The sequence below is a fragment of the Nocardia sp. CA-128927 genome, from assembly GCF_050955855.1.
Taxonomy (GTDB): Bacteria; Actinomycetota; Actinomycetes; order Mycobacteriales; family Mycobacteriaceae; genus Nocardia.
This window is the reverse complement of record NZ_CP192087.1, coordinates 2,000,715-2,462,087: the sequence shown is the minus strand read 5'-3', so window position 1 is coordinate 2,462,087 and position 461,373 is coordinate 2,000,715. Positions and strand designations below refer to the sequence as shown.

Genomic DNA, 461,373 nt, shown 5'->3' with positions numbered 1-461,373 from the left:
GCAAACGATCGGCGGCCGCAGTCTTCAACGCCCGGCGGAACGTTCCCGCGGTCACGGGTGGCGCCACCGGCAGATTGAGTCCTGCGACCGCCGCGGGCAGGCGCTCCGACGGCCACAAAGGCGCGAAGGGATCGGTGGGGTCATCGCAGAACTCTCCCCGGACCTCTTCCACGTACCACCACAACAGCTCTCGCCCTTCGGCGAACAGGAACGCCTCCCGCTCTCGCGGTCCGGATCTCCGTGCGCCCTTGCCCCGTACCAGAAACCGGCCCCACCGGCCGTTTTCCCAGTGAACGTCGCCGAGCCGGACACCGCAGAGTTCAGCGGCTCGAACCCCTGAGATATAGGTGATCTTGGCCATCACGTAGTCGCGGACGGCCACCGGATACTTGCGTGCCGCAGGCAGATCCGCCCGCCACGCCGCGAAGAACTCCTTCAACGCCCGCTGCGACGGCGGGATCCGCAAACCGAAATCGCCGCGGTGCACCGGCCGGTTGAACACGTCGATCGGCGACTCGACCGAGGCACCGAACCGTCGGCTGATCTCTCCGCCGTAGCGCTGCTCCAGGAACGCGAAGTAGCCGTCGATCTGGTTCAGCTTCTTGCGCACAGTCGCGGGTTGCCGACGGCCAGGCCCGGTGAAGTAACGATCCAGCTCCTTGGCAGTCAACTCCCAGGGCACGCAGTCGTAGAACGAGCAGATCTCCACCACCGGCCGGATCAGGTGCTGCAACGTCGAAGCGGCCAAGCCGGCCACGTCCCGTGCCCACACATACTCGGCCAGCGTGTCCTGGAACAACGCCTGCGCGTCATCCGGATCCGCCGCCGCCGCAACACGACTCTGCAGCGTGACCACATCGGCCAGGCCCCGCTCAACACGGCCAGTCGACGCCGACTCTGCTTCGCCGACAGCGCTCCCCACGACCCTGATACCGGAAGGAGAATCTGCCACGAATCGGCACATTACTATGATTACTCGCAGAATCTGCCAGTTACTGGCAAACCTTCACACGAAGTGGTTTCGGCTCACGGCAGCGTTGTTACCTGGTCCGAAGCACGACAGGAGACCATCTTCCCCGAGGGGAACCCGCACGTACTCCGATAGGGTCTGCGCCGACGTGCTGACCGCGCCCTCCATGCGGCTGCGCTCGTTCGACACCGCTATCGCCAACCCGCCGTTCGGACCCATCCATCGCACAATGAACGCTCCGGGATACCGCGGTCCGCGATTCGAATACCACGTCATCACTGTCGCGGCACGGCTGGCCCGCCACGGCGTGTTCCTCGTGCCACAACAGTCCGCCCCGTTCAGCCACAGCGGCAAACGCTGTTACACCGACGACCCGGACGCCGAGTACCAGAAGTTCCACACGACGACCGGGATCTCGCTCGAGCCCGGCTGCAGCATCGACACCACCTACTACACCGACGACTGGCATCAGCGACCGATAGCCACCGAAGTCGTCGTGTGTGACTTCACCGAACGGCCCTCCGCAACCGTCGACACCGACCGCCGTCATCCGGCGAACGGTCGCCGGTTCAGTTTGCCCATCACGACAACGCCTGGGCCGGCCGGTTTGCCCGCCGCGTAGAACTGGAGGCTCGCCCATGTTTCCGTCGTCCCTCAACGACAACGTAATTCGACGGTATCGGGCTGCCCGCGCCGACGGGATGTCTGCCGCCGCGGCCTACCGTCACGCGATCACGCCCGAACCCGCGCACACCTATGAATCCTATGGCGATAACGCCGTTCGTTTCCTGCTCGACGATCCGGAGTTGACCGGCCTCGTCGTCACCGCCAGGGCTACCCCGGACGACGATTCGGACCGGTCATGGTTGGGCGAGTACACCAATTCGTGGTCTCCCGACGTCATTGCCCACGATCACGCCGCGCCCACCAACTATCCGCGGTACTTTCTGCCCTGCTACACCATCGCACAACGTCGAGCGGACCTGTCGGCACTCGGGTATGCCCGCGGGCCCGCCCACATCGAAGCCGAGCGCCAGATCCGCGAAGATGCTCGGCTGTTCACCGAACTCGACGCCCGGATCATCACGGTGTCGGTGCACAAAGCCGGTGTCCTGCTCGGCGAGGCATCCGTCGCAGCAGATTTTGATCCCAACGCCACCTTCGAGGACCAGCTCGGCAATGTCGCATCCGATCTTCTCGACGAGGCAATCGCCGAGGCCCGCGCCGCCCTGCCTCACCTGATCAGCGCACTCACCGACGACCGTGAACCTCACTGTGCCCTGATTACAACCCCACCAGCGGATTCGTCCACCACCGGCACGCCGATCGTCATCGCCGACGCACGGTGGGGATCTCTTCGCGTGGAACAGGACCGATCCGGACACACTGTGCTGCACATCGATCCGGTCGATCCCGAGACGAAGGCGCGGGTTTTCCTGCGCGGCACCGAACTCGTCGATGACCGGATCACCCGCGACGACATCGAGGTCACGGTGTATCGCGGTGAACGCGACGATCGCCGGGTGGTTCATATCGACACCTTCGATCACACCGGACCGATCCGCATCAACCTCAACGATCGACCAGCCGTCTATCACGGCGACCCCGCGACCGGCGAGCGGTTCACCGACTACACCGACTTCTGAATAGTCGCGTCGCCGGTCCCGTTCTGCGGGCGCTTAGAGATGGTGCCGGCGGCGGTCGGTCGTGTGTCAAGCCCGCGGGGAAAAGCGCTCCGCAGGCTTGACACCCTTCCCGCCGCCGCGGCTGCCGACGCGCGCCCCGCAGAACGGGCCCGGCGTCGAGACCGATTGCGCTCAAACACTTTCCGGCTCTCCCCGGCACCGGTAGCTGCTTCACTTCCTGGAGGTTGTCGTGTCCACAGCAATGTTCAGCCAGCCCACCTTCGACCGCGATGGCGTGCGCCTGGAATTGGCCGTCACCATCTCGCACACCCCACCGCCGACTCCCGACGCCCCTCTGGGTCGGACCCGCCGAATCCTGATCACTGGCTCCCGCAGTTGGACCGACCGCGCCACCATCCGGGCGGCCCTAGCCGAGGTGTGGTCCCCGGACGTGGTGCTGGTATCGGGGGCCTGCCCGCGCGGCGCCGACGCCCAATGCGAGGCGTGCTGGCAAGCATGGGGCGGCCGGGTCGAACGACATCCCGCCGACTGGGACCGGCTCGGACGCCGCGCCGGGTTCGTGCGCAACGAGCAGATGGTGCGAGCCGGCGCCGATCTGTGTGTGGCGTTCATTCGCAACAACTCAGCCGGTGCCACCCACACCGCCCGTCTGGCCCAGCAAGCGGGCATTCCGACGCGGATCTTCCGCACTACCGATACCCCGACCGTGGCCGACCATGCTCGCAACTGACCCGCTGTTCGACCTGCGAGTACCAGCCACGACGCCGTCGTGCCGATCTGCTGGGTCGTATGGCATGGCACCTCGGGGCGGAGGTCCGTGACCAGCACTCGCGCGCCGCGGGCGGGCAGCCAGGCGACGCCCACCGCCCAACGACTCACTACGCGGTCTTGGGGTGGGTTGATTGCTCGCCGTCGGCGAGCGGTGACGAACCGAGGGATTCGGTTTGTTGTCTCCAATCCTGTTCTCTAGCAGAGGAGTTCCCGTGTCTTATCTTGATGATGCCGGTGATCTGATCGCCGCGATACCGGCGATGCTCGGCTTTGTTCCTGAACGTTCCCTCCTGATCGCGGTGCTGACCGACTCGGAGTGTGATCCGCCTGCTGATGCGGGCCACGTGTTCGCGGTTATGCGGTTCGATCTCGATCTGCCCGACCGGCTCATCCGGGGTCCTGCTGAACTTTTTGCCGAGGCTGTCGCCAAGATCTGCTCTTCGGCTTACTCCACCGAGGTCTTGGCGGTGCTTGTCGATGACCGGCTCACCGGCCCTGCTCGGCAGCGAGGCGGCCGTGATCGTGGAGCACACGCCACACTGATCAATTCCCTCGTCGAGCATCTCGCTGATTGTTTGATCGGTGTGGTCGGGGGGTGGGCGACTGCGGCGATCGAGCCAGGCGGGCTGTGGTGGAGCATCCTCGGACCCCCTCGCCAAGGGGTGATTCCGGACCCGACAACCTCTGCGGAAACGTCCGCTGAGGGCAAACCGGTCTACGCTTCGCGTTCGGAACTTCTTGCCTTGATCGAACAGGATCAGGAAACAATCGAACGTGTCGAACGGCGGTTGCCTGCCGCGAGAGCAGCAGTCGTGCGCCGTTATGCCGCGAGCCGACGGGACGGGGATCCTGATGGCGGTACTCGATGGGGTTTCCAGCGTGTACTCGATCTTATCGCTGCGCTCGATTCCGGTCGCCAGCCAACGGTTTCGCAGACCGCCGAGGCGGCTGCGTTGCTGGCTGATCGTCGTACTCGCGATGGATTGCTGGCGACGGCGTTGAGTAATTTTGCACGTCCTGCGGAATCGTTGTGGTCGTATTTGACCCGTACTTTGCCTGATCCCGAACGCGCTGAGGCAGCGACGCTGCTTGCTTACAGTGCCTATGTTCGTCGCGACGGTGCATTAGCGGGTGTCGCGGTGCAGGCGGCGCTGCAGGCTGATCCCGAGCATCCGCTCGCGGTCATGCTCGATGCGGCCCTCGAGTTGGGTCTGGACCCGGACCGCATGCGTCGCCTCGGTCGCTCCGGTGCCGAGATTGTCAACGGACTCGGTATCGACACCGACTGGCCAGAGCCTTCCTCATGAGTCGCATACCAACCCATGAACAGTGGCTTCACGCGATCACAGATCACCAAGCCCACCTGCTGTGCTTCGAAGCCATCGGCTACGCGCGCAGGTACTGCGACGCCGCTGGCATCAGCTCCGCTGATGCCATCGATTTCGGACACGCGTACGCGGTCTTGGTCGCATCGCAGCGGTCACGACCCACGATCGAGGGCGCGTGGCGCAATTGGCTAGCCGACCTCGACATCTGCACCCTTTCCAGCAGCGTGGAGCGACGATCCCCGAACCTGCTCGAACGATACGAAAGCGATTCAGCTCAAACATAATTCACGACGGCTGTTTCCGTGCGGGCGGCCGATGGGGAGTTGGCGGCGCACTCTACACCGGCGGATGCGGGATCAAGCTTCGCTTCCCCGCCCTGACGCCGCCGGTGTCTGTTGAGTGCGCCCCGCCCCGCCCCACCGGACCGCACCTCACCGGTTCATCCGCTGAGCTCTACGCAACCAACTTTGTCGAATGCGCGTGCACACCAGCTGGTATCGCTGGATCTCGTTTCTATTTTACCGCGCCCTGGAGACCCGTCAGTCAGCAGCTCCCCTACTCACTTCTGACCTCCCGGACCAATCCGAGTCGGGTCGGGAACTGGAGTAGTGAATGATCACTGACGGTAGGACCCAGGGCCTTCGTGCCGCCGGTTTCCCGGTCGGTTGTGCGTCCCCTGGTGCCCGTGGTCAGGCAGTTACCTCTCCAGCTCCCGCCGCCTCAAACCGTGCATGCGGTTCTCCCGCACACGGCTTACCTACGCCGTTCACCACCGGCATTCGGTTTCTCCCGCCAGGGCTTTCCTGCCCTGGGTGCGATCACGGCTCCATTCAGGCTCAGCAACCCGCATCGGTTCGAAGACAAGTAGCCAACGATGGACCAGCCGAAGCCACGCCCACGTTTATGCCGTTTACCGATGAACAACGCGAGCCGATCACGTGCGTGGTGCTCGATCGTGCGGAAGCGGATCGCGGAGTGGCCGTAGCGGAAATATCCCGCCCAACCCCGCAGGAACCTGTTCAATTCCTCCACCACCATCTCGACCGGCAGCCGCAGCCGAGACCGGATCGTCAACTCGCTGATCCGATCCCGCGCACGCCGCATCACCCGATCACTGGGCCAGCGAGCCAGGAACACCACCCCGCGTCTGCCGCGCACACCCCGCGACCGCACCATCCGATGGTGAAAGCCGAGGAAATCAAATCCCTGGCCTCCCACCACCAATTCGACGATGCGAGTCTTGGCCTCCTTCGGCTCGAGACCGAGTTCGGCCAGCAGCGACCGCAACCGCGCGAGCGCGGCCTCCGGAATTTGTCAAGTCAAGTGAGACAGTGCTGATCAGTTGATTTGGGGTTGGGGTGTGGGTTCGTTGATGTAGAAGATGGCCGGTATTTTCGGTGGGGTGGGTCGGCGGCCGAAGCGGGCGGGGTTGGCGTGGTAGGCGGCGGTCAGGGTGATCTGGCGGGCCTCGTCGATCGCGTCGGCGGTGCCGAAGTGCACTGATGCGGGGGTGTGCCAGCCGATACCGGAGTGGCGGTGGATGTGGTTGTACTCGTTGAAGAATCCTTCCAGGAACAACCGCGCATCCGCCAGGGAGGCAAAGGACTTCGGGAAATCATGAAGATATTTGAGGGTCTTGAACTGCGCCTCACTGAAGGGGTTGTCATTGGATACCCGTGGCCTGGAATGGGATCGGGTGACACCGAGGTTGGTGAGCAGCTCCGAGACCAGCCCCGATGTCATCGACGGGCCGCGGTCGGCGTGGACGGTGTGCGGGATGGCGCCGTTGCGTGCGATGGCCTCGTCGATGAATTCTTGTGCCAGTTCAGCGCTTTCGTGGTGGGAAACGATCCAGGACGGGTTGTAGCGGGAGTAGATGTCGATGAGCACATACAGGTGGAACCAGACACCCTTGGCAGGGCCGCGTAGTTTGGTGATATCCCAGGTCCACACTTGTGACGGGCCGTCGGCGAGGAGTTCGGGTTTCACCTTCGCCGCATGGGTGGCCTGTCGTCGCCGTTCCCGGTTCTGACCGGCGCCCGCGGCGATGCGATACATGCTCGACATCGAGCACCAATAGTTACCCTCGTCGAGTTCCCGCGCCCAGATCTGGCATATCGCCAGGTCGGCGTAGGGCGCTGAGTTGATCACCGTGAGCACATGGGCGCGTTCGGTGGCGGTGAGCCCTTGACCGTTACCCGGGACCGCCCGCGCGGGTTTGGGCCCCTGGATCGGTGGGCGCTGATGGCGGTAGTGGGTGGCTCGTGCCCGCCCGATCAGCGTGCAGGCCCGGCGGATAGGGACCTCGACGGCCCGTAGGTCGCCGTAGGCGTCGGTCATGGCTTGGTCGGTCGCGGCGCTGTGCCCGTGCTCTCGGAGATGGATTCCAAAAGCACATGCAGTTTTCCCATGATCTCGAGCGCGGCCTCCGTCTGCTTCAATTGCTTTGCCAGACGGGCATTCTCACGCGTCAAACGTTGGTTCTCCCGACACCCGGCCGTGTCCACGGCCTGGGATGCGACCGCTTCACTGGATCGCCGGGCAGCGTGCTGGGCGGCGCCGGAAAGCTTCGCGGCGCGGGCCTGGGTCCACTCGGCGATCTGGGATTGGTAGAGACCCTCACGGCGCAGGACCGCGGACTTCTGCCCGTGCGGGGCGTCACGGTACTCCTCGATGATCTTGTCGCGGTACTGGGCGGTGAAGGTCCGCCGCGTCGGCTTCGGCGCCGGATCAACCGGCCCACCACCTCGGGCCGCGGGGTTCGGGCTACTCATGGGGATTGCTGCTCCAGTCATGCCCTCAAACAGTGAACTCAGGGAAGTCCGAGTGTCTCACCACAGCCTGACAGAGAGGGCTCGGCTTGCTGCCGGGACTTGCACAACACCAGCAGGTCATCGGCGAAACGGACCAGCACCCCGTCCGCGCGTGTGTCCCATACCCGGTCGAGCCGGTGCAGATACACATTGCACATCAAAGGACTGATCACCCCGCCTTGCGCCGTTCCCGTGTCGGGATGGCGCACCACACCGGATTCCATCACTCCCGCACGCAACATCGCACGCAGCAGTTTCAACACCGGCTGGTCACACACCCGCTCCTGCACCGCCGCCATCAACCGGTCATGCCCAATCGCCGAAAAGCAATCGGCGACATCGGTTTCCACCACCCACCGTCTACCCCGAAAGCTCTCATCGACGAGAACCTGCAAGGCATCGTGCTGACCCCGCTTCGGGCAGAACCCGAAACTACATGGGGCGAAATCCGCCTCATAGATCGGCTCGAGCACGATCTTCAAGGCGGCCTGCACGATCCGGTCACGAACCGCGGGAATCGACAACGGCCGCAATTGCGCCGATCCCGGCTTGGGGATAAACACCCGCCGCGCCGGAAGCGGCCGATACGACCCCTCCCGCAATTCGCTGGACAGTTCGTCCACAAGCCGGTCGATACCGTACTCGTGTTCGATCTGATCCAGGGTGGCCCGGTCGACACCCGGTGCACCGTTGTTCGCGCGCACCGCAACCCAGCCACGCCACAGGACGTCTCTGCGCAAAACCTTGTCCCACAACGCATGAAACCGCCGCCCGGGATCGGCCTTGGCCGTCCGGTAGAGCGTGTGTTGCAGGGCACGCACCTTGTCCAGCGAAACCCTGCCAGCGGCAAGAACTTCTCCGCTGTCGGCGGGGCTAGCCGAAATGGCACTCACCGGGCACCTCCATCTGCATCAGCACGCATCGACGTAGTAGTGGCCCTTCCCTCGCCGGCGGTTATGTTGTCCGCCCGGCTCGATCGGTACTACGGCCACCTCCGACGCCCTTCCGGCTCGCTTCCACTTCCCGGCTCTTCACCGGTTATAGGTCGCCACACTCCACCCGTCTCACGCAGTCGGGTGGGCCGGGGAGGGCCTCTCCAGTTCCCGCCGTCACTATCCGAACGTTCCGAGCCCCTTACGCCGGGGAGTCCTTCGCGGCTGCATCTTCAGGGTCTTCACCGCTTCCATGGCCTTCGCCCTTCTCCTCCAGGCTCGGCACTCCCTCGCCCCACCCATCACTGGGCAGGTGAAATAACGACGCGGCAGGCTTCACTTCACGTTACGGACCCCCACACACGAGGGTGCTCGACGCTGGGCTCCGACACCGCCCGTTTCCAGACGACCCCGCCAGCCTGCTACCGGGCCTCCTGACAGCTACCCGGACCGGACTTCCACCGGCAAGCGACGACGAGCTTACGAATCAGTCGTCAACCACTCACATGATCAACACCTTTCATCTACTGGACGCACAGGAGCTATTTCATGAATCACCGTTTGTTCGTTCATTTTTCGATGGTGACCAAGATCGGTCTGACACGCACGCTCACCCGCCGCAGGCCCACTGTTCGTAGTCGAGTCGGCCGGTGGTCCAATCTCCGGTTCAGCGCCGGGCAGCGTTGTCATGGCCGGTGGTCGTTGTTCGGCAAGGTGTGGCGGTGAGCGCCGATGAGCGGCGCCGTGCGTGGGCGTTGTTGTCGCGCGGTCCGCGATGAGCCGGGCGGTGGCGTGGTCGGTCACGCTGGAAAGCCCGGTGGCGCAGCCATTCTCGGTGATCGCCGCCCTCGGTATCCCTCCACCGACGGAAACCGGGCACACGGACTTGGCCCCAGAGTGTCGAGATCGGGTGCGGGCCGCACTGCTCAACAGCGCTGAGCATTGGCCGCCAGTCGAGGTTCAGCTGTCAATATCAGGTGCGCCGCAGCCTACCGGCATCGCCGATCTCGCAGTGGCCGTATCGGTCCTCGCGGCCGTTGGAGAATTTCGTTCGACGCCGCTGGAAAAGATCCTGTTCGTGGCCGAGCTCGGACTCGATGGCGCACTGCGTGCGGTCGAGGGAACATGGGCCGCTTTCGATGCCGCTCCGCTGCTAGGAATCACCCATGCAGTCGTGCCCCAATCCCTGCTACCCGAATTCGGCGCATCAACCGAATTCCTTGTCCTGGGCGCACCGACCCTGAGCGCGGTGCTCGCGTGGCTGCGGGGCAAATACGCGCTGCCGTGCGCTGGCACCCACTGTTGGAGCACGTAGAGCGCATCCCCATCAGTGACACCAATCACGCTGCGACGCAATCACTCCGAAGGTCTCTCAACTCCAGTACGAAAGCAGCGCCTCGGACGTACGACCAGCTACAGCCAAAACGGGCCCGACCCCGACCGCGCCGACTCCCTCCACGATCTCGCTGTCCGCGCAATGGGCTTGGTCTGAGCCCCGCCCCATCACCCATCCACCACAGGAGGTAATTGCGATGACCGACACCATCACTCGCGACGAATTCGACCGCCGCGCTCATGAACCGGCCAACGTCGCCTCCCGCCCCAAGGCGGAGCAATGATGTCCCGGCGTCTCCCGCTGGCACACGCCCGCGCAACAGCGCGCTGGTGGCTGCGTACACGTTCTCGCCGATCAGGACACCGGCTGCCTCCTTCGCCGCTGCTGGTCGCCGCGTGCTTTTCTCACACTCTCATCAACGGTAGCGATCCAGAAATGCTGGGTCTGGTAAGGGATTTGGCGGCGATCAGCTGGCGCAGTCACAACCAGGAACATCCCGGATTCGACCCCGGGGAACAATCCGCGGCCACCGAATCAGCGCTCACCCACGAGGTACTGCTCGCTGAGCTCGACCATCACATCCGCCAGCGGCTGCCGCATCGCCGTCGCCGTAACGCCCGCGTGCACACCGAGCCGCTGGTCGCGGTGATCGACCGCCTTGTCGCACTCACGATCACCCGTGCCGTTCTCGCCGGCACCGGGAATGCGCGGATCCGTGAGATCGAAACCGCGCTAATCGATCTCGCTACCGGCTATGACCAACTCAGCACCGATCTGATGCGCGGGCGGCGCCGGGAACCGCGCTTCGCCACCAGCCACGCCATCTGAACAACCCTCACACCTACTTACGGATGTCTGCGGTTCGAGAAGGACGATCCTGACTGATCAGTTCTGCAGGCTGGACCGTCGCTCAAACGCAGTGCGCCAGTCCCGACTGCGACTCCGGCGCCTCCCTGGTCCCGCATCCGGGATCGGCTTGTTCAAGCATCGCCCGACACCCCTTACGTCCGGCGAGCTCTCTGATTTTCGACTGCACCTTCGTCGAAAGGACGAAATCAGATGAGTCACATCACTATTCGCCACAATCGCCAACTCGGCACTCTTGTCTACGGAACCTACCGCGGCATGTCGGGGGTCGGGAAGGCACTCACCGAATGGCCCTGCAACTTCCGGGGGTCGGAGAACCTTCCCGAGGATGACGAGTTGGGTGATCCGTACTGGTATCTGCCGCACTCGCGTCGTCGCCGAGCCGACACCTACAAGATCGACGCTGCGGTCGCGCGGCTGCGCGAACTCGGTCACGACACCGATGTCGAGATCGATGACACGACGCCGGCGGTCGACTTCGCGGGGTTCATGGAGGAGAAATACGACCGCGCCAGCGACCGGGCCGCCTACCAGCAGTACATGGCGCGGCGCGAGTTCTGGACATCCGACACCATCCGAGCGGCCAACCAGCGCACCTACGACATGCTCAACGGTCAACCAATTCTCGTCGGCCATCACTCCGAGCATCGTCACCGGCGCTTGCTGGATCGGCTGTGGCAACGTGAGGGCAAGGCGTGGGCCCTCTACGACAAGGCCAAACACCGCATCGACCGTGCGACGGCGGCAGTGAATTTCCGTGCCTACAAAGAGAACCCAGGCACCACGCAACGCCGCATCCTCGGCATCGAAACCGATCTCTGCCGAATCGGCAAGGCACTGGAAGAGCATGGCGACCGGTGGTCGGATCACATCTTGGCTATCAAGCGCGCCGAGATCGTGGAAAAACTCGAGGAACTCGACTACTGGTGGCGCGTCCTCGACGAGGCGGGTGTGCACGTCTGGAGTCCAGACGATTTCGCGGTCGGGGATTTCGTCGCGTGGGCTCACGGAAGCTGGCACGAGGTCGCTCGGGTCAACCCGAAGTCGGTGAGTGTGGCCGGTCTCTACGACAGCGTCGGCGGCCGAATCCAAACCATGAGGGCCCTGACCCGCCGCAACTGCCGTCCGCAGCCGCTGCCGTATCACAAGGTGGTCGGCCATCTCACCGCCGCGCAGGCCCGTGAGCAGTTCCCCGAGGTGTTCGTGAACCTCGACGCCGCGCCGGTCCGTCCACGTCCGAGCAAGAAGCGCGGCAGCGTCAAACTCGATCACCATCACACCGCCGAGGGTGAACGCTGGGAATGGCAGGTCGGCGACGTCGACTACCGCGCGTTCTGGCGTCATCCGCAGAACTGGTGGCGCGGCGAGCACGAGCCGGTGACCGAGCCCGGCGTCATCCACATCACGGCGTATCGAGCCGGGAAAACACCCACATTCGTGTCCCGCGGCGAACCTGTCGAGGTCGCGGTCTCCGACGTCGCAATCGAGGGTGACATCGCGTGGGTCGAGGAGGTCCACAACCAACTACGCGACCACGTCCAAACCCATTACGCCGAACGCGCCGCCGCTTGACGCAGCGGGGTCGGGCGGTCCGGCACCGCCCGACCTCCTCGCCGAGACCACTCTCACGACCGCGCTTTCCCGCGTGGTCCACCAGCTTCCGAATCACCTGCCACGGAGCCGATCCCGGCAACCCTCGACCGCGATCACCCCACACCGAACCGAATTGCCGCCACCGTGACCTGGCCACGTCTGCCCACCTCGTCGGCCGCCGAACAACGCCCACGCACCGTCGATGTGTGCTCGCCTTGCGTCCCGGCTATGCACCAAACCCGCACGCAACGCCAATTGCCTTGCGCCCCAGGCGCTCCAACTCGCCAGGAGTCTGTCATGCCCACCCCTGTGATAGAAGTTCGTCGTGCGTTGACCGACACCGAAATCGGTGCCCTCGCCGAGGGCATCGCCAACGCAACATCGATGCCGGAGTTGCTCTCCGCCGCGGTTCGCGGCCTGTTCGACACGCTGTTGGCCGATCACGGCCGCCGGTTCGACGACTTCGACCACGATCACCCACTCGATCCTCGACACTTCGCGATTCCCAGCATCCAGTGGCAGGCGCTCGCCGGCGCGGTCACCTCCCGCGCCGACCAATGGGGGGCTGCCACCACGATCGGATTCGAGTTGGTCAATATCTGGCCGAGTACCTTCGACGACCCGGCCGTGCCCGAACCCTATCTGACCGTCATCGACCGTCGCCCTCACCAATTCCACATCCACGTCAGCCGGGATGCTGCCGACGAAATAGCCAAGTGTGAAGACCACCTCTCGTCGCTGGCCAACTACTACGGCCACACATCGACGCACTACCTCGACGCGATGCACAGTTGGCACACCCTGGTGGTCGGATTGTTCGCCACCCGCCACGGCACCGACACCACCGTGACGCGTGACGGTCGTCTCTCGCTACTGGTCAACTGCGACCACCTGACCTACGCCGCGATATTCCGCGGATGGCACCGCAATTGCACCGACCCCGCCTGCCACGCAACCGCGTCCGACGACGGATCCTGGCGCAAGCCCTACGACAGCGCGCCAATTCTCGACCACGCTCACACGCCCAGCTATCCGTTCAACGCACCCCAACCTGGCGATTGGTCGTTCCACTCGTAGATCGCCAACTACGAGGCCATCGACGGCGCACTCGGGCTCTCCCTGCCGGACAACCGGCCTGCTGCCGATCATCTCCGGCGGCGATTTCGAACACGAGCCCGCCCCGCTACCAGACCCTTTCAACACCCCGCACGCATACCGGCCACAGAACGCGCGTGAAACACAGTCTGAATCCCCCCGGTGAGTCCGGAGACTTACGGGTTTGACAGCTCGGCGGGTTGCTGGGCTGGGTGTTGACAGTAGTAGGCGGTCTCCATCTCGGCGGGTGGCAGGTCACCGCAGTGCTGATAGAGCCGCCGGTGATTGAACCAATCCACCCATTCGGCGGTGGCCAGCTCGACGTGATCGACCGTGCGCCAGGGGCCGCGTGGTTTGATCAGTTCGGTTTTGTAGAGACCGTTGATCGTCTCGGCGAGCGCGTTGTCATAGGAGGATCCGACCGCGCCGACCGAGGGTTGGATCCCGGCGTCGGCGAGCCGTTCACTGAGGGCAATGGACATGTATTGCGACCCTCTATCGGTATGGTGCACAACATCTTTCACGTCCCAGCCGTCGCGCTCACGGGTCCAGATGGCATGTTCGATCGCATCGAGCACCAACGCGGTGGTCATCGAGGTGCCGGTGCGCCAACCCAGGATGCGGCGGGCATAAGCATCGACGACGAACGCGACATACACCCACCCCGACCACGTCCGGACATAAGTTATGTCGGCCACCCACAACCGGTTCGGTGCCGCGGGCGCGAATCGTCGCCGCACCAGATCCGCCGGCCGGGCCGCGGCCGGATCGGCGATCGTGGTGCGTTTGACCCGTCCGCGTACTGCCCCGCGGAGTCCGAGCTCGCGCATCAATCGTTCCACCGTGCAGCGCGCAACCCGAATTCGTTCCCGATTCAGTTGCAGCCACACCTTTCTCGCGCCGTAGACGCCGTAGTTCTGTGTGTGCACGCGTGTGATCTCTACCTTCAGCTCCTCCTCACGCTGCTCACGTCGGGGCGGAATCCGGTCGCGGTGTTCGTAATAGGTCGATGGGGCGATCTTGACGCCGAGCTCGGTAAGAACGGCGCAGATCGACTCGACACCCCAACGCAGGCCACCGCTCTCACGATGGCCCTGATGTTCGCTGATATATCTGACGGTCAGCGCTGTGGCCGGTCCAGTTCGGCCGCGAAGAAAATCGAAGCTGATTTCAGAATTGCGTTGGCGCGCTTGAGTTCTGCGTTCTCCCGCCGCAACCTTTTGAGCTCATCGGACTCCTCGGTAGTGACACCCGGACGGGCACCAGTATCGATCTGGCCTTGGCGCACCCACTTACGGACCGTTTCCGGGGTCCCGACTCCCAGCAGCTCGGCGACCGCGCGCATCGCAGCCCACTCCGACTCGTGCTGTTGCCGAACTTCGGCATACATCCGCACCGCCCGATCACGCAGCTCGACCGGATACTTCTTCCTCGACGACACGACTCCATCCTTCACAGAAGATGAAGTCCCCGGACTCACCGGGGGGATTCAGTCCGGCAGAAAGGCATCAACACATGCGCACCATCGGATACTGCGAGCACTGCCGCAAGGTCAAGAACGTCACCATCTCCCCGAAGAACCTGATGTACGACCACCTGATCGGCATTTGCGACGACTGCGCCGCCGACCTTGAACCACCAGCTGGCCGCGCTCCGCGCGGCCCCACCGACTCCGTACAACCCCCGACCAACCGGCGCGATAACGCTGCACGGCATGACGACGTGACGACATCGCCACACCAGGGCGCGGGCCACAGTCCCGAAGATCCACCGCCGCAACCACATCCACACCCCGACCGACTAGCCGACCGGCCGCTCCCGTGAACGACTCACCGAACCACCCGAGACGATTCGACACCGGCCCTGCGCTGGACATGCCGGTCGAGGCGACCCGTGACGTCATCGTGACTACCGACGCAGGCCCACCGCAGCGACGCGAACAGTCCCCCTGGACGACCCATAACATCGCGCCACTGCACATCGACGAGCCCGGTGGAAACGCTGCGGCGGTGGGCTGGTCGGTCCGCTGGATGTGCGTCCATGCCGATGGATCCGGTGCCGCGGTCACCGTGGTTTGGTATCGACTGGACTGGTCGATGATCGACGAGAACCGGGATCCCGGCGACCGATGGGATGTCAAGCGGCACATCGAGTACATCACTTTCTCCGATCCCGACGACATCGCCGGAACCGAGACCTGGTGCGGCCAGCTGGATGAGTTCCCCTTCGATCTCGGACCCGACAGCCCGAAGCAGGCCGAGCGATGGGCCCACAACGGGGCACACCGCGACCTGCGCGATCCGGCTCGGTTCGTGCCCTGCTTCGCTTGGGACGGCCGCGAACCGATTCCCGACCTGCGTTGACGGCACACCCGGGAGCGCACCGCCGGACCCGCACTCCTCCACCGTCCCGACTGACGTGTCGATGTTGTGAACGGGTTCGCCCGTGTGGCAGGCGCTTGTGATGCTGCCGACGGCGGTCGGTCGTGTGTCAAGCCTGCGGGAAAAGCGCCCGCAGGCTTGACACCCTTCCCGACGCCGTGGCGAGGGGGACACGCCTACCACACGGGCCGAGCCCCGCCTCTGCGAGTGCTCGCACTGCCCCTCGTCACAGGAGTGAGCCATGAAACTTCTCTACACCGCGACGTGGACCGACCACGCCCAGCACGCACTCGCCTCCGCGATGGCGGCGTTCACGACCTGGGTCGCCGCCGAAGCATCGGTCAACTCATTTATCACAGCACGCCAACAGTTTTCGCGCCCCGATCACGACGAGTACTCGGCGTCGCTGGTCGAGCTGCGTGACGGAGGCACCATTCAGCGGACACGGCTGTGGGCTGTACAAGACCGCCCCCTGTCCGGCACGTCTTCCACGACCATCAGTGTCGAGGTACGGGGCGAGGGCCGGTCGTACGCCGCGCCGTCGATCGTGGCGTCACTGCTCGGTCACGGCTTCCGGCCGGGTGTCGGCGAGGACCTGTTGACCACGGCACCCCGCTATATTGCCGGGGCAGCCGACGGTGAACAGCTGGCCGAGCAGGTATCGGCGTTCGATCGTCGCGTGCCGATCGTGGTCATGATGCACATGCCCGACCTGTTCACCCGCCTGCGCCGTAGCGCGTCCGGCTTCGACACGATCGCGAACCGCACCGCTGCCGCGGTCGCGGGCGTGGCCAATGTCGTGGTCGCCGACCCCGGCAGCGTCGCAGAGTTCAACGACGCGCTCGGCCCCGACCACGCTGTCGGTCCCGGCGACTTGCGGATCTTTCGACCGGGCGTGGATCCGGCGGTCGACGGCGAGCACGCCAATCACCCACGGCTTTCACCGGGCCGCTGGTACGCAGACGAATATCTGGCACCCCGTTACGTAGCTCGCCGCACGACCACCCCGCACACCGCCGCAACGCGGCGCCGCGCGCCCGTACTGGTCTGAGGTTCCCTGACCACCCGATTTCCGGCGGGCCCACGACGAGCAGCGCCCGCCGGAACCTCAGGTGCGCACCGCCGGATCCCGAACGCCCTGCTCGTAGGAAGGGACAAGTCTTATGCCGGGAGCACGTAAGCGCCGTGCCGACCGAATCGCCGCAGTGATTCCGCTCGTGAAAAACCTTCAAACCCACAGCCGCGAATGCGACAGCGTCTGGTGGGCCCGCCGAACCGATCGGCAGGACTGGTTCTGGCTGACCACACCCTTCTCGGTCAACGCCCGCGGCGACACCGCGATTCAGGAATCCAATTACGAAGTCGCGCAACAATATATCGCCGCCCTCTCACCGTTCGGCACTGACTATCGCATCGATCTCTGGCCGGGCGGACGGATCCACACCCTGACCGTGCGTGCCGACGACGCCGCCGCGCTGCGTGAGCTCGACCGGATCATCACCGCGTTGCAGGACTGCCCGATCCTCGACGAGCAGGACGTCTCGGCGCGGGAGTGGGACCACAATCATCCCGACGGCGGCGAACGCGAATGCTACGCCGAATCGTGCTGTACCTGCGTCTACCGCACACATCGCCACCATGTGGAGGTCACGGCCGGCGGCTCCGCCTATCCCGAGTGCGCGGTATGCGGGACCGACGTCGAGGACTGGAATCCCGGCCGATACGACCCCACCGATCCGCGTCCCGATCGCCAGCCGACGGGCCCCCGATCATGACCGTCGAACAGTGGGCGGACGCGGTCGGCGTGCAACTAGCCCACATCGCGCCGGGTGCCCCTTTCGCCGAACGGGTCGCGCCGATGATGCAGATGGCACTGGCCGCGGCGGCGGCCGGGAACTATGTGTTTCCTTTGCGCCCAGCCGACAAACGCCCGGCCATCAAAGGCTGGCAGGACGCGGCCACCCGAGAGCAGGCCGCTATCCGCCGATTCTGGCGCACGGTGCCGTTCAACATCGGTATCGCCTGCGGTCCCAGCCGACTGCTGGTCCTCGACCTCGACGCGGGTGCCGACAGCGACCCGCCGCCGCAATGGTCCGGCGCCATCGACGGACGCGATGTGCTATCCCGCCTGGCCGAGACCGCAGGCAGGCCGGTTCCTTCGCAGACCCTGACCGTCCGCACCCCCGCAGGGTGGCACCTCTACTTCCGGTCGCCACCGCAGTCCGATCTCGGCAACAGCACCGCCCGGTTGGGGTGGCGTGTGGACACCCGAGGCATCGGCGGCTACGTCGTCGCGCCCGGGTCGCGCTGCTCCGCCGGCGTGTATCGGATCGTTCGCCGCACACCGGTCGCGGACCTGCCCGACTGGGTGGCCGACGCGCTCACGCCGCCGCCACGAACGCCGCGACATCCGTTGGTATTACCTGACTATCGCGCCCACACCTATATCTCGAAGGTTCTCCGTAGCGAGGCGGACGCGGTCACCTCCGCGCCCACCGGTCAACGGCATCTGACACTGCTGCGTGCCGCGGGGGCGTTAGGGCGGCTCGTCGGCGGTGGAGAACTCGCTGAACACGAGGCTCGCGCAGTCCTGCACGATGCCGCCCGCCACCACATCGGATTCGACGGATTCACCGAAGCCGAGGCCGCCCGGACCATCGACGACGGCCTCGCCTATGGCGCGCTCCGACCACGCCGTATCAGGAGTATTTGACCTTCATAGACGGCGCGCGAGCTACCCATATAATGCCCGATAGGCGGCACCATCAAGTACTTCAGCAAACTGAAGCATGCCTGTGATGGGCCGGGCCGACCGCCGGGTCGAACTGGATTACAACAACCTTTAGGCCTCGAACAACGGGTCAATGTCGTTCCCTTGCACTACTCCTCGTTCGCAATTTCTTCACGAACTGCGTGTGCTTGCGCCGCCAGATCATCGTAGATTATTGATTCCCCTTCAGAAAATTCGCTGCAGATGTCGATGGCCTCCGAGATCTCATTCAATGCAGCGTCTCGCATCCCCACCTTGTGCAAAAAGGTTGCCAGATTGAGCAAGAATAAGGCCAGATTAGGAAGGAATTCTCGCGGATTCACGAGTGCCAACGCTCGTTGTATTTCCACGCATTCATTTTCTGCCGCGACTGCTTTCTCCGCGCATCCTTCAGCCATTTGCTGCCGTCCCAATGTATTCAGACAGATCGCGAGGTATGAACTGTAAACACGGGGGTTCTTAGCGGCCAATCGGCGATGTATATCAACCGATTCGCTTACTGCGTCGCGCGCTTCCGGGCCTCTATTCAACTCGATCAGCATATGCGCGAAGTTGTGCAGACTCGAGGCAAGTTTCAGTTCGTAGGCTTCTTGGTTAATCTCGGCCAGACTCCGCAGTATTCCGACCGCTTCGGACGCGGAATCGAATGCCTCATCTGGCTGACCTGCCTCGAACTGTCTAGTCGCCAAATTGTACAGGCTCGATGCCAGGTTGGGCAGGTTAGATTCTGGGTATTTGCAAACGAGCACGCGCTGAATCGCGATGGCCTCGGCGGCCGACTCAAGTGCTTGCTCGCCCCGGTCGAGCCCTCTCAGCCAGATTGACATGTTGTTCAGTCCGGATGCGAGGTCCGCCAAATATGCGTCCGGCCTGTTCTTGGCCAATTCACGATAGATCGACAGTGCTTCGGTTCCAGCAGCCAGGGCCTCGGTGTTTTGTCCTGCATCGTGCAGCTGGGCTCCGAGGCCTATCAGGCACCCAGCAAGTCGTGATTTCGCGATGTTGGGATGGGTTTCGATCGCACTGCGGACTGTTGAAACTGCTTCAGCGGCTGCGGCAAGCGCCAAGGCACCTTTGCCGGAGTGGTGTAGCTGTCTGGCTAAAGTGTAGAGCGCAGCACCAAGGTCGATTCGATAGGTTTCCGGGTCATCCGCCACCAGCCGACGGTAGATTTCGACGGACTCGGTTGCTACGTCGAGTGATTCATCTTCTCGCATCATAGTTCCCAGAAGGGCAGCAAGAGTGGCGAGACATTTGGCAAGAGTGGGCCAACCATCCGCAGCTCGGGTTTCAGTCAGCCCTCGCTGGATTTCGACCGCCTCGTTCGCCGCAGAAAGCGCCTCATGGAACTGGCCTGCCCGGTCCTGCCATAGCGCCATCTTGTAAAGGCTGACGGCAAGGAGAGCACGGCTGCGGGCGGAGCCATTGGATGATGTTCTGAGTCGCGCGACAATCGCACGGCTCAGCGAAATTGCGGGGCGTGCAAGGATCTGTGTCGCGACCGGCAGTGAATCTTGATGTTGGATCAAGAGTTCGATGTCGGTCCTTTGGTCGGAGGCCAAGTGCTCAAGTGCAGCGATCAAAGGATCAGGGGTTTCGACCTGGATAGCGACCCGAAGAGCGGCAGGTAACAGAGTCTCGTGATACTCAATACACATCGCTGTAAGACGCCGACCTGCATCAGGCATCAAATGGGTATGTGCCGTAGCACGTGCACAGACAACCAGCAGCCGTTCGGCTTCGGAATCACTGATAGCTGCTGCCAGATGGTAAATTATGCACGGACGCGTCCGATCGATAAGCAACATGCCGATCAGATGCTCAGCGACACGGTCCGGCGCCAATCCGTCGAACATTCCAGGGCCCTGGCCGGGATATAAACTCATCAGCCAGTCCCGCAGCGATGCTATGACTAGTCGGCTTTGATCGGAGAGGTCAGGTACCCGCCGCAGGACCTCCCCTAGCCGCTCTGGGTTTGGCGGTCCCAGTACAACGGTTGCTGCGACGACATCGGTCAAGGTCGCGATCGGGAGTTCAGGCAGTAACCCCTGTGCTCGGGCAGTCTTCTTCCAGTAGCCGCGTTCATGATCGAGCACACGCGCTTCCAGAGCCCGACGTCCACGGTTCTCAGCTCCACCATGTCCGAGGGCAGCAGCATCGAGAACGTCCACTAATGCATGCATCTGAACGCCCAGCACGGTCAAATCTTGCTCGACACCTACCGCGGCGGCCGCAGCCCCATCCGGCACGGGCAAATCGGTGCCGTCCTGCCATAGAAGATCCGGTAGCGCCCGGCGGAAGGACTCCGCAGCTGCGTTATAGGTTTGCTGTCGTTCCTCGGCTGTGTTATCCAGCAGGCCCAGCAAACTCACGTTGGCGTGGTCGACGATCTCGGCAACGACATCACCACCATCGATGGCCAATTGCTGCCACCACGCTCCCGCGGTGCGCGCCAACAACAGGATCTTCATGGTGCGATCCGCCCGCAATCGCGCGACTGCGCTGAGCAGAGCGCAGGCTTGGCTGGGTCGGGTCTCGGCATAGTCGACCACGACGAGAAGGTTTGTACGCACCTGCGCCACCACGCGCAGCCGCTCCGCGCTAGCACCGGGGTCGAGCCACACGACCGCCCATCCTTGCGCACTGAGACATTCTCCGAAGTGATGTGCGAGCCGAGTCTTACCCTGACCACCACGACCGTGAAGCAGCCACACGCCCAACCCTGCCACCTCGGCCCATTGCTGCAACTGTCCCAGTAATTGAGATCGGCCCTGAAAAGGCACCATGGCACGGCGAGCGGTCAGCAGCGAGGCCGGAGTCCGCACGGAGGTCGATCGGTTCAGGGGCGACTGGTGATCCATCAACTCCTGCAACTCAATTGCCTCACACCGCAACCCGTCCTCACCCGCCAACTCGGCGACAGCGGCCCTGAAGCCGGCATCGGCAAGCAGCACATAGGCTGGTACCGCCTCGAGGCCCGCGTGCTCGCGGTGCGCGGCGTCGACCGCAATCACACCGACCAGCAGACCTCCGCAAAACACCGCCGCACCCGACATCCCCTCCCACGGCGAATCCTTCCCCACGGCTGGAGTAGGTGGATACGTGTCCAGGTGCACGACATACTTATCGGCCACATACCTGTCGCCGGGATTGATGGTGCCCCGGGGTTGTTCCAGATCCGCTGGCGCAGAATCCCGTTGAACGAAATCCGGCAAACCCCATGTGCGGCATGCAAGACCGGGATCGAAGGTAACTGTTCGACCCCACATCACCGGTGAGACCAGGGGCGGATCCCACGCCGAATCTATCAATTTGATCAGTGCCGCGTCATCACGACCGCCAGCGATACCTCGCCATGCCACGAGCCCGCTGTAAACGCTCCTCCGGCCAGGTTGGAACACGGTTACCGTCGTCCCGACCTCCGAAACGACATGCGCCGAGGTCAGGACCAGATGGGTGGCGATGAGATAGCCCGAACCCCGACGTTCGCCGCCCACACCCACAACCCGATCGCGTTCCACGCTCCAGCCTCTCCGATCACTGACGCCTACGTGATCCTTCCGTTCGGCTCAAACCATTTCAGCGACCGAGGTGTCCGGACGTATCTCCCGGACCGGTTTCGCCGTTGGGCTCGCCGCCGACAAGAACGTCTCCGCCACCGGGACGCTGCGGATTCAGTGTCAACGACACCCGATGCTTGCGTGTCCTCGAACCACCAGCCTCAACATCGCCCGCGACCACCCAAGCTTTGAACCCGCCTTTGACTTTGGCATCGGCGCGTAGTTCCACCTCGAATGCCATCTCGATCGGCCCAACTGCAAACTCGATCTCCGCCCCCGAACCCTGGGCAGCGGCAGCAAGAAGTTGATCACGAAGGGCGGCGACGGCGTCCCCCAATTCGATGTCCATAACCACTCATCGCTGTCGGTTCAGGAACCGCTACACCTTTGCTGTGCCGCGAGACACCCTCGTTGTGTCCAATCTCGCCGTGGACCACCCGACACCCGTCCTCCACGTTCGGTTGGCCAGGCGAAGCCGAGCCGGTACCCGACGCCGGAGCACACCAGCACAAGCTACGCGAGGAATAGCGCACTCCGGAATACATGACCTTCACCAGTGAATTGGTCCGGCGTCTCGCTGAGCCCGCAATGATGTCCACCGAGAACACGGCTCGGCTGCACCACCCGTCCCGCCGTGTTAAGACAGTTGGTGTGAGGCTCAAGGGGAGAGAAGTTCGTTACGGGGTGGTCGGTGCCAGCGCGCTCGGCGGCGTCCTAGCGATCAGTGCGGTCGTGCTCATGATCCAGCAGTGGTCCGAACTGCAGCCAGGTCAAGGCGCGGTCATCGGAGGCGGTGCTGTCCTCAGCGCAGCATTCCTGACGTTCTACAGTCAGCACAGGTCCAGAAGTAGCGAGGAAGCTCGGGCTCAAGCCGTCTATCAGCAGCAGGAGCGGACCCGCGAGCAGACGCACCAGCGCGAGGTGCGGCGTGCGCTCCACGATCGTTACGCCAAGATCATCGAGCAAATGGGCCAACCATCGGAGGCAACCAAACTGGGCGCTATCACCGCATTAGCGTCTCTAGCCGACGACTGGTATGCGATCGAGGACGCTGGCGAGCGTACCGTCTGCATTGGCCTGCTACTCAGCTACATGTATATGCCGGAGCCGGAATGGCCTCCTGGTCTTTCGATCGAAGGGACCGCGCCTCAGCACATCAGGGAACATCGTCGAGTCAAGAAGGCCATCGCTGAACTCATCAGCAGTCGGCAGAAGCTCGCTCCTGAAGATCCGCGCTCGTGGTCGTCGATCTTCCACTACCCACAGCAGAACGGGGCCGGTGGCACAACGCCACCGAGTTCCGCGAACTCGGCGATGAACTCAAACTAACTCCACCACGGACCATCAGCTCCAGGCTGCACACATACCCGCAGACATGACGCGCCATGTGGGCGACCCATTCGTGACCGTGTGGAAGAGGTCTGTTGGCGGGCCCATCCAGCCCTTCGACGCCACCGATCCCGTCCACCTCTTCGTCATCAACACTGGTGACCGGGACCACTTCGGCCTGTTCATATTTCCCGTCGGCATGCTTCGCGAACACGGAGTCGTATCGGCAACCGGTTCTGGCGGCAAGCGGTCCTTCCGCGTCTACCCGCCATGGATGCGCACTACCAACCGCCAGGCCAGCAGCGCGCAGGCGTGGCACGTGGACTATTTCCCTGCGCGTTGGGCGCGACATACCTGTCGACACCGCTCGTGCCCAAGCCCTATCACCGGCGGGTCGCTGCACCTGTCCGCCCACCCGCAGTCGCAGCACCTCCGCCCATTCCATCGAGGGCTGATATGACATCCGGCCAGCCATGCGTGTGCCGCCACTGCGGCGATGACATCTGGCTCGACGAGTACCACAGCTGGCTCGCGGGCCCGTTCGCCGCCACGCATTGCGACTTCCATCTTGTTCGGTGTCTCAACTGCGACGGCGAAAAAGGGCACCTGGCCTGCCTGCGTTGCGGGGGCGACGGCTACGAGACCGGCTTCCACGAACCGTAGGCCCGCATCTCTGCGCCTGCGCACTACCTCACACGGCTGCTACGCCCGGCCGAATCCCGCGCGTCCATCACCGGCAACCTTTGAAACATCAAGGGAGACAACCATGTCGATAGACATCGCCGCATCCGCACCAGTTTCCGAATCCACCGACGCTCTCGAGCAACTCCTGGTCCAGCCGCCTTCGCTGGACCCCCGCATCCTGGTGGTGGACGACAACGTCCGCCGAACTTTCGACGACACCTTCGAATCCGATCCCGAGCTGGTCGAGCTTCTGACCGCAGTTCGCGAAGAGGGCGTCTCCATTCCGATCATCGCCGAACTTACTCCCGACGGCAGTATCAGCGTTATCGATGGCCAATTGCGTGTACTGGCTGCGCGCAAAGCGGGTCTGGACGCCGTACCGGGTTGGGTTCGCCGCGCCCCCGACCTCGACGACAAAACCCGGGTGCTGACGCGGATCACCAAGCAACTCGGCACCTACCGCCGCGTCGCCTTGTCCAAGGGCGACCACGCTGCCGCGGTGGCGCTCATGCTGGATCTGGGCATGCCGGTCACCAAAGTGTCCAAGGCAACTCAGATGAAGAAGGACGTCGTGAAAACCACGGCCCTGATCGGTAAGTCGCCGACTGCCCGACGACTGCTCGACGAAGGCTCGTTGGACCTCGCCCAGCTCGAGGTGATCGCGGAATTCGAGAATGCCGGCGACACCGACGCCGTAGCGCGCTTGGAGCAGACCGACGCCCGCGATTTCAACTGGACGGCGCAGTTGTTGCGCGACGAACGTGACCAGGCTCTCGCCCACCAGGCTGAGGCCCTCGGCTACACCGAACAGGGCTATCGCGTCCTGCACGAGGACGACTTCTCGCAGGACGCCGACGGCTACGTACCGATCGACGAGGTTCGCACCCCCGACGGCCTGCAAGTCACACCTGCCGCCACCCGGCAACACCCCGCGTTGTGGGCGGTCTACCTTGAGCACCTCGACGACGAGCTCGACATCACCGACGCCGAGACCGGCGTGCCGGTCGATCCCGACACCGTGGACTGGGACACCGACACCGACACCGACCGCACCGCCCAGGCCGCCGATGGGCTGCGCCACGCCGACACCATCAAACTGTCACCGTGGCGTCCGTGGTGGTACATCCGGCCCGACGACATGACCGCCGCCCACGTCATGCCCGCGCCCATGGACGACGACATCGAACTCACCGAGCCCGACCCTGTGTCACCATCTCCGACCGGATACAACGACGATCCGGATGTCCATTCCGAGGAGATCGAAGCCGCCGCCCCCGGCACCGCCCTAGTGGCCTCCGTCACCGCCGTCGACGATCCTGACGACACCGCCGAGATCGAGGACCCGCACGAAGCCCAGCGCCGCAACACGGCTCGTATCGCGGCCCAGCGTCTGGCCGCCGACCAGGCCGCCAAGGTGCAGGCTGCCCGTGCGGAGGCGACGCGCTTGGCGGCCGAGCGCCGTGAGGCCGAGCGGCAGGCAGTCGCGCGGATCGAGAAGCTCTGTGACCAGGCCAAGGCGGTCAACTTCGCCCGGCGCGATTGGCTGATCGAGCACATCGTGCCGCGCAAAACCCTCACCAAGGACGAGGCCCAGTTCGTCGCCGCGTCACTACTGCGTGATCCGGAGCTGTTGAGCCGGTTCGGTGCCGCTGACATGGCGCTGCGGCTGCTGGGATTCGCCAACGCCGAAGACGCCGCCGCGTCGTTGACCGAGGCGACCCGAGGCCGGGCCGACGTCTATGTCTACATCCTTGTTCTCGCAGGCTATGAATGGCTGATCACCAAGGATCTGTGGCGGATGCGCGAGGTTGCATCCGGGCGGGACAACCACAACAACGTGTCGTTCTACCTGCGCTTCCTCGCCACGCGCGGCTACCCGCTGGTCGCCATCGAACTCGCCGGGCTCGGCGAGCTCGATCCGGCCTCCATCGAGACCGACCTCTAGACACACAGCCGACTGTGATCCGTTCATCCCCGCGTTCGCCGGTGTGCCCGACCCAGTGGGCACACCGGCGAACTGCCTCTTCTGACCGTTTCCCCGATTGGAGATGGCTTCTCATGTCCGTGCTCACCCGTGTCCGCAACGCCACACTCGACGACATGGTCGCTCTGCTGCAAACCCAGCAGGCCGCCAAACTCGACGTCGTCGCCCCTGTCACCGCGTTGACCTGCCGTGACGGATTCATCGAACTGACCGGAGCCGACCCCGTCATCGACGACGCCGGTGTCACCCCGGTCGACGGCCGGTACCTGCCGACTATCTCCGCCGACGACGACCTCGCCGAAAAACTCAACATATCCCGCCGCTACCTGCGCCACCTGCGTGACATCGGCCGCGTGGACCTGTTCGACGTGAACATCAACGGCAAAATCCACGGCCGCGTCCCCGGCTCCGACAGCCACCATGAGCCCGACCAGCGGCGGTTCCTCCTGCGGACCTTCCGCGGCGATCCCGGCGGACCAGGGGTGCTGCGGGCGGTGCTGTCCGACCGCTTCGGCATCTGCGACAACTTCGACGTATTGACCGCCGTTCTCGACGGCATCAACCAGGCAGGCACCCCCGTCACCATCCGCTCCTGCGACCTGACCGACTCCGCGATGCACGTCAAGGTCTACTCACCCGCCGTCGCCCAACTGGCTCCGGCTCTGCTCGCCAACTACCGCAACCCGTTCGCCACATCACAACTCGCCCACGACCGCACCGCCGTCACCACCCCGCCCAGCCAACCCACGCACGCCGCCCCACCGCCGCCCAGCGATCCGGATCTGCCAGTCATGTTCGCCGGTTTCCGCTTTTCCAACTCCGAAACCGGCCACGGCGCGGTCGTACTGAAACCCGAACTCTACGTCCAGATCTGCGGCAACGGACTGACCCTACCGATGCTGGCCGTTCGCGACGTCCACCTCGGCAGCCGACTCAAGGCCGGCGCTGTCGCCTGGTCCCAGGACACCTACGACAAGCAATTGGCCGTCGTGACGGCCAAAACCCGCGACACGGTCCGGCATTGGCTCTCGCCTCAATTCCTCGCCGAACAGATCGCGCTTCTGGATACCACCGCAACGACTCCGGTGACCGAACCGGATAAGACGATCACCGTCATCGCCAAACAGATGCGTTTCTCCGACGCAGAACGCACCGGAATTCTCAGCCATTTTATCGCCGGTGGCCAGCTCAATGCCGCGGGGATCGCCAATGCAATTACCAGCTTTTCCCAAACACTGGCCGATCCCACCCGGGCTGACACCCTCGACGACCTGGCCGTCGAAGCCATGGCATTGGCATGACCTGATCCGCCGACGGATGAAGAAATTCTCGAGGCCGTGAAGCGAGAATTTCTAAATGGTGTGCTGGATCACGTATTCCAGCCAGGCATCAGGTCGTTCAGCGACTTATCGGTCCACCAGCAGCTTTCCGATGCCTCTGCGACGCGGGTCGCCTGCTGTCGTCGTTGTCTTCCGAAAGGACCTGTGATCCCCTTGCTCGAATTGATGGATTGGTTCTGTGGCGCCGGTGGCTCCAGTCAAGGCGCGCACGTTGTTCCCGGCGTTCAGGTCACTCACGCCGCGAATCATTGGGAACTGGCAATCGAGTCGCATTCCAGAAATTTTCCAGCTACCGATCATTATCTCGGTGACATCCGCACCGCGCCGGTGCATCGCTGGCCGGTCGCCGACCTCTTGTGGGCGTCCCCGGAGTGCCCGCAATGGTCCTCCGCGCGCGGAGCACGCCGCGACTTCCACAACAGCATGCAAACCGATCTGCTCGAGCTGCCTCGCGACGAGGAAGCCGATCGCTCCCGCGCCCTGATGGAAGAGGTCCCCCAGTACCTGCGCGGTGTCATCGACCGCGGCGGCAGGGTTCGCGCCGGAGTAGTGGAAAACGTTGTCGAGGTCAGGGGCTGGGACCAGTGGAGTCGCTGGATCGGGGAAATCCGCGCACTGGGCTACAAGACCCGGCTGATCGCGATGAACTCCATGCACGCCCAGCCCGCACGCACCCCGGTCGCCCCACAGTCGCGCGACCGGCTCTATCTCGCCTACTGGGACGCCGCGTTGCAGCGAGAACCGGACTGGGACAAGTGGTTGCGGCCGTTGGCGTATTGCGAGGTTTGCGACGAGTGGGTGCAAGCCCTGCAGGTGTTCAAACAGCCCGGCGTCGACATGGGCCGCTACCGACAGCAGTACACCTACCGATGCCCGCACGCGACTTGCCGGAACTCCGTGCTCGAGCCGCCCGCGTCTCCGGCGGCGACTGCGATCGACTGGAGCTTGGAAGGTACCCGCATCGGTGATCGGGATCGACCGCTGGCCGAGAAGACGATGGAGCGCATCCGCGTCGGACTCAAGCGCTACGCCACTGTCGCGCCGATGATGGTCCCCGCAGGCGGGACCTGGCGCGACGCGGCGATCCCGGTCACCGCGCCGATGAGCGCCCGCACCACCCGCGAAAACGACGGCATCGCCATTCCGGCCCCGTTCCTCGCGTTGCTGCGGTCGGATAGGGCGCGCACCGTCGGATTGCACGAGCCGATGGCCACCGTTGTCGCGGACGGATCCAATCACGCCCTCGTGGTGCCGCCCCTGGTCGTGCCGATGGAGGGCCGCGACGGCAAAGAAGCCGTGCCCGCCACGATGCCGATGCGCACCCAGACCACCCGCGCCGAAACCGCCGTGTGTTTCCTGCCGTTCGTCACCGAATTGCGCGGCGGATCCTCCGATGCCCGGTCCGTGAACGAGGCCCTGGCCACCGTCACCGCCTCCGGGAATCACCACGGCCTGGTTACTCCCCCGGCGACTACGCCGGATGGGTTGTGGGAGTCGATGTTGTTGCCGTACTTCGGTAAGAGTGTCCCGCGTCCGGTCGCCGAACCCATGGGCACGCTGACCACCCGCGACACCTACGCCCTCGTGGACGTCCTCAGCGAGGAATACATCAACGATGTCCGGTTCAGAATGCTCGAGCCCCACGAAATTTCACGGGCGATGGCGTTCGGCACCGACTACGTCGTGGTCGGCAACAAGCGCCAGCGCGTGCGCCAGCTCGGCAACGCCGTCACCCCGCCTGTCGCGGAAGTCATCATTTCCGCACTGGTCGAGGCCATCACCGGCGAAGAGATCGACCGCTGGCCCACCAGCCCGGTTCCCGACCAGCGCACCGCGGCACCGACCCACTCCCTACCGCTCGCGGCGTAGACCCGGCCTGCGCGACGACCTGTTTGTCATACGGCACGAGGGTCCTTCACCAGCAGCGCCCGTCGTTCAGAACCAAACACGACATTCACCGGTGCCTACTGACGAGATTCCCAGCATCCGACCTACCTGGAAAGCCTTGCGGCGTTGTCGGATCGGTGCATGGAGGGTGCGGTGGGTAGGCGGGATCGGTGCCGGAGGCTGTCGATCTACCCCAAGGGGATCAGGCCGTGGCAAGGGCGTCAAGCCTGCGGAAAAAGCGCCCCATGCTTGACGCCCTTGCCGCAGCCCGATGGCGGAGCCATAGATCGACAGCCCCCGGGCACCGATCCAGCTCGTGTCACTTTCGAGCTGGCGGGGCCGGGGTGGGTCGGTCGTCCTATCAACTCACTTCACCCGAGGAGACTCACCATGTTCGGAGCAATTACTCCCACCATCATCGGCAATCTGACCGCCACCCCGGAACTGTTCTTCAGCAAAAAGGGCGAAGCCGGCGTTCACTTCACCGTCGCGTGCAATGACCGCTACTACGACAAGGACGCCGAACGGTACAAGGACCTGCCCGCGGTGTTCATGCGCTGCACCGCGTGGGGTGCGCTGGCCGAGCACATCTCCGACAGCCTCACCCGCGGCATGACCGTCATCGGCTACGGGCGGTTGAAGCAGTCCAGCTACACCGTAAAGGACACGGGCGAGAAGCGCACCGTCATGGAGATGACCGTCGATGTCCTCGGACCGTCGTTGCAGTACGCGACCGCCGTGATCACCAAGGCGTCGCCCGACACCACCGTGATCGGCGAGCCGATCGAGGACCCGTGGGGCGCTGCCGCCGACGAGACCCCGGTCTCGGTCGCCGCGGGCGAGCAGTCGGCCTCTGAGAGCGACGACGACAAGCCGCCGTTCTGACCCTCATCTCCCATCGCCTGTCCCGGTCCCGCATGGCGGGACCGGGACAGGCGTCCTTGTTTCCATTCCCTCGTCCTGAAGGGCAAGACGATGACTGTTGTGACTGCGACCGCGCACATCAACGGGTGGGTCGGTGACCTCACCTACGACCCGGACCAGTGGGAACGCATGGAGGACTCCTGGGCCACCCGCTATCCCACGATTGACCCGCGCACGCATCAGCTGATGGAAAACACCGCCCGCAGCCTCTCGGCTCACGATCACGCTGCGGCCCAAGGCCGTCTCGACCGCTATGTCGCGGGGTTGGCCGATCGTGGTGTCCGTGTCACTGCCGCGGATTTCCGGCGGGCGCAATTCGAGCACTATCACCGTCGACCAGTGACCCCGCTGCCCGACTGAGTCGGGTGCACCGGCGGATGCGTGCGACATGTCCGAGCCACTCCCACGGGTTGACCTGGAGGCCGAGAATTCTCGGCTACGCGCTCTGGTCGCGGAACTCTCGGACCGCTGTCGCGCTCTCGAAACAGTCGTCCACGATCTGACCGTGATCGTGGACGACTGTCTCGACCGCGAGTCCGAACAGCTCAACGACGTGCGCCGCGAACGACTTGCCACCACCGGCATGTCGCGCGTCGCACCCCACCCCGGCAGCTCCTACGACTGGAGCCTGCCGAATACGCAACCTTCGTCCCGCAACGCCAGCGGCGACATCGCCATCTCCGGCGAGCAGCACCGCGTCTGACCGCGGCCAATCGCCGCGCCCGGCGCGGATTGCGAGGGCCGTGTCGGCACTTGACTCTCCCGCCTGCCCCTGTAGCTGCGTGGGTGACCCATCGACACGGTCCCCGGAGTCCACGCCGGGCCACCGCGACGCTGGCGATCCCTCACATTCCCGTCGGCCCCGGCCGCGCACGAGAAAGGCTCAGCCGTGGCGCTGATCTGGTTGGTTGCCATCGCCGTTGCAGGGTTCCTGATCTTCTGGTCCCTATTTCCCACCCTCGCCCGGGTCGCCGGAATCCTGCTGATGTTCGACTCCGTCCTCACGTTGGTCCTGTTTCCCGACCGGGCGCCCGCCGCGCATGTCGGCTGGCTGCTGGCTGGGATCGTGCTGTGGCTGGCCGGGCACTTCGTCTTCGCCGTCAAGTACGGCGCGTGGCGTTCGCGCCTCGCCGCGCGGATCGTCCGCGCTTCGGTCCTGCAGCGGTTGCTTCCCTCCGAGCTCCGATAGTCCCGCCGCGTCTCCTCTCGCCGGGACCGGCGGTTTCCGGTCGTCATCGCGCGCCGGGCTTGGACGCGCTCGCCTCGACTTGCCGGTCGACGCTGCGTTTCCAGTGCTACCAAGCAGCTTGCGCAGTTCGCCGACCGGCATCTCGGCCCAGGTGCCGAGGTCGGCGTCACTGACGCCCCGTTGTTTCATCCGGCGCAACGCGTCGCTCTGCCCCGGTAACGCGGCGGCCACGACCTTCTCGTAGGTCTCTTTGGCTTTCGCCACAGCTGCCTCGCATCGAGTCATCGCCGAGGCGATGGCCGCGTCGCGGCGCTGGGCTGCCCGCGTCTGGACGTCGCGGTGGCGGCGGAACAGGTACAGGTCATCACCGTTGGCCTTGGCGATCTCGAGCTGGTCCCGCACCGCCTGCGCGGTGATGCGGCGCGCGATTGTCCGTCCTGACGTCGAACGCTTGCGTTGGCTGTCCATATCGTCCTCCGCTTCCCGGTGTTCTCGCCCGCCGGTCGCCCCGGTTTCGGGGTCCGGCCGGACGTGGCCGTTCTCTCATTCTTTTTCATCAGAATCTCAATGTAGCTCTGCCACCACCCCCTTCTGAACACCATTCTCGCTTGCGCCATTACAGCCCATAACATCCCATATGGGCTTTCTTTTTCACTGCCTCACACCTCTTGCATCACCATGCTTTCCGGGGGACTTTCGAATAGGTGATGACACTTCACCGGCTGCATTCCGGTGACGGCTACGAGTACTTGACCCAGCAGATCGCCACCGGCGACAGGATGCGGGATCGCACCCGTGACCTTACCGATTACTACACCGCGCACGGGTGCCCACCCGGCCGGTGGTTCGGTCGCGGAGCAGCCGCGCTGGGTTTATCCGGCGAGGTGACCGAACAGCAGATGCAATTGTTGTTCGGCGAGGGAATGCACCCGGATGCGAATCGGATCATCACCGAGGCGATGGCCGAGGGGAAAACAATCGTCGAGGCGATCAGCGCGGCGAGTCTGGGCACTAACTTTTATCAGTTCTCCGACAAAACAGCCGTATCCGAAGCGCTCGATCGCATGGTTGTCGCGTTCACCGAGAAAAACAAGCGGCGGCCGACCTACGACGAGCGCACAATGCTGCGGACCGAAGCGACGCGGGAGCACCTGCGCACCGAACTCGGCGTCGACCCCTCGGCCGAGGCGATCGAAGACGCTCTCGCCGAGGACAGGAAGAACTCACGCAAAGCGGTTGCGGGATTCGACTGTGTCTTCACGCCGCAGAAGAGCATCGCAATTCTGTGGGGCTTGGCCGACGACGAGCTGCGGCGGGTGATCTGGGAGTGCCATGAGGAGGCGATGCGCGAAACGCTGGAGTGGGCCGAACAGCGTTACGCGGTGACCCGCCGCGGCCACAACGGGGTACGGCAGATCGACGCGGAAGGATTCACCGTCGCGTTGTTCCGCCACTACGACAGCCGCGCCGGCGATCCGCTGCCGCACACGCACGCTGTGATCTCGACCGAAGTGCAAGGCAGCGACGGGAAGTGGTCGGCATTGGACGCGCGACCGCTCTACGGCGGCGCGGTCGGCATGAGCTGCCGCTACAACGCGACGATCGTCGGCAAGCTGCGCCGCCGCACTCCATTGCGGTTCGAGGAACGCAGCCGCGGCCGCGGCAAACAACCGGTCCTCGAAATCGTCGGCATCTCCGACGCGATGATCGAGTTCTTCTCCCGGCGCCGCACAGCGATCATCGCCCGCACCGAACAACTCCTCGCCGCGTACCGGCGAACACACGGCCACAATCCCGACAAACGCGCCCAAGCCAGATTGGCGCAACAGGCGACGCTGGAAACTCGGGACGCCAAAGCCGAACCGCACAGCCTGCGCGACATGCTGGCCGGCTGGGGTCGCCGAGTCCGCGGTTTCCTCGGCGACGGTCGCGACGCACGACGGTTCGTCACCGATCTCCTCGAACAACACCGGCTCGATGACCATCCGGCCACGTTCGATGCCCGCCGAGTCGCCATCGCCGCGGGCGTGGCCGTCGGCGGCGCGTCCGAAGTTCTGCGATCCGACGACACACACCTCAGCGCCGCCATCGAGCACACCGTGGACGAATGCACCGGCCTGCACACCGGTGACCGCACCCCGGCCATCGCGCAGGTTCGGGGACTGCTCCGCTCACGCGACGATGACGAGCTGCTCGCCGACATCGACGAGGCATTCACCGCCACCCAGCGCACCGCATACGATCCGAAACGAATCGCCGAAGAAGTCGCGGCCACGGTCGCGCGACGCCGGGCGACCTGGACCGAGGCCAACATCTATTCCGCCGCCGACGAACGAGTCGGTCTGTGCGATTTCGACAGCGACACCGCGCAGCGCGCCGCCGTCGAGGAAATCGTGCAGGCCGTCCGCGACGGACACAGCATCCAATTGACCATCGACCCGGACCCGGTGCCCGCGGCAATTGCGCGGCGCAACGGGGAAAGCGAATTCACCGTCACCGGCGCGATCCGCTATACCAGCGAAGAAGTCCTCGCCGCCGAGCACCGCCTGCTGGACGCAGCCAACACCGCCACCCAGCACTACCTGCCCCACACCGCGGTCGACGCGGCCATCGCCGAAGTCGAGCGATCCCAACCTCGGCAGCGTCGGCCTCACCTCAACGCCGCGCAGCGGGCGATCGCGCATCACCTCTGCACGTCAGGGATGGCGTTGACCGCCGCAATCGGCCCCGCCGGCAGCGGCAAGACCACCGCGATGGCGGTCGTCTCCCGTGCCTGGCAAGCCAGCGGACGGTCGGTGCTGGCCCTCGGTCCGTCGAAGAACGCGGCCCGCCAACTCGGTGACAGCATCGGCGTGCGCGGCTCCACCGTCGCCCGGGTCCTGACCCTGGCTAAGTACAGGCTGCCCACCGGAATCACCCCGGGCGCGATGCTGCTCGTGGACGAAGCCGCCATGGCAGCCACCCACGACCTGGACCAGCTGCAACGGCTCGCCCGCCAGCACGGCGCGGTCGTGCGATGGGTCGGCGACCCGCACCAGTTGTCGGCCGTCGAGTCCGGTGGCGCACTGCGTCTGGTCGCCGCCGACACCCGCGCGCCGACGCTGATGACGATCGTCCGATTCAAGACCGCCGCCGAGGCCGCGGCCACACTGGCGGTCCGTGCCGGCGACGCGGAGGCGGCATGGAATTTCTACAGCGGTGCCGGACGGGTCACCTCCGGGATGGTCGACGAGCTGCGTGAGCGCATCCTGGCCGATCACCTCGCCGACATCGCCGCCGGGAAATCCTCGTTGATGCTCGCCGCGACGCTCGATGACGTCGCCTCCCTGAACCTCGCCGCCCAAGCAGCGCACACCGTGTCCGGACGTGTCGACACAACGCGCGGGTCGGTCAGGTTGTCCGACAGCGCTGACGGTTATGTCGGCGACGTCGTGGTGACTCGTCTCAACGACAATCGGTTGCGGGTCACCGGCGGCAAACGCGGCGGCAGCGGCATCGACAACGGCGACCTGTGGCGCATCCGGAAAGTGCACGGCGACGGGTCGATCACCGTTCTCGGTGTCGATCACCGCGGCAGTGTTCGTCTACCGCCGGACTATGTAGCCGCCAACGTCGAGCTCGGCTACGCGTCCACCGTGCATCGCAGCCAGGGCAGCACCGTTGACCGATGTCGCCTGTTGATCAATGCCACCCTCGGCCGTGCCCTGGCCTACGTCGGGCTCACCCGCGGCGCGGAATCCAACTACATCTATCAGGCCGTCGACGCCCTCGATCCGACCTGCGAGCAGCAGCCCGAAGACCCGATCACCGAACAGCAAATGTTCGCAAAGGTCCTCGCCCGCGAGGACGACAATCTCACCGCCACCGAAACCATGCGACTCGAACAGGCCCGCATCGACGACCCGGCGCGGCTGCGCGGCATCTACAACCACATCACCGGACTGCTCGCCTACGTACGCGGCCGTCGCCTACTCGACCGGGCACTACCTACCGTGCTCTCTCGCGACGCCGAGACCTCCGACCGATTCCAAACCCTGCTCGACACGATCGCGCTGGCCGATCAGCATCGACTCGACAGCTGTGCCCTCGTCGCCGACATCGCCACCAACAACGGCGAGGATCTCGGCGAGAGCTTGGCCACTGCCCGTGATGTGGCAGCAGTGCTATGTGCTCGCGCCGATGACTGGATCGCCCAGCATCTCACGCCCGCGACCACAGCTGTGTCCACCTCGACCGAGACGCTGACCGCCGACGCGTCCGGCCACGCGACGCTCTATACCGCCGCTGCGGCCGTCAATCGCCACGAAGTGCTGGCGCAATCGGGTCGGTTCAGGGCTCTGCGTGATGCTCCCATGACCAGCTGCCCACCCGTGCCGAGCCGCCATCCCGGCATCGACACCGAACTCGCCGATCTTGCCGACGAACTCCGGCGTCGCCTCACCGGCAGCCCCGGACCCGCTGCACCGGTAGACACCCCCGATCGAGACTCCGGTCGAGACGACGTCACCCGGTGGATGCGCATCCAACGCCTTGACCGGCTGCGCCTCGACCATGAGCACTACATCAAGCAGCTGTCCGACGAGCGCGGACGGCACCTGCTGAACCGTGCCCTGCCTGTGGTGGTGTACCGCGAAGCCGCCCGCTCCCGACATTTCGCTGCCTTGCTCGACGCGATCGCTCGCGCAGACGCTACTGGCCTGAACAGCAACGCGCTCATCGGTTCGATCACCACCGACGAATTCACCGACTTCGGCACCGGCCTGCTGGAGGCGCGAGATCCCGGCGACCTGCTGGCTGGCCGCGCTCAACGGTGGGTCTCCCGCGAGACAGCATCCCGACACACAGCCGCGGCCATCGCGGTCGCCGCAGTGCAACTCGAAACATTGGCGCTCACCGACGACACGTCCGCCACCGGACTCATCTCAGCAGCAGGCGCGGCAAACCTGCTCACCGAGCACGCCGCACTCACCCCGGCCGGCACGCCACCCCCGACGCTGAGCCCTCCGCCTCCTCGGTTCCCCGGTATCGACCAACGTCTCATAGATTTCGCCGCCGAGCTTCGACGGCGCATCGCGCACGAGGAACGCGCGCTCCGCGACAGCGACCGCGCTGCCGTTCACCCTCAAAGCGACACGCCTGTCATCGGCCAGCCGGGGGCGGATCCTCGAAATACCGGCTATGCCATGCCCATGCCCTCGCCCGACAGCGTCTCAACCCTGCCGTCACTGCGTGGCGACGAAGCGTCAACTGAGGCGGGATCGGCCTCGGATGACGGCGCATCGGATCCCCTGCGTCGTAGGAAACTCCTCCGGCGACAGCGTTCTCTGCCATTTCGACGTCGCCGTCGATCGTTGTAGCTCGTCGTCGTGGCGTGGCGGTCTACCATCGCCTCTTGCTGCCGATCGGTCTGCGGCGGACAATTTCGGTAGCCACAAGCTCGCTCAACACCGAGAAGGGGCATCGATCATGGGGCAGACGGGGCTGAGCGTCATCATCGCACTGGTACTTTTCCTGGCCTGGGCGCTGTATCCCGGTCTCGCGCGATTCCTCGCCATACTGCTCGTGATCGACTCCATCGCATCTGTCTTCCTGTTTCCGTACAAGGCGCCGTTGGCACATCTCGGCTGGCTCGTCTTCGGCGTCGCACTGTGGCTTGCCAGCCACTGGCGGTTGGCCGCCCGAGATCACGCCTGGCGATCGGCCCTTGCAAAGCACGCCTATCGACTGCCGCTGCTGCGTCGTCTCCGCCCGAGCGCCGTACGTTGATACAGCTCGGGGTCTTTTCTCTTGCGCGAATCTCGCCCTCAAAGAACGGGCCCTGACCCGAACCACCCCATCGACACGCCGCCCGACCGCTACCGCCCCGACGACCGGCTCCTCGCCTTCCTCAAACAAGTCTGATAATGCCGATCGCATGGCCGCATCACCCCGCCAGCAGGACCGCCGAGCCGTGACTAGCGTACCCAACCGGTCCCCATCAGATCCCTTAAGCGGAATCCGCAAAAGGCGTCGATCGTTACCATCTATTTCGCACCCGTTCCAGTGGCCCACACCACGTGCCGCAGTCTGGTGAGAAGTGTTCCCACCGTTGGTACCTCATTGGCCTTGTCGCTGACGGCGAGTTGCCCGATCACCAGACGGGCGCGGTGAGCGAACGCGCAGACCAGCTGCGCCGCGCCGGGCGCCCACGCGGTGCGCCAGGCGCAGCGTCTTGCCGTCGATCACACAAGCCACCAACGACACGGCTACGGCCGCGAAGTAGTCACCCAGGAGACATCCGGACGGTGGGATCGATCAACCCTCAGCACGTCGCGCACGTCGCGAAACATCTTGTCGCTGGCGGCGATACCGCTTCGACAGGTCCGGCCTCGCTGGTAGTCCGGACAGGGGCCTGGCGCGCCAATCGTGGCATAGCTGCTGAAGCCGCGCATCCCGGCGGTCGTGGCAAAAATGGCGACGGCCAGCAAACAGCCGCATCGGAAAGCACAGCCCACGCGGGTCGCTGGATCAAGGGACCGACGCGAGAATAGTCAGCAAACCAATGTCGCGGCCAGTCGGCGCGTCGCGAACGACATAACGGTCCAACGCCTCGGGAACCAACGAGAGGGCGAAACATTAGCGGCGGGCAGGTGCACTCCAGGAGCGATTCTGGTCTGAGAAACCTCCATCGAATCGAAAGTGCCTGTGCCACCCACATCTCAACAGGTGTCCCGAACTACATCAGCGCAGGTCAATCTCGGTCAACCGAGAACGCCGGAGCCCTCGACCGCTCTCGGAACTCGCCAGGCATCAGGATCGTGCTCGACAACTTGAGGCGTAAGGACGGAAGAAGCCCGTATCGCCGCCCAAGGCCAAAATATCCGGCGGGCGCCCGCAGTTGCCTGGGGGAATCGAAAGCCAGCTCCTTGTCGGTGGCGCGCGCTACAGTTGGCCGAAGCGGCATCCCGCCTACCGGTGCCGCGCAGCAAAAACCAAGGGAAGCAGGCGATCTCGTGTTTGATCCAGTATCGTTGGGCATCGCAGCCGCCGCGCTGCTCGCAACTAAGTTCGGGGAGGAGTTCGCGAAGGATGCGGGAGCGAGCACATGGAGCGCAGTCAAACGCCTACGGACGGCGGTCGGAGAGAAATTCCGAAACGATGAAGAAACGACTATAGTTTTAGAGAATCTTCCTGCGAATCCGACACCGCAGATGAAGGAACTCCTTTCGGCTAGAATTTCGCAAGCCGCCGCCAACGATGAACGTTTCCGATCGGAGCTGGTCGGCGCGTTGACAACTCTTGAACAAACTCCAAGTGGTGAGAGATTCCTCGCACAAGCATTTGACGATTCCAAGCAAATTAACATCGGCGGAGACAACTACGGCACGATATCTATCTAGCGCAATGAGCGATTTCAATCCTCTTGCAGCGGGCGCCGCCCGGCAGGTCAACATCTATGGCAACAACGAGGGCATAATCAATTTCGGGATTGCCGACGTGGTCCCGACTCTCGACGAGATGCTTGCTCTCTGCAGTGTCGAAGCGCCAATTGGACGCCTTCCCGAGGCGATACACGGTCGTGACGGCGAGTTAGATCGACTGCGCACCCCACACGGTCCATCGAGTAGCCGGATTCAAGTCTTCTGCGGGCTTGGAGGTGTTGGGAAGACGACGGTAGCTCTCGCCGAAGCGCTACGCGCCAAGGAGCAGGGCACCGTGATCTTCTGGATTCGCGCCGAATCCTCCGAAAGCGTATCTGATGGCATGCGTCAGGTAGCCCTGATGACCGGCGTATCTGCCCTGCAGGCGTCACATACGTGGGAGAAAGGTGGACGCCCGTCGGCTGACCTGGTTTGGAAGTCGCTCTCCACCTTCGACCGTCCATGGTTGTTGATCTTCGATGACGCCGATGATCTCGATGCCCTCTGCTGCCAGGGAAGTTCCCTCCGAGATTGCACAGGCTGGGTACGACCTCCCGTAGGTAATTCCACGGGAGTGATTGTCACCACCCGTGATAGCGATAGCCGCTCGTGGAGTCAAAAAGCAGCCGAAGTCAGTCTCCTCAAGCCGCTCGCTAGAGATGCATCCATAAACATGCTGTGCACCTCGGCGCCGCAATCAGGAGATAGGCAGGCAGCCTCGCTCTTAGCGGATCGGCTGGGCGATCTCCCGCTCGCACTGCATCTTGCAGCTAGTCATTTATCAGCCGCACAAGATGACCCTTTGACTGAAGCCCAAACGTTCGGCGAGTATGTTGCCGCACTCGATGCTTCGCCATTGTTGCTCGATGAATCATTGGACGGTCTTCGAGGCGATTTGAGTAGCGATGACCAAAGAGCACGGCATGCGGTCGCCAAGACTTGGACATTGTCCATCGAGCTACTGCGAAAACAAGGTGTGATAAATTCGGATGTCATCCTAAACCTATACTCGTGTTTCGCACCAGGGGTGCCATTGCCAAAATCGCTGGTCGATCCATCCAAGGTCGTGAACCTGCCCATATGGGGAAAAGAGTTTCCAACATCGACCGTTAAGACAACCATCGCCGGATTGCGAAGATTCGGATTGATGGAAGTAAGTTCGACCCCCGATGGGCCGATGTATCAAATCCACAGGCTCGTCGCGGAGATAGTAGACTCCAATTCACGTTTGGAACCGGGGCGTTATCGCGATTTTTGGATTTCGGCTATATCGCTACTATTCCAGGCAACGCCATACCGGGAAAATCCGCGAGATCCCTCCTCGTGGCCATCTTGGCATGGGTTAATTCACCACTGGCTTTCCGTAGTCGATCGATTCTCAATGTGGAAAACCATGAAAACTTCCGCCCTAAGCGATATCCTTGCCGCCGCAAGCGTTGCAGTTGCCTACCTCCAATTCAGAGGTGATTATCAAACGGCAATCAGTTTTTCCGATAGAATACACGAGATCGCCGAAGAGGACGAGCTTCCCGCATGGGTAATCCTAAACATCAGACGACAACGTATTATTGCCGTTAAGGAAATGGGTGACCTAATAGCGGCCGAGGATGAACTCAAGACTTTGGTCCAATTATGTTCAGCGCACCTGGGCGGAGCGGATACTACCACGTTGGCGATCCGATATGAGCATGCCTCCGTGACAACAAGGCGGGGAAAGTTCGCCGAAGCCGAACGCGAGTATGACGAGATTATCCGGAGTGAGACTGCATTATTCGGCGCAGATGCAGTCACGACTCTTCGGTCACGCCATGCGCGTGCCATATGCGTTCGTTGCCAGGGGCGATTCGAAGAAGCTGCGAACGAAGGGGAGCGTATCTTTGATGGACTCCGAAAGGCGCTGGGAGATAGTCACCCCGACGTACTGGAAGCAAAGCACGAGTTTGCCATCTCACTTCGCGAGCAGGGCGACTTCCGACAGGCGGAACAAGTTCTGCGCGAAGTTCTTGAGGTCGAACGTGGGGTCCTGGGATATGATCATCCCTCCACTTTGATCACACGAGAAAGCCTGGCCACTACGCTGTTGCTTCAGGGAGACGAGAAGTTCGCCGAGTCGGAGTATCGCGAAATCCTTGATGTCCGAAATCGCGTACTAGGCCAAGATCATCCCCAAACTGTTGAATCAAGATATGTACTGGCCGTATTTGAGACGAAGCGCGGCGACATCGACGCAGAGAGTGCAGCGTCTGTATTCTCCAACCTCTTGGAGGCGAACAAGGATCACCTTGTTGGCGACCATCCCATAGTTCTGGGGATGATGGGAAGTCGAGCAGCGGCGCTCCGCTCTATGGGTGAACTGATTGAATCGGAATCGGACTATAGATCGGTTTTGTCTGCATCGATGACCCGGCATGGCGAGACAAATCCAACCACATTGAACGCGCGGATGGAGTGGGCTGAGTCCCTAGGATACCTCGGTCGTACCGATGAAGCTCTGGTCGAGCTAAACCAGGTCTTTGTGGATATGACAACGACTTTGGGTTCGAGTCATCGAAATGTAGCAAGCGTTCAGGCGGCTATTGGAATGCTCCTGCTGCAAAAGGGCGAGCTTTTCGACTCAGAGGTGACGCTACGTGAGGTACTCGACGCACTACCGGAGTCAGACAGTCTGCGCAGTTCGTTGATGCACAATTTGGTGGCGGTGTATGGCCAGCAGGGCCGACTCCGCGAAGCCATCGAACAGTTGCGAGAGATGGCGGAGGACCGAACAAGTCGATTTGGATTGGGTCATCCCGACACTCTTGATGTACTAAACACATTGGGAGTGTGCTTGAAAGAATTCGGACATTACGACGAAGCCGAGGCTGCATACCGTAAAGCACTGGCCGCAGCAGCTGATAATCATTCTGTCGAACAGCCGCTCGTGTTAACGATCCGCCATAACCTTGCGGTATTAATGAGAGTCATCGGCAAGCTTGAGGATGCTGAAAGAGAGAACGCTGCGGTTCTTGAAGTTCAGACACGCACGCATGGACCAGAGCACTCCGTTACACTGGCGACGCGGAAGTCGCTTGCCCGGGTTCTGGAAGATCAGGGTCTCGTCGCCGAGGCTGAAGCCGAGTATCGTGCTATCCGCGAGATCTATTCGCGAACAGTGGGAATCGATCATCCGCACACTTTGCATGTTCAGGGGAATCTCGCGTTCTCGCTCAGCGCGCAGGGACGTTTCGTCGAAGCTGAGGCGGAATACCGAGATGCCTTGCCCAGGTGCCAGCGTATCCTGGGCGAAGACCATCCTGAAACTTTGCGGATGAACCATAATCTAGCCATGGCGCTGGTGGATACTCGCCAACTCGGTGAACGGAGAATTCGGCTCGAAGATGTTCTGGAGCGTCGGATTCGTACATTAGGAGCTTCGCATTCAGAAACGCTGACGACGCACCAGAATCTCGCTGTGACGTTTAAGCGGTCGGGTAATCCTGAGGAAGCGGCGAAGCACTTTGATGCCCTCGCCATTGGAGTTTCCGAGAATAGTGGAGTCCAGCATGAAACCGTGTGGGAAGCTCGGTTTCATAAGGCTCAATCGCTATGGGAAGCCGGCGAGCCACGGTTAGCGGTTCGCGAACTGGAAGATCTATTGTCGTCAGATGGCCCCGCGAACTGCAATATCGAAGGCGTCCGGCGGTTATTAGAGTTTATTCGTGCGGACGCGGAATGGCAAGGAACTTGAGTTACTAAGGAACGACCGCACCGGCCAAGTTCCATCTGGTCTGTGCCGAGGATGGTCTTGTCAGCCATGGTGCTTTTGAGGTCGGCAATGACGAGCTCATCGGGGTTGAGGAGCGGACGTGGCGGGTAGTGGGCGGAGTCGAGGATTTGCAGCGGAATGCGGCTCACAACCGAGCCTTTCGTCGTGCTCGTGCACCTGCCGTGCGGCGGCGCCTGTGCGTCCTGCGTCGGCTGCGCGCCGTGTCGTCGTTGAGGCGGGTGCTGGTCGTGGCGGTTTCGGGTCCAGCTGCCGCGACGGCGCCGCCGTGTGGCGCGGTGGGGAGGATCTCCGGATGATCGCACGCGCATATCCGGGCCCTCGCCGCTAACGCATCCAGGCGGCCTTGGAACGCGCAGAGGTCTTGCACGATGTCGGCCGGTACGGTCACCACGGGCAGGTGCTGTCCGGCTCGCGCGGTGTCGCGGTAGGGGGCGCCGATGGCAAGGTCGCCGAGCATGTCGGTGACTCGGGCGTAATGCGGGACACCGACGCGGCCGATTTCGCGAAGTTCGTTGTGGCGCCGGTGATCTTGCCGGTACTCGACGGTCGTCCATTCCCGATCAATCATGCCGACGGTGAGGACGCGCCTGGGTTCAGCGGGATCGGCGAACTGGATGCTGATGCCGCTTGCGAGGACCTGGTCCAGCCCTTGGGCTGCCTCGGACGCGGGATCGCCGGCGGCCGACCTCTTCCGTGCTGTTTCGGTCGGCTGCTGAGCGGGGCGAGCCGTCGTGATCGCCGTCCGGATTGTGTCGGCGATCTCGGGGCCGGTGCCGACACCGAATCGGCGTATCGGTGCGAATTCTTGTCGGCCGGCAGATCGGGCGTAGATGGCTGCTGCGGCCAGGGTTGTTCTGGACGCCGATGTGTCGTCGTGTGCATGGTCGTGCAGCCATATCAGCGCCTCGTGCAGCGTGTCGAACTCGCCCCAGCTGGGTAGGGGTGTTTCGTGGGGCCGGGCAGGGTCGGTGAGGATTGCGAATGCGGCGAGGTAGGAGGTGGCTCGCCGAGGTTGTCTCGTGGTCATGGCGGTCCTCGATGGGTGAGTCGGGTACGACTTACAGGTGGCGGCGCTGGCCGGTCTGCCGGGCCACGGATTGGGTTCGCCAGAGTCGTTGGCGCCGTTGTTCTGTGGTGACGGCCGTGGCGGGCTGTTGTGTGTGCTCGATGCGCTCGCTCCGGTTGCGCACCTCGCCTGTTTTGAGCAGCCTGCTGGGTGGAGCAGTCGAGGCGGGACGGCAGTCGAGACACTGTCCGTCGGTGACCTGGCGGAACTCGTCGCAGCCCTCGCACCATCCGTTGCTGGCACTGGTGGGCTCGCGGCCGGCGGTCGATGCGCTACGCGGTTTCGGCTGTTTTGGTGTCTGAGGCAGTTCCGGGTGGTTGCGGACCCAGGTTTCGATGGCGCGGTATCCGATGTCACCCATTTCCCTGCAGAGGCGCGATTCCTGCCGAAGGATGTTGCGCGCGGCCGGGCCGCTGTGTTCGGCGATGAATTCGCATCGGGCGTTGATGGCGTCGATCCTGCTGTGTTCCAGTGGAAGTTCCCGGATTCCGGTCATGCCGTCGATCCGGCATGGGTTGCACAGGCCGTCGTCGCCGCGTCCGGTTCGGATGCGTTCGTTGTAGGGCAGCCCGTAGGGTGAGGTGCTGTTGTCGAGTGCCGCGCGTTCGAGGCGGCAGCCCACGCACGGAAGCCCGCGCAGGGTTGGGGCGGTGTCTTCTTTGTCGTGGTCTCGGTAGTAGTCCTCGACTTCTTTGTAGCGGTCGTCGTCGTAGTCGCTGTCGTGCTGAATATCCAGTGATGCGAGGGGTTTTCGACTGTCGCGGGCGTGCGGTTTGTTGTCGTCGACGCCTGCCCGCCCATCCGGTACCTCGTTCACCAGCTCGGTGTCGTCGGTCGTGTCCTCGCCAGCGCGCTTGCGGTGATGTAATGCCGCGGCGCGGGTGTGCTGGTCGGCGGCGGTGTCACCGAAATACGAATCAACGACGGCGTTTTCCTCGCGGTTGGACGGCCGGGTTGGGCCGGTCCGCAGCGCCGGGTCCACGCGACGGCGGGTGTCGCGGGGTGGTCGGTAGGAATCGCTGCCGGTGCCTGTGGCGCTCGCGCGTATGTGCCGTCCTCCGGCCGGTCGTGCGGGCAGCGGGTTGTCTGGCGCCTGGTGCACGTGGGGATCGGTTGGCGGTACCAGCTTTTCGATGAGTGCGCGCTGTTGCGGGTTGTTGTGCCAGAGCTGTCTCATCTCGGCTTTGGCCTGCTCGTATGGGTGGCGCTCCCAGATCGAGACGCACTGCCAGATCATGCCGAGCCGTTCAGCGTCGATCGTCTTGGCGAGTTCGCGTACCTGCTGTTTGGCGCGGCGCAGGTCGCCGGAGTTCACCAGGGCGGCGACGGCGGAGATGGCTTCGACGTCGCGGTCGATCAGCGGCTCAGCCATGGCCGTTGCTCCTGCCGCTCGGCAGCGCAGTGCGCTGCGATTCGGGATGTGAACGGTGTTGTCATCGCGTGCCTCCTTCGCTGCGGGTTACGCGGAGTTCAGATGCGGCGGCGCCGTTGCGCCGCCGGGGGTTTCGACCGGCCCCTACGTATGCGCTGCGCCCACGACGTAGTGGAGTCAGGGCTAGTTGCTTCGGTGCGCTGTGCTGAGCTGCCTTGGGTCTGGTCACCGCCTCGCGCCCAACTACCGGAGCCGTCCAAGACTCGGCCCCCGCGATCGGTCGGTTCGAGTGGCCTCAGCCGGTCGCCGATGCGTTCGGTTGAGCGACCCGACGATTCGCGGACGGCGTCGGAAATCGCGATCCGGCCGCCGAATTCGTCCAGCAGCTGTTGGGCGGCGTGTGTCCACTCTGTGCTGTGGCCTGGTTCGTTGATCGCGTCGGCGAGCTCCTCGTGCGCGGCGCGATAACCTGCGGTTTCGCGTGCTATTTCCAGCCCGGCGGCAAGTTCGGCGACGTCAGTCACGTAGTTCCACAGCTGTGCCTGTGCCGTGTCGGGAGGGTGAACCGCTGGACGCGGAATCGCTTCTCCTGTCTGGGCGTAGATAAGGACGGGCCTGGTTTCCAGCCCGTCGAGGAATTCGCCGAGCCACGGGTGCACTCCGGAGTCGACCAGGTAGTCACCGACGTGCGCTGTGAGGTGGCCGTGCTCGTTGAGTTCGCGACGGTATTCGCGGGCCTGCCACTGCCCGGCATCGCTGCTGTAGCGGATCGAGACGCGTCGTCCAGGATTACCGGCCGCCGGTGCGGCGAATTCGACATAGACTCCGCGGATTTCAGCGTCGTACAGTGCTTTCCACTGCGGGTATGCCGGGTCGAACCGGTGTCGGACGGCGGTCTCGATCTGATCGGCGATCTGCGCCGACCTGGTGTCGACGAAGTCGATGAGACCGGTCGTCGATGAATCGAGGTAGTGGCCCCATGGGTCGGGATCGACGTATCCCGTTGCCTTTTCGTCCAAAGGCTCGAGACCGTCCAGGACCCTCCCGATCCTTCCGTCGAGCTCGGCCTGCAGCACCTCGCACTCCCAGTAGATCTCTGGGTGCATATCCCCGAGTCGCATGACGCCCATTTCGCTGCTCACGGCCTGACGAGCAGCAAGCAGTGCGTCCAAAGTGCCTCTTTCCTGAACTCGACCGAGGTGGCTGTCGAGATCGGTCAAGAACTCGAGAAGGATTGCTTCGTGCGCCGCTGGCACCAGGACGGGCTCACGGCGGGTTGGTGGCGTGCCGTTGAGTGTTGGCCCGGTTTTCAGTTGGCCTATCACCGCTGCCAGACGTTGCGTGTCGTCCAAGCGGTAGTCGCCGATCGGGCGCAAGGGAACCCCGTCGAGATACATGGGTGCGGATACTGATGGCGAGGGCGACCACTCGGGATCTGCGACCAGTTCTCGGGCAGCGAACTCGCGGTGTTCGGTGAAGGTGATCTGCACGACGCGATACGGCTGGGTCTCGGTCGCGGCGGCGAACACAACGTTCACCCCGCGGTCGCGCAACTTTTCCAGTTCGGCGTACGCCTGGTGCTGCGGATCGAAGCGTTCACGTAGTCGGTCGCGTTGCGCAGCGAGCGTCGCGTCGGGCGGCTGGCCGATGACGTCGCGCCAGAAGTCGAAGTCACTCATAGCCGTGGTTCCCTTCATGCGCTTGCACTCCAATTAGCGGTTGCGTCGTGTCCGGCCCGTGTGTGCGATTAGCAGGCGGGTCTGCGAGTTCGACGTCGAGGGTGGGCTGGTCGGCTTCGTCGTGAGATCGCCGGTCACGCGGTGCCGCCGCTGGTGGTGGGGGTGTTTCGGTGGCGGCGTCGAAGATCCATGACTCCAGCTGCGAAGTCGAGATGAGTGAGTCGATGCCGCTGCGCTGCCGGGCGCTGTCGTCGGGGCCGATGATGTAGCACGCCGTGACCGGGCAGGTGTCGATGAGTGTGAGCGCGGCCATGGGGGTGTCCGGGCCCAGGTTGTAGCGAAGTGATTTCACGAACCGTCGTCGGTCGTCGGTGAGCCGGTCGACGAGGCGCTTTTCCCCTTCTGTTGTGACGGGAATCCAGTCTTGAGTCACCGTCATGACCGCGATCTGTTCGACATCGGTTGTGCCGTCGTCTGATTCACCGAAGGTGAGGATTCCGATCAGATGCGTGTCGGTGTTGTCGGCTCGCAGCGAGAGTTCGGTGCTGAACGTCGCGGCCATCCGCGCGTATGTCTCGTGCATTACGTGCAGCGGGCGATCGGGTACGTGCTTCAACAGCAGTGCGGCGCCGGTTGTCGTCGGCGTGATGCGTTTGATCTCGCCGACGGCGATCATGAGTCGGCGGCGCGATCGGGTTCCGGTGATGTAGGCCAAGGCAGCCGTGCGCCGGGCAATGATCTCGGCCTTGCGGTCCGAGTTGAACGTTTCGGGGATCCAGAGCCGATCGACCAACGGAGTCCGGTAGGTCATCTTGTCTTCCGCGGCGGAGAGCAGATACTTGCGGATCGTGGCCCAGTTGCGTTTGCCGAGCATGCCCGGTGTCCACCGGGTGAATCCGGCGTCGTCCCAAAGCAGGTGCAGGAGACCGCGCAACGTCAGCTTGGTGGGATCGCCTCCGCTGTCATCGATCTCGGTGGCCGCGGCAGCGGCGTCAGTGCGGCGTCGGTGGTGCGTCAGAGGGAATCCGAGGGTGATCCGGGTGGCTTCCGGGTGCTCTTTCACCGCCTTTCCCAGCAGCTCCGCCAGCCCGGAAACTTCGGGTGGCGGTGCGTAGGAGGTACAGATCGGGTCGTGGGTCGATCCGGTGCCGGGCATTCGTTTGATCAGGTATCGACCGCTGACCTTGGCGATGTACATGTCGACGCCGTCTGCGCCTTGGCACGTGCAGCGTGGCCGGGTTCCGGTCGTGTGTGCTGTAGCAAGCACCGCTTGGGCGTTGCTCCGGTCACCGTCGATGACCTGTCCGTTGATGACATACATTGGCTGTCAACGCCTTTCGCGATTGTCGGGGTGCGGTCGGTTGGTGGTCATGGCCCTCGCCTGCTGGCGCGTTCGGGGATCCAGCCGCCGGCGATGCGCGAGTACACCCAAACGCGGCCGTCGTAGCGGACCGCGACGGTGCGTCCGGCTGCTTGGATCGATTGCGCGGATTGGGTTGCGATGAGTTCGGCCATGTCCTCGTCGCCGACGAGTTCCGGTCCGGTGGTCTCCTCCGGCGCCGCGGGGTTCAGCGCGGCTTCGGGTCGGTCGGCGAGATCGCTGTGGACGAAGTCGTCGAATCCGGGATCCGTGAGTTGGGGTTGAGTGCGGTAGCCGCAGCGCCCCGGTCCGCAGCCGGAGAAGTCGCTGATCCGAGTGAGTTGCTCGACGGCTGGCCAGAGCCATTGCTGGTGCCAGGCTATGAGGTCTTCTCGGGGTGTGTCGTGTTGGTCGGGTCCGGGTAGGTAAGCGGCGTGGTGTGCGGCCATGAGCGCGGTGAGCGTTTCCACGGCGCTGCCGTGCCGGTACCAGCAGGTGGGGACGCGGCTGCCGAGTTGGTAGCGATGCCGCAGCCAGTCGACCCAGTCGGCGAGTTCGCGCCACAGTTGTGCGGCGGTGTCGGTGTCTAGGTCGGCCCAGCTGAATCGGCAGGCGCCGTCGCGGCCCGTGCGTCGATGGGGCCGGTCGAGCGTCGTGTCCTGGATTATGTGCGGTTCAACGGTCATCCCTGCCTCGCTTCCGACGCGTCGTGCCGCAGGTGTGGTGGGACTTCGCCTGTGGCGACGATGGTTTCGAAGGTCTCCAGTGCCGCCTTGACCTGACGTTGGGTGTGGGGGTCGTCCCATACGCTGGGCAGGCGCAGTACAGCGGCGGGCGCGTGGCGGTAGATCAGCAGCCCTTGGTCTTGGTCGAGTTCGCGGATTTCGTCGGCACGCAGGACCGGTTCGTCGCGTTGGGAGTAGCTGCGCCCCATGGACCGCGACAGGCTGGCTTCCCATTGTTTGCGTTGCCCGAGCAGCCGGGAGACGGCTTCGAGTTCGTCGCCGCGCAGGCCGGGCAGCAGCAGCATGGCCGGTGGTGATTGGCCGAGCGTGCGCCCGCCGATCTGGCCCCATCGCAGTTCGTTCTGGGATTGGTTGTGCGCGAACGCCCAGACGGTGATGCCTTTGCCGCCGCTGTCGGTCATGATGCTGGGCAGTTCCGGGATCGGTGCGACGTTGTTGACTTCGTCGAGCACCAGCCGCACAGGCGGGTCGAGCCGTTTGCCGGGCCGCTTCTGAGAGGCACGGTCGGCGACGTGGTGGACCTCGGCGGCCAGGGCGGCGACAAACGGAGCCATGCTCTGTGACGTGCCTTTGGACAGCAGGTAGAGGGTGTTCGCGTGCGTGGTGTCCAAGACGAACGGCTCGACATCGAAGGACTCCGCGCCAGGAACATCCACCGCAGCGAGCATCTTCGGTGAGGCGAGAGGTTCGAGCAGGCGTGCGGCAGCGGCGAGGACATCGTCGCTGGATTCGGAGCTGGAGCCCAAGATCTGGTCGAGTTCGGCGGCCCAGTCGGGTAGGTGGGCGCCAAGGATGTCGACGGCGGTGCGGTTGGTGCGGCTAGGCACCCAGACGCGAACGTCGCGAATCGATCGGTCGTCGAGGGCGGCGGCGTGCAGGTAGCAGCGCAACAAAGTGGCGGCTTTGGATTCGAAGTAGCCGCCGTTCTTGGTGCCTTCCAGCGGCATCGCTTTGGTGAGCGCTTCGGCGCGGCGGATCGCCACGTCCGGGTCCGCGCAGCCGGACAGCAGTGACCATCGGATTTTCCCGGGCCATCCCGAGAGGTCTTCGGGGTCGAACACCGCGATGCGTCCCTGTGCGGCCCGTTCGAGGAACGTCGACGCCATCAGATCGGTTTTGGTCGAGGTGGCGGCAACGAATCCGGGTGCGTCGCACACACGCTGGTACGCCAGCCGCCAGGTCTTACCGGATCCGGTGGGGCCGTAGACGATGACACCGTCACGAGGCGACAGACACACCCACGCTCGGGGGTCGGTGGCCAGGACCCCGACCCGCACGGTCAGCCGATCCGGAACTACCGGCCGTCGACGGAGTCGATTCCCGAGGTTCATCGCCGCCACCTCCGTCGATACCGCCGCGGCTCGCGCCGTGCTTGTTCGGGGAATTCGGCAGCGGATTTGCGGGCGGCCGTATACGGGTCGAGTCCGATCCGGCGCAAGTCACCACGGGTTGCCAGCCCGACACGGCGACGGCGGTGACGGCGGCGGGAGTCGATTTCGGCGCCGACGATCGCCACCGCGCTACACCAGGCGATGGCGACGAGAATCATGCAGATCCAGGTCAGCCAGGCGGGGCCAGGTCGCGGGTCAGCTGGCCACGCGGCGGCGGGATCACTCCAGTGTTCGGTCAGCCGGGCCAGCGTCGGGGCGAGCTCATGCCAGCCGGGAGCGGCGGGGCCGCGCAGACACAGCAACGCAGATAGGGCCCCGCCGCCGAACACGGCGACGAACCCGCCGCACACGATGTGCAGGCCCAGCACAACCCCGGCCGGAAGGACCGGTTCCATGCGGATGGGATTGGGCAGCGGCGGTCGTTGGGCGCTCATGCTGCGGAAACCCCCTTAACCGCGCTATCGGTGTCGGTGAGTTCGACCTCCAGCGGGGATCGGATGTGCTGCAAAAGAAATGGATCGCGGCGCCCGATCTTGACCAGGGCTTGGCCGCGGCCCAGGCGCATCAGGGTTTCCTCGGTCCCCGGTGGAAGCCGGTACATCCGGCAGGTTTCGCGCACGTCGTCTTCGCGGCCTTGCCCCATGAGCACGACGATCGAGGCTTCCTGCATCAGTGCCCTCGCCGGTGAGTCGACCGGCAGATCGCTGATGTGGTGGAACGCCGACACAGTGCACAGACCGAGCCCGCGTGAGAGTTTCATGTTCGTCTGGAACACTTCGCCGGTGCTGCCTTGGGCGACGTGCCAGCCTTCTTCGACTACGAGAATCGTTTGGGCGAAGCGCGAGGAGCGGGCGGCGAGCCGGTTTGCCAGCCAGGTGTTGATCACGGTCATGACAACCCGCAGTGCGGGCCCGTCGGTCGGCAGGGCGGACAGGTCGAAATGGACCAGGGGGTGGGTGTCGAGGCTGTCGCGGATTTCCTGGCTGGTTTCGCCGTCGACCAGTCCTTTGAGGTCTCGGTCGGCCAGCCGCAGCAGGGCCAGGCCCGGCTCAAGGCCCCATTCGAGACCGCGCTCGGCCCATCGATCGCCGACGGTGTCGAAATCGTCTGTGTGCGGATCGAGCAGTCGCATCGCCAGGTCACGGATCACCGGGGCGCGCCCCTGGTCGCGAGCGTCGGCGTTGACGAGCTCGAGCGCGAGCCCGACAGCGGATTTCTCTCGTTCGTCGAGTTCGCGGCCCATGCTGTCGGCCAGCACCGCCAGCACGAGTGCTTCTTGGCCGGCGGGCACGATGCCCGACAGGCCGCCGGCGTGTTCGCCGCCGGTGCTGATCGCGGGGTCGAGCAGGTTGACGCATGCACCGCCGCCGGCTCGGAACCGGATCGACGCCGCCCCGAGCGTCTGGGCGATCGGTGTGTACTCGCCGCACCCGGATTGCGGTTTCTTGTCCAGGATGACGACTTGCCGGTCGGCGACGAGTTGGCGTAGCCCGAATGCGGTTTTGATCAGCGCGGATTTTCCTTGGCCGATATCGCCGATGACGCAGACGTTGATACCGGAGATCGTGTCGCCATAGAGGGCGAACGGGTCAAGGATCTCGAGTTCGCCGGAGACGATGTTGAGTCCGGCAACCACGCCTTCGTGCCGCGAGGAGCGGCGGCTGGTGGCCAGGTTGAGCGCCTCGGCTTGGCGGGTGGTGGTCCACGCCCCTTCGGGGCGTTGCTCGTACCAGCCGTATCTATCGAGCATCCGCCGCCGTCTCGGCACACCGCGCCGCGACTGCTCGACGTCCTCGGCCACCGCACTGGCCCTGCGAGCCCGGCGTGCGCGCCACGGAAGTCTTCGGCTGAATCTCGGCTCGCCGCCGGTCTTGCCGGAGTGCTTGGCGCGGTTGCGTTTGCGGGTCATCGGGTGTGCCTCGTTTCGGCCAGGCCGCGCCCGAGGGGCAGTGTGGAAAACAGGGCGACATCGTGATCCCCTGAACACCAGCGGATTTCGGCGAGGGCGGACTCTGTTGCGGCTTCGGTCACGCGCAGGCAGGCGCGCTCGAGGTCGTCGGCGTCGCGGCCGGTGACCGCGACCGTGATGGCGTAGACCGCGCCGTGGTGCCCGGAGCCGGGCATCAAGTCCTGGCGGCGGCGGTCGGATGCGGAGGCGAGCACTTCGGCGGAGCCATCGCTGATCTTGCCTTTGGCGCGTTCCTTCTGTTTTCGGGCTTCATCGGCGGTGAAGTCGCCTTTGGCCGCGGCACGGGCCTTGTGCGAGGCGACGAAGTCGATGCGCACCGATACCGTGCGAATGGTCGGCATCGGCGGCGTTTCGTCGTCGCCGGGATCGGCGTCCACACCGGTCAACAGCGGTGAGAGCCACAGCGGACCAAGTGGGATCGGCTCGATAGCGCTTGGCGGGATCAACCCGACTCGGGTGCGCCAGGCGCCCGCGGCGCCGATCGCCACGCAGTCGGTTCCGCCGATGTAGCTGGGCCAGCATGTGTCCCATTCGGAGTCGGCGTGCCGGCCCAGCCGGTAGTCGGGATCGATACAACCGCGCAGCACCGCGCAGGCGCGTTTGCGTCCGTAAACTTCGACGCGACCCATCCCGGATAACACCAGCAGGCGTGCGGTGCGTTCGACCTCGTCGCGGATGACCGCGGCGATGCCGCCTTCGATCGGTGCGTTCTTCGCCCGCGCCGCCCGTGCGGTGGCGGCCATGAACTCGTCGGTTTGCGGGATGCGCAGCACGACGAAGACTCGATGCTCTTCGGCGAGCGGGGTGAGCACGTCGATCAGGGCACCGTAAGACTCGACCGCGGGCAGCAACCGTCGGTCGCCGAGCCTGCCGACCTGCTCTTCAGCCCACCGTTGATGTGGGGTCATGTCCAGTGGCACCGACCGGTGAACCAGCTGTATCCCTCGGATGAAGCTGCCCGGTCGGGCCAGCTGTGCCTGGAAGCTGCCGAACGCCGCCGAAGTCGCCGCATAGGCAGCATCGCCTCGCAGTCCGCCTGCCACACCTTCCACGGCCAGCATCACGGTGAAGAAGGTCCGCTCTCCCGGGTTCGCAGTGCGCAGGATGAACATCTCGTCCAGGCCGGTTCCAGCCACATCCAACGGGCTGGTGTTCGCCAACGGCGGCGGCACCGCCCAGCCAGGGTCGCGGCCAGGCCGGCTGTAGGCGGGGTCGGCGGGATTGCGGTAGACGTGTTCGCCGCGGCGGCGACGCGTCCAAGTCCGCAGCGAGTGCATCCACCGCGATGCCCAGGATCGTTTACCTCCGAATTCCATGGTCGCGGCGAACACCGCAGCCAGCTCGACCGCGACGCCGATGATCGACCAGCTCGCTCCCCCGCCGATCACATACAGCGCGATCCCGGCGAGGATCGAGCATCCCCAAGTGGCCAGCACGGGTTGTGACAGTCCGAGCCAGGAGCGGCGAGCGATCTCGCCGCCGAGCATGTAGGTACGTTGCTGGTCGGTCATTCCTCGGCCTCCCCGGGTGCGGATTCGGCGGCGGCACGGCCCTTCTCCAGGGCTGCGGCGGCTCCGGCCGCCGCGACGGGAATCGCCACCGCTCCCGCGGTGCCGACGATCGCCGCGCCCTTGCCCAGGCCGCTGCCGAGTCCGGACGCGAGCTTGCGGCCGATGCCGCCGCTGCTGCTGTGACGGTCACCGGTTTTCGTATTGGAGGTCGCGTCGTTTCGGCGGCTCCCCATGGTGGCGCCCAGATGTGCCTCGGTCGGGCTGCGCCCGTCGTCCCGGTCGGCGGTCCGCCAACTCGGATCGCCGCCGTTGGTGCCGCCTCCCCGGTCTTTCTGTCCCGTCGATCCCTTCGACGTGTCGCTGTCCGACGTCGAGGACCCGTGCTGAGACCGTCGTCGCGACAGGGCGTTCGCGCCGACTCCGCCCATGGCGCCGGCGAGCAGGGAGCTGGAGTGCCCGCCGAATCCGTTGGCGTCGCTGCGCGAAGGCAGCAGGGGGGCGTATCGCAACAGTGACCACGGGGCGAGGCCGACGACGATGAAGGCGACAACGACCAGGCACAGTTGCCCGAGCGTGCCAAGGGTGCCCTGCCCGGCGGGCTGGCCGGTCAGGGCGGCATTGACCACGGAGGTTTCCAGCGCCAGCAGCAGAAACAGCAAGGGTTTGGAGGCAACGAGGCCGATGAACAGCAGCACCGGGCGCAGGGCCTTGGCGCGCCATTTCGGGTGGACCCACATGCCGAACCCGATGCCGGACGCGATCGCCAACGCGGGCAAGGCGACCGCATGCATCAGCAGGCCGAAGAATACGGCGAGTGAACCCGCGATGAGCAGCAGGAACAGGATGAATCCGACGACGACACCGCCGGGCAGCGCGGGCGCGGTGAGTTTGCCGCTGAAGTGTTCCAGGTTCGTCACCATTTCGCCCATATCCGGGCCGGAGATGTGGACGATGCTCTCGGACATGGCGTTCGCCGCGCCGACGATCAGCTGCGCGAGGAACGGTGCGAACAGCATGAGCAGGACGCCTGCCGGGAGGTAGCCGAACAGGTCGGCGGCGATGGTTTTCGCGGTTTCGCCCTTGGATGCCGCTCGCCACAACGCAAGCAGGGTCATCAGACCCATGACGGCGATGCCGATGCCGGTGGACAGCGCGTACCAGCGCAGAAACCATCCCTGAGAGGGGTCGAAGGCGCCCACGGCGACGAGGCCGCGCAGAACTTTACTGCTCAGGTCGACGGCTGAGGCTTTGGTGGCGTTGGCCCAGTCGTCGATCACGGACTGCGGGTCGGCGACGAATTTGACTATGTTCGGGATCGCGGTACCGAACACCCAGCTGAACGCGCTCACCATCGCGTTGCCGGCCGCGTAGACGCCCATGTCGCGCAATGTCTCGTCGATCCGGTCGGACAGCGATTTGTTCCGGTCGATCCAGTTCGCGGTGCCAGCGAACAAGCGCGCCACCTGCATGTTCCATGCGACACAGTTACGCTGGTCTCCGCTCGGCGCGTCGGCCTGGTCGCAGTTCACGAAAAACGCGTGGGTACAGTAGTTTCCGGGAACACCGCCGCCGCATGGCGCGGTCCACGCCTTATCGGGCACCGTGTCCGCGCCGCTCGTCTTGCGCATTTCGGTCAGGGACTGTTTGTCCGGGGCGGGCGACCAGACGAAACCCCAGGTATTCCATTGGGGATTCGCCCACCGCTTCAGGTCGTCCGCGCATGCCGGCTGCGGCAACGCGTAAGCCGGGTCGCCTGACGGGAATACCCTGGGCAGCAACTCATTCGGCGGTTCTCGCCCCGCCTCGACGTCGGCTTCCAGCCGAGGATCCATCCGGCCGGGGCCAAGCATCGTGGCCGCGCCGATGTTGAGCAGGCTCTTCTTCTGTTCGTCGGTCATCGACCAGTAGATGAGGCGGTCCTCGTTGGCCATCGCGGCGTTGATGTAGGAGCCGATGTCACCGCCACGGTCCTTGCACGTCCCCGTGAACCACGCCGCTTTGAATTCGGGGGTGTTGCCGATGAACTTGCGCAGGTCCGCGGGGAATCCATTCGGCAGTGACCCCTGCGGGGCGACCTGGCCGGACTCGGGGTCGGCCCCTGCTGTGCCAGCGCCGGCCAGTGTCAGCGCTGAGAGCGCTGTGACGATCAACAGCATCAGAACTCTCCGCATCATGGGCCCCCTAGTCGACGTAGAAGGTGTAGTAGCCGCCCTGCAGTGGGAGGGTCAGCGGTGATCCGGAGCCGGGGGCCACGACCTCGTCCGGGGTCGGTCCGCTGCGGGTGGCGAGGTCTTTGGCTTTCCAGTCGCCGTGTTCCCAGACCAGCGACACGGTGGTGCTCGACCACAGCGTCATCACCGAAACCGGGTCGCGGGGGGTGATCGAGTCTCGTGACACCGCGACGGTCCACACCGCGACCTGTGCGGTGTCGGGGTTCATCGACTCGACGGTGACCGCCGCCGGCAGCACATTGAGGACATTGCTGTCGTGCTCACGTCCAGAGGCGATGTCCATCGATTTCGTCAATCCCGGTCCGGGATGCGACGCGGCCAACGCCGACCGCACCGCGGTCGCGGTCACGCGGCCTTGCCCGGCCTGGGTCAGCGCCTGCACGATGTTGACCGCTGCGGTGGCCGCGCCTGCCCGGTCCCGGGTATAGCCGGTGGGCACCCCGCCGGTCACAGTGGTCGGTCCGTGCCCGGCGCGGACTTGCCCGCCGTCCCCACTGGTATCGCTGCAGCCGTGCATCGACAACGCGGTCACCAGGAGCAGACCGGCGGCGCCCGCCGCCAGGAGCCACCGCATCGAGACTCGTTGCGCGAGTCCGCGTCGTCGCGAGCCAGGCGTTCCCGGGCGTGCCGGTGATGTGGACGGCGGCTCGGCGTCGGGCGAGAGTGATCCGAATCCTTTGGCGCTCATATGGTTTCCCTTCGGTGTGCGGCCGGGTTCAGCCGCCGACGACGAACAGGACGGTGCCGATCATTGGTGAGGCCAGCGCGACGAGACCGAGGGCGATCAGGGCGTCTTGTAGGTCCTCGGAGCCTTCGGCCAGGTCGTTGGTGTAGCCGCGGGATTTGGCGCGGCGCACCTTGAAGGCGCCGACGATGACTCGCACGACGCAGCCGATCAGCACCAGGGCCCAGATGAACGCCACGAGGCGTTTCCAGGTGGAGTCCATTGCTTGTCCGAACAGTCCGAAATCGGGGGCGACGCCGCCGAGGGGGTTGGGGATCGCTGCGTCGGCTGTCGTGGCGCTGATCGTGACGATCAGGCACGCTGCGGCAGCGCTGACCGCAGTTCGCCAGGCGGCGCGCAGCCTTTGCGACCGGGTGATGGTGGTCATGGGTGTGGCCTCTCTGGGTGACGATGGGTGCGGTCGGGTTGTCATGGCGTTCACCGCCGTTGGCCGTAGGGCCGGCCGTGGTGGGGGACCGCGACGGTCGCGCTCGGACAGCCCGATCCGCACCGCGCGGCAGTGTGCGTGTCGCCGGGGGTGCAGTGGCGGCAATGCTGCGGGGCGCGGCTGCTTGGGGTGCGGTAGCTATCGGGCAGGTAGGCCGCTTCCAGCGGTGCCGACATGCGTGTCAACGCTTCGGCGAGTCCGTCGGCGACCGACGCGGCCACCTGTGTCCACGCGCGTGCTGACGGGGCCGTTAGCCGCGACCACACGATGCGCTGGCCTCCAGCCAGCACTGGGTCGTGCGGCACATCCACGATTCGGGTGATGCCTGCGTGTTCGAGCGCGCCGACGATCGCCTCGCGCGCGGCCGGTTCGGTCCCGGCCTGCGCGGCCAGGGTGACCACCGCTCCGGACACCAGGTCCCGGCGGCCGTGCGCAGCGATCGTGTCGAGCATTGTCAGCGCCATATAGGCGGCGTCGCGGCGGCACACCAGGGGCACGACCAGTTGGGTGGCGTTGTCGACCGACCAGGAGAACGGTTCTGCTCGGTCGTTGTCGCCGCTGTCGATCACCACCATGGACCGGTGCCGTCTCAGCACCGCCATGATCGCCGCGCACTCGTTGCGCCCGATCGCCTCGAGGCGGCCGGAGTGATCCGAGGCCAGGACTTCGTCGAGAGTGGGTTGCAGTCGCAGATACCGCGCCAGGCTCGAGGCGTCGGCGGCCGGGGAGCACAACGCGCGCGCGTTGGCCAGCACGTCGATCACGGTTGGCTCGGTGTCTGTGGTCACCGCGGCGCGCGCGGCGAGGGTGCCGCGGGATTCGTTGGCGTCCCAGGCCACCACGCTGCCGCCGCGGTGCACGCCGAAGATGTTGGACAGCACGATCGTCGCCGGGGTGACTCCGGTGCCGCCTTTGGGATTGGCAACCAGTATCACCGGGGTGCCCGGCAGTGGTTGCCGGATCCGTTCGACCGCGCGCCGGTAGGCGACCTCGCTGCCGTCGCGAGGCGGACGTAGCCGGGCCCCGAACACGTTGACCCGGCCGCGCCAGCCCCATTCGGCCGGGTCGGTGTCTACGCCGTCGGCCTGTTTGAGCACGACCGGACGAGCCGGGTGTCCATCGTCTCCGGGAATGGTGTCGGGCCGCAAGTTGTGTTGCCCGACCCCGTACGGGTCCGGGATCGACTCCTCCGGGTCGCCGATCCCGTCGTCGGGATCGGCGACGGCGCTGTCGGGCTCCGACGGCCCGCCCGATGCCAGGCTTGGACGCAGGCGCTGGCGGCGCAAGTCTACGATCGCCTCGGCGTCGTATTCCGTTGTGCCGCCCTGGAAGTACTCCTGTTCGGTGTCCGCCGGAATGGCGTCCGGCTGAGGTTGCTGCTGGTGTTCGGTGCTCATCCGAATCTCCTGACTGACGGGTTCGAGCCGACAACGCTCATGGGGGCGGTCTTGATGACGTCGCCTGTTTGCGGGGCGTGCACGACGGTCCCTTCGCCCACGTAGACGGCGACGTGGCCCGGCGCAGGCCCGGCGGGGAAGACCAGGTCTCCTGGTTGGATCGCCGATTCCGGCACGGGAGTCCCGCGCGGGTCGGCGACTTGTTCCTGGCTGGTACGCGGCAGGATGATCCGGCCTCCGGTGGCGACGGCCACCGCGCGGCTGGTGAGCCCGGAGCAGTCGAATCCGGGCGCTCCGCCTTGGGCTGCGGTCGGTCCGTCCGGCCCGCCGCCGCCCCACACGTAGGGGTGTCCGCGCCAGCGCATCGCCTCGGCGACAATCGCCGCGCCGACCGAGGAACTGACCGATTCACTGCTTGTGAACGCACGCGCGGCGGCCGGGATGGCGCGCACGTAGTTGCGGGTCTCGCCGTTCTGGCAGACCTGCCCCTGACGCAGGGTCTCGTCGGCGCCGCAGTTGTACATCGACAGCCACAGTTCGGTGAGGTCGCCGCGCAATGTGCCTTCTGCCAGTCCGCGTTTCGCGGTGCCGGCCAGGTCGCAGTCGTAGCGGCCCTGGCTGATGACCGCGTCGGGGATGCTGCGGGGATCTTTACGGCCGTCGCCGTCGCCGTCGACCCCGTGCGCGTCCCACGTCCCGGGCATGAACTGAGCGGGTCCGACCGCGCCTGCCGGGCTGTGCGCGTCGACGTTGAACCCGGACTCCTGTTGCAGCTGGGCGGCGAGCAACGGCGCGGTCACCTCGGGGCACAGTGCGGCGGCGCGGGCGATCCACGGCTCGAACGCCTTCGGCACCGAGCCTGCTTTCAGTCGCGCGGCGCCCGGCGAAGGGCCGCACCCGCTGCCGTAACCGGATCGCCCGATCAACCCGCTGCGGTTCGCGACCAGGACGGCGGCGTCCGTCGCGGTCCCGCCCGCGCCGCGGGCGGTGAGCCACTGCATCGGATCGGTCTGTGTGCCGCCGGATAGCCGTCCCCCGGGCACAACTTCGAAATGCAGGTGCGGCCCGGACGATTCGCCTTCGCTGCCGACATCGGCGATGTGTTGGCCCGCGCGCACGGTATCGCCTGTGTGGACGAGCACCCCCGCGGCGGACATGTGCCCGTAGACCGTCGACACGATCCGGCCATCGCCGTCGGTGGTGTCGATGACGATCCAGTTCCCGAACCCGTCGGCAGGCCCGGCCGCCACCACCGTTCCGTCGGTGGCCGAGTAGATCGGCGTGCCTGCCGCGGCAGCGAAATCCTGTCCGCGATGGAACTCTCCTTCCCGGGGTCCGTACGGCGAACTCTGGACGAAAGTGCCTGGCGCCATCGGCATCACGACGCGAGTGGTCCCACGAGAGGTCCCGCCCCGGGGCATGTCGGGAAGACAGTTGGGGTCGGTATGCCGGGATCGACCGGAGACGATGATCAGCATGACGACCGCCATGGCGGCCAGCCCGATGATCATGATCGCTTTGCCGCCGGAGGTCACGGTCATGTCCGCGCTCATCACACGGCTCCGACCTGCCGGATACGCCCGGCGAACCAGTCCGTCAGCCACGTGACAGCGGTGCGCCCGGACTCATCGACGACGAATCGGTCGTACCCCTGATGTGCGCCCGAGGCGAAGAACGATGCCGCCGAGACGCCGTCGCCGACCAGCTGCCCGAGGTCAGCCGCGCCTTGCGATGAGCTGTTGACCAATGACTCGGCCAGGCTCGCCAGGCTCGACGCGCCGCCCATCGAGGCTGTCGGTGCAACCGGCTTCGGAGTTTCGAGCGCGGTGGTGGGGGTCTTGGCGGCTGCGGTCAGTGTGTTCACCGCGGTCGTGGCGAACCCGAGCAGCGTCGGGATCAGGCCGACGAGCCGGGCGCCGATATCGACGAGGTTGCCGCCGCCGGTGATCGCTTCGGCGAGGCCCCACAGTTGATCTTGGAGCCCGCCGACCTGCAACGCGAGCTTGACGACGTCCAGGTTCCCCAAGATGCCGACGATCACCGACGCGATCTGGGCGACGCCCTGCGGGTCGGGGATCATGGCCAGCAGCTTCGACACCGTATGCAGGTCGACTCCGGCGGCCATTTTCACCAGTGGGTCGCACAGCTTGTTCAAGGTGCCGAACTGCTCGTGCAGGCCACGGACTTTCGCGGGCAGCTCGATGCCGCCGTCCGCGACGATGGTCGCGATCTGGCGCAGGGTGTCCAGGATCTTCGGGATGTTGGTGGCGAAGTCGAGGGTGTTGGTCGCGACGTTGACCACTTGCTCGAACACCGTCGACGGTTTCAGGATCGACAGCACAGACGTGGCCTGCGACAAGGTGTCCGCAGGCATCACGGTCAGCGGCGCCGTCGAGGACGCCAATGCGTTCGCCGCACCAGCGACATCCGGCGCAGGGCCACCGCCTGCTTGGCCGGCTTGTGCGGCGATCGCGGCCAACGAATCCAGGGCCGTGCCGAGGTCGCTGTTCTTCGCGGCGGCCAGCACCTGGCTCGCCTGGTGTTCGGGCGAGTCGGCCGGTGCGTGTGCCAGCCGTTCGGTCGCCGATGGATTGCTGCCTGTCCAGCCCAGCAGATCAGACAGAGACCGCAGCGTGTCCTGCACCACCGTAACCGCGTCCGAGTCGATTCTTCCGGACAAGGCCTGTGACACAACGGTATTGACATCGGCAGCCAACTTCGGCAGATCGCCTCGCCCGAAATCGGATATCAGCGACTGATTCAGTGCCTGCAGCTGCACCGCATCGGCACCGGGCGCACCCACCTGGTCGGCGCTGCCTGTCGGGTTGTTGCCCGCGGGTGGCGCACCGTCGGGTCCAGACGCGGCGGGTTCGTCGCTTCCGCCGGTGAGGATGCGGCCCAGGCCGGCCAGGATCGGGTTGGTCGCGGCGTTGGTGTTGCAGTATTTGTCCCGTGGATCGCATATCTGCGCGGTCACGGCCGACAGCTGGCAGAACCCGTCAGGGCGCGGTCCGGCGATACCGTGCCCATCCAGTGCGGGGCCGACGACTTTGCCGCCTGCCGTGCCTTGATGCGGGTCGGCGATCAAGCCCACCGCGATCACACGGTCCGACGAGATCGCTCCTTTGCCGCAGCCGATGCTCGCGGCGAGGTCGCCGATGACGTCAGCGCCCTGGCTGTAACCGGCCAGCACGAACTTCGCTGCGCTGCAGCGTCGGGCGATCTCGGTGATCTCCGCGGTCGCGGCCGTGACGCCGGTGGTCTCACTGGCGCCGTAGCTCATCCCGCGGTCCCACGCCGAGGCGCTGTAGCCGGGGAATCGGGCCAGGAACCGGTCACCGAACCGGTCGGCTAGTCCGGTGCCGACTGGAGCGAGCAGCCCGATCGGGCGTGCGGGGTCGGCTTCCGGGTTGGTTTCCCACGTGCCGGGCACAAAGATCCCCGCCACCGAGGGGCATCCCGATCCACTCGGGTATGCCGGGGCAGGTGCGGCCACAGCGGGCGTCGTGCCGGCGAGCATTGCGGTCGCGGCGACTGCCGCGATCCAGATTGCGGGGTTGACGATCGGTCGCTTCACAGGCCGACTCCCATCACGATATCGGCGTAGGCCGCGGTGGTTGAGGAATGCAGCTGCTCGACGCTGATCGCGACCCCGCCCGCGAGATGCGGGTCGTAGGGCACCTCGAACACGTCACACACCCAGCCGCTCAGGCTTCGGCGGATCTCGTCGGCAAGTGAGCCCGTTCGCTGATCCTGGTGCGTCACAACAACTGTGGTGTCGGCGACGACGTCGCCGCCGAGGTTGTGGTCCAGCCATTTCAGACTCGCGAACAACCGGTTCGCGGTGCCGCGTCGGGCCGGAGTCGCGACGATCAGGCTGGTGTGGCCGTCGCAGATCAGCGGCAGCAGCCGCCCCGCCGACACGTGCCCGCCGCCGTCGTAGATGCCCAGATACCCCGAGATCCGCAGTAGTCGCGCGATCGTGCCGATGGTGGCTCGTGCGGGCAACGCTGTGTCTTCTCGCCATAGCAATCCCGCACCGATGCTTGACGACTGCAGCAGTTCGCGCGTGATCGACGTTGCGCCGTCGGCGATTTCGGTCAGCCACGATTGCAGCGACATCGGCCGCGTCAACTCGTCTGCTCCGCGCACGCCGAGATCGCCGCCGCATGTGGTCGCATCGACGGCGACCGCATCCCAATCCGTGGTGGCACCAATGGCCGCCGCCAGTCCCAACGCGGTCGTGGTCGCGCCTGCGCCGCCACCAGCACCGACGACGAGCACTGCGGGAGCGACCTGCTGAGGGAAAGCCGACTCGTCGCGTTCGAATGCGGTGCTCATCGCGACGTGATCCCCGTGATCAGGACCCGACCGTCCACAACGGTGCTGGTCACGGTCTGCCGGTAGACCACCGGTGCACGACCCGGGCGGGTCTCGGTGAGGTCGACCTGCCACAAGTTCGGTCCCGCCGGGTCGACAACGACGCAGAACCGGGTGCCCGCCGGGATCGTGTCGATGCCAGCTTGGATAGTCTCTGCCGCAGGAACATTCGCATCAGCGGTAGTCACCGCTCGTGCGGCGATCCCGGACCGCGTCACGTAGTAGGCGGTCTCGAACGCCATCACAGCGCCGAGCCCCGACTCGGTGCCGCCTGTCCCCGACCCGCGGACGGTGCCTCCCGCGACCATCGGCGTCGCAGGACAGTCGCCGCCCGCCTGCACAGCAGGACCTGGTGTGAGACGGGACTTGTCGCACCCGATGGATCAGACGTGACGCCAAACTGCCCGGATTCGGCGGCCGCGAGACCGCCGCACATTACGGCGACGGCCAGCGGCAACTCACCGGCAATAACGACTCGACGACAACGGCATTGATCGCGACTGAACTTCCGCATCGGCGGACCCACTTCCACAGTGACCCCGTCGGCAACCGCGAAAACCGCAGGCGATCAACGCCGTTCACGGCACCCGACGCTCGAACAGGATCAAGGCGAACGCGCACCGACCAGCGGCCTCGACGCAACAGCGCCGATCACCTCATGTGTCGGGAAGCCACAGCACAACCACGCGTTCACCGCGCTGTTCGTGCCCTTGTGGCGCTACATCCGGATCCGCTGCCAGCGATCACCGGGAAACCCTCAAGAAGAGGGCGCACATCCAATGTAAGACGGATCACTCGATCGCGCAACCCGACAGCAAATAGCCAGGTAGCCTCCCTCGACATTGCGAGTTCGATGCGGTGAACTCGTCGCCGATGAACTTCGCCAGGACCCAGCGGATCGCGGAGGCGTCCGCCACACCAATCCCCGCCGGGACAGCGCGTCATCGACCGCGTCCGATCCACTCGGCTATCGCGGGCGGGTCCTGTTCATCGCCGTCGGAGGGGCGGGGCATCTGGCTTTCAGGTAGCTCGCACCATCTCCCGCTTACCGGTTATCTGGGCGGCTCGATCGGGGGCGATAGTCGTCCTGTTGGGTAATGCTGAAATTGCGGTAGTACTCATCCTCGTCTTCGTCGTCGTAGCTGATGACATCGGCTGGTCGCCCGGATATACCCGTCGGGGTAGTCGCCGCGTCCAGCGGCGCGGAGGCAACCATCGGCGGACGTATCGGGGTTGGCGAGAAGGTGGCGGATGCGACAGCTTTCTCAGCTGACCGGACCTCTCGTTCCTGGCTTGTCTCAACTGCGGGCGATCTCTCCGCGAAATCTGTTCGTTCGTCCGCCATTGCTACCTGCGGGCGACCGGGGCCATCGTCATCGAATCCCACGACGATGTCCTTGACTGCCTGTTGGGCTTCGGCTGTCGCGGTGGCGTGAAGCTGCTTGATCATCTCGACGAGTTGCTCGGCGCAGATCCGACGGCCGGCGTCGGAAAGTCGGATCGAGTGGATCGCACCGTCGGCGGTGACTTCGATAGTGACCGAGCGGGTCGGATCCGAGGCCACGCTCCGTCGCTCGCTGAGTGCGAAGGTGAGCATCTCGACTGTGTTCATGTTCGCCGTCATCGACATCCTCCCCTGTTCGGATGACCAGAATATGGCAGAATCGCCAGGACGCGGCGTATGCCGCTCGAACAGGATATCCCCAGCGTTCCTGTTGGGGCAGGGGCAGCGAGGGGGTGCCGTTCATGGGGGTCAACGACAAACTCGATCTGGACCCGAGCCGGGTACGCGCATTGGCAAACGAGCTGGCCGATGCGGCCAGCGATGTCGGTGCGGTCCAGGTTCAGGGCACACATCAGCAGGTACAAGCCGACATGGCCGGATCAGTCGCAGCGGCGATGTGCGAGCCCGCTGCCGACGTCGCACACCACGCGGCGCATCTGGTCTCGCAGGCTTTGTACGAGATGGGTGTCAACACCACCGCGGCGCTGAGCGCCTACACCGGCATCGACCAAGGCTTCGCCGACCAGGTGGAGGCAATCGCGGAAGGCGTCCGGTGAGCCCAGACCCAACACCCTTGACGGCTCTCACGGTTTCTCAGGTCAAGAACTGGAAACCCAATGCGTTCGACCAGCAAGCCCTCGAATGGCAGCTGGCCGCCCAAGACCTTCACACCCAAATGACCACCTCGGTGTCGGCGGTGGATGGATCACACGACTACTGGATCGGCGAAGGCGGCGACGCCATGCGCGCCCGGTTCACACAAGTCAACAACGACGCCACCAAGGTCATCGACGCACTGACCAACGGTGCGGACGCGGCCCGCGGCGCCGCAGGCAACATCTCCTCACACCGGCTCGTGGTGGTCAACAAGGCCAGCGACGCCGAAGCGAACAAGTACACCGTCGCCGAGGACGGCACCGTCAGCGTCTCCCCGCAGCAGTGGACCACCCTGGTCGCTAGCGTCGGCGTCGCCAAAGCCAACCAGATGCTGTCGCTGCTCAAGAACGACGCCAAACTCCGCACCGACGAGCTCAAGAACGCCCTCGCCGACCTCCGAACCGCCGACGTTCGCGCCGAGTCCGCGATCCAGGAAGCGTTCAAAGACCTACCGACACCTCCGGACTTCGGCCCACCACGTTGGGTCAAGCCGACACCGAAGCCACCCGCCAAGGACGCCTCCGTCGACGAGAACCGGCACTGGTGGAACTCGCTGACCGCTGAGCAACAACGCGACTTCATCACTACCCACCCCGGCGACATCGGCAACCGAGACGGCATCCCTGCCTCGGCCCGCGACCAAGCCAACCGCAACCAGATCCCCCAAATCCGTGCCACCCTCGAGCAGGCCATCACGACCGCTCAGGCCGCGGGCGCGGACCCCAAGGACTACCAAGAGATCACCAACCGGCTCAATGATCTCAACGCCGTCGACAAGGCCGTCACAAATCATGACGACCGCAAACTCATGCTTCTCGACATGTACTCCGGCAAGCAGGGACGAGCCGCTATTGCTGTGGGCGACCCCGATAAGGCCGATCACATCTCTGTTACCGCGCCCGGTCTCAACACCACTGTGCGTGACTCGGTCAACGGGATGGCCGATGAAGCTACCAACCTGCGGAGAGAGGCGCAGCAACAGCTCAAGGGTGTCGAGGGCCGCCAGGATGAATCCGTCGCGACGATCGCGTGGATTGGATACGACGCGCCCCAAATACCGGGCTGGCCCGACCCCAACAGTCTCGTGGGCGGCAACGAAGTAGCACGCGATGACGTGGCGCGTGCTGGTGCGGTCGACTTGTCGCGGTTCTAAAACGGCCTAGAGGCCGCCAACTCCGGTGACAAGCCTCCCCACATCACCGCTGTCGGACACTCCTACGGCTCGCTGACCACGGGCCTGGCGTTGCAGCAGCCCGGCGGTCATCCGGTCACCGACATGGTCGTGTACGGCTCGCCCGGCATCGAAGCCAACAGCCCCGCCGACCTCGGCCTGCAGTCGGGACATGGGTATGTGATGCGCGCGGAAGACGACCCGATCAAATGGAGTCAAGACGGTCCCGCGATCGCCAAGACACCCCTACCCGGCGCGTTCCCCATTGCTATTCCAGGCATCGCTTACGCGGGTGAGGCCGCAGGCTACGGGGACTTCGGTCCCGACCCGGCCAAGAACCCTAACTTCACCCAGCTCGACACCCATGCTGGCTTCACCGCGGATGGTCGATGGCTCGACGGTGCCAGTGGCCACAGCGAATACCCTCAGCAAAGCAATAACCAGCCCCGCATCACCGGCTACAACGTCGCCGCGATCATCGCGGGCCTCCCGAACAATGTGGTGCCCGCCCGATGACCACCACCGCAAAGCCCGCGTGCTGGCGAGTGGCCGTTCTGGTCGCTGCCGCTGCTATAGCCGCGAGTGCATGCGGTCTTACCGAAAAGCCTTACGGTGAGCCGAGTTCCGCGACGGACACGTCTCATGCGGCCGAAGTTCTGAAGACACGTCCGTCATTGGAAGACTCCGAAAAGCAGCTCGAGCAGGCCGTCGAGCAGATCGCGGCAGCGGCGACTTCGCTGGATGCGGGTATCCGATGGCAGTGGAACGACCAGCGGTCCACGTTGGGGTGCGAGAAACCGTTCGACCAGACAGATGGTCAGCAGGTATACCTTCGGTTCTACCTCGCGGACCGGCCGATTTCGGACGAGGCATGGCCTCGGTATCAGGACCAGGCCCGCACGATTGCCGCAGCCGCTGGAGCGACTGGCTTTCAGGTCGTCCAGGACAAGCCAGGCCATCACGATGTCCGATTCTTCGGCGAAGACGGCACCACCTTCAGTGTGAGCTCTCAAGACAAAGCAGTCATCAACGCGAGAGTCGGCTGCCGCTTGCCTCAGAATGTAAGGGCCACTTCGACTTCGGCCCCAACGCCCCTGCCGCCGACCACCGCCTCGGGCCCGCCCGCCACCACACAGACCGATCGAGTTCACGCCCTACCGGACACCTCGAGGGAGAGCGAGCTATGAACGAACCGGCACTTGAGGCAGTCGTACGGACCGGCCGGAAAGTACACGGTGGCCTTGCCGCTCTCGGCTCGTGCGCCATCGCGCTACTGGCCGTCACCGGATGTAGCAGCAACACCACTGACGGATCACCGCAGTCTTCAGCGCCCGCCTCCTCGTCAGCGTCGACGCTCGCGAAATTCGACCCGTGCCAAGACATTCCACAGAGCGTGCTCACCGCCGAGAACCTGGAAAACCGAGGCCCGGACAACAGCAAGGCTGCGGAAACAACGTGGACAGGCTGTGGATTCCAAGATCGCCAAGCCGATGGCTACGACGTACGGATCGTGACAACGAACCTGACACTGGACCAGATCAAAGCAAAATATCCGGATACCTACCGCGAACAAAACTTCGGTAGCCGACGAGCAGCCTTCTACACGCTGTTCCCATCCCTGGGGACCACCAGTTGCGTGCTCAACATCGAACTAGCTTCGGGCACTCTCGAATTCGATCTCTCGAATCCGAAGTCGGCCAAGAAAACAGGCCAGATGGACACTTGTGCGTTGCTGACGAACCTCGCCGGGCAGGTCGTTGCCTCGATCCCTGCGGGCGCCTGAGGAACCACCGGGCCGGATGACACGATGGATGGAACCAATCTACCGACTGATGCGTCGAACCACGTAGCGGTGGATATCGCAGCGAAGGGGGCGAGATGACCGACGATGGCGCAAGCCCAGTGTTCGGGCCGTTGATCGAGCAGGCCAAAACCGGCGCCCTGTCGCTGAAGGCGGACCCAGCGGCGTTCATCGCCTTGGAGAAGGCTTGCACCGAGCGCAAGGCGCAGATCAGAGACATCCAGCGCCTCATTCGCAGTATCCACGAGCAGGAGGTGTGGGGAGTCGGTGAGCGATCCGACCTGCTGACCTCGGCGCAAACATTGGTTCGCCGGTTCCGGGAGAAAGCGATGACCGGTCCGAACAACGCCTACGACACGCTCGAAGATCACTACCGGGTCGCGACCGAACTTCAGGATCTGTTCCAGTCGATCCGCGAGCGATACGAGGAGACAGACGTCGAGTTCGCTGCTCGTTTCAAGGAATTGAAGTTCGCGCAGAGACCTGAACACGGGGGTGGACGATGACCGAGTACGACCCGCCTGCGATCACCAACCCGGAGAATGTCGACGCGCTGACGCACCAGCAGATCAAAGACGCGTTCGATCTGATCCAGAACGCTACCCACGACATGGTGACGAACTGGGGTCAGGCACGTGCGATGTGGCGTGATTCCACCACCGCCCTGGTCCACGCTGTACGTTCCGCAGTCGACGGGAAGTGGACCGGTGCTGCGGCCGACAATGCATCTGCGGCTGTGAGTCGGTACGGCGGCAACGCGGAAGAGCTCGTCGCTCTGTTCGACCAGACCGCTTCGGTCGTCGTGAACACCGCGACCACTGCGGTGATGACGAAGTCGTTCCTTCCCCCGGTGGTCCAGGTTACCGCCGACCAGAAGACCGACCCGGTCGAATACGACCGTCAGACACGGCAAGCCGATGCCGCGCAGGCCGAAGCCCGGCGAATCATGCAGGAACGCTACGTCGTTGGGTTCATAGACCAAGACGCCAAATTGCCCACCTATCCACCGGCGGTCTCGCCCATCAACAATGGCCCAGCTCCGATGCCAGCGACCGGCCCCACTCCATCCGCGGCTCCGGCCGGACCGAATGAGACCAACCAGGACGGCGCACCTACAGCCGAGCAGCCCAGCGATCCCGTCACACCGAGTGCCGATGCGCCAGCACAGAATTCACCGGACCACACGCAGGCTGCGGCAACGGAGGGGGAGCCTCCGACCACCACGACCCAGCCCGCCTCAGACAACAGCCGTCCGGATTCGCCACACACATCTTCAAATGTTCCGGCAGCTCCAGCCCAAACGCCCAGTCCCGCAATCACTCCGGGGGTCACACCCGGTGTCACGCCGGCTCGCGGTCCCGCCTACCCCGGCGGTCGACCCAATCTCGGTTCCGGTGTCGGGCCCAACAGCGGTGTCCCGTCGAGCACCCGGACTCCAGCGGGGCCAGGAGTGTCGCGCCCCGCGGTGCCAACCGCACCGCCCGGACTCACACCCGCCGCTGCCTCGTCGGGTACCACGGCAAGTAGTGCCGCGACCAGACCGGGCGGTGCGCCGGGCATGACGGCGCCCGGCGCACCGCGCGGAAAGGACGAGGAGCGGGAGAAGAAAGACAGGAAGGTCGATCTGACCCATGAGTCCAACACTGTCGAGCTGCTCGGTAAGAACAAGTACGTGCCGCCCACCATCGGATCGTGATGGCCACCTGGTCCTTCGATGACGAGGAATTCGCGGCGTTGTGGTTCGGCCCTGCCAATGATCGGATGCTGTACCCGCTGGACTATCTGAGCCGGTTCACGCACGTCAACGAACGTGACGAACATTGGACTCGGGTACGCCACGATTGGTCCGAGCATGGGCGTCTGGGGTGGGAAGAAGCCGATCTACTCCGGCGGGCATTCGCCGTGTTGACCGATCCGGAGGCGTGGGTGGAAGTCCATGGGTTCTACGACGCGGTGGGTCCGGTCCGGGTGGCGGCTGCCCGCCACCATCGACATGCCGCACTGGCTGTCCAGTTCACTCAACGCGCGCGGATCGAGGTGTCGGTGACCTCAGCCGAGAAGCTGCCCGCCGTGCTGGCGAAGTTGCTGCCCAAACACCGGCGAGGTCAACGGCCTGCGGAAACGTTCCAAGCCGCTGACTTGAGGCCAGAGGCTCAGCCGATGATCCGCTACACCAACGAGTCGACCCCTCGCGAGAGGTATCAGCGGCTGCTCGCCGGCGACGCTGTCGGCGCCGGACTGATCACGGTGTTTCGTGGCCCCCGGCATAACGGCCCGGCACCGGCACGCAAGATCGGCACCCTGCGATGGTATGACCTCGAGGAGGGCCGCTACATGGAGACCGGCACTCGAACCCTGACGGTGCGTCCAGCCGACAACACGGCGTTGCACCGCGTCATCGCGAGACTGCTCGACCATGCCATCACCGAATATCGTGAGTACATCGAGGAACTCGGCGAATTCGCGCATTGAACCCGATCACCGCTATCGCGGATAGTCCGGCTGTCTGAACGGGGGTGACCATTGGTCGATGTTCGCACCGCTCAACACCACGCACACATTCTCGCCGGGCTCCGGTGTGTAGGCACCGGTCAACAGCCCCGCGAGCGCGGTCGCGCCAGCGGGCTCCACCATCAAGCGCCGGTGCTCCCACAGCGCCTTCCGCGCAGCGGCAATGTCGTTGTCGCTGACCAGGATCGAGCGCACATCAAAGCGTTGGGCGGCATCGAGCGCCATCGCCGAGACTCGGCGCGCTTCGAGTGTGTCTGCGGCAATCAAGTCGATGCCGATCTCCACGACCGGTCCCAGCTCGAGCGCTACGTGTAGCCCACAATGATCCTCATGCTCGACAGCCACGGTGCGCACACCGAAATGGCTTGCCGCCGTGGCGATCCCGGTGAGCAGGCCGCCGCTGCCGACGGCGACCATGACCGTGTCGAGATCCGGTATCTGCTGATGGATCTCGACCATCAGCGTTCCTAGGCCCGCGGCGAACAACCGATCCTGCGAGGCGTCGACCAGTAATGCACCGGAGGAAGCGGCGTAGTCGCGGCACGCTGCCTCAGCCTCGCTCTGGAGAACACCCGCACGGCGCACATCGGCGTCGAGGGCCTGAAGTTCGTCGATACGTCGCGTCGGTGTCGTCGCAGGTACGAACACAGCAGCGCGTGTGGCTGTTGTCTTGGCCGCCCATGCACACGCGAGCCCAGCATTACCGGCGCAGGCGATCGTCAACCCCGCTGTGGGCAGCGTGGCGTCCTCGCGGTGGGTCGAGACGAGATTCTGTGCGCCGCGCAGTTTCACCGAGCCGGAAAACTGCATGAATTCCAGCGCCAACCAGACCTGGCATTGTCCGACACCGCTGCTGGGGATCGCGCCGGGGTCGACCGGTGCCAGCGTGACCGGACGGACTGCTCCCGCGATGCAGTCCACAGCGTCGCGAATGTCGTTGTAGCTCAACGCTTGGTGTGTGCGGGCCATCAACGTTCTCCTGCGATCCCGTGTTCGGCTTCGCCACCGCGCATCGCGGCGACCAGATGACGGCGGGGCGGGATTGCTGCGCGCCCCAGGCGGACATGGTTCATCAGTTCGTCTTCCTCTTCGACTCGGGATATCAGCGATGTCTGCGGGCGTGGACGAGGGCCAGTCCGACGGGACGCAACCCAGGTCGATACGGCGTGGTCACTGGATCGGGGGTGCACCGTGAGACCGCGACGAAGCTGTCGACCGCTGCCGCTTGTTAGATCCGCTACCAGCACGTCATACCGTTTGCCGCACGCCATGAACGGATCGTGTAGAGCGCAGGTGATGAAGCCGGAACCTTCCTCTACGTTGAACAACTTCACCGAACCGTCAGGCACAGCTCACCGCCTCCCCGGACCTCGCACAGACTGGTGTCACCAGCTACCCCTGTCGTGGCCAGCCTTCAACTGCTGGTGGGCGTCGTCGTATTCCTCTTGGATCGTGTCCCACAACGGATTCCATTCCGTCCCGAAATCGTCGCGAAGGTCTTTCAAGGCCGGTCGGTTGCTGAGGTCGAAGCAGATTTGCCCCGACACACCGATCACGTCGTGGGAGCGGTCATTCCATCGGAACGGAGGACGAGGGTCGCCAGGGTTGCAAATTGAGCTCACCTTGATGCCGGCGTCGGCATGACCTACCCACTTTGCCCACCGCCCCGCCGATTCGGTTTTGAACAGCCAATTGCCCCCGGCACCAAAGGATTCGATCATTCGTCATGCTCCTGCCGCACGTTTTCAACAGCTGCGCCCCTTGGGCAGCGGCGGAGGTGGCTGTCGCGGTCAGGGTTCGCGGGAGGGTGTCGCCAGCCGGGCAGGCCATCAACCCACACGACCGGGGCAGGGATAGAGCCGTCGCGGATGCCGTGCCACAAGTTCCACACCCCGACCCGATATGTCCTGGCAATGGTTCGGAGGGCGACGAACGGTACACACTCGGGTCTGCGGAATGGGGCGTGCCCGAGCTGCTTCCAGTGCTGTGCACACGGTAGTGACCAGCCCGGTCGGCGGTCGACCATGATGTCGGGCGAAGGTACCCAGACCGGGCCGCGGTTTCGCCACCGGATCAGTACCGTGTAGGGGATCTCGGTCACTGCGGACATTTGCCGCGCACTGAGGTAGGAGCGAACACCGGCGTCTCGCACGTGTGGCCACGGGCGCGTCACGCTGAACGCCTTATGTTCCAGGCGGTTTCGCGGATTTCTGCGACTGTCCATTGGTCGGTTGTGTAGTCGAGGGCTTCTGGATTGAGCTGTTCGAGGCGCGAATGTTCGAGTGGTTCAACCTCATCCCAGTACGCGTTCTCGACCGCTTCCCATAGGTCATGGTGTGCGGGAAATCGTTCCTCTACGAACGGCAGCTCCGGACGCTCTGAATCCTCACCGAAGTAGACGAGTCCGATTGTGCCGTTTGGGATTTCGACAGTCGATCCGTCCATCCGTAACCGATAGGCGGGGTCGAGGGCGCGGTCGTCGCGGCAGTCGCGAAAAGACTCCATCCAAAGTCGTTTGCGCTCAACACGCCAGGTGGCCTCGCCATGTTTGGTAGAGGTGATGTGCAACATGATTTGCCCTTCCCTATCGACTGGACGGGGCCGTGAACTGGGCTCGGCCTCGGTCGGTGATTTGATATCCGCGCCGACCCGACATGCCGCCGTAGAAGACGAGTCCAGTCGATTTGAGGTGAAGCACCGCGCGGCGGGCAGCTACCCCGGTAAGTCCGGCTGAACGCGCCAGCGATTCGACGGGCAGGATTCCGCCCGGCCTCAACACCGCCAGTGCGGAAGTCTCCGCCTTGCTAAACCGAGTAGTCCTAGCCATGAAGCAAGGGTCTGTCAAGCGTCAAAGTTCGGGGGTCGTCCCCGCAAACTTCATGAAACCGTTTCAAATCACCAGGTCGCGGTCTGGACCGGACCATATGATCGGTCCATTCTGAAACAAAACATGGGCTCGGAATGAAACGAGAGGGGAGACCGCAGTGGACGAGGACGGAGCAGAGGTAACGGGTAGTACCCTGCCGCGCAGGCAGTTGGGCCGGTTCCTGCGCGAAGCGCGCGAGGGAGCGGGCCTCACTCTCGAAAAGGCTGCAACCTTGATGGAGTGGGGCAAGGCCACTTTGCAACGCATCGAGAAGGGCACGACCGAAAAGGTAAGAGTCCGTGATGTTTTGAGTTTGTGCGAAATCTATGGACTAAGCGAGAGCAAGTCAGCCATCGCCAAGGGGCTTGCAGAGCAGGCCCCCGTGAAGTCGTGGTGGCAGACCTACAGCGGTTCGATCGCTACTTGGTTCAACCTGTACGTCGGACTAGAAGCTGGCGCAAAGGATTTGGCGCAGTTCCAGCCGTTGATCATGCCTGGTCTGCTCCAGACAACTGCCTATGCGAGGGCTGTCGACCGCCTGTACTTCACCGACGAATCCGAAGAGGAGCTAGACCGACGCGCTGAAGTGCGGGCGCAGCGGCAGAACATCCTCACACGGTCGCGCAATCCGACTACCGCAGCATTCGTGCTACACGAGTCGATGTTGCGGACGGTGGTCGGGGACCACCGTGTGATGGCCGCGCAGTACAGACACATTGCGGACCTCAGCACGCACGACAACATCGACGTACGAGTGATGCCGTTTCGTGCAGGGTTGCCGCTCGGCACCCCCCTGCCGCCGTTCATCATCCTGGACTTCGGACGCGACGTGCGAGGCAAACTGGAGGAGCCGCCAGTGGTCTACTGCGAGAGCTACGCAGGGAGCGTCTACCTTGAAGAGCAGTCGGATGTGGCGAGGTTCCGCCGAGCTTTCAAGATTGCTCAAGGGGCGAGCTTGGACCCCCGCTCGAGCCGTGATCTGCTGAGAGAGATAGCAAAGGGAGTACGAGAGTGACCGTTGACCTAACCGGAGCCAAGTGGTTCAAGTCAAGCCTCAGCCAAGGCGGTGATGCCTGCGTTGAGGTCGCATTTGTCGATGGTGAGCGCATTGGAGTGCGCGATTCCAAAAACCCCACCGGCCCGGCCCTTGTGTTCACCCCCGGCGCGTGGGACGCGTTCACCGCTGGTATAGCGGACGGCGAGTTCCGCCGCTCGTAGCTCGTCCCGCTCGGCGCGGGACGTCGAGCCCGGCCCTAGATCCGCTGTGGGCCGGGCTCGATCTACCCGATCAACAGTGACTGGACGATCGGTCTCAAAGTCGCCCCGCTGCTTGACGTCGAACCCGTCGAGTAACCACTCGGCACGGAGAATTGTATCGAGGTGGCCCCGACCGCGGAGTATGTCTTCGTCAGACACACCAAACCGCGCGGCAGGCACCATCGCGATCGCCCAAAGCACCTGCAGCAGTGCGGTTGCCACCGCTCGTACTAGAACGTGGGGGCTGCACGCGGTGTGAGCCGTAGCCGGAACTGGCTGGGTTTTATGGTGAGCTGCTCGTTGACGATCAAGTCGTAGCCGGGTTCGGGGTGCAGGTCGAACCGGCGCAGGATCTGTGCGAGCGCCAGGGTGATCCCGTGCAGCGCGAATTGGCGGCCGATACAGGCCCGTGGCCCGGTGCCCCATGGCTTGTAGATGTGCCGGCCGAGCTGGCGCAGTCGTTCGGGGGTGAATCGGTCGGGGTCGAACTGGTCGGCGTCCTCGCCCCACGCTTCCGGGTCACGCTGTGCGGCCAAAGTCAGCACGAAAACCCAGTCCCCCGTGGCGAATTCGTGCCCGCCCAACGTCACTGACTGTCGGGCCTCTCTGAAGTAGCCTGGAGCAACTGGCCATAACCGCAAGGTCTCGTCGATGCATCGGCGCAGGTATCGCAGGCGCGCAATGTCGTCGTAGCTTATCGGGACACCCGCTTCGGGGAGGACTGCCTCGATTTCCATGCGCACTTTGCTGGCGATGGCAGGGCTGTGAGCCAGTTCGTACAGCGCGAAAGATAGCGCAGCCGCACTGGTTTCGTGCCCGGCAACAAGCATGGTGATGCACTGCGAATGGATAGCGGCGTCATCGAGGTGTTCGCCGGTGATCGGATCCGGGACGGTCAGCATCAGGTCAAGTAGATCGGATTGCGGTGATTCCGGCGCGGCGCGGCGTATGGCAATGATGTCGTCCGCGACGCCGCGCAGGTAAGCGACATCGCGGCGGTGCTGAGCCGTTTGGCGCCGTAGCAACGTGGCCCGCACGACCGTCGGCAAGTTCACCGACCGGTTGAGATAGGTCAACCCTCTTCGGAGCCGATTGCCGAACTCGCGGTCGGAGTCGAAGGACCCGAACGAGTACCCGAACCCGCTGCGGCCGATGATCTCAAGCGCCAGCTGGTTGGCGTCAGCCACAACATCGATCCACTCGCCACCCCAGCTGCGCCAGTGGTCGAGCAGGTCGTCGACGGCGCTCACCATGACGGGGTGATAGCCACGCATAGCGTCTCGTGTGAAGCCGCGCACCAAGATTCGGTGCGCGATACCCCATACGATCTCGGTGTTGAAGGCAGTAAAGAGTCCCGGCCCGGCGATCTCGCGCAGCGGAGTCAGAATGGCACCGACATGCTTAGCCCACACCTCATCATCGTTGACCTGCTCGATCAGCTCGGTGCTGGAGACGACGATGACCGGTGTGCCGAAGATACGGCGTTCGAAGAGGCCTCCGAGCCGACGTGCGTCCCTGGCGGCCTGCTGGGTGGGGCGAGCCAGATCCAGGGTGAGCACGTCGCCGAGCAGCGGGACACGTCCACGTGGATGTGGCAGCGGCCGCGGCGAACCTTTCGATAGCGTGCTCATTGATGTCAATGATGCGGTACGGCATTGAGAAAGTCGTCGCACGCCGCCCACGTGGCGTCATGTGATCGCTCCAGGGCGAGGTTGCGCCCGGCCCCGCTGATGACCGCGGCGTGCACGTCGGCAACGTCGCCGAAGTGCACCGCTCGGCGGTGGCCAGCGCCCCGCGGACTCGCTCTCGGTACCAACGCGCTGGAGGCTTCGAGGCATCCAGAGAGATCTTTGCGCTGCTCGTCGAGTTTGGCGTCGGCGTAGAACAGTGATCGATCATCTAGTGAGGGAAGCCATGCACCGGTGAGCAGCAGTTATATCTGATTGAAACTAATCGTCGACTCGTGTCCCAAACAGCCATGGCGAGATCAAATATGGGGGTATACACAGGGCTACCTGCATAAACGTTCCGGAACAGCACTCGAAGGGGGAGCTAGCTATGACCGAGCCTGTGATTGATCTACTCATCGACACCACCAGCACCGGCGAAGAGATCGCGGTCCTCAGTGAGGGCGGCCGCGATCGTGACTTTCGGCGGATCGTCAATTCCCTACGCGGTACCGCACAGCTGCTGGTGGAAACGCTGGTGGCCGAGGTCAAACGCACCGGCCAGACCCGCGAGCAGCAGGTCGGTGTACCAGCATCAACCGTCTTGGGCGACACTATTGCCGCGGCCCCGGTCAAAGGCGTCGGCGACACTGTGTTCGCGGTGCAGTTGGCGCCAACGGCCGCAGACGCTGAGCGGCGCGCCGACCAGCTGGCGGTGTGGGAGTGGGAGATCGGGCTGGAGGACCTGCCGCCTCGATTGTGGCTGGATCGACGCTTCCTCGACTTGACCGGCACCGATCCGCAGTTCCGGGACAGAACAGGACCGTACGGGCCCGTCGATTTCTTCCGACCGGTCGTCCGGCTGCGCGACATCCTTCACATCTGGCAGGGCTTGAAGACGGTCAAGGTTGGCGACACTGGCTCCGGCCGGTTCGTAGCGCGCACCAACACCGGGGAACTGCGCCAGCTGCATTGGGCTCAGCGATGCGTGGACACGTCTGCGGGTCCGCGGGTGCGCGGGGTCTGCCGCGACGTCACTGCGGATGCTGATCCGACCCAAATGCACATCGACCTGGCCGAGACGTACTTGATCGACAAGCTCATGCATCTGCACGACCGGCCGGGAGACGACAGTCCGGGAATGTTCGGCGCGGTCGGCGATATCACCTACCTGAATGCCCCAACCCTCATCCGGTGGCTGACTCCCTACATCCCCACAATCGGGCATGGGGTCTCCACCGGGCAGACACCCGCGATCCACCCGGAAAGTCTAATGAAGATTCCGGGCTGGCTGAAGGAGATGCGGAACGGCCCAATCAACGATGTCGGCATGACCCGCCGGGGTGGTGGCGGCTGGCTAGAAGTCGTCTTTCACGCCGACATCCTCGATCGCGAGGCGTTCCCCACCATCGGTGTGATCATCGTCTACCCCGGTGATGTCTCGGTAGTGGAACCTCGCAGCTCGACAGATCAGTAGCCCGCCGGCCACCACCGCGATACCGGCGACCGCGAGCACGATCGGGGCATACAGGTTGCCCCACCGGATCAGCATGCGCGCTTGGCGTGCGGTGTGCACCGCCTCGGCCAGTGACTGCGCATCGAACCGAGTCTGGATTTCGAGTGTGGTGACGGCCATCGGGTCATCGACGCTGCGCGCGAGGTATCTGCGGACATGCTCGCGCTGCTCGACGATCGCCCCGGAGACCGGTTCCACCCAGATATCGCGGGTGTTGCTGTAGTACAGGTCGAATCGGGTTTGCTCCTCCCCCGGCAGACCCCACCAGGACGCGGGCGCGGTGGTTTGCATATCCGGTTGGGTCGGGTAGAGGTTGATCGGGGCGATGGTCTGCCGGAAATGCATCAGCCGCAGTCCGTCGACATTGCGGTCGTCGTCGACGTGGTCGATGGGGAGGTCGCGCTGGGCGATGGTATCAAAATATGGGTAGCTGTGGCGTTGGGTATCGAACGGGAAATGGTACTGAAACCCTGTGCGGGACACCGGGACTGCGGGTTTGTCGACATCCAGTTTGATCTGCCCGACCGGGTCGACCGGTTCAGAACTGGTGCGCGAAAGGGTGACCGCCTCGGCGCGCGCGGACACCATCGCGTTCGGGCCGGCTTGGTCTGTGCGTTGTAAGCGGGTGGTGGCCACCAGGGTGACCCGATCGGCGTCGGAGGGTTGTGCAGAGACGACGAGGGTCTGCACCCTGATCGGCACCCCGGTTTCGGTGCGCATGCGCCCGTTCAGGGCCGCCGAGACGTCGAGGATCGAGGCGTTGTCAGCGAGCGAGACAGCCTCGGTGCGGATGTCGATCGGTATGCGTGTCAGCCGTGGCATCAGGTAGGTCGGTAACAGTGCCGCGATCACCAGCGCGGCCGCGCCGATTCCGATCAGTCCGACGCCCAGCCACGCCCACACTCGCCGCCTCCCCGCTGCCATCGTTCGACAGTAGGCCCACGATCAGCGTTTTCTCGGTTTCTCGGTGATATCGGGCGTGGACGCTCTCCCGATAGGCCCGGTCAATGCCCGATTGCTATCAATATGCTGGACATCACGCTAGGTGCGGCGAATAATGGGGTGCAACGCGATGTTCGCGACCTGACAAATTGGCTGATCGTCCTCTTGACGACTTGGCCCGGAAGCGAAATCGCCTGCGTACCTCTCTGGCGGAGGTTTGGAGTACGCCCCTTCTGGTCGTGCTTCCCGCGCAAAGGCGCTGATGTGCCCAGCAATTGCTGCTGTCGTGCACTCATGCCTTCCGTGGAATTCGACCAGGGGAGGTTCCTCCAATGACGACCGTATTCGGCGAACCAACATCGTCCTCACCGGCCGAGCGCGTTCTCCAGCTCTGCCCGACCGTGCACATCGATCCAGCGACGCACAGACGCGGATCCTCGCCCAACCAGAAACTCGCTACCGCACGCTTGGCCGCCGGTATCACTCAGGCCGAGCTCGCCGAAGCGCTTACCGCCCACATATGGCGGGTTGCCCACCAGCAAACCGGGATCGATGCCGACTACGTCTCTCGGCTCGAACATGGCGTCATCACCTGGCCGACCAAACTCACCAGGCAGGCTTCAGAAGCCGTGCTCAGTGTGCCCGCGCGGGAGTTGGGGCTGACCAATCGCCGCCTCGGCAGCGCGTTCATGCGCAGCAGTATGACGATCAGGCACGGATTACGGGGCCGTGGCGACGTAGACGTGGAACGCGCGGGAGCTGCTTCCGACACGGCGGTGATCGCTGATTGTGAAGCCTGCGGCGGTAATCATGTCGACGACCTCGTCCAGTGGGCGCAGCAGCATCACGTCGCGCCACGGCACAGTGCCGAGGTGGTCGGTGTCGCCCAGGCCGACGACCAGGCGACCACCCGGCCGCAGCACGCGGGCGAGTTCGGTCAGCGACGCGGTCAGTTCGCCATCGTCGATGTAGTAGATGGTATTCACGGTGGTGACGCCGTCCAGGCTGTCGTCGGGCAGCGGGAGCTGGGACATGTTGACCTGTTGCAGGCGCAGACGGCCCTCCCGGATTTCGCGGCGGAACTGGAGTCGCGCCCGTCTGATGGCGACGGGGGCGGGGTCGATGCCGTACACCACCCCACTCGGTCCGACCTGATCGAGCAGAATCCGCAGTCCCGACCCTCCCCCGAAACCGATGTCGGCGACTGTGGCTCCCTTGGCAGCATCGAGAGTGCTCAGCGTGCCGATGATCGGTCCGCTGTTGACCCGGTTGAGTACTTGGCCAACGAACAAACCCCAGAACCCGGAGGGTTGGCCGAGATTGGCGGCGAGCCGACGCTTGATCAGATTCCTGAGCCCCACGACGGCCAGTGTTTCACGGACTGCTGGGCCAAACGCCGCAGCCGCCCCGACTCCAGGCATTCGTCCGTTCTGACCGATGAGGAAACCAGGTCGAGGACGACCCAATCGAACAAAGGCCCGCGATGACCACCAATCCACACCCCGACCCCAATCCCACCAATCATCTTCCGAGTCGGGCCGTCCGCACCACGCCATCGCCAAAGACCCGCGAAGACCAGCGTGCCGCAACCGCCGAGCACTGCCCTTCACCGGCACGACTGCCACGTCGACGTCCGGCAACCCCAAGTCAGGACACCGCGACACCTGAGCCCCAGTCTCAGTTGCTGAGTTGGGTTCTCGCCGAAACGTTGGGCGACAATGGCGAGGCAGTTGTAGTCGCCGAAGGTGAAAAGCTCAAATCCCTTGGGAGACTCGACCGTACGCGGATCGCGCAGAGCAGGCGGGCGTCGACCGCAATGCCAGCACTTGTACATCAATGCCTCCTCACACAGAAACGTCAGTACCGCGACATCCCAGGCACCCACGCATTGACCATCCACGTCGTTCCTGCCGTTGGCCCATCAGGCGCGGTTCATGCCGTCCAACTCTGGACCGGCGCGCCGACCCAGAAGCCGCCCCTGCGGACACCCGTTGGCACAGTCGAGTGGGACACCACAACCGGTGTCGCCGAACTCAACACGGCGCTGGAACGACAGCTGGGGATCCCCACGCAATTGTCCCGACCGCAATACACATTGCCGGATCTCCTCAGTCACATCGACGGGTTCGACGACTTTCTCGGCTTCCTCGATCTATTCGATCGAGCGTCCACAGCGGATCGATGGATAGGAACGGTAACGACTCCGGGCCGATTCAGCATGATCCGCCGCCATCTGCGCATCGTGGCCCGAGTCCATATCGAGCCCGGCAAGCGCCGCGTGCGCGCCATCGTCCACGACATCACGACCCTGCAGCCACCACCGCCGCCGCATGTGGACTCGGTCACACTCGCCGGCTACCCCGGCCCGACGACTCACGCGATCGCGCGCGTCGATCTCGGAACCTGCCTCATCAATCGCTGGATCTGTCTCGGTCCAGGCCCTCTCGAGCCATGGAGTCACCAGAATCCCCAGATCGACAACGACAGCGCCGCCGCCATTGCTCGATGCTGCGCGGAGCTGCACCGCGGTGCTACCGGCGCCACCGCCGAATTGAAAGTCAGGTTCACACCCTCACGCCCATGGATTCCAGTCCACACCGAGTGGACAGCCCTAGTCGGCGCGCGACGCCCCCAGGCCATCGTCGTTCTCACACCGCATGAGCCATCACCATGACTGCACATTCGCTGCCCATGAAGAATCGTCGAACCCCGCAACACTCCGCGGGGCCATCACCGAGCGCCGGCGAGCCGCGCGCTAGCCTGGGTCCTGGCCGCCCAGGGAGCGAATCGCACGATCCAGCAACCTGATCCAATTTTCGGAGGCCGAGTGTCGGTCCGGAGAACCGGGCTACTGTCCAGTGCCAGTCCGTCCGGCGCGGCGGCGTGCTCGGATCTCGATCACCTCCTGCCCCTTACGCGGCAGGCGGCGGATCGAGAACTCCATGGTCGCGGCAAGTAATTTCAGATCGGACCTATAGCCCCAGCGCGACGATGTCACGACCGGCCGCATTCGAGCTCGGGTGCAGAATCTCCTCCACCAGCACCGCCGCAATCCGGCATGCTTTGCGCTGGTCAGGATCTCGGACACAGCCGAGGACGCGACCGAGCAGAACGCCGACGTGCACCCATACCGACTTGTTCGCCAGCGCGACGCTCTGCGTGCGGAACAAAAGCAGCTGGCGAGCCTTCTCTGTCGGATCCGCGTCGCAGACCACTCCGTCGTAGCCGTCCGGCTGGTACGGCTCGTAGACCTGCGGCGCTACGTCCGGGTACGTCAACATCGTTACCCGACCGTGCGGCTGTCTCGAGGTGGGAAGCGCGGACCCGAGCCCTTCCACGGCCCGATCCAGGTACTGCCGCCGCGCATCGGCGAGGAAGTTCTCCCCGGGCCAGTACACTTCGCCGAATTCCAGCAGGGCTTCGTGGATCAGCGTGTTCGCGGCGGCGGTGAGCGACAACGCTTCGTAGATGGTTGCTAGCGCGGCAGTCGTGTCAGCGGGGTCGGTCGCTCTCACTCGCTCCACGGCGGTGTGCAAGGCATCCAGCGCCGTCGGCCCGATCTGGATCGGCGTCTCACCACCGTCGTCCTGCTCCGGTTCACGGTCACCGATACTGCTATGCCGCAACGCTTCGGTGTAGCGCGAGTTCTGCTCGATCGCCAGGCGGCGTGCGCGGCGCTTTCTTCGGGAGCTGCCGTTCTTCGACATCGTCGTCCGTTTCCGGCAAGGATGCCCACGCCACCCTGCCGTGACGATTGGTGCCAACGGGGAAGGAAACGATCAGCGCGGGCCCCTGGGAGGACCTTGGTTCATCGACGTCGCTCCCAGCGTGGGCGGAGCAACTGAACGGTGAGCGTGCGCGGCCTGCTCACCCGGAAGGGTACTCGGTGAAGCTAGACCGATCCTGCAACTACCCGCAACGAGGTCAACGAGTAGCTCCTCGCTCATGGTCGGCGGACCCGGGCGCGCGCACCCGAGCATGCCTTCCTCGGCAAAGAATGCGCGGTTGCCACATGACTGCGGCCACAGGATCAGCTCAAGGCATTCCGATAGCCATGCGGTTGCAGGCGCAATACTGCCTGGTCTATAATTGCGATTGCGCCCCCATTCAGGGAGTTTCCCGGTGGTCGCTGGCAGCGAATCCGGATGCAGCGCCGTCGACCTGAGCAGTTTTCTTGCGACGGTTCCCGATCTTGATCACTACGGCACGTTCGCCGTCACGGATCGGGTCTACCCGCTACCTCCGGCGGTCCACCGGCTGATGGTCAGCCTTGCTACGCCCGTCGGATGCCCCTGTGAGGTGTTTCCTATGGCGCATGTCCAGCAAGACCCGGCTTCGATCCGCGAACAACAGATCGCCATGTCCGCGCTCGCTCACACGGTGCGCGGAGATTTCAAGGCCGTGACCGCTCTGGTCGACATGATCCAGGACCCCGACGAACGGGTGCGGCCCGCCTTCGTCATCGTCGCCTTGCTGGCCGAGTTCAAGAGGGGCATAGACCAGCACGACGCGGAGGAGCTGGCACTCTGGTTCTCCCACGAGGCCCAAGCCCTCGCCGCGCAGGCCGATCTCACCTGACCCGGCCGCGATATGGAATCCACCCAGGACCGCCCTCGTGGTGGTCGCGGACGAATTCTGCGAATCCACCAGGTCTCGGCCCGAACCGGACACAGCCCCGACCGCATCCGCCATCTTCGGGTCAAAGGCCACGAACTCTACGACCGGGCCTGGAAAGCGGGCGGTGCCCAAAATTCTCCTCTGCTCTTTGACGAAGCCGACGTCGACGAGTGGGTCGCGGGCAAGAAGGTGCCACTCGAACAGGACAGCCAATGAGTAGCGACGCGAAAGGCATCGCCTTACCACTGACCTGGTCCGCTAGCCAATCCGCGACTCCGGCAGATTCCGATCTACCGATACGGCTTCCGATGCCGGACCTAATTGGCGACATCGACACCCAGACTGACCAATTCCACTACAGCGTCGCGTCGGTCAGCGTCAACGGCTGCCTCAGTGACCGCAGACCAGTCGGAGTCTTGAACTGGGGACCCGAGTCGAGATTGGCAATCGAGGTCGTCGGACGAACCATCGTCATCAGAGAGCACCAGCGCGGCGATTGTCGGCTAACAGGTCGAGGACATCTGCTTCTACCGGCAGGTTGCCGCCATCGTTGCCTGATCGAACCGGGGGAAAGAGTTCTTGTCGCAGCGTCAGTGCGCCGCAAGCTTCTTCTTGTCTATCCGATGCGGCTTATAGAGCAGGCGTTATCACCGTTGCATCAGCAAGCGACGGGTGGCCGATGACAACCGCCACCGAGATCGAAGCCGCCAGGCTGTTGCTTGCGAAACTCGGACTCACACCGCAGCAACTCGTCGAAGCCACCCCGCCTGTCGACGTCCCGACCTTCAGCGCCTACATACCGACGATCATCGCCACGATGCCGCCGACCACACTCCGCGTCTACGGCCCGTACCTGCGACGCATCGAGGAGGCATGGGGTACGCGTGTCATCACCGAGCCAACCCCCGCCGAGCTGCGTCGACTCGCCGAACGGACCAAACAGCGGGCTGTCGTTCGTCGCAACTCGCGCGGTGGACGTAGCGCAGTCGAGAGCCTCATCGCCGCTGCCCGGTATCTCTACCAGCACGCTGAAGAAGACGGTTACATCCGCCCCGATGACAACCCGGCACGAAAGGTCGCCAAACCTCGGAGACTGGCCAGCACCAGGCGCGCGATACCCGACCAGCAACTCGCCGAAATCGTGCACGTCGCGGCAACAACCGGAAACGACCCGTACCTGGATGCCATGCTGCTGCGCCTTCATATCGAAACCGCCTGCCGACGCGGTGGAGCTCTTGCCTTACGGCCAATGGACCTCGATCCGCAGCAATGCCTCATTTTTCTACGTGAGAAAGGCGAAACAGTCCGTTGGCAACCAGTGTCGCCCCCGCTCATGCATGCCATGCTCCACCACATTGCGGAACGACACGGTGACAACCCCATCGAATCCGAACCCTTGTTCCGTCAACGCGACGGCCGAGTGGTCACCCGCCGCCGCTACGACTCCCTATGGAATCGGATCGGTGCTCACCTCGAATGGGTCCGGCGCCAGCAGATCAGCACCCACTGGCTCCGCCACACGACCCTGACCTGGGTGGAACGCAACTTCAGCTACGCCGTCGCCCGCGCCTACGCCGGACACACCGAACCAGACAGCCGTACCGGACAAACCGCCACCTACATCCGCGCCAGCGTCCAAGAGATCGCCGAAGCCCTGGCGGCTATGACAGGAATCCCACATCCACTCACCGCCTAGTTGTATTGACTCGCAGGGTCGTTTAGGTCGGGGGCAGTGGTCCGCGCTGTCGGGCTGGGGCGCTACGTGAATCGTCGCGGTAATAAGCCATTGGATTCGGCGGATAAGCGTTGGCGTACGAGGCCATGATGTTCGTGTTGTTCATCGCGCTACCGGTGGCGATATGGTCTGTCCTCGCCTGGACGCGTCGGCACTCGCCGCGTGGAAGATTCCTGACTTGGCTAGCGTCGCCGGTGTGGACAGCAGTGGCGGTCTCGTTGAACCGGCGAGACGCGGATTTGGCAAGTCGGAGCAAGTAATTGGTTTATTTTGCCATCGCACTGGCGATGCGCTGCAGCGGAGATCCGTGCATCCTGCGGTTGAGGTGGTTGATGACGCGGCGGCAGTTGTAGTCGGTGACCGCCAGGTCGCAGACCAGGTCGGAAAGACGGGCACGGAACTCGAACATCTCTCGTTCTGCGCTGTTTACGCTGGCAGTACTCACCGCGTCATAGTTGCGTTCATTCGTGTCGAAATCTGTACATGGCCAGGCGAATACGGGTCGATCGAGGAGGGTTTTCACGGTGGCAGGCCGAGACGAGAACCTGATGGATGGATCAACAACCTCATGCTGGTTCAGCAGTTCCAGCTCCACGATCGGTCGTGAGATCCGTGTCGTGAGCCGCCAACACACGGTTGTGAGTCCGGCGGTGGTGATCTTTTGGCAGACGCCGGCCAGATCATCGAGTACTGCGGACAGGCTGGATTGGAATCCATCGAGTTCAGCATCGAGTCCCTCAGCTTTCGACGTGCGTGGATCACGTCGCTGAATGCCTCCCGCTCCCCGCATGGAGTGGCAGTAGGCACCGTTGGTGAATCGGACCACGCGGGCGTCGACAAGGGGGTACTCGAATTGCCATGTGAGCCACATGTCCCACAGCATCAGCTGGTAGCGGACCCTGATCAACGCGCCGCACAACTCCGCGAGCAGCCGGTTGGCATCCTTGGCCGCCTCGTCACGAGCACAGATGCGATCGAGGACCGCGGACTGCCGTGCACCGACGACCAAGAGGGTAAGCACAAATAGCGCTATCGGCCAGAACCGGGTGATCGCGGTATTGCTGAGGAGGCTGTCCGATATGCCGGTCAAGTCAGATATTCGTTCCCGCGCATCGGTACTCAGCTCATTGGAGGGCCGCACCCACAGCACGGCGACCAGTGACAGCACCACTCCGGTAATTCCGCTCAACACCCGCAAGGCATCGACGAGCGCGTCCACGGTGCGAGCCTTCCAGCAGTCGAGCAACGCCCAGCGCCGCAGCCTCGTCGAAGAAATCGGGGATTGGAGGCGGCGCGCGGTTCGAAATGCACGAATCCGCTGGTCGTGATCAGGCGGTGGGGCGCTGGCGACCGCAAGATCTGTCCGAGGTGTGGCACTGCGCGGGAAATACGTCCGAGCCAGGCGAGCTGCTTTGGCCTCTCGATCCCATATCCGATTCGAGCAGAAAGGGGTCCGCTTGTAGATCGTGTACAGAACGTGGCGCCCGAACCAGCATGCGGCTCTGAGCAGAAGATAGGTGATCAGCCAATACGCCGCGCACCGGATGTACGCGCTCTCAACGAACCAGAAATCCTCGTCGAGTTTGCCGTAGATCAAGTCCAGGAAACCGTAAATCATCTGCCCCCTCCGTTCCGCCCGCAAGTCACTGAACCGTCGACCGTGAACACTCAGCGTAGGGAAGGCGACCGACCGCACGAGGGACTCGGCGCGGCAGGCGGGACCGAAGCCGCTAACTGGAAGCCGCGAGTTCTGAGAGCCGCGGATCGTCACCTCTTCTACCGCGTGCACGACGACGCGATCCCGGGCCCCGGGTGACGCGATCGACACATCCCGAGCTAGCCGCCGCAACAGCATATCCACATCGATTGAGCCAGGCCATCATCCAGCACCATCGGAGACGACGAACTGTCGCCTTCGTCGACCGGTATCACGCTCTGCATCTCAGCCGGGCGTTCGGAGCAAGGGAATCAAGTGCGATGTGCTGCACCGCTCACTACGCCCGAGACCGGTGATGCACCCGTCTTGATGCCAGTGGCGCGGCCTTGGCGATGCGGACGGCCAGGCAGTTGAGGACAGGCCGGAAGGCAGTTGGCCGCCGAACTCGGTCGATGGGCGTGTCATCGAGGGCTGCCGCGGTGTGGCGTTGATGATGTCGCGGTGACCGATACCGAGCGAGCTCCCGTCGTGGCCGGACTGTGCGTGCTCGATACCGACCACCCCGGTCGCGAGCATCTGACCAGCCTGCGCCAGTACTACACCGCCCAAGCCCAGGACTGCGCCGACGCCGCATACGAGGTGCTCGGGCGGCCCCTGGATCTCGACTCACCCCAGCATCTGCAGATCGCGCTGTTCGAGGAACTCGACCTGCCGCTGACCACCGCAAGCTCCGACCAGGGCTACAGCACCGACAGCGACGCGCTCCAAGAACTGTTCGCGGCGACCCGCCACCCATTCCTGGCTCATGTCCTGGATCGCCGCCATGCTCTGCACATGTGTGATCAGCTCACCACACGCCTCACCGGCGCCCTGGTCTGAGCCACGGCTGCCAGGCTGGCTGGCTTGTGGCAGCGTCGAGGAGCAGGCGGCGGTGTGCCTACTCCTCGACCACATGGCGCATCCGATCGGGCCCAGCGCTGGCGGCGGCTCAATGCGAATCCAGCAGACCCACACAACATTCGGCACGCCTCACCGGGTGGATGGGTAGGACAGGCCAGCAAACAGATATCGCGTCCCCTACCAGCTCCAGCTTTACCGTCAACGCCGACGCGGGCAGCGTCGAGGCGCTCGAAGTGAAGAATCTCCGGGTGGACTGGTCCCGGCCATTGAGCAGGGCACCCCGCAGCCCCAGTCTCTTCGGGTGCGGGATGCCCGCTTTCTATCGAGGGCCTATATCCCGAGGGGGGGTTGGGGGCATCCGCCCTCATCGCTCAGTCTGCCTTGTGGAAGGGAAGCGTCGCTACACCGTGCATTGTCAATCAATCGTCGTGCGTCGACAGTCAATTGCCGGGCTTTCGCGCACCGTAGGGTCCAAATCGGACGGATCGTCGCCCCCCCACCCCCACGGCGGCGCGCCGCCCGACCGAGAACAACCCACGGCACGGTGTTCTGGTAATGGCAGTCTGCTGCACGTCCCGGCAATCGTGCTGCCGCCGGGCGTGCAGTAGACATTCCGCACGAGCACTGGGCGGTGGTGTGTGCACTGGCACATAGGCGTGGCGTGTACGAAATGGCCTCTGCGGCGGTCCGGTCGCCCGCCACCGCAAACGCGACACGCCGATCCCGGTGACGCTCAAATTCACCTGGAACCGGTACCGGAATTCACCAGCCTGATCTGCTAGGGCTGTCCGGGTGCGGGACCGGGCGTCCTTTCCAGTTGATCTGACGCACCGCCATCGTGATGGCACAAGTGAAGAGCTTCTGCCATCACGCTGGCGCAGGTTGCTGGCGGTTGGACGCCGCTACCGTCGCAGGTGCGATGAATCGCCCTCACGAGGCTGTGTTCCACTCGGGATTCCGTCAAAGGTGACGTAGCCTTGTCCAGCTAGCAGGCAGAGAGCCAAGCTACCGCCACAACAGGAGGAATAAACGATGGGGTTCCTGGATGGACTAGCCGGATCGGGTCTCATTGGCTCTGCGGCCATTCTTGCGGCGCTTCCCGGTATAGCTTTGTTTGTTGCTGTGTTCGCGCCCGTGGTCGGCTCATTGGTTGCGCCCGCAGTGATCGGCGGAGGGGTACTTTTCAGTCTCGGCGTCTTGCTCGGGAGTATTGTGGTGTAAATGGAGGGGCATAGGAGACATCGAGTCCGATCCGAAAGCTACGGACCGGACTCGACCACAATCTCACAGCGCAGCAAACATCAGTCGTCACCCGGAACGCATTCCGAGCCGCCAAATGTATCTGATTCCGTACATTTCCGGAGCTGTTTGTCGGACTTCGGCTGAGCCTGGGCGTCCTATTTGACCTGGGCGTCCGCATCGCTCTTTGCTTTTCCGTAGCAATCCTTGAATTCCTTGAGCGTCTTCGACGTCGAGAGGCAGCTGTCCACCCTGTCTTCGACAGGATCGGCGGAGGCCGCTGGAGCGATAGCTACCCAGATCGCTGCCGTCAGAACGGCTGCGGCAAGTAGAGCCGTTGTTCGAGCACAAGCGAGGCGCATCGTGATTCCCATCCGTCGAATGTGGACCAGCTAGTTCTGGTTCACCGTACTTCCACATATTCGGACCATCGACGATTCTGGATGGGGTGTCACGCCAGCCGTCTAGGGCCGCCGCTATCCCGGATGCGTCAAATTTTAAGCGCCGCACTGCCAATCAATTCAATGAAGCTCAGGCCGAGCACAAACGGGAGATAGACCACGTCCATGAAGGAGCCGATGACCGGTACTGCCATAGCGAGTGCCGTGCCCAATATCGCTGATCCAACGAGTTTGAGAGTAGAACTCACCAATTCTGATCCGATTCCGAGCCCCATTTCATCCTCCTTCGCTCTGTCATTACAGGGAACACTTCGGTAACTATCGATCTGGCTGGGGTATCGCCTGGTCACCAAGCAGACACCCCGGTTTCGATACCCGCGTCCACAGGGACACCGAACACGCCGGTTTCCTGCAGCGACTGATCGACGCGACGCCAGCACCGGCCGGAGGAGATACGATCGCCGACTCCACGGCTCGAGCGCAGCGCGACGGCGTGCTGACCACCTACCGCACCGACGATGAACTCGCCGAGCACGACCCACAGTGGGCCAACCTCGGCGCCCGCGCCCACCGCGCAGTATCCATCGCCGCCGCGCGCCCCTCGGCGCACGCCTCGTATTCGCCGACACGCCCACCGGAATTCGAGGCCCTGCTGCCCGAGGAAGGCGAGATCCGCCTCATCAGCACTGACGGCGTCATCGGCGGATGGGGGACACGAGACGTCGTGATCGAGGTCGGAGACGACGGCGGGAATTACACGCCCGCGATGTATCGGCGAGCCCTGCGTGCGGCCGGATGGGACCGAGTCAGCAACTGGCACGAAGCCAACGACCACGACCTGGTCGCAGTCGTCGTGCACATGCGGGAATGACGTAGTCGCACGTCTGCCCGATGAAGGAATGTCTGCGCCTCGCCTGCCGTCTACGCGGTATGCGTTTTTGCCGGACGCCTGGATACTGAAGAAGGTGCGGGTCACGGCGTTGCCAGATGTTGGAACTACCACGATCCGCGCCGATGTGGAGAGTGATCGACCCTGGATCTTGACTGCCGGTAAGTGGGTCGTACCGGCTGCCAGACCGGCCAATGGATGTCCCGTGGCCAGGACAGCATCCGGCAGCTGCGTGAACGCCGCTGCCGCCATAGAAATCGGCACTACCCGCGCGGTGGCCCCCTGCGCGAAGGCATTCGCCGCAGCAGCGATCGCCGAGGCGAACAGCGCCCAGAGCGGCGTCAAGCCGGTCAGATGGATTGCCGACGGATCGACTTCGAGATGCACCCACCGGGTCGAAATCAGGCCCGCCTGAATGCCGGTGACCATTCCGAGCACCACTAGACCGATCCCAAGGCCGCGTACCAAGGCCAGGCTCCGAAATCCGGATATCGCGTCCTGGGCCGCGGCGACGATCGACGGGTGCGGCAGCAGCAGCACCACGCACGCGGCCACCATACTTGCTGCCTCGCCTGGATTGATCGGGCTGTATGCCATCGCCAGGCTACCGACCATCATCGCCAGCGCCATTTGCGCAACGGCGACGAAAAATGTTGGAAGATAGCGTCTTCCAAGTAACTTGCCGAGGTACATCAGCACAAACATGAGAACGAACGCGCCGACAGCTGACCAGAAGGTCCCGCCCGCCTGCAGGGCGACGACAATCCCTAGAACTCCCATGGCGCCCGCGACAACTCGATAGGGCCATCGCGGATCCGCGCGTATCTCCTCGACGAGTCGCTGGCTGGCCTGGGTCATGTCAGTCGCGTGGCCGACGATGTCGTCGACAACGCCATACACATTGTTGAGCCGATGCAGGTCGGCGCCGGTGTCGCGCACAGCCCGCAATCCGGCGATGGTCGGCTCGTTGGGCACCGCGTACACCATGTGGATCGACGAGCCGGGAAAGTCGAGTTCCACGGCCGCCAGATTCCAGGTCGCCGAGACCGCGACGATGGCTACCTCGACACTGCGCGCATCAGCTCCCGACGACAACATCACCTCCCCCAGGTCCAAGCAGAAGTCGATGACCTGACGGGCCGAATACTCATCTCCGGTCGCTGTCGGCGAGGGCGAGACACCCGAGTAGATGCTCCCGCGCAGCAACAGTGCGATATCGCGCCGCTGCTCGGCCGTCGTCACCCGTCGCCGACGCTGCCGAACAGGACGCCGGGCACCGTTGACGGCATTGACGACCGATGTGCGAGGCTTGCGCTTCGGCGTGGGCATGATCTCCAATCCAGTGCTGGACGGAATGGCGGAAACCAGCTCGTGCGCGCCGCCACACAACGTTGCTGTCAGATTGCCCATCGGCGGTGCGAAAATCTTGAACTGTGACGACAATAACTGCTCGACGATCTGAGCGAAGCCCGGCGTGACGTCAGCCCGGTGATGTTGTCGCGCCAATGCTTGTCTCGCTGGTCGCCAGAAAGGTGCTCCAAACCTCGATAAATTCTTCCTTCGCAAGTCAAATTATCGCAGGTCGGAGCACCTTTCGACATTCTCGCCGAGCGTCAGGCGCCGTTACCATGATCGGCCGCGGCTGAATCAGGTGGAAGGAACCGCCTGTCGGGCAGTCGACGCTGAGGCCGAGCGTTGGTCCAGTGCATCAGGTACGAAGAGCGTCGGTACCACGGGTCGCGAAAGAATCGACACGCCAGCCCACATCGGTTTTGACGAGGAAATAAACCCAACGAACGGTGTGAATGACTGCGCCGTCGCCATCATAACGAGTGTAGGTCTGCTCGACTATTGCAGTCCTTGGGTTGACTACGTCCACGGTCCGACCGGCGGTAGCCTCACTAGCGAAGCCATCACGCCAGAGACTTGCGAAGAGGTCGGTATAATAGGTGATCCTGTTCTCGATATCAGAATCGCCCTGATGCTTGTCGCTGGTGGTGGCGGTGACCGAAGGCGTCTGGGTATCCACGCAGAAGGACCGGATCTCCGCCAGCGGTCCTCGCTCTGCGAGCAGTTTTTCGAATCGCTCAGTGTAGACGTCGTACCATTTGTTGATCTCGTCCTCGACCGCGTCATATTGCGACATTTCATTTCCCTTCTTGGCTGGGCAAACCGAATCAAGAATCCAGATGGTCACTGCACCGACAGGTGGCACCGGCCGTTTCTCCCGTGAAACGCACTGCTCACCGACGACGACCGCAGCGACCTGAGCAGGAAGGTAGCGGCATAAGTGGCTCGCGCCGCCTGATCTGTTGGGCACCCGCCCCGGTGCACATCAACGCAGGCTGCTATTGGCATCCCGGCCGAGGAACAGATCCTTGGACCACAGTCGAACTCTGCTCGTACTCCACGTGGTTCATCAATTGGCCAAAGAAACTCGAGTAGAGTCGGCGCCACGCCCACCACCAACCTCGACCAGTTGCGGGTACATAGTTTCGATCGGTGCCGCGAGCTTCTGCTTGACTTCTGCGCAGATGTCGTCGGCAAGGACTTCGAACTCTCCGGCTTCGATGCCGTTGAGCGCGATCCGCACAACATCGGCGGGGTCGTTCATCGGTGCGGTGTAGCCCGTGTTCATCGGGGTGTCGGTGGGCCCGAGATGCAGCCCCACGACCAGCGTCCCATGCGGTGCTAGCTCGAGGCGCAACGCGTTTGTTGCCGACCACAGGGCGGCTTTCGAGGCACTGTAGGCGCCGCCGATACTCACCCAGCTGAGCAGAGACAGTACGTTGAGCAGCACTCCGCCGCCGTTGCGGCGCAGCGTGGGCGCGAATCTTGTGGCCACGTCGAGGGCGCCGAAGAAGTTGGTATCGAACATCCTACGGACGTCATCGATCGCGGTCTCCGCCAGTTCGTTGTGGAAACTGATGCCTGCGTTGTTGAGGACGACAGTGACATCCGTAGCGGCTTCGGCGGCAGCAGCTACAGAGGCAGGGTCAGTGACGTCGAGAACGAGCGGCACGACGCGAGGATCGCTCCAATCGCGTGGTTTACGGGCGGTGGCATACACCTTCCTTGCGCCGCGGGCGAGAGCCTGAGCGACGAATTCTTCTCCGAGGCCGCCGTTCGCACCAGTGATGAGGACGACAGAACCTTCGATGATGTGTGTCATGATTACACTTCTCCCTTCCGAGACCGATCGACTATGCAGCCTGGCTCGTGTTTTGCAAGCCATACCGCTTACCGGGATATGCGAATGCTCAGCCAGGGATATTAGGCAATCCCGGCTCCTCCAATGCTTTAACCCAGCACACCGGGTCCGATGCTCGCATCGTTCGCGAAAGGGGAACACCGAAATCACAGCCATGTCTCCCTCGACAGTTTTCCGGGCCTAGTGCGGACTGTCTGGCATAGAAGGTTTGCAGACTATAAACTGATGTGCGCCTCCGATTATGTACCGAAGGAACGCTGGCGGTCATTGGTGCCGGACCGCACAGAACCGGCACCAGTTTGTCGCCGGGCACAATCGGAGACCAGCTCACGCCTCGTGACGAGCCCGCGTCGTGCAGACCTCGCCCACCACGTCCCGTTCGACATCGAAATATGCGTTTTTTCTGTCGAATCTCTCATTGCTCACTACCTGACTATCCGAGATCGCGAAGCAATCGCCCTGGGCGCCAAGGACACCGACCACAAACTCGCGGATCGGCATGCATTCCCCGTTGGTGACGAAATAGGTTGCGCCCGAGGTCCCTTCGGTGAGCGCGGCGACCACGGCCACCGCGACATTGTCGACATGAACATGTTCGACGGCCGCCGTGCCGTGATCGACCAGCGGTAGCTTGCCCGCTCGGGCACGGGCGGCGAACTCGGCCAACTGCGCCGAACCCGGCCCCCGTTTGAAGGTCGGCCGCAACACGATGGTCTCTATGGAACCTCGATACGCTCGAATCGCCTGCTCCGCTTCGAGTTTGGCGCGCCCATAGCCCGAACTGGGGTGCGCCGGCGCTGGCTGGGCCTCGGTGATGTCCAGCAGCGGTCGGCCATGCTGCAGTACCGCCTCACTGCTGATGTAGACGAAGCGCCGGACGTGGTGAGCGTCGGCCGCCGCGAGCAGATCGCGGGTTGGCACCACGATGTCCTTCTCGTACTCGCGCCAAGGCGACCAGGCCGTGACCAGACCGCCCAGGTGGGCAACCGCATCGATACCCGACAGCCGGTCCCGCCACTGTGTCACGTCCGTCAGGTCGCCGATGACGACAGCGGCACCCTGCACCTCGCGTCCGCCACCACGGACCAGGACCACCACCTCATGCCCCGCACTGACAAGCCGGCGCGCCGCGCGGGTCCTTGTACTACCTGTTCCCGGGCGGGAAGGAGGAGCTGGCAGTAGCCGCGATCGCCGAGTCCGCCGCGGAGTTCACCGACCTGATCCGGGAGACAATGGCACAATCCGGCGATAGCCGCGGGTTCTGTGAAATACTGGACGACCGACTGAGCGAAGGGCTGGTGCGCACCGGTTATCTCGGCGGGAGCCCGGTGAGCGCGGTCACACTGGATTCGACACCTCGATCCGCAGCGCTGACCGTCGCCTGCCGCGAGACCTACCGACAGTGGCGTGCCGCGCTGGCAGCTGCGCTGGTGCGTTACGGTGCACCAGCCGACCGAGCCGCCCGGCTGGCCACGCTCATGCTTTCGGCTGTGGAGGGCGCGCTGATCATCGCGCGCGCCGAATGCTCGACCGAGCCGCTCGAGGACATCCGTCCGGATCTGGTCGATCTCGCGACCGCGGCAACCGAGATGTAACCGATCCGCGCCATCGACAGTAAACGATATACTTGTGTACTTCGCCCGCCCAGAACTGACATCGGATTGTGCCCGGCGACAAAACATCAGTGTTTCTGCGCGCGCCAGCGCCGATGACCTTCTATCGTCGCCCTGGCAACGTCATAGGTACATGAATCGAGATGGTCACTCTGAAATTTTCGATAAGTCGAGGGCTGATCCTTTCCCTCGACTCCTGCGGAACTGGAGGTTGACATGAGGGTTACACACAAAAGCTTGGCGACAGTGTTGGTCGTCGCGACAGTGGGGATGACGTTCGGCGCCGGCATCAGTCGCGCCGAAACGGACTCGTATCTTGAAACGGCCCGCCCTGGCTTCACCGAATACAACGGGGTAAAGGTGGCCTACTACGAATTCGGGCCCGCAGCCGACAAGGCTCCGACGGTGCTATACACCGGTGGATGGCCATGGGGATCGGATGTCCTCGAGCCAGGAGTCAAGGAACTTACGCATCGCTATCACGTAGTGCGCTACGACACGCGTGGCGCCGGTGCTAGCGATCACCCAACAGAGCAGTCGGCATACACGTTAGAGAATTTGGCTGGAGAGTTCAATGCAGTGGTTGATGCCGTCGCCCCCGGCCGGAAGGTGCACGCTTTCGGAGAGGGCCTTGCGGCGTTTACCATCGGCGAGTATGCCCACGAGTTCCCTGGACGTTTGCTATCAATCAGCACCTTTGGTGCGCCGTCACTCGATATGGCCGTCAATGCTATGCGGCGCGATGCCCAAGACCCGTCCACCTACCCGCGCCTCGCCGTGCAGATAGCGGCATTGAGTTATGTCGGCATCCTCGGCACCCCGAATATCCCGGAAATGGCGTTCGCTACCGGCATCCCTACGATCGCGGTGAACGCCTTCACCGATATCATCAGCGACAGACTCAACGATTTATTTACCACGAACCTGGGGAACGAACCGACGAACGCGTACGACTCGGCAGCCGGCCTGAACAGGTACAGTGCAGCATTCTTGCCTGGGCTCTTAGGGCCCACGCACTATGACTATCTTGATGTCCCCGAGGTGAGTGTCATTCAATTGAGCGGCGACTTCATCGAGTCCGACATATTGATTGATGGCCTCGAGACACGGACCCCACATCTGGTTCTGCGTTATACGACCGGCAACCATTTCCCGCCCAACTACCAGCTGGTTCGGGAAGCAGTGGACCAGGCTATTGCAGACACGGAGCCGAACCCATAGCGGTCAGCAACGAGGCAACGTCCCGGTCGATTCAGGTCGACCGGGACCAACCGTTACGGTGAGCCTGGAGCGCCTGAGACCGCGTCTCGCGTCGTTACAATTCGTCGGCGACGTACGGAATCGGTTGTGCCGCATGATATCCGACTCGACCCAGGCGGGTATGACCGGCGGAATTGAGCCATGCCGTGACCGGTCCGGACAGTGTACGGCGGTCCAAATCGGAGCGATAGCCGGGTACCCGGTCAGCTCCCAGCAGGGCGGCGGCGGGGCGTGCGATGCCGAGCTTGACTGACAGCGGATTGTGCCCTGCGACAAAACATCACTGGTTCTGCGTGCACCGGCGCCAATGACCGGCTGCGTTCTTCCAGGCAGCATCGTAGATACACCAAACCCGGCAATTCCGTTACTCCTGTTCAACCATTCTCTCTACAGGGGTGGCTGAAATTTACCGCGCCCGAGCTGTCACCGCGTTCGCGCGAGCCGGCGATCTCGGCTCCGGCTGCAAGCAGTTCACCGAAATGTCAGTCTCGGACAACGTGATGTGGAAAGGCGCCTGATGACTACCTTCTCGGCAGTTACCGCTGTTACACGTAAATCGCAGAACCATTTTACCGCCGATGTCAGTTCTCGATGGACTGTGGGCCATATTCCCAACGGCGGCTACCTTCTCGCCACCATCGCTCGTGCGGCAGCCGGTGTTGCGGGGCACCCCGATGTGCTCGCCGCATCCGCCCAATACCTGCGGCCTCCCGATATCGGTACGGTCGAGATCGAGGTCGAACTAGTGCGCGTTGGCACCGGTGCGAGCCAGCTGCGCGCACGACTGGTCCAACACGGAACCATTTGCGTCGATGCACTTCTCGTCATGGGCACCTTGAAAGCCGATGCTCAGGAATTCTGGCGACGAGCGCCGGAACCCACAAAGGCGATCCGCGTAGACTGCACCAGGATTCCCTCGACCCTGCCGAATGGTATGCCGGCGGCGATAATGGCCGAGATCGATGCTCGACTTGACCCGGACAGCACGCGCTTCGTCACCCAGGGGCCGACTGGACGCGGCGAACTGCGTGGATGGCTGACGCTGCCTGACAATGAGCCCTTCGATCCTTTCTCGCTGCTGTTCGCGGTGGATTCGTTCCCACCCGCGACACTGGATATAGCCGATGGCGGATGGGTACCCACGCTGCAGTTGACCGCATACGTGCGTGCCTTGCCGGCACCTGGGCCGGTGCGGATTCTGCAGAAGGCCCAGCTGATCGATGGTCGGCGGGTCGATGAATCATGTTATGTCTGGGATAGCACTGGTCGCCTTGTCGCCCAAGCTACCCAGCTAGCCAGTATCGGGCTGGGCTGAACCATGAGGATCACCCACGACTTCGCTCGCCGCCCGGCGACCTGGCTGCCGCCACTGCTGCTATTGCTCGTACTCGCCGCCGCGTTGCCTGCCGTCTACCTCGGCGGCACTATCGATCCCAGCGGCAATCTGCGCGACCTCCCGATCGGAATAGTCGTCGAGCCGCAGACCAGCACCGCCACCAACGCCGCCGACCAGATCCGCGACGCCATCTCGAGTGCCGTGAACCACGACGCCATCGACCTTATCCCGATGACCGCTCAGGACGAACAGCAAAGGATCGGCGCGGGCAAAATCTTCGGCGCAGTGCGCATCCCCGCCGACTTCAACGCCGGGATCGCACGCCTGACAACCGTCGCAGCCGGACCGCCCGCGCGCGCTGTCGTACACCTCGACACCGCCCCGGCCACCGGCGCTATGAGCACCGGACTGTTTACCGGGCAAGTGGCGCCGGCGGTCTCCGCGGTCGACACGGGCTTCGGAAAAACGCTTGCCCTCGACCCGCCCACCGTGTCGGCCGCGACCGCGCTCGCTACCCCGTTCACTGTACTCACGGCTCCGCTGGATCCCCTTCCCGCCCATACAGGTTCGGGCACCAGCATCTTCTACTACGCCATGGTGCTGGTGCTGCTCGGCTTCGTCGGTGCCTCGGTGATCCACCCGACCGTCGATTCAGCCAGCGGCTTCACCCCCAGTGAACTCGGGCCCAAGGTTCAGCGACGCCGATACACCCACTTGCCTCGACTGCATATCCTGCTCGTCAAATGGTCGGTGATGATCGCCGCGGCCCCGCTCGGCGCCGGCATCATCCAACTCGTCGCGGGCAAAGGACTTGATATGCCGATCCCTGCACCGACGCAACTATTCCTGTTTTCGGCCTCAGCCATCGCCGCTATCGGCATCGGCGCACTCACGGTGTTCGCCATATTCGGAGCTTTCGCCCCGCTGGTCAACATGTTCTTCTTCGTAGCCCTCGCCATGACCTCCTCGGCGGGAACCATTCCCCTCCAAGCAATCCCCCAATTCTTTCGCGTAATCGCCACGTTCGAGCCGATGCGTCCGATCATCACCGGTCTGCGATCAATCCTGTACTATAACTCCTCCCCTTTGTCTGGCCTGCGCACGGCGTGGATCCACGTCGCCCTCGTCGGCGGCATCGGAGCGACAACCGGACTCGTCGCCACCCACCTGTTCGACCGCGTACCGTCCTTCACCAGACACCCCGGCCTCGCCAAGAGCGCACCTATCCCTTCCGAGACCATCGACTCCGTTCGATAGGCGCGAATGCATCGCCACATTCGGTGCCGTGGGTCGACCGCACCGGGCGGCACCGAACTCGGTCCGTGTCGATCCCTAGAGATAGCAACTGCATGGCTACATTCATAGCGGCATTTCTCCAGGTAATGCTTGTAGCCACACTTGGTCGATCCTGCCCAGAGAGGGTGTGCAATGCGGACGCTGTTCATCGGAGCCGTGTGTGTAGCTTTGGCGTGCGCGATTGCCCCGCTGGCATCGGCCAAGCCGACGTCCGGATGGCAGTGGGCACCGGCGCCTCCCGCCGCGATCCAGGAGGTCGGCGCGGTAGTGCTCGGCGACAAGGTCTATGTCGCAGGTGGCCTCGGCTTACCCGGACAGGTCGGCCTGTTCTCCAACAAGCAGTTTCAATTCGATATGCTGACCGGCGCCTGGTCCGAAGTCGCTTCGTTCCCGGTGCCGGTGCATCATCTGCAGGCCGTGACGACGAGCGGTAAGATCTACTACCTTGGAGGACTCGAGGGTGCCGCGCTGATCCCGAACGGTCGTGTGTGGCAATACGATCCAAAAACCAACGAGCTCACCGAGCGTGCCCGAATGCCGCAACAGCGGATTCGAGGCGCCACCGGTGCCGCTGTGCACGACGGCAAGATATACGTTGCAGGCGGGCAGCGCGACTACCTCGCTTTCGGATACTTCGATGAATACGATCCAGCGACCGACACGTGGACCGCACTGCCGGATCTGCCCAACCCACGCGAGCATCTGGGCGCCGCCATCGTCGGGGACAAGTCCTACGCGATCGGTGGCCGGTTCGTGATTCAACCGGCCTTCATTCGCCCGACCGATGTCTTCGACTTTTCGACAGGTAGCTGGAGCACGATCGGACCCATCCCACACGGACGCGGCGGTCTCGCGGTGGTCCCAATCGGCGACATGATCTACGCCATCGGTGGTGAAGGAATCGGCCCGTCCTTTACCGACAACGAGGTATTGGACACGCGTTCACTGACGTGGTCGACTCGAGAACCAATGAAGCAGGGGCGCCACGGAATACAGGGCGTCGCATCGGACGGGAAGATCTATATCGCTGGCGGAGCATCTTACAGCGTCTATCTACCCGAGGCCGATATGCAGGTCTACGTTCCATGAACCTGCGCGCGCGTCAGCTGACCGCCATCGCCTGCGTCGTGCTAACAGCCATCGCCGCGGCATTCTGGATCGGCCGTTCTACCGGACCGAGTCCATCGGCGTCGAGCACCCACGAACCCGGTCTCGTCGACATCGGATTCGCCCGTGACATGGCCGAGCACCACAGCCAAGCGGTAACGATGTCATTACTCGTCCTCGAACGATCCGTATCACCGGAGATTCGTTTGCTTGCCCGCGACATACTCACCGCGCAGCAACTGCAGATCGGCCAACTGAAGGGGTGGCTGTTGCTGTGGAACATGACGGAGCAGGCCGACCATCCCATGGCGTGGATGCCGCATCAGCAGGGCGCTGACCATACCTTCCACCTGCCAGCGATGGCAGGCATGGCTTCCGGACCGGACATGACCGAGCTGGCAACCATGGCACCCGCCGATGCCGACCAGCAGTTCCTCCGCCTGATGCGGAACCATCACAACGGAGGAATCGTCATGGCGCAGTTCGCCGCCGACCACGCGTCACTATCCGAGGTCAAGCAGCTCGCGTCGGCCATGGTGTCCGCCCAGCAAATAGAGATCGCGCAGATCGACTATTTGTCAGCGCCGCGTTGATACGAAGAACATCCGAGACTTTCGGCGCGGCAGTGCAGTTACCCACACGGACCGGGATATCAGAATGGGGGTCGTCGTTGCGCCGGCGAAGAAGCAAGAAAACGCCCACCCCGACCCGAAGGTGATGGCGCCCACGAACCCGCAGATCAGACCGAAGGCCAGCCCGCTGATCAAACCGACCTCCTTCAGCTGTGGCCGTACCAGATGGCGCAGCTGTCGTTGAATCCGACGTCGGTAACCCGCGATCGGTTCTCAGCAGGACGCAGCGTAAGAGTGGCGCCGTCCCCGCCGATCTCGGGCAGCAGTCGGCCCTCACGTCCTAAAGTATTGAACGTGATGGGTAATTGCGCCAGGAGTGCACCCGTTGCGATCAGTAATGCTCGTGAACAAGGGATTCCGACCAGGCGAACTACGCCAATTTGACATTCGATTGTTCTGTGGCACTCGACCGTTCAAGGGCTTCTCGTCGCCAGTCGCTGGGCGTCCTGCCGTAGACCGCTCGGAATCGCCGGCTGAAGTGAGCAGGGCCTCGGAATCCGTGACTGTCGGCGATCGCCGCGATCGTGCGGTGCCGAATGTCGGGTCGAGCGAGATCGTTGCGGACGCGCTCGAGTCGTTGGGCGATGATCGAATTCTCGAGGCCGAGTCCCGCGTCGGCGCATACTTTGTATAGGTAGCGGACCGAAATGTTGTGGGCGCGAGCGATACTGGCCGCGTTCAGGTCCGGATCGGACAGTCGGCTGCGCACGTATGCGCGAATCTGGGTAACCAGAATATCTTGGGGAACAGCATTGCCATCTTCCTTGCCGTGGGTGGCTGCCGACATCAGGAAGGCGCGCACCAGCTCCACGCAGGCATCGCCAACAGCCGAAGCCCCGGCATCGCTCTCCATCTCGTCGCCGACGTCACTGGTCAGCGCCATTTGTTTAGCGAGAAAGTGATAAAGCGGGCTACGTTGTGGCTGAATCAGGGCGGTGCGGATCGTCTCGACCGACAGACCCAATTGCTCGCGCGAAACGAACATCGACAGGCCTTGTCCACCGCGCCAGTCGATCTCGTGCGGCATATCGAGATCCGAGATGAGCAGCTGACCCGGCGCGATCTCATGTTGAGTCCCAGCATATGTCAGACGCACACTACCGTGCTGCTGCAGTTGGATGGCAAGCAGCGAACTAGGTGAATTCCGAATCTGTTTCGGTGTTCGAGCCACAGCCAACCCGGACATCACCGCCCGGTGTAAACGAAGCTGCCCGAATTGCCAGCTGTCGTAACGCGCGTAGACCGAACCATGCCAGGGACTGTGCACGATGTACGCCGGCGCGGACACATCCTGCAGGGCGGACGCCACCACATCCGCGCGGTCGTGCGGATCGAATTGGTCGGTGTCCAGGACAATCGCCATACTGTTCCCTATGCTGTCCAGTCGAATTCCGGCATACACAGTCGATCAATGACTGTGCACGGCAACAATTATCGGCACCACGCTCGCCGGATGGTCGAGATCAGGCGGATTGCCCTCGTCGCTCGGGCCGCCGATGCTTACCCGCTTTCCGGACGTGCGGCGAGAGGCGTCACCTCGTCGCAGCTAGTTGGGGCCGAACAGTGGCTCGACCGGCAGGCCGAGGGCGGCGCGCGCTGTGTCGAACCAGATCTGTAGTTGGGTTATGTCGTTATCGGGATTGAGGAACGTCGACAGCTGATCCTCGGTGTGGCAGCCGACCGGAGTCGGGCTGTTCGGCTCGAACCGCGCCTTGAGCCAGTTGAGTGCGCCCGACATGCCGTAGGTGGCCAACAGAGTGTGTTCGCTGAGATGGTCGCGCTGGTACTGCACCGGAGTTCCACCCGCGCAATACTGTTCGACCATTTTGTCGGTGGTCGCCGGCGGCACGATCTCGTCGAGGGCAGCCTGATAGACGTACATCGGCATGCCTGGATTGTTATTCCCGAGTGTGACCGCGTCGAAGGTCTCTTTGATGTCAGGAACCTCGAGGAGCTGCGGGATAGGAATGGTGAAGTAACGCTGGTAATCGGTGAATGCGTCCAAGATGACGTTGGGGATCAGGCACCGCGATCTGATCGTTTCCATCTTCGTCCGGCCCTCGGGTGTCAGGTAGGTGTCCATCACCGCGCCGAACTTCGGGTAGGCCGTTTGCAGCGAGGCGATGCCGATACCGATCACGCTGGCAGCCAACGACCCGTTGACGTGCAGGACGGCGCGCAGGTCGGGGACGGGGCCGCCCAGCGCAACACCCTTGATGTTCAACTCGGGCGCGTAAGCCGGTTGCATTTCCGCGGTCCAGCCGCCGGCCATGCCGCCGCCGGAGTATCCCCACACACCTACCGGCGTGTCCTTGCCTGCCAGGCCCAACGGCGCGAACTGTTCGGCGGCTCGGATCCCGTCCAAGCTGATGTACCCGGGTTCCTTGTCCACCCCCAGGTGGCCGTGGGGGCCCTCATGGTCCGGGATCGACACTGCCCACCCCTTCGTCAGCCCGGCGGTGATTGCCATCAGTTCGATGTTCGTCTGGCCCCCCGCGACGCCCTCCAGCAAGTTCTGCTGCTGCAGGACATAGGAGGGAGCGCATGCTGTGTTCGTGCTGTCGTAGAACGTCTCGTACGACAACAACGGCCTGTTCTTGTCCGGTGTGGCACCCCACGGCAGGAGCACGGTCGTCACCGCCGATTCCGGCTCACCGTGCAGATCGGTTGTGCGATAAAGCAATTGCCACACCTGGACCTTCAGCGGGAGTTCGGTCACCGCCGCCAGGAAGTGCATTTCCCGCGAACGCAGGATCGAGCCCGGCGCCTGGGATTCGTAACCCGCCGGTGGCTGATAGAACGGGTCGACCTGCGGAGTGAGTGGTTCGGCCGTGACGGTTGCGGCACCGAGCCCGGTAAGCGCACCTACGATGACCGCCGTACTGGTCGTGACGATCAACGCGATAGCACGTTGCGCGCGAGACTTGCGAACCGGCTGACCCGCTTCGACTTTCGGCATGTCGGCTCCCTTGTGTGTCGGTATCAACGGGTCAGCTCGGTGTCGGCGATGGCTTGCTCCATCCCGGCTTCGATTGGGGCCGTATCGAAGTTCCAATGGTCGCCCACAACGTAGTTCCGCACCAGGTGCGCGGTTGCATCGATCACCACACCGAACTCCCCGGCCAAGTTCTCCAGCGAGTAGTCCGATTGCTGGGTGGGGTGGTCGCTGGCCCCGGAGCCACGGTGGTCGTAGGGCACCTTCTCCCCCTTATACTCAGTGAATCCCGGTCGATCGGTCTCGAGGGACGCCGCCGGGTCCGCGTGACCCACACCAGTCACCGTTGTCATTCCCAACGCCGCGACCGCGACGACACTTGCCAAGCCCTGATCGCAATGTTCATGGCCAAACCTCGACTTTCGAAATAGATCGGGGAGCAAAGGACTTCACGGCTCGTTACAAGTCCCGCGTCGAACCAGCCCGTGCCGGCCCATTGGCAGGCTCGGCCGAACTCGATCGCCACACTTGTTGGACTTGAAGCGGTCGAACAGCCTCGGCAGTGCGCAAACGGCCTGGCTGCGCGCCAGTGCGGAGCCCAGGCATGCGTGTATGCCGAATCCGAAGGACAGATGGGCCTTGGCATTCGGTCTGGCGATCTCGAATACCGCCGGTTCGGGAAACACGCCCGGATCGCGGTTCGCGCCAGCGATCAGCAGGGCCACACTCTGTCCCGCGCGGATAGTCGTGCCCGCGAGTTCCACGTCCACGAGGGCTGATCGACCGAGCATGGGCAGCGAGGTGTCGAATCGCAGGATCTCCTCGACCGCGTTAGGCCACAGCTCGGCAGACGCGCGGAGCCGATAGAGCTGGCCTGGATGCCGCAGCAGTTGGTACGCGCCGTTACGGATGATGCCGCCCGCGGTCTCGATCGCGGCATCCGCGAGCAGCATGGCGACGGCGGCGATCTCGCGATCGTCGAGGTCGGTGTCGACAGTCACTCGGCTGAGAAGATCGTCGCTGGGGCGGCGGCGTAGGGCGGCGATGTGGCCGCGATAGAACCGCTCCGCGTCGCGCAAGCTGTCGGTCGCCGCGCGATACGCCCCCCAGGGCGCCCCGACACGCAACAGCACTGCGCTCGCATCGGCCCACTCGCGCAGCTGCGGTCGCACCTCCGCCGGCAGACCGAGTTTCTCGGCGATGACTGCCACTGGGAGCTGGGCGGCGAACTCGTCGATCCGCTCCGCGTACAGCTCACCATCGAGGCTGTCGAGCAGTTCGTCGGTCAGCTGCAGCATCCGGGCCTGGAACGCGGCCTGCGCGCGCGGAGTGAACGCGTCGGAAACCGAACGGCGATACCGGGTGTGATCGGGCGGGTCCACTCGGATCATGGACGGCGGTTCAGACGGATTGAGCAGCTCCGGCCGGGTGGCATCGATGAGCCGAGCGAGCATGCCGGGCAATTCCATGCGATCAGCCGTCAGCACACCGAACCTCTTGTCGCGCAGGATCTCCCGGCATAATTCATGATCGGCGGTCACCCACGAGTTGCGGCCTCGCACGATCCGGCCGGCATCGCGGATCCGCTCGGCAGACCGGTAGACATCGCCCTTCCCGTCCAGCGGCATGATGATCTGGGCCAACGGGTCGCCTAGCCGGGCCTGCAATCGCAGACCGATCCTCGGCACGGCGGCCGTGGCGAACCAGCGAATCCAACGCTTCGAATCCATCGTCTCTCCTCAGGTAGGTGATCAGACCGCTCGGACGATGTCGTTCACGGATTGCGAAGACTGCGCCGGGCCAACGCAATCGGTCACTATGCGGATCATTTCGTCGGCGAGGAATTCGGCCCGTCCAGGCGAGACCATTCCCGGGACGTAGGAGACATCGATCGTCATTTCGTCAAGGCCAGCCGTGGTGGTGACGATGATCAGCCCACTCACCGAGATCCCCGAAACCACATGCGCACCACGGAACTGCCAGTCGCCGTACTCGAGCGGGAACTCCGTGTTGTCCAGATGAATCAGGCACAGGTGGCCGGGGCCGTTGGCCTGCATGGCCTTTACCGCCGCAGAACTCCTGGCCACCGAGGCCGGGGCCATCATCGACATGATGTTCACCGACGCCAAGTGATCACCGAGGGCGATCCGGCGAGCCGAATCGCGCTCCAACTCCGCGGCCAGTTCCCACGGGGAGCCGTTGCTGGCGTAGGTCCCGACGGCCTCGATCATGGCCTGGAACGCACCGAGATCCCATTCCGAGGGCGCGCCGTCGAGCTGGTCCCGGTATCCGATGCCGAGCCCGACCGCGTGCGGTCGGCCCTCGGCGACCTCGGCCGCGCGGCCGGCGGCGGTGAGCAAGGCAGCGGCGAGCACACTGCGAACTCCGACACCGCGCCGATCGCACTCCTGGACCATGGCACGGGCTTGCTGCCGACCGAGCTGCCGGTGGATCAGCTGGGTCCGGCGTCGACTCGGTTCGACATCGGCGTCGGGAATCGCCCGGACCGGACGGCGCAGCAGCCGAGTGCGCTGATCCCGCAGCACCGAGGCTGCGCCGTGGTGCACGCCGCCGATGCCGCGATGCGACGGCGGCAGCAGTGCGTCGGGCCCGTCGATCGCGAAGAAGTCGAGGGCATCGTTGATCTCGACCGAGCCGGTACGGTGATGTCGGCTCGCGAGCGCGACGGCGTGCCGCAGCAGCGCCAGCATCGCGGGCGGGTCGGCGACGACATAGGACGAAGTCAGGATCAGGTCGTGCTGCTCCGGCCCGCTGCTGACGAGCAGGCCGCGTATCAGCGGCCCCCGAGTACTGTCCAGAGGCTCGACCAGTTCCCGGGTATTGATCTCCGTCAACCATCTCCCGGGGTCGGCGGTGGTGATGGCGCGCAAGGGAATCGGCTTGTCGGACACCGGAACCCACCACGGATGAGTGCCGTTGTCTTCGGCCTCGACGGCGGCGCACAGCAGCGGATGGCATCGTTGCAGCACCGACAGAGCGGCAGCGACATCATCGCGCGAGACGCGCCCTTCGATGCGTACATGCGCGACGGCATTCAACGGCGACAGCTGATCGGCGACCCAGTGCCAACGTTCGGTATCGGTGAGCGGCCGCGGCAGCGGTGCCGGTGGGGCGGACACACCGGGAAAGGTCATCGACCCCTCCATCGTGTGCCGCAGTACCGAACGCGGCGCGATACGTGCATAGGTGTCCCGCGCCGCGATGAGTACCCGGTTCTCGGTCTGTTCGACCTGCCCGAGCCACCGCGAGTCGACGACCATCCTGGTGGTCCGCGCGGCGCGGCGCTTCTCGTAGACGCGAAGGGCCGCACCGATATTCGGTACGGTAGCCACGGCGTGGGCAAGCACGACGGCGTCCTCGATGGCACAATTGGCGCCCTGCCCGAGGCTGGGCAGCATGGGGTGGGCGGCGTCCCCGAGCAATGTCACCCGGCCCGCACCCCAATCGGCGATGGGCAGGCGATCCTGCGCGGGGACGGCGACGATGTCGCAGAGCTCGGTGGAGGCGATGAGTTCGCGGGTCTCCGGTGCCCAGTCGTGGAAGTACTCGAGCAGGTCTTCGGTCGTGCCGTGCCAGTTGGCGGCCACTGCTGCTGGAGCGTTCCGCGTGCCCCACCAATACACCCGCCCGTGCCCGATGTCGTGGATTCCGAAACGCATTCCGCGTCCCCAGTACAAGTGGCCGTAGCCGTCGCGAGGGACGTGTGGATGCCGCTCCGGGTCGAAGGGGGTGCACGCCAGCCAGCACACGAATTCACCCGGCCGCACCGGCTGCGGCGCGTGCAGGTGTGCCCGGACGACCGAGTTGATGCCGTCGGCGCCGATGAGGAGATCACCGCGGGCCTCGGAGCCGTCGTCGAAAGTGACGGTGACTCCATCCCCGTCGTCGACGAACCCGACCGCCGCGGCACCGAAATGGATAGGCAGAGTGCCCGCACCGGCGTGCAAGGCATGCATAAGGTCGCCGCGGTGCACGAAATAGCTTTTCGCGCCGAGCTTTTCGTGGATCGGGTCCAGGGATATCCGGCGGATGGGACGGCCGTCCGGATGTTTCCAGAACCAGCCGTGCAGCCGACCAGCCCGGCGTTCGATGTCGCCGTCGATACCCAACCCGAGCGTGCGCAGCGCGCGAATCCCGTTGCTCTGCAACGACAATCCGGCGCCATCGGAGCGCAACTGCCAGCCGCGCTCGTAGATCTCGACCTCGACACCGACGGCTTGCAGAGCCGCCGCGGTGGCGAGTCCGCCGACACCGGCGCCGATGACAACAGCCTTGAGTGGTTTCATCGCTACCCTTTCCGCACAATGTTGTGATGGAGCGCGGCGTCGTGCTCGAGCACCTTCGCCAACGTTTCAGCGAGGGTCGCGACGTATGGCTCGTCCATCATGGTCAGGTGATTGCCGGGAACGTCGACGACGTCTATCGCCCCGGTTGTCATCGCACCCCACCCGTTGGTGGCGTCGCGATACAGGCTGCCGACGGCGTCATGCGCCGGTTTCAGGATCTCGGGTAACGGTTCGCTGCTGCGTAGCAGCGTCAGATCGTGGCCGGTGGGCTGGGCCCGATACCGGACCGCGGCCTGCCAGGTTGCCTCGAAGACGGCGTAGAGCCGTCGAATCAGTCCGAGTGACGAGGCGTCGGGAAGCAGACCCTCGGCGATCGCTTGGTCAAGGATGAACTGGAAAACAGCGCCGTCGTCGGTTAGGTCGGCAGGGATCTGAGGAGCCGGTGAGTCCACCCCTCGATCTCCGCGTAGAAGCTCCCACATGAACAACTCGCGTGATGCCCCCATGAGAGCTTCCTCGGTCGAAGACGCTTGGCCCATCATGGAATCCAGCAGGATGAAACTGGCCACCTCCTCGCCCGCCGACTCCAATTGATGCAGCATCTCGAAGGCGACGAACCCGCCGAGCGACCAGCCGCCGAGGTGGTAGGGGCCGTGTGGCTGTCTGCGCCGAATCGCCTCGATGTAGGAGGCAGCCATGTCCGTTATCGCATGCAGCGGAGAAGTTCCCGCGTCGACACCAGCTGCTTGTAGTGCGAAGAGAGGCTGATCAGCGGGCAGATGCCGGGCCAGTGCGGCATAGCAGGAGACGGTGCCGCCGAGCGGGTGCACGAGAAACAGTGGGGGCAACTGCCCGGAGGGTTTGACGGCGACGAGGGGGTCGGGTGCCGAAACCGTCCGGAGGCGCAGCAGTTCAGCCAGCGCCCGTACCGTGGGCGCTGCGACGAACGACGACATCGGCACCTCGATGCCGTACCGCTGTTCCAGAGCGAGAACGAGCCGGGTAACGGTGATCGACGTGCCACCGAGATCGAAGAAGCTGTCATCGATGCCGACCGTGTCGATGCCGACGATGTCGGCCACGAGACCGACCAGCTCCCGGTCGAGTTCGTCGCGAGGCGGAACCGTTTCCCGTTGCGGCGTTGTCGTGGTCAGTGGCAGTCCGCGCAGGACGGCGTCGGCGCGTTTCCCGGACGCGGTCCGTGGTAACGAGTCGAGCCACTCGATCCGGGCAGGCACCTCATAGGCGGGTAGCGTCGCAGCCACCTGTCGGCGCAGGCCATCGATGTCGACTGCGGCGGCATCGCCGACGAGATAGGCCACCAGCATGGTGTCGGCGCTGGAGCCGGTGCCGTCGCGGCCGCGGGCGACTACGGCCGCCTCGCGCACCGCCGGCGCTGCCGCGAGAATGGTGCTCTCGATCTCGGCGGTTTCGACGCGGAATCCGCGGATTTTGACCTGGGTGTCGATGCGCCCCGCACACATGACGTACCCGTCGGGGTGGCGGCGGCCGAGGTCTCCTGTGCGATAGAGCCGCTGCCCAGGTCGGCCCGTCGGATCAGCGATGTAGCGCTGGGCGGTGAGGTCCGGACGGTGTTCGTAGCCGTCGGCCACGCAGGCACCGCCGAGATAGATCTCGCCGAGCGCGCCCACCGGAACCGGGCGCAGCCGCGAGTCCACCACGTGGATCTCGGCTCCCGCGATGGGCCTGCCGATGGGCGGCAGGAGCGGGAACTCGCGTGGATCGCCGGTGCGGGTGTCGTAGCTGGCGACGTGGGTTTCGGTGGGCCCGTATTGCTTCTCCAGCAGCAGGAATTCGGGCAGTGCCGCCAGAAACTCCTTGATGCGCGGCGTGATTCGTAGCTGTTCGCCCGACGACACGACCCGTGACAGCCGTTTCGGGTAGCGGTTCGTCTCGACCACGACGTGTGCGAGTTGCTCCAGAGCGACGTAGGGCAGGAACACGCGTTCGACCGGTGCCGACTCGAGCAGGCCTACCAGGGCCCTCGCATCGGTCCGTAACTCGTCGTCGGCCAGTTGCAGGGTTCCGCCGCCGCACAGTGTGGAGAAGATTTCCTGGAACGCGACATCGAAGGTCAGCGGCGCGAACTGCGCGGTGTGCGGTGCCCGGTCCCCGACCCGGCCCGAGGGAACGGACAGTTGCCAGGCGATCAGGGTGGCCAGCACCCGATGGGGCATCGTGACGGCTTTGGGCCGTCCCGTCGAGCCAGAGGTGAATAGTACGTAAGCGGTCTGCTCGAGGTGACGCAAGGGGTTCGGCTGTCCGAGTGGGGACTTCAGCAGGTCGGCCACGCGGACAGTGAGCTCAGCCGGAATCGCCTCAACCGGGCCCTCCGTCACGACCAGCAGGGGTGCGGCGTCATCGAGCATGTCACGCACCCGCGCCGCGGGCTGGCCGACATCGAGCGGGACCACGGCGGCTCCGGCCAGCGCGATACCGACCACGGCGGCAATCCGCTCCGGCGATTGGGTGGCCGCGAGGCCGACCCGCGTGCCAGGAACAGCGCCGCGTGCGCAAAGCCCGCTTCCTATACGGCAAGCCGAATCCCACAGTTCCTGATAGGTCAACTCGCGTCCGCCGTGGACGACCGCTGGTGCGTTGGGTGTCCGCCGGACCTGGTCCATGATGGCCTCGACGACATGAACTGCCGAAGTGGGCCGCGAACCGGCGAGCGGAACGGGCGGGACGAGTGGAGTGAAATCGATTGCGGCGTCTGGGCTTTCGGCAAGCAGATGCAGAATACCGAGATAAGCGTCGGTGTATGCGTCGGCGAAGGGCTCGTCGACCGTAACGCCGTCGGCATCGAGACGGATTCTCAGCGAGTCGTCGAGCGGGCTCTCGATGGCATTGAGCAGCAGGGCGAAGTTCGTCTGCTCCTCGACATGCACGCCCACGATCTCCACACGCGGATCTACCCGGAGCGGCTCGGCAATGTGGAAGTGCACATAGTTGAACGCGGTGGTGACAACGCCCATGCCGTCATGCTCCTGCTGTATGACGCTGAGCGGATAGGCACGATACGGATCGAGCTGGAGTTCGCGAGTGCGCACGGCGGCGATCACGTCGCGCCACGTATCCGCCGCGGATAGGTCGACGGGAACGGGCATAGTGTTGAGAAACAGTCCCGCAACCAGTTCGGCTCCCCAGCGGGCCTGCCGGTTGTGCGTGACCACACCGGTCGTCACCTGGTCCGACCCAGCGAACAGGGACAAGGTCAGGCAGTGCGCGGCGAGCAGAATCGACTTGAGCGGCATACGTTCTCGCGCCGCGAGGCCACGGGCGGATTCGGCGATGGCCGAAGGGACCAGAATGCTGCGCGAGACTCGATCCGCCGAGTCGCCCGCCTGTGTCGCCGCGCCGAGCGCGGTCGGCGCGGAATCGCGCAGGGTCTCCTGCCAGAACCGGCGCATTTCCGACGAGGCAAGGGCCTGTTGCTCGGCTCGGATGAACTCGGCGTACGTGGGCGGATCGCTCGGTTCACTCGGCGCGGTACCGGCGAGGTAGCCCAGATAAGTCTGCAGCAGTTGGGACATCAGCACGGCTGCGCTCCATCCGTCCAAAATGGCGTGATGGAAGCTGAAGACCACTTCCACGGTTTCGGGCAGCCGAAAGGCGTGGACCTCGAACAGCGGTGCTCGGTCCAGGCGGTAGACGATCGTGCGTCGCTGCTGAATGTGGTCGGCGACTTGGGCGGCCGCGACCGCCGGGGTCGCCTCGGTCAGGTCGGTGCTGGCGAAGGGCGGCGATATCTCGTGGTGCACGATCTGCAGCGGTTGGCTGAATCCGTTGATGTCGAACGAGGTCCGCAGCGCGGGGTGCTGGTGCACCAGCCACGCGCCCGCTCGTCGCCATGCCTGCTCGTCCCAGGGCAGGCGCAGCGAATAGCGGAATACATCGTGGTAGAGCGTCGAGGATTCGGATTCGATGCTGTGATAGATCATTCCCCATTGCAACTGCGCCAGCGGGTAGGCGTCGGCCGCGAATCCCAGTCGGGCGCGGTCGATATCGGCGACGAGTGCGAACGGTTCGACGGTCTCGGCGGCTGTCGCGTCCGGACGAGCCACCTGGGCCAGCTGTGCGATGGTCGGGTGGTCGAGGACGTCGCGCGTGGTGATGCGCAGGCCGCGCCGACCCGCCAGCGCACACACCTTGAGCACCAGCAGGGAGTCGCCGCCAAGGACGAAGAAGTCGTCGTCCGGGCGCACCGACTCCTCCCCCAGCACCTCCGAGAACACCTGTCCGAGTACGTGCTCGGCGGTGCGGGCCACCCAGGAGCCCGCGGTCTGCCGGTCGCCGGAACGGATCGGCGCGGCAGGAGGCAGCGGTTGTGGCCGTGGCGAGGCGAGTGACTCCGATCCGATCGGCTGACCGGGATCGGCCACGACCGTATCGAGGATCGTCAGATAGGTGTGTAGATAGGCCTCCGCCACGGCGTTGGTGACGTGGATGCCATCGCCGTCGAGCCGAAGGGTCACCGATTTGTCCGCCGGGTGAACGATGGCTGAGACCATCAGTTCCAGGTTGGTCTGTTCTTCGACGCGAACATCGACCACCTCGAAGGCGGGGTTGCCGGTCAGCTGTTCGGCCATGTGGAAGTGGACGTAGTTGAACGCAGTGAGGATTGGCGCTGCACCGTGGCGGTCACGTTGGATGGTGGCGAGTGGATAGGCGTAGTACGGGATCAGCCGACGCCGTTGGGCGCGAACGGCTTCAGCGATATCGCGGGGACTCAGGTGCGGGTCGGACATGCCCACCCGGATCGGCACAGTGTTCAGGAACAGCCCGGCCACCTGCTCGGACCCCAGCCGGACCGGTCGGTTGCTGGTGACCAGCCCAGTGACGATCGACTCCGACCCGGACAGCTGCCGCAGCGTGAGGCAGTGCACCGTGAACAGCATCGTGCTGAGGTGCGCCTCCCCTTCGGACGCCAGCAGGCGCAGTGCCTCGATCGCGGTCGTCGGGATCGCCATCGTGCGGGCAATTCGCGTCTCGGTGACATCGGTGCTGTTCACGCCCAATTCGCCGATCCGAGTCGGCTCGCCTTCGCGCAGCTCTTCGGCCCAGAATCGGCGCATCGGCTCGGAGTCCACCGCTTCGCGTTCGGCGCGAACGAATTCCGCGTAGCTCGGCAGTATTTCCATCTCGGCGTCCTGGTGAAGCTGGTGGCCGGTGTCGCGCAGATAGTCGCCGAGCAGCTGCGACATCAACATCGCTACGCTCCAACCGTCGAGGATGGCGTGGTGAAAGCTGACGATCACGTCCACCGTTTCAGGCATCCGGAACACTTGCACGGCATAGAGCGGCGCCGCATCCAGGCGGTAGGTCCGGTGGCGCTGCTGATCGACATATTCCTCGATGCGAGCGGCAGCAGTCTGTGCGTCGAGCGCGCGCAGGTCGGTGGTAGCGAAAGCCAGCGGCACCTCACGGTGCACGATCTGGAGCGGTTCACTGAAATCGGTCAGGTTGAACGAGGTGCGCAAGGCGGGGTGCCGCTGGACCAGACGTGCTCCGGCGCGCAGCCATGCCTGCTCGTCCCAGGGCAGGCGCAGCGAATAGCGGAACACATCGTGGTAGAGCGTCGAGGATTCCGATTCGATGCTGTGATAGAGCATTCCCCACTGCAACCGCGCCAACGGGTAAGCATCGTCCGCGAATCCCATTCGGGCGCGGTCGGATTCGGGAATCAGGGCGAACGGTTTGATCACACCGTCCTGGTTCTGACCCGGCCGGGCCGCTCGCGCCAGCTGTGCGACCGTCGTATGGGTGACGAAGTCACGCGCGGTGAGCTGCAGCCCCCGCTGACCCGCCAACGCGCACACCTTCAACGCCAGCACAGAATCGCCCCCGCGAGCGAAGAAGTCGTCGTCCCGGCCCACCGACGCCACGCCGAGCACCTCCGAGAACACCTCGGCCAGTAGTCCTTCGGCGCCGGTGGCTACCTCGTCTTGCTGGGACACCGCGGCCGCAGCGGGCACCGCGTGCAGGGCTGATCTGTCTGTCTTGCCGCTGGGGTTCAACGGGATTCGATCGATCCGCTCGAACCGTGCCGGGATCATGAACGGCGGAAGCACGGTGGCCAGGTGCGCCCGCAGCTTCTGAGGGGCGAGCTCGTGATCAGCCGTGTAGAAGGCCACCAGGTGCGGGCCGCGGGCCGGGTCGTCGACCACCGTAGCCGCGGCACCGCGTCGAAAGACACCAGCGCATCCTCTACTTCACCGAGTTCGATCCGGTTGCCTCTGATCTTGACCTGGCTGTCCATGCGCCCGAGGTACTCCAGCGAGCCGTCGGCCAGCCTGCGCACGAGATCGCCGGTGCGGTAGAGCCGCCCGTTCTCCCGGAACGGGTCGGCGCAGAACTTCTCGGCGGTGAGCCCGGGGCGCCCCAGATAACCGCTGGCCACGCCGGCACCGCCGATGACCAGTTCGCCCGGCATGCCGACGGGCTGCGCGAGGTCCGCGGATCCGAGGACGTGCAGCTCGATATTGTCGATGGGCCGCCCGATCGGTATCCGCAGGGTGGGCACGGCCGGGTCGGCGTGGGTTTCGTGGTACGAGACGTCAACGGTGGCCTCGGTCGGCCCATAGAGATTCACCAGCCGCACCGCGCGCCGCCCGCCGCGTTCGAAAACACGGTTGAACCGGTCCACCAGACCGCGCCGCAGCGCCTCACCACTGCTGAACACCAGCCGCAGCGTCGACGTCTGCGCCAACCGTTCGGGCTCACGCTCCAGCAGATCCAGGAATGGCTCGAGCATCGACGGGACAAAATGCATGACCGTGACCCCGTGGCTGGCGATGGCCTCGAGCATTTCCCCGGGGTCCTTCTCGCCGCCCGGCGCGAGCAATGCCAGCCGGGCACCGGCCAGTGCCCACCAGAACAATTCCCACACCGACACGTCGAACGAAATGGGAGTCTTCTGCAGCACCACGTCCTTGGGGCTCAGCAGATAGGTGCGCTGCATCCAGGCGAGCCGGTTGATCACCGAATGGTGTTCGACCATCACGCCTTTCGGGCGGCCGGTCGATCCCGAGGTGTAGATGACATACGCCAGATCCGTGGCGTTCGCCGTCGCGGCGGCCGGCTGCGCCGCTGGCAACGAGGCGTCCACGAAGACGAACGGCAACTCGGGGCGTTCGGCGACGAGAGGCAGGTCGCGACACGCCAGCACCGCGCACGCGGCGCAGTCGGACAGGATGTGTTCAACGCGCTTGCGCGGATACCCCGGATCGACGGGCACGTAGGCGGCCCCGCATTTGAGCGCCGCGAAAATGGCGACCAGCAATTCCGGTCTGCGTTCCATGACGACGGCCACCCGATCACCGCGGCGAATCCCGCGCGAGCGCAGCACACCCGCCAACGCGTCCGAGGCCGTGTCGAGTTCACCGTAGGTGAGGGTGCCGCTGCCGCACACCGCCAGCGCGTCCGGTGTCCGGTGTGCCTGCCGCACGAATTCCCGATCCAGCGTCGTCGTTGCGTCGTACGGATGCGCTGTCGAATTACACTGTGCGACAGCTACTTTCTCCTCAGGAAGCATCAGATCCACCCGGCGCAGCTCGCGTTCGGGATGCTGCGCGATCATGGTCATAAGGTGCAGTAGTCGTCGGCCGAGCATCTCGATGGGCTGGTCGGCGTCGAAAACATCCGGGGCGCACTCGATGTCCACCGTGATTTCATCCGGTCCGTACTCGCGCAGGAATATCTGAAGTGCGTTGAGCGAGTGGCCCATCGGGTAGCTGCGGTACTCGTCGACGCGGTCGCTGAGCGAAGCCAGCGACGGCAGCCGCAGCTTCGAGACCACCACGTCGAACAGCTGCCGGTTGGATGGCGAGAATTCCTCGCGGTTGCGCAGCAGGGAGCCGAGGCCGATCCGCTCGTGGGGCTTCGACTCCACGATCTGGTCGTGGATGCGGCGGGCCAATTCGCCGAGTGTGCAGCGCTGGTCGAGCCCGATCCTGAGCGGCAGCACATTGGCGAGAGTGCCTGCCGTCACCCGCTCTTCGTCCGTGCGGCGGTTGCCGAAGGGAATACCGAGCACGACGTCGTCGGTCCGGTGGAACCGGCCCAGATAGATGGCCAGGGCCGCCAAGAAGTGAGCATACAGCGAGGGCGACTCCGCGCGGATGGCGTCGATGAGATCGGGGCCGAGCTCGAAGGTGTGTCGTGCGACCGGGGCCGCACCCGTCGACTCTGCCGCTTTTTCGAACAGCACGGGTTGGTGATCGGCCAGCCGGTCTTGGAAAAAGCGCAGGTCCGCCGACCATGAGTCCGACCCGGCGTAGCGGCTCCGTTGGTCGGCGAAGCGGCGGTACGACGAGTCGGGCAATTCGGCCGAGTGCCCGGTGGACAGTCTCGTTTCGTAGTCGAAGAGAAGTTGACCGACGAGGAGACCGATCGAGAGCCCATCCACGACGAGGTGGTGGCTCATGCTGAACAGGTAGTGCGTCGTCTCGTCTTCCCGGAGCAGGGTCACCCGGAACAGGCCTGCCCCGTCGGTGTAATCCATTGGTTGCGCCGCAGCGGTTTCCATCCGTTCCAGGCACGCGGCACGGGGATCGCGTTCATGCGACAGGTCCAGGTACTCGATCTCGGGTAGCCCGTCGGTGACCCATTGGAACGGAACACCGTTTTCGGTGCCGAATCGCAGTCGGAGTGCGTCGTGCCGGTCACCGAGGTCCTGCAAGCAATCATTCAACATCGATGGATCGACGGGCCCCCGGAGGCGGACCGAGTTCACGATGTTGTAAGAGGCCACCGGAGGGAGCAGTACCAGCAGCGTCCATATGTCGCGTTGATACTCGGTGAGCGGAAACGTGTCCTCGGCCATGCTGTGCCACCTTCCAACGATAGAAAGCTTTGGAACAGAACCGATCCGGAAGTTCGTGCACGAGTGCAGCGAATTCGACAGCGCCACACAATTATCCGAGCGCCGGCTCCTGTAATGCGACCGCTTCCTGATCAGACGGCTGCTCTTGCGGCAGCATTGTCGTCATCCACTCGGCGGCCTCATCGATTGCTTGGCGGCCTGCCGCGAGTTCATGGTGGAACCAGGCAAAGCAATGAATCATGTGCGGCCAGACTTTGAGCGTGACCGCCGACCCGCCGAGCGCGGCTCGGGACGCGACGGCCAGGGAATCACTCAGCAAGACCTCGTCGGAGCCGACGTGCAGCAGCAGTGGCAGCTCGTGACTGAACTCGCCGAAGACCGGTGAGGCCAGCGGATCGGTGGGATCGTGGTCGCCGAGGTAGATACGGGCGAGGTCGGACAGCGAGGTTCTGCTGAGCATCGGGTCGTGGTCTGCCGTCACGGCGTACGACTTGCCTGACTGAGTGAGGTCGGCCCATGGGCTCATGAGATAGGCCGCGGCAGGTGTTGGTAGTCCGCTGGCCGCGGCGCGTTGCGCGACGATCAGCGAAAGCCCACCGCCGGCGGAATCTCCCGCGACGATCACCCTGTCGGCGGTGACGCCGTCGAGGGCAAGCAGCCCGCGGTACGCCTCGAATGCGTCCTCGGCCGCCGCCGGGTACGGGTTCTCCGGCGCACGTCGGTAGTCGACAACGTAGGCGGCTACCCCGGCCCGCTGCGCGAGGTTGCCAACGAGCGCCGCGTGACCGGCCGGGCTACCACTGGAATAGCCACCGGCATGGAAGTACAGCAGCGCGCCTCGCGTCCGTCCGCTCACCGGGTACAGGACCTCAGTGGGCACGCCACCCAGCGTCGACGACGAACGAGCCATACCGTCGGGGAACGGCGCGGATAACCCGTACGCTTCCTGTGCACGCCGCGACTCGGCAACGGACGGATTGATGTTCGGGTCCACGCCCTTGGCTACCAGCGTCTGGCGCAGAGCGATGATATCGAGCGGCGGGATATGATCCATATCGCAACTATCTCCGATGTCGATGGTTGGCAGATCGTGGTGCCGACTGCCGGAACGAACGATCAAGCCACGGGTGCGGGATTTTGGCGCGAAGCACAAGCGTCGATGCGCCAGCCCAGGTCCGTCATGACCACGAAATACACCCAGCGGATAACATGGAAAACCTCGCCTTCGCCGTTGTAGCGATTCCACGTCATTTCCACCACGGCGGCACGAATATTGATCAGGTCGACTACGCGGTCGACAATGGTGTGCCCGGCGTATTCATTGCATCGCATGGTCTCGATGTATTCCATGTAGTAGGGGATCCTCGCGTCGATGCCCACCTGGCCCAGCTAATCCGAATCGGTTGTTCCGGTCCAGGTCCATGTCCATGTCATACAGTCCCGGCAGAGCTCCCGAATGTTGTCCTCTTCGTCCCCGTACTCGAAAACCATCTTTTCGCAGCCACTTACATACCGGTCGAACAATGTCAGAATGCCGTCTTTCACAGCCGTGTCGATACCCATGAGAATCACCCTTCCGATGAATCTATCCATTCGGTCGACGCCTGCCTACCCGATCGACAATGCCACGGCAGTGCAAAAAGGTCGTTGGCGCCAGCGCGCGCAAAATCCAACCCGCTCTGTGCGCACGCACAATCAGACGGCATCGTCGGCCTCAGCCGTCTGTGTGCTCGCCTGGAGTCAGGCGCCTATAGCGTTCATCGGCACTGGGACCGCGAACACACCCCCGCTGAGAACGATCTGAGCATCGATCGAGGTATCGTGCTGACATGACCGCTCAGGCTTCTGCCATGCCTCGTGAGCTGGTGGAATACGGTGTGACGGCGCTGGCGAAGGTGGATGAGCTCGCGGCGGAGCTGTCGCGGCGAGTGATCGCTGCGGAGGCCGAACTGGCGGTGGGCACGTTGGTCCCGGCGGAGGACGCCTACCAGGTCTGCGTGGACATGCTGACCGAGTTCTATCGGTACCTGGCCGGTGACGCGCCGCTCGACCCACAGGTGGTGCGCGCACTCGGGCAGCGGCGGGCGGAGCAAGGGGTGCCGTTGTCGGCAGTACTGCACGGGTTCCGGATCGGCGGACGCTTCATCTGGGAGACCTTGGCCGCTACGGCAGACCTTGCCGATCGCCGCCACGCCGAGGCTGTCCTGTCGCAGGCGACCGTCTTGTGGACTGTTTTGGACGACTATTCGACCGAACTGCGCGAGGCCTACGGCGAGGCGGTCGCATTGCGCACTCGTCAACAACAAACCGAACGTAATCACCAACTCGACACCCTGCTGAAAAGCGGGTCGGAGCTCGGCAGTCGGTGGGCCGCAGCCGATGCTCTCGGACTGGCCAAGCGCGGGCAGTTCCAGGTGATGGTCGCGGACGACCCCGCGCCCGAGACCGACCATATCTGTGCCTCAGCGCTGACCCGCGCAGGCATTGCGTCGGTGTGGCGGATTTCCTCCGATGAGCTGGCCGCGGTGCTGACGCTGGGGCCGCGCGCTTCAGCGCAGGACCTGGACCAGGCACTCGCCGGAGTTCAGCACGCCAGGGTCGGCGTCAGCCCGGTGTTCGAGCAGATCAGCGACGCTGGGCTCGCACATCAACGCGCGCGGATCGCGGCGGCCTGCGCACCGTCCGGCACCGCCGAGGTTCGCCACTACGGCGATGATCCGATCGCCACACTCGCCTCGACCGCCTCCGATACCGCCCGCTACCTCGCGGACCAAGTTCTCGGCCCAGTGTTCGCCCTGCCAGAGCGCGAACGCGCCTCCCTCTTGGAGACACTACGAGCATGGTTCGCCGCCGGTGGGTCCACCGATATGGCGGCTACGGCGCTGTTCTGCCACCGCAACACCGTGCGCTACCGCCTGCGACACCTGGAGGAGCTGACGGGCCGTCGGTTGACCGACCCACGCGATGCGGCACAGCTGTATCTCGCCGTGGAGACAGTTGTGCAACACGACGAAGAGAGGTTCGTCGCCGAACAGAGCTGAACGCCTGAACGCGCAAGAACGGCTGACCGGTACCACGGCGTCGACAAACCGACACGCCAACCAACCCACAACTGATGCCGACCGAATGGGACCGATTAAAGTACCGGAATGGACTTCGGCGTTTCGGCTTTTGTCACCGACGAGAGCATCCGACCCGATCTACTGGGAATAGCATTGGAGGAGCGCGGGTTCACCTCCTTATCCCTCGCCGAGCACTCGAATATCCCGGCCAGCCGGAAATCGCCATATCCCGGAGGCGGGGATCTACCCAGGCGCTACTACCGAACGATGGACCCCTTCGTCGCGTTGACCGCGGCCGCTGCCGCAACCCGAACCCTGCGGGTCGGTACCGGCATCGCGCAACTCATTCAGCGGGATGTGTTCCACACCGCGAAAGAGGTCGCCAGCCTCGACATCATCTCCGGTGGACGGTTCGATTTCGGGGTCGGGGTCGGCTGGAACCGGGAGGAGATGCGCAACCACGGCACCGACCCCCGCACACAAGGCACACTGCTGAACGAGCGGCTCGCGGCGTTGAAAGCCATCTGGACACAGGACGAAGCGGAGTTTCACGGCAAGTACGTCGACTTCGATCCGGTCTTCGTCTGGCCGAAACCCCTACAGAAGCCGCATCCGCCGATCTATATCAGCAGCGTGAGCCCAGCCGCGCTGGCCAGGGTGGCCGAATACGGCGACGGCTGGCTACCCACCCTCATCGACCCAGCTGGGGTGCGCCAAGGCTTGCAATGGCTCGCCGACCAGGGTCGCACCGGAATCAAGGTCACCGTCTGGGGCGTACGTGATCCCGGCATGATCACCGGTTACGCCGAAGCCGGCGTACATCAGGTGAACATGCTGCTGCCCAGCAAACCCGAAGACAAAACCTATCGGGCACTCGACGAATTGGCCACGCTGGCGGATGGCTACCGCTGACCAGACCAGCTAGGCCACATCTTCATCCGCGTTAACCACCCAACTACGACCTGCGGAAACACTGCCTCGGGCGGCGTGTGGACGCCGTGTTCGGTCCTGTGGGAGGCGATGAACCGGGCCACGCTCACCTGGTCGCCTCCTTACACCCACAGGACCACCAATCCCGCAGTATCTCATGCGAGGCGTAGGTAGCCCCAATAATATTTGGGTCTCGATCACCGTCATGTTTGGCGCCAACAGCCGTCCACGGATTGGCGCCGAATCCGCTGATTCGTTGGCCCTGCTCACACGGTGAAACGAAAGTCAACGCGCGTTGTCGGGGATGCCCAGAGTCGGCCTAAACTCGACTGATACGACAGTCCACCGTCTCGCTATCCTCAGGAGAATATTGGCCTGCAACCATTTCGTGGAGGCATTACCATGGCAATGACATCGAGCCACCTGTGTGGGCACCTCCCGTGCGGATCGTTATGAAAGTCCAGGCTTGACACTTCGACGACCTACAAGAAATATTCGCCGCAGTAATGATCTGCTCCACGTTTCCTGGTGTGAATAAGTCGACCGGTTGATCGGCGTGATGATATCGAATTCTCCTGGCCGCCAACGCTTTGGTGGCGCGAAGGCAGCGGAACACCGGCCCACCAAACGTAAGCTGGCCGCGTCGTCGGGACTTGAATTGGAGTCGGCAGGAATGACATGGAACGCTGTCAGAGATAGCGAGTTGCATTAATGGGCAAACGTTTGGCTTTCGTGTTTCCGGGTCAGGGATCGTACCTGCCCGGTGTCTTGTCGGAGATGAACACCGCTGTCGTAGCATCGATGCTGGATCGGCTCGATGACGTGGCGGTCGAATGCGGCCGCGAACAACAACGGGCGATAACCTCGCCGTTGGATCCGATCAACAGCTCCTCACCGCGATCGCCGAACTCAGCGACGGCCGCGGCGTCGCGCTCTTCCTCGACAACCTCGGCGGTACATTGTTCCCCACCGCCTTGAGAGCCCTTGCACGCCAAGGCATCATCTCCACTACAGACTTCGCAACAAATTTTCCGAACTGGTCAATGAGCAGTTCCGAGAATTGAGTGATCGACTGCAGAGATCTATTGGCCCGTAGATATATAAACTATCAGCACGTTAATCCGATAGAAGGTGAGTCACATGTCTCGTTTGGGAGTTAGCATGCCGATGCGCGGCGTTCCCATAAGTAAAATATCCGCATATGCGCTACAGGCCGAAGAAGCCGGTGCAGAATCCTTGTGGGCGTATGAAATTCAACGAAACCCATTCATTCAATTGTGCCTCTCGGCCACCACCACTACCAGAATGAGTCTTGGCACCGCGGTAGCCCAGGCTTTCCCGCACACTCCGTTTTCGATAGCAAGTGTGGCGGCAGATATCGACGAAATTTCACAGGGTCGAGCGATTCTCGGTATCGGGCCTGGTGCGCCCGAGCTCGTGTCAGGTCTTCACTCGATCGACACTCAGCACCCGATCGGCCGGATGCGGGAGTTCATCGATGTGATACATGCGTCTTGGGACTACCACAATAGCACGGACGGGGATGTTTCTTACAATGGAAAATATTACCAATTGAGCTGCCCGCCGATCAACCCATTCCGTCAACGGGCTCTCGTACGTCCGCGTATACCAATCTACCTTGGAGCAACGGGCAAGCAAATGCTGCAGCTCGCCGGAGAAAAGGCCGACGGGGTCATCGGAGCTTTTTGGTCACCGAGCTTCATCGAAGAACAGATTCGACCCCAGATCGCGCGCGGGGCCGAGCGTGCGGATCGTGACCCATCGACGATAGACATCGCGTCATTGACAATCTGCAGTGTGTCCCGTAACCACGCCGAAGCGGTACGCCGTGCCCGCATTCATGTCGGCGTGTACACGGCCTCCACCTTCGCCGACCCGGTCATCAAGTTCCATGGCCTAGAGCGCGAGCAGGAAGCCCTGCGCATCGCTTTGCTCCAATTCGGTTTCGAGGCGCTAGAGGACGCGACAGACGATAAGCTGCTCGAAACGTTCTCCGTTGCGGGTACCACAGACGAAGTCAAGGATCAGCTCAAACCGTACTCGGACGCCCTTCCGCACAACGTTCTCCACACCCCCTATGCGCCGCAATTGACCGGCGAGGACATCGGGGACGCCTTCTCGAGCCTGCTGGACGTATTCGGCGATCTGGCGCGGGCGGAGCTTGACCACAAGCCGGTAGCAACCCCCTAGTCCGACCAGGATCACCTTCCCGGTCCCTAACCTCGACCTTCGTCGGCCCTTCGGCCCGGCGTGATCGGGTTCGGATTGAGATTTTCAGATCATACTGGGGCTGAGCGCTGCGGTCAGGGCTGAGGGAAAGTCCTGTTTCAACTGGCCCCCGGATGTAGTCGGCCAACTCGCTGGGTTGGGTTTGTCCGGCGGCTAGCGAGGTGACCCACGGCTCCGGCGTTGTCGGCCGGTGAAATTGTGACCTGCGTCGATGTGACGCGAATTCGGTGGTGATTCTGGGGTTTTCGCCGGGGCACACGGCCGACAATGATGGCGTGACGGATGTGTCAGCGGTCAAGTAATCCCCCCAGGTGAAGGGTACGACAAGAACACGAACAACCGTGCACTCACGACCGGTATCAGCGCCGCCCGACCAGAATTACCTCGGTTGATCACACGTTCCATGGAGTCGGTCGTCAGTACTCGAGTCGCCAACGCGGCTTGCTCCAGCTTCTGAACAGATCCAGATAGTGACCGAATGCCGACATCGGAGCATAGTCAACCGAATAGTATTCCCCCCAATATCAGCGACTGTGAACATAAACCCACCTACAATATTGGGATCATCTGTGTCGATAAACCGAGTATCGATCAGAACAAGGCCAGCGGGAGGCACTCCGGTAGCTTCCAGGAAACGCGTAACCGCGTGTCCTATCCAACCGCCGGAGGAATGCCCGACAAGGATGAATGATTTGCCTGCCGCGCAATCGATAATAGCTGTGTCCATAGTTTCCGCCAGCGCCTCGATGGTCTCCGGCAAGTCCTCCCCCGCCGAGAATCCTGGACTGGAGAGGACCACCACATCTCGAATATCACGGAACTCAGCGGCGAAGCCGGCGTAATGAAAGTAGGCTTGCGTCGGAGTCACGGTGTTGAGACAAATAATCATCGGGCCATCGCCGCCCCACTCGAGACAAAATGGGCGCGGCAAATCCGCCAACTCCGAAACGCTGCCGAATTTGTTCTGGTGCGCCCCGCTGCACTCAGAAATTCCAACGCCTCAGTGAACTTCTGCTGACTTATCGCCGATGTGAACACCGATCCGATGCTTCCGGCATGATCATCGGTAGCAGTGGCGTGCGCAACAGTCGAGATACCTTCCATGAGTTCCGTCTGGAGATGGGCGGCCAGCGCCGCGGGAGTGCCATGATCAAAGGTGACGGTAGGAGAAAGCCGAACACCGGTGATCATCGTCAGTTGCTTACGCAGCGAAACCGCGATGAGCGAATCACCCAACTCCTGAAACGTTTATCACTCGCGACCTCGTCCGCTGACGGTTGATTCAGCAACACCGCAAGGATCGCACGGATACGCGCCAAGAGCAGGACGCGCTGATCGGCGGAATCGGAGCATTCCGCCAGCCGTGTACGCAATGACTCACCACCAGTATCTACCTCGTATCCCATGTCATCAACGGAGTCTGTTGCGCTGTCGACCTCGGGTAGCGCGCTGAGCAGAGCACGAGTGCGCCGACGCCATGCGGCGAGTGCGGGAAGTACCTGATCCAAGGCGCCCTTCTGGTCGTCGCCCGTGAGGTCGAGTGTCTCGATCAGGCTTGCGCGGTCATCACGTTCGATTGTTTGCCACAGCAGCGCCTCTGCTGTGCTGGCGGCGCCGGGGGGCAGGTTGTTGTCCAGCCAGTAGTGCCGGCGCTGGAAGGCGTAGGTGGGCAACTCGATTCGCCGTCCACCCCTCACCTCGCGCACCAAATCGCGAACAGTCTTGCCGCACAAGAATTTCGCGCAATCAAGACCAAATCTCTTTGGTCCACTGTCCGGGCTGCCATCATTAGGCTGATCGTTGTCGAGCTACGACGCACCACTCAGTGACGCAATCAGCTCGCACAGCCGGGGGTCAGCGTAATAGGGCAGCAACGACCCGAAGCGGCACAGCGCTAGCTGGGACCGGATTGATGAGGTGCGGCATGACGATCGGAACTGCGCAGGGCTGGATCGGCCACGAGCCGGTAGACGGCGACATCGTCGGCGGTTCTGCGACACGACACCGGTTGGAACCCTACGGTGATCAACGCGCGCAAAGTACCGCGAATGCGGCAGCACAGATCGCACGAGACATCCTGGCGCACATGGTCGCAGTCCGTGGGGATCGCAAGCAGGACTGTCTCGATATCGGCCCGAGGATCGGTAACAGGAGAACCGACTACCAGCCCGGGCGGCGGGTCCGGCCAGCGGCGGGTGTATCCGGCCACCTCCCACTGGACGATGATCCGGTCGGTGGGACGCCCCCGGTCGCGTCCGATGTTTTCGATGCCATAGAAATTGGGCACGAAATCACATCCGCGGGCAGCCAGCACATCGAGGTAGAAATAGGCGTTGTCGGTGCGCAACGGATCATAAGCCCACCGGATTGTGCCCAGTCCGCGGGTAAGGGCGATGTCGCGCATGCGATACATCAGCGCACGACCGACGCCAGTGCTGCGGCGATCGGGCCGGACCACCAGCAGTTCCATGTAGTGGTAGAGCGCGGCGACCTGACCTGTACAGCCCTGGTCGATGCCGAGAAAACCGTAGGTGAATCCGGCCAGCTCCCCGCCGACGTAGGCGCCGAGCGCAATACCACCGTTGCGAACGAGCGCGGCCAGCAACCGCGGGCTCGGCGCGGGGTCGTCATCCCGCAGAGCAAACACTTCCCGATACATCGCAATCGCGTCCGACAGGTTCTCGGACCCCTCGAGCTCACTAACGACGATGATATCCGTCACCGCTGCCATACCAGAGAGTTAGCCACCCCCGGGACGGGCAAGTCAACGCAACCTGCGGCATGTAGCTGCTCGGTTACTCAACAGCAACGCCGAATGTCACGGCTCGAACCCCCGGTCCACGGCGACGCCAAAGCCAGCGGCAGCGCGGCCGAAGCACGCGTGGCTAAGATCAACAATCTTTCCCCGGTTGTGTCATGTTCGACCTGATAGTCCGTGACGGTGTCGTCTTCGACGGTGCAGGCGGTCCGGGACGAGCAGCCGACATCGGCATCATCGCCGACCGAATTCGCGAGATCGGTGATCTCAGTACCGCCACGGCACGGAACGAGATCGACGCAGTCGGCCGGTATGTGCTGCCGGGCTTCATCGACGCCCACGTCCACGGCGAGAATGCCGCACTCGACCCGCAAGTACAGTTGGCGGCGTTGCGGCAGGGCGTCACCACGTTCGTGCTAGGCCAGGACGGATTATCGTTCGCGCCGGCGACCCCTGCCGCGCTGCACTGGGTGTCACGCTACTTCGCTGCCGTGAACGGCTCGATCGCTCCGCACCAGATCGACCTGCTCGAGCCGCGCTTCAGCATCGCTGGTCTACTCGAGGGCTATCACCGAACGACCGCGCTGAACACGGCGTATCTGGTGCCACTCGGCACAGTGCGTTACAGCGTCATGGGCGAATGTTCACGAATACCGGACGCGCAGCAACTAGCTGCGATGGTCGCCTTGGTCGAGGAAGGCATCGACCATGGTGCGGTCGGTGTGTCCTCAGGGCTGAGCTACCTTCCCGGTCGGTTCGCCACGATCACCGAACTGGCGGCGCTGAGCCGACCAGCCGCACGCCACGGACTCCCCTACGTGACCCACATGCGTAGTTACGGAAACGACGCTGCCACCGGTGTGCGCGAGGCGTGTGCCATCGGCCACCGCGCGACTGTCCCGGTACATATTTCGCACTATCACGGCGCCGGCGGCCCACTGCTCGAGTTGGTCGACACCGCCCTCGCGAGCGGGCTGGACCTCACCTACGACACCTACCCCTATCTGCGCGGGTGCAGCATTCTTTCGAAGATGCTGCCCGACTGGCTGGCTACCGCAGATCTCGATCAGACCCTCGACGCACTCGCCGATCACACTGTGCGCAAGGCGATTACGGCGGAAACTGATCCGGCACTGTGGCAACGACTTACCCTCGCCCACGTGCCAAGCGACCGCTACCGGTGGACGGAGGGCCTGCGGTTGTGTGAGGCGGCCCGCCGAGTCGGCATGGCCCCCGACGACTTCTGCGCCGAACTACTCATCGCCACCGCGCTCGGCGCCGGTGTGGTGTTCGAGTATCCGGAACGCAATGGCATGGACTCAGTCAGGCAACTACTCCGCCATGACGTGCACATGGGTGGGTCCGACGGGATCTATGTCGGTGGGCATCCGCACCCTCGTGGCTTCGGTGCCTTCGCACGACTGCTCGGTCGGCATGTCCGTGAACTGCGCGACTGGACCTGGGCACAGGCGGCAGTCCATTTGGCCGCTCGTCCAGCGTGCCGATTCCGGCTGTCCGATCGAGGGACCATCGCCCGAGGAAAGGTCGCTGACCTGACTATCGTCGCCCCCACGGCGGTCACCGATCGCGCCACCTATGCCACACCGCGAGCGCTGGCCATCGGAATCGACGATGTCATCGTCAACGGCAGACCAGTCCTCGCCGGCGCTCAGCTGACCGGAGTCTCAGCAGGAACAATACTTCGACCTTGCTGAAGCGGAAGCGGCCGGTCATATCAGTGGAAACGTAACTATGTTTCAACATCTCCATGAACTACGCATAAAAGGATCAGCGAGAACTCGGCGATCGTTGTATCGACCAATGGTCGCGGAATTCGCCGGCCTCGCCACGTCGTTCTGCAGCTGCCATGCTCGGGTGCCCACTGCACGACAACGGCATCGCCGGGGAGTGCAGCAGACTGCCTGCACCAGAAGACCGTGCCAGGTTGTTCTCGGTCGGGCGGATCGCCGCCGCGGCGGCTCAAAGCTACGACGGCAATCCGCCCGATCTCGACCATAAATTGCACGGCCGCCTGATAATTGATCGTCAGTGCGCTCTCATTGATCGACTGTGCACGCTAGAACTCGGTCCGACGGCCTAGGGGATGATATGACGATTATCCTTGACACCGACCAGTTCGATCCGCGCGACCGCGCGGAAATGCTGGCTACCGCAACACAGGAGGCGTCTGCACCGGCATACATGGCGTTCACCTCTGAAGGTTCGGTCGTCGCGCGTTACGACAGCTGGCAACTCGGACAGCTTCGCGTGCACCGATCGGCGATGACCGGATTTACCTTGACCCGAACAGTGAAACAGGTTCGGACTTCACCCACTTCGTTGCTCGCGATCCAACTTCAGGAGCGCAACCGCTCACGCCTGACATATCCCGATACCCAATACGAGGCCACAGCCGGTCAGCTGCTCATAATGGATCTCGATCTGCCCTACCAGATCGACTGGCCCGGCGGACAAGGTGTGGCGATGTTCGTTTCCCGCGAGCAACTGGGCCTGTCGATCGAGACGATCCACGCCGCCCTGCGTCGGCCACAACACAGCCCACTTTATCGCTTTCTCGCCAACCAAATTGCTCTGACAGCCGATTCAATCGACACGCTCGAGAGCGATGCCGGGGCGCCTGTCCTGGGCGATGCCTGCGTGGAGCTGGTGCGCGCGTTCCTGATGTCGGCGGCTACCCAAGGCAACGAGGACGGGACTGCGCTTCCCCAGGATATCCTGCTGACCCAGATCCGCGAATACATCCGCCGTCAGCTGTCCGATCCGGACCTCAATGCGGCCGCAATCGCCCGCGCCCACAATATTTCGCTCCGCTACCTGTACAAGGTGTGCGCCCGTGCGGGACTCAGCCTCGAGAAGGCGATCATCACCCAACGACTCGAGCGCGTCCAAAGCGACCTCGCTCGACCCGACCTTCAGTACCAGACGATCGCAGCGATCGCCTACAGCCACGGCTTCCGAGACCCTTCGCATTTCACCCGCCGCTTCCGCGCCGCCTACGGCATGACACCGCGCGAATGGCGGAGGGAAGCCCTCGAACGGTCAAGCGTCACAGCGCTACCAGGTATCGATGAGCCGTAGGGCGCGGTTGTATGATCCCTGCTGCACTGGCGGGGGGACTGGATCAGCGAACTGCCTGGCGCAGTGCACATACCACTCCGACATAGTGCACACATCGGCGGATCGGACAGCATCCACGGGTGTAATAGGACGACGGTGAGCGCGCCGTTGGATCGTTGTGGAGTACCGGTGAGGATGCCGTCCATGGCAGCGCGGATGCGGTCGCGCTCATCCCGCGCAGTCACTCGGCAGTCCAGATACGGCACGAGTGAAACCAAGTTCGAGCAGGTCTCAACTCCCAAGAAAATTTGCCGTCACGCGCTCTCGATCTGACAAACTGGGCGAGCTCACTCGAGCGGGGCACGCTGTGGTGGAGTCGAGTACCGCAGTCAATGGTGATGTGAGCGTTTGTTAGCCATCGGGGGCGAGACCGAATGTGAGTATTATGTATCCTCGCCAACGGCATGGCGGACCGGTTAGTGACTCATCGTGTTCGGGCGGCTCGGTCGCGCGCACGGCCCGCGTGTTGGTCGCGCTGGGCACCGAGATGCAGCCGGTCGCGTTGTCGGACCTTGCCCGCATAGTGGGCATCCCGAAAACCACGGTATGGCGGATTCTGCAGACCCTGAGTGCCAGCGGGCTCGTAGAGCGTCGCGGAACGAGCTATGCCGTCGGGAAACGATTGATGGAAGTCGCCGGAATGTCCGAGGGCCTCGAGCGGCTGCGAGCGGCGGCGGTGCCGCATCTAGTGGACATACACGAAAGCACCGGGGCGACGGTGTCGCTCGGGGTATTGGCGGGAGCCGAAGTCCGCTTCTTGGAACGGATTTACGGCCACCAACCGGTGCGGACGCCGTCCTTCGGGCACACCCATACCCCCGCGCACTCCACGGCCATCGGGAAGATCCTGCTGGCCTACGAGCACCCGTATCTGCATACGCTGCCCGGCGATGGGGCGCTCACGGCAGCGACCGGACCAACGATCGTCAATGTCGCGGATCTGCGCGCCGAGCTGGACACGATCCGCCGAACCGGGATCGCCTACAGCGCTGAGGAATACGCGAGCGGCGTAGTATGTGTCGCCGTTCCGATTATGGGTGGCGACTCCCAACCCATCGCAGCCCTGTCGGTCAGCGACACACTGTCACGCCTGGATCTCGACCAGGTGAGCACACAGTTACGACAGGCGGCGTTCTCGACAACAGTCGCATCCCGCAGTTTGAATCGACGCCAGCCGACCTCGGTGCAGCGAAACTCGCGACAGCGATTCAGGGGCGGGTCATCTCTCCCCCCGGCACCAGGTTTTCTATGAGCGTGATCACCTCCTGACAAAGCCTGTCATCGACCATGACCGAAAAGTGATTCCCGGCCATCTTGACCCGAATCTCGTTGGCATACCGAACCATGGGAATCTGCACGTCATCTATACCTGCCGAGAGGTTTTCTGTTGCTTCGATCGACAGCACTCGAGTCGCCAGCGCCGGCTTACTCCAGTTTCCGAATATATCCAAATAGTGCCCGAATGCCGACATGGGAGCATAGTCGGTCAGATAATACTCTCCCCAGTAATCATCTGCTATCGACAAGAAGCCACCCAAGGCGTCGATTTCCAGCGTGTCGATAAATCTGGTGTCGATCAGAACAAGTCCGGCGGGATGCACTCCTCGAGCTTCCAGACAGCTGGTGACCGCGTGACCTATCCAACCGCCGGAGGAATGCCCGACCAGCACGAAAGACTTGCCTGCCGCGCAGTCGACGATGGCCGTGGCCATGGTTTCCGACAGCACTTCAACAGTTTCCGGCAAATCCTCATCCACAGTGAATCCGGGGCTGGAGAGCACAACCACATCTCTTATGCCGCGGAACACAGCGGCGAAGCGTGTGTAGTGAAACTGCCCTTGTGTCGGAGTTACTGTGTTGAGACAAATAATCATCGGCTCACCGTCGCCCCGCTCGAGGTAGAACGGCCGCGGCAATGATGTTGATTCCGACGCATAGCCGTATTTCGTCCTGGTACGCGCGGTAGCGCTCAGAAAGTCCAGCGCGTCGGCGAACCTGTGCTGATTTATCGCGGATTTGAATATCGCTCCGATACTTCCGGCATCACCGTCGGCAGCAGAGGCGTACGTAATTGTCGCGGTGCTGTCCGTGAGTTCGGTCCGCAGATGGGCGGCCAGCGCCGTGGGCGTGGGATGGTCGAAGCTGAAGGTTGATGCAAGCCGCACCCCGGTGACCGTGGTCAGCTTCTTACGCAACGAAACCGCGATGAGTGAATCAACGCCTAGTTCCTGAAAACGCCCCTCGCTCGCGACCTCATCCGAGGACGGATGGTTCAGTAGCGCCGCCAAGATGGCACCGATGCGCTGCAGAAGCAGGTCGTGCTGATCACGTTCAGAAAGTCCAGCCAGTCGTGTACGGAACTCCTCAACCGTATCCGCCGGCTGGCTCGCCGCATCGGCCGAGTCACCTGTGGCTGCGACCTCGGGCAGCGAGCTGAGTAACGGACTCACCGCATCGCAGAATAGCGCAGAGACGAGCTGACCCCAATCGACCGCCGACACCAGCACAGCCGTATCGTTCTGTTCCAGAGTTTGTTGCAGCGCCATGATCGCCGGCTGGTGCGGCAGCACCCCGATTCCGCGCCGAAGCAGATCCTGCTCCGACATATTGCCGCTGAATGACATATCGTCCCAGGGACCCCAGGTGATCGATGTGGCCGGCAAACCTTGTGTGCGGCGGTGGTGGGCGAAGGCATCGAGGAATGCACAGACGGCAGCGGCAGCGGCTTGTTCGGGCCCGCCCAGAATGCCGGCAGCCGGGGACAATAGGATGAAGGCGGATAGATCGACCTCACGGGTGAGATCGTGCAGGTTCCAGACGGTCGCCGCCCCCGGGCCGACGACGGCATCGAGTTGTTGTGGGTCGAGACAGTCCAACGCGGCATCATCGAACTTATCCGCGATATGGACGACGGCGACCAACGGACATTCAAGGGGAACGTCGACCAGCAACCTCGCAATGTCGTGCCGGTTGGCCGCGTCGCAGGTGGTAACGGCGGCGCTGACTTCGAGATCGACGAGTTCAGCGGATATATCGGTTCTATCCGCGGGGCGCGAGCCGTCGCGAGCGAGGATGATGTGCTCAGCACCATTGCTGGCAAGCCAGCGCGCGATATTCGTGACCACCGGAATTGTCCCACCGGTCACCAGGACAGTTCCGGGTGGCATCCAGGAGCTCACACGAGTACGCGGCTCCGGGGCGTGTTCGAGTCGTCGGCAGTAGATGCCGGTCGAGCGAATAGCGAGTTGGTCTTCTGGGTGCAGGTCGGCAACAGCGCGGACCACGTGGCGAACAATGGTGGGTGTCGGGCTGTCGGGGAGATCGACGAGTCCGCCCCAAGCGGTGGGGTTTTCCAGGCAGGCGGTGTAACCCAGACCCCAAATGTGGGCTAGAGCAGGGTGTGTCAGGAGGTCCGGCGGGGCAGTGCTGACAGCACCGATGGTGGTCAGCCAGAGAGGTATCGAGGTAGATGTGTCGTGATGAGCCTGGATGAGGCCGAGCGTAGCCACGAGACCGTTGGACAACGCTGGATAGTGCGAGTGGGATCGTTCATCGAGGGCAAGCAAGGACACCACTGCTCGCGGAGGTGCCTGCTGCGGGGCTAATAGGTCGCGTATACGGTGGGCGATGGCGGCGCGGTCGGTCTCGTCTCTGCCGATGACAACAGGTACGACGTGGGCGCCGTTCTCGGTGAGAGCGGTGGTCAGAGCTGTAGCCCAAGGATGATCGGCGTGGCCGGCCGGAATCGCGAGTAGCCATGTTCCGGTCGGGCTCGTAGCGGCGGACAGGGCGCGGTAAGGCTGCCAGGTGACGCGGTAACGCCACTGCTGGATAGTCGTCATGTCGCGAGTACGGCGATGCCATGCCGAGAGCGCGGGAAGTACCTGACCCAATGCGTCTTTTTGGCTATTATCGGCCAGGTCGAGCGTCTCGATCAGAGTTGCGCGGTCTTCGCGGTCGATCATTTGCCAGAGCAGTGCCTCATCTGAACTGGTGGGAGTTACGCCAGGAGGCACATCGTTGTCCGACCAAAAGCGTTGGTGTTGAAAGGCATACGTCGGTAGCTCGACCCGCCGTGCTGCGATACCGGTGAACCTGCGTTTCCAGTCGACCGGTATGCCACGCACGAATACCTGCGCCATCTCGGTCATGAACCGGCGGATGCCACCGTCACCGCGACGCAACGATCCCACCGCGGTCGCGGTATCACCGATCGTGTCCTGAATATCGGCCGCCAACACCGGATGCGGACTCACCTCGATGAACACACCATGACCCTGCTCGGCAAGGCTGCGAATACTTTCCTCGAACTGCACAGTGTCACGCAGATTCCGGAACCAGTAGTCCCCGTCCAACCCGGCCGTATCTACACATCCACCAGTAACTCCAGAATAGAACGGGATCTCTACCGCCCGCGCGGTGATCCCCGATAACTCGATCAGTAACCGATCCCGAAGCGACTCCACCGCCACCGAATGCGCCGCATAGTTCACCGGAATCCGTTTCGCCCGAACCCCTTCGGCTTCACACACGCCCACCCACTCGTCCAACGCATCAGGCTCACCCGAAACCACCACCGACGACCGACCATTCACCGCCGCGACCACCACACGACCACCCCACCTACTCAACCGCGATTCCACCACATCCACCGGCAACGCCACCGACGCCATCCCACCCGCACCCGCCAACACCTCACCCACCAACCGACTACGCACCACCACCACCCGCGCCGCGTCTTGCAGCGACAACACCCCCGCCACACACGCCGCGGCGACCTCACCCTGCGAATGCCCCACTACCGCATCAGGTTCCACCCCGTAAGAGCGCCACACCGCGGCCAGCGACACCATCATCGCGAACAACACCGGCTGCACCACATCCACCCGATCCAACGACGCCGCACCCCCCACACCACACACCACATCCATCAACGACCACTCCACCAACTCCTCTAGAGCAACCGCACACGCATTCATCTGTTCAGCGAATACCGGCGAAGAATCCAGCAACTCCCGGCCCATCCCCACCCACTGCGAACCCTGCCCCGGAAACACAAACACCACCTTGCCCGGCTCCCGCGAAGCCACGCCCTCCACCACATCCGGTGCCGGCTCCCCGCCAGCCACCGCCTCGAGCCCCCGCAGGAAATCGGCACGATCCCGCCCCAGAATCACCGCACGATGATCAAACACCGAACGCGTCGACACCAACGACAAACCCACATCGGCCGGGCGCAGTCCGCGATGCTGGTCGATATGGGCGGACAACCGCCGCGCCTGAGCCTGCAACGCTTCTGCGGACTTGCCCGAAACAACCCACGGCACCACAACACTCGGCTCAGTGTCAGCGCCCACACTTACCCCAGCGTCTGCGTCGTCAACACCCTTACCCGGTGGTGCCTGCTCCAAAATGAGATGAACATTCGTCCCCGTAATCCCGAACGAGGACACCGCAGCCCGACGCGGATGACCCGTCACCGGCCACGACCGCGACTCGGTCAACAACCCCACCCCACCCGAAGACCAATCCACATGCGACGTCGGCTCATCCACATGCAACGTCGCCGGCAACACCCCATGACGTATCGCCTGCACCATCTTGATCACACCCGCAACACCCGCCGCCGCCTGCGTATGACCAATATTCGACTTCACCGACCCCAACCACACCGGCTCACCCCCAACCCGCCGATCCTGACCATAAGTCGCCAAAATCGCTTGCGCCTCGATCGGATCACCCAACTTCGTCCCCGTCCCATGAGCCTCCACCACATCCACATCAGCAGCCAACAACCGCGCATTCGCCAACGCCGCCCGAATCACCCGCTCCTGCGACGGACCATTCGGCGCCGTCAAACCATTCGACGCACCATCCTGATTCACCGCCGAACCCCGCACCACCGCCAACACCTCATGCCCAAGACGAACCGCATCCGACAACCGCTCCAACACCACAACACCCACACCCTCAGCCACACCCATCCCATCCGCCCCCGCCGCAAACGCCTTACACCGACCATCCGGCGACAACGCACGCTGACGCGCCAATCCGATAAATACCAGAGAACTGGCCATCACCGAGACTCCCCCGGCCAACGCCAAGTCGCACTCACCCGACCGCAGAGATTGACAGGATTGATGCAAGGCGGTCAGCGACGCGGAGCAGGCTGAATCGAGAGTGAGAGCCGGCCCCGTCAAACCAAGCGAATAGGATACGCGCCCGGATATTGCACTGGTACTGATACCTGTCATCAGATATCCCTCGGACTCGGCCGAGGCCTGGTTGGGCCGTCCAGTATCACCCTGCCCATTCGCACCTATATAGACCCCGGTTCGAGTGCCACGCAACGACATCGGATCAATTCCAGCGTGCTCCACCGCCTCCCACACCGTCTCCAATATCAACCGCTGCTGCGGGTCCATCATCAACGCCTCACGTGGGCTGATCCCGAAAAAGCCCGCATCGAACAAATCCGCGCCATCAAGAAACGACCCGTGCCGTACATACGTAGCGCCCAGACAATCAGGATCAGGATCGTAAATACTCGCCAGATCCCACCCACGACCCGCGGGAACCTCACCAACCGTATTCACACCGTCCGACACGACACGCCAAAGATCCTCCGCATTACCGACACCACCCGGGTACCGGCAGCCGGTACCCACAATCGCAATCGGCTCATAGAGCCGCGCTTCCAGAAGCTCGTTTCGCCGCCGCATGGCCTTGGCTTCCTTGAGTGACGCACGAAGAGCATCGACGACGTCTTCTGTGGGGATATTCATTGTCATTCCACCGGCTTGTCAGAGTGGGCGATATGAATGAGACCTTCGACATCTGGAGATGCCACGACTCGATTTCCAGCACACGCTCGTGAACACTCTCCAATATCGCTCCGAACCAGGCAGCGGTGGTCGCGTAGGAATCGCGTATATTTCATGAGATCCCGAACCTTTCGAAGAATGCGAATACCTCGTCGTCCGACGCGGCTTCAAGTCTGTCGGCCGTACTGATCTCCGTGCGGCTCGTGCTCGCGGCAAGGTTGACCTCGGTCCACTTCGCGAGCAACGCGCGCAGCCGCGCGGTGACTTGCGTACGGGCCTGCTCGTCTGAGGTGATCCGGCTCAGCGCCGCCGGATCGGTGCCGGCCAGTATTGCCTCCAAGCGGTCCAACTCGTTCGACATCGGAGCCGTCTGCGCCTGGCCGCCCGTCACCTTGCCCAGCAGGTGGTGGGCCAACGTAGTGATCGTGGGGTAGTCGAACACCAGAGTTGCGGACAGCGACAACCCGACGGCCGCGGTTAACCGGTTCCGTAGTTCCACAGCCGTTACCGAGTCGAGTCCCAGGCTCTTGTAGTCCTGCTCGGTGTCGATGCGCTGGGATGCGGGGTAGCCCAACACCCTCGCCACCTCAGTGCACACCAGATGCAGCAGCGCCTGCTCCCGCTCGACCGCGCTGAGGTCGGCCAGACGCGCCGCCAGGTCCGGTCGATCCGAAGCGATCCCGGTGGGGCCGGCCGCTGAACGCTCGAATCTCCCGACCTCGGGTAGATCAGCGAGTAGTGGGCTCGGCCGCATTCCGGTGAAGGCGGCGAAGAATCGTTCCCATTCGATTCCGGCCACGGTCACGCAGGTCTCGTCTTGTTCGAGGGCCTGCTGCAGTGCCATGGTCATCAATTCCGGCTCTATCGCCAGCACCCCATGACGGCGCGCCGTATCGCGAACTTTGTCATCGCCTATGCCGGCACCTGCCCACAGTCCCCAGGCCACCGACGTCGCCGCCAAGCCCGATGCCCGACGCCACTGCGCCAACGCATCCAGATAGACGTTTCCCGGTGCGTAGTTGCCTTGACCGGTTGTGCCGACGGTGCCTGATATCGAGGAGAACATCACGAATCCAGACAGATCCATGTCACGAGTCAGCTCGTGCAGATTCCGTGCGCCATGTACCTTCACCCGCAACACGCGATCGACCTGCTCGGTGGTCAACGAGTCGACCGCACCGCCGTCCACTATCGCGGCAGTATGGACGATGGCGTTCAACGGCGACACCTCAGCGATCAACTCCGCGAGGGCCACCCGATCAGCGACGTCACACGCTGCCACTCTGACCCTGACTCCCAGCTCAGTCAGCTCAGCCGTCAGTTCGGCGGCACCCGGCGCCCGCGGCCCGCTACGGCTGATCAACACGAGGTGCTCAGAACCGTTGCGGGCCAACCAACGAGCGACGTGCGCGCCCAAAGTCCCGGTGCCCCCGGTGATCAACACCGAACGCCACGGTCGCCACTGACCCGCATCGGGCAACTTCCTCGCCGGGGCATGTACCAAACGGCGACCGAACATTTCCGATTTACGCACCGCCACTTGGTCTTCGTTGCCGGTCCCGGCCAACACGTTCACCAGCCGTGTCTGTGCAGACTCGTCCACGCCATCGGGTAGATCGATCAGCCCGCCCCATCGGTGCGGCTGCTCCAGCGCGGCGACTCTACCCAGCCCCCACAACAATGCCTGCACGGGACTGCTCGGGACGTCCGATCGGCTCACCGAGACCGCACCGCGCGTCGCGCACCACAAGCGGGCATCGACACCCGCGTCGATGAACCCTTGCAGCAAAGCCAAGGTCAGCGCATAGCCACGGGGGGTGGCCGAATTCCTCGGGTGCCGGCGTTCATCCAGCGCCAGCAATGACAGCACACCGCTCGGTCCGGTCTTGTCTCCCAATGCATTCCGCACCCGCTCGGCAAACTCAGCACGATCGACATCGGCTTCCTCGACGACCAGGCGCACCACCTCGGCACCATGTGTCGCCAGCGCCGCAGCGGCTCCGGTGACCCATGCGTGTTCGGCGTGAACGGCAGGGACCACAATCAGCCAGATTCCCGATAGAGACCTGAATCGGCTGTCGGACAGCGATTTCCAACTATCTCGATAGAACAGCGAATCGACAGTCGACCGATCGCGACAACGTCGACGCCACGATGCCAGTGCAGGCAGCACCTCATCCAGCGACTGCTGCCTTCCTACCCTCAACGTCGCTTCCAGCGACTCGATCTCTTCCCGCTCCACGCTCTCCCAGAACCTCACCTCAGCGACATCAGAGACAGCGGCACTCGAATCGGTGAGAGCCGATTCGAGCCAATAGTGTTGGTGTTGGAAGGCATAGGTGGGTAGCTCCACCCGTCGCGCGCCGGAACCGGTGAACGTCGTGGCCCAGTCGACGCCGACGCCATGGACATGGGCTTCGGCCGCCGCGGCCAGCAGCGACCGCATCTCGGGCTGGTCGCGGCGCAGCAGGGGAATCACCCGGGGCTCACGCTCGGGTGTGTTCGGATCCGCTAGCCAGGTCTCGGTGATCGCGGTACTCAACGCCCCGCCAGGACCGGTTTCCAAGAAGCACGTAGCCTCGCGCGAAGCCAGCCACACGATGGAATCCGCGAAACGCACAGTCCGGCGTGCGTGATCCACCCAGTATTCCGGCGCACACAAATCCGCCGCAGCGGCTAGCTCACCGGTCACCGTCGACACGATCGGAATCGTCGGAGCATGAAACTCCAACCCTGCCAGCACTTCCCGGAACCGGCCCAACATCGGCTCCATCAACGGCGAATGAAACGCATGCGACACCGTCAACACCTTTGTCCGCGCACCCTGTCCCCCGACCTGTGCGGCAATATCAGCGACGACATCACCATCACCGGAAATCACCACCGAGCCTGGTGTGTTCACCGCGGCAACACCCACCAGATTCGCATAACCAGCTAGCAACGGCAGCACCTGCTCCGCAGACACACCAAGAGCAGCCATCGCGCCTCCCGCGGGCAAACCCTGCATCAACCGAGCCCGCGCTACCAACAACACACACGCATCCCGCAAAGACACCACGTCCGCCACATACGCCGCAGCGATCTCCCCGATCGAATGCCCCACCAAAAAATCCGGCACGATACCCAGCGACCACAACACCCGATACAACCCGACCTCGACCGCAAATACTCCCGCCTGCGTGAACACCGTTTGATCCAACAAACCCGCTGCCGGTGTCCCCACCTGCGCGAACATCACATCCCGCACCGAATACTCCACACCCGCGCCCCACGATTCATCTCGACTCAACCATCGGTCCAACTCCGAGCACACACGGTCGAACTCAGACGCGAATACCGGCGAAGAATCCAGCAACTCCCGGCCCATCCCCACCCACTGCGAACCCTGCCCCGGAAACACAAACACCACCTTGCCCGGCTCCCGCGAAGCCACGCCCTCCACCACATCCGGTGCCGGCTCCCCGCCAGCCACCGCCTCGAGCCCCCGCAGGAAATCGGCACGATCCCGCCCCAGAATCACCGCACGATGATCAAACACCGAACGCGTCGACACCAACGACAAACCCACATCGGCCGGGCGCAGTCCGCGATGCTGGTCGATATGGGCGGACAACCGCCGCGCCTGAGCCTGCAACGCTTCTGCGGACTTGCCCGAAACAACCCACGGCACCACAACATCGCCACGATCACTGCGGTCATCTCCGTCGGAGTCATCGATACCGGAGCCATCCATGACAGGGGGCGCCTGCTCCAAAATCAGGTGCGCGTTGGTCCCCGAAATCCCGAACGAGGACACCGCAGCCCGACGCGGATGACCCGTCACCGGCCACGACCGCGACTCGGTCAACAACCCCACCCCACCCGAAGACCAATCCACATGCGACGTCGGCTCATCCACATGCAACGTCGCCGGCAACACCCCATGACGTATCGCCTGCACCATCTTGATCACACCCGCAACACCCGCCGCCGCCTGCGTATGACCAATATTCGACTTCACCGACCCCAACCACACCGGCTCACCCCCAACCCGCCGATCCTGACCATAAGTCGCCAAAATCGCTTGCGCCTCGATCGGATCACCCAACTTCGTCCCCGTCCCATGAGCCTCCACCACATCCACATCAGCAGCCAACAACCGCGCATTCGCCAACGCCGCCCGAATCACCCGCTCCTGCGACGGACCATTCGGCGCCGTCAAACCATTCGACGCACCATCCTGATTCACCGCCGAACCCCGCACCACCGCCAACACCTCATGCCCAAGACGAACCGCATCCGACAACCGCTCCAACACCACAACACCCACACCCTCAGCCACACCCATCCCATCCGCCCCCGCCGCAAACGCCTTACACCGACCATCCGGCGACAGACCTCGCTGGCGGGCGAACGTCGTGAACATGGTGGTGGCCGTGCGCAGGGTGACCCCGCCGGCCAGTGCGAGGGTGCATTCGCCGGTGCGCAGAGACTGGCATGCCAGGTGTATGGAAACCAGTGACGAGGAACAGGCGGTGTCCACGCTGATGGCAGGGCCTTCGAAGCCGAAGGTGTATGCGACCCGCCCCGATGCCACACAGCTCATACCGCCGAAAAGAATATTCGCCTCGAGCTCAGGTGGGGCGACGGGAATCACATCGCGAAACTCCTCGCCGGAAAATCCGAAAAATGTCCCTGCCTTACTGCCACTCAGCGATAACGCGTCGATACCCGCGTGCTCGATTGCCTCCCATGCCACTTCGAGTAGCAACCGCTGCTGGGGGTCCATCGCCAGCGCCTCACGTGGGCTGATGCCGAAAAACGCCGCATCGAATTCGGCGGCATCGTCACAGAAACCGCCTTGCCGCACATATATTTTTCCCGCCTGGGCTGGATCTGGATCATAGAGCTCGTCGATGTTCCAGCCACGATTTCCAGGGAAATCACCAATGGCATCCCGGCCGTCGGCAACGAGATTCCACAGATTTTCCGGCGATCTTATTTTTCCAGGAAATCTACAGCCGATTCCCAGTATCGCGATGGGGTCGTTGATTGCCGAGGAGAGCTGTTCATGCTCCTCGCGAAGACGGGCGGTTTCCTGCAATGAGAGTCGCAGCGCGTTCACGACGTCGTCATACGGCACCGTCATGAGATTTGATCCCCCTCTTGCGATTTGTGAGAGCCCACAGCCATTTCCACCAAACCCGCGACACCCAGCGCGTCGATTTGATCGTGAAGGTGACCGGGAGGCCGGTGATCATGATCTTGCCCGGCGAGTTCCATCAGTTGGTTCGTCAGTCCGGCAGCCCGCAGTCGGCTCAGCGGAATGGTCGCCAAGGCTCGCCGGATCGACGCCTCGTCCTGAACTCCGCTCTCTTCCTTTTTTCGGACGTTGGGAGCGAGTTCCGCGTGCAGGTGTCGAGCGAGGCGGTCCGCAGTGGGATGGTCGAAGGCAATGGTCGCGGGCAGCCGCAATCCAGTATCCGCAGTGAGCCTCTTCCGAAGCTCCACGGCCATCAAGCTGTCGAGGCCGATTTCCAGAAATGCACGATCTACCGGAACCGCCTCCGCGGGCAGCCTCAAGATGGCGGCGACCGTTGTCCGCACCAGTTTGACAAGGCGCTCATATTGTTCATGTTCAGAAAGGCGCGTCAGCGCCTCCACCCACGAGGCCGCGCCTTTTTCTGGAGGCTTGCGGACGTGGGCGCGGGCTCTGAGCAGGGCGCGCATCGGTGTGGGCACGGCACCGGCCGTTTCCTGGAGGGGGGTGCGGCTGAGTCGGGCCGCCACGACCACCGGTTGCCCACTGCGCCGAGCGATATCGAACAATTCCATGCCCTCGCCAGCCGCAAGGGGCTCGAGGTAGCGAATCGTATGCTCCAGTTCGTTCGTTGTCAGTCTGCCCTCCGAGCCGCTGCGCGGTGCCCACCATCCCCACGCCACGGAAACGGCAGGCAATCCGTGGGTGCGACGATGCTCGGCCAAGGCATCGAGGAACGTGTTGGCCGCAGCGTAGTTCGCTCGGCTGCGGCCCCCGAGAATGCCCTGAATAGACGAGAAAAGGATGAACTCGGTGAGCGGGAGATGCCGCGTGAGGTGGTGCAAATTCAGTGCGGCATCGACTTTCGGCCGCAGTACCCGTTCAAGGCTATCGGCGCTCAGGGTCGCCACCGGGACGTCGTCGAGTGTCGTCGCAACGTGGATGACGGTAGTAAGTGGGTGATCGGCCGGTATGGAGTCGAGCAGTTGCGCCAAGGCCTCGCGATCCGCGGCGTCGCAGGCGACCACCCGGATCTCAGCGCCTTGCCGATCGAGCTCGACTTGGACGTCTGCGATGCCTTCGGCATCTGGGCCGCGTCTGCTGGCAAGGATTATGTTCCGCATGCCGTGCTCAGTAACCAAGTGCCGGGCCAGAATCCGGCCCAAGGTTCCGGTGCCTCCGGTGATCAGCACCGTGCCCGCCGGATCATCGCCGCGTGCAGAAGCGACAGGGTCTGTTGCCGCCACTCGGGCCAGCCGAGGAACGTAGACGCTGCCATGACGAATGGTCAATTGGGTTTCGTCGGCGGCTAGAGAGTCGGCCACACCGGCGGACAGCGCCTCCCACGACGATGAGTGATCGTCCAGGTCGACAATGATGATGTGCCCAGGGTGCTCTTCCTGGGCCGACCTGATCAGTCCCCACAGCGGCGCGTGGACTACATCGATGGCGGCGTCCCCGGGTGCCGCGGTGACGGCACCGAAGGTGAGCACGACCAGCGGCGACGAACTCAACTCGGGGTCGGCGAGCCACTCTTGGATGAACCGCAGGACTTGCCCGGTAGCGATATGCGTCGCCGCGGCAACGGTTTCCGGACTCTCATCGTGCTGCTGTGGCCGACAGGGCAGCAACGTAGCGGTTGTTGTCGTCGCGCCGACGGTACGGGTTTCGGCCCGAAGTGCCGCCAGGTCCAGATAGGTGTGGGTACCGACGCCGAGGGTGTCAAGCGGAATACCCGAGGTCGCGGCAGTGTCGCCCAGGACGGCCCAATGGATTTCCGTTGCCGAAGCCGTCGCGCCGCGCAAGGGAATCCAGTTCAGTTGGAACAGCCATTGATGGGCGGTGGAATAGGCCTGCTTGAAGCCGTCGGCGGTAATCGGTCGAAGGACCACGGAGTCGACGGAAGCGACCGGAGCGCCGGCATCGTCGGTCAGCTGTACGAGTGCCGAGCTGGGCCCGGTTCGGGCTGCCCGCACCCGCAAGGCTGAGGCACCGGCGGTGTGCAGGCGCACGCCGGAGAAAGTGAACGGCATCCAGGGGTGGCTCCCATCCCGACCATGTCGACCATCGAACTCGAAGGCCAACGCAGCCTGGAACGCGGCGTCCAGCAATGCCGGGTGCATGCCGAACTGCTCACCATCGGCGTGCACCTCTGCCGGCAAAACCACGTCGGTGAATATCTCGTCGCCCTGCGACCAGGCGGCTCGAATTCCTAGAAAGGCGGGACCGTAGCCGATTCCGGATGCAATGAAACGCTCGTAGAGATCGTCGGTATCCACCGGGGTAGCATCCGCCGGCGGCCACATCTGCTCAGTCGACGCGGGACCGTTGTGGAGAAGCTCTGCTGCGCCGAGTATCAGGACACCTGTGGCATGGCTCGTCCAGACACTGTCCGAACCGGCAACGGCAGGCGAGGGGCAGGTGTGTACCGTCAGCGCTCGCCGTCCGGATTCATCTGCCGATTCGATGCGCAGTTGCAGCACCACCTCGCCATCCGGCGCCACAGTGACAGGGGTGTAGATGGTGAGTTCCTCCAATACGTCACACCCGAGCTGGCTGCCTGCCCGGAGCGCGAGTTCCACCAGAGCCGCACCGGGCAGTACGACGATGCCTGCCACCGTGTGGTCCGCCAGCCACGGCTGTGACCCGAGCGACAATCTCCCTGTCCATACGGTGCCGTGACCGTCGGCCAACTGCACCATCGCGCCCAGCATTCGACGATCCGCCGAACTCGACCCCGCCGTGGACATATCACCGGCGCTGCTGCTGTCCGACCAAAAGTGTTGGTGTTGGAAGGCATACGTCGGTAGCTCGACCCGCCGTGCTGCGATACCGGTGAACCTGCGTTTCCAGTCGACCGGTATGCCACGCACGAATACCTGCGCCATCTCGGTCATGAACCGGCGGATGCCACCGTCACCGCGACGCAACGATCCCACCGCGGTCGCGGTATCACCGATCGTGTCCTGAATATCGGCCGCCAACACCGGATGCGGACTCACCTCGATGAACACACCATGACCCTGCTCGGCAAGGCTGCGAATACTTTCCTCGAACTGCACAGTGTCACGCAGATTCCGGAACCAGTAGTCCCCGTCCAACCCGGCCGTATCTACACATCCACCAGTAACTCCAGAATAGAACGGGATCTCTACCGCCCGCGCGGTGATCCCCGATAACTCGATCAGTAACCGATCCCGAAGCGATTCCACCGCCACCGAATGCGCCGCATAGTTCACCGGAATCCGTTTCGCCCGAACCCCTTCGGCTTCACACACGCCCACCCACTCGTCCAACGCATCAGGCTCACCCGAAACCACCACCGACGACCGACCATTCACCGCCGCGACCACCACACGACCACCCCACCTACTCAACCGCGGCTCCACCACATCCACCGGCAACGCCACCGACGCCATCCCACCCGCACCCGCCAGCACCTCACCCACCAACCGACTACGCACCACCACCACCCGCGCCGCGTCTTGCAGCGACAACACCCCCGCCACACACGCCGCGGCGACCTCACCCTGCGAATGCCCCACTACCGCATCAGGTTCCACCCCGTAAGAGCGCCACACCGCGGCCAGCGACACCATCATCGCGAACAACACCGGCTGCACCACATCCACCCGATCCAACGACGCCGCACCCCCCACACCACACACCACATCGACCAACGACCACTCCACCAACTCATCCAGCACTTGCGCACACTCGCGCATCCGCTCGGCGAATACCGGTTCGGTGTCCCACAACTCCCGGCCCATCCCCACCCACTGCGAACCCTGCCCCGGAAACACAAACACCACCTTGCCCGGCTCCCGGGAAGCCACCCCCTCCACCACATCCGATGCCGGCTCACCACCAGCCACCGCCTCCAAACCCCGCAGGAAATCGGCACGATCCCGCCCCAGAATCACCGCACGATGATCGAACACCGAACGCGTCGACACCAACGACAAACCGACATCGGCCGGGCGCAGTCCGCGATGCTGGTCGATATGGGCGGACAACCGCCGCGCCTGAGCCTGCAACGCTTCTGCGGACTTGCCCGAAACAACCCACGGCACCACAACATCGCCACGATCACTGCGGTCATCTCCGTCGGAGTCATCGATACCGGAGCCATCCATGACAGGGGGCGCCTGCTCCAAAATCAGGTGCGCGTTGGTCCCCGAAATCCCGAACGAGGACACCGCAGCCCGACGCGGATGACCCGTCACCGGCCACGACCGCGACTCGGTCAACAACCCCACCCCACCCGAAGACCAATCCACATGCGACGTCGGCTCATCCACATGCAACGTCGCCGGCAACACCCCATGACGTATCGCCTGCACCATCTTGATCACACCCGCAACACCCGCCGCCGCCTGCGTATGACCAATATTCGACTTCACCGACCCCAACCACACCGGCTCACCCCCAACCCGCCGATCCTGACCATAAGTCGCCAAAATCGCTTGCGCCTCGATCGGATCACCCAACTTCGTCCCCGTCCCATGAGCCTCCACCACATCCACATCAGCAGCCAACAACCGCGCATTCGCCAACGCCGCCCGAATCACCCGCTCCTGCGACGGACCATTCGGCGCCGTCAAACCATTCGACGCACCATCCTGATTCACCGCCGAACCCCGCACCACCGCCAACACCTCATGCCCAAGACGAACCGCATCCGACAACCGCTCCAACACCACAACACCCACACCCTCAGCGATACCGAAACCATCCGCAGCCCCAGCAAACGCCTTACACCGACCATCCCCCGACAACGCACGCTGACGACTCAGTTCAAGCAACACGAAGGGATCGGCCATCACCGTCACACCGCCGGTCAATGCCATGTCACATTCACCCGATCGCAACGACGTACACGCCAAGTGCAATGCCACCAATGATGACGAACACGCCGTATCCACACTCACCGCGGGCCCTTCCAACCCGAATGTGTATGCGAGCCGTCCTGCCACGACGCTGGTCGTGCGACCGGTCATGAGGTAGCCGTCAGTGCCTTGGTTCGGATCGTGCAGGCGTGGTCCGTAGTCCTGGGGTATCACCCCCGCGAACACGCCGGTTTTGCTGCCCCGCAACAACACCGGATCCACACCCGCCCGTTCCAGCACCTCCCAAGCCGCCTCCAGCAGCAACCGCTGCTGCGGATCCATCGCCAAGGTCTCACGCGGACTGATCCCGAAGAAATCCGCGTCGAACTCGGCGGCGTCGTGCAGAAATCCGCCGCCCAGCGCATAAGTCTTTCCCGACTGGTCGGGATCAGGGTCGTAGAGGCCCTCGAGATCCCAACCACGATCCGAAGGGAACTTCCCGATCGCATCCACTCCAGTGGAAACCAACTCCCACAACCGCTCCGGCGAATCAATACCACCCGGGTACCGGCACGACATACCGATAATCGCGATCGGCTCATCCATCACCGCAACAACCGCGGGAGCCGTCGAAATAACACCAGCATCCGCCCCAACAAGCTCGACCACTAAGTAGCTACCCAGAACCGCCGGAGTCGGATAATCGAAAATCAAAGTCGATGGCAAACGCAACCCCACCGCAGTACTCAACCGATTACGAAACTCCACAGCAGTCAGCGAATCGAACCCGATCTCCTTGAACACCCGATCCGCACCCACCGCCTCAACACTCGAATGCCCCAACGTCACAGCAGCTTCCGCACGTACCAACTCGAGCACCACCCGCTCCCGCTCGACCTGCGACATCCCGACAAGCCGCTGCACCAGCGACAACGAACGTCCACCACGACCGTGAGCGACCGACCGCCGGGCCGGTGCCCGCCGCGACAACCCACGTAGCAGCGGGGGCACTGGCTGCGAGCCCGCTCGAATACGCAGCCCGGGCAGATCCAGCTGGGCGGCTACCACTGCCGCCTCGCCGGCTCGTAATGCCTCGTCGAACAGAGCTAAACCCTGCTCGGTGGTCAGCGGCATCACACCGGCCATGGCGAACCGTTTCAGATCCATGGCGGTCATGTGCTCGGTCATGGCGGACCCTTCGGCCCACAGTCCCCAAGCCAGCGAGGTGGCCGGCAACCCTGCTGTCCGACGGTGCTGCGCCAGACCGTCGAGGAATGCGTTGGCCGCGGCGTAGTTACCTTGTCCCGCGGTCCCTAACGTCGCGGCGATCGAGGAGAACAATACGAACGCGGCCAGATCGGCCGTACACGTCAATTCGTGAAGATTGACCGCCCCGTCGACCTTCGCGCGCAATACTCGATCGACTTGCTGCGGGGTCAACGACTCGATCGGGCCGTCGTCGAGCACACCCGCCGCATGCACCACCGCGGTCAGCGGATGCTCCACCGCAACAGTGCTCAACAGCCTCGTCAAAGCATGACGGTCGGCCACATCGCAGGCCTCGATCCGGACTTGGGCCCCCAGCTCGGTCAACGCGGCGATCAACTCACCCGAGCCCGGCGCATCCGGCCCACTACGGCTGACCAGCAAGAAATGTCGCATGCTCCACTCGGTGACCAGATGTTCAACAACCAACTTGCCCAACGTGCCCGTCGCGCCGGTGACCAACACCGTGCCCACCGGATCCAGCAACCGAGGCACAGTCAGTACAACCTTGCCCACATGACGCGCTTCACCCAGATAACGCATTGCCTCCGGCGCGTGCCGCAGATCCCACGTCCGGACAGGTAGCGGACGGAGCGCACCACGATCGAAGAGATCCAGCAACGCTCGCAACATGTCCTGGATCCGGTCCGGATCTACCGTCAGCAGATCGAACGCCTGGTAGCGGACACCGTCATAGTGTGTGGCGATCATGTCGGCGTCACGGATATCGGTCTTGCCCATCTCGACGAAACGGCCACCCCGCGGCAGCAGACGCAGGGAGGCATCCACGAACTTCCCCGCGAGCGAGTCCAACACCACATCCATACCCCGCCCACCGGTGGCATCGAGGAATCGCTGTTCGAAGTCCAGATCACGCGAGGAGGCGATGTGCTCTCCATCGATACCGAGTCCTCGTACCGTCTCCCATTTGGGTGGGCTCGCGGTGGCGAATACCTGCGCACCCCAATGCTCGGCCAGCTGAATCGCGGCCATACCGACCCCACCCGCGGCCGCGTGTACCAACAACGACTCACCAGCGCGCAGATCAGCCAACTCGCGCAGCCCATGGTAGGCAGTCAGGAACACCACAGGCACCGACGCCGCCGTGACGAACGACCAACCGACAGGGATCCGCACCAGCATCCGCTGATCGGTCACCGCGACCGGACTGAACGCACCCGCGAACATACCCATCACCCGATCGCCGGCTCGCAGTCGGTGCACACCGGGCCCGACCTCCAACACCACACCCGCGCCCTCGATACCGATGACTCGACGGCCGGGCACCATGCCCAACGTGATCACCACATCCTGGAAGTTCATGCCCGCCGCGCGCACCGATACCCGGATGTGTCCTTCAAGCAGCGGCGCCGCCGCATCGGTATCGACAACGACAAGTGAGTCGAATGCTCCCTGGCCGCCGGGGCCGATTCGCCACCCGAGCGGATCGGTGGGCAGCGTCACCCCCGCTTCGCGCACGGCACGCGTCAGCCGGGGAACCCGCGCTGTCCCAGCGCGTAGCGCAAGCTGGGGTTCGTCCGTAGCCAACGCCCTCGGCAACACGGCAACCGACCCCGCGTCCTCGAGATCCGCCAGGACGAACTGACCTGGGTGCTCGGTCTGCGCCGAACGCACCAACCCCCAGACCGCCGCACACGCCGGATCGGTGACATCCTCACCATGCTCGGTGCTCACCGCGCCACGAGTCAGGAAGACCAGTCGAGACGAAGCGAACCGCTTCTGCGCCAACCACTCCTGTGTCAACTCGAGTACGCGGTGCACCGCCGCCGCGACATCGCCCGGTGCCCAGCCAAGTGCGTGGCATTCGACCAGCACCGTATCGGGGGTGCCCTCTGCCGTAAAAATCGCGGCCAGATCCGCGCGGGACTGCACCACGGCATCGGTCACCGACAATGCCGCGGCCAGGTCGGACTGCCCCAGCACCACCCAATGTGCCGCTGCTGGCGCCGGTTCGGGCAGGTTCAGCAGGTCGGTCCAGTCCACCTGATACAACGATTCGTGGTCACCGGCGCCGACCGAATCGAGTCCCTCGTCCGAGAGCGGCCGCAACACCAGTGACTCGACAGAGACCACGGGCGCGCCCGCGCCATCACAAGCCTGCAGCGACACCGCGTCCCCGCTGGCCGGAGCGACCCGCACCCGCAACATCGTTGCACCTACCGCGTGCAAAGACACTCCCGACCATGCGAACGGGATCAGCGTCCCCGCCACCCCCGTACTCGCCCGCATCACCACCACATGCAATGCCGCGTCCAGCAAAACCGGGTGCAGACCGAGGTCTCCCGCGACCATGTCGAGTTCATCGGGCAGGCAGACCTCAGCGAAGAGTTCCTCGCCACGTCGCCACGCTGCCCGCAGCCCCTGAAAAGCTGGCCCATACTCGTAGCCACCGTGTGCCAGCTGGTCATACGCACCGTCGATGGGGATCTGCGTCGCACCAGCGGGCGGCCACTCGATGAGGTCGAACCCGGCCACCGCCGACTCGATGGCCATCGCAAGGACCCCGCTGGCATGCCGGGTCCACGGATTGTCCGCCGCGCAATCGACCAACCGGGAGTGCACAGTGAACGCTCGATGCCCCGACTCATCGGCATCGCCCACCACAACCTGAATGTGCACCGCCCCCGCGGCGGGCAGAATCAGCGGCGCCTCCAACGTCAACTCGTCCACCACAGCGCAGCCGACCTCGTCACCGGCGCGCAAAGCCAATTCCACAAACGCGGTGCCCGGCAACAACACTCGGCCCGACACCACATGATCAGCCAGCCATGGATGCGACGCGAGCGATAATCTCCCTGTCAATACGGTGCCACCACCGTCGGCCAACTGCACCGCCGCGCCCAGCAACGGATGATGCACCGAACCCAGCCCCGCCGCGGTCACGTCACCGGTGCTGCCGCTGTCCAACCAAAAGCGTTGGCGTTGGAACGCGTATGTCGGTAGCTCGACTCGCCGCGCCCCCGTACCAGCGAACACCTGCTCCCAATCAACCTGTACCCCAAACACATACGCATGCGCGACTTCGGTCATGAACCGGTATAAACCGCCGTCACCGCGTCGCAACGATCCCACCGCGGTCGCGGTATCACCGATCGTGTCCTGAATATCGGCCGCCAACACCGGATGCGGACTCACCTCGATGAACACACCATGACCCTGCTCGGCAAGGCTGCGAATACTTTCCTCGAACCGCACAGTCGCACGCAGATTCCGGAACCAGTAGTCCCCGTCCAACCCGGCCGTATCCATACATCCACCAGTAACTCCAGAATAGAACGGGATCTCTACCGCCCGCGCGGTGATCCCCGATAACTCGAGCAGTAACCGATCCCGAAGCGACTCCACCGCCACCGAATGCGCCGCATAGTTCACCGGAATCCGTTTCGCCCGAACCCCTTCGGCTTCACACACGCTCACCAGTTCGTCCAACGCATCAGGCTCACCCGAAACCACCACCGACGACCGACCATTCACCGCCGCGACCACCACACGACCACCCCACCTACTCAACCGCGGCTCCACCACATCCACCGGCAACGCCACCGACGCCATCCCACCCGCACCCGCCAGCACCTCACCCACCAACCGACTACGCACCACCACCACCCGCGCCGCGTCTTGCAGCGACAACACCCCCGCCACACACGCCGCGGCGACCTCACCCTGCGAATGCCCCACTACCGCATCAGGTTCCACCCCGTAAGAGCGCCACACCGCGGCCAGCGACACCATCATCGCGAACAACACCGGCTGCACCACATCCACCCGATCCAACGACGCCGCACCCCCCACACCACACACCACATCCATCAACGACCACTCCACCAACTCCTCTAGAGCAACCGCACACGCATTCATCTGTTCAGCGAATACCGGCGAAGAATCCAGCAACTCCCGGCCCATCCCCACCCACTGCGAACCCTGCCCCGGAAACACAAACACCACCTTGCCCGGCTCCCGCGAAGCCACGCCCTCCACCACATCCGATGCCGGCTCACCACCAGCCACCGCCTCCAAACCCCGCAGGAAATCGGCACGATCCCGCCCCAGAATCACCGCACGATGATCAAACCTCGAACGCGTCGACACCAACGACAAACCCACATCGGCCACACCCAACCTGGCATCGGCATCGGCATCGGCATCGGCATCGGCATCGGCATGAGACCGCAAACGCTGCGCCTGGGCCCGCAACGCCTCTTCGGAGTTACCCGACACAATCCACGGCACAACAGCATTCAGTCCAGCACCAGCACCACTGTCATCGGCATCTTCACCGAAGGGAATCCGGCCGGAAACATCCGGTTCCGGTGGTGCTTGCTCCACAATGAGGTGGGCATTGGTCCCCGAAATACCAAACGAGGACACCGCAGCCCGACGCGGATGCTCCGTCACCGGCCACGGCCGCGACTCGGTCAACAACCGGACTCGACCGGAAGACCAGTCCACATGCGATGTCGGCTCATCGACATGCAACGTCGCCGGCAACACGCCATGACGTATCGCCTGCACCATCTTAATCACACCCGCGACGCCCGCCGCCGCGATTGTATGACCGATATTCGACTTCACCGACCCCAACCACAACGGCTCACCTTCCGGTCGGTCGCGACCATAGGTTGCCGAAATTGCTTGCGCCTCAATCGGATCACCCAACCGAGTTCCTGTCCCATGCGCCTCCACTACATCCACAGCAGTCGCGGCCAGGCCGGCGTTCAGCAACGCGGCACGAATCACTCGCTCTTGCGAGGGACCATTCGGCGCCGTCAAACCATTCGACGCACCATCCTGATTCACCGCGGAACCCCGCACTACCGCCAGCACTTCGTGCCCATGACGCCGAGCATCGGACAGCCGCTCCACTGCCAACAGGCCGACACCTTCAGACCACCCGGTGCCGTCTGCCCCGGCACCGAAGGATTTACACCGGCCATCTTTGGAGAGCCCTCCCTGGCGCGAGAACTCGACGAACAGCCCCGGCGTCGACATCACTGTCACACCACCGGCCAGTGCCATGTCGCACTCACCCGTACGCAATGCACTCACCGCCATGTGTAATGCCACCAACGACGATGAACACGCGGTATCCACACTGATCGCAGGCCCTTCTAAGCCCAACGTGTATGCGATCCGGCCGGATAAGACACTGCCGGTAGTGCCGGTCAGTAAGTAGCCACCGCTGTCGTGGGTTTCCGCATACAGGCGCGGTCCGTAATCCTGCGGCATGAAACCCGTGAATACGCCGGTCTTGCTGCCCCGCATCGACACCAGATCCACACCTGCCCGCTCCAAAGCCTCCCAAGCGGTTTCCAGCAGCAACCGCTGCTGCGGATCCATTGCCAATGCCTCGCGCGGGCTGATCCCGAAGAACTCCGCATCGAATTCGGCGGCGTCGTAAAGGAATCCGCCGTGCCGAGTGGTGGATGTCCCTGACCGGTCGGGATTCGGGTCGTCGAGCCCCTCGACATCCCAACCACGATCAGTAGGGAACTCACCGACCGCGTCGGCCCCACTGCAGACGAGGTCCCACAACCGTTCCGGTGAGTCAACACCACCGGGATAGCGACACGACATACCGATAATCGCGATCGGCTCATCCAGCACCGCAACGATGGGCTCGGTCGAAACAACATCCATGGCCGCCCCCACCAGCTCGACCACCACATGGTTGCTCAAAGCCTTCGGGGTCGGATAATCAAAAGTCACAGTCGAGGACAACCGCAGGTCGGTAGCAGTACTTATCCGATTGCGAAGCTCCACAGCGGTCAGCGAATCAAAGCCGATGTCCTTGAACGTCCTGTCCGCACCCACCGCCTCAGCACTGGAATATCCCAGTGTCACAGCCGCTTCCGTACGCACCAACTCGAGCACCATCCGATACCGCTCGGCCTCCGGCATCCGGACGAGCCGCTGCACCAACGACGTTCTGCCCGTCGATACGGTGCCGGGACCGTCGACCAACTGCACCCCCACACCCAACAACGGATGATCCACTGCCCCCGACCTCGCCGAGGACACACCACCAGTGCCACTGCCCAACCAGAACCGCTGGCCCTGGAATGCGTAGGTAGGTAGTTGCACCCGTCGTGCGCCCGTACCAGCAAACATTGCGGCCCAATCAACATCCACACCAGCCACGAACACCTCGGCTACTGCGGTCGACAACGACACCGCCTCGTGCCGATCGCGCCGTAACACCGGAACCACCGCTGGCTCCCGCTCGGGTGTGTTCGGATTCTCCAACCAACACTCCGAGACCGCGGTGGTCAATGCGCCGCCAGGGCCGGTTTCCAGGAAGACCGTCGCCTCATGCCCTGCCAGCCAGGCGATCGCATCAGCGAATCGCACCGTCCGGCGTGCGTGATCCATCCAATAGCCTGGTGTGCACAACTGCGCTGCGGTGGCGAGCTCACCGGTCACTGTCGACACGATCGGAATCGCTGGAGCGTGAAACGTCAACCCCGCCAGAACGTCCTGGAATCGGTCCAGCATCGGCTCCATCAACGGCGAATGAAACGCGTGCGACACGGTCAACGCTTTGGTTCGCGCACCAGTCTCCGCGACCCGCGCCGCAATATCAGCAACAACGTCACCGGCACCGGAAACCACCACCGAGCCCGGGGTGTTCACCGCCGCCACACCCACCTGATCCGCATAACCCACCAGCAACGGCAACACCCGCTCCGCCGACACCCCCAACGCGGCCATCGCACCTCCCGCCGGCAACTCCCGCATCAACCGGCCCCGCGCCGCCAACAACACGCATGCATCCTGCAGCGATAGAACGCCCGCTACATGTGCCGCCGCGATCTCCCCGATCGAATGCCCCACCAGAAAATCCGGCACAACACCGAGTGACTCCAACACCCGATACAACCCGACCTCGACCGCGAAAACCCCGGCCTGGGTGAACACTGTCTGATCGAGCAAACCCGCGGGTGTCCCCTCCTGCCCGAACACCACATCCCGCACCGAATACCCGACACCCACACCCCACGACTCGTCTCGGCTCAACCACCGATCCAACTCCGCACACACGCGATCGAACTCCACCCCGAATACCGGGCAAGACTCCAGCAACTCCCGACCCATCCCCACCCACTGCGAACCCTGCCCCGGAAACACAAACGCTGTCTTGCCCACACCCTCAGAGCTGGCCCGTTGAACAATGTTCGGCGCCGATTCTCCGGCAGCCACAGCCTCGAGTCCCTGTACGAAATCGGCGCGATCGCGCCCCAAAACCACCGCACGACAATCAAACACAGAACGCGTAGTTACCAACGACAGACCCACATCCACCGGACGGAGCTCGGGATATTCATCGATGTACGCCGATAACCGCCGCGCCTGAGCTCGCAACGCCGAATCGCTTTTACCCGAAAGCAGCCACGGCACAACAGTATCCACGGATGCCGAGTCCGGGCGAGTTTGTTGCGGGCGATATGATTGGGGCGCGTCGGTCAGCACCACATGGCAGTTCGTGCCGCCCATACCGAATGAGGACACCCCCGCGACCAGTGGCCGGTCGGCGTGTGGCCACGGCCCCGGCGCGGTCAAGACCCGCAGGTTCAACTCCTCGAACGCGATCTCGGGGTTGGGGGTCTCGAAGTTCAAGCTCGCGGGAAGCAGTCGGTGATCGATGCTCAAGGCGGTTTTGAGCAGGCCGACGATACCCGCGGCACCCTCGAGGTGGCCTACGTTGGTCTTGGCCGAGCCGACCAGCAACGGATCCTCGACCGGCCGATTCGACCCGAGTGCGGCCCCCAGAGCGGCGGCTTCGATCGGGTCACCGATCTTGGTCCCGGTGCCATGCAACTCCACGTACTGAACCTCGCCAGGCGCCACGCCGGCTCGCTGGTAGGACCGACGCAGAACTTCCTGCTGTGCAAGACGACTGGGCACAGTCAAGCCTGCCGTAGCACCATCATTGTTCACCGCGCTACCCCGGAGCACGCAGTATACCCGGTCACCGTCGTCCAGCGCCTGCGACAGCAATTTGAGCACGACGACTCCACCGCCCTCGCCGCGGACATAGCCATTGGCCCGTGCGTCGAAGGTGAAGCACCGGCCATCCGGAGACAACCCCCCGAACCGGGCCGCGACAAGAGTGCTCTGGGCGAGAATGTTCACATTGATCCCACCGGCAACAGCAACAGTGGATTCGCCGGTCCGGATGCTCTCACTGGCCAAGTGGACCGCGACCAGCGACGATGCCTGTGCCGCGTCCACAGTCATGCTGGGCCCGCGTAAACCCAGAGTGTAGGAGACACGGTTGGCAATGATGCCGCGCTGTACACCAGTCATGCTGTGCTGAGAGATTGCCTCGCGATCGCGCTCATACAGCAGGGAGGCATAGTCATCCCAGATCGCACCAACGAACACTCCGGTCGGGCTACCGCGGAGCGCACTGGGAACGAGACCGGCATCCTCGAGCGCCTCCCAGCTCAGTTCCAGCATCAACCGTTGCTGCGGGTCCATCGCGTTGGCCTCACGCGGCGAGATCCCGAAGAAACCGGCATCGAATATGTCGATGCTGTCGAGGAAGCCACCCAGCCGAGTGGCGAGCCGTTCGTGCGACGACATCCCCTCATCCAGGGCCGGCTCCGACTCCCACCGGTCAGCCGGAGTCTCGGTGATCGCATGCTGCCCATCTCGGAGTAACCGCCAAAAGGCCTCCGGATTCGATGCGTGAGGCAGCCGGCACGACAGTCCGACGATCGCTACCGCGCGATCGTCGGCACCGCTCATATCCAAGTTACTCAACGTAACCCAACCACCTCTCGTAGCACAGGCTCGGACACCTCGCGGCAGCGCAACGGAATTTCATCAGCCCTGAGGCGAATAGTCGTCGAATTCGCCGACATCATCGACACCCGCTCATTCGGCACCTAGTTGCCGCAGCGATAGCAGCGGCAGGACATCAAACCTTACGGACATCAGCTCGCAGTCGTCCAGACAATGTTCCGCCCTGCGGAACACCGATCAGGGTTTGTCAATTACACGCGTTGTTTCGAGGATCATCTCGAACGCGAACGCCCACCGAGCATCCAGCAGACCGACCAACCAGTCGTCTTCCATCCAATGCACCCGTTTACCGAATCCAGCGTCGAGAACACGCCGCAACACGCCGCAAAAATATGAGATATCAGCGGATGTTCCGTGGGGTGGAACATCAGCTTGGAATGCGCCGCTTCCAGTCCTAACGTCTCCGTGCAGGGCATGCGCCGCACCGTTCCTGAGATTTCTTGGCTGGGCGGACTATGGATTGTTCGACAGCGTGAATTGCGGAGTAGTTGCCAGGTATTCGCTTCCTCGAAAGGTTCGAGATCTCATGAAACTTCCGCGATCCCTAGACGACCGCAGTTTCCCGGTTCGGGGTGATGTCGGATGGTGAACGAGGAGAAGTATCGCCACTTCCTCGAGCGCGCGGCGGCCGAGTTGGAGGCTGCTCACGAACGTCTGCGGGAAATCGACGCGGGCCTGCGGGAACCGATCGCGATAGTGGGTATAGGTTGCCGGTATCCCAGAAGTGCTCATTCACCAGAGAAATTATGGGAGCTAGTTTCGGCGGGTGTGGAAGCCGTGGGGAAGTTCCCTTCGGACCGTGGTTGGGATCTCGACGGACTCTATGACCCCGACCCGGATCAGTCGGGCAAGTCCTACGTGCGGGACGGCGGATTTCTCTATGACGCAGCCCAGTTCGATGCGGAGTTCTTCGGGATCAGTCCGCGTGAGGCGTCGGCGATGGATCCGCAGCAGCGGCAGTTGCTGGAGACCGCATGGGAGGCGGTTGAACACGCGAGGATAGACCCGGCATCGCTGCATGGCAGTAGGACTGGGATCTTTATTGGTATCACCGCCCTTGACTATGGGCCGCGCTTATATGGGACGGGCTGCGACAACGACGGCTATCTGATAACCGGTACGACGGCGAGTGTGGTGTCGGGGCGGGTGGCGTATGCGCTGGGGTTGCTGGGTCCTGCGGTGAGTGTGGATACGGCGTGTTCGTCATCATTGGTGGCATTGCACTTGGCGTGTACGTCGTTGCGATCGGGTGAATGTGACATGGCATTGACCGGCGGTGTGACGGTGATGTCGACTCCTTCGGCATTAGTGGGTTTGAGTCGTCACCGTGCGTTGTCGCCGGATGGTCGGTGTAAGGCGTTTGCGGCGGGGGCGGATGGGATGGGTGTGGCTGAGGGTGTGGGTGTTGTGGTGTTGGAGCGGTTGTCGGATGCGGTTCGTCTTGGGCATGAGGTGTTGGCGGTGGTGCGGGGTTCGGCGGTGAATCAGGATGGTGCGTCGAATGGTTTGACGGCGCCGAATGGTCCGTCGCAGGAGCGGGTGATTCGGGCGGCGTTGGCGAATGCGCGGTTGTTGGCTGCTGATGTGGATGTGGTGGAGGCTCATGGGACGGGGACGAAGTTGGGTGATCCGATCGAGGCGCAAGCGATTTTGGCGACTTATGGTCAGGATCGGCGGGTTGGGGGTGAGCCGGTGTGGTTGGGGTCGGTGAAGTCGAATATTGGTCATACGCAGGCGGCGGCGGGTGTTGCGGGTGTGATCAAGATGGTGCAGGCGTTGCGGTATGGGGTGTTGCCGGCGACGTTGCATGTGGATGAGCCGACGTCGCATGTGGATTGGTCTTCGGGTGGGGTGGGGTTGTTGACCGAGTCGCGGTCGTGGCCGGTGACGGGTCATCCGCGTCGGGCTGCGGTGTCCTCGTTCGGGATTTCGGGGACCAACGCGCACCTGATTTTGGAGCAGGCGCCCCCTGTCATGGATGGCTCCGGTATCGATGACTCCGACGGAGATGACCGCAGTGATCGTGGCGATGTTGTGGTGCCGTGGGTTGTTTCGGGCAAGTCCGCAGAAGCGTTGCAGGCTCAGGCGCGGCGGTTGTCCGCCCATATCGACCAGCATCGCGGACTGCGCCCGGCCGATGTCGGTTTGTCGTTGGTGTCGACGCGTTCGGTGTTCGATCATCGTGCGGTGATTCTGGGGCGGGATCGTGCCGATTTCCTGCGGGGTTTGGAGGCGGTGGCTGGTGGTGAGCCGGCATCGGATGTGGTGGAGGGGGTGGCTTCCCGGGAGCCGGGCAAGGTGGTGTTTGTGTTTCCGGGGCAGGGTTCGCAGTGGGTGGGGATGGGCCGGGAGTTGTGGGACACCGAACCGGTATTCGCCGAGCGGATGCGCGAGTGTGCGCAAGTGCTGGATGAGTTGGTGGAGTGGTCGTTGGTCGATGTGGTGTGTGGTGTGGGGGGTGCGGCGTCGTTGGATCGGGTGGATGTGGTGCAGCCGGTGTTGTTCGCGATGATGGTGTCGCTGGCCGCGGTGTGGCGCTCTTACGGGGTGGAACCTGATGCGGTAGTGGGGCATTCGCAGGGTGAGGTCGCCGCGGCGTGTGTGGCGGGGGTGTTGTCGCTGCAAGACGCGGCGCGGGTGGTGGTGGTGCGTAGTCGGTTGGTGGGTGAGGTGCTGGCGGGTGCGGGTGGGATGGCGTCGGTGGCGTTGCCGGTGGATGTGGTGGAGCCGCGGTTGAGTAGGTGGGGTGGTCGTGTGGTGGTCGCGGCGGTGAATGGTCGGTCGTCGGTGGTGGTTTCGGGTGAGCCTGATGCGTTGGACGAGTGGGTGGGCGTGTGTGAAGCCGAAGGGGTTCGGGCGAAACGGATTCCGGTGAACTATGCGGCGCATTCGGTGGCGGTGGAATCGCTTCGGGATCGGTTACTGATCGAGTTATCGGGGATCACCGCGCGGGCGGTAGAGATCCCGTTCTATTCTGGAGTTACTGGTGGATGTGTAGATACGGCCGGGTTGGACGGGGACTACTGGTTCCGGAATCTGCGTGACACTGTGCAGTTCGAGGAAAGTATTCGCAGCCTTGCCGAGCAGGGTCATGGTGTGTTCATCGAGGTGAGTCCGCATCCGGTGTTGGCGGCCGATATTCAGGACACGATCGGTGATACCGCGACCGCGGTGGGATCGTTGCGTCGCGGTGACGGTGGCATCCGCCGGTTCATGACCGAGATGGCGCAGGTATTCGTGCGTGGCATACAGGTCAATTGGGAACCGATATTCGCAGGCCAGGCCGCACGCCGGATCCAGCTGCCGACATACGCCTTCCAACGCCAGCACTTTTGGCTGGAGGCAGCAGGTGCCAGTGATGTGTCTTCGGCCGGACTGAGTTCGGCTGAGCATCCGCTGCTCGGCGCGGTGGTGGAGTTGGCAGATGGCGGTGGGCTGGTGGTCACCGGTCGGGTCTCGCTGCAGTCGCATCCGTGGTTGGCCGATCATGCGGTAGCGGACACGGTGTTGTTCCCGGGCACCGGTTTTGTGGAGTTGGCGTTGTACGCAGGTCACCGGGTCGGCTGCGAAGTGATCGAGGAGCTGGTGGTCGAGGCGCCACTCGCACTGCGCGAACACGAGGCCATCGACCTGCAGTTGGTACTGGGCGGTCCCGATGAGTCGGGGCGCCGTTCATTCGGAATCTATTCCCGTGTCCCACCGGCGGCTACCGGCGTAGCAGCGGACGACGATCCGTGGGCGCGGCATGCAAGCGGCATGTTGACCCGTGACGTTGGAGCGGACATAGACTGGGACGTTGCCCAGTGGCCGCCGACAGATGCCACGCCCGTGTCGGTAGCCGGCTTCTACGAACGGCTCGCGGCTCTCGGTTACAACTACGGGCCAATGTTCCAGGGTGTCCAGCAGATCTGGCAGCACGGGCAGACTTTCTATGCCGAGGTTGAGTTGCCCTCCGATGGATGGGCCGATGCCGGGCGGTTCGGGATTCATCCGGCGTTGCTGGATGCGGCCTTGCATCCGTTGTTGTCGATCGAGGATGCCGGGGTCGGTGGACCGCAGGAGGCGATGAGAAAGCTCCGGTTGCCGTTTTCGCTGGCGGGGGTGTCGTTGCGGGCGGCGGGTGCAATCGGTCTCCGGGTCCGGGTGCGGTATGTCGGCGCGGACGGGATCACTATCGACACGGTCGATCCGGTGGGGCAACCTGTGGCTTCGATTCGGTTGTTGACCACTCGCCCGATCGATCCAGCACAGCTGCCTGGTCGGCGGTCTGGTCGGGATGCGTTGTGCACCCTGGCCTGGCGGCCGGTTCCCGTTGCTGATCGGCCGGGTGACCATGGTGTGGGTGGAGACGCCCGGTCGTGGGTGGTGCTCGGTGACGACCGGTGGGGGTTGGCTGGTCATCGGGACTTGGTGTCGCTGGGCGTGGCGGCGGAAGCCGGTGAGGTGGCGATAGCGGAGGTGGTAGTCCTCCCGTGTGGGGCTCTGCCGGACGAAGCGGGCGCCACGATGGTGGCGGGTGTCCTGGACATCGTCCGGGCCTGGTTGACGGAACCACGGTGGGAATCGTCGCTGTTGATGGTGCTGACCCAGGGCGCGGTGGCGGTCACCGACGGGCAGTCACCGGATGTGCCGAGTGCTGGGGTATGGGGGTTGATCCGCTCGGCCCAAACCGAATACCCCGACCGGATCCTGTTAGTAGACACCGACACCGACGAACTCGACGCTGAGGATCTGCCGATGGTTCTGGCTGCCGCATTAGCGGCGAACGAGTCACAGCTCGCCGTACGCGATCACAACATTCTCGTCCCTCGATTGATACGAACCTCGGAGGTCGATGAAACCCTGATCATTCCGCAGGTATCGGCGTGGGGGGCGCAGGCCACGGGTGCGGGAGCACTGGACGTGTCGATCACTCCCCGTCCCGAAATGCTGGACCCACTGGCAGCAGGGCAGATACGAGTGCAGGTCCGCGCCGCAGGCCTCAACTTCCACGATGTCGTCGTGGGGTTGGGCATGGTGCTGGACCAGAGCGGTCTGCGGCTCGGTGGTGAGTGTGCCGGGGTGGTCCTCGATACCGCTGATGACGTCACCGACTTCGCTCGTGGGGATCGGGTGATGGGGATCGCCCAGGGTGCGCTCGGTTCGATCGTAGTGGTAGACGAACCGATGTTGGCGGGTATACCGATCGGATGGTCGTGGGAGCAGGCTGCCTCGACGCCGGTGGCCTGGTGCACCGCATGGTACGGGTTGGCTGATCTCGGTGGATTGCGTCGTGGTGAGTCGGTGTTGATCCATGCCGGCACCGGCGGAGTCGGGATGGCAGCGGTGCGATTGGCTCGCTATTGGGGGGCGGAGGTTTTCGCCACGGCCAGTCGCAGGAAATGGGATACGTTGCGCGGGTTGGGATTAGATGAGGACCACCTCGGTGATTCCCGCAGCCTCCAGTTCGAGGAACGTTTCCGGGCGGTGACCGGTGGTCGCGGTGTGGATGTGGTGTTGAACTGTCTGGCCGGTGAGTTCACCGACGCGTCGCTACGGCTGATGGCTGTCGGGGGGCGGTTCGTGGAGATGGGCAAAACCGACATCCGCGACCCCGAACACGTCATCACCGAATACCCGGCGGTGTCGCGTTATCGGGCGTTCGAAATCGCCGAGGCCGGACCTGAAAGGATCGGGGAACTACTACACCAGATTGTGGGTCTGCTCGAAGCGGGCGAGTTGACACCGCTTCCGGTGTCGGCGTGGGATATTCGCCGACTCCGCCAAGCTATGCGGTGGATGAGCCAAGCCCGTCATACCGGCAAGATCGCGCTCACTGTGCCGCCGGTGCTGGACCCGACGGGCACAGTGCTGGTGACCGGCGGCACCGGAATGGCCGGATCGGTCCTGGCTCGACACCTGATCACCGATCACCGAGTAGGACATGTAGTTCTGGTCAGCCGCCACGGCAGCGATGCCCCGGGCGCGGTCGAGCTCCGCACCGAGCTGGCAGGGTTGGGGGCCCAGGTTCGGATCGAGTCCTGCGATGTCACCGACCGCGGTCAGCTGGCACAGTTGCTGACCTCGATCCCGGAGCAACACCCACTGACCGGTATCGTGCACGCAGCGGCCGTGCTGGACGACGGGCTGGTCACAGACCTGACTCGGCAACAACTGGAACGGGTATGGAGCCCCAAGGTCGACACCGCCCGATATTTGGATGAACTCACCCGCGACCATGATGTGGCGTTGTTCGTGATGTGTTCTTCCGCCGCAGGGGTATTGGGGACGGCCGGGCAAGCCAACTATGCCGCATCGAACGTAGCGATGGATGCGATCGTGTCGCGGCGCCGAGCCCAACATCTACCAGGCGTGTCGATCCAGTGGGGTTACTGGGCGCAGACCAGTGCCCTGACCGCGAAGTTGGGTCGTTCCGATCAAGCACGAATCCGTCGGGTCGGTGTTGTCGCGATGACCACCGAGCAGGCTGTGGGCATGTTCGACCAGGCCATGGCAGGCATTCAAGGGACGGTGACTGCCGCGCGGTTGAACACAAACGGTGTACGCGACCCGGATACCGAGGTGCCGGTGGTCCTGCGGGAGTTGATGCGTGTCCCGAAACGACAAGCCACCCGCTCAGGTCCGGCGGGCAGGTCTTTGGCCCAGCGTTTGCGCCTGTTGCCCGTCACGGACCGTGAGCAAGCGCTGCTGGAGCTGGTCCGCACCCAAGTCGCCGCGGTCCTGGGCCGCCCGGCCCCCGACACCGACCAACCATTCAAAGAACTCGGATTCGACTCACTCACCGCCGTCGAACTTCGCAACCGACTCAACACCACCACTGGCCTGCAACTCCCCGCCACCATCATCTTCGACTACCCCACCATCACCACACTCACCGAACACCTTTGGCGCGAAATCTTCGCCACATCTTTGGCAGAGCACACCGTCGATGTTGACAAAACAGAAGCAGGGAAGGCGCTGGCGGCTATACCGATTCAGCGCCTCAAAGATTCTGGTCTATTTGCCGCGATACTCCAACTCGCGCGCACTCCCAATAGTTCGTCGACACATCTGGACGTCGATGAGGATATCGACAGTGTGGATGTGCAGCGCCTGATTCAGATCGCACATTCTGCCGAGCAGGCGGATTCATAGCAAGTAAGAAGAGGATGAAACAGCTATTGGACGCGATTGTGGCGGGCGACAGCTTGTCGCGAGATTTCAAGACCAGCTCCCACAATTGCTCAGGTGAAACCACACCACCGGGATACCGGCATGACATCCCAATTATACGAATCGGCTCGTCTGCCACGGCAGCGACCAGGGGCGCGGTCGAAACAACAGCGGCGTCCTCCCCGACAAGCTCGGCCACCAAAAACCGGGCAAGCGCCGCCGATGTCGGATGATCGAAAGTCACTGTCGACGGCAACCGCAACTCGGTAGCGGTGCCGATCCGGTTACGCAATTCGACTCACACCAGACGTGCACGATGATCGAACACACTCCGAGTCGTCACCCAATGACACACCAACATCCACCACACGCGCACCGGCTTCCACAAACGACCGCAACCGTTGCGCCTGTGCACGTAACGCCTCATAGCTCGCACCCGAAACCACCCACGGTACAACACCATCCACCCGGCCACCAGCATCGTCCCAGCACTGGCATCCACCCCATCCAGGGGAGCCTGGGACAGCACCACATGACAGTTGGCGCCCCATGCCGAACGAAGACGCCCCCGCAACCAACGTCCGATCGACGTGCGGCCAGGGTCCCGGCGCAGTGTGGACCCGCAGGTTCAACTCTTCGAGAGCAATCTTCGGGTTTGAGGGTCGCGAAATTCAAGCTCGCAGGCAGCAGTCAATGTTCAATGCTCAAGACTGCTTTGAGTAGACCGACGATACCCGCGGCCCCCTCGAGATGACCCACATTGGTTTTGGCCGACCCCACCAGCAACGGATCATCGACCGACCGCGCCGACCCGAGCGCCGCTCCCAAAGTGGCAGCCTCGATCGGGTCCCCGACCTTGGTCCCGGTGCCGTGCAACTCCACGTACTGCACAGCAGCCAGCGCCACAGCAGCCCGTTCGTAAACCAGCTGCAGAATCTCCCTGCGCAAGGGAACTAGGCACAGTCATTGTTCACGCCCTGGCCCGGATCATGCAATATACGCTGGATTCGCTGCCTGCGGCAGTCGGCAAGCCGGTCCGATGATCGCAATCGCACGATCGTCTTTATTGGTGGTATCGGATTTATTCGTCATCACGGTCATCGCTCCGTATTTCACGCGACAGCAACTGAGCCGCACAGCGTTGCGACACGATCTCAGCAGTTTGCGCCGATACATCACATTTAGATTGATGAATAGTTACGGGCTGGGCGTCCAATCAGGTACAGCATCATGAGTGTGCGGGTGCTGAACTACAGCGCAATCGAGTCGGCCACCCTGCCGGGGCCGCTCGTACATCGAGTCGACAACGATGCGCGCCCACGGTGTCGGCGCGGCCGAGCTGAAAAAGCTTCGTGGGATGCTTACGGAAAAACATCATGTGCGTTGCCGATGGACATCACATCAGGCATCACGGGTTCGGCAGATGTCCTGATCGACCTCCATCACCTTTCTCTCCGCACGACACCGAACTGCGGTCCCCAGCTACGATCGGCACGGCACAGGTATTACGAACCGGCTGAAAATCAGATCACGCAGAACATCATCGCCGCCTTCGATAATCGAGACGTAGCGCATATCCCGGACCAGCCTTCCGATGGGCAGCTCGTTGGTACATTCGGGGCCGCCGAACATCTCGGAGCCAACGCTCGCTATATCCCAGCCCGCTTGACCACAGAACATCTTGGCCGTCACTGCCGATTTCAGCGTGCCCTGCCTGGCGAAGTCGGCCGCCGGCTTCTGGTTCCGCGATGATCTTGTCGTAGTCACGGGCCGCCCGGGCTCATTGAGCCGTTCCGAGTAGCGGTGTGTGGTGGTCAGGTGGTGCGGCCATGTTCGATGTGCAGTAGTACCAGGGCTGCGGCGACGATGGCGCCGATCCGGTAGGGGCAGAGGCTGACTCGCCGCAGTGCTTTGAAAGTGGTTTTGAGCAGGGAGTTTCCGCGTTCTCCGATGGCGCCTCTGCTGTTGTGAGCCTTGTTGGCGTCGCGCTGTTCGTCGGTGAGCTGGCCGTCGGCGGGCTTCTTGACTGCGATCGTGATGAGGCTGGCTTCGCCTTCGTAGCCGAGATCGCCCAGCACGGGCCGCTGGGCGTCGGTCGTCCAGTCGATCAGCGCGGGCAGCATCTACGGGTGCGTGCGCAGCGCGGTGACATCGTGTTCGCGGCCCGGCCGCACCTGCGAGGTCCACAGCGGCCACCCATCGGGTGCGGTGATGACCTGCACGTTGCCGCCGTGATGACGATGCTTGCCCGACCACCACGCATCCACCGGTTTCCCGTTCTTGCCCGTGGTGAGCCCTGGTTCCCGGAGGCGGTCGGTGTAGATCAAGGTGCCGTCCACACCGACATGCTCATAACCTGCGACTTTCGCGGCCATCAGTGCATTGTGCAAGTCCGGGGTCTGTGTGGCGAGCACGTCGATGGTTTCGTGCCGGTAGTCGTAGGCGGTCGTCTTACCGATACCGTTGTCGCAGGCCAACTGTGTTATGCGGGTGCCGTCGACGAACCAGCGCAGCGCCAGCACCGCTTGATCGAGGCAGGTCAGCTTCCGTCAGCGGGTACCCCGGCGGCGGCGTTCGGTGTCGAGCAACCCGGCCACGAACTCGACCGTGGCCTCGGAAATCGGCAGCATGGCCGCGTATGTCACACTCACGATGCGCAGAACCTCTATGAAGTTGATCTTTGGAAGGACCACCTTCATACCCGGGGTTCTGCGCTTTCTCGTTGCACCCCAACACCTTCCGGCGTGTCGCCAGACCAGGACACCAGCCGATCCACTACCCGGAATGGCTCAGTTGACGAGCTCGACGCTGCCTTCGAGGCTCAAACCACGCCCACCGAACCTCGTTGGCAGCCACTAATTCGCAAGTCCGGTATCGCGAAACTTTCATATAACTTCGGCGGCGTTTCTGAACGTACGTCCATCTGCTCGCCGCCGAGTTCCTCTTGGACGAACCGGCGAACGGTCTTCACATCTTCCGATTTCATTGTCCGGCTATTCATTCGACAAACGCCCTTTGGATGAGATTATCGATACCCATCTCGTCGTTCTCCCCATCCAGCGCGCCGCGGATACAGCCACCGAGGCCGGGAAACAGAAAAATGGTACGCCGCATCACCCACTCCTTCCTGGAGAATTCGTATTCCCCAACAGGCGAAGCCTGACCGCGGGTAATCGCGGTTTCGAGGCCGCCTTGCACAGTGCATCCAAGCTATTGCGCCGAGGTTGTCGCGATGAAATTGCTTTCAACAGCCTTGTTCCGCCCTGAGCTTCGAGTAGATCTTTTTGCCGTCATGTCGAATCGTACGTTCTCCCACGCTGCCGTCGTGGTACTCGCGATAGACGCTACGGCACCCGCAGGCATATCGGTCGACCTGCGTGATCATGCCGAACTCGTCGTCGTCCAGCAAGTGATCTTGATCGACGATTCTTCCACAAGGGGCACGGGATCCGGTCAGATGAGTCGAACAAGTAACCATTTCAGTATCTCCATGAACACTGACGACCGATCAGCTAGAGCACGACGCTCAGTATATCGGCCGATTGTTTGACGTATCTACCGATAGTAGAGGCGCTCACCGGTCGGCTTCCCAATTTAATTGGACGTCGTTTCGGGGCCGAAGTGGGTGCAACAGGGGAATTCTCCAGGACACCGGCTGGTCGGTTCGGTTTCAAGAGTATTTCTGCGCACTCCGAAAGCGGCGCCGTCGCAGGCAGAACGCATTGCCGAATTCGCCAGACGTCTCGGATACATCGTTGTGGGGCTGCCATAGCCGAGTGCATGCTGCACGACAACTGCGTCATCGCAGGAAAGTTCAGCAGACTGCCGGTACCAGAACACCGTGCCAGGTCGTTCTCGGTCAGGCGGATCGCCGCCGCGGCTCCTCAGCTACGACGACGACCGCCCGATCTCGACCATAAGGAGCACGACAGCACGGCAATTGATCGTCAGTGCACTGTCATTGATCCAGTGTGCACACCGGAACACCGCTCGGCGACGGAGCGGATGATATGACGATTATCCCTTGGCACCTATCCAATTCGATCCGCGCGACCGGGCAGCTGTGCTGACGGCCACCCCGCCGGAAGTGTCTGTGCCTACGGCATGACAGCGAGCGACTGGCTGCGGGAGACTCTCGGACAGTCAAGCGCCACAGGGCAATCGGAGTCGACAGGACGATAGGGCGTCCTACGATCTCGCCGCACGCAAGGTGCGGACCGACCAACAAACTGCTCCGCCACAGTGCACATGCCGCTTCGACATAGCGCACATGTGTTGGTGGCCAAGGGTTTTCACAAGGCGCTACCCCTTCGGGCGGTCCCCGGCCAGCGGCGTCGACGAGGTCAGCGCAGCCGGCCTACCGGGCAGATATCGGCGATCCCCAGTCAAACAAACACAGCCGTAACACTTTTCGGATAAAATCTAAACAGCAAGGGAGCCCCCTCGGTTTGCCACCGGTGTAGCTACCCACCGAGACTCGATCACCGTGCCACTGACGAAAGGTTCAGACCACAGTGAATCGCAGTGCCTTGACCATTGCAGAACGAATCGAGTTGCGCCGCCGTCGGCTCGGCCTGTCCCGCCGGGTCGTCGCACAGCTGATCGGCCGCAGCGACGAGTGGCTACGGCAAGTCGAACAAGGCCACACCCGCCTGGACAGCATCGAGATGACTTTCCGGCTCGCCGAAGTACTCCGCTTCGACGACCCCATGGAATTGGTCGACTGGCACTCCTCGAGCCGATCCACCGCACGCAAGGTGGGCCTGGAGCTCACGGCCCTCAGCCGAGCCATCATGGATCACCCGTCCACGCACGCTCTTACCGCGGAAGCCTCGCCCCTTCCAAGGTCATTGGATGCGGTGCGGGCCTCGCTCGAAGAGTGCTGGGACATCTGGCTCAACTCGCGCCACCGATACACCGAACTCGCCGCTCGATTACCCGGTGTGCTGGTCGCAGCGCGATCCATTCGCGCAACCGCACAGGCAGCGCAGAACGGCGAGGTCGAGGAAGCAGGCCAGTTGCTGGTTGATGTTTACCATCTCGCCCGATTGCTACTTACCAGGGTGGGTGACTATCACCTCGCCTGGCTCGTCGCCGACCGGCCGATCGGCATCCTCGCCCGGACAGCGACACCGACCCTGGTTGCCGCAAGCTCCTGGCACGTAGCAAGCGCATTGCTGTCGCTGGGCTACCACGCCGAAAGCATGGACTATGCACTCGCAGCGTCCCGGCGCCTAGCTGCGGAATCCCGGACCGACCAAACCTCGTACGGAGCACTGCAACTGGTCGCCGCCGAAGCTGCCGCAGGTGTCGGCGCGCTGGCGAGATCTCAAGACCTCATGGCGGACGCCTGGCTGCTCGCCACGAAGCTCGACCACGCTGGCGTCGACCACCGAATCTGGTTCGGAGGTATCGAAGTGGCAATCACCGCGATGAACATCGCATTGCAACTGGGCAAGTTCGATGACGCAGTAAAGTTCGCCGCGAATGTGGAAATACCGGACAGCACCCATGTCGACCTTCGAGTCGTCTACTATCTGACGACCGCGTATACCTATAGCGTCCTCGGTTCTGACTTCGCCGCTATCTTCGCGCTGCAACAAGCGGAGCTGGCCTGCCCCGAAGACATCCGCTACGACTGGATAGCACACCGTAGCTTGCAGCGACTCGCCCGCCACGACCATCATCTGATCAGACGAGACCTGGCCAAACTGCTCAGCGCCGCCGGACTCACCTGACCGCTCCCCATACCTGAGTGCCCTCCGAGCGGTCTGCCCCGGGTTTTCGTCCGCCGGGTTGTGAGAATCAGGTTCATTTACTACACGAAACTGCTGGCATGGCGCGGCCGCTGCCGTGGCTTACAGGTTGCCATCGACGTCGCAGCAACCCGGATCTGCGTGGTGCGAGTCAGCAGTGGTCGCCCAAGTCGCCGACCAGTGCGCGGGCGACGGCCCCAGATTCCCCGGCCTGCGGATCGAACAGCTACTACAGCCGCAGTATCACGATTACCGTGCCATCCCCGCGTTCGCGCCGATGATCGAACAGGGACGAATGGGCACCTCGGGCACCCCGCGGGGGCCGCTGTTCCTCGGCGGCGGCAATTCCGACGGGATCGGCGACGGTGTCATCATCGCCGCGGACGAGCGCGAACTTGCCGCCGAATACTGCCGTCGCGGCGTACCGGTCCGCTTCCAAGAGTATTCAGGCGCAGACCATTTGGTGAGCGGTGCCATATTCATGTCGGCCACGCACACCTTCCTCCAGGCACGTTTCGACGGCACGCCTTTCGACAACGGTTGCGCCACACTCACCCACTGACCACTTCATCCGATGAATAGCGAAGGGCCCGAAGCGAATCCGCGTTACTTCGCATGTTCCGCAGGCCATCGGCGTGCCGTTGATCGGCAGCCCTGAACAAGTCAGCCGGATCCCGCCGCGCATGCTCGCCGGCGACTGCCCGTCAGCGCGTCGGAATCTTCGATCGGATGCGCGTCCGATCCAACCTGCGCACAGATTCGAATAGGTCGTCGTACGGTGAACCAGACTCTGGTCCACCACTACCGGAAGGCTTCCTCGTTAAGTCGGCGAGTCGGATTTGAGCCAGATCTCACAGAAATCTCACACGTTTACCGCGTCCAGTCCCCGGGCCCAGCGTTCGAGCACGTCGCGGTTGTCGGGCACCGTCTCGGGGATGCCGATGTAGTGGGTCTTGGCGACCGCGGTGATGTTGGCTTCAGGGATTTCCGCTACTTTCCGTATTCACCCTGGGACTCGCTGCCTTCAATGATGACGGCTCGGTCACCTTTTAGACCGGGGTTCCGGTGAGGCGCGTGGTGAGCTGAGCACACATGTGCAGAGCCTGGCGCCGGTCCAGGACATGAGCCAGGAACGGGTGGCGGGTCGCCGCGAACAGTTCTTGGAGCGCATCGCTATCGGTGCTGTAGCACTGCTCGCAGCTTGCGGTCGTCAGCGGCAGGTCGAGTACCTCGAACAGCGCGACCTGCAGATGCTGGGCTGAGTCGAGATCCAGGTGCCGCCCGAGCACCTCGTATGCTGCGTCGGCGCAGTCCTCGGCTTGGGCGCTGTAGTACTGACGCAAGCTGGTCAGATGCTCGCGGTCGGGGTGGTCGGTGTCGAGGACGAACAGTCCGGCCACGACGAGAGCACGTTCGGTATCGGTCACCGCGACATCATCAACGTCACACCGCGGCAGCCTTGGATGACACGCCGTCAACCATGCCCCATCCGAATCCCATCCCCCGTTGAACAGCGGGTGGAGATATCGCTGTGCCGGTCAGTTCGGCGGCTTCCTGCAATGGTGACGGGCCCAAGGTAGGGCCTGGTGAGGCCGTCTCGATGCTCCATGGTTCAGGGCCGGGGCTCCAGGCGGGCACCGGCGCCAACGACGGTATCGACCCGCGGATCGACCCGCAGACGAGCGAGGAAATCTTCGACGGTAGTTGCCAGCGGACAGCTGATAATGGCTCAGGCACGAAGTTGTTGGTGGCGTTGCTGATCGGTGTCATATGTTGAGTAGCAGGCGGCGGCGCAAGAGATCGAAGTTGGCCCGGCCATACATGGCTCTTTTGAGGGCCTTCAATTTCGTGACGGTGCCCTCGACGGCGCCGCTGCTCCAGGGGAGGGTGAGTCCGTTGCGGACGGCGTCGTAGTCCTTGAGCAGTCCGGCCGCGAATCCTTGGAGTTGGGCGACGTCGCTGGCCTGTGCTGCGGCGATCCAGGCATCCAGGTGCTGGCCGCGGCGGTGGCGCAGCATCCCGCCGAAGTCGCTGACCAGTTGATCGACGCTGCGCAGGACCGCACAGCGGTCGAGAATCCGGGCCAGGTCGGCTTGTTCGGACTCGGTGCGCTTGTGAGCCGGCCGGATGATCCAGCCGGTGACCTGCCGCGGTTTGGGTGTCGTTACCGGTGTCGCGGTCGGTGGTGTGGTGCTGTCCCGCCAGGTCTGCAACAGTCGACGGAGCTGGCGTTCGCTGCCCCGGTAGCCGCGCTCGCGCAGTCGCCGGTCAGAGTGGCGGCGTTGGTGCACCCTTGCTGCCAGCGTTCGGCCAGGTAGGCGGTGTGCGCGTCGAGCGCGCTGCCGCGTCGGAGAGCCTGGGTCAGCAGTTCGTCGGCGCTGGTGGCTCGGGCGTAGCGGCGCACCGTCTTGTCATCGAGGTTGAGCGCCCTGCATATCGCGGTGTGCCCGATTCCCTTGTCCCACAACGCATGAACCTCGGCCCACCGTTGCCGGGTCAGCTCCGCACGCCACCCGTCGACGACCGCCGGTGCGGGAGCGGGCTGGGCGACAGCCTCGCTGGCGGGCCGGTCGTGCAGGCATTTGCGGTGGGCGCGCACCACCCGGTCGACCGCGTCGGTGAGGTTGTAGAGCAGGTGGAAACGGTCGGCGACCTGGATGGCGTCCGGCGCACCGCGGCGGGCGCCCTCGGCATACCCTGATGCGCGGTCACGGCAGATCACCGTCGCACCAGGGTGGACGCGCAGCCATTCGGCGAACGTGTCGTTCAGGCGGTCCGGCAGCAGGTCCACCGTTCGATGGGTGTGCATGTCGACCAGGACACTGCCATAATCTCTTCCTCTGCGGAACGCGAAGTCGTCGACGCCGAGTGCGGTCACCGTGCCGGGCTCGGGTATGGGTAATGCTCGGATCAACCGCAGCAACGTCATTCGCGACACCGCCACGGCCAGCCGGTGAGTCAGCCGCTCGCCGGGCCGGCCACCCAGCGAGAGCGCGATTCGCTCCAGCATGCCGCGTAGCAGCGGAGTCCGCCGGGCATGGGCGGTGGTCAGGCCGGGGACCTGTTCGGCGAACGTGGTGCGGGCACAATCGGGGCTACCGCAGTAGAACTTGCGGACCCGCAAGCAGATCAGCGTGTCGGCTCCGCCGATCGCTGCATCGGACAGGCACCGCTGGTAGCGACTGTGCACCCGAATCGACCAATGGGTGCAGTACGGACAGGATGCACCTCGTGCGGTGACGCTGGCGTTGATCCGCAGGGTCGCCCCGCGGCGGGTGACCTGCTCGATGCGCAGGTCGATCAGATGTGGAAGCAGAACCCTCAGGTCAAGATCAGCGCACCGCCATCATGATCGACCACCGCTCGCCCCACTACCAAATCCCCAGGGCGCCAACAACTTCGTGCCTGAGCCAGTTCCCGATGACCGTTGACAGTAGTGACCGGCGGCGAGGATCTGGGCCAGTAGCCGCGCGGCAGGATCGGGCCAGTTCATAGAACACATCATGAACCGCACCGAATACCGACTACAGGACTACCGGTCCCCACCAGTCCGGAACCTCCTTAACTGCGCGGCATTCACACCCGGGCTCGGACGCCACAAGTAGTTCGCATACCCGTTCAAAAAAACCGGTCTCGCACTGCCAGACGATCATGCTCGCAGGCGACCACGCACCTTGATCGCCACCAATCAACACAGCCCTACGAAAAGTCGCGCACGACCCCACCATTGGCAAATCGACAAATAAATGCGCCTCCTCTTGGAATTGTTACCAACCACGAGTAGCTACGCTTAAGACATTCAGACTGCGCTGAAACAGGCACACAGCACAACACCAAGGGGATGGTCATGTAGCAGAGGAAACCTAGGTTTCACAAATCGACAAATCGCCACATGAGGCAGCATATAGAGCAATACAGTTGAAGTTACAACGTGATATGGACAACATAATATTTTGGTGTGACGCAAGGTTTGACGTAACCGATCACCGCAGTAGATACTGCTTCGCAAGTCAGCGAAACAACTCGAAGGCGGCCTCTTCGAGGCACATCGAACACCAAATTCATAGGATGAACGAACAGTAAGCGGGAGAATGTGATGTGATTGCCGGTCTGTGTCGACCGGCGGGTGACATGCCCGGTAACGGGATACCACTATCTAAAATGATGACCGAAGGTGCTGCGGATAGGCCGACGGCTCGATACAAAGGTTGTCGATGCCTGAACACCCATTACTTACTTCCAACTCGATCACGCTGCGACAGTTCGACTACTTCGTCAGGGCAGTACAACTGGGTTCATTGTCTGCCGCCGCCAGACAGTTCGGGATAACACCGTCGGCGATGTCACAGCAGATCGACGCGTTGGAGGCCTCACTCGGCCGGAACCTGTTCGATCCGCGGTCACGCAGGTCCAGACTCACCACGTTCGGTACGGAGTTCTTCAACCAGGCCTCGAATGTCGTCGAATCCGCCCGTCAGGCGATAGCCATGGGTAGCACGTTCGGCGACGGCGTGATGACCGTCGGCACGACACCCACCATCGCCCACAAGCTGCTGCCCCCGCTCATCTACCGGATGCGCCACGAACGACATATCGACAACATCGAGGTCAAGGCGTTCACCGATCTCCGCGAGCTGCACGCCACCCTGCAAGCCGGCACCCTCGATCTCGCCGTCGGACCGCTCGAACAGTCCAGCTCGCCGGTCGTCCACCGCTTCGGCGAGGAAGAACTCGTCGTCGTCTGCCACCCCAGCCAACACAACAACTACGACGGCACCTGGCAACAACTGGCCAACGCACCATGGATCCGCTGCGGCGCCAACTCCGATCTCACCGACACCATTTCGCGCGAGGCGGCCCAGGCAGGCGCGCGCATCCGGTTCACGATCCACGCACCGGACGTGACGACCGCACTGAGCATGGTGGAACACGGCGTCGGCGTCGCACTGGTACCGAAGATGGCGTTACACGGATCGGCCAGACTACTATCCATCATCCGGCTCACCCGACCCATCCGCCGCGCACTGACAGTGCACGCACGCGACAAGTCACCGCACGTAGAGAAATTCCTCGAAGTCATCACCAACTCCGAACTCGTCCGGAAGTTCGAGGCCGCAGGACTGCTGGCGATCCAGCACCCGGATCATGAAGCGGCGCAACAAAGCACACCGGTGCCGACCGGGCCGATACGCATCTGACGAACGCGGCTCCGAGTGGATATACAGCTGGGCAAAACGCTGGGCAAGGCCAACGAGATCTCAGGTTGGCGTCAGCTCTTTTCGCGCGGACTGAATCGAGCCGCTCGCGCCCTATCGAACCGACGCGGCAACGGCATGCTCCCCAGCCACGCGGTCGGCAGGACGTCCGACAGGAACAGGAAACGGTCGTCGCGCTCACCGATCGGGACCTTGGTGTGGGTATAGTCCGCGTGCGGCACACGCAGGTATTCCGCTTGCCCGCCCGGCACTTGCCCGTAGAGCTTCGAATACCCGAAAAGCGCTGCCCCGCTTCCCTGTTCACGAACCTGAGTCGTCTCACATTGGGTCGGCAAGCCTTGCCCGCACATGAAGCAACTACCGCAGTGGCGTAATAGGGCTACCTCGGGGGCACGACAAGCTGGAGCACATGCCTGTCGCGCCCCGCGACAGTATGGCTTCTGCGTGGAGCGGCGAGGACGATGGTGGGCATGGCCGGAAAGGTGGTGCCTTCGGATGCGGGGGCGGATATGGCTGCACGTCGGCTACAACAGGCGCTGCGGTTGCGCGCGGGGCGCTGGGAGGCGGTGGGCATTCTGCGCTCGTGGGGCGCCGCAGGCGACGTCTTGGATGAGTTGAGCGATGACCTGGACAGTGATCGTGAAGCTGCCAGGCTCCAAGGGGTGGTCGACTCGGTTGCTGATCACGATGTCGATCCGGATTTCGAGCCCTGACTATTGCTCGCGCCGGGAATCGGAGGCTAGTTGGGCAGGTGTCAGGACGCCGTCGGTGACACTGCGTGCCGTTTCTCGTAGCGGCAGTGCTTTGATCCGTGCGTAGCGTTCCAACAGCGCTCTACCTTCGGTGGGAGTGATATCGAGTGTGCCAGCCAGTATTCCGATGGCGTGACCGATAGCGGTGCGGTCGTAGAGCAATCCGAGAGTTCGTTCGGCCAGTCGTGCGGCCCGGTTATCGTTTCGGTCCCGGGTCAGCAGCAGTACTGCCAGTTCCGCGAGCATTTCCGCTATTCCGCGCTGGTATGGGCCGAATTCTGTGACCTGCTGGTAAAGAATGTTGAGCCCGCCCACTGGTTGGGCATTGAGCCGCATCGGCACTGCGAGCAAGCTGCGATAACCGAGCCCGATAGCGGTCGCGGCGAATGCCGGCCACGGAGCCGGATCCTGTCCGAGGTCGGTGGCCTCGACAGTCTGGTTTTTGCGAATCGCGTCAACGCATGGGCCCTGCTCGAGGTGGGATTGCAGCAATTCCACCAGGCGGGCGCGCTCATCGGAGGCGGCGGCCACTCCAAAGGCTCCCCGTGGATCGGCCAGGATAATTCCCGATGCGGCCGCATCGAGCAGATCCAGGCAGGCATTGTTGATCTGCGACAGGACCGTGGCGGGGTCGCAGTCCTCGACGACCGAGGTTGTGAGGACTGACAGCGCGTGGACCAAATGTAATTGTGTCTCCGGCACGTATGCGTGCGTCACGGCTGCCACCTTCTGGATGTGAGGAATGTTGTCGATTGATCGGGCGCGGTGGTCATTCGTTCAGCTCGTCGGCGTTGATTTTCCTGGCGAGCACGTCACGGGAGATCTCGAGCAGCGGGCGGTTCGCCGTGAACGCCCGACCTCGCAAGCGCATGAACGCATCGTCGAGGCTGATGCGTAACATGGCTGCCAGCATTCCGGTAGCGACGTTCACGTCATGGTAGGAACCCGCCGCGCGCAGCCACTCGTGTCCTGAAGACTGCGCGTCGTCCATCTCGAGCAGCAGAGCCAATGTGATCAGATCGGCCAGCACCGCGCCCTCTGCTACCGAACCAGCCGCCAGACCGCCGATGCGGCGTCGATAAAGATCCAAGGTGCCCAACCGGATCCCGCCCAGCTGCAACGGAAACGCGAATACTGCACCGGTACCGACCGCCAGCGCGGCATCGGAGAAACCAGGCCAGCGGGCCTCCTCGCTACCGAGATCCGCCACCAACACCGGTATCCCATCGGTGAACGCCTCAACGCCAGGGCCCTCACCCAAGGTGTACTGCTGATCATCCAACCCACCAGCCCAGTCGTCGCTGGCTCCGAGTAAATCCTGCGCACGTTGGGTCGCGCGCAGCGTCAGCGCCGCGGCATCAATACCAGATATCAACGCCACACACCTGCAGCACACCGCCGAACCCCACATAGGCTGACCCGGCACGCCGGGGACAGCAGCGATCTCGCGCCACAACGACTCTCGCCGCCTGTCCACGGTCATTCCTTCCGTTGTGCGCTCGTTCGTATCAGTCAGCTTACGAGCACGGGCAGCACTGATGGGGCTGTCGATTCCACACGGTTCATCCCTAGTGACCTGTCGGAAAGACGGCGGCCGGTATCGGATAAGGGCGGCTGTTATTGGCTAAGAATTGATGGTCGCAGTCGATGAGTTGATGCTCAGATATCCTCGCCACCCAGCACTGTGGCGTTCGCCGCCCACCGAGCTCGGCGAGGGTGGCTCAGCCTCGTGTCCATCATCCTGGTCTCACTGGTGAGGAGCTGAACACATCAATATGTGTGTCGGGATCGACGGCGAAGGCGGGCGCGGCGCGACCGAGCAGCGCGCATCCTTCGACGTCGGTGACGTCGCTGAAGTCTCGATACCACAAGCGGATCGAGCCGAACAAGCGAGGTGTTTCCAAACAGATGACGTGGTCGGCGATACCGGCCATCACGCGCACCACACGCGCAGCGGCGACCGGGACCGCGAGGACTACCCGCGCCGCGCCGCGCGCGCGAGCCGCCGCGACGCCCGCCCGCGCGGTCACGGCGGTGTCGAGACCGTCCACGACGATGACCGCGGTGACACCCTCGAGGGGAACGGGGGCGTGCTCGCGGCGAAATCGGGTGATGGTGTGGCGCAATTGTTGTCGCTGCTCGCGGGTGACCGCGATCCGTTCGGGTTCGCTGATCAACGCGCGCGCGATGATTTCCTCATCGAGGGCCTCGATCCCGTCTTCTGCGAGGGCGCCGAAGACCAGCGGGGGTTGATACGGCACCGACAGTGCGCGCACACACGCCACATCGACAGGGGCTTTGAGTACGGTCGCTATCTCATAAGCGACCGGAATCCCGCCGCACGGCAAGCCGAGCACAACAACGGGCAGACTTCTAAAGCTTCGCAGACGCTCAGCAAGTCTACGACCGGCATCGCGACGATCCAGGAAAGGCATACTGCTCCTGTGTGTATTCCAAACAGGGAGATGAGCCGCGCTGGTGGACTCGAAGGCGTCTTACTCTACGCCACCAACCTCGCCTTCACGAGTATTTCCGGCGTTTGCTGAAGTCAAAGATGCGCTGCCGCACCATGATAGAGACTCCCACCGTTGTGGACCTTCGACCAGCTCACAGGGGATGTCGGAGTGTGACCCATTTGTCCACTCGGTCGGTTTCCGGTGCACCACAGGTTTGCCGCTTCGGCCAGGAACGAAACGGTCGTCGCCGTGACCGACCATATTCGGTTGCTCGATCATCGAAGGTGTGCACGCCATTGAGGCGAACGGGTGAACAGAGCGCCGCGGGGTGGGAAGAAGCCAGGAATCTTCACTAGGTGTGATCTCTGCAAAGGGGGTCTCCACCAAGGTGTCCGAGAAGCCCCAGAGCAGGGCGCGGGCGGACCCATCAGATCGGTGGTGGGCACCGGGTGCCGGGTGAGCTTTCAACCGGCACCCGGCGGCTGCTATGGCGGGTCAGTGACCCCGGAGGTACTGTCGGGCCTGGGGCTGGGCGCCCTTATGGGTGCACCTCAGCACCCTGCGGCCGGGCACGCGTTCACGGTGGTGGGCTGGCGCGGTAAATACGTTCGAACCTGCACAGAACACTGGTGATCGTTTCCTACCCAGGGATTTGGCGTTTACTGATCAGATGAGCAACCGTGACGGACGTGGCCCTGATCGCGATCGCGTAGGGGTGGAGCGGGTGGTCGGTGCCGGTACGCCATTGGAAACCGGGGGTTTCCGGTTCTGGTTTGCCGATCAGCGATGGGAATGGTCCGAGGAAGTGGCCCGCATGCACGGCTACCACCCCGGGGAAGTCGAGCCCACCACCGAGTTGCTGCTTGCCCACAAGCACCCTGATGACCGTGACCGCGTCCAGGCGGCACTCATCACCTCGGTACACGACGATGCCCCATTCTCGAGCAGCCACCGCATCATCGACACCGACGGGGCCACGCGCCAAGTCATCGTGGTCTCGGACCCAATGCGCGATGACACCGGAAAGATCATCGGCACGACCGGGTTCTACGTCGACCTCACCGACACCCTGACCGAACCCCGCAATATGGTCCCACACGACGAGCAGCCCGGCAACTACACCGACGGGCACCGCGGGATTTCCCTTCATGGAGCATTACCTGAGTTGCTGAGCGCGCGAGCGGTAATCGAGCAAGCCAAAGGAGTATTGATGGTCGTCTACAGCATCAGCGCCGAGCAAGCGTTCCGGGTGCTGCGGTGGCGCTCGCAGGAAACCAACACCAAACTACGGGTCCTGGCCGAACGACTGATCAACGATCTGGCGGGGGTCCCCGCAGCCGAGGTTTCGCTGCGCACACACATCGACCATCTGCTGCTCAGCGCACACAATGACACCACCACACCCTGAACCCGCGTAAGCGCGGATCGGTGGGCTACCGACATGAGATCGCCTACACAACTGTCACGAGTTATCTCCCGACATGCCGGGGCGATTCACAGGTCATTCCCGGTCCGGTACGTATCTGTGACGACTTATCAGCGGACAACGACGATCTCTGGATCTGTCGGCTGCTGGTCGATCGGGGTGTCGGTGCGGTTACGCAAGAATTTGTCGAACATGGCTGCCACGTACTTGCGGGCAAGTCTTGTCGCGCGGTCCGCGGCGATGGGCCCGATGTACCTCTTGGCGGCTGGTCGCGCGATCGTGGGCACCAGGGAGGGATAATCGGTGTAGTCGTAGTGGGCCGAATCCTTCATTGTCAGTTGACGTTTCCAGCCGGTGCCGTTTTGCCAGAATGCGTTCAATGACGGGTTGGCGTCACCGACCTCCTCGATCTGCTGGCTGGTCATCACCAGCACCGGCCGGTCGACACCCTCGGTCGCCGCCCGCCCGAAATCTTCGTCGACACCGATCTGCCCGTCGAGATCGACGCTGGCGTCGATGCGACGGTCGTCGTGCATCGATTCGACTGCGGTGTATCCACCGGAGGAGTGGCCCACCATGCCAACGTGTTCGAGGTCGAGGGCACGGTCGAGTCCTGCTGGCGGGGTGCGATGGTCGGCGTCTGGGTTCTCACCGTGTGTCAGGCGTGTGAGCGAGTCGAGGACGAACCCGATATCGGACAGCCGGGCCGCGATGTACTTCTTCCGGATCTTGGTGTCGAAACCGTCCGGAGCGGGAGCGGGCGTGGCGAGTCTGCCGCCGGGGAATTCCACGATGGCCTCGTAGGTGGGGTCGACGGTGACCACCACATAACCGCGACTGGCCAGATCCTCGGCCATGCCGGTGCCGTACACGCGGGTGTCTCCCGCCCCCGGTGAGTAGAGGAGCACTGGGAAGGCCGTCCCCGCCAACGTGGGTGCGTCGGTGTAGGAGTTGGTCAACAGACCTGGCAGTCCGGCACCCAAGCGCTTCTCCAGATCCGGGATCAGCGACTTCGAAATGTAGTGGGCCCGCTGATACTTGCCGACGTCAGTGGCCGGATAGAACACCGACACCATCAGCTCACGCTGCCGGTCGGCATAGAACGGATCTTGCCTCGACGCATCGACCAGATGCAGCACGGTTTCACCCACCGGGTACTGACCACCCGGCTGGGGAAGAACGGTCACACCAACAGGCGATGCGCCGGCCACCGTCGCGCTCCCCGCTACCAACGCGAAAGCAGACAGACATACCACAGTCATCCGACGGATCAACGTTCCCCCAAAAAAGTGACTCAATTGCCATTCACATGCCGTGCAGACGCTACCAAGTAAAACCGCTGCTCCACAACGGAACTCAACGCAGCGAGCACTCTGCGCCGAAGATCTGGTGGACAAATCCCGCACGCTCGTCGACATCTCGTGCGTTGATTGGAGTGGTCCGATCCGACTCCGGCAGCCCGCCTGCGCATCAGCTCGTCGACAACATCTAGTGAGAACGAGGGGTCAAACATCTGTCCTGCGACAGCATTGACAATCTCATCGCCTGACCCGTCACACTCCAGAACCGTGCACCACAACCTGTAGTCACCTGCTATCGTCGCAGCCGAAGCCGCTGATGGTCGGGTAGCGGGAACGCATTGCTGTGTTCCCGCCCCCTCAGAACCGGCCATGCGAGGTTTCCCCGCAGCACGGCTCAAGCAGGCCGCTGGGGCGTGCTGGCGTTGCTGTTCCTGACTGGCCCGGTATCGGCGTCGGCTGGCTGTCGGCGCTGACAGTGGACGTGCACGAGGCGGAAATATTCGTTCGGTTCACCGGCGGTGCCAGCGACGATGAGCTGTCGCTTCAGCGCCAGGCGGATGGTGATGAACCACTGTTCCCACTGGCTCGGGGATTGTGGTTCCCGGTCCGCGAACAGCAGGAAGTCCCCGCAGAGCGTGCATCGACCGTGCTGCGCCTTGAGACGCCTCACGGTGGATGGTGCCAGCGGTGGCGGTTGCTGTCGGCGTCGCCGCTCGGTCCAATACTGTTCCAGGGCAGGGTCATCCGGAGACGCCCAGCCCGTGACCATGGAGTGCCGAACGATTTTTGTCCAGGCGAACCGCTGGAGGTAGACCCCGCTGACGCGGTCTCCGAATACCCAGTGGTCCTGCCGAGACTTGTTGAACTGGCCGAAGTATCGGTCGGTCACCCACTGCCACGACTTGTTGTCATGGCGGCGGCGAGCCCACCGACATGTCAGCTTGAACAAGTAGGCGTCCAGCTTGGTGAATTTCTCGCTGGACACCGCTGGCCGGAAATACGCGGTCCAGCCCCGAATAGTCGGGTTGAGCCGGATCGCGATATCCGCCGGACCTGCACCACGTAGGTGCCGAATCTCGACGGCCAGCCGCTGCCGCATCTTCTTGATCGACTCCTTGCTCGGCTTGATCAGCAGTGTTCCGCCCCGCCACGAGCGATAGCGGCGGATATTGAAGCCCAGGAAGTCGAAGCCCTCCGAGGCGTGCACGATGCGCGTTTTGTCCTCGTTGAACGACAACCCCCTGGGCGCGAACCACTGTGCGAGCTGTTCACGGATCTGTTCAGCTTGTTCGCGACTGTGGCACATGGCCACGAAATCATCGGCGTAGCGGACCAGAACCGGGGAATAGGACCGAGCATGGGCATTCATGGCGTCGCTTTTGCGATACCGAACCCCAGCGGCGGTTTCCATTCCATGAAGTGCGACATTGAGCAGCAACGGACTGATGACCCCGCCTTGAGGAGTTCCCTCCTCGGTCGGGGAATACCGGCCCTTGTCCATCACCCCCGCCTTCAACCATTGCCGGACCTGCGCCCTTGCAGGGAACAGGCCGATCTGGTCGAGGAGACGCTGGTGATCAATTCTGTCGAAGGCCGATGCCAGATCCGCGTCGAGCACCCACACTCGTTGGCAACCAGCACCTTTGAGTGTCATATAGATGGCGACCATCGCGTCGTGGCACGACCTGCCCGGTCGGAAGCCATAGGAACGCGGCTCGAAACGGGCCTCCCACTCGGGCTCCAAAGCGTTGCGAACTCGCGCCTGTTGGGCACGGTCCGCGATCACCGGAATCCCCAGCGGGCGTCGCTTTCCACCCTTCTTCGGTATGTACACCCGTTTGACTGGCGAGCCTTGCCACGGCTTGATGCGTTGCTGGAGGTCGAGCACCAGTTCTGCCCGTGACTCGGCGGTCAGAGCGATCCGACCGTCGATGCCCGCAGTCTTGCGGCCGGCATTACGTTCCGTGACCTGCCGCACGCTCACGAGCGTGTTGGCGCGGCAGCGGAGCATCAGTTTCTGCAAATTACGGACCTTCTTGAGGTCTCCTGCCTGCGACGCCTTGAAGATTCGTTGCCTCAGCCTGCGTACTTCGTCCTCGGTGCTTCGCCATCTGATGGCGTCCCAGTCGAAGCCTTCCGGTCCGTTCACCACGGTCACGTCGTCGACGGCCGCAGCCTTCGCGGTCGTTACCGACTGTGATGTGGTGTCCAACTTGTCCTTCAGTTCTGCTGCCTTGGTGTCTGATTCGTCAAAGGCCCACCTGGCCCACGTCAGCGCACTTTCGTGCCGGACCTTTCGGGTCCGTATGCGGCCGGTTATCCACGGCGACCATCGGAGGGACGGTCGTCTGCCATGGTTTCCCGCTGCCTTTCGGCCACCGCCATTGGCTTGTTGGGCCATCCTGTTCCCGCCGGAGCATTCCGCTCTCCTTACGGTCGGCCTACCGGCACTTTCGGTGTCGGACTCCGACGGGGTTTCCACGTTCCACACGAACGAGATACGACCGGGGTGGGTGCCTTCTCTCCCCCGAGGCCCTGGTGCCCACGCGATCGGTTACAGCCACCCGACCGTCAGCGCCGCTTCTCAGCGACAGGCCCTGCACTCCGTTACTACTTCCCATCTGCGGAGACTCGCATTACGAGGTGTCATCGAAGGTTCACTTGCGTTCACCCGTCCGGTCTTCCCCTTGCCTGTGGCTCCCGGATGGAACGGGCGCCCTTGGGCTTTTCCTTCGAGCTTCGCACCCCGCAGTTACCCGCGACGCACGTCGAAGTGGGGACGGGCAGTGGGCACTAACCCGGGACCATGCCGCCGATCACTCGGCCTCCTCTCGGTTGGTCCACTCGTTTCGGTGAGGTCGGCCCGGAGCGCCCTGCCGATGTTGCTATCGGTGGGTTTCTCCGAGCCGCCTCCCGAACCCGGCGTGCGCCTCACAGCGCACCGGGCTCTCCACAAGTCCCGAATGGTCGGTGGACCTACTCATGCTGTGCTCGGCCATGGCGTCGAGATGCGAGTTCCCCGGTAGTAGTAGCGCTTCGCGCTCACCTTGGCCGGATCGAACAACCCGACATCACCATCGGAAGGCCAAATGCCATAGCGTCGGCGCAACTGTTTCGACGAGGTATGTCGATGCTTGCGCTTCTGCCATCTGACCACCTGTTTCCATAGATAGGACCGGAGGTAGCTGAACGTCGCGTTCGAGCACCCGTACTTGAAGTACGCAGTCCAGCCCCGCAACATCCGATTCAGCAAATGCAGCAGAGTTCCGAGCGACAGGTTCGTGTTCCGCCGGCAAATCGTCTTCACCTTGGCCATCACGGTGACTAGTGCCTTCTTGGCCGGATAGACGTAGACGTATTGCTTGCCGGTGCCTCGCTTCCGGTGGCGCTGGATACGCCAGCCGAGAAAATCCAGGCCCTCGTCAATGTGGGTGATGAGAGTCTTTTCCGGTGATAGGCGCAAGCCCATTGTGGACAGGACTCCCGCGATCTCCTTCCGCAGCGCCTCGGCGTGCGCCTTGGTGCCTGAAATGGCCAGGCACCAGTCGTCCGCGTACCGACAGAGCCGATAGTTCGGCAGACCGTGGCGACGTCGCTTGGCCCGCTCATACTGGCTGGCCGCGGGTCCTCCCGGTCCTCGGGCGATGAACTCGTCCAAGACCGAGAGAGCCACGTTGCTCAGCAACGGAGAAAGAATCGAACCCTGCGGAGTACCGGCGCTGGTGTCAGCGAGAGTGCCATCCTCGGTGAGGATGCCCGCCTTCAGAAACGCCTTCACCAACGCCAAAACGCGTTTATCTCCAACACGTTTGCGCACCCGGTCCATAAGCGCCGAATGCGAAATTTCGTCGAAACAAGCTTTGATGTCTCCTTCCACGACCCACTCATAAGAGCGCGACGTGAAGTGATGCACCTCGGCCACCGCGTCATGAGCCCGGCGATTCGGACGGAACCCGTAGGAACACGGGAGGAAATCCACCTCGAACACAGGCTCCAGCACCAGCTTCAAAGACGCTTGAACCACCCTGTCTCGGATGGTCGCGATCCCCAGATAGCGAACCTTGCCGCCCGCCTTGGGAATCGCTCGCTGCCGGACCGGAAGAGGCTGGAAACTACAGGCTTTCACATCAGCCCGCAGCTGAGCCAGGAACTCTCCGACCCCGCGTTCGGCCTCGATATAGCGGCCGGTTTCACCGTCTACTCCGGCCGTGCGTGCGCCCCTGTTACTCCGCACCCGATCCCACGCCACCAGAAGAAACGCGGGATCGGCAACGAGATTGAACAGATCATCGAACCTGCGATGAGGATCATCACCAGCCCAACAGTGCAGCTTGGTTTGGATCTCCAGTACCCGCCGCTCAGCCTTATACAACTCGAGCGACAACTCGTCGGTATTCACCAACGGCCTCCTGGCATTCCAATTTCCTTACCGCAGACTTGCTGGCCCTCTTCGCCATGTACACGCCTCTCGCGTGCTCGGACTACTACAGGGCCTCCGCCCCACCCGAGACCTTCGGCCAACGACGGGCCTATCCCACGACTACGAATGGATTCCGCAGCGCGGGAACGGTTTCGAGTGGTTCCCGTGTTCACCGTGAACCGATCGATCAGCTTGGTATCCAGCTCTGCCCCGGCAGTATCGCCACACCTACGCCGCAGTCCTTCAGCGTGGCCTCCCCACCGGCATCGCAAACCGGCTACGGAGTCAACCACCCACATCGGATGGTTGTGCACTGCACCCCGGCCCATATCCACCAGATTTGAGCCGGTGACACGCTTACGGAGCTTTAACACTGGTTCCTCTCGTATACCGTCTGATCTCGCTCGCCGGACCCGACCTGCCTGGCAGTGTCAAGCCGTCCCGGCTTTGCCAGCGCTGCTTCCCGCCCTTCCCGTCGTCTTCCGGGTCAGACTGCGCTCGGCTTCCACCAAGCTGCTGCGACAGCTCAGCGGGAAGGTCTCCCACCTCCCTCGGTTCATCGGCGCCTCACGGCGCACTGCGACTTCGTGTCGCACGCCGTGAGTGCGAATTCTGACACCGTCTATCGGTGAATTTCGACGTCACTCGGGGCCGATCCGGGGCGGGTGTATCCGCGAATTTTGACGTCACCCCGGTCGGCGTGTCCGGGCGCTGGGCGTGTCGGCCCTGGAATCCTGAAGCTGTCAGGAGTGCAAGTAGCTTCGGCGGGCACCTTGCGCGCAGTGCAACAATCCCTTGCCAAACGGGAGTGGCTGTGTACCGCAGCAGCGTTTTAGGTTGAGGACATGATCACAACCAGCAACGAAGTTCTGGCGGTTGCCTGTCAACATGCCTGCGCCATCGTGTTTCTCGACCTCGAAACCGGCGATCGGATCGACACGTTGAGCCTCGACTACGAACCGCATGAACTCGCGTTCGACCCGACGAGGAGGCTGATCTACGCCACGCACACTTACCTTTCCGGCTGGTACTTCGGCAATGCCGGTCGAGTTCCGGAGATCAGCGTGATCGATGCCGACACCCACAAGCTCGTCGACGTCATCGACATCAGCCCGTTCCACGGCCCCCACGACGTGTTCTGCGATCCTCACAACGATCTCGTGTTCACCACAGTCGAGGGCAGCGACGGGGGCGCGGGCGGCGTCCTCGTGCTCGATGCCGCCACGCGCACGATCAGCGACCACATTTCTGTGGACGCCAGTGGTCCACACTGGTTTTCGGCCAACTCGGATGTGTCGAAGATCTTCGTTGCCGCCAAGGAGTCGAGTTTCGCCGCAGTCGTGGACGTGAAGAGCCGGACCATGACCGGGCGCGTCGAGCTCCCCGGCACCGAGGGCATCGCGGTGCTTCCCGGCGATGACCGGATCGTCGTGGCCGCACCTGTGATGGTGCCGGCGTACATGCCTGCCCCCACCGAGCCCTACGGGCTGCGCGTGATCGATGCAGCAACCCTGGAGGTGACCGACGTGCTCGCCTCGGAGGTACAGCCGATGGCTGTGCACGTCACCACCGGTGGTGCACTGCTGGTCAGTGAAACCCCCATGCGCCACAAGCCTGGCGCCGATCCCTATGCACTGCCGGAGTTCCCCGACGGACACCTGCGCGTGTACGAACCCGGGACCCTGGAACTGCGTGGCAGGGTCCCCATCGGACCGAGTGTGCTGACCGTGCGTTCATCCCCGGACGGCAAGCACGCCTTCGCTTCCAGCTTGGTGTCGGCCAACGTCACCGTGGTCGATATCGACTCCCTCGACGTCATCCACACGATCCCCGTCGAGAAGGGCGCTCACGGAATGACAATCATTCCGGCCGCGTAATCCACGACTGATCCTGGATGAGGACCTATCGGCGCGCACGAACTGAGCGCCAAGTGCCCGGACATGATCACGCTCGAGCCACGACTCGAAACCCACGTGGCACACATTCGTCGGCGACCACCAGCCCGGGAAGTACCCGAGCCCGCGCGACCACCGGAACCGGCGGACCGGTCGCACGTCTTCGAACCGCACACCCGCGCACGACGACAGCCTCAACCGCCGCTCGGCACCAACAGCATCGACGAAGTCCAACTCAGTGGTGATCGACACCGTCGATCACCAGATCGTCTTGTGTCTGGCCGGGCTGCGCACCACCAGCAACGAGACCGGGCGCCACCTCGAATGAACTCGCCGCGTAACTCAGTATCCGTGCCGCCCGCAGGTCGGACAATCTGCGGGCGCGTGGTCCTGCATGAATCGTCCTTTCTCGAACTGGCGCTGGACGTCAGTGACGGCCGAATACGGGTTAGCCGGGCCATCAGCGCGCACACAGTCCAGCCACCCGTGTGTGATCGTTGGTCCCGCGTCACTCGGCGAGGAATTCACCGAGCGCTTGGGTCAACGCAGTAGGAGCTTCTTCGGCGATGTGATGTCCGGAGTCGATGCCGTGACCGCGCACGTCATCAGCCCAATCACGCCAGATCCGCAGCGGGTCACCGTAGAGCTGTTCGAGGTCGTCGCGCAGGGACCACAGGATCAACGTGGGACAGCGCAGCCGGTTGCCGGTGGCTCGGTCACGCTCTTCATGGCGGCGATCGATGGTCAATCCTGCGCGATAGTCCTCCAGCATCGCCCGGACCACACCGGGATCTCGTATGGCCGAACGCCATTCATCGTAGTTGTCCCTGCCCATCACATCCGGGTCGCCGCGGTACCAGCTGTCGGGGTCGGCATTGATGACCCGTTCCGGGATGTCAGGTTGGGCAAAGAAGAACCAATGCCACCACTGAATGGCGAAGTCGGTGGTCAGACGTGACAGATGTTCGCTGATCGGCAGGCAGTCCAGCAACGCGATTCGAGAAACCCCACCGGGGTGGTCGAGTGCCAGGCGCAGAGCGACATAGCTGCCGCGGTCATGCCCCACCAGTCCGAAACGGGTATGCCCGAGCGACGACATGACCTCCAGCATGTCCTGTGCCACAACACGTTTACAGTGCGCACTATGGTCGGCGGCAGGTTGGGGCCCCCGCGAGCGTCCATAGCCGCGCAAGTCGGCGCAGACGACAGTGAACCCACGCTCGACCAGCGCCGGTGCCACCCGATGCCACGTCGCCGAGGTCCGAGGATGCCCGTGCAACAACAACACCGGCGGTCCCGACCCGCCATGCCGTACGAAAATAGTTGTCTCCCTTAGTTCTATCGCTCCGGACGCAAAACCTTCGAACATCGCCCGTACCTCCTGTGCAATTCGTCAGCCGACCCCCAAGGTCTTGCTGGGTCGGGTCGCGCAGGCAGTACCCGATGACCGCATAGCCAACCAGACGACTCCGGCGCGGGGCGCGGCAAGGTTTCCGGCGCATATCCCGATTCGTTCGGAGCCACCGAAAGACATGGGATTGATGCGTCTGCCAGCGGGTATGCGGGCCGTGGAAGGGAGCGTGATCATCGATGAGCGGTACGCAACAAGCCGGGCACCCTCGCCCGCCACACCCCGAGGCGCCGGTACTGTCAGCCCCATTGCCCGATTCCCGCGGCGAATTATCGGGCGCGCTGGTCGACATCCTGCAGGCGGCACCATCGGCCGGCCAGCGATTTCCTGAAGCGGAACAGGCCGACCCGTGCGGTGATGATCTGCAGTTGGCGCTGCACATCTGTTACGAGCTGCACTATCACGGGTTCGCGGGTGTGGTCCCCGGGTGGGAATGGGAGCCGGAGTTGCTGCGGTTCCGGGCGAATCTGGAGCGGCCGTTTCTCGACATGCTGCGTCGTGATGTGAAGGGCGGCAACGACGTCGCTGACGAGTTCGCGCAATTGCTATTGGAACCGGTCGACGCCAGCGGCATTGCCGCCTATATACAGAAGCATGGTCAGCGGCGTCAACTGCGTGAGTACTTCGTGCACCGTTCGATCTACCACCACAAGGAGGGCGACCCGCACGCGTGGGTGATCCCGCGGTTGTTCGGCCAGGAGAAGGCGTCGCTGGTAGCGGTCGAGTTCGATGAATTCGGTGGCGGGCGCGGCGAACGAATGCACGCCCGGCTCTATGCTGACCTGCTGACTGCGGCCGACCTGCACGACGGGTACCTGCACTATCTGAATGTGGTTCCCGCACCGATGCTTTCGGTGGTGAACACGATGTCGATGTTCGGCTTGCACTGCGCACTGCGCGGCGCACTGGTCGGGCATTTCGCCGCCATCGAGATCACCTCCTCCCCCAGCGCCCGTCGGATGGTCGCCGCGCTCGAAAGCTTCGACGCCGCACCCGAATGCGTGCGGTTCTACACTGAGCACGTCGAAGCCGACGCCGTACACGAGCAGGTCATGCGCCACGACGTCGTCGACAACCTGCTCACCCGAGAACCGGACCTCGCCGAGTCGGTTGTCTTCGGCATCCAGGCAACGAACCTGCTCGAGGACCGGTTCGCCGATCACGTCCTCAGCAGCTGGCAGGCAGAGCACAGCTCTCTGCGCAACGATCTCGACCCCACCTGATCACTTTTCACCGAGTAGCCCGTCTATCACCCTGCTGAGCTACGTCTTCTACACACCCATGTGCGGAATTCATGTACATCCGGGATACGAATGACGTTGCGGGCCAGCCGAACACGCCGCACCGTGGCACCCACCGCACCGTTCGACCTCGGCCGCTACACCGCCGTCGCCGCCTGGTTCCGGCCCCGCTGACCAACGCCGTCGCGGCCTGCGATACGACCCACGGAAATGGCCCTGCGGCGACCAAATATCCTACTCAGCCAGCCATACTCACTCGCCTCGCTGCTCAGGTGACGAACCGGCGCCGATACTTTCACCATAGATCGTCTTGGCCGACAACGCCCTGCTCCGCCGCGTCTGCCTGCGCCTCTGCGCCGCTCCTCGGCGCGACCTCCCCGCGGATCACGCCTTCACCGTTGACCTCTGCTCGCGCCCGCTAATCCAGCCGCCAATCGTCGAGTTACTCACTCGCGATGTCGACACCCGAACCGCTCCCGCCGGCTGCGCTGCATCCACTTACAAGTCCGGACATGAATCCTCCGACACGTCGTAGAGACAACTTATTGGTATTGAGCGCGTACCCGGCGGCTCGCATTCCAACCAGGCGAACCGCGCCGTGCTAACAGGCGAGACGGTTCGACCGGGGTATGCGCGTAGATCGTGGGCACAGAGTGAGTGCCTCGCGAGCCCAGCCGAGGAGGGCGGCCGCGGAACGCAAGCCTGCTCATCTGAACCCTACGTCGAGTGCCTGCTGGGCGACCAGCTCGCTATCGGATCGCATGATGTTTCGATTATCGTGATTACGCCTTGGACGGATCGTTGATCGCATAGGTTTGTCCTACGCGCGCCGTGATCCGCCGTCCGTGCCGCGTGAGGTCAGTTACGGCCGAGTGCTCGGGCCAATTCGGCCTTTGACATTTTCGAGCGGCCGTCGATGTTCTTCTTTTTTGCCTCGTTGTATAGCTGGTCGCGCGTCGGGCCCTTCGGCTTGTTGGTGCCCGACCGCTCCCCGCCACGCTGCTGCGGCGATTTGTCCTGCACCGAGGAGCGGCTGGCGGTTTTAGTCTGGCCGGCCTGGGCGCGGTTCTTGTTCACCGTCCGCGCGGCGATCTCCTTCGCGCGCTTGGTGGACGCGCCCTGGTCCCTCTCTGAATCCTTGATGTGCTCGTATTGCCGGTCCTGTTTGGCTGTCCATTCCTTCGGCATGTCAATCACCTCCTCGGCCGCGAATACCCCGCCGAACTCATCGCAATCTCCTTACTTCAGGCTCCACGGGAACTCGGCGACACGGAGCCTCCCCGTGCTGCTCCACAACTGTCGCACCCCAGACCCTCACACAGCGTTGCCCGGCCACACCATCTATGGCCGACCCACCCCCGTTGGGTGACCGAAAAGGCATGGGGGGCGGTGTAAACGCCCGGTTTCGCTGACCTCGGCGAGGGTATCCGCCGTCCGAGCAGGACCCGAAGCAGTTCAGCCACAGCTAGGAAGCCATCAGAAGTGCCGTCGACTATCGGAAGAAGGTCCGCAATGCGGCGAGATTCTGGCCCCGAAGCTACGTTGCGCGCGTCGGATACTTTGGCCGTCACCTTGTCTGTGCCCGTTCATCGTGAATTCGTCTTCGGCGCTGAGTCCATCCATGTCCCCACCCTTGATGGTGGGCACATGATCGAGCCCGGCCACCATCGTCTGGAACTCACACTCGGTGTCGGGGTACTGACGATACGAGCCCGGGCACGGCAGTGGCGGGCCGCGTTGCACGGAGGATTCCTGCGGGTACGTGACGACGAGGTTCGTCTGATGGCCGAGGTCTTGGAGTTCGCGGATCGCATCGATGTGACCCGGGCCCGCGTCGCACTGGAAGAGGCGGCGCAACGGCTGACGACCAACCGTGAAGATGCCGACGCCCGAGCAGCCCTGCAGCGCGCCAATCTTCGACTGGCGGTCGCGGCCCGTGTTCACTCCTGAGCGGTGTCGCGGGAGAGGCAGAAATGATCGACTGGACCTCGTTCGTGCCCGCCGCCATTGCGCTGTCACTGGTACCCGGCCCGAATCAACTGCTCAGCGTGGGTAACGCGATCCGATACGGCACCGCCTCGGCCACAGCAGCCCTCGTCGGACGGTTCACAGTTTTCGCGTCGATGGCAGCTGCGGTCGCCATCGGTCTCGGCGCGGTATTGACCCGTTCGGCGGTGATATTCGGCATCCTCAAATGGGTCGGTGTCGCCTATCTGCTCTACCTCGGTGCGAGCATACTGTGGCGCGCTGGACACTCATCTCGCACCGGCAAACCCGAAATTGATGATGATGGTGCTGACCATTCGCACCCGGGTGTGGCGGGCCACGCGTCGAGAGGTCATAGTCGCCGCGACCAATCCCAAAGCCATGCTGCTGTTCGCCGCGTTCCTACCGCAGTTTCTGTCCTCGAACGCGGTCGACGACGGCTCCTTACTTGTTCTCGCCGCAGCTTACATCGGCATCGAAGCCGTCTCCGCCGTGGCTTACACGGTAGCGGGCGGGCTGATAGGCAGGACCGATCTCAGCACTCGCGCCCACCGCTACCTGGACGGGATCACCGGCACGGCATTTGTCGGACTCGGCGGCTACCTCGCCACCACACAACGCCCTTAACCGTAATCCACAAGCCAGGCAATACCATCCGGATTCATGGTGCGTCAGTGCATCGATGCCGGCGTCGATGAAATCTACGTTCAGCAGATCGGTCCCGACATGCGTTAGGTGCCGCACCCAATGCGGATGTCTGATTCCAGGTCGATGATGCCGGCCGGAGTTTCTTGTGCCCATCGACCAAAAGCTGCGGGTGTGGGGAGATCCGGTCGTGCATCGGCACATGGCGGTGCGGGCCTCCCCGCGCCTTCACATAAGTGGCGCCTGTTTGCCACGCCAGCGCGTGGCTATCCCGCATCCGCCCCGGAGAGTTGATCTGCTCACCGGCCCGAGGAAAGGGACGGCCCATGCACGCCGATACGCCACGATCCGACAGTGGTTCCAAGACAATGCCTTCCGATGTCCGCGGCGCGTTGACGGTATTCGACCGCTTCGCCACCGCGACCGCCGCCCTCACCGCCAAGGCGGGCTTCTTCGTATTCTGCGTGTTGCTCGTCCTGCTGTGGGCGCCGACCTTCCTGGTGCTGCCCAGCATCGACACCTGGCAACTGGTCATCAACACCGCAACCACCATCGTCACCTTCCTGCTGGTTGCCCTGCTGCAGAACACCCAGTCCCGCTCCGACGAAGCGGTCCAACAGAAACTCAACGCCATCGCCGACGCCCTGGCCGACTTCATGGGCGAATTCAGCACCGAACACCCCGAACTCGATCGCCACCGCCGAGAACTCGCCGACGCCGTCGGCCTGGAGACTCGCGAATCCAGTTGAGCCGCAATGCCTCTCAACCCAATAGTGCGAATAATGTCGGCGGCTGGTGTGACCTCATCGGCACGGCGAAGACGAGGTGCGGTTCGCCGCCCAGAGGCACGGAGCTTCTACCTCCGCAGTGGATAGAGTGGCGCTGAACCAGAGTGATCGAATCCGGATGAGTGAGGACGGAGGGTAATGGTCTTGACGTGGGAGCTGCCGGAATCGGTGGAGGTGGACGGGGGCACGGTGCGCTGGGCCCGGCTCGGCGACGGAGATCGGACGGTGGTGCTGGTACACGGCACGCCCTACTCCTCGTTGCTGTGGCGAGAGATCGCTCCGGCGCTGGCCGAGCGGCATACCGTCTACGTGTTCGACCACCTCGGGTATGGCGTGTCCGAACAGGCCGAAGGCCAGGACCTCACGTTGGCCGCACAGGCCCGCCGGTTCGCCGGATTGCTGCGCTACTGGGGTCTCGATACTTCAGCATCGGTCCCGACCGTGGTGGCCAATGACATCGGCGGCGCGGTGGTGCTGCGTGCGCTACTGCTCGAGCGCGCCCGCTACCGCGATCTGACTCTGTTCGACTGCGTCAGTGGCGGCCACTGGGAGCGTGGGCTGTTCGCGCTGATGCGCACCCACCACGAGGTGTTCGAGCAACTGCCCGACTACGCTCATGAGGCCCTGGTCGCCGCCCACCTGCGCAACGCGACCCACGCCGGGTTCCGGCCCGGGGTGCTGCGGGCTTTCCTCCAACCCTGGCTCGGTCCGGCGGGGCAGGCCGCCTACTACCGACAGTACCGCCAGCTGGCCCAGGCCGACACCGAACCGTACGAGGCCCTCCTGTCCGACATCGACATCCCGGTCCAGCTAGTGTGGGGCCGCGAGGATCGCATCCTTCCCCCGGAGTACGGGCGCTGGCTGCACGAGCACATCCCGCACGCGCGGATGCACTGGATCGAGGACGCCGGACACCTGCTGCAAGAAGACGCCCCCGCCCGCCTCCTCGCCCACCTGCTCGGATGACCTGAGCGTGCAGGGGTCTCGCGCGCACGAAGCCCTCGTCACCGAAGACACCATCTAGGCATGTAGGCCGCTGCCACGCAGCCCACTCGGCGAAGGCCGAGCGGCGACCGACTCGAGTCGGCCGGACTCCGCGATGAACCCTGATGCCCGATCTCGCATCACATCGAACCGCCGCCGACTCGAAAGCACAAGCACTCGAGGCATGAACTCAGACGAATAGGGGCTGACGGGCAGTCGAATTCACCGCTCCGTCAACCCTACGCGTGGTCGTGCCGCTATTGGTCGTGCTGATGGCTGGCTTGTCGCGCCTCGTCGACGTTGGCCTCCGCGCGTGCCTTCTCCGCTGCCGCTTCCTTTTGCGCGGCTTCACGTTCGGACTCGGCCTTGTCCTGCTGAGCTTGTCCCTCGCCTTTGAGGTTCTCATCACCGGTGACGACGCCGGCAGCCTCCTTGGCCTTGCCCTTCACTCCTTCGACCACGCCCTCGACACCCTCGCGGGGCCCGCTTTCATGCTCCGACACTAGAACCTCCGACACATCCGACGAACGACTGACATCCGCGGCTTACCCGCTATCGGCCGACCAAACCAGCAGCATTTGCCGACCGCACGCATATATGCCGTCGATCAGCTGGTCAACAAATCTCAAACATCTTATTGCGCAAAGCAACTCACACGCCTCCCCACGGCCGCAAACCGACGAGCGCCTCAAGCGATCATCGCAACCGTTGGGCAGCAGTCGATCTCAGAAACATCCGCATCTGCCGCATGAGCGGATGTTCAGCGCGTTCAGAAACCCGGATACGGTCCTCTTTCGCTTGTTGCTGTTCGGGAAAACCCATGATCGATCTCCTCCTGATAGCGGACAACTTCCGTTCCCTGACGCCTACCCTGTCGTGGTCACCCCAACCAGATCAGCCGCATAGCGGCGTGATCGTCGCCCAGTCTCGGCAGCGTCACGGGCGGCAGACAGTGTCGTGCAGGCGGTGGTAGGCCGGAAGACGCGGCGTCATCGCCCAGCTACGTCAAGACATCACCACCGCAGCCGACGCCGGAGACGAGGCGACCGCCAATCACCTGCGCGACGAACTGAGCACAGCGATCGACGCCATCGACAACACCGATCCTGGCCAGGGCAACGCCCCCGGTGCGTCGCCTGATCTCGCGGGTATCAGTGCCGCACCGCAACCACTCGACGGGGTCCGCCGCGCGTCCGCAGACCTTGGTCCCGGAAGCTACGACGGGAATGACGACCTGGCCGTGAACATCCCCGGTTCCATCCCCGAAGACGCACAGGAACCGCCCGACTGAGTTATGGAGTCCTAGGCCGTAGGTACGGAGTTCGCCAACGGCATCTCCGTACCACGGTCGAAGCCACCGCGGAACGTGGGCAATCCCGCCCCGGCATATCACGCCGGAACTCCAAAACAACAGGTGGCCAGTGTTGAGCACGAACTCACGGTAGCGTCGAGCCACCGAGTCAAGTCGTCGAGCTGGGCTTGCGTATGTCGATCCGGAAGGCAGGGATCTCCCCTAAGTCAGCGACGAAATCTCCTCTGCTGGATCTGCTTGTTCGTGCACCGTCAGCAACAGGTGATCGAAGCTGGTCCGCTGCGACAACGGGCCACCACCCAGCGCAGTGATCTCGTTGACGAGCAGTTCAGCCAGCTGCCGCAGCTTGGTGTTGGTCTCCTGCGAGCGCCATTGCAGCACCCGGAACGCCTGCTCGGCGTTGATGCCGTACACGAGCATCAACGCACCCTTGGCCTGTTCGATGACCTCACGAGCCTTGATCAGCTCGGGCAGGGTCTCCTCGATGGCCTCCCGGCGACCCTCTTCGACGGAGTCGCTCACATCCACGTAAAAGCCGCTGGTACCGACGACCTCGCCCGCGTCGTCGAGCAACCGGTCACCGACCACGATCACCGAGTGCACCACACCGGTGGTGTCGATGATCCGGTGGCGACTGCAAAACGGTTCACCGGTTTCGAGCGCCATGGCCAGTGCCGCGGCAACGTGTGCACGATCGTCCGGATGCTTGTGCGACAACAGCAACTCGGTCGTCAACACCACCGAACCCGGCCGGTACCCATGCATCACCGCGACTTCGTCGGACCACTCCCACTGCTGGTCGGCGAACCAGAACCGGAAACTACCAACACTTTGCGGTCTACCCGCCACCATCTGCCCCAGCGCATCCGCGCCGCACGGTGCAGTCTGCCCAAACTCCGTCACGATGCCAATTATCACGGTTGACCAGCCCAGGTCGCGACGGTCCAAGGCCACCAAGCTGGTGTCGCCCTCGGTTCATCGCTGGTATCCGTCGGGGGTGTGTCGACCAGACGCCGTAATGGCCGACATGGGTGCTGGGCACCAACCCGAGTAGCGGCGAAGCTGCGTCGGCGGATCATCCGATACGACGCGCCGCCGTGCGCGACTACTCTGGGAAGGTTGTTGCGGTGGAGGATCAGGGAAAGGCTCCGACAGATGTCGAATGTCGTGCACTTACGCAATTGCCCGTCGTGGTGTGAACGCCACTACGATCCCGACGAACCCGACGGCGAAAACCTCCACTTCGCCGAGGACGAGACCATGCGCGTCGCCGAGGACGCCAATCCTCGCCGCGTAGGACTCGCCCGCTCCGACAACCTGATAGCAGGCCAACCACACACCAGCATCGTCGTCGACCTCGGCGACGGCGGCCACGAGATGACTGTCAGCCAAGCAGCGGAACTCGCACGACTGATCCTCACTCAGGTAGCCCGCGCAATCGAGGAGTAGCCGCCCTACAACCCGAACACCCACACTTCGCGTCGTCGGTGATGCCGCCGGGAGATCGCCCCCGGCGACACCTGCACCACCTCGATCGTCGCCTTCTCTCCAGGAGCGACGATCAGTTCCCACGCCGACATCGGCGACCTCGAAGCCCGCCGGCTCGATGAGGTAGATGAGCACGCAAACCCTATGGGCTCACGCGGAGCGGGCGGGATCGGGATCGTCGGCGCGGCAGCCGCGATAGCGAACGCCATCTTCCACGCCACCGGTTCCTGGATCAGGGACCTTCCGATCCAGCCGACCGACTCCTGGTCGGCATCTCCCATCCCACCCGATGAATGTGCCTCGGTCTCGTGGCGTGAGCGGACGAGTCGCGGGCCCTTCGAGCATGCTGCCGTCCGAGGAGAACCGCGAGCCGTGTAGCGGACAGTCCCAAGTCTTTTCGGCGTCGTTCCACGCGACGATGCCGTAGAGGTGCGGGCATATCGCCGACACGGTCGTCGTCTTGCCGTCCACCGTGCACGTCGCGACAGGGCGCAGACCGGTCCGGCGCACTGTGCCCGCGCCCTCGGCAGGTGTGGGCCCGTCACCGTGTAGTCCGGCACGTAACCAGCCGCTCACCATGGCAAGTCCCACACCACCATTGGCCTTCGCCGCCGTCGCCAAGCCGGTGAGCTCGCGGAGCCGCCATGATTCCAGCACGCCGGCCCACTCCGGGCCGCCGCCGAACGCCCGGCCCGCTATGGCCAGTGCCGCAGCGACTCCGTTGGTCATGCCCCACTTCGAGTACCCGGTCGCGACGAGGATGTGTTCGCTACCCGGCAGCAGGGGCCCTACATACGGCAATCCGTCGATCGGCGAGTAATCCTGAGCCGACCACTGATGTGTCAATTCAGCTTCGGGCCAATACCTTTGAGTCCATTCGATGAGATCGTCGACCTGAGACCGGGTATCGGGCTCCCGTCCGACGACGTGCCCGTTGCCGCCGACCAACAGCAGCTCACCCCGCGGGTCGGGCGCGTAGCGCAGTGACCTCGTCGGCTGATCGGCGGACAGATACATTCCGCGTTGGATCGGCTCGGGCACCTCGAACGCGAGCGCGTAGGAACGCTGCGGCTCCAGCCGGGCGAAGAACCCACCGCGATCGAGGATCGGCGTCCCGGTCGCCAAAACGACTGACCCAGCACGGATCTCACCGTGCTCGGTATGGACGACGTCGCCTTTGACGCCGACGACCCTGGTGTTCTCGAAGATCACCGCGCCATGACTTTCGGCGTTCGCGGCCAGTCCGTGCAGCACGGCCATGGGATCGAACTGGGCTTGGCCCTCGACCCGGACCGCCCCGTAGGTGGGGAAAGGCAGCTCCAGCTCGTACACCCGGTCCGCATCGAGACCAGCGGCGCGACAGGCCGCGAACTCCGCCTCGACTCGCGCGGTACCCGACGGTGTTTGGGCGTAGGTGAACGCCGACTCCCGCTGGATGTCGATGCCGTGATCGGCGCAGAAGCCCAGCAACCACCGTTGCCCTGCACGATTGGCCTCGACGTAGGCGCGCAGCGTCGCCTCGGAGTGCTTTTTCGCGATGCTCGACAGGTGGGTGCCCTGGAGCAGGCTCACTTTCGCGGTCGTGTTTCCCGTCGCAGCGGCACCTAGGCTGCGTGCCTCCAGCAACGCCACGGAGGCGCCGCCGCGAGCCAGCAACAACGCCGTCGTCACTCCGGTGATACCACCGCCGACGATCACATGGTCGAACCGCAGTCCGAGCTCGAGGGTCGGATACGGCTTTGCGTGCACTCGATCCAGCCATAAGGAAGTCACGAGTCGCGAATGCCCGTCCCTGATCCCGCGAAACTCGGCTCCACCGGCCACTGGATTCCTCGCCGATGCGGCGTTTGCTTCCCAACCGGACGGGGCATAGCCGGTCCGGTGTCGGCGTACGCCGACCCCGCGCTCTCTCGACCGCCATCGTGGGAGCGCTTCGTGCCCGTTCGATCACAGGAGGTGCCGAATGCCCGGATCCCGCCGTCGTGCGAAGCCGAAAACGCAGCCCATCGCCCCGGGTGCACCGGCCAGCGCAGGAGCTAACGTGCAAGAGCCGACCAAGCCCCGCGAGCCGCTTGCGCCGAAGCCGGATCAAGCCGCTCCGCGACCGAGCTCCCCGACCGGGACACCGCTCGAGGTCCCCGCCGAGGCCATGGCCCAGCAAGGCGCTTTCCTGACGACGGCACAGGGCGCACGGCTCCCCGATACCGACCATTCCTTGAAGGCCGGACCGCGCGGACCAGTCCTCCTGCAAGACCACCACCTCCGCGAAAAGATCACGCACTTCGACCACGAACGCATACCCGAACGGGTCGTTCACGCGCGCGGAGCCGCCGCACACGGCGTGTTCGCCGCCAACGGTGCCGCCGAGAAGATCTGTTGTGCTTCATTGTTCGAAAAGGGCAAAGAAACACCGGTTTTCGTGCGTTTCTCCACCGTGCTCGGTTCCCGCGGATCGGCCGACACGGTGCGCGACACCCGCGGATTCGCCACGAAGTTCTACACCGATGAGGGTGTCTTCGACCTCGTCGGCAACAACATCCCGGTGTTCTTCATCCAGGACGCCATCAAATTCCCCGACATCATCCACGCGGCGAAACCGCACCCGGACCGCGAAATCCCGCAGGCCCAAAGCGCCCACGACACCTTCTGGGATTTCGTCACGCTACACACCGAGGCCACCGCGCACACTCTGTGGAACATGTCCGATCGTGGGATCCCGCGCTCCTATCGGATGATGGAGGGCTTCGGGGTGCACACCTTCCGCCTCATCAACGCGCGCGGCAAGACCGTCTTGGTGAAATTCCACTGGAAGCCGAAACTCGGTGTGCACTCCCTGCTCTGGGAAGAAGCGCAGATCGTCGCGGGCGTCGATCCGGACATGCATCGCCGCGATCTGGCAGATGCCATCGAATCCGGTGCCTTCCCGCAGTGGGATCTGGGCGTACAGGTATTTCCCGACAACGACGAGCAGACCTTCGAGGGGATCGATCTGCTCGACCCCACCAAGCTTGTACCGGAAGAGCTCGCGCCGGTGCAGGTCATCGGCACGATGACGCTCAATGCCAATCCGTCGAATTATTTCGCCCAGACCGAGCAGGTCGCGTTCCACCCTGGTCACCTTGTTCGCGGCATCGACCTGACCGACGACCCCCTGCTGCAGGGTCGCCTGTTCTCCTATCTCGACACCCAGATCTCGCGCCTCGGCGGGCCCAACTTCGCGCAACTTCCGATCAACCGCCCGCACGTCGGGACCAACGACATGTTGCGTGACGGAATGCACCAGACCGCAATACATTCCGGAGTCGCGCCCTACCGTCCCAACAGTCTCGACGGGGGTTGCCCGTTCCTGGCCGGAAACAAGGACGCCGCGCTGATCGAATATCCGGAAACCGTCGAAGGAACGAAGGTCCGCGCAGCTCCGACGAGTTTCGACGACCACTTCAGCTCGGCGCGGATCTTCTATGCCAGCCTCACTGCGATCGAGCAAGCACATGTCGCCAAGGCGTACACCTTCGAATTGGGTAAATGTTACGAGAAGGCGATCAAACAGCGCGCGGTCACCGTGTTGCGACAGATCGACGAGCAGCTCGCCCAGACCGTCGCGGCCGGGCTCGGCATACCGCTGCCGGGAAAGGCGGGCAAGAAGGTCAAGGTGCAGGCATCGCCCGCGCTCTCGCAGATCGGCGGTACCTGGCCCAGCGGCGGTCGCATCATCGGCATCTTTGCCGATACCGACGCCGACCTCGCGGATCTGAGCTCCACTCTCGCCACCATCGCCGATCAGTCGATGACGCCTTTGGTCATCGCACCGCATGGTGGAGAACTCGGAAACGGCGCACAGCAGGTCGTCGTCTCGCGCACCCTCGACACCGCCCGCTCCATCGAATTCGACGCACTCCTGATCGCGAGCACCAGCGCAGACCTGCGGCTGAATCTGCTACTCCAGGAGGCACATCGCCATCTCAAGGCCATCGCCTACACCCCGGCCGGCACCGACGCTATACGCGCCGCGGGTATCCCGGACGGCTCAGCCGGCACGCAAGCAGCCGACACCATCGCCGCGGCATTCGACGCGATCTCTGGTCTGCTGCCCGAACACCGAGTTTGGGCACGGGCCAGCGAATACAGCGAGTAGACCAACACCGTCGGTACCGACGCAGAACATGCGCCAGGCCCGGCGACAGGAAGGTTCGCGCCCACCGATTCCTGGCGGGCGCGAACCAACCACGCCGACGGCCTCATCGCCACGCGGCCGCGCGCGTTGTACAGCCCACCTTGGCTGCGGGCCTACGCGCACAAACCCACTTCATCGGTAGGGTGAGCAGATTCGCGGCACAACACCGCCCCCTCGCGAGCCGGCCCGGATCGGATCGGCCGTACTGGTACTTTCCGGAGCAGGCGGCAGCTGTGTCACTGAGGCGATTGGGCCGTGAATGCGCAGACCTCCATCCGCAATATCGTTGGCGCACAGCGGGTTTGGGCGAGTGGGTCGATGCAAGTCGACACCGGGAGGTAGCGGCTGTGGCGCACTCGCGCGGCCCGGGCCGCGACCATCATCGACCGGACCGCCGACTCCAGGCCCGCCGCGTGAGGACCGCCGTAATCACGCCAGCGGCTGGCTGAATCACGCACCTGCGCAATCAGATTCGAGGGCAGTCCACCAGCTCGCATCCTACGCAGGCACACATAGGTCTAATGTCCCCGCTGGTCGGTCAAATCCAGCCCTTCCTTGGCTTTGATACGACGATGTTCGAGGAGGATCCACCCCACGCCGCCTCCGGACAACACCGCTGCCGAAATGCCGCCGATCAGGGCCCAGCCCGAGTATCCATAACCCGCTGCGGTCAAGCACAACGCTAAGGCGACGATCCCCATCGCACAGAGGACGATTCCGGGGATGTTGTATCCGTCTTCGATTCCCTCCCCCGCGTGGCTTCTGGTTGTTCGCGTGTGGTCGGGGAACCGACTCCGGTCCCGGTCGCGGCGCTGTGGCAGCGAAACCGGTCGCTGATTCGAGAACGTCATCAGATCTCCCTTCGAATGTGTACAGGGGTGTTACCCGCCGAAGCGAAACCCAACCGACGGGCTGGCACCTATGCGTTAGCGCTGTTCAGGAAGACCGATGACCGCCCTTCGCCACCAGTTACCGGACTCGCTGGGCGACTACCTCTGTATGCCTCCGGCAAACCCACCGACGGTGAATGGTCTCGCCGCTGGCGGGTAACGACAGCACATGCTCAGATTCTTCCTAGTCGGTTTCCTCGCGATCGCGACCGTTGCGGTAGGGGTCGCCGCGGCGATCGGTTCATGGGCGTGGTGGGTGCTGCTCGTCGTCCTGCTGGTGTTGCTCGCGGTCGGTGTCTACGACCTGGTGCAGAAGCGGCATTCGGTGCTGCGGAACTATCCGGTGCTCGGACACCTGCGGTACCTGCTGGAGAGTCTGCGTCCGGAGTTGCAGCAGTACTTCATCGAGCGCAACTTCGACGGGCGGCCCTATGACCGAGACATCCGCTCGATGATCTACGAGCGGGCGAAGGGCATCCACGGCGAACTCTCGTTCGGCACCGAACGCGATATCGAGGAGGTCGGCTACGAGTACCTCGTCCACTCCATCGCCCCGGTGCCGGAACCCGAGGAGCATCCGCGAGTGGTGATCGGCGGCCCGGACTGCACCAAGCCGTACTCGATGTCACTGCTCAATGTCTCCTCGATGAGTTTCGGCGCACTCTCCGCCAATGCGTTGCGGGCGTTGAACAAGGGTGCGGCGCTCGGCGGATTCGCGCACGACACCGGTGAGGGCGGGCTGACGCCGTATCACCTCGACGGCGGCGGCGACCTGATCTGGGAGATCGGCTCGGGATACTTCGGCACCCGCACGGACGAGGGCCGATTCGATACGGACAAGTTCACCGAGCTGGCCGCTCATGAACAGATCAAGGCGGTGTCGATCAAACTCAGCCAGGGCGCGAAACCCGGCCTCGGCGGCGTCCTGCCCGCGGCGAAGGTCAGCGAGGAGATCGCCCGATATCGCGGCGTGCCCGCACACGAGAAATGCGTAAGTCCTTCGGCGCATTCGGCTTTCCACACCCCGCGCGAGCTGATCCAATTCGTCGCCCGATTGCGGGAACTGGCCGACGGCAAGCCGGTGGGTTTCAAATTGTGTGTTGGTTCCCGTATCGAAGTACTCGCCATCTGTAAGGCCATGCTCGAGGAGGGCACCGCACCCGATTTCATCATCGTCGACGGTGCCGAAGGCGGAACCGCCGCTGCCCCTTTGGAATACGAGGATCACGTGGGTCTGCCACTCACCGATGGGCTGATGACAGTGCACAACGCGCTCGTCGGCACCGGTCTGCGCGACCGGATCAAGATCGGGGCCAGCGGCAAGGTCGCGGTCGGCAACGACATCGTCAAGCGTCTCATTCAGGGCGCCGACTACACGAATTCCGCTCGCGCGATGATGATGGCGGTCGGGTGTATTCAGGCGCAGCTGTGCCACACCAACGAGTGCCCGGTCGGTGTCGCGACGCAGGATCCGCGGCGGGCGCGGGCACTGGATGTCGCGGATAAGAGTGTGCGCGTGCGTCGCTATCACGAGGCGACCGTCAGCCAGGCCGTGCAGATCATGGCATCGCTGGGAGTCTCAGATCCCGCTCGCCTCAACACCCACATGCTCCGTAAAAAGGTGTCGCCGACCGGCCAGCATTCTTATGCCGAGCTCTACGAATGGCTTGCTCCGCGACAACTGCTGGTCGAGCCGCCGGAGTCGTGGGCCGTGGATTGGGCGGCGGCCGAGCCGGATTCGTTCCAGCCCGATATTCAGGGTGTCCGAGGGTGACGATTGCGCGGGTGGAATCGCCGGGGTGCGGCATTGCCGCTCAGCAAACGGAACGGTCTCTATGCTCGATCGGATGACGTGGGTGGGTGTTGATGTCGTTGCCAGCAACCTCGCTGCGCGCGGGTCGGCGGGGTGTGCCTTCGAGAACGTCTACCTGGAGATTCCCGCCGGTCGACTCGCCGTGGTGGTCGGGTCGGCGGGTTCGGGGCGCACGTCACTGTTGTGGGCGTTGGCGGGCCGATTGCGGCTGGTGACCGGTCGCCTCGTCGTCGGCGGTCGGCGCTATGACGAACAGCCGCGCGCGATTCAGGACCTGGTGGCGGTCGCGCGGCTCGATCCAGGCTGTGTGCTCGATCCGCGGCTTCGGGTCGGCGAGGTGATCGATGAGCGCGCACTGATCGGGGGAGCGCGGTTCACCGCAGCCACCCTGGACGCGACCTTCGCCGCGATGGGTGTGGCCGCGCCCGCCGCGCAGCTACAGGTGGGGGAGCTGGCACCCGGCGAACAGTTGGTACTGGCCGTGGCGTTGGCGGCGGCGCAACAGCCGGGCGCGATCGTTGTCGATGATGTCGGCGCGGGCTGCACTGGCGGTGAGGCGCGGTGGGTCTGGGAGTGCTTGCGCGCCTTGACCGATCACGGCTGCACCGTCATCGCCGCCGCGTCGGAGTCGCCGCCGCTGGACGACGTCACGGTGATCACCCTCGCCCACCCCCGCGATGCCGAGTTGGCCGACCTCCAGGAGAACGTGTGAAGGCACTACGTCTGGCGCTGCTCGAGTTTCGGCGATTCCGTGGTCCGCTGCTGCGCAAGCTTGTTCCGGTGGGACTCGCGCTGGTGCCGCTGCTGTACGGGTCGTTGTATCTGTGGTCGAACTGGGATCCCTACGGCAAGACCGATCAGATTCCGGTCGCCGTGGTCGTCGAGGACCAGCCGGTCACCGCGAACGGTCAGGTGGTCGACGCGGGCAAACAGTTCGAGCAACAACTGCGCGCCACCCCGAAGTTCCAGTGGCACTTCGTCGATCGGCACGAGGCCGAGGACGGACTCGTGCACGGACGCTTCTATTTCACCATCACCGTCCCGCCGGATTTCAGTCGGAAACTGATCAGCGCCCAGGACCCGATCCCCGAACGGGCTACTCTCGGAATCACTCTCAACGACGCCAACAACTTCATCGTCGGTGTGGTCGCCGATGTCGCGCGCTCCGAACTGCAGAACCAGGTGAACACTGCCGCGCACGCGGCATATGCCAAAGCCATCTACGGCGACCTCACCCTGGTCAAACAGCAACTCGACGTCGCGTCGACCGGCGTGCACGCCCTGGTCGACTCGTCGATGCTGGCCCAGCAGGGCACCGCCGCGCTGGCCACCGGTCTGGCCGGGTCGACCGCCGGTGCCGCCCAAATCACCGACGGCGTACAGCAACTCGCGCAGGCGAGGAACGAGGTGGACGCCGCGGTGAGTCAGCTCGTCGACACCGGCACCGCGACGCTACCGACGGCGGCCGGGGCACTGTCGAATGCGACCGGTGCCGCCGCGCAGTCGCTCGAACTCGTCAGGGGCGGTGTCGATCTGGTGCATCAGCAAGCCGACCAGGGCAATGCCGACCTGCGCCAGCTCGCGGTCGCGCACCCAGAGTTACTGGCCGACCCTGTATTCCGGCAAGCGCTCGACCATGCGCAAACGATCGCGACGACCGCGGGCAACGCGGCGGATACCGCCAGGCAAGCCCATGACGCCGCGGTCCAGGCCAGCGACAAAGCGGGCCAGCTCGCGGGCAATGTCGATACCGTGCAGCAGAACCTGCGTGCCGCCGCGGTGCCACTGCATGCGCTCACCGCCGGTGCCACGGTCGTCTCCGGTGGGGCTGTTCAGATCACCAACAGTCTCGCGTCACTACAGGCCAGCAGTCGGACGTTGCAAACCGGTGCCGACCAATTGCATTCCGGCGCAACCACAGTCGCCGACACCGTCGATATGGCCCTGGCGAAGATCCCCGATACCAGTCCCGAACAGACTGCCGCCGCGGCCGATGTGCTCGGCTCGCCCGTCGGCATCGTCAGCCACAATCTCAACCCGGCCGGGTTGTACGGGCGCGGTTTGACGCCGTTCTTCTTCGCGATCGCCCTGTGGGTGCTCGGGCTGCTCGCGTACCTGTTCATCCAGCCGCTCAACCAGCGCGCCGTGGCCAGCAGGATCAGCCCGCTGACCGTGGCCGTCGCGGGTTGGCTTCCGGTGGCCGGGCTTGCCGTGGCCGGCGGGCTCATCCTCTACGGCGTCGTCCAGGTCGGGTTGCGGCTCGATCCCGTGCACCCGGTATGGACGGCTGGGCTGATGGTCCTCGCGGCCGCGGCGTTCGTCGCGATCGACCACTTCCTGCGGGTCGCGTTCGGCGTTGTCGGCGAAGGACTTTCGCTCGTACTGCTGATTCTGCAGCTGACCTCGTGCGGCGGGCTGTATCCGGTCGAAACAACACCCGCGCCGTTCCGCATGCTGCATCCACTACTGCCGATGACCTATCTCGTCGACGGCCTTCGGGTCACCGTCTCCGGCGGACTGACCGGTAATCTGTTGCGCGACATCGCGATTCTGCTCGCATTCCTACTCGTTTCCCTCGGGTGCACGACGTTCGCCGTGCACCGCCAACGAATTTGGACTGTGGACCGTCTCCATCCCGCTATCGAGATCTGAGTGCCTGCCCGAGCGGTACGGCGTACGCGTGCTCCTTCCAGTCGCCCGTCGGCAGCACGTCCCAGCGCATGCCGCCGACCAATTCATACCCGCAAGGCGCCGAATCTACGTCGCGATCGGCGCACTGGGCGACGTCATAGTCCGAGGAGCACCACAGCCAAATATACAGCAGCAGCGTTCTAGGAGCCGGGTTGAACTAGTTGCGGCTGCGACGAGAGATCGCTCCCCACGCCGCCGTCGCGACGAACAGTACGAGTCCGACGACAGCGAGCCAGAACAGGCCTTTGACAACGAAGCCGAGCACAGCGAGCACCAGCCACACCACGAGCAAGATTGCAATCAAAGTCAACATTGGCCCAGCATGCCACGAACACCGTGCTACACCGGGGAAGACGCATCAGTCCGAGATATCTGGGGCGAACTGGGAGTTGAGTCGAGCCACCACGTAGCCGCCTTGGCGCAAACCAGCCGGTTCCTCTGTGTTTGTCAAGCGGCTCGCTCAATTTTTGTCGTAGCTGCGTGATGGCGGGTTCCGGATGATCTATCCCAGAGGATTTATTCCAAAAATGTTGTGCTGCTCAGCAATTGAGACGTCGGCGTCGCCACGGTCGCTCCACGGCGTTCACCGAGGTTCCGCGCAAGAGCGCCGCCCGAATCGCTGGAGTGCCAGCGGGTCACGCCATGGGTCGGCTGCTGCGATCTGCGGCCCCGGTGTGGCATCGCGAACTAGAGGTCTGGGGCGTTCACGGCTGGTTCACGTTCCTACCGGTTCGCCGCCAAACGTATCAGCGCAGCGGCGAGGTGATGAGTCTTTCTGTCGTCGAAACCTTGTGGGGCGGGGGCGGATCCGCTGATATTCGATACTCCTACCGGCTGCCTTTGGGGACCTCAGCGTGGCTCACGTCGTCGTGGACTGCTGACAGCACGGATGCGCGGACCCGCATCGGAGGTGGGGTCGCCGTGGCGATGGAGAGCACAGCGAATACCTCTCTAGTACGTTGTATTTCCGCCTGGAATTGCGCCCGTAGCGGGGCGTCTTCGGCGTCGAGCACGTCCTGTAACGCGCTGCCGTTGTCGCCGCCGATCGCTGCGAGCGCCACCGCGTGCGCGAGATCGGTCCAGACCTCGTTCAACTCAGCTCACCCAAACTCTTCTTCAGTCGACTCAGGCCGCCCCGTATTCGGGATTTAGCGGTCGGCAACCCTATGCCAAGGTAGTGCGCCACCTCGGTATAGGTGCGTCCGCCGTAGTAGGCGAGCGAAACAGCCTCTCGTTGTGTCTCGGTCAAGCTGGCCAACCCGGCGAGCACGGCCTGTTGTTCAAGCCGCCGCTCCACCTCTTCGCTGACTTCGTCGAATTCCTCACGAATGTTTTTCAACCAATAGGCCGCTTCGTGCTGGGACGCAGACTGCTCAGCACGAACGCGATCTACCGCCCGCCGGTGTGCGAGGGTCATCAACCAGCCGACAGCAGAGCCTTTGGCCGGATCGAAAGTCGCGGCGCAGCGCCACACCTGTAGATAGACTTCCTGTGTTGTCTCCTCGGCATAGCCGGAATCGTAGAGCACCCGCAATACCACGCCGAACACGCGCGCGCAGGTCCGGTCGTACAGCTCCGCGAACGCATCCTCGTCCGATTGGCCGCAGCGCCGCAATAGCGTGGCAAGCTCGGCGCTTTCGGCCGCCCGGGCAGTTACCGCAGCATGCGTCGCTGGCCGGGCGGCCCCTTTCTGTAATGAGTCATCTTTGGGTGCCACCAGCAACCGTGTCACAACACTTTGTCCTGTGTCATCGGCCAAGAGCATAGGGCAACGGCTGTGCGATACCGAGTGGCTAGTGCCTCGGCCAGAAAGGTTGCGGCGGTAATGGGGTGTCGGGTTGATCGCGAGCTCGCGGCCGGTGATGCTGCTTGCGGAGGTGGTGCCGGTGGCCCGGAAGCCGGAAGTGTTTGTGCGAGTGGTGACCCCGGAGGAGGGTCGCCGGTTGCAGAAGATCACGAAGACGAGCAGGCAGCCGATCAGGGTGCGGCGCGCGATCGTGGTGATGGCTTCCGCGCAGCGGCAGCCGGTCCCCGCGATCGCCCGGCTGATGCAGGTTTCGGAAGCCTATGTGCGGCAAGTGATTCACGAGTTCAACGAACGGGGGTTCGAGGCGCTGGACCCAAAATGGACACCGTTGGCGAATTCCGGTGTGCTGTCAGACTGTTGGCCGGAGGGCGGCGAAGTGTGATAACCGGGTCGGGGCGAGTGGTGTGTTCTCCCACCAAGCGTTGAGGCGGTTGAGGTTCATGCCTGCAGCAGTCAGCAGGTGCTGGAGGCTGGTCTTGGCTAAGCCTCGATAGCGGGATCGGCGGAGGCCGTAAGCTCGGATGCCTTGAGCCACAGTCCCTTCCACGCCCGCGCGGTGCTGGTAACGCTGTTGCCATTGATCGGTCTGTTGGTCGGCGCGGCCCAGTTGGAGAGCTTGGTGCTGGGCACGATGGCGGATGGTGAGCCGTCGGCCCGAACTGGAGCGGGTGCAATGCTCACGGGCCGGACAGGGGCGGCATGCCGAGTGTGGGAATCGGACCCTGATGACCGGGACTCCGTCCTGGGATCGGTCAGATTTCCAGTCGGTGGAGGCGGTGCCTTGCGGGCAGGTGACCCGCTCGTTGTCCCAGTCGATTCTGAAGTCGTGCAGGGTGTAGCCCCTGTCGGCTGCGGCTTGCCAGCCGGTGGCCGCCTTCACCGGCCCCAGCAGTTCGACACCGTGCTGCTGCTGCGTAGCGACGAGCAGGTCGGCATCGACATAACCGGCGTCGACCAGATGCACGTCGGGAAGCAGATCCCGCTCGGCCAGGCTGGTATGGATCGCCGCGGTCATCGCCATGTCCGGGACCGGTGCCGGTGTGGTGGCGACCTGGGTGATCAGGTGCGGCGCGTCGGGCTCGCAGGTTTCGGTGAGATGGACCTTGTAACCGTTCCAAGAGGTGTCGCGTTTGGTGCCGGTGCGCGCTTGCTCGTCATAGGGCGAGCAGTAGCGGATCGCCGCTGGTGGCAGGTCTTTCTTGTCTCTCCAGGCCACCGCCTCGTCGGTGAGCTGGTATTGCTGCACCCATATCCTTCGCAGCAATTCCACTGCGGGCAGCTGCCGCAGCCACGTTGCGGCAGCGGGTGCGGTGACCGCCGACAGCACGGTCATGCCATCGGAACCGATCTGGTTCGCGTGGGCGGCCCGGGCCGCCCAGCGGCTCGGGAACCGAGTGTCTTCCGACCGGGCACTGTATCGGTCGAACCACTCGGGTTCGGCGATACCGGCCAGCCAGTCGGGTGCCGCGGCGGCAAGGGCGTTGAGCGCGGATCGTAGTGTCTCGGTCACGAACTGGAGCCGGTTGAGGTCCCGGACCGATGCCAGCACATGAGTGGAATCGCTGCGTTGCCGGCCACCCGGCTTCAGCAATCCGGCTTGTCGAACGGCTTCCAGGACCGCGTCGAGCACACGCTGCTCCAGCCCGCCCGTGATCAGCCGGGAACGGAACTCGCTGAGCACCGAGTAGTCGAAACCTTGATCGGTCAACTCCAATCCCAGAGCGTATTTCCAGTCGATCCGAGCCCGAACAGCGTGTGCCGCTTGACGATCGGTGAGTCCTTCGGCGAACTGCAACACCGACACCAGCGCCAGCAACGCCGGTGAAATCGCGGGTTGACCGCGGCGTGAGAACACCTCCGCGAACTCGGCATCAGCGAAGATCTGCCCCAGAACATCCCGCATCCGCATCGCCAGGCAACCCTCCGGAAACACGGTCCGAGCGACCCGAACCGTCTCCACCGGAACCTCATCCCACCTGCGCGGACGCAACGACACCACAACCTCCATCGACATCATGCCCGAAACATCGATGTCAATCATGCCGAACCCGCACCACCCCAAACGAATTCGCCAACGGTGTCCAAAATGAGCGGGGGCAGGCCGAAGAAGGTCGATCGGGCGACGCGTGAACGCATCGCCTGCATCGCTCGGTGCTGTCCCCGGGACCTGGGTTGGCCGTTCTCGGTGTGGAGCCTGTCGAAACTGCGAGAAGCGCTGGCCACCAACGAGATCGCCAGCATCAGTCGCGAGACTCTGCGCAAGATATTGAAAGCCGAGGGTGTGTCGTGGCAGGCCACCAAGACCTGGAAGGTCGGCACCGACCCCGAGTTCACCGCCAAAATGAACCGGATCCTCGACCTCTACGACCACCCGCCCGCAGGCGGGCGGGTGGTCTGCGTGGACGAGTTCGGACCGTTGAACCTGCAACCCCGCGCAGGTCGCGGCTGGTTCACGCAGCGAAAACCGAAACGATTGCGGGCGACCTACCACCGCACCCAGGGCGTGCGGCACCTGCTCGGGGCGTTGGACCTGAGGACCGGCAAGATCCACTACCGGATCCGGGATCGGAAGCGATGGCAGGAGTTCCTGGCACTTCTGAAGTCGCTGCGGGCGCGCTGGCCCGACGAGAAGCTCTACGTCATCGCCGATAACTTCTCCCCGCACAAGCGAGCCGAGGTGCGGGCCTGGTCAGCGGCCCACGACGTGGAACTGGTGTTCCTTCCGACCTATTCGTCGTGGTTGAACTGGATCGAGTCCGAGTTCGCGGCCTTGCGTTACTTCGCGCTCAACGGCACCGACCACCGCAGCCACGGCGAACAGGACGCCGCCATCGGTGCCTATATCCGCTGGTACAACCAGCACGCGCAACCCAAACGCGAGTTCGCGGTCAACTCCAAGATCCGGCTGCCTGATTACCTACCGAAGGTTGCTTGACGAGGCACTAGGTGTTTAGATCAGTGGTCCGGAATTCCTCGGCCAGCACACGCCCATGTGCGCGAATCTCTTTGGACGCCTCGATCACGTCCTTGACGGTGTCGATGCCACGCCAGTACCCGGACAGTCGATAACCCACCAGCCGCCCGTCAGCGGCCAGCATCGGGAACGTGCTGTCTTCGTGATCTCCCCTGTCCGGCAACAACTCCACGACTTCAGGGTTGAACACGTACACCCCGGCGTTGATCCAGTACGGCAGCTCCGGTGACTGCGTGAAGCCCTTGATCAGATCGCCTTGCAGCTCCGCCACGCCCCAGTTCGACCGGTAAGGCGACAGGGCGACGGTGACATCGCCGCTCCGCTCGGCGTGGAACGTCGTGAGGTCGGTCAATGAGAAGGTGGTGATCACGTCACCGTTCAACACGAAAAACGGGGAGTCCGGGTCGGCCAGCTGGCGAGCGGCGTACTTGAGGCCACCGCCGCGCCCTAGGGGCTCATCTTCGATCGCGTACCGGACTTCGAGACCGAACAGGGAGCCGTCGCCCACGTAGTCGCGGATCATCTCGTGCCGGTAGCCGCCGCTGATGGTCACGAAATCGACGCCGTGCTGTGCGAGCCACGTAAGTTGATAGCCGACGATAGGTGCGCCTGCGACGGGCACCATGGCTTTCGGGGCGTCGTCGGTGTATGGCCTCATGCGGGTGGCTTGGCCTCCGGCCAGGATGAGAGCTTGTGTCACCGGTTGTACGGACATGCGCCTCCTTTTTTGTGCTATCTAACTGGGAACTCTTGTCGAGCGCGGGTCACCCTTGACGCGGCTCGTGTGATCTGACTGACAATGCCTGGGCGGGACGGAATCAGCAGCAGCCCCGCGCAGTTGCCGGTGGTCGCGACGCCCCCAGGGTGATCGCCGTTCCTGGGGGTGTCAGACGAGAGCATCTCCCTGGTCCGGCAATGGGGGCGGCCAGGGGCATTGTCGAGTTGGGTTATTCACGTGGGTGTCTCGGTGGGGCGGTGCTCTGGCCCGGCGGATTCGGTTCATGGTTCCCCGCGATCCTTGGCGGCGGGTGCGGGGATGGTGTGCGGGAACAGGCTTTCCGCGCCCTGTTGGACTTGGGAGACACGGAAGATGCGGTAGCCGTCGGGGAGTTCGGCGCGGAAGCTGTACTCGTCCAGCCAATGCAGATCGGCGTTACGGGAGGCTTCAGCCGCCGCCATCAGTCGGTCGACGCAGTCCTCTTGCGTACCGACGTGCAGTGCCGTGCCGCGTTCCTGGTCGGCCGGAGGGTCAGGGATCATTTCCAGTGCGTAGAGGGCATTTTCGGCCATCGCGGGTTACCGTTCGGGCTGCGCCGCAGCGGGCGCGTCGGCGGTCAACTGGGCGATCACGTCACGGTTGACTTCGGGGGGCAAGGCCCAGTGCCTGCGCCCAGGCCAAGGCGATAGGTCCGCCTTCTTTGCACTCGGCTACCCATGCGGCGGTGTCGGCGCGGGTGTCGGCGCGGTGTTCGCTGAGTCCGGACCCGAAGGGCAGGAAGGCGGCGTAGGCGATGCGGTAGGGGTCGAAGATCATCGCCCTCACACCGCTGTGTTTGGCCGGGGACCGATCGAACAGGGCTGCTAGGCGCTGGTCGTAGGTGTAGCGGGTCGGGCTGGCGAAGACCTCGATGCCACCGCACCAGGTCAGCCCGAAACCCCACAGTCGCGGAAACAGCTCGCGCGAGCGTGCCGCAGTGTCGTTGATCCCAGACCAGCCGTCGAAGTTCTCTAGGCCGATCCTGGCGCAGGCCAGGTCGGTTGCTGTGTGCTCATCCACCGACGCGATAGCCCAGAACTGAATGAAATCCCATCCGGCAGAAGTGGTTTCACCCAGAGACTGCCCGTGAGTACCCACCATTCCCGCCATCAGCGCGCGAACATAGGGCTCCTCGGGTACTGAGACAGCGCGGTCGATGCTCTCTGTCGACACGTTAATCCCTTCTGTTGCAAAGAGTTTCAGGACACCCGGCATACCGCGGACAGCATGACCAGGCGGGTTGCGGGCAGTTCGGGGTCAAGAGCGTTCTGTACCGGGACCAAACCCGGCGATTGCGGATCGAACCCTTTGATGAGCGTTTCGATTTGCTCTCGTGATCGGAACGTCGGTTGAGGCTCCCCCCAAGCAGTGGACACCGATTTAGCGGGATCGCGGTCCTGCTGGAAGGATGTCCAGTATGTCATCGTCTCGGAAGCGCCGGTCGTTCACGGCCGAGTACCGGGTCGAGGCCGCGCATCGGGTGATCGATTCCGGTCGCACGATCGCCGCGGTGGCTGGCGAGTTGGGTTTGCATGAAAGCCTTCTCGCTAAATGGGTCCAAGACGAACGCCGCCGGATAGCGGCGGCCGAGGTACACGGCGAGCAGCCGTTGAGCCCGGCCGAGCGGGCAGAGTTGCTCCGGTTACGCAAGCAGGTCAGCGAGCTGGAGAAAGACGTCAGTTTCCTAAAAAAAGCGAGCGCGTACTTCGCGGCGATGCAGCAGAACCGGCCCGGTTCGAGCTGATGGCAGCGCAGTGCGCCGCCACCGAAATCAACGGCAGCACAGCCGATATCACGCGCATGGCGCGGTTGTTGAGTGTATCGACCTCAGGGTTCTACGCGTACCTGAAGCGGAAGACGGCCCCTGTGTTGACCGATCGGCAGCAGCGGCGCGCCGACTTGACGGTGAAGATCCTTGCCGTCCATAAAGACTCCGATGGGACCTACGGGGCTCCGCGGATCACCGCCGAGCTGCGCGATCGCGGTGATCGGGTGTCGGAGAAGACGGTCGCGGCGATCATGGCCGAGATCGGGCTGGCCGGGATCAGCCCGCGCACCTTCAAGGTGCGGACCACGATCGTGGACCCGACCGCGTCGTTCCCGGACGACCTGGTGCAACGTCTTTTCGACCAGGGCCGTGTAGACGCAGTCTGGGTTTCCGACATCACCTATCTGACTTGCGGTGAAGGCGATATGTACCTGTGCGCGATCAAGGACGAGCATTCCAAGAAGGTGCTCGGCTGGACCGTGGCCGATCACATGCGGACCGAGATGGTCACCGACGCCGTGGACCGGGCGGTAGCGGCGCGTGGCGGGTCGTGTGCGGGCACGGTTCTGCATTCGGACCGAGGTAGCCAGTACACCGCCAACGACATGGCTGCCGCCTGCGATCGGCACGGTCTGCGCCGATCCATGGGATCGACCGGAATATGCTGGGACAATGCCGGCGCGGAAAGCCTGTGGTCGACATTCAAACACGAATACTACTATCGACACACCTTCGCCACCAAAGCGGAACTCGTTGCAGCAGTTGACAAATGGATGAATTTCTACAACAGTAGAAGACGCCACTCCACGATCGGGATGCTCAGCCCCGACAATTATGAGCGGTCACTCCTCGCGGCCACTTCGGCCGCATAACCCCCCGTCCACCATTTGGGGGGAACCTCAGGTTGTGCCGGGGTGTTCTCGGTGTCGGCGATCATCTGGTGGCGTAGATCCTCGTTCGAGTCGTCGGTGGCGTGGGTGATCACCAGGTAGCTACCGGGTGCCATTACCTCCCGGAATGCCCGGATGATCGCCTCGGGCTGCTCGTCCCGGGTCACGTAGCCCAAGACTCCGGTCATCAGGACCGCGACCGGTTCGCCGAAGTCGATAGTCGAACTGGTTTTGATCTGGTCGATCACGTCGTGCGGACATCTGATGTCAGCCAGTAGCGCTGTCGCGCCGGGCCGATCAGCTAGCAGCGCGTCACAGTGAGCATGAACAATCGGATCGTTGTCCACATATGCGACCCGTGCGGATGGTTCGATCTTGCGGGCCAGATCCCCCACGTCGGGGAAGGTGGGGATGCCCGCGCCGAGGTCGATGAACTGTCGAATGCCCGTCTTGGCCACTGATTCGACTGTCCGACAGAGGAATTGGTGCGACAAGTCCGCGAGCATCTTAGTATCAGGGGCGATAGTCAACATTCGGTGTACCGCTTCACGGTCGGTGTCGTAGTTATCCTTGCCGCCCAACAAATAGTCCCAAATACGTGAGGAGGCAGGCACATTCGGATTCAATCCGGGTACGCGGTCCATGGGTTGCGCCAACCGATCAGGTGTAGTGCGTGCAGTGATTACGCGACCGCCCTTGCGGTGTCGACGATTTCGCGGATCTCGTTGATGGCCCACTCGCCGGTGGTGTAATCGAGCGCCGACACCACGGGCGAAAGATCATCCACCCGCAAATGGTCCAACGGCTCGACAACATCCCAGTAGGCAACCTCTACAGCGAGCCACAGATCGCGATGGCCGGGAAAATTGTCCTCCACGAAAGGCAAGTCAGGGCGCTGTTCGGCTTCGCCGAAATAGACGACTCCCCTTCTGCCGTTCGGGATTTCGACTGTTGATCCGTCCATGCGCAGGCGGTAGGCGGGGCCGGGCTCGCGCCAGTCGGTGAAGGACTCCATCCAAATCTGTCGGTGGGCGATGTGCCAGACGGCCTCGCCGTACTTGGTGGAGGTGATGTGCAGCATGTTCGATCCTTCCGTCTACCAGCTGAAAAGGCGTGAGGCCGGGATCAGGGCTCGGCCTCTATCGGTTATTTGATATCCGTGCTGCCCCGACATACCGCCGTAGTAAACGAGTCCTGCCGATTGGAGGTTCAGCACCGCGCGGCGGGCCGCTGGCCCGGTCAGTCCGGCCGAGCGCGCCAGCGAATCGGCGGACAAGACGCCCCCCGGCCTGAGCGCCGCCAATGCAGCAGTCTCCGCCTTGCTAAGTCGGGTAGTACTTGCCATGCAGATCAGCATGTGTCAAGTGCCAATGTTGGGGTGGTATGACACAAAGGTCCAGGAAATCGGCTCAAAACCGCAGGGCAAGGCTTGGGCCGGGCCGTACGATCGGCTCATAGTGGGCCGCACAAGCGGCCCAGGGTGAGCCGCTAGGGGGAGATATGGGGACAGCGTGACCGATGACGAATCCAAAGAAACGGGCAGCACACTGCCGCGTAGGCAGCTTGGCCGGTTCCTAAAGGACGCCAGAGAAGGAACCGGGTTAAGTCAAGAGCGGGCCGCCGAACTCATGGAGTGGGGCAAGGCTACTTATCAGCGACTTGAGAAGGGGACTTCCGAAAGAGTAAGAGTCCGTGACGTTTTGGCGCTGTGCGAGATATTCGGCCTTGATGACGAGAAGACTGCGATAGCCAAAGGGCTTGCCGAGCAGACTCCCGCTAAGTCGTGGTGGCACGCGTACGGCGATCTCATTCCGGCGACCTTCAATCTGTACGTCGGTCTGGAAGCTGGCGCAAAGCAACTCCGGTTTTGGCAACCGCTGATCGTGCCAGGGTTGCTCCAGACTGCGGACTACTCGCGAGTCCTCGACCGCCAGTTCTTCCCTGACGACACAGAGAGCGAACTCGATCGACGAGTCGAACTCCGAGCCCAACGCCAAGCGATCCTCACACGGAGCCGCCAGCCGGTGACTGTGTCAGTGGTTGTGCACGAGTCGGCGGTGCGGACTGTCGTCGGTGACCAGGGCGTGATGGCTGCCCAATTGCGGCATCTGGCAGACCTGAGCACGCATGACAACATCGACATCCGCATACTGCCGTTCTGGGCAGGCTTCCCGTACGGTAGTGGGCTGCCACCGTTCGTAATACTGGACTTCGGCTTGGATGCACGGGGTAAAGAGTCCGACCCGGCCGTAGTGTTTGCTGAGAACGTCCTGGGCGGGATGTACTTCGAGCGTGCACCCGACGTGCGGAGGTACCGTGAAGCGTACGAGACGTTGCACGCAGCGAGCCCAGACCCCCGCCCAAGCCGAGACATTTTGAGAGCGATAGCAAAGGGAGCATGAGAGTGAGCGTTGATCTGACCGGGGCTAAGTGGTTCAAGTCCAGCCGCAGCGCAGGTGGTCAGGAGTGTGTCGAGGTCGCCTTCCTTGATGGTGGGCATGTCGGTGTCCGGGACTCGAAGAACCCCGCTGGTCCTGCCTTAGTGTTCGCCCCAGGTGAATGGGATTCTTTCACCGCTGGCGTGAATGACGGCGAGTTCCGACGCCCCTAGATCGTCCCGTCGCACGCGGGACCTATCGAGCCCGGCCCCTAATCCCCCTTCGGGCCGGGCTCGATCCATGCCTACAGGTGGTTACGTGTAGCGCTGCAGCAGACCGGATGGTGTGGATGTCGGCGGTGCTCCACGACAGCACCTAGGCGCGGTGGGTACGAAATGCACCGGACCTCACCTCGCTGTGCGGGATCGGCCATCTGGTATAGCCGGGAGCGGCGCGATCGGAATATTCGCTGGTGGAACGTACTGCGCTGACGGCATCATGAGGCCGTGGCCGATGACGAGAGCACGGCGAACCGGATCGAGTGGGGGCAACTACCCCGACAGGTGCGGGCTGCGATCGAGCAACGGATCGGCGGCCGCGTCTTGTCGGCAGGTGGTCAGCGCGGTGGCTTCAGCCATGGAATGGCCGCTCGCCTCGTGTTGTCCAACAACACAACGGCATTCGTCAAAGCAATCCCTACCGACGACGAGCTTGTACCGATGTACCGCGCTGAGGCCCACACCTCCGCCCAACTACCAGCGCAAGTCCCCTCGCCACAACTTCAATCCACATTTGAAACCCACGGCTGGTTCGTCGCGGCCTTCGACGACGTCGACGGCCGCCACCCGAACCTCGACCAGCCCCAAGAGCTGGCCGCCGTACTCACCACTGTCGAGCAGCTCGCCATCGTGCTCACACCCAATCCGATACCGGATGCGCCGACCATCGCCGACGCCTACGGCCCTGAGCTGATCTGCTGGCAGCAGTTCGCCGAACACGGTCCACCTGCCGACTTAGATGAGTGGTCCTTGCGTAATCTCGATCGACTGGCCGAGCTGGAATCGACGTGGGGTGAACGCGCTGTCGGTGAAACCCTGCTGCACACCGATCTTCGCCCAGACAACATGCTGCTGCGCCCCGACGGCACCGTCGTCGTGGTCGACTGGGCATGGCCATGTCGCGGCGCGGCATGGATCGATCTCGTCTCACTTGCGCCGTCGATCGCCGCCAGCGGGATCGACCCGAACCCGATCCTTGAAGTACATCCCGTCACCCGCGGAACCGACCCCGCTGCCATCGATGCTTTCCTCTGCGCGCTGGTCGGCTACTGGGAACGCCACAGCCGCCGACCTCCGCCACCGCGGTCGCCGAAACTCCGCAACTACCAAGCATGTTCGGCGCACGTAGCGCGGGAGTGGTTGAATCGCCGGGTCGGCTGGCTGTAGGTCCCGGCGATAGTGTTCGCTACTGACTGCGCGGCTTCCCTTGGTGTTCGGCGAAACTGAGCAGCGGCACATCGTAGAGATCAGGCCGTGGGGTGCGCCGCATGGCTGGATGGGTGACCTCGATGACGAGCATTTCGGTGAGGAACTGGACTTTTGCACTGAGTAGGTGGCTGGTGTATCCGGTGGCTGAGTGCGAGATATTGTCAAATCCTGTGGATTGGCAAGTTTCAGGCAATCTCCGTTCGGGTGGTGTCGGCCGGGTCGGTTGGTGATGTCGGGGTGATGTCGCGGGGGCGTTCGAGCAGCTTGCCTTTGTGGAACAGGGCACCGTTGCGCACGAGCGCGACCAGTTCGGGTGCGTTGACCTTGCGCCAGCGGCCTTGGGCGGCCTCGATCAGCTTGTAGGCCATGGCAATTCCGGCCGCACGCGAGCCCGGCCCCTTGGTGACCTTCGTGCGTAACCGCACGGTAGCGAAGGTGGATTCGATCGGGTTCGTGGTCCGCAGATGGATCCAGTGCTCGGCCGGATATTTGAAGAACTCGAGCAGCACATCGAGATCGTCGGTGATCTTCGCGACGGCTTTCGGATATTTTGCGCCGTAGTCGATTTCGAATGCTTTCACCGCGATTTGCGCTTTGTCGATATCCTCGGCCATGTAGATGTCCTTCATCGCCGCGATCGCACCGGGATGCGCCGATTTCGGCAGCGCGGCAAGGACATTGGCGCTCTTGTGGAACCAGCAGCGCTGCTCGTGGGTGGTCGGGAACACATCGCGCAATGCCTTCCAGAACCCGAGTGCGCCGTCACCGACCGCGAGCACGGGAGCGGCCATGCCACGTCGACGGCAGCCACGCAGCAGATCAGCCCACGATTCGGTCGATTCCCGGTAGCCGTCGGCCAATGCAACGAGCTCTTTGCGGCCATCGGCACGCACCCCGATCATCACCAGCAGGCATAGCTTCTCCTGCTCGAGCCGCACTTTGGTGTGGATGCCATCGACCCACAGATACACGTAATCGGTGCCCGAGAGGTCCCGGGCGGCGAAGGTGCGGGCCTCGTCCTGCCATTGGCCGGTCAACCGAGTGATCGACGCCGCCGACAGCCCGGCACCGGATCCGAGGAACTGCTCGAGCGCAGGACCGAAGTCCCCGGTGGAGAGCCCATGCAGATACAACAGCGGCAGAACCTCGGCCACCTGCGGCGACTTACGCGCCCACGCGGGCAGGATCGCCGAGGAAAACCGCTGCCGCTCACCAGATTCCGGGTCCACACGCTTGTCGTTGACCCGCGGCGCCTTCACCCTCACCGCGCCCGCCGCCGTGAGGACCTCCCGTTCGGCGTGGTAACCGTTGCGCACCACCAGGCGGTGGCCGTTCTCGTCGAGCTGATCGGCGAACTGGGCAACATAGGCCGCGACCTCGGCCTTCAACGCCGCCGCGAGCATCTGCCGGGCACCGTCACGCACGATCTCATCGAGCAACGACCGGGTCGAACCAGCCGCATCGTTTGCTGAGGGGGTGTTCTGAACTACCGTAAACACGGACGTACCTTCCCGACCGGCGTTGGCGCGCCGGCATGATCAAGACTTCGGACAGATAGATCATCCGGGAAGGTGCGTCCTTCCCGTCATCCACAGGTCTTGATCATTTCTCGCTGAGTGCTCTTTGAGGCCGATGGTGACGTGGATGTGTGGTAGTACTTCGCCAGTGCCCGGGTTGTAGGCGAGGGTGCCTCCGCCGAGGGCTTCGACGTTGGCGAGGTGGACTTTCGACCAGACGGGGGCCGGGGGGGTGTCGAGGCGATCGCAGGTGCCAACGATGTCGACTTCGCTGAATCCTGCGATGAAGGAAGGGATGTAGCCTTGGCGGAGGTTGTTGGTGCGGCAGAATTCGGCGAGCGCAGGATAGAAGTCCTCGCCGTGGTCGAATGCGACTCCGAATGATCGGCCGAGGGTGAGTTCGTGGCTGCGCATGGTCAGTTGCCCTCGCTGAGATTCGTTGGCCACGGCCATGTTTCGGGGTCTCGGTAGCCGCCCGCGGCACCGAATGCCGCAGTGATCGCGCGGTTGTCGCAGTCGATGGCGAGCAGTGTGTGTAGCAAAATGCGTGCCTTGATCGGGTCGAGGTATCCGGCAGAGATGAGTCCGCGGGAGAGCAGGTCGCGCTCGGAACCGGGGAATCCGTAGGTGGATTCGAGGACTGATCCTGCACCTGTGCGGGAACAGAGCACGACCGGGATCCTGCTCGCGAGGTGTTCGAGGATCGGGACCAGGTGGGCGGGCACGTGTCCGGCGCCGAGGCCCGCGATGACAAGACCGTCTACGTGCTCGCTTACTGCACACAGTGCGGTCCCGTCATCGCCGAGAACGATGGTCATGATCGCCACGCGGGTGTCATCAACGGGTTTGGCTGGCACATTCGTGCGGTGAGTGAGGTGGTTGAGTAGCCGCGGATGCCCTTCGACCATGTAACCGAGGGGGCCACCGTTGGGTGATTGGAAGGTTGCGGTACTGGTGGTGTGGGTCTTTCGGACCCGGCGTGCGGCGTGGATCTCGTCGCCCAATACGACGAGACAACCTTGGTCGCGGGCGTGCGGATCGGCCGCGGTTTGGATGGCCGCCAGGAGGTTGGCGGGTCCGTCGGCTCCGGCCATGGTCGGGTTGCGCATCGCTCCGGTCACCACAACTGGCTCGGCCGCCGTATGGAGTAGGTCGAGCAGGTAGGCCGTTTCTTCGATGGTGTCGGTGCCCTGGGTGACTACAGCGCCGTCCGCGTTAGCGAGCCGATCACAGATCGCGTCGGCGAGCGCGGTGACGTCGGAGACTTTCAGCGAGGCTCCGGGCAGCTGCCGGAAGTCCACGACCTCGACTTCGATTTCGGTATCGCCAAGTCCGGGGATAGCTGCGAGGAGTTGGTCGGCAGACAGCGCGGGTGCCACACCACCGGTGGAGGCTCTCGACATGGCTATGGTGCCGCCTAGGGCGAAAACGATGACACGGGGGCAGGTTTCGGCGCTAGACACTCCGGCAGCCTAGTGATCTTCGAGGGCAAGGTCGGCGATAAAGCAGAGTTGCCCTGACGGACGGCGTTGCCCAATTTCCCCTGTATAGTGCGCCCATCTAGAATGAGCCCACAGCGTTGACGGAGACAAGTAGTCTCGGGAATCCGCGAGTTGAGAGAGCTGCCGGTAGCTGCGAAGGCAACCTCGTGGCCTGGGATGAATCCACTCCTGAGTGCGGGTAGGAACGGTCGGCCCCGGTCGGCTCAATGACCTGACGGCTTGCCCCCGTGATCGGGCCGAGTTGAGGCCGCACTGTCGGCGAAGGCGTGGTGGCACCGCGAGTTACCCTGCTCGCCCACGCTCCGCAGGGGTCGATGCCGACGCCCCGGCCCGTCAACGAAGTGGAGTGCCACCACCGATGCTGGACATTGCGCTGATTCGCAAGGAACCCAAGAAGGTTCAGCAAGCTCTGGCCAAACGTGCGGTACACGTCGATCTGTCCGCCTTCCTGAAGATCGACAGCGAGTTCCGCCGAACACAGGTCGAGATCGAGCAGCTTCGCGCAGAACGCAAGTCGCTGTCCAAGCAGGTAGCTCAGGCGACCGCGGACACAGGTGCGTTCGACCAAGTACGGGGCAGTCTCAGGAGATCGGGGCCCGGATCAAGGAGCTCGAGGACCAGCTCGCCGCGCTCGCTACCGCGCGCAGCGCCTTCCTGGATCCACTGCCCAATCTCCCGGACGAGGATGTGGTATCCGGCGGCAAGGAGGCCAACCAGACACTCCGCGTGGCCGGTCGGAAACCGCAGCACGATTTCCTCGCGAAGGACCAGTCGGTTTACAAGTGGAAGACCAAATACCAGGCCGGTGGTGTCGAGGCGTTGCGTACCGGGTCGAGCCGGCCTCGGACGAGTCCGACTCGGATATCGGCGGAAGTCGAAGCTTTGGCGTGTGAGATGCGGCGGGCTCATCCGCGGTGGGGTGCGCGGCGGATCGCATTCGAGCTCGCGCAGGCCGGGGTGGCGTCGGCGCCGTCGCGGGCGACGGTGCATCGGATCCTGGTTCGTAATGGTTTGGTTCGACCTCAGCCGCAACGGCATCGCCGCAAGTACCGGCGATGGCAGCGGGAAGCGCCGATGCATTTGTGGCAGTTGGATCTGGTCGGCGGCATTCACCTGGCCGACGGGCGGGAGTGCAAGATGCTGACCGGGATCGACGACCACTCGCGGTTCATCGTCGTCGCCGCGGTACTGGCAGTGCCGTCCGGTCGTGCGGTCGCGGACGGCTTCCTCAAGGCGATGCGCGTCTATGGGGTGCCGTCAGAAGTGTTGACCGACAACGGAAAACAGTTCACGGGCCGGTTCACCCGGCCGCGCCCAGCGGAGGTGTTGTTCGAGCGGGTCTGCCGGGAGAACGGGATCACCACGCGGCTGACCAAGCCGTCCTCGCCGACGACGACGGGGAAGATCGAACGTTGGCATCAGACCCTGCGCCGGGAGCTGCTGGACCCGTCAGGGGTTTTCGCGGACCTGCCGACCGCCCAGGCGGCGATCACGGCGTGGGTTCACACCTATAACCATTCGCGCCCTCACCAGGCCCTGGATATGGCGACGCCTGCCAGATTGTTCCGCCCCAACGCTCAGCCGGAACCGGTCAGGGTCGATACCGCGCTGCCTCCGCTCGCCGATGTCGCCGCATACCCCACAACCGTCACAACGGTTGTCCCGCAACCCGATCCCGCAGTGCTGTTGGCACCCTCGGCGGGTGCGGTCGAGTTCGACACCGTGATCGCGGCCAGCGGCATGGTGTCGCTGATCCCGGCCGTCCAGCGGATCCGGATGGGCGCTGCGCGGGCCGGGCAGCGCGCACACGTGTGGGTCGACGAGCACACCGTCCACATCCTCATCGACGGTCAGCTGGTCAAAACAGCGGCCTCCAACCTCGACGCCGAACACATCCAACAGCTGAGAATGCGAGGCGCCCGGCCCGCCGGGCCACCACCAGCAGGGCATTCTGTCGAACACGCCGACACCTTGGCCGCGGGCGCGGTGATCGAGGTCGACCGGATCGTCGATGTCAACGGAGTCATCATTCTGGCTAAGAACCGACTCAAGATCGGGACCGAGCTGGCCGGCAGGAAGGTGACGCTGCGGCTCGACGGACACCTCATCCACGTCGTCCACGACGGCATGCTCGCCAAGACGCTGCCCTCAACGATTCCCGCCGACCACCGCACCAAGCTCCGCGGCTCACGCACGGCCACCACCCAACTTCCACCACCAGCACCAGGCCCCATCAGCGTCCAGCGACTCGTCCCCGCCGACGGCGTCGTGATGGTCGCTCGCCAGCGGCTCCGCGTCGGTCGCACCTACGCCGCACAAATCGTCACCATTCACGTCGAGGACACCCACTTCCGCGTCACCTGCAACGGCGCCGAACTGTCGCTGCATCCCCGCGACACTCAACACCCAGTGACCCGCTGGAAAGCCAAAATCCATTCCCCCCGAATCTGATCCGAATATCCACGAGGTCTCGAGACCTTCAACCGGGTCATGAGCGCCTTGCGTCAACCAGGTCCTGAGCCCTCACACGACATTCGGGGGGGAACCTCATTCAGTGCGGGCGCGGCAAAAGATGGGCGGGGTGTGGGAAGTAGCGCCCTCGGCGGGTCGGGGCCGGTATGTTGATTGCGTATCGAGGGTTTTCGTGGGTAGTTCACCGGAACGGTGATGTCGCGACGAGGAGGCGCTGATGCCCGCTTATGACGATCGTGGTGAGGTGCGGTTGCGGCCGGATCAGGCGCATCCGGCCCGCATGTATGACTACTACCTCGGCGGCAAGGACAACTTCGGGATTGACCGAGACTTCGCGGCCCAGGTCGCGAAAGTGTTCCCCTCAGCCGGGCCGGCCGCGCGGATCAATCGGGAGTTCATGCATCGCGCCACGCGCTGGATGGTCACCGAAGCGGGCATCGACCAGTTCCTCGACATCGGCACCGGCATCCCTACCGAGCCGAACCTGCACCAGGTCGCCCAACAACTCGCTCCCGAGACGCGCGTGGTCTACGTCGACAACGATCCTCTGGTGTTGACCCACGCGCGAGCGTTGATGCAGGGCACCGAGCAAGGACGCACCGCCTACGTTCAAGCCGACGTCAACGACCCGACCTCGATCCTGTCCGCACCACAGTTGCTCGAGACCTTGGATCTGAGCCGGCCGGTGGGCCTGAGCATGATCGCTCTCATCCATTTCGTGACAGACGACCAAGACCCGCACGCCATCATCACCACCCTGATGAACGCCCTGGCACCAGGCTCGTTTCTCGCACTCACCACAGCCACACCCGATTTCGCCCCCGACACCTTCGAACGCATCACCACCATCTACCGCGAAGCCGGAATCCGCGTGCAGTTCCGCAGCCATGACCAGTTCGCCAGCTTCTTCACCGGGCTGGAACTAATCGAACCCGGTGTCGTGGTACCGCACCGCTGGCGCCAGCCAGAAACCGATTTCCCCGGATCCATCGACGCGGACGTGTCTGTATTCGCCGGGCTCGCCCACAAGTAAGGCTACTTGGGTTCCGTCCGGGTCCGTGTCGATGCCACCGCTGCCGAAAGGCGTCCTGAAATCGGCTAGTTATGGTTCGTTGCCGGATGCGCAGGTAGTCAGGATACTCGCGGTCGTATCGCGTCCCCCCGTTACCTTATTCGTGGCCCTGAAACCAGGGCCACGGTCGCCAGGCCCGGTATGACTCAATGCCCCTGTCTTTCCCATAATCCGGGGGGTGGTGTCGCCGGGTTCCTGGTGGCGTCGACGGACCGCTGATAGGGACAGGGCCGAACGTAGGTCTCTTCGTAACGTGGGTGCCGGGCGTTGACGCCAGATCGGCGGCCGTTCATAGCTTTTCGACGCGATGAGGATTGCGACGTGACACAGGCGTATGCCGTGTTCTGCGGCATTGACGTTGGCAAGGGCGAACACCACGCGGTCGGGCTCGAAGCAGCCGGAAAACGGTTGTACGACCAGCCATTACCGAACGACGAGACCAAGCTGCGAGCAGTGTTCGAGCGGCTGGCCGCCCACGGACCGCTACTGATCATCGTCGACCAACCGAACACGATCGGCGCACTGCCGGTCACCGTCGCCCGCGCCTGCGGCCACGACGTGGCCTACCTCCCGGCCTGGGGATGCGCCGCATCGCCGATCTCTACCCTGGTCAGGCGAAAACCGATGCCCGCGACGCATTCATCATCGCCGACGCCGCCCCGGACCATGCCCCACGCCCTGCGCCGGGTCGACACCGGCGACGAGGCCCTCACCGAACTCGGCGTCCTGGTCGGCTACGACGACGACCTCGCCGGAGAAGCCACCCGCACCAGCGGCCTGCTCACCAGCATCCATCCCGCCCTCGAACGCGTCCTCGGCCCACGCACCGCCCACCCAGCCGTGCTCGAAATCATGTCCCGCTGCGGCGGGCCGGCCGGCATAGCAGCCGCCGGAGGCCGCAAGCTCACCCCCATCGCGGTCAAACACGCACCCAGAATGGGCGCACGGCTCGTCGAGGAAATCCTGGCCGCGCTGCCCCAGCAGACAGTCACCGTTCCCGGCGCGAAATCCGCCGAAATCGTACTTCCGGACCTGGCCGACACACTGAAATCCGTTCTGCTGCAAGACAATCCCTTGCCACCGACATCGAGAGGATTCTCGATGACCATCCTCTTTCCAAGGTACTGACCTCGATGCCTGGCGTCGGAGTCAGGGCCGGCGCCCGCATCCTCCTCGAAGTCGGCGACGTCTCAGCGTTCGCCTCATCCGGGCACCTCGCCGCCGACGCCGGCATCGCCCCGGTCACTCACCGATCCGGCAGCTCCATCAAGGGTGAACACCCTGCGAGATCCGGCAACCACAAACTCAAACGAGCCTTCTTCCTGTCGGCGTTCGCAGCCTGCACGACCCGGCCAGCCGCGCCTACTACGACCGAAAACGTGCCGAAGGCAAAAACACAACGCAGCCCTCATCTGCCTCGCCCGACGCCGCTGCGACGTCATATTCGCGATGCTCAAAACCAAACAGCCCTACCGCATTCCAGCACCGATGGCCTGATCGACACCAGCTGCCCGTCAACCGAGGTCAGGCATCCGACCCCTCGGCACGCCGAGCCTTGGCCGACATACCGTGCTGCCACCAATCGATCGCCTCACCCTCAGCGGCCATGTCTTCGATGACCTGCGCGGTGGCTTCCACTTGCGCACCTGACTGGCTGCAGAAAGTCCACAACCGCTGAGCGGCGCGATGGTACTGGTGGATCACCCCATCGACCTCGAACGCATCCAACTGCCCGGCACGGAACCGATCTACAGCCCGGCCGACGTGCTCGACCAGCTCGCCGAGCCGCGCTTCGTGATACGCCGACACACGACCTCAAGCAGCCCGCCGCTCACCCTTCGACACCACCTCAATCACGCTACCGACCTGCAGACTCCACCGAAGCCGCTACTAGGCAGACCATCAACCCACGACTTGACAACGAACATAGGGACCCCTACGACGACACACGACCACTGCCGTAGCCAGAAGGTCGAGCGGCGTGTGCAGTGAAGGGGTCTGTCCAGATAACGGTGTAACTCGGCTTGATTGAGTTATCGTCGTCCGGCGGTGAGTCGGCCTTCGAAGGTGATGTCGAAGGCGTTCAACGCCGCTTTCCATCGGGTGATCCATCGCTTCTGACCCTCGCCGGTCGGGTCGAGGGCCATGACCGCGAGGTAAACGCATTTCAAGGCGGCATGCTCGTTCGGGAAATGGCCGCGGGCGCGGACTGCGCGGCGGATGCGAGCGTTGACCGACTCGATCGCGTTTGTCGAACAGATCACGCGCCGGATCTCGGTGTCGAACGCCAGGAACGGGGTGAACTCGGCCCAGGAGTTTTCCCAAAGCCGAACGATCGCAGGATATTTCGGTCCCCAGACCTCGGCGAACTCGTAGAACCGTTCCAGCGCCGCGGCTTCGGTCGCCGCGGTGTAGACCGGTTTCAACGCCTTGGCGATCGCCGCCCAGTCCTGACGGCCGGCGTAGGCGAACGACGCCCGCAGCAGGTGAACGATGCAGGTCTGGACGACCGCGGCCGGCCACGTCTGCCCGATCGCTTCGGTGAGCCCCTTGAGTCCGTCGCAGACGAGCATGCACACGTCCTCGACGCCGCGGTTTTTCAGCTCGGTGAGGATCTGCAACCAGAACTTCGCGCCCTCCCCGCCGTCGCCGGCCCAGAGCCCGAGGATCTCGCGACCGCCCTCGACCGTGACCGCCAACGCGACATAAATGGGCCGGTTGGCGACCTTGCCGTCGCGGATCTTGACGTGGATCGCGTCTAGGAAGATCACCGGATAAACCCTGTCCAGGGGCCGGTTCTGCCATTCGGCCATCCCGTCGAGCACCTTGTCGGTGATCACCGAAATGGTCTGTTTCGAGACGTCGGCGCCATAGACCTCACGCAGATGCGCCGAGATCTCACCATGGGTCAGACCTTTGGCCGACAGCGACAACACCATGTTCTCCACCCCGCCGAGGCGGCGCTGGCGTTTGCGCACGATCTGCGGTTCGAAACTGGCGTCGCGGTCACGCGGGACGTCGATCTCGACCGGACCGACATCGGTCACGATCGTTTTCGTTCGGGTTCCGTTGCGCGAGTTGGGTGTTCCGCGTCCGGCCGGGTCGCTGTGGTCGTAGCCGAGGTGGTCGGTGATCTCGCCGTCGAGCGCGGACTCGACCACCAGCTTGGTCAGCTGCGCCAGCAGCCCGCCTTCGCCGGTCAACTGCAGCCCGCTGGCGCGGGCCTGGGCGACCAGCTCGCCCACCAGTTCGGTGTTCAGATCCGCCTTCGCCTGCTTGCGCTTGCCCACCGCAGCAGTATCGGCCACATCGGCCGGCGTCGTATCAGACATCAAGTGCCACTCCTTGATTCGGAGTTACACCGTTGTTTGTACAGTCCCCAGTGAAGCTGCAGCGGGTGTTGTGCGCGGTCGCGTTGGTTTTGGGTGGCCGCGCGGGAGCGCGGTTGACCGGACAGCTGACGGCGCAGGTGAGCCGGATAACCTTGCTGCGGCAGGTTCGTGCACTGCCCGATCCGGTGTCTCACTCAGGGACCGGCTGGTGTGTTCGCCGATGCGACATCCGGCAGTTGCAGTTCGATGTCATTCATGCGCCAAACTGACCGGACAGCGCACGTGCTTCGCTAACTGTTGTCGGCGTTGTCGCTGTTGGCGATGATCGTTCGGACGCGTTGGAGGTCGTCACGTACTCTGGCGCGCCACGTGGCTGCGAATTCGGCACCCAGAAGGCTTAGCCCGAGGTCTTCGGGGAGCGTCTCCAGCGCTGTGGTAAAGGCGGTGGCGATGACTTCGAGTCGCTGACGCGTCGAGGCGTCGGTGCCGGCGTCGTCCTGTGTTGCGTTCGGTCTGGCCTCAGTCATGTGCGGCACCTCTCGGGCGGGAGTCGGTCAATGGCAGCCAAGGACGGTCGGCCAGTGGAGTGATACAGGGCCAGCGCGAGCGGATCAGAGCCTCGGCCTTCCAGATGTATTGGCGGCCAAGAGATACGCCAGCTGTCTAGAGCTTGAGTTCCCATTGTCCGGCGGCATTCAGGACGCAAACCACGGTGACGCCAACCTGCCGTCCGTCGACTCGGGCGGCGGAAGTCCAGCACTGTTCCTCTGTCGGGAAGGATGCGGGGGGTGACTGGACCGGACCGTTCGCGCCACCTCCAAGAATTGCGGACGAATTAGGTTGTCCAGCAGTAATTCCCGCCGATGCAGCCATCATCGCCGCACCGAAGGCGATCATCGTTGCCACCGCGGTCGACCGTATGATTTTCGGGCCGGTCTCGGACTCGTTTGCGGTCTGACTGGTGCGCTCGCGCGTCGTACCCGATCGCCGAGGTTCAATCCTTGGTCGTGGTGCGTGCCTTGTCTGCTCAGGCCGTTCGTGAACGCCGACCCTCATGTGCTCACCCCGTGTTGTTGGTTGTTACCAAGCGGCGAGCTGCTCGCGTGTCTACTGTCGTTGGCCGGTCGGGCCGAGTGGAATGCGTATCGGCGCTTGGTCTTTCGGTCACAGTACGAGCTATCCAAATTTGTTAACGCTGTAAATGTAGAAACTTGCAAGACACACTGGATTTCGTTGACCAGCTGAACGAGACGCGCCGATGATCTTCGCAGACAAGCCATTTCGATAAGCAGGGGAGCTTGCGATGAGCGTTCGATTTCTAGGAACCAGCTCGAACTACGACGGGTCGCCGACCCTGTTTGCCACCGCCACCGGGTATCTGGTCCAGGGGTGGCTGGTCCAGGACCGTGAGGACACCATCGAGATACCGCATCGGTTGCTGGCCTTCCTCGAGCCGGGGACCTGCCTGAGCGCCCGTCTCGAGGACACCGGCCGGGGCACCTTCCTGTTGTCGGGCACGCCGGTATCCGACTCGAGCATCCTCGCCGAGATCGAAGTGCCCAGCCACGAGCGCTGTATCGAAGTACCCAGCGCACGGGAGATCCGGCCCGACGACTCACCTCTCGTCAACACGGTGACGGCGTGAGTAAGCACAGCCGCACATCGATGTTGCCGGTCGAGCTGCGGGCTCCCCCCGATCGATAGCGACTATCGTCGGCACTCGTGGGTGATGCCGAGCAGGAACGCGCTGAACTGGGTGCACGGCTACGTGAGCTCCGCCACCGTGCGGAGCTTACCGGCCGTGAACTCGCCCGCGCGGCGGGCTGGGACCCGTCTCGAGTCAGCCGATACGAGACCGGTCGGCAGACTCCGTCCGAAGGCGATATACGAATATGGTGCACCCTCACCGACGCCACCGATCAGATCCCGGACCTGATCGCCTCGCTGCATCACATCGGACTGTCCCAGCTCGAATGGCGCCGGCTCAGCTCGCGGCGGCTTCAGCACCGAACCGCGCACATCGAGTCCCGCTCTCGGCTGATCCGCGGCTTCGACTGCTTCCGGGTTCCGGGCCTGCTACAAACCCTCGACTACGCGACCGGAATCCTGCGGATGGCCATCGAATTCGTCGGCTCCACCGAATCGGTGGACGATGCGGTGCAACAGAGGATGGACCGCCAGCATGCCGTCGTGCGGCGCAAGAAGCACCACCTGCATTTCATCATCGCGGAACAGGCGATGTACACGACGATCGAGGACGACGCCACGATGGTTGGCCAGCTCGAGCATCTGCTCGACTGCACACGCATGCCCAACACCACCCTCGGTGTCATTCCGCGTATGGCAACGCTGTCTGTTCCGGCGACCAGCTTCCTGATGTACGGCAATACCGAAGTCGTCATCGAAACGATGTCATCGAGTCTGTCGATTACCCAACCCGGTGAAATAGCCTTGTACGACAAGGGGTTTCAGCGGCTCTACGGCCAGTCCTTGATCGGTGAGCGCGCCCGCGAACTCATTCACCGCGCCCTGACCGCTCGCACCGGCTCCGACTAAGTGCAGCTGTCCCGGTCAAGGACGACTGCAGCCGCTACCCGGATCTCCATGATCTCGCAGTCGGGCGGCCGTCCGCCGTGGGCAGTCCTAGACGGCCTAAACCGGGACGGTTCACGCAGACACGGCTCTCGAGGCGGCCAGTCAGTTCTCCGCGTTCCCGCGAAAGTGGAGGCCTCACTGACCCGCCCGTAACATTCTCGAGTACACCGGTGGATGATTATCGAATAGACGACGTGGCGCCAGGCCTTCCTCAGAGCGCGGAAGCTCTGGAGCGTGTAGTGAGCGGGACGCCGCAGGCTGTTGGCAGCTTCCGTTTCTGGTTTGCCGACCAGCGCTGGGAGTGGTCGGATGAGGTTGCACAATTGCACGGCTACGTCCCTGGTTCCGTGGTCCCCACTACTGACTTGTTGTTGTCGCACAAACATCCTGAGGATCGTGCGAAGGTAGCCGCCACCATCGCGGCCGCAGTGGAGACGGGCGCACCGTTCAGCAGTCGCCACCGCATCATCGATACCGTGGGCACAGTCCGCTGTGTGATCGTGGTCGGTGATCAACTGGTCGATGCCCATGGGATGGTCGTCGGAACGACCGGCTATTACTTGGACGTGACCGAAACTCTGGCGCAGAATACGCGCGAAGTGCTCGATGACGCGCTGCCGGACCTGATCGAAGCCCGCGCGCTCACCGAGCAGGCCAAAGGCGCGCTGATGGTGGTCTACGGAATCAATGCCGAACAGGCGTTTCGGGTGTTGCAATGGCGCTCACAAGAAACCAACACAAAGTTGCGTCATCTGGCTGAGCGATTCGTGGGTGCGATCGCTGCCATGGGTGGTGGACCGACTCCGCAGCGGACACGCTTCGACTATCTGCTGTTGACCGTGCACGAACTCAACGATCCTGAACCTCACTGAGAGACCTAGGAGAAGACACTCCTGCCCGACACCGCTCGACGAGCGATTCGGCCGGCAATTAAACCCGCATGCCACATGGACAATCGAGTCGTGGCTTTGCCCATGGCATGCTGATGACCCAGGTCGGCATCGTTGCCGTCGCGCAGGATCGGACCCCGAGGCAAGGTGGCGCGACTGGTGTTGGTTTCGTGTGAGCGTCAAAACTTTCAGTCGTAGGCCGGCGGTGACCGCGTCGAGGTCTCGGCGCAGGCCTCGAACGAACGAGTGCAGAGCGGGGAAGTCCTCGGCGTCAACGGCTTTCATCCACTGTTCGAGTTCCCGCCCGCGGAGCTGACGCATGATCGTGGCGAAGGCGCGGACGTGACCGGCCAATTTGGTGAGTTCGGGGCTCGAGGCCAGGATTGCATCGAGGCGCCGCTGATCGTCGGGATGAAGGTTGGCGGGGTCGGTCATGATCCAGGTGACGACGCGGCGAACCGACGGTGGCTTGCGGGCCGGGCGAGGAATGCGGCCGGTCGTGCGGAACTGCTGCAAGTAGTTCATGACGATCTTGGGTCCGCCGCGATAGCCGAGGCCTTTGATCTCACCGAACAGCTCGGTGGCGTTGGTGCACCCCTCGTTCCATCGCTGATCCAGGTGAGGCTTGAACTCCTCGAGCAGGCTCCGGCGCTGCCCGGTGCCGGTGTTAACCAGCAACTCCTCGACGCTGGCCGCTCGCGCGAAGCGCCGGACGGTTCCGCGGGCAAGACCCAGGCGGGTGCTGATCGCCAAGATGCTCACTCCGTCGTCGAGTAGTGCGTGGACTGCGGCATAGCGTTCGCGGGCTCGCACGGCCCACTTGTCGGTCCTTTCCGCAGGTGGCTCGATCCTCGCGGCAGTTACCGGGATGTCCTGCGTGGGCACGATCTGTGGCTCGGCATCGGAGTCCGTATCGGCCATGGTGTCTTCGGCGACGATGTTCAGGCAGTCGCGATGTCGGGCCGTGACGCGTTCGACCGCTTCGCCGAGGTTGTGCCAGATATGCCAGCGGTCTGCGACCTGCAGCGCATGGGGTGCTCCGGCGGCGATGCCATCGGCATAGGCGCCAGCGCGGTCCCGGCAGACAATCTCGACGCCGGGATGGGCCCGCAGCCAGGCAGCGAGGGTTTCGGAACGGCGGTCTTCGAGCACATCGACCGGGCGGCGGGTGTTCATGTCGATCATAAGAAATAATCCCGGAGTTCCCTATGGTCATGGGGGTAGGGCATCCTGCATGCCAGCGGGTTTCGGTCGATACTGGCATCATTCGGCCGATTGAGCCTTCTTCAACTTTTCTGAAGTTGTATCGTCTTCGCCATCGTTCGTGCGCGAGTGGTGAAGGCGAGGTGGCGCGGGTGGGTCTGGCCGCGGTGCGGGAGCTGCGTGAGCGGCGGGTTGCGGCAAGCCCGGAGCAGATCGCTGAGTTCGAGACCGATGCGCTGTCGGGTTTCGTGCTCGCGCGAGCGGCAGCGGGGCTGGCCGACAACACAATTCGCTCGGATCTGTCGAATCTCGAGCAGATCCGCGCGTGGTTCGGGCGGCCGTTGTGGGAGATGGAACCCGCCGACGCGGACACCTATTTCGGCAAGGCACTGCGGTCGGCGCCGCGGAACACCTCGCTCGCGAGGGCGCAGGCGCTGAAGACCTACTTCAACTTCCTGGAACTGCGCTACCAGGTCGAAATCCATGTTCTGACAGGACGAGTCGTCGAATGCCCGATCGATGAGATCAATCGGCCGCGTGGACAGCAGCGCGCCGCGCTGCGGATCCCGCCCAGCGCCGAGCAGATCGACCGGTTCTTCGCGGGCTGGCGCCAGGAGTTGGTCAGCTGCCGGAAGTTCGCGCCGACGGCCCGCAACTTCGCCGCGGCCAGGTTGATGGCTGGTGTCGGTTTGCGGGTGAACGAGACTCGCAGTCTGGATCTGGCGGACGTGAAGTGGGATCTGGGCCGGTTCGGCAAACTGCATGTGCGCCATGGGAAAGGAGCGCGCGGCAGCGGGCCTCGCGAGTGGATGGTGCCGCTAATCAACAACGCCGACCGGACCCTGCGCTGGTTCGTCGAGGATGTCTGGAGCTGCTTCGGCGACGACCATCATCGTCTCGGCGCGTCCTTGTTCCCGTCCGAGCGCAAGAACGTCGACGGGTCGGCGGCCCGGATCAGTAGCGAGACACTGCGGGCCGCGCTGGGAGATGCGGCCGCTCGGCACCTGCCGGAGTGGTCGGATCGGCTCACACCGCATGTCCTGCGGCATTTTTGCGCCAGCCAGCTCTATCTGGCCGGGATGGATCTGATCGCGATCCAGCAGACCCTCGGTCATGTCTGGGTCGCGACCACGATGCATTACATCCACGTCCACCGCACCCATATCGAAGACGCCTGGATCGCTGGCCAGCAGCGGGCCGCGGACCGGCTGGGAGGACTATTCTCATGAAATGGACCCTGCGCCTGGCCGCGGCCAATCGCGGCATCTGGAAGGCCAGCGAACTACAGCGCATGCTCGCCGAACACGGGCTGATCATCAGCGCCGGGAAGATGTCCGGACTGTGGTCGACCGACTCGCTGACCAGCATCAAACTGGCCGACCTGGATGTCATCTGCACCGTCCTCGGCTGCGAGGTCGGCGAGCTGCTGATCCCCGAACCCGAAAAAATCACCCGCCCGACCGACCAGACCGATGTCGCGCCTGCCGCGGTGTCGGCCTCCGGCGGGCCGGTGGTGCCCAAACGCCGGGACGGCCGTTCTCTTCCGCCGATCTGATGGGCGGGATCCGCCCGGACAAGCCCGCGGCCAGCTGCGTGGAGTGCCTGTGCTGGGGCGTTCTACCCGGCACGTGTTGTCGCGCCTGCTACACCTTCCGCAACCTGCATCCGCCCGGCCGCTGCGACGCCTGCCGACGGATGGTCCCGGTCAAGGACGGCTACTGCCGTCTGTGTCGGGCCCAGGCCCTCCTCGACGCGAAAGCCGCCGGGAAAACCGCAGTGTCGCAACCGTTTCTGCGCGCGGTGAGCTGTCAGCAGCTGTTCTTCTCCCGCATGCACCGTGACCACTACCGGATCCCCGGCAGAATTCGGCTCGGAAAAGCTGGGACACCCAGACACAGGGCCAGTCGGCCTGAACCAGCGACGACGTCGGCACTCGGACAACAGTTGTGCTTGCCGTTCGATTTCCGGCATGACTACAGCCGGTTCGACCGCTACACGCACGCCGATCCCACCGACCCTATCGTCGTTCAAGCTCGTTGCGCCGCAGGCGATTTCGGAGAAGCTCGCGGATGGTCACGATGGTTGATCAAATCGGTCCGGGAAGGGCTGACGATCGTGCTGTCGCGCCGTGTCCCCGACGAGAAGGTCCGCTATTCCGAGCTGGCGACCATCGTTCGGCACCACGGGCGCGTCGCGGAGATCCTCGACCAACTCGCGCTGCTGGATGATGACCGCGTTCCCGCGTTCGACACGTGGCTGGATCGCAAGCTCGACGGTGTCACGCCCGGCATTCGCCGCGAGATCGAGGACTGGGTCCGGGCACTACACCACGGCGGGCACCGCACCCGGCGCCGCGATCCGCATACCGGGCGGGCCTACCTCAACGACATCCGGCCCGCCCTGCTCGACTGGTCCGGCCGCTACGACAACCTCCGAGAAGTGACCCGCGAGGACATCCTCAATGTCGCAAATGCCTTGCGCGGCAACCGACGCCGTCACACGCTAGTTGCTCTGCGGTCCCTGTTCGGCTTCGCCAAGAAAACAGGAATCGTCTTCCGCAACCGACGGCCCGGATCCCCGTCGGACCCAACACATACAGCATCCTGCTGCCCCTCAACCGGGACGCGATCAACGAAGCGGCCAAGGCTGCCACCACACCAGCGGCCCGGCTCACCCTTGCCCTCGCCGCTATCCATGCCGCCCGCACCACCGACATCGGCCGGCTCAAACTCGACGACGTTGACCTCGGCAACCGGAAACTGACCGTCGCCGGCCGAACTCGTCCTCTCGACCACCTCACCCACCGGGCACTGACCGAATGGCTGACCTACCGCCACACGCACTGGCCAGGCACTGCCAACCCCCATGTCCTGATCAACCGCGTCACCGCGGTCCGCGACATCCCCGTCGGCCGGGTCTGGATCACCAAAGCATTCTGGGGACTCACCGCCACCCTCGACCGGCTCCACATCGACCGCCAACTCGAAGAATCACTCACCCACGGCCCCGACCCACTCCACATCGCCGCCGTGTTCGGCGTCAGCTCCGGCACCGCCATCCGCTACGCGGCCGCCGCCCGCCAACTCCTCACCACCCCCGCCGAACTCCACCAGGCTCCCTGAGTCACCGCGAACCCAAGCACTACTCTTGACCTGGAAGCCGTCCACTCCTTGGGTTCCCACTGAAATTCCTTCACTTCCACTGAACTCCGGGCTTTCGGATCGTGCCGTAGTGATGCCCGCGCCGCAGGGCGAAGTCATCGACCCCGAGCACACGAGGGGTCGCCCGGTCCGGATCGGGCAGTGCACGGATCTGTCGCAGCAGCGTCATCCGGCTGACCGTGGCCGCTAGATGCCGGGTCATCCGAGCCCCCCGGCGACCGCCCAGTGCCAGCGCGACCGCACGCAGCAAGTGTTGCAGGATCCTCGTGCGCCGGGCATGCCGCGCCGCCAGCCCCGGCAGCTGTTCAGCGAAAGTCCTTCGCCCGCAGTCGGAGTTGTCGCAGAACAATCGCCGGACCAGTAACCGGATCACCACCTCCCGGCCGGTGATCGCGGTGTCGGACAGTCGCCGCCGATAGCGGCTATGGACCCGACGCGTCGACGTTCCGCAGCCCGGACAAGCGACCTCCTCGTCGCGGGTACTCACCTCGAGGTCCACCCGAAGCCCGACCGCGGTCATGCTGTCGATCTGCAGCCCAACCAGATGGGGGAACATGACCGCGAGCGGTCCAAGATCAGAGCCCCGGTGACATGATCGATCATCAAGCGCCCGTTGGCAATCCAGGACCGGTCAATCACGCAAACCGTGCCAGATCCAGGATTCAAGCTGCCGTTGACAACCTGAAGGTCGCGGCCGCGGTGCTGGACTTCGTGTGTGAGGACAATGGGACAGATGAGCGCAGCCGTGCGTGGTATGGCGAGTACACCGAGATTCAAGGCCGTTCCCCGTACGAGACGAACCCGCCGGGCATGAATCTTTTCCTGCGGACGTTGGGAGACCGCTACCGCGTGCTGCGCTTCACTCCGTGGAGCCGACAGAAGCTCTGTGGTGACGTTACGGGGTTCACTAAGCGGCTCAAGGAAAACATTGTGGCTCACAAGGGTGATATGAAGGCGCGCTGTTCCAGCGAGGCCGGAACGCAGAAGTTCTTCGACGACAAATCCAACGATCTCCTAGAGCTCACGAAACGAGAACGCGGGAGCGAAGGGAAATATGAGACGAAGTGGGCTTGTCGGGAGTACAAGGGTGAATGTCAGGAAGGTAAGCCGTAGCTGATCACTCGGGTCAAGCGCGGGTGAGTGCGGTCCGCAGCGCGGTGTCCGGTGTCGCCACCGGCTTGTTTCTGCGGACCCTCTCACCGAAAACAACGGGTGCGTTTCCTCGCACCTTTGCGGGGGTGAACACGTCGATCCCGCCCCATACGCAGACGATCATGGCTGCGGCGCATCCGCGGAGAAGTTGTGGCGTCGGCGCTGCCTATGGTGAATTCCTGCATAAGGATTGCGGGTTTGATGATTTCGTGCGTTCGCGGGCTGGACACGGGTGCCGCACGATGATCGTTGCCATGAGTACATCTGAGAACAAGGAGTTGGTGCGCCGGTTCTTCGAGCTGTTCACCGGGAAGCACCCCGCGCAGGCGCTGGATCTGTTGTCCGATGAGGTGACGTGGTGGACCAACGGGGAACCAGGACGCAACATCTGGGCAGGCACGCAGACCAAGGCCGAGATGATCGAGTCGTTCAGTGGGTTCAGCGCCATCTTCACGACCGGTTTGGTGATGACCCCGGTGGGATTCGTCGCTGACGGCGATAAGGTGGCAATGGAAGCCGAATCCTCTGCCCAAGTGGTCAACGGCAAGTCCTACCGCAATCAGTATCACTTCCTGATCGAGGTACACAACGGCAAGATCACCTCGGTGCGTGAGTACATGGATACGCAGCACGTCACCGACACCTTCGCCGATATCAGCGCGGGATCCCCCACCATCGGCGACAGGGTGGGGTCATGAACACGACGTTGGATTGGGAATGGGCACAGCGTAGTTCGGGGAATCTGTCGCCGCGGCAGAAGCTACACCTGACGCGGATGATTGTCACCGAGGCTCCGTCCGCGATCGTGGGCGCCGTGCGTTACCGGCTTGGCCGGTACGGCGGCGCCCGGGCCGAGCTGGGCGCGTTCCCGGATTCGCGGCTGGCTCGACAGGCCGTGGATCAGGCGCGCGAAGATCTGAGCCCGCATCTGCTTGAGCACGCCTATCGCAGCTACTTCTTCGGTAAGGCCCTTGCCGGTGCCGCGGGAGTTGGGGTCGATGACGAGTTGGTGTTCGTCTCGTGCCTGCTGCATGACCTGACGTTGGAAACGCCCACGCCGGGGCAGTGTTCCGCCTATGTCAGCGGCATGAGAGCGGCCGAGCTGGTCCAGCTCTGGGGCGCGGCGCCGGACCGGGCTCAGGCTGTCGGGGCTGCGGTGTGCGGTCACATCAGCCCGCACGCGGGGCTCGATGATCCAGCGGGGTTCGTGCTCGCCGGCTCATCGGCCGATGTGGTGGGTCGCGGGCTGGAGCGGTTGGACCCGGCCTGGGTGGCGCAGGTGCTGAGCCGGTATCCGCGGCGCGGCCTCAACAAGAAAGTCATCGGGGCCATGCAAGCCGAAGCGGCGGCGGTGCCCGATGGCCGGGTGCGTCACGGCGACCGGATGGCAAAGATATCGTTGATGATCAAGCTCTCGCCGTTCACCGAATAGCCCTGCACGACCACCGTTTCCGCGTTGATATTCAGGAGTTGGAGATCCCAGGTGCGGGCGTGATGGTCTCGATGCAGCGTCCTCGGGGGTCAAGTACGCGGCTGTATGCCTTGACCGTGTGGTAGGCGATGGCGCGGTCGGTGATGCTCAAATGGGGTTGCTGGCGACCTATTTCGGTTTCGAAACGGTCGGTGTCGGCGATCGAGTGCAGGTAGACACCCAGGATGATGTTGTGGGGTCCGGCGACGGTGACGCAGAAGCGGGTTTCGGGCAGTTGGGCCAGGCTACGGGCGGTTTCGGCGAGCAATCCGGTGGGTGCGCTGGCCCAGTACGCCGCGGTGATGGGCCATCCGGCGAGTGGTCGGGCGAAGTCGCATTGCCAGGACAGGTAGCCGGTGGCTTCGAGGTGGTCGAGGCGTCGTCGTGCGGTCGATGGGCTGATGCCCAGTTGGGGGGCGAGTTCGGCGTAGCTGGCTCGGCCGTCGAGGTGGAGCAGCCGCAGCAGTTCGTAGTCGTTGGGGTGCAGTTCACCGGATGTTTGGGTCGGCCGGTGGTAGGCGGCTTGGATGCGGCTGTGTTGATCCGGGTCAAGGGCGTCGAGGCGCCAGCGTCCTGCTTCGGCGAAGAATCCGGTCATGATGCGATTTGTCGTGCGTTGCACGCCGTGCAGCGCGCCGAGTCGGTCGGTGACATAGCGTTCCATGCTCGGTAGGTCTGTGGTGAACACGACCACGAGCAGATCGCGGCCGCTGGCCAAGCGGTCGATCATGATCGTGTGCGGATCTCGGGCGATGATGTTCGCTACGCGCATGGCGTGTCCTGGCGCGCAGTCGATCTCGACCAAGGCGGTGCAGGATCGGGCCACGTAAGCCTGGGTGGCGGTGGTGGTGACCCAGGCACACCCTGCGGCCTTCAATCGGGCCCAGCGCCGCGTCAAGGTCGCCGGGTCGGTGCCCAGAACGGGCCCGAGCAGGCTCCAGGGAGCGCGTGGATAGATTTGCAGAGCGTTGACCAGGGAGAGGTCGAGTTCGTCGACCCCGACTGATTCGTGCGTTTCCTCGCTCATGATGGCATTTTCCTGCATTTCGCGTCGGAGTTGTCGACGCAACGCAGTATTGGCGGGCACGCGTCTGACGTGCGCGACATCGACGGGACAGGAGCGTGGACGATGATTCGAGGGATTCACCACGTTGCGGTGGCAACCCGCGATATGGACAGGTTGCTGCCGTTCTACCGAGATCTGCTGGGCTGTGAAGTCCTGTTCGATATCGAGATACCTTCGGGTACGGACCGCTTCGACAACATGACCGCGCTGCCCGACGCTGCTGCTCGTTGCGTCATGTTGCGCGCGGGCAACGCCTATATCGAAATGTTCCAGTACCGCAGCCCGCACCCACCGGCAGGAAACCCCAGCCGGCCGTTTAACGAACCCGGCTACAGCCATTTCTGTTTCGACGTGACCGATATCGATGCCGAGTACGCGCGCCTGTCGCAAGCGGGCATGGTCTTCCACGCGCCACCACAAGCCGCCGAAGACGGCAAAGCCACCTACGGCCGCGACCCCGACGGCAACGTCATCGAACTGCAAGAACTCTTCGGCAATGGGCTTGGCATCGCATTGCCGTGGCTGCCGCCGCAGGCGCAGAGCTAGGCCAGCCACAGCACTCACGCAAACGCCTCGAAGGAAGGCCGGACATGCCCGCACACAGCACCGATGACCGTCGCTACTACCGGGATCAGGATTCGTGGCGCGAATTACAGGAGTTTCTACCTCTCGGTTACCGGCTCCGCGAGGATCGTGTTCCGTCGGAGGAGTTCTGGCAATGGCGCGGAAACGCGATACACCTGGATCGATACGCCCGCCCCGAATCGCCGGTGAAAGTAGTCCTGCACCACGGCGTGGGCACCAACGGACGACAGCTGTCGCTGATCCTCGGCGCACCGCTGGCCGAATTGGGATTCGAGACCGTCGCGATCGATAACCTCGGCTACGGAATGACCACCGTCGCCGCCCGACAGCAACCGAGCTACACCGACTGGGTCGATATGGTCGCCGATTTCGTGGCCGCCGAATCCGCCCGCGATCCACGCCCGATCGTACTCTACGGGCTCAGCGCGAGCGGCATGCTCGCTTATCACGTGGCGGCCAAAGGCAGCGCTGTCGCGGGAGTGGTGGGGATGTGTTTCCTCGACGAGCGGATCGGTGAGGTCCGGGCCAAGACCGCAGCGAGCAGGGCCTCGGCCCGCATGATCCCATTGACGCTGGCCCTGGCACGAACACCCCTCGCGCGGTTACAGGTACCGATGCGCACCGCATCGAAGATGAGCGCGTTGACCAACAACCCGGCAGCACTGGCAGTGATGCTGGCCGATCAGAGCTCCGCGGGCAACGCGGTGACACTGCGATTCCTGGCCAGCTATCTGACCTACACCCCGGCGGTGGAACCCGAAGACTTCGACACTTGCCCTATCCTTCTCACTCAACCCACCGCAGACCGATGGTCACCGCTGCACCTGAGCACACTGTTCCTCGACCGCGTCACCCGCGTCGACAAGACCGTGGTAAGCCTCGACGGTGCCGGACATTACCCCCTCGAAGAACCAGGGCTGCGGCAGTTGCTTGACGCGGTCGCCGACTTCGCCGAGGCGGTCTCCCAACCCTGAACAACGCCGCAATCGAATTCCGCGTTGCCGACCAGTCGTGGGGACTTCCGGTTCGAAGCGAGTTCATCGAGCGTGTGCACCAGGCGCCGCATGGACACACGCGCGCTGATCCTAGGAGCCCGCAGCTCTCGTTCGATGATCAAGTTTCCCATACCCGACCGAGACCTGCGGCAAGAGCCGGTCCGCCAGGGTCGCGTGGGTCGTCGGCGAGAGCACCACTGATTTCGTCAATACGAGATCACGGCTCATTGGACGCCCCCCCCGCTGTAAAGGAGCACCGTCGTCGTTGGGGGCCTCGGGCAGGAGATAAGCCGCTCCGGCAACGTCGGCCAGTATCTTCGCCAACTCGGCGAGCGACGCGCGGGTTCTCGACAGCTCGTTGCGCACCATCGGCAGTTGGTCCCAGTCACGTTCGTGCTGCACCGGGTTCACGCTGTCCGGCCGTTGCGCCTCCCATGCCGCGAGCGCCGGATGCCATTTGGTCAGCAGGGGCCGCAGCGCACCATTGAGAACTCCGATTGCCAGCACACCAAAAGTGATGGTTTCCTTCCGTCCACGGGGCGCCACCGCGGGGCCGTACTTTCGCAAGATCTCGCGGGTACTCTCAAATACTGAATACACACTGGTCAGGGCCTCGCGAACCAGACCCTCATCGGGGCGCAGCTCGACAACGGTGACTCTCGTGATCAACTCGACATACAGTTCCCACGCGGCTTCACGCTCAGCCTCGGCCGGCTCCCAAGTTCCGGCGATCTCTCCGACGAACGGCAAGCGCAGCTTCACCGCTACTTGCTTTGGCCTCAGCGAACGCCGTGCTCGGCCGTAACCGCCGCTCATCGGATCTCCTCGTGGTCAGCGATCAAAGAGCTGGCACCAGCCAGCTCTGCCAATTCGACAGCTATGGTCGTCAGCTGTAGTCGTGCACGCTCGAGATCGTCGCGCAGAGCCGATCGATCGGGCCACGCCCGCTCCCGATCGACGGGTCCCGCGCCGGTAGAGGCTGCTACGACACTGACCAGCCGCCTCTTCCATCGAGTCAGCAACGGTCCGACGATGTCTTCGGTGACTGCCCAGGCCGCCGTCTGGAAGGCACTCATTTCACCGGGGGTGTCGTGCGGACCGCGCTCGCGCAGAATTTCCCGAACTCGGTCAGCGAGCACTTCCAGGCTACTGAGCGCCTCGCTCAGCAGCCCTTGATCCCGTGGCAGCGGTACCACGGCGATACGGGTCGCCAGCTCGACATGTAGCTGCCACGCTGCCATGTGGTCATCGATTTGGTTCCTGGTACCCGAGATCGGCCGTGTCATCGGGCAATGATACCGATCGGGTAGCCTCACGCAGCGATGATGCCGGTATGGGATGTCTTTCTGAGCTACTCACGTTCCGACGCCGAACCCGCACTGCGTGTCGGACACGCGCTGCGCGACGCCGGCCTTCGGGTGTTCTGGGACGACGTTGGCGTCGAACCTTTTCAGCCGATCTCCGAGACCATCCTGCGCGAGCTCGGTCGTGCCAAAGTTGTGTTGGCCTACTACTCCCGCGACTATCCCCACCGCCGCGCCTGCCAGCACGAACTGACGGCAGCCTTCCTCGCGGGACAACACGAGGGCGACCCGCGGCGTCGAGTGCTGATCATCAATCCCGAAACGAACACCGACCACATCCACCCGATCGAGCTACGCGACGCCCGCCACGCGTCCCTGCCCGAGGACGAGACGGAATACCGCACACTCGCCGCGGCTGTGGCCGTCCACACCGCACAAATTCCCACCGTCATCGATGCGGTCCGCCAATCGGCAACAACCCATTGGTTGCCCGCCCCAGCCCGGCATAGTTCGTCACGATTCGCCGGGCGGCTACCTCAACTGTGGCAACTCCATTCCGCGTTACACCACCACCGCGCCCCGTTGACCGGACAACACGGCGGACAGGTCGCGGTGGTGCACGGAATGGTCGGGAGCGGCAAGTCTCGGCTAGTCCTCGAATACGCCCATCATTTCCGGGCGGCCTTTCCCGGCGGTATTTGCTGGCTGACCGCCGACGCCAGCGATCCCTTGCAGACACTGCACCGCCAGCGGGCGCTGATCGCGCAGGCCATGCAGGGATCTCCCAGCTCGACCAACAACGCCGCCCAGGACATCGCACAATTGCAGCGAGACCCGTTTCTGTGGGTCCTCGACAACATTCCTCCAGGCCTGCGCCTCGATGACCTGCGCGAACTGTTCGGACCCCACATCGCCGCACATACGGTCCTCACAAGTACGGACCGTCGATATGCCCGCCTCGGCACAACGATCGAAGTAGGTCAACTGCCGAGCCAGGACGCTACCACGTTGCTGCCGCCCAATTGGTCCGACTCCGATCCCGGCACCATCGCGCAGGTCATCGAAAAAGTGGACGGTCACGCCGAGGCATTGACCATCATCGCCCGACTCAGCAGCACTGACGCCGCATTGACCGAACTCCACTGCGGCCCAACTGCTCTGGCCGACCTCGCGGACCGGCTCCTTCGGGATCTCGACCGTGACCACCGCGTGGAGCCCGCCATCACCCGCGACGTGCTGCGGATCATCGCGGTGCTGGAACCGGCGCCGATCACCACCGACCACCTCGCCACTGTCATCGGTCGGCTGCATAACCTCGACGCATTCACCGCGCGCCGCACCCTCGACACCGTAGCTGACATACTCGACAACCTCGCCCTGCTCCGACCGCGAACCGATCAGACACTGAGCGTGTCATCCCTCACCGGCCACATCGTCCGCGCCTTCGATCCTGACACGCAGAGAACCGCCCAAATACGATCACTCACACTAGGCACCCTCGCACCGCCCCCGAGCCGACCACCCATGCACCACAAACATGTCCGCACAAGCCTCCTGCGAGGTTGCTGGTCTTTGCAGGTCGAGCTCGCCCACCGAATCTCTGTGCTGAATCAACCTGACCACGGTCTCCGTGAAGCCCTGACGGTGCTGTACTCGTTCGTGGACTTCATCCGAAGCGTGCTTACCGACAGCGGCCCTGCCCCCGAGACCCGGCCCCTGCAAGAAATCTGTACCGCGCTACTGGCCCAGCACCTCCGTCCGATACTGACGCACTGGCATCCGGAGCTGCTCAACCACGAACTCACCAGACAACCCCATATCAATTCAGACACGCACGAGCGCAACTGGACACGCGCCCGCGAACTCCGCGCTGACCTCGCTGCCCTACGGGAATCGCTCGCCACCCATCTGCACCACCTCAGCTCGATCACCGGCAGCCCCACACGGGCTATCTCAGAGTCCTCGGCAAAGCCACACCACCTAACGGGGCCTGCGATTCCGCGCGCAGGGACGCGTCCGACCGGCAACGCCTCACCCCCGGTTGATGACTGACGGGACCCCGACGATCGTCCCCCTCCTGAACGGCCGGGCGGTGGCTGGCAGATTCATGCAAGTATCCCTCTCTCGAAACCGGTTCGCTGAAGCCGAGCAGCCGTTGTCCGAGGCCCTCGCGACCATGCGGTCTCGGCACCGTCGGTTCGATGAAGCGGAAGTTCTTGTCGCCCTGGGTGACCGAGCACTCGGGATGGCCGATCGGGTCGGCGCGCTCGGCTACTACCGTGCTGGGCTTGGTATCTTCACCGAACTCTGTTTCGCTGAGCAGATTGCCGAAGTCGAAGCGCTCATCCCGTTCGCGTCTCTACCGAGTCGCTGATGGCGCAAGCCACGTTGCAGTCCTGGCGACCCAATCTTTGATAGCCCGCGCGGGCACCGACTCTGGCAGCGGGTGGACATCAACCGAGGACGACCCGGAGCGGTCTCGAATGCGGGTGGTTCGCGATAGGGTTCCGTTTCAACCGGAGCATCGGGATCGTTGGTGGTGGGTCGAGGCGTGGGAGGGTCTTACATGGTGGTGCCGCACGAGGTCCCGTTGGGGCCTGGGGTATTCGTGAACCGGGAACCGGACTTCCAATGGGTGGACGGATTCTGGTCGGGCACCGCGCGTGTCGACGTGTGCACCGGCCTTCCCGGCGTCGGTAAGACAGCATTCGTGCGGCGAAGCGTCGAAAAGGCGCGGGCGGCAAGCATGTTCACCGATGGTGATCTGCACGTGGATTTCGGGGTCGTACAGGGCGAGCGCATGTCGGTCGAGGACGCCTTGGCGGCGTGCTTGACGGCTTTGGGTGTCGCTACCGAGGTGCTGCCGGCCTCCCTGGCGAGTCGGGCGAATCTGTTGCGTAGCAAGACCGCGGATGTTTCTGTGCTGATCGTGCTGGAGAACGTGACCGATCCAGCTCAGGTGACGCCGTTCATCCCGATCGGCCCGGCGAGCGCGGTACTGGTGACCAGTAGTAGCCGGCTCAGCGAGCTGATCGTCGATGGCGCCGCCGCGCATCACCTCGAGCCGCTCGACGGTGCCGCAGGAGCGCACCTGATCACCGAACTGGTCGGCGCTCGTGCTCGCGCGGATACTGCCGCCGTCGCCATGTTGGTTCGCCAGTGCGCTGGACTCCCGGTGGCATTGAAGATCGTCGCCGCCAAGCTCATCGCTCGTCCAGGGTTGTCCATCGCCTCGGTAGTCACCTCGATCGCCGCGGATGAGCGCGGGCTCGCCCCGTTCTCGGTGGCCGGGTGGGACGCCGTGGCGGCGGTTTTCTCGGACGCCTACGTCTGTTTGGACACCGAATCTGCCCGGCTCTACCGTTTGCTCAGCGTCTATCCCGGCCGGGACCTGACAACGGAGACAGCCGCGGTCTTGGCCGACCGTGATGTCGCGCGCACCGATGCCGCCGTCGACGTCTTGATCGAGGCAGGATTGCTGATCGAGGATTCCGGGCGGCGGCTTTCGTTGCACCCACGGCTGCGGCGGCACGCGACCCAGTTGTCCGCCGATGTGGACACCGATAGCGACCGCGAAGACGCGGCGCGCCGGTTTACTGAGCACCTGCTGGTGCGCTCGGTGTTCGCGGACCGGGCGGTGCTGGGCACGCAGCGTTATCGATGCACACCCGACAGTGTGGTCGCGGCTTATCGTTCGCCGTTCGAGGGCGACGACTCCTACCGGCGGGCTCTGGAGTGGCTCGACGGTGAGCGAATGAATCTGCTTGCGGTGCAACGGAGCCGGAATCACGTCTCCAACTGCACGACGACCATCCCGGCCTCGACGTCCACATCACCCACCACCATGACAGCCTTATTCAAATCGCAGGCCTTTGGTTCGTTTCGGTGTGCCCGTGCGCGCTTCGACCGAGGGCTTGAGCACTTCGGCAAGCGTGAGCAGTCTTGTGGAGATCCGCGAAGACCGGGTTCATGTCATCGGTCGCCCCGGCGCCACCGGACCCTCAAGTTCGTCGATGTAGAAGCGAACAAGTCTGCCGACGTCCGCCGAGGGTGATTCCCAAGGCCCGCGCCACCCTTTCGCCGAGCACACTGCGCACCGACAACACACAGGGTTGCCCCGGATGGAAGACACCTGCAAAGTCTCTCGGACTCTACGCGTCGAACGCCTCGGCCGGGGTACGCCGACACTATGACTACCTCCCACGACACCGAGGTCGGTATCTTGCCCGCACCGCGCGGTGAGCTGTCCGCCGGGATCATCGATGTGTTGTCCCGAGCTCCCGGCAGCGCCCCGCCGCCACTGCCCGAACTCGAACCCTACGGCGAGGACTTCCAGCTGGCTCTGCATACCTGCTATGAGCTGCATTACCACGGATACGAGGCGGTCGACGACGGCTGGGAGTGGGATCCGGGATTGCTCACGTTGCGTTCGGCCATGGAGCAGCACTATCTGCGGGCCTTAAGCGACGACGTCGACGGCGGGACCGATCTGCACGCCGAGCTCGAGCGGTTGCTGGCGGTACCGACCGACGAGACCGGGGTCAGCGCGTTCCTGCGCGACGAGGGCGAATTGTGGCAGCTGCGTGAGTATTTCGTGCATCGGTCGATCTATCATCACAAGGAAGCCGATCCGTATGCGTGGGTGATTCCGCGGTTGCGTGGTCAAGCGAAAGCTTCGCTGGTCGCGGTGGAATTCGATGAGTTCGGCGGCGGGCGCGGCGAGCGCGTGCATGCGCGGCTCTACGCTGACCTGCTGGCCGGTGCCGGGCTGCATCCGGGCTACCTGCACTATCTCGATGTCGTTCCCGCGCCCATGCTCGCGCTGGTCGACATGATGTCGTTGTTCGGTTTGCATCGCGCCTGGCGCGGCGCGCTGGTCGGGCATTTCGCCACCGTCGAGATCACCTCGCCGCCCGGGGCCGCCCGGATGGCCCAGGCATTGGGCCGCTGGGACGCCGACCCTGCCTGCGCGCTGTTCTACAACGAGCACGTCGAAGCCGACGCCGTGCACGAGCAAGTGATGCGCGAGGCGATCGATGCTCTCCTGGATCGCGAACCCGGCCTGCGCGCGTCGGTGGTCCTCGGAATCCAGGTGACCAACCTGCTCGAGGACCGTTTCGCCGATCATCTTCTCGGCCGCTGGCGGGCCGGCGACAGCTCGTTGCTGACTCCGCTCGCCGACCGTGATTAAACCTCGAACGTCGGGGCATCTCCGCTAGGTGATGTTGATCCGCACCCCCAACATTTACCGACCACAGTCGGACACCTGGTTACTCGCCGAGGCGCTGGCCCAGGCGGCGCTACCCCGCGGCGGGCAAGCAGTAGACATCTGTTCCGGCACCGGCGCGCTGGCAGTGCGCGCTGGGCTGGCCGGAGCGCGTTCTGTCACCGCAGTGGACATCTCCCGCGCGGCGGCCGCCACCACCTGGCTCAACTGCCGCGTGCACGGCATCAAAGCCGAAATACTCTACGGCGACTTCGAAACAGCCCTGGCCACCCGCCGATTCGACGTACTACTGGCCAACCCGCCCTACGTTCCCGCCCACGACCGCGTGCCGGTGCGCGGACGCGCCCGCGCCTGGCACGCCGGCCACGACGGCAGATCGATACTCGACCGCCTCTGCACCCTCGCCCCCACCCTGCTGGCCGACTACGGGACCGCACTGATCGTGCACTCCACCGTCGCGGACCCGGACCTGACCATCACCCAGCTGCGCGACGGCGGACTCAAGGCCGCCGTGGTCGCCCGCGCGACGATTCCTTTCGGACCGGTGATGCGCCGGTGCACGAACCACCTGCTCGCATCGGGCCTCATCCAGACCGGGCAACAATACGAAGAATTGGTGGTGATCCGTGCCGACAAAACCCGGAAATGACCGGCGGCGAATAAGGTTCACCGATGACGGACCCGCGCTCATCGAAGGCCCAGTCGAAGTGATTCGCGCGGACGGCACCCGCATGACCTGCGACCGATTCCAGGTCGCCCTGTGCCTGTGCAAACGTTCGAAAAACTACCCGCTGTGCGACACCAGCCACCGTCGACGCAGTCGCAGTCGCAGTCGCAGTCGCAGTCGCGAATGATTCTCCGGCATTTCAGCTTCGGCACCGACCTGCTGGGTATTGGCACCGCATGACTGTCATATTCGCGGTATCAAGGAGTCGCTCGGCGCCAATGTGGCGGCCGCCCTGGTGGAACTCGGTGGCTTGGTCTTGATCATCGGCTTGGGCGGCTGGGTGATCCTGCGGGGCGACGCCGATCTCGACCGGCTCACCCAGGTGGGCACCGCCGACCACGGCGCGATCGGGGCCGTCCTGGCCGGCGCGGTCTTGGCGTACTACTCGTTCGTCGGATTCGAGACCTCGGTGAATCTGGCCGAGGAGGTCAAGAATCCACGACGGTCCTATCCGATCGCCCTCTTCGGTGCGCTGCTCACCGCGGGTACGGCGTATGTGCTGATCGGCGTGGTCGCCAGCGCCTGCGTGCCCGCCGAGGAGCTGAGCCGGTCCAGCGGGCCGCTGCTGGAGGTCGTGCGGGTCGCCGGTGCAATACCGGAGTGGTTGTTCAGCGTGATCGCGCTGGTCGCCGTGGCCAACGGCGCCCTGCTCACCGGCATCATGTCGTCCCGGCTGGCGTACGGTATGGCCAACGACGGCCTGCTGCCACCAGTTCTCGGCCGGATCCTGCCCGGCCGACGCACCCCATGGGTGGCGATCCTCACCACCTCCACGCTGTCGTTGATCCTGGCGCTGACCGGTGAAGTCGATTCATTGGCAGCCACTTTGGTTTTGTTGCTCCTGTTCGTCTTCACCGGCGTCAACGCGGCCGTGCTGGTCTTGCGGCGGGAAGCCGGCGAGCCCGGCCACTTCCGGATCCCGACCGTGGTTCCCTGGCTCGGCTTGGCCTCCTGCCTTTTCCTGTTCACCCGGATCGACGGCGAGGTCTGGCTGCGCGGGCTCGTGCTGGTCGCCTTGGGCGCCGCGCTCTCGGTCGTGAATGCCGCCCGCGCCTGCCGAGCGAGCGCAGCGGTGTCCGAGCGCCCGCAACCCACACCCGGCTCGCCGGCCGATCGCTGACCGGCTAGGTTGCGGGAGGGTTTCACGATGCTGTTCCACCAGGACTCCAGGCGGGCCAGTGCACCACTACCGCGCCCTCTGAATCGGTTGCAGCTGCGGGGTTTCGGTGGGCTACCCCGAGCCTGCGCGTCGGGATTCTGACGGTTGGTGAGGTCGGACGTTGTCACGAAATCTCCGATCTTTTGCTAGCAAGGTTGTGCTACAAGATTGGGGTGCGCGCAAACTGGCTACCGCGGGTTTCTCAACCGTCGCGGAAACTCAGGCGAAGGCCATGCGGCCATACGATTCCGTCAGTCTCGCGGTGTCAACGCGCGAGTCGCGGGTCCTTCGAGCACGCTTCCGTCCGGGGCGAAGCGCGAGCCGTGCAGCGGGCAATCCCAAGTCTTCTCGGCGTCATTCCAGCCGACGATGCCGTAGAGGTGCGGACATATCGCCGACACCGTGGTTGTCTTGCCATCCACTGTGCACGTCGCCACCGGCCGAAGATCGGACCGCCGCACCCGGCCGACACCTTCGGCAGGTGCGATCCCGTCGCCATGGAGTTCGGCACGCAACCAACCACTCACCATCGCCAGCCCCACACCACCGTTGGTTTTGGCCGCCGTCGCCAGGCCGGCGAGTTCGCGTGGACGCCAGGTTTCCAGCACGCGGGCCCACTGCGGGTGTCCGCCGAATATCCGGCCGGAAATCGCCAGTGCCGCGGCTACCGCGTTGGTCATGCCCCACTTCGAATACCCGGTCGCCACGAGCACGTGATCGCTGCCCGGCAGCAGCGGGCCGACGTAGGGCAGTCCATCGATCGGCGAGTAATCCTGGGCCGACCAGCGGTGGGTCAATTCGGCTCCGGGCCAATATGTTCGAGTCCATTCGATCAGGTCGTCCACCTGGGACTGTGCTGCGGACTCACGTCCGACGACATGTCCGTTGCCGCCGACCAGCAGCAGGTCGCCGCGTGGGTCCGGGGCGTAGCGCAGCGACCGCGTCGGCTGGTCGGCGGACAGATACATCCCGTGCGGGACCGGGCCGGGCACCTCGAACGCGAGCGCATAAGAGCGGTCCGGCTCCAGCCGAGCGAAGAACCCGCCGCGGTCCAGGATCGGGGTGCCCGTCGCCAGCACCACCGTCCCGGCCCGGATGTCGCCGTGTTCGGTCTGCACGACGTCACCTTTGACACCGGTGACCCTGGTGTTCTCGAAGATCACCGCACCATGCGCTTCGGCGGCGTCGGCCACACCGCGCAACACCGCCATGGGATCGAACTGCGCTTGATCCTCGACACAGACCGAGCCATATGTCGGGAACGGCAGCTCCAATTCATCCACCCAGCGCGCATCGAGGCCGCCGACGCGGCACGCCGCGAGCTCGGCTTCCACCCGCGCGGTGCCCGACGGCGTCTGGGCGTAGGTGAACGCGGCTGCCCGCTGAGTGTCGATGCCATGGTCGGCGCAAAAACGCAGCAACCACTGTTGCCCTTCGCGATTGGCGTCGACATAGGCGCGCAGCGTCGCCTGGGAATGCTTTTTCGCGATACTCGACAGGTGGGTGCCCTGGAGCAGGCTCAGCTTCGCGGTCGTGTTCCCGGTCGCGGCGGCGCCGAGACTGCGTGCCTCGAGCAACGCCACCGACGCGCCACCACGAGCCAGCAGCAGCGCTGTCGTCACGCCGGTGAGACCGCCACCGACGACGACATGGTCGAACCGCGAACCGGCCCCGAGAGTCGGATACACCTTGCCGTGTGCTCGATCCAGCCATAAGGAAGTCACGACGGGCGAATGCCCGCACCCGATCTCGCGAAACGACGCTCCGCAAGCTGTTTGTCTTCCCGGCGGACGGGCATAGCTGGTCCGGCGGTCGGAGAAGGCACCTGCCGACATCGGTTCGCGTTCGTGACCGCCGCCAAAAGAGCGTTTCGTGCCAGTTCGATCACAGGAGGGTTGTCGAATGCCCGGATCCACCCGCCGTTCGAAGGCCAAGTCGCAGCCCATCGCGCCCGGCGTACCTGCCAGTGCGGCGGCATCAGTGGCAGAACCGACCACGGCTCGTGAGCCGTTGCCGCCGAAACCCGACCAGGCCGCGCCGCGCCCGAGCACGCCGACCGGGGCACCGGTCGATGCGCCGGTCGAGGCAATGCGCCAGCAGGGACCTTTTCTGACGACGGCCCAGGGCGCCCGGCTGACCGATACCGACCATTCGCTGAAGGCAGGCCCACGCGGGCCGGTGCTGCTGCAAGACCATCATCTGCGGGAAAAGATCACCCACTTCGATCACGAGCGCATCCCCGAACGGGTGGTGCATGCCCGGGGCGCGGCGGCGCACGGCGTGTTCGCTGCCGACGGGGCCGCGGCGAAGATCTGTTGTGCTTCATTGTTCGAAAAGGGCAAGGAGACACCGGTTTTCGTGCGTTTCTCCACTGTGCTCGGCTCGCGTGGGTCGGCGGACACCGTGCGCGACACCCGTGGATTCGCGACCAAGTTCTACACCGATGAGGGTGTCTTCGACCTCGTCGGCAACAACATCCCGGTGTTCTTCATCCAGGACGCCATCAAATTCCCCGACATCATCCACGCGGCGAAACCGCACCCGGACCGCGAAATCCCGCAGGCCCAAAGCGCCCACGACACCTTCTGGGATTTCGTCACGCTGCACACCGAGGCCACCGCGCACACTCTGTGGAACATGTCCGATCGTGGGATCCCGCGCTCCTATCGGATGATGGAGGGCTTCGGGGTGCACACCTTCCGCCTCATCAACGCGCGCGGCAAGACCGTCTTGGTGAAATTCCACTGGAAGCCGAAACTCGGTGTGCACTCCCTGCTCTGGGAAGAAGCGCAGATCGTCGCGGGCGTCGATCCGGACATGCATCGCCGCGATCTGGCAGATGCCATCGAATCCGGTGCCTTCCCGCAGTGGGATCTGGGCGTACAGGTATTTCCCGACAACGACGAGCAGACCTTCGAGGGGATCGATCTGCTCGACCCCACCAAGCTTGTACCGGAAGAGCTCGCGCCGGTGCAGGTCATCGGCACGATGACGCTCAATGCCAATCCGTCGAATTATTTCGCCCAGACCGAACAGGTCGCATTCCACCCTGGCCATCTGGTTCGCGGGATCGACCATACCGACGACCCGCTGCTGCAAGGTCGCTTGTTTTCTTACCTCGACACCCAGATCTCACGGCTCGGCGGCCCCAACTTCGCGCAACTCCCGATCAACCGGCCACACGTGGGCATCCACGACATGTTCCGCGACGGAATGCACCAGACCGCAATACATTCCGGCGTCGCACCCTACCGCCCGAACAGTCTCGACGGCGGCTGCCCGTTCCTGGCCGGCAACAGAGAAGCCGCACTCATCGAATATCCGGAGGCCGTCGCGGGAAAGAAGGTTCGTGAAGCTCCGAAGAGTTTCGATGACCACTTCAGTTCCGCCAGGATTTTCTACGCCAGCCTGACACCGCTCGAGCAGGCACATGTCGCCAAGGCCTACACCTTCGAATTGGGCAAGTGCTACGAGAAGGCGATCAAGCAGCGGGCCGTGGCGGTGCTGCGGCAGATCGATGAACAGCTCGCCGACACCGTCGCGACGGGCCTCGGCCTGCCGGTGCCGGGAAAATCACGCAAGAAGAAGGTGAAGGTGCAGGTCTCCCCCGCGCTCGCGCAGATCGGCGGCACCTGGCCCAGCGACGGCCGCATCATCGGCATCTTCGCCGACGCGAAGACCGACCTCGCGGACCTGGCCGCCACGGTGGCCACCATCGCCGATCAGTCGATGACGCCGTTGGTCATCGCGCCGCACGGAGGTGAGCTCGGCGAGGGCGCCCAGCAGGTAACTGTGTCGCGCACCCTCGACACGGTCCGCTCCGTCGAGTTCGACGCACTCGTGATCGCGAGCACCGTCGAAGACCTCCGGCTCACCCTACTGTTGCAGGAAGCGCACCGTCATCTCAAGGGCATCGGCTACACCCCTGCCGGAGCCGACGCGATCCGCTCCGCCGGAATCGCTGACCCCTCCGCCGGTGTCGAAGCGGCAGACACGGTTGCCGCAGCGTTCGATGAGGTCTCCGCCCTGTTGCCAGAGCATCGAGTGTGGGCCAGGGCCACCGAATACAACGACTGATCGAAAAGGCTGTCCGTCGCCGGCCACGCGTGGCCGGCGACATGTGCTGGCGTGGCGGACAAGCCCCACGCCGCGGTGCGGGGTAACGAGTCACTGCCCGCACCGCGGCACCGACGCATGCTCGATAGTTGCGTACGGGGTCGGAGCCGAGCGCGCACGCCCCCACCGTCCGTTACTCACGCCGGTGTTGCTGCGCCGCATCGGTTTCAGCGTCCGCGCTCAGTGGTGTCGTCGTGGTGCTCGCGCGGCGCGCTGATATGGCAGTTGCGGATAGTGTCCGATCCGCTATGTGCAACTCATCCGCGCGACGGCCGCTTACCTCGGCGGCTCGTCAGCATCCTTCCAAGGTGGCTGCGGTGAGTTCGCCGATGACATCCGCGATGTCGCCCTCCGCGCGCAACGCCGCGACCTGTCGACGGGCACCGTTGCCTCGATGCAGGACCGACGTCAGGGTCTCGGTGACAAAGGTGCGTGCGTCGAGTTGTTCGAGAGCCGAGGAAGTGTGCTCTACCAGCGCGGCCGTCAGCGCTCGAATCGGCGTGACCCGTCGACTGACGGGGTCGAGGCCGTCTCCGTCGAGGCCGGAACGAGCGGCATTCCAATACGCGGCTCGTAGTACTTCGTCCGGCACTTGCGGCGCGCCCTCGCCCTTCTCGATCGCTTCGAGTGCCGTCATGGCCGTGGCCCGGATCAAGGTGGCCAACAGGACGGTTTCCTCGATAGTCGCCGGCACATCGCGCACCCGGACCTCGGCAGTCGGGAATGATTCCGATGCGCGGATATCCCAATACACCATCTTTCGGTCGAGGATGCTGCCACTGGATTGCATCATGTCGATCAAACCGTCATAGTCCGCTATCGACTCGAAATACGGCGGCGGGCCCGCACTGGGCCAGCGGCGCCACAGAATGCTGCGCCAGCTGGCATAGCCGCTTTCAGCACCGCGATAGATCGATGAATTCGCGGTCAATGCCAAGTAGACCGGCAACCAGGGCCGCAGATGGTTGCTGACTTGTACTGCGACCTCACGCTCCGGGATCCCGACATGAACATGACAACCCGACAGTCCCTGTTCGCTGGCGAGCATGCCGAACTCCCGAGCGATGCGTTGGTAACGCGGGGTGTCGGTGACCGGAAACCGGTCCGGCACCGTTGGCGGGATCGCGACCGCGAGCAGACGCACGTCGTTACGTTCCGCGCACTTGGCCACGTCGCGGCGCAATTTCGCCAGTTCTTCCAGCAGCTCGACAGTGTCGCTATGCACGCCCGTGCTGGTTTCTACCTGGCAACTGGTCAGCTCCAGTTGCAGCTCGACACCGATATTTTCAGCTGTCTGTGCCACCTCGGTGTTCTTCGGGACGGGGGCACCCGTGGCGGGATCTACCAACAGAAACTCTTCTTCGACACCGACGGTCACCGGGGTGGTCATGCCGGGAATATGCCCCGTCATCAGCACGACAAACAGCCTGTCAATCCAGGAGCGGGCCTGGCCCTGGATTTCGACAGTGATCATCGCGCCCGTCGCCGTCGCCGTCGCCGTCGCCGTCGCCGTTGGCGTTGGCGATGGCGATGGCGATGGCGATGGCTGCCGCGCCCGCCCGTTCTATCGCCCGTGCAGAGCTCGGATCCGGTCACCAGGTTTGTACGTCCCTTTGTCGGTTATTCGTCCCACGTCGAGTCGGTACAGCAAACCGCTGGCTCGGCGAAGCCCGAGGGAATAGGAGCCCCTCGATGAACTCCGCTGTGCAAACTCACCCGGCCACTACCGCGAACAGGGCGAACGGATACGACAATCTCGAACCGTGGTTCGAGAGACTCGCCGCTCTCCCTGCCGACGACCCGCATCGGCAACAGCTGCGCGACGAAATCGTGTGCCGCGCGCTCCCGCTGGCCACGCATATCGCCCGCCGCTTTGCCCGTCGTGGTGAACCCCTCGATGACCTGCAACAGATCGCTCGCGTCGGACTGCTGCTGGCGGTGGAACGCTTCGACTACACGCGAGGGCCGACGTTCCTCAGTTTCGCGATTCCCACGATCATGGGCGAGGTTCGACGCCATTTTCGCGACCGCACGTGGGCACTGCGCGTCAGCCGTACGCTCAAGGAAATCCACGCCCGGCTCGGACCGGCTACCGAAATGCTCGCGCAGCGGCTGGGCAGGTTGCCCACCGCCCGCGAACTGGCCGTCGAACTCGACGTCGAACTCACCGACGTGACCCAGGCGATGAGTGCGGCCGATTGCTATAAGACCAGGCCGCTGGAAAGCACTCTTCGCGAGGACGATTCCGACTCCGGCTACATCGTCAGCACCGCCGCCCTCGGGTGCGAAGAGCAGTGTTATCACCTGCTCGAAGACGCCATGGCGGTCCGCCCGCTCATTGAGCAGCTCCCTGAACAGGAGCGCCAGATCCTTATCTGGCGCTACTTCGGTTCGATGACTCAATCCGAGATCGGGCAACGAATCGGTGTGTCTCAAATGCAGGTGTCACGCATCCTGGACCGGATCCTGACCTCGCTTCGCGAGCAAGCCCTGGCTTCCCTCGAACCGTCACCGGCATAGCGCGAACGCGGTCGGCCCGACCTACAGCTCGACAGGTTTAGCCATGCCGACAGGTGGAATGGCGCACCTAGATCAACATCGCCGCACACGAGAGCTCGATTGCTCAGGAGGTTCTATGTCGGGTCACCGGTTGGTCGACATCCGCGCGATATCGACACCCGCTGGCCGAGCCGTGATTCGCCGCCGCACCAGTGCAGTACGCGGCCCGGCCCTGATCGACACCTGAGCTGCCTCGACCGCACTGCGAAACCTAGTCACATGATCGTTCGGAAAAGGGTGCAAAAGGCATGCGGATCCGCAACGGCAAGTGGCCCGTTCACCATTCTCTCGACCTGCCCGAAGCCGTTCTCGCCGAAGCGTTGTCAGCATGACCGCTCTCGCCGGCGCGGGCACCCGCGCACGCACGACGACACTGCGGGTCGCGTCGGTGCCCGCATCACACGTCTACGTCCGGCATCTGTCGCCCGTCGACAGGGACGACGGCGTGCTGCGGCTGCCCGACCCGCAACCGGACGACGGCCGCACAGTTCCGGGCGGCTGGTGGCCACCGGTCATGCTCGACCCGCAGTGGATTCGCCGCCATCACCACACCTTCGACGTCTTCCACGTGCACTTCGGCTTCGACTCGGTCGAGACCGAAGTGCTGGCCGACATCGTCGGCGAATTGCGCGAGCACGGCAAGCCGCTCATCTACACCGCGCACGACCTGCGCAACCCACACCAACCCGATCCGCGTAGCCACCGCGAGCAGCTGGACGTACTCATCCCGGCCGCCGACGAGATCATCACGCTCACCCCCACCGCGGCGGCGCAGATCGAACAGCGATGGGGTCGAAGACCCCACGTACTGAGTCATCCGCACGTCGTACGGCGCGAACTCGTCGAGCGGCCCCGGCCGGCACAGCCGTTCGTGCTCGGCGTGCACGCGAAAAGCCTGCGCGCCAACATGGATCCACTGCCGATCCTGAATGTTCTCGCCGACACCATAGCCAATCTGCCCGGCGCGGTGCTGCGCATCGATCTGCACGAGGAACTCTTCGAGCCGGACAACCACTGGTACAACCCGGACGCCGGGGCGGCCCTCGTCGACTTCGGCCGCCGCCCCGGAGTCGAGGTCCGAGTCCACGAATACTTCACCGATGACCAACTGTGGCAGTATCTTTCGTCGCTGACCGCGTCGCTGCTGCCGTACCGCTTCGGCACCCATTCGGGTTGGCTCGAAGCCTGCTACGACCTCGGCACCGCGGTCATCGCACCGAGCTGTGGCTGCTACGCCGCACAACGGCCTTGTGCGGTCTTCGATTTCGACGAGACACGGTTCGACGCCGGTTCGCTGGAGCGAGCGGTTCGCGCTGTGTATGAGGGCAGCGCCGAACGCGCCGACTGGCCCACGCGCCGGGCCGAGCGCATCGAGTTGGCGGCCGCGCACCGCGTCATCTACGAACAGGCACTGTCCCGATGACCGCGGGCGAAAGCGGTTTGTCCATCGCCTTGCTCGCCTCGAACCGGCATCCGATCAAGCAACCCTTCGCCGGCGGGCTGGAAGCGCATGTGTGGCACCTGGCCCGCGCCTTGCAGGCGCGCGGTCACCGGGTGACCCTGTTCGCCGCCGACGGCAGCGACCGCGCGGCCGCGGAGTCGGCATTGCGGGTGCGCGAATTCAGCCCCAGTTCCGCCGCGGCCGCCGATTCTTCGATGCAGCCCAGACAGTTCCTCGCCGACCATCACGCCTACCTGACGGTGATGACCGACCTGAGCGCGATCGGGCCGACGGCGTTCGACATCATCCACAACCACAGCCTGCATTATCTTCCGGTAGCGATGGCCCCCGTGCTGGGCGTGCCGATGTTGACCACTCTGCATACGCCGCCGACACCTTGGCTGGAATCGGCCCTGGATGTCAGCAAGGGGCTCGGCTCGACGTTCGTAGCCGTCAGCAGACATACCGCCCAAGCGTGGCGTCATGTGGTGCGTTCTGTCGGCGTCGTGCCCAACGGGATCGACTTGGCCGCGTGGCCGATGGGGCCCGGCGGCGCCGACTTGGTGTGGTTCGGGCGGCTGACCCCGGAGAAAGGCGCGCATCTCGCGGTCGCCGCCGCGCGCCGCGTCGGGCGGCGGCTGCACCTGGCGGGCCCGATCAGCGACGCCCGATATTTCCGCCAGAGCATCGAACCCGGTCTCGATGAAAACACCCGCTATCACGGCCATCTCGACCAAGCCGCGCTCGCCCGGCTCGTCGGCTCCTGCGCGGTCGCGCTCGTCACCCCGCTGTGGGATGAGCCGTACGGCTTGGTCGTCGCGGAGGCGCTGGCCTGCGGCACGCCGGTCGTCGCGTTCGAACGCGGCGGCATTCCGGAGATAGTGGATCCGGACTGCGGCAGGCTCGTCGCACCCGGCGACATCGACGCCATGGCCGCGGGCGCGGAACAGGCCGCGGCACTCGCGCGCACCGATGTTCGCGCCCGGACGGTGGCTTCGTGCGGCATCACCGCCATGGTCGACGCCTACCTGCACCACTACCACCGACTCATCGCCACCCCGACCTACGGCGAAACCCGAGAGGGAGCAGCATGATCGGCTACTACATCCATCATCACGGCGCCGGTCACCTCGTTCGGGCCCGCACCATCTGTGCCGAACTCGCGGCACCTGTCACCGTCCTCACTTCCCTGCCGATCGGAGACTCGGCCTTCGCCCGGACCGTGGCGCTGCCCGCAGACAACACAGCGACCGAGGTAGTGGATCCCACCGCCGCCGACCGACTGCACTGGGTCCCCAAAGGTGATGCGGGTCTGCGTGATCGGATGACGACCATCTCGGACTGGATCACTGCCGAACGGCCCGCCGCCCTCGTGGTCGACGTGTCCGTCGAAGTCGCGCTGCTGGCCAGGTTGCACGGCGTGCCCGTGGTCACCATGGCGCTGCCCGGAACCCGCACCGACGCCCCGCATAATTTGGTGCACGACATCGCCGATGCGCTGATCGCAGCCTGGCCACGAGCGGTCTATGACCCGCCCTGGCTGCACACCTACGCGGACAAGACCCATTACATCGGTGGCGTCAGCCGGTTCGCGGCACGACAACCGACCGCCAGGACAGGCCGACCGGTCCGGCCGACCGTGCTGGTTCTGGCCGACGCGGGCGGGGCGAGTTTCACTGCGGCCGAGGTTCGCCAATGCGCTGACCGCCATCCGCAATATAACTGGTGCACAGCGGGTTTGGGTGAGTGGGTGGACAATCCCTGGCCGCAGCTGTGCGCGGCCGACGTGGTCATCGCACATGCGGGGCAGGGTGCGGTCGCCGATATCGCGGCAGCCGCCAAACCCGCGGTGTTCATTCCCGCGGACCGGCCCTTCGGCGAACAGCACGCCACCGCAACAGCTCTCGCCGCTGCGAGCCTCGCGGTCACCACCGACGCATGGCCCGAAGTGCACGAGTGGCCCGCACTGATCGAGTCGGCGCTGCGCTTGGACGCCGGGCGCTGGCGCGAGTGGCACACCCACGGCGCCGCGGCCCGGGCCGCCACCGTCATCTCGGCGAGTACTACCAAAACCCCAAGTTGGCCAACGATGCACATTGCCGACGCCGGACCACGCAGGGTTCACCTCGGCCCCTCCGCGATCTTCCCAGCTGCGTTCTCAAGCTGCTCAGGCGGCAAGTACTTGCTGAACGCTGCCGCGTCGAGCAGCTGCCCACGGACCTGTTCGAGGCTCATCCTGGCCCAGTCCTGGTTTGATGACAGGTCGAAGTTGTCACCATCCCCCGAGTTTCCTACGCAGATGTCAGTAGGCATCAGTGCGGGCTTCGCCTCAACTATTCGTGACGCGACTAGTTGAAGATGTAACGAGAACTGAGGTCAAGCGATGTGACTGATATCACATTCCGGCCAGTCGGAATGTCGTTCTAAGGAAACATCATGAACATAGTTCGTCTCGCCGCCCTGCTCAGTGGACCCGTCCTTGTCGCTGGGGTGATGCTGACCGCTGCTGCACCTGCACAGGCGGTTGACACCGACCACGGATGCCCATCGGGAAGCACCTGCGGCTATCTCACCGCGACCGACTACTCCAACAACCATCCAGCGGTTATGGCTCGGGAGCCCACCACCGGCACGAGCGCGGCTGTGAGGTTTTCCGATACCGGCGACGCATCGGCAAGTGGCAGATTCGAGGCCGGTGGGAGCGCTAACAATCGCGTTGCCTATAACTTCACCGATCCGATGTACACCTCCGAGGGCAATTTCGTGCTCATGATCCCCGGCGTGCTCTGCGTGTATGTCCCCGACACCAGCGACGAGCAGGCGCCGGACACCACCGAAACGCTCCCGGATAGCCGCCCGATCACTGCGGTGCAGTTCGGCCAAACCGCGGCAGAAGCGGACGCGATCAGCGTCACAGCCCTGGGCAACTGCGGCTGACAAGCACGGGAACGGCGAACGGCAGGCCGTTCAGTGTGTTGAATGAGATAGCGAGGCCCTCGGCGTCGAAAGTTGCCGAGGGCCTCGCCGTCCGAGCCGTCCTTTGTCGGGGCGGTGGCTTTCAGGGTTCATGTTCTCGACATATGTGTTGTTTTTTCGGCGAGTTCTACCGGAACCCCCTATCTGCGCTGCACCGATGGCACCACCTACCGGCTGCCCTCGGCGCTGCAGGAATGGGCGACGACGGTGATGGGGGCCAATCACGCGCTTAAAGCCGCGGGGAACCCCTCGCTGTTTCCCGGGCAGGTCGAGTTCGGTGTCCTGCATGGCGGGGTGTACGCCGAACTGCTGTAATCCGGCACTCGCGGACCCGAGCTGGTACCGGCATGAGGCAGAGCGGCCCGCCTACGGTGGCGTCATGGTCAGCGGACTCGACTGCCCGGCCAGCGGCAACGCCGCAGCGAGCACCGGAGCTAGGGCATGTCTCCCAATGGGGTTTTGTGAATCGTGGCTCGGCTGGCCCGCCATCTGACAGCGAGCGAGGCTGGTGTCGATGCGGCTGCTGTTGTGAGTCCGGTGGGTGTTGCTCAAAGCTGAGGGGGCTGGAGTGTTGGTCTGGCTGGAGGTGATCCTGATCGAAGCCGGTTCGCCGGACATGGTGCTGGGAGTTCGGTCGCTTCGTGGCTGTCGTGTGTTGTGGGTGGGCAACCGCGGGAGGGGCCGGGGCGGAGCCCGCCGTGTGTTTTGTGGGGGCTGCGCCCCCACAAAACACACACCAACGAGTACGGCCCATGCTCTCCATGAGCATGGGCCGTGCACGAGTTGGTGTCCGGAGGGGGACACGACCACTATGGCAGTTCCGGCCGCAGGCGACTTCGGAAACTATCTGCCGTAGCGCGGAAGGGTTATCCGGCGTCGTGGATGCCGACCAGTGTCGAACCCTTGAACGGCAGCCGAGTCGATCGGTACGGGGAACATGAGAGACGTTCGGTGACCGGTTTCAGCTCGCTGCCGAATTGCGAGACGTTGTCGACGACGACAATCGCGCCCGCGGCGAGGTTCGGCTCGACGATCGTCAAGATCTCATAGGCCAGCGTGGGCCAGCCGTCGAGCAAGAGGAGATCGACGGGTCGATCGAGGTCGCGCAGTGTCTCACGGGCGTCTCCCGCACGGATTTCGACATGGTCCGAGAGTCCCGCCGCGGCAAGATTTTTGCGGGCCTCAACCACCTTTCCCGGCACCTGTTCGGTGCCGATCACGCGTCCACCGGCACCTGCGTCGCGGACTGCGGCGGCGAGGTGGATCGTCGACACACCGAATGATGTACCGAATTCGACCACGCACTGTGCGCGCTTCGCTAGAGCGAGCAAATACAGCAGATTGCCCTGCGCCCCGCTGATGGGCAGCAACTTGTCATCGAAGAGGTGCTCGTCCCTGGGCGGGGAGACGGGCCTGCCGAGAAGCATGCTGGGCAGCCTGGGCAAATAGTGCGAAATCAACGTCGCGAATTGGCGCTTCGACTGAGCGTACAAACGGTCGACCACCGCCGCGGCGGTGGGATCGAGCAACGAAACGTGGGGTGTATCGGTCACTGTCTGGCCTCCTTCCAGGCAAGACTAGGTGCGGACGGTACGGCTGAAGTAAGCTATTTCTGCCATGAAATAGCGAGGAGCTGCCATAACTGCCGCCTATATAGATACGGCCGTCCACCTGCCACCGGGCCAGACCCTCGTCGCTGCGAGCGGGCAGGAGGCGAAAGGGCGCAGCTCCATACCGCATAGGCACCCGGAGGGGCAGCTCCTCGGCTCGATGAAAGGCCTGCTCTCGGTCGGCACCGAAGCGGGTGTCGCGGTGGTGCCCGCCACTCACGCCGTGTGGTTTCCACCGCATCAGATGCACTGGGTCCGCTCGCATGGACCGATGGACGCATGGACGGTCTACGTGGCGCAGCATTCGTGCGACCAGCTTCCTCGCACGATCCGCACCGTCCGCAGCTCCATGTTGCTGCGCGCGGCGGTACTGCGCGCCGCAACATGGACTGCAGGCCCTCACGACGCCGCGCAGGAACGACTCTGTGCGGTGATACTCGATGAGATCGCGGGTCTACCCGTGGAATTCTTCTCTTTGCCGCTGCCTCGCGATCAGCAAACGCTACGTGTCGCCCAGGCGTTGCTCGCCGATCCCGCGGATATCCGCGGGATCGCACAGTGGGCTCGTCTGGTCTCGGTCAGCGAACGAACACTGAGCCGCCGTTTCGTTGACGAGACCGGCTTCAGCTTCTCCAGCTGGCGTCAACGTGCACGCCTGCTCCGATCACTGGAGATGCTCGCAGCCGGACAATCCGTGACGACGACCGCGCTCGACCTCGGCTATTCCACTGCCAGTGCTTTCATCGCTGTCTTCCGACGCACATTCGGCCAAACCCCCGCCTCCTACCGTTCACGCCCGGTCGATGCCCCGGGGCCGTGACGAGCTCTCTGACACGCGCCACGCATACGTGTCACCGATGACGTGAATCTGTGCGCGAGAGGGGATTTGCGCCCCTCTGTCGATGGAGATCAGGAGCTAGGTCAAGTTGTCGACATCGGCGGTGTAGAACCGACGCAGCACGAGCCGATCGGTCTCCAGAAGCACATCCACAAGCAGACCCCTCCCATGAACGATGGTCAGCGGCCATCCTGTCCGGAATCGAGCAAGGGGTCCAACGCTTTTCGACAATCGGCCCATCGTGCTGAAGTATGATCGCCGTGGTTTCGGCGGTTGGTGACCGGTATCGGGTGTTGGCGGATGGACAGTGGGAGTTGCTGGAGCTGTTACTACCGAAATCTGAAGGGCGCGCGGGCCGTAACTTCGCCAACAATCGCAGGGTGGTGGAGGGCATGCTGTACCGGCTGCGCACCGGGATCCCGTGGCGTGACCTGCCGGAAGCCTTCGGACCGTGGAAGACGATCTGGAAACGGCACCGCCGCTACGCGGGTGACGGCACCTGGGACAAGGTGCTGACCGCGTTGCTGACCCTGGCCGACGCCACCGCCAACCTGGACTGGGTGATCTCGATCGATTCCACGATCGTGCGCGTGCATCAACACGGGGCGAACCTGACCCGCCACACAGGGGGCACCATCGAATTACAAGAATCTGCTCGACGAGCCGGCTGACCACGCAATCGGCAGCTCTCGCGGCGGGCTGACCACGAAGACGCACCTGGTCGCCGACGGTCACGGCCGCGGCCTGGCAGTGCTGATCACGCCCGGTCAGGCCGGAGACAGTCCGATGCTGGCCGACATGCTCGACGGTGTGAAGGTGCCTCGTCTCGATGCCGGGGCTCCCCGCACGACTCCGGACGAGTTGATCGGCGATAAGGCGTATTCGGCGGCAGCCAACCGGAAGCTGTTGCGCCGCAGACGCATCAAGGCAGTGATCCCGGAACGAGCCGATCAGGTCACCAACCGCAAACGCAAAGGCCGCTCCGGCGGCCGAGCACCGGACTTCGACCGGGACACCTACAAGCGCCGCAACGTAATCGAACGAGCCTTCAACAAGGCAAAACAGTGGCGAGCCATCGCAACTCGCTACGACAAGCTGGCCCTCACCTATCGAGCCGGATTCGCGCTGGCCCTGGTCATCGAGTGGCTCAAGCTATTGGGCGACACACCCTAGGTCGTCGATGGTCTGGAATCGGAAATGCTTGACCTACATTTCCATGCCGTTCAATCCCCGATATGACCCCTAATCACCCGGCCACGGCTCCGCACTGTCGCCCAGGGCCAGGCCGTTGCAGATGGCCTGGGAGATTGCCCGGGCGCTAGGTGTGCCGGGTTGGGGCTGCTTGGTCAGGCTCCAGATCGACATGCCGCCAGCATCTCGGGCTTTGACCTCATTGGCCAGCGCATCGACCTCAGCCAATGTCACTACGTGGCCGCCCCATGACTCGGGCGCGACTGCGACGCCGAGCAGGATCGGTCCCGCAAAATAATTCTGGTAGGCGGCCAGGGCCTGCTTCGGGTCGTATGCGGTGCCGGCGTCATAGGCGCTGATGTTCAGTCGGGTGATCGAGCCGGCGACGTCCGAGCGCAGCAGAGCGAGCGAAACTCCGGTCCAGGCGCTTACTGGTTGGGAGTCGGCCCACGACCCCTCGCCGTAGGCACCCACGTGCATAGCGGCGACCGAGAGAGTCGATCCCGCGGGCAGGCCCTTGGATAGCGCCCGTACGACCGCGATGGACTCCTCATCCGTGCTACACACGATCTCACCAGCGTTTAACCGGCACCCCGGATCGGTTGGCTCCCAGCAGACCTCGACACCGTTGAGGCCGAAGTGGCTGACGAACTCGGCAATCGCCGCCACGTTCAGCTGAGACCAGTTGGTGTAGTCGCCACCGCCGATGCCGACGAGTATCTCGACGTCGGGATTGCGTTGGCGCAGTGCGGACAGCGCCCCGCGCAGGACACTCGCCTCGTATGAAAATTGCAGGCCGGTCCCCTCAAACGTGTCACCGCCGGAATAGGTCGAGTCGGGCATCATGTACGACAGAATGATTGTGCCGATGTACGACGGATAGTTGGCCAGATTCGACCGGGCTGCCTCGGATACCCCCGGCTCGGCCCAGGATTCGAGGTAGGCGGCGTAACGATACGGTGTTGACGACATAACACGTCTCCCATCGGAAATGGTTCGGCGAACTGCTCATCTGACACTAAGCATGGTGCCAGGTCTCGGCCGCGACCGCGTGGTGTACGAGCTGGCGACAGCGCAATTCGTCGAGCGTCGAAATATCCTCTGCCAGAAGGTAAAGCACGGTCGGGACCGCCGACCGGTCTCTACTAAAACAGGACTCTCATGTACAAGTTCGGTGATTACGTCGTGGTCGGCTACCCCTACGCCGACGACGCTGGGGCAAGGTCTTCACTGTCGGGACGGTGGTCCCGGTCAATATCGACATTGACCCTGTGAGCGACGGAAAGGTTTGTCGCGCACCGAAAGACGGGGTTAGCCGGGCTACTGCCGAGGAACGGCCCGAGGATCACCCTGCGCAACCGCGGCCGAGATCCGATCCGCTGAATCCCGGTCCATCGCGCGCGCATGCCCGTCCAGACCCGAGTCATCCACGAGAATGGTTCGGGAGCCCTCGCTGGTCAGCGCGAGAATCGCCAGGGCGGAGTCGCGCAGCAGCGTGTCCAACTCCTCGATCAGCCCGGCCAGCATGTCCCGGGTCCGCTGTCTGGTGGTCTCGGGGTCCTCCAGCTCCTCGACCATGGTGTGTAACCGCAGCGCGACGTCGAACAGATGCCGGCGCAGCCGATCGTTGGTGGCGACGAATCGGCTCATCTGCCCCAACGTTTCCTCCACCGCGGCACTGTCGCGGGGCAGGCGGGTACGGGTCGTGGAGCCAGAGTTTCGACTCGGCCGCACACTGTTGGCCACCATGTCCTCCCACAGTCTCACCCCGCACCAGGGCGGGCGGAGAAAAGGATCGCAGACCTGGCTCGGGCTCCCAGAATTCGGCATCCATTGTAGAACCCGCATCTGCGGGGGAGGCGGGAATCCCGCGACCGGCAGCAAACTTCCACCGACCTCCTGAACAAAGCCCAGTCTGGCGCCGATACTGGAACTATGCAGGCTCACCGCACACCACGATCCCGGGAGATCTCGGTGACCGATTCCCTGCGACTGCTCGCCGGTGTCGAGATCGGCCGGGTCGCCTTCACCCGCCACGCCCTGCCCACCCTGCGCCCGGTCAGCCATGTCGTGGCCGGTGACGAAGTGCTCATCGACACCTTCGATCCCGCGCTCGCGGGATGGCTCGATCGCCAAGTCATCGCGTACGAGGCCGACGCCCTCGACAACCACACCCGCCAAGGCTGGTGCGTCATCCTGACCGGGATCGCCGAAACCATCACCAACCACGACGAGATCGCCACCTACCAGCAACTGCTGCCCGACCGCGCCACCCGTGCCGGGGATCAGCTGATCCGGCTCTCACCCGAACTCATCACCGGGGTCGAATACACCTAAACCCCGCGCGAGGCCCGATCAGCACCGGCAACCCGGCGACATGAGGTGTTTCGTTGCTGGCCTGGCACACCTATTCCGATCACATGCCACGCCCGGTACATCCGAATTCATAGGCACCACAGCAGGATCGGGAGCGACCCGCGAACGGGAACTACAACGGTTCACCCGAGCCGTGCCCCTTCACCCCCGCGCTGCCCTCACCTGACTTCGTAAGCAAGGACAACTCCCTCGACGCCGTACGTGGGGAAAAATTCAGGCGTCGAGATGCCCAATGATAGTAGCCACCACCATCACGCCCAGCCGCGCCCGCGAGATCACCGCTACCGGCCGCACCGCGGGGTTTCAAAACAGCTTCTTATCGAGACGGATCGTCGGAGGACCGGCGGCTCATTCGTCGTCGGGGGCATCCGGATCGCGCAGCGGCCGGTGTGCGCCGTCCAGGTCGGGCAGGTGGAAGCTGTAATGGCCGTCGATGCCGATGTGGGAGCGGATGAACGGTGAGAGCCGGGCGGTGTCGGCCTCGAGAACCGGATACTGCTGGCCGCGCAGCTCGGTCAGTGCGCGGTCCATGTAGACGGTGTTCCACAGCACCACGCAGTTCAGGACCAGGCCCAGAGCTTCGAGCTGGTCTTCCATGCCGTTGTAGTAGGTGCGCGTCATTTCGCCCTTGCGGCCGTGGAAGATTCGCCGCGCCAGGTCGTGGCGGCCCTCGGTGAGATTGGCCTGGGCTTTGATCTCGCGGCGATAGGGCTCATCGTCGGCCAGGCGCAGCACATGCAGGGATTTGAAGATCCGCCCGAAGTGGGCGACCGCGTGGCCGAGCGAGCTCGGTTGCCCGTCCCGGGAAATCATGCGGGTGACCTCGTGAGCGGAGACTTCGCCGGTGTGGATCGAGACAGCGATCCGGCACATGTCTTCCCAATGCCGCTCGATTCGTTCGAGGTCGATCCGCCCGCGAGCGGCCTTGTCGAGTGGTCCGTAGTCCGCGCTCGGGTCGATGCGCCACAACCGCTGATCGGGCAGGTTGGCCAGCTGCGGGCGGTATTGGCGTCCGAGCAGGTGCAGTAGCCCGAACACGATGTCGCTATAGGAGCCGGTGTCGGTGATGATCGCCTCGGGCACCACCCCGCCCTGCTGGCGCAGCACCACATCCACCGCGTGCAGCGAATCGCGCGGGGTGCCCGAAAGCACTTGCGCGGCAAGCCCGGCGGCCTGGTCGTTGATCATGTTCAGCCAGGTGATGCCGCGTTTGCGGCCGAAGTACTTGGCGTTGGGTCGGGCGTGGATGGTGCGCACCGGCACCACGAACCGCAACCCGTCCACGCTGGCGACCAGGCCGCCGCCCCATGTCTGGGCCAGCGGGATCCGGGCTTGGGCCTCGATCAGGGCGACATTGGCCGCGGCGAGGGTGTCGAAGCGCAGGTAGGACTGATCGACATGGTGGAGCCGATCCCGGGTCAATGCTTCGACGCCGGGGCTGATCACCGGCGCGAACCCGACGTTCATGGCGTGCGCGCACAGCACCGCCGCCACCGACAAACCGAGATCGGCGACCCGAGCCGGATTGCCGGAGGCGTGGGTGAAGGCCTCGGTGAACCCGGGATGCCACGACATCACCTCGAGCACCAGCTCCGGTAGATCGATGCGCGGCAGCATCGCTTCCACGCGGCGGCGCAAATCGGTCAGGCTCGGTGGATCCGGGATCGCGACCAGCGCGGCGGCGTGCAGTTTTCCTTCGTCGTCGACGGTGGCCGGAGTGTCGTCGTCCAGACGCGCGGCGACCTCGCGATAGGCGCTATCGAGGGCTTCGGCGTGCGCGCCGAGCATCGCCGCAGCCTCACCGGGCAGGCCCAGAGCGTTGAGGCCGGCCTCGCGTGCGTTGTCCCAGCTGGTTCCGGCCAGCAGGTGCGCACGCGGGTCGCGCCATTTCGAGGATGCCTCGGCGAAGATGTTGCGGTGCTTGAGATGTCGGTGGAACTGTTCGAGCACGCAGAAGGTGTAGGCGGCGCGGTCGACGGTCTCGGGTGGGCGCCCGGCCGGATACACCAGGCGGGTCCAGGCCCCACCGATCAGGTCGTGATCGACGGCGCGGGCATCGAGCCAGCGCGCCGGTCCCCGCCTGGAGTTGACCGTGATCAACTCACCCAGGGCACGCATCGCGGCCAGCACCGGCGCACCGTCGGCGGTCGCGTCGAAGGCGATGGTGCGCATCAATCTCGGCAGGAACGGGCGCACCGTGGCGAAGCGCCCGGCCAGCTCCTCGGCGCGTTGCCCGTCGAGTTCTGCGTCGCCGAGAGGGACGAGTTCGGTGATGATGGCGACCGCCGAGCGTAGTTCGGCACCGGAGACTTTCGCCTCGATCAGATCCCACACCACCGACAACTCGACACCCTGGTCGATCTCCACCATCTCCAGCAGCACCGCCACCGCCTCGGCCAAACGCCCGGCGTTACGCGAGACCCGCGGGTAGCGGCGCAGCTTCTCATCCTTGGATTCGCGTTCGGCCTTGGACAGCAGCTCGGTGGTCATCAGCAGGTCGAACAACTCGAGCACGTCATCGCTGGCACGCGAACCCAGCACCGACACCGTCGCGACCAACACCGCGAGCCGGTGCTCGCGGCTCATCCGCCGCAACCCGGTCGCCTTGCCCGCCAAGCCGTGCTGGGCCAAACCCAGCAGCCGCCGCGGCGGCACCGCCGAAACATCCACGCGCGCCGACCCCGCCGCCACGAGCTCGCCAACTCGTTCCAGGGCGGTGAGCATCCCTTTCGAGGACGGACGAAACACGCCCTTGCGCAACCGATCCAGCTCGCTGACCCGCGCCCTGGTCCCGGCCGGCACCTCCAGCAACCCCAGCAGTGCCGCGGCCTCCGTCGCGGGAAGCAGCCCCGCAAGCTGGGTGCGCAGCCGATGCTCGGCGGCCTCGCGGCCGGTAGCGACCAGTTTCTGCAACGTCGTCATCCCAGGCAGCAGCACGCGCCGCGCCCGGCACCACGTGACCGCGCCGTCGAAGATCGCTTTCGGGCCGTCCCCGGTGATCCAGGCCTGATCAGCGATCCAGGCCGTGAGTTCGGGTCCGGCGTCGGCGAATGCGACCAGGCCGTATTCGGCGGTGATCTCGGCTTGGTGCTCGAAACGGGTGGTGCGGCGCACCATGTACTCATCCAGGCAGCCCGGATCGTCGATGTCGAGCTGTTCGGCAAGGTAGGCCACCAATTCCGGTGGGACAGCGACCGGGTCGGCCAGGAACATTCCCAGGTAGCGCACGGTCACCACCTGCACGGCGAACCCGAGCCGGTTGTAGTCGCGGCGCCGTACCGCGATCAGCCTGCGGTCCTCGTCGTCGAGGTAGCAGAACCGTTCGAGCTCCACACGGGACAACGCACCGAAACGCCCGTAGCCGGGCAAATCCTCATCAGTCACGCCGACATGAAATCACCAGCACAGCAACAGGATTCCCCCTGTCTACTTAGCGTGACTTTCCTCCCGGATGCTCCTCAACCCCCGAGTAGGAGCCGGGCTGGCCGTCACTGCCGAAGGACGCCTTCAGCGCCTCGGCCGCGGTCGCCGTGCACAGCCGGGTATTGCCGTCGATGTGATTGGTGCCGATACCGCCGCGCGCGATCACGCCCAACGTGTAGTACTCCTCAAGTAACAACTGCCCGGAGGTATAGAAGCCGATCGCGTCGGGGCTACGCTCGGCCAGCAGTACGGAGCTGCGCTGGCCGATCCGGTCCATCGCAGTATCCCAATCGGTTTCCACCAGTTCGCCGTCCCGGCGGCCATCGTGGTGGCGGTCGTCATCGTCGCGATCTTCGCCGCCGCAGCGGTGGGCATCATCGTGTCCATCGTCTAACTGAACGAGATCAACTCCGGCCGACGGCCCGAGCCAATTCGGCCTTCGACATTTTCGAGCGGCCCTCGACCTTCTTCTTCGCTTCGTTGTAGAGCTGGTCGCGGGTCGGGCCCTTCGGCTTGTCGGTACCCGACCGCTGTCCACCACGCTGCTGCGGCGACTTGTCTTTCACCCGAGCGACTGGCGGTCTTGCTCTGTCCGGCCTGGGCTCGATTCTTGTTCACCGTGCGCGCGGCGATCTCTTTCGCGCGTTTGGTGGACGCTCCCTGATCCTTCTGCAAATCCTTGATGTGCTCGCATTGCCGGTCCTGTTTGGCTGTCCATTCTTTCGGCATGTCGATCACCTCCTCAGCGACGGATACCCCGGCGAACTCAGCACAATCTCCAGGCAACAGGCCGCGTGGTTTTGCTGCCGTGGGCGCGGGTATCCGCCGTCGGGACCGGACGGACAGCGACCGTCCCGCCCAACCATCAAGGAGTGCCGTCGACTATCGGAAAGAAGGTCCGCGATGCGGCGAGATGCCGGCCCAGGGGTTCGGTTGCGCACCTCGAAAACTTTGGCAGTTACCTTGTCCGTGCCCGGTTATCGTGAATTCGTCTTCGGCGCGGAAGCCGTTCACGTCCCGGCGCTCGACGGCGAGTACGTGATCAGGCCAGGCCACCACCACCTGGAAATCACGCTCGGCGTCGAGGTGCTCACGGTGCGGGCCGGTGGCCGGGAGTGGCTTGCCGCGTTGCACGGTGGCACCGTGCGGATTCGCGACGACGAGGTTCGCCTGCTGGCCGATACCGTGGAGTTCGCGGGTCGCATCGACGTGACCCGGGCCCGTGTCGCCCAATCGGACGCGGCACAGCGACTGACCAGCGACCGCGACGATGCCGACGCCCGAGCCGCGCTGCAGCGCGCCAACCTTCGCCTGGCGGTCGCGGCCCGCGTCCACCCTTGAGCGCGCACGGTCTCAAGGGCGCCGGGATCCCATCAGATGTAGGTCTAATGTCCCCGCTGGTCGGTCAGCTCCAGCCCCTCCTTGGCTTTGATACGCCGATGCTCGAGGAGGATCCATCCCACGCCGGCTCCGGCCAACACCGCTGCCGAAATGCCGCCGATCAGAGCCCAGCCCGAATATCCATAACCTACCGCAGTCAAACACAACGCCAAAGCGACGATCCCCAACGCGCAGAGAACGATTCCGGGGATGTTGTATCCGTCCTCGATTCCCTCCCCTGCGTGGCTCCTGGTTGTCCGCGTGTGGTCGGGGAACCCACTCCGGTCCCGGTCGCGGCGCCGTGGCAGCGAAATCGGTCGCTGATTCGAGAACGTCATCAGATCTCCCTTCGGATGTGTTCAGGAGTGTTACCCGCCGAACCGAAACCCAACCGACGGGTCGGTGCTCCTGCTACCGACGGTCGGAATTGCTCACCGCGGCGGTTACCGCACCAAGTTCCTTGCCGCCGACGGACCTAAGACGCGTGGACGCGTTCTCACAGGATCGGGCGGCCACCGGTGACAGCCACCCGAGCACCGGAGATGTAGCTGCCATCGTCGGAGGCCAGCAGCACATAGGTCGGCGCGAGTTCGGCGGGCTGGCCTGCTCGGCCGAGCGGAACGTCGTCGCCGAAGCCTGCCACCTTCTTCGTCGGCATCGTCGACGGGATCAGCGGAGTCCAAATCGGTCCTGGTGCAACGCTGTTCACTCGAATCCCGCGTTCGCCGAGTAGCTGCGCCAAGCTGGCCGAGAAGTTGGCGATGGCCGCCTTGGTCGCCGCGTAAGGAGCGAGCGTCGGCGAGGGCATATCTGAGTTGACCGACGAACTACCGATGATCGATGATCCTTCGGGCATGTGCGGCAGCGCGGCTTTGACCAGCCGGAAGTATGCGCTGACGTTCACGTGCAAGGTGTAATCGAACTCCTCGTCACTGATCTCCTCGATCGTCTCATGCGTCATCTGGTAGGCCGCATTGCTGACGAGCACATCGACCTTGCCGAACTCCTGGACAGCGCGATCGATGACCTTGCGGCACTGATCCGGTTCCGCGAGATCTCCTGGCACGAGCACCGCTTTACGGCCGGCTCGCTCGACGAGATCGGCGACCTCCTTCGCGTCGTCGTCCTCGTTCAGGTAGGAGATCACCACGTCGGCACCTTCACGGGCGAATGCGATCGCCACCGCCCGCCCGATCCCGCTATCGGCTCCGGTGATCACCGCCACCTTATCGGTGAGTTTGCCCGACCCCCGGTAACTGCCTTCACCACAATCCGGGAGCGGCGTCATCCGTGCTTGGACGCCGGGAACCTGCTGTTGCTGTTCGGGAAAACCCATAACTCCTCCTCCAACGGTGACCGGACCCGCTGGGCGACTACCTCCCTATGCCTCCGGCAAACCCCGCCGACGAGAGTTACCGTCAGCAAGAGAGAGGGGCGCGCGCTCTGCAGAACACAGCCGATCACGCCGTTATGAGCCTGCAAGCGTACGTCCGCGGGAGTGTGCGACTGTTTGGCCTTACGGTCCAAGTCGGAAGGCACTTCCCGGCGCCCGACCTTCATCCGGTCGCCGAGAGACTATCAGACACCACAGGTCGTCGAGGAGCCGGAGTCGGTGGCGTGGTCGGAGACGTTCGCTGAGCGGTTGTCACACCGTGCCGGCAGCTTCCGTGACGGCTGAACAGCGTGGAGCGTCCGGTCTCCTGCTTCGGCGACGAATCGATCCGCTGCTGATTGAGCGGCGGCTGTGGGGCTATTACGCGGCAATGGAAACCTTCGCGAGCCATGCCGAGATCCGCCTCGTGGTCGATGGTGTAGCGCACGCGGTGCGGGTCGACAACCGCACCACGCTGTTGGACGCGCTGCGCGAACACCTCGGCGTTACGGCACCGAAGAAAGGGTGCGATCACGGTCAGTGCGGGTCATGCACCGTGCTCATGGATGGCCGACGAGCTATCACTTGCTTGATGTTCGCGGTCGCTCGCAACGGCGCCCAGGTGGTCACTGCGGCGGGTCTCGGCGAGGGTGCCGAGCTGCACGCGATGCAGCAGGCGTTTCTGGACCAGGACGGATTCCAATGCGGGTATTGCACGCCCGGCCAGGTATGTTCGGCGGTCGGCATGCTCGACGAGGCGGAGGCGGGACGGCCGAGTTACGTGACCGAGGACCTCGGCTCCGAGCCCGAGCTGACCGACGCCGAGATTCGTGAACGCATGAGCGGCAATCTCTGCCGATGTGCCGCCTAGCCGAACATCCTCGCGGCGATCCGGCAGGCGGCTTCGGCATGATCCCCTTCGAGTACCGGCGCGCGAACACCGTGGCAGACGCTGTCGCGGCGGTATCCGCCCACCCCCACGCGGTTTATCTTGCCGGCGGGACCAACCTCGTAGATCATATGAAATTGGGGGTTTCCAGTCCGACGTTGCTGGTCGATGTCGCGGACTTGCCGCTGTCGGAGATCACCGAACTGCCTGATGGCGGGTTGCGGATCGGCGCGGGCGTGTACAACAGCGATCTTGGGGCACATCCCTTGGTGCGCAACCGATTTCCTGCGCTGTCGCGCGCACTGCTGTCGGGTGCGTCGGGGCAATTGCGGAATCTGGCTACCACCGGTGGAAATCTGTTGCAGCGCACCAGGTGCGTGTACTTCCAGGACATCACTACACCGTGCAATAAACGCGAGCCAGGTTCGGGCTGCGCGGCGATCGGCGGCTACGTCCGCTACCACGCAATCCTCGGCGCTTCGGAACACTGTGCGGCAGTTCATCCTTCGGATATGGCGGTGGCCATGTCGGCGCTGGACGCACGAGTGGTGGTGGCCAGTACCGACGGCGAAAACCGTATCCCGATGGTCGATTTCCACCGGCTCCCCGGCGACCGGCCCGAACTCGACACCGCGCTCACCCATGGGCAGCTCATCACCGCAGTGGAGTTGCCCGCGCCGCCCGTCGGTGCGCGATCGACCTACCGGAAGGTGCGTGACCGTGCTTCCTACGCCTTCGCGCTCGTGTCGGTGGCCGCCGAGCTGGTCTGCGACGACGAGATGATCAGCGCTGCGCGTATCGCTCTCAGCGGTGTGGCGCACAAACCGTGGCGTGCCCGTGCGGCGGAATCGGCCCTCATCGGTTCTCCCGCCACCGAAGACGCGTTCATTGCTGCGGCTGAAGCAGAGCTCGCCCAGGCGACGCCGTTGGCCGGCAATGAATTCAAGGTCGACCTCGCCCGGAGGACGCTGGTCGCGACACTGCGCTCGCTTGCCCAGCCCGCTGCGACCGAACAGGAGCGGCGATGGCACTGATCGAAGCGAGTGCGATGGGCACATCCCCGCCGCGCCTGGACGGCCTCGCGAAGGTCACCGGCACCGCGCCATACGCGTTCGAGCATCGAGTCGAGCACCCGACCTTTCTCCATCCGGTGCAGGCGACCATCGCGCGCGGGCAGGTCACCGCGATGGATACCACGGCGACCGAACAACTCGACGGAGTGATCGCGGTACTCACCGTCTTCGACGCGCCGAAACTGGCGGACACCTCGGACGGCGAACTGAGCATCCTGCAGGACAGCGAGGTGCACTTCCGTGGTCAGCTGATCGGCGCGGTCATCGCCGAGACGCCCGAAATAGCCCGCCACGGTGCCGATTTGGTGCACGTCGACTATCGGCAGGCCCGGGCCGACGTGGAGTTCGGTAGCGATCGTGACGACCTGTACGCGCCCGAAGAGGTGAGTGGGTTCGCGACCGATACCGACACCGGAGACGTCGACGCCGCGCTGGCCGCCGCGGCAGTGACCGTCGACCAGACCTACACGACCCCCATCGAGCACAACAATCCGATGGAACCGCACGCAAGTATCGCCCTCTGGCACTGCGAGGACGGCGGCACCACGGCCACCCTCTACGACTCGACGCAAGGAGTACACACCGTCCGCAAGACCCTCGCGCCGCTGTTCGGACTCGAGCCTGAACAGCTACGGGTGATCGCGCCGCACGTGGGCGGCGGGTTCGGCGCCAAAGGCACGCCCCATGCCCACAACGTGCTCGTGCTGCTTGCCGCACAACGCACCTGCCTGCCGAAGAACGCGCGTAGCGGATCGACCAACATGACAGAGGCAACTTCAGCGATGTGGTGTCCGTCGGTGGCTGGTGCAGTGCTTCTGTTGTGGTGCGGCACACATCATTCCGGTTCTGCTTGGGCCCCACGGTCGAGCAGCAGTCAGTCGACCGGCGTGAATGAAGGACGTCCGAGAAGGACGGTGTTCATCGATCCCACGGATTGGGAGACACGCTGTAGTCGAATCGTCTTGTAGCGGCGAGCAATAGTCCGATCGCGTGCCGCACTGTCTGCTCGAGGACCCGTTGAGGGTCGCCGCCGAAGTGACGGTGTTCTGCCTGAACCCGGTGACGGGTGGCCACGGCAAACCATACTGAGCCGGGCGGCTCGCCGTCTTGGGGACCAGGGCCGCCGACACCGGTGGTGGCTACGGCGAGGTCGGTGTCCATCAACGCTCGAACGTTTGCCGCCATGGTCTGTGCCGCCGTGGCCGAAACGACGGGAACGTCGGGAATGTCGAGCACTCGCTGTTTGACCGTCGCGGAATACGCGACAACTCCCCCGCTGAACCGGTCGGCCGAATCCGGCGCAGCGCCGAGGGTCGCGGCAAGGTTTCCAGCGGTCAATGATTCTGCGACGGAGATCGTCAGTCCGGCGTTCTTGGCGCGTTCGGCGAGCCCCGCCGCGGACTTCGGATCCGACTCTGCGCCAGGTACAGCCGGGATTGCCAGAGCTCCTGCGGCGATCGAGCGAGTGGTCACAGTTGCTGTACCTCCAAGTGGTGCCCGTATGTGTCCGGCTGCGCCGTGCGCCCAGCGGTCATTCGGCGACCACGCGGAGTGTGTTCAGGTCGGGATCGGCGGGGTCGGGGACATTCATTCCTGCCCCATGGCCTGTCTGCAGGTATTCGATGACAGCCTTGTTGATCCGTTCACCGGGCACGAGCACGGGGATGCCTGGCGGATAGGGCGTGACCTGTTCCGCGACTATCCGCCCGGCAGCTTCGATCAGTGGTACCGCTTCGACGGGGCCGAAGAACGCATCGCGGGGCAGCATCACCGATTCGAGTTCCAGTTCGCGCGGCGCAAGCAGCCGAATGTGGTGCGGTTGAGGATCTTTCACCTGAGCCCGCCAGGCGGACAACGCTTCGACGAGTACGCCGATGGTGCTGTCGTCGTCGACGATGGACAGGGTCGCCAGGATTCGGCGGTGGTCGCTGAGACCGACGTCGATGTGGCGATGCGCACGCAGCCAGTCGGCGGCTTCGTATCCTGTTGCGCCGGTGGCGGATACATCCATCAGCAGTTGCATCCGGTCGAGATCGTGGGATGCTTCCACACCGAGCAGTTCATCGTCCATCACCGTTATTCCGGGGATCCGCGCGACTTCTGAGCGTGCTCGGTCCGACAGTTTCAACGCGTCCGAGAGCAGCTCGTTTCCGTGTTCGACCATCTGCCTGCGCCACCCATCGATGGCTGCATAGAGCAGCACATTGGGGCTGGTGGTCATGAGCAGATCGGCGCAGGCGCTCAAACGGGAAAAGTCGACGAGGTCACCTTGGGCGTGGAACACCGAGCCCTGTTCGAATCCGGCGCCCATCTTGTGCACGCTGACCACACACACGTCCGCACCGGCATCCATGGCCCACGTCGGCAGTTGATCATGGAACGGCAGATGCGCGCCCCAGGCCTCATCGACCACGAGCGGTTTGCCGCGTCGGTGGCATTCCTCGGCGATGCCGGCGATGTCGGCGCAGGTGCCATAAGGACTGGGACTGACGATCAGCGCGCCCGCCGCGTCCGGGTGTCGTTCCCACGCCTGGCGCACTTGCTCGACCGATGGTGGGTGGGACATGTGCCGGTCGGGGTCCCAGCGTGGGGTGATCCAGCGAGGCTGGACACCGGAAAAGATCAACCCCGCGACAATGGACTTGTGACTGTCACGTCCGACGAGCAGTCCGTCACCACCGCCTGCCACCGCCATCATGGCGGCTTTCACCGACAGCGAGCTGCCACAGGTGGAGAAGAACGCCATTTCGGCGCCGACCGCGTCGGCCATCAGTTCTTCGGCGTCGGTCAGGTAGTGGCCCCGGGCCAGCCGGTCGTCGAGCCCACCCGAGGCAAGTACATCCGCGTGCAACGCGTCACCGAGCACGGCGTGCACGCGCGGGTCCGCGCCGCGACCTTGGCGGTGACCGGGCGGAGTGAACCCGTAGCGGCCGAGCCGGTGGTAGTCGGCGAGCGCGTCCAGAATCGGTGCTGTCGAATGATCCACACACCAGCGACTACCCACGGGTGCTGAGGTCACGCAACACCCGTGCGCCGATTCATTGCCCGCGCGATCTGACTGCGCGCGGTGTCCAGAGCCTGCACGTCACAGGCAGTGACTACCCGGATCGACAGCACGCGCGCACGCCATCCTGCGCCGCCGACGACGGGAAGGGCGATCCGCCCGCGAATCCTCACCCACCACACGTCCTGCCATCACTTTTCACAGGCAGCCACGCCGATGAGCGTGTTACCTATCGATGGCGAGTAGGGGGCAAGGTCGCGTTGGTCACTGGTTGACGAGGCTAAGCGCTGAGGGTTAGCCTCATTCGCATGGACACATCTCAAGTGTCCAGAGGCACCAAAATTGTGACCAAGTCCCTGATGGCGCACCTTGTTCAAGCCCTATGACCATTGGTTATAGGGCTTTTGAACTATCAAGGGCAGGTTGAGGTCACCACAGAACTGCACACAAGTCGGTGCTCCGCAAGATTGGACCCACTGATTTTTGCCCCCGACGCCTGTTTAGCTGGTGTTTTGGGGGCATTTTTGTGCCCCGACCTGCAAGAAACCCGATAATGTGAATCGTGTCACACGAACCGGACTGTCGAAGACCGACAAACGCCCAGGTCAGCGGAACCCCCTCCCAGCAAACACCCCCACCGGGAACAGGCCAACGCGCACGTGAATACTTCAGGGTGGTAGCAATTTGACTGGCGCCAACAGCCCCTGCGACACTGGCCAAAGTTAAGCCTAATAACTGCATAAGCAGCGGAAACCCCGCAGCCGCCGCACCCGGACGCGGCGCTGCTGCGAGGACGCCGTCGGAACAACGCAGCCAAGCGACCTGCTTCAGTACTTGGCTCTGAGAAGCACCCAGGTAGCGCGTCGACACACTTGTCATGAGCGTCGGGCCATGAGCAGGCGGTCCCCGATGCCACCCCGCCCGTCGAACAGGATCCGCCCGCGATGTCCCACAGAGCCACGACACCGCCGAACGATCGCGTGATCTACCTGTTGACGCTCTGCGAGCGGATCGTCCGCATGGAGGCCAATCAGGTCGAGGGAACGGGTTATCTGTCGACAACTTATGGCCCAGATATGAACCAGACCAACGATGTCGAGGTCTGCGCCGCGCGTAGGAACATCGAAGCCGGGCTGCATTTGTGTGACCTTGCCGACCGGATGGCGGATGCGTGGCGTGCCGGCGAGGAAGTGGCTGAGCCGCAAGACGTTCCACCCTATGAGGTGATCCATCGCGACGGCCGCGCAGCGCGGGCACGGGCCGCACAGATCGAGGGGCAGGGATACTTCTCGGTGGAGTTCGGCCCGCACGCCTCGGACATCTATGAGATGACATCCGACACCGCCAGGGAAAATTTCTACCTAGCACTGAAGCTGTGTGACCTCGCTGAACTGATGGCACGCGGCTACCGCATGGAGCATGGCCTGGAATAGACCCAGACGCGAAGGGCCCGACTCTACGAGAGAGTCGGGCCCTATTGTCTTTAACGACAATTCAGGAACGGGCAGTCGCCAGAGCTGCCTCTGCGGCAATCGTCTTCCGCCTGTGGAAGGCCAAACGCTTGACCAGTTCATCGATCACGACAAGGTCCCCGCGATCGAGGAACTCGATCTCGACCGGTGGTTTCCACACCTCCGACGCCTTGGCGGGAATCTTGAACACCGCCGAAATCTCGTCGACGGCGCGATTCAGCGCCTTGGCGAGTTTAGAAATCGTAGGGGGATCCGGCTGGGTGTCCCCGTTGCCGCGAACAGTCCGGAACAGGCGGTGGACGGTGGTCGGACCGAGGCCGGCGGCGGTCGCGAGGGCGGTCATGCTGGGCTTGCCGTACGGATCGGTGTAGCCCTGTTCAACCATCCAGCTCGCAAACGGCTCCGGTGCTACTGGGCCGCGGGCCATAACTCCTCCTCGGGGTCGCGGGGGCTGCGTACAAGCGGCAGTCAGGTTCCGGTGGTGAACCCTCTAGCTCGCTATTGCTAGGCAGTCTATCCCACATACACCGCCCATCTAGGTGTATGAGCCCCATTCTGACGGTCCGATTGCTTTGGTGACGTACAGGCAATTCGACAGCAATACACCGCAGAAGCTAAGGTGTTAGGTGTATGACGCGGAGGGGTGCAGCAAACTTGCAGGTGGAACCTGGATACAGCGAGCTAGCCGCGCCATACACCGCCAACAAGCCGGATACATCACCGACCAAGCAACTACGAAATAGTTAGCCGAGCACAAGAAGTGACATTCCATACACCGCCACTCAACGGGACTGCGGTCCCCATCGGGACGTTCAAGGCGGGCTCCCCCGAGTGGCATGCGGCTCGCGCCGCTGGGCTCGGCGGAAGCGAGATCTCCGCGGTCCTGGGCTTGAATCCATGGGAGTCCTACTGGACCCTGTGGTGGCGCAAGAAGGACCGAATTCCCCCGGTGCTCGAAAACGAGTACATGGTGATGGGTTCGCTGTTCGAGCCCGTGATCTACGAGCACTACCGCGACAACCTGCTGCCCGCCGGGCACACCATGACCACGGGCACCACCTACCGCCACGCCGACCATCCCTGGATGATCGCCAATCCCGACGGACTCATCTGGGACCAGGCGGGCAACCTCGTCGACGGCATCGAGATCAAATGCGCTGCGCGCGAGGACAAGTGGGGCGCCGAAGGGTCCGACCAGATCCCGGTCTATTACAAGACCCAGATCGCCTGGTACTGCATGGTCATGGGGCTGCGCGGCCTGTGGGTTCGCATGGTCGTCGGGGTCGGCGACTGGCGAACGTACCGCTTCGAGCCGACTCAGCAGGACCGGGCCACACTCTTGGCGGCCGGACAAGAGTTCATGGAAGCCCTTGCCGCGGACCAGGAACCTGACCTCGATGATCACGGTGCCACGTATGAGGCGTTGCGTTACCTGCATCCGGAAATCGACGGCAGCACGATCGAGATCCACTCCGATCTCGCCGACCGATGGTGGGACGCGCAGACGCGGCTTGCTCACGCCGCCGACCAACTCACCGGCGTCCGCAATGAACTGGCACTCACCATGGCCAGTTCCTGGCGCGCCATGTGTGGCGATCAACTCGTCGCCACACGCCAATCACGCAAGGGTGGAACGCCTTTCGTGAAAACCGCCCCCAATCCGCACTTCGAGTCCATCACCGACGCCCTGAAAGGATGACCATGGAACTGTTCGACACCGTGCCGCCCGCGGCCACGAATGGCGGCAGACCGCCCGCCCATCAAGACAAAGCGGCCATCCTGCGCGCCAACCCGTACAAGTGGGGCATCGTCACCACCGCTGCCAGCGCGAAAACCGCATCCAGCCAGGCCACCAACATCCGAACCGGCAAGCTACGCGCGTTCGTACCCGGCGGTGCATTCGAGGCCAAGGCGCGCAACCACGACGTGTGGGCTCGCTACATTCCCGCCCAGGTCGCCGGAGAGGCTGCTTAATGTCCGAGTCCATCACAAATGCAGTCGACGAAGCGAAATTCAGCGCGGGAGCACTGATCCAGCGCCACCGCGCCGACTTCGCCGCTGTGCTGCCCGCTTCGTTCGGAATCGACCGCTGGCTGCGGCTGGCCGAATCCGCGGTGAACGCCAGCCCGGATCTGTTGCCGGTCATCCGTAGAGATCGAGGTGCTTCGATGTTGCGTGCGCTCATGCGGTGCGCGACTCTCGGTCATGAACCGGGCGGGGGGCTGTTCCACCTGGTGGAGAAGGGCGGCAAGGTCGAAGGCTGGGAAGATTACAAGGGCATCATGCAGCGCATTCTGCGCACGGGCCTGTACTCGAAGGTCGTCGTCGAACCGGTCTACGAACACGACCAGTACACCTTCGACGCCAACCGCGACGATCGTCCCCAGCACGTGCGCGCCGAAGGGCAACGCGGCAAGGCGGTAGCGGCGTATGCCTATGCCGTCCATTTCGGCGGCGCGATTTCCACTGTCGCCGACGCGACGCCGGAGATCATTCAGGCATCCAAGGACAAGGCCCGTGGCACCGACCGGGCGAACTCGCCCTGGAACGCGCCGGCCGCGCCGATGCACCGCAAGGTCGCAATCAAATTGCTGGAGAAGTACGTGTCGACCGCCGCCGAGGATCGGCGCACCGTCGGCGCACTTCCCGAGGCCCTCTCCACGGCACCGTCTTCGCCGGTCGACCTCGAACCGGACTGGGAAACCGCATGACCGTCGAGAAGATCTCCTATACCCCCGAAGAGGCTTCTGCCGCAACAGGTTTGCAGCGTCGCAAGATCTACGACGCCATGACTAACTTCGAGCTGGCCTTCCATCCGGTCGGCCGCAACAAGATCATCATGCGCGAGGAGCTGGTGCGCTGGCTCAGGACCCATCAGCCGGGCCAGTCGTAAGCCCCGGCACCTCCACACCTCACCTCATTTCCCGCAGACGCGACGGCGCAGCCTTGCCCAAACCCGGTGCGCCGCCGCGACTTCGGCCTACCCGAATGCCTGAGTCGCCATGCGCTTGACCGACAATCTGATCCTCGCTGACACCTGCCGCCGCCACCTCGAGTTCCTGATCAACGAACAGAACAGCAACCAATCGCTGATCTCCCGAGAAACCGGCGTCGGCCGGACCACCATCGTCGCTATCCTGCACCACCGCGTCACCGCGGTCACTCGCGAGACTCACGAAGCTCTGATGAAAGCGAGCGGGCGGCCACCGGCCGCGCCGAGTGGGTTCGTCGATGCTCTCGGCTCCCGCCGTCGCACTCAGGCCCTGATCGCGTTCGGCCACACCATCCCCTACATCGCGGCCAAGGCTGATGTCTCGATGAACGGGCTGCGCGCGCTGGTGTTCGACCGCATCGAGCACGTCGACGAGGCCACAGAGTTGAAGTTGGAACGCGCCTTCGCACTGCTCCAGATGCAGCCCGGCGCAAGCAACGCCGCCCGCCAGCTCGGCGCCGAGCGACGCTGGAAGCTGCCGTTCGAGTGGGACGAGGACTCCATCGCTGTGCGCGGTGTGCGCCCGTATCCGAGCAGCCAGGAACGTATGCGCGAGATCCGTCTCGCCCGGCAAGCCAAGGCGCAGGCGGTCGCTGCGTGAACGTGACCGTCCCCGACGACTTTCCTGATGGGCCGCAGTACGCCAATCTCGCCCCCGGCGAACAGTATTCGCTGATGCGCGGGTGGCTGTACTGCGCCCGCTACGACACATTCGTCGTGCCATCAAGCATCTGGTTCGCCTTCACCTCCGGCTCCACCCACACCCTCCTCGAACGTTTCGGACTGATCGAAATCTCCACCGCGCCAGCCGGAGTCATGCTTCCCGGCGGAGGTCCAGCGAAACGTCCCCGGCGTACCGCATCTACCAAGCCGGTGGAGGACAACGGATTCGACGAGTGGTGGTCGGTATGGCCGCGCAAGCAAGCCAAGCAGGCCGCCCGCCCAGCCTTCGCCAAGGCCCTCACCAAGATCGGGTTCGACGAGCTGGTGGCCGCCACCCGTCGCTACGCCGAGGATCCGCTTCGCGAAGACCTCTACACCCCACACCCGGCGAGATGGCTCAACGGCGAACGGTGGGCCGACGCTCCCCAGCCGACCGACCGCCGCAGCCTCGATGCCAGCACCCGCGTCAACGCCACCGTCGAACTCGGGCGCCGCCTCGCCGCCAAGGCCGACCAACCCATGCGAGAACTGCTGTGAACACTCGCCACATCGAAGCCGCCACCACGGCATACGCCGCCGCCGAAGCACTCGATCCGGCTATGCCGCCGGCCGATGAGATGCGGCTGGCCGCGTGGGCGGACCTTTTCTCCGACGACGACATCGGCCCGACCGAAGCGTTACGCGCTGTCCGTGACTACTACCGGCAGCCCCAGCGCTGGCCGATCAAACCCGGCGACATCATCGACCGCGTCAAACGGATGCCGATCACCAGCTCACCGGAGCGGATCTCCGCATTCATCGACCGCTGGTCTGACTACCCCTACTCCGATGCGATCGAGCGCATCACGGGCATGCGCTGGACCCTCCCATATCCGCCGCCGCCGCGCATCGACCGCGACGACCCCGACGCGATACGTGATTTCTACCGTGCCGAGTTCAAGAACTGGATCACCGCGAACCGCTCCGAACTCGAGCGCCGCGCTCTGGCCCACGGCGAGCAACTGGAGCTGACCACGTGATCGCCTACGGCCGCGTCATCGATGCGTTTCGTGACCACGGCCTGGTGGTGATCGAGCGGGGTGGCAATTCCGCGACCGCACAGGCCCCCGGTCACTCCCCGGCTGATCGGTCGGTGTCCATCCGTGCCATCGAAGGCCAGGTGCTCGTGCACTGCCACAGTGACGAAACCGCGACGGTGCTCGATGCGCTCGGACTGGCGATGTCGGATCTGTTCGACAACCCCCACGGTGCGACCTACCAGTACGACGACGGCCGCATCGTGCGCCGCACCCCGTTCAAACGATTCAGCCAGGGTGGAAATACCAAGGGCACCACCTTGTTCCGTGCGTGCCGCCTCGGCGAGGCGACGGTGGTGTACCTCGTCGAAGGCGAAAAGGACGTACTGGCCATCGAGTCCCTCGGTGGCGTGGCGACCTGCAACGCCATGGGCGCGGGCAAGCTCGGCATGTTCGACCTGACGCCGCTCTACGGCAAGAAGGTCGTGGTCGTGCGCGACATGGACGAGCCTGGAGAAGCCCACGCCTGCCAGGCGATTGCGCTACTGGATGGGCACGCCGAGGTCGAACTGGTCGCCCCCGCCGCGGGCAAGGACGCCGCCGACCACATCCTTGCCGGGCACGGCCTGGACGAGTTCGTGCCGGTAGTAGCACCGATGCCCGAGGGCGTGCACAAGCTCTCCGATGCCGCCGAGGACTGGTGGAAGTGGCAGCAGGCCCCAGCCGATGAGGTTCGCATCTTCCCCACCCCGTGGCCACACCTCAACGACGTCATCGCCGGCGGATTGCATCCGAAAAGGTGCTACATCATCGCGGGTCGGCCCGGCGGAGGGAAAACAATCGGGCTGCTGAACATCGGTCAGTTCCTGGGTGAGAGCGGCCATCCCTCGCTGATCTTCAGCATGGAAATGTCGCTGTTGGAGATGGTTTCACGTGTGATGGCCGCTGGTGCGGAAGCAAGCTACAGCCACATCACGCGCCGGGAGCTGGACCAGTGGGACCTGCGCAAGCTCGAGCTGTACCGCAACGGTGGCCGGGTCGACGAGACGCAGCTGTACATGATGGACCACTCCACGCTGACGATCGAGGACATGTTCGCGGTCGCTCGGCAGATGAAACATGCCGTCGGCCTGGACGCGGTGCTCATCGACTACATCGGCCTGGTCACCGCGTCCAAGGGCAAACGTGAACGCCGAGACGCGTTGGGCCACGTCATGAAAGAGGCCGTGAAGATGGCCAAGGAACTCGACATCGCCGTAGTCATCGCCTCCCAGCTCAACCGCGGCCCGGAGCAATCCTCCAGGCCCCCAGTGCTTTCGGACCTGCGCGAGACCGGCGATATCGAGCAGGACTGCGACGGAGCGTTTCTGCTGCATCACCCACAAATCGACGGCATCCCCACCGGCGAAATCGAATTCATTGTCGGCAAGAACCGGACCGGGCCGGCAGGTGTCATCGTGACGCTCCCGTGGCGGCCGAACTACGCCAAGATCGGAACCTGAACGTTTGCTCATCGAAAAGAAGCCCACAGCCCACCGTCAGCGCGTCAACGGCGCGCTCGAGGTAATGCTGTTGGGCGTGCAGCAGTTGCTGCCCGGTCAGGACCCGATCGCGATCGACCTGGAATCCATGCTCGAGACCTACGACTGGGGTGCACCCGACTCCGTCGGCGACCGCCCGGACTGGGATACCTACTTCCTCGAGGTGGCGCGCACTGTCGCGATCCGATCCACCTGTGTACGAGCCAAAGTCGGCGCGGTCGTGGCCAAAGACAACAGGTTGCGCGGTGCCGGCTACAACGAGAGCCCGCCCAAAAAGCCTGGCTGTGAATCCTGCCCGCGCCGCGAATCCGGTTGTGCCCCTGGCAGTTCCTACGACACCGGCCCCGGCGCATGCGTCGCGGTGCACGCCGAGGCCAACGCGCTACTGGATGCGAATCGCTACGACCTGATCGGCGCGACTCTCTACATCACCCGCGAGCCGTGCGGAGGCTGCCTCAAGCTCATCGAGGCCGCCGGCATCACCCGAATCGTCCATCCCTGAAAGGAATCCACTGTGGCAGCCAAACCCAGACTCGATCTGACCGGCAACGAGCACGCCCTCATCATCTCCACCGACGACGCGACGCATACCTTCGAACTACGCGACGTCGAAATCCGCACCACCTCCCAGTTCTGCGGCGCACCGACGGCCGTGGAAGTCGTCTTCCGTACGTCGCGCTACAGCAGCCACCCGCGCGGAGCAGCCGCGTGACCGACATCCACGAACTTCCGCTGAGCTACATCGTTCACGACGACGGCACCGGCGACGGCGATCCCTGGGCCACTGAACTGGGCTGGCTATGGACCCATGATTCCGCTCGGATGCTCACGGTGGTGCAGAGCATCGCCGAGAACGGGCAGTACACGCCGATCGACATCGCCCAGTGCGCCGATCAGCGTGGCGGAAAGCGCAATCGCATGTGGAACGGCCATCGCCGAGTGGCCGCGCACCTCGCGCTGGGCCTGCCCCTGATCGCGGCCCGCCTGCACATCGAGCAGGAACCCGAGTGAGCCGCCGCCAACTGCCGCGGCACCCGAAACACTTCCCGCGCATGAAGTTCCGCGCATGGAAGCGGAAGGGCCGAGCGCGGATCACGCTCTGGGATCGCAACTGGCAACTAGTCCACGTCTTCCACCTGCCGCGCGGACGCCCCCTCAGCGGACGCTCGCAGCGTTTCGGCGCGCTCGACATCCAAGCGCGCGGCGTCATTGATCAAACCCGACAAGGTCGGACCGAGATTGCCGATCCCGTCGGTGATCGCGGAAACAACATCGCCGATCACCTTGCTCACGGGCAGGTCGGCCCCTATCTGCCTGGCGTCCAGACGGATCGTCGAAGCGATTCGCTCCAGGCTGGTAGCCAGGTCCTCTGTTCGCCTCTGCACGGAGTCGAACAGCTCGGTAGCAACGTCGGTCCTCGGCACGGGCTCAGCAGTCGTGCCGGACGCCCGACCAGTGTCAGCAACCATTTCTGCTCGAAGTCGCTCGAGATCGGCGCGGATCGCCGGGAGTACTGAGTCGAGCTTGCTGGTTCCGATCCAATTGGCGCCGACTTCACCGTCCCAGGTGCCTTTGGTCTCCATCTCTTCTTCGAGCTTGCTGTATCTCGCGGCCCTGACATAGACCCGGCGGCCCTCTTTCCACGCCTTCTCGACCGGGATGTCCTCGGCGACCGGCTTGGCAACGGGCCTGCCGGACTGGATTTCGCTCACGGCTGCCCATCGTGTCAGGGGTGGATGTATGTCAGCTCGCCGGGTGCAAGGACCGCGAACTCTGCCGTCACGAAGCCGAACCCAAGTGCCATGCGCAGCGATTCCTGCTACCGGCCCTACGCACAACCGGTTTCCCTTGCGCCAGTTCGATAACTCGTCGCCATGGTCATTGACCAGGTTCGCGGCGAAGACCGTATTACGTTCCGAGATAGGGAGTTTCAATCTTGTACGACGTCTTAGTCATGGGTGGCACGTGGAACGCGGGGGGCGATCTGGTGACCGAAGCGTTCGCCCGCAACCTCGACCCGACACGCTTCCGCTACGCCTATGTTCCCTACCCGGCGACCTATGGCGGCAGCGGTGTTTCGTACCACGCCAGCGTGCGGGAGGGGTGCCAGGCGCTGCTGAACGCCATCGCGAAATCACCGAACAGGGTTATCGTGGCCGGCTACTCCCAGGGCGCTGGAATCGCGGGTGACGTCGCTGCGGACATCGGTGCGGGGCTGTACCCCGATCTCGAGGTGTCCGGTGCCGCACTGATCGCGGACCCGCTGCGCCCGCCAGGTTGGTCGTCGGTCGATTCCAGCACGTCGGGTATCGCTGGGCAGCGCCCGATCACGGGGATGACGGCGAACTGGGCTATCGCCGAGCGGGATCCGATCACCGCGTTGCCGCTCGGATCTCCGCTGCGCTCAGTCGCCGATCTCAGCGCGTACTGGACGATGAACAGTCCCGAAGGCTTCACGCGCTGGGGTCAGTCGATCGTCGATATCGCTGTTCAGCAGCGGTTCCAGCGGTGGTGGTCACCGCTGAACTGGATCGAGGCCGCCACCGTCATCTCTCAGGCCAAGGCATATCTCACCGATGGCCGCCACACCGACGCCTACATTCGCGAGGGCCATTGCCAGCGGCTCGCCGACTGGGTGAACGACGCCTTCGGCTCCGCGTAGTTCCCGGCTCTCGACCCCCTCGCACCGCGCTGTGTAAGGGGGTTTTGCCTCTTCCACCGGCACCTATTACACCTCACCACCTAGGTGTATGCATGTATCGATGTAGGCTGTGGCGTAACCGCTTGAAAGGAGTTCCGTCCGTTGGCCGGAGACACAGTCCTAAATATCACTGGCAACTTGACTGCCGATCCCGAGCTTCGCTTCACGCCTGCCGGCGTGGCGGTCGCGAACTTCACCGTCGCCTCGACACCGCGCGTGCTCGACCGAAACACCAATGAGTGGAAGGACGGCGAGGCGCTTTTCCTGCGTTGCAACATCTGGCGCGACGCTGCCGAGAACGTGGCCGAGTCATTGACCCGCGGTTCACGTGTCATCGTGTCCGGCAGATTGAAGCCTCGGACCTACGAGACCAAGGACGGCGACAAGCGGACCGTCATCGAACTCGAGGTCGACGAGATCGGCCCATCGTTGAAGAACGCACGGGCGAAGATTACCAAGACCACCCGCACTGGCGGCGGTCAGCAGAGCGGCGGCTACTCCAATCCGGACGACGCTCCTCCGCCGTTCTGATCATCGATTGAACTTGCCGCCCGCCGTCAACATCACCGCCGAGTCCTCTAGCTGTTCCATCGGCTCGGGTGCCGGAATTGAAAGTGCGCCCAAGATCCCTTCCTCTCCTAGCGGAGTAGGCGCAACTGCGGCGGGCGGCCCCACTCCCCCATCAGGACATCTTGTGAATCAGCGCCAACACGCATCGCAGCAACTCTTCGACGATCTCGCCCGCGTGATCGATCGAGCCGTCGCGGTCGACGACACGACGCAAGCTGCGATGCAGCGCCTCCAGGATGCCTTCGACTCCGGTGCGATCGTCTTGGTCGGACCCCTGAAGTAGCGAGCACACAACTGCATATGGCCGGTGAAGACCGCGAATGGATGACCGACGCGAAGTGCCGTGGCACCAGCAACTACCGCCTCTACGAGAGCGACAACCGCGGCGGCGGCCAAGCCGAGCGCCTCGAACGCGCCTGCGGAGGCTGTACCGTCAAACCCGAATGCGCCTCGTACGCACTGCAATTCGCGAACCAAGACGAGTGCATCGGCGGGACTGTGTGGGCTGGAATCCCGGTCCCTGAATCGCCATCGACGATCTTCTACCACCGTGCCCTCGACCGGCTCCGTGTGATCGCCGAGGGCCATCGTGATGCTGCCTGACGAGCTGACCACCGCGGTACAGGCACTAATTTCCCCACAGCATGTGATCGTCATCCCTGGCGAGCCCCACCCGAAACGGCGTCCACGCCTCGGAAATCGCCGCGCGTACACCGCAGAGGACGACCTCCACGCCGAGGCCCGCACCGGATGGCTCCTCTCCCAAGCCATCCCTGCTCCGCTGACCGGCAACATCGCAATGACGTGCATCTTCTTCCGACGCACGCGTCGCATCGTCGACGCGGACAACCTGCTCAAGCACGTATGCGACGCAGGAAACCGGATCCTGTGGCGCGATGACTCGCAGTGCACCGCCAAGCTCGGCGTGATCGAACTCGACCGCGCCAATCCCCGAACCGTCGTCCTCTTGGGTACCCACCGATCGAGTCTGGTTAGGTCATGATCTTCACCATCTCCCGCAGCGTCTACCGCGTGCTCGGCATTCCGCTCGCCAGCGTCACCCGCCAGCACGCCACCGCGGACGCGTCCAATCCGGGTGCGCCACTGGCCTCCCCGGCACTGACCGAGCATGGGTATGCATACTCCTGCCCACGCTGCGCAGAGCTGCTCCTCGAAGGTCTCGCCGAGCCGATCACCGGTGCCGACGAAATCGAACTCATCCTCCATCACAACTGCCAGCGCGACACCGAGGACGGCGCCGGTGAGTGATGCACTGTCCCCCCGTCACGACCTCGAACGAGCGATACGCCGCTATGTCGCGGCGGAATCCGGTGGCGGCCTGGCCACTGACTATCTGGTCTTCGCCGCATATCAAGATCCCGCCCAGCCCGGCACCGGATACCAGCTGATCCTCACCGACGACATCAGTTACCACTGCGCTGTCGGCCTGGCCGCCCACATGGTCGCCACACTGGAAAGCACCTACGAATGACGTACGCACGCGAGGATCTCGACGCGTTCCACGCGGCTGCCGACGCGGCGAACCAATACACGCCGTTCGAAATCGGCGATGTCGAATTCGCCGCCGCGGCCGAAGCATTGCTCTCGCACGTCTACAAAGCCATCCACTATCTGGCCGGCGTCGTCGACGACCACAGCACCAGTGAACTGCACGCCCACATCCTCGAGCTGATGCGCGCCGGCCACACCCAAGCCGCTATCGCCAAGGCATCGGCGGTATCGACCACCACGATCAGCCGAATCGTCAACAACTCAACGGCCCGCTACGCGCCCGACGTCGCGGCGCGGCTACTGGCGGTGCCAGTTACCAAACCTGAACCGCCCCCGCTGAACCCGTCGATCCTCGCCGCGCTCGAACGTGGCGAGCAGGTGTCGGTGCCATTCGGCTACAAGGCTCGATACGCCGAAGCACTCGCCCGCACCGGCGTCGACACGAAACGAATCGCGAACAGCCTGAACATGTCCTACGCGCAGGCGATCAAAGCGAAGAGGGCCGCAGCATGAAGACCGAACTCACCGCGTGGGAACTCACCGATGAGCACGCCGGAATGATCCTGAACTGGCGTAAGAAGGCTCGCCTACGCACCGGCACAATCGGCAGAGTCACTCACCACGGCAGCCATGACAACTGCTACGTGCAGGTCGAGCTACGCACCCCTGCCGACATGGCGGTACTCGCGGGTGGCGACGTCGTGCACGTCCACCCCTAACCGTTCAATCTTCGAGCTTCAGGGTCGAGATCGAGGACTCGACTTCGCCGATTTCGTAGAGGTCGCCACCCTTCGCCATCTCGTCGCCCGTACCGCTAGGCGGCAACGAGTTTGCGGTGCACTCGGTTCAGTTCGATGGTGAGATCGGTGGCAATCATGCGGATCAGGTCTTCCGCAGTGACGACGGGTCGCCAGTCGCCGGTACGCTCCTGCCAGCACATCGCGCGGTGGCTGTAGTAGGTGACGCTGGTCAGCCGGGTGTGGTCGTTGACCGTCTGGATCCAGACTGTGATTTCGTCCATCTCGTCATCTTCGACATGAGTATCGAAGTGGATATCGACCTCTTCATCGATCCCAACCAGCGTGAAAAGCCGCTGCTTGCAGTAGTACTCGGTCGCAGCGGTGCCATTGAGCATCATGCACAGCAGGCGGAGCCACCCTTCGCCAATGCCTTGGTCGTACTCGGCGATGTCGAAATCCGGCATGAAGGCGTACCGCTCGTCGTCGCAGTCCTCGTCCCACTCGTCGAAGAGCGTGAAGCCCAGCCGCCAGTTCAGCGCCTCCATCGTGCAGTGCTGAAGAGGGCGCATGAGGTTCTCGTTCAGGCGCAGTTCGAACACGTTCTCTCCCTTGATAGTTAGTCGATTCACAATGTGCGCTCAGGCGCCGTGGTCTTTGTCTGCGATCTGGATGAGCTGGCGAGGTACCGCGCGACCGGTGCCGTCGCGGTAGAGGTTGCCCTTCCACCAGCTCCAGGTGTGCCCGGCGATGTCGACAAGGTCTGGGGGCGTCGGCTGGGACGCTTGGACCTCGTCGACGAGAGCGGCCAACTCGCGAACGATTCGTTCGACAGGGTTCACTCGGCCACCCACGCGGCCGGCGGCCTGCCGCCTTGGGCAAGCCAGTCGAGCAGTCCGGCCTTGAGATCGAGCAGCTCGTCACTGCCAACCTCGATACGCCGGTAGTCGTCGAGTTCGTCCTGGCCGCGATCCTGCTTGTCTGCCAGCGCATCGTTCGAGCCCTGAAGCGACAACGTGATGGAGGCGATCCGCTGCCATATCTGGTCCGGGTCATAGTCGGGAACCGCCCCGCCATGGACTGCGCGCCAGGACTTCAGCTGCTCATTCAGGATCTGCCGTTCCTCCTCGTACGCCTCGATCAACTCGTAGTGTTTCTCGGCAGCGCGGCCGGTGATCCGGCCGGCGTTCTCCTCTGTCTCGAAGAGAGCGTTCTCCTCGTTCAGGTGGCGGTCGATCTCGTCGATACGTGCGGCTGCGGCTCCGGGGTCGAAGTTCGCGTTCATGTGGTTCCCTTTCAATTCGAACCTCATACACCTTAAACCTAGGGTGTAAGGTGTATGAGGTTCAGGTGGCACGTCGGCTGCCTGCGGCTCATCCATGAAGCTGGAGGGTGCACCCGATGCACATACTGATGACGATCGCTCTGGTCGCATCACTGCTGATAGTCGTTGCCTACTTGGCCGCTTCGATGTGGCCGGGGACCAGTCGGCGCACTCTCGATCGACTCTGGGTCCGCGCGGCATCCACGATTGCCGGAACGGTTCTTCTGGGGGTGGTGTATGCAGTTAATCTCGCGAGCGGCGCGAGGTAAGCCGGCGGCAGGCGAGCGAGTGAACGCCCTCGCTACCCCTCCGTGGATTGAATTGCCGCTCGGTGGCTTTGACTTGGAGACCACCTCGGCAGACCCGCTGACGGCGCGGATCGTGTCGGCATGCCTGGTGCTCGTCGAGGGTGGCCGACTGCGTCAGCGGACGTGGCTGCTCAACCCAGGTATCGAGATCCCGGACGGAGCGGCGGCGGTACACGGAATCACCACGGAGAAGGCCCGAGCCGAGGGGCTTGACTACACGACAGGACTTCGCGAGATCGCAGACGCAGTGACCAGCGCGTGGGCCTCCGGGTACGCGCTGGCGATGTACAACGGCAGCTTCGACTGCACGGTCATGGCGAGCGAATGCCTCCGCGCCTCACTGGGGGCATGGGAGGCGCGCGGGCTGGTCGTGGATCCCTATGTCATCGACAGGCACTGTGACCCGACTCGGCCGGGTTCGCGCCGCCTGGCCGCGGTGGTCGATCACTATGGGCTCGAGATGGGCCAAGCCCACACCGCCGACGCAGACGCGGTTGCGGCAACAAGGCTGGCCTGGGTACTGGGACGGAAGTTCCCGGATGTCGGCGCGCTCACCGCGCGGCAGCTGATGGCTGCGCAGGAGCGCTGGCACGACGAGCGCCAGGCCGACTTTCGACGGTGGCTGTCGGCCAAGGCAGAGCGTATGCGCGAGCAGGCCGAGCAGCTCGAGCGCCAGGCCGTCGAACTGCTCGAGCGCGCCGCGTCGGTCAACGGTGAATGGCCCGTGCGCCGGGTTCTGCAAACATCGTGACAACGCGATCAAGACTTGTACGCTCGTACCATAACCAGATCTCCCGCTCGCGGACTCGCGAGGGGGCACCCGCCGGTGGTGGCGGGCACAACTGAATAACAACTCAATAGGCCGGTGGCGATCTGAAGCCCCGGCGCTCGGTTCGCGACTCGTGTGTGCCGCGCCGGACCAGCCGCCCTGGGGCGTGGAACTCTCCGCGCCCCAGGGCTTTCACTTTCTGGCCTGCCCTACAACAGGTCGAATGCTCGTAACCGCACCAGAGCTCTCGTTCTCTGGCGCGCCTCCACGCTGCTCATATGCACTGCCGCCATCGACAAGTCGCCCTCGGCGATCGCCTTGCCAGCGAGTGCGCGAGCTTCCTCTACCTCGACGTCGAGCCTGTCGAGGTCGGCCTTGCGGCCCGCTTCGAGTGTGCGTTCCTGGTCACGCTGCGCTGATCGGCCGGTGGCGGCCTGCAATCTTGTTCCACGTCTGCCCACGTTTCTCCATTTCTTGATTGCCACGAGCCTCTGAAATCAGGTGCGAGGCTCGCGTGAACAGCTACTGCCCCTGCTGTTCGACCCACGCGTTGTGACACCACATGGCCTCGCGTTCGTCGCCGGAACGGCGCACTTCGCCGTCACGCCGTCCGCCGAAGATCGTCGTGCGAAACAGCAGCGGTTTACCGACACCGGTCCAGCTGTGATGTTCTCCGACGAACTCGGTTTGCACCCATCCGCAGCCGGTCGCCGTGCACGCGAGCACGCAATAGTCGGGGTCTTGGAGCAGCTGGTGAAGCTGCTCGTCGGTAATGGGCTGCCCCTCCCGATTGAAGTACTGCCGCCGCAGTGCGGGTAAGTAGCGTGTATGTCGTGGCTCTTCTGCGCCGATTATGGATGGCGGATCCATGATGGTCTCCCATTTGTTGCGTTAACTCGAATGTGAATCATTTCAACCCCGACGCCAAACTGGCGCGGGCATGCGCCGCTCTTGCCATCAGGTCCCGTCGGGGAAGGTGAAGGCCACATAGCTCGGCCTCTCGACGGCGTGCGCCTCAAGGCGCACGAGGCTCTGACATCTAGTCAGGAACACGCGCTCGCGGCCATCGTTGGCCCTACGGGCGCTTTGCAGCATTCGGAAACATCCTCTCTTCTGAAGGTGAGCCGCCTCGCCCCGACCACGCTCGGCGAAGCTATGGAACATGACCGAGGCCGCTCCCATCAAGCACCAGAGCCATTCATTTCTGAATTGGCTTCCTGTTGACAACAACGCCTCTTATCGACAGAGCGAAGCAGAGGATATCGGCAACGACGAGGTGTCCGTTTCAGTGACTTGCATCACTCACACGGAGCGCTGAACTGGCGTTACCCAATCACGGTGCGCGTGCCATGCGGACATGGGCCTTCGCGCCGAACTACTGCAATTCCAAACTGAATTGGTATCCGAATGGACGCGCGCCATTCGATCGGGTTGCATGTACTCCGACAGGGACGATGCTGTCCCACAGTCCCGCAAGGGTGGCTATCGCATACCAGCGCGCCGCCCCCCGACAGTGAAGTGCCAATTGAGTTCGTCGGAAAGAAGTACGACTATGTTCGCAAGCAATGCTGGCGTCCAGATCCACTACACCGATACCGGCGGTGACGGCCTGCCTGTCGTGTTTGCCCACGGGTTCTTCATGGACACGACACAGTTCGATCCTCAGCAGGCATTGGCCGAGAAGGGCTATCGCCTCATCTGCTGGGACGCCCGCGGCCATGGCCGGACCCAAGCGCCGGCTGGAGAACCATTCACCTACTGGGACTTGGCGCACGACTGCCTTGCCGTGATGGATCACGCCGGCGTCGATCGGGCTGTCATCGCTGGCATGTCACAGGGTGGCTACATCGCCCTGCGCGTCGCGCTGACCGCTCCTGAACGGGTTGAATCGCTGATCCTTCTCGACACCACCGCCGACGCTTCTACTCCTGAGGAGAAGAACCAATACATCTCTCTCTTCGGCGCGTGGTGCGATCCTGCCGTTCCTCTGATGCCGATGGCCCTTCAGTTGGCACCCCAGCTTATCGGGGGAAGCGCCGCGCAGCAGCAGCCGTGGATAGATAAATGGATCTCCTCGGATCGCGCTGGAATCCGGGACGCCGCCGACAACCTCATCGACCGTGACTCGGTGCTCGATCGCCTCGATGAGATCACCTGCCCAGCACTCGTACTGCGCGGCGACCACGACGCGACGAGCACCGCGGCGAAGTCTGCGGACCTGACACAGGGGCTGTTCGGGGCGGGTGGCGTAGTCGTGACCATCGCGGGCGCAGGTCATGCGGCGAACTGGACCCACCCTGAGCCCACCAATGCCGTTCTCACCGCATTTCTTCACCTGGCACTGCATGGCCTAAACCCGGCACCCTGAGCCGTTATCACCCTCGCCGGTCGGCCAGTTCGTCCGAGCCGTTATAGCTCATAAGAACGCCGAGGAAGTGCTGCATCGGTGGCAGATTGCCTGGAGATCGAGTGATCTGCACCAGCAGCGTGTAGGGCTCGCCGGACCGTGAATTCCGTAGGTGCATGTACGGCGAGCGGCGATTGAACGTCACGCTGCCGCTCGTCCACAGCCGCATGAAGTCGTCGGAATCGCTGAGATCTCGCAAAAGGTCATTTGCCCAGCTCGGGCAGCCATGCTCGCCGATCAGGGCGCGGAACCACGCCACGGTCAAGGCGGCCTCCCCCTCCCAGTCGAGCATTGTCAGTTTGGACTCAGGGTGGCGGAAGAACCAGGTCAGGACATTTCCCGCTTCCTCAAGCCCCGGATACGCGCGGCGATACGCGGAATTGGAAGCCAGCACGCGCCAGTAAGGGTCCACCCATGCCGCCGCATGCGGCAACAGTCCATCGAGGCCGACCTGCATCTCTTCAGTGATCACGAAGGCGTAGTCAGGCATGTTCGCTGCGGCCTTGCCCTTGCCGCCAGCCTCGGCAAGGTGACGCAAATGCCTTTCCTCGTCGCCAGATAGGTGCCATGCTGCCGCGACCTGGTCGACGAACTCGGACCGGACAGGACGATTGCCGTTCTCGAGCGAGCCGAGGGAGTTCGCCTGCATGTGCAGGAGGTTGGCCGCCTGGGCGCGGGTAAGCCTGCGCCGTTCCCTGAGTTCGCGCAGAAAACTACCTGCCGGAGACTTGGGCGCCTCCGGGAGCCCCGGTCTTTCGGCGTCAGCGCCCCACTCGGAGGAATCGGCATAGTCGAGCACGGGCATCCTTTCAGCGATCGAGCAGCCGTCGCGCGCCCGAACATGGGTTCGGATCGCGAAATGATCGCCGCCCACGCGGACGTAGCGAGATCCCTGGCTACGTCCGGCCCCGCATCGACGCAGGCGAAGCGTCCGCTATTCCATGTCGACAGGCGGCAGACGTTCATGCCGTTATCAAAAAGGCTCCTTGTTGAGTTGTCAAATTAGTTAAGATATCCTTTATCTGCGTTTATGTAGACAGAACGTGTTCAGACGGCGAACGCCGACTGACACAAATGAGGACTTCACCTTAACGAAGGCGGAGACTGCTGAGCTTCGCTGTCTCAATTACTCTAGACTTGCCCACTCTCTACTCGGCAAAGTTCAACGACACCTTCCTCAAGATCATCGCCGACGAAGTAACAGTCATTGATATCGGTAAAAAACCACACCGACGAAGCGATCGGCTCAACGGCTCCCACCATCCGCCCATTCTCGATCACCAGCATTAAATCGTTATTGATACGTCTTAGCTTACGATCCACGTGGAGTTACCTTTCCGTGACGACGAAGTAGTGCGGCTGCATTCGCTTCTCTCCCAGCATGGTTGGTTGCTTGATGGTTGTCCGGGGCCGCCGCGGCGACGGCCCCGGAAGCGCTTCGGGGTGAGCGGTCAGGCTGCGTCGCGCTTGCGCTCGGAGTGGAAGAATCCCGAGATCCGGCGACCGAATCTCAGTGCCTCGTCGGGGTCGATGGTGATCTTGAATTCGACTGTGTTGCCGCGGTGTTCGACTCGCACGGTGTTGTTCGACATCTCGGTGTCGAAGCCTCGCCGCTCGAGGCCGCGGTCTGTGGTGAACGATCGGCCGCCGAGCATCATGACCAGCTTGCGCATCAAGGCTGAGCGGGCCGCGTACTTCTCGTCGTCTGCTTCCTTGCGTGCTTTCGCGTCGGCCACGAGTTCGCGAACAGGGCGAAGTAGCCGCCGCTCGATCTCCCTGGCGATCTGTTCGTCCGACTTGGTCTTCGATATCCGGATCGTCGGGTTGAACCTGCCGTAGCGCATCCAGTTGGACAGGCCGTTCTCGGGGATGAAGGAGATGAGCAGCTTGCCGCGATCTGTGTAGTGATGGTATTCGGTGTACTGATCAGGGTCGTAGAAATGCAGTTTCTCCCCCTCCAGGTTCCCGATGTGCATGCTGCCGTACTCGTAGCCGTCGGTGCCCCAGAACCCTTCTAGCCGGGCGGTGACGTTCTGCCGCTGGGTGTAGTCGACCATGTCGAAGCTCCTTGATATGCGATGTCAGACGGAGTGGAACAGGGCTCGCACACGCGACAACTCGTGGTTGAGGTCGGTGTTGATGGGCACGTGTCCCCGTCATTCGGTGAAGGCGATCGGGGCGCTGTCGCTGTCCACCGCGATTTCGATGGCGACGTCGGGATCGGCGTAGATGCTCACGACGAGTCCGCCGGATCCGTCTTCGTACGTGTGGATGTGGAAGGTCTTGCCGTCGGTGCTAGTTCCGTCGATGCTCCGGAGTTCGCCATAGTCGCCCTGGTCGTCGATGGCGGTTGTGGTGCTCCCCTGGCAGAGCGAGCCGTCGGATTCGGGAGCGGTGTCGGTTGGGGTGGGTAATGGCATCAGAGACTTTCTGGTGAGATCGGGTTCAGCTCGTCCGTATAGCTGGCGGGCCGGGCCGGTCGTGGCGTGAGCCGTCAGAGGATCTCGAATCGGCGGCCAGCACGCCGAAGTCGCAGACGGGCGCCCCCCGGTTTGCGCAGTTCGCGCCCGCTGCTGTCGATCACCGAGAACAGTCCAGTGCGCGCGTTCTGGACGGCGTAGTAGATGCCGCCGCGCGGGCCGGTCAGCGTGGCCATGATGGTGCCCATTTCCACGCGGTAGGAGACGGTGCCGATGGTGATGGTCTCGACTGGCTTGGTCATCGGATGCTCCCGTGCCTCAGTAGCCGAAAACGTCGGCGAGGCGCTTGAATTCGGCTTCGAGTGCCTGAAGGACGCCGCGGAGCACGGTGTCGTGGGTGCGGATGTCGGTGGGCGACCAGGTCTCGTCGAGGTAGGTGATGTCATCGCCGCTCAAGCAGTCGACGCTGGCGAGGGTGACGCCCTTGCTGGACTCGAGCCGCAGGCTCATGCCCTTGATGCAGCCGTATTGATCGGCCAGCAGTTGATAGGTGAGGGTGACCCCGTGCGACACCGTGTGTTCGATTGCTCGTATACGGCTTTCGGCGTAGACAGTTTCCGGGTCGCCGTGGTCGCCGTAGAGCGCGTCGATGATCTCGGCGACGATGAGGTACCACTCGTTCATCCAGCACCAGCCGTCGATGCGGTCGGTGGTTTCGTGCTCGATCCAGGCGGTGGTCCAATCGTTCGAGGCGAAGGCAGTGGCAACCTTGGGCTCATCGGCCCAGACGGTTAGGGACATACGGGAATCTCCTTGCTGTGCTGGGGGGTTCGCTATTCGGCGGTGGGCTTGGCGCTCAGGTCGAAGACGCCTTCCGTGCAAATCTTCAGCGGGTACGTCTCGCGCCACCATCGGGTGAAGTACTGCGGGAACCACGCGTCCAGGGCCTCGCGTAGCTCCAACATGCACCGCGCGTCATAGCGCCGATACAGCGTCTGGTACCTCTGGAATCGCCTGTTCAACTCCGAGCGCACGGCGTAAAACGCCTCATAGCTGTCGATTTGGATGGCAAAGCCCCTATCGCTCACACCTGCCCGCCGAGATACTTCGACGGGCGCGTCACAGTGACGCTTCCGGTCTGCGGGTTGATGTGCTGCAACATAATCCGCCTCGAATTGCCGCTGGCCGTGGTCGACCATGTCGAAACTCCTTGAAGCGCTTGTTAATTGATGTTCATCCGACGGCGTCTCATTCGCGCTATCACGCGCTCGCAGTAGGTGTGGTAGTCGTCGTTCTCGAAGTCCCCGAGTAGCGAACCGTCGCCGATCAGCTCCTTCACCTCGTGATCAGCCAAAGTCGCCAACTCGATGCCGAAAAGGTCGAAGAAGCGCTCAGCTGTTACGGCGAAGCGGTAGTACTGAGTCACCTCGAGGTCGATATGTATCCGCTCGTCGGCCGCCTGCTCCGATGTAGTCACTGCGCTACCTCCTGGCCGAGGTAGTTCGGCGGACGCTTGCCTTCCCACAGCTTGGTCAACGTGACCTCGCCGGTATGAGCGTCGTTGTGCCGCAGCAGGACTCGCTTCGAGTTGCCGACACTGGCCTTCGCGTTGAACGCTGCTGCGGCCAGGCTCTCGCGTGGAACTCCCTGATCGATCCATTTGCTGCCGACCTGCAACTGATAGAAGTACTCGATCACGCGGTCACCACCAGCAGCTGGCGAACGACGTGCTCGACGACCTTGTCGAGATGGAAGTTGCATTCACTGCCCGCGGCGGACAGCTCGGGATAATCGTCGTCGAGACCACCGAGCGCGGTATCACGCAGCATCCGCCCGGCGCCCTCAGGCAGCCGATCGACCTCCACACCGAGGCGCTCGGCGAGCGCTTGTCGGGCCTCGTGCAGTCCGCTCGAATTCCAGTGCTCGAAGATCCGCCCCTGTTCGACGTCGTGGAGCACCTCGGTATCCAGCACGCCGGAGTCGCTCGCCAGCTTGGTGATGACCTCGAGCAGGTCGCCCGGCGCGCGGTCGTCCAAGCCGATCGCGACCATCAGCGCGAACCCGCCCTCGACGGCGATGACGTGTGAGTCGGCCCATTCACGTAGCAGGACAATGGAGTTCGCGACATAGTCGGGTTCCTCTTCGCCCGATTGGAGGTTGTGGACAGTGCGTTCGAGCACCAGCAGATCGACCGGGTATCCCTCGATGTAGCGGGTGGTCGCGTACCCCAGGCCGTGGGGCAGCTGCTCGTCCCAGCTGTCGCCGTATGCGAGGGTCAGCGTCTGGCGTACGGTCAGCCCTTCCGGGATTCCGTTGCCGCCAAGGAAGTCGCGTCGGACTTGTTCGCGAATCCGTTCGTCGTTCGAGTAAGTACCCATCATGGGTTTGCCTCCTTGGAGTAGAGGTGGATAGGCGGGCCGCTGGGAGTCGGATTCCTAGCGGCCCGCTCACTGAAATACGTCGGGGATCAGACGAGTTCGAGGACGCGCATCAGGTCCCTGCGGGCGACGTCGCCTTTCTCAGCGGTCTTGCCCTCGATCGCGTTGATCATGTTTCGCTCGACGCGAGTCATGTTGGCGACCGACGCGTAGTGGTGGTTGTAGGTGTTGACTGCCTGGATCACGCCGAACGCGGTGCCTGCCCACGGTGCGACGCGAACGTCGTTGCGGTAGAGGTCGGCCAGTTTTTCCCGCTTGTTGGTGGCGCGGGTCGCGGCGGCACCTTCCTTGCCCATCGGCGCCCACTCGCCCAGGAATGCGTCGAACTGGCGCGTTGTGACGTCGATTCGGCACAGCTTCGCGATCGAGGCGGCGAAGTCGTCGGCGCCCTCGACGATGATCCTCAGCGCCTGCCGCGCTTCGGTGAGCTTCACCTTCGAGTTCTTCGAGTGCCGGACCTTGAATCGCTGGCCGGAGGCACGCGCCTCCTTGTTGGCGTCTTCATAGGTGTTGTCGCACACGACGACGGTGTTGACCAGCGCGTACTGAGTGGCTATTGATCCATCGTGGGATGTCGCGGCCAAGATGTTGGACCGGAATTCCACACCTTCGGGGGTCGTCACGTTGTCGGGTCGTTCGATCTGAACCCAGGCTTGTGCCGAGTCACGCAGCAAGCCGGCCGAAGTGACGCCGAGGCTGTCAGTGCTGACCGCGAGCCCGGCGGGGGTGACGATTTGCGCGACATTAGTGAGGAGCCATTCCTGGAATTGGTGCGATTCGTATCCGGACTTGAATACACCGAAGTCGTACTTGCTTTCGGAGTGGTAGATCGTCTGGCGGCCCGCCTGGGTCAGGTGGACGACGTAGGGCTGCCCGGACGGGCAGATCCAATTCCACTCGTCTTCGAAGCTCACCGGTTCGCCGTGCATGCTGACTGCGGATTTGGCCTTGAAGTTGAACAGGCGGCGCACCACTTCGCCGACCGGGATGAATCCGGGGTAGTGGTTCGGCTCCTCGCCCTGATCGTCTTTGCGGTAGTGCCAGGCGGTTCCGCGCTTCTCGGTCATGCCGATCAGGGTCTTGGTGTTGAGCCATTCCGACGTTTCGCGAGACATGTTTCTCCTTTTAGGCAGCATGAATTGCGGTGTCGCCATGACGTTTTGGCGGCACCGTGGGGCACATTCGTTAGGTTTGGTTTCCCGGTTCGTTAACCGGGAGGCTCGAGCCCATCCGGTTCGTCGTTCCACACGATGTGGCCGAACTTGGGAGCGCAGGAGGCGCAGACGACAAGGCCCGTGGCGGCGTCCGAGCCGCCAACGACCGGGGCGACGGGCTGGTTGGGGCGGATGACGTCGCCGCATCCAGCGCACCGGCGAAGTCCGTTAGGGGGCAGGTCGAGATACGGCAGCTGCCCTGAGACTTGGACGCGATACTCCGTGCCTTCTTCAACCTCGCGATTGCGTTCGTCGCCGGTCACACGATCGCCGAGGAATTCGGTGGGGTGAACGGGATTGCCCGTGCTGATGGCGTCGAGTAGTTCGCCCGGATTCCCGTTCCAGCTCTCGGGGACCTCCACCGCCCATATCTCCTCGATCATGGCCGTTGCCTTGACCCGTAAGTGAAGTAGTTTCGTCATGCTTCTCCGTGTCTGATTTCGGCTCGGGCTTGGGCTGCTCGGCTGAGCCAATATCGGTGGTCACGCAGGCGGCCGGCCGCGCCCACGATGGCGTAGTCCGCGCCGGTGGCATCGCCGTTGTCTGCGAGTGCACGGGCCTCGTCGACCATCCGGAAGTACCCGGCCAGGCATCGGGCGGCCATGTCTTCGAACTGCGCGGCCTTGGCCAGCGGGTCGAACTGAAAAGGATTGGTTGGAGCTCTCACGGCGCCCTCGCGGTTCAGGCCCAATCGACGACTGGGCGCGGATGTTGGGAGTGTTCGGGCCAGATGTCACAGGAGGTCATGTGCGCCAACGCGATTCGCGTGATCTGGCCGATGCTCGGCTCGTCCTCGACGCGGCCGATGATCTCGTCGCAGAGCTGACATTGCAGGTCGTTGTCCAGGGTGCTCAGGTCGGCCGCGGTGACGATGTGAACCCACTCGATCACGTCGGCCAGTGCGGGGGTGATCGTTGCTAGAGGGGTCGGAACGCGGGCAGGCGTCCTCTCTTCGGCGCACGAGCACCATGGCGGGGTGCGGTGCTGGGATTCCCGGAGGTCGTCAACGTCGAGCAGTGGCCGGTAGTCGGGGGTTTTGGAGCGGCCGTAGAAGATCGCGTCCTGGATCTGCGCCTCGGTTACACCGCACAGATAGGCGCGACCCACTGCGGCCTGGACGGCTGCGGAGTCAACTTCGCGGGCGGCGTCGGCGATGGCGTCGAGCAGCGCCATCGTTTCGCCGAGGTCTGGCTCGAAGAGGCTCAACTCTGATCACCGCCGTAAACGAAGGTTTCGGGGTTCGTTGGCGCAGCTGCACGGATTCGCCAAACACGTGTTGGCACACGGAATCTGACCTTCTCGCGCCGCGAACCGTTGCCGCGGTGGATCCAGCCTTCTCCCGCTCGCACCTGGTCGGCGGCGTACGCGATCGAAATCTCGCCCTTGCCTTCGGGGTCGAATCCCATTCCGCTCCAATCCATCTCACGATCGGGAAGAGTGATCTCGAAGTTCGTTGGGTCAACCGCAAGCACGTAGTTGCCTGCCAGCCCGTATCCACCGAAGCGGAAGCCGACGCCACCTCGGTAGAGGAACCAGTCACCGACGTTGGGTTCTTCCCAGGGATCCCACGCGGTTGGCGTTCGTTCGCCACCCATACGCAGGCGTGCCCAATCGGCCACCAACTTCCAGTCGTCGCTGTCGCTGGTGTCGCTGAGCGGAATAACGCAGCGCGGCGCTATCCAGTTGGGCATCCTGGCTGGGTCGCTGGTGATGTATTCGGCGCAGCCAGAGCGCGAATCATGGTGACTGATCAGGGAATATCCATGACCGCGCAGGTCATCGACCCGGCTTTCGCCGATCAGCTCCCGCAATCCGATCTCACGGTTCAGCCGCTCAGGCTTGTACTTGTCATCCAGCCAGCGCAGGACCGTGGCGATGTCGGGTTCAGCGATGTGGGTGAGGTGCGCGTTGTCTCGGCACATTGTGGTCCTTATGGGTTGAAGCTGTAGGGGATCAGTGCTCAGGTAGCCAGGAAGCGGGCACCCACGACGCCAGCATTTGCTCCAGCTGTTGCGCGAGGGCTTCGAACTCTTCGGCCTGGCGGTTGTCGTCGCATGTCGGGCATTCACCGGCCGGGCAGTTGCCCTGTTCGCAGCTCTCCAGTTTCAGGAAGTACCCCGCTTCTTTCAGGGCGGCGAGCAGGTCATATCCGTTGTCTTCCAAGAACTTTGCGTACTGGGAACGTCGTCCGGCTACGGTCGCCCTCATTTCGCTCTCCTCTGCTCTTCATCGGCCCACCGTTGTTCCCAGGTGAGCCGTTCGACCTTCGCGTCGGCGTACTTGCTCTTGATGCGTGCGATGGCTTCGTCGGTGGTCTCGAACTCCGGGTACGTGGGCTCATCCGGGTCCATGCGGCGGAAGTAGCCGTAGTTGTCGTAGAGGTTGACCAGGGCGGGTCTGCCTGGGCCGTGGTCGATCCACTGGAACCACCCCCATTCGCCAGTCGTAATGCGGACGAACTCAGGCCAGCCGTCGGGGAGGTTGCTGTCGGTCACCACTCGTTCTCCTCAGGTGCGACGTCCGGGAGCTGGTAGCCCAGTGCCACGAGGCGCTGCCAGTCGATCTGCACGTATCTCGCTATGTCGGTCTCGGTACAACCTGGACGCAAATTGACTGCGTTCCAGTGCCATTGGCAGCGACACATCGTGCGGTTCCAGACTGAGGACTGGAAGTGGATGGGATCGTCGCAATCGAACGGAACACCCTCGGAGCAGGGAAACTCGGGGCAGTCGATGACAACAACGTCGGTAGGGGCGCCAGCGAAGCGGAGCTTTTTGAACTTTCTCCCCTTCGCGGCTACCACAGTTCCATCTGCTGCGACTGTTCCCTCCTCGGAAATCTGGGTCCACACGTGGTAGTCCCAGGCGTCGAGCTTGGCGCCTGCCATCGAGTACCCGTGTAGGACATAGGAGTAGGGCTTCTCGCCGTCGTGGCGTTCTTCGCCCGAGACATTGACCGTCCACACCCTGAATTCGGATCCGCTTGTTTCGGCAGCCGCGGTCACTGGCCACCGCCTTCCCCCAAGTCGTGCCCATCCTCGGGAGCAGGGCCAAGTTGGAGCTGCCGGAGGCCGGCGTCGAAATCGGCGATTAGGTTCGCTTCTGCGGCCAGTCGCCCGATCCCACCGAGTACGTAGATCTCCTCGTTTTGCGCGTCGATTTCCTCGTCGAAGGCGCATAGCCCGTCGGTGAACACTTCGATGATGTCGTGGCCGTGCTCATCGGCCAGGTGCGCAAGGTCGGTGACCAGGTCACCAACAAGCTCGTTGAACCATTCCGGGTCGCTCAGATAGTCGGCGATGGTCGAGAGATTCTGGCCCGCCGCGACAGCCCAGGCTTCGACGGCCCTGGTCGCGCGGAGCGCGCTCCGCTTCGAAATCTGAACGGTTTCATAGGATTCGATGTCGGACATCAGCGATCAGCTCTCGCGTCCGTCAAGCGCATCCAGATCCCCGTGCTGCTCGAGTCGCTCGATCTCACGCGCCAACTCCCTCACCGCGTGCTCGGTGAGTTGCTCGACCTCGATTTCGTCGGACTCCTCGAAGTAGTAGTCGAGGCCGTTTTCAAGCACAGGCCGGAACCCCACTCCGCTGAGCTGGGAGAGGTGACCGAGGTCGCCGATGAAGTCGCTGACCAGCTCTGCGAAGAAGGCCCGCGGATCTTCGTAGTCTTCGGCGGTCATGTTCGCTGTGCGGCCGGATTCGGTGGCGTACGTGGTGAGTGCGGCGCGAACCCATTCGGCATGTTCGCGGATGCGGTTGGTCTCGGGTAGGTCGTACAGGGGCGTTCCCTTGGGGATGTTCACAGGGGTCTCCTGTTCAGAGGATTGCGGCGAGCAGCTGGGCGACGCGGATGGCGCCAGCGTGCGGGATCCGGAATTCGAACTTCACGGTCTCGTCGTTTTCCACCACGACTCGGCCTCCGTTAGCGAACAACCCGACGTACGGGCCAACGGACTGCGCTTTCAATATCTGTGCGAGTCGGGCTTCGCAGCTGCGTTTGACACGCTCGACCCTTTTGGCCTCGTTGCGACGAATCCCGTCTTCAGCCCGCCGTGCCGTGTAGACCGGCAACAAGCGTCGCCGGATCTCGTCCGCCATACGGTCGGGGCTTTTGCGGAGCGACATTTGGATGGAAGGTGTTGCGACGCCTCTGAATTTGATGTCGCGGAGTTCGCCGAACACGCGAACTGATCCGCGTGCGACCTTGTATCCACCGGTTTCCAGGCGTAGTGCCTGGCCGTCGGGTCCGTAGATCCAGGCTGCGTCGCGGTGTCGGCGACCCAGCGATGGCGTCCATTCAGGCCCCATCCGCTGCGCGACCAGACTGGCCACCTCGATGGCGGGCGGCGGGGTCGACACATCAGCCTTGGTGATACTCACGGGATTGAATTCCTTTGCTGTACAGCGAGTTAGGGCCGTCTGTTTCGATCAGGCGTCAGGGGTTGGCGGCAGGTACGGCATGCTGGGAAGGAAGTGCTCCAGCGGAATCGGGCCGTCGTAACGCTGGCACTCACAAGGAACCGGGTTGTAGCCGTCGAACCAGTCCATCCAGTCCATGAAGGACTGGCGTCTGCCGTGGCAGGTTCCGTCGTCGGAGTGGAGCGAGTAGGCATGGCGGCAGGAGCATCGGGCAACCACGGCGGGTTTGCTTGCGGGTTGCCGTCGGACACGGCCCGCGATGAAGCCAATGCTGAAGGTTGCGCCGACAATTCCAACGGAAACGGGATCGATCACGGATTGAATTCCTTTGCAGGGGTGCAGGACTCAGTCCTCACCGATGAAGAAGTCGGCGATGTGGCGGGCGGCCTGGGCGTGGGTGAGGCGTGAGCCGGTGTAGTCCTGGCCTCGTGCGATCTCTGCGCCATCGCGCAGGACGATGTAGCGCCAGTTGCCGACATAGGCTTTGCCGACGGTTCCGCCGCCGACCTTTTCGACCTGGACGATGAGGCCCTCGCGGCACCGTTCGAATTCGCAGATGAAGTCGCGCAGGTCGTTGTAGCTCATGGGGTTTCGCTCTCCACAGGAATAGTCGGGGTGTTCACCTCTACGAGGGTTCGGTGGGCGTCGTCGAGCGCTTCGCGAAGGAGGCTCTCCCCATGGCCGTTGACCCAGTCGTCGCTGCGGACAGGGTGGTCGGTGAGGGGGTTGAACCATTTCCCCGCGAGGAGCCCGTACTCGCAGCTCCAGATGGATGCGTGGCCGAGGGTGAATCCGGCGCGGCGAGCCGAGACTTCGACGCCGACGAACTGCCAGCTGTCGCCGAAGGATTCGAGATCGGCTTGGTCGAACACTTCCGGGTCGTAGTGATCCGGGGATGCGTCGAGATCGGCGTACATCGCGGCTTTGATCTCGAAGCCGTCGACCACGCCGACGGAGAGGGATTCGAGTAGGTCGAGCATGATTCGCCTTTCGCTGCTCAGGCGGCGCGACGGAGGGCGCCGCGGGGGCCGATGACATATCGGGTGATCTCGCCGTCGTGGAAGTTCATGAGGTCCCGGCAGTCGGTGCACTGCGGGTAGAGGTCCAGGAATAGGTGCTGGTCATACAGGTGTGAGCGCTGATATCGGCGCTGGATCTCCTGCGCGAACCTGTCGAGTGCTTGCCGCGTACTGTCGGCGCGGAAGTGATAGGTCTCGCGCGGACCGATGCTCGCGTGAGCGCAGACCTTCACCGCGCACCCTCGCCGTACACCACGACGCCACCGTGCAGATCGGCAAGCATGTGCAGCAGCTCCCGCGCGGTCGGCATCGGCGCGACCGCCATCGCGTCTGCTTGACGTTCGCCGTCCGGAGTGCCGCACTCACGGCAACGGTCGCCGAGGTTGCACGAGACGCGATCCAGGGCGGTGGCGAGTGGATGGCCGTCGGCGATGCTGCTGTCGACGACCCATCGGCCGCCTTCTGCGCGAAGGTAGACCTTTGCCGAGTGTTCGAGCTGGTGGAACGCGGCGGCGAAGTCGTATGAGACTTCAGCGAGGTTGTTCATGGCTTCTCCCGATGTTTTGCTGTATTGATTGGGGATTAGACGAAGACCGGTTCGTGCCCGAGGTTTTCGAGGCAGCTGGTGATGAACGGTGGGAATTCTTCGGTCCATTCGGTGAAGAAATTTCCAGTACACGCGACGTGGTAGAGGTACCGGATATAGAGCGGATTCGGTTCCATTGCCCTGTTTCCGAGCGTTGTTTGAATGGGGTGAGTTTCGGTCGCTAAGCCATTTGCGCAGCAGAGGTTATCCAGCCGAAGGAAACAACGACCGGTTTGAGGTGTCAGACCTCAGGCAACCCCGACTCATCCAACGGCCTTGATCAAGCCGACCAGCCAGCCGTCACCCAAACATCCAGGTAACAGCTGGAATTCGATTGGATCGCACTAGCCCACCAGCTGAAATCGCCTAGGCGAATTGAAACAGTTCGAATTGTGTTGGTTCGTTGAGGCTCGATACCTGCGAAGGCTTTTGCCGTTTCCGCGACGAAGGTTTCGATTCGACTTCGCGCAAGGTGCTCAGGTTCACCACCCGCGCCCCCAGTCCCTGGCGCTCCGGATCCAATACCCACACGGTCCCGTCCTTCGGCCCCGGACCCCACACTTCACCCGACTTGCGTACGCGAGGCCGGCCACGCCCTTTCGCCTCCGCAACCCAGTCGATCGCGTCGTACTCGATGATCACGCCACCACCGCCAGCTCTCGCGGCTTTACGGTGCGCGTCTCAGCGTTCAGCCACGCCGCCAGCGCCGCCAGCTCCCACGTGAATGCGCTCACCCCACCGGCGGCCGACAACCGCTGCTGCACAGCCTCTTTCGCTGACACCGCATCGAATGCATGCCCCAACGCCAACAGCAACAGCTCCGAATTCGTCTCGACCCAGTACTGCGCGATAGCACGCGCCGACGGCGCCGACACCGCCACGCCAGTCTCGCGCCACAGCTCGACCTCGGCAGACACGCGCCGTGGCCCGGCCGGACTGATCACTACTCGAGCCATCGTCATCACTCCCTAAGTTGATTCGCCCTTCACGAGGGCATGAAAATAGGCTCCGGACAACAGATCCGGAGCCCGCGAAGGCACATACGGCCACAGCTTGGTGAGGCTCCCGCTACGCCGCACACTCCTTGATGTAGTCGCGGATAAGCTCTCGCACTTGTCGCTGACCACCTTTGACGACTTGGGGGAACACGACCTCGACCGCGCGAACCGCCACGTCCTCGAGTTGCCTTTCGGTGACCTGCACCTCAGGCAGCTCCATCGCCGCTACAGCACTGATCCGCACACACAGCTCGACAGCCTCCCGAGCGAGTTCCGAGGAGTTCCGCTTCTTCACATCTACCTGCTTTCGGCCCATGTCAGGGCATGCAAAAGGGCCCCAGGCGATTTCGCCTAGGGCCCTTGAAGATTCGAGTTCTGCTACTGCTCCAGCACGACGCCAGCCGCAGCCAGCTCGGCGTCACGATCTTCGGCAGAGATCACGTGCACACCGAGAAGGTGAGCCCCACCGAGCACGGACAACAACACCCACTCGATACGGTCCAGGGTCTCGTTCAACGCCGACCGCATCGGCTTGTCATCCACCGGTGTACCGAATGAGGTCCGGCCCGTTTCTTCGTCATGCATCACCATGACGAAGTCGCCGAACTGACGCACCAGCGCATGCCGGTCGGCATCGCTCAACACTCCGGTATCCGCTACGACCTCGATCGACCAACCCTGCATGCGCCCACCTTCCAGATCCGGCCACCCATGACCGAAAGACCAGACGTCCAGGATATCAACGACCATGCTTATACGACTCCCTTCAAATTCACGCCCAGCCGATGCAGCCAGAACAGAAACTCTCGGCGCTCCGAAAAACGTTCACCGACCACGGGGAACGTGTGAGCACGACCACCGCGCCGCAGGTCCCAGCTACCGTCGCGGTGCTGGCGTACGTCGTATCCAGTCAGCTCCGCCGACTTGATGGCGCGATCCAACACCGCCGACCAATCCCACATGGGATTACCTCCACATTGATTTGCCCCGTTGATTGCATGAGAAGTCGGGGGAACTACCAGCCACCGCCAGTAGCTCCGCTCACTCATCACGCGATCGGCATACACCCACGCCGCACAAGGCATTCGAACGCGAACGGCAGCGCCTTCGCGTCGTTGGCTCGCAGGCCGGACAGGATTCCCGTCGCGTACCACGTTCCATCCATGGCCACTTCGACCTCGTAGGGCGCAAGCAGATCCAGCGGCGCGACCACTACACGGACAGGCTTTCCCAGCGAAACAGGCATTCATTTCTCCCGATCATTTCTTGCTGGTTTACGCAAGATCACTGATTCCGACTCTGTGCGGCTCAGGGTGGCGAATCCTGAGCCGCACACAATCCGCCTAGTTCTCGATGGGTTCCGATTCGACGACCTTGGCCGGACGCTTGCGAGACTTGGGGATACCGTCGATAACGGCCTGTTCGATATCCTCGGCAGACACACCCTCCATCAGCGCCTTGGCCGCAAGTTCGGTCAATTCATTGTCGAGTTCGGCGCAGAATTCAACCATCCGAGTGTGAGCGCTTTCCATCGCAGCGTGGTGTGCCGCCGCAACATCGTTCCAGGATTCGGCCGCAACCACGCGGCGGCGGCGGTCGGCGGATTCACCTTTGTCTTCCACTTCGACCAGGATCTTGTCCAGCGCGACAGATTGCTTGATCAGCCGAGTGTGAACCTTGGTCAATTCCGTCGAGAATTTCTCGGCGTCCTTGCGGCTGTAGAACAATGCCCGGTTCAGCCGACTGATCTCGGTTTTCATGAACTTAGCAGGGTCTTTAGGTGCGGCGGGCTGCCGCCGCTTCTTGCCCTCGACCACAATGCGGACCAGCTCATCAGCGGCAAGTTCCCAGGTGGCGACCATGAACAGACCTGATCCGTTGGCAGGCGTAGCCATGAATCCGCCGTCGCCCTCAAAGTTGAAAATCGTGCCAGCAGCCTTGCCGCTCACGTGGACCTGAGAGAACGACGGGGCACGGTAAATCGTCACGCCTCCGTCACGTTCGATCGTTTCGACATCCATGCGATCGGACATGATGATCTGCTGAATAGTGGACATATTTTCTCCCGATTTCTTGGTTGGTCGAATTACCGATAAACAATTCATGCGGAGTGGCCCCCTCAGCCGGAATCGAACCGACTAGCCGCGTGCTACAACACGCCGTGCGCAACCATAAGGGGGTGGGATGATTGCAGACCTTTCAACTCACTTAGCGGCCTGCAATCCATGCGCAGCGTTCCCTACTGGAGTTGAGCAGGGTTCATCGCCCGGATTCGATATGCCCCTTGCGGGGTAGCCGAATACGGTCACCATTCACAGTCGCTTGCTGTTCGCCCTACTGAAACAGCATGAGGTCTGGCCGGTCTATCGGCTCAGGGCGTGGCTAACATAGCGCTGCGCATGTTTCCTATGTGTCGGGAGTGGAGTACATCTCGGGTGCCTATATCCACTGGCCCGTTTGAGTCGTGCGTTTGATTCGAAGAATGAGCGGAATGAATTGGGCATATTCGCCCCCGTTCGCTGCCCTATCGCTCCGTAGGACCAGCCCGGAATTGAACGGCTCTCATGTGTGCAGGTTGGCAATCATGTCGGTCGCTTCGCTGGTGAGCGTTGTCGCTCGCGGTTCACCGTCGCTTGTGGCCTTCCCTGCTGGCTGCCGTTCCCGTCGTGCGCTGCCTCGCTGTGTCCCTTCCGTCTACCTCGCCGCCCCGGTCGGAGTGACGAGAGAATCTCATCATGCAACACTGCGGCATGTCAAATTATGTTTCAAAATAGCAGGTCAGACGCGGTTTTGGTGATCCAAATAGCTCAGCTAATGAAATGGCGGCCTCGCGCGCGGGTTCCCCTACACATTTAGAAAACCGCTCTGAACTGGGAGGACGGCGCGGCACTCACCCCCGGCGCGGCACTCACCCCCGGCGCGGCACTCACCCCCGGCGCGGCACTCACCCCCGGCGCGGCACTCACCCGAATTTGCCCCGGTCGGCGCACCTACCCCCACCAGGACCCCCTCCCCCCAGGTCGACAGGGTCAGCGCAACTCTCGGGTATTCGCCGTGCATACGGGTTCCAAGGGCGCTATTGGCGTGCGCTTCACTCCGCCTGAACGCTGATCCAGTACTGACAGATGCCGTCCGGAGTGGTTTCATCGAGCACTCCATCGCAGGCTGCGATCACTGCACGTGACCCGAGGTTGTCGGAGCGACAGGTGAGGCGAGCGCGGTCGATGCCGAGAGGCGTTGCGTACGTAAGAGTTTGGCGCAAGATCTCGCTACCGTAACCGCGGCGCCGGAACTGCGGTGCGACCACATAGCCGATGTGGCCACCCCAATGCATGAGTTCCTGGGTGAGGCGGTGCCGGATGTCGCTGCTACCGACCAACACGCCACCGAGATCGGCGACCAGGAATGTGTAGGAGACAACGCCGGGCGGCAATCCGCGGCCATTGCGAACGTTCTCCTGAATCGTGAGATATTCGGACCAAGAGGTGTTCGGCTCGTAGTCCTTGGCGAAAGCGGTGCCTTCGTTCAGCAGCGCTGACCGCAGGTCAAGGAAGCTGCGCTCGTCACCTGACTGCAACGGCCGGACGACCAGCTGGCGGGTCTTTGTCATGTGGGATGCTCCTGCGGTCTACCAGGACCGCTGCTGTCTCAACTGAACTCGGTCACTTACGCCAGTACGTAGGCGTTGGGACACCCATGGAATCGTCACCGTGACGGCACGATGGACCCCAGGCCATCTCGTCGACCCCGCCGCAGAATGCGATGTCTACCCCTGTTTTCCTGGAACTGCGCGCCAGCCGGACCACGGCCGCGGGCCGAGTTTTCCTCTGAGGCAGGCGATTCTGTGATCGGCTTGCGCCCGGTCGGCCGGGATGTGCACTGCGGTTTGCGCGGCCATGGTGGTCATCCGGAATTCGCGAAGGTCTCGCAGGAGTTCGTAGCCCTCCCACGCGGTGACGTCGGATCCGTATACGTCGCAGAAGGATTGGTACTCGGCGGTGGTGATCTGCTCGAGCGTCTTGTACTTGATTGCGGTGTGGACGGTGTCCCATTCCGGCGGTCCGAAAGATGTTCGTTCGAGGTCGAGCAGAACGACGTCACCAGCGTCGGTCGCGACGACGTTCCCGACCCATGCGTCTCCATGCACTACGCACCAGGGGTGCCCGGCTGGCACTTGAGTCCAGCGATCCTTCAGCTCGGCTAGGTGCTCGCGCAGCCACTCATGGTCGTCGGAGGAGAGAGTGGTCGCGGATTCGATTCGCTTGTCGAGGCGCACGAAAGGATCCAGTGTGCCCAGATCGAAGTCGGTCGGAGGGGGCAGTGAGTGGAGTTTCCGCAGGACAGTGGCTACCTCGGTCGGCGTTCCGTGCCGGTGTGGCGGGAGTTCACGCCAGAAGGTCACGGCGCGCTCGTCTACGACGATCGGCTGATCGAGGTTCGGCAGTACCCGGACGGCGCCGATGCCTTCGGATTCAAGCCAGCGCGCGACCTCGACTTCACGGAGAGCAGCCGCATTCTGGCCTGGCCTCGATATCCGCGCAACGACGGCGCCGGAGAGTCGATAGATCACGTTCTCGCTGCGATTGAGGACGGTCGCGCCGGCCGGATCCAAGCCAGCGCGAGCACAGGCGGTTTGCAAGATTTTGTCGGTGGAGTCAGTCAGGGTTTCGGAAGTCATACGGCGACGAGCCCCTTGATACGGTCGGTCAGCTGTGCCACCTCGGGCAGTTCGATTCGCTGCGACGCGAGTCGGTGCAGGTCTCGGAGGTCGTCTGCGGCTCGGTGGGAACGCAGGTGTTTGGCGTCCTTGAGTGCGTGGGTCGCGATTGATGCGGCTTCCTGCGGGTCGCCGACGGCCATGACCAGCGATGACAGTTTGATTCCCGAGATGGCCCGCGAGCGGAGGTAGGCGTCGGAGTGGCCGTTCACCGCGGCCGTGAGTCGGCTTTGTGCTTCGCTGGCGAAGTGTCCGCCTATGGCGAGGTCGAAGAGAGCGTGGCCGGTGTCGCCGGAGTGCTGTGCCAGGTCGTAGTACTTCATCCACGCAGGATCGATCTCCGGCCGGCAGTGTGCGAATTCTTCGTCGGCCTGACCGATTTCGGTGAGGGCAGCTTGCACGCGGCCGAGCTTGGCCAACGCGCGAGCCTTGGTTGTGTGCAGCATCGCTCGTTCAGTTGCGGTCAGGCGGTCGGATCGGTCGAAGGCTTCCTCGGCCGATTTCAGGCCGTCCTTCAGGTCTCCTGTCCAAATCGACTGTCGCGCCAAGGATGAGAGCACCTTCGCTCGGAGATTCCAGTCTCCACATTCTTCGGCGCAGCCTTGGGCCAGTTCGAACATCGCCCGAGCGTCTTCGTGGTCGTAGCGGTCGAACGCCATGAATCCCGCTGTGTGGCTGAGGAATCCGACGGCAGAGCGCAGTTCCGCTTTGTCCCGCGGTGTGGCGTTGGCGTCGAGCAGTCGCACTGCGTAGCGCAGCTGTGCGAGGACTGCTTCCCGGACAAGGCCGCGGCCGTCGGCTGCGTCCCACGAACTTATCTGCTTGGCTGCGGTTCTGATCTCCTCGATCTCCTCCTGCCCGACGGTAGCGGGTACGGGAGTCGACCTGAGGGTGGAGATCAGCTCCAGCAGCGTGCCGGGGACAAGCGTGACTGTTGCCGCAGCTCGTAGGAATCCATGGCGGTTCACCTCATCGAGGGTATCGACGTTTCGCGGCGGTAGCTTGAACCAGAGGAGTTCGCCTGGGATCTTGAGCGCCTCAGCCCAGTGAATCAGCTTGCTCAGTTGCTCCGGTGCTATGCCGACCTCGAGCCTGCTCAGTTGGCTTTGGCTGAGCCCAAGCCAGCGGGCCACCGTATCCTGCGCAAGGGGATTGCCGTGGTAGGGATGGGTTCGATAGGCATAGATCACTCGGCCCATGTGCCAGGTGGCGAGTGCATCGTGCATTTGGTCGGCCTGCCAGAAACCGTAGGGCAGGTCGGGAGGCGATAGCGCGTCCGGCTGGCAAGCGGCGCAGTGGGATCCGTCGTTGTACGCGTTTAGCCTGGTGCCACATTTCACGCAGTAGCACCGCGGCTGCGGCTTCTGTTTCATGCGACCGCTCCGGCGTGATTCTGGGGCGTCGACCCCCTCGATCTCCCTGATCAGCGGAAATTACCATGTCGCAGCGGCGCGGGGTATGCGTTTCATGCATATCGCGTATGCACGGTCGTTGTGGTTTCGCTCCGCGCGACGTCGGACTCTTGGCATGTCCGAATTGTTTCGAGGAAGGAGCTGGCTGTGGGGCTGTTGTTGGTCGTTCCGCTATTCGGACCCCCGGCCGCGGGCAAGACCACCCTCACCATGGTTTTGGGGAAAGAACCAGGAAGGCGGGTGTTTCGTCTTCGCGAGCATGTACCGCACGAGGTCTTGTCGGCGACGGCGTCTGACAGCAAGCAACTGGGGTGGATCGACGAGCGAACCGTCGAGTCGGCGGTTCGTGGCTACCTCCGAGAGGTGCACGATGATCCGGACGTTCATACCGTCCTGCTGGACAACTTTCCTGGTGAGGCCAGCCAGGTTGACCAGCTGCTGTTGGTGCTGGGTGAACTCGACCCACCGTGCCATGTCGAGGCGATCGAGGTCCACACCGACATTAAGACCCTGAAGCAGCGGGCAAAGAACCGCAAGGTCTGTCATCGCTGCGAGCAAGATCCGATCTCGGATCCTCGGTTGCCGGCCATTCCTCAGACGGGCGACCCCTGGGCATGCTCGAACTGCGGCAATTTACTTCATCCCCGCCGTGGCGACTCGCCCCGACTACTGCGCCAAAGGGATCAGCGCTATCGCAACGCCGCAGTCGGCATCCGCGACGCTTTCTCCAACGCCGGCATCGAAGTCACCTCTCTCGACACCACCACCACAATCGAGGGGGCGGCCGGTCTGCTTGCGCCCCTTCTTAATTCATGGAGCGTCCCGCAATGACATCTGTGTCCCTCCCCACGCCCAGAATCCGCAGAGACGGCTACGGCCACGCGCGTATGCCGCGCCGCCAGCAGGCACCTGAACCCCAGCACATCGACCGAGTTGAATACGGGCGCTTCCGCAACCTCTACGTCTACATCACGAACGCCTGCAACTATCGGTGCAAGCACTGCTACATGGGCGAGCGCTTGGATGAAGCGCTGAAAATGCCTTACGACCAGGTACTTTCAACACTGGAAACCTGGCGCCGACTCGGCAGCTCCAAGGTGACGATTCTGGGCGGCGAACCGACCCTGCACCCGGACTATGTCCGGATCATTCGCGCTGCGGGAACGATCGGCTTCGAGGACGTCATCACCACGACCAACGCGCACGCGAAGTCGATGCGCAAGTTCGACCAACTCGAGCCATCCGACTTTGCCTACGTTCAGGTTTCGCTGGACGGCGGGTCTGCTGAAAGTCACGACCGGATCCGCGGCGAGGGAACCTTCGAGCATGCGCTGGCCTCGACTCGGGCCCTGACCGCGCGCGGATTCGACGTACGCATCATCTGCACTGTCAACAATGCCAATCAGCATGACGCGATGGGACTGATGGACATCGCAGACGACATCGGCGTCAGCCTCGTCAAGTACCACGTCTTTAGCACGATCGGCGTCGGCCACGACCACACCGAACTGGCCATGAGCCCACCCGAGTGGGTGGACTTCTGCGACAAGCTCAACGCTGAGGCACCACGAGCCAATGCCCGCGTCTGGTACCAGCCGACCTACGCACGGCGAAGCGACATGGAGCGCTACGCGACGGAGGGCTACAACGGGTGCATCGGGCGAACCCTGGACCGCGCCAGCGTATTTCCCGACGGCAAGGTCTATGTGTGTTCCTACCTCTTCGACACCGATCTCCATTTCGCGGAGATGCGTGACGGCCAGGTCGTTCTCAACCGTGGGCCGGCTGGCAACGAGTTCGACTTGTTCACCCTGCCGCTCACCGAGAGCGCCTGCGGCGGCTGCAAGGCGTCGGCCTGCCTGGGCGGCTGCCCGGCCGAGAAGGTCGTCATGGGCGCCTCTTCGTGCGAGACCTATCCCGACATCGTGCCCGTGTGTCGGCTGTGGAAATCCAGCGCCAAATCCGAGGAGTGACATGTCCATGAATGGCCCAACGATTGCCGACCATTTCGACACCCTGGCGGCAAAGCTGCTCACGGTCGCCTGGGACGACCTCGACGACGTCGAGCGCGCCGCGTTCGAGTTCTTCGAAGACCTCACCGCGGACCCGTCGATCGTGCATGCCCGGCTCGAGGAGCTGCCAGACCGCCCGGAACTGCTGAACCTGTGCGAGCACTACGACATCCTCGACAAGATCGTCCTCTTCGCTGACGAAGAATCCGGAGTCCGCGTACGTTTGCACGTCTTCCTGCCGGGCTATTTCGACCGGCCCCACAACCATCGCTGGACATACGCTAGCCGCATCCTGCGCGGCCAGTACCGGCACTACCTGTTCGGTAACGCCGAGCTGGACGACCACGTCGACCCGCAGAAGCTGGAAGTGATCCAAGTTCGGGAGGAGCCTGTCGGAGTGGGCTATGCCCTGCACCACACCATGGTCCACGCGGTGGTCGCCGAGCCGTTCACGGTGTCCCTGGTCGTGCGCGGCCCCGCGGTGAAGGATCGCTTCCTGGTCACCGACAGGCAAACCGGAGAAGCGTGGTGGCAGTACGGCGCGGGCCAGGAGTCCGCGCAAGAGGCGCTTCAGAAGCGAATGACACCAGCGCGGCTCCAAGAGGTCATTGGCCGACTGGCGGAGTGGGATCTGTTCTAGTTGATAGCGCTGCGCGCCAGCGAGGTGATGAGAGCCTCGAGTTCGAGCAGCGCGGGCAGTGGGGCGCTCTGGGGCCGTGTGCATCGCAGCGCCCCGCTGGCTGATCCGAGCAACAAGGATTTCTCCATCGGCAGCCCGGCATGGAGGCCGTAGAGCACTCCCCCGGAGAACGCTGCTCCGGCGCAATGGGTGTGGCGGACATCGACTGGGAATGCCGGCGTGGTCAGGACTTGGTCGCGGCTCGCAGCGATGGAGCCGTTGCTCCCGGCCGTCACGATCGCCCATTCCGCGCGGGTCTCGCGGAGCAATTCCCTGACGACAGCCAGGGCGGCCTCGTGTGCGTCGTCGTCGACGTTGGTTTGGATCAGCAGGCTTCGGTAGTCGGCCAGCTCGGTGCGCAGGGCCGTCGATAGTGGTTCGCCGCCCAGATTGATGAAGAGCCGAGCGCCATGCCGACGCGCGGATCGGACGACGCGGATTGCAGCGGGTTCGATCAGCCGGTAGGCGTCGAGGTAGACCAGCCCCGCAGTGGCGATGGCGGAAAGGTCGGCTCTGCCGAGATCTTCCGCGACGCCGGGGAGATGGGCGAACCAGGTGCGGGTGTGGCGATCGTCGGCGACCACCACTATCCGCGGTGTCGATACTTCGGCGCTGACCACGGCAGCCATAGGCACGGCGTGCTGCCGTAGCCAGCGACCTACCCGCCGGCCTTCCTCGTCGCTGCCGATGCTGTTCGATACCAGCAGCGTTGGGGCTTTGAGAGCCGCGAGCACTGCGGCTGCCATCGGGGCGTCGGCAGCGATCGAGTGCTCAAGGTTTCGGATCTCAGCGCCCTGATTGGCGGTGGGGAACTTCGGGACGCTCCACAGCTCGGCCGATGCCAGGTAGCTGACACACACGACCGGTCTGTCTTGCGAAGGCACCGCATTACCAGCCGAACACCGAGAACTGAGTGTTGGCGGCGATGTGGTCCAGTGCGGTGCGGCAGTAGCCGATCATGTGATCGGGCAGGGCGTCGATCGGGAACCATTCCAGCGCACTGCATTTGTCGGGCTCACGGTTCTCCGGTGCGCCGTCCCACTTGTCCACCAGGAAAAACAGGGCCATCCGGCCGCCCGAAGACGAATTGTGCATCAGATGACCGAACTGCACATCCACCGGGGCGATCTGCACCCCGACTTCTTCGTCCGCCTCCCGGATGAGCGCGGCGACAACCGATTCATCGGCTTCGAGGTGGCCCGAGGGCAAGTGCCAGGCGCCGTCCTCGTAGCCGGTGTTCTGCCGTCGGCCGAACAAGATTTCGTCGCCGCGGCGCAGTAGAAGGTGCACGTCGCCGGTCACCTTGTGCCGTTCGGGCTTGGTCGCCTGACTCGGCTGAACTGCCGTATCCAAAACAACTCCGTTCGGGTTCGTTGCGCGTTTGAGCTGGGCCATTGTGCGAACTTCCGCCAAGCGCACCGAGCCTAATGCGAACGAAGGCATGCCGTTATGCGTCGCATGCATACCGATCACCCGTGCCCGTGCTGGCCGACCCGCCCGCCGAGTTCCACGCTATGCAGAACACCCAACCAAACCGACTGAGGAAAGGAAGGGGCGCGATGAGTTTGCACATCATCACCGACCGTGGCCGCAGCGCATGATGCCCACGCCAGCTGTAGCCGCCGAAGTGCTCACGGCGTGTCACTACATCCGTACGGTCGTTCGGCTCCCCTGTCATGTCGATGAGAACGGGCTGTTGAGTCTCCCGGTCGGCGGGAACGTCCAAGCCTTGCAGACCAATGAATGGTGGGGATGCCGCGTCAAAGAGCAACTCGGCAGTGAGGGACTGACGGCGCCCATAGTGCGGCACCCAACGAAGCGAATGGTGTTCCTGGCTCACGGCCCCCTCGAACCGGCCGAGGTTGTCCCGGAATTTCTGGATCCGCTGTATCGAACCGGATCGGTCGTGCTCACGACGGGCCGTCCTCTGGTCCTGCTGCCGACTCCAGGTCATGGGGAACGGGGCTGGGACGTGCCGGTGCGTGACCATGTCAGACCGGCCCTGAGTTCGCTCCTGGTGGCGCTGCGCGCCTGCCTCGAACGTGAGGACCGCGAACAGATTGGACGAATGCGATGAGACTGCACATCACCTCCACCAAGTACGGCGAGGCCGTCTGGCACATCGACCACCGGCGGCTTTTGATAGAGACCTTCACCGACTGGCGAGACCCCGGCCCCGCCTACCGCCTTCGCATGGACGGCTCAACGGTCGAAATCCCCAACGGCAGAAGGGGAGTCGTCTATTTCGGCGAGGCCGAACAGCGCCCGGAGCTGGATTTCGCCGAGGAGCATTTTCCCGGTCATCGCGATCTGTGGAACGCCGTCGAAGCCGCGTATTTCGACATTATCGACCCGCTTCCTCAGCTGCGCTTCGAACGGTTCGTTCCGGTGGCTCTGGACTACACCACCGACAGCTGGACAGTCGAAGAGATCCGCGAAATCGGAGACACGGCACGGCAAGTCGCGTAACCAGTGCCGCCACACATCTCGGAGAGGACCCCGCCCATGGGAAGGGACGAGGACGATTGCGTCGGGTCATGCCCGTGGATGTCGTGCCGTGACCAGCTGTTCGACCTGCGGACCAAACACAGGATCTGGCGTGCGATCGTCGCTGAGTTGAGCGCGGCCGGCGAGCAGGGCCTACCGGTGAACTACTGGTGTAACCCATGAGCCGCGAGCCCGGATTGAATCCGAATATTCCTGCGTCCTCGCGTATTTGGGATTACGTGCTGGGCAGTAAAGACAGCTACGACGTGGACCGTGGCGCGGCATACCGGATGTTGGCTATCGCTCCGGATACCAGGCTGCTCGCGCAGTTGTGTCACCAATTCCTTCTGCGGTCTGTCCGATCGGTTGCCGAGTCCGGCATCCGGCAGTTCATCGACCTCGGAGCCGGATTCCCGACCTTTCCTGATGTGGGGGATCTGGCCCGAGAGATCGACAAGACGGCGCGGGTGGCATACGTGGACAACGATCCGATCGTGCATGCCCACTGTGACGCGTTCCTCACAGGGTGGCCCGGTGCGACGGCGTTGAAAGCCGACATCAGGTGTCCTCACGACGTGATCGACCAGATCAAAATCAGTTCGACTATCGACTTCAACGACCCCGTAGCGGTCTTGATGACGCAGGTTCTGGATTACGTGAGCCCCGAAGAGCAACCCGAAGAGATCGTCCGGGCTTTCCTGGAGGTGATGGCACCGGGTAGCTACCTGGTGATCACCCACGCCACCGACGACTCGAACGAGGACCTACGTCACCAGATGATCGCCGACACCATGAGCAGCCCGGCGCAACCGACGTTCCGATCACGAGCGCAAATCGAAACTCTCCTTAAAGGATTCGATCCGATCGGGCCGGGCCTGGTGCCGGTACAGAACGCTCTTGGCCCCGAACTGCCCATAACCCGCCTGGTCATGCTGTCCGCAGTATGCCGGTTAGCGTCCTGAATACTGTTGCAACAGAAGGGATTAACGTGTTGACAGAGAACCCCGACCGCATTATCTCAGTGCCGGAGGAGCCCCGAATTCGCGCGCTGATGGCGGGAATGGTGGGCACTCACGCCCAGGCCCTGGGTGGAACCACTTCTGCCGGATGGGATTTCATCAAATTCTGGGCTATCGCGGTGATGGATGAACACACAGCTACCGACCTGACCTGCACCAGGATTCACCTAGAAAAATTCGACGGCTGGTCTGGGATCAACGACACGGCGGCTCGCTCGCGAGAGCTGTTTCCGCGATTGTGGGGTTTCGGGCTGACCTGGTGCGGTGGTATCGAGGTCTTCGCCAGCCCGACTCGATACAGCTACGACCACCGCTTAGCCTCGATCTTTCGCCGGGTTGATGTGCTGGCCTGATCGGGTTCGGATTGGGTGTTTCGGTCGTAGTTTTCCGGTTGCGGGCAGGGCAGCTGGCCCGCGCAGCGGGCTGGCTGCCGGGTTCCACTGGCCCGGGTGGTTGGTTTCCTTGGTTGCAGGGACGGTTTCTGGCTGGTCAGCCGGGTTGCAGGCGTGCTGCGGCGGTGGTGAGCAGTTCGGTGTAGGGGGCGTGCCGCGCCAGGTGCAGTGTGGTTTTGCGGGCATGGCGGGCGATGCGTCCGGCGGCTGAAAACAGCCGCAGCCGTAGCGTTTTCGGTTCCCAGCGACGTGCGGGGTGGTCGTGCAGGGCGAGTGTCTGCATCCAGGCGGTCAGGTCGAGTGCGAGCGCGACGACGGCGAGCCAGATGCGGTTGGCGTCGAAGCTGTGGAACGGAAGATTGCGCAGGCCAGTGTCTTTCGCGTTTCTGATCCGGTCTTCGCAGCGGGCCCGCTGGCGGTGACGCAACTCGAGGTCGGGCAGCTGGCCGCGGGTGGTGTTGGTGACGAACGCGGTCAACCGCATCCCGTCGCGGTCGGTGAACCGCAGCTGAGCACCGGGGTGTGGTCTCTCTTTCCTGACGATGAGCCGCATGCCGGGCGGCCATCCGGTCAACTCGGTGATGCCGGTGACTTCCACGACCCAGGCGCCGTCGCGGACCTCGCCGTCTGCGTCGTAGGCCGGTGTCCAATCCTGCGGATTCAGGTGGGTGCCCATGGCGGTGACGATCTCGTCGGTGAGAGTGAACCCGACCGAGTACTGCAGCCGGCGGCGGTGGCAGTAGTCGAGGAACTCGTGGGTGCCGCCACCGGAATCGGTGCGCACCAGCACTTTCCGGCCGACCCGCCATCCCGGCTGCCACGGCAGCTGAGCGAGGGCATCGCGGAGAACCTGCTTGTGGTCGGCAGCGGTATTACTACCGGCGTTGCCCGGCCGCAGCATGGGCGCGGCGGGCTCGCCGGTGCCGGTGCGACCGTGGTCGATGAACGACCACAGCGAGTGGAAGCCGAAGCCCCGCTTGAACGTCGGTGTGGCGTTCTGTTTTTCCGAGTGCGCGTCGGTCAGGGTGGCGTCGAGATCGATGATTAACGGATCATCGATGTTGATCCCGTGACCGGGGGCGTTCGGCCCAGCCACGGCCCACGCCTGCGCCCGCGCGTCCGCGCGTGCAGAAGCGATGGCGGCCAACGCTTTCGGTGCCTGGGCAGCCAGCGCGGTGATCGTCCGCGACACCGTCGGATCCGAGGCCACCAGACCGAACACGCCCGGCTCGGCCCGTAACAACGCCACATCCGCGGCGCAGTCACCACCGACCGCGAGTGTCACCGCCAAATCCAGCACGATCTTGCCCGGGTCGTGGACAGCCATCGGTTTGCGCCACGGCCCCAACTGTTCCGACAAACCCCAGGTCAAACCAGTTATCTCGGCAGTACGCAGCAGCAGTGCCGCACCTGCGTGTGACACCACGCCCGCACCGTCACCGTCGATGGTCAGCCGCGGATACGGCGATATAGACTTGCCCACCAGAAAGGTGCTCCAAAACCTCGATCAATTCAGCCTTCGCAAGTCGAATTATCGCAGGTCGGAGCACCTTTCGCCATTCCCGCCGCAGGTTAGGCGCCATTACCATGATTGGCCGAGGTTAGCAGCCCTGTTCAATCGGTCCCCGGCCAAGCACAGCGGTGTGGGGGCGATCGTCTTCGACCCCTATCGCATCGCCTACGCCTCCTACCTGCCCTTCGGGTCCGGACTCAGTGAACATCGTTCCGACACCCGCGCCGACACCGCCGCATGGGTAGCCGAGTGCAAAGAAGGCGGACCGATCGCCTTGGCCTGGGCGCAGGCACTGGACCTCGCCCCCGAAGCCAACCGTGACGTGATCGCCCAGCTGACTGCCGACGCGCCCGCCACGGCGCAGCCCGAACGGTAACGCGCGATGGGCGTGAACATCCCCTACACACTGGAAATGATTCCCGACCCCCCGGCCGGCGAGGAACGCGGCACCGCCCTGCACGTCGGCACGCTCGAGGACTGCGTCGACCGGTTGATAGCGGCGGCGGAAGCCTCCCGCAACGCCGATCTGAGCTGGCTGAACGAGTACAGCTTCCGCGCCGAACTTCCCAACGGCTACCACATTTTCCGTGTCTCCCAGGTCCAAAAGGACGTGGAAACCCTGTTCCCGCAAACCATCTCCGCACCTCCCGCCACCGAGGAACGCGGAGAACCATGAACCGAATCCGCCAGGCAAGAGCACCGCCCCTACCGAGCCCCCACGCGAACAACGCAATTCGACAATGCCCCTGGTCGTCCGGGGTTTGCAACGGACCAGGGTAGGTGCCCACGATCGACGCCCCCAGGAACGGCGATCACCCTGGGGCGTCGCAACCGTCCACAGTTGCGCGTCGTTCCATCCTCGCGATGAAGTGATCCCCGGCAGCACCCTCCCTAGATCGTGGGATACTGACCTGTTCCGTTGGGATGCAGGCAGACGACACCGATGGCCGGAAGGAACACCATGGGGCGAATGGACGACGAACAGCTGACGATGGATCTCGGCGTCGAGCGGACCGAGTGGGGTAAATGGGTCGACCCTGAACGTCATAAGGTGCAGGCTCGGAAATTTATGGACCATGCGGGGATAAGCGACTTCCCTTCGGAGCCGTGGCCGGAAGACTCAGCGGAAGTGAAACGGCTAGATCCGATCGTCGCGGAGCTGTTCCCTGACCTGGCTACTGCGATGCTGCCCGAGAACGCCGACAAAGCCGACGCTTTTATTTGTTTCATAGGCGAATGCTTTATCAGGTTCACCGGCGCACAGTGGCGCGATGCGCCGTGGTTCGGTCGGGAATATTCGTTCTACGACCACGTCAATCCAGCCTTGCAATACGGCTTCACCGATGCCCAGGCCGACACCGCATGGGGATTGATTAAGGATGCCACCGGCGGCGGTTTCTCTCGCACGGCTGCACTGCTGCGAGAACTTTCTACCCGGTACGCCGAGGAGCAGGCCGAGCCTCAATAGCCGTCACATGACGGTTAGGGGATCAGGGTTTTATTGAACGGCCCATATCGGGGGGATTTCGTGTCATGGATGGCTACGACAGAGATCGCGACGATTTCAATAACAACGCGCGTGGCCGCATCTGGGAGAACGGTACCGACAGATTTTATCGAGACCGGGAGAACGGCTATACGAAGCCGCCTCAGTCGCGAGAGCATTGGACGCCGGAAGGCTTCCGCCGCTACGACAAGGAAAAGCTCAACGAGAAAGGCCAGATCCTAGCGGTAGAAGATAAGTCGGGGTCAATGACGGGCGAGAACGACAGGAGGGAACTCGAAAAGGATCGCTTCCTGTTGGAGCGCGGCATTATCGAGCACCTTCTAGTGCGTTCAGTGCAAGGCGAGTCGGTATCGAAAGAGTGCCGGGAGCTGTTGACCGGGTTGAAGCGAGACTTCCCGGACAAGTTCACACACCTCGAAATTTCTCGATCCGATGCCCGCGAGGTCTGGGCTAAAGGTCTCGCCATCGAGCGAGGAAAAGGGCAGCAGCTCGAACTGTCCGGCGTTAGGGAGAAGGCGCGGGAGGGGAAAGCTCAGGCGCTCGAAAAGCGTCGGGAGAAAATCGCAGAGATCGCAAAGGCGCGTGAACGTAAAGAACGCGCTCAGCAACGGTTAGAAAATATACGTGCGATTATTCGAGCGAAGGAACGAGCCGAGCGATTCCGGCAGATAGAGAAGTTCCGCGCCTCCGTTGCACGCGGCAGAGCAGAAGCGCCGGCACGCGTCCAGCACGAGCGGGCACAAGCCGCGGAGGCTGCGAAGGCCCGCGAGCAAGAAGCACGTGAAAGACCCGCTCGCGAACTAGCAGAAAAGAAGGCGGCGCTAGCCAAAGCACTCGAAGATCAAGCCCGGCAGATCAACGAGGCGCACGCTAAAGGCAAGACGGTTGAGGTCGAGCAGGTTCGCCAGGCGCATGCCGATCTGAGTAAGGCGTTGAGAGAGATCCGAGAGGCTGAGCGTGAACAGGCTTTCGAAATGCTCACGGCCTCTGGTTACACCCCACACCAGGCGTACACGATGCAACCGGTGTTAGAGCAGGAGCGTGAACGTCAACGCCGGGACGTAGTACTCGGAATCAACACCATCGGTGTGATTGTCGCGCGCGAGGACAAAGCCGCTGAAGCCCGTGAGACTAAAGCGGCACCCGCGAAGGAAGCGGGCAGAGAGCGCACTGAGGCTGAACGGGAACAGACCGTGCAGGACAAGGCTGAGCGTGAACGCGTCGCCGAATTGCAGCGGGTGAACCGCGCATCGCAAGGACGCCCCCCTCAAGCCGCAGTACTGGAACCGCCCCAGCAGACGCCTCAAGTCCAAGGCCACGGGAGAGACGGCAAGGGGATAAGCAGGGGGCCAGAACGCACCCGTTGACGGTCAGGTCGTTTCATTTTCGCATTCGTTTAACAGTACTTCGGCGTTGAATCCGCCTGTGCCGCAACAGGTTACGCGGTGTTCTCGACCGCGCGTACGGTCGGCATTCCAGCCAAACAGTGAACCCCGGCGGTGCTGGTAACACCCCCGCTCTCCCCCACCCCTCAGGCGACTAGGGGGCTAGACACACTTTTGCATCCAGTACTGCGGCGGCGGTAGCCTCTGCTGCATCACCCCCTCCTCCCTGATAAGGAGGACGGGGCCAGCAGGAGGAGGGCCGCATTTCCGGCCCTTTGCCAGTGCCCCCACCGGCGTGCGGGCTCTGGTTGTCTGGATACTGAGCTAGCGTAAGTGCAAGCTGCAACGACATTTCAAGATCCACCGCGCCGGGGCTGGACCTTGGTTCAACCAGATAACTATCTGGTCGAGCTGAGGCCGCCTCATGCCTTCTCGATCAGGGAGAGGGCGCGGATTTCCGTGGACGCTGGAACCATCGCTGTCGCGATCACGGCAGTTGCCGGAGCAGTCTCGGCCATAGTCACCGCAGTATCGAAGGTGACGATTTTCTTCAGGGCGACTCGGGATACAACGCCCGAAGACCGGTCGAAGATCATTCAGTCGCTCGGCAAGATGTACAAGGACATGCGGCCTGAGCTGCCGTTCGCGGGGGACAAGAAAGGCGACGCACCAGCGGCGAGCGAAGAGTCACCGACCGGAGATGAACCTCGAACAGGTCCGTGACCAGCTGCTCGATGCGGCGGCGTTCTGACATCAGCACCAGGGGAGCCTGGAAACGACGAAGCACCCGCCGGCGCGGAATCGATCACCGAACGTTGAACGAGGCCGGCCCCGCAGACATTTCGATCGACAGGCCGAACTTCGGGGCAAGTTCGACCAGCTTGTCGAGCTTGAAGCCGTCGGCGTGCTCGTTTTGCAGGTTGGAAACAACCGCTCGACTGAGCTGAAGCTCCTCCGCCAGGGCAACCTGCTTGAGCGGCGATGCCTTGATGTTGTTGGCGATGGCCTTTATCAACTCGCGGCGCAGCCTGGCACGCTCCGTGTGCTCGGCCGCGGCGGAGCGTGCCTTCGCGCGCACCCGAAACGCATCGTCCCGTTCGGACAGCGGCTCTATCTGCCCGTGGATGGACATGGTCACCCTGAGCCCGAAAACTTCACAGTATTCGACAAGCCGGTCCAAGGCGTAGCGGTCAACGCGTTCACGGCTGAGCTGCGTGAATTCTGCGACGTTGATACCGGTGGTCGCGGCAAGATCCTGGAATTCCTCGCCAGTGCTCCTGATCGCTTTCGCGATGCCCGCGACGAGCTGCTTGCGAGCGGCGACGGTTTCCGGGGTTGCACTCACGTCCGCTAGTGTAGCGGTACTGCATAGCGAGGTTGGTAAATCCGCAGGTCAGTCAATCATAAATCCATACACCTAGGTGTATGTGGTACGGTTTCAGGGCGTCACTGTCTCTGGCGCTACCCCGTGCGACCGTGGGAGTTAGAACGGTCGGGACGCCTCACCAGCGTTGCGGAGCCTTTAAAGGGGGTCTCCGCAACATGTTTCGATCCAGCGGGGTCCACCTGGTAAAGGCAGACTCGAACAGCGACGGCGTGGTAGCCGTAGTGACCTCCTGGAGCATCCCAGTCCTGGGGCTGCGAGCAATTCGCATTAGCCCGTTACTCAACCGAAGCGACCGATCCGACCGACCGGGCGTGATTACGTTGGGCATCCCGTATCTCCTGCGTTACGGGGTTACCCTGCCCTCGCTTCCCTTCACACTCACTCTCAAGCGTGGGGGCGGAAGAGAGGGAACGGGGCTGAGTTGGCCAGCCCGAGTGACGGTTTGGGGATGACGGGCACGATGCGGCGTCCGGGGTGAAGTTTGCTGGAGCGGAAGGTCAATAGGTTGAACCGATCAATCCGCGGTTGGTCGGGGGTGAGGAGTGCAGATGGTGAAGTTCGAGACGCGGGCCGAAGTGTTGGAGGCGATCGACGAGCAGGGGCTGGCTGGTGCGATCGAGGCGGGTTGGTTGGAGCCGGAGCACATGCCGGACTCGCTGATGGCGCGCGCGGCCCGCAAGATGCGTGATGCGTTCTACGCGTACGACTCTGCGGCTACGGAGTTCATGAACAGTCTCGAGGCCGTCGAGGTTGTGAGTCGTTCTGCGTGAGATATGGAGCGGCCCCGGTCGGTGCTTTCGCGCCGGCCGGGGCCGCGTACCTGAGGAGGGCAACCATGCCGCTTCTCAGCGTATCGATGCCGCCCGACAAACGTGTGCAGTACCCACACGAATTCGAGAAGGCCGGATCCGCGGACCGGTTCCGCTGCCGCGGATGGATTTCAATCACGCGTGGTTGGAGTTGCGGCGGTACGCCGACCTGTGGTGTTGTGTAGTTGTGTTGTTCAGCGCGCACCGGGGATTCGATTGCGATTCCGGCAATCTGGGATAGATGCGACTGATTTGTTAAGAGCCGCATCTACTTTTGGATTGTTTGGTGCGGCGAGTGATTTCCTTGCAATGTACGGCTGGTTACAGGTTACCGACGGGGTCAGCTTGCGCGGCCGGTCAGCGTCATTTGCCCCGCGCTGGCGACGGGGTAGCCGGACTTCGGGTCTTTCGGGTTCGTCGATGTGCCGGAGATGGTGATCACCGCGGTGAAGACGTCGTTGCGTTTGAGGCCGAGGAAGGCCGGCGAGGTGCCAGTGAGCCACAGGGGTTTGCCCCAGTCGGAGCTCTTGGTGATCGCCGCGCTGGCCGGAGCGTCGATGTCTGCTCGAACGGACAGGTCGGTGGTGCCCATTTCGTCGCGGTCGACCACGCGCCCGAAGACGGTGAACGTCCAGCCTGCATATTTGGCTGTGTTGGTTCGCATGTCGTCCCAGTCGGCGCGGGTCGGTTGCCGCACGGTGCCAGCGCTACTGCTGGTCGCCGCTGCCGAGGACAGCGCGGCTGGCTGCGTGGAAGTGGCTGCGCTGCTGGCGCTGTCGGTCGACGAGCAGCCGACAATGGCCGCGGCCGTCATCACGCCAGCGATCGCCAGTCCGGCAATGGCCCTGTTTCGCTTCACTGTGAGCATTTCCTCGCTGTTCGCTGAGATTGTGGGTCTCAAATCCTATGCACAACAGCGCTGCCAAACCAATTGGTCTGGTTGCAAGGGGAACAGCCTGAGATAATCAGGGTAAACAACTTCATATAGGTGATGGCGTGGCGTGGGTTTCAGGTGGCACTCGGCAGGTGAGTGCGCTGCATCGAAAGAACCGACCACTGGTGCTCGAGCGTGACGGATACATCTGCCAGCTGCGCTATCCCGACTGCACGGTCCGTGCGGTCGAGGCCGACCACGTCATCAACTACGCCCGTGGCGGGTCAGATGATGTGGAGAATTTGCAGGCCGCGTGTAGCTCCTGCCACAAGGTAAAGACCAACGCCGAGTCGGTTGAAGCGCGTGCAGCGTTGAAACGTGCTGCACGACACCCCGATTCGCTCAGGAAACATCCCGGACTTCGCTAGCCGCACGGCTCTGGCACGTGAGTAGCCTCGTGCCGGATCTCAATCATCTTGAACTCGCCGATCGGGTCGTTACCGTTGGTGAGGTAGTGGGGCGTAGCTCAATTCGGTAGAGCAGCGGTCTCCAAAACCGCCGGTTGCAGGTTCGAATCCTGCCGCCCTGGCTGTTTCTCTATCTCCTCTTCACAGCTTGGCAGGGGCGCGTCTGCCAGCTCGGGTGTGCGAAGCGGGTGAAAACAACGCGCAATTCTGAACCGTCGCAGCGTCGGTGGTGTGCCGCCAGGGCCGCCATTCGACGAGCGTGCGGGACCTGACCCCGACACGGGAGCACAACTGAATATGGCTGGCCGCAGAAGTGGTCCGGCGCCGAAGAATCCCGAGGACAGGCAACGGCGTAATGCTGATCCGCTGCTCGGTATCGATGGCTGGACCGAGATCGAGTCGACCCCGAATGAGGGCGACGTCCCGGAGATCCCTGAATACATCGACGTAGGCCCTCGTGGGCGCGCGATCTATGAGCAGTTGGCGAGTCTGCCGCAGGCGCGGCTCTACGGTCCCGGCACCTGGTTTCAGTTGTGGATGACGCTCCCGCTCATCGAGCGGTATCTGTCGCGACCGGGCTCGGAAAACTACAAGGCGGTCACCACGACCTTGGGTGCGGCGCTGCGCCTTACCGAGGACGACCTTCAGCGTGCCCGCGTGCGGATCAAGCCGCCGGCCACCGACGCCGACGACACCGATGCGCCGGAAACCGGCGGTGGTCGGGTGGTGCCGTTCGCCGAGGAGCGCAAGGCCAGGCTCTTGCGGGGTGCCTAGGTGCCGCACGATATCGTCACCCACCCCGATCATGATCGTGAACGCTCGCTGGGTTGGCTCGCTGTGGCCTGGCTCGAGCATTACGCGGTCCACGGCCCCGGCGACGTCGGTGGCGATTCGGTGTCGCCGATCGTCGATGAATACGTGGGTTTCGTCGTCGACACCTACGCCCTGGGCGAAGACGGCCGCCGCATCTACGACCATGTCTTCCTGAGCAGACCCAAGGGATGCGCGAAAAGTGAAATCGCCGCATTGATAGGGCTTTTCGAGGCTCTGGGGCCGTGCCGGTTCGCTGGCTGGGCGCAAGGCGGCGAAGTGTTCCGCGATGACTGGGGCGGAGATTTCGAGTACGTCTACGCTCCCGGCGAGCCGATGGGCAAGCGGCTCAAGAACCCCTTTATTCGTTGTGTCGCAACAGAAGAGGGCCAGGCCGGCTTGGTGTACGACACCATCTATTTGAATTTGACCGAGGGGCCGCTTCGGCACGCTTTGCCGCGTCGTGATGACGCCGGCCTGACCCGGATCCTGATTCCTGGCGGCGGGGAAATCGTGCCGTCGACCAGTTCGGCATCCAGTAAGGACGGCGGCAAGGACACCCTCACCCTCTTTGATGAAACTCACTTGTATAACCGTCCTGAGCTGCGGCAAACCTACAAAACGCTGACTCGGAATCTGCGCAAGCGTCGCCGTACGGCCGAGACGTTCGCAGTCGAGACGACGACGATGTACATGCCCGGTGAGGATTCGATCGCCGAGCAGACCTACAGGCTGATTCAGGACGTCCTTGCCGGGAAGCTGAAGCGGCATCCGCGCCAGCTCTTCGATCACCGATACGGGGTGATTTCTCCTGAGGAGCTGGAGGATGAGTCCAAAGTCCGTGCAGCACTGCTTGATTCGTATGGCGATTGCGCCCTCTGGAATGACATCGAAGGCTATGTCGAGGCGATCGGCGATCCCCGCAACGACGTGGTGTCCTCGTTCCGATACTGGTTCAACTCACCCACCAGCGCGGAGAACGCGTGGATCGCGCAATACGAGTGGGACGCGGTCGGCCCCCCGAACCACATGCCGGAGCCGCTGGCCCCTGGCGATGTGATCACGCTGGGCTTCGACGGTTCGCGCCGCCGGCGCAGGGGTGTGACCGATGCGACGGCGCTGATCGCATGTCGGGTATGGGATGGGCTGATTGTTCCGCTCGAGATCTGGGAGCAGCCGCCGGGTGTACACGCGGACGGGTGGGAAGTTCCCGAGCCCGACGTTGAGGCCAAGATTCTCCAGGCGTTCCGGACCTACAACGTCGTCGCGTTCTACGCCGATCCGGCGAGATGGGAAGCCAATGTCGCTGCGTGGGAAGCGAAGTACGGCCCGCACCTGAAGGTGAAGTCCAGTCAGGCCCACCCCATCGAGTGGTGGATGACCGGCTCGCGCGCATACAGGACCGTTGAGGCGCTTCGCGAATTCGTCGAGGCCGTACTCGACGCGAAGCTGTGCCACGACGGTGAGCTTCGGCTGCGCGCTCACGTGCTGAACGCGCGCCGCGCCGAGACACCCAAGGGCGTGCAAATCCGCAAGGAGAACCCGGATTCCCCGCACAAGATCGACGCCGCGGTGGCGTCGGTTCTGGCGTGGCAGGCCCGGCTGGACGCGGTGGCCAAGGGCATCGGGAAGAAGAGCCGGCGCCGGGTCGCCGTGCGTGTGCGTTAGCAGACAGGACAACTGAATATGGCAGGTCAGGAACAGAAGACGCAGCCATCGGAGTGGTGGTTCGAGTACCTGATGAAGAAGTTCGACGAGAAGCTGCCGCGGAAGCCGCGGGTGGAGACCGCGACGACGCCCAAGACCAGGCGTGAGCGGCTGGAGTTGTTGTGGTCGCATTACATCGGTGATGCGCCGCTGCCGAACATCAACGAGAAGTATCGCGAGACGTTCAGGGAACTGCTCAGGAAAGCGCGTCCGAATTACGCGATCATGGCGATCGACGCGATGGCGGATCGGTCGGTGCTCAAGGGCGTGTATACCGATGCGGACCGCGATCTCGACGGCGACGACATCGCGCGCCAGGTGCAGGATGTATCGGGTTTTGCTGCGCTGCAACGGGATATGCAGACCTACCTGTACACGTTGGGTGAGTCGTATGTGACGATCGTGCCGCCGCTCGATGGCGCGCCGGCCGGTTCGGTGCCTTTGCTGCTGGCTGAGGATCCGCGGTACTGCGTGGGCGAGAAGGATCCTCTGAACCCGCGGCATCTGGTCGCTGCGGTGAAGGTGTTCGAGGACAAGATCAACGATCAGCAGAAGGCGTTGCTGTTCCTGCCGAATCAGCGCTTCGTGTTCGTCCGCGAGCCGGGCCAGCACGCCGACGAGTTCAATATCGACCAGTGGACCCAGGCCGAGGCGACCACGGTCGCTGGGCTCGAGGACTACGGCGGTATCCCGATGGTCAGGTTCGAGAACAAGATGGCGCTCGGTGAATATGAGCCTCACCTCGATCTTTTGGACAGAATCGCCGACGGCATCGTGCACCGGATGGTGATCAGCTGGTACCAGAGTTTCAAGCAGCGGGCCATCCGCGGCGATCTCGACGGTGGCGCGGATTTCAGTGACGGCAACGACGATTCACTCATCCGCGATCTGGCCGATGCCAATCTCGCCGACGTCTTCCAGGCCGATCCGGGGACGCTGTGGGTCGTCCCGCCGGATGTGGATTTCTGGGAGTCCGGCGCCACCGATTTGACCCCGCTGCTCTCCGCGATCAGGGACGACGTCAAGGAATTCGGGGTGTGCACGCGGATCCCGATGCACATGCTCGCACCGGACGGCACGAATCAAACCGCCGAGGGGGCGGCGATGATGAGGGAAGGGCTGACCGACAAGATCTCTGACCGTCAAGCACGGCAGGCTCCGCAGTGGATTCTGTTGTGGCAGATGGTCTTCGCGCTGTCTGGTCAGGCTGCGCGGGTGGCTGGGATCCGGTTGCAGTGGGGCAAGACCGAGAACATTCCGCTGGCCGTGCGCGCGGATGCGGTGAACTCGACCCGCGGTGTTCTCTCGCGTAAGCGCCAGGTGGTGGAGCTGCTGGAGCTGGACCCGATGGTCGCCAAGTTGAACGAAACCGAGCTGATGGAGGAGTCGATGGCCTCGGAGTCGGCGGCGGCGCAGATGCCGAACTTCGGTGGCGACTCCGCAGCGAACTCGGCACCGACGCAGGGTGCAGGCGCGGCGGCCGGTGCCGCTGAAGCGTTGCCCGAGGCTGCCTGATGGTGGCGGGCATGCTGCTGAAGATCCTGATGGCGCACTCGCGGCGTCGTCATCTTCTGTTGTTGGATGCACAGGACCGGGTTCAGGTGCTGTGGCGGATGACCGATCCGTTCAACGGGTCTGAGGTGGAAGAGTTTTCGCACAAGGCGGCGCAGGTGTCGGTCGCTGCGCAGCGTAAGTCGGTGTCGATGACCGCGGCGGCGCAGCGCCGGTATCTGGACGAGATGGGCACCGACCTCGGTGATTTCGTGCCGGAGGTCCCGGATGAGGTGCGGCTGTATTCGACCGCGCGTCCGTACCGCTTCGCTGAGCCGAAGGTGGTGCGCACACCTGCGGGGGTGTCGCATCGTTTGCCTGCGACCGAAGTGTGGAATCGGCCGGCGCGCCAGTACCGCAAGATGGTCGATGCTGGCAGAGATCCTGGTGATGCTCTGGACGTGGCAGCAAACCGTGTGAAAATGGAGCTAGCCACGAACGTTTCCCTCGCCGAGAGGGAGGCGGAGTCGCAACTGATGAAGCAGGCCGGGATCGTGGATCTCGACGTGATCGGGTATCGGCGGATCATCCATCCGGAGCGGTCGAAGTCCGGGACGGTGTGCGGTATGTGCATCGTCGCGGCGGATCGGATCTACCGAACCGATGAGCTTCGAGCGATGCACACGGGCTGTAACTGCACGGTTCTTCCGGTTAAGGAAGGCTCAGATCCGGGGCGCGCCTTGAACGCCGAGGATCTGAAGCGTTTGTACGACGACGCGGGCGGTACGGCGGCCAAGCAGTTGCATCGCACCAAGTATCGCGTCGACGAGCACGGCGAGCTGCAAGCGGTCCTGGTGCCCAAGCAGCGCGGTGCGCCGGTGCCACGGTTCACCGATCCAAGTGTCACCAATGTTGTTGACCTGGAAGATTATCCGCGCCAGATCGCGCGACGGCAGCTGCCGATCGCCCAGAAGCTGCTCGCGGTGTCACGCTCGCGGGGTCTGTCCGCGGACAATCCGCGTATGGCATGGCAGCAGGCCCAGGTCCAGCGCTATCAGCGCATCCTCGCCGATGCGTGACTGAATCTCCCGCCTTCGCGGTGACAGAACAGGCGAGACCCGTCACGGGCACGAATTCGTCTATCCCCCAACCCATTACCCGACAAGGGAACCACAACTGAATATGAGCAAGCAGCGCGCCGACGAGCACCCCACCCCCGCCGCAGACGATGTCGCACCCGATGTCGAGGAGGTGAGCGCCATCGCAGCAGATCTCGATGACGCACCTGCCGACGACGGTGAGCCGACGCTGAACAAGCACGGTTATCCCGACGGCACGCCGCTGGCCGAGATGAGCACCGCACAGCAGGCCGCGTACTGGAAGCACAAGGCACGCGTGCACGAGAACCGATCCAAGGCAAAGCCTGCCGGTCTCACCCCAGAGGAAGTGCAGGCGCTGCGCGATGAGATCGACGAGCTACGCGGTGCGCAGCTCTCGGATTCCGAACGCGCACAAGCGGATGCGGTCGAGACCGCTCGGGCTGAGGGGCGCACCCAAGCACGCAACGAGCTGCTGCCGGTGTTGCAGGAAGCCCAGCTGCGTGGCTATGCCTCCACGGTGGTCAAGGGCAAGCGGCTCGATTCGTTTGTCTCCACGGCCAACATCGGCGCGTTCTGCACCGACGACGGTGAGATCGATGGCGCGAAGGTGGTCACTCACCTTCAGGCCCTGTTCGGTGAAGACACCTCCGGCGCCGCTGCTGCTGAACCGAAGAGCACCTACCCGAACTACGGGCAGGGTTCCCCCGGCGCGACCTTGAAGGGTTCGACGCGATCGGCCGGCCTGGCTGAGGCGGCGCGCCGTTTCCCCAAGGCCGCTGCCTAATCACACTTCTGGAGCATCCATGAGCAATATCGCTATCCGCAAGACTGGCCGGTTCGGCAGTGATTCGCGGGTCTGGGTCTACGCCGATGTCTCGGCCCAGGCCGGCCGCGCGTCGGTCACCCTCGATATGTCGAAGTTCACCGCCGCGCAGATGCCTGATGGTCATCTGCCGTCGGGCATCGTGCTGGCCAAGATCACCGCGGCTGGTCCGAGTCAGGGCAAGTACGGCCCGTACGACAAGACCGCGACCGCCGAGGGCCGCGACGTCCCCGCTGGCTTTCTGTGGGATGCGTTCACCCCGACCGGTACCGACGAAGCCGCGCCGCTGTGGTTCGGTCCGGGCGCGATCAAGGAATCCAAGCTCCCGGTAGGCAACGGCCTTACCCCGGAAGCCAAGTCTGCGCTCAGTGCCTGGTTCAAGTTCTTCTGATCCTGGCCTGCCAGCCCAAAACAACTGAATAACAACTGAATAGGCGGAGGCCCCAGTGAGCCTTGTTTTCGACGCGCCGGTCCATCCCGATTCGGCGACCATTTTCGCGCGTGAAGTACCGCTGCCCGCGGATCACAAGCTGGGCGCATTCCTGCCCGACCAGCTCGTGCAGGAGCAGACGGTCAAGCTGGTCAACACCACGCGAGTCAACCGCACCGCGCAGTTCCGCGCCTTCGACGGCAACATCCCGCAGATCGAGAGGGACTACTTCGAGACGCGCGAGATCGACCTTTTGCCGATCAGCGTCCAGGGCATGAAGGGTGAACTCGAGCGGCTCCAGCTCGAGCGTGCCCGCCAGAAGGGTGGTTCGCTGGCCGCGATCACCGGCGCCATCTACGACGACATCACGTTGGCGGTCAACGCAATTCGAAACCGGCTCGAGGTTGCTCGTGGCGAGCTGCTCCAGTCGGGCAAAATCCAGCTCAACGGCGAGAACGGCCTGTACCTCAAGGCCGATTTCGAGGTCCCGGCTGATCACTTCGTGACCGCAGGCAAGGCGTGGACCGACCCGACCGCGCCGATCGTCACCGATCTGGCGACCTATACCGAGAAGTACATCGCCGACAATGGGTTCGCCCCGGCGGGCATGATCATCTCGCGCAAGATCGCGTCGCTGCTTCAGCGAAACGCCGAGTTCCGCACCTACGCCGCGAGCATTGCTGGTGCGCCACAGATCATTTCGCGCTCGATCGTCAACAACGTCCTCGACGATTTCAATCTGCCCGCGATCGCCGAGGTGTATGACACCTCGATCCGGGTCGACGGCGTGGACCGGCGCGTGATCGACGAGAACCGGGTGATCTTCGTGCCTCCGGCCGGCCGACTGGGCTCGGTGAAGTGGGGCATCACCGCCACCGCGCTCGAGCTGGTCAACGCCGCCCAGAGCGACATGACCTTCGAAGACGCGCCCGGCATCACCGGCGTGATCGTGAAGTCGGGTCCTCCGTTCAAGGAGACCACCGTGGTCGACGCGCTGACCTTGCCGGTGCTCGAGGATCCCAAGTCGTTGTTCGTCGCGACGGTCTTCTGAGCGGAGATCGTTGTGTCAGAACTGATTTCGCATGTGTGTGTGCTCGATGCCGAGGGGCGGACGTTCTGGTTCGCACCCGGCGACCCGGTGCCGGACTGGGCAGCGACGCTGATCACCAATCCGGGCGCCTGGGCAGGACCCGCCCCGGCCCCCGCAGACACCGCGGGGGCCGGTGAGGCGGCCACTGTCGAGGCCCAAGCGCCCGCAGCACCGAAGCGCCGTACCCGCAAGCCCGCTGGCGAGGGGGCCTAACGCGATGGGTGTGTTCGCCAGCCGTCAGGATCTGATCGCTTCGTATGAGGGAGAGCTGACCGAACGCCAGCTCGTGTTCGCCGAGACGAAGATCCTCGAAGCCGAGGCCCTGCTGATGACGCTGGTGCCTCGGCTGGCCGGCGGGCCCGCCGCGGTGCCGCAGTTGGTGCGCACCAACGCGACCCGCGCGGTGTGTGCGGCAGTGCTGCGGGTGGTGCGTAACCCCGCCGGTGTGTCCTATCAGGCCACCGGCGGGTACACCACCCGACTGTCCGACAACGCCGCGACGGGCGAATTGTTCTTCAGCACTGAGGAACTCGCGCCGTTGCGTCAGCGTCGACGACGTGTCGGCGTGCTCGGTATCGCGCCGGTGAGGTGGTCGGCGTGATGCTGCCCAATCTGCACGGCGACACCGTGGTTGTGTGGCGTCGGCCCGCGCGGGACAAGTTCGGCGACACCAGCTACGTCGAGCACCACCCGATCTCTGGTGTGGTGATCGACTACCGCGGCCAGGACGAGCCGAACCCCAACGGTGTGCCCACAGCGGGACGGGACTTGGCTCGTTATGACGTCACCTTGTACTGCCCCGTCGGCTCAGATGTGTTGGCCAACGACCTGATTGAGCTTCCCGACGGCGATCAGTACCACGTCGTCGGTCGTCCGCAGCGGCCCAAGCATCCGGTGACCGGCTGGTCTCCGGGCGTGATGGTTCAGCTGCGCCGGATCGAGGGCTGATGGCGTACAACTTCCACTTGCACTGGTTCGGCGAGGACGCCAAAGCGCCATCTGGTTCGCCGACAAACCCCGCTGTCGAGGCGGTGATGCAAGGCGAACCGATGGATCAGGCGCTCAAGTCGATCGCGCAGGAAGCCAAAGCACTGTTCATGGGACGTGTCCCGAAAGGCCGGACTCGGGTCCTGATGAATTCGGCCCGGATTCGGCTCGGGTTCCTGGCTACCACCGGCACCGACCCGCTTCGCCCAGCTGCCGAGCTGCTGGTGGAAGCCGACTACGCCGCAGCCGTGGAGTTCGACAACGTCAACAAGGCCAAGGACTATCCCCGGCCCGACGTCAGGAACCGGGTGCAGCCAGGCGGATATCCACCGCGCTACGCGGGTCGGCACACCCTCGGCGGCGATAACCGGCGGCTGCGATCTGTGGTCGCCGACATCGAACGCAAATACCTCACGGAGAAGTGGAAGCGATGACGTTCCCGGACTCCGAGGTCGTGGCCATGGCGCTGCTCGAGGACCTCGGATGGACCTGCACGGCGCTGCCGGATCCGCAGGAATGGCCGCGCCTCGCCCCGATCATCGCGGTCAACCGCATCGGTGGCGGAGTCTCGCGCGACGGCGTCACCGACCGCGCGTTGGTCGCGGTGGTTGTCGTGGACGACACCCGCCCGAAGGCATGGCGAACCGCGCACCAGGTACGCAACCGCATCCTCGCCGCCAGCGCCACCAAGGTCGGCGGCGTCGTGATCGATGCGACCGAGGAAGAGATCGGCACCGTACAGACCCCGGACTTATCCAGCGACAACCGATTCATCGAGTCCTCGTACTGGTTCTCGTTCCGGCCGCAGTAAGGGAATCACCACAATTGCATACCTGTACCGGCTGCTGGAACCTCCTGCCCGCCAGCGAGTTTCACCGCAATCCGAACAAGCGCCACGGCATCGAGCGGCAGTGCCGCACATGCGCGGCGGACCGAAAGTTGCGGGGCCGCTACGGAATCGACCGAGCCACCTACCAGCAGCTACTGGCAGAGCAGGACGGGGTCTGTGCGATCTGCGATACCCCGGCTTCGGAAAAGCCACTGGTTGTTGACCATCAGCACGGTGGAACCGGCCAGGTCAGGGGCCTTTTGTGTCACGGCTGCAATACCGGCCTTGGGCTGCTCAAAGACGATCCGGTGACGCTGTTGCGCGCCGCCGGCTACCTCGGGCCGCGGTCTGTCGCGGCTTGAAACAACTGAATACACAACTGAATAAGGGAGTGCCCGCATGGCGGACATCAACGTCGTTCGCGACCTCAAGCAGAGTTTGCTGCTCAAGCCGCTGTCTGGTGCGGTTCTTATCGCGCCGATGAGTGTCGAGATCCCGGCCGCGTTCACTACCGGGGCCAGCGCTGACCTGGTCGATCTGAAGACTGCGGGATTCACCTCGCTCGGCCATATCAGCAAGGACGGCGCGCCGACCTTCACCCCGGAGACCGAGACCAGCGAGGTGGAGGCGTGGGGTCTTCTGGAGTCGGCCCGAACCGATATGACCAAGAGGACCACGAAGATTGCGTGGACCGGCCAGGAGACGCACAAGGCGAACCTGGAGCTTTATCACAACCGCGACATGGCGACGGTGAAGTACAACCCCACCACGGGCGAGACCGAGTTCGCCGACCCGACCTCCCCGAGCATCACCTATCACCGCGCGCTCTTCATCGGTGTCGACGGTGCGGGTTCGACTCTGATCTACGTGATCAAGGTGGTCCCGAAGATGGTGATCACGGAGGTCACTGAGCAGTCCTGGAAGCAGGACGAGGTCATCTCCTACGGTTTCACCGCCTCGGCGAAGCTCGACGAGTCCACCGGCTACGCCATCAAGACCGTGCTCGCCGGACCGGGTTGGAAGGCTCTGGCGGGCAAGGCTGGCTTCACCGCTGGCACCGGCTCCTAAGCCGGTCCCCCACCATCGCGTCCGGTGTCGCGGCGATCACACGATCCGCGACACCGGGCCGGTGGCCCTGCTCAGTTTCTCGAACTCGTTCCGTTGGAAGGTGTTTCACGCATGACCGCCACCGTTCCCGTCGTTCTGGCGTCCCCCGCGGGCGTCGAGGTGACCGTCCATTCGCCCGAGCAGGCTAATAATCTGGCGTGCGCGGGTTATGTCCGCAAGAGTGTTACCAGCACCGTTGTTCCGGCCGCCGTCGAATCTGCCGACGCCGATCCTGCCGATCGCAAGCCCAAGGCTCCCGCGACTCGTCCTGCCGGAAAGTAAACGGGCACAACAACATCCACAACTTAAAACAGGAGTCGATCATCGTGGCTGCCGCGTCCACCAAGTCGCCGAAAAAGATCACTGCCGAGCCCGCCGAGTCCGCGTGGGCCAAGCTGGTGCGCGAGGCGAAGAAGAATTACACCCCGCCGCCGCCGTATGTGCTCGACGCCTTCGATCCCCCGGTATTGATCACCGCCCCCGACGGCCTGGAACGATCGCTGGCGCTGGCAAAACTGGCTGACGCGGGTGAGTATGTCTCCGTCGACGAGCTGATTCCGATGCTCGAAGCGCTCGTCGGTGCCGACGTTTTCCCGAAGGTGTGGGAGCTGATCCGCAACGAGGTGGTGGACGTGGCGCTGGCGCTGATCGATGACATCAATGTGCATTTCAATCAGGGCGCCGATGCCGGGGCGGGTGAGCTGCCGGGGGGCGAGTCGGCCTCGTAGCGCTTCTCCAGAGGCACTACGAGGCGATCGAGTGGGATCTCCACGCGTACTGGCATGTGGATCTACTTGATTTCTTCCGGGGCGAGTTGCCGTGGGCGAAGCTAATCCGCTTCCTGCGGCAACTGCCCGATGGCTCGCGCTACCGCGCTGCCCAGGCACTCGATCCCGGTCTGGCCGAACACCTGCTGTGGCTCGAGGAAAACGAGCCCGAGGGTGAATCACCCAGCAGCACAAAGACACTGGGGCCAACCTCCTCGGCCGGCTACGACCTGACCGCCCGGCTACTGCTGACCATCGGCGATCTGATCCAGCAGAACACGGCCACGATGGTCGCGATCAATCTGCCGCCGAAAGCCCAGGCGCCCAAGGTGGAGCCACTGCCGCGGCCGGTCTCCGCGCTGGATGTGCTGCGCGCCGGCCGAGAGCGCGACAACCTCGCCGTCGCGATGGCCGAGCTGGGGTTCTGACTATCGACAACTGAATAAAGGGTTCGGGCAAATGGCGTTTACCGCTGGTCATATCAAGATCACCGTTTCCCCGGACCTGACCAACTTCAAAGACAAGATCGAGAAGGCGGTCCGCGAGCTCGAGGCCAGCCTCAACAAGAGCGCGGAGCGTCACGCCGAGCAAGTCAACGACGCCTACGCGCGGGGCCGCGAGCACGGCGAAGCGTTCCGGGACGGCTACAACGACGGAGACGAACGGCGTCGCGCCGCGCACGACGATCGGGCCGACCGCGAGGGTGAGCGCCGTTCCCGCGAACGCGGTGCTCGCAATGCCCGCGCCGAATCCGAAGCCCGCCGAAGAGAACTCGACAAAGCCGAATCCCGGCCAGGCCAACGGCCTCGTCGCACCAAGGACACGCTCGCCGCTGACGAGCAGGCGAGGCTGGCCCGCAGCATCGCCAACGAAAAGGCGCGGGCGAGAGCACGCGCGCAGAACAGCACCGAGCGGATCCTGTCCGACGCTCGCGCCAAGGAACGCGCCCGGACCCTGCGCGAAGAGCTGCGCGAGAAGGCCAGCTCCGAGGCCGACACCAAGGCCGCGCCGACACGTGAACGTCTTCGATCTGCCGCCGAGGCCGCAGCACAACGGCGCACTCAACGGGCGAGCCGCTCGCTCGAGGCCGACACGAATATCTCTGGTGCTGGCCCACTTTCGGAGTATTCCGAGGCTTTCGCCCGCCAGTACCGCAATGCCGCGCGGGAGCACGACAAGGCGATCGCCAAGATCAAGCGGCTGCACACGTCGCTGCGTGATGCCCAGCAGTCGCAGAAGCAGACCATCGATCAGACCGCGCCGATCCTGGATCCGGACAGCGGTTTCAGCGATCGCGCCAAGCGCGGCGCTACTCGGCGAGTCGATGCCGCGCAGCGCCGCGTCGATTCCAGCCAGGACGCCTACGCCGCCGCCCGCGAACCACTTCAACGTGCCCGTGCCGACGCGAAGCGACTACACGACGAATTCCGCGACTCGCTCAAGTACACCGAGCGCGTCGAGCAGGAACGCCGCAAGCTCGCCGACGAGGCCGAGAACTCCCGCACTGCGGCTGGTCGGACCGGTCGAGCACGCGCGAGCCGCCTCAGCGCCGCAGAACAGGACATCACCGCCGCTGGCATCCTGACTCAGGACGGCGACGCCGCAGCTAAGCGCTACCGCAATGCCGCCAAGCAGCACGACAAGGCCATCGGCGACATCAAGCGCCTGCACACCGCGGTCATCCGGGCGCAGAAGGCCGAACAGCTGGTCGAAGCCGACGCGGCGAAGGTGCTCGGTGACCGGCGCGCCAGCTCCAGTGGCCGCAGTAAGGCACGGACCAACCTCGACACCTCCCGCGACCGCTCCGACACCGCGCGCCGCGCATACGAGGCTGCCCGCGAGCCGCTGCGACGCGCCCGCGCCGATGTGGAAAAGCTGCGCGACGAGTTCCGCGATGTCCGCAAAGTCGCCCCGCACGATGAGGACTTCTACAGAGACCTCATCGCCCGCCAAACCGCGTCCATGCGCGCGCAGATGGGCAATCCCGTCGAACTCGGCTCGAAGGACGAGCACCTCTATCAGGTCGAACGCGAAGTCAAGCAGGGTTGGAATGATCGCCGCCGCCCGGTCCTGAAGTCGGACAAGGACGCGATCCGCGCCGCGACTCTCGCTGCGACCACCGTCGATCGCGACCAGCAGCAGTACAAGACCTTGCTGTCGCAGCGCGCGAGCATCGAGCAGGCCGTCACCTCCGCGGCTGTGGCACGCCAACGCGTGGAACAGGCCGGCACCGGCGACACCGCGCAACTGACCTCGGCCAACGAGCGTCTCAATCGCGCACTGAGTAACCGCGTCGACTACTACCGACGCCTCAACTCGGTCGAGAACCGCTACGAAGGCTCGCGGACGCTCTACAACCACGCCCGCACCAATCTGAACAACCAGTCGACCCGCAACCCGCTGCTGCGCGGCATGGAGCGGATCAACCTCGGTGTCGGCGAGAAGTGGGACGCACTCAACAACAAGCTCATCTTCATGGGCCGATACCTGTCGAGTGTCGGCCAGATCGCCACGTCCTCGGCGGTGGCGATGGCGGCGTTCGGCGCGGTCAATCTGATGCCGTTGATCTCGGCTCTGGGTCAGGCCATGGCGTCGCTGGCGGCCGTTCCTGCGGTCGTCACCGCCGCGGGTGCCGGTATCGCTGCTCTGGTCATCGGCAGCAAGGGCATCGTCAGCGCGTTCAAGGCAGCCGGTCAGGCCAGTAAGACCTCCGCAACTGACCAGGAGGACGCAGCCGACAAGCAGGCCGATGCAATCAGGCAGGTCGGGACGGCCACCGACAACCTCGCCGTCGCCCGCCGTGATGCGGACCGCACCGCCGCGAGTGGTGCCCGCCAGGTCGCCGGTGCGGAAAAGACCGTGCAGACCGCGCTGAGGAACAGCACCGACGCGCAGAAGTCGCTGACCAAGGCGCGTGAAGCCGCCGCGGAGAAGATTCGCGACCTCAACGACGCGCTCAAGGGCACGGCCCTGTCCGAGCGTGGCGCGAAGCTCGCGGCGCTGCGCGCGGAGAAGAACCTGTGGAAGACCTCCGCAGATCCGAGCGCGGACTGGCTCGATATCGCCGAGGCCGTCTACAACCGCGACGAGGCGAACTACAACGCCGACCAAGCGACCAAGACCAATCAGAAGGCTCACGACGACGCAGCCAATGCCAGTGCCAAGGGCGTCGAGGGCGACGAGCAGGTCCTGGCCGCCAAAGAAGCGCTGATCGATGCCAATGAGCGCCTGGCCGAATCCCAAGAGCAGGTCGGCGTCATCGTCCAGCAGGTCGCCGACTCCAACGACGATGCTCAGCGGCGGATCCGCCAAGCCGTCGAGTCCTACGACGATGCGCTGCGCAACCAGCAGAAGATGCTGCGCGATCTCGGGCAGAGCGCCACGTCGAAGAAGTTCCAGGAGGAACTGGACAAGCTCGCCCCCAACGCGAAGGACTTCGTCCAGCAGGTTCGCTCCCTCGGCCCGGAATGGACCTCGCTGCGCCACGACGCCGAAGACGCGCTCGCCAACGGTGTGGGTCCGCTGTTCCGGGATGTGGCGACCAAGCATCTGCCGCTGATGCGGCTCGGGTTCGCCGCGATCAACACCGAACTCAACTCCGGGCTCAAGCAGTCCCTGTCGGTGTTCAACACGACCGCCGCACAGCGCGATTTCGCGACCTTCCTGGCCAACACCGCCGGCGGATTCCGTGGGCTGGCGCAGGCCGCCGCGCCGATGTCGCAGATCTTCATCGACCTCACCACGGCGGGTTCGGCGGTACTGCCGCGCCTGGGTGAGGCGCTGGCGAAGTCGACCGACCGATTCTCCAACCGGGTCTCCGCGGCCCGCGAAACCGGTGAGCTGAATCTGGCCATCGACCGCGGCATCGAGAAGATGCAGCAGTTCGGCCGCGTCATCGCCAACACCTTCGGTGGGCTGCGCGGGTTCTTCCAGGCGCTGCGCGGTGACGGGGACGGCCTGCTGGCCAGCCTCGACAAGTCCACCGCCAAGTTCGAGGCGTGGACCAAGTCCGCCGAGGGCGCCGAGTCCATCCGCCGCGTGTTCACCGCGATCAACGACAAGGTCACCCAGCTCTGGGGCACGGTGACCTCGCTCGTCTCGGCGTTCACCCAGCTCGCAGGCCCGGTCCTGGACAATTTCGGGTTCACCCTCGATATCGCCCAGCAACTGGCCGAGGCCATCCAGTCCGTGGTGAGCGCGGTCATGTCCTTCGGGCCGGCCGCCACAGTCGTGGAAGGGCTGCTGACCGCATTCGCGGCGCTCTACACGATGAAATCCCTGTCGGGGACCTTCGCCGACATCAAGTCCAAGGTCGCCGACGCGTTCGCGGCCATCAGGACCGGGGCCGGCAACGCTCGCGGCCACTTCCGCGACATCAGCGATTCGGTCCGCGGCACCTACGACACCGTCAGCAACACCGAGCGCCTACGCCCCGGTCTGAGCCGGATGCAGGGCATGGTCAGCGGCGCGTTCGCCGGCATCCAGACCACGGCCACCAAGGCGTTCACCGGGATCGCCCGTGGCGTGAACAGCCTCGTCGGATCCATGGGTGGCTGGTTCAGCGTGGGCGCGGTCGCGGCGATCGCTGTCGTCACCTCGGTGATGTCGAGCGTCGATGAGACCGACCGCAAGATCGACGATCTCAACAAGCGCACCGAGCAAGCCCGCCAGATGGGCATCAAGTTCAAGGAAGACCTCAACACCCAGCTCGGCGCGTCCGGTGGCGCGATCAACGACGAGGTCAAGGGCACGGTCCTGGGGCAGTACCAGGACTACCAGAAACGCCTCCAGGACACGATCGACGACCGCTCGAGCGGCTGGGACCGGACCGTCAGCCGATTCCAGACCCGTCATCAGCGGCCCGACGGCACCTACCTCCGGACCGACGCGGAGATCCTCAACGACAACGCCACCGCGGCCCAAACGCTCAAGGACGCGATCGCCAAGACCGGCTACAGCGAAACCCAGATCACCAACGCGCTGACCGGCAACAACGCCAAGTTCGAAGAGTTCCGCACCAAGCTCTTGGGCATCAAGGACGGCGGCAAGGAAGCCGCCGACGAGATGGACCGGATGCGCAAGGAGATCATCGACACCGCCTCCTCGGCCAACTCGGTCAAGACGGCGATGGAGGCGATCGCCGACGGCAACCGCGACGCCGCCGACGCGGTCAAGCAGCTAAGCGATGCCCTCGCCCGCCAGAACAAGAACTGGCTGACCTACGAAGACGCGAACAAGAGCGCCGCCGATTCCGTTCGCGCTCTGGCGAATCTGGACCTCAACGGCAAGGGCCAGGTCGACATCACCGCCGAAGGCATCATCGACACCAAAGCCTCCGAAGCCGGCAGCCGCCTCTACGACGAGATCAAGTCGATCAAGGACGCCTACGACGAACAGGCGTCCTCGGCGTACTACTCGGCCAAGCAGCACGGCAAGACCGAGGAAGAGGCACGCGCCCAGGCCAAGGCCGCCACCGCCGACATCACCGCAGCCGTCCGTGCGCGGATCTCGATGTACACCAGCGAGCAGTCCGCGATCGACAACCTGCTCAACCACTACGGACTCGCCGCCGACAGCTTCGAGAAGCAGGCGACCAACAAGCAGGAAATCCCGACCTGGCTCGATCCGAACGCGGTGAAGAACCCCGTGGCACCGCCCGCGGATCAGCCGCCGGCCGAGAACAAGGACGGGCAGAACCCTGCTGCTCCACTGCCGATCCTGGACCCGAAGCAGAACCCCGCCCCGCAGGGCCAGGTTCCGGCACCCGATTACGCCGCGGCGACCAAGGCGCACAACGAGTTCATCGACGTCGTCACCAAGCTCAAGACCGCGCTGATCGACGCAGCCGCCGCGCTGACCTCGCTCAATCAAGGGCTGGGCGACGCCAAGGGCCCCGCCGAAGCTGCCAAGGCTCCCGTCGAGGAACTGGGCACCGCGATCACAGGGCTCAAGGACGCGTTCGAGGGCCTGCTAGGCGAGAACGGAGCCCTGAAGTCCTGGGGCGGGCTGCTGACCGGCATCGAATCCGACATCAGCAAGCTCAACGCCGAGATCCTGCCGAAACTGACCGCCGCGCTAGATCCCGTGGAAGCGGCTTTCACCAGCAAGGTCGCCGCGATCGGCACGGCTTTCGCTGGCATCAAGAAGGCCGTCGCGGATCCGATCAACTGGCTTATCCAGTCCGTCTTCGACGGCGGCCTGAAGAACGCGTGGAACTCCGTGCGGGCCATCCTTCCCTCACTGCCGGAATGGAAGGGCGACTTCACACCGCTCAGCGGCTACCAAACCGGCGGTGTCATCCCCGGCTACACCCCTGGCGTCGACAACCAGATCATCGCGGTCGGTGGCGGCGAAGGCATCATGCGGCCGGAGTTCGTGCGCGCGGTCGGCCCGGACTGGGTCCACGGCATGAACGCCGCAGCCCGCTCCGGCGGCATTTCCGCAGTCCAGCAACGGATCTCCGGACTCGGCGAGCGATTCGCGGGCGCGTTCCAGACCGGCGGCGTCGTCCCGCAGGCCACGGGCAACGGTCCGATTGTCGACTGGATGAAGTCGGTGATCACCGAGCGATTCCCCAACATTCAGCTCACCTCGGGATATCGCAACGAGCCCGGTTCCTATCACTCGACCGGCCAGGCCGGCGACTTTTCCGACGGCACCGATGACACCCCCGGCATGCAGAAGCTGTCGTCGTGGATCGCCAGCAACTTCCTTGCCTCCACGCTGGAACTGATCCATCAGCCGTTTGGCCACAACATCCTCAACAGGGCCTATGTCGGTGACGGCGAGGGAGCCTACGGCTCGACGACCATGGCCGACCATCGTTCCCACGTGCACTGGGCTCTGGCGCGGGCACTGGGCAACGTCACCGGGACCGCCATCCCTGGTGAGGGGTGGGACGGGAACGCCGCGGCGACGAGCCGGATTCAGCAGTTGCTGTGGCAGCCGCTGGCCACGCTGCGCCAGTCCATGCCCAAGGTGGGCAACTCCGCGGTGGAGCAGATCCCCAACGCCATGTTCGCCGCGGTGATGAACCAGCTCACCACCGCGATCGGCAATTCCCAGGACGCGGGAATCACGCCGTTCGATATCGCTGCCGGTGCCCAGCAGTGGCGCCCGAACGTCATCGCGGCCCTCGAGCGCGAGGGCTGGGCGGCTGACGAGCGCAATATCCGGCTGACCTTGGCGCAGATCAGCTCGGAATCGGGCGGCGATCCGAACGTCATCCAGCAGATCCAGGACATCAACAGCGGCGGAAATGAAGGCGTCGGCGTCTTGCAGGTCATCCCTGGCACTTTCGCCGCCTATCGAAATCCCGCACTACCCAACGACCGTACGAACGTCGACGCGAACATCTCGGCGGCGCTGCGCTACTACCGGGCGCGCTGGGGCGATGACCTGGGCACCATGTGGGGTCAAGGGCACGGCTATGACCAGGGCGGTTGGCTGCCTCATGGCGGCTGGGGATGGAACCTGTCCGGCAAGTCCGAGCCCGTTTTCACCAACGAGCAGTGGCAGAACATGGTGGGCCAGCTCAGCAGCCTGTCGGGTGCCATACCGGGGATGAAGACCTTCCGTATCCCTTCTGGCCCTTCGGAATTCGTCGACACCCTCACTCAGGTCGTGGCAGCAGCAGCCAACGCGATCAAGACGCTGTCGCAGGCCAAGACCGGCAACCCCAAGGATCAGAAGCCCGCACCGCAGAACAATCCCGACACCACCGGTGCCGGGATGTCCAGCAGCGGCTCCGGCAAGGGCACCGAACCCGATCCCGATGTCCTCGCCGACGCCAAGAACGGCCTGGCTACCGGTGAGCTGGGCGCAACCCAGGTACCCACGGACAACCCCGACGGTGACATCACCCAGACCCAACCTGATCCGGACTCGGCCGCGACGGGTCTGGCGACCGGCAACAGCGGCACCAAGACCGACACCCCCGGTGCCACCACGCCGTCCGACCTCGACCAGCCCGACCCCAACGCCAGCCCGGCCGGATCGATCCAGCCCCAGACAACCTCGCCTACCGATGCGGCCGAGGAGGCATATCGGACCGCGGCGATGACCACCCGAGATCCCCAGCACTACAAGGCGATCTGGGACAGCGCCCTGGGCACCGACGGCAAGGGCGGCGGGTTCTTTAAAAACACCTGGAACCAGTTCACCTCGGACCTGGGTATCTCGGGCAACGGATTCCTCTCGCAGGCGATCTCGGCCGCGAACGACCCGGACAACCAGCTGAACCAGGTCATCAAGCACGAGTGGAACAACAGCTCGGCAGCCAAGGCGATGAACTCGGGTGTCTCCGGTGCGCAGACCGCGGTCCAGCAAGGCATCTCCGGCGCGCAGAAGGTCGTCGAGGAACACATCCACTACCACGTCACAAACATCGATGAAGCGTTGCGCAAGAACGCAATTCGCCAGCAGCAGAACGCGGCGGCATACATCAAGCGTTGAAACACGCACTCCCACAACTGAATAACAACTGAATAGGCGAAACCTTCGTGGATAACCGCACACTCGTCGAAGTCGAGGGCTGCAACGGAGCCTGGTTCACGATCTCCGGTCCTGGCCAGGGCGATCAGGGCGTCCTGCTCGGCACCGATATCGAGGGCCTGTTCGACGCGCCCGTCAAGACCATCTACACCGAGCACGCCCATCAAATCGGTGCCAGTTACGCCGGTCACCGGTTCCTGCGCCGCGACATCGTCTTCGGCGTCTGGATCGACGGATACAACGGCGACACTTGGCAATTCAACGACAGCGAGTGGCGCAAAGCCTGGAGCTACGACCGCGACACGAAGATCTGGATCACCACCGAGGAATCGGGTCGCCGCTATCTCAAGGTGCGCCTGGGCGAGCAGCCACAGTTCAAGCCTGAGCGTGACCCGAACTTGCTCAAGTCCGCTCGGGTGGTCATGACCGTGGTCAGCGGGGATCCGTGGTGGTACGAGGACGACCACACCGACACCTGGGTGCTCGGCTCGGACACCTCAGGCACGGGCGCCGTCACGGTGGAAAACCCTACAGACCAACCGATCTGGATGAAGTGGGTGCTGCAAGGCGGTGCCCGGTGGACGATCCCTGACTTCAGTTTCGGGGACGGCACCTTCGGGCGCGGCGAGGACGACAAGACCCGCAAGATCCAGATGCCCAAGCAGAAGCCGGGCCAGGTGTTCCGGATCGACACCGATCCGCACGAGGACATGTTGCGCGATCCGGCCGGCAGCCAGGTGTGGTCGCTGATGGGCGGAGTGACGTTCAACTACCCACTTCCCGCCTATACCAAGGCAATTCAGCTCCCAGTAGCGGTCACCGACGCTGACGCGGGGGTGGGTGTTCAGGTGCGCTGCCCGCGTACGTGGTCGCGGCCGTGGGGGCTCGAATGAGCGTCGACACCATCGATTTCGACGCCGCCTATGCCCAGTTCAAGGCCGACGTCGCGAAGGAACGCCATCAGCGCCTGGCCCCGCCGCTGGTGCGGATCTGGGATGGCAACTGGGCCTTGCGTGGTCGCGTCAACAACATCATCAGCGCCGAGATCACCGAGGTCAATAACGACGTCGGTATGGCGAACATCGAACTGCCCCTTGACTACTGGATCAGCGAATGGGTAGTTAACCTCGACAAGCGCACCACGTCCAATATCCACCTGACTGTCGACAAGGACAATATTCGCTGGTCAGGACGCCTAGATTCGTTCACTGTCCGCAAGAACGAGGACGGCACCGGCGTGCTCGCGATGGCGTTCCGACATGACTACGCCGAGCTTCTGCACATTATCTGCTACCCAAACCCGTTCCTCCCCCCGGAGGTCCAGTTCCCAAAGCTCTGGTTCTGCCTGTCCGGTGAGACGAGAATCCTAGTGCGGGAGAACGGATTACCCGCACTACGGGCGATCAAGGATCTGGCCGGGCGCCCGTGCGAAGTGCTGGTCGACGGCAAAGCGCACCGCTCGGAAACCGGGTCGTGGCGCACCGGCGTGCAGGGTGTGTACGACCTGGTCACCGAAAGCGGAAAGACGCTACGCCTCACCGCAGATCACCGAGTCCTCACCCCGAATGGATGGGTTCAGGCCCAAAACATCGGCGTCGGTGGAGAACTCGTCACCGATCACGGCCTGACCGAACGTGTCGTGTCCTTCACCTACGCCGGTGAGGAAGACGTCTACGACATGGCCGTCGAGGACGCGCATCGCTTTGTCGCAGAAGGCATTACGGTGCACAACTGCTTCGGCCCGGCGAAGTGGGCACTGAAGCTGACGGCCCACCTGAACATCATGCGCCTCAACGGCCAATGGTGGGACCTGGGAGCCGACCCGCTCGACCCGGCCTACTGGCCCACCGAAGGGCGCTCGACGTGGTCGATGGTGGTCAAGCCCGACGCGATCGGCTCCGACAATTCCATGCCCGCGCTGGTGATTTCGCGGATGAAGTCCCTGCACGACGCGTCGAAGAAGATCGTGGCCGACGCACAGCTCACGTGGACCTTCCGCCGGTTCCTGCCCGGCGATCCTGAACCGTGGCCGGGCGCGAACCTGCGCTACGGCTGCTTGGTCATCGATTTGGAAGACCGCTCAGGATTCACTACGGGCACAAGCTTTTTCGGTGACCTGTTCGGCGGACTGGTGCGCGCCTTCGCCAACATCGGCAAGGACGGCCTGCAAGAGGGCATCGACATCATCAACGACCCGTCGATTCCGCCGGAGTACTACGACCCCACGTTCAAGGGCACCCTGCCGGCCGCGCCGTGGGTGATCTACAGAGACGGACCGCACACCGGCATCCAAACCTCTGAATTCACAGTCAAACCCGCGACCGCGACCAACGTCATAGCCGGAGGCCACAGCCCTGCGGGCGTGAACGAACTCATCGGCGCGGCCGTGCAGACCGTAGGGGACCTGATCGCCGCCGCCGTGTTCATACCCCCGGTGGGAGGGGCTTTAGACCGGCTGCTGGCCCCGCTGTACACCGACGTGCTGTTCAGTTTCGGCCGATGGGGGTTCGCGGACCGCAAGGCCAAGGCCGGCTGGTCGCACTACCACGAGCACTTCCAGGAAGGCGCGGACAAGGCATACAGCCTGGGCTGGCTGCTAGCGATGCGAGCCGGCCAATGGGCGACGCGCGAGACGACCAGCCATGAAGTGGTGGTGGCCGATGGTGCGCCGTTCCATATCGGCGGCAAGGGATTCGGACACTTCTACCTCGGCGATCGCGTCGGCTCGACCGTGCGCGGCATGGCGCCGGGACGAGTGTTCGTCGATCGCGTCTCGCAAGTGTCACTGGCCTGGAATCGCGAGCAGGCCCCCGGCTGGCGGATCACGATCGGCCAGCGCGACCTACAGGATCCCGTGCTCAAGGCGTGGGAGCAGCTGCGCGAAATCATCAGCCTCATCCAGGACCTCGGCGTCATCTGATCCAAAACTGAATAAAGGAAGCAACATTCGATGTTCAAAACTCTCGAAAACACCGACTTCGACGATCCGGAAGATCACTTCGCCGCCGCGTTGATGAACGTCGAGGGACTAGGCCCGGCCGGTGTGCCGATCCCGCCGGCGTGGGCCAGCATCATCTCCAAGCACCTGGTCGAGTGCGGCTACGGGTTCGGCCCATGGCTAGCGCGGCGGGCCGATCAGCACGGCAAGATCGATGTGAAGGATCTGCCGAAGCAGACCAAGAAGCTTGCGCGACCCCCACGTGGCCCGGTCACCAATTGGAACCCCGGATCGCGGTGGGTGCCCATGGACACTCCCGAGCCCGAGGCGATCGTGCTGCCCGACGTCGACACCCTCACCGATCAGGAGCGAGTCGCGTTGCTGGCGATGTTCCGGGCGCGCGGCGACATCTCCGAACCCGAGGTCGAGATCAACGAAGCGCGCGTGCTCAACTCCTGACAATCCGTGCCACCGGTTCCAGCCGACGGGCGGGCAAACATCTACCGCTTGCCTGCTCGCCGGGTGAAAATCGGGACAGCTGGTCCGTCGCGTACCGGCCTTGTCTTGGTTCTCTCCGCCGCCATCGCCGCGGTCGCTTCCCTAGTCGTTGGAGTTTTCGTTGGTTCGCTGCATGCCCCTCGAGCAGGGGACTTATACGATCGCGTCCGGTTTCGGTCCCCGCTGGGGCGCGATGCATCTGGGTCTGGACTTCGCCGCCGCGGACGGCACCCCCATCTACGCGGCTCAGTCCGGCACCGTCGCCTATATCGGTGCTGCCAGCGGGTTCGGGCAGTGGATCGTGCTGGATCATCCGCAGGAGGCAGGCGGCGGCACCACGGTCTACGGGCACATGTGGGACGCCTACGCCACCGGCCTGAGTCAGGGCGATCAGGTCGTGGCCGGGCAATTGATCGCGTACGTGGGCAGCAACGGTGAATCCACCGGCCCGCACTGCCATTTCGAAGTACACCCCAGCGTGTGGGCGGCCGGATCCCAGATCGACCCGCAGCCATGGCTGGCTGGAGCCACCGAACCCGGCGCCGAAGCACCCGAACCCACTCCACCGGCGAGGGAGGAACACACGGTGTCTACCCACTTCGGCATCGATATCGCCAGCTATCAGGCGGGCCTGGACATGGCTCAGGTCGCGGCCGAAGGATTCTCCTACGTGATCGCCAAGGCCACCGAAGGTGATGACTACTGGAGTCCGTTCTACCGCGACCAGCGCGACAGCGCTCGCCGCAATGGGCTGCTGTTCGGCGCGTATCACTATGTGCGCGAGGGTGTTTCGGCCAGTGCCCAGGTCGACAACTACACGGCCATCGAGCCAGACAAGACCATCCCAGTGATGCTCGATGTCGAACTCGGTTCCGGTGGAATCGATCTGACGCGGGAGATGCTCGCGGAATTCAGCCGCCGCGGGTACCACGTGAACCTTGTCTATCTGCCGCGCTGGTTCTGGAACGGCCACTACGGGCGCGCGGACCTCTCGGGTCTGCCGCCTCTGATGTCGAGCAACTACGTCGAGGGCAGCGGGCACGCCAGCGCCCTGTATCCCGGCGACACCCACGAAGGCTGGTCAGGCTACGGCGGCAACATCGTCGGTGTCTACCAGTTCTCCGACCAGGGCCAGGTCGCCGGTTACGCCCTCGATGTCAACGCATTCCGCGGCACACGCGCCGGACTTGAAGCCCTTTTCAGCACCACCCAGGAGGATGACTTGCCCTACACCCCAGAAGATCTGAAGGCCCTGATCTACGAGTGCCTGTCCACCTACGTCGGCCCCATCGGCAGCGACGTGAAGGACGTGCGTGAGCAGCTGTGTGGCGTGGGCCAACGCGACGCCGGCCAGTACGGCGGGTGGCCCGAGCTGGATAACAAGACCGTGGTCGAAAAACTCGCCGAGCTGAAGGCACCCGCCTGCGCCCGCGCCTGTCCGGCCACCGACTGCCCTGACAAGACCACGAACTAAAACGCACTGAAGGACAACTGAATATGGCTGATGTATTCACTCGCGAGGGCCTGCTCGATTCTGGCAAGCGAGCGGTTAAGACCTTCGCCCAATCTCTGGCCGGCAGCCTGGTGGTGTTCACTGGCGTGCTCGATGCCGATTGGACCGCCAGCCTCGGTGCCGCCGGCCTGGCTGCACTGATTTCGCTGCTGCACAACATCGCAGGCGAAGCGGTGGCATCGAGCGAGGCACGGTAACCCTATGCCCGACACCCATCCGTGGGTGGTGTGGGCGTCGGTCGTCGTCGCGGTCCTTACGATCGCGGCGGCGGCCGTGCCGAAAGTCCGTGAGCTTGTGCGGCCCATCCTCGCCTTCGTCGGCGGGTTCCGGATCCGGCGCATCGAGCGCCTGGGCCGCATTGAGGCCGCCGCTGCGGTGCTCAACGATCAGCGCGTCGAACTGCTGTCGGTGCAGCTGTCCGGTGTCGCCGCGCAGCTCGACAGCGTGCTTCGGCAAAGCCGCGAGGACTCCACCCGCTATCAATCCGAAATCGCCTCCCTACGAACAGAATTGGCTGCCACGAAAGCAGAGTTGGCCGCTAGCCGTGTGGAAATCGCTGCGCTGCGTGCCGAACTGGCCGAGTATCGGGGAGCCCAGGCATGACGTTCCCGGTAGGCACGCCGCCGGACGGCGCATTCCAGATCGGGTCCAAGTTCGGATCTGACCTGAACAAAGACACCGCGGTCGCCGTGATGACCGGTGGTATCAAAAGGTCGTTCCAGGACGTGCGCGGTACGTTCAAGGACAACGTCGAACAGCCGTTGGGCGATAAGCCGAGCCTGACTCAGGTCCCGGTCGGCTCGCCAATGTGGCAGTCACTCGGCAAGACCGAAGACACCACCTTCCCTCGCTCGCAATTGACCTTCGGCGCAGCCTCGTCCACCTCATCGGGCGGCGGTAGCAGCGGCGGCAGCCACTCCCACAGTCTGCGCACGGTCCCGGACTACCAACCCGCCGGCCACGGAGGCTGCACCCTCGAAATGGGCTACATCCAGGCCCAGCGCGACCGCACCTATAAAGAGGTCGGGTTCATCACCGGCGATTCGATCACGGCGTTCGGCATCAACGGGTTTTACATCGGCGTGTACTCCGTCGACACCAAGACCGGCAACGTGACGCTACTCAACCCGATCTCCGCGGCAGTCGATATGCGCGGAAGCTTCGGCGCCACCAACACCGAGTACAGGTTCAATCTCGGAACCTCGATCACTGCGAAACAAGGTGACGTCTTCGCAGTCGGCACGCTGCAACTCACCTCGCTCGGGCAAACGTGCTCGTCGTTCTTGTGCATCACGATGAACAAGATCACTCCCGCTGCCGGACAAGCGTTTCCGCGCGCGCAGTACTGCTATTCGGGCGCCTGGTCTGCCATGCCGTCCTCGATCGAGGAGAAGAACCTCAAATACAACGAATCGTCCAAGGTCCCCTTCTACGTATTGCGATAGGCCATGCCCGACAAGCTCAAGCACATCAAGGAATTCTTCGTCGCCAACGCACTCGATGGCTTCGCCAGCCGCCGCTACATCGGCCATCAGGATCTCGAGGCGGCACGCCGGTACATCCACAACTATGCAGTGCCCGGCCTGTATGCGGCGATCAGAACCGATGATCCCGACTACGACCCCCAGGGCGCATCGACCGAGGCCGCCACGAACGCCGCGACGATCGCCTACGCCAGGCACATGCAGCGCGATATGGAGGCACTCGAGCGGATCGACAAGTACGGCGACCTCTACGTGATGATGTGCCAGCCCGGCATGACCGGCTGCTACATGGACGACCTGACCGAAGCCCTCACCGCCGACGACCCCGACTGGGAAACCCGATGAGCGATAGGTGGGAAATCGGACTCGGCGCACCCAAGCTCGTCGTCCATCTCAAAAACCACTCCGGCCTGATCTGGCAATTCCGTTGGCAGACAGGCAACTTCCCCGCGGGTAGCGAACTCTATCTACTCGTCGGTAGCGAAACCGCCCCTGCGCGATGGGCTTTCACCATCCAAGAGGATCTGGCCACCCTCACCGTGCGCGAAAACATCGCCACACCGATTCCCGACCGCACCCCGGTCTATCTCATGTTCAAGGCCAACCCCGCCGCCGAGCCTGATGCGCTGGCCGTCGGTGCGGTCAAACGGTGGAAGGCGAAATAGATGGCTGACGTGATCATCGGCCTGCCACCGAATACCCCGACTCTCGGTGCAAGCCCAGCGCTGCCGACAGGCGGTGTCCTGGTCCCAGTACCCGGCCGAGACGGGCACGGCATCGCCATGAATGGGATCAAGAACACCTACGCCCAGCTGCCCACCGGCCTCGGTCCCGACGACAGCGGCGCGTGCTACCTCGTCCTGGACGACAATCTGGTCTATTTCTGGTCCGGCGTGGCGTGGCCCGCCAAAGGCGCGGGCATCCGCATCCGTGGCGATCAAGGCGAGCCAGGGCGTGGTATCGACTCGGTCATCGTCACCGCAACGGGTTTACGGTTCGCAATGTCGTCCGGGCCGACCCCAGTCGACCTCGCAGTCCCGGCCCTGTCCAACGCGACTTCCGCCGCAGCCACCGCATCCAGCAAGGCGGACGAAGCACTCGCATCCGCGGGGGTCGCGGTCGCTGGCGCATCAGCTGCCGACACCTCAGCACGAGCCGCCGCCACCTCGGCCACCACCGCCAGCACAGCAGCCACGAACGCAGGCGGTGCACGCGATCAGGCCGCCGCCGCCGCGACAACCGCCGTCGCTGAATCCGGCAATGCCGCAACCAAAGCCACCGCCGCCGCCATAGCAGCCACCCAAGCAGGTGATGCCCGCTCTGCGGCGCAAACCTCCGCCAATGATGCTGCCGCGTCGGCGAATTCGGCGACCCTGGCACGCGGCGACGCCCAAGCCGCCCGCGATAGCGCCACTGCCGCCGCGACTGCGGCAGGCACGTCGAAGACGAATGCCGCCGAATCAGCAGCCACCGCTCAACACTGGGCCGAGCACGCCGCAGAGACCGTATCGAGCGGAATCCCCAACGCCGACCGAACCATCAAGGGCGGCATCATGCTCCCCGGCGGTGCACCTGGCGAACTCGGCGGCACATTCGAACACCCCGTCGTCGCCGGATGGGCAACCAAAGCAGAAGTCGCCGACGTCGCCGCGAAATACACCCGCCCCAGCGGTGGCATCTCGACCGCCGACCTGGCGACCGGCGTACAGAATTCACTGGGTCGCGCCGACAGCGCATACCAACGCCCCGGCGCTGGAATCCCCAAGGCAGACTTGGACTCCGCCGCACAGTCCTCGCTGTCGCTTGCTGACACCGCAGTCCAGGTCGACGGCACCGGCAAGCTACCTGCCGCCATCCTGCCCGCGATCGCACTGACCGAGTTCCTCGGCGCGGTGGCGAACCAGACAGCGATGCTGGCCTTAGCCGGACAGCGGGGCGACTGGTGCACCAGAACCGATAAGGGCACCGACTGGCAACTGATCGGCGAGCCCGCCAACCAACTCGCCAACTGGCGCGAGCGCACCTACCCGGCATCACCGGTATCGAGCGTCAACGGACGCACCGGCGCGGTGAGCACCAGCACCACCGACATCACCGACGCTACCGCCACCGGCCGCGCCGTACTCACCGCCACCACGGCCGCGGCAGCACGCTCGGTCCTCGGCGCCGGAACATCGAGCCTCACGCTGGGTGCCACCACCGGAACCGCTGCCGCAGGCGATGATTCGCGCCTTTCCGACCAGCGAGTGCCGACCGACGGCAGCGTCACCAACACCAAGATCGCCCCCGGCGCCGCTATTGCCCTGTCGAAGCTGGCGACTGGATACATCAGCGGTTCCGACAGCACAGGTGCCCGCACCCTCACACTCTGGGTCGGATCGGAAGCACAGTTCACCGCCATCGGGGTCAAGGACAGCAACACCATCTATCTGAGGACGGCCTGATGGCAGGCACCCTCGGCGCGAACGCGCTGAGCAAGATCTCGATCGGCGCCACCGAAATCCAGACCATCAGCCTCGGCACCGCAGTGCTGTGGACCGGCGTGAAGTTCGAGCCGGTGAAAGCCGTCCTTGGTTCGAGCTTCAACCCACCTACGTCGTACGGACAGGTACTGGGTTGGTCCGCAGATACCGGCAACTTCCCGAAAAGCGCCGTGACTTCGAACAGGTTGGTGGTGCCCAACCCCGGCAAGGGCGTCACGATCAGCGCCGCTCTCGTCATCACTGGACCACAGCTCGGGTCGACTGACGCTACGTTGCGGCTCAATATCGACGGCGCGACCGTCACCGGCACCACGACGACGATCGGTCAGAACGACTCCGGCACCGCCGTCGTCAGCGCTACCAACCGGACGCTGAACGCGGGCAGCTTGATCAGCTTGGACGCGCAGGCCACCGTCCAGCACAACGGCTTCACTTCCAGCGCTCCGGCCAGCACGTCCTCCTTCATCTACGCGTACATCCCGTAGGCAATGCCTGCCATGACATAGCGGTAGTAGGGAATGAGCGCACCCCTGAACAGTCAATCCATACACCTTTAAACTTCTAGGTGTATGTATGTATCTGTGCCTGAGTTTGTGAAACCCCGAGCGGTGCTCATAGCCACCACGGAACTGTGGCTACCTGAGGACCCCGACTACTCGACCAACGACGACGCTCTCGACGCTGCGTGACGGCCAACGCCGTCGCGCACCAAGACCTCGAAAACCTCGTGCTCGGCGTCATCGCCGAATACTTCGCCACCTTCCCGGACTCGTGCAGCGTCGAAGGCGAAAACGCCGAGATGTGGATCGAAGCCGCGACCGGCTGGGAAGTGGTCGCACTACGCCCCCTCGCCGGTCAGATCGCCACCGAAATCCTTCAACACCAAGGGAACTCATGAGCAACCTTACCCACGCCGAACTCACCAAAGCTCGTACGTGGCTCGACGAGACCATCCAGCGCCTCGGCTGGTCCATCATCACAAACCCGATACTCGACACCCTGAAAAAGGAACTCGACGACGCGACCAGCACCGCACAGGTCCGCGACAAGCACCGCGACGCCCTCGCCAAGCAGATTTGGGACGGCCCCGCACGCACCCGCACGGCTTATCGCAGCAGCTGGAACGACCTCACCGACACCGGCAAGACCGCAGCGCGAAACAGCCTGGACCAGATCCTCGACGTCATCGAAAAGGCCGGCTGGACCGCGCCGCCGGCCACGAAGTTCCCCGCCACCATCCTGCCGCCGCGCACCTGGAACCGGCTGGCACTGGTCCCCACAAACCTCGCGGTCAAGGACAAGAACGGCAACGTGTGGCGCAACCGCAGCGGCCGGTGGGCATCGACCCTCAGCATCTACGGCTTGGGCTCCGAATTCACCCCCGACACCTACGCCCCCTTCACCGATGTGCGCTAAAGCGCCCTGCCCCAACGGACCCGACCGGAATTAAAGCCCTCGTGACCGCATACCGGTGATGCGATGCTCGCCTCCCAAATAGATGGCGGTCCTTGGGAAGTCGACGAGGACATCGCCTACACCGACTTGCCCAAACGTCGACGCACCGGCGGGGGCCACCACGCGAGTCCGGCGGCCCCAGCCCGGACGCCTTCACCGCGGAGATGAACCACATCCGCGCATACGGCATCGAAGACAACGGCCGAATGATCGCATTCCTCGGCATGACCCTCGATGCCTACGAGCAGCGGCTCCGCAGAGCCACCGGATAACTCCGGGCGCACGCCCGACAACCCACAACCACCATGTTTCTGGAGACAACCATGCCTTTTCCCACCCCGTACTCGCCCGAAACACGCAGCACCGCCATGGAATTGCTCGTACAGGCCCGCGACGACGGCATGAACCAGAACCAAGCCGCAATCGCCGTCGCCGGCCAATTCAACAACGGCCCCGCCGTCTCCACGCTGCACCTGTGGGCCAAGGAGGCCAAGCTCTTCGCCGCGCCGACCATCAAGAAGGCAAAGCACCAGGCCACCCGCTCCCCGTTGCAGATCCATTCGGTCGCCGTGAAGGCCACCGAACCGGCACACGACCACACGAGCGACCCGCGCGACGTGGCCTCCACGCTCAAGCAGGAAAACCAGACCCTGCGTGTCCAGGTCGCCAGTCAGGCCAAAGAAATCAAGGCACTGCGCGGACTGGTCAGCCTCTACGTCTGACTCCCGACCGGCCTCCGCACCCATCCGAATTGCGCCCTCCCGGCAGTGAAACCCGCTGGTAGGGCGTGGATCCCCCCTGCCCTACCTAAGGACCCTCAATGCCCTGTGCGAAACAGCACTTAGATCGTGTCTCACGTCGTTGATTTCGCTTTCGCGAGTTTCCTGTGGCCCGGCAGGGCAGGAGATGATTCAGCCCCGTTAAGGTGCCCTCATCTTCGGCATGTATCGACGCCGCGTCGATCTCCTCCCGCGACCCGGTGAAGGCAGGTGAGATCCAGGACCTGTAGTGCAGGTGCGGTGGTGGTGCCGCAGTTCGATGTGGGCGAAATCGTTGTAGTGGAAAAGGGTTCGCCGGGCGGGATTCGCGAGCGTCACGTTCAGAGAACGGATGCCAGGTGATCGATACGGGCGACGTCTAGTTGTTGCGCAGCTACCATCGTCCTGGCTAAATCCCTGATTTGTGGGGTGTTCGCGCGGTCTCGGGCAACATGCGTCATATGTATTCCGGCAAGGTGGTGTGTCCGCATGAGTTTCAGGAAGAGTCGTTCGGCTTCCACGACCGGGAGCGTGGATAGCTTCTGCATATCGGGGCCCGATGCCATACCCATCGAATGATCGGTGTGCTGTGGATCGGCGGGCATCCAGCTCATCGTATGATCGCTCTGTTCCGGTTGAGCCCACATGGTCAGCCAGCCACCAAGGGTCCCGATCTCCATCAGTTGCGACGTGCCGATATCGAGCGCGAGCCGGCGAACCTCTTGATTCTGTGCCCGATCCAGGATCGCCAACGACATTGTCGCCGCCTGGCTGTGGTGCTCACGCATATCTTGAGCGAACCCAGTATCGACCTGATTCGGCACCGATATCGGCCCACGGTCGGCCGTGATACGACCGGCACCGAACACCGCCGCGGCCATGACCGCGGCGACGAAGACCACCGCGGCGGTTCGTACATACCCGGTCACGGCTGGAACACCTGGACATCCGCTGTAGGCCAATACACACTGATTTCCGCACCTCCGGCGAGGACGACGCGATTGTCGACTACCGCCGCTTGAATGCCGTGGCGCCCGACCGGCATCGGCGTCCTCTGCGTCCACCTCATGGTGGCGGTATCGAGAACGTCGGTGTAGTCGAATGATGGTCCGACGCCCTCACCTCCGAAAGCGTATATCTTGTCGCCGATCGCCGCCACGCCCAGACCTCCGCGACCACGCGGAATCGGCCAACCTGTGTTCCAGGTCTGTGTCCCGAAGTCGAACACGTCGGTCGGCCTGATGAACGCCGGCTGAATCACGAACCGCCCACCGACGGCGTAGAGCTTGCCGTCGACCACTACAGCTCCAAGGTGTTCGCGGGCGTTGGGCATATCCGGCAGAGGCGTCCAGGTGTCGGTTGCAGGGTCGTACACGTCGAAATATGGCAGTGCCGCGAGAATCCCGTTGTAACCACCCGCAACGTAGATCTTGTCCTCGTGGACGGCGACTCCTGCGGCACCCCGTGTGCGATTCAGCGGCATGCGGGCACGCTCGGTGAAGCTGTCGGTCACCGGGTCGTATTCCCACACGCGCCCGTTGGGAATGAGTGCCGGGCCCTCCTCGCCACCGATGTAGTAGATCTTTCCGTTGACCACGACACCCTGGAGATGATGTTGCGCGATCGGCATCGGGGCCAACTGCTGCCAGCTACCGGTCCTCGTATCGAATCGCAGGTGATCATCTGAGAAAACCACCTGCTGAATCCCCGGTTCCGTCGGTAGGCCGAGCCCGCCCGCTACGTAGACGTAGTCACCCAAGGCCACCGAGCCAACTTCTTGGAGAGCGTGGGGCAACGGGGCGGCGGAGTGCCATTCCATAGCCGGGCCTGCCATCGCGCTCGGCGGGGTTGCCGCCACGGCCAGCGCAAGGACACTACCGCCGACCGTCCCGAGAACGGAAAAACGACGCAACATGACTCACTCCTATCCTATTGGTTTGGAGCGTGAGAGCGCGATATGCGTGACAACGTCCGCGCCGAGCGCCCTACCATTCCCAATTACGAATCTCAGTCATGAAGCACGCGATAGCTTCACAAGGTCGCGTGCCGCGCGCACGGCTCGTGCAGAAGTCAGTATCGTGCATCAGGTATGGCGGACCGGCGCGACACACACGCAGCCGATCGCGCCGCTGATTTCGCTTTCGCGAGTTTCTTGTAGCAGGTGAGTGTGGCTGCGAGGGTGAGGAAGGCGCAGAAGTGGTGGGCGTAGCGTTCGTATCGGATGTTGAGGCGGCGGTAGCCGAACAGCCAGGCGATCGACCGCTCGATCACCCAGCGGTGTTTGCCAAGTTTCTGGCTGGATTCGATGCCTTTGCGGGCGATGCGCACCGCGATTCCTCTGTCGCGCACCCATTCTCACAGGTCGGTGTGGTCGTAGGCTTTGCAGCCAAGTGAGACACGCCCTTAGGACACATCGTGTGTGCAAGCGCAGAGCCCCCCTGGATCGAGAGCTTGTAGTTGTCACAAGCAGCTTCTATCTACCAGCAGCGGATTCCGGGCTGGTCGTCGGCTGCAACCCCCAGCTATAGAGGTCGGGACCCGGGCGTGGTTGGCGACTGCACCTATGTCGGGGCCGAAACTTCGGCTGGCACCCACGCCGGGCGGACATCACATAATCGGCTAATAATGCAGCGGCATCTGCACCATGATGTGTTGCCGGGCTGGCCGCCGCCTGCGGGCCAGGCGCCGATCCCGAGGTCGCCGATAACAGGGACGTCCAAGGATGCCCGATACGCCGGCGGCGCTGACTTCTATTGCCCTTTGGTGTTCGATCGCCCTGTGCTGCTTGGTTGTTCAAGAGCTTCCCGGCGCCAGTCCCTCGCTGTCATACCGTAGGCGGCACGGAAGCGTCGAGCGAAATGCGAGGTACTTCTGAAGCCATGGCTGTATGCGATCGCCGCGATGGATCGGTGCCGAGTGTCGAATCGAGCGAGGTCGCCACGTGCGCGGTCTAGTCGCTGTGTGATGATCCACTGTTCGGGGCTGAGTCCCGCGCGAGCACACACTGTGTACAGGTAGCGGATCGAAATATGGTGGGCACGGGCGATTGTGGCCGGGCTCAGGTCTGGGTCGGACAGCTGGCGACGCACGTATTCGCGAATCTGGGCCAGCAGAATATCTTGAGGAACGGCGGTGCCGTCCTCGCTGCCAAGGGTGGCGGCCGACGTCAGGAAGGCACGCGTCATTTCTACGAAGGCATCGCCTAGGGTCGATGCCCCGGCATCGGCCTCGAGCATGTCGACTGAATTACCCATCAGGGCAATATGATTGGTGACCATGCCATAAAGCGGACTGTGTTGTGGCCGGATCAGCGCGGCGTGGATCGTGTCGGCCGACAGACCCAGGTGATCGCGCGGAACGAACATTGCCAGTCCTTTCCCGCCACGCCAGTCGAGGTGGTAAGGCAGATCGAAATCTATGACGGCCAGCTGCCCCGCTGCGACCTCATATTGAGTCTCGGCGTGTGTCAGACGTGAGGTATTTTGCTGTTGTAGCTGGATCGCGAGCAACGAACTAGGTGAATTCCGAATCTGTTTCGATGTTCGGGTCAGGCGCAACCCGGAGACCGATGATCGCAGCACCTGAAGCTGACCGAGTTGCCAGCCGTCGAAGCGTGCGTAGACCGGGCCGTCTGAGTGGGTGTGTACGACGGCTGCCGGTGCCGACACCGCCTGCGCGGTAGCCGCCACCACATCCGCCCGGTCGCGCGGATCAAATTGGTCGGTGTCAAGGACAATCGCCATATCATCCCTACGTCGCCGAGTCGAGCTCTCTTGTACACAGACAATTGACCGTGCACTGACGGTCAATTGTCCTAGCCTCGTGCGCGTTAGGGACGAAATCGGTCGGATCACCGTCGTAGCTGAGCCGCCGCGGCCATCCTCCCGAACGAGAACAACCCGGCACGATAGTCTGGGACTGGCACTATGCTGCACGCCCCCGCGATAATGCCGTCATCGTGGAGCAGACACTCGGCGGAGGCAGCCGCTCCGCGCCAATGCGCCCAGCCCGTCAGCAGCGAGCCAGCCCTACATCGCCACAGAGTGGTCGATTGTGCGACGGACTAGCCGATACGGCCGGTGTCCGCTGGCTCCGTGGAACAGTCTGGGCGGTTAAGAGCGCGAAGTCGCTCCGGCTACACCACCCCCGGCGCATATCATGCGACCATCCAGATCCTGCCAAGGGGTTGACGCAAGACGGAGTCTGGGCACGTAGCCGCCAACAAGGCCTGAGACCGACCCGTGACTATGCCTGGGAGCTCCTCGAAACCAGCGGTCAGCCTGCCAGGCAGCCGCCTACCTATAGCTGGGGCGCATTGGCGAGCCAGGCATGCGATGGACAATGGCGCGCCTTTCGTACGAGCCCCGGCGGGACTTCTAAACTTTGGAGCTGTCGATCAACTCTGTACCCGCTTTCTAATCGAGAAGGGGTTACACATGGCTCACCGTTTCGTAGTCGGTGCTATCGGCGTAATCGCGGCAACGGCCGCGCTGGGTTTCGGGGCTGCGGCGGCCTCCGCTGCCCCCGGAGGCCCCGGAGGCCCCGATAGGGACGCGGAACAACGCGCTTTCGAGTACTGCGAGCAACAAGAGGCGAAAGGAAAGATCGACCGGTTGGGAACATGCATAGACGAACAATTGGAGAAGGACTGGGGCGGCTCCAAGTAACTGCTAGGCGCGGTCCGGTCGGCGCACCACGCTCGGCGCACCGACCGGACCGCTGAGTCCGGGTCTCCTCGTCGATTAAGTCCACCGACTGGTGGGTACCGCAACCGGCATTCGGTTGTCAACCATCAGCTGCACCAACCGGATGCCGAGGTCGACCGAATTCGGTGGTGATAACTACAGCCTGGCATCACATCACAGAAGAACGCAGGCCAGTCGACAACCGCCTCCTCGCGCGATCCACGCTTACGATCCGGCTGCGGCTCATACCCAGGAGCAGGCGACAAGCGGGGGCGGGGATTCTTCTTATCCGTCATGTCAGCTTGGACGCCATCGACCACGCAACGGTTCCAAAAAACCCGGTGACATCAGCGGACATCCCCCCGCCTCTTCATTGCCGAAGTGGTCGGAGAACAAGCTAACGCGACGAGGCGGTCACCACGACACCATAACGACATCGCGTACGCGGGCACGCATAGTCACCGGTGCTCTCCGCGAAGGTGAGTCCGTTGGTGGAGGGATCGCTCAAGGCGTGTCGGCGCCGGGCGGTGGTCGTGGATCCTGTTCCGTGCCGAGTCGCCGGAGCACGTCACGTCGGGTCGGCCTGCCCGAACGGGCTGCCAGGCCGGCCAACCCGACATGACGGGCCGGGACTACAGGCACAGCGCGACGCACCGGGATGGCATGAACAGCCACCGGTGTGTGCGAGGTGTCTTTTTGCCCGGCCGGGCGCAGTCAAGCCGCCGACGCGCCTTCCAAGACCTCGACGGGTAGGAGTTCGGTAGTTCTATCGACGTCGGTCCGCGCCGACGTTTCGATCAGCGCGGGGGTGGTCTCCTCGACCACCGGCGCGGCCTCCTTGGCAGCGGGCTGCTCGGCCTTCTCGTTGGACTCCGACCACAGCATCATGGTCAGGTGGGTGATCAGCAGCAGTACCAGGGGCGGCACCGCGGAGATGCTTACGCCGATCGGAGAGCCCGAGTTGTACCAGGCCGCAAGACCATTGCCTGCGATGGACAGCAGCGCGCCGAAGCTCAGCAACGCCCATGCGTACGCCTTACGGCCCCCAGCCCTGAACGCGGCGGCAGCAATCGTCGCACCGATCACCAGACCATCGACCACGAGCGGGATGGACCACGGGTGCGCGGTGCTGAACTTCTCTGCCAGGCCGGAGAGGTCCGAGTAGCTGACCATGAACGAGCATGCGCCGACTGCAACCGAGCACGCAGCGGCGGCCTGAACAGCGGTGACGCGCGAAAGAGAGTCCTGAACGCGAGATAGCATAAAACGTGCACCAACCTTCATTTGGTGTTTGAGAACCCCCGCGGAGTGGCTGCTCCGCGGGGGTTCGTCCTTTTGGACGTGCTACGCCGGGTATCGGCGGATTTGGGTTAGGCCGAAAGGGCCAGATGCCCCGCTGCGACTGCGGGAAGATCGGTGAAGCCGAGGAAGGCATCGAGTTGGTCGAGTGCCTGCTGTGCGGCTACTTGGTTGATGTGGATATAGATCAGGGTGGTCTCGGTCTCGGTGTGGCCGATGATCATCCGGATGGTGTCGACATCGACGCCGGCTTCCTTCAGGAGTGTGGCCGTGGTGTGGCGGGTCTCGTGGTTGACGAGATCCTCCGGCAGCCCGGCGGACAGGATGCAGCTCTTGAACATGTCCCACGCGTAGCGCGGTGGAATGGGTTCGGCGCCGAGCAGCTTGCGGGGGTCGAGGAACACGAAGTTGTTCGGATTGTCGGGCCGGTCCTTCGTCTTCTGCGCCTGAAACATCATGAACGCGTTCAGCTGCGGGGTCATCGGGATCTGGCGCAGGCTGCCCGCCTTGGGGCGGGTCAGGAACAGCGAGTTGAGGACGTGGACGTTCTCGTAGTCCGGTCGGAAGTCGAAGAAGCCGTGCGGGCAGAACGCTCCGCGCTTACGTCCGCACGGGTAGTTGTTATCCGCATTGGGCTTGCCGCAGCCGTGAAGCTTCTTGTGCGATTGGAGCTGCCAGGAGACATCCACCCAGCCGCCGGTGCCGTCGGGGCGGGTCGACAGTTCGACTCGATCCCACGTCAGTCCGATGACCTCGCCGAGGCGCGTGCCCGTGAACAGCATCACCGCGATGGCGACCGTATGCGGGTGGTTGGCTTCAAATGCGGTCCGCAGCAGCGCCTTTGCTTGATCGGCCGTCATCGCGCGGCGGACCTTCTTCGACTTGCCTGGCGGCGTCGAGAGTTTGGCGACATTGCGGTCGACTTCCTCGCGGGCCATGGCTGCATTCAGCGCGGCGCGCATGACGCGCTGCGCGAGTCGCGCGGTGGCAAACCCGTCGTAGCGCCCGTTGTTCTCTGCGCGCACCCGCACGACGATCTGGTCGTACATCTCGTCGAGATCTTCGACCTTCAGCTTGCGCAGCTTCTTCGTACCGATCAGCGGGACGATGTGCGTATCGACGATGCCGCGGTATGAGTTGTAAGTCTTCGGGACAACGGTGCGCTTGGCGATGATTTCGACCCAGTGTTCCAGCCACGCGTGTACCGATTCTGAGTGCACGCTGGTGTCGAGGCCCTTGAGCGCGCGATCGTACTTCAGGCGCAGCTTCTCAAGTGCCGCGTCGTAATCCACCGAATAGGTGTAGAGCGGCTTGCCATCGGGGTTTGGATTCGCCTGGCGTGCAACATAGAGACCCTTCGCCTTGACCCACCGGCAACTCGGAGCACCGTTGGCAGCGCGGCGGGTCTTGGCCTTCTTTGCCTTCTTCGTCATCGGCTTGGCCACCGTCGCTGTCATAGCGCGCCCTGCCCGGCGACGTTGTGATCGATTACGCCGTTCTCCACCGCGGACACGAGCGCCGCCCGCAGGATGCGGTATGCCTCGGCCGGGGTGGCAAGGGCATCCGACACCTGTTCGCAGGTCTGGCCGAGGTCGCGAATAGTCAACTCACCCAATGCGATATGGCCGATGCTTGGGTTGAAGTGCCGCTGAATGATGCGGGAGTACCGAGCATGCGTGATCGGCACAACATTCGAGCGGTGGATCTCGTCGATCCAACGATTCAGCCACGCCTCGGTGGTCACGGATTTGGGGTTGCTCACGGACTGCCTTCCATCAAGTTGGTGGCTACCGGGATGCGGATTCGTCGCCTTCAGGCGCTGCTACCCACATCCTCGTACCCACAACTACTGCACACATCTATCTGCATGCAACTGCGCCTTACACCTAGCAGTTACATGTCTGATCAGGCAGTTTTATCAGACGAAAGTCCGGTGTATGCAGGTATGACACCCCATCCGAATGACTCTTAATCAGCGGGTTCGGGGTTCGAGTCCCTGATGGCGCACACTTACGGTACTCCTGGACACCATCCTCGTATCGCGTGTTCTAGCGCGCTAGAACACCTTTCGGATACACCGACCACCGGTGGTTTCCTCCCGTTCGCTCCGCTCGCTCCAGCGGCGGCCGAACACGGTGCTGCCTCACCGCCCGACGTCGGCCTGCCTCCGGCTCGCCTGCGGGGCGGGCGGTTGGATCCGATGCTGCCGACCTCGCTGGACCGGATTCGTATCGTCTACGGCTCCGTGTTGGTCAACCACGCCGGCCGCCTGGCCGAACGCGCGGTGCTCGGCTCGCTGGGCTGGACGCCGGGCACCCCGGTCCGGATCCAGCCTGCCGCGCCCGGCGTACTACTGGTCACCGACGGCGAGCCCGGCGGCCACGCGATCGCACGCAACGGCCAACTCGCCATCCCTGCCGACATCCGCAAGGCGATCCGGCTGCGCAAAGGCGACCGCGTCCTGCTGGCCGCCCATCCCGACCAGCGGCGACTGATCATCGTCTGCCAGAACGCCCTCGCCGACATCGTCGCAGACATCCGCGACCGCATCGACGGCGGTGAACAGTCATGACGACCTTCGCCCCCGCCATCACAGCGGCCGAACTCGACGCCGCGCGCACCCTGCTCGCACGCATGGGCATCACCGCGGCCGACCTCCTCGACATCCGCCCGACCGCGCCGACGTTCGCCGACTACATCCCCACCGTCCGGGCCAGGGTCGCCGCCGCGTCGACCCTGCGCACGTTCAACACCCATTGGAAACGAGTCGAACGCGAATGGGGCGACCGGCGCATCGACGAACCGACGATCGCCGAGATCACCGAGATGCGTGAGCAGGCACGGCGCAACGCCAAGACCGACCGCAACGCCCGCGACGGCCGCGGAGCCGCCGAGGCGATGATCGGCGCGTTGCGATTCCTCTACAAACACGCCGAGAACGACGGATTTCTCCGGCCGGGCGACAACCCGGCCAAACGAGTAGCCAAACCGCGTCGCATCCCGTCCACCAGGCGGGGCCTACCGCTTGAACAGCTCACCGAGATAGCGCGGGTGGCCGCGACCACCGGCAACGACCCGGACCTGGACACGCTGCTGCTTCGCTTGCACGCCGAGACCGCATGCCGACGGGGCGGCGCCCTGGGCTTACGCCTCGACGACCTCGACCCCCAGCAATGCCTGATCTACCTCGTAGAGAAAGGCAAAGTCCCTCGCTGGCAACCGGTCTCGCCCACGCTGATGGCGAACCTGCTCCATCATGCCAAGGAGCGTGGCGTGCAACTCGGTGAACAACTGCTGCGCTACCGCAACGGCAAGCCGATCACCCGCCGCCGCTACGACGGACTGTGGACCCGGATCGGGCTCGAATTGCCGTGGGTCGAAAAACAGCAGATCAGCATCCACTGGCTACGGCACACGACCCTGAAGTGGGTGGAACACAACTTCGGCTTCGCCGTGGCCCGCGCCTATGCCGGGCACGCCGAAGGGAAATCCGAGGGTTCGACCGTCATCTACACCCGGGCCAGCCTCGAGGAAGTCGCGTTGGCGCTGGCCACCTTGACCGGCGAACCCCATCCACTCGCCGCAGTGGCGTGAACGGGCCGGATGGAGACATCACTATGACCATTGAAGCGACGTTTCCTACGACACGCCCCGGCAGTCAAGGCGCGGTGGCACTGCTTTCGGCAGGTTTCAACCCGTTGGAGAAGGTGCCCGACGATGTCATGCTCCGAACAGCCCTCGAAGGCTGCTCGACAAAGAAGGACATGATGCAGCTCGTGTGCGAGCTGTTCGGAGACCCCAAGACCGACGACGTCCGCTCAGTCCTGGCGCGCTGCGGAGCGCAGGTCTCGCGTCAGCACGCATCGAACGTGGTAAACGATTGGCGGCGAACTCACCATCGCCGGTCTCGCCCTGCCGGCCCGGATCGGCAGGCTCCCGCCGGAGTCGCCGACGCCCTGCCCGCGTCGCCTGACGGCGTCGGCCTCGCGGATATGATGGAGAACTCGGTCACCGAGGTGGCGACACTCGAGCTCGAACAGCAGCCGGTGGACGCGTCAATTACAGAGTCTCGTACAAATGATGAGATCGACGCGTCGCCTGTCGATGAACCCGTGCCGGAGCACCGCCGAGTCGACGCGTCACCATTCAGCGAGTTGACAGTTGACGACGTCACCGACTACGAAACCGGTCTCGGCACTCGAGCAGCTCAGGCATCGCGAACGTCGTCTCGCCCGGTCAGGATCTGGCCCGTGCTGCTGATCGCGCTGCCCGCAGCGGTGGCGGTGTGGTCCGGCTGGGTCGGCCTGGGCGAGTTGACCGGATTCGGTGTCATCCATCCCCTGCCGGGCATCTGGGATTCCGCCCGCGTCAACACCGCAATCACGCTCCCGATCGGCGTCGAGGCTTACGCGTCGTACGCCTTATATATCTGGTTGTCAGGTCGCATCCGGACCACGAAGACCGTCAACTACGCCAAGTGGTCCGCCATCGGTAGCTTGACGCTCGGCGCTGCCGGACAGATCGCCCGCCACCTGTTGCAGGCCGCGGGAACACGTATCGCACCGTGGCCGATCACGACAATGGTCGCGTGCCTGCCGGTTGTGGTGCTCGGAATGGGAGCCGCGCTCACGCACATGCTCCTAGTACTGCAACGACACTCAGTTGAGTAGTTGCTGGTAGTTCTGTTGTGTGGTGTTGGATCGTGTTGTGGCGGAGTTTGATTCGTTGATGAGCAGGATCGGGGCCCGGTTCACGCGGTCTGAGCCGCGTGCTCGGGCGGGTGAATATGTGTCGGGGCTGGTCGCGGGTCTGGAACGCAAGAACGGGTGGACCGTGGCCGAGCATGCCGGGGAGGCAGGCCCACAGGGGATGCAGCGGTTGTTGCGGAAGGCGGACTGGGATGTCGAGGGTGTGCGCGACGACGTGCGTGATTACGTCATCGAACATCTCGGTGATCCGGAGGCGGTGCTGGCAGCCGATGAGACCGGGTTCCTGAAGAAGGGTGTGAAATCGGCTGGGGTGCAACGGCAGTACTCGGGAACGGCCGGACGCACCGAGAACTGCCAGATCGGAGTGTTTCTGGCGTATGCGTCCACGCACGGGCACGCGTTGATCGATCGGGAACTGTATCTGCCCCAGTCGTGGACCGGTGACCGTGACCGCTGCCGGGGCGCGGGCATCCCTGACGAGGTCGAGTTCGCCACCAAACCGCGGCAGGTGATCGCCATGCTGGAGCGGATACTCGCCGCCGGGGTGCCGTTTCGATGGTTCACCGCCGACGAAGCCTACGGCCAGGCTGGTTACCTGCGTGACTGGCTCGAAGAACGTGACGTGTTCTATGTGATGGCCACCCGATGCGATCAGCAGATCACCACCCGCGCCGACCGCAGTGCCCGCGCTGACGCCCTGGTCGCCGAGTTCAAGGCTTCGACGTGGCAGCGGCTCTCGGTCGGTGCCGGCGCGCACGGGCCCCGGGAATTCGACTGGGCGCGCCGCCAGATCGAGGGCACCTGGGCAGGTGGGCGCGGGCACTGGCTGCTGGCGCGGCGCAGCATCAGCAACCCGACCGAGATCGCCTACTACCTCTGCTACGGCCCAGCCTCGGCGCGGCTGGTCGATCTGGCCTTCACGGCCGGGTCTCGCTGGCACATCGAGGAAGCGTTCCAACAAGCCAAGGGCGAGGCCGGACTCGACCACTACCAGGTCCGATCCTGGCGGGCCTGGTACGCCCACATCACCCTGTCGATGCTCGCCCTGGCCTGGCTGGCCGCGTCCAAAGCCATTGCCGCAAAGGGGACTCGTCGACCACGACGAAGGCATGATCGCGCTGACACTACCGGAGATCCGCCGACTACTCGTCGCACTCGTCCTCACCCGCCACCATGACACCGATCACACCTGGGCCTGGTCGAGATGGCGACGCCGCCGCCAATACCAAGCCCGCCTCTCCCACTACCGACGCCGCGGACACCCCCTCAACTGAGTGTCGTTGCAGTACTAGGCGAGAACGACGCGGATTGAGGTAGACGACAGGGCAGTCTTCGCGGGTCGGCGGGCCTTATCAGTCTGCCTTGGCGGCGGGGGGTGTCAAGGCTGACTGAACGGCCGGCCCGCCGACCCGCGAACCCGACCTCTGTTTGGAGAGAGCGCGTTTCTCGGCGGCGGGAATTTCCATTCATCCTGTCCCGTCTGAGATTTCCTCCAATCCCAGTCTGCGCTCGCGTTGGCCGGTCACCTGCTCCACAGCAGTGATAGTCAAGCCTGGTCGATGGTCTCACGCACTGCCCATCTCCGGCTGCCTGGTTGTCAGCATCTCTCTCGCTCCGACCCTGTCACCGGCGAACGCATGATCACCGATTGCCGAAATTGTTTCCGCTATGCCCTTTACTGGCGGAAAAGGCCATGGACGCGTTGTGTGCCTGCGCCGAGCCTGTGGCCGCCGCCGACCCCGGTCTGTGGTCCGATCCCGTTCCCACGCAACCGATCCCACGCCCACCGCGCCGTGCCATAACGACCGGTGTGCGCTCCGGCGTCCCGGCGTCCAACCAGATTTCGCTCTTCGATGCGTTGCCCACCCGCGCGACGCATCGGCACGATCCCACCCCACCGCCCAGCCATCGGCAACGGGGCCCTCAGCGAAGGAAGTTTTGTATGTCTACGACATTGAGCAGGAGCCAAGCCAAGCTGCATCGTGAAGCTTGCTCGTTGATCGATGCCGACCGCGACCTCGATGACGAGGAGAAGAGGTTCGTACTGGATCACTGGCAAGAGGCCGCCAATCCCGAACATTGTTTGGACGGCGCGTATTTCATGCCCCTGGGGCTGGCGGGCGACATGCGGATCGACGTCGTGGAACCCGCATCATCGACCTTTGCGCTGGGATCGGGCACTTGAGCTTCGCGTGCCGCAACCTCCTCGATCACCGTTGGAACGGTGAGCGCCTTCGCGAATTCGTCTGCGTGGAAAGCAATCCGGAGTACGTCCGGATCGGCATGCGGATCATGCCCGAGGCCACCTGAAATAGGCAGGTTCGCAAATTCCCGCAACGCTGATGACAGGAAACCCGCAGGTGCATTGAACTCCGACGACTGAGGGGCGCAAATCCCCTCTCGCGCTTTACTTGTGTCATATGTGTCACGTTCAGGGGCTCAAGACCGACCAGCCGGTTGACCGTCGACCAGGTCCAAGAGTCGAGACGTCAGGTGGCTTGGCGTGTCCAGCGAACGCACGCTTATGCCGCATATCGCGCGTTGGGCAGGCGTCCAAATTTGTTGCTCGACAAGGCTTTCTCAACGCTCGGTAATGGCTAGCCGATTTCAGTAGGTCTTTCCGCAGCGGTGGCATCCACACGGACCCCAAACGGAAACCGGCGATAGTCTTACTTGCGGGCGAGCCCAGCGTATACAGAGACATCCGCGTCGATGGATCCGGGGAAATCGGTTTCTGGCTGCCGCCAGCGGTGCGGTACCACGACACCGGGTTCGACCAGTTCCAGCCCGGTGAAGAAGCTGGCGAACTCGTCATGGCTGCGGAACTGCACGCGGATCCCGGCGTCGCGGTAGATGGTGGTGATGCGTTCGAAGGTGTCGGGGGCGAAATCGGGTGTGGCTGTGGTGAGTGCGAGAAACGAGCCCGGTGCCAGGGCGTTCATCAGGGTGGTGATGATGGCGTGTGGGTCTTGGTCGTCAGTCACGAAATGGATGAGCGCGATCATGCTCAACCCCACCGGTCGACTCAGATCCAAAGTCTCGAGCAACTGTGGTGCGGACAGGATCGAGGTCGGGTCGTTGACATCGGCTTGCACGTAGGCGGTGTGCCCTTGCTCGGTGCCCTGCATCAACGCCCGCGCGTGGGTCAACACCAGAGGATCGTTGTCGACATAGACCACGCGCGCCTCGGGGGCGAGTTGTTGGGCGACCTGGTGCAGGTTCGGCTCGGTGGGAATACCGGTGCCGATATCGAGGAACTGGCGAATGCCGGCCTCGGTGACCATCCAGCGCGTGGCGCGATGCATGAACTCCCGATTGATCCGCGCGGCAGGCCCGGCCGAGGGGAACACCTTCGCGACCTGGGCCGCGAATTCCCGATCGACCCCGAAGTTGTCCTTGCCGCCGAGGTAGTAGTCATACATGCGGGCCGGATGCGCCTGATCCGGACGCAACCGCACCTCGTCACGACCGTCAAAAGCGGGCATCAGCGGCCTCCTCGGCGCGACATCATGGTTCGGTTGAAATACCCACGAAATCCCTTGATACGCAACCAACATACCGGCCCCAACCCCGCCGAGGGCGCTACTTCCCACAGCTTGCCTATCTGACAAACATCATCGAGATCGGTCTCTGGGTACACAGGACTCCTACGCTGAGCTCGTCGATCAGTGACTCGGCCACGTACCAACGGAATGGGGAGTCGCTCGAACTGGGACCGAAGAGGACCGGTTTACGACGCCGCGATGTCCTGTGGCCCGCACAATGGGCGAATGACCGCACCGCGCACCGGGCAGATCGACATCTACATTCCTCGAGCGACCACCCCTGCCGCCCTCGACGCTGTCGTCCGCCTGCACGTCGAGTCGGCTCTGTGCGAAGACGGTGAGTGGCCTGCCCGCATCGAGCGCAGCGGCGGCTACGAGCATTCCCCCGGCGTCATGTGCTGGTCGGTGACCTATGTGACCGGTCCCCGCGAGGCTGTTCCCACCCACCGTGGGCCGACTACCAGCAGATAAGCCTCCGTCGAGGCAGCATATAGGCCGTCTTCGCAGGTGGAAGAAATCTATCGTGGTGGGTGTAGACATTCCGCGAGGGACGGTATAGAGTCGCTCTCGTCGAACAGAGAAGTCCAGAGGCCGGGCAGGTGAACTGCCCGGAACATGAAGATCCACCCGCCCCTCCGGCGGAGAAGAGAATCCGGTGCAGTCGGCCGGACCGCCGGAGGGGGCGAAGCTGCAAGGCAAACATCTAACGCGAGGGTTAGCTCGGCAATCCAGGAGGTGGTCACTGAGTAGTCACTTATCGGTTCCGCGTCCCGGCACGTGCCGGATGTGGTGTGCAATATCGGCTTTCACGGCCGGTGAACAGAATTAATATGTATCCCCCTCTTCCGTAATTCACAGGCCCCGGCGCACATGCGCCGGGGCCTGCCAACGTTGAACCCGAGAGGTGCTGTGCAGCAACCGAACACCGACCCCGCCGACGACGCCAGCGCCGACGACAAACTCGACGACGACACCTATCCCGCCTACAGCATGGGCCGCGCCGCGGAAATACTCGGCGTCACCCAAGCGTTTCTGCGCGGTCTCGACGCCGCGAAACTACTGACCCCGCAACGCTCCTGCGGCGGACACCGCCGCTACTCCCGCTACCAACTACGCATCGCCGGGCGCGTCCGTGAACTCGTCGACACCGGCAACACCCTCGAAGCCGCCTGCCGCATCGTCATCCTCGAAGACCAACTCGCCGAAGCCCAACGCCTCAACACCGACCTCCAACACGCACTCGACAACCAAACACCCACCAACCCCACCGTGGACTGATCGACCGCGGGCGCCCACGGAGAGCTGTCTTTTGTCTCCTGGCACCCGGTGGGCATCGTGGTGCATGGGTACTTCATCCGATATCGACGCCGCCTTCGCTGGTGACGATCTCGTACTGCGGCTGGCCTGCGCGGCCTATCTCGGCCGGTTCACCGGAAGCTCCCGGATCCACTGCGGATCGGACCTACGCCTGTATTTCTGCTGGTGCACCGAACATCAGCTGCTGCCGTTGTTGGTGGCGCGGGCCGAGGTCGAACGGTATGTGCGATGGATGCAGGAAATCCGCCGATTCAAGCCCTCCACCGTCGCTCGCCGCGCCGCGGTCGTCTCGGGGTTCTACCGCACCCGCGTGATCGACGGAGTCATCGACCACTCGCCGGCCGAGTACGTCCGCCGACCCCGAGTACCGAACGAGTCACCGACACTAGGACTTTCACATCTCCAGTTCGAAGCACTACTCACCGCGGCCCGCGACTCGGCCAACCCATTCGACTTCGCGTTGACCGCGATGCTGGGACTACTCGGGTTACGGATCTTCGAAGCATGCAAGTCCGACGTCGACGATGTCGGTGAGGAACACGGCCACCGCGTGCTGCGAGTCATCGGCAAAGGCTCCAAACTCGCCCTGATCCCGCTCCCACCAGCAGTCGGGCGAGCCGGTGGACATCCCGCGGTGCACCGTGTCTAAGAGCGCCTGCCGGCGCGGTGCGACGATGGTGTTCTCGTATTCCCGTGAGAGTTCGGGAAATGCATGATGCTCGGCGAGTAACGCCTGCAGTAGCCGTCCGTCACGCGGATGCTGGGACCGTTCGGCGGTGACCTCGACCAGCGCCACCAAATCGTCTCGAATCCCGTGGCCCAGTCGGGGGCAGTGGGCGTGCGATCGTGGCGAGCGCATCCAGCAGTAACGACTGTTGGTTCACCTACGTGTGGGGCGCCCGCTCGGCCAAGACGTTCAACATCCGGTTGACCGCGGCGGTGCCGCGCGCTATTCGGCTCAATGAAGCTTTCCGATCACATCTGCTCCGTGATGCGGTCAAGGATGTGGCCCTGGCCAGGGTGCTCGGCAACGGCGCCGCGGCTGGAACGTGGGGCGCCGCCCCGGCCGGCGTCATCGTCATCCTGGCCGTGCTGCTCGACAGCGCTTGCGTCGGCTGGTGCCGCTGCCGTGGGGATGGCGTTGTCAACGAGGACGGTGGTGGTGGTGGTGGTGAACGCGCGCACACCAGGTTAGTCGACCATCGAGCAAACCCTACTGGATCGACCCGACCCGCGACCGGGTTTGCGAATCGGCTGTCCAGCAACGAGATTGCCCGGCCACGCTGACGCCAGACGATCAGCTCAACTGAAACACACTGGCATACAACTACTTACGCGCTTCAAACACCACCCGGTACCCCACCAGCATCCCGGCACGCACCGCGACGGTCGCCGGGCCTGCGCCACACTGAGTTCGACCAGCATCACGTGGGCGAGGCCAGCAACGTTCTGGCGGACACCGCAGATCAATCCTGGCGCGCCCGGCCTCGGGCGAAGCGCCGGAGCTACCAGGTAACTCCCAGGTTGGTCCGAGCGGGCCGGGAGCTAGACGATCGAAGGTAGAAAGATGACCGAGATCCGCGCTGGTGCTCACGCCCACCTCGACGCCGCCATCGGCGCGCCCATCCTGGATGTGGTGGTGCCCGTCTACAACGAGGAAGCTGATCTCGGCATCTGTGTGCGCCGACTGCACGCATTCCTGCATTCCGGTTTTCCGTATTCGACCCGAATCACCATCGCCGACAACGCCTCCACCGACGCGACCCTCCAGGTGGCGCGGATCCTGGCTGACGAACTCGACGGGATCGCGGTGGTGCATTTGCCCGCCAAAGGTCGGGGTCGGGCGTTGCGCGCGGTGTGGGAAGCCTCCGACGCCCAGCTGGTCGCGTACATGGACGTGGATCTGTCGACCGATCTGAACGCGCTGCTGCCGTTGATCGCGCCGCTGGTCTCCGGGCATTCCGACCTGGCCATCGGCACCCGGTTGGCGCGCTCGTCGCGGGTTGTGCGCGGACCCAAACGCGAATTCATCTCCCGTTCCTACAATGTGCTGCTCAAAGCCTCGCTGCGGGCCGGTTTCTCCGACGCCCAGTGCGGGTTCAAAGCCATGCGCACCGACGTTGCCCGCCACCTGCTGCCGCTGGTGCAAGACGGTGAGTGGTTCTTCGACACCGAGTTGTTGGTGTTGGCCGAACGGGCGGGTCTGCGTATCCACGAGGTGCCCGTCGACTGGATCGATGATCCCGATAGCCGCGTCGAGATCATCGACACCGCGCGTAAAGACCTGCTCGGCATCTGGCGGGTCAGCCGGGCGCTGGCCACCGGGTCGCTGCCGATCGACGAACTGCGCCGGGCGGTGGGCCGCGAACCGCTCATCGACGGTGTGCCGTTGGGGATGGTCGGCCAACTCGTGCGGTTCGGTCTCGTCGGCGTGGTGTCCACCCTGGCCTACCTGCTGCTCTATGTGCTGTGGCAACCGATGGTCGGCGCCCAGGTCGCCAATTTCGGGGCGTTGTTGATCACCGCGGTCGGCAATACGGCGCTCAACCGCACCTTCACCTTCGGCGTGCGCGGACCGACCAAAGTCGTCTCCCATCACCTGCAAGGGCTGGCGATCTTCGGCTTCGGGCTGCTGGTCACCAGCGGTGCGCTGTTCGCTCTGCACCGCTGGGTGCCCGACGCCTCGGTGGCGCTGCAACTGGTGGTGCTGGTCGTAGCCAATCTCGTCGCGACGCTGGCCAGGTTCTTGGCCCTGCGCGTGGTCTTCGGCAACGCTGTCGACGAACGCGTCCCCAGCGAACGTCCGTCGCCGCGCCTCACCGCCGACCAGGCCGTTCGATGATCAGGCGATAACAACGTCGCGACGAGTCGAACCACTGTGCGGCACAACTGAATCAGCACCGGGCAATAGGCCCGCGACGGCGGTCGTGCGGATGCCCAATTCGGTTGCTTCCCATCACGATTCGAGCGGTCGAGGAGAATTCTCGATTGCCAGCGCCTTCCCAGTCAGCCGCGAGCCTGCGCGAAGGAACGGAGACAACTATCGGCGTTGCCGAAAGCAGAAACGGTGCCGCTGCCCTGGTGACCGTGCCCGCGTCGTGTCGGTGAAGACCCAACCAACCGGGCCCCGGGCCCATCTCCCCAATCGAAAGGATCGATGATCTCGTGTCCAACCGGACTATGGTCGACCGCGCCACCCTCGGACTGGTGGCCTTGGCCGCGGTCGCGTCGCTCGCGGCGTGCGGCACCGACAACAGCGCTACCACCAACTCCCCCAACACATCCTCGGCCACCGCTTCGTCGACCACTACCTCGGCGGCCACGCCCGATACCGCATCTGATCCCAGCGCGCCCTTCCGGGAGTGTCTGTCGAAGCAAGGGGTGACGATCCCCTCTGATCGTCAACGACCCTCGGGTGAGCGTCCGCCCGGTGGTGAGGCGCCGCCGTCGGGGGAGATGCGCACGCCGCCCTCGGATCGTCCGACCCCGCCTGGCCTGTCCGAGGATCAACAGAAGGCGTTCGAGGCCTGCGCCTCGCTCGCGCCCAAGCCGCCGAACTGAGCACCCTGATCCGACTCACCGGTCCCGTCCTGCCTGTGCCCCTGTGCCGGTGCGGTGGCGGGGCCGTTGTCGTGTCCGGGCCGCCCGGCCGCGCCGAGATCCGAGGAAATGGTTCACAGCAGGCTCCCAGCTGACCGCGAGGTCAGCGCTAACGACTCGAGCGAGGGTAGTAGTCATGACTGAGACCGCGACTGTGCCACCTCGGCACCTGGATACCCGCCCCGTCCGCGGCGACGATCCGCCACCCCGTGACAGCCACCGGCAGTGGATCGGGCTGGCCCTGCTACTGGTGGGAACCACCGGCGCATACCTGTGGAACCTGTCGGCCAACGGCTGGGCCAACACCTACTATGCCGCGGCCGTGGAAGCCGGTGCCACCTCGTGGAAGGCGTTCTTCTTCGGTTCGTTGGACGCGTCCAACGCGATCACTGTCGACAAGACCCCGGCGTCGTTCTGGCCGATGGAGATCTCGGCGCGCATCTTCGGCATGAACAGCTGGAGCATGCTGGTTCCGCAAGTGTTGCTCGGAGTCGGGTCGGTGGTATTGCTGTGGGCGATCGTGCGTCGACACTATGGTGCCAACGCCGGTCTGCTGGCCGGGCTGCTGCTAGCCCTGACCCCGGTCGCGGCGTTGATGTTCCGATTCAACAACCCCGATGCCCTGCTGGTGTTGTTGATGCTGGCGGCGGTGTGGGCGATGAGCCGGGCCTTGGATGACGGTCGGTGGCGTTGGCTCGCGCTGTGCGGGATGTTCGTCGGCTTCGGGTTCCTGGCCAAGCAGCTCCAAGTACTGCTGGTGCTGCCGGCCTTGGCGCTGACCTATCTGCTGTTCGGCCCGCCCCGGCTGGGTAAACGGATCGCGCAGCTGTTCGCGGCAGGCGCGGCAATGGTCGCCGGCGCGGGCTGGTGGATTCTCATCGCCCAACTGTGGCCCGCCGACAGTCGTCCGTATTTCGGTGGCTCGCAACACAATTCGATCATCGAGCTGACCCTGGGCTACAACGGCCTCGATCGACTCACCGGCGGCGAGGGCCCGGGCGGTATGGGCGGCGGTCGCGGCGCAATGCCGGACATCCCCGGTGATATGCCAAGCATGCCCGGTGGTTTCGGCGGTGGGCCGTTCGGGCAGAGCGGGATCGGTCGGATGTTCAACGCCTCGGCCGGCGGTCAGATCGCCTGGCTGATTCCGGCGGCGCTGATCCTGCTCGTCGCCGGGATCGTCGTGTGCGGTCGAGCCCGCCGCAGCGACCCGCGCCGCGCCGCGCTGGTCATGTTCGGCCTGTGGGGTGTGGTGACCGCCATAGTGTTCAGCCTGATGAGCGGCATTTTCCACGACTACTACACCATCGCCCTCGCACCGGCGCTGGCCGGCACCATCGCCGCGGGCCTCGGCCTGCTGTGGCCCCACCGGAATCGGTGGTGGATTCGGCTGACACTGATCGCGTCGGTCGTCGCGACCGCCGTCACGGCCTGGATTCTGCTCGATCGCACCCCGGAGTTCGTGCCGTGGCTGAAGTGGGTCATCGCGGCGGTCGCGATCCTCGCCGCGCTCGGATTCTCGGTCGCGAGCCGGGGCAAGCTCGCGGTGGTGACGGCGCTGGCGGCGTTGTTCGTCGGGATCGCGGGCCCCTCCGCCTACACCGTCGACACCATCGCCACCGCACACACCGGTCCCATCCCGACCGCGGGCCCGCAGACCGGGCGCGCGGGGGCCGGATTCGGCGGTGCGCCCGGCGGCGGCCCTGGCAACGGTCCTACCACGCCGACCAGCGGTTTCCCCGGCGGCGGCCCGACCGGTGGCGGCGCTCCCGATCCCGGTGGTGCTACGCCCAGTGGCGCACAGGCGCCGGGCGCGCGCGGCACCGACCAGCCGGCGATGCCGGGCATGGGCAACAGCAAGGTCAGTGACAAGGTCGTCGCCCTGCTCGACGCCGACCACGACTCCTTCCGCTGGGTCGGCGCTACCGTCGGTGCGATGTCACAGGGTGGCTACCAATTGGCCAGCGAGGGCCAGGTCATGGCCATCGGTGGCTTCAGCGGGGGCGATCCGTCGCCTACCCTGGCCCAATTCCAGAAGTACGTGGCCGAGGGCGACATCCACTACTTCATCGCAGGCGAGTCCGGCGGTGGCATGCGCGGCTCGGGGACCAATGAAGGGGCCAAGATCACCAGCTGGGTCAGCGAGCACTACACCGCCACCGAGGTCGACGGGGTCACCCTCTACGACCTCACCCAACCGAAGAACTGATCCAACCATCGGAGCGACGGCACGGCCCCCGTCGCTCCGTGGTCGGGGCCCGAATCGACCTATCCTGCTGTTCATGAACGATCGCGTTCGGACCAACGGTGCGACAGTCCTGGTAGTCGATGACGAGCCGAGCATCTTGAACCTCCTGTGCTCGGTCCTACGCATGGGCGGCTACCAGGTCAGATCCGCCGAAACCGGAGCCCAGGCCCTGACTGTCGCGGCGAGCGAGAACCCCGACCTCATCGTGCTCGACGTGATGCTGCCCGATCTGGACGGCTTCGCCGTCGCCCGGCGACTCCGGGAGGCGGGCAACACCGTCCCGGTGCTGTTCCTCACCGCACGCGACGCAACCGAGGACCGCATCGCCGGCCTGTTGGCCGGAGGCGACGACTACGTCGCCAAACCGTTCAGCCTGGAGGAAGTGACCTTGCGAATCCAAGCGATCCTGCGCCGAAGCAGCGCCGAACCCGTCGATGAGACCACGGTGAGCTACGCCGACCTCGAGCTCGACGTCGACGCCCACCGGGTGAGCAGGGCAGGTCGGTCGATCGAGCTGTCGGCCACCGAGTTCAGCCTGCTGCACTATCTGCTGATCAACGCCGAGAAAGTGGTGAGCAAACAGCAGATCGTCGAACGAGTCTGGGCCGATGCCGAGGGCCGCGAGCATCGGGTGGTCGAAGGTGTCATCAGCCAACTGCGTCGCAAGATCGACGACCTCGATCCCCCATTGATCCACACGATTCGCGGCGTCGGCTACACCTTGCGCCTGCCCAAGCCCCAATGAGCGTGCTGCGCCGTCCCTCGCGGTGGACGCTGCGGACTCGACTGCTCACCGCGCTGATCTTGATCAGCGTGATCGGCCTGGCCACATTCGGCACACTCGGTGTCGTGCAGCTCGGCCGATACCAGGTCCAACGCATCGACGACCAACTCGAACCGGTCACCGCCGACCTGCGCACCGCTCAGCGCCCGCCACCACCACCGCCCCTCGGCGGCGCCGATCAGGTGCCTTCGGAGTTCCGGCTGATGTTCTTCGACAACCACGGCACACCGTTGGGCTCCCTCGGCGCACCCGACGACACCAGCACCTATCCCGCGCTGCCCGCGATGGACCTCGACGCGACCCGCGCCCGAGGTGACCACCCCTTCACCGTCGACGATCAGAAAGATTCGACGCACTGGCGGGTCAAGACCTTCGTCCAGCCGCCCAATCAAGCACAGCCACAAGGCGGCACCGCCGCGGTCGCGATCTCCCTGGCCACCGTCGAGGCCATCACCGCCCGGCTACGCGATATCGAGCTCGCCGCCGGCGCAGTGCTGCTACTGACCATGTCGGTGACCGCGGCAGTGCTGGTTCGGCTGGGTCTGCGGCCACTGACCCGGATCACCCAGACCGCCGACGCGATCGCCGCGGGCGATCTCGACCGCCGAGTTCCCGACGCCGACTCGCACACCGAGGCAGGCCAACTCGCCACCTCGTTCAATGTGATGGTCACCCGGCTGGCCACCGCGATGCGCAACTCGGAGGCCTCCGAGCAGCGGATGCGATCATTCATCGCCGATGCCTCCCACGAACTACGAACCCCGCTGACCACGATTCGCGGCTACGCCGAACTCTTCCGCCACGACCCCGACCACACCGCCGCCGACGCACGGGAGATGATGGCTCCCATCGAAGCTGCCGCCATCCGGATGAGCGGACTGGTGGACGAGCTACTGCTGCTGGCCAAACTCGACGAGCAACGACCGCTCGACCTCGTCCGGGTCGATCTCGCGGCCTTGACCGCCGACGTGGTCCGCGACGCCTGCCACCGCACCACCCGCCGCATCTTCCAGGTGGGCGATACCTCCGGTGTACGGGTAATCGGTGACGAGCAGCGCCTGCACCAAGCGATGACCAACCTGATCAACAATGCCCTGGTACACACCCCCGACACTGCGCGAATCACCGTCCGGGTCGACGTGGTCGACGCCGATCCGACCGCTCGATCGCCGGTAACCGCGCAGGCCGGGTCGCGCCTTCCCCAGGCCGATCGCTACCTCGTCATCGAGGTAGCCGACACCGGCCCGGGTATCGCGCCAGACAAAGCCCCCCACGTCTTCGACCGCTTCTACAAAGCCAGCCAATCACGCACCGGAAACAGCGGGTCCGGCCTTGGCCTGTCCATCACCGCAGCGATCGTGGCCGCCCATTCCGGCCGCCTCCAACTCATCACCTGGCCCGGGGAAGGCACCACCGCGCGAATCGTCTTGCCGGCAGCGTAAGCGCGACGCTGCCGACACCTTCCTCCTGCTCGACCGTGCCGCATGAACCCGGGCCGACGATGTGAGGGAGTCGGGTTCGGCCGATCGGCTACCCCCTTGCGGCAGACCAGCTGTTCTACTGAGTTAACTGTGGCCGCCCCATCGCATTGTCAACGGCAGCTGAATCCCGGATCTGGCACAAATTTGGTGATTCGGTCGGTCGGGTTACTCAGTCGCTCAACAGGATTCGCTTCCGGAGTAGGTCTGGTTTCGCGCGCCCGAACATCTGGCGTTTGATCATCTTGATGCGGTTGACGTGCCCTTCGACCGGTCCACTGCTCCAGGGCAGGGTCAAGCCAGCGGTGACCGCATCGAGGTCGCGGCGCAGGCCGCGGACGAACGAGTGCTCACCACGCGACGGACCGACGGTGGCTTGGAGACTGCGCGGGAAATGTGACCGGTGGTGCGGAATGGGTGCAGGTAGTTGAGCAGGATCTTCGGGCCTCCGCGGTAGCCGAGTTCCTGGATTTCACGGAACAGCTGAGTTGCGTTGGTGCAGCCCTCATTCCATCGCTGCTGTAAGTATGGCTTGAACTCCTCGAGCAGACTCCGGCGCTGGCCAGTGCCGTTGTTGACCAGCAACTCCTCGACGCTGGCGGCACGGGCGAAACGCCGCACGGTTCCTCGGGCAAGCCCGAGCTGGACGCCGATGGCTCGGATGCTCAGGCCGTCGCCGAGCAGTGCGTGGACTGCAGCGTAGCGTTCGCGGGTCCGGACAGCCCACTTGTCCGTCCTGTCCGTTGGTGGCTCGACCACGCCGGAAGTCACCGGTATTTGCTGCTGGCGCGCGATCATCGGCTCGACCTCACACTCACCGACGGCCGTGGTGCCCAAGCAATCTCGGTGTCGGGCCACGACGTGTTCGACCGCTTCGCCGAGGTTGTGCCAGATGTGCCATCGGTCAGCGACTTGCAGAGCATCGGGTGCCCCGGCTCTCACGCCCTCGGCGTAGGCGCCGGCGCGGTCCCGGCACACGATCTCGACGCCGGGATGAGCACGCAGCCACGCGGCAAGAGTGTCGGCGGTGCGGTCGCCGAGCACGTCAACTGGACGTCGGGTTTCGATATTGATCAGGATCGGTCCGTAATGGTGTCCACGGCGCAGAGCGAAGTCGTCGACCCCGAGTATGCGGGGTGTGACCTGGTCCGGATCGGGAAGCGCCCGGATCTGCCGCAACAGTGTCATCCGGCTGACCGTGGCTGCCAGATGACCGGTCATCCGGGCACCCGGACGGCCACCCAATGCCAGCGCGACCGCGCATAGCAAGCGCTGCAGCATGGTCGTGCGTCGAGCATGCCGCCCCGCCAATCCTGGCAGTTGCTCGGCGAAAGTCCTCCTGCCGCAATCGGAGTTGCCGCAGAACAACCGCCGCACCCGCAACCGAATCTCCACCTCGCGGCCGGTGATCGCGGTGTCGGACAACCGCCGCCGGTAGCGACTATGGACCCGCTGCGATGACATTCCGCAGCCCGGACAAGCGGTTGCCTCGTCACGGGTGCTCACGTCGAGGATTACCCGAACCCCGGTCGAGGTCATGCCGTCGATTTGCAGCCCATCCAGATGGGGGAACAAGACCGCGAGCGGTCCAAGATCAGAACACCGGCGACATGATCGATCATCAAGCGCCCGTTGGCAATCCAGGTCGGGTCAATCGCGCAAACCGTGCCAGATCCAGTATTCACGTGCTGTCGACAGTATCCAAGTGGTCACAGCGGCTGTTGTGGTTGCTGGTGTTGTTGTTGGATGGGTGCCGTCCATTGGAGTCAACGCACCGGTCGCGATTATTTAGCGTGCGTGAGAAGTGCTGTCAGCCAGCCAGTTCGGACGGCTGACCAACGCGCGCCGTGCGGCTAGTGCCGGACGTTGTGGGCCGTAACAGCTCTGGTGGGCCTGGTCGCCGCGGCGTGACCGCTTCGCTCAACCTCAGATGTTGTGTTATTGCTCGAAGATGAAGATTTGGTCCCCATTTATAACCCCGTAAGACGACAGTGTTCTGCTCATGTCCTCGAGCTCCACCAGGTCCTGCAGCCTCGTGTTGTCGAGATACAGTCTCGCCGTACTTGACATGAAATATCCGCCTGCGGATTGAGATTGACTGATGATCTGCTGCTCGAGCTGGCCGACCGTGGCGGCAGGAGAGATCTTCACTACCATCGAGGCCCCGGAAGGGCCGTGAATGGTGAGAGCTACGTTCGATATAGGCGCCCCGGCCCGGCCGTCGATGACATAGCCGGATGGTGCGGCTACGACGTCGGCAATCGTGGGCATGATGAGAATTCCGGTGATTGCCGCGATAGTGACTACTTTACGAATCAACGTGGGGCCCCTTTGTTCTCGCTCGGGCGCACTGGTCCCGGTTGGGACCAGGCGACAGAATCACCGTCCGTCTACCTATTCGGTCCCAAAGACGTCTCGGATTGCGTGTAGTCGGGTGAGCGGACCTTGCCGATGTGCCGGTTGATGAACACCTCGTCGCCTGGAGCGCGGCGACCAAGCGTTGTTTTCTCAGCGCCTGCTACCGGGATGCCTACTTGCGTCCGTGGGCGACGTGTTCGCGTACTGCGGGGATCGTTTCAGCGGCGAAGCGTTCGAGTACATCCCGATCGTCGCTGGCCAGGATGAAGGTGCTGACGCCGTCCTTGAGGGTCATCTGGGCCAGGGCTTCCGCGGTCTGCTGGCCTGGGAAGATGTTGAGCAGACGGGTAATGGCGCGGGGGTCGCGGCCTGCAGCGCGTGCGGCGTCGTCAATGATGGCGTTTCCCTTGGGTAGGCCGCCATGTTCCATGACCGGCAGCGACGGCAGCCAGCCATCGGCCTTGCGTCCGACCAGGTCCTGCATCTTCGGCTTGTGGGCACCGAGCCAGATCGGGATGTGGTGTGCGGGTGCGGGTCCGCGCTCGGCGTTGTGGACCTTGTAGAACTCGCCCTCGACAGTGAGGGTGCCGGGCACGTCGGCGTCCCAAACCCCGCGGATCACGTCGATTGCCTCGCTGAGGGCCGTCACGCCCTGCAGCGGGGTTAGGCGCCGTCCGCCGATCGCTTGCACGGCATCCCAGTAGAAGCCGGCCCCGAGCCCGAGGCTCGTTCGTCCACCGGAGAGCAGGTCGAGGCTGGCCATCGCGCGGGCAAGCAACGGCGGGGGGCGTAGCGGCAGGTTCAGCACGTTGCCGGACAGGCCGATGCGCTCGGTCCGCGCGGCCGCCCAGCTCAGCAGAGTCCAGGTGTCGAAAAAGTCGGCCTTGTAGGGATGATCCTGGAAGGTGACGAAGTCGAAACCGAGCCGCTCACTGAGCTGCGCTAATTCGACTGGACGGTGCGTTGGAGAGTTGGCGGGAGAGATGAACGTGGCGAAACGCAGGGGATGACCATAGTCGGGCATCGGTGTCTCCTTCAGTCATTCGTGTGCGACCAGCCACGACAAACGTCGCCGCCGACCTGATTTCGGCCTGCCCCGGGGTAACGGTGCCGGGTGAGACGCGGCACGTGAATTCGAGGTCGTTCCTGGCTGGAGCGCGGATGAAGACCCGAGTGAGTCAACCGTTCTTGACTAGGTCGTTGACAGCCTGGGTGTCTTGGTAGAAGGCGTCCGCGCCGTAGATCTTCCCGTCATGGACCCGATAGTGCTCCACAACTGTCATTGGTAGTTGTCGCCCGCTCTTGCGAGAGGTGAAAACGGCGTCGAGCCGCAGCTCCACCACGTCGCCTGCCCGGACGATCTCGTGCCCGCGTGCGGTGAGCTCGGCCAGCACGTCGATCTCACGGGTCAGGCGTGCGAACCCGGCCGGCCCTCGCCATTCCCCACCCCAGGGCAAGCTCTCCGCCTCCCGCCAGACGGCGTTCTCGTCGACCATCGCGAGAGCCCCCGCTCCGCCTCGGACGAAGTCCTCCAGCGTGGCCACGTCGTCGTGGACTGGCGCGGTGACGGCGGGGAAGTAGTGGCCGTTGTCCAGATCGGCGAGCAGGCCGGGCTGGTTGGGTTCCCAGCCCAGGGTGCGGCGGGTGATGAGGTTGGACGCCGGGTAGCTCTGGGTGGCGATGTTCGCGAGAAAGCCGAAGTATCCCGGCGTCATCAGTTCGTCCGCGGGGATGCTCACGACGGGCAGGTCCAAACGGCTGCCGATGGCCTCTGCGATCTCGCGGAAGGAAACACCCCCATCCTCGACCGCGTGCCAGTAGCTGCCAGCCGGTCCTTTCTCCAGCGCCAGGCGGAATAGTGAGGCGAGATCGCGCACGTGTACCGCGTTCCACAGGTTCGTGCCGTCTCCGGGGTGACCGGCGAAACCCTTCTCCTCTGCCAGTGCGATCAGCAGGGGAAGGAAGCCGGCATTATCGGTGGTGTCGTGCACGATGTTGGCGATCCGCACGACCGACGACCGAACTCCTCGCTCGGCGAGGTCGATCACGGCCTGTTCCACGGCGTTGCGAGCCCGCAGGGTGCCCTTGTGCTCATCGCCGCTGGGCAGGGCCGGGTCCTGCTCGACGATCGGTCGTCCGAGGTTGCCGGGTGATCCGATGCTCCCGGCCACGACCAGCGGCTTGCCGGTGCCCGCGAGCGCCTCACCGTAGGCGTGCATGATCGGGAGCTCCGCCGCGGCCACGGCGCTCATCCCGCCGGTGGGGAGCAGGTCCTGCCGGTGGGCGACGTGGACGACACCGTCGGAGTCCGCGGCCGCTTCCTCGAGCTCGTCGAGGTCCTCGAGGCCGCCGCGCCGCACCGCCGCGCCGAGCGCGGTCAGCGCGGCGGCGGCCGTGTCCGATCGGGCTAAGCCAGTGACCTCGTGGCCGGCGGCGATCAGCTCGGGGATGATGAACGAACCGGTATGGCCGGTTCCGCCGGTGACGAAGACTCGCATCAGTACTCCCATGTCAGGGTTGGCGGAGTTGCCGTTCTCCCCGTGCCGTCGACCGGCTGTTGTGATGTCGCCGGGGAACTGGGCAGTGTGGGCGCAGTCAGCCGAGGAGCTCGGCGCCGAGGGCGATGTCGAAACCCGCGCCGCTGCGGGCCAGGCCCATCATCAGCAGGCCCGCTCCTTCCAGCCAGTGCGCCATCTCCAGGCCACCGACATCCAGCGGCCGCAGGCCCAGACTCTCGATGAACGCCGCCACGCTCGCCTTGGCCGCCGGGTCGTCGCCGGCGAAGAACACATCCAGTTGGCCGCCCCGGGCCAGGACGTGCCCGAAGACGGTGTTGAACGCCTTGACCACGTGCGCGCTCGCCGGCAGGGCGGCGGCGATCTGTTGCGCGCCGGACGTGCCCTCCGGGGTGACCAGGTTGGTGTCGTCGGCGCCGGCGAACGTGTTGGAGATGTCGACGACGACCTTGCCGGCCAACGCGTCCCCGTACTGGCTGACGACTGCTACGCCGCCCTCGTGTGGCACAGCGAGGATGACGATGTCACCGGCCGGGGTGGCGCCGAAGGTCCCCGTTGTGGCGCCGAGCGCGGCGCCGATCTCCTCGGCCTTGGCCGGGTCGCGGCCGATGACCTCGACGGCGTGGCCGCCGGCGAGCGCCAGCTCGGCGAGAGTGCGGGCCATGGACCCGAGACCGATGATGCTGATGCTGCTCATGGTGTGTCTACTTTCTGCGGCAGGGTGAGAGGCTCGTTTCCCATCGCGTCCGACGCGCGATGCAGGGCGTTCACCACCTGACGTTGCCACCGGCCCGTGTGGGAGTCCAAGACCTCTTTCGATCACGGCGATACCCTGGGAGCATCGCCGCACTAGGAGATTCCATGGATTTGGACCTGCGTAAACTGCGCTACTTCGTCGCCGTGGCCAACCGGTTGCACTTCGGCCGTGCCGCCGACGACCTCCACATCGCCCAGCCGGTGCTCAGCAGGCAGATCCGCGCACTCGAGCACGACCTCGGAGCCGCTCTGCTGACAAGGGACAGCCACGGAGTGACCTTGACAGACGCCGGCGAGCAGTTACTGGCCGACGCCGGTCCGTTGCTGGCCTCAGCCGACGCGGCCCGCCGTCGGGTGACACTCGCCGCCCGCGGCGGCCGGCGACTCATGGTCGGCTTCCGGGCCGGCGTCGCGGTCGCCCCGGCGATCCAACAGTTCGCCGACCAGCACCCGGACGTGGTCGTGGACGTGCAACGGATCGAAGGCGACGATCAGGCCACGAAGCTGCTCGACGGCCGCATCGACATCGGCTACGTACGGCTGCCCATCGATGAGACCGGGCTGCGCGTGATCCCGGTCTACACCGAGCCACGGGTAGCGGTCCTGCCCACCGGCCACCGGTTGGCCGGCAAGGAACAGATCACCGAAGCCGACCTGGCCGGCGAGCCTCTGTTGTGGGACTCCGACCCGAGCACACAGCCCACGCGCCGCGCGCATCCCAACGCCGGGTATCTGGTGCGCGGGGTGGACGAGACGCTCGAGCACGTCGCGGCCGGCCGCGGCATCTCGTTCCTGGCACGTTCGGCGACCGTGTTCTACTCGCACCCGAATATCAGCTACGTACCCGTCTCGGACGTTGCGCCCGACCAGGTGTGCCTGGCCGTGGCGGCATCGCGCACCTCGCCGGTGGTCGACGACTTCGTCGCCGCAGCCCAAGCTGCGGCCGCGATCACAGCAGAGTGTGGCAACTATGAGATGTGGCAGCGTCAAGGCATGCGATAACACGTTTACGAGGCCACCGCGGACTCGGGCCCGCCACGTGCCGAACTCTGAGTCTTCTGCAGCAGAAAGCCTGAACATTAGTTCAGCTATCCGGTTGTTGTGGAACACGTGAACTTTCGGTCGGCCGGTCGGTGCCGAGGGTTTGTGCTGTTCGGGTGCCTCGCGGGCGGGCCTTCGTGGCTCCGAGGCCAGGGCTGTGGGTTCGAATAACGTGACATATCCTCCACTCGAGGTAGTGCCTGCGTATGAGTACTGGCAGTCCCGAGGTCCATTTTCCTACTGGACCTCGGGATTTTTTCATTGGCGACCTCGGTCTGATGGGTCCATCTGATCGGCGTCCGAACGCACTGAAATGCCGATGAGCGTGCGACCCGCTGGGTCGTTTGAAGATCAACGGGCAGAGGTCATCTCGGGCAAACTCTCTCGCATGAGTCCCGATGGCACAGCCGTGAAGTTCTTGCTCGACAATCTGTGCGTCAAACTGGGTTTCTGTCTGCCAATGGACGAACAGATCAGATTGTGCGCATCGCCGCCCACCAGCGTCGACTCGTTTACTGACGCCGTTTTCGCCGCCGAGGGCATGGACCCGCACGCGGACAAGCACCTTCGTGAGTTGGTCCGTCAGCAGGTGTTGCGCACCTTCCGGCATGGATAGGGCGGGGTTCGGCGTGCGCGAAGACGATCGGCCCATCTTCGAACGCACTATCTTGCCACTGGGCGCGCGCGGTCGTTGACCGAGATGCACAGTGGGTCAAGACATCCGATATAGCCGATTATGTGGTGTTCGCAGCTCGGCGAGTCCGAGCCATTTTGCTGCCGCACAACCGATATCGAGCCGCAGTCGCACGCGGCCCGGAGGCCTCCGGTCACGAACTACGACTTCGTTCGGTCGCACGCCGGTACGACGGCTGTGACTCATGGCCCCTACCTGGTCGAATATGCGAGTGTCGTGCTGGTTCACGGTGACGACCAGTCCCTCGGGTGGTTTGCCCCGCATACGTGAAGCACCCAGGGCTTTGGAAGCGTCCACGCTGTCCAAGTACCCGGATTCGATCCAAACCGTATGGCCGACAATGGTTTCGACCCGAGGGTGTGCTCGATGGTGGCCGCGACGGTCACGTCCCTGCCGGAGTGTGCTCGAGTAGTCCGCAGATCACCGCGCCGATCTCGGCGAGGGAGAGCACGAAGTCAACAGATCCAGTGTCCACCGCCGACTGGGGCATACCGGCGAACTCGGCAGTCTGCGGATCCTGAGCGATCGTGATGCCGCCGTGCGACTTCACCGCATCCACCCCGGTGGCGCCGTCGCGGCCGGTGCCGCTGAGCACGCAGGCGATGACGCTGCGCCCGTAGGCATCTGCTACCGATTCGAACAGCAGATCAGCCGAAGGCCGCAGAAAATGGACGAGTTCGCTCCTCGACAGCGCCAGGATCGCTCCCGATGAGACAAGCAGGTGCCGGTCGGGTGGCGCCAGATATACGGTGCCCGCTTCGGCACGCTCGCCGTCCTCGGCCAGCTTGACAGGAAGCCTCGTAGCGCGGGCGAGGACCTTGGCAAGGATGGTGGGTGGCGCCGATCAAGGTGCTGGACCACGAGCACCGGCACCGCCAGATCCGCGCCCAGTCCACCCAGGACCACGCTCAGGGCGTGGATCCCACCGGCCGAAGCCGCAATGGCAACGACCGCGTAGCCCTGCGATACATGCCGATCGGGCGTCCCACGATCAGCCTCGGCCACGCCGAGGCCCCACGGTATCGTTTACCCGCATCGTCGCGGCACGGGTTTCGTCGCCTGTTTCCGGTCGAGCCTTTTCCGATGTGCCCATCTGACAAGCCCTTTCGTGCCCTGCTACCGGCGTTACGGTACCGACAATGCCCACCGGCCGCCGCGTCGCAGCTATAGCTCTTCACTGTAGACCTACGTCGTTGACATAAGTTGATGGAAGGCGTCTACTGGCGGGACAAAGATTCGAGCGAAGGCTTCGAGGATGATCACCATGAAGGATCGACACCCGTGGTCACGGCCTCCCCGAACAAGACAACCCTGCTCACTACGGCGATGCCGCTGATAAGAGGCATCCGGCAAAGCCGCCGGGCAGGGATCCGATAGTCGACCAGTCCCCGTGGGCGCAGCCCGGGTCGGCTATTCGGAGGTGAGTCGACCGGTGCCGGGCCGGTCGACACCCCCAGGCAATCACGCTCCCCGAGAATCGCATCCAACGACGTCGACGTCAGTCCCAAGGTGAACAACCGCACCTTCCCGATCCAGCCCATGACAAGAGGCAACAATGGATGTCCAGGTCTTATCGGTAGTGCCTACCTCCGCCCGGGCACCATGCACTCGCCGCGGCACCGACAGCTACCACGACATCGAGCCGTTGTTCTGCGAGCTCGTAGCTCTCGATGCTGAGGACCCCCGCCGAGAAGCCTTGCGGGAACAGCTGATCCGACGATGCCGGCCGCTGGCCGAGCACATCGCCGGCAAGTTCGCGGGGCGCGGCGAGAGCTTCGACAACCTGCTCCACGTCGCCCGGGTTGCAATGGTGAGCGCCGTCCATCACTTCGACCCAGCCCCCGGATCGTCGTTTCTGGCTTTTGCCACACCGACCATCATCGGCGAAGTACGCCACCACCTCCGCGACTCCACCTGCACCGGCCGGGTACAACGACAGCGCGAGGAAATCCAGCAAACGATCGCCCCCGCGATCGACACCCTGTCTCAAAGACTAGGGCGCATTCCCACCGCTGCCGAACTCGCCGAAGAACTTGCCGTTGACCTGGTCGAGGTCACCCAGGCGATCATCACCCGCGACTCCTACCGGACCTCTTCGATCGACCACCACACTGAACTCGTTGTGCGAGCGGGCATTACACGACCGACGGGGACATAGGCGTGCTATAGCACGATATCCGGTCGGCGAACTGGCTACCCAACGATGCCCGACGTTTCGGCGCCGCCTGAAGTCGACAACAAGGTCGATATCAGCGAAATTATCACTGCCGCACTGAAATTGGCGCGGTCCCATTCAATCGACGGGATATCGGCCTAGACTAGTGACCAGAAACCCGGTCGCGGCACGGTTCGCCCCACTCACGTGGCGTTTATCTACGTTGCGAGTTCAACAGCGAGATAACCCCATGAAAATACTGATCACCAGCTCGCGGATGCCGTTCGCGCTGGCCATGGTGCGGAAGCTCGCGGGCGAGGGCCGCGAGATCTACGCCGCCGATGATCACTTCCTGTCACCGGGGAACCATTCGAAGTACCTCGCGGGTCATTTCGTGTATCCCTCGCCGCGCAGCGACACGGCGGGCTTCCTCTGCGAGCTCGAGCGGATCGTTCGTGAGCACGAGATCGACGTGATCATCCCGACTTACGAAGAGGTCTTTTACATCGCGACCCAAATCGAGCGGCTAAGTCGGGCCGCGACCGTCTTTGCCTCGCCGTTCGCCACGCTGGCCCGTCTGCATAACAAGGGGGCATTCGAGCGGCTGGTCAAGCAGCTCGGGCTGCCGATTCCCGAGACAGTCCTGGTGACCTCCGACAGCGAGCTACGCGAGGCGATCGACCGTCTCGACAGGTATTTCGCACGCGGAGTGTTCTCACGCGGCGGAGTGTGCTGTCTGACCAATACCGGTCCGCTGGCCGACGCGCTGGAGATAGACGAGGTCCACCCCACGCCGGTGTCGCCCTGGCTGGTGCAGCCCTACCTGGACGGTGAGACGGTCTGCACCTACAGCACCGTTCATCAGGGCCGAGTCAGCGCTCATCTGATGTACCGGATCCCTCGACAACGTAGGCACAGCACGGGCATCCAGTTCGAGGCGATCGACGCGACGACGTCGCTGAAGTTGATCGAGCCGATCGTGGCCGAGCTGGACTACACCGGCCAGATCTCCTTCGACTTCATGATCACCGACGACGGCCTGAGCTTCATCGAGTGCAATCCCCGCGCCACCGACGGCCTGCTGCTGATGCCCCGAGAAGAGCTGGCGGCGGGGCTGCTCGCCCCGCGGGCCGAGACGTTCGTGCTCGAACCCGGCGACCAAGTACAGCTCGCGCTCGCTGTGCTGGCCGACGGATTCGCCGATCGCCTGCACCACCTACCCGAGTCCATCGACGAGCTCGCGCAGGTGCGCGATGCCGGTAGCGGCTGGCACGACCCGCTGCCCACCATGTACTCGGTGCTGGCGATGTGCCATTCCGTCGGCCAGAGCTTCCGTGAGCACATGGGCCAGTTGGTGAGCCTCGCCGGCGACATGAACTGGGACGGCGAGCACATCGACGGAATGTCGCAGCAGGACGCGATGCTACTCACCGGCGTACCCTCACCGTCTGAAGAACCGTAAGACGACACCCGACCTCGCCCACTGCACCGGGCACTGGCCGCAAGCGCGTCAGCCTGAAGGAAATATCCGATCCAAGTAGCCCGCGACGAGCGTGTCCGCGCGACCACGGGCCGCGACGGCCTGCCGATCAGTCTCTGCGAGTAGCTCGACTGGATCGGCCACGTCCGGATGGGCTCGCGTCGTTTCCGCGTTGTTCAACCAGCGTCTGATTCCGGCTGTGGTCACCTCCGGATGAAACTGCACGCCGAGGCTGCGACCGATCCGGAATGCCTGCACGGCAGCCGCGTTCCTGGCCAGTTCGATAGCGCCCGGCGGCGGGGTAAAGCTGTCGTAGTGCCATTGGAACCACGGCCCAGCCGGGATCAACGCCGGGACATCGGAATCGATACGCACCCAACCGACCTCGGGATCCGCCGACCTGGCAACCGAACCGCCCAGCGCCCGCGCCAGCACCTGCGCGCCGAAACAGATCCCGAGCACGGCACCGCCGGCCGCTACCGCCCCGGACAGCCACCGCCGCTCGGGCGTCAGCCATCGGCCGATGCCCGCGTCGTCATAGGCGGCCCACGGCGCGCCCAGCACCACCAATAGGTCGTAGGTCGAACTGTCCGGAAAGGAAACCTCGATATTCGGTGAGTCATGCTGATCCGCGGGCACTACCAGGAATTCGTCCACCTGCCAGCCCCGATCAGACAGTGCGTCGCCGATCAGGCCGGTGGACGACCTGGCATCGTGCAATACACACAGTGCACGCACGGTGACTCCTGTCGAACAGCGATAACGCGGATCGGGGAACCGCTGGATCGCGAGAACACCCTGGCCAACCCGATAGTGAACTTGTGCTGACCGATGTCGCAGTACCGCTTCGAGGCTACGCCGAGCATCAGGCCGCGCGAAAGGACGCGCTGACCGCCTCACACACGAGAGCCACTCTGCGAGCGATTTGGCCGAACCATCTCGCGTGCTGGCTACACTCGGCACGAGTGACCTGTAAAAAGCCGATGAGCGGTGTTTGACGCTGGGTCTTGCCGGCTCAGGACAGTTCTTTCGGCCGCAGTGCGCTGCCGGGATTCAGGTGCCCGTCGGGTCCGAGGTCGGCGAGCAGGGCGGGCAGGCCGGTCGTGAGCATCGTGCGGCGAACCCTGCCCAGCAGTGTGGACAGCAGGTAGCCGCCGATGCCGGTGTATCCGATGTGGTCGTAGGTGAAGCGGGTGCCATCGGCGTGCGGTTGCAGCCGGTAGGTCACCGTGGTCAGCTGACCGCCCTCGCCGCTGGTCCATGTGTAGCGGAACAGGTGCGGTGGGTCGATGTCGAGTACTTCGCAATCGACGATGCCGTTCCAGCCAGGGGTCGGCTTGCCGATGAACTGGAACGTGGTGCCCGGTTGTGGCCGGAAGCCGACGGGGCGGCCCCCTCGCCCGGTGGCGGTCCACAGCGGGACCAGCTCCGGGTCGGTGACCGCGCGCCAGACCTGGATCGGGGGGTAGGGGTAATCGCGAACGATGTGGATGTGGCTCATAGGGCGCTCCTGATTGAACAACAGAGATGGTCAAGAATTTTCTGTCACTGTAAAAATAATAGCAAAACTTACAGTGGCTGTAATATTCATGTCTGTGGCTGATCCGAAGGTGCCCGAAGCGATCGCGGTGGAGGGTGTGCGGGCGAGGAAGAAACGGTTGATGCGCCGGCAACTGTCGGACACCGCAACCGCGATGTTCCTCGCGCGAGGGTTCGATGCCGTCAAGGTCTCGGAGGTGGCCGCGGCGTGCGGCGTCTCGGAGAAGACGGTGTTCAACTACTTCCCGAGCAAGGAAGCGCTTATCCTAGACCGCCTCGAGCCCGCGGTCGATTCAATCTGCGACAGCCTGGCCGCAGCCCAAAACGCCCCTGTCGCAACCTTTTCGGAGCTCCTCGAGCGTGAAACCCGTGGCATTACCGCTTCGCTGTCAGCGGGCAACGCCCAGGACGCCGCTCGGATCCGCCGCTTCGGCGTCCTCTTGCGCAACACCCCCGCGTTGCGCGCCTACCAGAGCGAAATGATGGGCCACGTCGCCGCAGCGATCGCAGCAACGCTCGCCACCCGGGCCGGACTGACCGCCGACGATCCCGAACCACAGATCGCCGCGCACGCACTACTCAGCCTGTGGCGCGTGCAAGCCGATAGCCTGCACCGGCACCTCACCGAGAACCCTCGCCCCGAACTCGTCTACGACGCGGTGATCGCGGACGTCCGCCGCGCCGCCCGACTGCTCGAAATCGGTCTCGGCGCATGGGTGCCGGACGAACGCACGCTTCTGTAGCCGCGTGCCGCACTGTGCGAAACGGCCTCGGACGATCAGCACGGCGGAGCGGGCGCCAGCAGCCTGAAGCGGCAGTCAGGGGCCTTGGTTTCAGCGCCGAATAACGGGCAATAACGGTTATGTCGCGGATGAGCCGGATGCGGCGCCGCCTGACAAGCGGCAGATGTCCCAGCATGTCGGCGCCGACGAGCTGAGCCTGACCCGGGACGAACGAGACCTAGCGCAAGATCGAGACCACAGAAGAGAGCTCATCATGAGCAGCATCAGCATCATCGGCTCGGGGAACATGGCCAGCGCCATCGGCGCCCTGGCCGTCAAGGGCGGCAATGCCGTCGAGGTCATGGGTCGCGATGCGGCCAAGACCGCGTCCCTGGCCAGGGCACTCGGCAACGGCGCTACGGCCGGCACGTGGGGCGACGCCCCGACCGGCGAGATCGTCATCCTCGCCGTGCTGTTCGACAGCGCCGTGCCGGTCGTCAGCCAGTACGGGGACGCGCTGGCCGGCAAGATCATCGTCGACATCACCAACCCCTTCAACCCCAGCGGCACCGGGCTGGCCGTCCCTGACGACACCTCCGTCGCGCAAATGGTCGCCAAGGCCGCCCCCGCAAGCGCCCATGTCGTCAAGGCGTTCAACACTCTCTTCCGTGACGTCCTGGCCGCGGGCGGTCCGCTGGACGTGTTCATGGCCGGCGATGACGCGCAGGCCAAGGCGAGCCTGTCAGCGTTCATCAAGAGCCTCGGACTGCGCCCGCGGGACACCGGCGACCTGAGCATGGCGCACTGGCTGGAGGGCGCAGGCCTGCTGTCAGTAGGCCTGGGCCAGCATGGCGTGGGGGACTTCAACTTCTCCCTCGGCGTCAACGTCGGCTGAGCTCGCCGCTGGATCCAGCACGCGGATTCGGCATGCGGCCCCATCGCGGTTGACAGGTTCGCGCCTGCGCCGGACGGCACCGCAGCAGTTGGGATGGCGTTGTCGATGAACACGACTGCGGCGGTGGCGAAGGTTTCGGAGTTGGGGACTCGGTTGCGGCCGAGGCGCCATCCAAGAGCAGCGCCAGTTGTTCGCCGAGCTGTTCGGGGTTGGTGGCGCCGGCCTCGCGCGCGGTTTCGATGAGCCGCGCGGCGAAGGCTTTCTTGTAGTCGCGGGCGTGTACGCGTGTCGGGTGGCCCGCGTCGTGGAGTTCGACGGACACCGCGATGAACCGGCACAGGGGCGCGTGGATGTCGAAGGCGGCGAGGAACCGTTCGCGCGGCGTGAGACGGTGCGGTCGAACACTTCGGACAGGCTGGCTAACAGCACTTCCCAACGCGCGCACATAGCCGATGTGCGAGCGTTTTCGGTCAATGCTTCTGGGGTCTCCGCTGCCGTCCGGGGCGACGGCCCACTGTGGTCCGAACTATCCGAGGATGAACAAGGGCTGGCCGAACTCCACCGGTTGACCATCCTCGACGAGGATCTTTTTGACCTCCCCGGGCACGTCGGTCTCGATCTCGTTCAGAATCTCCATAGCCTCGATGATGCACACGGTTGCACCCGGTTTGACCTCGGATCCCACCTCGACAAAGGGCGGAGAGCCTGGGGGCGAAGAGCGATAGAAGTTGCCGACCATCGGAGATTTGACGGTGCGACCTTCGGGGAGCAACATGTTCTAACTCCAATGCGATCGGGTTACGGGTTCAACGGAGCAACCACGTGTCGCGTCGGCGACGAGGCGACGTAACGGACCCCGCGCGGTCAAAGATATCGCTAGTCCGTTCCCGCCCAGTTGGATTGGTTGAATGAGTCCACGATAGAGGCAACCGCCACCGCGCTAGACCGATTTCGCGCAGCCATGGCGAGAAGGGTGCCAGCGAACCGCTGGTGACAGCGTATTTGCCGGTCGGCTCCAGCAAGCTTCGGTCATCCGGCGGCGCGGGCCGGCCTACAAGGTCAAGCCGATCCTCGCCCTGGGGACTCAGTCGGAAGTGTCGAAGATCAACCAAGGCAAAAGCATGGGAGTCACCGAATGGCTGGTCAAGCCGTTCGACCCGCCGAGTCTCCTTGCCGCCGTCCGTCGTCTCGTGAGGTGAGTTTCACAAGCGCGTGAACTCCCAGTGAACCGTCCCGAGTTCGGCTCCGGCTCCGAGCTCAGGACGGTTCGCATGCGCGAAAACGGTTGTATCGCAATGCATATCACTCGATCCTGCCGGTTCGCTGATTCTCCGTTGAGTCGCGTCATGGGACACGCACCGTTGTGGGTGACCGGCTGGAAATCTGCATCCGGTGGCCAGCACCCGAACGTCCGCTTCTGCCGCGGAGCGCGCGTTCCGAGCGGATGGTGGCCGCCCTCGAACCGGCGGGCCACCCACGCTTCTGAAACGTCCGGATCTGCCGTTGCGACACGAGGTCACACGATGCGAGTGAACTCGCAGATAGGAGGGCCGAACTTGGTTTCGGCTGTGTGAGTTCCGGGTGCGTGCTCGATGCCCGGCCCCGCTCTGACGTGCGTTGCTGGTAACGGCAGGGTGCGAAGCTCAGAGGAACGCCGAAGGGTCTCCGTTCCATCCGGGGGCCACGGGCCAGGGGCAGGCCGGACGGGTGAATTGCGTGAACCTTCGTTGATGTCTCGTAAAGCGGGCCCTGTCGATGGATGAAGTGTTGGCAGGGGGTAGGGGCTGGCCGTTGGGAAGCGGCAGGCGCCGGTCGGGGACGGCACTCGACCGGGAGAGCACCGCCGTCCCCGGGATATAGGAGGCACCCTCCCCGGTCGTATCTCGCGCGTGTGGAACGTGGTAACCCCGACGGGGTCCGGGCATCGAATGTTGGTGTCGGGTAGGCCGACTGTGAGGAAAGCTGAACTCCCCGAGCGGGATCGGGATGGCCCGAGAAGCGAATGCCGGTGGCCGAAAGGCAACGGGAAACCACGACGGTAGTTACTGGCCCCTCCGCTGGTGCGTGGTGGATAACCGGCCGGATACCGGACCATGTGTCCGGACTCGAAAGACATCCCAGGAGCTTGAATGTCAAGCAGCGGACTGCTGAGCTGGGTCGGGCCAGGCTGTGGTCTCGTTGTAGAGGGTTCCGGTTTTGAGGCAGCCGTGCAGGATCCCGACGAGTCGGTTGGCGAGCTGGCGTAGCGCGGCGTAGTGACCGACACCGCGGGCTCGCTGACGGTCGTAGTAGTCGCGGGCGCCCCGGGACCACATCAGCGCGGATTGCGCCTGGGTGGTGAGGGCGTCGATGAGCCGGTCGTTGTGTACGAACCGGGCCAGGGCGACCTTCTTCTTGCCCGACGCGCGGGTGATCGGGGAGGTGCCCGCGTAGTTCTTGCGGGCTTTGGCGCTGCGGTAGCGGTCGGGGTCGTCACCGAACTCTGCGAGCACCCGGGCACCGAGGACCTGTCCCAAACCGGGCTGGGACGCGATGATCTCAGCGGCCGGGTGCTGCCCAAAATGCGCCTCGACCTGCCCCTGCAACGTCTTGATCTGGGTGTTGAGGACAGTCAGGACCGCCAGCAGCGCCTGGACCGAGGCTGCGTAGGCCTGCGCCACGACCTCGGGCTGGCCGAGCTGCTCGCTGCGCAGTGCGGCCGCAATAGCGGTGGCTTTGTCGGCGACGTTGCGGCGGCGCGCCCGCTTCAACGCGGCACTGATCTGGGGGATCGTGAGCCGGGCCGCCGCAGCTGGGGTGGGTGCTTTGGCGAGCAGTTCCAGGGTGTCGGCGGCGTCGAGGTCGTCGAACGCGGCCAGCGCGGCGGGGAAGTAGTCACGCAGAGCGTGACGCAACCGCTGGGTGTGGCGAGTTCGGTCCCAGATCATCGTCTTGTGAGCACGGGCCACCACCTTCACGGCCTCGGCTCGCGCGGAATCCCCAGCGACAGGTCGCAATTCGTGGGAATGGGTGCGGACCATATCCGCCAGCACGTGAGCGTCACCAGCGTCGCTTTTGGCACCCGAGACTCCCAGCCGGTCCCGAAACCTGGCCGCCTGCAATGGATTCACCGCCAGTACCGTGTATCCGGCGGCGACCAGCGCCCCGACCCAGGGACCGCGGTCGGTCTCGATCCCGACCAGGACCTCGACCTCGTCGGCGTCGTCGACCAGGCCGCCGAGGATCGCGTGCAGTCTCGCCATTCCGGCGACGCCCTCGGGCACGCGCGTTTTGGCCAGGCGGCGCCCGGCGGTGTCCATCACCTCCACGTCGTGGTGGTCTTCAGCCCAGTCATCTCCTACGAACAGTCGCAACAATCCTCCAATTGCTAATGCCGATCACCGTCGAGCAGCCAGCAGGAGAACCATCAGCGACCTAATCAAGCAGTGCTCACGCCCATTCGGGCGGGCACGACATCCCAGCAGCGATCAACTCTCCCGGCCTACCGGCAGGGGCACGGTCTTTCTCCAGGACTCGAAGTCCAGGGTGCGAAAGTGCTCACCTACCGGCCGGCTACTACCAGGAGTGTGCCGGATAGCTCACTCCCAGAACTGATTAGGGTGCTGACGCGGGCCAGGTGAGCCTGTGAGGTATTGGTTGACAACGACACTGGAACCGACGGACAAGTTGGATACCGGATCGGCGCGAGCTGTGATGGTGAACGGACCGGAGGACGGCGAATTCGATTGGGCCGCGCTGGATTGGCGGGCCGTCGAGAACAACGTACGGCGTTTGCGGCAACGGATCTTCACGGCGACGCAGGCAGGGAACTGGAAACGGGTCCGCAACCTGCAAAAGCTGATGCTCCGCTCGCGCGCGAACACGCTGATCAGCGTGCGGCGGGTGACGGAGATCAATGCCGGTCGCAAGACCCCGGGCATCGACGGGCAGGTCATCTCGACCGGCCCGGAGAAGGTGGAACTGACGCGGTGGGTTCACCGCCAAGTGAAACCGTGGACGGCCCGGCCGGTCAAGCGGGTGTATATCCCCAAGGCCAACGGGAAGCGGCGGGCACTGGGCATTCCGGTGATCGTGGATCGGGTGCTGCAAGCGCGGGTGGTCAACGCGCTGGAACCGGAGTGGGAGGCCCGATTCGAACCGAGATCCTATGGATTTCGGCCGGGTCGCGGCTGCCACGACGCGATCGAGGCCATCTTCCAGGTGGCCAAGGGCACCAACCCGGGACGCCAGTGGGTGCTCGACGCCGACCTGAGGGCGGCGTTCGACCGCATCGACCACGACAGCCTGCTCGATCAGATCGGCGGATTCCCTGCCAGCAGGAGTATTCGGCGATGGCTCAGGGCCGGAGTGGTCGACAACGGGCAGTTCACTGCCACCGAGGCGGGAACACCGCAAGGTGGGGTGGTCAGCCCCGTGCTGCTGAACGTGGCCCTGCACGGAATGGAGCAGGCCGCCGGAGTCCGATATGCGCGTGTCGATGCTAATTCATTGGTGGCGCAACGGAATTCCCCGGTGCTGATCAGATATGCCGACGACCTGGTCGCCCTCTGTCACTCCAGGCAGCAGGCCGAACAGATCAAAGCACAGCTTGCCGCATGGCTGAATCCACGGGGACTGGCCTTCAACGAGGACAAGACACGCATCGCCCACCTCGACGAGGGCTTCGATTTCCTCGGGTTCAACGTCCGCCGCTATCGCGGCACGCTGCTGATCAAACCGAGCAAAGCGGCACTGAGACGGATCCGGGAACGGCTGCGCACCGAAATATGGTCCCTGCGGGGATCCAATGCGGCCGCAGTGATTTCACGGCTCAACCCCATCATCGGGGGCTGGGCCGCCTATTACCGGAGCGTGGTATCCAGTGAGGAATTCAACGATCTGGATCACTACCTGTGGAAGCTCATCTACAAATGGGCCAAACACAGCCACCCGAACAAGCCGACGCGGTGGATCGTTCGCCGCTACTTCGGTGCGTTCAACACATCCCGGCGAGATCGGTGGGTGTTCGGTGACCGCGTCAGCGGCGCTTACCTGCTGAAATTCGCCTGGACCAGGATTGTCCGGCACCAGATGGTCAAGGGCACCGCATCGGTCGATGATCCCGCCCTAACCGACTACTGGAAAACCCGGCGGCGCAAAGGAATACGGCTTCCCATCGACAGCACCCGACTGCGGCTGCTCCAAACGCAGCACGGTCGCTGCCCGCGATGCGGTGAGTTGCTCCTGCACGCCGAGCATCCGCCACAAACCCCGGCCGAATGGGAACAGTGGCTGGCGGCTACCCGCAAGGCAATCACCAACAACGCCATCACCTTACGGGACCGGGCACCGGACCAATCCGAACTCCGTCTCATCCACACACGCTGCCACCCCCGGCAGCCCGGCACACCATCAGCCCGCCAAGGGCTTGCTTGAGCCGGATGCATGGAAATCGTGCACGTCCGGTTCTGAGGGGGGCCGGGCGCAGTAATGCGCTCGGCCTACCCGGCAATATCGTGCCCTCTTCAGGGCTTTGGAATGATGCAGATTGAGAAGTCCGGCGTGTGCGTGGCGTTGTCGACGTTGCCCGTAGCGCGGCAAAGGAATTAGCGGTCGAAGCCTCGATGCTGTCGGTGCGGCTGCCCGGCGACGCTGCGCCGCAGCCTGCCGCGGTGGACCAACATCCGGCAATGCCGCGACCCACGCGTTGGGCAGACGAGACCGACTGAGGCTCAGGACATCCCACAATATGGTGTCGCCGAAGCGGCCTTGGCGCGTTGATCTTTGGACTTCGTCCACACAGGTGTGCCGCAGCGCACCCGGCCGTACGGCAACGCCGCTATGGGGGGTGGGGGTCCGGTGCTGAGTTCAGAGCATTCAGCCATAGATGGGTGAGGGTTGCCGCGGTGTCGTCGAGTGAGGCTCCGGCCTTCGATGCCTGATAGAAGGAGCGTTCGGTCATCCAGACGAGCGCGGTCGTGATGGCATGCGCTCCGGTCGGGCCGTCGTCGTCGGGCAGTCCGGCGCGTTCGGCGATGGCGCGGGTGATGTCGCGGATCGCGGTGACGGCCGAATGCCAGCACTCGCCGATGGCGGGGACGGTGGGAGTGAGTTCGACGGCGGCGCGCATGACGTCGCCGTGGTCGCGCCACATGTCGCGGGTCTGGTCGATGCTGCGGTGCAGGGCGAGCGCCGGTTCGCCGGAGGCGTCGGCGGCTTCGATTTCCGTACGTAGCGTGGCCACGGTTCGTTCGACCAGGGCGGCAAGGACCGCGTTCTTGGAGGCGAAGTAGAAGTAGAACGCGCCCCGGGTGATGCCCACCGCCTTGGTGATCGTCTCGATCGTCATCCGGTCGAATCCGATGGTGTCCAACTGTTTTTCGGCGGCGTCGAGGATGGCTAGCTCGCGCTGGTCACCCTTGGTGGGCGCGGTGCGGCGGCGGGTGGATCCGGTCTCGGGCACGCACCCCACTCTACCTTCGGGCAATTATTTTCGACACTGTGTCAATTTTACCTATCGGAGTGTAGATTCTGTGGCGTCACCGACCGAACCGCATGGCGCATACCGATCTCGCCCAACCCCGGCTAGCGGCCGTTACAGTGCGCAGATTTTCAACCTGTAGTTCAAGATAGGAATCCCATGGATCTCGAATTGACCGGCAAGACCGCCGTCGTTACCGGTGCCAGCCGTGGCATGGGGCTTGCCATTGCGCAGGCGTTGACCGACGAGGGTGTCCTCGTGGTCGGGGGCGCTCGAACGATCACGCCGGAACTCGAAAAGGTCACCGTCGCAGCAGTTTCCGCCGATCTTGCCACACCGGAGGGCGTGACCGCCCTGATGGACGCGGCGCTCACCGAACTGGGCGGGATCGACATCCTGATCAACAATGTCGGGAGCCTGGACGCGGACAGAATCGATCTCGGCGGATTTCTCGATATCACCGACGACCTATGGCGGCATACGCTCGACCGCAATCTGTTCAGCGCGATCTGGGCCAGCCGGGCCGCACTGCCGAGCCTGCTGGAGCGACGCGGCGCGATCGTCACCATCTCCTCGATCAACGCCCGCTGGCCGTCGAGCGGGCCGGTCGGCTACAGCGAGGCGAAGGCGGCACTGACCGCATTCAGTAAGCGACTCAGCGAGGAGTTCGGGCCGCGTGGCGTGCGCGTCAACACTGTCTCCCCGGGCGTGGTCGGCACCCGCGTGTGGCGGGATCCGAAGCATTTGGGCGCCCAGCTCGCCGCGGCTAACGGCGCCACTCACGAGGACTTCCTGGCGGCCCTTCCCCAGCAGATCGCCATGGCCTCCGACCGAATCACCGAGCCCGAGGAGGTGGCCGCCCTGGTCACCTTCCTGGTCTCCGGCAAGGCCACCAACATCATCGGCGCGGACTACATCATCGACGGCGGGACGGTGAAGACCATCTGAGCAGATTCGGCGGATCGCCGCTGTGAAGTGCGCGGCGATCCGCCCGTCCGGTTTGTCCCGCGGCCTCGCCTGGTGCCCGGTTGTCAACCGAATTCGAGCACGCCCCGATGTCGAACGCACTCGCGACGCCCGTTCTACTCCTATGACTCTGTTGGTGCGGCGTACTTACCCGAACGAATGCGCGCTCATGCCGCAACCCGCGCGTGTTCGATGGCCTCGATGACGTCGTCGAGCATGCTCTGCTTGCGCCAGGAGGTGGGTGCGACGGCGCGTCGCTGAAGCGCAGAAGGCACTGCGCTTCAGCGACGCTCGTATCCGAACTGGCGCAACCCGTTGCTCGTGCGAAGCGATGCACCACCAAACATTCGGAGTCACTGCCTGGTCGGATTGCTCAACATCTCTAGGACGTCTCCATGCGGGTGATGTCCGGCATCGTTGAGCATGGTTACTTCGTCCGAGCACAACCCGGTCCGCGCCACGGGCGCGGGAAATCATGCAGGCCGCGTGGGCGCTGGCGCCAGTTGCCAGACCGTCATCGACGATCACCGCCGTGACACCATCCAACGGCAGGCACGCGTGATCGCGGCGGTACCGGTCGACGCTGCGGTGCAACTGGTATTGCTGCTCGCGGGTCACCGCGAGGCATTCTGGCTCGGAAACCACTGCGCGAGCCATCATTTCGTCGTCGATGATGCGGACCCCGTCCTCGCCCAGCGCGCCGAACACCAGCCACGGCCGATCGAGGACAGTCAGTTTGCGTACGTGGCCGAACCGTTCAACGGAGTTTTCGGCATGGCGTTCCGGATCTGGTCCGGGCAGTGTCGATGGAAGCTCCGGAGGCGGTCGCGGTATTCGGCAGCTGCGGCGATCTGACGTACCGGGAGTTGGAGTTGCGATCGGATAGCGTCGCACGGGTGCTGCGTGTGACGGCGCGCCGTCACGACGTGGCGTGTCTGCCGAAGCAACGTTGGAGTTCGTCGAGGCGGTAGAAGGTGCTGCCGGGTTGGATTGGCGCGCAACCGGGTTGGAAGGCGGTCTGTTTCTCGTTGTAGAGCATGCGCACGATGTAGTCGCTGCCGCGCTGGTACATGTCCCATTGGATGTTCGCCGCCATGGGGGCGACAAGTGCACCGCGCCAGGGGTTGTCGGCTTGGGTGAACAGTTGTTCCGGCGGCGTCGGTTGGGTGCTGCCGGGTAGCTTCATTCGCGCGGCGAGCGGAATGATCTCCTCGGCGTGGGTGAAACGGAATTCGGCGCCCAGATTGCTTGTGCCTGCGCGTTTCTCCTCGAGTTTGGCGAAGAGATCGTCGAGCAGGACATCGGCCATGCGATAGGTGATGTCGTCGCCAGCGAACGCGGGGCCCTTTCGGTAGAACTCTTCGGCGTCCGACAGGTAGCCGAGCCACTGCGCGTTCTCGCCGTCGATAACGCGGTCGAATTGCCAGGTGCCTTCGCTGCTCATCGAGGGGGTGATGGCGTAGAGATCGTAGATCACTCGTGCGGCTTGGACCTCGTCGGTGACGTGTGTGCCGTCGGTGGCGACGAAGTCGTAGTTACCGGCGGCCAGCCGATCGACGAAGGGCGGCGCGAAGATTCGGCGTAAGACACTGTTGGCTACTTGGTGCGTGCGGGGTTGATCGACTATACGGCGCAGTGCGTCCGCGAGGCGCGGGTCGTTGTCCAGATAGTTCTGGTACTGCGCATTGTTCTTATGGAAGTACAGCAGGTCCCGGTCTGTCCTCGCCGGCTCGATCGAGGCGGCGACGGCGGGATCGGCCTTGGCCAGGGCCTGGGCGAACACGCGGCCACTGTCGACCGCACGATCTTTGCCGGAGGTCACCACGGCGATGTGCTCCTTGCCCGCCGAGATCTGATCGAACAGTTCCGGAAGCCGTTGGTACACACGGGTTGCCAACCCCTGGTGCTCCTGAACGCCGCGGCGGGTGAGGTTGCCGTAGCCAAGGGTGTTCGTAACGGCGTGCAGCGACCGGACGTCGTCGCCGACTTGCTGCCCCAGCGTCGTCAACGCGTTCTCGCTCGCCGCTTGATCCCACATGCGCAGGGCGAGTTCGTCGTACTTGCTGCTGGACAGTGCGCGCGAGCCATGCCGGGAAACGTGTTGGGTGAACACCGGCCGGAATCCCGCAGGGGGCGGCTGGTAAGTCGCCGGATCCTGTTGCTGGGCATAGGGTTGCTTGGTTCCGTAGGGGAGAAATGAGACGTCGCTGGGAGGAGTCTCTGCCGCTGCTAGGCCGGGGAGGGCTGCGACAAGCACTACTATCGTCGACACGACCTTCGTCCATGTAGTGATCACGAATCAATGGTCGGTGGGGAGAATGAACAGCCGGGGGCGGCCTGCTGTCCGTGCCGTGTCGCCCACACGGATCATCATCGCCTAATCTGTTGTGGGCCAGTAGGTTTCGAATGGGAGCGAGCCAATCTGGCCAGATAACGCTGGCCACGCCTCAGCAGGGCCCGCCGTGGGCTCAGTGTCCCGCGGCGGTGAGCTGGTGATCCGCTTCGAGCAGCATCCAGCCGCTCAGCTGTACCGAGAGATCGCGGCTCAGATTTGCCGACGGAGTGGACGAGTACGCAAGCTGGGGAAAGGTTCCCGGTGGCGCTGGCACCATGACCGGGGGTCCAGTCCATACCGAACAGTGGTAGCCCGTCCACCTCGGCGCGGTTTTTCCAGGCCGCCCGCGCGGAAGTGTGCACGATATTCGCGGCGGTGGTATCGCCAAGGGACAGTGCGGCTTCCGCGAGATATCTGGCGAGGATACCCTGAACAACCCGGAGTCGTCCCCGGTGGCCGCGGTGATCACCCCCGCGTCCGTGAGTCCGTCCCCCGACGCGGCAATGAGGGCTGCCGCGCGCCTGTGATGGCCAGATTCGCCTGTGCGCACTGCTAATTCGGTCTCCAGTCCGATGGCAACGCCCTGGCAGTAGGTGTGGACGGTGCACTCTACTCGTCCGCCGCGCTCGTGGACACCGTCGAGGTGCCGAGCCGCATCTGCGGGCGGCCCCAGAGCGTGCGTACGTGCCGCTGCACGATCGCCTGTTCCGCCAGGTCCGCCCGCTTCCCGGGCGTCTCGGGGCCAGCGGACACTTTCCGCGTGATCGTTATCGCCTGCGGCGGCTCCGCCATCGCGGTGAGCGCGATCGAGGCTCCGGCTGCCAACAGCACACCACGGCGGCTAGTCCCCTTGTCCCGGCGATCCATCCGCTCGGACTCCCTCAACTCAACAACGATCACTGGAGCCGGAACCGTGCGGCATCCGACTGCCACTGAACCGTCACGGGTTGGGGGCCTACAGACGACTCTGTGTTCCCGCCCCAGAGTCCTCATTGAGGGACTCTGGGGCCGAATGCGCGGTCGCGGTGTCCAACGTCGGTGTGCGTCGGGCTGAATATGCTCTAACACCGAGCCAGGGGTCGCGGCACAAGACCGGTCATCTGGGTCAGCTGCAGCCTTCGGTGTCGACGGGTAGATGCGGGCAGATACGGCGTTCGAGCCGGTCGGCGCAGTCGTGCGGGGACGAGCCGGTGCGATCGTTGCCAGAGTTGCCTGGTCTCGTTACGGACCTGCGCGGCCCTTTAGAGAAACCCGCCGCCGTTAATCATCGGTGAGACCGGCCAGGCCGTGCTCGATTGTCTCGTAAGACGAAGGAGATCCTTTCCAAGGATGGGCCGGGACCGCGTGTTCACTTCCACGTGGGAACGTTTGATCCTAGTATGCCGCCCAGTACGACGGTGGCTCAGTCAACGCTTCGACGGCGCCTGGTCTCTTCCCAAGAATCGGTTCTCCACCATGCAGCATATTCATGGATAAGAAATGAGCGCCCGCCCGAATCTTTGCTGGATATCGGTTGCGGTTTGGGCGGAGGATCCATTTTTTGGGCTCAAGAATTCGGCTGCGCCGTCACTGCTCTCACAGTAACGAGTGAGCATGTTCCCATTGTGACTGATTTCGCTCGGAAAGCATCGGTCGACAACTTGATCACCCCTCTCCTCGGCGATATCCACGAACTCACGGACGCACGGCGATACAATTCTGCGGTTGCGATAGAAAGCTCCGGTTACATGGATCGCTTCCGGCTGTTCGAAGTTGTCGCAAAGGCGCTCGAGCCAGGGGGCTGGTTCGGTATCCAGGAGCATTTCTTGTGCCGCCCCGAGTGGGCGTCATTTATTGACTACTACTACAAGACGCGACTCGGCACTTTGACGGGACACCCTGGCGTTCAACATCTTCCCGTGCGATTTCCCCGAACCACGCGAATACCGAACATTCAACGCCTACATGCTGTTTCCGCGTGGCGTCGACGAACTCGACGTCCTCGAACGCGCGCGTGTCGAGCAGTACATGCTCGACCATATCGATGCCCTACTACCTGGCTTCTTGCCAACGATCCACTACCAGCGCTTCATCTCCCCCCGCGAATTCCAGAAACTTCACAACCTGAACAGCAGCGTCACGGCCGCAATCATCCCACCTGGATTCCAGAAACCCGACAACTACGATCCCGACCGCGACATCTATTACGTGGGCAACACCGTCCGACCAACTTGCGAACACGCCACCAGCGCCGTGGCATCAGGCTTGCGGGCCGCCGACATGATCCATAAGTCCGACATCCGACGAAGGACTTGACAACCTCTCCGAACCTGCGCAACGGAACACGACAGTAGTTCCACGTCCGTTATTTTTCCCGCCGCACGGCGGAAAACCGGAGGGGGTCAACGATGACAATCGGGTTCGGTACCAGGCAGGTCAGCAACGAGCCGGTAGACCATAAGACCGTCGGAAGCGCTGCGGCACGAGACTGCCTGAAAGCCGTCGGCGATCAATTCGCCCAACTTGATGCAGATTCGGCGTTCCGGCTCGAACCGTCCCGAATAGCCCCGGTGCTCAGCGGACCGGCCGACGGCCAGCAAAACGGTCTCGACATCGCCCTGCCCGTCGATCTCGGGCACGCCAACGGCAAGCCCGGCCGGTGGCGACGCCCACGCGACAGCAGGCCTGGTCAGCTCCCAGTGCGCGATGATCCGATCGGTCCGGTGACCGCGATCGCGCCCGCTGTCTTCGATCCCGTACAGGTTCGGGACGAAATCGCCCCCGCGGACACCCAGAACGTCGAGGTAGAAATAGGCGTTGTCGAACCGCATCGGGTCGAAGGCCCAGCGAATGCTGTGCAAGCCGCGACGGAGGACACTCTCGCGCAGGTGATACATCAGCGCGCGGCCGATGCCGGAGTTTCGCCGGTCGGCCCGGACCACCAGCAACTCCATATAGTGATATACCGCGCCGCAGCGACCTTCTCCCGCCGGGTCGAGACCGGGGAATCCATAGCTGAAGCCGACCAGTTCTCCGGCCATGTGCGCGGCGAGAGCGATGCCCCCATTGCGAGACAACGCGGCCAGCAACCGTGGAGTCGGCGCGGGATCGTCCGGGGCAAGTGCGAAAACCTCTCGGTAGAGCGCAATCGGGTCCGACATACCATCTGCACCGGTCAACTCACTGATTACCGACCCTTCGGTCACCGTTGGCATTCCAGAAATATACTGTCAAACCCCCTTGACATCCGATGCACACGACGGATCTTCACAATTCAGTTATCTTGCGGCGAACTGGACGTCCGATGAAATGGGACCTGATCATCCGTGGTGGCACTGTCATCGACGGCACTTGCCGCCCCCGCTATCGGGCCGATCTGGGGATCGTTGCCAGTCGAATCCAGGAGGTCGGCGCGTTGACCGGCGTGCACGCTACGACCGAGATCGACGCAACGGGGCGTTTCGTTCGTCCCAGGCTTTATCGACAGCCATGTGCATGCCGACGCGGCCGTCTGGGAGCCATCCGTGCAACTGGCCGCATTGCGCCAGGGCGTGACCACCTTCGTGCTCGGCCAGGACGGGTTGTCTTTCGCGCCGACAACGGCGGCGGCACTGTCCTGGGTTTCGCGCTACTTCGCCGCGGTCAACGGCGCGTGGCCGATCGCGAAGCGCACGGCAAGACACGCTCGCTCACTCAGCGTCGCCGAGTTGCTCACGTACTACCACCGGACTACCGCCTTGAACACCGTGTACCTCGTGCCGCACGGCACGGTTCGATACAGCGTCATGGGCGCCTCGCCGAATGCACCCGACTCCCAGCAGCTCGCGGCGATGGTCCGGCTGACGGAGGAAGCACTGGACCACGGCGCCGCAGGAGTGTCCTCGGGTCTGGGGTATCTGCCGGGCCGATACGCAGCAGTCGACGAACTGACCGCCATCTGCCGCCCGGCCGCCGCGCGGGGACTGCCCTACGTCACCCACATGCGGTGTTATGGCGCTGCCGCCGCAACGGGCATGTCCGAAGCGTGCGCCATCGGCCGACTAGCCGATGTGCCAGTCCATATCTCGCACTATCACGGCCCGAGCAGCCTGCTCACCGGACTCGTCGACGATGCCTTGAAGGATGACCTCGACATCACCTACGACACCTATCCCTATCTCCGCGGTTGCAGCATCCTGGCCAAGATGCTGCCCGACTGGCTCGCCACCGCCGACCTCGACGGGACCATCGACGCACTCACCCGCCCTGGAATACGCCAGCGACTCGCCGACGAGATCGAGCCAACGACCTGGCAGCGGGTGACCCTCGCACACGTGCCAGGAGCGCGGTACAGGTGGACGATAGGCATGCCGTTGCACGCCGCCGCCCGCCATGCCGGTATCGCACCGGTCGATTTCTTTGCCGACCTGCTCATCGACACCGAGCTGGGCGCCGGGGTGGTCTTCAGCCATCCCGAGACCGACGACTCGATCACCGAACTACTTCGCCATGACGTACACATGGCCGGATCGGACGGCATCTACGTAGCCGGCCGACCACACCCGCGCGGCTACGGCACCTTCGCACGACTACTGCGACGGCATGTCCGCGAGCTAGATGACTGGACCTGGGAGCAAGCAGTGGTCCACCTCGCCGCACGACCTGCCCACCGTTTTCGGCTGACCAGCAGAGGCATTATCGCGCGCGGCCACGTCGCGGACATAGCACTCATCGATCCAGCCGCCGTCGCGGATCACGCGACCTATGCCGAACCAACTACCTTGGCCACCGGCATCGACGACGTCATCGTCGGCGGACAGCCCGTCCTGACCGATGGAAAGCTGACCGGTCATTTGCCGGGAGTCACGGTGCAACCATGTTGACATTCCCTTCCCGTCTCGTCAGCGTCGGAGTTCACGCGCCGGGAGTACCTTCCGCTGCAATTCCGATAGAGGTATAGCCAAAGACCCAAATTCCCTCGAGTCGGCATCGGCCACACGCCGACGGTGCCGTCGGCATGCAGCAGATCACCTGTGCCAGAGCTGTTCTCGGCGAGCGATGGCCGTTGCGAAGCGGCTACGATGCGGCGGTTGTCCACGCGTTCTGAACACATCGGCACATGTTTGAGCGACAATTGCTTGTCGATGCACTGTCGTTGACTCAACGTGCATATCCGAAGTCGACGCGGTGACGGATGGAGGACTGAATGGCACTGTTGTTGGATACCGACCAGATCGATTCGCGCGACCGGGCCGAGATGCTGACTGCCGCCTTCGCAGAGGCGTCTGCCCAGGCGCACCTCGCGTACAATCCTGCGGCCGGAGCCGTTCGCGGACGTTTCGATAGTTGGCAGCTCGGACCGGCTCGTATTGAGCGAGCCTCGTTCTCCGCAGTCCATATCACCCGCACGTCGAAACATATTCGCAATTCACCAAGTCCGTTTATCGGAGCCCACCTGGCGCAACGCAAGCCCTTGCGTATGACGCACGCCGAGACCCAACAAAAGATCGAGCCAGGTCAGCTATTTCTCGCGGATCTCGATCTGACGTACGAAGCCGACTGGTATGGCGGCCAAGTATCAGCGCTGTTTGTTCCGCGCGATCATCTCGATTTACCGGGCGAAACGATCCACGCAGCTTTGCTCCAGCCGCAGCGCAGCCCACTCTACAACATGGTCGCCAACCACATCGCTTCGACAATCAGTGTCGGTGACATGGTCACGAACGATCCCGCGGCGCCGACACTGGGCGACGCATGCGTGGAAATGGTGCGCGCCTTCCTGATATCGGCAGCCGGACATGGCACGGAGGACGGCACAGCCCTCCCTGACAATATTCTGTTGGCCCAGATCCGCGACTACGTGAATCGCCGACTTCCCGATCCGGATCTGAACCCGGCCGAGATCGCCCGCGCCCACCACATTTCGATTCGCTATCTGTACAAGCTGTGTGCCAACGCGGGACTCAGCCTCGAACAGTGGATCATCTCGCAGCGACTGGAACGCGCGCACAACGACCTCGCCCGACACGACAGGGACCACTGGTCGATCGCGGCGATCGCCATCGGCAGTGGCTTCCGAAGCCACTCACATTTCACCCGACGATTGTTTGCCGCCTACGGTGTGGCGCCGAGCCAGTGGCGCCGGGAGGCTCTCGAACATCCCAGTGCCAGAATGCAATCAAATGCCGCAGAGCCATAGTTTCGAGCAGCCCCGGTTGATCTGACAAGTGACGCGCCGCCGGTACCACTGGCGTAGTAGCCTCCTCGGACTCGGAGTCCGCATGGTCGGCGAACATCTCGCCTGAACCACGCGGATCGTGCAGTGGGAGCATCAGGCGAGCCCGGAGACTTCCAGTAGCTTGGCCAGGTTTTTCCTGGCCAGATGGTGGTCTCGGCGCGCGAGTCGCTGAAGGGTATGGTGCGCCATCCGGTCGTACCGGATGTCATCCGGACAGGCCTGCTCGGCTTGTTGGAGGGCGAAGATCGCGGGGAAGTCTGCGCCGCACAGGCAGTACGCGTAGGCGGCTGTGATGTAGTAGCGAACTCGAAGATCGACGGGGTCGATATCCGATATGTCCACCTTCGCGACCAGCTCTATCACGTCATCGAGTTTGCCCAGCCGCAGCGCGATGTTCATCTCGGTGATCGCCACTTCGGTATTTCCGAACCAGACCTTGCGGTCGGCCGGGACACGGTCGAATTTTTCGGCGATGTCGCGGGCATCGGCAATGAGATCCTGCGATCTCGTCAGATCACCGGCGCCGGCGGCGCCTTCGGCAGCGATAAGCTGCAGGGCGCCGTACAACGCCTTGTCCGACCGATCCGACGGGGATTCGGACGCAAAGCGCCGAGCTGCGGCGAGGGCGTAGTCGCGGCTTTCGGCGTGGTAGCCCAGCGACAGCATGGCGCTGGCCACATGCCATGAGCTCAGCGCGACCAAAGCCGGTTGCGCTGTCCGAGCGAAGATGCCGATCGGCCGGTCGGCGACTATCGCTGCCAGGTGATGGTCACCGACGTGAGTGAGCAGGAACCGGGCGAGATGATAGGCGTCGACCAGTAGCGCGCCTGCCTCCTCGACCGGTCCGTCCGGCGCAGCCTGCGCGGCTGCGCGAATCGACCGTGCCGCGACCAGCACGTCGGGTAAGCGCACTGCGAGGTCGGTGTATCGATGACTCGAGTTCACCCAAATCGTCCTGCACTCTTGGAGCGAGGCACGCAACAAAGCCGGTGACGGTAGAGCTTTCAGGATTTCTGGGGTCAGAGCTCGCGTTGATGGATGGTCGAGGACAACCCGGCGTAGCGGGGCGAACTGCAGATCGATGGTGGCCGGCGAACGCTCAGCCGAGGGCCAGCCCACTAACTCCATGGGATCGTTCAGTTGCAGGACTTCAGCCAGCCGATACGTCAGCCGTATGCTGTCGAGTTGGGTGTGACTTTGTTCGACCTGACGCAGCCATTCCTCGCTACGGCCGACCAGCTGCGCGACAACCCGACGGGATAAGCCAAGCCGACGGCGACGCAACTCGATACGCTCCCCAGCGCTCAAGGAACCACGATTCACTGTGTCTGACCCTTCATCACCGGCACGGCGATCGGGTTTGCGGTGAGCAGGTGCCATCGAGAACGAGCTAGACGGCCCTCATGAGTACTAAATATATCCGAAACCTATTGCAACTGCGATCTTTTCGTTGGAGACGCAAGAAGCCAGCAGGTTGCCGACCAAGGCAGCCTGCGCTCATCATGGTTCGTACACCCGCGCCGATGACGTCGTCGATACCGGGAAAAACGCCGAACAAGCTCGTCTCCCGTGGTCGCCACTGGACCAATAACGGCCAGGTCAGCGGTGCGACCGGAGGCTGTCAAGGCCACAATCGACTACCTGGATCACATCGAATACTGTTGCCACAGTAGCGAATTTGCCCACATCGCAACCGATTCCCAGGCCGTCGGCAGACAACGAGGCCGACCACATGGCCAGTTCAGCAGCGGGACACCGCTCGCCGACATGACGACCATGGCGACTTGGCGTGCTGGTCGCAGACGCCTTCCCGAGCCTGTCGTGTCCGTCGATAGCCAGCGACAGGTACTCAACGGCATCGCGGCCCACAATTCAGTCCGGCAATCTTGATCGCGATGAGGCGCCGCACTGCTCCAGGCTCGACTGGTCCTGCGGCATCGAGGCGGCTGCCACCGGCTGCAATCACTACGCGGACATCACCTCGCGCAGCGACAAAGATTAGAGAGAGAAATAGACGCTCACAGAGCCATACCGACCGACTGCTCGGCTGCCGCACGTCGACGGCGTCCTTGCCGAGACGTGATGCAGACCACCTACGTCAGAACACCGTGCCAAGGCTGTTCTCAGAGGGCGATTGCCGCCGCGAGGGCTGAGCATTCACCAGACTCAGACCATACGACACACGTGCGCATCACAATTGCCTGTCGGTGCATTGTCGTTGCCCCACCAGGCACATCTGAGTGCAGCCCTCCCCATGAGGTGAGGGCTCCGAATGCGGCACGATCGAGGTCGACCAGGGCTCGCGGCTTCGCGCGGACTGATATTGTGCACAAGCACAGAATGTGATGGGTTTTGCGCGCTCCAGCGCCAAGGATCTTTCTGTGGCGCCGTGGCAGTGTCGGAACCACGGAATAACGACCTGGGCCGGCTTATCGACGCCTGTGCCTCCCGCAGCAATCCCATACCAGCTTGATCTTCGGTGCCGGAGAGTCCGTTCAAAAATTCGGCAGATCGGTATATCGGCAAGCGAAGGAGCGGAGATGTCCACAATCGAAATGGCTCGGCCGGCTCGCGAGTCTCGCACGCTACGTGTCATCGCGCTGGCGATCATCACCAGCGCGGCAATCCTGTTCGGCCCGGTCGCCGGTATCGGCACCGGACCAGCCACCGCCGAACGTCTCACTCCGCAATCCGATCCGTTCTATCAGCCGCCGGCAGGTTATGAGTCTCAGGCGCCGGGAACGGTTCTACGTTCGCGGGAAATGCGCTTCCTGACGGCGGTGACGGAGCTTCCGCTGAAAGTCCAGACGTGGCAATTGTTGTATCGCACCACCGATCTGTTCGGCAACCCGGAATCGGCGGTGACTACCGTGCTCCTTCCGTGGGGCGCCGCACCGGACGAGCACAGGCCGTTGCTGTCGTACGAGGCGTTCTACGACAGCACCAACACGGCCTGTGCTCCGTCCTACGTGCTACAGCAGGATAATCTGCTCGATGGGCTGGCCGGAGGGCAGACCAACGTCGAGCTGATGGCAATCACCGCGGGGCTGTCGCAGGGGTGGGCGGTGTCGGTCCCGGACTATGAGGGCCCGCACGGCCACCTCGGGGTGGCCAAGGAACCTGGGTACATGAGCCTGGACGGTATCCGGGCCGCCGAACAGTTCGCGCCGTTGGGCCTGGCAGGCAAAGACACATCGGTAGGGGTCTGGGGCTACTCCAGCGGCGGCATGGCAGGCGGCTGGACCGCTGAAATGCAACCGACCTACGCCCCCGAGTTGAATGTCAAGGGTGTCGCGCTGGGCGGCCCCACCCCCGACCTGCGCGCTATCCTGCACGTCAACGGGTCGTTGGCCGCCAGCGTCATCGGTATCGGCATCTCCTCGCTGCAAACGGCCTACCCGAACTTCGGCGCGGTGATGGACACCTATCTGACGCCCGAGGGCAAGTCCAAGATGGAAACGATCCGGTCGCGCTGCCTGATCCCCAACGTCATCCTCGACGCCTTCACCGACTATCAGCGTTACTTCACCATCCCTATCCCCCAGCTCCTGGAGTTGCCCGACGTGAAGGAAACCTTCGACGCGGTCACCCTCGGGAACAACAACCCCGGGATGCCGATGTACATCTACCAGGCCGCCCTCGACGAGATCGTGCCACCCGCGACGACCGACACCATGGTCGGAAAGTACTGTGCCGGTGGGACTCCGGTGCAATACCAGCGTGACCATTTCACCGAACACACGATGTTGGCTGCCAACGGCATGGCGGGCGCACTGAACTGGCTCAAAGCTCGACTCGCACCGAACAGCCCGGCGCCGATCGGATGCCACACCGAGGACGAGCTATCGACGTTCCTCAACCCGGACAACGACATCACCCAATTCCAGATCTACCTCAACACCGCAGGCGCCGCCCTCGGCCTACCGGTCGGACCGCCGCCGGCACCCAAGTAAACAACGCTCTCAGTTCTGCAGCGTGGCGAACCCTTCCTCGTCATGCTGCACCACTGTCTCCGCGGCAAGGTACAGCTGCGCGGCTTCGACCGGCTGGGTCAATCGGAGGCCGGTCAGTTCCTCCAGCCGTCGCAGCCGGTAACGCACGGTGTTGCGATGACAGAACAACGCCGCTGCAGCAGTATCCGTTGAACCACCGGCAGCGAACCACGCTCGCAGTGTCTCGAGGAAAGAGGTGCGCTCGCGGGCGGGCAAGGCGAATACCGGGGCAAGGATCCGACCTGCGAGGTAGCAGGCAGTGTCGGAGGCAGTCGAGGCGAGCGTGGCGATCGGATCGTCGCCGTAGTGGCGGACTCCCGCGCTGTCGGACGCCAAACAGTCCACCGCGATTCGCGCACGATGCCGGGCGAGTCCCGCGTCGCTGATCTGCTCGAACACCGGGCTGACACCCGCCCTGACGTGCTCGACGCCCATCAGCGCCTTGTCCAATTCATCCGCGGATGTGTACGCCTTCAGCGTCAGCACCGCGACCAGTTCATCCGAGGACACCCGCCAGACCGAACCGATGCCTGTGCGGGACAGGGCCGATTCACAGGCGCGTTCGGACCCAGGTACCGGATGCTCCACGACCAGCACCTGGAATCGCCCGTGTTTAGCCAGACCGAGAGCTTCCGCCGCAGCCCACTGATGTCCGAGTTCGGTTCCACCGGTAGCGAGTAGGACGTCGAGCTGCTCATTGCGTTCGGCTTGCTGGTGACGAGTGCGCAGTGCGACGGCTTCGCCGTAGGCGTCGCGCAGTTCGGTCGAATAATCGTCCAAGATGGCCCACAGCACAGTCGCCTGCGATAACACGGCCTCGACGTTTTCTTGGTCGTTGTAATCCACCGTTGCGGCCAGATTCTCCCAGAGGAAATGCCCCCCGATCCGGATCCCGTGGAGCACCGCTGACAACGGCACACCTTGCTCCGCGCGCCGACGTCCCAGTTTGCGTACCACCTGCGGGTCGAGCGGCTTAATACCGGCCAGGTGGCGATAGAACTCGCTCAGCATGTCGATGCAGACCTGGAACGCGTCCTCCGCAGGGGCCAGCGAACCCACCGCAAGCTGTGGCTCTGCGGCAATCACCCGACGCGACAGCTCCACAGCGAGCTCATCCACCCTCGCCAGCGACGCCACACCGTAATCCACTAACTCGCCGGGTATAGCTGTAACCTGAGCGGCCATCTCAGCACGATACCTCCAGCAAACCCCACATCTCTACCCTGACCGCCAGGCGCGTCGCACGGCCGCGGTTGCGGCAGTGACCGCTCAATGGCAACGCGGTAGCTACCGGCACCACATGATCAGGCCTGCGGCTGCGTCCGACGGTACCGACGACTTGTGCACGGACACAAAATCCACAGCGATTTGCGCGCCGCTCCGCTATCGACCTATGCGCGTCGCGGTGACACTGTCGATGACACAAATTGGCGCACACGACATCGGATCAACTCCCCACAGAAGGGTGATTCAAATGCCCATCAATGAGCCTTTTTCATCCTGCTTGATGCGGGACTGCGGGATCTGTTGCCCTGCAAGGTAGTTCGACTGGACGTATGGCGAAGCCCCTGGTAGATCGGTTGTTTACCACAACCTCCGAACACCAAGGGCTTCGATGCTTTTCTACCGTGCCGCGCTGCCGTTGTCACGTCAGACCCTCGACTACGTGGCCGGGGTGATCCGGCGACACCGTGGCGCGATCGGGTCGGTGTGGCGGCGGTTGAACCCGGGTCGGCAGGCGTTGCTGGTGCTGGCTTACCTGCGTAAAGGCGAAACTTTCGGTGATCTGGGAGCCGGGTTCGGGGTGTCGACTACGACGGCGTGGCGGTATGTCGAGGAAACCGTGGAACTGCTGGCCGGGCGTGCTGTGGGTCTGCGGAAGGCGTTGCGGCAAGCCAGGACTGACGGGCATGCCTACCTGATCCTGGATGGCACGCTGATCGCTATCGACCGAGTGGCCGCGGATCGGCCGTTCTACTCGGGCAAACACCGCCACCACGGCATGAACGTGCAGGTGATCGCGACACCTGACGGTGACATCGCGTGGGTATCGGGCGCGTTGCCCGGCAGCGTGCACGATCTGAAGGCGGCCTGGATCTGGCGGATCTGCCACGAACTCGAGGCCGCTGGCTGGATCACCTTGGCGGACAAGGGATATCAAGGCGCTACCGCGCTGCTGACCCCGTACAAGGGTAAGAACAAGCCGGAATCCCAGAAGGCCGCCAACCGCGCGCACGCACGACTACGCGGCTGCGGCGAACGAGCCAACGCCCAGCTCAAGAGCTGGCGGGTGCTGCGGAAACTCCGCTGCTGCCCCGACAAAGCCGGACAGCTGGTCAAGGCCATCCACGTGCTACAGGATCGCGAAATCCGGACTGCCCGACAAGGATGAAAAAGGCTCAATGAACCCACTGAGGGTGATATCCAAGAATTGTTTTACCGGTATGTCGACGGCTGCGACAAAATGGTCATCGACCATGGGAACGAAGAGGCGAATATTCGCCGAGTTTGCCGGGATTGTATGACGGCCACTTGGACAGGAACGACCGAATCAAGCTACCTGGATGAGCCAGGAATCGACGCCAGAATACCTTACTATCGGGAATACATCGAGACCATGCGGCGCAACAAATACACGCGTCACACCATCACCGACCGCACGGTCGACCTGATCAATGACCGGGCAGCGTTGGTTGCCCTAACACACTAGAGCACGCTTCGGACATCTCTTCTACCAGCGGTTTTGCCGCATCTCCCCAGGTCGGTGCTGTTCCGTCGATCGGACCGGTCACCGGACCGAATTCGGATGCGCCTCTCGGGCTCCGCGGTGGTCGGCTGGAGCCGATGCCGTTGACTACGGCCGGCCGGATCGCAAGCTCTGGCTCGTCACGCAACCTTGACCGGGTAATGCTTCCAGGTTCGGGTCATTGAGGTGGTTGCGACGCGAAGTCCGGGCACAGGTTCGTTGTCGCCGCGCTGACGAACAACGTGCCCTGGCCGAACTGGTAAGCCCGTTCGACCGCGGATATCTCATCGAGAACTGGCGCACCCCCGCGCAGGTGGTCACACGTCGCGTAGCCTGCGGTGATCATCTCGGCGGTCGATCTTCCGGGCAGGGTGGCGTTGTTCAGGCTGATCTCGTCGACGAACGCGGCTTCGGCGCCGCCTGTGTCGGCTGTCGCGGCAGCAACGCCGACTGCGGCACTTCCGAGAGCGACGAGTGTCGCAGCACAGCCAATTGCGAAGGTGCGGAGGCGGATTCGGCTGATAACCATGATGTCGTCCTTGGGTTCAGGCGCCGTTGTCGACGCAGTGTCAACGATCCCGTAGTCGACATCGCCGAGGAACCCACCCCAGGGCTGACATGGACCACCTTTGGTTGATCGTCCGCTGATCGGGTTTGTCAGCGGGTTCCGATGGGTTGCTGTAGGAGTCCGGCGAGCAGGTCGCCCGCGCCGCGCAGCCATTCCGGCCAGGTGGCCGGGTCGAGGTTCATCGCTCCTTCGTCGTGCACGGTGCAGCCGTTCGGGACCGGTACGCCGTCGAATCGGTCTTTGAGCCACAACAGGACTCGGGCCATGCCCGCGATCTGGAGTGAGAGGTGTTCGCTGAAGTTGTCGCGCACGTATTGCACTCGTGCGTTCGGGTCGGCGCAGTACTGCTGCACCAATTGGTTGACCGGGCCGACGGGTGCTACCCAGTCCGGGTTGGAGTGGTAAATGAAGACCGGCATGTCGGGTGTGCTGTGGCCCTGCCGCATTCGCTCGAGCACGGCGGCCACTCGAGGTTGGTCATACAGGTTGGGTACGTCGAACAGCCCTTTCGTGTTCAGGAACGGGAGTATCGCCGCCGACGACCAGCACAGCGCGTTCTTGACCGGGATCACGGCGCGGGCGACGGGGTTGATGTGCTGTTGGATGAACGCGTCGAATTCCGGTTCCTCGCGGGCGATGCCCAGGATGCCACCGGCAATCAATCCGGAGGCGAGGTTGCCGTTGGCCAGCTCCATCGCCGCTCGCAAGTCGGGCAGATTCCCGCCCTCGGCGACGCCGACGATGTTCAACTCCGGAGCGTAGGAGGCGTGCATTTCGGCGAGGTGACCGGTGGGCAGGGCGCCACCGGAGTAGCCTGCCGCGCCTATTTCGGTTTCGCGGCTCAACCCCATGGGCACGAAGTTCTCCGCGGCACGCATACCGTCCATCGCGATCCGTGCGCCGAGGGGGCCGTCGCCGAAGGCCGAGCGCGGGCCTTCGTGGTCGGGCATGGCGACTGCCCATCCGGCGCCGAGGGCAGAAATCGGCAGGATGAATTCGTAGGGGATGACGTATTGGGTCGTGTAGAAGCCGGGGATCGAGGCCTGCTGCAGCGCATAGGAAGGCGAGCAGTATTGGGCGTTGGAGTCCTCGGAGAATTGGTAGGACAACAGGTTTCGTGGCCGGCCTGCGTTGTCACCGCGCGGTTTCATCACGGTGGTCACCGCGGCGATCGGCTCGTCTCTGGTGTTGGTCGAGCGGTAGGACAACTGCCAGGCATCGATGTTGAATGGGACGATCGAATAGAACGCCAGGTGCACCTCGCGGGCGGCGATGATCTCGCCCGGTTGTTTCGAGGCCACCACTTCCGGTGCGGGTGAATAGAAACCGGGATCCAGCTCCGGCGGCACCGGAGGAATCGGAAAGGGCAACACCGGTTGCACCGGGACCGGTGGTGCGGTCGGGTCGGCAGCGGCCACTCCGACACCGAATTCGAGCGTTGCGGCGCAAGCGATAACGACCGCCAGCACCGCCGACAGTCGACGGCGCGTATGTTTCCGAATCCACACGGTGCCCGCATTGTTCTTGTCCGACATGGCATACCTCCGTAGACGTCGTAGTTCGATACGAATGTGCGATGACGCAGCCACCGCCATGCGGCCGAACCAGTGTGGGAGATCAGTGAGGTGGGCGTTTCACGGCCAGTCAACGGTGATCGCGCCGCGCTCTCGCGCCGGGGAATGCGTACGTTTGTCTGTGCGCGCGGGCGTTGTCAGCTTCGGTTCAGGGCGGCGAGAACGGCTCTGGTGCGGGTGTCACGCTTGTCGCGGAGGCGGTGGAAGGCTTCGGTGCCGCTGCCGTAGGTCTGTTCGACCAGGGTGACCACCTTCTCTACCTGCTCGGGATCGGTTGCGGGTGAACCGAGTTCGAGGGTGGACAGCTGCGCGCCGTCCCCGGAGTACAGGTGACGGATTCCGCCGGGGCCGCCGCCGAGGACGTTTCCTTCGAACAAGCCGGTCGTGGCCCAGCGCAGTCCCAGCGAGTTCCGCAGGATGACGTCGAGGTCGCCCGGGGTGACGACGCCTTGCTGGACGAGGTAGAGCGCTTCGCGGAACAGTGCCAGCTGCAGGCGATTGGCGACGAATCCGGGCATCTCCCGATGGATGACCACCGGCATCCGGCCGAGGCCCTCGTAGAGTTCGACCGCGCGCTTGGTGATGTCGTCGTCGGTGGCGCTGCCGGGGACGACCTCGACCAGCGGCATCAGATCCGGCGGGTTGAACGGATGCCCGACCAGCACCCGTGAAGCATCCGACAGTCCCTGCGCGATCGCGGTCGCGGTGAGCGACGAACTCGACGTCGCGAGAACAGCGTCCGGGCGGGCGTGGGTGACGATCTGGCGGAACAGGTCTTGTTTGATCGGCAGGCGTTCGGGCCCGTTCTCTTGGACCAGGTCGGCGTCGGCGACCGCGGTGGCGATGTCGAAGGTCACGCGGATGCGTGAGTCGTGGCCCAGTTCGGCGGCCACCACGTCGACGATGACGTCGCGGGGATCATAGATGGTGACGTCCCAGTCGTGTTCGCGAGCGAGGCGGGCCCACGACAGACCGATGACACCGGCGCCGATAACAGCGAGAGTGGTCATGTCAGATACCTGTGATTCCGCTGAGCGCCCGCCCTGGGGTTCGGGCGACCACGAATTCCGTTGCGGCGGAGGAGGTGCCCAGCGGTACCGCGCGTACGGTGCCCGCCAGGTCGGTGAAGTAGGCCAGGCCGGCCGCGGTGTCCACGGCCAGTCCGATGGCCTCGCCGAAAGCGTAGGCCAGGATTTCGGGGCGCACACCATGCTCACCCTTGCCGGGGATCGGTGCGCGGTTGAGCGTGTTGCCCAGCGGTTCGGCGCCCCGGTCGGTCCAATACAGGACACCGGTGCTGTGGTCGAGGTGCAGATCGACCGGCTCGGGCAGCCCGTCCCACAGGGTTTCGATGTCCGAGCGGTTCGTGGCGGTCTCACCCAACGGGATGTCGAGCCCGGCCCGCAGGATCTTGCCGCGCCCGCCCTTGGCCGGGCCCTTCTGTGTCCAATACAGGTAGCCCTCGACGGGATCGATGGCGATACCGACGCACTCGGCGGTCTTGTCCGGGGTCGGGGTGTTGACGACGAGATCGGTCAGGCCGGTGCCGTCGGTGTCGACGCGGCTGACCTTGCAACCCTCACGGTCACACCAATACAACCGCTGGGCCGAGAAGTCGGCGGCCAACTGTTTACCGGTGGTGATCAACCCCTCCGGCACCACGCAGCGCCGGTCGGAGCCATCGGTGCGGGCCGAGAGCAGCGAACCGTTACGGTGCGAGAAGTCCGGTTCCTTGTCCGGCCAAGCGTTCGGGTCGTCCGGTAGCCCCATGGTGGTCCAATAGATTCGGTCGGTGGCCGGATCGAAGGCCACGCCGTCCGGGGCGGGACCGGTATCGGTGATGATGGTGCGAACACTGTTGTCCGACAAATCGATTCGCTCGATCGTGCTGGACGCGATACCGAGCATCAGCAAAGAGTTGAACATCTCGAACTCCTTCGGCAATCGGTGACACACAGTAAGGAAACTCAGCGCCCCGAGGCGGTGCGAGCGAACAGCAGGTCCAGGTATGCGTCGACGTCCGCGGCAGAGTCCTGCAGCACGGTCATGTGGTCGCTGTCGGGGTACATCCGGGTACTGAACTCGACATCGTGGGCCTGAAGATCGAGGAGCAGTTCCGGCATTCGCTCCGCGGGGCAGTCCGTGTCGAGCAAGCCCTGGACGACCAGGAAGGGCCGGTCGTAACCAGTCAGCGGGATGTCCAGGACCGGGCGGGCGATCGCACCGAAGTCCTCCTCGGTCAGCGGCCGCGACAGCAACGAAGCCAGGGAGATGGTCGTCATCCGTTCGGCCATGTCGCTCAGGCACAACCGTTCGGCGTCCGCGATGACCTCCTTGCCCAGCGCAGTGAGGTAGCTGTCCAGGTCGAATTCCGGGCGCGCGGACTTCAGCCCGCACAGTATGTAAACGGCGTAGGCCTTCGTTTGGGGAACGAAAATGTCGGGCAGCCCCGGATGTGCGGCGGCCAGGAAACTACTGACCGTGCCGAGGCCCGGCGCCAAGACGACCGCGCCGCGATAGTCCAGCCCAGGGGCATACCGTGTCGCGATGGCGGCGGTGAACAACGCGGCCTGCCCACCCTGCGAATGCCCCATCGCCGCCCAGGACGCGGATAGTGAGCCGTTGATGGCGCGCGCGGCGCGTAGCGCATCGATGGCGGCGTGCGCTTCGGCATAGCCGTCCATATAGGTGTGCACACCGGGAGTGCCCAGGCCGATGTAGTCGGTGGCCGCGATCGCATAGCCCTGTCCCAGCAACGAGATCAGGTACTCGCGGTAGCCGCCGAGGTCAGGGTCGGCCGACGGGGCGCACGAGTCGGCCAACCCGGTGGTGCCGTGTGTCCAGACGATCACCGGCCACCCGTAGGTAGGCGCGGTGCCGCTCGGAATGAACAGTGCCCCGCTCGACAGCGCAGGCTCATCTCGCGAGGTCCGGGTCCAGTAGGTGAGCCCGAGCGCCACGGCTGCCCCCGGCAGGTGCAGTTCACGGGGCAGGTCGGCGTAACGGGTGACCGCCCCGGGGGCGGCGGTGATGTCCGAGGTTGCGGTAGTGGCAGTCATATCTACCTCCTGAGAAACTCGATGAGTTGTTGTCGATGTGCCGGGGATAGGAGTTTCGGCCGCCGAATTACCCCGGTGGTGCCTCATTGGGACCGACCCGGCCCCCGCGATTCATCAGTCGCTTTTCCCGGGCCTGCGGTTATCGTTCGGGGGAGTTGGAGCGGTCGTTTCTCGCGCGCCGCCCAAACGGTAACCATGCATTCTCTGCCCCTTTTGGTGTTGGCCAGCACGGGAGTCATTGGCAGGTGATGTGGAGTTAGACGGGCTGATTTCGATACCGCTGCTCGATCGCCAAAGGGTTGCTAGAACCGCTCAAACAAACTGTACAACTGTTTTCATAGTTTGTTAGAGTAGTGTGAGGCAGCCCATAGAGGCATCACCGGGCTCCCGGACCGGAAGGGCAGGGATCGCATCGTGACACCTCAGGACAAGTCCATCGATGGACGCCGAGCGCGGGGGCAGCAACGCCAAGAACTGCTCCTGACCACCGCGGTCGACTTCGTGCGTCGGCGAGGCTTGTCGGCGCTGCACGCTCGGAGCCTGGCCGCCGAGGCTGGAGTTTCGCCGGCCTCGATCGTCTACCACTTCCCCACGCGCGCCGACCTCATCCAGGCCACCTGCGTCGAAGCCATGCAGCGGGACCTCGCGACGCTGCGGCAAGCGGCCGATGACCTCCGCGCCCGCGCCGACCTGCGAACAATGCCCGTCGACGACCTGGCCGAGTGGTTGCTGAAACTGGTGGCCGACCGCCAAGGCCCGGGGATGCCGATGCTCAGCTTCTATCTCGAAATCGTCCGTCAACCCGAGCTCTCCGCCGTCGCGACCCAGTGGATGGACGACGTCCGCGAGATCACGAGCACCGTGCTCACCGAGGCAGGCGCCGCCCAGCCGACCTCCTCCGCCGTCCTGCTGCAAGCGACCCTCAACGGGCTGCGGCTGCCACTGCTCGCCTGTCCCGACCTCGACCCGGTCCAGACTTACCGCGCCGACCTCGCCCGCCTGCTGCACTGGATTCTCGACCGATGACTCAGCTGGATCCGACCTCGCCTGTGGCCTGCGGTCCAACTGCGCACCCGACGACGCGAGTCACTGGCAGTCGACGTACTCCATGTAAGCCCGACCAGCGATAGCACGACCCCGGTAGGTACCGGTGTATTCGTAGCTTCCGACATATCCGGCGCCGAGCCCATAGGAAAAGTCACCGCTCGCGCTGCCCTCGACAGCGATCAGGCATTGGCCGTCACGGTCGAGTACCCGCCACGACATCGTCTGCGGTAGACGCATCGTGCGGCCGTCCGGAGTGCGCCGGGGCTCGGGTTCGTACTCGCGGACACGGAACTCGAACCCGCGGGTGTGCACCGAGCCGTAATCGGTGAGCGAACGCAGATAGACCGCTTTCTGAATGGTGAACCCCCCGGGCCACAGGACCTGGATCAGCAAGGCCTGCGTCGTGTCGTCGAGGTTGAGGACGTGATAGGTGAAAAACGTGGCCGGAATCTTCAGCCGTGTGCGGGGCAGCAGGCTGTGCACACCGACGCCGGTGGCGTATTCGAAGGTGCACAACCCGGCGGCTTCGACGTGGTGGCCGCGGTGGCGGATCTGCCCGCGGTAGGTGGCGAGCAGGCTCCAATGTTGGTACAGGCCAGGGATGTTCGCGAAGTGCGTCACCTTGTCGGTGGCATCGATCTCGAACTCGGCGGTGACATCGGGGTGGGTTCGGGACACGGTGAAGTGCGGGTAGGAGCCGTCGATGACCAGATCGCTGCCGAACCGCAGGTGGGTGCCGTCGGGGGCGAACTCGCAGTCGCGGGCGATGCTGTGCACGAAGAACTGATCGGTATCCATCGACGCCATTGCCGAGGTGGTGTACACCGTGTCGGACGGGGCAGTGGTGATCGCGTGATCATTGGCGAAAACCGTGACCCCCGGTGTGCCGAGGATCGACATGACCCCGAACGATCGGTGCGGTTCGGGCAAGTCCGGAATCATCACCCCGTAATGGACCCAATTGCGCAGCCGTCCCGACGGCGGTGTCATCGGCGTGCCGGAATCGAACGGGCGCCCGTTCAGGCGAGAGTTGTGGTTCACCAGACCACCTACCAACCGGTGTGCCACCGCATTCATCTCGGACATCGTTCGTCTCCCGTTGCTCGACAAGGGGCGGTCCATACCGTTCGACCCTAACTTACCCGACGGTAAGTTGCTCGGCGATTTTCGACGATTTATGAAGCTTCAACAATCTATAACGCTTCGGCATTGTTAATCGATAACTCGTAACAAGGCGGGTTGTGCGGTCGACGTTCATAGTGACGGCAAAATATCTATCCGCTCGGTTGCGACCGAGACGCTGAGAGGTATTTCACCAACTCCGGCACTGGTTAGTGTGGACCAGCAAGATATTGCCGCACAACAGGTTTGGTACCCCAGGAGCGCAGCGGGTGCGGGGGTCCAATATTCGACGGACAATCAATCGACTCGGTCCGGAATTCATAGGAAGAACAGTCCAATGATGCCCAAATCGGGCCAGCAGAACAATTGTGAGCCCACAATGCGGGCTCCCAGAACGGCGGAAATCTCCCGAAACCCCACCCTCGAGGGCATCGTCCGCCGGTGCGCTGTCCGACAGACCACGATCATCGCTTTGATCGTTGCCGCCGAGCTCGGCTTCGCAGGATTCGCGGTCGGCGTCGCAGCGGCCGGGCCCGGTTTGGCCACAACGGTGTCGATCGACGGCACCACCGGCACATGGGCGCCCGCCCTTGTCCAATCCACCACCGAGGCACCGACAGCGACCACGCCGCCGGTAACGACGACCACAACATCACCGGTCACGACCACGCCTGCAACGACGACCGCGACATCGCCGGTCACGACCACGACCGCTCCGGTAGCAACAACGACGATCACGCCGGTGACGACCACCACCACACCCGCCGCAGAGCCATCCAGCCCGAGCGAGCCACAACCTCCGACCGCTCAGATTTCCACCCCCTAGAAAGTGAATCTCCATGCATATCACCAAGAGAGTCAAAGCCCTCGCCACCATCGCCGCCATCGGCGCGATATTGGGCGTGGCCGGCATCGCCTTCGCCGCGTTCGTCCAAGACAGCACCACCGGAGGCGTCGGAGGCTCGGCCGAGGCGATGTCGCCCGCCACGGTGACCGGCGCTCAAACCGGCGTCCTGTTGCCCGGGGAAAAGGCCTACGTCACCCTGACCCTGTCCAACCCGAACACCAACGTCAAGATCAAACTGGTGTCCATCGTCGCGGGCGACGTCGTGATCGATACCGTCGCCAACTCCGCGGACATGAGCTACTGCCGCGACCAGATCACCCTGTCCGCCGCTGGTGCGGACCCGCTGCTGCCGACACTGGCGGTCAGCGAAGCCAACTTCCCCTACAAACTGACCGACGCCGTGATCCTGAAGGACGACACCGACATCCGCTGTCAGGCCATGACCTACCGCACCACCTGGACCGCCCAATTCCAGGCAGTTCGCTAGGTTCCGAACACGACAACTCCGAGGCCACGGCCTCGGAGTTGTCGTAGCCAAGCGCAACAACTTGATGTCAGATTTCTTGTTGCAGATTCTTGCACTCTCCTGTGGGGAGTGCTAAAACTTATCTATGCCAGATGGCACAGGTTATCTGGTCTGACAACGAGAGAATGGAGTGTGTTGGAGGTGGCGACCATGCTGATGCGTACCGATCCGTTCCGTGATCTGGACCGTCTCACGCAGCAGGTGTTCGGCACAGCGGCTCGACCCGCGGTGATGCCGATGGACGCCTGGCGTGACGGCGATGAATTCCTGGTGGAGTTCGACCTGCCGGGGATCGACCCGAAATCGCTGGATCTGGACATCGAACGCAATGTGGTGACCGTGAAAGCGGCACGCCCGGAGCTGGATTCGGGGCGGTCGATGATCGCCGCGGAACGCTCCCGCGGGGTATTCAGCCGCCAGCTGTTCCTGGGTGAGGGTCTCGATACCGACAATATTCGCGCCGACTACACCGATGGTGTTCTGCGCCTGGCGATTCCAGTCGCGGAGAAGGCCAAGCCACGCAAGATCGAAATCGAACACAGCAACGGCAAGCACCAGGCTATCAACGCTTGACCCCGCCGGAGCGGCGCTTCTCTTCGGGAGGCGGCCGAGGTCGAGCAGATCCTGTGCGAGGCCGTAGCGACAGCTGGATCCACCACAGTAGCAGCGAGGTGATGCCTGTATCCGACTCAGCGGAATGAAATGCGCTGGCGGCGATGCCAATTCGCCCGGCACCATCGCGCGGTCGAGAAACCCGCAATAACCGCGCACCGCCACCCTGTGGCACAACCGGGGTATATCGCCGCCAACGCGGAATCTGTCGATTGTCACGTCACTCTTCCAATCGACCGGGGTGGGCCCGGCCGCCGGGCCCACCCCGGTCGACGCGTTGCTGCCTGAAGTTTGGGGTCGGGTAGAGCGGGTAGGCGAGAGCGGTGGACGCGAACGAGCACCGGGAGGCCGGGCAATCCGGTGTGGGCGGTGAACCGATCTCGGTGTTGCTGATAGCGGATCCAGGCAAGCCGGCGGCTATCGCGGAGCGCATCGCGGATTGCCTGCCGGGACGCCTCCGAAGCCGGGATCGCTCCGGACGCCGGTGGACGACGTGCCTGCGCCGCATGCCCTATCTGCCCGACGAGCAAACAGATTTCGCCGAAGTGATCGATACTGTCGACCCGTCCGCCGAAGCGGAAGACCTCGTCGTGTATCTCACCGATCTGCCGCGCCGCGAGGACACACGGCCGGTGGTGGCCGATGTGAGCGCCGACGACAAATTCGCGCTCATCTCGGTGGCCGGAGTGGGTGGCATCCAGCTCGAGCGGCGCGTCCGCACTGTCACCGAACTCGCGATCACCCACATGCTCGGCGATCCGGAACTCACACCCCCCGGCATGGCGCGTCGCTTTCCGACCACACAGATCACGGGCGGGATCCGGTACTTCGCTCCGCCGGGACTGCGACGGTTGCGCCTGCTGTCGGGGATGGTGCGGGCCAACCGGCCGTGGCGGTTGGTCACCGGACTTTCGAAGGTGCTCGTCGGCGCTTTCGCGACGGGCGCGGTCGCGCTGGCCACCAGCACGATCTGGTCGTTCGCCGACACGATGGGCCCATGGCGGATGTACTACGCCGCGACCCACCAAGAGGCGTCGATGTGCTCGCCCATCAACGCAGTCTCGCCGAGATCGAGTTGCGGTTACGTCGCGATCTCGTCGACGATCTCGCCGCCGGCACCGACAACGACAGCGCCTACGCCCGCGCTGAAGCCTTGGGACACGACCTGCACGGAGCGCATTACATCGTCTTGGTGCACAGCGCGAGCCACACCGATGCGATCGCCGAGGCGGCGAGCCGCGTCGCGTCGGCCCTGAGTCTGCAATCCATCCGGGGCCGCCACAGCGGCATGATCGTGCTGATCACCGACCGCAGACCGGATCCGGCCGCCTTCCACCACGCACTCCGTGAGGGCGTCGACACGACGATAACCATCGGTATCAGCGGCCGGTGCGAGCAGCCGAGTGATTTCGCGCGATCGTTCGCCGACGCGCAACGGGCCGTCCAGATTCGGCGACGGTCGCGAATCCCGGACGGCGCGACGGCATTCGACGAACTCGGCTTCTATCGCTTGGTCGACGCGGCACACACCCAGGGCCAGGTCGAGGACTTCGTGCACGAATGGCTCGGCGCTCTTCTGGATTACGACGACAACCGGAACTCCGACCTCGCGTACACCCTGGCCCAGTATCTCGAATGCGGTGGCAACTACGACGATTCCGCCGCCGTACTCCACATTCACCGCAGCACCCTGCGCTACCGTCTCGGCCGCATCCGTGAACTCACCGGCTTCGACTTACGCGATATGAATATCCGATTCAATCTCCAAGCCGCAACGCGCGCCTGGCAATTCCTCTCCGTCGTGCCGGAGCCATGACGACGTGACAGTCGGCCATGGCCGACGTTGCGGGTACCGTCGACCGAAACCCGGCTCCGGACAACACCGCACTATCGCCATTGGATGGGCGGGGACCATCGCCAATTGAAGAACTCGAGGGAGAAGGTGCCGGGTTTGGGGGCGGTGGGGCAGGTGACGGTGAAAGTACCGGAACGAGGGATGGTCACCTTTGTCTCGCCCAGGTAGTTCTCGGCCCACTTGTGGGTGGCGTCCGTCGCGTTCCAGCAGCGAATGGCTCGATCACCGGCGCCGCCTGCTTCGGTGACGGTGACCGTGACGCTGCGGGGTCCGGCCTGGGCGATGGTCACTGATTCGACGGGTTTGGCGGGTGGGGCCGGCGCTGGAGCAGGCGCTGGGGCTGGGGCTGGAGCAGGCGCTGGGGCTGGAGCGGCCGCGCTCGGCACGGCCGCCGGTTTGATAAGCCGAGCCGCCTGCACCGCAGTCCAGGTGGCAAAGTCGCGCTCACCCTCGAACCCGTGGCCGAGGTAGAGACCGTGCATCCACTGGTTGTCCCACGCCTTGAACTTGCCGTCCTGGCCACCCAAGTCGGCACCATCGCACACCGGATCGCCGTACACGCACACCGAAACGACTGGATCGTTGTTCAGGAAGTACCCACGTTGGCCGAGCCCGCCGCCGATCTTCCAGTGGTCTTGGTCTTGGGTCAGTTTGCCGTCGGTGTAGATCGCTTCAGTGGTGCGCGGCGATGGACCGTTATAGGCAGGGTCGGCGAGTAGCACCACCGCGCCGATGCGGGAGCGATCGACCGGACCATTGCCGTGGAATACCGATTGGGCAAGATCGCCCATGATGTGCGCGCCCTGCGAATATCCGACGAGCACGAACTGAGCTGTCGCGCATTTGGTCGCTTGCTCTTTGAGCAAGCCGAAAGCGGTCGAATAACCGGCGTCCTTGCTCCACTTGTACAGCGACACGTCATAGACCAACCGGGCGTCGATCGCATGATCCCACCGCGCACCGACGGCCGGATAGCTGATCGCATAGTCCTTGATCTCGACCTTCGACCGCAGCGCCGCGACCACGGCGGCGACGTGCTCACCGAAACGAACATTCGCGTCGGACTTGTCGGCATCGGGCTTGGCGTGCGCGAGCCCTTGGAAGGTGCCGGGCGCGCCGATCACAACGGTGGGACACGTTGCGGCAGAGGCAATCCCGCCGCCTTCGGCCCCGACGGCTGCGGTCACCAGCAAGAGGGAGCAGACCCCGATCCGAGCAATCCACGTCGCCATCCGGGCTACGGGCCAAAGTGACGATCGCATGAGGCTTTCCTCGATCCGCTACAAGCATTCTTCGATGCGTACCCATGGTCGCAGCGATTTCCAGCAGCGGGTATCGGCCGTTCGCCCGACACTCGCCGATGGCAGTGCCGGGTTCCACGACGGCGCAGCACAATCCGCTATTGCATAGAGCCGCCGAAGACCTCGGGGGTTGGGCGTTGCGAGTCGTAGGGGGCCCAGCCGGGGTTTCCGTTGGTGGCGAAGGCTATCCAGGCGGCGTGCATCTTGGTTGCCAGGCCGGGTGGGGCGGGGTCGGGGCCGAGTAGGCCGGTCTCGCCGTGTAGCCAAGGCTCGTCGGCGAGGTCGAAGACGAACGGGAGTTCGGTGGTGTGGGTGGCGCCGAGTTTTCCGTCGAGGGCAGTCGAGCGGTGTTCGAACGAGTAGATGTGGGTGCGACCACCGGAGATTCGCGCGTGGGCCTGCGCCATGCGAGCCGTGCCCGCGCCGAACAGGGCTTCGCCGAGCATCGCGGAGCGTAGTTCCCCAGGTGTGGCGTCCGGCCGGGCCGCGCGATGCGCGGTGACCTCGGCCGCCGGGTCTGCGGACAGGCGGGCGGCGAGGGTGAGCAGGTCGGTCTCGGTGGTGGACTCCAGGTGGCCTTGCGGTACGACGTAGAGGTTTCCCTCCTCGGTGTTGGTTCCGATGAGCAGGTCGATGTCGCGGGCGGGTCCGGCGGCGAGGCTGTCGGCGGGCTGGGTCGGCAGGACCAGGCTGAACGGGCTCAGTCCGACCAGGGGGTCGGTGGCGGTGCTGGTCTGCAGGTCCAGGCCGGATAGTGCGGGCAGGATCTCCAGGAGGCGTTCGTCGGGGATTGCGGCGAACGCGTCGGCGGTGGGTTCGACGCCCAGTGCGGCGGCTGCCGCAGCGGTCACTCGCTGCGCTTGCTCTGGGGTGAAAGCCCCAGTGCCGTTGCCACTTTGGATGATCGCTCGCCGGAAGAGACCTTTAGCCGCCGGGGTGGCGAGTAGCGCTCCGACGAGTGTGGCACCCGCAGATTGGCCGAAGAGCGTGACGTTGTCCGGATCACCGCCGAACGTCGCGATCGTGTCGCGCACCCAACCGAGGGCCGCGAGTACGTCGAGCAGTCCCCGATTGGGTGGCGCACCTGCCAGATCGAGAAAACCGGGGATGCCGACCCGGTAGTTCACCGTCACGAGCAGGACGCCGTCGCGGGCGAATGCGCTGCCGTCGTAGAGGGCGGCGCGGGTCGAGCCGGTGACGAACCCGCCGCCGTGTACGAAGACCAGCACCGGGCGATTGCCGCTGTCGGCGGCGGGCGTGCGGACATCGACGGTCAGGTACTCCGCGCCGCGCACCCAGCCCGGTCCGAAGTAGGGAATCATGTCGAGCCGACCGAAGTCGCGCGCCGGTTGGGGCGCGGTCGGCGCGGGCTGGGTGCCATCGCGGACGCCGGACCAGCCCGGGTGCGGGCGCGGCGCGGCGAAACGGCGGGCGCCGATCGGGGCCATTGCGTACGGAATGGCGCGGTAGAACTCGCCGAACTCATCGCGGGCACCGCGCACGGCGCCTGCCGGAGTTTCGACAACCGGGTTCTCTGTATATAAGGCCATGGGAAACGCTTCCTCTGAGAGTTGTCAGGACACGCTGGAGAAGCCGGCCCAGTCCTTGATCCGGAATTTCGACCCGCTGCGCTCGATCTCCACAGCGCCCTGCCCGCCGAAATGCGCGGGGAAGACGAGCGCGTTGTCCTCGGCGGCGTGACCGAGCAGCTTGTGCCGAGTGGCGCGGGCCTCGGCCGGGTCCTCGCAGAAGCAGGAGTTGGTCTCCGGCTCGACGATTTGCAATGGGGTGTGCAGCAGGTCCCCGACGAACAGGGCTCGGTCGGTGCCGGATTCCAAGGTGAGCACGGACGAGCCGGGGGTGTGGCCGGGCGCGAGATCGAGGCGCAGGTTCTTGTCGATCCGGTACGACCCGTCCCACAGCTCGGCCAGTCCGGCCTGGTGAACCGGAACGACACTGTCCTCGAAGACGTTCTGGTTGCCGCGGCCGAACACGGTCTCGTGCCCGTTGGCCGGATCCCAGAAGTCGAAGTCCCGCAACGGCATCAGATAGGTGGCGTTCGGGAAGGTCGGTACCCAGGTGCGGCCGTCGAGACGGGTGTTCCAGCCGACGTGGTCGATGTGCAGGTGGGTGTTGATCACGAGGTCGACGTCCTCGGGGCGCACGTCGGCGGCGGCGAGGTTGTCGAGGTAGGTCGTGTCCAGGCGGCTCCACACCGGGGCGTAGGGGCGGTCCTTGTGATTGCCGACGCCGGTGTCGACGAGGATCGTGCGGCCCTCGCTGCGCAACAGCCAGGTCTGCAGGGCCGACTGGCACTCGCCGGTGTCGGGATTCCAGAAGTCCGGGGCCAGCAGGCCGTGGTGCTCGTCCCATGCGCCGTCGGGGCTGTCCGGGAAGAACTGGTCCGGGCTCATCTCGACCGAGCCGTAGAACTCGCTGATTCGGGTGACGGTGACGTCGCCCAGGGTGATCTGGTCCATGTGGTTCGTCCTCGGGTTCGTGGTGTGGCTGAACAAGAACGAGCCTGGACGCGCGGACGTGGGCCAACCACTCCCGCTTTGTCGTACCCCTCGCAGGGTGTGGCTGGGCTCGGCCGCGCGTCGGATACTGGAGCAATGGACGGACCCGGCCCCCTCGGCGATTTCTTGCAGGCGCGACGAGCGCGGCTGCGACCGGAAGACGTCGGCGTGCAGGACCTCGGACCACGTAGGCGGGTGACCGGGCTCCGGCGCGAGGAGCTGGCCCAGTTGGCGGGCGTCAGCGTCTCGTACTACACGCGCCTGGAACAGGGCTTGTCCCGCGGCGCTTCGGCCGAAGTGCTCGATGCGATCGCCCGCGCGCTATTGCTCGACGACCACGAACGCGCGCACCTCGACCGGCTCGCCGACGCCGCACGCCGCACGCCTCGGGTGCGCCGCCCACGCCCCGAACAACTCGCCGACGAGACGCGCGATCTGCTCCGCGCCGTCGACGGCGTCCCCGCGCTGGTGCTCGGCCGACGGACGGACGTGCTGGCGTGGAACACGCTCGGGCACGCGTTGCTAGCGGGTGACCTTGACTTCCACAGCCCGGACGACCCGGCCCGCCGCCCGAACATGAGCCGAATCGTGTTCCTCGACCCGCACTGCCGAGAGCTGTACACGGACTGGAAACGCAAGGCCCGCGCCGTGGTCGGCAACCTGCGGATCGCCGTCGGCCGACACCCGGACGACCCGTTGCTCGCCGAACTGATCGGCGAGCTGACCATGAAAAGCCCTGAGTTCGTGGCACTTTGGCGCGACCACCGGGTACTCCCCTGCGACGCCGCGTCCTACGAACTGCACCATCCGGTGGTCGGCACGGTGACCGTGACCCAGCAGACCCTGGCTGTCGCCCGTTCACCAGAACAGGCGCTGATCGTCTGCACGACCCCGGCCGGCTCCCCCTCCGAAGCGGCGCTCGCGCTACTCCGGCAGGCGAGCGGCGAACGGTTTACGCAGAACGTTCCAGCAAAAGCTACTGGCCAACAACGGATCTAGGGGACGACCACTTCCACCGCGGTAGTAAACGGCTGTCCCACAAGGGAATCAGCGACGACTCTGCGCTACACAGACCAAGCGTTCGTCGTCGTACCAGGCTTCGTCGGCGCAGCGGAATTGGTAGGTGGTCATGTGGTGGGTTCGAGAGGACAGGCAGCGGTAGAAGACGGCACGGTCGACGGGGTCGGCGTAGTAACCCTCGGTTTTGGTCTGACAGAAGTCGGCGGGGGTTGCGATGGGGACTACGGCGTATTGGCGGGCGGCGATGTCGCGGCCGGTCGGGTCGGGCAGGTCCACCGCGGCCAGGGTGCTGAGCGTGAGGGCCGCTACGCCTAAGGACGGCAGCACCGCGATCACGGTTCCGGCGGCGAGGGCACCGGTACGACACACCAGGCTGTTCGAGTTCATGGACGGGAGTTCCCTGTCTCCCCGGTAAAGGGGCGTCGACGACAAGCTGCTCCCCTGTATTCGGTCCCGCGAACTCGCCGGATCGTTTCCGGCGAAAACCGCCGGATCGGGCCGATGCGGCGGCGGTCTCACGAGTCCCAATCCGGACCAACACCCCGCTCCGACAACAGAAGTGCGGTGCGTTACCCGAAAACTTCTGTGACCTGACGCACATTCGGTTTAGCAGCAAACTCCCTGCGTAGGTAACGGTTCGGCAACGGCGGAGGGAGTGTTCCAAGATCGGCAGCACTTCTCATTCACTGCCAGTTCACCGTGCATTAACCTAATGTGACCATTCTGCGATCAGGCCTTAAAGCGACCTGAAGTTTGGTTACACCAAGGAGTAGTTCACCCACATTCGGAAAACGACCGCAACGGCAGGCCCTATGCCCGCCGCGGTCGGCGGATCGGGATCCGGCAGTGGACCCGCTAACCCCAACCTTCCGCCGAATGGGCGCGCCGAAAGGCCGTCTTTCTCTCCGCATCGAGATGCGGAGTCCCGCGCGACATCGCGGCCGGGCTCGCAGTTGAGCGCCCCGGCACCGCAGCACTGAACGTCGCGTTCCGGGGACCCCGAGCGTCCCCCACAACAAAACCCCACAACAGCACATCAGCCCGCACCGGCGAGCGCCCACCGCGCACCCGCCTTGGATCCGTGCTGCCTGCGCGCGCCCGGATCGAAACCAGTCCCCGACAAAGGAACCGATTTCGTAATGCCTGACAGACGCTTTTCTTCTCTCCGCCGCTCGACGCTTCGCGAGGGTGTAACTTTCGCCATCGCCGCCGCAGGCGTCGTAGCCGTTGCCGCATCTTCGGCGGTATCGGTGGCCGACGACAGCGTCCCGTCGCGCATCGCCATGGTGGCCGACCAGCACAAGGCCGCGGCTCCCGTCGTCGAGGCAGCCGCCCCCGCGCCCATGCCCGCGCCGCTGCCCCTCCCGGCGCCCGCGCCCGAGCCGATTCCGGCGCCGATGCCGGCACCGGCCCCCAGCTACCCGGACAACCTCGACGGCTGGATCCGCCAGGCTCTCGACGTCATGCAGTCCAACGGCATCCCCGGCAGCTACAACGGCATCATGCGCAACGTCATGCGCGAGTCGACCGGTAACCCGCAGGCGATCAATCTGTGGGACTCCAACGCCGCCGCGGGCATCCCGTCCAAGGGCCTGCTCCAGGTGATCGAGCCGACCTTCCGCGCGTACCACGTCGAGGGCACCTCCTGGGACATCTACGACCCGGTCGCCAACATCGCCGCCGCCTGCAACTACGCCGCGCGTACCTACGGCTCGATGGACAACGTCAACAGCGCATACTGAGTCTCAGATCGACGACGCCTCCCCGCCCGCCGCGGGGAGGCGTCGTCGCGTCCGGCCCGGCCTCCGACTAGATGATTGATTCCAAGGGGATCAGTGGTCGTAGGCGGTCAGTGATCGGTGTACCGGTGCGCCGGTGGTGTCGTTGTGCCAGATCGCGGCGGTAATCGCCAGGATTCGTTGCAGGACACGCACTATGACTCCGCTGAGGGTGCGTCCACCGTGGCGTTCGAGATCGAGTTGGGCTTTGAACGTCTGGTTGATCGACTCGACGACCTGCCGTAATGGTTTGAACAGGGCGGCGCCAGGTCGTTCGGCTTCGCCCTTGCGAGCCGGCCGCAACAGCTGGATCCCGGTGGCGGCCAACTCGGCCTCGAACCCGGCACCGAAATAGTTCTTGTCGCAGATCAGGGTCTGTCCCGGTCGTTGGGCGGCCAGGGCGGGGTCACCGGCCAGGATACCCATCAGGGTTTCGCGTTCGTCGGCTTTCGCGCCGGTCAGAGCGAAACCGATCGGCAGCCCACCCAGGGTGGCGATCAAGTGCAGCCGCATGCCCCAGAAGAAGCGCGAATGCGAAGCGCAGTAACCGTATTCGGCGTATCCGGCCAGTTCGGAGCGCTTCACCGTTTCGCGGGAGCGCCCGCATTCCACCGGGGTGGAATCGGCGACCCATACATCGTCGGTCCACAGGCTTGTGTCGGTGGCCAGGTGCCGGATGGCGGCGGTGATCAGGGCGGCGGCTTTGCGGAGTCGTTTGTTGTAGCCGGGTTGCTGGGGCAGATACCGGAAGAGATGCCGTAGATGTTTGCGGGCGTAGCGCATCCAGCGGCGCTCGTTGGGGTAGCCCAGCAGGGCCTGCATCACGGCCAGGGCCACCAGTTCGGCGTCGGTCAACTGCGGGGTGAACCCGATCCGAGGGCGGGCAGGCGCCAGATCGGGGCGGGTCTTCACCAAGTCGTCGATCGTGACATAAAGTGCAGTGGCGAGGGTGTCGATTTCATTGCTCACAACCTTGATCTTCGGCGCCCTCGCCTACTTCGTCACATCGAATGCTGCTGTCGGGCAGAATCTTTCACTTCAGCACGGAGGAACAAGCACTGCGGCTGGGTGATCATCCATCAGGAGGTGTGTGGACTCGTCATGCACCACACCCCTTGGAATCAATCATCTAGGGTCGTGCACCACCGACCCCTTTGGACTCCCGCGATGACCGATTACGCGCACAGCGATACGGCGGCCAAGAGCCGCGCCGAGAAGGCCCGGCGCCTCGCGAGCTATGTCTGGCACCTGGGCATCACCGGACCCGAGCTGCTGGCGATGCCCGCGACGACGCGACGCAAACTCGCCAGGGCGGCCGAGACGAACCCGCCGAGCACCGAGGAGACCTGGGTGACGGTCGCGGAGCTGCTCGCCGAAAAGGACGACTGGGCGGCCCGGCACCCGGACCATCCGGCGGCCCAGCGCACACACACCGACGAGAAGCTGATGTGGGTGAAGCCGCCGATCACACCCTGGACGTGACCCGTTGCCGGACACCGGCTTCGGCGCTCACAGCGGCACATTCGGTAGCATGGTGGCACTGCACCCGCCGTCAAAGGTGACGCGATGACCGAGCGCAAACCAGCAAATCTGGACTTCGAATCGTGGATCGACAAGCAGATCCGCGAGGCGACCGATCGTGGTGAATTCGAGAATCTGCCCGGCGCGGGCAAGCCCATTCCGCGCGGCAGCGACGACGAGCACTGGTGGCTGAACGGCTACCTCAGGAAAGAAGGAGTGAGCGGCGACGCCCTCCTGCCGCCCTCCCTGCTGCTGCGCCGGGATATCGAGCGCCTGCCGGAGATCGTCAGCGAGCTGAACTCCGAGCGCGCGGTCCGAGAGACGGTGCGCGAACTCAACAAGCGGGTGGTCGAGTGGCTACGCCTGCCGCATGGCCCGTACGTCCGGATCGCACCGGTCGACACCGAGGAGATCGTCGCCCAGTGGCGTGCCGACCGCCAGCCGAAGCGCTCTCCCAAACCACCGGCCGCAACCACCCCGCCGCGGCCGCCGCGAACCACTGGTCGATGGCGCACCCTTTTCCGCAGCCGCCGCGGCACCTGACGGGATACTCGCATCGAGTCGAGTCAAATGGTCGCTGAATGATCTCCGACAGCAACCATTTGACTCGACTCGATCAACCGCAGGCAGGCGGGGCGGCCCGTTGAGGGGCTCAACCTCCCACGAGGCTCGTACTCATTGTGAGAGGTACGGCGGGTCTGTGAGATCAACTCCGGGTCAGGCGCCGATTGCGGTGCTGGTCGATTCCTCCACTGCGACAACGACTTTGTCGGACAACGACTGCATCGCGTGCGCTTCGGCCGGGCTGATGCAATCGATGAACACCTCACGCACCAGCCGCACATGATTCGGCGCGGCCTGTTCGAGCAACCGCCGCCCGGCCGCCGTCAACTGCACCAGCACCCCGCGCGCATCCTCCGCCACCGGCTGCCGGTCGACGAGCCCACGCGCGTCCATCCGAGCGAGATGCTTCGATAACCGGCTCTTCTCCCAGCAGACCTCGGCCGCCAGATCCTTGGCCCGCAAACAATCACCCGGCGCGGCCGACAACGCGACCATCAGCTCGTAATCCGCCGCGGACAGCCCGTCCTTGGTCAACCCGGCGGCGATCACCGCGTCCAGCCGTTGCCGCAGGCGGATGTAGGCCGACCAGGTCGCCTGTTCGTCGTCACTGAGCCACTCCATGGGAATGAAGTCTACCCACGTTTGGTTGACATGGACACCAACTCCCCTTCCAGGAGGTTCCGATGCCCGCCATCACCGTCCCCGACCTCATGGTGCTGCCGCGCCTGCCCCGGCCCACCGAGACCATGCGCAACCGCCCGGTGCAAACCGTGGTCAGCGCGCCGAAGCAGCGCGAGGGCGCGGGCTTCGAAGTGCGCAGGCCGTTCCCGAGCCTGGACCTGCGCACCGCCGACCCGTTCATCCTGCTCGACCAGATGGGCCCGGTCGCCTACGAGCCGCACGAGGCGAAGGGCGCGCCGTGGCATCCGCATCGCGGGTTCGAGACCGTCACCTACGTCATGGACGGCGCCATGGCGCACCACGACTCCAACGGCGGCGGTGGCGTGATCGGCGAGGGCGACACGCAGTGGATGACCGCTGGCTCCGGCATCCTGCACGACGAGCTGCCGACCGAGCAGCTGGTTATGGCGGGCGGCTGGTTCCACGGCATCCAGCTGTGGGTGAACCTGCCGCGCGCGCTCAAGTTCGCCGCGCCGCGCTACCAGGATCTGCGCGGCAGCGAACTGACCCTGGTCAGCTCGCACGACGGCGGCGCGTTGGTCCGGCTCATCGCGGGCGCGGTCGGCGGCTTCGAGGGCCCCGGCTCGACCTACACGCCGATCGCCTACGCGCACGCCTCGATCAGCCCCGGCGGACAGCTGGAAACGCCGTGGCCGCAACACTTCACGGCGATGGTGTACGTGCTGTCCGGCAGCGGCACGGTCGGCGCCGAGCGCAGGCCACTGCACGAAGGACAGCTGGCGGTTTTCGGTCCCGGCGACGCGATCACGGTGAGTGCCGATGCGCGCCAAGACAATCGGAGCGGTGATCTGGAGGTGTTGTTGCTCGGCGGACAACCGATTCAGGAACCGGTCGTCCAATACGGGCCCTTCGTGATGAACACTCGCGCCGAAATCATCCAGGCAATGGACGACTACCAGGCAGGACGCATGGGAAACATCCCGGCCGAGCACTTGGCGGGCCATCGTTTGGGTGAGTGACCCCAGCCGCGCGGGCTGCCCCTAATGCCCTAGTTCTCCGGCGATCCGGTTGACAAGCGGCCAAGGCGTCACGACAGTGGATGCGGCGTCCGGTCGGACGCCTATTCACCGCAGCAACTATCTAGAGGAATACATGAACGTTCGCCGGCTTACCTTCAGCGCTGCCGTCGCGGGACTGACCCTCCTTGCGGCGCCGACCGCGCTGGCCGCCCCTCCATCCGGTTCCTCGGGAACCGGCTCGTCCGCCGTCGACACCGGCTCTGCCGCAACCGGTTCGGCCGGTCTGACCCAGACCGGCTCCGCAGGCGGCGCGTTCGCCAATTGTGAAGAGGCCAAGGCCGCCGGACGGGCTCCCCTCTTTCGTGGAGAACCGGGCTACGGCCCGCACCTGGATCCGGATGGCGACGGGTTCGCCTGCCCCACGGTCTGATAATCGTGAAAACAGAACACCCGGTGTGCCAGGCACACCGGGTGTTCTGCTGTTCGACGTCCGGTCAGCGGAAGATCTTGAGCAGCACCAGCCCGATCACCAGGGCGGCCGCGCCGATCAGGCTGTACTTCACCTTGGGCTCGTTCAGCTTCCGCAGCACGATCTGCTTGCTGTCGCTCGCGATCCGCTGCGGATCCGCGCGCACCGCGAGTTCGTCGAGCGTGCTCGCCAGCCGCGTGCGCGCGGCCTCGATCTCCTGCTCGATCCGCTCGGTATCCTTCGCCACGTTCAGGCCTCCTGTGTTTGATGTGCCGCGCCAGGGCTCGAATCGCGGTGCGTGCTCGGCCTTCGCGGGTCACCCTCAGCTCCCGGACGAGTCTATCGGTCCGCGCGGAGTCGCCCCGGGGCGCGCGGTGTTCTGTCATTCCGCACAGTGCTTCGGGCTTGCACGCGGTGCCGGTCTTGTCGGTCCGTACAGTGTCGTTCGGTCTATCCACGCCATGTCCGAGCCTTCGGTTACGGTGCAGGACGTGACCGACAACCAACGACTCTCCCCCGGCGATGCCGCCCCCGATTTCACGCTGTCCGACGCCGACGGCAAGGACGTGTCGCTCGCCGACTACCGCGGCCGCAAGGTGATCGTCTACTTCTACCCCGCCGCGAGCACCCCCGGCTGCACCAAAGAGGCCTGCGACTTCCGCGACAACCTCGCCGACCTGGACGGCGCGGGCATCGACGTCCTCGGCATCTCGCCGGACAAGCCCGCCAAGCTGGCCAAGTTCCGCGACGCCGAGCAGCTGACCTTCCCGCTGCTGTCGGATCCGGACCGGACCGTGCTCACCGCGTGGGGCGCGTACGGCGAGAAGACCATGTACGGCAAGACCGTCACCGGGGTCATCCGCTCCACCTTCCTGGTGGACGAGGCAGGCAAGATCGAGGTCGCCCAGTACAACGTGCGCGCCACCGGTCACGTCGCCAAGCTGCGCCGCGACCTGTCGGTCTAGGACTACTGCTCGTACGAGCGGACGAACTGCTCGTAACCGTCCAACAGCCGATCGAGACCGAACCGCAGGTCGGCGTCGTCCCACTCCACGTCGTCTTCATCGAATGCCTGAGCGGCGAAGGCGCGCGTCAGCGCGGGGAAACGCTGCGGGTCGAGTACCCGGCTCAACAGGGCCGGGTACTCCTCGGTATCCCCACCTTCGGCCATCTCCTTGGCGACGCGCATCCGGCCGATCATGTACAACGAAACGTTCAGTACGAGTTGCAGTTTGACCGACTCGGGCACGGCGGTTTCGGCGAACATCGCCAGGCCCGCATCCAGCCACGCCATATTGCACGGCCCCATCGGCGGCGCGGCCAAGGGCAGATCCAGGTACCAGGGATGCAGTCGCATCGACCCGGCCACGCCCCACGCCCACGCTTCGATCCCGGCCCGCCAGCCGGCGTCGTTCGGCAGCTCCGGCGGTAGCCCGATCGCCCGATCCGACACCAGGGTGAGCAGCGTGTCCTTGCTGTCGACGTATCGGTAGAGCGACATCGTGGTGAAGCCGAGATGCTTGGCCACGCGACTCATCGACAGCGCCGCGACCCCTTCGGCGTCGGCCACCTCGATCGCCGCGTCGATCACCTGATCGAGGCTCAGCCCGCGCTTCGGTCCGCGAGTTCCCGGCTCGTCCAGGCCCCACATCAGCGCGAAGGACTTGGCTACCGCTGATGTGCCGCTGTCCGCCTCCGGCGTGTCCACCACTTTCGACCCCTTTTTCTCGATGCCCTCTTCCCTCTCGCCAAAAACTGTGTACCGTCTAAACTAAGTTTAACCCATACACAGTTTCGATTCGAGGAACTCCATGACAGTCCCATCCACCCCCGCAGTCAGCATCAGCGGGTTGACGAAAACCTACGGTGATCAAACCGTGCTGGCCGGCATAGACCTGGAAGTCGCGGCGGGAACGGTCTTTTCGCTACTCGGCCCGAACGGGGCGGGCAAGACGACCATGGTCCGCATCCTGGCCACCCTGACCGACGCCGACCGCGGCGAGATCCGGGTGGCCGGCCACGATCTCGCACACGAATCCGACACCGTGCGCCGCCTGATCGGCGTCACCGGCCAGTACTCCGCGGTCGACGACGTGCTGACCGGTGCGGAGAATCTGCGCCTGATGGGCAGGCTGCTGCATCTGGGCAAGCCGGAGATCACCAGCCGTACCGCCCGACTGCTCGCACAGTTCGACCTCACCGCGGCCGGCGATGCCCGGGTCGCCACCTACTCCGGCGGTATGCGACGACGGCTCGATCTGGCCATGAGCATGATGGGCACGCCGCGGATCATCTTCCTCGACGAACCGACCACCGGACTCGATCCGCGCAGTCGCCGCGAACTCTGGCAGGTGATCAGGGACCTGGTGGCCGACGGTGTGACGATCTTCCTCACCACGCAATACCTGGAGGAGGCCGATCAGCTCGCCGATCGGATCGCGGTTTTGCACCACGGCAAGATCGTTGCCGAAGGCACGCCGGGCGACTTGAAGCAGCTCGCCCCCGGCGGGCACATCCAGCTGCGGTTCGCCGATCAGCAGGGGCTGGCCGCCGCGGCCCTGGCCGTACCGGGCGCCGAGGTCGACGCCGAGCAGCTGGTGCTGCTGGTCCCCTCGGACGGCAGCGTCGGCACCCTCAAACGGCTGCTCGAGCAGTTCGACGATCAGGCGATCACCATCGACGACCTCGCCATCCACACCCCCGACCTCGATGACGTGTTCTTCGCGCTCACCGGCCACCCCACCACACAGAAAGCCGCAGCGCTGTGACCGGCACCATCACGAACTCCCGCCTGGCCGTGCAGGATTCGGCCACCATGTTGAGCCGCAACCTGCGCCACACGGTGCGCAGCCCGGACACCATGCTGATGACCATCGCGCTACCGGTCACGATTCTGTTGATGTTCGTGTACGTGTTCGGCGGCGCGATGAACGTCGGCGGCGCGTATATCGACTATGTGGTGCCCGGCATCATCCTGTTGTGCGCCGGATTCGGTTCGGCGACCACGGCGGTGAGCCTGGCGACCGATCTGACCAACGGCATCATAGATCGATTCCGCAGCATGGCCATTGCCCGCTCCTCGGTGCTGACCGGGCATGTGGTGGAGAGTGTGCTGCGCAATCTGATCACCACCACCCTGGTGATCCTGGTGGCCGTCGCGATCGGTTTCCGGCCGACCGGCGATCCGCTGCGCTGGCTGGCGGCCTACGGCATCATCGTGATGTACGTGCTCGCGATGTCCTGGCTCGCAGCGGTTTTCGGTCTGCTGGCGAAGAATCCCGAAGCCGCCAACGCGTGCACGTTCTTCTTCATGTTCCTGCCCTATGTGAGCAGCGCGTTCGTGCCGCCGGAGTCGATGCCGAGCGCGTTGCACTGGTTCGCCGAGAACCAGCCGGTCACGCCCGTGATCGAGACGATGCGCGGTTTGCTGATGGGCACCCCGATCGGAAACAGTGCGCTGCTGGCCGTGCTCTGGTGCGGGGGCATCGCGTTGGCGGGATACCTCGCCGCGGGCGTGCTGTTCCGGCGCAGGACAAGAGACTGACTTCGCAACCGACATGAGGCCCGGCGCTAGAGGGGAGCGCCGGGCCTTTCGCCGTGCGGGTCAGGCTCAGGCGGGCATGATCTGCTGGGCCGCCCACTGCAGCATCATCCGGAAGTGGTTGTCCCACCAGTTGTACGAGTCCGCGGTGAACGCTTCCGGCGGCGGCATCTCGCCCGGGAAGAGCAGCGCTCCGTTCGGGGCGCCGACCTTGTTGGTGGCGGCCGGGATGCCCGATCCCGACAGCAATGAGGGCGCGGCACTCGTCTCGGTGTCGTGCGCGGGCTCGGCGGGCACCAGCGACTCCGCCCGATCCTGCGGCGCACTACCCCACCGCTGGACGGAGTACTGCGGCCCGGACTCGGCGGGATCGATGGTGACGATCGAGATGTCCGCGTCCGACACGACGACCGGAGCCCGGCGGTCGATCACCGGACCCTCGACACTGTGTGGCTCGGCCCGAACCTGGTCCGGCTTGCTCGCATTCGGGTCGCCGCGAACGACCTTCGACTCGGCGGTGACGTGCGCGTCCTTGAGGGCCGCACCGGGCAGCGTCCGCGCCGAACCACCGGCCGCGTAGACACCGCCGACCACCAGTCCGCCCGCGAGCACGCTGGCCGCCGCGAACACCGCGGCACCGCCACGCACCCGGCGCACCCGCTCCTCGGTGTCGCCGACGCCGACGCCGTCCACGTCGGCCATGGCATACAGCGCGGCACCGGCAGCCGACGCGGCGGCCGAAGTCTTGCAGGGGATCACCGGCGCACCGAAGGCGTCCACGGCCGCGACGACCGCGGGCTTACCCGCGGCGGAGCCGATCAGCACCACCGCGTCCGGCCGGACCGCCGCCGCTTCGAACTGATCCCAGGCCGCCGTCACCGCGGCGCCCATCGATTCCGCCGTCGCGCCACCGGCCTGACCGACCGAGGCGAGAATCCGGCGACGGCCGCCATCGACGAGGGTGAACGACTGGTGCCCGGGCACCACCTCGCAGATCAGCAGGTCGTCGAATTCGTCGAGCCAGGTCATCATTCCGGCCACGCTGAGGTGGGCCGACTTGGACGACACCAGGGACGCGGTGTGCCACCGGCCGGACGCCAAGCGGGTGACGATGGCGCGCCGCTCGGCCGCGTCCCGGTAGACGACCGCGGCGCCCGCGATCTCATGGTCCGGGCCGAGTTCGGTGGCGAGTTCGTCCATCGCCGTTTCGACGGCTTCGGCCAAGTCCGTCTTGGTGTCGCCGGGCGTCCGTTTCACCCGATGCAGCAGCACGCGCTCGGGTAGCCGTTCGCCGGTGTCGGCGAACGCTACCGCGTGCACGGCGCCACGTTCGGTGGAAACGCCGAGTGTTACCACTGATCGAGCTACCACTGGTCACGCCTTCCTGGTTCTTTCGCGCGTCAGAAGCCACGCGCGCTCGGTATGTGTTCGGTGCCACATTCGATCCGGATGGGTGGTGAAATCGGACAGAAGATGAACACGCAGAAGCCGTGCGCGTGTCGTGCGTGTGTTCGTACCGTTAGCCTGGATACGTGGAAGTACGCGCGGAGGCCAGGTCGAAGCAACGTCTGGACCCTGCGTTGGAGCTGCAGGACGACCCACAGGAGCTCATGCCGCGGCGACGGCCGACGCAGGAACGCAGTAAACGGAAGTTCGACGCGCTCTTGCAGGCGTCCCGGGAACTGCTGGTAGAGGTTGGGTTCGAATCGTTCACCTGTGAAGAAGTGGCGGCACGTGCCGAGGTTCCGATCGGCACGCTGTACCAGTTCTTCGCCAACAAGTACGTCATCGTCTGCGAACTGAATCGGCAAGACCTCGTTGCCGTTTCGCAGGAGCTCGCCGATTTCCACGGCGAGATCCCATCGCTGGACTGGCTGCGGCACATGAACCAGCTGGTCGATCATCTGGCGAATCTGTGGATGAACGACCCGTCGCGCCGCGAGGTGTGGCTGGCCATGCAGTCGACCCCGTCCACGCGGGCGACCGGCGCCATCCATGAGAAGGAGTTCGCCGAGGTCGTCTCGCAGATGCTGCGGCCGCTCACGCCACGAACACCACGGGTGCGGCGCACCATGATGGCCGAGGTGCTGGTGCACGTGGTCTATTCGATGCTGAACTTCTCGGTGCAGGACGAGCAGAGCCACGCCGAGGCGGTATCCGAACTCAAGCGGCTGATGGTCGCGTATCTGTTGGTCGCCGAGAAGGAGTCGCGCTCGGCAAGCGGGCGTTAAGCGGTCTGCTCCCCCGCTGAGCGGCTTGTCGAGACGCCATCGAGGATCGTGGTCGCGACCAGCTCCGGGTTGTCCCACATGGGCATGTGGCCGCAGTCGGGCAGCGTCACCCATTTGGTGTGCGCGGGTAGTTGATCGCGGACCTGGCTGGTGCTCGGCGGCAGCATCCGATCGAGGGTGCCGAACGCGATGGTGACCGGCACCGTGATCCCCTGTCCCCCTTCGAAACGCAGCTTCTTCGCGATCTTCAGCGCCCGGCGCAGCGTCGGAGCGGACCGGTCCAGATCCTCCGCGACACCGATGGCCTCGGCGGCCGTCAGCCGATCGGGGTGACCGACGGCGGGCCGCAGGCCGACGGACCTGGTCCGGCCGATCACCGATCGCGCGGGCGTCCGTGTCAGCGTCGCGGCGGCGAGGCCGATCTGGAACTGCGCCCGCAGTGCCAGCGGCATCTGCTTGTGCCACAACGCGACCGGGGCGAGGCCGACGAACGAGCTCGCCAGGCCGCGCTTGGTCGCCTCGAGTCCGATCAGGCCGCCCATGGAGTTGCCGACCAGATCGACCGGAGCGTTGATACCGAGGCGCTGTAGCTCGGCGGCCAGCCCGTCGACGATCCAGCCCATGCCGACACGGACGTCCGGACCCGGTGCCGGGGTGCGACCGAAGCCTGGGAAGTCGAGCGCGAGCACGCGACGGTCCGCGCTCAGCCGATCGAGCACCGGCAACCAGCACCTTGCCGACGCGCCGCCGCCGTGCAACAACACCAATGGACGGCCTTCACCGCGTTCGATGCGATTCCATTCGGTCATCGGCAACCCCTTCGTCGAGTGATCGAGTAAAGCCTCGATCCGCCTGCCCTGCTCGGCCACGACCGCCGCGTGTTGTCCGAAAGTACAACCGCACTACTTGGCATCGTTGCCGACTCTTCAGTATTGCGCGGTATAACCCCAGCTGACTATGGTGCAACTGTCGAAGTTGCAGCCCATCCTTTGTTGCTCAGTCCAAACGGGACTACCCTGCACAGTAATGGTCAGCCGCCCACCAATCCCGGATCGCCGTGCCCTGTTGGCTCGGTTGTTCTCACACGCCACCGAACTGACCGCCAAGACGATCGACAAGATGCGCGCCGAGATACCGACCTACGCGCGGATCGATCCGACGGCACTGCTGCCGGACGCGGTCCGCACCGTCCAGCAGTTGTTGCGGACGCTGGCCGCGGAGCGCGACCTGACCGACAGCGAGTTGGCCGTCTTCACGGCGCACGGCGAAACCCGTGGCCGCCAAGGGATTCCGGTGACCGAGATGCTGCGCGGCTGGCGGCTCGCGGTCCGGGTCGCCGTCGACGAGGTGGTCGCCACTGGCCGTCGCCTCGGCCTCTCGGACGGTGAGTTGCTGGAACTGACCAACGACATCCTCGCGCTCACCGATACCGCGATTCTGGCGGTGGCCCGCGGGCACCTCGACGCCGAGTTCCAGCAGACCAGGCACGACCAGCAGCACCGCACCGACCTGGTCCGCGGCATCCTGTTCGGCACACTCGGTCCCGGCGAGATCCGCCTGCAGGTCGAACGCTACGGCCTGGACTCCTACCGGGAATTCCACGCGATCCGAGCCAGGCCGAGCGCCGACCTGGCCGCCGACCCGCTGGCCAAGCTGCTCGAGCCGATGGGCGGCGACCGGCCACACGGGCTGCTCGCGGTCATCGACGGCGACGTCGCAGGCATCGTGGACGCCGTGCCCACGGGCGATATCGAGACCGCCGTCGGTGTCGGCCCGGCCGCCCGGCTGGACCGGATGGAGCCGTCCTTCCGCCGCGCCACCCGAGCCATGGCGACCGCCGATGCCTTCGAGCTGACCGGCGTGCACGACCTGGCCGATCTCGGCCTGCTGCCCGCGGTACTGGCGGACACCGAAGTCGGCGAGGAACTGTTCCACCGCTACATCACGCCGCTCGGCGAAAGTGACGGCGCCGCAGCACTACTCGACACCGCCCAGCACTATCTGAGCAACGGCATGCGCGTCGATCACGTCGCCGAAGAGATGCAGCTGCACACCAACACGGTGCGCTACCGGCTGCGCCGCTACCAGGAGCTGGTCGGGATCGACCTCGCCGATCCCGACCGAGCCTTGGAAACGTGGTGGGCGCTACAGCGCAGAAGGCTGCGGCGCACACACCGAGAGTGACTGTCCGCCTTACCCTTCGCGGCCCTCGATCAGATCCACCATTTCGCCCGGATCTTCCAGGACCACCATGGCGGCGGCCGTGTCACCGTCGTGCGTCAACGACAGGTGAACCCTTGCGCGCGGCAGGAATTCGGCGGCGAGGCCGTGCAGCTTGATGCTCGGCCTCCCCCATGCGTCGTTGACCACCTCGATCAGCGGGTACGGGTTGTCGCCGATCTGTGGGCGGCGGGCGAAACGTGATGCGGCCCAAGCCTTGATCACCGCCTCTTTCGCCGCCCAACGCACCGCGTAGCTGCGCGCCGGATCGGTCCCCTTGCTCTGACAGTAGCGTCGCTCGCCCGCGGTGAAACTCTCTCGGAGCATGGTGGTTCCGGCGCGTTCGAGCTGTTCGGCGAACTCGGAGATGGTCACCAAGTCCAAGCCGATACCGAGGATCGTCATAGGCCGGGAGCCTACGACCTGGTCTGGCGGTCGGTGTACGAACTGTCCGGAGTGTGGCCCGCGCCGCAGCCGAAGCCGTCGGCCCGGTACGCACCGTCGCCACCGAGGCGAGCCTCGGCGGACAGCAGCACATCCGCTTCCAGCTGACGCGCTTGCTTGGCAGGTGTGCCGTCACCGCCCATCCGACGGTCCGCCGGACGCTCGTACAGCGGTGCCCCGCCGCACATGGCCTCGGTGAACCGCTGCCGCCCGGCGAGCTGACGCTGTTGCGCCCGCTCCTGGTAGGCCTCACGCCGCTCCGGGTCGATCGCCTGGATGAACGCCTCCGGATGGACCACCGCGAGCAGCCCGTTGACGTGCCCGAAGCCGAGCGAGGTCAGCAGACCGGCCTTCAGCGCGAACTTCTCGCCGAAGCGCAGCGGCTCGCGCGCCCACACCAGGTGCGGGTACGCCTGCATCTTCTCGTCGACACAGTCCAGGCTCCGATTCGGCGGCACCACACCGTTTTCCAGCACCTGGCACAGGCCGATCAGCTGGAACGCGGCCGCGCCGCCCTTGGCGTGCCCGGTCAGGCTCTTCTGCGAGACGACGAACAGCGGCGCCCCGTCGGACCGGCCGATGGCCGTGGCCAGCCGGGTGTGCAGCTCGGACTCGTTCGGGTCGTTGGCCGCCGTCGACGTGTCGTGCTTGGAGACCACCGCGATGTCGTCCGGCCCGACACCGAGCTTGCGCAGCTCAGCGGCGAAGCGGGATTCGCGGCCGCCACGCCCCGCACCGAGCGCGCCGAGACCGGGCGCCGGGATGGAGGTGTGCACGCCGTCTGCGAAGGACTGCGCGAAGGCGACCACACCAAGCACCGGCAGGCCCATCTCCACCGCCACGTCACCGCGGGCCAGCAGCACGGTACCGCCGCCCTGCGATTCCACGAACCCGCCGCGACGGCGGTCGTTGGCGCGGGAGAAGTACCGGTCACTGATGCCCTTGGCGCTCATGGCCGCCGAGTCCGCGGTGGCCGACATGTCACCGAAGCCGACGATGCCCTCGATGCCCAGATCGTCGAAGCCGCCGGCCACGACCAGCTCGGCCTTGCCGAGGCGGATCTTGTCGACGCCCTCTTCCACCGACACCGCCGCGGTGGCGCAGGCCGCCACCGGGTGCACCATCGCGCCGTAGCTGCCGACGTAGGATTGCACCACGTGGGCGAGCGCCACGTTCGGCAGCGCCTCCTGCAGGATGTCGTTCGGGCGCGACTCGCCGAGCAGGTTGTCGACGTAGAGCGAGCGCATCGAGGACATGCCGCCCATGCCGGTGCCCTGGGTGTTGGCCACCAGGCTCGGATGCACCCAGCTCATCAGCTCGGACGGGCTGAAGCCGGAGCTGACGAACGCGTCCACCGTGCAGACGACGTTCCAGAGCGCAACGCGGTCAACGGAATTCGCCATCTCGGCGGAGATGCCCCAGATGGTCGGGTCCCAGCCGGTCGGGATCTGGCCGCCGACGGTGCGCGACAGCTTGGCCCGGCGCGGCACCCGAATCTCGGTGCCCGCCTTGCGCGTCACCGTCCAGTCGGCCGAATCCGCCACCGGCACAATGACCGTGTGCTCGGGGTCGGCCTCGTGGAAGGCACGCGCCTCGGCCTCGCCGCCGACCGTGAAGGTCAGGTCCTGATCGATGAACACCGACGTCATCAGCGGCGCGCTGTTGTCGATCATCGCGCCGTCGTCGCCGTAGCGGCGCACGCCGCAGCGGGCGACCACCGCGTCGTGGTACTTGTCGGCCAGCTCGGATTCGGCGACGTAGTCACCGGTTTCGGCGTCGTACCAGCCGGGCTTGGGATCGTTCTCCCAGGTGACCAGGCCGGTGGTCCAGGCGAGCTCGAGCACGCCCGCGGCCGAGAGCTGGTCTTCGACCTCCATCTCGAACCGGGTGCGCGCCGAGCCGTACGGGCCGAGCTCACCGGCACCGACGATCACCACCATGTCGGCGAGATCGGTGGTGACCGTGCCCCATTCGGGCACCGGCAGCACCGAGGACATGGTCGGCGGCGCGGGCAGGGCCGAAATCGTGGCCACCGCAACGTCTTCCACGTCGTCCTCGGCGGCGGCCTGCTCCGCTGCCTCCTTGGCGAGCGCGGGCAGATCCAACTTGGCCCTGGCCAATCCGCCGGTCAGGTCGATCTGCTGCGGGCCGGTCAGGGTGACCTGGCGAGCGCGCGAGGTGCACCACTTGAGCAGCTCGTCGGCCATCTCGGTGGTGGACCAGGTGTGCACCCCTGCCTTCTCCGCGGCCGCGGCCACCGGGTCGTTGTGGCCCATCAGGCCGGTACCACGCACCCAGCCGATCAGTGCGTGCACCAGAGTGACTCGCTTGGACCACGACTTCTCGACCCGCCACTTGGCGACCACCGCGTCGAGCGCGGCCTTGGACTCACCGTAGGCGCCGTCACCGCCGAAGAGGCCGCGGTTGGGCGAACCCGGCAGCACCACATGCAGTTTCGCGTCGACGTCGTGGTCGGCGCCGATGGTGGACAGGCCACCGATCAGCCGCTCCACCGACCAAAGCAGCACGCGCATTTCCATTTCCGCGCGGGCACCCGCGTCGGCGAGGTCACCGGCCACCCGCGGCGCCGCGAACGGCAGCAGCATGGTCGGCGTCATCGCGTCCTTGGTCTTGACCTTCGCACCACCGGCGTTGTCGACCTGTTCGGTGCCGACCCACTCGATCAGCGCGTCGATGTCCTGGTAGGACGCCATGTTCGCGGGCACCACCCAGAGGGCGGCACCGTGGCGGGCGTTGTCCCGGTACAGCTTCCGGTAGAAGCTCAGGCGGTCGTCGTTGAGGCTCGACGTGGTGACCACCACGGTCGCGCCGCCGCCGAGCAGCTGCCCGGTGACCGCCGCCGCGATGGAACCCTTACTGGCGCCGGTGATCACCGCGATGTCCGCGGACCAGATGCCGCGGTCGTCGGTGCTGAGCGCGGCGTCGGCGATGCGCTCGTACACCCCGGCCAGCACCGAACGGGCCTCGTGCTTGGCCCGCTCGCGCCACCAGTTGGCCTGCGTGGCAACGGCTTCGCCCGCGCCGAGGTATCCGGTCACCGGCAGTTCCGCGGTCTCGGCGTCGTCGCCGAGCCACAGCCGGGCCAGATCCTCACGGGCGGTGGCCCATCGGTCGTCGAGCAGCACCGCCTTGCGGGGGTCGAAGGCGGGCGCGACCAAACGCGGCCAGTCCGAACCCAATTCGGCCGAGACCAGATCGACCAGGGAGTTGTCGGTCGCCTCCGGCGCGGTTACCTGCTCGGCCAGGCCGAGCTGCTCCAGCACCACCCGGGCGGCCGTGGCGAGCACGCCGTCGCGTCCGGTGATCTGCTCGGTGAACTCACCCAGCGCGGCCGCGTCGACGGTGCCGCCGCCACCACCTCCGGTGGAGGGCAGCGAGACCGCGACGCCGCGGCGGGCCGCGACCGCCTGCACGGCGGTGTCGATGGCCGCGTCGACCGAGGCGGCATCGCCCAGCGCGCCGGAAACCAGCCCGCCGAGGTCGCCACCGCGGACGCTGGCGCCTTCCCTGGTGCCGAGGGAGACCTCGGCGGTGACGTGGTTGGCCCAGCCGTCGCCGAGCTCCCAGACCTTCGTCACGCGCTCGGCGATCGCGGCCGGACGCTTGCCGGACGGGCCGAACACCTTGCGCAGGTGGTCGCCGATCGAATCGGAGAGCACCGAGCCGAACGGCTTGTAGGTGCGGGCGAGCCGCTCGACGGTGACCGACAGCGCACCCATGTCCGCATCGGCGGCACCGTCGATGGCACCGAGCGAGAGCTCGGAGCCCAGGTCGACCAGCAGCTGGTTGCGGCGCGAGGAGACGCCGTCGCACAGGCCCTCGATGGTGTCGACCGGGCCGATCTGGTCCAGCCGCAGCTTGGTCCACAGCGCGATGAGCACGCGGGTGGCGTCGGCGGCGGAGAACACGATGTCGTCCGGACGCGGTCCGCGCGAGCTGGCCACCGGTGCGGCGGCCGCCACGGGAGCCGCGGCAGGCGTTGCGGCCGAAGCGGTTTCGACGATCTCGTCGGCGGGCTCGTCGACGGGCGCGGGGTCGGTGTCGGTCGAGTAGACGATCCCGGACTCGCGCTCGATGTTGAGCACCTCGACCGTCGCGCCGCTGAACGCGGGCAGCTTCAACGTCTGGGTGGCCAGGTTCGCCACGGTAGGCGTTGCGCCCAAACCGATTTCGACGAACCGCTCGACCCCGAGGCCGCCATGTGCGGTGTCGGTGAACAGCAGGTCCTGGGTCTCGATCCAGCGCACCGGGCTGGCGAACTGCCACGCCAGCAGTTCGACCAGCACGACGCGGCACAGCTCGACGGGTCGCGCCGACCAACCCTCGAAGTCGGCGAGCACCGCGGCGAGCGGCTCGGACGGCACCAGATCCGCGATCTCCTGGACGAATTCACGTTCCAGCGAGAACGGCTTCGGCACCAGGTTCGGCACGTAACGACCGATCAGGATCTCCGGATGCAGGTCCGCGGGCAGCAGCTGCTCGAGCTTCTGCCGGAACTCCGGCACGCCCTTGCGCAGCACGGTGGAGTGGAACGGCACGTCGATGCCGGGCACCACGATGAACGCCCGCTTGCCGCCGAATTCGGCACGGCGCCGGTCGATCTCGGTCTCCAGCGCCTCGAGTCCGGCGACCGTGCCCGCGATGGCGTACTGCGAGCCACGCAGGTTCAGGTTGACCACCTCGAGGAACTCGCCGACCTGCGCGCCGATGCCGGTGACGAATTCGATGACCTCGTCGTCGGGCAGCCCGATCTGCGAGGGCCGGATGGCCGCCAGTCGGTAGTCGCTGCGGCCCTGGGCATCACGCGGCACCAGCTCATGCATCGCGGACCCACGCTGGAACACCACCTCGAGCACCGCCTCGAGCGGCAGCACCCCGGCGGCCGCGGCGAGCGCGTTGTATTCACCGACCGAGTGCCCGGCCAGCATCGCGCCCTCGACGAAGGCACCGGCCTCGCGCAGCTCGGCCACCTGGGCGACACCGAGGACCGCCATGGCGACCTGGGTGAACTGGGTCAGGTGCAGCACGCCGTCCGGGTGCCGGTGTTCGACACCGCGCGCCTTGAGGTAGGTCGGGTTGTCGCGCACCACAGCGAGAATCGAGAAGCCGAGCGCGTCGCGGGTGTGCTTGTCGGCACGGTCCCAGATCGCCTTGGCGGCCTTCGAACGGCTACGCGCGTCCAGGCCCATGCCCTTGCGCTGGATGCCCTGGCCGGGGAACGCGTAGACGGTCTTCGGGGCGGCGGTGCGACCGGTCGCGGTCATCACCAGATCGCCCGCGGCCCGGCACGATACCTCGACGATCTCACTGCCCGCATCGACCGCGATCCGCTCGACGCGCACGTCGATCTCCGCGCCGGGGCGAACCATGCCGAGGAAGCGGGTGGTCCACGCCGTCACGGTGCGGGCCGGGATCGAGCTTTCCGGGTCGACCGCGGAGACCGCGTGCTGCGCGGCGGCCGAGAGCCACATGCCGTGCACGATCGGGCTGCCGAGACCGGCCAGCTTGGCCGCGGAATCACTGGTGTGGATCGGGTTGTGGTCGCCGGAGACCGCGGCGAACGCGTGCATGGTGCGCGGCGCGACGACCGTGACGTCGCGACGACGGCGACGCGGGGTCTCGGTGGCGACGTCGGACACCGTGCCCGCGGCCCGCGGCGGATCGGTGAGCTCGCCCGCACCATTGCGGCCGCGGATGGCGAACCGCTCGGTGAGGGTGGCGACCGTCGGCATGGACAGCCCGGTTTCCGGCCGGTCCAGCATGCCCGCGATGCGCACCCGCACCTCGACGACGCGGCCGAGGTCGGTGTCGAGCGTCTCGCCCGCCTCCGCCCGCACCGCGAGAACGCTTGGGCTGGTGGGCAGTTCGCCCGCCAGCTCGATCTGATGGTCCAGGTGGACCAGGTCCAGCATGCCCTCGATGACGCTCGTGTCATTCGCGGTCCGCGACGCACCGAGCACCGCGAACACGGCGGGCCAGCAGGCGCCGACCAGCACGTCGGGGGCGGTGCGGCCCAGCGTGCTCAGCGATGCGGGCAGACCCGAACCGGTCACGCCCGCGTGATCGGCGACCAGGTCCGGCGACCACGCGATGTTGAGGTGGGCGACCTTGCCCTTCACCTCGGGCAGATCCTGTCCGGCGGCGACGGCCAGCAGCGCGGCCATCGCCTCGTGCGCGTCCGCCTCGGTGACGACCGGGGCGCCGCCGTTGTAAGTGGCGGTCGGCACGGTGACGCGGATGCGAACCACGTTGCTGCCCAACAGCGGAACGGTCAGTTCGACGTAAGAGTTGTCGGCATCGGGTCCGGTGGTCTCGGTGAGCGTGGCGCCACTGGGCGGGTGCACCGCACCCTTGCCGTCCACGGCCCACTCGGCGAGATCGCCGAGCCGGTGTACCGGGTTGACGGTGGTGCGGCCGGACCATTCGATGTCCGGCGCGGCGATCACCGTGTCGATCGGCCCGGTGGTCACGCCCGCGACGCGGCGGGCGTCGATCGCCACCGGCACCACACCGGCGCGCACCAGCGAGTACGCCGTGTCCTGCTCGAACCGGTCGAGCAGTTCGCCGACCGGCTCGTCGACGCGGGTGATGCCCGCGACGGCGACGGTGCCGGGGATGACGCAGACCTGGTCGGCCGAGTAGCGCGGATCATGGGCCTGCCACAGCGAATCCGAGCGCCACCAGCGACGCACGTCGCCGTCGACGACCGGCACGAAGTTGACCGGCTTGCCCGGGGTCTTGCACAGCGTCACGAAGAACGGGACGTCGGCCGGGTGCAGCAGGGTCTGCTCGGCGACCGGGTACTGCGCCTTGAGTGCGCACAGCGCGCCGACCGGGTTCTCGAACTCGGCGTCGGCGGCGAACAGCGTCGGGATCTCGCCGCGATCGGCCAGGTTGAGCCGAGATTCGGTGCGGCGCATCATTTCCGCGAAACGATCCCGCCAGGTGATATCGAGCCAGACCGAGCGGGTGGCGTCGGTGATCGCGTCGCCGATGTCGCTGCCGCAGTCGAAGTCCTTGCGGCGGTCCAGGCCGACCGCGAGCTCGATGTAGCGCTCCAGCCAGTCCAGGTAGGTCATCGAGGCGACATCGCCGAAATACGGCTTGGCCGTGGCGTTCAGCGCCTCGATGATCTCCGCGCGGCGTTCTGCGACGGCGTCGGCGTCACCGGCGACCTCGTCGAGCAGGCGGCCGGTGCGCGAGGCCGCGTTGTCGATCTCGTGGATGTCGGCGCCCAATTGGCTACGGCCCGAGGCCATTCCGCCGGACGCGGTGCCCGCGCCGACCCAGTCGGGGGTGCCGGGGGTGTCAACCAGCAGCTGCTTCACCTCGGGCGCGGTGGTCGCCTCCAGCGTGGCCATCGCGGCCGTGCCGACCAGCACGCCGTCCAGCGGCATCACCGGGTAGCCGTGCGGGGTGGCCCACTCGCCGGTCAGGTATTCCGTTGCGCGCTCGGGGGTTCCGATGCCGCCGCCGACGCAGACGACCACGTTCTCGTGGGTGCGCAGCTCGGCGTACGTCTCCAGCAGCAGATCGTCCAGGTCTTCCCAGGAGTGGTGCCCGCCGGCCCGGCCGCCCTCGATGTGCATGATCACCGGGTAGTCCGGCACCTCGGCGGCGATCCGCAGCACCGCGCGGATCTGCGCCACGGTGCCCGGCTTGAACGCGACATGCGAGATGCCGACCTCGGTGAGTTCGTTGATGAGCGCGACGGATTCGTCGAGCTCGGGAATGCCCGCGGTGACGATGACGCCGTCGAACGGGGCGCCCGCGGTGCGTGCCTTCTGCACCAGTCGCTTGCCACCCAGCTGCAGCTTCCACAGGTAGGGGTCGAGGAACAGCGAGTTGAACTGGACCGCGCGGCCCGGCTGCAGCAGTGTCTTCAGCTCGGCGACCCGATCGGCGAAGATCTGCTCGGTCACCTGGCCGCCACCGGCCAGCTCCGCCCAGTGGCCCGCATTCGCCGCCGCCGCAACGATTTTCGCGTCGACGGTGGTAGGTGTCATGCCCGCCAACAGGATTGGCGAACGGCCGGTCAGCTTGGTGAACGCGGTTTCCACCACGATCCGCCCGTTCGGCAGCCGAACCGGACGCGGCGCGAACGCCGTCCACGGTGCGGCCGTCTCCGGCGCGGCACCCGGGGTGAGCAGGCTGCGCTGCCCCGCCCGCGTCGCGGCGGCGACCATGCCGACGCCGGTACCCTTCAACGAACCGCCGGTCACCCGGGACAGCAGGTCGCCGGGGCCGAGGTCCAGAATCCATTGCGCGCCAGCGGCAACCATGCCGTCGACGATCTCCACCCAGTCGATCGGGTCGACCAGGATTTCCTGCGCGAGCGAACCGGCCAGTGCCGCGTCCAGCCCGCACTGGTTGGCCCAGGAGGTCACCAGATCCACCGTGTCGGCCAGCGCCGGGTGGTGGAACGCGACGTCGACCGACACATCCTCGAAGACCGGCGCGAAGATGGCGCCACCGCGTGCCTTGGCGTCGCGTTCGCGGGACTGCGCGTCATGAATCTGCGCACAGCGCTGCCGCACCCGCTCCAGCTGGGCGGGCGTGCCGGAAAGCACCGCGCGCCTGCGTCCGTTGCGAATGGACACCACCGCGGCCGCCATGGGATCGACGCCCTCGGCTACCTCGGCCACCACGGCACGCAGCTGCTCGGGATCGACGTTGGACACCGCGACCATCGGCGAGCGCTCACCCACCGGCATCAGCCCGCGGCGCCGCGCCACCAAACCGGCGGCCGCGCCGATCAATTGCGCCAGCGCCAGGATCTCGGCGTCGCGCTGCCCGCCGGACTCGACGGCGGTCGCCGCCAGCCTGCCCTGCGAGTGGCCCACGATCGCCACCGGCGCGTGTTCGGTCGGATCCAGTCCCTGCAGTCGCAGCGCGCGCATCGCGGCCAGCTGCGAGAGCAGCACGCCGGGCATCGACACGGCGGCGGAACGCAGGATCCGCGGCGACGGGGCCGCGGAAACCTCACCCTGGTCGGCCTCGACCAGTTCGTCCTCCAGCATCCACCCGATCGGGTCGAAGCCGACGGGACGGACTACAAGCAGTTGTGCCGCAACGGGTTCCAGCAGCGCTTCCGCCTCGTTGACCAAAGCGGTCAATTCGGGCTCCAGCGCGCTGTCGCGGCCGATCTCTTCCAGCTCGTCGAGCCACTGGGCGCCCTGTCCGCCGAACGCGAGCGCGTAGGGCGTCCCGTTCAGCAGGCGATCCAGCAGTGGCGATCGGGTCCCAGCCCCCTGGGCCGCACCGACCTTCGCGCTCTGTCCGGTACCGGTCTCGGTGCTCTCGTTGATCGTCAAGACGATTCGACTTCCTTCTCCTGGCGACGCGCCCTCCGAGACACGCCGCTCCCTCCGGTGCGCAGGTGTTCCTCAGCGTTGGGGCCTGATACCGGCGAGGATAGCCAAAATCATGAGGAAATCCTCACGTTTGCTCGGCGGCCAAACCGCATACTCCCGAGTATTCATGCACGGTCGTACCAGAATCATGGCAAACATGACCCTTCCTCATGTTTGAACACGCTGGTCTACCGGGTTACTAACACGTAGGAAACATGAGCGCCCCTCATGTTGATGGTTATCTAATCGTTATAATCCCTGGTAGGGTTACCGACCAGTACGCCACGCCCGCCCGGAGCTTCGCGAAGTCGGTCAAGCCCGGTAGAGTTTGCACGGTCGTACCATCACGCGCGAGTGGCGAAATTGGCAGACGCGCCAGATTTAGGTTCTGGTGTCCACGGACGTAGGGGTTCAAGTCCCCTCTCGCGCACCTCTGACCGGCATATCTGCCGGATGTTCGCATCGTGTGTTCAAGCGCTCTTGAGCACACGAGAGGCGAGCCGTGATTACCAACTCTGACCTGCGCCGACTTCCGACCACCTCGCCAGAAACGACCCCATCGATGGCACGCGAGGGGTTTGCTGGCGGGGGGCAGGCATGATCCCCGCGCTGGTACCGCCGCAAGGTCAACTTCAGGAGTTGATCCATGGTCCAGTACCTACCGACCAGATTGTCCGGGTAGCTGACGGCGATCTCGTCTACGGCGTGTCGTCGGTGAGCGATGGTGGCCGAATCGCTGACAAGCACGTACTGACCGCGCTAGGGTGCCGCCCCTCCATTCGCCTGGAAGTAGCCGTCACCGAAACCGGGGCGCTGCTGCTGCATCCGGGCGCGCGCGGCACGGTGATCGTCACCAGCAATGGGCACATCCGGCTGCCGTATCGCCAGCGCCGCAGGGCGTGCCTGTTCGTCGGGGACCGGGTACTGCTGCTGGGGCGGCGCAGCACCGCGCGCCTGCTCGTCTATCCCCGGCCGCGGTCGGCGAGCTCTTCGCGGCGGCGCTGCCGATGCTCGCGGCGGTGACCGCGTGAGCGCCCCGACCCCCACGGCCACGGCCACGGCCAGCGCGGAGACGCTCGCCGCGGCGAAGCTGCTGCTCGCGCAG

The 461,373-nt window shown here is 64.1% G+C and carries 421 protein-coding genes, 2 tRNA genes and 18 pseudogenes (2 of these 441 running past the window's edge); 236 read left to right on the top strand and 205 right to left on the bottom strand.

Annotated elements, in window-relative coordinates:
- Window positions 1–952: the 5' portion of a tyrosine-type recombinase/integrase gene (locus tag ACQPW1_RS11650; RefSeq protein WP_433662735.1), read on the bottom strand. 143 nt of this gene lie to the left of the window's left edge; the window shows 952 of its 1,095 coding nt (coding positions 1–952); its start codon is at window positions 950–952; its stop codon lies beyond the left edge, outside the window.
- A gap of 166 nt (window positions 953–1,118) precedes the next feature.
- On the opposite strand from ACQPW1_RS11650, the gene ACQPW1_RS11645 reads away from it, so the two are divergent.
- The 4 genes from ACQPW1_RS11645 (at window position 1,119) to ACQPW1_RS11630 (ending at window position 4,694) form a co-directional block, all read left to right on the top strand.
- Window positions 1,119–1,592 carry a hypothetical protein gene (locus ACQPW1_RS11645; protein WP_433662734.1) on the top strand — a complete coding sequence of 158 codons (474 nt, stop codon included), beginning with the start codon at window positions 1,119–1,121 and terminating at the stop codon, window positions 1,590–1,592.
- A 16-nt stretch (window positions 1,593–1,608) separates the two neighbouring features.
- Window positions 1,609–2,616 carry a hypothetical protein gene (locus ACQPW1_RS11640; RefSeq protein WP_433662733.1) on the top strand — a complete coding sequence of 336 codons (1,008 nt, stop codon included), beginning with the start codon at window positions 1,609–1,611 and terminating at the stop codon, window positions 2,614–2,616.
- Window positions 2,617–2,845: 229 nt separating this feature from the next.
- The gene (locus tag ACQPW1_RS11635; protein ID WP_433662732.1) at window positions 2,846–3,346 is read left to right on the top strand and encodes an SLOG family protein; all 501 of its coding nucleotides are present in this window, start codon (window positions 2,846–2,848) and stop codon (window positions 3,344–3,346) included.
- A gap of 253 nt (window positions 3,347–3,599) precedes the next feature.
- Complete coding sequence (locus tag ACQPW1_RS11630) at window positions 3,600–4,694, top strand: DUF4192 domain-containing protein (RefSeq protein WP_433662731.1); 1,095 nt, start codon at window positions 3,600–3,602, stop codon at window positions 4,692–4,694.
- A gap of 774 nt (window positions 4,695–5,468) precedes the next feature.
- Here ACQPW1_RS11630 and ACQPW1_RS11625 read toward each other — a convergent pair.
- The 4 genes from ACQPW1_RS11625 to ACQPW1_RS11610 are packed head-to-tail and all read right to left on the bottom strand — an operon-like array spanning window position 5,469 to window position 8,421.
- Window positions 5,469–6,002 carry a group II intron maturase-specific domain-containing protein gene (locus tag ACQPW1_RS11625; RefSeq protein WP_433662730.1) on the bottom strand — a complete coding sequence of 178 codons (534 nt, stop codon included), beginning with the start codon at window positions 6,000–6,002 and terminating at the stop codon, window positions 5,469–5,471.
- A 51-nt stretch (window positions 6,003–6,053) separates the two neighbouring features.
- Window positions 6,054–7,055, bottom strand: coding sequence for a transposase (locus ACQPW1_RS11620; protein ID WP_433654083.1), 1,002 nt, complete (start codon window positions 7,053–7,055; stop codon window positions 6,054–6,056).
- The gene (locus ACQPW1_RS11615; protein WP_433654082.1) at window positions 7,052–7,489 is read right to left on the bottom strand and encodes a hypothetical protein; all 438 of its coding nucleotides are present in this window, start codon (window positions 7,487–7,489) and stop codon (window positions 7,052–7,054) included. The genes ACQPW1_RS11620 and ACQPW1_RS11615 overlap by 4 nt, the downstream gene beginning before the upstream one ends.
- A 38-nt stretch (window positions 7,490–7,527) precedes the next feature.
- Window positions 7,528–8,421, bottom strand: a complete 894-nt coding sequence (locus ACQPW1_RS11610; RefSeq protein ID WP_433662729.1) for a reverse transcriptase domain-containing protein — start codon at window positions 8,419–8,421, stop codon at window positions 7,528–7,530.
- An 826-nt stretch (window positions 8,422–9,247) separates the two neighbouring features.
- Here ACQPW1_RS11610 and ACQPW1_RS11605 point away from each other — a divergent pair.
- The 4 genes from ACQPW1_RS11605 (at window position 9,248) to ACQPW1_RS11590 (ending at window position 13,333) form a co-directional block, all read left to right on the top strand.
- Window positions 9,248–9,775 (top strand): magnesium chelatase domain-containing protein, encoded by a 528-nt coding sequence (locus ACQPW1_RS11605; protein WP_433662728.1) that lies wholly within the window; start codon window positions 9,248–9,250, stop codon window positions 9,773–9,775.
- 456 nt (window positions 9,776–10,231) lie between these two features.
- On the top strand, window positions 10,232–10,624 hold the full coding sequence (locus tag ACQPW1_RS11600; RefSeq protein WP_433662727.1) for a hypothetical protein: 393 nt from the start codon (window positions 10,232–10,234) through the stop codon (window positions 10,622–10,624).
- A 231-nt stretch (window positions 10,625–10,855) separates the two neighbouring features.
- Window positions 10,856–12,235 (top strand): DUF3560 domain-containing protein, encoded by a 1,380-nt coding sequence (locus tag ACQPW1_RS11595; protein ID WP_433662726.1) that lies wholly within the window; start codon window positions 10,856–10,858, stop codon window positions 12,233–12,235.
- 318 nt (window positions 12,236–12,553) lie between these two features.
- A complete protein-coding gene (locus tag ACQPW1_RS11590; protein ID WP_433662725.1) occupies window positions 12,554–13,333 on the top strand; it encodes a hypothetical protein in 780 nt (259 codons plus the stop codon).
- Between the two features lie 194 nt (window positions 13,334–13,527).
- On the opposite strand, the gene ACQPW1_RS11585 is transcribed toward ACQPW1_RS11590, so the two are convergent.
- Window positions 13,528–14,741, bottom strand: a protein-coding gene (locus tag ACQPW1_RS11585; protein ID WP_433665210.1) for an IS3 family transposase whose coding sequence is annotated in 2 segments (ribosomal slippage) — window positions 13,528–14,510 and window positions 14,510–14,741 — 1,215 coding nt in all. Because the reading frame shifts where the segments join, the coding sequence is not laid out codon by codon here.
- A gap of 125 nt (window positions 14,742–14,866) precedes the next feature.
- On the opposite strand from ACQPW1_RS11585, the gene ACQPW1_RS11580 reads away from it, so the two are divergent.
- From ACQPW1_RS11580 to ACQPW1_RS11560, 5 genes are all read left to right on the top strand, one after another.
- A complete protein-coding gene (locus ACQPW1_RS11580; RefSeq protein WP_433662724.1) occupies window positions 14,867–15,175 on the top strand; it encodes a hypothetical protein in 309 nt (102 codons plus the stop codon).
- Window positions 15,172–15,714: a hypothetical protein gene (locus ACQPW1_RS11575; protein ID WP_433662723.1), complete on the top strand. Its 543-nt coding sequence runs from the start codon at window positions 15,172–15,174 to the stop codon at window positions 15,712–15,714. Before ACQPW1_RS11580 ends, ACQPW1_RS11575 begins: the two co-directional genes overlap by 4 nt.
- A 259-nt stretch (window positions 15,715–15,973) precedes the next feature.
- Window positions 15,974–16,783, top strand: coding sequence for a hypothetical protein (locus tag ACQPW1_RS11570; protein WP_433662722.1), 810 nt, complete (start codon window positions 15,974–15,976; stop codon window positions 16,781–16,783).
- A gap of 112 nt (window positions 16,784–16,895) precedes the next feature.
- Entirely contained in the window at window positions 16,896–17,507 is a 612-nt protein-coding gene (locus ACQPW1_RS11565; protein ID WP_433662721.1) for a hypothetical protein, read from the top strand.
- Entirely contained in the window at window positions 17,504–18,445 is a 942-nt protein-coding gene (locus ACQPW1_RS11560; RefSeq protein WP_433662720.1) for a bifunctional DNA primase/polymerase, read from the top strand. The genes ACQPW1_RS11565 and ACQPW1_RS11560 overlap by 4 nt, the downstream gene beginning before the upstream one ends.
- A 167-nt stretch (window positions 18,446–18,612) precedes the next feature.
- Here the strand turns inward: ACQPW1_RS11560 and ACQPW1_RS11555 are convergent, their stop codons facing one another.
- Together ACQPW1_RS11555 and ACQPW1_RS11550 are read right to left on the bottom strand one after the other, a co-directional pair.
- Window positions 18,613–22,023 (bottom strand): tetratricopeptide repeat protein, encoded by a 3,411-nt coding sequence (locus ACQPW1_RS11555; protein ID WP_433662719.1) that lies wholly within the window; start codon window positions 22,021–22,023, stop codon window positions 18,613–18,615.
- A 58-nt stretch (window positions 22,024–22,081) separates the two neighbouring features.
- Complete coding sequence (locus ACQPW1_RS11550; protein ID WP_433662718.1) at window positions 22,082–22,411, bottom strand: trypco2 family protein; 330 nt, start codon at window positions 22,409–22,411, stop codon at window positions 22,082–22,084.
- A gap of 194 nt (window positions 22,412–22,605) precedes the next feature.
- Here ACQPW1_RS11550 and ACQPW1_RS11545 point away from each other — a divergent pair, with 194 nt between their 5' ends.
- The 8 genes from ACQPW1_RS11545 (at window position 22,606) to ACQPW1_RS11510 (ending at window position 30,913) form a co-directional block, all read left to right on the top strand.
- Window positions 22,606–23,391: a hypothetical protein gene (locus ACQPW1_RS11545; RefSeq protein WP_433662717.1), complete on the top strand. Its 786-nt coding sequence runs from the start codon at window positions 22,606–22,608 to the stop codon at window positions 23,389–23,391.
- Between the two features lie 46 nt (window positions 23,392–23,437).
- A complete protein-coding gene (locus ACQPW1_RS11540; RefSeq protein ID WP_433662716.1) occupies window positions 23,438–23,851 on the top strand; it encodes a MepB family protein in 414 nt (137 codons plus the stop codon).
- A 306-nt stretch (window positions 23,852–24,157) separates the two neighbouring features.
- The gene (locus tag ACQPW1_RS11535; protein WP_433662715.1) at window positions 24,158–26,020 is read left to right on the top strand and encodes a ParB N-terminal domain-containing protein; all 1,863 of its coding nucleotides are present in this window, start codon (window positions 24,158–24,160) and stop codon (window positions 26,018–26,020) included.
- A 113-nt stretch (window positions 26,021–26,133) separates the two neighbouring features.
- Window positions 26,134–27,360: a hypothetical protein gene (locus ACQPW1_RS11530; RefSeq protein WP_433662714.1), complete on the top strand. Its 1,227-nt coding sequence runs from the start codon at window positions 26,134–26,136 to the stop codon at window positions 27,358–27,360.
- Between the two features lie 204 nt (window positions 27,361–27,564).
- The gene (locus ACQPW1_RS11525) at window positions 27,565–29,268 is read left to right on the top strand and encodes a DNA cytosine methyltransferase (protein ID WP_433665209.1); all 1,704 of its coding nucleotides are present in this window, start codon (window positions 27,565–27,567) and stop codon (window positions 29,266–29,268) included.
- Between the two features lie 408 nt (window positions 29,269–29,676).
- Entirely contained in the window at window positions 29,677–30,171 is a 495-nt protein-coding gene (gene ssb, locus ACQPW1_RS11520; RefSeq protein WP_433662713.1) for a single-stranded DNA-binding protein, read from the top strand.
- Between the two features lie 90 nt (window positions 30,172–30,261).
- On the top strand, window positions 30,262–30,570 hold the full coding sequence (locus ACQPW1_RS11515; protein WP_433662712.1) for a hypothetical protein: 309 nt from the start codon (window positions 30,262–30,264) through the stop codon (window positions 30,568–30,570).
- 28 nt (window positions 30,571–30,598) lie between these two features.
- Window positions 30,599–30,913 carry a hypothetical protein gene (locus ACQPW1_RS11510; RefSeq protein WP_433662711.1) on the top strand — a complete coding sequence of 105 codons (315 nt, stop codon included), beginning with the start codon at window positions 30,599–30,601 and terminating at the stop codon, window positions 30,911–30,913.
- 243 nt (window positions 30,914–31,156) lie between these two features.
- On the opposite strand, the gene ACQPW1_RS11505 is transcribed toward ACQPW1_RS11510, so the two are convergent.
- Entirely contained in the window at window positions 31,157–31,867 is a 711-nt protein-coding gene (locus tag ACQPW1_RS11505) for a hypothetical protein (protein ID WP_433662710.1), read from the bottom strand.
- A 239-nt stretch (window positions 31,868–32,106) separates the two neighbouring features.
- Here ACQPW1_RS11505 and mobF point away from each other — a divergent pair, with 239 nt between their 5' ends.
- The 4 genes from mobF to fxsT all read left to right on the top strand — a co-directional run bounded on the left by mobF (window position 32,107) and on the right by fxsT (window position 42,526).
- Window positions 32,107–36,756, top strand: coding sequence for a MobF family relaxase (gene mobF, locus ACQPW1_RS11500; protein WP_433662709.1), 4,650 nt, complete (start codon window positions 32,107–32,109; stop codon window positions 36,754–36,756).
- 109 nt (window positions 36,757–36,865) lie between these two features.
- A complete protein-coding gene (locus ACQPW1_RS11495; RefSeq protein ID WP_433662708.1) occupies window positions 36,866–37,165 on the top strand; it encodes a hypothetical protein in 300 nt (99 codons plus the stop codon).
- 1,226 nt (window positions 37,166–38,391) lie between these two features.
- Window positions 38,392–38,778, top strand: a complete 387-nt coding sequence (locus tag ACQPW1_RS11490; protein WP_433662707.1) for a hypothetical protein — start codon at window positions 38,392–38,394, stop codon at window positions 38,776–38,778.
- 4 nt (window positions 38,779–38,782) lie between these two features.
- Complete coding sequence (gene fxsT, locus ACQPW1_RS11485; RefSeq protein WP_433662706.1) at window positions 38,783–42,526, top strand: FxSxx-COOH system tetratricopeptide repeat protein; 3,744 nt, start codon at window positions 38,783–38,785, stop codon at window positions 42,524–42,526.
- Window positions 42,527–42,689: 163 nt separating this feature from the next.
- Here the strand turns inward: fxsT and ACQPW1_RS11480 are convergent, their stop codons facing one another.
- The 18 genes from ACQPW1_RS11480 to ACQPW1_RS11395 form a co-directional block, all read right to left on the bottom strand.
- Window positions 42,690–43,592, bottom strand: a complete 903-nt coding sequence (locus ACQPW1_RS11480) for a hypothetical protein (protein WP_433662705.1) — start codon at window positions 43,590–43,592, stop codon at window positions 42,690–42,692.
- 31 nt (window positions 43,593–43,623) lie between these two features.
- The gene (locus tag ACQPW1_RS11475) at window positions 43,624–45,003 is read right to left on the bottom strand and encodes a hypothetical protein (RefSeq protein WP_433662704.1); all 1,380 of its coding nucleotides are present in this window, start codon (window positions 45,001–45,003) and stop codon (window positions 43,624–43,626) included.
- Window positions 45,004–45,101: 98 nt separating this feature from the next.
- Window positions 45,102–46,682 (bottom strand): hypothetical protein, encoded by a 1,581-nt coding sequence (locus tag ACQPW1_RS11470; protein WP_433662703.1) that lies wholly within the window; start codon window positions 46,680–46,682, stop codon window positions 45,102–45,104.
- Complete coding sequence (locus ACQPW1_RS11465; RefSeq protein ID WP_433662702.1) at window positions 46,675–48,003, bottom strand: DUF1173 family protein; 1,329 nt, start codon at window positions 48,001–48,003, stop codon at window positions 46,675–46,677. Before ACQPW1_RS11465 ends, ACQPW1_RS11470 begins: the two co-directional genes overlap by 8 nt.
- Before the next feature lie 47 nt (window positions 48,004–48,050).
- The gene (locus tag ACQPW1_RS11460; protein WP_433662701.1) at window positions 48,051–48,728 is read right to left on the bottom strand and encodes a hypothetical protein; all 678 of its coding nucleotides are present in this window, start codon (window positions 48,726–48,728) and stop codon (window positions 48,051–48,053) included.
- A complete protein-coding gene (locus ACQPW1_RS11455) occupies window positions 48,725–50,119 on the bottom strand; it encodes a type IV secretory system conjugative DNA transfer family protein (RefSeq protein WP_433662700.1) in 1,395 nt (464 codons plus the stop codon). The genes ACQPW1_RS11460 and ACQPW1_RS11455 overlap by 4 nt, the downstream gene beginning before the upstream one ends.
- The gene (locus tag ACQPW1_RS11450; protein WP_433662699.1) at window positions 50,116–50,613 is read right to left on the bottom strand and encodes a hypothetical protein; all 498 of its coding nucleotides are present in this window, start codon (window positions 50,611–50,613) and stop codon (window positions 50,116–50,118) included. The genes ACQPW1_RS11455 and ACQPW1_RS11450 overlap by 4 nt, the downstream gene beginning before the upstream one ends.
- Window positions 50,610–52,088, bottom strand: a complete 1,479-nt coding sequence (locus ACQPW1_RS11445; RefSeq protein ID WP_433662698.1) for an ATP/GTP-binding protein — start codon at window positions 52,086–52,088, stop codon at window positions 50,610–50,612. The genes ACQPW1_RS11450 and ACQPW1_RS11445 overlap by 4 nt, the downstream gene beginning before the upstream one ends.
- Window positions 52,085–53,659 (bottom strand): hypothetical protein, encoded by a 1,575-nt coding sequence (locus ACQPW1_RS11440; protein WP_433662697.1) that lies wholly within the window; start codon window positions 53,657–53,659, stop codon window positions 52,085–52,087. Before ACQPW1_RS11440 ends, ACQPW1_RS11445 begins: the two co-directional genes overlap by 4 nt.
- The gene (locus ACQPW1_RS11435; protein WP_433662696.1) at window positions 53,656–55,815 is read right to left on the bottom strand and encodes a hypothetical protein; all 2,160 of its coding nucleotides are present in this window, start codon (window positions 55,813–55,815) and stop codon (window positions 53,656–53,658) included. The genes ACQPW1_RS11440 and ACQPW1_RS11435 overlap by 4 nt, the downstream gene beginning before the upstream one ends.
- 25 nt (window positions 55,816–55,840) lie before the next feature.
- Window positions 55,841–56,464: a hypothetical protein gene (locus ACQPW1_RS11430; RefSeq protein ID WP_433662695.1), complete on the bottom strand. Its 624-nt coding sequence runs from the start codon at window positions 56,462–56,464 to the stop codon at window positions 55,841–55,843.
- Window positions 56,465–56,606: 142 nt separating this feature from the next.
- Window positions 56,607–57,002, bottom strand: coding sequence for a hypothetical protein (locus tag ACQPW1_RS11425; RefSeq protein ID WP_433662694.1), 396 nt, complete (start codon window positions 57,000–57,002; stop codon window positions 56,607–56,609).
- Between the two features lie 50 nt (window positions 57,003–57,052).
- A complete protein-coding gene (locus ACQPW1_RS11420; protein WP_433662693.1) occupies window positions 57,053–58,459 on the bottom strand; it encodes a MinD/ParA family ATP-binding protein in 1,407 nt (468 codons plus the stop codon).
- On the bottom strand, window positions 58,456–60,012 hold the full coding sequence (locus ACQPW1_RS11415; RefSeq protein WP_433662692.1) for a peptidoglycan DD-metalloendopeptidase family protein: 1,557 nt from the start codon (window positions 60,010–60,012) through the stop codon (window positions 58,456–58,458). Before ACQPW1_RS11415 ends, ACQPW1_RS11420 begins: the two co-directional genes overlap by 4 nt.
- The gene (locus tag ACQPW1_RS11410; protein WP_433662691.1) at window positions 60,012–62,036 is read right to left on the bottom strand and encodes a cutinase family protein; all 2,025 of its coding nucleotides are present in this window, start codon (window positions 62,034–62,036) and stop codon (window positions 60,012–60,014) included. Before ACQPW1_RS11410 ends, ACQPW1_RS11415 begins: the two co-directional genes overlap by 1 nt.
- Window positions 62,033–62,800, bottom strand: a complete 768-nt coding sequence (locus ACQPW1_RS11405) for a MinD/ParA family ATP-binding protein (RefSeq protein WP_433662690.1) — start codon at window positions 62,798–62,800, stop codon at window positions 62,033–62,035. The genes ACQPW1_RS11410 and ACQPW1_RS11405 overlap by 4 nt, the downstream gene beginning before the upstream one ends.
- Entirely contained in the window at window positions 62,797–63,081 is a 285-nt protein-coding gene (locus ACQPW1_RS11400; protein ID WP_433662689.1) for a hypothetical protein, read from the bottom strand. The genes ACQPW1_RS11405 and ACQPW1_RS11400 overlap by 4 nt, the downstream gene beginning before the upstream one ends.
- Window positions 63,082–63,884: 803 nt before the next feature.
- Entirely contained in the window at window positions 63,885–64,469 is a 585-nt protein-coding gene (locus ACQPW1_RS11395; protein ID WP_433662688.1) for a hypothetical protein, read from the bottom strand.
- 116 nt (window positions 64,470–64,585) lie between these two features.
- Here ACQPW1_RS11395 and ACQPW1_RS11390 point away from each other — a divergent pair, with 116 nt between their 5' ends.
- From ACQPW1_RS11390 to ACQPW1_RS11360, 7 genes and pseudogenes are all read left to right on the top strand, one after another.
- A complete protein-coding gene (locus ACQPW1_RS11390) occupies window positions 64,586–64,900 on the top strand; it encodes a hypothetical protein (RefSeq protein ID WP_433662687.1) in 315 nt (104 codons plus the stop codon).
- 119 nt (window positions 64,901–65,019) lie between these two features.
- Window positions 65,020–66,687, top strand: a pseudogene (locus ACQPW1_RS11385) (alpha/beta hydrolase).
- Window positions 66,684–67,358 carry an LppA family lipoprotein gene (locus ACQPW1_RS11380; protein ID WP_433662686.1) on the top strand — a complete coding sequence of 225 codons (675 nt, stop codon included), beginning with the start codon at window positions 66,684–66,686 and terminating at the stop codon, window positions 67,356–67,358. Before ACQPW1_RS11385 ends, ACQPW1_RS11380 begins: the two are co-directional and overlap by 4 nt.
- Window positions 67,355–67,954 (top strand): DUF3558 domain-containing protein, encoded by a 600-nt coding sequence (locus ACQPW1_RS11375; RefSeq protein WP_433662685.1) that lies wholly within the window; start codon window positions 67,355–67,357, stop codon window positions 67,952–67,954. The genes ACQPW1_RS11380 and ACQPW1_RS11375 overlap by 4 nt, the downstream gene beginning before the upstream one ends.
- A 95-nt stretch (window positions 67,955–68,049) precedes the next feature.
- Window positions 68,050–68,478, top strand: coding sequence for a hypothetical protein (locus ACQPW1_RS11370; protein WP_433662684.1), 429 nt, complete (start codon window positions 68,050–68,052; stop codon window positions 68,476–68,478).
- Complete coding sequence (locus tag ACQPW1_RS11365) at window positions 68,475–69,668, top strand: hypothetical protein (RefSeq protein WP_433662683.1); 1,194 nt, start codon at window positions 68,475–68,477, stop codon at window positions 69,666–69,668. Before ACQPW1_RS11370 ends, ACQPW1_RS11365 begins: the two co-directional genes overlap by 4 nt.
- The gene (locus ACQPW1_RS11360; protein ID WP_433665208.1) at window positions 69,668–70,444 is read left to right on the top strand and encodes an ESX secretion-associated protein EspG; all 777 of its coding nucleotides are present in this window, start codon (window positions 69,668–69,670) and stop codon (window positions 70,442–70,444) included. Before ACQPW1_RS11365 ends, ACQPW1_RS11360 begins: the two co-directional genes overlap by 1 nt.
- Window positions 70,445–70,456: 12 nt before the next feature.
- Here ACQPW1_RS11360 and ACQPW1_RS11355 read toward each other — a convergent pair whose 3' ends face one another.
- From ACQPW1_RS11355 to ACQPW1_RS11345, 3 genes are all read right to left on the bottom strand, one after another.
- Window positions 70,457–71,452, bottom strand: a complete 996-nt coding sequence (locus tag ACQPW1_RS11355; protein WP_433662682.1) for a pyridoxal-phosphate dependent enzyme — start codon at window positions 71,450–71,452, stop codon at window positions 70,457–70,459.
- Between the two features lie 416 nt (window positions 71,453–71,868).
- Window positions 71,869–72,204 (bottom strand): hypothetical protein, encoded by a 336-nt coding sequence (locus tag ACQPW1_RS11350; protein WP_433662681.1) that lies wholly within the window; start codon window positions 72,202–72,204, stop codon window positions 71,869–71,871.
- A 448-nt stretch (window positions 72,205–72,652) separates the two neighbouring features.
- Entirely contained in the window at window positions 72,653–73,054 is a 402-nt protein-coding gene (locus ACQPW1_RS11345) for a hypothetical protein (RefSeq protein ID WP_433662680.1), read from the bottom strand.
- A gap of 413 nt (window positions 73,055–73,467) precedes the next feature.
- On the opposite strand from ACQPW1_RS11345, the gene ACQPW1_RS11340 reads away from it, so the two are divergent.
- Together ACQPW1_RS11340 and ACQPW1_RS11335 are read left to right on the top strand one after the other, a co-directional pair.
- On the top strand, window positions 73,468–74,364 hold the full coding sequence (locus ACQPW1_RS11340) for a helix-turn-helix domain-containing protein (protein ID WP_433662679.1): 897 nt from the start codon (window positions 73,468–73,470) through the stop codon (window positions 74,362–74,364).
- Window positions 74,361–74,567 carry a DUF397 domain-containing protein gene (locus ACQPW1_RS11335; protein WP_433662678.1) on the top strand — a complete coding sequence of 69 codons (207 nt, stop codon included), beginning with the start codon at window positions 74,361–74,363 and terminating at the stop codon, window positions 74,565–74,567. The genes ACQPW1_RS11340 and ACQPW1_RS11335 overlap by 4 nt, the downstream gene beginning before the upstream one ends.
- Before the next feature lie 269 nt (window positions 74,568–74,836).
- Here ACQPW1_RS11335 and ACQPW1_RS11330 read toward each other — a convergent pair whose 3' ends face one another.
- The gene (locus ACQPW1_RS11330; protein ID WP_433662677.1) at window positions 74,837–76,237 is read right to left on the bottom strand and encodes a cytochrome P450; all 1,401 of its coding nucleotides are present in this window, start codon (window positions 76,235–76,237) and stop codon (window positions 74,837–74,839) included.
- A 427-nt stretch (window positions 76,238–76,664) separates the two neighbouring features.
- On the opposite strand from ACQPW1_RS11330, the gene ACQPW1_RS11325 reads away from it, so the two are divergent.
- Window positions 76,665–77,750 carry a GAF domain-containing protein gene (locus ACQPW1_RS11325; protein WP_433662676.1) on the top strand — a complete coding sequence of 362 codons (1,086 nt, stop codon included), beginning with the start codon at window positions 76,665–76,667 and terminating at the stop codon, window positions 77,748–77,750.
- Here the strand turns inward: ACQPW1_RS11325 and ACQPW1_RS11320 are convergent.
- The 3 genes from ACQPW1_RS11320 to ACQPW1_RS11310 form a co-directional block, all read right to left on the bottom strand.
- The gene (locus ACQPW1_RS11320) at window positions 77,631–78,713 is read right to left on the bottom strand and encodes a DUF3068 domain-containing protein (protein WP_433662675.1); all 1,083 of its coding nucleotides are present in this window, start codon (window positions 78,711–78,713) and stop codon (window positions 77,631–77,633) included. The genes ACQPW1_RS11325 and ACQPW1_RS11320 overlap by 120 nt on opposite strands.
- Before the next feature lie 383 nt (window positions 78,714–79,096).
- On the bottom strand, window positions 79,097–79,312 hold the full coding sequence (locus ACQPW1_RS11315) for a hypothetical protein (RefSeq protein ID WP_433662674.1): 216 nt from the start codon (window positions 79,310–79,312) through the stop codon (window positions 79,097–79,099).
- Between the two features lie 138 nt (window positions 79,313–79,450).
- Complete coding sequence (locus tag ACQPW1_RS11310; protein WP_433662673.1) at window positions 79,451–80,092, bottom strand: class I SAM-dependent methyltransferase; 642 nt, start codon at window positions 80,090–80,092, stop codon at window positions 79,451–79,453.
- A gap of 122 nt (window positions 80,093–80,214) precedes the next feature.
- Here ACQPW1_RS11310 and ACQPW1_RS11305 point away from each other — a divergent pair, with 122 nt between their 5' ends.
- Window positions 80,215–81,405 (top strand): GAF domain-containing protein, encoded by a 1,191-nt coding sequence (locus tag ACQPW1_RS11305; protein ID WP_433662672.1) that lies wholly within the window; start codon window positions 80,215–80,217, stop codon window positions 81,403–81,405.
- Window positions 81,406–81,703: 298 nt separating this feature from the next.
- Here the strand turns inward: ACQPW1_RS11305 and ACQPW1_RS11300 are convergent, their stop codons facing one another.
- Window positions 81,704–82,438 (bottom strand): hypothetical protein, encoded by a 735-nt coding sequence (locus ACQPW1_RS11300; protein WP_433662671.1) that lies wholly within the window; start codon window positions 82,436–82,438, stop codon window positions 81,704–81,706.
- A gap of 415 nt (window positions 82,439–82,853) precedes the next feature.
- Here ACQPW1_RS11300 and ACQPW1_RS11295 point away from each other — a divergent pair, with 415 nt between their 5' ends.
- The 3 genes from ACQPW1_RS11295 (at window position 82,854) to ACQPW1_RS11285 (ending at window position 85,044) form a co-directional block, all read left to right on the top strand.
- Entirely contained in the window at window positions 82,854–83,309 is a 456-nt protein-coding gene (locus ACQPW1_RS11295) for a hypothetical protein (RefSeq protein ID WP_433662670.1), read from the top strand.
- A 12-nt stretch (window positions 83,310–83,321) separates the two neighbouring features.
- Window positions 83,322–83,564: a hypothetical protein gene (locus ACQPW1_RS11290; protein ID WP_433662669.1), complete on the top strand. Its 243-nt coding sequence runs from the start codon at window positions 83,322–83,324 to the stop codon at window positions 83,562–83,564.
- A gap of 463 nt (window positions 83,565–84,027) precedes the next feature.
- Window positions 84,028–85,044: a tyrosine-type recombinase/integrase gene (locus tag ACQPW1_RS11285; RefSeq protein ID WP_433662668.1), complete on the top strand. Its 1,017-nt coding sequence runs from the start codon at window positions 84,028–84,030 to the stop codon at window positions 85,042–85,044.
- A gap of 304 nt (window positions 85,045–85,348) precedes the next feature.
- Here ACQPW1_RS11285 and ACQPW1_RS11280 read toward each other — a convergent pair whose 3' ends face one another.
- Window positions 85,349–86,938 (bottom strand): hypothetical protein, encoded by a 1,590-nt coding sequence (locus tag ACQPW1_RS11280; protein WP_433662667.1) that lies wholly within the window; start codon window positions 86,936–86,938, stop codon window positions 85,349–85,351.
- Between the two features lie 303 nt (window positions 86,939–87,241).
- Between ACQPW1_RS11280 and ACQPW1_RS11275 the strand changes: the two genes are divergently transcribed.
- Window positions 87,242–87,619: a DNA polymerase gene (locus ACQPW1_RS11275; RefSeq protein ID WP_433662666.1), complete on the top strand. Its 378-nt coding sequence runs from the start codon at window positions 87,242–87,244 to the stop codon at window positions 87,617–87,619.
- A 1,418-nt stretch (window positions 87,620–89,037) separates the two neighbouring features.
- Here ACQPW1_RS11275 and ACQPW1_RS11270 read toward each other — a convergent pair.
- From ACQPW1_RS11270 to ACQPW1_RS11245, 6 genes are all read right to left on the bottom strand, one after another.
- Entirely contained in the window at window positions 89,038–89,253 is a 216-nt protein-coding gene (locus tag ACQPW1_RS11270) for a hypothetical protein (RefSeq protein ID WP_433662665.1), read from the bottom strand.
- A 116-nt stretch (window positions 89,254–89,369) separates the two neighbouring features.
- Window positions 89,370–89,555 (bottom strand): hypothetical protein, encoded by a 186-nt coding sequence (locus ACQPW1_RS11265; protein WP_433662664.1) that lies wholly within the window; start codon window positions 89,553–89,555, stop codon window positions 89,370–89,372.
- A 71-nt stretch (window positions 89,556–89,626) separates the two neighbouring features.
- On the bottom strand, window positions 89,627–91,579 hold the full coding sequence (locus ACQPW1_RS11260) for a threonine/serine ThrE exporter family protein (RefSeq protein ID WP_433662663.1): 1,953 nt from the start codon (window positions 91,577–91,579) through the stop codon (window positions 89,627–89,629).
- 298 nt (window positions 91,580–91,877) lie between these two features.
- A complete protein-coding gene (locus ACQPW1_RS11255; protein WP_433662662.1) occupies window positions 91,878–92,366 on the bottom strand; it encodes a DUF6841 family protein in 489 nt (162 codons plus the stop codon).
- A gap of 222 nt (window positions 92,367–92,588) precedes the next feature.
- The gene (locus ACQPW1_RS11250) at window positions 92,589–93,536 is read right to left on the bottom strand and encodes an SDR family oxidoreductase (protein ID WP_433662661.1); all 948 of its coding nucleotides are present in this window, start codon (window positions 93,534–93,536) and stop codon (window positions 92,589–92,591) included.
- Window positions 93,537–93,707: 171 nt separating this feature from the next.
- Window positions 93,708–94,559, bottom strand: a complete 852-nt coding sequence (locus ACQPW1_RS11245) for an NAD-dependent epimerase/dehydratase family protein (RefSeq protein ID WP_433665207.1) — start codon at window positions 94,557–94,559, stop codon at window positions 93,708–93,710.
- On the opposite strand from ACQPW1_RS11245, the gene ACQPW1_RS11240 reads away from it, so the two are divergent.
- The 6 genes from ACQPW1_RS11240 (at window position 94,520) to ACQPW1_RS11215 (ending at window position 100,585) form a co-directional block, all read left to right on the top strand.
- On the top strand, window positions 94,520–94,975 hold the full coding sequence (locus tag ACQPW1_RS11240; protein WP_433662660.1) for an LmrA/YxaF family transcription factor: 456 nt from the start codon (window positions 94,520–94,522) through the stop codon (window positions 94,973–94,975). The two genes, ACQPW1_RS11245 and ACQPW1_RS11240, sit on opposite strands and share 40 nt — an antisense overlap.
- Window positions 94,976–95,239: 264 nt before the next feature.
- On the top strand, window positions 95,240–96,214 hold the full coding sequence (locus tag ACQPW1_RS11235) for an alpha/beta fold hydrolase (RefSeq protein WP_433665206.1): 975 nt from the start codon (window positions 95,240–95,242) through the stop codon (window positions 96,212–96,214).
- 556 nt (window positions 96,215–96,770) lie between these two features.
- Complete coding sequence (locus tag ACQPW1_RS11230; protein ID WP_433662659.1) at window positions 96,771–97,568, top strand: thioesterase family protein; 798 nt, start codon at window positions 96,771–96,773, stop codon at window positions 97,566–97,568.
- 3 nt (window positions 97,569–97,571) lie between these two features.
- Window positions 97,572–98,846 (top strand): YhgE/Pip domain-containing protein, encoded by a 1,275-nt coding sequence (locus tag ACQPW1_RS11225; RefSeq protein ID WP_433662658.1) that lies wholly within the window; start codon window positions 97,572–97,574, stop codon window positions 98,844–98,846.
- Window positions 98,847–99,017: 171 nt separating this feature from the next.
- Window positions 99,018–99,974, top strand: a complete 957-nt coding sequence (locus ACQPW1_RS11220; protein WP_433662657.1) for a Kelch repeat-containing protein — start codon at window positions 99,018–99,020, stop codon at window positions 99,972–99,974.
- Window positions 99,971–100,585, top strand: coding sequence for a DUF305 domain-containing protein (locus tag ACQPW1_RS11215; RefSeq protein WP_433662656.1), 615 nt, complete (start codon window positions 99,971–99,973; stop codon window positions 100,583–100,585). The genes ACQPW1_RS11220 and ACQPW1_RS11215 overlap by 4 nt, the downstream gene beginning before the upstream one ends.
- A gap of 409 nt (window positions 100,586–100,994) precedes the next feature.
- On the opposite strand, the gene ACQPW1_RS11210 is transcribed toward ACQPW1_RS11215, so the two are convergent.
- The 9 genes from ACQPW1_RS11210 to ACQPW1_RS11170 all read right to left on the bottom strand — a co-directional run bounded on the left by ACQPW1_RS11210 (window position 100,995) and on the right by ACQPW1_RS11170 (window position 118,091).
- On the bottom strand, window positions 100,995–101,987 hold the full coding sequence (locus ACQPW1_RS11210; protein ID WP_433662655.1) for a helix-turn-helix domain-containing protein: 993 nt from the start codon (window positions 101,985–101,987) through the stop codon (window positions 100,995–100,997).
- A 183-nt stretch (window positions 101,988–102,170) separates the two neighbouring features.
- Window positions 102,171–103,583, bottom strand: coding sequence for a lipase family protein (locus ACQPW1_RS11205; RefSeq protein ID WP_433662654.1), 1,413 nt, complete (start codon window positions 103,581–103,583; stop codon window positions 102,171–102,173).
- A 23-nt stretch (window positions 103,584–103,606) separates the two neighbouring features.
- Window positions 103,607–103,822, bottom strand: a complete 216-nt coding sequence (locus ACQPW1_RS11200) for a hypothetical protein (protein WP_433662653.1) — start codon at window positions 103,820–103,822, stop codon at window positions 103,607–103,609.
- Window positions 103,823–104,008: 186 nt separating this feature from the next.
- Window positions 104,009–105,289, bottom strand: coding sequence for a cytochrome P450 (locus ACQPW1_RS11195; protein ID WP_433662652.1), 1,281 nt, complete (start codon window positions 105,287–105,289; stop codon window positions 104,009–104,011).
- Between the two features lie 21 nt (window positions 105,290–105,310).
- On the bottom strand, window positions 105,311–107,866 hold the full coding sequence (locus ACQPW1_RS11190; protein ID WP_433662651.1) for an FAD-dependent monooxygenase: 2,556 nt from the start codon (window positions 107,864–107,866) through the stop codon (window positions 105,311–105,313).
- Window positions 107,867–107,868: 2 nt separating this feature from the next.
- Window positions 107,869–114,054 carry an amino acid adenylation domain-containing protein gene (locus tag ACQPW1_RS11185; protein WP_433662650.1) on the bottom strand — a complete coding sequence of 2,062 codons (6,186 nt, stop codon included), beginning with the start codon at window positions 114,052–114,054 and terminating at the stop codon, window positions 107,869–107,871.
- Entirely contained in the window at window positions 113,940–116,711 is a 2,772-nt protein-coding gene (locus ACQPW1_RS11180) for a non-ribosomal peptide synthetase (protein WP_433662649.1), read from the bottom strand. The genes ACQPW1_RS11185 and ACQPW1_RS11180 overlap by 115 nt, the downstream gene beginning before the upstream one ends.
- A gap of 91 nt (window positions 116,712–116,802) precedes the next feature.
- The gene (locus ACQPW1_RS11175; protein ID WP_433662648.1) at window positions 116,803–117,765 is read right to left on the bottom strand and encodes an alpha/beta hydrolase; all 963 of its coding nucleotides are present in this window, start codon (window positions 117,763–117,765) and stop codon (window positions 116,803–116,805) included.
- 62 nt (window positions 117,766–117,827) lie between these two features.
- Window positions 117,828–118,091 (bottom strand): DUF6841 family protein, encoded by a 264-nt coding sequence (locus tag ACQPW1_RS11170; protein ID WP_433662647.1) that lies wholly within the window; start codon window positions 118,089–118,091, stop codon window positions 117,828–117,830.
- Between the two features lie 449 nt (window positions 118,092–118,540).
- Here ACQPW1_RS11170 and ACQPW1_RS11165 point away from each other — a divergent pair, with 449 nt between their 5' ends.
- The 4 genes from ACQPW1_RS11165 (at window position 118,541) to ACQPW1_RS11150 (ending at window position 122,914) form a co-directional block, all read left to right on the top strand.
- Window positions 118,541–119,752, top strand: a complete 1,212-nt coding sequence (locus tag ACQPW1_RS11165) for a PucR family transcriptional regulator (RefSeq protein ID WP_433662646.1) — start codon at window positions 118,541–118,543, stop codon at window positions 119,750–119,752.
- Window positions 119,753–119,860: 108 nt separating this feature from the next.
- Window positions 119,861–120,685 (top strand): LLM class F420-dependent oxidoreductase, encoded by an 825-nt coding sequence (locus ACQPW1_RS11160; RefSeq protein WP_433662645.1) that lies wholly within the window; start codon window positions 119,861–119,863, stop codon window positions 120,683–120,685.
- A gap of 851 nt (window positions 120,686–121,536) precedes the next feature.
- The gene (locus tag ACQPW1_RS11155; RefSeq protein ID WP_433662644.1) at window positions 121,537–121,767 is read left to right on the top strand and encodes a hypothetical protein; all 231 of its coding nucleotides are present in this window, start codon (window positions 121,537–121,539) and stop codon (window positions 121,765–121,767) included.
- Window positions 121,768–121,864: 97 nt separating this feature from the next.
- Entirely contained in the window at window positions 121,865–122,914 is a 1,050-nt protein-coding gene (locus tag ACQPW1_RS11150) for an LLM class flavin-dependent oxidoreductase (protein WP_433662643.1), read from the top strand.
- A 418-nt stretch (window positions 122,915–123,332) separates the two neighbouring features.
- Here ACQPW1_RS11150 and ACQPW1_RS11145 read toward each other — a convergent pair whose 3' ends face one another.
- From ACQPW1_RS11145 to ACQPW1_RS11130, 4 genes are all read right to left on the bottom strand, one after another.
- Complete coding sequence (locus ACQPW1_RS11145) at window positions 123,333–123,842, bottom strand: alpha/beta fold hydrolase (RefSeq protein ID WP_433665205.1); 510 nt, start codon at window positions 123,840–123,842, stop codon at window positions 123,333–123,335.
- On the bottom strand, window positions 123,839–124,144 hold the full coding sequence (locus tag ACQPW1_RS11140; protein ID WP_433662642.1) for an acyl carrier protein: 306 nt from the start codon (window positions 124,142–124,144) through the stop codon (window positions 123,839–123,841). Before ACQPW1_RS11140 ends, ACQPW1_RS11145 begins: the two co-directional genes overlap by 4 nt.
- Window positions 124,145–124,146: 2 nt before the next feature.
- A complete protein-coding gene (locus ACQPW1_RS11135; protein ID WP_433662641.1) occupies window positions 124,147–124,626 on the bottom strand; it encodes a hypothetical protein in 480 nt (159 codons plus the stop codon).
- A 221-nt stretch (window positions 124,627–124,847) separates the two neighbouring features.
- Window positions 124,848–125,675, bottom strand: a complete 828-nt coding sequence (locus tag ACQPW1_RS11130; RefSeq protein WP_433662640.1) for a GNAT family N-acetyltransferase — start codon at window positions 125,673–125,675, stop codon at window positions 124,848–124,850.
- Window positions 125,676–125,869: 194 nt separating this feature from the next.
- Here ACQPW1_RS11130 and ACQPW1_RS11125 point away from each other — a divergent pair, with 194 nt between their 5' ends.
- From ACQPW1_RS11125 to ACQPW1_RS11115, 3 genes are all read left to right on the top strand, one after another.
- A complete protein-coding gene (locus tag ACQPW1_RS11125; RefSeq protein ID WP_433662639.1) occupies window positions 125,870–127,426 on the top strand; it encodes an N-acyl-D-amino-acid deacylase family protein in 1,557 nt (518 codons plus the stop codon).
- Window positions 127,427–127,820: 394 nt separating this feature from the next.
- Window positions 127,821–128,810 (top strand): helix-turn-helix domain-containing protein, encoded by a 990-nt coding sequence (locus ACQPW1_RS11120; protein ID WP_433662638.1) that lies wholly within the window; start codon window positions 127,821–127,823, stop codon window positions 128,808–128,810.
- A gap of 424 nt (window positions 128,811–129,234) precedes the next feature.
- Window positions 129,235–130,101 carry an IclR family transcriptional regulator gene (locus ACQPW1_RS11115; RefSeq protein WP_433662637.1) on the top strand — a complete coding sequence of 289 codons (867 nt, stop codon included), beginning with the start codon at window positions 129,235–129,237 and terminating at the stop codon, window positions 130,099–130,101.
- Here ACQPW1_RS11115 and ACQPW1_RS11110 read toward each other — a convergent pair.
- From ACQPW1_RS11110 to ACQPW1_RS11100, 3 genes are all read right to left on the bottom strand, one after another.
- Window positions 130,058–135,634: a type I polyketide synthase gene (locus ACQPW1_RS11110; RefSeq protein ID WP_433662636.1), complete on the bottom strand. Its 5,577-nt coding sequence runs from the start codon at window positions 135,632–135,634 to the stop codon at window positions 130,058–130,060. The two genes, ACQPW1_RS11115 and ACQPW1_RS11110, sit on opposite strands and share 44 nt — an antisense overlap.
- A gap of 151 nt (window positions 135,635–135,785) precedes the next feature.
- Complete coding sequence (locus ACQPW1_RS11105; RefSeq protein ID WP_433662635.1) at window positions 135,786–140,801, bottom strand: type I polyketide synthase; 5,016 nt, start codon at window positions 140,799–140,801, stop codon at window positions 135,786–135,788.
- Window positions 140,798–155,776 carry an SDR family NAD(P)-dependent oxidoreductase gene (locus ACQPW1_RS11100; RefSeq protein WP_433665204.1) on the bottom strand — a complete coding sequence of 4,993 codons (14,979 nt, stop codon included), beginning with the start codon at window positions 155,774–155,776 and terminating at the stop codon, window positions 140,798–140,800. Before ACQPW1_RS11100 ends, ACQPW1_RS11105 begins: the two co-directional genes overlap by 4 nt.
- Window positions 155,777–156,415: 639 nt before the next feature.
- Between ACQPW1_RS11100 and ACQPW1_RS11095 the strand changes: the two genes are divergently transcribed.
- Window positions 156,416–162,967: a type I polyketide synthase gene (locus ACQPW1_RS11095; RefSeq protein WP_433662634.1), complete on the top strand. Its 6,552-nt coding sequence runs from the start codon at window positions 156,416–156,418 to the stop codon at window positions 162,965–162,967.
- A 52-nt stretch (window positions 162,968–163,019) separates the two neighbouring features.
- Here the strand turns inward: ACQPW1_RS11095 and ACQPW1_RS11090 are convergent.
- From ACQPW1_RS11090 to ACQPW1_RS11075, 4 genes and pseudogenes are all read right to left on the bottom strand, one after another.
- Window positions 163,020–163,124 (bottom strand): annotated as a pseudogene (locus tag ACQPW1_RS11090) (beta-ketoacyl synthase N-terminal-like domain-containing protein); the annotation flags it as partial.
- Window positions 163,125–163,675: 551 nt separating this feature from the next.
- Window positions 163,676–163,933, bottom strand: coding sequence for a hypothetical protein (locus tag ACQPW1_RS11085; protein WP_433662633.1), 258 nt, complete (start codon window positions 163,931–163,933; stop codon window positions 163,676–163,678).
- Between the two features lie 534 nt (window positions 163,934–164,467).
- The gene (locus ACQPW1_RS11080; protein WP_433665203.1) at window positions 164,468–164,665 is read right to left on the bottom strand and encodes an acyl-CoA dehydrogenase family protein; all 198 of its coding nucleotides are present in this window, start codon (window positions 164,663–164,665) and stop codon (window positions 164,468–164,470) included.
- A gap of 134 nt (window positions 164,666–164,799) precedes the next feature.
- Window positions 164,800–165,615, bottom strand: a pseudogene (locus tag ACQPW1_RS11075) (transposase family protein).
- A 1,884-nt stretch (window positions 165,616–167,499) separates the two neighbouring features.
- On the opposite strand from ACQPW1_RS11075, the gene ACQPW1_RS11070 reads away from it, so the two are divergent.
- Both ACQPW1_RS11070 and ACQPW1_RS11065 read left to right on the top strand, forming a co-directional pair.
- On the top strand, window positions 167,500–168,723 hold the full coding sequence (locus tag ACQPW1_RS11070) for a helix-turn-helix domain-containing protein (protein ID WP_433662632.1): 1,224 nt from the start codon (window positions 167,500–167,502) through the stop codon (window positions 168,721–168,723).
- Window positions 168,724–168,898: 175 nt separating this feature from the next.
- Window positions 168,899–169,303, top strand: coding sequence for a lipase family protein (locus tag ACQPW1_RS11065; protein ID WP_433662631.1), 405 nt, complete (start codon window positions 168,899–168,901; stop codon window positions 169,301–169,303).
- Between the two features lie 487 nt (window positions 169,304–169,790).
- On the opposite strand, the gene ACQPW1_RS11060 is transcribed toward ACQPW1_RS11065, so the two are convergent.
- The 3 genes from ACQPW1_RS11060 to ACQPW1_RS11050 form a co-directional block, all read right to left on the bottom strand.
- A complete protein-coding gene (locus tag ACQPW1_RS11060; RefSeq protein ID WP_433662630.1) occupies window positions 169,791–170,168 on the bottom strand; it encodes a DNA polymerase in 378 nt (125 codons plus the stop codon).
- Between the two features lie 339 nt (window positions 170,169–170,507).
- Window positions 170,508–170,954, bottom strand: a complete 447-nt coding sequence (locus ACQPW1_RS11055; protein ID WP_433662629.1) for a transposase — start codon at window positions 170,952–170,954, stop codon at window positions 170,508–170,510.
- Window positions 170,906–171,994, bottom strand: coding sequence for an ISL3 family transposase (locus ACQPW1_RS11050; RefSeq protein WP_433665202.1), 1,089 nt, complete (start codon window positions 171,992–171,994; stop codon window positions 170,906–170,908). Before ACQPW1_RS11050 ends, ACQPW1_RS11055 begins: the two co-directional genes overlap by 49 nt.
- Before the next feature lie 961 nt (window positions 171,995–172,955).
- Between ACQPW1_RS11050 and ACQPW1_RS11045 the strand changes: the two genes are divergently transcribed.
- Complete coding sequence (locus ACQPW1_RS11045) at window positions 172,956–173,939, top strand: LysR family transcriptional regulator (RefSeq protein WP_433662628.1); 984 nt, start codon at window positions 172,956–172,958, stop codon at window positions 173,937–173,939.
- Between the two features lie 146 nt (window positions 173,940–174,085).
- Here the strand turns inward: ACQPW1_RS11045 and ACQPW1_RS11040 are convergent.
- Window positions 174,086–174,322 (bottom strand): annotated as a pseudogene (locus ACQPW1_RS11040) (glutathione-dependent formaldehyde dehydrogenase); the annotation flags it as partial.
- Between the two features lie 105 nt (window positions 174,323–174,427).
- Between ACQPW1_RS11040 and ACQPW1_RS11035 the strand changes: the two are divergent.
- The gene (locus tag ACQPW1_RS11035; RefSeq protein WP_433662627.1) at window positions 174,428–174,670 is read left to right on the top strand and encodes a hypothetical protein; all 243 of its coding nucleotides are present in this window, start codon (window positions 174,428–174,430) and stop codon (window positions 174,668–174,670) included.
- Here ACQPW1_RS11035 and ACQPW1_RS11030 read toward each other — a convergent pair whose 3' ends face one another.
- The 3 genes from ACQPW1_RS11030 to ACQPW1_RS11020 form a co-directional block, all read right to left on the bottom strand.
- A complete protein-coding gene (locus ACQPW1_RS11030) occupies window positions 174,671–175,435 on the bottom strand; it encodes a GAF and ANTAR domain-containing protein (protein ID WP_433662626.1) in 765 nt (254 codons plus the stop codon).
- Window positions 175,436–175,478: 43 nt separating this feature from the next.
- A complete protein-coding gene (locus ACQPW1_RS11025) occupies window positions 175,479–176,192 on the bottom strand; it encodes a GAF and ANTAR domain-containing protein (RefSeq protein ID WP_433662625.1) in 714 nt (237 codons plus the stop codon).
- A gap of 253 nt (window positions 176,193–176,445) precedes the next feature.
- Window positions 176,446–177,144 carry a phosphoribosyltransferase gene (locus ACQPW1_RS11020; RefSeq protein ID WP_433662624.1) on the bottom strand — a complete coding sequence of 233 codons (699 nt, stop codon included), beginning with the start codon at window positions 177,142–177,144 and terminating at the stop codon, window positions 176,446–176,448.
- 691 nt (window positions 177,145–177,835) lie between these two features.
- On the opposite strand from ACQPW1_RS11020, the gene ACQPW1_RS11015 reads away from it, so the two are divergent.
- Window positions 177,836–178,573, top strand: coding sequence for a PAS and ANTAR domain-containing protein (locus ACQPW1_RS11015; protein WP_433662623.1), 738 nt, complete (start codon window positions 177,836–177,838; stop codon window positions 178,571–178,573).
- 128 nt (window positions 178,574–178,701) lie between these two features.
- Here the strand turns inward: ACQPW1_RS11015 and ACQPW1_RS11010 are convergent, their stop codons facing one another.
- The 3 genes from ACQPW1_RS11010 to ltrA (ACQPW1_RS11000) form a co-directional block, all read right to left on the bottom strand.
- Window positions 178,702–179,778 (bottom strand): alpha/beta hydrolase family protein, encoded by a 1,077-nt coding sequence (locus ACQPW1_RS11010; RefSeq protein ID WP_433662622.1) that lies wholly within the window; start codon window positions 179,776–179,778, stop codon window positions 178,702–178,704.
- A 508-nt stretch (window positions 179,779–180,286) separates the two neighbouring features.
- Window positions 180,287–182,104: a group II intron reverse transcriptase/maturase gene (ltrA, locus tag ACQPW1_RS11005; protein ID WP_433662621.1), complete on the bottom strand. Its 1,818-nt coding sequence runs from the start codon at window positions 182,102–182,104 to the stop codon at window positions 180,287–180,289.
- 768 nt (window positions 182,105–182,872) lie between these two features.
- A complete protein-coding gene (gene ltrA / locus ACQPW1_RS11000) occupies window positions 182,873–184,291 on the bottom strand; it encodes a group II intron reverse transcriptase/maturase (protein ID WP_433662620.1) in 1,419 nt (472 codons plus the stop codon).
- 866 nt (window positions 184,292–185,157) lie between these two features.
- Between ltrA (ACQPW1_RS11000) and ACQPW1_RS10995 the strand changes: the two genes are divergently transcribed.
- Entirely contained in the window at window positions 185,158–186,189 is a 1,032-nt protein-coding gene (locus ACQPW1_RS10995; protein ID WP_433662619.1) for a YncE family protein, read from the top strand.
- Between the two features lie 526 nt (window positions 186,190–186,715).
- On the opposite strand, the gene ACQPW1_RS10990 is transcribed toward ACQPW1_RS10995, so the two are convergent.
- A complete protein-coding gene (locus ACQPW1_RS10990) occupies window positions 186,716–187,576 on the bottom strand; it encodes an alpha/beta fold hydrolase (protein ID WP_433662618.1) in 861 nt (286 codons plus the stop codon).
- 221 nt (window positions 187,577–187,797) lie between these two features.
- On the opposite strand from ACQPW1_RS10990, the gene ACQPW1_RS10985 reads away from it, so the two are divergent.
- Window positions 187,798–188,841, top strand: a complete 1,044-nt coding sequence (locus ACQPW1_RS10985; RefSeq protein WP_433662617.1) for an iron-containing redox enzyme family protein — start codon at window positions 187,798–187,800, stop codon at window positions 188,839–188,841.
- A gap of 876 nt (window positions 188,842–189,717) precedes the next feature.
- Here ACQPW1_RS10985 and ACQPW1_RS10980 read toward each other — a convergent pair.
- The gene (locus tag ACQPW1_RS10980; RefSeq protein WP_433662616.1) at window positions 189,718–190,047 is read right to left on the bottom strand and encodes a plasmid stabilization protein; all 330 of its coding nucleotides are present in this window, start codon (window positions 190,045–190,047) and stop codon (window positions 189,718–189,720) included.
- A gap of 324 nt (window positions 190,048–190,371) precedes the next feature.
- Here ACQPW1_RS10980 and ACQPW1_RS10975 point away from each other — a divergent pair, with 324 nt between their 5' ends.
- From ACQPW1_RS10975 to ACQPW1_RS10955, 5 genes and pseudogenes are all read left to right on the top strand, one after another.
- Entirely contained in the window at window positions 190,372–190,809 is a 438-nt protein-coding gene (locus ACQPW1_RS10975; protein ID WP_433662615.1) for a F0F1 ATP synthase subunit epsilon, read from the top strand.
- A 23-nt stretch (window positions 190,810–190,832) separates the two neighbouring features.
- Window positions 190,833–191,057: pseudogene (locus tag ACQPW1_RS10970) on the top strand (hypothetical protein); the annotation flags it as partial.
- Window positions 191,058–191,085: 28 nt separating this feature from the next.
- Entirely contained in the window at window positions 191,086–191,472 is a 387-nt protein-coding gene (locus ACQPW1_RS10965; protein ID WP_433662614.1) for a LysE family translocator, read from the top strand.
- 386 nt (window positions 191,473–191,858) lie between these two features.
- Window positions 191,859–192,239 carry a low affinity iron permease family protein gene (locus tag ACQPW1_RS10960; protein WP_433662613.1) on the top strand — a complete coding sequence of 127 codons (381 nt, stop codon included), beginning with the start codon at window positions 191,859–191,861 and terminating at the stop codon, window positions 192,237–192,239.
- 177 nt (window positions 192,240–192,416) lie between these two features.
- Window positions 192,417–193,244 (top strand): alpha/beta fold hydrolase, encoded by an 828-nt coding sequence (locus ACQPW1_RS10955; RefSeq protein ID WP_433662612.1) that lies wholly within the window; start codon window positions 192,417–192,419, stop codon window positions 193,242–193,244.
- 275 nt (window positions 193,245–193,519) lie between these two features.
- On the opposite strand, the gene mbp1 is transcribed toward ACQPW1_RS10955, so the two are convergent.
- On the bottom strand, window positions 193,520–193,765 hold the full coding sequence (gene mbp1, locus ACQPW1_RS10950) for a microaggregate-binding protein 1 (protein ID WP_433662611.1): 246 nt from the start codon (window positions 193,763–193,765) through the stop codon (window positions 193,520–193,522).
- A gap of 1,010 nt (window positions 193,766–194,775) precedes the next feature.
- Window positions 194,776–195,477, bottom strand: coding sequence for a PAS and ANTAR domain-containing protein (locus ACQPW1_RS10945; protein WP_433662610.1), 702 nt, complete (start codon window positions 195,475–195,477; stop codon window positions 194,776–194,778).
- A 252-nt stretch (window positions 195,478–195,729) separates the two neighbouring features.
- Here ACQPW1_RS10945 and ACQPW1_RS10940 point away from each other — a divergent pair, with 252 nt between their 5' ends.
- Window positions 195,730–196,023: a DUF6907 domain-containing protein gene (locus ACQPW1_RS10940; protein WP_433662609.1), complete on the top strand. Its 294-nt coding sequence runs from the start codon at window positions 195,730–195,732 to the stop codon at window positions 196,021–196,023.
- A 5-nt stretch (window positions 196,024–196,028) separates the two neighbouring features.
- Here ACQPW1_RS10940 and ACQPW1_RS10935 read toward each other — a convergent pair whose 3' ends face one another.
- On the bottom strand, window positions 196,029–196,154 hold the full coding sequence (locus ACQPW1_RS10935; protein WP_433662608.1) for a hypothetical protein: 126 nt from the start codon (window positions 196,152–196,154) through the stop codon (window positions 196,029–196,031).
- Between the two features lie 58 nt (window positions 196,155–196,212).
- A complete protein-coding gene (locus ACQPW1_RS10930) occupies window positions 196,213–197,835 on the bottom strand; it encodes an FAD-dependent oxidoreductase (protein ID WP_433662607.1) in 1,623 nt (540 codons plus the stop codon).
- A gap of 190 nt (window positions 197,836–198,025) precedes the next feature.
- Here ACQPW1_RS10930 and ACQPW1_RS10925 point away from each other — a divergent pair, with 190 nt between their 5' ends.
- The gene (locus ACQPW1_RS10925; RefSeq protein WP_433662606.1) at window positions 198,026–200,197 is read left to right on the top strand and encodes a catalase; all 2,172 of its coding nucleotides are present in this window, start codon (window positions 198,026–198,028) and stop codon (window positions 200,195–200,197) included.
- Between the two features lie 557 nt (window positions 200,198–200,754).
- Here the strand turns inward: ACQPW1_RS10925 and ACQPW1_RS10920 are convergent.
- Window positions 200,755–201,087, bottom strand: a complete 333-nt coding sequence (locus ACQPW1_RS10920; RefSeq protein WP_433662605.1) for a hypothetical protein — start codon at window positions 201,085–201,087, stop codon at window positions 200,755–200,757.
- Window positions 201,088–201,295: 208 nt separating this feature from the next.
- Here ACQPW1_RS10920 and ACQPW1_RS10915 point away from each other — a divergent pair, with 208 nt between their 5' ends.
- The 3 genes from ACQPW1_RS10915 to ACQPW1_RS10905 all read left to right on the top strand — a co-directional run bounded on the left by ACQPW1_RS10915 (window position 201,296) and on the right by ACQPW1_RS10905 (window position 205,591).
- Entirely contained in the window at window positions 201,296–202,900 is a 1,605-nt protein-coding gene (locus ACQPW1_RS10915) for an FMN-binding glutamate synthase family protein (protein WP_433662604.1), read from the top strand.
- Between the two features lie 73 nt (window positions 202,901–202,973).
- Window positions 202,974–203,651, top strand: coding sequence for an ATP-binding cassette domain-containing protein (locus ACQPW1_RS10910; protein WP_433662603.1), 678 nt, complete (start codon window positions 202,974–202,976; stop codon window positions 203,649–203,651).
- Entirely contained in the window at window positions 203,648–205,591 is a 1,944-nt protein-coding gene (locus ACQPW1_RS10905; RefSeq protein WP_433662602.1) for a YhgE/Pip family protein, read from the top strand. The genes ACQPW1_RS10910 and ACQPW1_RS10905 overlap by 4 nt, the downstream gene beginning before the upstream one ends.
- A gap of 196 nt (window positions 205,592–205,787) precedes the next feature.
- On the opposite strand, the gene ACQPW1_RS10900 is transcribed toward ACQPW1_RS10905, so the two are convergent.
- The 3 genes from ACQPW1_RS10900 to sigK form a co-directional block, all read right to left on the bottom strand.
- Window positions 205,788–205,943, bottom strand: coding sequence for a hypothetical protein (locus ACQPW1_RS10900; RefSeq protein ID WP_433662601.1), 156 nt, complete (start codon window positions 205,941–205,943; stop codon window positions 205,788–205,790).
- Window positions 205,944–206,457: 514 nt separating this feature from the next.
- The gene (locus ACQPW1_RS10895) at window positions 206,458–206,724 is read right to left on the bottom strand and encodes an RskA family anti-sigma factor (RefSeq protein ID WP_433662600.1); all 267 of its coding nucleotides are present in this window, start codon (window positions 206,722–206,724) and stop codon (window positions 206,458–206,460) included.
- Window positions 206,721–207,395: an ECF RNA polymerase sigma factor SigK gene (gene sigK / locus ACQPW1_RS10890; RefSeq protein WP_433662599.1), complete on the bottom strand. Its 675-nt coding sequence runs from the start codon at window positions 207,393–207,395 to the stop codon at window positions 206,721–206,723. Before sigK ends, ACQPW1_RS10895 begins: the two co-directional genes overlap by 4 nt.
- A gap of 73 nt (window positions 207,396–207,468) precedes the next feature.
- Between sigK and ACQPW1_RS10885 the strand changes: the two genes are divergently transcribed.
- Window positions 207,469–207,819: a helix-turn-helix domain-containing protein gene (locus ACQPW1_RS10885; RefSeq protein ID WP_433662598.1), complete on the top strand. Its 351-nt coding sequence runs from the start codon at window positions 207,469–207,471 to the stop codon at window positions 207,817–207,819.
- On the opposite strand, the gene ACQPW1_RS10880 is transcribed toward ACQPW1_RS10885, so the two are convergent.
- Window positions 207,787–209,433 (bottom strand): IS1182 family transposase, encoded by a 1,647-nt coding sequence (locus ACQPW1_RS10880; RefSeq protein WP_433665190.1) that lies wholly within the window; start codon window positions 209,431–209,433, stop codon window positions 207,787–207,789. The two genes, ACQPW1_RS10885 and ACQPW1_RS10880, sit on opposite strands and share 33 nt — an antisense overlap.
- 90 nt (window positions 209,434–209,523) lie before the next feature.
- On the opposite strand from ACQPW1_RS10880, the gene ACQPW1_RS10875 reads away from it, so the two are divergent.
- Entirely contained in the window at window positions 209,524–210,372 is an 849-nt protein-coding gene (locus ACQPW1_RS10875; RefSeq protein WP_433662597.1) for an IS630 family transposase, read from the top strand.
- A 7-nt stretch (window positions 210,373–210,379) separates the two neighbouring features.
- Here the strand turns inward: ACQPW1_RS10875 and ACQPW1_RS10870 are convergent, their stop codons facing one another.
- From ACQPW1_RS10870 to ACQPW1_RS10860, 3 genes are all read right to left on the bottom strand, one after another.
- Window positions 210,380–211,126 carry a nucleotidyltransferase family protein gene (locus ACQPW1_RS10870; protein ID WP_433662596.1) on the bottom strand — a complete coding sequence of 249 codons (747 nt, stop codon included), beginning with the start codon at window positions 211,124–211,126 and terminating at the stop codon, window positions 210,380–210,382.
- 284 nt (window positions 211,127–211,410) lie between these two features.
- On the bottom strand, window positions 211,411–211,701 hold the full coding sequence (locus tag ACQPW1_RS10865; protein WP_433662595.1) for a hypothetical protein: 291 nt from the start codon (window positions 211,699–211,701) through the stop codon (window positions 211,411–211,413).
- A gap of 61 nt (window positions 211,702–211,762) precedes the next feature.
- Window positions 211,763–212,383 carry a hypothetical protein gene (locus ACQPW1_RS10860; RefSeq protein ID WP_433662594.1) on the bottom strand — a complete coding sequence of 207 codons (621 nt, stop codon included), beginning with the start codon at window positions 212,381–212,383 and terminating at the stop codon, window positions 211,763–211,765.
- A 193-nt stretch (window positions 212,384–212,576) separates the two neighbouring features.
- On the opposite strand from ACQPW1_RS10860, the pseudogene ACQPW1_RS10855 reads away from it, so the two are divergent.
- Both ACQPW1_RS10855 and ACQPW1_RS10850 read left to right on the top strand, forming a co-directional pair.
- Window positions 212,577–212,828: pseudogene (locus ACQPW1_RS10855) on the top strand (transposase); the annotation flags it as partial.
- Window positions 212,720–213,808 (top strand): IS3 family transposase, encoded by a 1,089-nt coding sequence (locus tag ACQPW1_RS10850; protein WP_433653973.1) that lies wholly within the window; start codon window positions 212,720–212,722, stop codon window positions 213,806–213,808. The pseudogene ACQPW1_RS10855 and the gene ACQPW1_RS10850, both read left to right, overlap by 109 nt.
- Here ACQPW1_RS10850 and ACQPW1_RS10845 read toward each other — a convergent pair.
- Window positions 213,769–214,470, bottom strand: a complete 702-nt coding sequence (locus ACQPW1_RS10845; RefSeq protein ID WP_433662593.1) for an SAM-dependent methyltransferase — start codon at window positions 214,468–214,470, stop codon at window positions 213,769–213,771. The genes ACQPW1_RS10850 and ACQPW1_RS10845 overlap by 40 nt on opposite strands.
- Before the next feature lie 38 nt (window positions 214,471–214,508).
- Complete coding sequence (locus ACQPW1_RS10840; RefSeq protein WP_433662592.1) at window positions 214,509–214,907, bottom strand: hypothetical protein; 399 nt, start codon at window positions 214,905–214,907, stop codon at window positions 214,509–214,511.
- 430 nt (window positions 214,908–215,337) lie between these two features.
- Here ACQPW1_RS10840 and ACQPW1_RS10835 point away from each other — a divergent pair, with 430 nt between their 5' ends.
- From ACQPW1_RS10835 to ACQPW1_RS10825, 3 genes are all read left to right on the top strand, one after another.
- Entirely contained in the window at window positions 215,338–216,228 is an 891-nt protein-coding gene (locus ACQPW1_RS10835) for a helix-turn-helix domain-containing protein (protein ID WP_433662591.1), read from the top strand.
- A 2-nt stretch (window positions 216,229–216,230) separates the two neighbouring features.
- The gene (locus ACQPW1_RS10830; protein WP_433662590.1) at window positions 216,231–216,437 is read left to right on the top strand and encodes a DUF397 domain-containing protein; all 207 of its coding nucleotides are present in this window, start codon (window positions 216,231–216,233) and stop codon (window positions 216,435–216,437) included.
- Between the two features lie 273 nt (window positions 216,438–216,710).
- On the top strand, window positions 216,711–217,649 hold the full coding sequence (locus ACQPW1_RS10825) for a phosphotransferase (protein WP_433662589.1): 939 nt from the start codon (window positions 216,711–216,713) through the stop codon (window positions 217,647–217,649).
- Window positions 217,650–217,876: 227 nt separating this feature from the next.
- Here the strand turns inward: ACQPW1_RS10825 and ACQPW1_RS10820 are convergent, their stop codons facing one another.
- Genes ACQPW1_RS10820 through ACQPW1_RS10810 form a run of 3 tightly spaced genes read right to left on the bottom strand, consistent with a single transcriptional unit; the run spans window position 217,877 to window position 220,671 of the window.
- The gene (locus ACQPW1_RS10820) at window positions 217,877–219,190 is read right to left on the bottom strand and encodes an IS256 family transposase (protein WP_433662310.1); all 1,314 of its coding nucleotides are present in this window, start codon (window positions 219,188–219,190) and stop codon (window positions 217,877–217,879) included.
- Between the two features lie 60 nt (window positions 219,191–219,250).
- Window positions 219,251–219,622 carry a PCC domain-containing protein gene (locus tag ACQPW1_RS10815; protein WP_433662588.1) on the bottom strand — a complete coding sequence of 124 codons (372 nt, stop codon included), beginning with the start codon at window positions 219,620–219,622 and terminating at the stop codon, window positions 219,251–219,253.
- Window positions 219,623–219,624: 2 nt separating this feature from the next.
- Window positions 219,625–220,671: an asparaginase gene (locus ACQPW1_RS10810; protein ID WP_433662587.1), complete on the bottom strand. Its 1,047-nt coding sequence runs from the start codon at window positions 220,669–220,671 to the stop codon at window positions 219,625–219,627.
- Window positions 220,672–221,068: 397 nt separating this feature from the next.
- Here ACQPW1_RS10810 and ACQPW1_RS10805 point away from each other — a divergent pair.
- The 4 genes and pseudogenes from ACQPW1_RS10805 to ACQPW1_RS10790 all read left to right on the top strand — a co-directional run.
- A pseudogene (locus ACQPW1_RS10805) lies at window positions 221,069–221,251 on the top strand (hypothetical protein); the annotation flags it as partial.
- Between the two features lie 59 nt (window positions 221,252–221,310).
- The gene (locus ACQPW1_RS10800; RefSeq protein ID WP_433665201.1) at window positions 221,311–223,161 is read left to right on the top strand and encodes an IS481 family transposase; all 1,851 of its coding nucleotides are present in this window, start codon (window positions 221,311–221,313) and stop codon (window positions 223,159–223,161) included.
- A gap of 238 nt (window positions 223,162–223,399) precedes the next feature.
- Window positions 223,400–224,215 (top strand): SAM-dependent methyltransferase, encoded by an 816-nt coding sequence (locus tag ACQPW1_RS10795; protein ID WP_433662586.1) that lies wholly within the window; start codon window positions 223,400–223,402, stop codon window positions 224,213–224,215.
- 360 nt (window positions 224,216–224,575) lie between these two features.
- Window positions 224,576–225,751: pseudogene (locus ACQPW1_RS10790) on the top strand (IS110 family transposase).
- Between the two features lie 27 nt (window positions 225,752–225,778).
- Here the strand turns inward: ACQPW1_RS10790 and ACQPW1_RS10785 are convergent.
- From ACQPW1_RS10785 to ACQPW1_RS10775, 3 genes are all read right to left on the bottom strand, one after another.
- Complete coding sequence (locus ACQPW1_RS10785; protein WP_433662585.1) at window positions 225,779–226,063, bottom strand: hypothetical protein; 285 nt, start codon at window positions 226,061–226,063, stop codon at window positions 225,779–225,781.
- A 224-nt stretch (window positions 226,064–226,287) separates the two neighbouring features.
- Window positions 226,288–227,586 carry an IS256 family transposase gene (locus tag ACQPW1_RS10780; protein ID WP_433662584.1) on the bottom strand — a complete coding sequence of 433 codons (1,299 nt, stop codon included), beginning with the start codon at window positions 227,584–227,586 and terminating at the stop codon, window positions 226,288–226,290.
- A 290-nt stretch (window positions 227,587–227,876) separates the two neighbouring features.
- The gene (locus tag ACQPW1_RS10775) at window positions 227,877–228,113 is read right to left on the bottom strand and encodes a hypothetical protein (protein ID WP_433662583.1); all 237 of its coding nucleotides are present in this window, start codon (window positions 228,111–228,113) and stop codon (window positions 227,877–227,879) included.
- 776 nt (window positions 228,114–228,889) lie between these two features.
- On the opposite strand from ACQPW1_RS10775, the gene ACQPW1_RS10770 reads away from it, so the two are divergent.
- From ACQPW1_RS10770 to ACQPW1_RS10760, 3 genes are all read left to right on the top strand, one after another.
- The gene (locus tag ACQPW1_RS10770; RefSeq protein ID WP_433662582.1) at window positions 228,890–229,231 is read left to right on the top strand and encodes a hypothetical protein; all 342 of its coding nucleotides are present in this window, start codon (window positions 228,890–228,892) and stop codon (window positions 229,229–229,231) included.
- Window positions 229,232–229,308: 77 nt separating this feature from the next.
- A complete protein-coding gene (locus ACQPW1_RS10765) occupies window positions 229,309–230,142 on the top strand; it encodes a helix-turn-helix domain-containing protein (protein ID WP_433662581.1) in 834 nt (277 codons plus the stop codon).
- Window positions 230,143–230,351: 209 nt separating this feature from the next.
- Complete coding sequence (locus tag ACQPW1_RS10760; protein WP_433662580.1) at window positions 230,352–231,053, top strand: PAS and ANTAR domain-containing protein; 702 nt, start codon at window positions 230,352–230,354, stop codon at window positions 231,051–231,053.
- Between the two features lie 252 nt (window positions 231,054–231,305).
- Here the strand turns inward: ACQPW1_RS10760 and ACQPW1_RS10755 are convergent.
- A pseudogene (locus tag ACQPW1_RS10755) lies at window positions 231,306–232,247 on the bottom strand (transposase); the annotation flags it as partial.
- A gap of 179 nt (window positions 232,248–232,426) precedes the next feature.
- Between ACQPW1_RS10755 and ACQPW1_RS10750 the strand changes: the two are divergent.
- The 3 genes from ACQPW1_RS10750 (at window position 232,427) to ACQPW1_RS10740 (ending at window position 235,037) form a co-directional block, all read left to right on the top strand.
- Window positions 232,427–233,503 carry a tyrosine-type recombinase/integrase gene (locus ACQPW1_RS10750; RefSeq protein ID WP_433665200.1) on the top strand — a complete coding sequence of 359 codons (1,077 nt, stop codon included), beginning with the start codon at window positions 232,427–232,429 and terminating at the stop codon, window positions 233,501–233,503.
- Window positions 233,500–233,829 carry a helix-turn-helix domain-containing protein gene (locus ACQPW1_RS10745; protein WP_433662579.1) on the top strand — a complete coding sequence of 110 codons (330 nt, stop codon included), beginning with the start codon at window positions 233,500–233,502 and terminating at the stop codon, window positions 233,827–233,829. The genes ACQPW1_RS10750 and ACQPW1_RS10745 overlap by 4 nt, the downstream gene beginning before the upstream one ends.
- Window positions 233,830–234,224: 395 nt before the next feature.
- Window positions 234,225–235,037, top strand: a complete 813-nt coding sequence (locus ACQPW1_RS10740; protein WP_433662578.1) for a hypothetical protein — start codon at window positions 234,225–234,227, stop codon at window positions 235,035–235,037.
- 227 nt (window positions 235,038–235,264) lie between these two features.
- Here the strand turns inward: ACQPW1_RS10740 and ACQPW1_RS10735 are convergent, their stop codons facing one another.
- A complete protein-coding gene (locus tag ACQPW1_RS10735) occupies window positions 235,265–235,456 on the bottom strand; it encodes a hypothetical protein (protein WP_433662577.1) in 192 nt (63 codons plus the stop codon).
- A 10-nt stretch (window positions 235,457–235,466) separates the two neighbouring features.
- Window positions 235,467–235,991: a transposase family protein gene (locus tag ACQPW1_RS10730; protein ID WP_433662576.1), complete on the bottom strand. Its 525-nt coding sequence runs from the start codon at window positions 235,989–235,991 to the stop codon at window positions 235,467–235,469.
- Between the two features lie 35 nt (window positions 235,992–236,026).
- Here ACQPW1_RS10730 and ACQPW1_RS10725 point away from each other — a divergent pair, with 35 nt between their 5' ends.
- The 3 genes from ACQPW1_RS10725 to ACQPW1_RS10715 all read left to right on the top strand — a co-directional run bounded on the left by ACQPW1_RS10725 (window position 236,027) and on the right by ACQPW1_RS10715 (window position 238,019).
- The gene (locus tag ACQPW1_RS10725) at window positions 236,027–236,548 is read left to right on the top strand and encodes a hypothetical protein (RefSeq protein WP_433662575.1); all 522 of its coding nucleotides are present in this window, start codon (window positions 236,027–236,029) and stop codon (window positions 236,546–236,548) included.
- Between the two features lie 293 nt (window positions 236,549–236,841).
- Window positions 236,842–237,285: a nuclear transport factor 2 family protein gene (locus ACQPW1_RS10720; protein ID WP_433662574.1), complete on the top strand. Its 444-nt coding sequence runs from the start codon at window positions 236,842–236,844 to the stop codon at window positions 237,283–237,285.
- Window positions 237,282–238,019, top strand: coding sequence for a phosphohydrolase (locus ACQPW1_RS10715; protein ID WP_433662573.1), 738 nt, complete (start codon window positions 237,282–237,284; stop codon window positions 238,017–238,019). Before ACQPW1_RS10720 ends, ACQPW1_RS10715 begins: the two co-directional genes overlap by 4 nt.
- A gap of 31 nt (window positions 238,020–238,050) precedes the next feature.
- Here the strand turns inward: ACQPW1_RS10715 and ACQPW1_RS10710 are convergent, their stop codons facing one another.
- Entirely contained in the window at window positions 238,051–239,085 is a 1,035-nt protein-coding gene (locus ACQPW1_RS10710) for an Lrp/AsnC family transcriptional regulator (protein ID WP_433662572.1), read from the bottom strand.
- Between ACQPW1_RS10710 and ACQPW1_RS10705 the strand changes: the two genes are divergently transcribed.
- Together ACQPW1_RS10705 and ACQPW1_RS10700 are read left to right on the top strand one after the other, a co-directional pair.
- The gene (locus ACQPW1_RS10705; protein ID WP_433662571.1) at window positions 239,068–239,670 is read left to right on the top strand and encodes a VOC family protein; all 603 of its coding nucleotides are present in this window, start codon (window positions 239,068–239,070) and stop codon (window positions 239,668–239,670) included. The genes ACQPW1_RS10710 and ACQPW1_RS10705 overlap by 18 nt on opposite strands.
- Window positions 239,671–239,714: 44 nt before the next feature.
- Entirely contained in the window at window positions 239,715–240,683 is a 969-nt protein-coding gene (locus tag ACQPW1_RS10700) for an alpha/beta hydrolase (protein WP_433662570.1), read from the top strand.
- Between the two features lie 111 nt (window positions 240,684–240,794).
- Here ACQPW1_RS10700 and ACQPW1_RS10695 read toward each other — a convergent pair whose 3' ends face one another.
- Both ACQPW1_RS10695 and ACQPW1_RS10690 read right to left on the bottom strand, forming a co-directional pair.
- Window positions 240,795–241,520 (bottom strand): hypothetical protein, encoded by a 726-nt coding sequence (locus ACQPW1_RS10695; protein ID WP_433662569.1) that lies wholly within the window; start codon window positions 241,518–241,520, stop codon window positions 240,795–240,797.
- The gene (locus tag ACQPW1_RS10690) at window positions 241,517–241,990 is read right to left on the bottom strand and encodes a hypothetical protein (protein ID WP_433662568.1); all 474 of its coding nucleotides are present in this window, start codon (window positions 241,988–241,990) and stop codon (window positions 241,517–241,519) included. Before ACQPW1_RS10690 ends, ACQPW1_RS10695 begins: the two co-directional genes overlap by 4 nt.
- Before the next feature lie 39 nt (window positions 241,991–242,029).
- Between ACQPW1_RS10690 and ACQPW1_RS10685 the strand changes: the two genes are divergently transcribed.
- The 7 genes from ACQPW1_RS10685 to ACQPW1_RS10655 all read left to right on the top strand — a co-directional run bounded on the left by ACQPW1_RS10685 (window position 242,030) and on the right by ACQPW1_RS10655 (window position 249,082).
- Complete coding sequence (locus ACQPW1_RS10685) at window positions 242,030–244,060, top strand: TIR domain-containing protein (RefSeq protein ID WP_433662567.1); 2,031 nt, start codon at window positions 242,030–242,032, stop codon at window positions 244,058–244,060.
- On the top strand, window positions 244,053–244,382 hold the full coding sequence (locus ACQPW1_RS10680; RefSeq protein ID WP_433662566.1) for a hypothetical protein: 330 nt from the start codon (window positions 244,053–244,055) through the stop codon (window positions 244,380–244,382). The genes ACQPW1_RS10685 and ACQPW1_RS10680 overlap by 8 nt, the downstream gene beginning before the upstream one ends.
- Window positions 244,383–244,559: 177 nt before the next feature.
- Window positions 244,560–246,062 (top strand): hypothetical protein, encoded by a 1,503-nt coding sequence (locus tag ACQPW1_RS10675; RefSeq protein WP_433662565.1) that lies wholly within the window; start codon window positions 244,560–244,562, stop codon window positions 246,060–246,062.
- A gap of 135 nt (window positions 246,063–246,197) precedes the next feature.
- Window positions 246,198–247,199: an iron-containing redox enzyme family protein gene (locus ACQPW1_RS10670; RefSeq protein ID WP_433662564.1), complete on the top strand. Its 1,002-nt coding sequence runs from the start codon at window positions 246,198–246,200 to the stop codon at window positions 247,197–247,199.
- A gap of 31 nt (window positions 247,200–247,230) precedes the next feature.
- Entirely contained in the window at window positions 247,231–247,884 is a 654-nt protein-coding gene (locus ACQPW1_RS10665; protein ID WP_433662563.1) for a HemK2/MTQ2 family protein methyltransferase, read from the top strand.
- On the top strand, window positions 247,862–248,089 hold the full coding sequence (locus tag ACQPW1_RS10660; protein WP_433662562.1) for a CDGSH iron-sulfur domain-containing protein: 228 nt from the start codon (window positions 247,862–247,864) through the stop codon (window positions 248,087–248,089). The genes ACQPW1_RS10665 and ACQPW1_RS10660 overlap by 23 nt, the downstream gene beginning before the upstream one ends.
- Before the next feature lie 39 nt (window positions 248,090–248,128).
- On the top strand, window positions 248,129–249,082 hold the full coding sequence (locus ACQPW1_RS10655; protein WP_433662561.1) for an APC family permease: 954 nt from the start codon (window positions 248,129–248,131) through the stop codon (window positions 249,080–249,082).
- Between the two features lie 290 nt (window positions 249,083–249,372).
- On the opposite strand, the gene ACQPW1_RS10650 is transcribed toward ACQPW1_RS10655, so the two are convergent.
- The gene (locus ACQPW1_RS10650; RefSeq protein ID WP_433662560.1) at window positions 249,373–250,845 is read right to left on the bottom strand and encodes an FAD-dependent oxidoreductase; all 1,473 of its coding nucleotides are present in this window, start codon (window positions 250,843–250,845) and stop codon (window positions 249,373–249,375) included.
- Window positions 250,846–251,023: 178 nt separating this feature from the next.
- Here ACQPW1_RS10650 and ACQPW1_RS10645 point away from each other — a divergent pair, with 178 nt between their 5' ends.
- Window positions 251,024–253,198, top strand: coding sequence for a catalase (locus ACQPW1_RS10645; RefSeq protein ID WP_433662559.1), 2,175 nt, complete (start codon window positions 251,024–251,026; stop codon window positions 253,196–253,198).
- A 331-nt stretch (window positions 253,199–253,529) separates the two neighbouring features.
- On the opposite strand, the gene ACQPW1_RS10640 is transcribed toward ACQPW1_RS10645, so the two are convergent.
- Entirely contained in the window at window positions 253,530–254,627 is a 1,098-nt protein-coding gene (locus tag ACQPW1_RS10640) for a carboxylate-amine ligase (RefSeq protein WP_433665199.1), read from the bottom strand.
- A gap of 134 nt (window positions 254,628–254,761) precedes the next feature.
- Here ACQPW1_RS10640 and ACQPW1_RS10635 point away from each other — a divergent pair, with 134 nt between their 5' ends.
- The 4 genes and pseudogenes from ACQPW1_RS10635 to ACQPW1_RS10620 form a co-directional block, all read left to right on the top strand.
- Complete coding sequence (locus tag ACQPW1_RS10635; protein ID WP_433662558.1) at window positions 254,762–255,757, top strand: SigB/SigF/SigG family RNA polymerase sigma factor; 996 nt, start codon at window positions 254,762–254,764, stop codon at window positions 255,755–255,757.
- Window positions 255,758–256,124: 367 nt separating this feature from the next.
- Window positions 256,125–257,219, top strand: a complete 1,095-nt coding sequence (locus ACQPW1_RS10630) for a glycosyltransferase family 1 protein (protein WP_433662557.1) — start codon at window positions 256,125–256,127, stop codon at window positions 257,217–257,219.
- Window positions 257,216–258,331, top strand: a complete 1,116-nt coding sequence (locus tag ACQPW1_RS10625) for a glycosyltransferase (protein ID WP_433662556.1) — start codon at window positions 257,216–257,218, stop codon at window positions 258,329–258,331. The genes ACQPW1_RS10630 and ACQPW1_RS10625 overlap by 4 nt, the downstream gene beginning before the upstream one ends.
- Window positions 258,328–259,146: pseudogene (locus ACQPW1_RS10620) on the top strand (glycosyltransferase); the annotation flags it as partial. The gene ACQPW1_RS10625 and the pseudogene ACQPW1_RS10620, both read left to right, overlap by 4 nt.
- A 212-nt stretch (window positions 259,147–259,358) precedes the next feature.
- Here ACQPW1_RS10620 and ACQPW1_RS10615 read toward each other — a convergent pair.
- Window positions 259,359–259,472 carry a DUF6374 family protein gene (locus ACQPW1_RS10615; protein WP_433665198.1) on the bottom strand — a complete coding sequence of 38 codons (114 nt, stop codon included), beginning with the start codon at window positions 259,470–259,472 and terminating at the stop codon, window positions 259,359–259,361.
- A 258-nt stretch (window positions 259,473–259,730) separates the two neighbouring features.
- On the opposite strand from ACQPW1_RS10615, the gene ACQPW1_RS10610 reads away from it, so the two are divergent.
- Window positions 259,731–260,174: a hypothetical protein gene (locus tag ACQPW1_RS10610; protein ID WP_433662555.1), complete on the top strand. Its 444-nt coding sequence runs from the start codon at window positions 259,731–259,733 to the stop codon at window positions 260,172–260,174.
- Window positions 260,175–260,288: 114 nt separating this feature from the next.
- A complete protein-coding gene (locus tag ACQPW1_RS10605; protein WP_433662554.1) occupies window positions 260,289–260,528 on the top strand; it encodes a hypothetical protein in 240 nt (79 codons plus the stop codon).
- 551 nt (window positions 260,529–261,079) lie between these two features.
- On the opposite strand, the gene ACQPW1_RS10600 is transcribed toward ACQPW1_RS10605, so the two are convergent.
- Complete coding sequence (locus ACQPW1_RS10600; RefSeq protein WP_433662553.1) at window positions 261,080–261,766, bottom strand: O-methyltransferase; 687 nt, start codon at window positions 261,764–261,766, stop codon at window positions 261,080–261,082.
- An 85-nt stretch (window positions 261,767–261,851) separates the two neighbouring features.
- Here ACQPW1_RS10600 and ACQPW1_RS10595 point away from each other — a divergent pair, with 85 nt between their 5' ends.
- The 3 genes from ACQPW1_RS10595 to ACQPW1_RS10585 all read left to right on the top strand — a co-directional run bounded on the left by ACQPW1_RS10595 (window position 261,852) and on the right by ACQPW1_RS10585 (window position 263,834).
- Window positions 261,852–262,643, top strand: a complete 792-nt coding sequence (locus ACQPW1_RS10595) for an AraC family transcriptional regulator (protein WP_433665197.1) — start codon at window positions 261,852–261,854, stop codon at window positions 262,641–262,643.
- A gap of 269 nt (window positions 262,644–262,912) precedes the next feature.
- Entirely contained in the window at window positions 262,913–263,332 is a 420-nt protein-coding gene (locus tag ACQPW1_RS10590; RefSeq protein ID WP_433662552.1) for an IS5 family transposase, read from the top strand.
- Window positions 263,313–263,834: an IS5 family transposase gene (locus tag ACQPW1_RS10585; protein WP_433665196.1), complete on the top strand. Its 522-nt coding sequence runs from the start codon at window positions 263,313–263,315 to the stop codon at window positions 263,832–263,834. The genes ACQPW1_RS10590 and ACQPW1_RS10585 overlap by 20 nt, the downstream gene beginning before the upstream one ends.
- A gap of 69 nt (window positions 263,835–263,903) precedes the next feature.
- Here ACQPW1_RS10585 and ACQPW1_RS10580 read toward each other — a convergent pair whose 3' ends face one another.
- On the bottom strand, window positions 263,904–264,824 hold the full coding sequence (locus tag ACQPW1_RS10580) for a hypothetical protein (protein ID WP_433662551.1): 921 nt from the start codon (window positions 264,822–264,824) through the stop codon (window positions 263,904–263,906).
- A 348-nt stretch (window positions 264,825–265,172) separates the two neighbouring features.
- Window positions 265,173–265,523 (bottom strand): hypothetical protein, encoded by a 351-nt coding sequence (locus ACQPW1_RS10575; RefSeq protein WP_433662550.1) that lies wholly within the window; start codon window positions 265,521–265,523, stop codon window positions 265,173–265,175.
- 303 nt (window positions 265,524–265,826) lie between these two features.
- On the opposite strand from ACQPW1_RS10575, the gene ACQPW1_RS10570 reads away from it, so the two are divergent.
- The gene (locus tag ACQPW1_RS10570; protein WP_433662549.1) at window positions 265,827–266,189 is read left to right on the top strand and encodes a pyridoxamine 5'-phosphate oxidase family protein; all 363 of its coding nucleotides are present in this window, start codon (window positions 265,827–265,829) and stop codon (window positions 266,187–266,189) included.
- Between the two features lie 387 nt (window positions 266,190–266,576).
- On the opposite strand, the gene ACQPW1_RS10565 is transcribed toward ACQPW1_RS10570, so the two are convergent.
- The 3 genes and pseudogenes from ACQPW1_RS10565 to ACQPW1_RS10555 form a co-directional block, all read right to left on the bottom strand.
- A complete protein-coding gene (locus ACQPW1_RS10565) occupies window positions 266,577–269,612 on the bottom strand; it encodes a Tn3 family transposase (protein WP_433662548.1) in 3,036 nt (1,011 codons plus the stop codon).
- A 73-nt stretch (window positions 269,613–269,685) separates the two neighbouring features.
- Window positions 269,686–269,970 (bottom strand): annotated as a pseudogene (locus ACQPW1_RS10560) (molybdopterin-dependent oxidoreductase); the annotation flags it as partial.
- Between the two features lie 85 nt (window positions 269,971–270,055).
- Window positions 270,056–270,217: a hypothetical protein gene (locus ACQPW1_RS10555; protein ID WP_433665603.1), complete on the bottom strand. Its 162-nt coding sequence runs from the start codon at window positions 270,215–270,217 to the stop codon at window positions 270,056–270,058.
- 403 nt (window positions 270,218–270,620) lie between these two features.
- On the opposite strand from ACQPW1_RS10555, the gene ACQPW1_RS10550 reads away from it, so the two are divergent.
- Window positions 270,621–270,992 (top strand): hypothetical protein, encoded by a 372-nt coding sequence (locus tag ACQPW1_RS10550; protein ID WP_433662547.1) that lies wholly within the window; start codon window positions 270,621–270,623, stop codon window positions 270,990–270,992.
- A gap of 44 nt (window positions 270,993–271,036) precedes the next feature.
- On the opposite strand, the gene ACQPW1_RS10545 is transcribed toward ACQPW1_RS10550, so the two are convergent.
- Together ACQPW1_RS10545 and ACQPW1_RS10540 are read right to left on the bottom strand one after the other, a co-directional pair.
- On the bottom strand, window positions 271,037–271,369 hold the full coding sequence (locus tag ACQPW1_RS10545; protein WP_433662546.1) for a hypothetical protein: 333 nt from the start codon (window positions 271,367–271,369) through the stop codon (window positions 271,037–271,039).
- Window positions 271,370–271,527: 158 nt separating this feature from the next.
- Window positions 271,528–272,367, bottom strand: a complete 840-nt coding sequence (locus ACQPW1_RS10540) for an SDR family oxidoreductase (RefSeq protein WP_433662545.1) — start codon at window positions 272,365–272,367, stop codon at window positions 271,528–271,530.
- Between the two features lie 427 nt (window positions 272,368–272,794).
- Here ACQPW1_RS10540 and ACQPW1_RS10535 point away from each other — a divergent pair, with 427 nt between their 5' ends.
- From ACQPW1_RS10535 to ACQPW1_RS10525, 3 genes and pseudogenes are all read left to right on the top strand, one after another.
- A complete protein-coding gene (locus ACQPW1_RS10535; protein WP_433665195.1) occupies window positions 272,795–273,274 on the top strand; it encodes a 2Fe-2S iron-sulfur cluster-binding protein in 480 nt (159 codons plus the stop codon).
- Between the two features lie 38 nt (window positions 273,275–273,312).
- Window positions 273,313–274,326, top strand: a complete 1,014-nt coding sequence (locus ACQPW1_RS10530; protein ID WP_433665194.1) for an FAD binding domain-containing protein — start codon at window positions 273,313–273,315, stop codon at window positions 274,324–274,326.
- Window positions 274,317–275,087, top strand: a pseudogene (locus ACQPW1_RS10525) (xanthine dehydrogenase family protein molybdopterin-binding subunit); the annotation flags it as partial. The gene ACQPW1_RS10530 and the pseudogene ACQPW1_RS10525, both read left to right, overlap by 10 nt.
- A gap of 196 nt (window positions 275,088–275,283) precedes the next feature.
- On the opposite strand, the gene ACQPW1_RS10520 reads toward ACQPW1_RS10525, so the two are convergent.
- Window positions 275,284–275,838: a CinA family protein gene (locus ACQPW1_RS10520; RefSeq protein WP_433662544.1), complete on the bottom strand. Its 555-nt coding sequence runs from the start codon at window positions 275,836–275,838 to the stop codon at window positions 275,284–275,286.
- Between the two features lie 58 nt (window positions 275,839–275,896).
- Complete coding sequence (locus tag ACQPW1_RS10515) at window positions 275,897–277,351, bottom strand: aminotransferase class I/II-fold pyridoxal phosphate-dependent enzyme (protein ID WP_433662543.1); 1,455 nt, start codon at window positions 277,349–277,351, stop codon at window positions 275,897–275,899.
- Window positions 277,352–278,349: 998 nt separating this feature from the next.
- On the opposite strand from ACQPW1_RS10515, the gene ACQPW1_RS10510 reads away from it, so the two are divergent.
- A complete protein-coding gene (locus ACQPW1_RS10510) occupies window positions 278,350–278,802 on the top strand; it encodes a hypothetical protein (protein ID WP_433662542.1) in 453 nt (150 codons plus the stop codon).
- 61 nt (window positions 278,803–278,863) lie between these two features.
- Here the strand turns inward: ACQPW1_RS10510 and ACQPW1_RS10505 are convergent, their stop codons facing one another.
- Complete coding sequence (locus ACQPW1_RS10505; protein WP_433662541.1) at window positions 278,864–279,268, bottom strand: helix-turn-helix domain-containing protein; 405 nt, start codon at window positions 279,266–279,268, stop codon at window positions 278,864–278,866.
- A gap of 333 nt (window positions 279,269–279,601) precedes the next feature.
- Between ACQPW1_RS10505 and ACQPW1_RS10500 the strand changes: the two genes are divergently transcribed.
- From ACQPW1_RS10500 to ACQPW1_RS10450, 11 genes are all read left to right on the top strand, one after another.
- Window positions 279,602–280,540, top strand: a complete 939-nt coding sequence (locus ACQPW1_RS10500; protein ID WP_433662540.1) for a YqaJ viral recombinase family protein — start codon at window positions 279,602–279,604, stop codon at window positions 280,538–280,540.
- Window positions 280,541–280,542: 2 nt separating this feature from the next.
- Window positions 280,543–280,815, top strand: a complete 273-nt coding sequence (locus tag ACQPW1_RS10495; RefSeq protein WP_433662539.1) for a hypothetical protein — start codon at window positions 280,543–280,545, stop codon at window positions 280,813–280,815.
- Window positions 280,770–281,552: a recombinase RecT gene (locus ACQPW1_RS10490; protein ID WP_433662538.1), complete on the top strand. Its 783-nt coding sequence runs from the start codon at window positions 280,770–280,772 to the stop codon at window positions 281,550–281,552. Before ACQPW1_RS10495 ends, ACQPW1_RS10490 begins: the two co-directional genes overlap by 46 nt.
- A complete protein-coding gene (locus ACQPW1_RS10485; protein WP_433662537.1) occupies window positions 281,549–281,734 on the top strand; it encodes a hypothetical protein in 186 nt (61 codons plus the stop codon). Before ACQPW1_RS10490 ends, ACQPW1_RS10485 begins: the two co-directional genes overlap by 4 nt.
- A gap of 109 nt (window positions 281,735–281,843) precedes the next feature.
- Window positions 281,844–282,434: a hypothetical protein gene (locus tag ACQPW1_RS10480; RefSeq protein ID WP_433662536.1), complete on the top strand. Its 591-nt coding sequence runs from the start codon at window positions 281,844–281,846 to the stop codon at window positions 282,432–282,434.
- Window positions 282,431–283,033 carry a hypothetical protein gene (locus tag ACQPW1_RS10475; RefSeq protein WP_433662535.1) on the top strand — a complete coding sequence of 201 codons (603 nt, stop codon included), beginning with the start codon at window positions 282,431–282,433 and terminating at the stop codon, window positions 283,031–283,033. The genes ACQPW1_RS10480 and ACQPW1_RS10475 overlap by 4 nt, the downstream gene beginning before the upstream one ends.
- Window positions 283,030–283,515: a hypothetical protein gene (locus ACQPW1_RS10470; protein ID WP_433662534.1), complete on the top strand. Its 486-nt coding sequence runs from the start codon at window positions 283,030–283,032 to the stop codon at window positions 283,513–283,515. The genes ACQPW1_RS10475 and ACQPW1_RS10470 overlap by 4 nt, the downstream gene beginning before the upstream one ends.
- The gene (locus tag ACQPW1_RS10465) at window positions 283,512–285,014 is read left to right on the top strand and encodes a DnaB-like helicase C-terminal domain-containing protein (protein ID WP_433662533.1); all 1,503 of its coding nucleotides are present in this window, start codon (window positions 283,512–283,514) and stop codon (window positions 285,012–285,014) included. Before ACQPW1_RS10470 ends, ACQPW1_RS10465 begins: the two co-directional genes overlap by 4 nt.
- A gap of 4 nt (window positions 285,015–285,018) precedes the next feature.
- Entirely contained in the window at window positions 285,019–285,555 is a 537-nt protein-coding gene (locus tag ACQPW1_RS10460; protein ID WP_433662532.1) for a deoxycytidylate deaminase, read from the top strand.
- 12 nt (window positions 285,556–285,567) lie between these two features.
- Window positions 285,568–285,765, top strand: a complete 198-nt coding sequence (locus ACQPW1_RS10455) for a hypothetical protein (protein WP_433662531.1) — start codon at window positions 285,568–285,570, stop codon at window positions 285,763–285,765.
- Window positions 285,762–286,064, top strand: coding sequence for a hypothetical protein (locus tag ACQPW1_RS10450; RefSeq protein ID WP_433662530.1), 303 nt, complete (start codon window positions 285,762–285,764; stop codon window positions 286,062–286,064). The genes ACQPW1_RS10455 and ACQPW1_RS10450 overlap by 4 nt, the downstream gene beginning before the upstream one ends.
- A gap of 107 nt (window positions 286,065–286,171) precedes the next feature.
- Here the strand turns inward: ACQPW1_RS10450 and ACQPW1_RS10445 are convergent, their stop codons facing one another.
- A complete protein-coding gene (locus ACQPW1_RS10445; protein WP_433662529.1) occupies window positions 286,172–286,765 on the bottom strand; it encodes a hypothetical protein in 594 nt (197 codons plus the stop codon).
- A 224-nt stretch (window positions 286,766–286,989) separates the two neighbouring features.
- Here ACQPW1_RS10445 and ACQPW1_RS10440 point away from each other — a divergent pair, with 224 nt between their 5' ends.
- On the top strand, window positions 286,990–287,715 hold the full coding sequence (locus ACQPW1_RS10440; protein WP_433662528.1) for a PE-PPE domain-containing protein: 726 nt from the start codon (window positions 286,990–286,992) through the stop codon (window positions 287,713–287,715).
- Between the two features lie 141 nt (window positions 287,716–287,856).
- Window positions 287,857–288,255, top strand: a pseudogene (locus ACQPW1_RS10435) (single-stranded DNA-binding protein); the annotation flags it as partial.
- Between the two features lie 181 nt (window positions 288,256–288,436).
- Here the strand turns inward: ACQPW1_RS10435 and ACQPW1_RS10430 are convergent.
- A complete protein-coding gene (locus ACQPW1_RS10430; RefSeq protein WP_433662527.1) occupies window positions 288,437–288,616 on the bottom strand; it encodes a hypothetical protein in 180 nt (59 codons plus the stop codon).
- Between the two features lie 8 nt (window positions 288,617–288,624).
- Between ACQPW1_RS10430 and ACQPW1_RS10425 the strand changes: the two genes are divergently transcribed.
- The 6 genes from ACQPW1_RS10425 to ACQPW1_RS10400 are packed head-to-tail and all read left to right on the top strand — an operon-like array spanning window position 288,625 to window position 290,555.
- Window positions 288,625–288,927 (top strand): WhiB family transcriptional regulator, encoded by a 303-nt coding sequence (locus tag ACQPW1_RS10425; protein ID WP_433662526.1) that lies wholly within the window; start codon window positions 288,625–288,627, stop codon window positions 288,925–288,927.
- Entirely contained in the window at window positions 288,917–289,327 is a 411-nt protein-coding gene (locus ACQPW1_RS10420; protein WP_433662525.1) for a RusA family crossover junction endodeoxyribonuclease, read from the top strand. Before ACQPW1_RS10425 ends, ACQPW1_RS10420 begins: the two co-directional genes overlap by 11 nt.
- Entirely contained in the window at window positions 289,324–289,593 is a 270-nt protein-coding gene (locus tag ACQPW1_RS10415) for a hypothetical protein (RefSeq protein ID WP_433662524.1), read from the top strand. The genes ACQPW1_RS10420 and ACQPW1_RS10415 overlap by 4 nt, the downstream gene beginning before the upstream one ends.
- On the top strand, window positions 289,586–289,816 hold the full coding sequence (locus tag ACQPW1_RS10410; RefSeq protein WP_433662523.1) for a hypothetical protein: 231 nt from the start codon (window positions 289,586–289,588) through the stop codon (window positions 289,814–289,816). Before ACQPW1_RS10415 ends, ACQPW1_RS10410 begins: the two co-directional genes overlap by 8 nt.
- Window positions 289,813–290,349, top strand: coding sequence for a hypothetical protein (locus tag ACQPW1_RS10405; protein ID WP_433662522.1), 537 nt, complete (start codon window positions 289,813–289,815; stop codon window positions 290,347–290,349). The genes ACQPW1_RS10410 and ACQPW1_RS10405 overlap by 4 nt, the downstream gene beginning before the upstream one ends.
- Window positions 290,346–290,555, top strand: coding sequence for a hypothetical protein (locus ACQPW1_RS10400; protein ID WP_433662521.1), 210 nt, complete (start codon window positions 290,346–290,348; stop codon window positions 290,553–290,555). The genes ACQPW1_RS10405 and ACQPW1_RS10400 overlap by 4 nt, the downstream gene beginning before the upstream one ends.
- Window positions 290,556–290,650: 95 nt before the next feature.
- Here ACQPW1_RS10400 and ACQPW1_RS10395 read toward each other — a convergent pair whose 3' ends face one another.
- From ACQPW1_RS10395 to ACQPW1_RS10385, 3 genes are read right to left on the bottom strand one after another with little or no spacing between them, the layout of a single operon-like run.
- A complete protein-coding gene (locus ACQPW1_RS10395) occupies window positions 290,651–291,175 on the bottom strand; it encodes a hypothetical protein (protein WP_433662520.1) in 525 nt (174 codons plus the stop codon).
- Window positions 291,176–291,214: 39 nt separating this feature from the next.
- A complete protein-coding gene (locus tag ACQPW1_RS10390; RefSeq protein ID WP_433662519.1) occupies window positions 291,215–291,415 on the bottom strand; it encodes a hypothetical protein in 201 nt (66 codons plus the stop codon).
- On the bottom strand, window positions 291,412–291,858 hold the full coding sequence (locus ACQPW1_RS10385; RefSeq protein WP_433662518.1) for a hypothetical protein: 447 nt from the start codon (window positions 291,856–291,858) through the stop codon (window positions 291,412–291,414). Before ACQPW1_RS10385 ends, ACQPW1_RS10390 begins: the two co-directional genes overlap by 4 nt.
- A gap of 327 nt (window positions 291,859–292,185) precedes the next feature.
- Here ACQPW1_RS10385 and ACQPW1_RS10380 point away from each other — a divergent pair, with 327 nt between their 5' ends.
- On the top strand, window positions 292,186–292,956 hold the full coding sequence (locus tag ACQPW1_RS10380; RefSeq protein WP_433662517.1) for an exonuclease domain-containing protein: 771 nt from the start codon (window positions 292,186–292,188) through the stop codon (window positions 292,954–292,956).
- Between the two features lie 227 nt (window positions 292,957–293,183).
- Here ACQPW1_RS10380 and ACQPW1_RS10375 read toward each other — a convergent pair whose 3' ends face one another.
- Both ACQPW1_RS10375 and ACQPW1_RS10370 read right to left on the bottom strand, forming a co-directional pair.
- Window positions 293,184–293,435, bottom strand: a complete 252-nt coding sequence (locus ACQPW1_RS10375) for a hypothetical protein (protein WP_433662516.1) — start codon at window positions 293,433–293,435, stop codon at window positions 293,184–293,186.
- Between the two features lie 61 nt (window positions 293,436–293,496).
- Entirely contained in the window at window positions 293,497–293,844 is a 348-nt protein-coding gene (locus ACQPW1_RS10370) for a hypothetical protein (RefSeq protein ID WP_433662515.1), read from the bottom strand.
- A gap of 682 nt (window positions 293,845–294,526) precedes the next feature.
- Here ACQPW1_RS10370 and ACQPW1_RS10365 point away from each other — a divergent pair.
- Complete coding sequence (locus ACQPW1_RS10365; RefSeq protein WP_433662514.1) at window positions 294,527–295,342, top strand: alpha/beta fold hydrolase; 816 nt, start codon at window positions 294,527–294,529, stop codon at window positions 295,340–295,342.
- Between the two features lie 7 nt (window positions 295,343–295,349).
- On the opposite strand, the gene ACQPW1_RS10360 is transcribed toward ACQPW1_RS10365, so the two are convergent.
- The 35 genes from ACQPW1_RS10360 to ACQPW1_RS10190 form a co-directional block, all read right to left on the bottom strand.
- Complete coding sequence (locus tag ACQPW1_RS10360; protein WP_433662513.1) at window positions 295,350–296,180, bottom strand: helix-turn-helix domain-containing protein; 831 nt, start codon at window positions 296,178–296,180, stop codon at window positions 295,350–295,352.
- A 332-nt stretch (window positions 296,181–296,512) separates the two neighbouring features.
- Window positions 296,513–296,704, bottom strand: coding sequence for a hypothetical protein (locus ACQPW1_RS10355; RefSeq protein WP_433662512.1), 192 nt, complete (start codon window positions 296,702–296,704; stop codon window positions 296,513–296,515).
- Window positions 296,705–296,832: 128 nt separating this feature from the next.
- Entirely contained in the window at window positions 296,833–297,438 is a 606-nt protein-coding gene (locus ACQPW1_RS10350; protein ID WP_433662511.1) for a hypothetical protein, read from the bottom strand.
- A 99-nt stretch (window positions 297,439–297,537) separates the two neighbouring features.
- On the bottom strand, window positions 297,538–297,801 hold the full coding sequence (locus tag ACQPW1_RS10345) for a hypothetical protein (protein ID WP_433662510.1): 264 nt from the start codon (window positions 297,799–297,801) through the stop codon (window positions 297,538–297,540).
- A gap of 74 nt (window positions 297,802–297,875) precedes the next feature.
- On the bottom strand, window positions 297,876–298,103 hold the full coding sequence (locus tag ACQPW1_RS10340) for a hypothetical protein (protein ID WP_433662509.1): 228 nt from the start codon (window positions 298,101–298,103) through the stop codon (window positions 297,876–297,878).
- Window positions 298,104–298,119: 16 nt separating this feature from the next.
- Window positions 298,120–298,602 (bottom strand): hypothetical protein, encoded by a 483-nt coding sequence (locus ACQPW1_RS10335; RefSeq protein ID WP_433662508.1) that lies wholly within the window; start codon window positions 298,600–298,602, stop codon window positions 298,120–298,122.
- A gap of 32 nt (window positions 298,603–298,634) precedes the next feature.
- Window positions 298,635–299,000, bottom strand: coding sequence for a hypothetical protein (locus tag ACQPW1_RS10330; RefSeq protein ID WP_433662507.1), 366 nt, complete (start codon window positions 298,998–299,000; stop codon window positions 298,635–298,637).
- A gap of 23 nt (window positions 299,001–299,023) precedes the next feature.
- A complete protein-coding gene (locus ACQPW1_RS10325) occupies window positions 299,024–299,278 on the bottom strand; it encodes a hypothetical protein (protein ID WP_433662506.1) in 255 nt (84 codons plus the stop codon).
- Complete coding sequence (locus tag ACQPW1_RS10320; protein WP_433662505.1) at window positions 299,275–299,499, bottom strand: hypothetical protein; 225 nt, start codon at window positions 299,497–299,499, stop codon at window positions 299,275–299,277. The genes ACQPW1_RS10325 and ACQPW1_RS10320 overlap by 4 nt, the downstream gene beginning before the upstream one ends.
- Window positions 299,496–300,179, bottom strand: coding sequence for a hypothetical protein (locus tag ACQPW1_RS10315; protein WP_433662504.1), 684 nt, complete (start codon window positions 300,177–300,179; stop codon window positions 299,496–299,498). Before ACQPW1_RS10315 ends, ACQPW1_RS10320 begins: the two co-directional genes overlap by 4 nt.
- 89 nt (window positions 300,180–300,268) lie before the next feature.
- Complete coding sequence (locus ACQPW1_RS10310; protein ID WP_433662503.1) at window positions 300,269–301,354, bottom strand: DUF932 domain-containing protein; 1,086 nt, start codon at window positions 301,352–301,354, stop codon at window positions 300,269–300,271.
- A 92-nt stretch (window positions 301,355–301,446) separates the two neighbouring features.
- Entirely contained in the window at window positions 301,447–301,836 is a 390-nt protein-coding gene (locus ACQPW1_RS10305; protein ID WP_433662502.1) for a hypothetical protein, read from the bottom strand.
- Between the two features lie 35 nt (window positions 301,837–301,871).
- On the bottom strand, window positions 301,872–302,120 hold the full coding sequence (locus ACQPW1_RS10300; protein ID WP_433662501.1) for a hypothetical protein: 249 nt from the start codon (window positions 302,118–302,120) through the stop codon (window positions 301,872–301,874).
- 14 nt (window positions 302,121–302,134) lie between these two features.
- On the bottom strand, window positions 302,135–302,659 hold the full coding sequence (locus ACQPW1_RS10295; protein ID WP_433662500.1) for a hypothetical protein: 525 nt from the start codon (window positions 302,657–302,659) through the stop codon (window positions 302,135–302,137).
- The gene (locus ACQPW1_RS10290) at window positions 302,656–303,375 is read right to left on the bottom strand and encodes a hypothetical protein (RefSeq protein ID WP_433662499.1); all 720 of its coding nucleotides are present in this window, start codon (window positions 303,373–303,375) and stop codon (window positions 302,656–302,658) included. The genes ACQPW1_RS10295 and ACQPW1_RS10290 overlap by 4 nt, the downstream gene beginning before the upstream one ends.
- A gap of 31 nt (window positions 303,376–303,406) precedes the next feature.
- Entirely contained in the window at window positions 303,407–303,661 is a 255-nt protein-coding gene (locus tag ACQPW1_RS10285) for a hypothetical protein (RefSeq protein WP_433662498.1), read from the bottom strand.
- On the bottom strand, window positions 303,658–303,948 hold the full coding sequence (locus ACQPW1_RS10280; RefSeq protein WP_433662497.1) for a hypothetical protein: 291 nt from the start codon (window positions 303,946–303,948) through the stop codon (window positions 303,658–303,660). Before ACQPW1_RS10280 ends, ACQPW1_RS10285 begins: the two co-directional genes overlap by 4 nt.
- The gene (locus ACQPW1_RS10275) at window positions 303,945–304,457 is read right to left on the bottom strand and encodes a hypothetical protein (RefSeq protein ID WP_433662496.1); all 513 of its coding nucleotides are present in this window, start codon (window positions 304,455–304,457) and stop codon (window positions 303,945–303,947) included. Before ACQPW1_RS10275 ends, ACQPW1_RS10280 begins: the two co-directional genes overlap by 4 nt.
- Window positions 304,454–304,864 (bottom strand): hypothetical protein, encoded by a 411-nt coding sequence (locus ACQPW1_RS10270; protein ID WP_433662495.1) that lies wholly within the window; start codon window positions 304,862–304,864, stop codon window positions 304,454–304,456. Before ACQPW1_RS10270 ends, ACQPW1_RS10275 begins: the two co-directional genes overlap by 4 nt.
- A gap of 6 nt (window positions 304,865–304,870) precedes the next feature.
- Window positions 304,871–305,257, bottom strand: a complete 387-nt coding sequence (locus tag ACQPW1_RS10265) for a hypothetical protein (RefSeq protein WP_433662494.1) — start codon at window positions 305,255–305,257, stop codon at window positions 304,871–304,873.
- 13 nt (window positions 305,258–305,270) lie between these two features.
- Window positions 305,271–305,813, bottom strand: a complete 543-nt coding sequence (locus ACQPW1_RS10260) for a hypothetical protein (protein WP_433662493.1) — start codon at window positions 305,811–305,813, stop codon at window positions 305,271–305,273.
- 69 nt (window positions 305,814–305,882) lie between these two features.
- Window positions 305,883–306,188 (bottom strand): hypothetical protein, encoded by a 306-nt coding sequence (locus tag ACQPW1_RS10255; RefSeq protein ID WP_433662492.1) that lies wholly within the window; start codon window positions 306,186–306,188, stop codon window positions 305,883–305,885.
- 30 nt (window positions 306,189–306,218) lie between these two features.
- Window positions 306,219–306,458 (bottom strand): hypothetical protein, encoded by a 240-nt coding sequence (locus tag ACQPW1_RS10250; RefSeq protein WP_433662491.1) that lies wholly within the window; start codon window positions 306,456–306,458, stop codon window positions 306,219–306,221.
- The gene (locus ACQPW1_RS10245; protein WP_433662490.1) at window positions 306,455–306,853 is read right to left on the bottom strand and encodes a hypothetical protein; all 399 of its coding nucleotides are present in this window, start codon (window positions 306,851–306,853) and stop codon (window positions 306,455–306,457) included. Before ACQPW1_RS10245 ends, ACQPW1_RS10250 begins: the two co-directional genes overlap by 4 nt.
- Before the next feature lie 17 nt (window positions 306,854–306,870).
- Window positions 306,871–307,125, bottom strand: a complete 255-nt coding sequence (locus ACQPW1_RS10240; protein WP_433662489.1) for a hypothetical protein — start codon at window positions 307,123–307,125, stop codon at window positions 306,871–306,873.
- Window positions 307,122–307,439: a hypothetical protein gene (locus ACQPW1_RS10235; protein ID WP_433662488.1), complete on the bottom strand. Its 318-nt coding sequence runs from the start codon at window positions 307,437–307,439 to the stop codon at window positions 307,122–307,124. Before ACQPW1_RS10235 ends, ACQPW1_RS10240 begins: the two co-directional genes overlap by 4 nt.
- Before the next feature lie 405 nt (window positions 307,440–307,844).
- The gene (locus tag ACQPW1_RS10230; protein WP_433662487.1) at window positions 307,845–308,120 is read right to left on the bottom strand and encodes a hypothetical protein; all 276 of its coding nucleotides are present in this window, start codon (window positions 308,118–308,120) and stop codon (window positions 307,845–307,847) included.
- A complete protein-coding gene (locus ACQPW1_RS10225; RefSeq protein WP_433662486.1) occupies window positions 308,117–308,434 on the bottom strand; it encodes a hypothetical protein in 318 nt (105 codons plus the stop codon). The genes ACQPW1_RS10230 and ACQPW1_RS10225 overlap by 4 nt, the downstream gene beginning before the upstream one ends.
- A 112-nt stretch (window positions 308,435–308,546) precedes the next feature.
- Window positions 308,547–308,771 carry a hypothetical protein gene (locus ACQPW1_RS10220; protein ID WP_433662485.1) on the bottom strand — a complete coding sequence of 75 codons (225 nt, stop codon included), beginning with the start codon at window positions 308,769–308,771 and terminating at the stop codon, window positions 308,547–308,549.
- A gap of 83 nt (window positions 308,772–308,854) precedes the next feature.
- Window positions 308,855–309,226 carry a hypothetical protein gene (locus ACQPW1_RS10215; RefSeq protein WP_433662484.1) on the bottom strand — a complete coding sequence of 124 codons (372 nt, stop codon included), beginning with the start codon at window positions 309,224–309,226 and terminating at the stop codon, window positions 308,855–308,857.
- Window positions 309,227–309,524: 298 nt separating this feature from the next.
- Window positions 309,525–309,722: a hypothetical protein gene (locus ACQPW1_RS10210; protein WP_433662483.1), complete on the bottom strand. Its 198-nt coding sequence runs from the start codon at window positions 309,720–309,722 to the stop codon at window positions 309,525–309,527.
- Window positions 309,723–309,819: 97 nt separating this feature from the next.
- Complete coding sequence (locus tag ACQPW1_RS10205) at window positions 309,820–310,533, bottom strand: hypothetical protein (RefSeq protein ID WP_433662482.1); 714 nt, start codon at window positions 310,531–310,533, stop codon at window positions 309,820–309,822.
- Window positions 310,534–311,567: 1,034 nt separating this feature from the next.
- The gene (locus ACQPW1_RS10200; protein ID WP_433662481.1) at window positions 311,568–312,086 is read right to left on the bottom strand and encodes a GNAT family N-acetyltransferase; all 519 of its coding nucleotides are present in this window, start codon (window positions 312,084–312,086) and stop codon (window positions 311,568–311,570) included.
- 156 nt (window positions 312,087–312,242) lie between these two features.
- Window positions 312,243–313,154 (bottom strand): phosphotransferase family protein, encoded by a 912-nt coding sequence (locus tag ACQPW1_RS10195; RefSeq protein WP_433662480.1) that lies wholly within the window; start codon window positions 313,152–313,154, stop codon window positions 312,243–312,245.
- Complete coding sequence (locus tag ACQPW1_RS10190; RefSeq protein WP_433662479.1) at window positions 313,151–314,419, bottom strand: XRE family transcriptional regulator; 1,269 nt, start codon at window positions 314,417–314,419, stop codon at window positions 313,151–313,153. Before ACQPW1_RS10190 ends, ACQPW1_RS10195 begins: the two co-directional genes overlap by 4 nt.
- Window positions 314,420–314,752: 333 nt before the next feature.
- Between ACQPW1_RS10190 and ACQPW1_RS10185 the strand changes: the two genes are divergently transcribed.
- Genes ACQPW1_RS10185 through ACQPW1_RS10175 form a run of 3 tightly spaced genes read left to right on the top strand, consistent with a single transcriptional unit; the run spans window position 314,753 to window position 317,257 of the window.
- Complete coding sequence (locus ACQPW1_RS10185) at window positions 314,753–315,436, top strand: hypothetical protein (RefSeq protein WP_433662478.1); 684 nt, start codon at window positions 314,753–314,755, stop codon at window positions 315,434–315,436.
- Window positions 315,433–316,578: a radical SAM/SPASM domain-containing protein gene (locus ACQPW1_RS10180; RefSeq protein ID WP_433662477.1), complete on the top strand. Its 1,146-nt coding sequence runs from the start codon at window positions 315,433–315,435 to the stop codon at window positions 316,576–316,578. Before ACQPW1_RS10185 ends, ACQPW1_RS10180 begins: the two co-directional genes overlap by 4 nt.
- Window positions 316,579–316,585: 7 nt before the next feature.
- Window positions 316,586–317,257 carry a hypothetical protein gene (locus tag ACQPW1_RS10175; RefSeq protein WP_433662476.1) on the top strand — a complete coding sequence of 224 codons (672 nt, stop codon included), beginning with the start codon at window positions 316,586–316,588 and terminating at the stop codon, window positions 317,255–317,257.
- Here the strand turns inward: ACQPW1_RS10175 and ACQPW1_RS10170 are convergent.
- Window positions 317,254–318,156 (bottom strand): carbohydrate kinase family protein, encoded by a 903-nt coding sequence (locus tag ACQPW1_RS10170; protein WP_433662475.1) that lies wholly within the window; start codon window positions 318,154–318,156, stop codon window positions 317,254–317,256. The two genes, ACQPW1_RS10175 and ACQPW1_RS10170, sit on opposite strands and share 4 nt — an antisense overlap.
- 28 nt (window positions 318,157–318,184) lie before the next feature.
- On the bottom strand, window positions 318,185–318,649 hold the full coding sequence (locus ACQPW1_RS10165) for an NUDIX hydrolase (RefSeq protein WP_433662474.1): 465 nt from the start codon (window positions 318,647–318,649) through the stop codon (window positions 318,185–318,187).
- Between the two features lie 720 nt (window positions 318,650–319,369).
- Here ACQPW1_RS10165 and ACQPW1_RS10160 point away from each other — a divergent pair.
- The 3 genes from ACQPW1_RS10160 to ACQPW1_RS10150 all read left to right on the top strand — a co-directional run bounded on the left by ACQPW1_RS10160 (window position 319,370) and on the right by ACQPW1_RS10150 (window position 321,155).
- On the top strand, window positions 319,370–319,765 hold the full coding sequence (locus tag ACQPW1_RS10160) for a hypothetical protein (RefSeq protein WP_433662473.1): 396 nt from the start codon (window positions 319,370–319,372) through the stop codon (window positions 319,763–319,765).
- 197 nt (window positions 319,766–319,962) lie between these two features.
- The gene (locus ACQPW1_RS10155; protein ID WP_433662472.1) at window positions 319,963–320,745 is read left to right on the top strand and encodes an SAM-dependent methyltransferase; all 783 of its coding nucleotides are present in this window, start codon (window positions 319,963–319,965) and stop codon (window positions 320,743–320,745) included.
- 26 nt (window positions 320,746–320,771) lie between these two features.
- On the top strand, window positions 320,772–321,155 hold the full coding sequence (locus tag ACQPW1_RS10150; protein ID WP_433662471.1) for a hypothetical protein: 384 nt from the start codon (window positions 320,772–320,774) through the stop codon (window positions 321,153–321,155).
- Window positions 321,156–321,291: 136 nt separating this feature from the next.
- On the opposite strand, the gene ACQPW1_RS10145 is transcribed toward ACQPW1_RS10150, so the two are convergent.
- Window positions 321,292–322,677 carry an IS1380 family transposase gene (locus ACQPW1_RS10145; protein WP_433655183.1) on the bottom strand — a complete coding sequence of 462 codons (1,386 nt, stop codon included), beginning with the start codon at window positions 322,675–322,677 and terminating at the stop codon, window positions 321,292–321,294.
- 160 nt (window positions 322,678–322,837) lie between these two features.
- On the opposite strand from ACQPW1_RS10145, the gene ACQPW1_RS10140 reads away from it, so the two are divergent.
- The 6 genes from ACQPW1_RS10140 (at window position 322,838) to ACQPW1_RS10115 (ending at window position 326,350) form a co-directional block, all read left to right on the top strand.
- Window positions 322,838–323,083 (top strand): hypothetical protein, encoded by a 246-nt coding sequence (locus tag ACQPW1_RS10140; RefSeq protein ID WP_433662470.1) that lies wholly within the window; start codon window positions 322,838–322,840, stop codon window positions 323,081–323,083.
- 6 nt (window positions 323,084–323,089) lie between these two features.
- Window positions 323,090–323,383 carry a hypothetical protein gene (locus ACQPW1_RS10135; protein WP_433662469.1) on the top strand — a complete coding sequence of 98 codons (294 nt, stop codon included), beginning with the start codon at window positions 323,090–323,092 and terminating at the stop codon, window positions 323,381–323,383.
- A gap of 294 nt (window positions 323,384–323,677) precedes the next feature.
- Window positions 323,678–324,175, top strand: a complete 498-nt coding sequence (locus tag ACQPW1_RS10130) for a hypothetical protein (RefSeq protein ID WP_433662468.1) — start codon at window positions 323,678–323,680, stop codon at window positions 324,173–324,175.
- A gap of 65 nt (window positions 324,176–324,240) precedes the next feature.
- A complete protein-coding gene (locus ACQPW1_RS10125; protein ID WP_433662467.1) occupies window positions 324,241–325,581 on the top strand; it encodes a hypothetical protein in 1,341 nt (446 codons plus the stop codon).
- 351 nt (window positions 325,582–325,932) lie between these two features.
- Window positions 325,933–326,322, top strand: coding sequence for a hypothetical protein (locus tag ACQPW1_RS10120; RefSeq protein ID WP_433662466.1), 390 nt, complete (start codon window positions 325,933–325,935; stop codon window positions 326,320–326,322).
- Entirely contained in the window at window positions 326,300–326,350 is a 51-nt protein-coding gene (locus ACQPW1_RS10115) for a DUF6374 family protein (RefSeq protein WP_433665193.1), read from the top strand. Before ACQPW1_RS10120 ends, ACQPW1_RS10115 begins: the two co-directional genes overlap by 23 nt.
- A 54-nt stretch (window positions 326,351–326,404) precedes the next feature.
- Here ACQPW1_RS10115 and ACQPW1_RS10110 read toward each other — a convergent pair whose 3' ends face one another.
- Window positions 326,405–326,944 carry an XRE family transcriptional regulator gene (locus tag ACQPW1_RS10110; protein ID WP_433662465.1) on the bottom strand — a complete coding sequence of 180 codons (540 nt, stop codon included), beginning with the start codon at window positions 326,942–326,944 and terminating at the stop codon, window positions 326,405–326,407.
- Window positions 326,945–327,534: 590 nt separating this feature from the next.
- Between ACQPW1_RS10110 and ACQPW1_RS10105 the strand changes: the two genes are divergently transcribed.
- Window positions 327,535–327,756, top strand: coding sequence for a hypothetical protein (locus tag ACQPW1_RS10105; RefSeq protein ID WP_433662464.1), 222 nt, complete (start codon window positions 327,535–327,537; stop codon window positions 327,754–327,756).
- A 379-nt stretch (window positions 327,757–328,135) separates the two neighbouring features.
- Here ACQPW1_RS10105 and ACQPW1_RS10100 read toward each other — a convergent pair whose 3' ends face one another.
- Window positions 328,136–328,492, bottom strand: a complete 357-nt coding sequence (locus ACQPW1_RS10100) for a hypothetical protein (protein ID WP_433662463.1) — start codon at window positions 328,490–328,492, stop codon at window positions 328,136–328,138.
- Between the two features lies 1 nt (window position 328,493).
- Between ACQPW1_RS10100 and ACQPW1_RS10095 the strand changes: the two genes are divergently transcribed.
- The 35 genes from ACQPW1_RS10095 to ACQPW1_RS09925 all read left to right on the top strand — a co-directional run bounded on the left by ACQPW1_RS10095 (window position 328,494) and on the right by ACQPW1_RS09925 (window position 359,863).
- The gene (locus ACQPW1_RS10095) at window positions 328,494–328,760 is read left to right on the top strand and encodes a hypothetical protein (RefSeq protein WP_433662462.1); all 267 of its coding nucleotides are present in this window, start codon (window positions 328,494–328,496) and stop codon (window positions 328,758–328,760) included.
- Between the two features lie 61 nt (window positions 328,761–328,821).
- The gene (locus tag ACQPW1_RS10090) at window positions 328,822–329,097 is read left to right on the top strand and encodes an HNH endonuclease (RefSeq protein ID WP_433662461.1); all 276 of its coding nucleotides are present in this window, start codon (window positions 328,822–328,824) and stop codon (window positions 329,095–329,097) included.
- 87 nt (window positions 329,098–329,184) lie between these two features.
- Window positions 329,185–329,258: transfer RNA gene (locus ACQPW1_RS10085), tRNA-Trp, on the top strand.
- A gap of 175 nt (window positions 329,259–329,433) precedes the next feature.
- Entirely contained in the window at window positions 329,434–329,910 is a 477-nt protein-coding gene (locus ACQPW1_RS10080; RefSeq protein WP_433662460.1) for a hypothetical protein, read from the top strand.
- Entirely contained in the window at window positions 329,911–331,614 is a 1,704-nt protein-coding gene (locus ACQPW1_RS10075) for a hypothetical protein (RefSeq protein ID WP_433662459.1), read from the top strand. It abuts the gene before it with no gap.
- A gap of 18 nt (window positions 331,615–331,632) precedes the next feature.
- Window positions 331,633–333,168 (top strand): hypothetical protein, encoded by a 1,536-nt coding sequence (locus ACQPW1_RS10070; RefSeq protein WP_433662458.1) that lies wholly within the window; start codon window positions 331,633–331,635, stop codon window positions 333,166–333,168.
- 11 nt (window positions 333,169–333,179) lie between these two features.
- Window positions 333,180–334,223: a hypothetical protein gene (locus ACQPW1_RS10065; protein WP_433662457.1), complete on the top strand. Its 1,044-nt coding sequence runs from the start codon at window positions 333,180–333,182 to the stop codon at window positions 334,221–334,223.
- 103 nt (window positions 334,224–334,326) lie between these two features.
- The gene (locus ACQPW1_RS10060) at window positions 334,327–335,028 is read left to right on the top strand and encodes a hypothetical protein (RefSeq protein ID WP_433662456.1); all 702 of its coding nucleotides are present in this window, start codon (window positions 334,327–334,329) and stop codon (window positions 335,026–335,028) included.
- 19 nt (window positions 335,029–335,047) lie between these two features.
- Window positions 335,048–335,458, top strand: a complete 411-nt coding sequence (locus tag ACQPW1_RS10055; RefSeq protein WP_433662455.1) for a head decoration protein — start codon at window positions 335,048–335,050, stop codon at window positions 335,456–335,458.
- Window positions 335,459–335,513: 55 nt separating this feature from the next.
- Complete coding sequence (locus ACQPW1_RS10050) at window positions 335,514–336,548, top strand: major capsid protein (protein ID WP_433662454.1); 1,035 nt, start codon at window positions 335,514–335,516, stop codon at window positions 336,546–336,548.
- Window positions 336,549–336,560: 12 nt separating this feature from the next.
- Window positions 336,561–336,800: a hypothetical protein gene (locus ACQPW1_RS10045; RefSeq protein WP_433662453.1), complete on the top strand. Its 240-nt coding sequence runs from the start codon at window positions 336,561–336,563 to the stop codon at window positions 336,798–336,800.
- Window positions 336,801–336,804: 4 nt separating this feature from the next.
- Window positions 336,805–337,188 carry a Gp19/Gp15/Gp42 family protein gene (locus ACQPW1_RS10040; RefSeq protein WP_433662452.1) on the top strand — a complete coding sequence of 128 codons (384 nt, stop codon included), beginning with the start codon at window positions 336,805–336,807 and terminating at the stop codon, window positions 337,186–337,188.
- Window positions 337,185–337,535 (top strand): hypothetical protein, encoded by a 351-nt coding sequence (locus ACQPW1_RS10035; protein ID WP_433662451.1) that lies wholly within the window; start codon window positions 337,185–337,187, stop codon window positions 337,533–337,535. The genes ACQPW1_RS10040 and ACQPW1_RS10035 overlap by 4 nt, the downstream gene beginning before the upstream one ends.
- Window positions 337,535–338,008, top strand: a complete 474-nt coding sequence (locus ACQPW1_RS10030) for a hypothetical protein (RefSeq protein WP_433662450.1) — start codon at window positions 337,535–337,537, stop codon at window positions 338,006–338,008. Before ACQPW1_RS10035 ends, ACQPW1_RS10030 begins: the two co-directional genes overlap by 1 nt.
- Window positions 338,005–338,385 carry a hypothetical protein gene (locus ACQPW1_RS10025; protein WP_433662449.1) on the top strand — a complete coding sequence of 127 codons (381 nt, stop codon included), beginning with the start codon at window positions 338,005–338,007 and terminating at the stop codon, window positions 338,383–338,385. The genes ACQPW1_RS10030 and ACQPW1_RS10025 overlap by 4 nt, the downstream gene beginning before the upstream one ends.
- Window positions 338,386–338,399: 14 nt before the next feature.
- The gene (locus tag ACQPW1_RS10020) at window positions 338,400–338,765 is read left to right on the top strand and encodes an endonuclease VII domain-containing protein (protein WP_433662448.1); all 366 of its coding nucleotides are present in this window, start codon (window positions 338,400–338,402) and stop codon (window positions 338,763–338,765) included.
- A gap of 37 nt (window positions 338,766–338,802) precedes the next feature.
- Window positions 338,803–339,471, top strand: coding sequence for a hypothetical protein (locus ACQPW1_RS10015; RefSeq protein ID WP_433662447.1), 669 nt, complete (start codon window positions 338,803–338,805; stop codon window positions 339,469–339,471).
- Between the two features lie 111 nt (window positions 339,472–339,582).
- Window positions 339,583–339,792 carry a hypothetical protein gene (locus ACQPW1_RS10010; protein ID WP_433662446.1) on the top strand — a complete coding sequence of 70 codons (210 nt, stop codon included), beginning with the start codon at window positions 339,583–339,585 and terminating at the stop codon, window positions 339,790–339,792.
- Between the two features lie 44 nt (window positions 339,793–339,836).
- Window positions 339,837–340,238, top strand: coding sequence for a hypothetical protein (locus ACQPW1_RS10005; protein ID WP_433662445.1), 402 nt, complete (start codon window positions 339,837–339,839; stop codon window positions 340,236–340,238).
- 56 nt (window positions 340,239–340,294) lie between these two features.
- Window positions 340,295–340,705, top strand: coding sequence for a hypothetical protein (locus ACQPW1_RS10000; RefSeq protein ID WP_433662444.1), 411 nt, complete (start codon window positions 340,295–340,297; stop codon window positions 340,703–340,705).
- 31 nt (window positions 340,706–340,736) lie between these two features.
- Window positions 340,737–348,731, top strand: coding sequence for a hypothetical protein (locus ACQPW1_RS09995; RefSeq protein WP_433662443.1), 7,995 nt, complete (start codon window positions 340,737–340,739; stop codon window positions 348,729–348,731).
- 47 nt (window positions 348,732–348,778) lie between these two features.
- Window positions 348,779–349,663 carry a phage tail protein gene (locus ACQPW1_RS09990; RefSeq protein WP_433662442.1) on the top strand — a complete coding sequence of 295 codons (885 nt, stop codon included), beginning with the start codon at window positions 348,779–348,781 and terminating at the stop codon, window positions 349,661–349,663.
- On the top strand, window positions 349,636–351,690 hold the full coding sequence (locus ACQPW1_RS09985; protein WP_433662441.1) for a Hint domain-containing protein: 2,055 nt from the start codon (window positions 349,636–349,638) through the stop codon (window positions 351,688–351,690). Before ACQPW1_RS09990 ends, ACQPW1_RS09985 begins: the two co-directional genes overlap by 28 nt.
- 30 nt (window positions 351,691–351,720) lie before the next feature.
- On the top strand, window positions 351,721–352,167 hold the full coding sequence (locus tag ACQPW1_RS09980) for a phage gene 29 protein family protein (protein ID WP_433662440.1): 447 nt from the start codon (window positions 351,721–351,723) through the stop codon (window positions 352,165–352,167).
- Between the two features lie 172 nt (window positions 352,168–352,339).
- Window positions 352,340–353,680 (top strand): peptidoglycan DD-metalloendopeptidase family protein, encoded by a 1,341-nt coding sequence (locus tag ACQPW1_RS09975; protein ID WP_433662439.1) that lies wholly within the window; start codon window positions 352,340–352,342, stop codon window positions 353,678–353,680.
- Between the two features lie 23 nt (window positions 353,681–353,703).
- Window positions 353,704–353,916: a holin gene (locus ACQPW1_RS09970; protein ID WP_433662438.1), complete on the top strand. Its 213-nt coding sequence runs from the start codon at window positions 353,704–353,706 to the stop codon at window positions 353,914–353,916.
- 4 nt (window positions 353,917–353,920) lie between these two features.
- The gene (locus ACQPW1_RS09965; RefSeq protein WP_433662437.1) at window positions 353,921–354,322 is read left to right on the top strand and encodes a hypothetical protein; all 402 of its coding nucleotides are present in this window, start codon (window positions 353,921–353,923) and stop codon (window positions 354,320–354,322) included.
- Complete coding sequence (locus ACQPW1_RS09960; protein WP_433662436.1) at window positions 354,319–355,164, top strand: hypothetical protein; 846 nt, start codon at window positions 354,319–354,321, stop codon at window positions 355,162–355,164. The genes ACQPW1_RS09965 and ACQPW1_RS09960 overlap by 4 nt, the downstream gene beginning before the upstream one ends.
- Window positions 355,165–355,167: 3 nt before the next feature.
- Window positions 355,168–355,548, top strand: a complete 381-nt coding sequence (locus ACQPW1_RS09955) for a hypothetical protein (protein ID WP_433662435.1) — start codon at window positions 355,168–355,170, stop codon at window positions 355,546–355,548.
- Entirely contained in the window at window positions 355,545–355,868 is a 324-nt protein-coding gene (locus tag ACQPW1_RS09950) for an LtfC-like domain-containing protein (protein WP_433662434.1), read from the top strand. Before ACQPW1_RS09955 ends, ACQPW1_RS09950 begins: the two co-directional genes overlap by 4 nt.
- Window positions 355,869–357,647 (top strand): phage upper tail fiber protein, encoded by a 1,779-nt coding sequence (locus ACQPW1_RS09945; RefSeq protein ID WP_433662433.1) that lies wholly within the window; start codon window positions 355,869–355,871, stop codon window positions 357,645–357,647.
- Window positions 357,647–358,171 carry a hypothetical protein gene (locus ACQPW1_RS09940; protein WP_433662432.1) on the top strand — a complete coding sequence of 175 codons (525 nt, stop codon included), beginning with the start codon at window positions 357,647–357,649 and terminating at the stop codon, window positions 358,169–358,171. Before ACQPW1_RS09945 ends, ACQPW1_RS09940 begins: the two co-directional genes overlap by 1 nt.
- A gap of 200 nt (window positions 358,172–358,371) precedes the next feature.
- The gene (locus tag ACQPW1_RS09935; protein ID WP_433662431.1) at window positions 358,372–358,584 is read left to right on the top strand and encodes a hypothetical protein; all 213 of its coding nucleotides are present in this window, start codon (window positions 358,372–358,374) and stop codon (window positions 358,582–358,584) included.
- Window positions 358,581–359,102 (top strand): hypothetical protein, encoded by a 522-nt coding sequence (locus ACQPW1_RS09930; RefSeq protein WP_433662430.1) that lies wholly within the window; start codon window positions 358,581–358,583, stop codon window positions 359,100–359,102. Before ACQPW1_RS09935 ends, ACQPW1_RS09930 begins: the two co-directional genes overlap by 4 nt.
- A gap of 362 nt (window positions 359,103–359,464) precedes the next feature.
- Window positions 359,465–359,863: a hypothetical protein gene (locus ACQPW1_RS09925; protein WP_433662429.1), complete on the top strand. Its 399-nt coding sequence runs from the start codon at window positions 359,465–359,467 to the stop codon at window positions 359,861–359,863.
- A gap of 377 nt (window positions 359,864–360,240) precedes the next feature.
- Here the strand turns inward: ACQPW1_RS09925 and ACQPW1_RS09920 are convergent, their stop codons facing one another.
- The 4 genes from ACQPW1_RS09920 to ACQPW1_RS09905 form a co-directional block, all read right to left on the bottom strand.
- A complete protein-coding gene (locus ACQPW1_RS09920; protein WP_433662428.1) occupies window positions 360,241–360,801 on the bottom strand; it encodes a DUF305 domain-containing protein in 561 nt (186 codons plus the stop codon).
- 23 nt (window positions 360,802–360,824) lie between these two features.
- The gene (locus ACQPW1_RS09915) at window positions 360,825–361,814 is read right to left on the bottom strand and encodes a Kelch repeat-containing protein (RefSeq protein WP_433662427.1); all 990 of its coding nucleotides are present in this window, start codon (window positions 361,812–361,814) and stop codon (window positions 360,825–360,827) included.
- 155 nt (window positions 361,815–361,969) lie between these two features.
- A complete protein-coding gene (locus tag ACQPW1_RS09910) occupies window positions 361,970–362,248 on the bottom strand; it encodes a transposase (RefSeq protein ID WP_433662426.1) in 279 nt (92 codons plus the stop codon).
- 401 nt (window positions 362,249–362,649) lie between these two features.
- A complete protein-coding gene (locus ACQPW1_RS09905) occupies window positions 362,650–363,642 on the bottom strand; it encodes a helix-turn-helix domain-containing protein (protein ID WP_433662425.1) in 993 nt (330 codons plus the stop codon).
- A 693-nt stretch (window positions 363,643–364,335) separates the two neighbouring features.
- Here ACQPW1_RS09905 and ACQPW1_RS09900 point away from each other — a divergent pair.
- Window positions 364,336–364,566, top strand: coding sequence for a hypothetical protein (locus ACQPW1_RS09900; RefSeq protein WP_433662424.1), 231 nt, complete (start codon window positions 364,336–364,338; stop codon window positions 364,564–364,566).
- 732 nt (window positions 364,567–365,298) lie between these two features.
- On the opposite strand, the gene ACQPW1_RS09895 is transcribed toward ACQPW1_RS09900, so the two are convergent.
- From ACQPW1_RS09895 to ACQPW1_RS09885, 3 genes are all read right to left on the bottom strand, one after another.
- On the bottom strand, window positions 365,299–365,847 hold the full coding sequence (locus ACQPW1_RS09895) for a DUF2637 domain-containing protein (protein WP_433662423.1): 549 nt from the start codon (window positions 365,845–365,847) through the stop codon (window positions 365,299–365,301).
- 107 nt (window positions 365,848–365,954) lie between these two features.
- Window positions 365,955–367,328 carry a tyrosine-type recombinase/integrase gene (locus tag ACQPW1_RS09890; protein WP_433662422.1) on the bottom strand — a complete coding sequence of 458 codons (1,374 nt, stop codon included), beginning with the start codon at window positions 367,326–367,328 and terminating at the stop codon, window positions 365,955–365,957.
- A gap of 8 nt (window positions 367,329–367,336) precedes the next feature.
- Complete coding sequence (locus tag ACQPW1_RS09885) at window positions 367,337–367,645, bottom strand: hypothetical protein (protein ID WP_433662421.1); 309 nt, start codon at window positions 367,643–367,645, stop codon at window positions 367,337–367,339.
- Between the two features lie 438 nt (window positions 367,646–368,083).
- On the opposite strand from ACQPW1_RS09885, the gene ACQPW1_RS09880 reads away from it, so the two are divergent.
- The 6 genes from ACQPW1_RS09880 to ACQPW1_RS09855 all read left to right on the top strand — a co-directional run bounded on the left by ACQPW1_RS09880 (window position 368,084) and on the right by ACQPW1_RS09855 (window position 372,902).
- Window positions 368,084–368,455 carry an AbrB/MazE/SpoVT family DNA-binding domain-containing protein gene (locus ACQPW1_RS09880; RefSeq protein WP_433662420.1) on the top strand — a complete coding sequence of 124 codons (372 nt, stop codon included), beginning with the start codon at window positions 368,084–368,086 and terminating at the stop codon, window positions 368,453–368,455.
- Window positions 368,452–369,477 carry a tyrosine-type recombinase/integrase gene (locus ACQPW1_RS09875; RefSeq protein ID WP_433662419.1) on the top strand — a complete coding sequence of 342 codons (1,026 nt, stop codon included), beginning with the start codon at window positions 368,452–368,454 and terminating at the stop codon, window positions 369,475–369,477. The genes ACQPW1_RS09880 and ACQPW1_RS09875 overlap by 4 nt, the downstream gene beginning before the upstream one ends.
- A 23-nt stretch (window positions 369,478–369,500) precedes the next feature.
- A complete protein-coding gene (locus tag ACQPW1_RS09870) occupies window positions 369,501–370,553 on the top strand; it encodes a hypothetical protein (protein ID WP_433662418.1) in 1,053 nt (350 codons plus the stop codon).
- Between the two features lie 19 nt (window positions 370,554–370,572).
- The gene (locus ACQPW1_RS09865) at window positions 370,573–371,769 is read left to right on the top strand and encodes an IS701 family transposase (RefSeq protein ID WP_433662417.1); all 1,197 of its coding nucleotides are present in this window, start codon (window positions 370,573–370,575) and stop codon (window positions 371,767–371,769) included.
- Between the two features lie 765 nt (window positions 371,770–372,534).
- Complete coding sequence (locus tag ACQPW1_RS09860) at window positions 372,535–372,777, top strand: hypothetical protein (protein ID WP_433662416.1); 243 nt, start codon at window positions 372,535–372,537, stop codon at window positions 372,775–372,777.
- A complete protein-coding gene (locus ACQPW1_RS09855; protein WP_433662415.1) occupies window positions 372,774–372,902 on the top strand; it encodes a hypothetical protein in 129 nt (42 codons plus the stop codon). The genes ACQPW1_RS09860 and ACQPW1_RS09855 overlap by 4 nt, the downstream gene beginning before the upstream one ends.
- A gap of 359 nt (window positions 372,903–373,261) precedes the next feature.
- Here the strand turns inward: ACQPW1_RS09855 and ACQPW1_RS09850 are convergent, their stop codons facing one another.
- The gene (locus tag ACQPW1_RS09850; protein ID WP_433662414.1) at window positions 373,262–374,077 is read right to left on the bottom strand and encodes an SAM-dependent methyltransferase; all 816 of its coding nucleotides are present in this window, start codon (window positions 374,075–374,077) and stop codon (window positions 373,262–373,264) included.
- A gap of 285 nt (window positions 374,078–374,362) precedes the next feature.
- Here ACQPW1_RS09850 and ACQPW1_RS09845 point away from each other — a divergent pair, with 285 nt between their 5' ends.
- From ACQPW1_RS09845 to ACQPW1_RS09835, 3 genes are all read left to right on the top strand, one after another.
- A complete protein-coding gene (locus ACQPW1_RS09845; protein ID WP_433662413.1) occupies window positions 374,363–374,608 on the top strand; it encodes a hypothetical protein in 246 nt (81 codons plus the stop codon).
- A gap of 438 nt (window positions 374,609–375,046) precedes the next feature.
- A complete protein-coding gene (locus ACQPW1_RS09840) occupies window positions 375,047–375,415 on the top strand; it encodes a MerR family transcriptional regulator (protein WP_433662412.1) in 369 nt (122 codons plus the stop codon).
- A 64-nt stretch (window positions 375,416–375,479) separates the two neighbouring features.
- Window positions 375,480–376,103 (top strand): tyrosine-type recombinase/integrase, encoded by a 624-nt coding sequence (locus ACQPW1_RS09835; protein WP_433665602.1) that lies wholly within the window; start codon window positions 375,480–375,482, stop codon window positions 376,101–376,103.
- Between the two features lie 27 nt (window positions 376,104–376,130).
- On the opposite strand, the pseudogene ACQPW1_RS09830 reads toward ACQPW1_RS09835, so the two are convergent.
- A pseudogene (locus tag ACQPW1_RS09830) lies at window positions 376,131–376,313 on the bottom strand (hypothetical protein); the annotation flags it as partial.
- Here ACQPW1_RS09830 and ACQPW1_RS09825 point away from each other — a divergent pair.
- The 6 genes from ACQPW1_RS09825 to ACQPW1_RS09800 all read left to right on the top strand — a co-directional run bounded on the left by ACQPW1_RS09825 (window position 376,301) and on the right by ACQPW1_RS09800 (window position 383,528).
- Entirely contained in the window at window positions 376,301–376,741 is a 441-nt protein-coding gene (locus ACQPW1_RS09825) for a hypothetical protein (RefSeq protein WP_433662411.1), read from the top strand. The pseudogene ACQPW1_RS09830 and the gene ACQPW1_RS09825 overlap by 13 nt on opposite strands.
- A gap of 280 nt (window positions 376,742–377,021) precedes the next feature.
- Window positions 377,022–378,296, top strand: a complete 1,275-nt coding sequence (locus ACQPW1_RS09820) for a glycosyltransferase (protein WP_433662410.1) — start codon at window positions 377,022–377,024, stop codon at window positions 378,294–378,296.
- 323 nt (window positions 378,297–378,619) lie between these two features.
- Window positions 378,620–379,015 (top strand): hypothetical protein, encoded by a 396-nt coding sequence (locus ACQPW1_RS09815; protein ID WP_433662409.1) that lies wholly within the window; start codon window positions 378,620–378,622, stop codon window positions 379,013–379,015.
- Between the two features lie 175 nt (window positions 379,016–379,190).
- Window positions 379,191–381,263, top strand: a complete 2,073-nt coding sequence (locus ACQPW1_RS09810) for an ArnT family glycosyltransferase (RefSeq protein ID WP_433662408.1) — start codon at window positions 379,191–379,193, stop codon at window positions 381,261–381,263.
- A 73-nt stretch (window positions 381,264–381,336) separates the two neighbouring features.
- Window positions 381,337–382,047, top strand: a complete 711-nt coding sequence (locus ACQPW1_RS09805; RefSeq protein WP_433662407.1) for a response regulator transcription factor — start codon at window positions 381,337–381,339, stop codon at window positions 382,045–382,047.
- Window positions 382,044–383,528, top strand: a complete 1,485-nt coding sequence (locus ACQPW1_RS09800; protein WP_433662406.1) for a sensor histidine kinase — start codon at window positions 382,044–382,046, stop codon at window positions 383,526–383,528. The genes ACQPW1_RS09805 and ACQPW1_RS09800 overlap by 4 nt, the downstream gene beginning before the upstream one ends.
- Window positions 383,529–383,736: 208 nt before the next feature.
- Here the strand turns inward: ACQPW1_RS09800 and ACQPW1_RS09795 are convergent.
- The 5 genes and pseudogenes from ACQPW1_RS09795 to ACQPW1_RS09775 all read right to left on the bottom strand — a co-directional run bounded on the left by ACQPW1_RS09795 (window position 383,737) and on the right by ACQPW1_RS09775 (window position 389,135).
- Window positions 383,737–385,103, bottom strand: a pseudogene (locus tag ACQPW1_RS09795) (ISL3 family transposase).
- A gap of 399 nt (window positions 385,104–385,502) precedes the next feature.
- Window positions 385,503–385,883, bottom strand: coding sequence for a ubiquitin-like domain-containing protein (locus tag ACQPW1_RS09790; RefSeq protein ID WP_433662405.1), 381 nt, complete (start codon window positions 385,881–385,883; stop codon window positions 385,503–385,505).
- Window positions 385,884–386,094: 211 nt separating this feature from the next.
- Complete coding sequence (locus tag ACQPW1_RS09785; RefSeq protein ID WP_433662404.1) at window positions 386,095–386,946, bottom strand: LLM class flavin-dependent oxidoreductase; 852 nt, start codon at window positions 386,944–386,946, stop codon at window positions 386,095–386,097.
- Between the two features lie 154 nt (window positions 386,947–387,100).
- The gene (locus ACQPW1_RS09780) at window positions 387,101–388,420 is read right to left on the bottom strand and encodes an NAD-dependent epimerase/dehydratase family protein (protein ID WP_433662403.1); all 1,320 of its coding nucleotides are present in this window, start codon (window positions 388,418–388,420) and stop codon (window positions 387,101–387,103) included.
- A gap of 97 nt (window positions 388,421–388,517) precedes the next feature.
- Window positions 388,518–389,135, bottom strand: a complete 618-nt coding sequence (locus ACQPW1_RS09775; RefSeq protein ID WP_433662402.1) for an NADPH-dependent F420 reductase — start codon at window positions 389,133–389,135, stop codon at window positions 388,518–388,520.
- Window positions 389,136–389,299: 164 nt separating this feature from the next.
- Here ACQPW1_RS09775 and ACQPW1_RS09770 point away from each other — a divergent pair, with 164 nt between their 5' ends.
- On the top strand, window positions 389,300–390,196 hold the full coding sequence (locus ACQPW1_RS09770; RefSeq protein ID WP_433662401.1) for a LysR family transcriptional regulator: 897 nt from the start codon (window positions 389,300–389,302) through the stop codon (window positions 390,194–390,196).
- A gap of 427 nt (window positions 390,197–390,623) precedes the next feature.
- Complete coding sequence (locus ACQPW1_RS09765) at window positions 390,624–390,851, top strand: hypothetical protein (protein WP_433662400.1); 228 nt, start codon at window positions 390,624–390,626, stop codon at window positions 390,849–390,851.
- A gap of 460 nt (window positions 390,852–391,311) precedes the next feature.
- Here the strand turns inward: ACQPW1_RS09765 and ACQPW1_RS09760 are convergent.
- Window positions 391,312–391,835, bottom strand: a pseudogene (locus ACQPW1_RS09760) (chemotaxis protein CheB).
- A 790-nt stretch (window positions 391,836–392,625) separates the two neighbouring features.
- On the opposite strand from ACQPW1_RS09760, the gene ACQPW1_RS09755 reads away from it, so the two are divergent.
- Complete coding sequence (locus ACQPW1_RS09755; protein WP_433662399.1) at window positions 392,626–393,087, top strand: sigma factor; 462 nt, start codon at window positions 392,626–392,628, stop codon at window positions 393,085–393,087.
- A gap of 247 nt (window positions 393,088–393,334) precedes the next feature.
- Window positions 393,335–394,546 (top strand): carbamoyl-phosphate synthase large subunit, encoded by a 1,212-nt coding sequence (locus ACQPW1_RS09750; protein WP_433662398.1) that lies wholly within the window; start codon window positions 393,335–393,337, stop codon window positions 394,544–394,546.
- 48 nt (window positions 394,547–394,594) lie between these two features.
- Here the strand turns inward: ACQPW1_RS09750 and ACQPW1_RS09745 are convergent, their stop codons facing one another.
- Window positions 394,595–395,302: a type 1 glutamine amidotransferase gene (locus ACQPW1_RS09745; protein WP_433662397.1), complete on the bottom strand. Its 708-nt coding sequence runs from the start codon at window positions 395,300–395,302 to the stop codon at window positions 394,595–394,597.
- A gap of 277 nt (window positions 395,303–395,579) precedes the next feature.
- Window positions 395,580–396,065 carry an SRPBCC family protein gene (locus tag ACQPW1_RS09740; protein ID WP_433662396.1) on the bottom strand — a complete coding sequence of 162 codons (486 nt, stop codon included), beginning with the start codon at window positions 396,063–396,065 and terminating at the stop codon, window positions 395,580–395,582.
- 94 nt (window positions 396,066–396,159) lie between these two features.
- On the opposite strand from ACQPW1_RS09740, the gene ACQPW1_RS09735 reads away from it, so the two are divergent.
- Window positions 396,160–396,846, top strand: coding sequence for a TetR/AcrR family transcriptional regulator (locus ACQPW1_RS09735; RefSeq protein WP_433662395.1), 687 nt, complete (start codon window positions 396,160–396,162; stop codon window positions 396,844–396,846).
- Between the two features lie 253 nt (window positions 396,847–397,099).
- The gene (locus tag ACQPW1_RS09730) at window positions 397,100–397,720 is read left to right on the top strand and encodes an NADPH-dependent F420 reductase (protein ID WP_433662394.1); all 621 of its coding nucleotides are present in this window, start codon (window positions 397,100–397,102) and stop codon (window positions 397,718–397,720) included.
- 526 nt (window positions 397,721–398,246) lie between these two features.
- Here the strand turns inward: ACQPW1_RS09730 and accB are convergent.
- Together accB and ACQPW1_RS09720 are read right to left on the bottom strand one after the other, a co-directional pair.
- Window positions 398,247–398,495 carry an acetyl-CoA carboxylase biotin carboxyl carrier protein gene (accB, locus tag ACQPW1_RS09725; protein WP_433662393.1) on the bottom strand — a complete coding sequence of 83 codons (249 nt, stop codon included), beginning with the start codon at window positions 398,493–398,495 and terminating at the stop codon, window positions 398,247–398,249.
- A 1,357-nt stretch (window positions 398,496–399,852) separates the two neighbouring features.
- Window positions 399,853–401,076, bottom strand: a complete 1,224-nt coding sequence (locus ACQPW1_RS09720) for an IS110 family transposase (RefSeq protein ID WP_433654210.1) — start codon at window positions 401,074–401,076, stop codon at window positions 399,853–399,855.
- Between the two features lie 280 nt (window positions 401,077–401,356).
- On the opposite strand from ACQPW1_RS09720, the gene ltrA (ACQPW1_RS09715) reads away from it, so the two are divergent.
- Both ltrA (ACQPW1_RS09715) and ACQPW1_RS09710 read left to right on the top strand, forming a co-directional pair.
- Complete coding sequence (ltrA, locus tag ACQPW1_RS09715; RefSeq protein WP_433662340.1) at window positions 401,357–403,135, top strand: group II intron reverse transcriptase/maturase; 1,779 nt, start codon at window positions 401,357–401,359, stop codon at window positions 403,133–403,135.
- A 128-nt stretch (window positions 403,136–403,263) separates the two neighbouring features.
- Window positions 403,264–403,428, top strand: coding sequence for a hypothetical protein (locus ACQPW1_RS09710; RefSeq protein ID WP_433662392.1), 165 nt, complete (start codon window positions 403,264–403,266; stop codon window positions 403,426–403,428).
- Window positions 403,429–403,538: 110 nt separating this feature from the next.
- Here the strand turns inward: ACQPW1_RS09710 and ACQPW1_RS09705 are convergent, their stop codons facing one another.
- On the bottom strand, window positions 403,539–404,162 hold the full coding sequence (locus tag ACQPW1_RS09705) for a TetR/AcrR family transcriptional regulator (protein WP_433662391.1): 624 nt from the start codon (window positions 404,160–404,162) through the stop codon (window positions 403,539–403,541).
- A gap of 177 nt (window positions 404,163–404,339) precedes the next feature.
- On the opposite strand from ACQPW1_RS09705, the gene ACQPW1_RS09700 reads away from it, so the two are divergent.
- Both ACQPW1_RS09700 and ACQPW1_RS09695 read left to right on the top strand, forming a co-directional pair.
- The gene (locus tag ACQPW1_RS09700; protein ID WP_433662390.1) at window positions 404,340–405,128 is read left to right on the top strand and encodes an SDR family oxidoreductase; all 789 of its coding nucleotides are present in this window, start codon (window positions 404,340–404,342) and stop codon (window positions 405,126–405,128) included.
- 504 nt (window positions 405,129–405,632) lie between these two features.
- The gene (locus ACQPW1_RS09695) at window positions 405,633–406,001 is read left to right on the top strand and encodes a hypothetical protein (protein WP_433662389.1); all 369 of its coding nucleotides are present in this window, start codon (window positions 405,633–405,635) and stop codon (window positions 405,999–406,001) included.
- Between the two features lie 64 nt (window positions 406,002–406,065).
- Here ACQPW1_RS09695 and ACQPW1_RS09690 read toward each other — a convergent pair whose 3' ends face one another.
- Entirely contained in the window at window positions 406,066–407,418 is a 1,353-nt protein-coding gene (locus tag ACQPW1_RS09690) for a histidine-type phosphatase (RefSeq protein WP_433662388.1), read from the bottom strand.
- Between the two features lie 672 nt (window positions 407,419–408,090).
- Window positions 408,091–408,348 (bottom strand): hypothetical protein, encoded by a 258-nt coding sequence (locus tag ACQPW1_RS09685; RefSeq protein ID WP_433662387.1) that lies wholly within the window; start codon window positions 408,346–408,348, stop codon window positions 408,091–408,093.
- Between the two features lie 512 nt (window positions 408,349–408,860).
- Between ACQPW1_RS09685 and ACQPW1_RS09680 the strand changes: the two are divergent.
- Both ACQPW1_RS09680 and ACQPW1_RS09675 read left to right on the top strand, forming a co-directional pair.
- Window positions 408,861–409,292, top strand: a pseudogene (locus tag ACQPW1_RS09680) (SAM-dependent methyltransferase); the annotation flags it as partial.
- Between the two features lie 133 nt (window positions 409,293–409,425).
- Window positions 409,426–409,776: a hypothetical protein gene (locus tag ACQPW1_RS09675; RefSeq protein ID WP_433665601.1), complete on the top strand. Its 351-nt coding sequence runs from the start codon at window positions 409,426–409,428 to the stop codon at window positions 409,774–409,776.
- An 86-nt stretch (window positions 409,777–409,862) separates the two neighbouring features.
- Here ACQPW1_RS09675 and ACQPW1_RS09670 read toward each other — a convergent pair whose 3' ends face one another.
- A complete protein-coding gene (locus tag ACQPW1_RS09670; RefSeq protein WP_433662386.1) occupies window positions 409,863–410,621 on the bottom strand; it encodes a GNAT family N-acetyltransferase in 759 nt (252 codons plus the stop codon).
- Between the two features lie 315 nt (window positions 410,622–410,936).
- Between ACQPW1_RS09670 and ACQPW1_RS09665 the strand changes: the two are divergent.
- Both ACQPW1_RS09665 and ACQPW1_RS09660 read left to right on the top strand, forming a co-directional pair.
- Window positions 410,937–412,322 (top strand): annotated as a pseudogene (locus ACQPW1_RS09665) (N-acyl-D-amino-acid deacylase family protein); the annotation flags it as partial.
- A gap of 323 nt (window positions 412,323–412,645) precedes the next feature.
- A complete protein-coding gene (locus tag ACQPW1_RS09660) occupies window positions 412,646–413,638 on the top strand; it encodes a helix-turn-helix domain-containing protein (protein WP_433662385.1) in 993 nt (330 codons plus the stop codon).
- Between the two features lie 132 nt (window positions 413,639–413,770).
- On the opposite strand, the gene ACQPW1_RS09655 is transcribed toward ACQPW1_RS09660, so the two are convergent.
- A complete protein-coding gene (locus ACQPW1_RS09655; RefSeq protein ID WP_433662384.1) occupies window positions 413,771–415,057 on the bottom strand; it encodes a helix-turn-helix domain-containing protein in 1,287 nt (428 codons plus the stop codon).
- 1,160 nt (window positions 415,058–416,217) lie between these two features.
- On the opposite strand from ACQPW1_RS09655, the gene ACQPW1_RS09650 reads away from it, so the two are divergent.
- Window positions 416,218–417,630 (top strand): lipase family protein, encoded by a 1,413-nt coding sequence (locus ACQPW1_RS09650; RefSeq protein WP_433662383.1) that lies wholly within the window; start codon window positions 416,218–416,220, stop codon window positions 417,628–417,630.
- A gap of 9 nt (window positions 417,631–417,639) precedes the next feature.
- Here the strand turns inward: ACQPW1_RS09650 and ACQPW1_RS09645 are convergent, their stop codons facing one another.
- The gene (locus tag ACQPW1_RS09645; protein WP_433662382.1) at window positions 417,640–418,773 is read right to left on the bottom strand and encodes a PucR family transcriptional regulator; all 1,134 of its coding nucleotides are present in this window, start codon (window positions 418,771–418,773) and stop codon (window positions 417,640–417,642) included.
- A gap of 511 nt (window positions 418,774–419,284) precedes the next feature.
- Between ACQPW1_RS09645 and ACQPW1_RS09640 the strand changes: the two genes are divergently transcribed.
- A complete protein-coding gene (locus ACQPW1_RS09640; protein ID WP_433656363.1) occupies window positions 419,285–420,061 on the top strand; it encodes a transposase family protein in 777 nt (258 codons plus the stop codon).
- Between the two features lie 532 nt (window positions 420,062–420,593).
- Here ACQPW1_RS09640 and ACQPW1_RS09635 read toward each other — a convergent pair.
- The 5 genes from ACQPW1_RS09635 to ACQPW1_RS09615 all read right to left on the bottom strand — a co-directional run bounded on the left by ACQPW1_RS09635 (window position 420,594) and on the right by ACQPW1_RS09615 (window position 425,616).
- Window positions 420,594–420,944 (bottom strand): DUF732 domain-containing protein, encoded by a 351-nt coding sequence (locus ACQPW1_RS09635; RefSeq protein WP_433662381.1) that lies wholly within the window; start codon window positions 420,942–420,944, stop codon window positions 420,594–420,596.
- Between the two features lie 128 nt (window positions 420,945–421,072).
- Window positions 421,073–422,518 carry a lipase family protein gene (locus ACQPW1_RS09630; protein ID WP_433662380.1) on the bottom strand — a complete coding sequence of 482 codons (1,446 nt, stop codon included), beginning with the start codon at window positions 422,516–422,518 and terminating at the stop codon, window positions 421,073–421,075.
- A 176-nt stretch (window positions 422,519–422,694) separates the two neighbouring features.
- Window positions 422,695–423,567 carry a 3-hydroxyacyl-CoA dehydrogenase family protein gene (locus ACQPW1_RS09625; RefSeq protein ID WP_433662379.1) on the bottom strand — a complete coding sequence of 291 codons (873 nt, stop codon included), beginning with the start codon at window positions 423,565–423,567 and terminating at the stop codon, window positions 422,695–422,697.
- A 1-nt stretch (window position 423,568) separates the two neighbouring features.
- Window positions 423,569–424,483 (bottom strand): hypothetical protein, encoded by a 915-nt coding sequence (locus tag ACQPW1_RS09620; protein ID WP_433662378.1) that lies wholly within the window; start codon window positions 424,481–424,483, stop codon window positions 423,569–423,571.
- A gap of 41 nt (window positions 424,484–424,524) precedes the next feature.
- Window positions 424,525–425,616 carry an alpha/beta hydrolase family protein gene (locus ACQPW1_RS09615; RefSeq protein ID WP_433662377.1) on the bottom strand — a complete coding sequence of 364 codons (1,092 nt, stop codon included), beginning with the start codon at window positions 425,614–425,616 and terminating at the stop codon, window positions 424,525–424,527.
- Between the two features lie 414 nt (window positions 425,617–426,030).
- On the opposite strand from ACQPW1_RS09615, the gene ACQPW1_RS09610 reads away from it, so the two are divergent.
- A complete protein-coding gene (locus ACQPW1_RS09610; protein WP_433662376.1) occupies window positions 426,031–426,642 on the top strand; it encodes a TetR/AcrR family transcriptional regulator in 612 nt (203 codons plus the stop codon).
- Window positions 426,643–426,702: 60 nt separating this feature from the next.
- Here ACQPW1_RS09610 and ACQPW1_RS09605 read toward each other — a convergent pair whose 3' ends face one another.
- Both ACQPW1_RS09605 and ACQPW1_RS09600 read right to left on the bottom strand, forming a co-directional pair.
- On the bottom strand, window positions 426,703–427,749 hold the full coding sequence (locus tag ACQPW1_RS09605; RefSeq protein WP_433662375.1) for a DUF6670 family protein: 1,047 nt from the start codon (window positions 427,747–427,749) through the stop codon (window positions 426,703–426,705).
- Window positions 427,750–428,103: 354 nt separating this feature from the next.
- Window positions 428,104–428,541: a hypothetical protein gene (locus tag ACQPW1_RS09600; protein WP_433662374.1), complete on the bottom strand. Its 438-nt coding sequence runs from the start codon at window positions 428,539–428,541 to the stop codon at window positions 428,104–428,106.
- 83 nt (window positions 428,542–428,624) lie between these two features.
- On the opposite strand from ACQPW1_RS09600, the gene ACQPW1_RS09595 reads away from it, so the two are divergent.
- From ACQPW1_RS09595 to ACQPW1_RS09580, 4 genes are all read left to right on the top strand, one after another.
- Window positions 428,625–429,119, top strand: a complete 495-nt coding sequence (locus tag ACQPW1_RS09595) for a hypothetical protein (protein ID WP_433662373.1) — start codon at window positions 428,625–428,627, stop codon at window positions 429,117–429,119.
- Between the two features lie 174 nt (window positions 429,120–429,293).
- On the top strand, window positions 429,294–429,731 hold the full coding sequence (locus ACQPW1_RS09590; protein WP_433665192.1) for an Hsp20/alpha crystallin family protein: 438 nt from the start codon (window positions 429,294–429,296) through the stop codon (window positions 429,729–429,731).
- Between the two features lie 362 nt (window positions 429,732–430,093).
- Window positions 430,094–431,026 carry a hypothetical protein gene (locus ACQPW1_RS09585; protein WP_433662372.1) on the top strand — a complete coding sequence of 311 codons (933 nt, stop codon included), beginning with the start codon at window positions 430,094–430,096 and terminating at the stop codon, window positions 431,024–431,026.
- Window positions 430,924–431,586: a PucR family transcriptional regulator gene (locus tag ACQPW1_RS09580; RefSeq protein ID WP_433662371.1), complete on the top strand. Its 663-nt coding sequence runs from the start codon at window positions 430,924–430,926 to the stop codon at window positions 431,584–431,586. The genes ACQPW1_RS09585 and ACQPW1_RS09580 overlap by 103 nt, the downstream gene beginning before the upstream one ends.
- A gap of 71 nt (window positions 431,587–431,657) precedes the next feature.
- Here ACQPW1_RS09580 and ACQPW1_RS09575 read toward each other — a convergent pair whose 3' ends face one another.
- From ACQPW1_RS09575 to ACQPW1_RS09565, 3 genes are all read right to left on the bottom strand, one after another.
- A complete protein-coding gene (locus tag ACQPW1_RS09575; protein WP_433662370.1) occupies window positions 431,658–432,887 on the bottom strand; it encodes a cutinase family protein in 1,230 nt (409 codons plus the stop codon).
- 137 nt (window positions 432,888–433,024) lie between these two features.
- The gene (locus tag ACQPW1_RS09570) at window positions 433,025–434,476 is read right to left on the bottom strand and encodes a carboxylesterase/lipase family protein (RefSeq protein ID WP_433662369.1); all 1,452 of its coding nucleotides are present in this window, start codon (window positions 434,474–434,476) and stop codon (window positions 433,025–433,027) included.
- A gap of 24 nt (window positions 434,477–434,500) precedes the next feature.
- A complete protein-coding gene (locus tag ACQPW1_RS09565) occupies window positions 434,501–435,406 on the bottom strand; it encodes an MBL fold metallo-hydrolase (protein ID WP_433662368.1) in 906 nt (301 codons plus the stop codon).
- Between the two features lie 135 nt (window positions 435,407–435,541).
- Between ACQPW1_RS09565 and ACQPW1_RS09560 the strand changes: the two genes are divergently transcribed.
- Window positions 435,542–436,444 (top strand): helix-turn-helix transcriptional regulator, encoded by a 903-nt coding sequence (locus ACQPW1_RS09560; RefSeq protein ID WP_433662367.1) that lies wholly within the window; start codon window positions 435,542–435,544, stop codon window positions 436,442–436,444.
- A 48-nt stretch (window positions 436,445–436,492) separates the two neighbouring features.
- On the opposite strand, the gene ACQPW1_RS09555 is transcribed toward ACQPW1_RS09560, so the two are convergent.
- A complete protein-coding gene (locus ACQPW1_RS09555) occupies window positions 436,493–436,852 on the bottom strand; it encodes a chitin binding peritrophin-A domain-containing protein (protein ID WP_433662366.1) in 360 nt (119 codons plus the stop codon).
- A 752-nt stretch (window positions 436,853–437,604) separates the two neighbouring features.
- On the opposite strand from ACQPW1_RS09555, the gene ACQPW1_RS09550 reads away from it, so the two are divergent.
- A complete protein-coding gene (locus ACQPW1_RS09550; protein WP_433662365.1) occupies window positions 437,605–438,207 on the top strand; it encodes a transglycosylase SLT domain-containing protein in 603 nt (200 codons plus the stop codon).
- Window positions 438,208–438,297: 90 nt separating this feature from the next.
- Here the strand turns inward: ACQPW1_RS09550 and ACQPW1_RS09545 are convergent, their stop codons facing one another.
- Window positions 438,298–439,212, bottom strand: coding sequence for an IS982 family transposase (locus ACQPW1_RS09545; protein WP_433654482.1), 915 nt, complete (start codon window positions 439,210–439,212; stop codon window positions 438,298–438,300).
- A gap of 198 nt (window positions 439,213–439,410) precedes the next feature.
- Between ACQPW1_RS09545 and ACQPW1_RS09540 the strand changes: the two genes are divergently transcribed.
- Both ACQPW1_RS09540 and ACQPW1_RS09535 read left to right on the top strand, forming a co-directional pair.
- On the top strand, window positions 439,411–439,725 hold the full coding sequence (locus tag ACQPW1_RS09540; protein ID WP_433662364.1) for a hypothetical protein: 315 nt from the start codon (window positions 439,411–439,413) through the stop codon (window positions 439,723–439,725).
- Between the two features lie 84 nt (window positions 439,726–439,809).
- Window positions 439,810–440,307: a DUF1992 domain-containing protein gene (locus tag ACQPW1_RS09535; protein WP_433662363.1), complete on the top strand. Its 498-nt coding sequence runs from the start codon at window positions 439,810–439,812 to the stop codon at window positions 440,305–440,307.
- A 174-nt stretch (window positions 440,308–440,481) separates the two neighbouring features.
- Here ACQPW1_RS09535 and ACQPW1_RS09530 read toward each other — a convergent pair whose 3' ends face one another.
- Window positions 440,482–440,949: a MarR family winged helix-turn-helix transcriptional regulator gene (locus ACQPW1_RS09530; protein ID WP_433662362.1), complete on the bottom strand. Its 468-nt coding sequence runs from the start codon at window positions 440,947–440,949 to the stop codon at window positions 440,482–440,484.
- A gap of 62 nt (window positions 440,950–441,011) precedes the next feature.
- Between ACQPW1_RS09530 and ACQPW1_RS09525 the strand changes: the two genes are divergently transcribed.
- Both ACQPW1_RS09525 and ACQPW1_RS09520 read left to right on the top strand, forming a co-directional pair.
- A complete protein-coding gene (locus ACQPW1_RS09525; RefSeq protein ID WP_433662361.1) occupies window positions 441,012–441,989 on the top strand; it encodes a pirin family protein in 978 nt (325 codons plus the stop codon).
- Window positions 441,990–442,122: 133 nt separating this feature from the next.
- The gene (locus ACQPW1_RS09520; protein ID WP_040732589.1) at window positions 442,123–442,419 is read left to right on the top strand and encodes an excalibur calcium-binding domain-containing protein; all 297 of its coding nucleotides are present in this window, start codon (window positions 442,123–442,125) and stop codon (window positions 442,417–442,419) included.
- Between the two features lie 64 nt (window positions 442,420–442,483).
- On the opposite strand, the gene ACQPW1_RS09515 is transcribed toward ACQPW1_RS09520, so the two are convergent.
- Window positions 442,484–442,705, bottom strand: coding sequence for a DUF3618 domain-containing protein (locus ACQPW1_RS09515; RefSeq protein ID WP_433662360.1), 222 nt, complete (start codon window positions 442,703–442,705; stop codon window positions 442,484–442,486).
- 244 nt (window positions 442,706–442,949) lie between these two features.
- Here ACQPW1_RS09515 and bcp point away from each other — a divergent pair, with 244 nt between their 5' ends.
- A complete protein-coding gene (bcp, locus tag ACQPW1_RS09510; RefSeq protein ID WP_433662359.1) occupies window positions 442,950–443,423 on the top strand; it encodes a thioredoxin-dependent thiol peroxidase in 474 nt (157 codons plus the stop codon).
- Window positions 443,424–443,425: 2 nt separating this feature from the next.
- Here the strand turns inward: bcp and ACQPW1_RS09505 are convergent, their stop codons facing one another.
- Window positions 443,426–444,169, bottom strand: coding sequence for a TetR/AcrR family transcriptional regulator (locus tag ACQPW1_RS09505; RefSeq protein WP_433662358.1), 744 nt, complete (start codon window positions 444,167–444,169; stop codon window positions 443,426–443,428).
- Window positions 444,170–444,269: 100 nt separating this feature from the next.
- Here ACQPW1_RS09505 and ACQPW1_RS09500 point away from each other — a divergent pair, with 100 nt between their 5' ends.
- Window positions 444,270–445,226 carry an ATP-binding cassette domain-containing protein gene (locus tag ACQPW1_RS09500; protein WP_433662357.1) on the top strand — a complete coding sequence of 319 codons (957 nt, stop codon included), beginning with the start codon at window positions 444,270–444,272 and terminating at the stop codon, window positions 445,224–445,226.
- Between the two features lie 47 nt (window positions 445,227–445,273).
- Entirely contained in the window at window positions 445,274–446,002 is a 729-nt protein-coding gene (locus ACQPW1_RS09495; protein ID WP_433665191.1) for an ABC transporter permease, read from the top strand.
- Window positions 446,003–446,068: 66 nt separating this feature from the next.
- Here the strand turns inward: ACQPW1_RS09495 and ACQPW1_RS09490 are convergent, their stop codons facing one another.
- Entirely contained in the window at window positions 446,069–447,370 is a 1,302-nt protein-coding gene (locus tag ACQPW1_RS09490; RefSeq protein WP_433662356.1) for a hypothetical protein, read from the bottom strand.
- A 239-nt stretch (window positions 447,371–447,609) separates the two neighbouring features.
- On the opposite strand from ACQPW1_RS09490, the gene ACQPW1_RS09485 reads away from it, so the two are divergent.
- Window positions 447,610–448,230 carry a TetR family transcriptional regulator gene (locus ACQPW1_RS09485; RefSeq protein WP_405167892.1) on the top strand — a complete coding sequence of 207 codons (621 nt, stop codon included), beginning with the start codon at window positions 447,610–447,612 and terminating at the stop codon, window positions 448,228–448,230.
- Here ACQPW1_RS09485 and ACQPW1_RS09480 read toward each other — a convergent pair.
- Complete coding sequence (locus ACQPW1_RS09480; protein ID WP_433662355.1) at window positions 448,227–449,039, bottom strand: alpha/beta fold hydrolase; 813 nt, start codon at window positions 449,037–449,039, stop codon at window positions 448,227–448,229. The genes ACQPW1_RS09485 and ACQPW1_RS09480 overlap by 4 nt on opposite strands.
- 217 nt (window positions 449,040–449,256) lie before the next feature.
- On the opposite strand from ACQPW1_RS09480, the gene ACQPW1_RS09475 reads away from it, so the two are divergent.
- Window positions 449,257–450,414: a PucR family transcriptional regulator gene (locus ACQPW1_RS09475; RefSeq protein ID WP_433662354.1), complete on the top strand. Its 1,158-nt coding sequence runs from the start codon at window positions 449,257–449,259 to the stop codon at window positions 450,412–450,414.
- Between the two features lie 9 nt (window positions 450,415–450,423).
- Here the strand turns inward: ACQPW1_RS09475 and acpS are convergent, their stop codons facing one another.
- Window positions 450,424–450,855, bottom strand: a complete 432-nt coding sequence (gene acpS, locus ACQPW1_RS09470) for a holo-ACP synthase AcpS (RefSeq protein ID WP_433662353.1) — start codon at window positions 450,853–450,855, stop codon at window positions 450,424–450,426.
- An 11-nt stretch (window positions 450,856–450,866) separates the two neighbouring features.
- A complete protein-coding gene (locus tag ACQPW1_RS09465; protein WP_433662352.1) occupies window positions 450,867–460,229 on the bottom strand; it encodes a fatty acid synthase subunit beta domain-containing protein in 9,363 nt (3,120 codons plus the stop codon).
- Window positions 460,230–460,616: 387 nt separating this feature from the next.
- On the opposite strand from ACQPW1_RS09465, the gene ACQPW1_RS09460 reads away from it, so the two are divergent.
- From ACQPW1_RS09460 to ACQPW1_RS09450, 3 genes are all read left to right on the top strand, one after another.
- Window positions 460,617–460,698 (top strand) — tRNA-Leu (locus tag ACQPW1_RS09460).
- Window positions 460,699–460,865: 167 nt separating this feature from the next.
- On the top strand, window positions 460,866–461,291 hold the full coding sequence (locus ACQPW1_RS09455; protein ID WP_433662351.1) for a hypothetical protein: 426 nt from the start codon (window positions 460,866–460,868) through the stop codon (window positions 461,289–461,291).
- Window positions 461,292–461,295: 4 nt separating this feature from the next.
- On the top strand, window positions 461,296–461,373 hold the start of the coding sequence (locus ACQPW1_RS09450) for a hypothetical protein (protein ID WP_433662350.1). The gene runs 543 nt beyond the window's last position; the window shows 78 of its 621 coding nt (coding positions 1–78); it begins with the start codon at window positions 461,296–461,298; its stop codon lies off the right edge, out of view.

What these genes read in the sequence shown, in the direction of transcription:
- ACQPW1_RS09660 (WP_433662385.1), top strand. Translation starts at nt 412,646, where the DNA reads ATGGCACTGTTGTTGGATACCGACCAGATCGATTCGCGCGACCGGGCC.
- ACQPW1_RS11080 (WP_433665203.1), bottom strand. Translation starts at nt 164,665, where the DNA reads ATGTTCTGTGGTCAAGCGGGCTGGGATATAGCGAGCGTTGGCTCCGAG.
- ACQPW1_RS09740 (WP_433662396.1), bottom strand. Translation starts at nt 396,065, where the DNA reads ATGAGCCACATCCACATCGTTCGCGATTACCCCTACCCCCCGATCCAG.
- ACQPW1_RS11265 (WP_433662664.1), bottom strand. Translation starts at nt 89,555, where the DNA reads ATGGGGCTCGGAATCGGATCAGAATTGGTGAGTTCTACTCTCAAACTC.
- ACQPW1_RS11195 (WP_433662652.1), bottom strand. Translation starts at nt 105,289, where the DNA reads ATGGATTCGAAGCGTTGGATTCGCTGGTTCGCCACGGCCGCCGTGCCG.
- ACQPW1_RS09955 (WP_433662435.1), top strand. Translation starts at nt 355,168, where the DNA reads ATGCCCGACAAGCTCAAGCACATCAAGGAATTCTTCGTCGCCAACGCA.
- ACQPW1_RS11150 (WP_433662643.1), top strand. Translation starts at nt 121,865, where the DNA reads ATGCCGATGCGCGGCGTTCCCATAAGTAAAATATCCGCATATGCGCTA.
- ACQPW1_RS10420 (WP_433662525.1), top strand. Translation starts at nt 288,917, where the DNA reads ATGCTGCCTGACGAGCTGACCACCGCGGTACAGGCACTAATTTCCCCA.
- ACQPW1_RS11120 (WP_433662638.1), top strand. Translation starts at nt 127,821, where the DNA reads ATGACGATTATCCTTGACACCGACCAGTTCGATCCGCGCGACCGCGCG.
- ACQPW1_RS09570 (WP_433662369.1), bottom strand. Translation starts at nt 434,476, where the DNA reads ATGGCCTTATATACAGAGAACCCGGTTGTCGAAACTCCGGCAGGCGCC.
- ACQPW1_RS10725 (WP_433662575.1), top strand. Translation starts at nt 236,027, where the DNA reads ATGATCGATCATCAAGCGCCCGTTGGCAATCCAGGACCGGTCAATCAC.
- ACQPW1_RS11205 (WP_433662654.1), bottom strand. Translation starts at nt 103,583, where the DNA reads ATGCCGAAAGTCGAAGCGGGTCAGCCGGTTCGCAAGTCTCGCGCGCAA.
- ACQPW1_RS11390 (WP_433662687.1), top strand. Translation starts at nt 64,586, where the DNA reads ATGGGGGTCAACGACAAACTCGATCTGGACCCGAGCCGGGTACGCGCA.
- ACQPW1_RS10015 (WP_433662447.1), top strand. Translation starts at nt 338,803, where the DNA reads ATGGCGGACATCAACGTCGTTCGCGACCTCAAGCAGAGTTTGCTGCTC.
- ACQPW1_RS09805 (WP_433662407.1), top strand. Translation starts at nt 381,337, where the DNA reads ATGAACGATCGCGTTCGGACCAACGGTGCGACAGTCCTGGTAGTCGAT.
- ACQPW1_RS11330 (WP_433662677.1), bottom strand. Translation starts at nt 76,237, where the DNA reads ATGAGCACGCTATCGAAAGGTTCGCCGCGGCCGCTGCCACATCCACGT.
- ACQPW1_RS10815 (WP_433662588.1), bottom strand. Translation starts at nt 219,622, where the DNA reads ATGCGCAGCCACGAACTCACCCTCGGCCGATCATTCGGAGTCGCATTC.
- ACQPW1_RS10155 (WP_433662472.1), top strand. Translation starts at nt 319,963, where the DNA reads ATGAGCCGCGAGCCCGGATTGAATCCGAATATTCCTGCGTCCTCGCGT.
- ACQPW1_RS10960 (WP_433662613.1), top strand. Translation starts at nt 191,859, where the DNA reads ATGCCTTCCGATGTCCGCGGCGCGTTGACGGTATTCGACCGCTTCGCC.
- ACQPW1_RS11300 (WP_433662671.1), bottom strand. Translation starts at nt 82,438, where the DNA reads ATGTCGAAGAACGGCAGCTCCCGAAGAAAGCGCCGCGCACGCCGCCTG.
- ACQPW1_RS10695 (WP_433662569.1), bottom strand. Translation starts at nt 241,520, where the DNA reads ATGAGCGGCGGTTACGGCCGAGCACGGCGTTCGCTGAGGCCAAAGCAA.
- ACQPW1_RS11140 (WP_433662642.1), bottom strand. Translation starts at nt 124,144, where the DNA reads ATGATCACCGGTGTTCGGCTTTCTCCTACCGTCACCTTTGATCATGGC.
- ACQPW1_RS11565 (WP_433662721.1), top strand. Translation starts at nt 16,896, where the DNA reads ATGCCGGGAGCACGTAAGCGCCGTGCCGACCGAATCGCCGCAGTGATT.
- ACQPW1_RS10615 (WP_433665198.1), bottom strand. Translation starts at nt 259,472, where the DNA reads ATGAGCCTCGAACAGGTCCGTGGGCAGCTGCTCGACGCGGCAGCGTTC.
- ACQPW1_RS09965 (WP_433662437.1), top strand. Translation starts at nt 353,921, where the DNA reads ATGCCCGACACCCATCCGTGGGTGGTGTGGGCGTCGGTCGTCGTCGCG.
- ACQPW1_RS11125 (WP_433662639.1), top strand. Translation starts at nt 125,870, where the DNA reads ATGTTCGACCTGATAGTCCGTGACGGTGTCGTCTTCGACGGTGCAGGC.
- ACQPW1_RS10180 (WP_433662477.1), top strand. Translation starts at nt 315,433, where the DNA reads ATGACATCTGTGTCCCTCCCCACGCCCAGAATCCGCAGAGACGGCTAC.
- ACQPW1_RS10125 (WP_433662467.1), top strand. Translation starts at nt 324,241, where the DNA reads ATGGATGGCTACGACAGAGATCGCGACGATTTCAATAACAACGCGCGT.
- ACQPW1_RS11210 (WP_433662655.1), bottom strand. Translation starts at nt 101,987, where the DNA reads ATGGCGATTGTCCTGGACACCGACCAATTCGATCCGCACGACCGCGCG.
- ACQPW1_RS10540 (WP_433662545.1), bottom strand. Translation starts at nt 272,367, where the DNA reads ATGGGTTTTCCCGAACAGCAACAGCAGGTTCCCGGCGTCCAAGCACGG.
- ACQPW1_RS11530 (WP_433662714.1), top strand. Translation starts at nt 26,134, where the DNA reads ATGTCCGTGCTCACCCGTGTCCGCAACGCCACACTCGACGACATGGTC.
- ACQPW1_RS10485 (WP_433662537.1), top strand. Translation starts at nt 281,549, where the DNA reads ATGACCGTCGAGAAGATCTCCTATACCCCCGAAGAGGCTTCTGCCGCA.
- ACQPW1_RS10860 (WP_433662594.1), bottom strand. Translation starts at nt 212,383, where the DNA reads ATGCCGGGTGTCCTGAAACTCTTTGCAACAGAAGGGATTAACGTGTCG.
- ACQPW1_RS10350 (WP_433662511.1), bottom strand. Translation starts at nt 297,438, where the DNA reads ATGGTCGACTACACCCAGCGGCAGAACGTCACCGCCCGGCTAGAAGGG.
- ACQPW1_RS09455 (WP_433662351.1), top strand. Translation starts at nt 460,866, where the DNA reads ATGATCCCCGCGCTGGTACCGCCGCAAGGTCAACTTCAGGAGTTGATC.
- ACQPW1_RS10345 (WP_433662510.1), bottom strand. Translation starts at nt 297,801, where the DNA reads ATGCCATTACCCACCCCAACCGACACCGCTCCCGAATCCGACGGCTCG.
- ACQPW1_RS11355 (WP_433662682.1), bottom strand. Translation starts at nt 71,452, where the DNA reads ATGGCCCGCACACACCAAGCGTTGAGCTACAACGACATTCGCGACGCT.
- ACQPW1_RS11020 (WP_433662624.1), bottom strand. Translation starts at nt 177,144, where the DNA reads ATGCCTTTCCTGGATCGTCGCGATGCCGGTCGTAGACTTGCTGAGCGT.
- ACQPW1_RS09765 (WP_433662400.1), top strand. Translation starts at nt 390,624, where the DNA reads ATGAGTCCCGATGGCACAGCCGTGAAGTTCTTGCTCGACAATCTGTGC.
- ACQPW1_RS11100 (WP_433665204.1), bottom strand. Translation starts at nt 155,776, where the DNA reads ATGAGCGGTGCCGACGATCGCGCGGTAGCGATCGTCGGACTGTCGTGC.
- ACQPW1_RS09785 (WP_433662404.1), bottom strand. Translation starts at nt 386,946, where the DNA reads ATGCCCGACTATGGTCATCCCCTGCGTTTCGCCACGTTCATCTCTCCC.
- ACQPW1_RS11515 (WP_433662712.1), top strand. Translation starts at nt 30,262, where the DNA reads ATGACTGTTGTGACTGCGACCGCGCACATCAACGGGTGGGTCGGTGAC.
- ACQPW1_RS11175 (WP_433662648.1), bottom strand. Translation starts at nt 117,765, where the DNA reads ATGGATCATATCCCGCCGCTCGATATCATCGCTCTGCGCCAGACGCTG.
- ACQPW1_RS10995 (WP_433662619.1), top strand. Translation starts at nt 185,158, where the DNA reads ATGATCACAACCAGCAACGAAGTTCTGGCGGTTGCCTGTCAACATGCC.
- ACQPW1_RS10370 (WP_433662515.1), bottom strand. Translation starts at nt 293,844, where the DNA reads ATGGATCCGCCATCCATAATCGGCGCAGAAGAGCCACGACATACACGC.
- ACQPW1_RS11110 (WP_433662636.1), bottom strand. Translation starts at nt 135,634, where the DNA reads ATGAATATCCCCACAGAAGACGTCGTCGATGCTCTTCGTGCGTCACTC.
- ACQPW1_RS09950 (WP_433662434.1), top strand. Translation starts at nt 355,545, where the DNA reads ATGAGCGATAGGTGGGAAATCGGACTCGGCGCACCCAAGCTCGTCGTC.
- ACQPW1_RS11545 (WP_433662717.1), top strand. Translation starts at nt 22,606, where the DNA reads ATGACCTTCACCAGTGAATTGGTCCGGCGTCTCGCTGAGCCCGCAATG.
- ACQPW1_RS10745 (WP_433662579.1), top strand. Translation starts at nt 233,500, where the DNA reads ATGAAATGGACCCTGCGCCTGGCCGCGGCCAATCGCGGCATCTGGAAG.
- ACQPW1_RS11155 (WP_433662644.1), top strand. Translation starts at nt 121,537, where the DNA reads ATGCGGCCGCGAACAACAACGGGCGATAACCTCGCCGTTGGATCCGAT.
- ACQPW1_RS10610 (WP_433662555.1), top strand. Translation starts at nt 259,731, where the DNA reads ATGCTGACCGCTGCTGCACCTGCACAGGCGGTTGACACCGACCACGGA.
- ACQPW1_RS11115 (WP_433662637.1), top strand. Translation starts at nt 129,235, where the DNA reads ATGTATCCTCGCCAACGGCATGGCGGACCGGTTAGTGACTCATCGTGT.
- ACQPW1_RS11180 (WP_433662649.1), bottom strand. Translation starts at nt 116,711, where the DNA reads ATGGCCGAGGACACGTTTCCGCTCACCGAGTATCAACGCGACATATGG.
- ACQPW1_RS10645 (WP_433662559.1), top strand. Translation starts at nt 251,024, where the DNA reads ATGCCCGGATCCACCCGCCGTTCGAAGGCCAAGTCGCAGCCCATCGCG.
- ACQPW1_RS10210 (WP_433662483.1), bottom strand. Translation starts at nt 309,722, where the DNA reads ATGCCTGTTTCGCTGGGAAAGCCTGTCCGTGTAGTGGTCGCGCCGCTG.
- ACQPW1_RS09675 (WP_433665601.1), top strand. Translation starts at nt 409,426, where the DNA reads ATGCTGTTTCCGCGTGGCGTCGACGAACTCGACGTCCTCGAACGCGCG.
- ACQPW1_RS11105 (WP_433662635.1), bottom strand. Translation starts at nt 140,801, where the DNA reads ATGACGGTGCCGTATGACGACGTCGTGAACGCGCTGCGACTCTCATTG.
- ACQPW1_RS09925 (WP_433662429.1), top strand. Translation starts at nt 359,465, where the DNA reads ATGCCTTTTCCCACCCCGTACTCGCCCGAAACACGCAGCACCGCCATG.
- ACQPW1_RS10245 (WP_433662490.1), bottom strand. Translation starts at nt 306,853, where the DNA reads ATGCTCGACCTACTCGAATCCCTCTCCGTCGGCGTGGTCGACGGCTTC.
- ssb (WP_433662713.1), top strand. Translation starts at nt 29,677, where the DNA reads ATGTTCGGAGCAATTACTCCCACCATCATCGGCAATCTGACCGCCACC.
- ACQPW1_RS11305 (WP_433662672.1), top strand. Translation starts at nt 80,215, where the DNA reads ATGACCACCAATCCACACCCCGACCCCAATCCCACCAATCATCTTCCG.
- ACQPW1_RS10060 (WP_433662456.1), top strand. Translation starts at nt 334,327, where the DNA reads ATGAGCAAGCAGCGCGCCGACGAGCACCCCACCCCCGCCGCAGACGAT.
- ACQPW1_RS10915 (WP_433662604.1), top strand. Translation starts at nt 201,296, where the DNA reads ATGCTCAGATTCTTCCTAGTCGGTTTCCTCGCGATCGCGACCGTTGCG.
- ACQPW1_RS10670 (WP_433662564.1), top strand. Translation starts at nt 246,198, where the DNA reads ATGACTACCTCCCACGACACCGAGGTCGGTATCTTGCCCGCACCGCGC.
- ACQPW1_RS09685 (WP_433662387.1), bottom strand. Translation starts at nt 408,348, where the DNA reads ATGGATCGCCGGGACAAGGGGACTAGCCGCCGTGGTGTGCTGTTGGCA.
- ACQPW1_RS10365 (WP_433662514.1), top strand. Translation starts at nt 294,527, where the DNA reads ATGTTCGCAAGCAATGCTGGCGTCCAGATCCACTACACCGATACCGGC.
- ACQPW1_RS10990 (WP_433662618.1), bottom strand. Translation starts at nt 187,576, where the DNA reads ATGTTCGAAGGTTTTGCGTCCGGAGCGATAGAACTAAGGGAGACAACT.
- ACQPW1_RS10405 (WP_433662522.1), top strand. Translation starts at nt 289,813, where the DNA reads ATGACGTACGCACGCGAGGATCTCGACGCGTTCCACGCGGCTGCCGAC.
- ACQPW1_RS09565 (WP_433662368.1), bottom strand. Translation starts at nt 435,406, where the DNA reads ATGGACCAGATCACCCTGGGCGACGTCACCGTCACCCGAATCAGCGAG.
- ACQPW1_RS09605 (WP_433662375.1), bottom strand. Translation starts at nt 427,749, where the DNA reads ATGTCCGAGATGAATGCGGTGGCACACCGGTTGGTAGGTGGTCTGGTG.
- ACQPW1_RS10840 (WP_433662592.1), bottom strand. Translation starts at nt 214,907, where the DNA reads ATGCTGCACATCACCTCCACCAAGTACGGCGAGGCCGTCTGGCACATC.
- ACQPW1_RS11095 (WP_433662634.1), top strand. Translation starts at nt 156,416, where the DNA reads ATGGTGAACGAGGAGAAGTATCGCCACTTCCTCGAGCGCGCGGCGGCC.
- ACQPW1_RS09630 (WP_433662380.1), bottom strand. Translation starts at nt 422,518, where the DNA reads ATGTCGGACAAGAACAATGCGGGCACCGTGTGGATTCGGAAACATACG.
- ACQPW1_RS10400 (WP_433662521.1), top strand. Translation starts at nt 290,346, where the DNA reads ATGAAGACCGAACTCACCGCGTGGGAACTCACCGATGAGCACGCCGGA.
- ACQPW1_RS11350 (WP_433662681.1), bottom strand. Translation starts at nt 72,204, where the DNA reads ATGATCGAATCCTTTGGTGCCGGGGGCAATTGGCTGTTCAAAACCGAA.
- ACQPW1_RS10590 (WP_433662552.1), top strand. Translation starts at nt 262,913, where the DNA reads ATGATCGCCGTGGTTTCGGCGGTTGGTGACCGGTATCGGGTGTTGGCG.
- ACQPW1_RS11320 (WP_433662675.1), bottom strand. Translation starts at nt 78,713, where the DNA reads ATGGCAGCGGGGAGGCGGCGAGTGTGGGCGTGGCTGGGCGTCGGACTG.
- ACQPW1_RS09540 (WP_433662364.1), top strand. Translation starts at nt 439,411, where the DNA reads ATGACCGATTACGCGCACAGCGATACGGCGGCCAAGAGCCGCGCCGAG.
- ACQPW1_RS11190 (WP_433662651.1), bottom strand. Translation starts at nt 107,866, where the DNA reads ATGAAACCACTCAAGGCTGTTGTCATCGGCGCCGGTGTCGGCGGACTC.
- ACQPW1_RS10700 (WP_433662570.1), top strand. Translation starts at nt 239,715, where the DNA reads ATGCCCGCACACAGCACCGATGACCGTCGCTACTACCGGGATCAGGAT.
- ACQPW1_RS10105 (WP_433662464.1), top strand. Translation starts at nt 327,535, where the DNA reads ATGGTGAAGTTCGAGACGCGGGCCGAAGTGTTGGAGGCGATCGACGAG.
- ACQPW1_RS10635 (WP_433662558.1), top strand. Translation starts at nt 254,762, where the DNA reads ATGGCGATGGCGATGGCGATGGCTGCCGCGCCCGCCCGTTCTATCGCC.
- ACQPW1_RS11325 (WP_433662676.1), top strand. Translation starts at nt 76,665, where the DNA reads ATGACCGAGCCTGTGATTGATCTACTCATCGACACCACCAGCACCGGC.
- ACQPW1_RS10640 (WP_433665199.1), bottom strand. Translation starts at nt 254,627, where the DNA reads ATGACCACCCCGGTGACCGTCGGTGTCGAAGAAGAGTTTCTGTTGGTA.
- ACQPW1_RS11615 (WP_433654082.1), bottom strand. Translation starts at nt 7,489, where the DNA reads ATGAGTAGCCCGAACCCCGCGGCCCGAGGTGGTGGGCCGGTTGATCCG.
- ACQPW1_RS10335 (WP_433662508.1), bottom strand. Translation starts at nt 298,602, where the DNA reads ATGTCCCTAACCGTCTGGGCCGATGAGCCCAAGGTTGCCACTGCCTTC.
- ACQPW1_RS10310 (WP_433662503.1), bottom strand. Translation starts at nt 301,354, where the DNA reads ATGTCTCGCGAAACGTCGGAATGGCTCAACACCAAGACCCTGATCGGC.
- ACQPW1_RS11640 (WP_433662733.1), top strand. Translation starts at nt 1,609, where the DNA reads ATGTTTCCGTCGTCCCTCAACGACAACGTAATTCGACGGTATCGGGCT.
- ACQPW1_RS10030 (WP_433662450.1), top strand. Translation starts at nt 337,535, where the DNA reads ATGGCGTACAACTTCCACTTGCACTGGTTCGGCGAGGACGCCAAAGCG.
- ACQPW1_RS09655 (WP_433662384.1), bottom strand. Translation starts at nt 415,057, where the DNA reads ATGGCACCTGCTCACCGCAAACCCGATCGCCGTGCCGGTGATGAAGGG.
- ACQPW1_RS09525 (WP_433662361.1), top strand. Translation starts at nt 441,012, where the DNA reads ATGCCCGCCATCACCGTCCCCGACCTCATGGTGCTGCCGCGCCTGCCC.
- ACQPW1_RS09800 (WP_433662406.1), top strand. Translation starts at nt 382,044, where the DNA reads ATGAGCGTGCTGCGCCGTCCCTCGCGGTGGACGCTGCGGACTCGACTG.
- ACQPW1_RS10680 (WP_433662566.1), top strand. Translation starts at nt 244,053, where the DNA reads ATGACTGACGGGACCCCGACGATCGTCCCCCTCCTGAACGGCCGGGCG.
- ACQPW1_RS10070 (WP_433662458.1), top strand. Translation starts at nt 331,633, where the DNA reads ATGGCAGGTCAGGAACAGAAGACGCAGCCATCGGAGTGGTGGTTCGAG.
- ACQPW1_RS10845 (WP_433662593.1), bottom strand. Translation starts at nt 214,470, where the DNA reads ATGGACCGCGTACCCGGATTGAATCCGAATGTGCCTGCCTCCTCACGT.
- ACQPW1_RS11455 (WP_433662700.1), bottom strand. Translation starts at nt 50,119, where the DNA reads ATGAACCTCGGGAATCGACTCCGTCGACGGCCGGTAGTTCCGGATCGG.
- ACQPW1_RS09850 (WP_433662414.1), bottom strand. Translation starts at nt 374,077, where the DNA reads ATGCCCGCTTTTGACGGTCGTGACGAGGTGCGGTTGCGTCCGGATCAG.
- ACQPW1_RS10870 (WP_433662596.1), bottom strand. Translation starts at nt 211,126, where the DNA reads ATGTCCGTACAACCGGTGACACAAGCTCTCATCCTGGCCGGAGGCCAA.
- ACQPW1_RS09870 (WP_433662418.1), top strand. Translation starts at nt 369,501, where the DNA reads ATGACCATTGAAGCGACGTTTCCTACGACACGCCCCGGCAGTCAAGGC.
- ACQPW1_RS09770 (WP_433662401.1), top strand. Translation starts at nt 389,300, where the DNA reads ATGGATTTGGACCTGCGTAAACTGCGCTACTTCGTCGCCGTGGCCAAC.
- ACQPW1_RS10865 (WP_433662595.1), bottom strand. Translation starts at nt 211,701, where the DNA reads ATGGCCGAAAATGCCCTCTACGCACTGGAAATGATCCCTGACCCTCCG.
- fxsT (WP_433662706.1), top strand. Translation starts at nt 38,783, where the DNA reads ATGAGCGATTTCAATCCTCTTGCAGCGGGCGCCGCCCGGCAGGTCAAC.
- ACQPW1_RS11045 (WP_433662628.1), top strand. Translation starts at nt 172,956, where the DNA reads ATGCCTGAACACCCATTACTTACTTCCAACTCGATCACGCTGCGACAG.
- ACQPW1_RS09615 (WP_433662377.1), bottom strand. Translation starts at nt 425,616, where the DNA reads ATGACTGCCACTACCGCAACCTCGGACATCACCGCCGCCCCCGGGGCG.
- ACQPW1_RS11460 (WP_433662701.1), bottom strand. Translation starts at nt 48,728, where the DNA reads ATGACCGTTGAACCGCACATAATCCAGGACACGACGCTCGACCGGCCC.
- ACQPW1_RS11345 (WP_433662680.1), bottom strand. Translation starts at nt 73,054, where the DNA reads ATGTTGCACATCACCTCTACCAAACATGGCGAGGCCACCTGGCGTGTT.
- ACQPW1_RS11510 (WP_433662711.1), top strand. Translation starts at nt 30,599, where the DNA reads ATGTCCGAGCCACTCCCACGGGTTGACCTGGAGGCCGAGAATTCTCGG.
- ACQPW1_RS10315 (WP_433662504.1), bottom strand. Translation starts at nt 300,179, where the DNA reads ATGGGTACTTACTCGAACGACGAACGGATTCGCGAACAAGTCCGACGC.
- ACQPW1_RS09730 (WP_433662394.1), top strand. Translation starts at nt 397,100, where the DNA reads ATGAGCAGCATCAGCATCATCGGCTCGGGGAACATGGCCAGCGCCATC.
- ACQPW1_RS10285 (WP_433662498.1), bottom strand. Translation starts at nt 303,661, where the DNA reads ATGAGGGCGACCGTAGCCGGACGACGTTCCCAGTACGCAAAGTTCTTG.
- ACQPW1_RS10535 (WP_433665195.1), top strand. Translation starts at nt 272,795, where the DNA reads ATGGAAACCTTCGCGAGCCATGCCGAGATCCGCCTCGTGGTCGATGGT.
- ACQPW1_RS10710 (WP_433662572.1), bottom strand. Translation starts at nt 239,085, where the DNA reads ATGAGCGAGGAAACGCACGAATCAGTCGGGGTCGACGAACTCGACCTC.
- ACQPW1_RS09930 (WP_433662430.1), top strand. Translation starts at nt 358,581, where the DNA reads ATGAGCAACCTTACCCACGCCGAACTCACCAAAGCTCGTACGTGGCTC.
- sigK (WP_433662599.1), bottom strand. Translation starts at nt 207,395, where the DNA reads ATGCTCTTGGCCGATGACACAGGACAAAGTGTTGTGACACGGTTGCTG.
- ACQPW1_RS10780 (WP_433662584.1), bottom strand. Translation starts at nt 227,586, where the DNA reads ATGTCTGATACGACGCCGGCCGATGTGGCCGATACTGCTGCGGTGGGC.
- ACQPW1_RS10160 (WP_433662473.1), top strand. Translation starts at nt 319,370, where the DNA reads ATGAGACTGCACATCACCTCCACCAAGTACGGCGAGGCCGTCTGGCAC.
- ACQPW1_RS09905 (WP_433662425.1), bottom strand. Translation starts at nt 363,642, where the DNA reads ATGGCGATTGTCCTTGACACCGACCAATTTGATCCGCGCGACCGGGCG.
- ACQPW1_RS10225 (WP_433662486.1), bottom strand. Translation starts at nt 308,434, where the DNA reads ATGGCTCGAGTAGTGATCAGTCCGGCCGGGCCACGGCGCGTGTCTGCC.
- ACQPW1_RS11395 (WP_433662688.1), bottom strand. Translation starts at nt 64,469, where the DNA reads ATGTCGATGACGGCGAACATGAACACAGTCGAGATGCTCACCTTCGCA.
- ACQPW1_RS09480 (WP_433662355.1), bottom strand. Translation starts at nt 449,039, where the DNA reads ATGACCGAATGGAATCGCATCGAACGCGGTGAAGGCCGTCCATTGGTG.
- ACQPW1_RS10270 (WP_433662495.1), bottom strand. Translation starts at nt 304,864, where the DNA reads ATGTCCGACATCGAATCCTATGAAACCGTTCAGATTTCGAAGCGGAGC.
- ACQPW1_RS09900 (WP_433662424.1), top strand. Translation starts at nt 364,336, where the DNA reads ATGGCTCACCGTTTCGTAGTCGGTGCTATCGGCGTAATCGCGGCAACG.
- ACQPW1_RS11145 (WP_433665205.1), bottom strand. Translation starts at nt 123,842, where the DNA reads ATGATTATTTGTCTCAACACCGTGACTCCGACGCAAGCCTACTTTCAT.
- ACQPW1_RS10190 (WP_433662479.1), bottom strand. Translation starts at nt 314,419, where the DNA reads ATGCACGATGCACTCGCCACCTGGCACATGGGCCGAGTGATCTATGCC.
- ACQPW1_RS10850 (WP_433653973.1), top strand. Translation starts at nt 212,720, where the DNA reads ATGGGTCCAAGACGAACGCCGCCGGATAGCGGCGGCCGAGGTACACGG.
- ACQPW1_RS09750 (WP_433662398.1), top strand. Translation starts at nt 393,335, where the DNA reads ATGAAAATACTGATCACCAGCTCGCGGATGCCGTTCGCGCTGGCCATG.
- ACQPW1_RS10495 (WP_433662539.1), top strand. Translation starts at nt 280,543, where the DNA reads ATGGAACTGTTCGACACCGTGCCGCCCGCGGCCACGAATGGCGGCAGA.
- ACQPW1_RS11160 (WP_433662645.1), top strand. Translation starts at nt 119,861, where the DNA reads ATGGACTTCGGCGTTTCGGCTTTTGTCACCGACGAGAGCATCCGACCC.
- ACQPW1_RS10910 (WP_433662603.1), top strand. Translation starts at nt 202,974, where the DNA reads ATGACGTGGGTGGGTGTTGATGTCGTTGCCAGCAACCTCGCTGCGCGC.
- ACQPW1_RS09500 (WP_433662357.1), top strand. Translation starts at nt 444,270, where the DNA reads ATGACAGTCCCATCCACCCCCGCAGTCAGCATCAGCGGGTTGACGAAA.
- ACQPW1_RS10040 (WP_433662452.1), top strand. Translation starts at nt 336,805, where the DNA reads ATGGGTGTGTTCGCCAGCCGTCAGGATCTGATCGCTTCGTATGAGGGA.
- ACQPW1_RS09995 (WP_433662443.1), top strand. Translation starts at nt 340,737, where the DNA reads ATGGCGTTTACCGCTGGTCATATCAAGATCACCGTTTCCCCGGACCTG.
- ACQPW1_RS10770 (WP_433662582.1), top strand. Translation starts at nt 228,890, where the DNA reads ATGAGCGTTCGATTTCTAGGAACCAGCTCGAACTACGACGGGTCGCCG.
- ACQPW1_RS09520 (WP_040732589.1), top strand. Translation starts at nt 442,123, where the DNA reads ATGAACGTTCGCCGGCTTACCTTCAGCGCTGCCGTCGCGGGACTGACC.
- ACQPW1_RS10330 (WP_433662507.1), bottom strand. Translation starts at nt 299,000, where the DNA reads ATGGTCGACCACGGCCAGCGGCAATTCGAGGCGGATTATGTTGCAGCA.
- ACQPW1_RS11270 (WP_433662665.1), bottom strand. Translation starts at nt 89,253, where the DNA reads ATGGGAATCACGATGCGCCTCGCTTGTGCTCGAACAACGGCTCTACTT.
- ACQPW1_RS11580 (WP_433662724.1), top strand. Translation starts at nt 14,867, where the DNA reads ATGCGCACCATCGGATACTGCGAGCACTGCCGCAAGGTCAAGAACGTC.
- ACQPW1_RS10025 (WP_433662449.1), top strand. Translation starts at nt 338,005, where the DNA reads ATGACGTTCCCGGACTCCGAGGTCGTGGCCATGGCGCTGCTCGAGGAC.
- ACQPW1_RS11505 (WP_433662710.1), bottom strand. Translation starts at nt 31,867, where the DNA reads ATGGACAGCCAACGCAAGCGTTCGACGTCAGGACGGACAATCGCGCGC.
- ACQPW1_RS10795 (WP_433662586.1), top strand. Translation starts at nt 223,400, where the DNA reads ATGCCCGCTTATGACGATCGTGGTGAGGTGCGGTTGCGGCCGGATCAG.
- ACQPW1_RS11435 (WP_433662696.1), bottom strand. Translation starts at nt 55,815, where the DNA reads ATGCTGTTGATCGTCACAGCGCTCTCAGCGCTGACACTGGCCGGCGCT.
- ACQPW1_RS11405 (WP_433662690.1), bottom strand. Translation starts at nt 62,800, where the DNA reads ATGAGCACCGCATTCGAACGCGACGAGTCGGCTTTCCCTCAGCAGGTC.
- ACQPW1_RS09810 (WP_433662408.1), top strand. Translation starts at nt 379,191, where the DNA reads ATGACTGAGACCGCGACTGTGCCACCTCGGCACCTGGATACCCGCCCC.
- ACQPW1_RS09620 (WP_433662378.1), bottom strand. Translation starts at nt 424,483, where the DNA reads ATGTTCAACTCTTTGCTGATGCTCGGTATCGCGTCCAGCACGATCGAG.
- ACQPW1_RS11430 (WP_433662695.1), bottom strand. Translation starts at nt 56,464, where the DNA reads ATGCGGTGGCTCCTGGCGGCGGGCGCCGCCGGTCTGCTCCTGGTGACC.
- ACQPW1_RS10625 (WP_433662556.1), top strand. Translation starts at nt 257,216, where the DNA reads ATGACCGCGGGCGAAAGCGGTTTGTCCATCGCCTTGCTCGCCTCGAAC.
- ACQPW1_RS09560 (WP_433662367.1), top strand. Translation starts at nt 435,542, where the DNA reads ATGGACGGACCCGGCCCCCTCGGCGATTTCTTGCAGGCGCGACGAGCG.
- ACQPW1_RS10775 (WP_433662583.1), bottom strand. Translation starts at nt 228,113, where the DNA reads ATGACTGAGGCCAGACCGAACGCAACACAGGACGACGCCGGCACCGAC.
- ACQPW1_RS10545 (WP_433662546.1), bottom strand. Translation starts at nt 271,369, where the DNA reads ATGACGTTCTCGAATCAGCGACCGATTTCGCTGCCACGGCGCCGCGAC.
- ACQPW1_RS11365 (WP_433662683.1), top strand. Translation starts at nt 68,475, where the DNA reads ATGACCGAGTACGACCCGCCTGCGATCACCAACCCGGAGAATGTCGAC.
- ACQPW1_RS11225 (WP_433662658.1), top strand. Translation starts at nt 97,572, where the DNA reads ATGAGGATCACCCACGACTTCGCTCGCCGCCCGGCGACCTGGCTGCCG.
- ACQPW1_RS10730 (WP_433662576.1), bottom strand. Translation starts at nt 235,991, where the DNA reads ATGTTCCCCCATCTGGTTGGGCTGCAGATCGACAGCATGACCGCGGTC.
- ACQPW1_RS09960 (WP_433662436.1), top strand. Translation starts at nt 354,319, where the DNA reads ATGACGTTCCCGGTAGGCACGCCGCCGGACGGCGCATTCCAGATCGGG.
- ACQPW1_RS09820 (WP_433662410.1), top strand. Translation starts at nt 377,022, where the DNA reads ATGACCGAGATCCGCGCTGGTGCTCACGCCCACCTCGACGCCGCCATC.
- ACQPW1_RS11290 (WP_433662669.1), top strand. Translation starts at nt 83,322, where the DNA reads ATGGAATCCACCCAGGACCGCCCTCGTGGTGGTCGCGGACGAATTCTG.
- ACQPW1_RS11560 (WP_433662720.1), top strand. Translation starts at nt 17,504, where the DNA reads ATGACCGTCGAACAGTGGGCGGACGCGGTCGGCGTGCAACTAGCCCAC.
- ACQPW1_RS09700 (WP_433662390.1), top strand. Translation starts at nt 404,340, where the DNA reads ATGGATCTCGAATTGACCGGCAAGACCGCCGTCGTTACCGGTGCCAGC.
- ACQPW1_RS10900 (WP_433662601.1), bottom strand. Translation starts at nt 205,943, where the DNA reads ATGTTGACTTTGATTGCAATCTTGCTCGTGGTGTGGCTGGTGCTCGCT.
- accB (WP_433662393.1), bottom strand. Translation starts at nt 398,495, where the DNA reads ATGTTGCTCCCCGAAGGTCGCACCGTCAAATCTCCGATGGTCGGCAAC.
- ACQPW1_RS09915 (WP_433662427.1), bottom strand. Translation starts at nt 361,814, where the DNA reads ATGTTGCGTCGTTTTTCCGTTCTCGGGACGGTCGGCGGTAGTGTCCTT.
- ACQPW1_RS10340 (WP_433662509.1), bottom strand. Translation starts at nt 298,103, where the DNA reads ATGACCAAGCCAGTCGAGACCATCACCATCGGCACCGTCTCCTACCGC.
- acpS (WP_433662353.1), bottom strand. Translation starts at nt 450,855, where the DNA reads ATGACGATCCTCGGTATCGGCTTGGACTTGGTGACCATCTCCGAGTTC.
- ACQPW1_RS09475 (WP_433662354.1), top strand. Translation starts at nt 449,257, where the DNA reads ATGGTCAGCCGCCCACCAATCCCGGATCGCCGTGCCCTGTTGGCTCGG.
- ACQPW1_RS09550 (WP_433662365.1), top strand. Translation starts at nt 437,605, where the DNA reads ATGCCTGACAGACGCTTTTCTTCTCTCCGCCGCTCGACGCTTCGCGAG.
- ACQPW1_RS11360 (WP_433665208.1), top strand. Translation starts at nt 69,668, where the DNA reads ATGGCCACCTGGTCCTTCGATGACGAGGAATTCGCGGCGTTGTGGTTC.
- ACQPW1_RS11230 (WP_433662659.1), top strand. Translation starts at nt 96,771, where the DNA reads ATGACTACCTTCTCGGCAGTTACCGCTGTTACACGTAAATCGCAGAAC.
- ACQPW1_RS10305 (WP_433662502.1), bottom strand. Translation starts at nt 301,836, where the DNA reads ATGATCGAGGAGATATGGGCGGTGGAGGTCCCCGAGAGCTGGAACGGG.
- ACQPW1_RS09940 (WP_433662432.1), top strand. Translation starts at nt 357,647, where the DNA reads ATGGCAGGCACCCTCGGCGCGAACGCGCTGAGCAAGATCTCGATCGGC.
- ACQPW1_RS10985 (WP_433662617.1), top strand. Translation starts at nt 187,798, where the DNA reads ATGAGCGGTACGCAACAAGCCGGGCACCCTCGCCCGCCACACCCCGAG.
- ACQPW1_RS11470 (WP_433662703.1), bottom strand. Translation starts at nt 46,682, where the DNA reads ATGAGTGACTTCGACTTCTGGCGCGACGTCATCGGCCAGCCGCCCGAC.
- ACQPW1_RS10135 (WP_433662469.1), top strand. Translation starts at nt 323,090, where the DNA reads ATGGGCGTGAACATCCCCTACACACTGGAAATGATTCCCGACCCCCCG.
- ACQPW1_RS10975 (WP_433662615.1), top strand. Translation starts at nt 190,372, where the DNA reads ATGCGGCGAGATTCTGGCCCCGAAGCTACGTTGCGCGCGTCGGATACT.
- ACQPW1_RS11420 (WP_433662693.1), bottom strand. Translation starts at nt 58,459, where the DNA reads ATGAGCACCGAACACCAGCAGCAACCTCAGCCGGACGCCATTCCGGCG.
- ACQPW1_RS10980 (WP_433662616.1), bottom strand. Translation starts at nt 190,047, where the DNA reads ATGCCGAAGGAATGGACAGCCAAACAGGACCGGCAATACGAGCACATC.
- ACQPW1_RS10385 (WP_433662518.1), bottom strand. Translation starts at nt 291,858, where the DNA reads ATGAACGCGAACTTCGACCCCGGAGCCGCAGCCGCACGTATCGACGAG.
- ACQPW1_RS09980 (WP_433662440.1), top strand. Translation starts at nt 351,721, where the DNA reads ATGTTCAAAACTCTCGAAAACACCGACTTCGACGATCCGGAAGATCAC.
- ACQPW1_RS11250 (WP_433662661.1), bottom strand. Translation starts at nt 93,536, where the DNA reads ATGGCTGTGATTTCGGTGTTCCCCTTTCGCGAACGATGCGAGCATCGG.
- ACQPW1_RS11025 (WP_433662625.1), bottom strand. Translation starts at nt 176,192, where the DNA reads ATGACCGTGGACAGGCGGCGAGAGTCGTTGTGGCGCGAGATCGCTGCT.
- ACQPW1_RS11535 (WP_433662715.1), top strand. Translation starts at nt 24,158, where the DNA reads ATGTCGATAGACATCGCCGCATCCGCACCAGTTTCCGAATCCACCGAC.
- ACQPW1_RS09495 (WP_433665191.1), top strand. Translation starts at nt 445,274, where the DNA reads ATGTTGAGCCGCAACCTGCGCCACACGGTGCGCAGCCCGGACACCATG.
- ACQPW1_RS10250 (WP_433662491.1), bottom strand. Translation starts at nt 306,458, where the DNA reads ATGAGCTACAACGACCTGCGCGACTTCATCTGCGAATTCGAACGGTGC.
- ACQPW1_RS11480 (WP_433662705.1), bottom strand. Translation starts at nt 43,592, where the DNA reads ATGACCACGAGACAACCTCGGCGAGCCACCTCCTACCTCGCCGCATTC.
- ACQPW1_RS11380 (WP_433662686.1), top strand. Translation starts at nt 66,684, where the DNA reads ATGACCACCACCGCAAAGCCCGCGTGCTGGCGAGTGGCCGTTCTGGTC.
- ACQPW1_RS09880 (WP_433662420.1), top strand. Translation starts at nt 368,084, where the DNA reads ATGCTGCCGACCTCGCTGGACCGGATTCGTATCGTCTACGGCTCCGTG.
- ACQPW1_RS11220 (WP_433662657.1), top strand. Translation starts at nt 99,018, where the DNA reads ATGCGGACGCTGTTCATCGGAGCCGTGTGTGTAGCTTTGGCGTGCGCG.
- ACQPW1_RS11370 (WP_433662684.1), top strand. Translation starts at nt 68,050, where the DNA reads ATGACCGACGATGGCGCAAGCCCAGTGTTCGGGCCGTTGATCGAGCAG.
- ACQPW1_RS10235 (WP_433662488.1), bottom strand. Translation starts at nt 307,439, where the DNA reads ATGAACAACCTCGCTGAAGTCTCATACGACTTCGCCGCCGCGTTCCAC.
- ACQPW1_RS09625 (WP_433662379.1), bottom strand. Translation starts at nt 423,567, where the DNA reads ATGACCACTCTCGCTGTTATCGGCGCCGGTGTCATCGGTCTGTCGTGG.
- ACQPW1_RS10940 (WP_433662609.1), top strand. Translation starts at nt 195,730, where the DNA reads ATGTCGAATGTCGTGCACTTACGCAATTGCCCGTCGTGGTGTGAACGC.
- ACQPW1_RS11260 (WP_433662663.1), bottom strand. Translation starts at nt 91,579, where the DNA reads ATGGGCAATCTGACAGCAACGTTGTGTGGCGGCGCGCACGAGCTGGTT.
- ACQPW1_RS10875 (WP_433662597.1), top strand. Translation starts at nt 209,524, where the DNA reads ATGAGCGGGGGCAGGCCGAAGAAGGTCGATCGGGCGACGCGTGAACGC.
- ACQPW1_RS11590 (WP_433662725.1), top strand. Translation starts at nt 12,554, where the DNA reads ATGCCCACCCCTGTGATAGAAGTTCGTCGTGCGTTGACCGACACCGAA.
- ACQPW1_RS11525 (WP_433665209.1), top strand. Translation starts at nt 27,565, where the DNA reads ATGGATTGGTTCTGTGGCGCCGGTGGCTCCAGTCAAGGCGCGCACGTT.
- ACQPW1_RS09485 (WP_405167892.1), top strand. Translation starts at nt 447,610, where the DNA reads ATGCCGCGGCGACGGCCGACGCAGGAACGCAGTAAACGGAAGTTCGAC.
- ACQPW1_RS09835 (WP_433665602.1), top strand. Translation starts at nt 375,480, where the DNA reads ATGGGTACTTCATCCGATATCGACGCCGCCTTCGCTGGTGACGATCTC.
- ACQPW1_RS10195 (WP_433662480.1), bottom strand. Translation starts at nt 313,154, where the DNA reads ATGACTTCCGAAACCCTGACTGACTCCACCGACAAAATCTTGCAAACC.
- ACQPW1_RS11165 (WP_433662646.1), top strand. Translation starts at nt 118,541, where the DNA reads ATGACCGCTCAGGCTTCTGCCATGCCTCGTGAGCTGGTGGAATACGGT.
- ACQPW1_RS10925 (WP_433662606.1), top strand. Translation starts at nt 198,026, where the DNA reads ATGCCCGGATCCCGCCGTCGTGCGAAGCCGAAAACGCAGCCCATCGCC.
- ACQPW1_RS11425 (WP_433662694.1), bottom strand. Translation starts at nt 57,002, where the DNA reads ATGACCACCATCACCCGGTCGCAAAGGCTGCGCGCCGCCTGGCGAACT.
- ACQPW1_RS10205 (WP_433662482.1), bottom strand. Translation starts at nt 310,533, where the DNA reads ATGTCCACTATTCAGCAGATCATCATGTCCGATCGCATGGATGTCGAA.
- mobF (WP_433662709.1), top strand. Translation starts at nt 32,107, where the DNA reads ATGACACTTCACCGGCTGCATTCCGGTGACGGCTACGAGTACTTGACC.
- ACQPW1_RS11450 (WP_433662699.1), bottom strand. Translation starts at nt 50,613, where the DNA reads ATGAGCGCCCAACGACCGCCGCTGCCCAATCCCATCCGCATGGAACCG.
- ACQPW1_RS09775 (WP_433662402.1), bottom strand. Translation starts at nt 389,135, where the DNA reads ATGAGCAGCATCAGCATCATCGGTCTCGGGTCCATGGCCCGCACTCTC.
- ACQPW1_RS09535 (WP_433662363.1), top strand. Translation starts at nt 439,810, where the DNA reads ATGACCGAGCGCAAACCAGCAAATCTGGACTTCGAATCGTGGATCGAC.
- ACQPW1_RS10720 (WP_433662574.1), top strand. Translation starts at nt 236,842, where the DNA reads ATGAGTACATCTGAGAACAAGGAGTTGGTGCGCCGGTTCTTCGAGCTG.
- ACQPW1_RS10055 (WP_433662455.1), top strand. Translation starts at nt 335,048, where the DNA reads ATGAGCAATATCGCTATCCGCAAGACTGGCCGGTTCGGCAGTGATTCG.
- ACQPW1_RS09945 (WP_433662433.1), top strand. Translation starts at nt 355,869, where the DNA reads ATGGCTGACGTGATCATCGGCCTGCCACCGAATACCCCGACTCTCGGT.
- ACQPW1_RS10215 (WP_433662484.1), bottom strand. Translation starts at nt 309,226, where the DNA reads ATGGTCGTTGATATCCTGGACGTCTGGTCTTTCGGTCATGGGTGGCCG.
- ACQPW1_RS09555 (WP_433662366.1), bottom strand. Translation starts at nt 436,852, where the DNA reads ATGAACTCGAACAGCCTGGTGTGTCGTACCGGTGCCCTCGCCGCCGGA.
- ACQPW1_RS11465 (WP_433662702.1), bottom strand. Translation starts at nt 48,003, where the DNA reads ATGTATGTCATCAACGGACAGGTCATCGACGGTGACCGGAGCAACGCC.
- ACQPW1_RS10685 (WP_433662567.1), top strand. Translation starts at nt 242,030, where the DNA reads ATGCCGGTATGGGATGTCTTTCTGAGCTACTCACGTTCCGACGCCGAA.
- ACQPW1_RS09875 (WP_433662419.1), top strand. Translation starts at nt 368,452, where the DNA reads ATGACGACCTTCGCCCCCGCCATCACAGCGGCCGAACTCGACGCCGCG.
- ACQPW1_RS11400 (WP_433662689.1), bottom strand. Translation starts at nt 63,081, where the DNA reads ATGGCGTTCGAGACCGCCTACTACGTGACGCGGTCCGGGATCGCCGCA.
- ACQPW1_RS11285 (WP_433662668.1), top strand. Translation starts at nt 84,028, where the DNA reads ATGACAACCGCCACCGAGATCGAAGCCGCCAGGCTGTTGCTTGCGAAA.
- ACQPW1_RS09845 (WP_433662413.1), top strand. Translation starts at nt 374,363, where the DNA reads ATGACCGCACCGCGCACCGGGCAGATCGACATCTACATTCCTCGAGCG.
- ACQPW1_RS11475 (WP_433662704.1), bottom strand. Translation starts at nt 45,003, where the DNA reads ATGGCTGAGCCGCTGATCGACCGCGACGTCGAAGCCATCTCCGCCGTC.
- ACQPW1_RS09670 (WP_433662386.1), bottom strand. Translation starts at nt 410,621, where the DNA reads ATGTCGGACCCGATTGCGCTCTACCGAGAGGTTTTCGCACTTGCCCCG.
- ACQPW1_RS10630 (WP_433662557.1), top strand. Translation starts at nt 256,125, where the DNA reads ATGACCGCTCTCGCCGGCGCGGGCACCCGCGCACGCACGACGACACTG.
- ACQPW1_RS11415 (WP_433662692.1), bottom strand. Translation starts at nt 60,012, where the DNA reads ATGAGCGCGGACATGACCGTGACCTCCGGCGGCAAAGCGATCATGATC.
- ACQPW1_RS10920 (WP_433662605.1), bottom strand. Translation starts at nt 201,087, where the DNA reads ATGACGTTCTCGAATCAGCGACCGGTTTCGCTGCCACAGCGCCGCGAC.
- ACQPW1_RS10530 (WP_433665194.1), top strand. Translation starts at nt 273,313, where the DNA reads ATGATCCCCTTCGAGTACCGGCGCGCGAACACCGTGGCAGACGCTGTC.
- ACQPW1_RS10665 (WP_433662563.1), top strand. Translation starts at nt 247,231, where the DNA reads ATGTTGATCCGCACCCCCAACATTTACCGACCACAGTCGGACACCTGG.
- ACQPW1_RS09575 (WP_433662370.1), bottom strand. Translation starts at nt 432,887, where the DNA reads ATGCGATCGTCACTTTGGCCCGTAGCCCGGATGGCGACGTGGATTGCT.
- ACQPW1_RS09975 (WP_433662439.1), top strand. Translation starts at nt 352,340, where the DNA reads ATGCCCCTCGAGCAGGGGACTTATACGATCGCGTCCGGTTTCGGTCCC.
- ACQPW1_RS09970 (WP_433662438.1), top strand. Translation starts at nt 353,704, where the DNA reads ATGGCTGATGTATTCACTCGCGAGGGCCTGCTCGATTCTGGCAAGCGA.
- ACQPW1_RS10935 (WP_433662608.1), bottom strand. Translation starts at nt 196,154, where the DNA reads ATGTCGGCGTGGGAACTGATCGTCGCTCCTGGAGAGAAGGCGACGATC.
- ACQPW1_RS10415 (WP_433662524.1), top strand. Translation starts at nt 289,324, where the DNA reads ATGATCTTCACCATCTCCCGCAGCGTCTACCGCGTGCTCGGCATTCCG.
- ACQPW1_RS11495 (WP_433662708.1), top strand. Translation starts at nt 36,866, where the DNA reads ATGGGGCAGACGGGGCTGAGCGTCATCATCGCACTGGTACTTTTCCTG.
- ACQPW1_RS09650 (WP_433662383.1), top strand. Translation starts at nt 416,218, where the DNA reads ATGTCCACAATCGAAATGGCTCGGCCGGCTCGCGAGTCTCGCACGCTA.
- ACQPW1_RS11570 (WP_433662722.1), top strand. Translation starts at nt 15,974, where the DNA reads ATGAAACTTCTCTACACCGCGACGTGGACCGACCACGCCCAGCACGCA.
- ACQPW1_RS10010 (WP_433662446.1), top strand. Translation starts at nt 339,583, where the DNA reads ATGACCGCCACCGTTCCCGTCGTTCTGGCGTCCCCCGCGGGCGTCGAG.
- ACQPW1_RS11315 (WP_433662674.1), bottom strand. Translation starts at nt 79,312, where the DNA reads ATGTTCGAGCCGAGAGACGTAGTCGGCATCGATCCCGGTTTGCTGGTG.
- ACQPW1_RS10080 (WP_433662460.1), top strand. Translation starts at nt 329,434, where the DNA reads ATGGCTGGCCGCAGAAGTGGTCCGGCGCCGAAGAATCCCGAGGACAGG.
- ACQPW1_RS11015 (WP_433662623.1), top strand. Translation starts at nt 177,836, where the DNA reads ATGAGCAACCGTGACGGACGTGGCCCTGATCGCGATCGCGTAGGGGTG.
- ACQPW1_RS11445 (WP_433662698.1), bottom strand. Translation starts at nt 52,088, where the DNA reads ATGACCCGCAAACGCAACCGCGCCAAGCACTCCGGCAAGACCGGCGGC.
- ACQPW1_RS10290 (WP_433662499.1), bottom strand. Translation starts at nt 303,375, where the DNA reads ATGTGCCGAGACAACGCGCACCTCACCCACATCGCTGAACCCGACATC.
- ACQPW1_RS09530 (WP_433662362.1), bottom strand. Translation starts at nt 440,949, where the DNA reads ATGGAGTGGCTCAGTGACGACGAACAGGCGACCTGGTCGGCCTACATC.
- ACQPW1_RS10955 (WP_433662612.1), top strand. Translation starts at nt 192,417, where the DNA reads ATGGTCTTGACGTGGGAGCTGCCGGAATCGGTGGAGGTGGACGGGGGC.
- ACQPW1_RS11215 (WP_433662656.1), top strand. Translation starts at nt 99,971, where the DNA reads ATGAACCTGCGCGCGCGTCAGCTGACCGCCATCGCCTGCGTCGTGCTA.
- ACQPW1_RS09635 (WP_433662381.1), bottom strand. Translation starts at nt 420,944, where the DNA reads ATGGTTATCAGCCGAATCCGCCTCCGCACCTTCGCAATTGGCTGTGCT.
- ACQPW1_RS11440 (WP_433662697.1), bottom strand. Translation starts at nt 53,659, where the DNA reads ATGACCGACCAGCAACGTACCTACATGCTCGGCGGCGAGATCGCTCGC.
- ACQPW1_RS09640 (WP_433656363.1), top strand. Translation starts at nt 419,285, where the DNA reads ATGCTTTTCTACCGTGCCGCGCTGCCGTTGTCACGTCAGACCCTCGAC.
- ACQPW1_RS11035 (WP_433662627.1), top strand. Translation starts at nt 174,428, where the DNA reads ATGGCCGGAAAGGTGGTGCCTTCGGATGCGGGGGCGGATATGGCTGCA.
- ACQPW1_RS10580 (WP_433662551.1), bottom strand. Translation starts at nt 264,824, where the DNA reads ATGTCGTCAACACCGTATCGTTACGCCGCCTACCTCGAATCCTGGGCC.
- ACQPW1_RS10505 (WP_433662541.1), bottom strand. Translation starts at nt 279,268, where the DNA reads ATGGCCCGCGGCCCAGTAGCACCGGAGCCGTTTGCGAGCTGGATGGTT.
- ACQPW1_RS11595 (WP_433662726.1), top strand. Translation starts at nt 10,856, where the DNA reads ATGAGTCACATCACTATTCGCCACAATCGCCAACTCGGCACTCTTGTC.
- ACQPW1_RS11620 (WP_433654083.1), bottom strand. Translation starts at nt 7,055, where the DNA reads ATGACCGACGCCTACGGCGACCTACGGGCCGTCGAGGTCCCTATCCGC.
- ACQPW1_RS11375 (WP_433662685.1), top strand. Translation starts at nt 67,355, where the DNA reads ATGAACGAACCGGCACTTGAGGCAGTCGTACGGACCGGCCGGAAAGTA.
- ACQPW1_RS09895 (WP_433662423.1), bottom strand. Translation starts at nt 365,847, where the DNA reads ATGCTATCTCGCGTTCAGGACTCTCTTTCGCGCGTCACCGCTGTTCAG.
- ACQPW1_RS09860 (WP_433662416.1), top strand. Translation starts at nt 372,535, where the DNA reads ATGTCTACGACATTGAGCAGGAGCCAAGCCAAGCTGCATCGTGAAGCT.
- ACQPW1_RS10480 (WP_433662536.1), top strand. Translation starts at nt 281,844, where the DNA reads ATGCGCTTGACCGACAATCTGATCCTCGCTGACACCTGCCGCCGCCAC.
- ACQPW1_RS10425 (WP_433662526.1), top strand. Translation starts at nt 288,625, where the DNA reads ATGGCCGGTGAAGACCGCGAATGGATGACCGACGCGAAGTGCCGTGGC.
- ACQPW1_RS10200 (WP_433662481.1), bottom strand. Translation starts at nt 312,086, where the DNA reads ATGACAAAGACCCGCCAGCTGGTCGTCCGGCCGTTGCAGTCAGGTGAC.
- ACQPW1_RS10065 (WP_433662457.1), top strand. Translation starts at nt 333,180, where the DNA reads ATGCTGCTGAAGATCCTGATGGCGCACTCGCGGCGTCGTCATCTTCTG.
- ACQPW1_RS09780 (WP_433662403.1), bottom strand. Translation starts at nt 388,420, where the DNA reads ATGCGAGTCTTCGTCACCGGCGGAACCGGCCATACCGGTTCGTTCATC.
- ACQPW1_RS10715 (WP_433662573.1), top strand. Translation starts at nt 237,282, where the DNA reads ATGAACACGACGTTGGATTGGGAATGGGCACAGCGTAGTTCGGGGAAT.
- ACQPW1_RS10175 (WP_433662476.1), top strand. Translation starts at nt 316,586, where the DNA reads ATGAATGGCCCAACGATTGCCGACCATTTCGACACCCTGGCGGCAAAG.
- ACQPW1_RS11600 (WP_433662727.1), top strand. Translation starts at nt 10,232, where the DNA reads ATGCTGGGTCTGGTAAGGGATTTGGCGGCGATCAGCTGGCGCAGTCAC.
- ACQPW1_RS10690 (WP_433662568.1), bottom strand. Translation starts at nt 241,990, where the DNA reads ATGACACGGCCGATCTCGGGTACCAGGAACCAAATCGATGACCACATG.
- ACQPW1_RS10130 (WP_433662468.1), top strand. Translation starts at nt 323,678, where the DNA reads ATGGACGACGAACAGCTGACGATGGATCTCGGCGTCGAGCGGACCGAG.
- ACQPW1_RS11540 (WP_433662716.1), top strand. Translation starts at nt 23,438, where the DNA reads ATGACGCGCCATGTGGGCGACCCATTCGTGACCGTGTGGAAGAGGTCT.
- ACQPW1_RS11280 (WP_433662667.1), bottom strand. Translation starts at nt 86,938, where the DNA reads ATGCTGTTGCGGCGGCTAGCTCGGGATGTGTCGATCGCGTCACCCGGG.
- ACQPW1_RS11550 (WP_433662718.1), bottom strand. Translation starts at nt 22,411, where the DNA reads ATGGACATCGAATTGGGGGACGCCGTCGCCGCCCTTCGTGATCAACTT.
- ACQPW1_RS09595 (WP_433662373.1), top strand. Translation starts at nt 428,625, where the DNA reads ATGCATATCACCAAGAGAGTCAAAGCCCTCGCCACCATCGCCGCCATC.